This is a genomic window from Pedobacter sp. AC212, from assembly GCF_979258625.1.
Window position 1 is genome coordinate 4902075 of the sequence record NZ_OZ409870.1, and the last position, 461373, is coordinate 5363447.

The window sequence follows — 461373 nt, forward strand, 5'->3', positions numbered from 1 at the left end:
TGAATATTATTCAATTATAGGATAAACGGGGGGAAATCCGTTTGGTCTAAATTTTTTTACAATTATGCGCAAATGCCATGTAGCTTGCATTTAATTTAGAAGGTACATACCCTCGGTTTAACAACGTGATTGATTTAACACCGCCATTGAAATGAAATTTGTATTTTTTGTTTTTTGAAATAATTTGATGAAGCGGGAATTGAAAGTTCATGCATTATTTAATGCATTCCTCAACTCGCATCTAGCCTTCATTTTCATAGAATTCGAATTATCAAGTACTCATCATCAAAAACTGAAATTCTTATTTGAATAATGGAATGAGTTTATGAGAATCATATCCTAAAAAACCCATTTTTTTAAGGCTAGAGAAAGGACATACCAAGAACAACCTCAAACCTTGGTAAATATCAAATAATGAGGGAATAATGAAAATAAAATGAATGGAATAAATTTGCCTATTTATAAAAATGAAAGGGCAACTAGAATGCTGCCCTTAATCAATTAATGCTCACGGTGATTGGCATCTTAAGCAGCTACTCCTGTCATTCTTCTGCATTCTTCCGCACAAGCCTTACAAGCATCTGCACATTCCTGACAATGCTGGGTATGATGATTACTACACTCATCTCCGCATTGCTGGCAAATATCTGCGCAAATACGGCAAATGTCTTGAGCAAAAGAGCTACCCATACTCATCAATTGAGCGGCAGAGTAGCAGATGGCTGCACATTGCATATCAAGCTCAATACACCGCGCCATCATTTTCACGTCTTCTTCCTGAGTGCATGAACTTGCACAATGATTGCAAATTGAAGCACACTTTAAGCATGCATCAATACAGTTTTTCCATTCATGGTATCCCATAACTTTAATTTTTTAGGGTTATAAAAAAAATTCCTATATAGATAACATGGTTATTTCCAGGCGGTTTCATTTTGTTTAAGAAAAGCTTTAATCCCGTGATATGATGCTTGTTTAAACGGTAGAAGAATAAGAAACTGGTTCTCGTATTCAAATAAGGAGGAATAGTGATAAATTAAATTCTCAACACCTACTTTAAGATTTTGCACATCATTTTATTAGTATTATATTTGCAATACGGAAATGGTGTCCTTCCGATTCAACCGCTTTTTTCAAAAGCTGATGGCGCCTACAATAGAAATTCCAGCAGGTAATAAAATCTGCCGGTCAAAGTATTGTAGGTGAAAAAATTAAAAATAAATTCTCAACTCTTATTGCTGGCAGCTATCTTAATTGCGCTTGTCTTACTTTGTCTGTCTGCCAAAGTGAGATCAGTGTTAGCAATGGTCCTGCCGGTTGAAACTGAATGGTTCTTGTGGATAAATCAGCACCATAATGCATTCTGGGATACGATCATGTACTGGGCCAGTGATAAGCGTTTTTGGCTTCCTTTTTATGCCTTCATTATTTATTGCCTCTTCCAGAATTTCTGCAAAAAAATTTGGCAGGTTCTTATTACCATTGCGCTACTAGTTGCTAGTGCAGATCAGATTGCTTTAGGACTGATTAAAAACACCGTTAAGCGTCTACGCCCTTCCCATGAACCGAATCTAACTACGATCATTCATTTAAGTAAAGCAGGTGCGGGTGGGATGTATGGATGGCCATCCGCTCTTTCATCACCTATCTTCAAAAGCATTCTTTCCGCTGGTTCGGCATTTACCGGATCATTGCCGGAGCAACGGTTCTTGTACTCATTTACTTTGGAATTATTCAATAACGGAAAATTAACATAAAACTATGTGGTGGATCTACGCGCTATTATCAGCTTTCTTTGCTTCCCTTACGGCCATCTTTGCAAAAGTCGGCGTAACCAATGTCAATTCTGATTTGGCTACTGCCATACGAACGGTGGTAATACTGATTGTAGCCTGGGGGATCGTAATGGCCAGAGGCGAACTTAAAGGAATTACGGAACTGTCAAAGCATAACCTGCTATTTCTTTTTTTATCTGGCCTTGCCACCGGCTTGTCCTGGATATTCTACTACAAGGCTTTGCAGATCGGGAAAGTGTCCCAGGTCGCCCCTGTTGATAAGTTGAGTGTTGCCCTAACTATTATACTTGCAATGGTGTTCCTGAAAGAAGCTCTTACCCTGAAAGTATTCTTTGGTGCCCTGCTGATCATTGGGGGAACACTGGTTTTGATCTTTTGAGAAACTCAATTATTTGTAAGCAACCGAAATACTAAAAATCAATATAAAACAAAAAACTATGAAATTAACTAAAATTCATGCCCGTGAAATTTTGGATTCCAGGGGCAATCCGACAGTAGAAGTAGAAGTCACTCTTAACGGAACAACAGCAAGGGGTATTTCTCCATCCGGGGCAAGTACGGGTGAAAAAGAAGCCGTAGAGCTTAGAGATGGTGATCCAGAGCGCTATAATGGTAAAGGCGTGGAAAAAGCAGTAAAAGGGATTAACGTCGAAGTCGGCAAATCAGTCACCGGCTTATCCTTTGAGGGTCAGCAGGCCTTCGATGATCATATAATTGGTCTGGATGGAACCGAGAATAAATCAAGGCTCGGCGCAAATGCGATGCTTGCGGCCTCAATCGCCTTCGCCCGGGCTTCGGCCGTTGCAAAAGGGATTCCCTTGTATAGGCAGCTAGTGGAAAGGGAAGGTTACGTAATGCCCGTACCGTGCATGAATGTCATTAATGGGGGAAGGCATTCTGATAACAACATCGATTTTCAGGAATTTATGATTGCCCCTCATAACGCCCCCTCGTTTAAGGAAAGTATCCGTATGGGCGAAGCTGTTTTTCATTCCCTGAGAAGTCTGCTAAAAGCGAAAGGCTATTATACCGGAGTTGGTGACGAAGGTGGGTTTGCGCCAAATCTGAGTTCTAATGAGGAAGCCGTCCAAATCATCATGGAAGCGATACATATTGCCGGTTTTGCTCCAGGCAAGGATATTTCCCTTTGTCTTGACCCAGCGACCAGCGAAATGTGGAATAATGGAAAATATGAATTTTATAAAAGTTCTAAAGAACGGATCACAACAGATGAAATGATTGGCTTTTGGGAAGGATGGTTAAAAGAGTACCCAATTATCCTGTTGGAAGACGGGTTGGGCGAAAACGATTGGGAGGGATGGAAAAAGCTGACCAGCCTTTTGGGAGACAAAGTGGAATTGGTTGGAGATGATATATTCTGCACCAACCCGAGTATTATCCAGCAGGGAATCGACCAGGGCATTGCAAACAGCGTACTGATTAAATTGAACCAGATCGGTACAGTTTCCGAAACGCTAAAGGCCGTAGAACTAGCCCAAAAAAACGGTTACAATTGCTTTATTTCTCACCGCAGTGGTGAAACTGAAGACACGACAATTGCGGATCTGGTTGTCGCTACCGGTGCGGGGCACATCAAAACAGGAAGTGGCTGCCGCTCTGAAAGGGTATCTAAATTTAACCAGTTGCTTCGGATAGAAGAAGAACTTGGTGATAGGGCATCATTTGCAGGAATCAATACTTTTTATAAAAAATTATAAATCAGCCGCTAACCTACAATGAAACATAATAAATTTTTATTTGAACACCTTTCGGTTTTTAAATATGCGGTTCGATGGACGCTGCTTATACTTCCTGTTGCCATTGCAATAGGAAGTATGGTTGCCTTGTTCCTTTGGCTGCTAGGCTGGGCCATTCACTTTCGCTTTCAGCATACCTGTCTCATTTTTCTGCTACCTTTAGCAGGTATTGTGATCCACCTGATTTATCAGTCAGTTGGTAGGTCCTCAGAAAAAGGAAATAACCTGATCATGGATGAAATCCATAGGCCGGGTGGTGGAGTGCCCAGGCAGATGGCGCCAGTAATCTTAATAACTACAGTGATTACCCATTTGTTTGGCGGATCGGCTGGAAGAGAGGGAACCGCGGTACAAATCGGAGGAAGCATCGCAGGAATGTTTAGCCGCTGGTTTAAGCTAAATGAGGTAGACACCAAGATGCTCCTTACCGCGGGAATTGCAGCCGGGTTTGGGGCGGTGTTCGGAACACCGCTCACCGGTGCCATATTTGCAATGGAAGTTCTGGCCATTGGAAGAATAGAGTACAAGGCTTTACTTCCCGCATTAATTGCCAGCGTGCTTGGTGATCTTACTGTCTCTGCCTGGGGCATCCATCATACCGCTTATCACATCGATCTCATAGAGAAAAGTGCCTACTTTCTATCTGAATACCTGCCGGTAAACCTACTCCTGCTTAGTAAGGTTATTCTAGCATCCACATTGTTTGGTCTGGCCAGCTACCTGTTTGCTGTAATGGTGCATGAGATCAAGGCCTTTTTTTCTAAAGTATGTAAGATCCAGTGGCTTATTCCTGTTATCGGTGGTCTGATTATTATAGGCTTGACTTACGCCATCGGGAAACCGGATTACTTAAGTTTGGGCGTGGATAGCGAATACCAAGGAGCCGTTACAATTCCCTCTGCTTTTCAGCCTGGTGGAGCAGATACTTGGAGCTGGTTATGGAAGACCATTTACACAACTTTAACATTAGGAACTGGATTTAAAGGTGGTGAGGTAACGCCTTTGTTTTATATTGGCGCAACATTAGGCAATGCACTTTCGACCTTATTAAATGCTCCAGTTAGTTTGTTTGCTGCCCTTGGATTTATTGCTGTTTTTGCTGGTGCAACGAATACACCCCTTGCCTGTACGATTATGGGTATAGAACTTTTTGGTAGTGAATACACCATGTTTTTTGCGGTAGCCTGTTTTACAGCCTATTTTTTCAGTGGCCATTCAGGTATATATTCTTCACAGCGTATTGCGGTACCCAAAATATTTACGGGAACATAAAATATTGACTTATCCTGTTCCTGTGGATTATCATAAAGAGGTGAAATTTTTATAAGATCCTTGACCAATGCAATCAGCAATTTATATCAAAAAACAACGCTATATCGACCGCTTTCCTTCCTCTCTTTTCTAAAGCATCAAGTACAGATGATTTAACTGCCTATGTTGTTTTAATAAGGTAGAGCAGTAAAAGTATACTAGCTATGAAAACTAAAGCGGTTAAAACTTTAACAAAAAGTGTTGAATGGTAATACACCCCCTGATTCAATTGTTCTTTCGTTGAATTATATCTTAAGTAAGAACAAATGATAGTAATTGCTCCCAGGGCAACTAGAAAAATCCCGATAATGCGGGAATCTCCGGTTTGGTGCAGGGGCACTTTACTCCCCAGTGCGGCACTGATCTGCTTGATAAATAGCGAGAATTTCATCACCACGAAGCCAAATCCCATGATACCAATACTGGTTCTGATCCAGGCCAAAAATGTTCTTTCATTAGCCAAATGGTCTCCTGCATGCTGTTTGGTGTTTTCCTGATCTTGAATTTTCATCTTGTTCTGTATCGGTATATTACAGCAATATATTTGCATGTTATGTCAATATCGATGCCAGTTTGGAGATGATAACCCTGGTATCCCGGATGCAAGTAAGCCTGTTTGATTCAGTGCCGGCAGGATAGCAGGTAACTGCAATTTCTTCGATAAACGATAAGCCTGATAGGTCAATAGATTCTTTAACCTCTTGTTCAATGCTTTTCATTAGGATCATGATTAATCGGGGTTGATATGTTCTGATTTTATGAGCTAATTGCTCTATTCCCCCCTGCCTCTGGTTTTTTCTGATTTTAACTGACGATTTATCAATAGGTGTACAAGTTAGATGTTCCAAAAAGCATCCCGTGCCTTTAAAGAACTGCAAAAAATCTTCTACAGATTTAAAATCGCCAAATACCTCACTAAATGCAAGATAAATTGTTCGAAACAGATTAGTATTTCCCAGGTAAAAATGTTTATCGTCACCTCCAGGAGCTTCAGAAACAAAGAGCAGCAGCACTTTAGCTGGCTGATATTGCCTCGAAATTTCGGTAACACTATACATTATAGTTGTAGCTTTTAGCGAAGCGCATAAATAGTTCCGCCAGAGCGTCCTGCTGACCATGAAGCTGAATGAAATGAAACGGCCTTTCGATAACCATATCCTTGATATCTATGATGCGGCATTCATTATTCTTGAGCTCTTTCAATATGGAGTGGATAGATAAAAAAGCCAGGCATTTGCTGTGAATCAAATAGGATTTAATGCTTTCGGTACTACCTAACTGCATTTCTATATTTAAGTCCCCCACCTTTATCTGGTGTGCTTTTAAAGCATATGCAATAACATCTAGTGTACCAGAACCAGGTTCACGAAGTAATAAATCATAATCCTTCAACTCATTCGGTTTGATCATTTCCTTTTTCATGGCATAATTGTGACCAGAACACACCAGCACCAGCTCGTCTTTTAGATATTGTTCGTATTTAATCTGTGGGTTCCGGGAGATGCCTTCAATGATTCCAAAATCTATTTCCTTAGCAATCAAACGCTGCTCTACATCTTCTGTGTTTCCGGTAACCAGTTGAATTTGTATATCCTTAAACTTATTGTGAAACTGTGCCAATACAGGTGGAATGATATATTGTGCCACAGTACTGCTGGCACCAATCCTCAATATTCCTTTATGCTGTTTAGTAAGTAGATTCATATCATATTCCAGTTCCCGGTAAGTTCCAAAAATCTGTTCTGCGTAATGCAACAATAATTCGCCGGCTGGGGTGAGGCTGATTTTTTTGTTTCCACTGCGTTCAAATAATGACATTTTGAACTCCTGCTCTAATTCTTTAATGTGTTTGGTTACAGCAGGCTGACTGATAAATAACTCTGCCGAGGCCTTTGTAAAATTCAGCCTTTTAGCGACAGCATAAAATACTTGCAAACGGAAATCTATCATACACGGTTTTAGTAGATAACCTAAGATACAAACAATTTGTTTCAACGGGTACTGACATCATAACCTTACGTTATCATCAATAACTTTTTATGCTTTTTCTGATGAGTAGAATAAATGCACATTTGTAACAGAAAAATATTGGTTATGAATAAGGAATCAACAGAAAAAGAAATCAGACAAGCACTTATATATACAGCCAGGACAACGGCTATCATTGCGTTTCTATTTGTTGCTTGTGGAACCATTTTCATCTGCACTTTATTTTTTAATGGGCAGCCAGATGTAGTGACAGCAAAAACCAAACAGGATGTGGAAACCGGTATAGCTGCTGTTAACGTCAAAAGCCAGGTTGTACCTGCTGATGCCTGGAAAGCGCCTGATGAAAATACGATTCCGGCGGACACCAAGTACGGCCAGATGATCAGGTATGGCAAAGAATTAATAGCACATACGAGCAAATATTTTGGGCCAAATGGATCCATAGCCCGTATTACAAATGGTATGAATTGTCAGAATTGTCACCTCGAGGGTGGAACCAAACTGTTCGGAAATAATTATGCTGGTTTTATTTCCAGTTTTCCTAAAATGAGTGGCAGATCAGGAAAGGTTGAACCTGCATCGGCACGTATTGCAGAGTGCTTCAATCGAAGTCTTGCAGGCAAAGTACCAGACGAATCTAGTAAAGAGATACAGGCAATGCTGGCTTATATGAAATGGCTTGGAACAGGTGTAAAAAAAGGGGAGAAAGTGTTTGGAACGGGAACCGAAAAATTAAAATTCCTGGATAGGGCAGCGAATGTCAAACATGGAGCGATTTTATATACCAGTAAATGTCAAAGTTGTCATGGTGCAAATGGTGAGGGAATACTCGATGAAGACAAACTAACTTATGTTTATCCGCCATTATGGGGCAAACACAGCTACAATGATGGCGCAGGGATGTATAGACTCAGTAACTTTGCGGGGTTCGTAAAGAACAATATGCCATATGGTGCCAGATATGGAGATGCGCAGTTAAGTGATGAGGAGGCCTGGGATCTCGCTGCTTTTGTGAACTCACAGCCAAGACCACATAAAGATCAGGGAAAAGATTACCCTGATTTGTTAAAAAAACCTTTTGATGCGCCATACGGACCATATGCCGACAAATTTTCTGAAAATCAACATAAGTATGGTCCATTTGCACCAATTGTAACCTCCGAAAAACAAGTAAAACTAACAACTAAATAAATCATCAAAATCTAAAATCATGAAAAAAATAACCTTAATCTGTACATTATTTTTGCTGATCGCAGCAACCTCGGCCACTTTTGCCCAAGCTACACCTGCTAATTTTACAGGGGCAAAAGCCACCCTGAAAAATTATAAGGCACTGTATGTAATCAATAACGGTGATGAGAAAAAGATTGCAGGAACACTTCGAAACCTAAAAAATGCACTCGACGATCCCAGGTTAAAAGGGAAAATCAATGCAGAACTTATTGCCTTTGGAGATGGCGTAGCTGTTTACCAGAAGAACGGATCTTTTGAAAAAACATTGTTAGAACTGCAATCCAGAGGAGTAATTCTTGCACAATGTGAAAATACCGTCAGAGAAAGGAAAATCGAAAAAAATACCTTATTTGATTTTATCAGTTATGTACCCAGCGGCAATGGTGAAATCATCATCCGTCAATATCAGGGATGGGCAGTTGTACATCCTTAAACCAAATAATTAGAAAATCATGAAATATATAAATCACACCTTTTTAGCCACAGTTGCATTTTTATTGCTTTGTGGAAATGTTAAGGCCCAGGATCATCGCTTTGATCCGCCCTGGAATACTCCACCTGAAAGTAAAGTTCAGTTCACAGTACCTGGAGTAGACAATGTGCCTGATCTTTTTGGAGACATTAATGATCCCCAACTGGTGGTTTTCTTTGCCGGTAACCAGTTTATGTGCATTGACGAATTAATTGCAGCCTTTAAAAAGTCATATCCACATTATCAGCGGGTATTTGCCGAAACGCTTCCCCCAGGCATTTTAGCCCAACAAATAAAAACCGGTAGCATTGTGGTGGGCAACATGAGAATTACCTTAAAGCCGGATGTTTATACAGCTGGTAAGAACCGGATAGACATGACCCCTGAATGGTTTAGCAAAACGACTTTATATGCTAGAAACAGGTTGGCAATCATGGTCCAAAAGGGAAATCCGAAGGCATTGAAGTCACTCAAAGATTTAGCAAATAAAGAGCTGAGGATCAGTATGCCCAATCCAGAGAATGAAGGGATCGGTAAACGTATTGAAGAAGCCTATGTGAAAGCTGGAGGGGAAACATTAAAATCTACCATCATGGAAGATAAAGTTAAAGATAAGACTACTTATCTTACCATGATCCATCATCGCCAATCACCAATGAGGATCCTATACAACGAAAGTGACGCCGCTCCAGTATGGTATACTGAGGCCTACTATCAGAAAATGATTGGCCATCCTGTTGAGCTCATTGAAATTCCTGAAAAAGAGAATATCCATGCGCAATATATAGCGGGACAGTTAAAAGATGCGCCACATCCGGCCGCTGCAAAAGATTTTATGGATTTTTTGATCAGTCCGCAGGCTGCTGCCATCTACAAAAAGTTTGGTTTTGATTTACCTTAAACATAAACACAATGAAAAATATATTTTTAACCATATTGTCAGTCGTTGCTGTAGTGACCATTGGGAATGCACAAATCCCAAACGATACTTTATATGTCTATGGTCCCGGTGGGCCGCTCGGACCGATCAATGAATGTGCGAAGGTTTTTGGAAAGCAGCATGATATCGTAATTAAAGTCACTGCCGGGCCAGATAATGAATGGATGCCGGATGCAATGAAACATGCAGATCTGTTCTTTGGAGGAGCAGAATACATGCTTTCAAAATTCATGTCTGACCACCCAAACATGATAGTGGCGAACTCTCGGACAGAGTTATATAAACGTGCGGCAGCGATCCTGGTACGGCCCGGCAATCCTAAAAACATCAAAAATCTGGGCGATCTCTGTAAACCAGGTGTGAAAATTCTTGATGTGAATGGGGCTGGGCAAATGGGGCTTTGGGAAGATTTGGCAGGTCGACAAGATCTGATTGCAAACATACAGCAGCGTATAGCAGGTACATTTGCAAATTCGGCATTGGGTATTGCTGCATGGAAAAATGATCCTCAATATGATGCCTGGATAACATTTGGCTCCTGGCATAACCGTTTACCAGACCTCACCTCAATGGTTAGGATTCCTGTTACACAAACAGTCTATAGAGGTACACCTGTAGTGAGGGGTAGCACTGGTACGCATAAGTCGGAAACTGAGGATTTTATCAAGTTTATGCAATCCGATAAAGGACATCTCATTTTCAAAAAATGGGGTTGGGAATAAATAATGTCTAAAAACTTATCTTCTATAACATGAAGTTATGGAAGATAAGTTTTAATGATTTGATCGGGGTTTATTAGTTATGGATCTTTGAATTAGAAAATAAAGACAATCAAAATTATGACACAAATCAAAGACAATTCAAATTCTTCTAAAATAAAGGCGGGTAACCTGCTAAACTTAAATTTAAACACCCGTAAAATTATCTTCATCCTGGCAGTTTTGCTGTGCCTCTTTCCATTTATGTCGCCTCCTTTAGCCTTATTGCTAGGATTAGTATTGGCGCAACTAATGGAACATCCCTATCTGCATTTAAATCACAAGGCCACAAACCTGCTGCTAAAAATTTCTGTTGTCGGGCTAGGATTTGGAATGAATGTATTCAGTGCAATGAAAGCAGGAAAAGAAGGCGTACTGTTTACCGTAGTTTCTATTTTCGGAGTGCTTATCATTGGTTTTATCCTGGGAAAAGTATTTAAAATAGAACGTAAAACATCTTTTTTGATATCAGCTGGAACGGCGATCTGTGGTGGAAGTGCTATTGCTGCATTGTCGCCTGTAATGAACGCAGAAGAAAAACAGATCTCCGTTGCAATGGGTACTGTTTTTATACTCAACTCGGTGGCCTTATTTCTTTTCCCCGCTATCGGACATGCGCTTAACTTGTCACAGTCACAATTTGGTATGTGGTGTGCCATTGCTATTCACGATACCAGTTCTGTTGTTGGGGCAGCCAGTAAATATGGTGAACAAGCACTACAGATAGCCACAACTGTTAAGTTAGCCAGAGCACTATGGATTGTTCCCGTAGCGTTTGGTACATCTTTCCTGTTCAAAAGCAACAATAGCAAAGTTAGTATACCCTATTTTATAGGGCTATTTATCCTGGCAATGATCGCCAACACCTACTTACCTTTTATTAAGCCTTTTGCGCCCTACTTTGTAGCATTAGCAAAAGCAGGCTTAACTTTAACCTTGTTCCTGATAGGAAGCGGACTCTCATTTACTATCTTGAAAGCAGTGGGGATAATGCCACTGTTACAAGGCGTAATTTTATGGATAGTAATTTCAAGTGCTGCATTATGGGCAGTTATATCTTTGGTTTAAAATACATTAGTTACTGATCATCACCAGCTTTTTTGAAAGATCATCAATAAGAACCACATGTTTATAATCGGCGCCACCTGTTCCTACACTCTTAATTATCCCCGAGGATTGACCGCTAAAAGCTCCTTTTTCATCGGTCTTAAAAGAATTGATGACATAATCTGCGTTAAACGTATCATTTGAGGAGTTGGTTAACGCTAAAGTATACGAAGTATTTGGCTCGAGTTTTTTAAAGTCCTGTTGGACAAGATCAGTCAAGCCTACGCTTCTTACGTTTAGCATGCCTGATGACATTGAATTATCCTTATTCATCAATTTAATCACCTGACTTTTGTCTGCAAGATTAAGCGGGGTTAAATTTTCTTTTGAGGCATTTGCAGGGCTGGCATTAGCGGCGTACAACAATGCTTGCGGACATTGTCCAATAGCAATGGTTTTTACAACGGCCATTTTTACCAGATCAACCACTTGTACCTGGTCATCATTTTCTAATCCGACATATGCAAATTTACCATCTGCCGAAGTCCAGACGCCATGTGGCAATGATCCTGTCGCAACGCTATCAGTAAGCTTGAAATCTTGTGAAACACTAAATACTTTTAAGCTGTTTTCTCCGCCAATGGTTGCCAGCATCACAGGTGAATCATTAACTAAAGTAAAAGTGACATGGTTGGTAATTGGACCTGTATTTAGTACTGTATGTATCGTATTTGTCTCCGTGCTGATGACAGTGATCTTCCCTACATCCTTATGTGTCAATGCAATCCATTTCCCATCAGGACTACAGAATATATTTGGAGAAAATGGACTAACTACTGGAATACGCTTTACAATAGCATAAGAAGTTGCATTCACTACATCCACTTCTGCAGTAAAGCTGGAACAAATATAAGCCCATTTTCCATCTGGAGTAAAAGCAACCATTCCCGGGCCGTCGGCTACTGGAATTTGCTTGATTTCAATCAGTTTATTTGCATCAATTACGCTGATATACGATTCTCCTCTTACCGATATCCATGCCTGTGATCCTGAAGGGTTAAAGGTTGCCTCATGCGGTGAACGTCCGATATAAACAGTTTTTAAAACTTTATTTTTTGCTGTTGAAATAAAGGTTACTGAATTTGATCCAATGGAAACCGCTGCTAGTAATTGCCTTTTAGGGGAATAACCCAGGCCATGAACCAGGGCCTGTCCCTTATATAGAGGACTTAAGATATCAGGTTGGGGTTTACCAAGAACAATATTTCCTAATAGCGTTTGTGTTGAGGGATCTAAGACAGAAACCGTATTAGATATCTGATTGCCTGTATAAACCCTGTCTTGGGCATAGATTGATTGTGCTTTTGATTGTAGGGCAAAACTGAATATTAATAGCGTAAACAAGGATATCTTTTTCATATGTTAATGGGAGTTTGTAAATGTCTTCATTTGTTGGATTTCTATCTGTTCATCTGAGATAATATTCTCGGCCAGTCTTTTTACATTTTTATTTTTTCCATACCGCAACTCAACTTTAGCCATGTCGATGGCAGCCTGATGGTGAGGAAGCATTATCCTTGCAAAGGACAGATCAGTATCAGACAATTGTTTTTCTTCAGGCATTTGTTCCATCATCACTTTCATCATCTTCTGGTTGGCGTTTTGATGTTGGTTGCCTGTAGCGATAAATCCTTCAGGATGGCTGAGCAGGAGTCGCATTTGCTGAATCTGGGTTTGTTGCTCAGCTTTGATACTTTTAGCTAGCTGAATCATTTCTTTATTTTTTCCGGTCTTAATCTCTTCTTCTGCCATATCAATAGCACCCTGGTGATGTGGGATCATCATTTGTATGAAATCTCTGTCTGCAGATGTGGTAGCTGATATTTCATCCATCTTCATCATCATATGAGCCATTTGCCCAAGGAAGACATTTTTTTTAGTTGCCATTTGCATGTGTTCATGTTGTGCTCGTGCAGAGAAACTAGCAAATAGTAGAAGTATAGACGTGAATCTGATCATGGTTTGATGTAGAATATTAATTGTGATAAACTGTTTATGCCAAACAAGCCTTATGCGATAACCGCAAGATCCTGAAATTTGTTCTTATTGAGCTATATTACATCTACATCAATTGGCGAGATAAAATTAACCATGTAAGTTCTTCTGTCTAAATCATGCTCCATGGGTTGCGTTTTGCCATTTTGATCTGTCGCTCTAGCCATTAAACTATATCTTCCAGTCTTAGCAGGAACCACCCATTCAAATTCAAATAGCTGCCAGGCGAAAGGGATAGCAGGACCAATTAATTTTGCTGGTTGCCATGAATTTCCTTTATCCGTGCTTATTTCTACTTTCGATAGGTTACTATCACCTGACCATCCTGCACCCCTTACTTGATAAGGTTTTCCAGCCGGCACCGCTTCAAACAATACCGGCCTTGATATTTCAGACTTAACCAATGTAGTGGTTACGGGCGTCAAGGTAGGTAGTCCTTCAACACGCTTCCAGTAAGCATATTCAATCGTCTGCCAATAGCCATCAAACGGCTTTTCAGATGCAGTAATTTTCATCAGCCATTTCACAGATGCCATACCATACCATCCTGGAATAATTGCCCTTGCCGGGAAACCATGTTCAGCACTCAATGGTTTTCCATTCATTTCATAGGCGATGATGATGTGATCCTGCATTGCTATATTTAACGGAATGCTTCGGGCGAATTTGATTTTTCCTGGTGATTTCGGCTCTTCTGTAATCATCCCCTCATCATTCCCTTCCAAAATAATGTCTACCGTACCCACCTTTATGCCAGCCTTCTTTAACAATACGGATAAAGGTACTCCTGTCCATTCAGCATTGCTGATCCCACCTTGTTCCCATCCTAAACCCTTCACTTTTGGGGCGAGGTTAGCACGTCCGTTTCCGGCACATTCTATAGTAGCCATTACCTTTTTTGCAGGAAGCTTTTTAAGTTCGCTCAGATTGATCTTTATGACATGATTGGTGTTGCCGCCAATCTCTAATTCCCAATTTGTAGCATCAATATTGGGAATATTAAAATGACTCCTGATGAAGAACTGGTTATTTGGAGTAATCCTGTTTTTTAACGTAGGAAATGGAAACTCCATATTTAATGGCTTTTTCTCTCGCGTAATAAGTCCTGGAAAGTCATTGTCTTCTCTGGTTTGTTGAATCTCCTTCGCCGAAGCCCAGGATGGTATTGTTGCGCCAGCTATCACCGGGATAATTCCAGTAACAAAATTACGTCTGTTTAACGTGTAGTTTTGTGATGTTTTGTCGTTTTTCATTTCAATAAATGTAGGTGATTACAATATAGCCAAAAATCTCTCATAGGATAACTTGTATTCTTCCTTTTTCTTGATGGTTGAAAGGAAACAACTGTAGACTTTACTTCATCGCTGGCCTGCTAGAAAAGACACAATAGTTCTATAACTGTTTATCAAATACTCATCTCAATTTCTATCAAAAAACGGTGGAATAGTGATAGGACTAGCAGTCATCTTTCAAAAAACGAGGGAATAATGATAACGGAAATACTGGAGGAGCTATATAAAAAGCTCCATCCAAATTTCTAATTTATACTTAAGATTTGTCAATAGCGACACGATATGTCGGATCTTCATATATATTAACATCAATAACACTTTCAGCGTTTTTAAGTAGTAGCCTACAATCTTCGCTTAAATGTTTTAAATGAAGTTTTTTACCCGCGAGATGGTATCGTTCTGTTAACTTGTTTAATGCTTCAATAGCAGACATATCCGACACTCGACTGTCCTTAAAATCAACAATTACTTCAGATGGGTCTTCATTAACATCGAACTTTTCAGTGAACGCTGTAACTGAACCAAAAAACAATGGCCCATAAATTTCGTAGTGCTTGGTGCCACTTCCATCCACGAATTTTCTTGCACGAATCCTTTTTGCACTCTCCCAGGCAAAAACAAGTGCCGATATAATTACACCAATTAAAACTGCAAGGGCGAGGTTATGAAGCCAAATGGTGATCGCAGCCACCAGTATGCCAATAAATATATCTTGTTTTGGCATTTTATTGATGATCCGTAAACTGATCCACTCAAAGGTTCCTACGGCCACCATGATCATCACGCCTGTAAGGGCAGCCATTGGAACTAAACCAATTATCGGTGCGCCAAACAGAATGATAAGCAAAATAGTGAGTGCTGCCACTATGCCCGACAGGCGGGCTCTCGCCCCTGCTGAAAGATTTACCAAAGTCTGAGCAATCATTGGACATCCTCCCATACCATAGAAAAAGCCATTCAGAATATTGGCAATACCCTGAGCTATTGATTCACGGTTACCATTCCCCCTGGTTGCAGTAATTTCGTCTACTAGGTTAAGTGTTAACAGCCCCTCGGTAAGCCCAACTCCTGCCATGATCGCGGCATAGGGCAATATAATTTGAAAGGTTTCAAATGTCAATGGAATCTGAGGAATGTGAAATGGTGGAAACCCTCCGCTGACAGAGGCAATATCGCTTACTGTTTTAGTATCGATACCGAACCCGAGGACGACAAGAAAAACAACAATAATAGCAACCAGGGATGGTGGTACCGCCTTTGTTATCTTTGGAAAGAATAGTACGATAGCAATGGTAAGCGCAACCAACCCGGCCATGATTAAAAGTGGGCTACCGGTCAACCAGGCCTCTTTTCCATTGATGATGGTTTTGAACTGTTCAATCTGGGCCATGAATATAATAACTGCCAGTCCATTAACAAAGCCATACATTACCGGTTGGGGAACAAGTCTGATAAATTTCCCAAGCTTGAAAAGACCTACCAGGATCTGAAAGGCGCCGGCGAGGGCTACAGCGGCGAATACATATTCAATTCCATGCGCCTGCATCAAAGCAATCAGCACAACTACGACTGCTCCTGCACCGCCTGAGATCAGACCTGGACGACCGCCCAGAACTGAGGTTACAAGCCCCATAATAAAAGCTGCATAAAGACCGACCAAGGGGGGGAAACCCGCAAGGATAGCGAAGGAGAGCGATTCAGGCATCATGGTCATGGCCACAGTGATGCCAGCCAAAATTTCGGTTTTGTAGTTGACTTTTTGAGATAAGTCAAAAAAACGTGTACGTAAGAACATACCAATAAAATTAAAGGTCAAAAATTATAAAATAAGGGGCATTGCCCTAGCAAGGGATTATGCTAAGGGAGAAAAGAGTCACTGAAAGAATTCAGGGCTTTGTCACAGGGTTATATGAAACTTGTTTAACTTTTCTCATTTCGATTGATGCAAAAATAGAAAAATATTTTTAAAATCTGTCATTACCTATGGTTTTGCTCTGGTGTCTGAATTAACAGGAGGCAGATTTAGACCGTAAAAATGAAAATGTTATATTTGAAAAATATGCCAATGTCGATCAACAAAAAGGTTTTTAAAGACTTTTTCAACTCTACAACATCAAGTGGGATTATCTTATTTTCCTGTTTAATTTTGTCTTTAATAATAGCAAACTCGCCACTGGGTGAAGGCTTTGATAACTTTTTAGCGAATCAAATTGGATATGAAACCACCAGTTTACATTTAAAGTATTCTGTTGCGCTATGGATCAATGATGGCCTGATGGCCATTTTCTTTCTTTTGGTGGGACTTGAAATTAAAAGGGAAATTGTGGAAGGTGAACTTTCCTCACCTAAAAAGGCAATACTTCCGATTATATGTGCGATTGGTGGTGCCATTGTGCCGGCAATAATCTATACCATATTTAACCGTGATACGCCAACTGCTAGCGGATGGGGTATACCAATGGCTACAGACATTGCTTTTGCACTAGCCATTCTATCGCTCCTGAGTAAAGGTTCCACTTTCCCTAAAGATCTTTCTAGCTGCCCTGGCTATTGTTGATGATCTGCTTGCAATATTAGTAATCGCGGTATTTTACTCTTCGGATCTCCACTATATGAATATGGTTTATTCCGGGGCTATATTGATACTACTGTTCCTCTTTAATCGCTTCGGGTTAAAGAACCTTGCCTTTTACCTAATTCCAGGTATTTTTATCTGGTACTTTGTTCATCACTCAGGCATTCATGCAACTATTGCAGGAGTTTTGATAGCGCTTACACTACCCACAACAGCAGATCATAAAGAGTCTCCACTGGAAAAACTAGAGCATGCACTTACTAAACCCGTTAATTTTCTGATCATTCCAATATTTGCACTGGCCAACACCAACATCCGTTTTGAAAACGGCATGGTAGAAGGGCTTTTTACAGGTCTGGGAATGGGCATTGTGCTAGGTCTGGTTATTGGTAAACCTTTGGGTATATTATTTATATCATGGCTCAGCGTAAAGCTTAAGCTAAGTGAGCTACCTGAAAATGCAAAATGGGTTCATATCCTTGGTGTTGGCCTACTTGCAGGTATCGGGTTTACCATGTCCATATTTATATCAATCTTATCCTTCGCTGACCCGCTGCTTGTTCAGGAAGCAAAGTTTTCAATTCTTGTCGGCTCCGTAATATCAGGACTATTAGGTTATTTGATTTTAAACCTTAGCAGCAAAAAGAGAGATCAGAAGAATTAAAATTAATATTCTGATAAATTTGTTGTTTCATTAATAAATCGTAATATTGCAATATTATATGGGACTTACAAAAACCGAAATGTTTACCTCCGAGCAGAACCAGCTTGCTCAGCTATTAAAAGCAATGGCTCACCCTGCACGTATTGCTATTCTGCAAAGAATACTAGTTTTCAATACTTGTATTTGTGGAGATCTTGTAGAGGAGCTGGGTCTTGCCCAAGCTACAATCTCCCAGCATTTAAGGGAATTAAAGTCTGTCGGGATTATCCAGGGTACCATCGAAGGGGTTAGCGTTTGCTATTGCATAAACCCTGAAACATGGAAATTACTGGAAGCCCAAATCGGTGCCTTCCTTGGATCATATAAGCTAGAAGCTAGCTGCTGCTAGCTTTTTTAATCAAATCAATCGTTTAATTGCAATATAAAAATACTTAAATCTTTAATTATGAAACTATCAGAAATAAAAGCCCACTTGGCGCAGGCTGAAAGCGTAAACTTTCAATTAGAAAACGGTACACCAGTTCCTGAACATTTCCATGTGACCGAAGTTGGTGTTGTTACTAAAGATTTTATTGATTGTGGCGGTACGGTACGTCATGAAAAAGTAGCCAACTTCCAACTTTGGGATGCCAACGATTTTGAGCATCGTTTGAAAGCAGGCAAGTTGCTAAACATCATATCTCTTTCTGAAGAAGTATTGGCGATGGAAGATCTGGAAATTGAGGTAGAATACCAGGCTCAAACTATTGGTAAATACGACCTTGGTTACGATGGTAAAAACTTCCTGCTTATTGCTAAGACAACAGCGTGCCTTGCTCCGGAACTATGTGGTGTTCCTGAAGTAAAACAAAAAGTACAATTTCAGAATCTTGCTGCTTCAGGATCAGCGTGTACACCAGGTGGCGGTTGCTGCTAAATAATCAATCATAAACTATGTCTGCAAACAACTGTGCACCTGCTGCCGAAAGAAGAAAATTAAGCTTTTTAGACCGGTACCTTACACTATGGATTTTTCTAGCGATGGGTATCGGTGTAGCTACCGGCTATTTTCTACCATCTTCCTCCGGATTTATAAACTCGTTTTCCAGTGGAACCACAAACATCCCATTAGCTATCGGACTGATCTTAATGATGTATCCGCCACTTGCTAAGGTGAAATATGAAAAGATGGGAGAAGTTTTTAAAGACACTAAAGTCTTAAGCGTATCCCTGGTTCTGAATTGGGTAATTGGTCCACTTCTAATGTTTTTTTTAGCAATCACTTTTTTAAGAGATTATCCGGAATATATGGTTGGGCTGATCCTTATTGGCCTGGCAAGGTGTATTGCTATGGTGGTGGTCTGGAACGAGCTTGCAGAGGGTAACAGGGAATATGCAGCAGGCTTGATTGCACTGAACAGCATTTTTCAGGTATTGCTCTACAGTGTGTTTGCTTATATCTTTATTACCGTTTTGCCACCTTTTTTTGGTCTGGAGAGCCTTGAAGTAAACATCACCATTTCCGAGATTGCTAAAAGCGTAGGAATCTACCTGGGGCTTCCCTTTGCAATGGGTATAATCAGTCGGTACGGCCTTATTAAACTGAAAGGTGAAGACTGGTTTCAAAACAAGTTTATCCCGCTGATTTCCCCAATTACTTTGATAGCGCTACTGTTTACTATCGTAATTATGTTTAGCCTGAAGGGCGAACTGATTGTACAAATTCCAATGGATGTAGTGAGAATTGCTATACCCCTTGTTATTTATTTTTCTATCATGTTTGTGATCAGCTTTTTTGCTGGCCGTTACTTCGGTGCAGACTATTCAAGAAGTACATCAATTGCTTTTACGGCCACAGGAAATAATTTCGAACTGGCCATAGCAGTTGCTATTGGTGTTTTTGGAATCAATTCGGGACAAGCATTTGCGGGCGTTATTGGCCCTTTGGTTGAAGTCCCGGCACTGATTGCCCTGGTCAACCTTGCTTTTTACTTCCGCAAGAAATACTATCCGTCAAAAAAATTAAACACCATACATTAATGAGAATTGCACTTTTTTCAGATATCCATGCTAATCTTCCTGCCCTGGAAGCCTTTTTTAAACACGTTGAAACCAGAAACACTGATGCAATTTATTGCCTTGGAGATTTAGTTGGATATAACATCTGGCCAAACGAAGTAATAGATGAAATTCGCAAACGAGGCATACCAACTATCGCAGGAAATTATGACTGGGGCATTGGCAGGTCTAGTGATGATTGCGGTTGTGCCTATAAAACAGAAGAAGAAAAAGCATTAGGTAAGGTTTCTATCTCCTACACAAACGAAGTGGTAAGGGACGAACAGCGTGCTTATCTAAGAACCCTTCCTGCTCACATTAGACTAGAATACCAGTTGAACCACGATAAACGCAATATTCTGTTTGTACATGGTAGCCCCCGTAAGGTCAATGAATACCTTTTTGAAGACCGTGATGAAAAAAGCATGCTTCGGATCATGGAACAGGCAGATGCAGATATTATGTGTTTTGGCCATACCCACAAGCCTTATCATAGAATTTTAAACTCAGGGAATGAAGGTGCGGATCATTTCAGGCATGCCATTAATATTGGCTCAGTAGGTAAACCAAAAGACAGCGACCCAAGGGGTGGTTATGTTATTTTAACCATCAACCCTGATAGTACAGTAAACAATAAGGACAGTGTTAAAGTCGAATTTATTCGCTTTGAGTATGATATAGAAAAGGCAGCTAAAGCCGTAGAGGATAGTCCTCTTCCGAATGAATATGCAGACATGTTGCGTAGAGGATAAGGTATGAGAATAGCACTATTTTCAGATATTCATGCCAATCTACCTGCATTTAAATCAATGTTAGACGATATGGATGACCAAAAACCCGATGCCGTTTATTGTCTCGGTGATCTGGTGGGATACCACATCTATCCAAACGAAATTATCCAGGAGATCCGTAAGCGTGGAATCGGAACTTTGAAAGGTAATCATGACCAGAAGGTTGAAAAATTAATTACAACCCCGAATAGTCTCCAGGAGCCAGGGAAGAATTATGCGTATCATTTAATCAGCCAGGATAATAGAGATTACCTGAAGACACTGCCTGCGCACATTAAATTGGAATACAAACTACAATCCGAAACACTCAATCTTGTTTTTGCCCACGGCAGCACCAGAAGTATAGATGAATATATTTTAATAGATACGGATGAAAAGTATGTTTTAGATATGATGCAGGAAGCAGGTGCAGACATGCTCTTTGTTGGTCATTCTCACAAGCCTTACCATCGTATTTTAGAGGATAATGATAATAAGTTTAAGCACGTAGTTAACCTCGGGTCGGTAGGAAAGCCTAAAGACGGAGATCCCAGGGGCTGCTATGTGATACTTACCATTGCTGCAGACAGCTCCCTATCAGATAAAAACAGCATACAGGTAGAGTTTATAAGGTTTGAATATGACGTAGAAGCCTCAGCAAGAGCTATTGAAAATAGTTTGTTGCAAAGTGAATTTGCAGATGCATTGCGACTAGCCAAATAACACTAACCAAATGGAGGTCAACACCAGAGACTATGCGCCAATAGAAAAGCAGCTTGCAAAGTTCATGCGGGTCTTGGCACACCCAGCCCGGATGGCTATAATGATCCGGCTTGCAAGGAAAGAAAGTTGTACTGAAGGAGTAATAAACGATCTGCCAATTGAAGAATCTTCAGTTGCAAAGCATCTTAAAGCCTTAGAAGTTGCTGGACTTATAAAAGGGAATACCTCAAATTTACGATCACGTTATTGCATTAACTGGTACGCCTTTTGGATTTCTCTGAACAATTTAATTTGCTATTTAACAGTTTTTTAGAGCAAGCACCAATTCAAAGCTGCAAGACCAAGGTTTAAGCTATCTATGATAGTTCAGCTAGGGGTTCTAATACACGGCAGAGCAAGAGAAATATTGCGATCATTATTTCTCTTCTTCCAATTATCAAAAAACGGTCGTTTCTTGATAATACAAAAATGGGCGAAACAATTCATTGAAGAGGCTATTGGAATAGATTTCAAAATGATAAATTCCTTGGTAAAACTTATAATAATTTCTTTTTACGATACTGCCTTTCCACCTTATTGTTTAACAAATTCTCAAAATCAACTATCGCTTCGCAATGCTCATAAAAGTTCGAACTTCCGCGGATTGACTCTACAGATTAAAACAGCCTTGAGATTAATTTCTTGAGGCTTTTTTGGTTTTTAAGCAGATTTCAATTCTTTGAATATCCTCTCTCTACACACTTTGAGACACAAATGAGACAGCAAAACACTTCCTACGCTTGAATTGTGACGCATAAATAAAGAAGTTATGTTTACCCCTACCCCCAACTATCTGCTCACATAAAAATAGACCGATATAAAAATTCTCAATCATAGGGGTATATGTTGCTGTCAGGCACTTGGTTGCAAATTCAGTAAGAGCGCAATACTTATAGAACCAATCTCAGATATTTTGGGACGCAATGGTATTGGACACAAATCAATAATTGATAAATCTTTTAACTTTTTTTCCAAAAACAGCATCTTGCAGGTAGGCAACAAATGCCTTATATTCTTCGAGTAAACAACTCTTTTGCAGGAGAATGATAAAGGCCAGCATTGTGAATAATAGTATCAAACCTTCTCAGAGCATTGACCTGAATTTAAACCGAAGCATTTTTTGAAATTTACCTTTTTTGCTTTCCTAGAGGAAAGGCCTGTAGCTGTACAGGTACTTTTTGGTTAATTTTGTATTCAAATTTATAAGATCATATTATGAAAATAGGAATCATAGGCGTAGGCCTTATAGGAAAAACATTAGCATTAAAATTAGCGGATTCAGGGCATGAGGTTTCAGTCGCGAATTCCTCGGGACCGGAAAACATCAACAAAGATATCCTCTCTACCGGGGCCAAAGCAGTAACAACTCAAGACGTAGTTCGTGACAAGGATGTAATCATTCTATCTATACCGTTCAATCGAATTCCGGAAATTGCGCCTCTTCTTTCGAATGTCCCCGTAGAAACCACTTTGATTGATACCTCAAACTATTATCCCGCCCGCGATAGCAAGATTGAAAGCATCGAATCGGGATTGGTGGAAAGTGTATGGGTGATGGAGCAATTAGGCCGCCCCTTCGCAAAGGCTTGGAACGCTATTGGTTCGCACTCTTTTGCGGTGAAAGGCAAGCCTGAAGGCAGCGACGATCGGATCGCAATTCCTGTAGCAGCCGATCGTGATATAGATAGGGATGTAGCTGTTAAATTAATAAATGATACAGGATTTGACGCATTTTATACGGGATCATTAGCTGATTCGTGGAGACAACAACCAGGCTCACCAATCTATTGTACCGATCTTACCATGAACGAACTAAAGGAATGGACTGACAAAGCCGAAAAGGAACGTTTGTCGAAGCGCAGAGACCTTGCTATCCTTGTCTTTATGGAACGAATGGGTAATGATTTCGCCAAACGTGTAGGAAACTCACCTAGTGAAGAGGACGCAGGGTTAGCCATTCGTATAAACCGTACACTATTCATGTAGTTAAATACCCGGATTGGCAGGTTATACCAGGATTTACCATCAACAACAATCTCATGAATCTTCTACGACCCAAGGACTACCATATTTTGATATAATCCTTGGGGCGTAGTTTATATATAAAGACAGGAAAAGTACCTTTAAGCAGGGATTGTAGAATACCATCTTATCCCAATCAAGAAGGAATTAAACTGTCTTATCGGGGAACAACCTGCTACGATGATTCAACCCCCAGTCCTTCAGCGAATAGATGACAGGCGTAAGTGTATCTGCATACATATCCAATGTATAAGATATTTTGACAGGATAACCATCAGTGATGGCCCTTTTTACCAACTGGTGCTGTTCCAGTGCTTTCAGTTCCTTCGCGAGTACCTTTGGGGTTATACCCGGTATGCTTTCCTGTATGTCGGTAAAGCGATTATTGCCTACCCCTATAGAGATAATAATCTGTAACTTCCATTTACCACTGATTACCTCCAGGGCATCCCTTACCGGCCTGATCGTGTCCAGGCATTCGCAACATTTTTTTTCTGCCATTTATATTTGACTTTCCTTAGGGAAAGTACTATACAAAGTAAAGTAATTCTGTTTACCTTTGCAACTATATTTTTATGTTCGGAGGTTTGGCTGGTTACCTAGGTCAAAATCGTCGATCAGAATTTATCCACATAAGATGAAAAGAGAAAAAATAGCCTACTCGATTTTGGAACTCGCCGTTGTTTCCCAAGGCAGTACCTTCAAGCAAACACTCAACAATTCACTCACATTAGCCAAGGCAGCCGAAAACCTTGGCTACAAACGATACTGGTTCGCAGAACATCATAATTCCGAAAATGTTGGCAGTAGTGCTACTACGATCCTTATCGGTTATGTAGCTGAAAATACAAGTAACATTAGGGTCGGTTCTGGAGGTATCATGCTTCCCAATCATTCACCGTTGATTGTTGCAGAACAGTTCGGGACGTTGGCCCAATTGTATCCCGGTCGAATTGACTTAGGCCTGGGCAGGGCACCCGGTACCGATACGCTTACCGCACAGGCGATCCGGCCGGATTTTATGCAGGCCGCCCAAACGTTTCCTGCTGAGGTTGCCAAGATCCAAAGCTACTTTTCATTGGATAACAGGAACTCAAAAGTTAGGGCTGCCATTGCCGAAGGCACCGATGTACCACTTTACATTCTGGGTTCCAGTACCGATAGTGCCCACCTTGCCGCACAAAAAGGGTTGCCCTATGCATTTGCAAGCCACTTTGCATCAACGCACTTATCAAAGGCACTGGACATTTACCGGGAGGAGTTCCAGCCTTCCCCGTTTTTAGATAGGCCTTATACCATAGCTGGCGTGAATATATTTGTAGGCGATAGCGATGAAGAGGCTGAGCGATGGTTCACCTCCCTGATCAGGATGTTCGTAGGCGTATTGACCGGCGCCGCAGAACCCTTGCAAGCACCATCGGAACTGACAGGTGACCTAAAAGAGCTGCTGAAGCATCCGACACTTAATCAAATGTTGAAATTTTCCTTTGTTGGAAGCAAGGCTACGGTAAAAAGTCAAATCCAGGCATTTCTCAAGGAAACCCAGGTAGATGAACTTATCATGGTATCAACGATATATTCCATCGAAGACCGCATAAAATCCGCCAGACTGTTTGCCGAGATGATGGGCGAAATCAACGAAGGAATCTAAAATTACAAACTAGATGAAAAATAGAAAGAAATTAAAACTAGCGGCCGGCATCGATGGTACGGGATGGAACTTTACATCCTGGCGCCATCCCGACATGCTGGCAGATGCAGGGGAAAACATTGACTTTTATGTACGGCAGGCGCAGCTTGCCGAGGATGCAAAATTCGAGACGCTTTTTCTCTTCGATGTGAGTCATGTTGGCCCGGGCAACATTCCCCATTACCTGAGCATGTTTGAAGGGGCAACTATCATGTCGGCCATCGCCATGAAGACGGAACGCGTGGGCCTTTCTTTCACTGCTTCCAGTTCCTACACCGATCCTTATAATGTAGCCCGGCAGGTTTTATCACTGGATAAGATAAGCAAGGGAAGGGCTTCGCTGAATATTGTCACTTCAAATCCGGGCGGCATGGTAAATTTTAGCAGGGGGCATTTGGGTAAAGCGGACCAATATCCAATGCATAGTGAGTTTCTGGAAATCCTTTTGGGGCTTTGGGATACCTACGAAGATGATGCTTTTTTGCGTGATAAGCACAGTGGAATTTTCCTTGAGCCCGGCAAGATGCACCCCATAAATTATAGGGGTAACTACTTCTCTGTCGATGGGCCGTTGAACATCAGTCGATCTGTACAGGGAAGGCCGGTAGTGTACACCGCCGGAGGTTCGCCCACGTTTGTGGACATTGCCGCCACCTACACGGACGGTGCCTTTATTGCCGGTAGTACAATAGATGAAGCTTTATACACGGCAAATGCCTTAAGAGCAAAGCTGGTTGAAAAAGGTAGGTCGCCCGAAGACTATGTTGTGGCATTATCCCACAATCCGATCGTAGGGCGTACCGTTGCAGAAGCAGAAAAGAAGTATATGGAACTGGCTTCCCTGGCACCATACCATCGGATTCCGGTTCCTCAATTTTTTGGCACGGCCGAAAAAATTGCCGATGAGATAACAACATGGCATGAGGCCGGCGCAATGGATATGCTGGTGGTCCGGCAGGACCATCCCCACGGACTCAGGGATTTTATTGACCTTGTGGTTCCCATTTTGCAGGAGCGTGGCGTATTCCACACCGAGTATGAATCGGATACGCTTAGAGGTAATCTGGAATTGCCCAGACCAGCCTTCAGGGAGATTTAGGCAAAGCAACAGATCAATTAAAAGTTAACGATCAGACAAACATGGATATAGAATTAGCAGAGGACCGGCGTTTCGTTAAAACGTTCCATTATTGCCTACTTTTGTATCACTATAGCACTGAATGATTGAACGAACTTTGTCATTATCAATCACTAAAATATAAAATAATGGCAAAGGCAATTTTTATAACAGGCGCATCCCGCGGATTTGGCAGGATCTGGACAGAAGCGTTCCTAAAACGCGGAGATAACGTAGTTGCAGCTGTCCGTAATCCCTATGCACTGGAAGACCTTACAAAGGAATTTCCATCAAATCTATTGGTCCTGGAACTTGATGTAACCGATAAAGAGATGAGCTTTGAATCGATCGAGACTGCAAAGAGACATTTTGGCCGAATTGATGTATTGATCAATAATGCAGGTTTTGGTCACATCGAGGCTATCGAAGAACTAAGCGAGCAGGATGTCAGATCACAATTTGAAACAAATGTAATGGGCTCCTTATGGACCATGCAAGCGGTCTTGCCGATCATGCGGGAGCAGAGATCAGGGCACATCATTCAGCTTTCCAGTGCGCTTGGCCTTAATACGGTATCCTTGATGGGCTTGTACAGTGCATCAAAGTTCGCAATAGAAGGCCTTACAGAAACACTGGCTGGCGAGGTGGGCGGTTTTGGAATTAAAGTTACCATACTGGAACCGGGAGGTTTCTCAACGGATTTCTTCGGCACCAATTCCCTTGCATCAAGCGAGCCAGCAGCGGCCTACGGAGAAATCAGGAAAGACTTTTATGAGCATGCCACAGAACAGGACTCGGGCAACCCAATGGCAACCGTTGGCGCAATCCTAAAACTGGTGGATACCGATAATCCCCCATTAAGGCTGTTATTGGGCAAAACAACATTACCTTGGGTAAAATATACTTACGAAGAGCGTTTAAAGACATGGGAATCATGGCAGGATGTTTCTATTGCAGCCCACGGCTAATAGAAGTTTAACTTTGCAGGATTTGGATTTACCGAATCCTGCTTTTATGAAAGCTAGATATGGATCATTTCAAAAAAATTAGCGAGCTGCACGAAGCGCTTGGTGTAAAACCTCCGGAACATCCACTTTTCAGCGTGGCATACGGTGAGCGGGAAGCTTGTGATGGCAACAGTATAATCGAATTTTCCCCGGAATTTTACGTTATAGGGTTTAAAAAGCTAAGAGCTGGTAGTATGCAGTATGGAAAAACAAAATATGACCACGACCGTGGCTCAATGTCTTTTGTAAGGCCCCGTCAGAAAGTTTCCTTTAAAAATGTCGAACTGGAAGAGAAAGGCTTTCTGATCATGATCCACGAAGACTTTTTGCCCGGAACCAGCCTTTACCACGAAATTAAAAAATACGGCTATTTCGATTATGAAGTGAATGAGGCCTTGCACCTTTCACCCGCAGAGGAAGACATCATCTGGAACCTCTACTTCAGCATAGAAAAAGAATACAATAACAATACCGACGAGCTGAGCAAGGCCATCATTATCAGCCACCTTGACGCCATGCTCAAATATGCGCAGCGTTTTTATAAAAGGCAATTTATAAATCGTTCACAACTATCAGGGTCAACACTTACAAAGTTCCATGAGCTGCTTACGGCTAATTTCCAGGAGCGGAAAACCAAGGAAACTGGCCTACCAACCGTTGCGCTAATGGCAGAAAAGCTGCATATATCTCCCCGCTACCTAACCGACCTGTTAAAGGAAGAAACAGGTAAAACGGCACTGGAACTGATCCATCTTTTCCTGATAGGGGAAGCGAAAAACCTATTGGCTGAAGGCGACTTGAATGTCTCGGAGATCTCGCATCTACTTGGTTTTGAGAACACCACTTATTTTTCTCGCCTGTTCAGGAAAGAAGTGGGTACTTCACCGAATCAATTCAAAGACCAATTTTTGAATTAAAAGCACTCAATATTATTTAAAACAATTTAAAATGTCAAACATTTGATAGGCGTTAAATGAGCCTTCGGCTGTAATTAATCTCTTTTTGCGAAAAAAGCTCAATTTTTAACCTGAAATGTTATAGATCAAAAAAATTGGTTAATGTTTTGCAACATGAAATTCATGGTAAACATAGCGCCATTGTTTTATTTCTGAGAACCATTGCGTTTAGTAACGATTGTTTTAATTAAGAGATGATTACGACAGATTTTTCCCTCAGTAGCGCTAGCGCAGAATATTTTGCTAACGCAATTTTCTGCTATCAAGCTGATTCTTATCGATGACCATTCAGTTTTATGCCAGTTATTTTCACCTCTACCTTACAGATAGATTTGCCAAACTCGCTTAATACTTCCGAAGCCTGCTCCCAAACGTCAAGGCACAGGTAACGACATTAACGCTGAATGTATTGGCGAAGAGAACTCCAAACGAATCCATATAGAATTACTTAAAAACTTAATGAGAAGAACCTGCGAAACATCACTAAATCAATCGCAGCAAACTGCTCCATCTCAACAGAAACGTGATTCGAATAAAATCATTAATTACCTTATCAATAGGAATTTGGCGCTACAGGGTCACACAGATTAGTTTTGCCAGACCTAAAGACCATCTCCATATATTTCACAGGAAACCTCAAACAGGAAAAAGCGTTTGCGGCAAACAACCGCAAACGCTTAAATTATAAGAAAATAGATAATTATCCAAAAATTATTTACCTTTTGAGATAGCCGTCTTGGCTTTGTCAATGGTAAACTCACCTTTAATCAGCATTTCGATAACAGCTTCATTGATCATATCTGGAGAAGTTTGCCAAAGCAATTTATTCCCCTTGATCACAAAGGTTTGAGGGATAGCGTTCACACCTGCTGGCTTGATCCAGTCCCGCTCAAATTCACTTCCCTTTCCGCCGCCAAAGGCCACATTGAAACTCATCATTTTATCATTTGCTTTTAAGAACTCTAATACTTTGGGCTTATCATCCTCCATCACGTCCTGTGCAACGAAAATTATACCCTGGTCTTTAAATTTCAACGCCATTTCATTAAGATGGGGCATTGCTGCAATACAGGGTTTACACCATGTTGCCCAGAGATCAACAATGTATATTTTAGCTGGGTCGAATTTATCAACGGCAGTTCCTTTAATCCACTCCACCTTCGGATAAACATTGATGGTATCTCCAACATCAAGGTATTCCCGTTTAGGAGTTTGCGCATACAAACTTATAATAGTAGTTGCCATAAACGCAATTGTCAATATTACTTTTTTTTTCATATCTATTTTATTAATTGGGTGAGTTCCTGCGCCAATCCCGTATCATTTAATTTGAGCTGGCTAGCCAGGATTTTTCCATTTGTGTCAATTAAAAGTGCACTAGGCATGGTGTAGTAAGTCAGTCCGTAGGCTTTTGCAGTTGGACTCACACTACCAGTATCGTTGACGCCACCAATATCATTAAGATTCAACCAGTCAAAATTCGATTTTTTGATTGTTTCCATCCAATAAGACTCTGGTCTGTCGGCATAGCTGTAATAAACAGTAACCATCATAGTGTTTTTATCTTTTAAGGCTCTGTTGATCCGTCCAAGGTTAAATGCAAAGGCGTCATAATTCATAAAATCCGGCGTAAAAAAGCAAAGAAATACATTTTTTCCTCTTAACGAAGACAGCGAAACTTCCTTACCTAAAGTATCCTTCAATTTGAAATCAGGTGCCACCTGTCCTGGAGCCAGTTTTTTTGCCAGATCAAATTTAGCCTGGATCTCCCTGCCGGCGAAGGTATTACGAACCGCTGGACTGAACTTGTTGAACTCTGGCTCAAAGCTGGAACGCAGAGTGCCCCGGTGTTTTGATCTCCAGATGTCAAGGGAGAGAAAGCTGTTAGGGTTTTCCTTGATGAAATTACTGTCAATTTTCCCTGTTTTGGCTAATTCTGCATTCATCAGCAGTCTGGCAGCATCCATTGCTTTAGTGTCACCTGTTTCCTTATAACCGGCTATCAATGTATTCAAGGAATCGACTCGGGCCTGTACTGGCTTATAAAGCTCAAACCTCCGTTGAAGATCTGCTTGTGTTTTTCCACCTTTAACCGATGCTGTTTTTACTCCTGCAGACCCTGTGATTAAAATTTCGCCGGCATCAATAAAGAAATCGCGGACATCAATACTTTTTACATTTTGCATAGTGGTCATGGCAGGAGGATCTACTGTGATCCTCGCATAGGCCGGATCTCCGATCACACCCTTAAAGGTGAATTTACCCATTTGCGATAAGGTAGAATCTTCTATGCTTACACCGTTGTTTTTATAGGATAACACGATCTTTTTACCATTAATCTCCGGCGAAAGCTGCCCTTTGATGGTGAATTTGTTCTGTGAAAAAGCAGCCACTGAAAACAGTAGTAAACTTAAGGTAATCGCTAAGCGGATATTGATTTTTAAAATATTCATGATCATTATTTAAGGGTTATTGGTAAAGCCTGGATTGGCATTCATTACGATTGGCGGGAGCCGAAGCGTAAGCCTGTCCGGAGGCAGATTAAAACTGGTAATATTGGTAGAAGTCTCGTCATTATAAATGATGTGCGAGAAAGTTTCCCCGGAGAAAATGGGATCGATAGAGCAGCGACGCATATCAAACCACCGGTATCCTTCCATGGCAAACTCTCTGGTACGCTCCTGGAAGATAAACATGATCAGTGACTCTTTACTGGAAGCAGCCTGAGCAGGAACCCCGGCAATATTTGCAGGCATACGGTTTCTACGCAGCAGCTCCAGATCAGCAACTGCGGCTGCAAGATTATTTAACCTCGCATTTGCTTCTGCCCTTAACAGGTATAATTCAGCCAACTGTAATCCAAACTTTGAATAATTAACTGAATATTTCGATAGCCTGCCTGAGGGGTTGGGTGTAGAATTCGGAAAAAAAGCGCCATAAAAATTCAGCCTCAAATCTCCCGAAGCAAACAGCGCCTGTGCCTTGGGAGAAAGCACAAGAAAGTCATTTCCAAACTCGTTTCCGCTGTAGGGCCCATTGTAAAATGTTTTCGCCAGCACCGATTCTGTTACGTCATCATAATTTATCCCAGGAGAATTATTTGGACCATTGTAGCCGATTGGATCAAACTTCCCTCCTGAAGCAAATTCCACATTGTAATTGTAAAGCTTAGCAGGCCTGGTCTGGGCCGCAGCATCAGTTAGAGCGGTGTTGAACATAGCCAGGGCTTCCGCGTTTCTGCCCATAAATAAATATACCTTGGCCAATATTCCTTCCGCCGCGGGCTTTGAAAAACGTTGGGCAAACTTGTTGTTCATGGGCACGGCACTAATCGCATCATTGAGATCTTGGATGATAAAGGCATAAACCTCGGCAACACTATTTCTGATGTGTCCACTCAAATTAATGTCGGCATCCCGGATAATAGGGAAACCCAAATCCTGCGATGCCGATGCAGTGTTATAAGGCTTAGCATAAATGTTAATGAGCTGGAAATATATCCACGCCCGGTTAGCCAGTGCTTCGGCTTTCAATGCCATCTTCTGCGAGGCGCTCCCCCCGTAGATTCATCGATCTCATTGATCACCTTATTTACCGCATACAGGTTACCTGTATAAACTTTGAAATCAAAGGTATTATCCTGAGCCCTGAATATATCTGCCTTATAATTGAATGCATTCTGGCTCATCGGTGAAGCTGATGAGAAGTAACTGCCTTCTGCAGCCACATCGTCTCCCATGAGCACCATTGATTGCCAGCCGCCGGCATAGGAGTAAAGATAGAGATCCGGAGCGTTCATGATCTTATCATAGTCGTCCGTTGTCTTGGCAACTAATAGTCCCTTGGGCACTACTTCAAGGAAGGATTTTTTACACCCTGCTACAAAAACCAACAGCAGCAGGAAAGATAAATATTGATATATTTTCATCATCTTAAGATTAAAAGGTAAGGTTTGCACCGAAACTGAAACTGTGCTTAAAGGCGGGCATATTTCGTCCACCCTGGTTAAAAGTCTGGTATTCCGGATCTATATCGAAGTCGTTAGCTTTCCAGATCATAAAGTTCCCAGTCTGTGCAAAAAACGATAAAGATTCCACATGCAGGCGGTTCAACAACTTTGGCCCCACTATGTAGTTCAGTGTAAGGTCCCGGAGTTTGATATAGGAAGCACTCACCACATTGATATCAGCGTAAGTGTAATAATCAATATTTCTCCGGCTTACATTCACGCCGGCACTGGCCACGTAAGATGGGATATTAGTCAGGAGTTCATCCCCCGGTTTTTTCCATCTGTCCAGAAATTCCGGGCTCAGGTTACCGCCGAAACTGCCGGTGCCATATTCAATCCTTCCATAAAAATAACGGTTAACATCCCGTCTCATCACGTTACCGAAATTATAGATCATGTTTGCGGTAAGCGAAAGATTTTTATATCTGAAGGTATTACTCAACCCACCGTTAAATTTCGGAATAGTGGTACCCATATAGATCAGATCTTCGGCCGTAGCAACCTCTGGATCCTTGGTAACGGTTCCGTTGGCCAAACGGATCTGTGGATCGCCAAGCGCATCGAGCCCTGCAAACTGATAGGCAAACAACGGCTGTAAACCGTAGCCAACCACATAATTACTATTTATCCTTCCATTGGTGGTTAGCTGAGTGGGCTGGGGAGTCGAATAATTCAGCAGGCGGTTTCTGTTCAAACTAAAGGTTAAGCCTGTTGTCCAACTAAAATCTTTAAGCTGCAAATTTCTCGAATTCAAGGTGACTTCCAAGCCGCGGTTGCTCATGTTACCCAGGTTACCCCGAATAATAGATGCGCCGTTGACCGGATTGAGATCTACCTGCCCAAGAATATCAGTGGTTTTCTTATTATACAAATCAATACTTCCGCTAATCGCGTTATGTAGCACACTAAAATCAACCCCAATATTAACCGTCGCCGTTTTTTCAAAAGTAAGCTGATTATTGGCCAGGCCCACCAGCGTATAATAGTCACCCGTTACATTGTTCCGGCCGATCTGGATCACATCCCTTGATGAACCTGCACCAATGAACGGCGAATTACCGGTAACGCCATACGTGGTACGAAGTGCCAGATTATTAATCCATGTACTCTGCTCCAGGAAGGTTTCCTTGCTAATCAGCCATTTCGTACCCACGCTAAAAGTCGGTTTACGTTGCTTTCCTTTTTCCGAACCAAAAAGATTGCTATAATCTCGCCTTACGCTGGCATCAAGCATATATTTTTCATTCAAGGTGTAATTGAACAGTCCGAAAAATGATTCATTCCGGTTAAGCTGTTCAAAAGTCTCAAATGGTTTTTCGTTGAAAGTACTTCTAAAGGACGATACTGCTCCAAAAATTCCCTGGCTCAAGGCCAGATAGTTAAGGCTGGCCGAAGTCAACAGATCCTGGTCATAACCCCTTGCAATGTTGGTTCTGTTGGTTGCCAGCTGCTCAAGTGCTTCGTGCCCGATCTGAACATTAAGCCGATCCTTTCCGTCCCTAAGCGCCATATTGTAAATCAGCTGGTTTCGTAGTGTATAATTTCGCTGATCAATATTCACCGTTTTATAAGTTCCTCCCGAGGTGGGCAAATAATATACAGGTACATCATTCGCAGTACGTGCAACCGTAAAACCCAGCAGCTCCCTTCGCAGGTCATAGGTTTTGCTATCGTTATAAAGCTGGCTCGCAGATGGCGCTTTCTGATAACTGTATGTACCATCAAAGCTCAGTCCTCTCCATAGTTTTAAATTCACATTACCGGTGAGGTTTACCGAGAGGGTATTCCCTTTTGTAAATCCCATATTAACTTCGTCCAAAGGCGAATAATCAAGATTGATCCGGCTTCTGGTTTGGTAATCTTTTCTTACCTCCGGCGAAAGCCCCTGAACATAATTCATTTGCAGGTTATTGCCTGCATTATCCTGAAAGAGCTGGTAGGGAACAAAATTGCTGCCGATAACTATGCTTCTGTCGCTACTGGTGATGGTATTGTTCAATGCAGTATTCAAGCTGATCCGAAGTCTGCTGATCGGCATAAAAGTCTGGCTGATATTTAAACGATATACGCCATTCTGATCTCCTGGATGGCTACTGGTGGTATTAGTGTAAGAACCAGAGGCATAGAAGTTGTAGGCAGATGATCCACCAGAGGCGGAAAGCGTATGGTTGGTGGTGAAAGCATTTCTAAATAACAAATCCCTGATCTGGTCGCTGTTATCGAGATTGCTCAAACTATCCAGACTGCGCTGCGCCTGAGCTGAACTGATCATGCCACGGTTCTGGTTGTATAGGATTTGCTCGTGTGGCGCAATCACCGAGGTGCCAATAGATGCATATGGAAAAGTAGCAGGATTGAACAGTTCCCTCGCCGTTTGTATATATTGCGAACTGTTCATCATTGGAATATAATCCAGATCTGGTTTACCGAAGAGAGAGATATTTCCCGAATAACTGATCTTTAAAGGCTTTCCTGCTGAGCCCTTCTTTGTCGTAATCACAATTACACCGTTTGAGGCCCTTACGCCCCATATGGATGCTGCGGAGGCATCTTTCAACACCGAAATATCCTGAACATCGTCAGGATTGATTACTGATAAGTCAGTTACAGGAACACCGTTTACAACGTAAAGCGGATCTCCATTCGCCTGAACAGTAGATTTGCCCCTGATGATACTTTGTTGCGTATTTCCACCACCAAACTGCCTGTTTCCCGTAAGTCCTTTCGGCCCGGCAATAACCGTTACTCCGGCAACGAGTCCATCCAGCCTGGAAACCAGATCTTGAGTGGCCACCCTGTTCTGATAAATCTGCATATCCGGTTTCCCGAAAGATCCCGTTGCCCGTTCACGTGAAAGGGTTTGGTAACCGGTTGAAACGATAGACACATCGTCCATCATGGTGGTTTGCTGGCTTAGCATCACCAGTTGCTCCGCTGCCGACCTGACAGTTAAGGTATCTGACTTATAGCCAATAAATGAAATAACAATTCGTGAATTTTGAGGCAACCTTGAAAAGGTAACCAGCCCATCGGCATCAGTATAGCCCAATGTTCCCGCATCTTTCGAGAACACGGTGGCATTAGGCAACGGGATTCCATTTTGATCCTGAACGCGAACCTTAAGCCCAAGAATAAATGCTTTGGTTTCTACCAGTATCTTGTTCACAACCACGATAATCTTATTCTCTATCGAATAATCAAGGGGCTGATTTTTGAAACATTCATCAAGAACTGTCTTCAGATCCGTATTTTTAAAGTTTACAGTGACCTTTCTTGATTTTGCCACCTGTTCCTTATTGATCACAAAATCAATTCCGGTCTGCTTTCTTACGTCCCTCAATATTTCGGTAAGTGAAGCTTCTTTTTTATTGAGAGTAATCTTCTGGCTTTGAGCAGAAGAAACTAAATTACTAATAACCAGCACAATAAAAAGGAAAAACGTCCTTCCGGTAGCTTTCTTAAAGCAAGTCTGTGCAACCTGCAATGCCTTATCGATAAATGGTAATCTACGGATACGATTGGTCGGATCGTATCCATTTACATGGTATTTTTTATACATTTGTTTGGTTTGTTTTTAGTTGATAATTGTATTCGAACATTATTGATCCTAACTACCGTATCGGGGGCGCCACTAACGCTCCCGTTTTTTTGTCAGGATGCATTATTAGTTAAGGCATAACGGTAACCCTCCTTCCTTCAAGCTTAAAATGAACACCCTGATTTAATGTTAGTGCCTTTAGAATTTCTGAAAGCTTCTTTTTTCTTGATATGGTACTGTAGAACACGGCATCATCTTTCTGAGAAGTATATTCTACATCAACATCATACCAGCGGGCGATCTGTCTCATCACCCCATGAAGGTCTTCGCCGTTGAACACGAAATCATCGTTTACCCATGCAGTCGCCTGCTCTGTATCTCCTGGAGAAAGTGTAAATCTGCTTGAATCAAAAGCTGACTGTTCACCAGGTTTCAATATCTTTGAAGAGTTTAACCCCGGGGCATAAACCTTCACCGAACCAGATAGAAGTGTAGTAGTAATCTGGTTTTCCTCCCCATATGCCTTAAGGTTGAAGTGCGTGCCCAATACCTTAAGTGACTGTCCTGCCGATTGAACGATAAATGGATGTGAGCTGTCGTGGAAAACCTCAAAATAGCCCTCTCCAACAAGCTTAACTATTCTTTCTGCGCTGCCCTTGAATGATAGCGGATAGCTTAGGGAAGAGGCAGCATTTAACCAGACAGTTGTGCCATCCGGTAGTGAGACTTTGAACTTTCCGCCATTTGGGGTTTTAATTGTGTTTTCTTGATCTGCAGCCCCGGCATTCTCCAGCGCAACATAAGTCAGTGTACCGTCTTTGCCTTTTGAAATATGAACGCCTGGTTGATTCAGGGCTCCCCGAAGGGTATCAAGATTTATCTTTTTGCCATCAGCTAAGATCAGGTAGGCCCTATTTCCCCCTGGCTGCACGTCATTTTTATAAACGCTATAAATTTTGTCGGTTCCTGTTTTTCTAAATGGAAGGAAGTAGAAGGCAGCAACAATGAATAAGAGGACAGCGGCCGCAGCAGCTATGCGTGGCCAGATGGACGACCTGCTAATTTTGGTTGGAACGGTAGCGATCTCGATTTTCGCCCACAATTCCTCCGATATCGCTTCCAGGTCATCAGCAGAATAAGAGGTTTCTGAGCCGGAGCGAAAGTTGTGAAGCCAGTAACGCACTGCCTGCTCTTCATCAGCAGTGCATTTTCCAGCACTGAATTTCTCTAACAGATCCTTTGCATCAAATTTTTCAATCATTTTTTTATCTTCTATACTAACAATACACTTAAAGCGGACCGATCGGGTAGATAGAATGAAAAAAAAATTACAGATGAAGAAAATACGCGGAAATTATTGCGGATCCGAGTTTATTCCTTAAGATTTTTAGGGCGTTTTTGATTTGTGTGGCTACAGTATGCTCCGAAAGATTTAATACAGCGGCAATTTCTTTATTACTCAGGTAGTTTTTCCTTCGAAGTTCAAAAATTTCACGCATTTTACCAGGCAAGTTTGAAATTTCATATCCAATTGCAGCCGAAATATCTTTTTCTCGTATTAAATAATCAGCTGATTCCTCGAAGCGCTCGTTTATGGTTGATTGTAATGAGGAGATATATTCCTGTGAAACATTCCGGTTTCTGAAAATATTCAATATTTTGTTCAATACTACCCGGTAGAGGTATGGACCTAAGGCCATTTCACTATTAAGGCCTTGCTTCGCATTCCATAAGGATACGAATACCTCCTGCACGATATCCTCCGCACTTTCCTGATCCTGGAGCTTTTTTACAGAGTAGAGAAAAAGCAGTGTCTGGTATCTATTGTAAATCTCTGCAAATGCTCCCCTATTACCCCGCTGAAGGAGCAGAACGAGTTGCTGGTCAGAAAATGATGGATAGTTTGACATTCGTGATAAGGCGAAAATACAAAATAATTGCCTTTAAATAAATTATCCGTCTGAGCTGAAGGAGGTTATTCTGCTTAAAGTCCTTTACCACATAAATATCTAATTTAAAATACTTTATTGGCTATGATTGTTTAATACCAATATAATATCGCCTAAAACCACCTTCTGCAGTAAATGTTTGAACAACTTGATCTCCTTTTCAAGAGAATCATCTCGATCAACTTTGTGCTGATCTAAAATATGAATGAGCCCTGCAGCATGCTTGCCATCAATAAAATGAGGGCTTATTATTGTTTCATCACCGAAATTTAGTTTCTCTAGAATTGGCAAATGAAATTGGCTTTCTGGATCATTATCATAAAGATATTGATTATAAAGCAGTTCATGCTGATTCTTAAAAACGATATCTATAAGCTCGCTAGAAAATGAATAATCTGGAGAAATAAGCCAGTCGTTTGGAAAAGTCTCACTACTACTTAACAAGAGGCAGTAGTGATCAACTTGAAAGAGTTTGTCCTTATCAATCTGACCGTTCTTTACTGCCTTCTCTGCAGCCACTAAACTTCCAAGAAGGCTTGATTTTCTTGCCTTGGCCTGTTCTACATAACTACTTAAGGGAACAAACCCAGTCCCCTTGTAAAATGTGTAATATTCTCCAAGTGTATCAGGTTCATGCTCAATAGCACGTTGTTTTAATAGTGATAAAATCTTGGCGAGGGAATCCTTTACCGTTGAAGTTGGCCAAATAAACTTATCGAAATGAAATTTATTGTATGCATGAAATGAAATTTCGTAATTGATATTTTTTACTGTTTGGGCTGTTGTTGTTGATTTTCCTTTTTTATCATTACTAAATGAAAATAATGCTGCCATTGACAGTATAGAAATCTGTAAAATCCTTTTCATATCATCAGGTATTTTAATTCTGTCAATCATTTCATTAGGTAAAGGTTGCGGTTTTGAGTCCAGTCTTGCATATCAACGAGAATGGATTTTTAATATACCGACACTTATCCAACGTATGTAGGTTTCCTACTGCACGCCTATTGCATCCCTAAGGCAGGATGAAGGCATGATAAAGGCATTTTAAGGCATCCAATAAAAATTGATTCATTCAACCGAAAGACACTCTAGGCAAGAGATCCCATTTGGTTTCCTAAATTTTGTGCTTCTTAACAAAGGTTTATCTTCTATTAGCCTAAGCTAACTAGAATTCGGGTGAGTACCAAAAGTTAAAATAGTTCCTTCTTCGAAGTGGCAATTAAAAGGGAGCATATATTAACCAAAAACAGCGAAATCTGTTTCTGCAATAGATTTAAGGAAAACCACGGTCCAAATGCTATTATTCAAAAAACACTAAAGTTGCCAGGGTATGGTTCATTTTCTTATTGTCATCTCAAATAATAGTTCAGGCTTATTTCAACTTTTTAAATATTGCCTTCATGGTTTCCTGATCCAGGCTTTCCATATCAATCAATTTTAATGCTCTCACCATTTTTAACGTTGAATTTTTGTACTCTTTAAAATGAGGGGTAAGCAAATGCTGTTCGTAGGCAGCTTTGTCGGCATAAATTTCGATAATCCTCACTTGTGTGGGTTGCTCCCTTTGTAACATTGGGAAAATGGCGATCACTCCAGGTTCTTTCGCTACCGATGCCGCCGCTTCTTCCTTTAAAATTGTTTTATAGGCCTCCAGATTTTCTGGAAATATTTCGATTTCGGAAATACGAACCATCATATCGGGCTTGATCACTGCAAGTGTTGGTCGATCTATATTCTTGAGCAAAGTGTTCGCCTGCGTAGTACTTACCAACTGCCGAACCACAGCACTCAGTTCTTCCAGCTCGGCAACTGTAATTCCTGCGTTTCTGCCCATTTTGATATGAGATTGTAGTTGGCTTTCTACGCCCTCGATAGAAGCCAGTGCGCTAATGGTAACCAGTTCCCGCTGGCGAAAATCCAACACCTTACTGGCAAAAATATCGGCAAACAAATGCTCTTTCAAAAAAGCATCGATACGAGGCGCAAATTCGCCAAAACCAGGTGCAGGCTTTGCTTGCGGTGTTTGAGTGAGTTGTTCTAAAACCTTTCTGCCCTGTTCGTACTTATCCTTTACCGTATTCTGGATAATTTTTTCTCCTTCAACATCGTTGATTTTGTTCGCTTTGCGATCAGTTAATACGGCAGAAAACGTATTGATAGCATTTAAACTTCGTGGAAAACCACAGTAAGCATACAATTGCGTGAGGGTTTCTTTGATTTCATTAACCGTCAATCCATTGTTCAAACCCTCAACGAGTTGAATTTTAAGCAAGTCTAGCTTACCTGTTGCCGTTGTAGCAGAAATACCAGCGAGGCTTTTTTCCTGTTTAGTTAATTTGGCCATTTCTTGTGCTTTCGTTTTGGGAATCATGATATTGGAGAGCAAAAGGAGCAATCCAACTTTCCAGCTGATGACTTTCATTATTTTAAAATTTGATTGTTAGCAATCTGATAATCTTTATCACTAACAGCCTCCAGCCATTTATTTTCATTGGAAGCCGGGCTACCATTGGTGGCAAGGTGAGAAAACCAGCTGTTGGCTGTGGCGCCATGCCAATGTTCAACATTTGGCCCGATTTCAACAATATCACCCGCCTTTAAATGCCTGGCCGGTTTCCCCCGCTCCTGATACAAGCCTTCGCCGCCGATTACGATGAGCAACTGCCCGCCGGTATGGCTGTGCCAGTTATTTCTACATCCAGGTTCGAAAGTTACATTTGCCAATGGAACCTTAAGATCTTTATTGCTGGTTAATGGAGCGAGATAAGATTTACCCGTAAAATACTGGGCAAAGCCCGTATTTTCTTCTCCCGTTGGGAAATCGCTGATTTTTGGAATATCTCTTTTCATGTTGTTTTCTGTTTTCTCATGTTTTACTTGTGCCTGTAGCTGGAGCGTACTAAAGCAGGCTATCAAGCTTAGGATGATCAATTTTTTCATTATCTACTACATTAATCTGTTTAATAAACTTTGCCGGCACCCCGCCAACAACGGTATTGTCATCAACGTTTTTTGATACTACTGCACCAGCAGCAACCACAGCATTTTCGCCAACAGTTACTCCCGGCAAAATGATGGCATTAGCACCTATCCAGGCATTTCTTTTAATGTGGATTTTGCCTGGCACCAGTGAATCTCTTTCAGCAGCAGTCAGTGGATGTCCTTCAGAAAGCAAACTTACTTTCGGGCCTATGAGTACATGATCTTCAATGGTGATTCCACCTAAAGTCAGGAAAGTGCAGTCGAAATTGATGAAAACGTTTTTTCCAATACTTAAATTTTCTCCGTTGTTGATGTACAATGGCGGAAACACAGCTACCGTTTCATCTATCTTTTTACCGGTAATTTTAGCCAAAAAATCATTAATTAAAAGCGGATCGGCGCTGCTATTCATTTGCTGTAATAAGCCAATAGTTGCGTAAGATGATTTTCTAAGTTCGTCGCGACCGGGATGGAATGAAGTGATTGTTTCGCCATTTCTTAAATCATCAAATACCGAGTGATCTTTCTTTTTCATCTTTTGTATTCATCAAATTTCCGACCATTTTAGTTCTGATTTATGCCACTAATGGCGCCTTAAATGTCAAATATTACTTAATTTAGAATGCAAATTATAAAAATGACACAAACGCCTGCCCCAAGAGTTGTATCCTTATCACTTCGCCACATGGATGATGCGACTCAAAAACTTTTAAAAAAGTATCACGTGCACTTGTATTGCCATAGTGGGAAACTAAATTTTATTTTCAACGATCAGCAAATGAGCTGTGCAGCTGGCCAGTTTCTCTTTTGGTTTGCAGAATCCAGACGGGAAATAGCTCAAGTATCAAAAGGTTTTAAGGCAACGGTTTTACTCGTGGAGAAAGATTTTCTGATCGATAACGTTCCCGATCAGGGATGGAGCATCAATGCACAACTCCACTCCAGGGTACACCCTGTTAAAGATATTCACACTAAAGCCGAGAAGGATAAAATATTAAACAACTTTACCTGGCTCCTGCTGCGTTTCCAGGAAACCGATCACCGCTTTTACGAGGAAGCACTCAAATTACAAATGCGTCTGTTTATATTGGAGATGTGGCATAGCTTTGCAAACGAATATGAGCGGCGGCGGCATAGTTTGCAAACAGGAACGCTCTACGAACAGTTTATCCAGTTACTGCAACAGCATTGCCTCACCCAAAGAGAGGTACAATTTTATGGCAATGAATTAAACATTACGCCAAAATACTTAAACCACCTTTGCAAAATCCATTCAGATCGCACCGCTTCAGACTGGATACAAAGCCATGCCAGAGAAAGAATCATTTTACTCTTGCAAAATAGACACTTAAATATATCGGAGATTGCGGAGGAGATGCGTTTCAGCAGCACATCTTTCTTTACACGGTACGTTAAAAAATTATTAGGACAAACGCCCACTGACTTTAGGACAAGATTAGCCTGATTTAAAAAAAATCTTTCGTTGACCTTAACTCAACGGCCTACATCAAGGCTGTTCATGAAAAGAACAATGGAGTGATCACTAAAGCTGTTCTAGCAGTGGTTTTTCAAAGGCTACCCATTTCTGATATCCCTTATCATTTAAATGCACCCCATCTTTTGTAAGCTCTTTGTCTAACTCGCCGTTGCGATCTAAAAATACAGAATAGAGATCAACAAGCTGATAAAATCCCTTGGTTGCATTTTGCTTAATGTGACTGTTTAGAATAAGAATGTCCTGCTTAAGAAAGGCTCTTCTGCTTGGCATCAGCGTTCGAACAAAGATTTTGGTAAGGGGCGATTTGCGGTGAATCTGCTTTGTGATTTTTAATATATTTTTCGCTACAAAAACCGGAGAGGGAACGGTGTTGGTATATTTTAAAGCAGGATTATCTTCCAATTGGTGGATATTAAACAAATCATTAATCCCAATGAGGATAAAAACAGCCTTTGGCTTGAAATAAGTTATCTCACCCAAACGTCGCAACACACCATCTGAGAGATCGCCTGCAATACCCCGATTTCGAATATGGTTGATACCAAATTTGCTGCTCCAATCACCACCGCCTTCTGTAATGCTGTTGCCAACGAAAACAATTTCTCCAAATTCAAGCGGCTGCTCCATAAACTCTTTAATCCTTTTTGGAAAATGCTTTTGAGTCCACGTGTTGTGATAAGGAGATACGTTAGTTTGCTCGGGATACAATTTCTTAAATTTCTCTGTCGATAGATTTGAGGTCTGTCCGAAGCCTTTAAAACTAATGATACCAAGAACGAGTGCAAATAGAATTTTGTTCATTTTGTATTAAATTTGACTAAAAGGAATACCTGTTTTTTAACCTTGCAACTGCTTTCAAAATGGGCTTATCTAAATTTTGTACGAAACAATTTTAAACAAAAAAACCAGTACGTGTTCTAAAATAGGAAATCCAAATCTATTTTAATAACCTTTAACCTAGCCGTCGGCTAAATCTAGCAAACCAACCCAGTTACCCTAGAACAAAGAAAAGCAGTATTAAACAACCTCTCAACTCTAGGTCAGATCAGTGCCAGATTGCTTCCTTTTTTATTAGGGACATCAAAATCTTTGAAACTAATTTTGCTTTGAATCCTAGTATTCAAGTCTCCACGCTATGAATTGCTTGCCATCGATCGCCTTACCTTGGTACGCCCACCTTTATTAAGGGCTGAAAAATAAGCCTTATTCCACCTCATACCTTCACTGAGATATGAATTATAAAAAATTCACTTTAAAGCTTGCCCCTTGGCCGTATTTCGAGTCTACTTCAACCTTTAAATTAAGGTAAATTGCTATGCTTTTTACAATGGCCAGGCCTAATCCATAACCCGTATTTTCAGCCTGACCGGTTTTTTTGAAACGATCAAATACATGCGGTAGATCTTCTGCTTTAATGCCTTGTCCGTTATCGCTAACATAAATGGAATAAGAACCTTTCTCAAAGTGATCAGCAATCTGGATACTTCCATTTTCTTTGTTGAACTTAATGGCATTGTTAATTAAGTTATAAAAGAGCTGAAACAAGAGATCGTGATTAATATGGCTTAAACGTTTATTATGGCTGAGGTTGATATCGATCTGAATGTTCTTTTCTTCGAGCCTATGGCCTATTTCTTCTACTATCTCATTAAAGAGTGTTTTCGGTTCTATCTCATCCTGTTTGGAGAACTGCTCGTTTTCTATTCGGGAAATAAGCAGAAGGGAACGCGATATTTTTTTTAAGCGCTCCAGGGTTTTCATCATATCCACAATATGTTCCTGTACCGCTTCCGATGCCGATTCTTCGGTAAGCAGGTTTTCCATTTTATTTTGCAATATACTAATGGGCGTCATAAACTCATGCGAGGCGTTGGCCGTAAATTCCCGCTCCTTTTCAAAAGCCTCGTTAATTTGATCCATTAACGAAATGAGCGAATGATCGAGGTATTTAAAATCGGCTGTACTGGTATTAATATAGCCATGTTTTTTTTTAAACGGAAACCGGCTATTGGTTAGCCTTAATTTGATAATTTGACCAAGTGGTTTGATTAACTGGCGGGTAAAAATCAAATCTATAATAATGCTTAAGGCAATAAGAATAATGAGTACGTATAAAGCAAAGCGTTGTAGCGCATCGTTATAGAGATTTATACTGGCAGTTGTTTTACCGATTTCTAAGAGATAGTTTTTTTGACTTTTTTGAAAAGTAAAACTCAGTACCCGATACGCGATGGTATCTTGTTCTACAATCCGCTTAGTATCGCGTATGGTCTCTAAATTTAGGGTTTTTGCTACCGTTTCGAGTGCAATATACTCATCTTTCAGCATGGTGTAGCTCCCATAACTGTTATCCCCTTCAAGGTAATAATCTATTCCCTTTTTATTAATGTTTTGAAGTACTTTTTTCTGCTGGTTTCTAAGCGAAAAATTAATGTAGTTAGAAGCAATCTGTTCAATTAAAAAAGGGAGCAACAGGATAAACAGACCTACAATGGCAAGTTTCGATCCGGTAATAAATAAAGTAAGTTTAGTAGATAGTTTCAAATTACTTTTTAATTCTGTAACCAACGCCTCTAACGGTTTCTAGCCATTCGGTGGGGGCATAGCTATTTAATTTCTTCCTGATATTTTTAATGTGCGCATCAATATAGTTCGAGTCGTAATCATCATCAACAAAGTTGCCCCAAATATGTTCGCTTAATTGCATCCGGGTAAGCACCCTGTTTTTATGGAGTAGAAGATAACTTAAAAGATCAAATTCTTTGCGGGAAAGTTCAATCTGCTCCTCTTCAAAAAACACGAAGCGTTTTTGCAAATCGATGCTAAAGTTTCCAAGTGAGATTAACTCTTCGGCCACTTTAAATTTTCGCCTGGCAATGGCCTGCATCCGCGATTGAAGTTCAGGTAAAAAGAAAGGTTTAGCTAAATAATCGTCTGCACCCATGTCTAATCCCGCCACCCGATCTTCCAATTTACCTCTTGCCGTAAGAATAATATACGCCGCATCTGGATTGCTTTTCTTCGCCTTGCTAAGCAATTCAAACCCATCGCCATCTGGTAAACCTAAATCAATTAATACATAATCATATTGGTTTGCCTCTAGCTTATTAAAACCCTGTTTAAAACTATGAGCCAGATCACACAAGAAAAAAGCTTTTTTAAGAAACTTTTCCATTTCAAAGGCAAGCGTTTTTTCATCTTCTATGATTAAGACCTTCATCTGGGTTAAAATTGGTAGTATACTGCTAAGCCAAAAAAAGATTGTTGGTGTTTTACACTTTCTTCTTTTCTGTTTCCAAGTATCGAGAATTGATAGCTGGCTTCGGCAAGGAAGTTTCCATTGCTCCAGTTTAAAGGTAGCTTAAAATTATAAGACAACAGTTTAAACTGATTTAACGTATTTTCAACCACCTCAGTGGTGCTGCCGTTAACGATCCCAGGAGCTGTTTCACTTTTTCCCTTACCATTCCCGTTCGAGTTCTGTCTTTTGTTTTTTTCGATAATATAGGTTTCGTAGAAGCGGGTAGTGCCTGCTGCAATCTCTACAACCGGTGTAATTGAAATAAGATTATTTTCGTTGAATACCGTTCCCAATTCAATTTCTTTTGAATTACCAAAACTAATAAATCCATCCGTCTGCTTTCCGAAGGCCAAATCAAGACTAAGATCTGTTTTAAACCAGGGCCATTGATAAGCGGCCGATGCATTTATGTTATTGTTATTGGATGCCTGGAGTAAAGGTGAATTAGAAGGGAAAAAAGAATGGGTATAGGCTAGTCCGGCAGTAAATTTTTCATTAAAGTCATAATCGTAACCTATTCCTAAATCTGTTTCGGATATAGTAGCGCCATAATTCAAGAGTTTATAACCACCGCCCGAAAAATACAAACCATTGGGAAATCGTAAGGTGGCATTAAAGAGCAAATAGGGATATTTTTCAGGAGTAACCTGTCCATAATAGTTAATGTTACTATTATATATCGCAGCAACAGTAAGGGTAGCTTTTGTCGAATCTTGCTGCGCCTTTACGTTCGATATCACCAAAAATGAAAAAAAGATTAAGAGACGGATGTGCATACGTTATCCTTTACGGCCTTTTAATTTTGGGTTTAATAATCTTAATGGGTTTTACTTTTACTTTAGGTTTTACTGCCATGGGTTTTAACTGTTTTTTGGCTTTTGGCACTTCTTTAATTTGAAGTGGCTCAGGCTTTTGGTTTCCAGGCTGTTTGTCTTTTTTTTCTTTATCCTGTTTTTTCATCAGCTCCTCCTGCTGATTTGAAACAGTTGAAGCGGTAGTATCTTGTTGCACAGCAAAAACACCCGATAACGGGACTATTCCCAGGCAATAAATAAAGACGAATCGAATCATTTTATAAATATAAAAAAAGTTTACCCCCTAAGAGGTAAACCTACCTAAAAACCACCCATACATGGTGCGCTCACATTTCAAAAGTAGATTGCCAAAATGAAAATAAAATGAAAAAAATAAATTTTAAATTTCATGTTGGTTTCATCTTCGGTCCTCAACTTTGAAGTGTAAAACTTTAAATAAAATCTACAGTTATGAAAACAAATTTTGTAAATACCATGCTAGCCGTCTTCGTTGTTATTGGGATGACTGTCTTTTATGGATGTAAGAAAAATGAATCGAGCCAGGGAACAACAAAAGTTCAAATTAAAATGACCGATGCCCCGGGTAACTTCGATAAAATTAATTTAAGCGTAAAAGAGATTGTACTGGTATCGGGTGATAAACCTTATGTATTTGCAGCAACTACCGGTATTTTCGATATTCTGGATTTTAGGATTGGAACCAGTAACCCTGATATTTTAGTCGCTTCAGGTGAAATGCCTTCTGGTGAAATTACCGAAATCAGATTGGTACTTAACGAAACCGGAAATACAATTGTAGTAAACGGGGTTCAGCAGGAACTTAAAACGCCAAGTGCACAAACGTCTGGCTGGAAGGTGAAATTAACGGCTAATCCTGAACTGGTTGAGGGCGCTGCTTATACACTTTTATTAGATTTTGATGCCGCGAAATCTATTGTAAGCACTGGAAATGGCAAATATTTATTAAAACCAGTAGTACGTGGAATTGCAGCAGCAACTACCGGATTAATTTCGGGAACTGTTTTGCCTTTAGCAAGCCATCCTGAAGTATTGGTAATTGCAGGTACAGATACAGTGGGTACCCTTGCAGATCCGTTAACGGGTAAGTTTACAGTTGGTGGTTTATCCTCTGGTACCTATTCCGTTAAATTTGTACCTGTTGTTGGGTATAGAGATAGCACTATTACTGCTGTAAAAGTAGCTTTAGGACAAAATACATCCTTAGGTACGGTAACTTTAAAACAGTAAAATAAACTGTTCACATCCAAATTTTAAACGATGAAAAAGTTATTTCTTTTCTTTTTGCTGTTGGTAAGCAGCGGCCTTACTTTTAAATCTCAGGCACAGGTAAGTGTAAACGTAAATATTGGAGCGCAACCTGCGTGGGGCCCAACCGGGTATGATTATGTAGATTATTACTATCTGCCAGATATAGAGAGCTATTATTATGTACCTAAAAAACAGTTTATTTATTTAGGCAGTGGGGGCTGGGTTTTTACCACAGCGCTTCCACCGAGATATAGCAGCTATAATTTATATAATGGTTATAAGGTTGTAATTAACTCCGCTCAGCCTTACCGTTATTTTGAAACCCATAAAGTAAAATACGCTAAATTTAAGGGCAACCATGGCCAATCGGCGATAGGGAAAAGCAAAGGCCAGAAATATGCATCGGCCAAGGGGAATGCCAAAGTGTATAAAGGCGATAAAGCGAAACCGTCAAAAGCAGCCCATTTTAATAAAGGAAATGGCAAAGGTCATGGCCAGGGTAATGGCAAAGGAAAACACTAGTTATTTTTATAATAAAAGAAAGAAACCCTCCGAATTGGAGGGTTTTCTTTTTTAATTTCTTTTTTGTTGCCCTGGAGCAAAAGGCCTCGCCGATTTTGAACCGGTGCCCTTTTTGGCTTGACCCGGCGGAATTTTGCCGCTATTGCCAGCTGTTATGGTACTATAACAAGCACTGGTAAGAAGCATTGCCGATAACGCCACAATAAAATATATCTGTCTCATAGTGATAAACAAGCGATAATTATGCCAATTAAATTCTTTCCTGCCAGTGTGAATTATTTAAAATGGCTGAATTAACCTTTTTTCTCCAGATGGGCAGTTTGTTACTGCTGAACACCTTGAGGCCATGAAAACACAATTCGCAGAGAAAATGCCGATAGGCCGAATTGGACAATCATCAGACATTGGCAAAACAGCAGTTTTCCTAGCTTCTGATGATTCTTCTTTCGTACTGGGTGCAGAAATCATAGTTGATGGTGGCATGACTTATTTAGCCAAGTAACTACCTATCGATTGGCATGGGACCAGACTCGTGCCAATCGCTAAATATCGAACAGTTATTTGATTTTTTTATTCGCTATAATCAAGGTTTGTTACTCAAACTTACAGTTTTTCGATCAAGCCAATTGCCCTATCCCACTTTTTGTAAACCGCAATTGGCTTTATATATTCTGGAATTTCAAATTGCCAAGGGATTAAAACTTCAATATCATTTTTGTCCGAAAGTTCGGGAATCCATTTGCGTATAAAATCCTGTGCCTTGTATTTGTTTGATTGGTGCACGGGGTTAGTGTACCAGATTTCGAAGGCCTGCATATGCCAGTTCATCCAATTGGAGCTGACATCATAATCGATTAATTTCGATTCGAAATAGGCTGCCCCCCAGGTCCAGTTGATTTTTAAATCGTGTACAAAGTAACTGGCACAATTTACCCGTCCACGATTACTCATATATCCGGTTTCGTTTAATTGCCGCATATGCGCATCAATAAACGGAATTCCCGTTTCACCATCGCACCATTTCTTAAACTTCAATGGGTCGTTTTCCCACTCTAATTTTTTCTTCTTATAACCTTCTGTTCTGTAAATTTTGCTACCGAAGCGCATGGCTTTGAAAGTAAAATAGTCTCTCCATACCAGCTCAAAAACCAGCCACTAGGTACTTTGATTTTTTTTGATTTTCGATTCGTAATCTTTAACTTTTTTATAAATTTCTCGGGCAGAAATACAGCCTAATGCCAAATAAGGAGAAAACTTCGAACTGTAATCTAACCCGTCCGATTTATTTCTACTCCAGCGGTAATCCGTTAAAAGTTGGGATTGGAAGGTATAATATTCCAACCTTTTTAAAGCTGCCGTTTCACCACCCTCAACAAAAGGCTTTGCACCGTCATATTCCTTTTTAGTAAATCCGAAGGTTTTATAAGAAGGAAATTTGTGACTTACAATTTTTTTGATTGATTTCAATTTGTCAGGTGTGCCGAGGGTTGCCCGTGGATCAGCTTTTTTCCCCGCGGGAATTCGGTAGGCTTTACTAGTGAGTGGAATCTTGGCTATCGTAAAGGGAATATCATCTATATGATAAAGCGTTTTCCCCCAATAAAAATGAAATTTAACCTTTGGTAAAGCTTCAGTGACGCGATTAACCAGCTTCAATTCATAATCAGCATATTCTTTTTCCGAATAAATAGCTGTTATGCCATACTCTTCTACCAGTATGGGCAAAGTTTCTAGTGCAGACACCGATCCGATGACTAAGTTACCACCTTTTGATTCAAGATTTTTTTCCAAATCCAAAACAGATTGTTCCAAAAATTTGAATCTCACTATGTCTATTCTTCGAAATCCAAGTTCCAGCTTCTCAAAATCGCACTTTTCAAAACAATAGCAAAACATTAATTCGTCGCATTCTTCTGCTGCCTTTGTTAAGGCTTCGTTATCATGCAATCTTAAATCATTTTTAAACCAAACCAAGCCGCGTTTTGCCATTAAGAATATATCAAGATGAAGCTATAACAACAGTACAGCTTAGCTAAAGTTTTAGACCGCAATTTTGCTTCATAATCTTACACGGCTTGATATTTATCAAAGTGAACTTATTATTAATACCAATCAGCAGGGCTTATTATCTATCCTACTCTGCAAAAGGTTTTTTGTTTTCTATCTTTATGGGATGAATGACTTATACATTTCTGGTATCTATATCTACCCAATCAAGTCTCTTGGTGGCGTTAGTTTAAAGGAGGCTATTATGGAAGATCGTGGCTTGAAATACGATAGAAGGTGGATGCTCGTTGATGATGAAGGAACTTTTATTACACAACGGAAGCACCATCAATTGGCCTTACTTAAAGTAGAAATTCAGAATGAAAACATTATTGTTTCTCACAAAAATGATCCTGGTATAAAGATTTCGTTTCCCATAGCCGAGGTTAGTGCTACAGAAATTGTGGTTAGCATTTGGGATGATGTTTCTGTTGGTGTGGAAGTGAGTAAAAACGTGAGCAAATGGTTTTCTGATTTAATGGAAACGGAAGTCAGACTTGTAAAAATGCCTTTAACAGCAAAAAGAAAAGTCGATCCAAAATATGCTACCCAGGGTGAAATCGTGAGTTTTGCAGATGGTTATCCATGCCTGATTATCGGGCAATCATCATTGGATAATCTTAATCAAAAGCTTGAAGACCAACTCGATATGAATCGATTTCGCCCTAACTTTGTTTTTACCGGTGGTGAGGCGCATATGGAAGACCGCATTAAAACATTCGCATTAAATGGAATTGAATTCCAATGCGTTAAACCTTGTGCCCGATGTGTCTTAATTACAGTTGATCAAGAAACAGGAATGAAAGGAGGCGAGCCCTTAAAGACTTTAGCTAGCTACCGTAAAGAAGGTAATAAGATTATGTTCGGTCAAAATCTTATCCACAAAGGAGAAGGTAAAATCAACCAGGGAGACCAAATGATAGTTAGCAATTGGAAATAATTTACTCCTCATTTGCTGTTTCAAGAAAATAATGCACTTACCAAAAATGCTTATCTTCGGCTGTTAATTACCATGGCGGATTCAAATAACCCAAAATCACGTAAAATTTTTAGCTTTCTACTAAAAAAGGAATGTATCATTGCCGTTTACGTTCTTCTGGCCCTTATTGCTGGCTTCAAGCAATACCAACATCATTCCTATAACAACTATCTCATTTTCAAATATGTCTATTACCACACAATAGACTTACAGAACCTTTATAATAATTATCCTAAGTATGGCGATAGTAACCATTATGGCCCTATATTTTCGGTGTTTATAGCACCTTTTGCATTATTACCAGATGGTTTGGGGATGATTTTATGGAACGTAGCAAATGTTGCTGTGCTACTGTTTGGAATTTTCAGTCTGCCAATTTCAATAAGGAAAAGGAGTATCATTGCGTGGATTTGTGCCCACGAAACTTTAACCGCATTATTCAGTTTTCAATTTAATATTGCACTTACAGGGCTCATCATCCTCAGTTTTTCCTACTTAATAAAACAGAAAGAAGTTAAATCTGCGCTATTCATCGCCATTGGCACATTAATAAAATTATATGGGATAGTAGGTCTGGCTTTCTTTTTCTTTGCCCGTAACAAACTTAAGTTTATTATAGCTGGGCTTATCGCATTTTGTATATTATTCGCTTTACCGATGGTTCTATCATCTCCAACATTTGTAGTTCAATCTTATGCTGATTGGTATAATTCACTGGTGCATAAAAATGCGACAAATGCATCATTAACGTCTTTTCAGGATATATCGCTAATGGGCATGGCAAGGAGAATTAGTGGAAATGTGGAACTATCCAACACCCCATTTCTATTGGGTGGATTATTACTCTTTGGCTTACCATATTTACGTGTTAACCAATTTAAGCATTTAGCCTTTCGATTAATGTTGTTGGCTTCTACCTTAATATTTACGGTAATTTTTAGCAGTGGTTCCGAATCGCCGACTTACATCATTGCATTCGCTGGTGTCGCAATTTGGTTTGTTATTCAGCAAAAAAACAATTGGATTGTGGGCTTATTCATTTTTGCGTTTATACTGACCAGCCTATCGCCTACTGACATTTTTCCGAGAGCGATAAAAGAATTTATTCGTCTATATTCGCTCAAAGCCCTACCTTGTATAATCATCTGGCTAACCATTATTTTCCAGATGCTGAAAGAAGATTTTGAATCTTATTTGACTACCGATAAATGAGAAAATTAGTTTCCATAGTGATACCGGCTTACAACGAAGCTGATAATATTTTTGTTATTGCAGAAAGTATTAAAAAGGTTTTCTCTTCAATTGATTATCATTATGAAATCATACTGGTGGATGATGGAAGCGCCGATCATACGCTCGAAAAGATCAAAGCTTATACATCAACTTCCGATAATGTTTTTTTCCTTGAATTCTCCAGGAATTTTGGCCATCAACTTGCTGTAAAAGCAGGCATGGACCATGCTTTCGGTGATTGTGTGATTTCTATGGATTGTGATATGCAACATCCGCCAGAACTAATTCCAGAAATGCTACAAAAATGGCAGGAAGGTTTTGAAGTTGTCTATACCATTCGTGAGGAAGATAAGACGCTTTCAAAAGGAAAACGCAGTTCGTCGAGTTTATTTTATAAAACATTAAACTGGCTATCAGATATCGATTTAGAACCCGGAGCAGCAGATTTTCGTCTGCTCGATCAAAAAGTGGTGAATGTGTTTAGAAATTTCCAGGAGAACGAACCGTTTCTGCGTGGACTGGTAAAATGGTTGGGATTTAAACAGTACGCCATAAAATATAACCCGGCTGCACGCTTTTCTGGAAAAAGTAAATACACCATAAAAAAGATGTTTCGCCTCGCACTTCACGGTGTTACCTCATTTAGTATTAAACCACTCTATTCTGCCGTCTATTTAGGCTTCATCTTGTCACTGGCTTCGGTACTCTATATTCCTTACGTTATTTATGCATTTGTAAACAATGTAGAGGTTTCCGGCTGGGCATCAATGATCATGACTATCGTATTTTTTGGTGGTTTGCAACTAATCATTTTAGGTATTATCGGCATCTATGTGGGTAAAATGTTTATGCAAACTAAAAACCGTCCAAATTATATCATCCGTTCAACAAATATTCCCAATAAATAATGGTGCTTTTAAGTTTCGATATTGAAGAATTTGATATGCCCTTTGAATACGGAAAAGATATTTCTTTTGCCGATCAAATCGCCATTTCCAGAAAGGGTACAATTGCTATTCTGGATCTGTTAGATAAACATCAAGTTAAAGCTACCTTTTTTTGCACAGTAACATTTGCAGAAAATATTCCAGATCTTATCAAACGAATTGTTGAAACTGGCCACGAATTGGCTTCTCATGGTTACTACCATTCCGATTTCAAACCAGAGCATTTGCTTCAATCAAAATTGAAATTGGAAGAACTATCGGGTGCAGAAATCACCGGCTATCGCATGGCTCGGATGATGCCTGTGGATGAAAAGGAAATCGAAAAAGCAGGATATCAATATAATACTTCAATTAATCCTACATATCTTCCCGGCCGATACAACAATTTTCATATCTCCAGAACAATTTATACCGAAGAGAATGTTTTACAAATTCCGGCTTCAGTTAGTCCAATTGTAAGGTTTCCACTCTTTTGGCTTTCCTTTCATAATTTACCTTTAAGCCTTTATAAGAAATTGGCCAGCTGGACTTATAAAAAAGATAAATACCTTAATATTTACTTCCACCCTTGGGAATTTACAGATCTTGACGATTTTGAAAAATTTGGCTTTCCAGCCTATGTTCGTAAAAACACTGGCGATAAAATGATGAGTAGAATGGACGAGTTTATCAAGTGGCTAAAATCAAAAGACTATCCGTTCGGTACTTTTCAGCAGTTTATGAGAAACATCAAAAAATAATTGATAGATAAATAAAACTGCAAGGAGCAGATTAAAACTATTTATAGGTCTCTGCTAATTTCAAGGCATTGTACGCATTAACTATTCCACCACTTACGCAAATCTCGCTAAACATAGCACGAACATTGTCACCCTTAATATCTTTATATTTTACTTTATGAGCCACTGGCGAAACCGATTTCATAATGATTTCACGTACCTGTGCAGGAGTTAAATGCGGATAATAACCGAGAATTAATGCAGCAAGACCTGACACCACTGGGGCAGCCATACTTGTTCCATCAGCGTCTTCATATTTCCCCTCAGGAACAGTAGAATTGATTAAAAATCCAGGAGCAAAAACGTCTACAGTATGTTTTCCATAATTAGAAAAACTTGCTTTTAAGTCTTCATTATCTTTATAGGAACTTGCACCCACTTCAATCCAATTATTGGCATGCGGGAGAGCAAACTTTGCGGTATCTAACGGAATTGTTTTAGTTTCAAGCGTTCTCCCTATCGAAGGTGCCATTCCCCCAATTCCACTATTTTGATTAGTTCTTGGAAGGGGTACAAAATCTGGCTTAGCAGGTTTTTTATGGGTTTCTTTATATGCTTCAGCTTCCATGCTCTCGAAATATTTATTTGGAAAGTTTTCTTCAATATCATTGTTTTGATTATCATTGCCTGCAGCGTGCACCAACAAAACTCCTTTGGTTTCTGCATATTTCACCGCTTCATCAACAATCTTTTTGTCCCATTTGTAGGATTTTCCGAAGCTCATGTTAATTACCTTGGCGCCATTATCTACCGCATACCTGATTCCATTAGCCACATCCTTATCACGCTCATCTCCAGTAGGCACCACTCTAATAGCCATAATACTTACACTATTTGCCACCCCCATAATGCCCAAAGAATTTGAACGATCGGCACCAATAATTCCCGATACATGTGTGCCATGAAAGGCATCTGGTCCCTTTACATCGCTATTGCCATAATTTCGTTGATTGGCATTGGTGTAATCATCACCAACCAATTCAGAACGCATATCGTATTTAGGATTTAAATTGTACTTAAGCATAGCATCATATTGCTTATAGCCATCCTTAATACTTTTATAAAATTTCTCAAAACTCCCGTCTTCTTTTGAGCCTTTTCTGATAATCGTCTTCACTTGTTCCTCCGTTTCATCATCAGCTTTATATTTCTCAATGTCTTCGTAGGATGGAATTTTCTTATTATTTACTATTGATACGGAATCCAGTACTTTATTAATAGCCAACAAAACAGAAAAAGTATTGCTGGCATCCTCATATTTTTTACCGAAATCGCCAACCATTTTTTTATACAACTTATATTCTTCTTTTTGTGCGCTATCTAAAGGAGTAAGATTGGTTGTAGATTGGTATTTTGGAGTATAAATTCTTAAGAGTCTTACGAGTTCTAAATTATCAAATTCTAGGTTACCCTTTTTAGATCCTATAAAATTCCACCCATGAATATCATCAACATATCCATTTCCATCATCATCAATACCATTATTGGGAATCTCTTTTTTGTTCGTCCACAAAACACTTTTTAAATCGGGATGATTCGTATCAACCCCACCATCAATAACAGCGACGATAATATTTTGCTTAACTTTTTTATCTTTTAATAACTTACTATATGCTTTTTCAGCACTGATACCAAAATAGCCACTTTCAGTCAAATCCAAATTGTACCAATTGGCAGGAAGCTTTACGTCCTTAGATTGACCAAAAACATTTGCAGCGAAAACGCAAAAAAAAATGAATAAAACTAATTTGGATATATTATTCATGATAAACAAGGTGTACGTAATATTACAATAATACGGTTTTATTGCCTTGGGGGCTATACATTTTACATTTTTTAACAGATTTCAATATAGTATTTGAAAATGATTGTTAGCATTTCATTTCTCCTTCAATCCCGCTGTCCCTTCAATCTTTTTGTTTTGGGGTATATCGGCTTTTAGCGGTAGCGGTACAAAAAGGATTTTCGTACCATCAGGTTTATCAAACTTAAGATAGGTGTTTCATCGGTCGGACTTGTCTTCCTACAGGTATTCCAAAACCGGGTACCCAGCTATATGACCTATATTCCTATATGGTTCAACAAGTCCAGGCAGTTCTGTAATTACTTAGAGACAGTTGCTCTCTGTTCCCTACCCTTTATTCTTTTTCTCCCCCTGAATTACAGAACCGTTTTAAACGAAGAAACCCCATCAGCTGTTGCTGACGGGGTTCTCGCTAATGCCCTTTTGGGGCTTTAAGATTTGGCACCGACCTACTCTCCCACGTGTTACCGCAGTACCATCGGCTCTGGTGGGCTTAACTTCTCTGTTCGGAATGGGAAGAGGTGGACACCACCGATATAGGCACCTAAATGTTTTTAAATAGTATGTGGTATTTAGCCGTTGGTATTTAGATATCTAATCTATCTACCAAGTACTCAGTACCAACTACTAAATGACATATTATTGAAAGAAGTTATGTTAGAAGAACAAACAACAGTCTGTTTGCTTTGAAAGCTTCGGATGATTAGTACTACTCGACTGTGCTGTCGCCAGCTTTACATCTGTAGCCTATCAACGTAGTAGTCTTCTACGGTCCTATATGGAATTCTCATCTCGTGGCTAGTTTCGCACTTAGATGCTTTCAGCGCTTATCTATTCCCAGCGTAGCTACTCTGCAATGCCCCTGGCGGAACAACAGATTCACTAGAGGCTAGTCCAACCCGGTCCTCTCGTACTAAGGTCAGCCCCACTCAAAATTCCTACGCCCACAACAGATAGGGACCGAACTGTCTCGCGACGTTCTGAACCCAGCTCGCGTGCCACTTTAATCGGCGAACAGCCGAACCCTTGGGACCTTCTCCAGCCCCAGGATGTGACGAGCCGACATCGAGGTGCCAAACCTCCCCGTCGATATGAGCTCTTGGGGGAGATCAGCCTGTTATCCCCAGCGTACCTTTTATCCTTTGAGCGATGGCCCTTCCATGCAGAACCACCGGATCACTATATCCGTCTTTCGACCCTGATCGACCTGTATGTCTCACAGTCAAGCAAGCTTATGCTATTGCACTCCGCGTACGGTTACCAAGCGTACTGAGCTTACCTTTGAAAGCCTCCGTTACCTTTTTGGAGGCGACCACCCCAGTCAAACTACCCATCAAACAATGTCTCCCGCTAGGCGGGATTAGACACCGAATACAGAAAGGGTGGTATTTCAACGTTGGCTCCACGACGCCTAGCGACGCCGCTTCAAAGCCTCCCACCTATCCTACACATCCTGTATCCAATGTCAATGTTAAATTGTAGTGAAGGTGCATGGGGTCTTTCCGTCCCGTTGCGGGTACCCGGCGTCTTCACCGGGACCACAATTTCACCGAGCTCATGGCTGAGACAGCGCCCAGATCGTTACACCATTCGTGCAGGTCGGAACTTACCCGACAAGGAATTTCGCTACCTTAGGACCGTTATAGTTACGGCCGCCGTTTACTGGGGCTTCGATTCAATGCTTCTCCTTGCGGATGACATCCCCTCTTAACCTTCCAGCACCGGGCAGGTGTCAGGCCTTATACCTCATCTTTCGATTTTGCAAAGCCATGTGTTTTTGTTAAACAGTCGCCTGGGCCTTTTCACTGCGGCTGACATTGCTGCCAGCGCCCCTTCTCCCGAAGTTACAGGGCCATTTTGCCGAGTTCCTTAGCCATGATTCACTCGAGCACCTTAGAATCCTCTTCCCGGATACCTGTGTCGGTTTGCGGTACGGGTTTTTATAACCTGAAGCTTAGCGGTTTTTCTTGGAAGTCTGATTACCTGCGCTATCCACTCACCCGAAGGCTTGCGGTACTATCGACTTTCAGCTAGATCGGCGGATTTGCCTACCGTTCCATTACCTACTGTCTTTAACGATCTATTCCGTCAGATCGCGGCAGTGTCACTACTCCGTCCCCACATCGCAGTTATAAAAAGTACTGGAATATTAACCAGTTGTCCATCGAATTTCCCCTTCGGGTTCTCCTTAGGTCCCGACTGACCCTGATCCGATTAGCGTTGATCAGGAAACCTTATCCTTTCGGTGGGCGGGTTTCTCTCCCGCCTTATCGTTACTTATGCCTACATTTGCTTTTCTAGAAGCTCCAGCACCCATTACCAGATACCTTCGCTGCCGCTAGAATGCTCCCCTACCGATATATTTCAATCCCATAGCTTCGGTGTACAATTTAATGCCCGTTTATTATCCATGCCCGATCGCTCGACTAGTGAGCTGTTACGCACTCTTTAAATGAATGGCTGCTTCCAAGCCAACATCCTAGCTGTCTGTGCAATCGGACCTCGTTAGTTCAACTTAACTGTAACTTGGGGACCTTAGCTGATGGTCTGGGTTCTTTCCCTCTCGGCGCGTGACCTTAGCACCCCGCGCCTCACTGCAGATCATATTTCATAGCATTCGGAGTTTGTCTGGATTTGGTAGGATTTGACTCCCCCGCACCCAATCAGTAGCTCTACCTCTATGAAACTTAATATCCACGCTGTTCCTAAAAACATTTCGGGGAGTACGAGCTATTTCCCAGTTTGATTAGCCTTTCACCCCTACCCACAGATCATCCGGAAACTTTTCAACGTTTATCGGTTCGGTCCTCCAGTACGTGTTACCGCACCTTCAACCTGTCCATGGGTAGATCACAAGGTTTCGCGTCTACCCCCTCTGACTATACGCCCTATTCAGACTCGCTTTCGCTTCGGATCCGTGCCTGAAGCACTTAACCTTGCCAGAGAGGAGTAACTCGTAGGCTCATTATGCAAAAGGCACGCCGTCACACCACTTGGATGCTCCGACCGCTTGTAAGTACACGGTTTCAGGTTCTATTTCACTCCCCTGTTCGGGGTTCTTTTCACCTTTCCCTCACGGTACTGGTTCACTATCGGTCTCTCAGGAGTATTTAGCCTTACCGGATGGTGCCGGCAGATTCCCACAAGGCGTCTCCGACCTCGCGGTACTCAGGATACTGCTAGACTAGCATTCTATACGTGTACCGGGCTATCACCGTGTATCGCTGGGCTTCCCATCCCATTCCACTTCTGTTTGCTAATGCCATGTCGCAGTCCTACAACCCCACCTATGCCGTAACATGGATGGTTTGGGCTCTTTCCCTTTCGCTCGCCACTACTCAGGAAATCATTGTTATTTTCTCTTCCTCTGCTTACTTAGATGTTTCAGTTCGGCAGGTTTGCTCATTATATGTGACTGGTCTTCAACCAGCCGGGTTGCCCCATTCGGAAATCTTCGGATCAATTCCTATTTGCAAATACCCGAAGCTTATCGCAGCTTATCACGTCCTTCATCGCCTCTGAGAGCCAAGGCATCCCCCGTGTACTCTTTATTACTTTCTTCTACTCATATGCCTTTTGCGCCATATGGTATGCTTTTTTTGCTCTTGTTATGATGTCTCATGCTTAGCGGTCTCTTGCGATTCCTTTAAGCGAGCACAAACACAACAGTCGCCTATTGTTGTTTGCTCTTCTTTTTTAACTTCTTCCAATATGTCAAAGAACTTTACCAAGGCTGAAGATCGAAGGTATAAAGGTTTAGGATTTCATCGTCCTATACCTAAGCTCCGTTTCAGCTTCGTTAGTCAAAAACTGCGGTCTCGAACCGTTTCTTGTAGTCCTTAGTACTCAGTATATAGTACTTAGATTATCACAAGTGCCCCATGGCGTTTCTTTTCTTTCTTTCAATCTGTCAATGATGACCACCGATCCCGGTGATGTGTTTTCTTACTGTGGAGAATAACGGAGTCGAACCGTTGACCTCCTGCGTGCAAGGCAGGCGCTCTAGCCAGCTGAGCTAATCCCCCAGGATTATTAAAGTAGTCCCGTCCAGATTTGAACTGGAGACCCCTACATTATCAGTGTAGTGCTCTAACCAGGCTGAGCTACGGGACTGTGCTTTTCGGTGTGGCATTCTTTGCGGTTAGTATATTACCGCTACCGCTCCATTTGCTTTACCTAGCTTTCGTTCCGATGTCTTTTGGTTACCAGACAACCGTCATTTCTTCTGGGTGTTTTCTTTTTTGTTTCTCTTGTTTTGAAATATCATGTTGCGCAGTGAGTAGTCAACTCCACTCCAGAAAGGAGGTATTCCAGCCGCACCTTCCGGTACGGCTACCTTGTTACGACTTAGCCCCAGTTATCGGTTTTACCCTAGGACGCTCCTTTCGGTTACATACTTTAGGTACCCCCAACTTCCATGGCTTGACGGGCGGTGTGTACAAGGCCCGGGAACGTATTCACCGCGTCATTGCTGATACGCGATTACTAGCGAATCCAACTTCATGGGGTCGAGTTGCAGACCCCAATCCGAACTGTGAATGGCTTTGTGAGATTCGCATCATATTGCTATGTAGCTGCCCTCTGTACCATCCATTGTAGCACGTGTGTAGCCCCGGACGTAAGGGCCATGATGACTTGACGTCGTCCCCTCCTTCCTCTCTGTTTGCACAGGCAGTCTGTTTAGAGTCCCCACCATAACGTGCTGGCAACTAAACATAGGGGTTGCGCTCGTTGCGGGACTTAACCCAACACCTCACGGCACGAGCTGACGACAGCCATGCAGCACCTAGTTTCGTGTGATTGCTCACTGATCCATCTCTGGATCATTCACTAACTTTCAAGCCCGGGTAAGGTTCCTCGCGTATCATCGAATTAAACCACATGCTCCTCCGCTTGTGCGGGCCCCCGTCAATTCCTTTGAGTTTCACTCTTGCGAGCGTACTCCCCAGGTGGAACACTTAACGCTTTCGCTTAGCCGCTGACTGTGTATCGCCAACAGCGAGTGTTCATCGTTTAGGGCGTGGACTACCAGGGTATCTAATCCTGTTTGATCCCCACGCTTTCGTGCCTCAGCGTCAATAAGACCATAGTAAGCTGCCTTCGCAATCGGTGTTCTGAGACATATCTATGCATTTCACCGCTACTTGTCTCATTCCGCCTACCTCTAGTCCATTCAAGCCCATCAGTATCAAGGGCACTGCGATAGTTGAGCTACCGTCTTTCACCCCTGACTTAACAGGCCGCCTACGCACCCTTTAAACCCAATAAATCCGGATAACGCTTGGATCCTCCGTATTACCGCGGCTGCTGGCACGGAGTTAGCCGATCCTTATTCCTTCGGTACATTCAGCTATTTACACGTAAATAGGTTTATTCCCGAATAAAAGCAGTTTACAACCCATAGGGCAGTCTTCCTGCACGCGGCATGGCTGGTTCAGAGTTGCCTCCATTGACCAATATTCCTTACTGCTGCCTCCCGTAGGAGTCTGGTCCGTGTCTCAGTACCAGTGTGGGGGGCCATCCTCTCAGATCCCCTAGTCATCGTCGCCTTGGTGGGCCGTTACCCCGCCAACTAGCTAATGACACGCATGCCCATCTCCATCCCATAAATGTTTGATCATTGGATAATGCCATCCTGTGATTTTATGCGGTATTAATCCGGATTTCTCCGGGCTATCCCCCAGATGAAGGTAGGTTGCATACGCGTTACGCACCCGTGCGCCGGTCTCAAAGAAGCAAGCCTCTTCTACCCCTCGACTTGCATGTATTAGGCCTGCCGCTAGCGTTCATCCTGAGCCAGGATCAAACTCTCCATTGTAAAATGTGTTGTAAGATTCTGACCAGTTTTAACTATCGTTAAAAATAGTCTTCTTTTGTTTTGTCCGTTGGACATTGACTTTAAAATGTAATAAGGAACTCTGTACTTGAATTCGTACTTCATTACCCCACTACGCATCATTGACATCTCTTTTAAGAACTTATCGACAATCGCCTCACGGCCTGTCTCTATATATCTGCTCGCTTCATCTGGGCATGAGTCTTGATCGTCTCTTCCCTGTTTCCGCTCGTTTCAATCTTTTTGTTTCTGGTCTTCCGCGACATCCGCCGCTCGACTTTTTTCCTTTCCTTTCGGTTGGGAGTGCAAAGGTAGAAAACTTTTTCGGACTTCCAAATAAAATAATCTTTATTTTTTCGTTCCCGTTTTCTTTCTGCTTTTCAATATGCCGCTTTTTCAGGCGGCTTCCCGTTCCTTCCGAACCGGGCTGCAAAGGTAGCGATCTTTTTCTTTTCCGCAAATTTATTTTAAAATAAATTCTTGGCCTTTTTCTCCTCTCACATTCCCCAGATCCATCTTTTCACTGCAACCGTTTCCTCCGAAGCGGGATGCAAAAATAGAAAAAATTCCGCTCCCAGCAAATACTACACACCCTTTTTTTTGATCTTTATTGTAAAAGCCTGTTTTTCAAGCGGAAAATTTTTCGAGAACAGCAAAACAAATAGGGCAATCGGGTGTATGCTTCGGAAAATCACATCCGCAGGACGCTGGCTGAGCTAGCGGGAGCAGGAAACAAAGGAAAGGCTTATGCTGCAAAGCGTGAGCTTTCTTGGGTTTTTGAACCATATAGAGATATAGAAAATATAGGTTTTACAGCCCAAAGGTTGTTTTGGCTTCAGCGGCCGCTGTGATTTTGGCCTTCACCATGCGCTTTTTGTTTTTATGAACCATATAGATATATAGGACATATAGACTGAAAGTATATTGGTTACTTAGCTAGTAAGTCAGAGCGGAAAGGGGTTCGGTATCGAGGTTTTTGGTTTGTTGGACGGGTAGAATGTTGTTATATCTAACGGATGTCTCTACCAGAACCGATCTCAACGGAAAATCAATGATTGATAATTGTAGCAAACAAGTTCAGTGCCTAATTCTGGAGACAAAAAGTTAAAGCAGAGGTTTGGCTAAAGTTCGACAATGCAAATAGCGCTTTCTAAATCAATATTGACCCGTACTTAGCATCACTAATGTGCAAGCTCTAACCGGTTCAATTCCATGCTGATCTAATAACTTTTCAAGTTCAAAGTTTTCAGTGCCAGGATTAAAAATCACCCGCTTTGGCTTGGTGTCTAGTATATAATCATGATACTGAGGCTGCAAGGCTGGTCCAATATAAAGTGTAACAGTGTCAATATCGTCATGGATTACTCCGGGCTTTTCGATCTCGATGCCAGCAACTTCACCTTTTTTGATGCCAACATTTACAAAATCGTGATTGAAGCGCTTTAACATATGAGCGGCTTTATAAGCATATCTAGATGGATCTGGTGAAGCTCCTATTATTAATGTCTTTTTCATTTCTTAAAGTTAAGCATTATTGAATTTTGATAATAGCGCAATTTGGCCAGCATGATAAGCGTGGTGTTGTATCAAGCCATTTAACAACTCTGCATTGGTTATTGCTGAACCTGAAATTGGAATGATTTCATTTAATGTTTCTAAATCCCATTGACTATCTGAAAATTCAGTGCATTGCCTGATAAGTTCTTCATTGGCTACCTTGAAATCAAAAATAATTCTCTCCCACGCTTGAGCAGATTTTGCTTCCGGAATTGGCCAATCTCCTTTTATTGGTTCACCCGAGGGTGCGCCCATCAACCTTGAAGTCACTTCTTCTGTCCAAGAGGTAAGGTGGAGTGCAATTTCTGCAATAGAATGTGCTCCAGGAATGAAATGTTCGAAGGCATTTTCTGCCAGAACATTATTTAAAATCTGCATGGAATGATTACCATGCCAAGCATCGCCATTAAAGGCTTTTTGCATTTCGTTTAAAATATTCAGCATATTTAAACAACAAGCCTAGGATTATAATGTTTTATAGCGATTTTAGGATTGCATTGGCACAATTAATTCCATCAATAGCAGCTGAAACAATTCCGCCAGCATACCCTGCACCTTCTGCGCAAGGATACAAGCCCTTAATCTGGGGATGCTGATAAGATTCTTTATCTCGTGGAATACGAACGGGAGAAGAGGTTCGGCTTTCTACACCAACCAAGATTGCCTCATTTGTATAATACCCTTTCATTTTTTTTCCAAACAAGGGCAGTGCTGCTTTTAAACTCTCGGATACGAATTGGGGGAGAATATTATCTAACATTACGCTTTTGGTACCTGGCAGATAAGAATTTCTAGGCAAATCTATCGATAGCTTGTTATTGACAAAATCTATCAGGCGTTGGGCCGGAGCTACCAAATTTCCACCGCCAGCTTCGAAAGCAAGCTTTTCTATTTCCGATTGAAAGTTTAGCATTCTCAGCGGATCATAACCCTGAACATCATCTAAAGTAACCTGAACAACGGTGCCAGAATTTGCAAAAGGATTATTCCTTTTTGAAGGCGACCAGCCGTTTACCACGATCTCATTTTCGCCCGTAGCACAAGGTGCTATAATGCCGCCGGGACACATACAAAATGAAAACACTCCGCGTGCCCCCACCTGCTCTACCAAGCTATAATAAGCAGGCGGTAAAAATTCAGACCGTATATCGCAATGATATTGGGCTGCATCGATAATTTCCTGAGGGTGTTCAATTCTTACTCCTAATGCAAATGGCTTTGCTTCGATTAGAATATTCTTTCTATGCAATAATTCATATACATCTCTTGCGGAGTGACCAGTGGCAAGAATGAGATGGTCTGCATAGATCTTATCTTCAAAATTTACCTCAATGCCTTTTACTTTACCAAATTCGGTAATGATGTCTGTCATCTGTGTATCGAAGAAAACTTCTCCACCGGCATTTAATATGGTATCCTTTATTGCAGTAATAATGTGTGGCAACTTGTTTGTACCAATGTGCGGCCGAGCATCTATCGTAATATCCTTCTCAGCACCGTGATCAACAAAAACCTGTAATACTTTATTTATATCCCCCCTTTTATTGGAGCGTGTATAAAGTTTCCCATCAGAATAGGTACCGGCGCCGCCTTCTCCATAACAATAATTTGATTCGGTATTGACCAGACCTTGTTTATTTATAGCTGCTAAATCTCTGCGGCGCTGCTTCACATCTTTTCCACGCTCAATGATGATGGGTTTTAAACCATTCTCAATACATTGTAATGCGGCAAATAATCCTGCAGGCCCGGCCCCAATAATTAATACAGGTTTTGCATCACTAACATTTTGATAAGTGACCACCGAGATATCTATTGCAGGTTCTTCATCAATAAAAACCCTTACTTGCAGGCGAAAAATAACCTTTCTGGAACGGGCATCAATAGAACGTTTCAAAATCTCGAAAGCCTTGATTCGGTTTTCCGGCAATTTTAAGGATTCTGAAAGCTTGGTTTTGATGATTTCATCCTGATCGAGCTGATGAGGAAGAAGCGTAATTTCGATGTCTTTTTGCATATATCATTGCTCAGGTATTTATCCCAAGAAAGTACAAAAATACAAAATCGGAGCAATAAATAGTATTTAACTGATTGTGCTGTTAAATTATCATATGGTTAGAGTTTTTAGTGATGCTAAAAGCTGTTATTATGACAGTTTGTAACAAAGGCATACAATTTGATATCTAATTTGTAAATTGAATAAAATTTAATTGGAACAAAGACAAAAAACATAAATATGAAAAAATTAGTATTTGGAATTATTGCTGCTGTAATTGCGGTAAGCACTTTAAGCTCATGCGGATACAATAGTATGGTGAGCCTGGACGAGAATGTGAAATCGAAATGGGGAACGGTACAAACACAATATCAAAGAAGAGCGGATTTGATTCCGAACCTGGTAGCGACTGTTAAAGGTGCAGCAAAATTTGAACAGGGAACATTGACGGCAGTTACCGAAGCAAGAGCAAAGGCAACTCAGATGACTGTTAAAGCAGATGATTTGACTCCTGAAAATATTCAAAAATATCAAGCCGCACAAGGCCAGTTAAGTCAGGCTTTGGGTAAGTTACTATCCATCACGGAAAACTATCCAGAACTTAGGGCTACCCAGCAGTTTAGTGATCTATCTGCCCAATTGGAAAGTACCGAAAACAGGATTACTGTAGCACGTAAAGATTTTAATGATGCTGTTCAGCAATATAATGGTAAGATCAGATCTTTTCCTACTAATTTAACAGCAGGGATGTTTGGATTTAAACCTAAAGGTTATTTTGAAGCGGATGCCACTGCAAAAGATGCACCAAAGGTAGAATTCTAACTATTGAACGATAACATTTCGGGGTAATACGTGTTTAACTGTTTTAACATGTATTACCCTTTTTTACTTCTAAAACTAAAGACATGTCGTTATTTTCAGAGTTGGAACAAGACAAAATTGCAAAGGCCATTACCGATGCCGAAAAAGCAACCACGGGTGAAATCAGGATTGCGATAGAAAAGCACTGCCCCGATGATCCTTTTACCAGAGCTACACAGTATTTCTCTGACTTGGATATGGATAAAACATCGCGAAGAAATGGCGTTTTGATTTACCTGGCGCATGTTGATCATAAATTTGCCATCATCGGTGACTCAGGGATTAATACTCTGGTACCGGAAAATTTCTGGGAAACTACTAAAATTGCCATGACTGCCCATTTTGCCAAAGGCGATTTAGCCGATGGAATAATTGCAGGAGTAGCTTTGGCTGGAGAAAAACTAGCATTATTTTTTCCTCCTCAAAATGGAGATATAAATGAATTGCCAAATGATATTGTTTACATGGACGACAAAAAAAATAAATAAGAGATGAGAAAAATATTCCTTTTATTCTTATTTATCTTCACGGCAAGCATTGGCTTTGGCCAAGATTTTCCCGAAAAACCATCTACTCTGGTTAATGATTATGCAGGTGTGCTTTCTATTGAACAAAGAGCATCCCTCGAGAAAAAGCTTGTAGCATTTGATGATTCTTCCTCCACGCAAATAGCGATTGCGGTATTGAAATCGGTTGGGGATTATGATATTAACGAATATGCTGTAGAACTCGGTAGAAAATGGGGCGTGGGCCAGGGAGGTAAAAATAACGGAATCATGATTGTAGTGGCGGTTGGAGATCGGAAAATCTCTATTCAAACTGGCTACGGCGTAGAAGGTGCTTTACCTGATGTTTACGCAAAGCGAATTATAGATGAAGATATTAAGCCAAATTTTAGAACCGGTGATTACTATACGGGATTAGACCAGGCAACCACAGAAATAATTAAGTATACTAAAGGCGAATATAAGAATGATAAACCTCGAACATCGAATGCCTCAAAAAAAGGCGGCGTTGGTAGTATTGCTGTAATTATCATTATTGTTATTGTAGTGATTATCATCATGCGTAAAGGTGGTGGAGGAGGCGGCAGCGAAATTATTGGTGGCCGTGGTGCTTCAAATGCGCTTTTTTGGGCTATGCTTTTCGGAAGTGGAAGTGGCCGCGGTAGCGGAAGCAGCTGGGGTAGCGGTGGCTTTGGAGGAGGTTCTTCTGGAGGTGGCGGTGGATTTGGTGGCTTCGGCGGTGGAAGTTTTGGCGGTGGCGGATCAAGTGGCAGCTGGTAGAACCGAGTTATAAGTAATAGGTAATAGGTAATAGGTTTGGAATACTCACCTAACTATTTGTTAATAGCGCCTATTTACTTTGAAGCAAAAAACATTAAAACTAAATGTATAGAAAAGACTTAATCACCGCGGAGATCCAAAAGCTTGCTGAAGTTTTAGCCCGGATTATGGGGCTGAAACTAGAAGGTAAACTTCGAGATGCTCAGGCAATGTTTGACGAAACAATGGAAAAAAGTTTCACTTTAGCACCCGCAAGCTTAGAAGATACCGATCTAGCTATTTTCAAAACCTGGCTTGAATCTGCAAATCTGTCTCCCGAGAAGCTTGATTCGCTAAGTGAATTTTTATACTATGAACTGGGGGTAAGCGCTGAACGAAACAAGCTAATCGCCCCTAAACTAAATATGATCTATAATTATTTATCAGATAAACATAAGGTTGTACATTTGGTTAATCTGCATCGACAGAAAACGATTCAGCAATATATTTAATTTACGATTTCAGATTAAGAAATATGACCAAAATTGAAAAGTGGCGAAAGCTTGCTTCTAAATATTTAGTGAAAGAAAAGTGGGCTACGCTAAGAGTAGACGAAGTGATGCTTCCTAACGGGACTGTTAAAGATGATTATTTCGTACTCGAATATCCTGATTGGGCCACTGCGATCGCCTTAACGGAAGAAGGCAAAATGATATTGGTTCGGCAATACCGCCATGCTGCTGATATCGTTTCTTTGGAAGTTCCTGGCGGTGTAATAGATGGAGATGAAGGTCCGGAGGCAGGTGTAAAGCGGGAGTTATTGGAAGAAACTGGTTACACCTTCAAAACTTGCAAACTGGTTGCCGAGCTCTATCCCAATCCGGCTACAGCAAACAACAGAACATTTACTTATGTATTAACAGGCGGGATTAAAACGCATGAACAACATTTAGATGAACACGAAATTCTAAGCGTTGAAGAATATACCATTGATGAAGTAAAACTATTACTTAAAGAAAATAAGATTGCCCAATGTATACACGTGGCCGCATTGCATTATGGTTTAGCTGCGCTAGAGGACATGAAAGAAGTATAAAACTCTTTTCACCCTTGCCCTATTTGGGAACGTAGCACTCGACGAGTACAAAAAAAGGTCCTGATTTGAATTCAAATCAGGACCTTTTTTGTGATAATAGCTATCAAATATATTTAATAAATCATCTTCCTTAAAACCTGATTAGCTCATTTTCAATTTCTTTTGGATATCATGAACATAAGCTTTAAATTTCTTATCCGTATCGATTAAATCTTCTACCGTTTGGCAAGCATAAATTACCGTACTATGATCGCGGCCACCAAAGAAAGCACCAATAGTTTTTAGTGATGATTTGGTATGGCTCTTTGAAAGATACATTGAAATTTGGCGGGCCTGTACAATTTCCCGTTTCCGGGTTTGCGACTTTACCATATCAACCGGAACCTCAAAATATTCGCAAACCAATTTCTGGATATATTCCATTGAAATTTCTTTCGATGTATTTTTAATAAAGTTCTTCAACATTTGTTTAGCTAACGCTAAATCGATCTCTTTCTTATTCAACGTTGCTTGGGCAAGTAAAGAAACCATAGCACCTTCCAGCTCACGAACATTATTATCAATGTTATGCGCAACGTATTCAACTACCTCACCAGGCAATTCAATTCCATCTGCATACATTTTCTTTCTTAAGATGGCAATACGCGTTTCCAAATCAGGGATTTGCAAATCGGCAGATAGACCCCATTTGAAACGACTTAAAAGGCGTTCTTCCAAGCCAGCTAAATCTTTTGGTGCTTTATCTGAAGTTAAGATCACTTGCTTACCAGATTGGTGCAGATGATTAAAAATATGGAAGAAAATATCTTGAGTCTTCTCCTTACCGGCAAAATTGTGTACATCATCCATGATGATTACATCCATTGCCTGATAGAAATTCACAAAATCGTTAATAGTATTGTTCTTTAATGAATCTACAAACTGCTGGCAAAATTTCTCACAGCTCACATAAATCACCAGTTTATCTGGCATGCTGCGTTTAATTTCATTACCAATTGCTTGCGCTAAGTGAGTTTTACCCAAACCAACCCCACCATAAATCATCAATGGGTTGAATGAAGTTCCACCTGGTTTTGCCGCTACGGCATATCCTGCAGAGCGAGCTAAACGGTTGCAATCGCCCTCTATATAATTTTCAAAAGTATAATTGGAATTTAATTGTGGATCAACATTTAATTTTTTTAATCCAGGGATGATGAAAGGGTTTTTGATGTCCTTATTTATTGAAACTGGGATTGGCATCGATTGCACTTTTGCCTCTGCCCCATTTCCATTTGATGGCATGTTTGTGGTATATGGACTACCACTGTTCGATGATTTATCAACAACGATATTATATTCCAACCGGCCATCCTCTCCAAGTTGTTTTTTTACTGTTTTACGTAGTAAGCCTACATAATGTTCTTCAAGCCATTCGTAAAAGAACAAACTTGGTACTTGTATGGTTAAAACCTTACCTTCCAATTTAAGGGCTGTGATAGGCTCGAACCAGGTTTTGAAACTTTGGTTCGGGATGTTATCCTTAATAATTTGAAGACAGTTCTTCCACACTTCTGTACAAGTTTTTTCCATTGCGATTTTTATAATTTATTGGTTTACAGTACCGATTCGAATTAAAAGGATGGTCCGTTTCGGGACTACGAATATTGAGAAAATTATCAACATTTTAAACAAAAATCTCAAATAAATCGTAACGTACTGATAAGGAATATGGTAGCTTGCTTAACCTCAATTTTTTGTGTTGATAACTATTTATTAACACCGGTTTTCCACATTTCCCTTCATTTAACGCCAATATCCGAACCTTATTTGAATCTCCCTCACAGAAGCAAAATCCAAGCCACTACACCATTTTGTTGGGGTATTTGTTAGAGTTTTTGTTTTGGAAAAACCAAAGAACTGACTATCAAAGCAATTACTTTAAAGCAGATAAAATGGTGTTAAAATTTTCCCGTTGAAACGGGATACATTGTGGTAAGATTTCCCCTTTTTACATCCTGAGTAGACTAGATTTATATTTAATGTCTGAGCCAGTTTAGTTTTAGAATATGTCGTTGTGCTTGTAGCCTAATAACTTTATAACAGAAAACATACGACTGGACTGGAAGCGCTTATTATATGAAAAGCTCTAGGCTAAAAATGAAGTATCAGTTGTTAATACTCTCCAAATACTTTACGCAATACGTTGGCAATTTCGCCTAGTGTTGCATATTTCTCTACGGCATCAATAATCAGCGGCATCAAATTTTTAGTACCGATTGCTGCTTTCTCCAATGCATTGAGTGCTTCCATTACTTCAACGTTGTTACGTTCGCTTTTTAAGCGGTGAAGTTTTTCGGTTTGCAACACGCGGATAGAATCATCGATATTAAAAACCTCTGTTAAACCCTCCTCTTGTTGGGTAAATTTGTTTACGCCCACCGAAATCCGCTCACCTGTTTCAATTTCTTTTTGATATTGATAAGATGCACTGGCAATCTCATTTTGCATGTAATCACTTTCTATGGCATTTACCGAACCTCCCATCGCATCGATCTTATCAATATAAGCCCAGGCCGCGGCTTCAACTTCATCAGTTAGATTTTCGATAAAGAATGAGCCCGCTAAAGGGTCGACTGTATCGGTTACGCCACTTTCAAATGCTATAATTTGCTGTGTACGCAAAGCGATTTTTGCCGCAGCTTCGGTGGGTAAGGAAAGCGCTTCATCATAGCCATTGGTATGGAGCGACTGCGTTCCGCCTAATACCGCAGCCATGGCTTGGTTGGTTACCCTGATTACATTGTTGAGTGGCTGCTGCGCAGTTAGCGTTGAGCCACCCGTTTGAGTATGAAAACGCAACATTTGAGCCTTTTCATCAGTAGCACCCAGGTCTTTCGTTATCTTTGCCCACATTCTTCGGGCTGCCCTAAACTTGGCAATCTCTTCAAAGAAGTTATTATGGCAATTAAAGAAAAACGACAAACGTTTTGCAAATACATTAATATCCAAACCCTTATCTATCGCAGCTTTCAAATAGGTTTTTCCGTTAGCCAGAGTAAATGCCAGCTCTTGCACCGCAGAAGATCCCGCTTCGCGGATATGGTAACCAGAGATAGAAATGGTATTCCATTTTGGTACTTCTTTACTGCAAAACTCAAAAATATCGGTAATTAACCTCATTGATGGTTTTGGAGGATAGATATACGTTCCTCTTGCGGCGTATTCTTTTAAAATATCGTTTTGGATGGTACCCGATATCTGTTTCAAATCTGCTCCCTGTTTTTTAGCTAATGCAATGTACATGGCCAATAAAATTGATGCCGTCGCATTGATCGTCATCGAAGTGGTAATGTTTTTCAATTCAATACCATCGAAAAGAATCTCTATATCTTTTAACGAATCGATGGCCACACCTACTTTTCCAACTTCTCCATCTGACATTTCATGATCAGAATCGTAGCCGATTTGCGTAGGTAAATCGAATGCTACCGACAATCCGGTAGTTCCCTGGGCCAATAAATAATGGTAACGTTTATTTGATTCTTCTGCGGTAGAAAACCCCGCATATTGACGCATGGTCCATAACCTTCCGCGATACATATCTTTCTGAATTCCTCGGGTAAAAGGAAATTCACCAGCTTTTTCTTCCATCGGCTTTGCCGAAGTATAAATCTCTTTAATTTCGATGCCCGAAGTGGTAGTATGTTTGTTATCGCTCATATTTGGTTAGTTCAATAGGCCTTGTCGATTTGTGAACTGATCGCTACTTGTAATATCACTAAATCAATTAATACTTCTTTTTAAATTGATCAACTTTAAAGCCAATCGCTTATTATCAATTTAGAATAGCTTCTGAATATCTTTTTTGATCAACTCTATAGTCAAATCATAAGGATTTTCATCAATACTGGCCATGTGTTGTAAAATCGCTTTACTTAATTCAATACCATTTGCATCAGCAGGTAATCCTTGCACAGCATTATTAATCATAGCGATGGTATCATCCTTAAGTTTTCGTACCACATTCCAGGTTACGCTATCTACATAGAGCTGTTGCGTAATGTTATGTTGATATTCGGACCGCACCTCATTTAAAATTCCGGCTTGTAATGTTCCAATGCCTATCCCTTGTTGATGGAGGCGTACTAACAAATTAGCAGGATTGATGCGATCAGTAAAAATGATCAATCGTTCGTGTGCCTGTAAGCGCAACGGTAATAAATGTGCTCTACTTTCCTTATTAAGTTCAATATTTTTTAAGTTGAAAAAACGTTGTATATCGTTCTTTAAAATATAATAAACCGCCATCAAGGCTAAAAAGATACCTGCAAATAGAATAACTATATCTGTTAAAATCTGTTGAATATTCATACTATTGTTTAAATACGGTAATATTAACCCACCGTTAAAAGCAAAAATGTGCATTATTATTTATATTTGTAACAGATAAAATTTAAATAACATGAGCACAACAGTTGATACATCATTTGCACCAGTTACTTTTTCGGAAGGTGCAGCAAAAGAGTTATATAAATTAAAAGATCAGCAGGAGATTAGTGAGGATTATGGTTTACGTGTAGGCGTTGAAGGTGGTGGCTGCGCTGGAATGAACTACGTTTTAGGCTTCGACCAGAAAAAAGAAGGCGATCAGGAATTTTTTATTGATGGCATTAAGGTTTTTATGAACAAAGCACATCAAATGTACCTGATGGGTATGATGATTGACTGGCAAGATGGTTTAAACTCTCGCGGTTTTACATTCGTTAACCCGAATGCTACAAGCACTTGCGGTTGCGGAACGAGTTTCTCGGCATAAATAAAATATTATTGTAACATATAGTGCGGTCCCTTTGTCTAAACATCGGGACTTTTTTTATTTTTACAGGCTTTGTCCGCCAAACGCTTATCGCAATACTAAATGAACTACAGAGAAAACATCAGACTGGCATTAGAATCTATCAAGGGCAATCGCTTACGCACCATGCTTACTGCCCTAATTATTGCCATAGGTTTAATGGCTCTGGTAGGTATTTTAACCACTCTTGATGCTGTAAAGAAAAGTATGACTGATGCTTTTAGTAGCATGGGTGCCAACTCATTTACAATTAGAAACCGCGGAACAGGAATTAGAATTGGAAACGGAAAAAGACCAAAACCTTTTAAATCTATCCGTTATGAAGATGCCGTTAAATTTAAAAATGGCTTAAATGCCCCGGCTACGGTTGCCGTTAGTGTTTTTGCCAGCGGTGGTTCTACCGTAAAGTATGGTACATTAAAAACAAATCCTAACATTAACGTTCAGGGTATAGATGAGAATGGATTAGCTTCGCAAGGCTTGAGTTTATCAGAAGGTAGAAACTTCGGACTTTCTGAAGTTGCCATGGGAAGCAATGTGTGTATTGTTGGAGGAGAAGTTGTAGAACGACTTTTTAAGGATTCTGATCCGATGGATAAGTTGATCAACGTTGGAAACAATCGTTTTAAAATTATCGGCGTGTTGGCAAAAAAAGGTTCTAGTATGGGGTTTAGCGGAGATAGGGCAGTATATGTTCCTTTGTTAAAAGCCAAACAGATTAATGCCAACGCTAATCCATCTTACACCATCACTGTAATGGTATCTGATAATAATGATCAGGAAAATGTAATTGGCGAATCGACAGCGTTATTTAGAAATATCCGTAAAGTAAAAATTGGCGAGGGCAATAATTTTGAAATTACCAAGAGCGATGCCATTGCGCAAACCTTATTCGAAAACCTGGCTTTTGTTGCCGTTGGCGGCGTAGCGATCGGTATTATTACTTTACTGGGCGCTTCTATTGGTTTGATGAATATTATGCTGGTAAGTGTTACTGAGCGTACACGTGAAATCGGAATCAGAAAAGCCATTGGTGCTAATCCTCAGGTTATTCGCAGACAATTTCTAATTGAGGCTGTGGTAATTTGCCTAATGGGCGGGGTATTAGGTATATTTTTAGGCATTGTTTTAGGAAATGTGATATCATTAGCCATGGGCGGTGCCTTCATTATTCCATGGTTTTTCATTATCGGAGGCTTTGCCCTTTGTGTGTTGGTAGGAATCGTTTCCGGATACTATCCAGCAAAAAAAGCCTCGAAATTAGATCCTGTTGAGGCTTTAAGATATGAATAAGCCCCAATTTCGCAAACTGGCTGATTAAATCAACACATTATTTAGCTGATGCTGGCTTAGTAGGCGCTGCATTATTGGAGTAGTCAAGCTATCTTCCAGCGCAGCTGCATGTTTTAAGTGGTGCATGTCGCTTCCAATAAAATCAACCAAATGGTTTTCGGCCATTTCTTCAGCAACTTTTTTGGCACCGGAGCCATAATATCCTGTTAAGGCAATTGAATTCACTTGCAACAAACAACCAGTTTCTTTGATCTGGCTATAATTTTCTAAACTGCCGTAGTAGTATGGATAGCGTTCGGGATGAGCAAGCACCGGTTTATAACCTGCATCTTGCATCATTTTTATCGTGTCGAATAAATTTTGAGGCGCATTGATATAAGAAAGTTCAAAGAGCAAGTAATTGCTACCAAAAGTGAGCACTTCTTTTTGCTTAACTTTCTTCTCTAATGTTTCATCTAGATAATATTCGGCGGCGGCGTCAACCTCCAAATCAAGCTGAATTTCTTGTAAACCTTTCCTTAAAATATCTAAACTGCGATTAATGGTATCAGGCGTATTGCGAAAATAATCGGCCATGATATGTGGGGTGGCAATTAGTTTTTTAAATCCCAATGATTTGAACTTTTTAGCCAGTAGAATCGAATCATTTATGGTTTGTGCACCATCATCTATCCCAGGAATAATATGAGAATGCATATCAGTTCCAATATTTGAAAAGTTAAATTCGGGAACTATTTTTTTCTTCTTAAACAATCCGAACATAGCGATAGATCATGACTTTAACTTAATTCTTTTGGCAAATTTGATGCTTCGGCTGCCGCTGCTAATTTAGAAGAATAGATTTTATCGAGCAAATTATTTAAGCTTTCGCTTAAATCAAACTGCAAATCTTCATGCAGTTTCTTGTACTTATTAATGGTTATTGCAACTGTTTTAATGTAAAACGATGAAAACAAAATCATATAATCGCGATAGCCAAAAATAGATTTTCGGTAATCGAAAGGAACGACATTTAGAATGAAGAGCTTCAGTTCTACTTCTCCGATAGGATCTTTTGTAACCTTATAAAAATGGTTAACCGATGTGATCATTTTTCTCACTTTAACTAAAGCCTCTTTTGCATTGAGTTTTCTAAGTTCAGAAACTTGTTCGCTCACATCGGTTTTTATTTTTTCTTTGCGATCTTCCAGATCACTTTCACTTTCTAAAAGTTTGTAGTGAAGATGTTCTGTGAGCACTTTATCTTTGGCTATTAAACGCAATAAGAGCTTATCTTTTTCTTTGATAGGCAAATCTGTAATTGCCGTTTTTAGATCTTTGTGCTCTGATAATTTCATTTAAAAAGGGTTAGCCTTGATGTATTTTTCCCACTCCCAAGCCGAACGCATCATTTCATTGATATCAAGATTTGCTTTCCAGCCTAATTCATTATTTGATTTTTGCACATCGCCAAAAATCTGTACAATATCACCAGCTCTTCTTGGTCCGATTTTGTAATTAAGTTTTTCTCTGGTAACATTTTCAAAGGCTGAAATAATTTCCAAAACTGATGATCCTTTACCCGTTCCGATATTGAAAACCTCATAATTTGAGTTTGCTTTACCATCTTCGAGACGTTTTATGGCAGCAACGTGAGCTTTGGCTAAATCTACCACGTGAATGTAATCGCGAATGGCAGAACCATCAGGTGTTTCATAGTCATCGCCATATACTGTAATCGGACCACGTTTACCAATAGCCGATTGTGTGATGAAAGGAACCAAATTTGCCGGAACACCATTTGGCAATTCTCCTATCAATGCAGTTTCATGTGCGCCAACCGGATTGAAATAACGCAAAGCAATTACATTTAAATCTGGAGTAACCGCAGCCGTTTCGGCTAAAATTTCTTCGGCAATTTGCTTCGTATTTCCATATGGCGACTCTGCTTTTTTAACCTCAGCAGCTTCAGTTACTGGTAGGCTATCTGGCTGACCGTAAACCGTACAAGATGATGAAAATACAAAATCAATTTTTTTATTGAATGATACAAGGAGGTTGATTAGCCCATAAAAATTATTTTTATAATATTTTAAAGGTTTTTCTACCGATTCTCCAACTGCTTTTGAAGCCGCGAAGTGGATAATGCCTGTGATATCGGTATTATTTTCCGCGAAATCCTGTACAGCTTTATCATCCTGAAGATCAATTTCTACAAACTCAAACCACTTACCAGTAATGGCATGCAATTGGGTTAAAATTTTAATGTTCGAGTTCGAAAGATTATCAACGATAATCACTTCATAACCTGCATTATGCAACTCTACTACGGTGTGCGAACCAATATATCCTGTTCCGCCGGTAACTAATATCTTTGACATTTTTAACGGTTAAATGTGGTAAAATCTTTATGATCTATTTTCGCTAAAGCCTCTGGAGGCAATGATTTAAAATATTCGTAGGTAATTTTTAGTCCTTCTGCACGTCCTACTTTTGGCTCCCATCCTAAAATTTCTCTTGCTTTGGTGATATCAGGTCTTCTTTGCTTTGGATCGTCCTGAGGAAGCTCCTTATAAACTATTTTTTGTGATGTTCCTGTAAGCTTGATAATCTCTTCGCAGAACTGTTTGATGGTAATTTCATCTGGATTACCGATATTCATTGGTTGGGCATAATCGCTCATCAACAGGCGGTAAATCCCTTCTATTAAGTCATCAACATAACAAAAAGAACGGGTTTGACTACCATCACCGAAGACAGTTAAATCTTCGCCCCGTAATGCCTGACCAATAAATGCTGGTAAAACCCGACCATCATTTAGTCGCATTCTTGGTCCGTAAGTATTAAATATCCTTACGATTCTGGTTTCTACGCCATGGAAAGTATGGTAAGCCATGGTGATGGCTTCCTGAAAACGCTTTGCTTCATCGTAAACCCCACGAGGACCTACCGGGTTTACATTTCCCCAATATTCTTCGGGCTGTGGGTTTACACTTGGATCACCATAAACTTCGGAAGTTGAAGCAATAAGCATTCGGGCACTTTTGTTTCTGGCCAAGCCTAATAAATTGTGCGTTCCCAATGAACCAACCTTCAACGTTTGAATGGGGATTTTTAAGTAATCAATCGGGCTAGCTGGCGAAGCAAAATGTAAAATATAATCAAGCTTGCCAGGAATGTGCACAAATTTGGATACATCGTGATTGTAAAATTCAAAATTTTCCAGCTTGAACAGATGTTCTATATTTGCCAGATCTCCGGTAATCAAATTATCCATCCCGATCACATGGAAATCTTCTTTTATAAACCTATCGCATAAATGCGAGCCTAAAAAACCTGCTGCGCCGGTGATTAAAATCTTCTTTTTGCCCATGTTAATCTATTAGCTTTCTTCCTATGCTGTTATAATAGTAACCAAGATCGATCATTTTTTGCAAATCGTATAAATTGCGACCATCAAAAACTACTTTACTTTTTAAGGCTTCATCAATTTTATCGAAATCAGGATTTCTAAAAACCGACCATTCTGTAGCAATAAGCAATGCATCTGCATTTTCTAAGGCTTCATATTGGTTTTTAGCATAATTCACTTTATCACCTATGGTATTTTTTACATTCCCCATTGCTTCCGGATCGAAAACCGTTACAGTTGCACCGTTGGCAACCAGTGAATCAATAATATATAAAGCCGGCGCTTCGCGGATATCATCCGTTTCTGGTTTAAAAGCCAGACCCCAAAGAGCAAAATGCTTGCCTTTAATATCGTTTTTGTAATATTTTAACACCTTATCAACTAAGATGGTTTTCTGTCGTTCATTAACCTCCATCACCGATTTTAAAATCTGGAAATCATATTTGTAATCATCCGAAGATTTAACCAGCGCCTGGACATCTTTTGGGAAACAAGAGCCACCATAACCTACACCTGGAAATAAAAAGCGCTTTCCAATCCGGTCATCAGAACCGATTCCTTTTCTAACGGCATCAACATCAGCACCTACTAACTCGCAGAGATTTGCAATTTCGTTCATGAAGGTGATTTTAGTGGCTAAAAAAGAATTTGCAGCATATTTTGTTAATTCAGAAGAACGCTCATCCATAAAAAGAATGGGGTTTCCCTGGCGAACATAAGGACCATAAAGTTCGGCCATTATTTTTTTTGCTTTCTCACTTCTGGTACCAAGCACCACACGGTCTGGCTTCATGAAATCATCAACAGCAACACCCTCTCTTAAAAATTCTGGGTTCGAAACCACATCAACCTCAATACTAGTATTCTCCGTGAAAACCGCTTTTACTTTATCGGCCGTCCCTACCGGAACGGTAGATTTGTTGACAATGATTTTGTACTCTGTGATTAGCTTTGAAATGTCTTTTGCTGCACCTAAAATATAAGATAAATCTGCAGCCCCATCTCCACCCGGAGGCGTTGGCAAAGCCATGAAAATAATTTGAGCATCCTTTATTGCATCGGCCAAAATTGTGGTAAAGGTTAGCCGACCTTGTTCTATGTTTCTATGGAATAATAAATCTAAACCAGGTTCGTAAATGGGAACCTCGCCGTTCTGCATTTTCAGAACTTTATCCTCATTTATATCCACACAAATCACATCGTTTCCTGTCTCGGCTAAACATGTTCCGGTAACCAATCCTACATATCCGGTACCAATAACGGCTATCTTCATATATTTTTAAGCTTTTTAAATATATTCGTTTTATCTTGGCCACGAAGATAGGAATTTACAACAATGCTTTTGCTTTACATATTAGGAATTAGAGTTTACCATGTGATTATTTTGATTTTTTCGCTGTTTAATAGCAAAGCGAAATTATTTATAAAGGGCCGTAAAAACCTTTTTAATGAAATAAAGCAAAAGGTGGATGCTGGAGAAAAACATGTTTGGCTTCACTTCGCTTCATTGGGAGAATTTGAACAAGGAAGGCCAGTATTAGAAAAACTTAAGGTCCTTTTTCCAGCAAAAAAGATTTTAGTAACGTTTTTTTCTCCTTCGGGATATGAGATTAGAAAAAACTATGCGCTTGCAGATGTTTTTTACCTTCCTATCGATACTGCTCATAACGCCAAGCGATTTCTGGACTTGATTAATCCGGAGATGGCTATCTTCACTAAGTATGAATTCTGGCATTTTTATTTCAAAGAATTAAATAACCGCAACATTCCACTCTATGTGATTTCAGGAATTTTTAGACCAAACCAAGTTTTTTTCAAATGGTATGGAAGTTTTTATCGCCAGATTTTAAAAGCAGTTTCCTATTTCTTTGTTCAGAACGAGGAAAGTAAAAAGCTCCTGAGCTCAATTGGATTGGTTAACGCGGTAGTTAGCGGCGACACCCGTTTTGATCGGGTTTATGAAAACGCTAAATCCCCTAGAAAGCTTACAGAAGTAGAAGATTTTATCGGTAATTCACCGACATTAATTTGTGGAAGTACCTGGCCGGAAGACGAAAAATTTTTATCGGCTTTGCCTAAGAAATATCCTGATTGGAAATTTATTATTGCACCACATGAAATTCATGAAAGCCATATTGAAAGTATAGAAAAGCAATTTCCTCTTGGCAGTGTGCGGTTTTCAGTTCTCAATTCTAATAATCAAACGCCAAACGCCGAATACCAAACGCTCATTGTAGACAACATTGGTATGCTTTCTTCTTTGTATCAATACGGGAAATTGGCTTATATTGGTGGTGGTTTTGGAGCGGGAATACATAATACGCTTGAAGCTGCGGCATTCGGTTTACCTGTAATTTTTGGCCCGAAGTACGATAAATTCCAGGAAGCTAAAGATTTGATTGTAATAGGTGCGGCAAAAAGTATTTCTTCTGGTGATGAGTTACTAACTGCATTTGAATCGTTCGCAGCAAACGAAATTGCTCCGATTGCTGCTAAAAAATATGTAGATGACCAAAAGGGGGCAACGGATAAGATTATTTCAATGATTATTTAACCAAACCAGCCTTAACAACATCATCCACAATTTCTGAAACTTCCTGGTCTATAGATACAATAAACACATCCTTTTCATCGGCTTGCGGTTCTTCCAAAGTATCAAACTGGCTTTGCAATAGACTACTTGGCATATATTGGTGAGAGCGTTTTGAAATCCGATCAAAAATTAGCTCATAACTTCCCTTTAAATAAATGAAACCCATTTTCGGATTGGTCGCTCTTAAAATATCACGGTATTTACGTTTCAATGCTGAGCACGCAATAATGCAGGTGGTTCCATGTTCAGCATGATCATGACCAACCTTTGCGATAAGATTTAACCAATCCAACCGATCTTCATCAGTAAGCGGAATGCCGGCAGCCATTTTATCTACATTTCGTTGCGTATGCAAATTATCACCGTCAATAAATTCAGCGTTGAGGTTTGGGGCAAGGGACTTACCAATAACCGTTTTGCCACTACCAGAAACCCCCATTAAAATGATAAATCTTGCCATTCTTTAATTTATTTAACCATCCCGGCAAGTGCCTCGATAAATACCGGACTATCATTTAAACTTTCTACCAACTGAACGTGTTCGCCACCTAAAGCTCTAAATTCTTCATGGTATTCTACTGTAATTTCGTATAGTGTTTCTAAGCAATCAGCTACAAAAGCAGGACTAAAAACAAGTAAACGTTTTTTCCCCTCAGCGGCTAATTTCTTTAAAACATCGGTTGTGTAAGGTTGCACCCAAGGTTCTTTACCTAAACGAGATTGAAAACAAACAGTATATTTTTCTTTTGGTAAGTTCAATTCGGCCGCAATTAGTCGAGCGGTATCATGACCTTGAGCTGAGTAACAAAATTTATTTGTATCGTTTAATGTCTGGCAGCAATCAGCAGTCTTTAAGCAATAGCTTCCGGTATGATCACATTTAAGCAATTGCCTTTCTGGTAATCCATGAAAACTAAATAAAACATGATCATAATTTTCTACCCCATGCTTGCGGGCATTTTCTGCGAACAGTTTAATCATTAACTCATTATCATGAAAGGAGTTAACAAAAGATATTGGCGGTACTGTTTGCCACTTGCTTACCAGCTCCATCACCAATTGGATAACGGAACCAGAACTCGCCGAAGCATATTGAGGAAACATTGGGATCACTTGGATGCTTTCTACCAAACCTGCTTTTAAGTTAGCCAACGCCAAAGCTATGGAAGGACTTTGGTAACGCATAGCCAACTCCACATGATAATCATCACCTAATCTTACTTGCAACATTTTTGCCTGCAAGCGACTATAATACAATAGTGGCGAGCCATTTTCATTCCATATTTCTTTGTATAATTTGGCTGTTTTAGGGCTTCGGAACGGAACAATAATGCCTTTCACCAATAATGTTCTGTTTAATTTAGGAATATCGATTACCCTTTCGTCCATCAAAAACTGATCGAGATATTTTCTCACATCTGCAGTTTGTGGACTATCGGGTGTTCCTAAATTTACCAGTAAAATTCCCTTCTTGCTCATTTAATTCTAGAATATGTTTTGTGCCGCAAATATCGCTTTTTTAGCGTCAAATTTGGTGTAGTAAGTATCAAGATTTGGTAAAAACCCTTTTTAATCTATTTAGTTTTATACAATTGCCACCAAGGCATATGCGGCTTTTGATGATGTTCTAAATGGTAACCAAAAAAATAGCAAGTAATAAAAGCTATAAAATGGTTTTTCTGCAAGGTTGATGCATGATACTCGTTGTCATGTTCGCCCCGGTGAGGCACATAAGTGCCGAAATAGAAAAGCTGAAACGTACTGAGCAATGAGGGTAGCACCCAAAAAAGCAGCAAATTTTCTTGTTTCACCCAGATTTGAAGAACATTAAAAGCGACCGCCATGATTACCAACTGAATAATGGTAACGTAGTTCATCATGAAGCTAAAATACCATCGCCAAAAACCATGAGGTGCAAAATCAGGATCATTGGCCGTGTGAACGTGATTATGATGATTATGGTGTTTCGAATAAAGTTTATTGTAGAAAAAACCTGCGTAAAGAAATACCGATAAATAGCCAAAAAAATTATTGATGCTTTTATTTGAGGAAATAGTGCCATGCATTGCATCATGAGCGGTGATAAACAAACCGGTGTACAAGTGCATTTGCACAAAAATCATCAGGTAAACTAATGGATTATTCCAAGCAAAATCCCATCTCAAGAGAAAATATAGTGAAAGAAACCAGCATAAGATTACGATAGAAGCTACTATTACACCAAGAAATGAGCTTTGATTTTTTCCCATTGGGACACCTTTAGTATGATTTATAGCTGAACTGCAATAATATTTAAACAGTTAACATTCAAAAAGGTTATCTAAAAATTTGGATTAGTATTGCTCCAACGCATCCTTCACCTTTTCCATTAACCACATTGGAGTTGATGTAGCGCCACAAATCCCCACTTTATCATTTGCTGCAAACCAGTTTTGATCCAACTCCTCTACATTGGAAACGAAATAGGAATTATCGTTATACTTTTTGCAAACATCATAAAGTACCTTTCCGTTGGATGATTTTTTACCCGAAACAAAAACGATTTTATCATAATCTCTTACAAAATTTTCCAATTCTTCGTAACGGTTAGATACTTGTCTGCAAATGGTGTCATTTGCTTTAACGTCATAACCTCTGGATATGAGTTCATCTTTAATATGATAGAACTTATCAGTACTCTTTGTGGTTTGGCTATAAAGGGTAAATTTTGAAGGCAGTTCTACCTGATCTAGCTCTGCTAAATCCTGGAAAACAATTGCTTTTCCGTCTGTTTGGCCTTGCAAACCAATCACTTCAGCATGACCGTGTTTCCCAAAAATCAAAACTTGCTCCTCATCATCATGAGAGTTTTTAATCCTGTTTTGTAGTTTTAATACAACTGGGCAAGAAGCATCGATAAGGGTTAGGTTGTTTTCTAAGGCTAATTGGTAAGTTGAAGGTGCCTCGCCATGCGCCCTGATTAAAACTTTCTCATTTTTAAGGTCTTTCAAAACATCATGATCGATGATTTTCAAACCTTTTTTGGTTAACCTTTCAACTTCTTCGTCGTTATGGACAATATCGCCTAGGCAATATAGATAGCCTTCACTTTCTAAAATATCTTCTGCCATTTCTATCGCATAAACTACGCCGAAGCAAAAGCCTGATGATTTATCGATATTGACTTGTAAGTTTAAATTGCTCATTTTTTTTCTCAGGATTAGTTATTTATCGTGGTAATGTCCAGTAGCAGAAATTACAAATACAGTAATAATCTCTTCATCGATTCTATAGACTAACCTATCTTTTTTATTTATTTGTCTTGACCAATAGCCAGAAAATTGAAATTTTAATTTTTCTGGTTTACCTACACCTGATCCTGGATGAACACTTAATTCTATAAAAATTTGCTGGATTTTTTTTATGGAACCTTTATCTCCTGATTTAAGGATCTCAGCTAATTGTTTTTTAGCTTGATCTGTAATGTCTACAAGATACTTCCCCATATATTTTGAACATCCTTAATCCTGGTTAGACGTCCATTTTTTATATCCTCTTCCCCTTTAGCTATTTCACTTATAAATTCAGGGCTATAGCTTTTCTCTTTTTTAAAAGTTACATTCAATGCTTGTAACACGGCCTCAATAGCCAAAAGCTGCTTTTTATTCTTAGGCTGTACGATTAGTGTTTCCATCATATAAAATTACTTAAATAACTTCGCAAAATTAAGCAAAAATATTTGTTCCGGTTGTCATGTATAAAACAACAAAAAAGATTAACTGCGAAACAAACATAGTAACACCAATGTATTTCTGTTGTTTTAAACCTAAGGCATAATAAAACTTAAGCAATATCACGGAAACGATAAACCAAGCCACAAAATTCTGGCCCGGAATTTCGTGGAGGTCCCAATGCCAATAATCAAATTTCATGGCTACGGGTTCAATAAAATAATCGAGTGTTACCAGCGCCACAGCACCCAGTAACGATGCGATAATGGTATTTCTAACTTTAAAGGTTTTCATCATCTGGCCGATGCTGAAAATTAAAATCACCCAGTTAACCCCCATCAATAGCGGAACTGCTGCAATTTTATAACCCAATGTATCGCCATAATAATAGCTTCCGAAAATTTTACCCGTGTGTACGCCTAAAACTTCTACTAAATAGCCACTGAGGAAAACGCCTGAAACGAATAGCAATAAACGTTTTACATCTGCATTGTAAGAAAAAATAATCACAGCAAACATCAGTAACAAGTGGAAGGGCACTAATCGGGTAAAATAGGGTTGCGTGGCTGGAATCAGAAAGCCAATCATCCCTACCAAATGGAATATAACAATTATAGCAACTGCAATTCTTTTAATTTTTAAATCGCTTTGATCGTTCTGCCCTTCCATGTGCCTTGTTTAAGAATATGTTTTTTTATAGAGATTAATGATATTATTAAAAAGAATAACATCTGTAAAGGATGTAAAATCAAATTTATTAAAACGTTTTGTCCTGATAAATAAGAAATCATCATTCTACTTAAAATGATTAATGTTATTGGTAAGGCAAGCAGATCAAAGTTGAAGTTAAACAACAAAATGATTGGCCCCACAATCACCAAAAGCTGGTAAATTAGCAATATTAAAATGTTATTACCAAAACCTGCAAGCAAATTTTTACTAAAGCCTGAGAGGCACTCAGCAAGGTTTTTATACATCCGGCAATAAATCAGCTGGTTACCTAAAAGTGCTTCAGCGGCGTAATTTGATTGTTTCACCAATTTTATAATCTCTACATCTTCCACTACCTGTTTCTTTACCTGCTCATGCCACTGGTTTTCATGGTAGTTTTTAGTATTGAAAAACATGCATTGCCCACTGGCCGCTGCAAAAGCCGGATTAGCAGAGAACTTAACCAGCCGCAGCGGAAGTAAATTTAACAGGATAAAATGCATTAATGGAACGGTTAGTTTTTCGCCAAGTGTTTTCATTACCTGATTGGTAAAAACACTCAGCAATGCCAGCTGGCCAACTTCCATTCGTTCAACTAAACTGTTGATCAATCCACGTTTTATTGATTCATCTGCATCGAGGAAAAAAAGGTATTTTCCGGTAGCTAATTCAGCCAACTGATGGCAAGCGTAATTTTTTCCCAGCCATCCCGTTGGAAGCACTTTACCCTTAACAACCTTGAAATTGTGATGCTTATTGGCGAAGTTTTCGACTAAGTTGTAGGTATCGTCGGCACTATCATCATCAAGAACAATTACCTCATAATTTTTATAATCCTGGTCACGAATAGATTCTAGCAGAACAAGTATATTTTCAGCTTCATTTCTTGCAGGAATGAGTATTGAAACCTTATCGTGATAATGCTTAACTGTTCGTGGCAGTTTTGGATTAGATAAAAAGTTGAATACTGTTACCGAAAACCTAATCACCAGGAAAATTAAAACTGCGTAAATAAAAATTGTCATTCAGTAATTTGTGTTTGTTTAACAAGCGACTGATCGTAATGTTTATTGTATTCGCTTTTTAATAATTGCAAGCTTACGTACTCTTCGTTAGTCCAATTTTGCAAATAAGTATAGGCAGAAGGTTTTCGTTTTGAAAAATAGTCAATAAAAGTTGCGGCGAACACAACGTTGAGCTTCTTTTTGCTGGCATTGATTACCTGCATCACTCCTTTTTCAAATTTTATAGTTTTTTCATGATTCGAATGTAATTTCCCCTGCGGAAAAATAAGAACCAAATTTTGTGGGTCATCCAGCAGTTTACCAGCATAATCAAGTGTGGCTAATACATCTTTACCCCTCGTTTCTGGCGCAAAGGCTCCGAGGTATTTTAAAAAGCCAACTTTTTTATAGTTATCAGCATTAACCAAAACATGGAATTGTTTCTTAAAAACTTTCTTATTGAGATAAAAGATAAAAAAACCATCCCACCAACTGAAATGATTACTCAGAATAAGAATAGAAGACGCTGTATTTATCGCTGCTTCATCATGTTTATAGGCGGCAAAATCTTTCCGGATGATGAATTGAATATACCAGGAAAAAAAATTAAAGATGATTGTATTCTTTTTGGGCTGATACATGCACGAAAGTTGCAAAAAATTGAGGTGAATTGCAAATGTGTAGCATATAGACTTGTTATAGTCCTCGTTTGTAACGAGGATTAGCGAGACCCACATTTGCAATGTGGCGTAATAGCTTAAACCGATTAAATATTAGCGATACAATCGCTATTCTCATTCATACTCTCCACAAACGAGTACGATTATCGCAATTATGTATAATATAGCTATATTCACTATAAATCTCCCAAATATTTTCTTTGTTGAGAATATAATTTAATAAAAGATTTAATCTTATTTGATTATGGGAGGAAGCAGATATATAATTACCGATCAAAATCAGACTTATTTTATAACATGTACAATAGTTGGTTGGATAGACTTATTTACTAGACCAGAATATAAAAACATAATTGTCGATTCATTAAACCACTGTATCCAAAATAAAGGATTAATATTAAATGGTTGGGTTCTGATGACGAATCACATTCACTTTATTGGAAGGTGTAAAGAGCCAAATAAAATGTCTGATTTTCTGAGAGATTTTAAAAAATTCACTTCGAAGCAATTGGCTGTTACAATTAAAGAGATACCTGAAAGTAGGAGAGATTGGCTTTTAGATAAATTTAGTTTCGAAGCAAGAAAGACCAATCGGGCAGAAAATCACAAAATCTGGCAAGACGACAATCACCCTATCGATTTACAAGAAATCGATGCTTTTCAAAAACTACATTATATTCATGATAATCCTGTTAAAGCTGGTATTGTTGAATTTCCTGAGCAATACATTTATAGTAGCGCTAAAGATTATGCTGGAATTAAAGGTTTAGTGAAAATTGAATTGATTTAAAAAGCGATAAAATCGCTATTCTCGTGCATGCTCGTTACAAACGAGGACGATAGCATAGATGAATTATAGCCCCCTTTTGTATAATGGATATAGAGTTTTTGATGTCCTGTTCAAAGATTTCTCCACTTCTGTCGAAATGGCATATTATACGAATGGTTAACTTCAATTAATACAATATATCTTATCTCATTCAAAATTTTCCCTTTTACCTCCTAGCTCAAATAAACCCGATCCTCTTCGCCTTCTACATCCATTACCACATCCACATGTTCTTTTAAAATTGTAGCCAATTCTAAACCAACAAAATCAGTGGCTATTGGGAAAATTTTATGACTTCTATCTACTAGCACTACCGTACGAATTTTTTTATGTGGCGTGTTGAGGAAAACACCAAGGCCATAGGCTAGGGTTTTACCACTATTGAGCACATCATCAACAATGATTACCACTTTATTTTTCCAATGGCTTTCATCTAAATCGGTACTGGCAATTAACTTACTGCTTTCTTTTTGTAAATCAATACGTAACAAAGTAAGCTTAAAAGAAGATATTTTCTTCAACACCTTTTCTAAACGAAGTGCAAGTTTATATCCACGATCCCAAATTCCAGCCAGTACAATCTCTTTTTCGTTCAAATTATCCTCTAAAATTTGGTAAGCGATACGATCTATCTTTTGTTGGATTTGTTTCTTATTAAGAATAAGTAGTTGCGATGCCATTGTATAAAAAGGTTGAATACAAAAAGAACGATTTTAAGGCTGAAATTCAAACTATTTGAAAAATAATTTCGATTGCTTGCAACGTTTTGGATGTGGATGCGTCTAATCAATAACCAAAAACAAAACCCATGAAGTTATTCCTTAAATCATCTGCCTTTTTGTTCATTATAGTAATTAGCTATACGGCAAAGGCACAAGAGTCAAAAAATTATCCCGTAAAAAACTTTAACAGTATCGGCGTAAGTAGCGGTATAGATTTGTATTTAACCCAAGGCGGTAGTGAAGCAGTGACCATAAAATCGGATGCCGAAACCTTGAAAAATCTTATTGTTGAACAAAACGGCAGTAACATTTCTATCAAGTTTAAGGATGGAATCAATTGGAGTGGGATGTTTAAAAACCGAATAATTAAAGCTTATGTAAATTATAAAACTTTAAACGCTTTAGCGGCTTCAGGTGGATCTGATGTTTTCACTCAAAATCAGCTAAAAACCGATAAGTTGGCTATTCACTCTTCTGGCGGATCAGATTTGAAGCTCAATGTAGTTTGTAAAGATTTAACCATCCAATCTAGCGGTGGTAGCGATATCGATTTAAAAGGAAAAGCTGAAAATATGAGCATTGAATCAAGCGGTGGAAGCGACATTGATGCTTACGAATTTGTTACGGATTACGCCAAAGTACAAGCTTCAGGCGGATCTGACGTAAATTTATATGTAAATAAAGGATTAGAAGCTGCAGCCAGCGGCGGTGGCGATGTGAGTTATAAAGGTAATGCTTCTTTGAAGAAAACTTCAAACTCAAAAAGTGGCGATGTTCACCACGTAAATTAAGAACTTAGTTTAGTTAATGATAAAATTAGCCGCTTTGTGGATGCAAAGCGGCTTTTTTCAAAACTGATTTTACAGATTTTAATTCACGTATCGATAGTAATCCTTAAACCCTATCTCTTGTTATAAGGATAATAGATAAAATTAGCGCCTTCGGGCACCACTACAAATACACACATAAAATCTTCAGGCTTTTTGTAAACCTTTAAAAAAGCTTCTTTTTTATCTTTTTTAATGATCCCTTTTTCTACAAATTCTTCCAAGGTGGAGGCTTGTATTGTCCAATCGGTATTCAACTCTTCTTTATTCAGAATTAATTCACCGATATTAACCTCATGTTGATGTGCAATAAAAATTGGATGCGCAGAAATTCCTTCCACCATAATTTCTATTGAAACCTCTTTAATGGCATCAGCATAAAATTCAAGGTCCTTTTCTAAACTTACCAGAGGACTCTCCTGCTTTTTCTGCGGCTGTCCGCTATCTTCTGGTGTTGCACTTAATAATTCTTCTCTATCCATTTTAATGTTAATTTTGAGGATAAGGTTAAGGACAACGTTAAGTGCTCAACCTCAATCTCAATCTCAATCTCTCAGCCTCAATAAAACTACATTTTCTACGTGTTGCGTATGTGGAAACATATCAACTGGTTTAATGCGGGCGACGTCATATTTAGCGCTTAACAGTTCTAAATCGCGGGCCTGGGTTGCCGCATTGCAACTTACATATACAATTTTTTCCGATTCCATTTCCAGCAAGCGCTGAACCACATCTGCATGCATACCTGCCCTTGGCGGATCGGTAATTACGACATCAGGTTTACCATGAGCCAAAATAAATTCTGAGGTTAGAATGTCTTTCATATCGCCAGCATAGAAAATGGTATTATCAATACCATTTAATTCCGCATTGAATTTAGCATCCTCAATAGCTGTTGGCACATATTCTACACCAACCACTTGCTTTACATGCTTAGCAATGAAGTTAGCAATGGTTCCGGCTCCGGTATATAAATCGTAAACCAGTTCATCGCCTTTAAATCCTGCAAAATCTCTTGTAATCTTATACAATTCAAAAGCTTGTTCCGAGTTGGTCTGGTAAAAAGATTTCACCCCAATTTTAAAGCGAATAGCTTCCTCTCCCGGCAAGCCAGAAGGCATCTCTTCGAAGATATGATCGCGACCAGCAAAAACATTAACGTCCTGATCAAAAATGGTATCATTCTTCTTCTGGTTGATGATATATAGCAGGGAAGTAATCTGCGGAAATTCTGTTTTCAAGAAGTTCATTAAGCCATCAACCTGCTCTTTTTCAGGATAAGCAAACACCACTGCAACCATCACCTCTCCTGTAGTGGAAGTACGAATAATCAGATTTCTTAAAACCCCTTCATGATTACGTAGATCGTAAAACGATAATTCATTTTCTAAAGCAAATTTACGTACTGCATTTCTGATAGAATTAGAAGGTTCATCTTGCAGATAACAATGTTGAATATCCAAAATTTTATCAAACCGCAAAGGGACGTGAAAACCCAGTGCATTCATGTCAAAATCTTCATCCCGCTCCACATCGGTTCTTTCTAACCAACGTTTATTCGAAAAAGTAAATTCTAACTTATTCCGGTAATATCTATTTTTAACAGAACCTAAAATAGGCTCAGCATTGGAAATATCTATTTTACCCAAACGTTGTAAAGCTGCTTCCACATTTTTCTGCTTAAACTTCAATTGCGAATCGTAACCCATGTGTTGCCATTTGCAACCGCCGCAAGTTCCAAAATGAGGACAAAAAGGATCGGTACGCAATGCTGATTTCTCGTGGATTTGATCGATCACTGCTTCAGCAAAATTCTTTTTCTTTTTAGTTAAACGAACGTCAACCACATCGCCTGGAACGGCTTTATCAACAAATATAACCAACTCATCGGCTTTGCCTACACCTTTTCCTTCTTCAGCAATATCAATTATATGTACGTTTGGAACTATTGTTACCGTACCTGGTTTTCTTCTACTCATTATTTTGCAAAGATAGAAAAAAGAGGCTAAAGGTTGAAGATAGAAAGGTCAAAGGCAGAAAAACCGAAACACAGGGGTCTAACATTCCATTTGAACAGGAAAGTTCCTTCAGAAATTTTGATTTGAAAAATTATTTCCCAAAAATTTTAAATGCAGTTTCCCAGAAACCTTCAAGCCAATTAAATTTTAGGTCAAACTTTTCATCTACTAATACAGAAAACTCTAATATTTCTTTGCTCATGATAAAAAACCTATCTATTTGTACAATAATACAAAATTCATACCGAAAACCATAACGGTATTAATTAACTTTGTGTTAATTTTACATCAGTTGGTTAAAACTTTATTTGTGCTTCAGATTTCATCCAAATGAGCGGGCCTTTAGCAACAAAGCGGAGAACAAATTTAGTCACGACTGAATATTCTTAGTATCTTTCACCTTTTAATTCAAAATGAAAATAAGGATACTTTTCGCTCTTCTTCTGGCGGGATTGGCAGGATTTGCTCAAAACACTACTGACGACTATTTCAAATTAACCAGAAATGGTTTCAAAGAAAAGAACGCTTACGAAACCACAGCTTTTATTGAGAAATATTTTCGCGTTCCGGGAAATAGCGGCTTCGATGCAAGTATTTATTATGTAGAAAACATTCTTAAAAAAGCGGGATTTGTTGCAGAAACACAAAACGAATTAGAGGCACCCCTTACCTACCGAATTGAAAAGCGACCGCTCAAAAACAATACCTGGGAACCTATAGATGCGAGTGTGGAAATTTTTGGAGAACAGCAGCCCTTAATTTCTTTCAAAACCAACCGGAACATGATTCCTATAAACTGCAAATCTACACCCCTTGGTGGCGTTACGGCAGATGTAGTATTGGAAAACAATTTAAAACCGGCTGAGTTAGAAAAGTTGGATCTTAAAGGGAAAATTATTTTTTCTGAGAATCATCCGGGGCGATTATTGGCTATTGCGGCAAAAGCAGGTGCAATTGGTGTTCTTGGCTATTCCATGCCGAAATATACGCAACCAGAAGTGCATCAAACCTCTATACAATTTGGAAGCATGAAGGCCGATAGTGAAGTTTGGACTTTACTTTTATCTTATGCTGCCAAAGAGAAACTTAAGGCGGCTTGTTTAAAAGGTTCGACAAAGCTGAAAGTTAATATTCAAACCAAAATCTATCCTTCGGAAGAATTAACAATAGTAGCAAATGTAAGAGGCGCAGTGAAGGCTAATGAACGGTTCGTTTTCAGTGCGCATGTGCAAGAACCTGGCGCTAACGACAATGCTAGTGGCGTAGGCACATTAGCCGAAATGGCCAGACTAACAGCAGAACTATATCAAACGAAAAAGCTTATACCACAACGAACCCTAACTTTTTTATGGGGCGATGAAATTGTATCAACAAAACGATACATTGTTGAAGATACCAGCCGGGCTAAAGGCATTATGTGGGGAATGAGTTTAGACATGGTTGGCGAGGATACCAAAAAAACAGGCGGATCATTCTTGATCGAAAAGATGCCTGACCCATCAGCCATTTGGACGAGAGGAACAGACAAACATACCGAATGGGGAGCTGGCGAAGTCTCGGAGAAAAACCTGTTTCCACATTATTTCAACGATTTTATTTTTGATATCTGCAAAGCTCAAGGGAAATTTGCCAACTGGACGGTAAATTACAATCCTTTTGAAGGCGGAAGTGATCACACCCCGTTTCTTCAAAACAAAATTCCAGGATTACTGATGTGGCACTTTACGGATGTATTTTACCATACAGATAATGACCGATTAGACAAGGTTTCTCCAACGGAAATGAAAAACGTGGGCATTAGTGGATTAACTGCAGCTTACACCCTAATTTCTGCAGATGAAAATACCGCTCTAACCACCGTTAAACAGGTTAAATCTGATGCACTGATCCGTTTAAAAACGGAATTTGAACTCAGTAAAAAAGCAATAACTGAAGGCAAATTGGCAGCCGACGAAAAACACATTATAGAAGTATGGAGCAAATGGTACGTTGAGGCCTTGGCCACTATTAATAAAATGCCAGTTATAGCTGAAACCACCCGCGTAGGTTCGACAATAAAATTTGCAACGAATGAAATTGAGAACCAAACAAAAGTTTATCTCGAAGAGTTGAAGTAAGATGCGTGAGCAAAAAGCCATTGTTATTGGAGCAGGAATTGCAGGAATAGCTTCTGCCATTAGATTTGCTGTAAAAGGTTTTGATGTAGAAGTTTTCGAAGCCAATGCTTATGCGGGTGGAAAACTCGCTGAAATGAACTTTCAAGGTTTTAGGTTTGATGCCGGACCGAGCTTGTTTACCATGCCACAATATGTTGATGAACTTTTCCAACTGGTGGGGAAAAACCCGAAAGATTATTTTGAATACGAACGCCTGGATGAAGTTTGCAGATATTTTTATGAAGATGGTTTACGGCTAACAGCGCATACTGACGCAAATAAATTCGCCGCGGAAATTGAAGCGAAAACAGCAGCCAGCGCCAAAGAAATTCATCAGTTTCTTAAAAAAAGTGAGACCATTTATGAAGTCACGAATAAAGTATTTTTGGAAAGATCACTTCATAAGGTCAAAAGTTATTTGCATTGGGATACGCTTAAATCGGTTTTTCGTTTCGGACAAATTGATGCTTTTAGAACCCAGGCGAAGGCCAACCAAAGCTTTTTTAAAGATGAGCGAATTGTGCAGCTTTTTAACAGATACGCTACTTACAACGGTTCAAACCCGTATCAGGCACCTGCGACTTTAAATGTGATACCGCATTTCGAATATCATTTCGGCGCTTTTATCCCAAAAAAAGGAATGTATAGCATTACGACTTCATTGGTAAAGCTGGCAGAAGATTTGGGTGTAAAATTTCATTTCAACTCCAAAGTTAGCGAAGTTTTTTATACCAAAAAGAATGGAACGTTAGTGGTTGAAGGCATCATTTGCAACGAACAGAAAACTGTTGCGCAAGTAGTTATTTCTAACCTCGACATTTGGTTTACCTATCGGAACCTACTAAAGAATTTTCCAGCACCAGAGAAATTATTAAGTCAGGAACGGAGCAGTTCTGCCCTGATTTTTTACTGGGGAGTTAAAGGGAGTTACCCAGAACTGGATTTGCACAATATCCTTTTCGCGGCAGACTATAAAGCTGAGTTTGATGCCATTTGGAAAAACAAGACCATTTACGCTGACCCAACAATTTACATCAACATCACTTCAAAATACATCAAAACGGATGCTCCTGAGGGTTGTGAGAACTGGTTTGTGATGATTAATGTTCCAGCGAACGTTGGCCAAAACTGGGATGAATTGATCGCTACTGCGAGGCAAAATATTATCAATAAAATAAAGAGGATTTTAAAAGTTGATATTGATGAGCTCATCGTAGCTGAGCAAATACTGGACCCAAGAAGCATAGAATCCAAAACCGGATCTTATCAGGGATCGTTGTATGGAAATAGCTCAAATAACCAGTTTGCTGCATTTCTGCGGCATGCAAATTTTAGTTCTACAATAAAAGGACTCTATTTTTGCGGTGGTAGTGTTCACCCAGGAGGTGGAATTCCGTTGGCGCTACTTTCGGCTAAAATAATAGATCAGGATTTAATGGATGAGGTAATTAATAAATAAGCCAACTAGCTAATTTTATTTTTTATCATTTCTTCTAACTGCTCAGCATCGAGACCAAAAGCATCGACAATTATTTTAGCCTTCGTATAAAAAGGGTTGCGCTCTTCTAACTTTACTTCAATAAACGCTAAAAGCTCTTCATCGTTCAAATCTTTAATCAATGGTCGTTTTTGCCGGTTGTGTAATCGTGAAACCAGAGCAGCAGGTTCCATTTGGAGGTAAACCGTTGTTCCGTTGGCATTCATCCAATCCATATTATCGAAAAAGCAAGGCAAGCCGCCACCTGTTGCAACCACACAGGTCTCAGGATAATTAAAAGTTTTAAGCATCTCACTTTCAAAATTCCTAAACCCACTTTCGCCAAATTCTGCAAAATATTCAGCGATCGTTTTACCTGATTTGCTTACGATTTCAGCATCCAGATCAACAACAGGGCATTCTAACCGGTGCGCCAACTGTTTTGCTTTGGTACTTTTACCGCAGCCCATATATCCAATGAGAAAAATTAATCCCTCCGCCCCTAAATGGGAACTTGAATTGCTAACTCCTAAATCCCCTAAAGGGGACTTCTCCTTTCTACCGTACCCTGAATTTTCATCAGCCATATATAATGTATAATTTTTTATTTCTTTTTTATGTTGTCGCTATTTCCATCTCGCCTGTAGTTCCCCCTTCAGGGGGTTGGGCGCTAGGCCAATTTTACTCTTGGATCAACGTAAGCATAAAGTATATCCACCAGGATATTGATTACCACAAACACAAAAGCGATAAATAAGATCGAGCCCATGACTACTGGAAAATCTGACATTTCTAACGCAGTTACAGTAGTTCTGCCTAAACCATTATAGCCAAAAATATATTCAACAAAGAAAGAACCGGCAAGCAATGAAGCAAACCAACCCGAAATGGCGGTAATTACCGGATTCATCGCATTCTTTAAAGCATGTTTGTAAATGATTGCGTTTCTACTTAATCCTTTGGCTCTCGCTGTTCTGATATAATCCTGTGCTAAAACATCAAGCATAGCGCTTCTGGTAAGTTGCACAATGATGGCAAGCGGCCTCAAACCCAACGTGATCATTGGCAACCAGAGATTCCTTAGTGTTAGCACTTCACCACTGAAAGGATCGTAAGAATATAGGCTTCCGCTCATTTTTAAACCGGTATAGTCACTTAATACGAAACCAAAAAGCCAGGCTATGATGATTCCAGCGAAGAAAGAAGGAGCCGAAATGCCCAAAATCGCAAAAGCATTGGCAGCTTTATCAATCCATGAATCTTTGTAAACAGCAGACAATACGCCTAGAAACACACCAATAATGGTCGCAAAAATCATTGCGGTAAGCGCTAATACAAAGGTATTAGGAACAGTTTCTGATAAGATTGCCGTTACATCGCGTTTAGTTTGGTAAGAACTTCGCAGATATGGCCACTTTAATACCATTGCTTTTTGATCGAATCCGATTAATTTGGCATAATGATATTTGGCTTGAGTTACACTATCATTGTCAAGAATGCTTATCGGTGAAAGATCATTTACATAAAGTACAAATTGCATGGGTTTTGAACGATCTAAACCAAATTCCTTTCTCACTGCTTCCAGCGATTGAACATCAGCTCGCTGACCCATCGTCATCCGGGCCGGATCGCCTGGCAAAATGTTAAAGAGTACAAAAACAACCAATACTACGCCCGCCATTACCAGCAAGCCATACATCAGTTTTTTTATAGCATATGCAATCATTATTTATCGAAATATTTTCGGCTCAGTTGATCAAAAGTAGGCACATTGTGATAGTGCCATTTGTTAATCACTACGCCATTTTTGAGTAACAGAACTCCTGGGTTTGCCCGCACCATGCTTTTCAATGGAACAGCATCAGCGTAAAAAACCTCAGAGAAAAGATTATTCTTTTTAATAAATGCTTCTGCATCCTGAGCTGAATTTGCCGTTAATAAAACCGTGCGAATATTAAACTGTTGCGTCGCATTTATTGCCAGTGCATTGAGCTTTCCAACCGCAGCCTGGTTGGCATTTTTTAAATCATAAGCAACGAAAATCAAACTATAGTATGGATTTTCAATAAGCTCTTTTGTATAATCGGTGCCGGATGCATCAGTAATTTTTAAATCTTTTATCTTCGGCTCGTAGCCTTTTTTAACCAGGCGCTGTACCGGCTCACCAACGATTTCCCAGTTATTATCTTTCCAAATTTCGGTTTTTAGATAGGCTTTATCGCTCATATCTTTTTCTTCTTTGGTTTTCTTATTTACCAGATGATACATAATTTCATATTCATCTGGTTTTTCGCCTGGCGGAATAATCATTTGAGACGGGATGTGCACTCCCACTTTATACGGCAAAAAATCTATTATCGGTAAAACGTTATAAGTGAAAATTCCAAAACCTAAAGCCACGAGGGTGATGAGGATCGCGATATTTCGCTGAACAGCTGGCTTGGTAAAAACCGGTTTAATGTGGTGTTTATTAAAGAAAATAACCAATATCAAAGCCAGCAAAATTAAATCTTTACTAAACGACTGCCAGGTTGTTAGCGGAATGGCATCGCCAAAGCAACCGCAGCTGGTAACCACCTTAAATGCAGCCGATACGAAAGTAAGTATGGTAAAGAAAATGATAAGGACAAGTAAACCCCAGGCCACTTTTTTGCTCCAAAAACCTAAAAGCAGCAGTGCGCCTAGTATAATCTCAAGTGTGCAGAGCAAAATCGCAATCCCTGTTGCTGCACCACTCAAAAAATTTAAATGGAAAACTTCAAAATACTCCTGCAATTTATAGCCAAACCCCAATGGATCATTAGCCTTAATTAAACCCGAAAATATAAAGAGAACACCAACGAAAATTCTTGAAATACTTAAGATTATATTCTTCATCTACTTTACGCCTAATTTAATTAATGCAAACACGGAGTAGTTTAGCATATCCTGGTAGTTTGCTTTTACCCCTTCTGAAGCAAGTGTTTGCCCTTCGTTGTCTTCAATTTGCTTTACGCGAAAAACCTTCATCAATATTAAATCAGTTAAAGAACTGATTCGCATGTCTCTCCAAGCTTCGCCATAATCATGGTTTTTTGCAAACATTAGGTTTTTGGTTTCTTCAATCTTTGCATCGAATTGGAGTTCAACCTCGTCGTAAGGCATTTCATTTGGGTCAGTTTCCGACAACTCCATTTGCATCATCGCAATAACGCAATAATTTACAATGCCAATATATTCAGAGATGATGCCTTCGCCTACCAGACTAACTTTTTTCTCCTCTAAAGTGCGGATGCGTTGTGCTTTAATAAAAATCTGATCAGTGATTGAACTTAACCTTAAAATACGCCAGGCTGTTCCATAATCCTTGGTTTTTTTTAGAAATAAAGATCTGCAAACCGCGATCACTTCATCAAATTCTACAGCAGTATTTGTTTGTATCAAAATCAATAAATTATTAGTTTTAGTGTATTTTTGTCTAGATTGAACAAAAGCTAAAGATACATTTTTATAGCGAAACCCAAATCCCGAAAGGGTTTATTATGTCAGAAAAAAACTTTTTAGAAGCCCAGCAAAGTATAAACGCTAAGGGACGAATAATTGATTTAAGTGAGCCTAAAGTGATGGGGATACTAAACATTACCCCAGATTCTTTTTTCGGTGAAAGCAGAACCAAATCAATTTATGAAGCACTTTCCAGAGCCGAAAAATTTTTGAAAGAAGGCGCTACGTTTATTGATATTGGCGGATATTCATCGAGACCCGGAGCAATTGATGTATCTATTGAAGAAGAGTTATATCGCACTGTTCCAGTAGTTGAAGCCATTTCAACCATGCTTCCGGAAGCAGTTATTTCTATCGATACTTTTAGAGCAAAAGTGGCAGAAGAAACCATTTATGCTGGGGCACACATTGTTAATGATATTTCTGCTGGCGATCTGGACGAGGGAATGTTCGAAATGGTAGCCACGCTAAAAGTTCCATACCTAATGATGCATATGCAGGGCACGCCACAAACCATGCATCAAAACCCTCATTACGAAAATGTAACCTTAGAAGTCGTAGATTATCTGGCTAAAAAAATAGCCCAACTTCGAGCACTTAAGATACACGACGTAATTATTGACCCAGGTTTTGGTTTTGGAAAAACACTCGAACACAACTACCAATTACTGAGAGAAATGGAAGCTTTCAAAATATTTAAACTCCCGCTTTTAGTTGGTTTTTCAAGGAAGGGTATGATCCATAAAGCATTGGGTACAACGGCAGCGGATGCACTAAACGGCACCACGGTTTTAAATACCATTGCTTTGCAAAAAGGAGCTAAAATATTAAGGGTTCATGATGTAAAGGAAGCTGTTGAATGTGTGAAATTGGTCGAAAGGCTTCAGGGATAATCTCAGATATGATACTGAAAATTGTAAACTGATAACTGTTTTAGTATCTTGTGACTGATGAAAGGTTTTGATTTTGATTTTCTTAAGGTATCGCCAACAGATGTAGTAGACATTGTACTTGTTGCAATATTGATTTACTACGTTTATACACTGATACGCAATACGCTGGCGGTAAACTTATTGGTCGGCATGTTTATTATCACAGTTTTTTATTGGATAGTAAAAGCCCTTCACATGGAATTACTCACTACCATCATAGAGAAATTTATGAGCGTAGGGATCATTGCGCTGATTGTTATTTTTCACCCTGAAATCAGGCGTTTTCTTTTGCTTATCGGCAAAAATGCATTTCTGCAAAAAAATAAAGCTTGGTGGGGTTACTTATTTGGCCGGAAGGAAATTGAGCGGAATAATTTAACTCGGATAAAACCCATTATTGATGCCTGTAAAACAATGAAAAAAACCCGTACTGGTGCGTTGATTGTGTTTGTAAAATTTTACGACGAACAATTTTTTGCCAACAGCTGCGAGGTTGTTGATGCGAAAATTTCGAAAAGACTCCTGGAAAGTATTTTTCAAAAAAACAGTCCGTTGCATGATGGCGCTGTTGTGATTTCGGAAAATAAAATTAAAAGTGCCAGTTGCATTTTGCCTTTAACAGATAACGACCAACTGCCCTCTCAATTTGGGTTAAGACACCGGGCTGGTATTGGTGTATCTGAAACTACTGATGCAGTAGCGGTAATTATTTCAGAGGAGACAGGAGAAATTTCTTATGCCAAACAAGGACGAGTAAGAATGAATGTTTCTTTCGGAGAGCTGGAGAAGTTGCTTAATAAAGATTTTTAGAAGATGATTACACAGATATAAAGATTACACAGATTTAGGTAGCCTAAATCTGTGTAATCCTCTAAAATCATTTAATCCGTGTTAACAATATTGTTCAAAAGCGCCAATCAGGTTATCGGCGATCATTTGTGCAGGGCGACCTTCAATTTGATGACGCTCGATCATATGAACCAATTTACCATCTTTAAATAAGGCCATTGCAGGAGATGAAGGAGGAAAAGGCATCATGTAATTTCTAGCCTGATCTACAGCTTCTCTTTCCATTCCGGCAAAAACTGTTACCAATTTATCTGGATGTTTTTCGTGAGCTGCTGCTGCTCTTGCTGCAGGGCGGGCATTAGCCGCCGCACAACCGCAAACCGAATTCACTACAACCAACACAGTGCCCTCGCCTTTAATGGCTTGATCAACATCTTCTGCGTTTTTTAATTCTTGAAAACCTACGTTAGTTAATTCCTTACGCATTGGTTCTACTAAATATTCTGGATACATTATCGTTAGTTTTTATTTACAATTTGAATGGTACAAAAATAAGAAAATCGGATGGTATGCACCATCCGATTTATATTTTTAAGGTAAAATTAGCACCTAGTTAAATCCTTTAAAAAATCTATCGTAAGCCTCTGGGTGGGTAATGGCACCAGCTATAATTAACACGAAGAAGATAATAAAAAGTAAACTCAATATCGTCGCAATCATCCCGCAGATTTTACCTGCTTTAGCATTTTTAAATGATGATTCGGTATACATGGTTGGGTTTAACTGATACTTTTTAACATCGCTGCCACCAAGTGCCCATGCAATAATACCAAATATTAAACCGAAAATGCCATAGAAACAACATGCCGGAAGTGCCAAAATACCTAAAACTAAAGCTACCGTAGCATTTGGAAGATTTTGCTGACCGCCCATTCCACCAAATTGACCAAATGGAGGTGGCTGCTGAAAAGGTGGCGGAGTTATTGGTCCAAAGCCAGATGGAGGAGTGTTGGCTTGTTCTGGCTTATTTAAATCAATTGGATTATTTTGTGGCGGATTTTGCTGTTCGTCTGACATAGTTAAGCGATAAGTTGATGGGTATATATTTTGTAAATGTAGTTGATAAACACAATTGCTGCAATACCTAAAAATGCGAATTTTATTACAGAAGCCCCTACTTTAAAATCAAATTTTAAATGAAATGCAGTAAAGATGATGATGAAAACTAAAGGAATGGTGGCCGGATAATACTTAAATGAAGCAAGGAAATCGCCTTCCAAAAGTGAAACTATAGACCGCTGCAAACCACAACCCGGGCAATCATAACCAAAATAGGTTTTGAAAGGGCAAGCTAAAAGATGGCGGCTTAGCCAATCGATAAAGCTAAGTTGTTGAAGGATCATCTAATTTGGCGATAACTTTCAATTGAGCATCTTTCCATATTTTGTACTTTTCCAGGTCTTTTAAAACTTGTTTATATACTAAATTAAGTACAAAAATATCATCCATAAAACCTAAAAGTGGAACAAAATCCGGAACGATATCCAAAGGAGAAAGAAAATATATAATTCCTCCCAAAATGGCAACGATAGATCTTTTTGGAATTTCAGTATAGTCGCCGTTTACATAATCTTTTGCCACGCCAAATAGTAAAACCATTTTAGTCCATACTCCATCAAGATCGCTTTTGTTATTTATCGCTTTGCCCAAAGCATCTTTAATTGTGCCACTTGCTTTAGATTTGTCGTTCAAAATCAACGTTGCTCTATTTTCAGATTTCTTAAAAAAATCTAAAACTCTCTTCCTATTAAATCTCATAAATAATGCTTTACAAATTAACGTCCAAAAAAGTTAAATCATCTGCCTTTTAAATAAATAGTCAGCTTCAATTATTTTTGATCAAACAATAAAAGCAACTTTCTATCGAATGAAATCGGCACAAGCTTATCATTTGCAGTGTCTTCTTCAAATAACTGCCTTTTTACCGGATCAAAAATGAATCTGGCAATGATGGGCATCCTGTCAGCATAGCTTTCGTGTAAGTTAAAACCATAGGTTTTGGAATAGCTTTGTGAAGGATCCGTTTTAGGATTTGGGCTAGATTCTAACATTATACCATAAGATGTTCCTCCATTTTTCTTTATCCTTTCAAACAAGCCTTTAGTAAGTTGTTTACATCTGGGAGAGGTTTCTACAATGTTATAAGCGATTTTTGCTTTCTTACTTTCATTAATCTGGGCAAATGTTTTTAAGCCTGAAAAGGTCAGAAAAAACAAACACAATATCAGTTGTTTAGCGCTCATCCTATTTTTATTTAAGCAGCTGATGCGTTCATCATCTCAAGAATATCGTCAATATATTTTCGCTCATTAGCCAAACGCGGAACCTTATGCTGGCCGCCCAATTTATCACGGCTTTTTAACCAATTATAAAAGGTGTTGGCCGGAGCATTATGCACTGTAGGCCTACACAAAGCCATATCTTTAAATCGTTTCGCATCATAATCAGAATTTACTTCCCGCAAGGTATTGTCCATTACATCGATAAACTTTTCGAAGTCGTTAGGTTGTTTATCAAACTCAATGATCCATTCATGTCCTCCGGCTTTTTCACCTTCAAAATAAATCGGACCAGCAGTGTAATCTTTAATTTCGGCACCAGTGGCAAGGCAAGCCTTTGTTAGTGCCTGTTCGGCATTGTCTATAATTACTTCTTCGCCAAAAGCATTTATAAAATGTTTCGTACGGCCGGTAATTTTTATCCGATAAGGAGAAAGTGAGGTGAACTGAATCGTGTCGCCAATCATATAGCGCCATAAACCACCATTCGTTGAGATTATAATCGCGTAATTTTTATGCAATTCAACTTCACCCAATAAGAGTGCTTTTGGATTATCTTCACCAATATTTTCCAGCGGAACAAACTCATAAAAAATGCCATAATCAAGCATTAACAGCATTTCATCGGAATCGTCCTGGTCCTGAATCCCAAAAAAACCTTCAGAAGCATTGTAGGTTTCCAGGTAGTACATTTCGCTGGATGGAATGAGCTGTTTAAACTGTTCACGATACGGGGCAAAATTTACGGCACCGTGGATGTAAACTTCCAGATTTGGCCATACTTCCAATAAATTATTCTTGCCCGTAAGTTCTAAAACCTTCTTTGCCAAAACAATGGTCCAGGTTGGTACGCCCGAAATACTGGTTACATTTTCATGGATGGTAGCCTCTGCCATTCTATCCATTTTTACCTCGTAGTTATCCATCAATGCGATAGACATATCGGGAGTGCGGTAAAACTCAGCCCAGATGGGCAGGTTTTTAATCAATACTGCTGATAAATCGCCATAAAAACAGTCTTCGTTGAGTTGATTTACCTGATGGCTACCGCCAAGCACTAAACCTTTTCCGGTAAACATTTGATTGTCTGGGCGATTATTGCAGTAGATGGAAAGCATGTCTTTACCACCTTTAAAGTGGCACTCTTCCAAACTTTCTGCCGAAACCGGAATGAATTTACTTCTATCGCTTGTAGTTCCTGATGACTTGGCAAACCACTTAATATCTGATGGCCACAAAATATTTTGTTCTCCAGCCAGCATTCTTTCAATAAATGGCTTTAATGTATCATAGTTTTGAATGGGAACCCGTTCCTGATATTGTTGCGGGGTTAAAATAGATTTGTAATCATATAACTTACCCCATTCTGTATTTTCTGCACTATCAATTAGCGTATGAAACCACTCCTGTTGAACATCGTGTGGATATTTCATAAAAAGCTCGATCTGATGAATCCGCTTTTTCATTAACCAGGTAAAAATTGAATTTACGATTGCCATGCTTTATTTTTTTACCACAGATAAACACAGATCTGGCAATGAACCAGAATTATCATCAATTCTCAAAATGCTCTTATTTACGCTCATTTTATTTACAATGGGATTTCAAATATTAAAATGTGTCTATCCTATATATTTGCAGTTAAACATCAAATTTCTTACGTTTCAATACGAAGTTAGATCCTAAATATACTTTCCTTACCATTTCGTTTTCTGCCAAAACCTCCGGAACACCTTGCTCTAAAATTTTTCCCTCGAAAAGCAAATAAGCCCTATCAGTAATGGAAAGCGTTTCCTGAACGTTATGGTCGGTTATTAGTATACCAATATTTTTATGTTTTAGTTTTGCAACAATGCTTTGAATTTCTTCTACGGCAATTGGATCTACCCCTGCAAATGGTTCATCTAAGAGAATAAAATTCGGGTTTGCCGCTAAAGCACGGGCAATTTCAGTCCGTCTGCGCTCCCCGCCTGATAATAAATCGCCTCTGTTTTTCCGAACTTTGTGTAAGCTAAACTCATTGATCAATTCTTCCAGCTTGTCTTTCTGTTCTTCTTTGGTTAGGTTACTCATTTCTAAAATAGCGAGAATATTATCCTCTACAGTTAGCTTTCTAAAAACAGAAGCTTCCTGGGCTAAATAGCCGATACCTTTCTGTGCCCTACGGTACATGGCATCTTCCGTAATATCTTCATCCTCCAAGAAAATGCGACCTTCATTTGGCTTAATTAAACCTACAATCATATAAAAAGAAGTCGTTTTACCGGCGCCATTCGGACCAAGCAAACCCACAATTTCCCCTTGACTCACATTAAATGAAACATTGTTTACAACAGTGCGTTGCTTGTATTTTTTTACCAGATTTTCAGCTCTTAATATCATTCTTTATTAATTTTTAGATAAAAGAACAAAGATCAATGAATAAAGACTGGGTTGTTCATTCCTCATCCTTAAGTCTTGTCTTTTCTCTTTGATCTTTACTTTTTATCCTTTATGCTTTGCTCCTTTGTCCTTACTCTTTTATCCTTGCTCCTTTATCTTAATCCCTTTAATATTAAGCTGTAAACGTCGCTTTTCTCTCCAAACATTTTCTTCAATAGTATAACAAACAGAAAATGGCACTTTTGGTTGTAAGAGATTTTGAAATTCAGCCAGACCAAAACCAATGCCTTCAAAAATAAGTGAATTTTGTTGCTTTATATTTATTTTAAGGTGGTTTGCACCTACTGCCATTGCAGCCCGATCTAAGTATACGTTATGTGTAACAAAAATCGGCGCCATGTTTTCTGGCCCGAACGGACCCATTTGAGCCAATACCCGATAAAATTTACCATCAATTTGAGCAAGATCTATTTCCGCATCAATTTTGATCATCGGCGTTAACAATTCATCGGTAATGCTTGACGAAACAATTTCTTCAAATTTATCGGCAAAAGCGGTTACATTTTGCTCCTGCATGGTTAAGCCAGCTGCAAATTTATGACCGCCATATTGGTCTAGTAAATCAGCACAGCCACTCAACGCCTCATATAAATCGAAGCCCACAACCGATCGGCAAGAACCTGCCACATGACCGTTTGATTTAGTCAAAACGATTGTTGGGCGGTAATATTTTTCTGTTAACCTCGAAGCTACAATGCCAATAACACCCTTGTGCCAATTTTCGTTAAATACGACAGTAGTTTTTCGGTTAATAAGCACTTCGCTCTCCCCTATTAAAGCCAGCGCTTCCCGGGTAATATCCTGATCGTATGTTTTGCGCTCTGTATTTTTCAGGTTTATTAGTTCACTCTGCTCCAAAGAATTTCCATCAACCTGGCAAAGCAACATCGCTACGGCATGTTTTGCATGGTCAATACGGCCTGCGGCATTTATCCGCGGACCCAAAGTAAAAACCACATCCGTGATGGTGTAATTTTCAGTTTTACCCGAAACCTCCATTAAAGCCCTTAAGCCCTCGCATGGATTGGTATTTAATTTCTTTAACCCATAATAAGCTAAAATTCTATTTTCTCCTACTACCGGAACAATATCTGCGGCAATGCTTACCATTACCAAATCAAGATATTGCAAATAGGTTTCTTCTGGAAGATGATGTTTTTGAGCATAGGCTTGCGCCAGTTTGAAGCCGATTCCGCAGCCTGCCAATTCTTTAAACGGATACTCACAATCCAATCTTTTAGGATCTAGAACCGCTATTGCCTTTGGCAAATCATCACCAGGTAAATGGTGATCACAAATGATAAAATCTATTCCTAAACTATTCGAGTAATCAACCTTATCGATGGATTTTATACCACAATCTAACGCAATAATCAGAGAAAAACCGTTTTCATTCGCATAATCGATACCGGCGGTAGAAATTCCATAACCTTCTAAATAACGATCTGGAATGTAGTATTCGATGTTTGGGGTAAGTTGAGAAAAGAAGCTGAAAGCAAGAGCTACCGATGTGGTTCCATCAACATCATAATCACCATAGATCAGAATTTTTTCGTGAGTTGCTAATGCATTTTCGATTCTTTCTATTGCTTTATCCATATCTTTCATCAAGAAAGGATCGTGAAGATGATTTAAATCAGGCCTAAAAAAATACTTCGCCTGGTCAAAATCACAAACATTGCGTTGAACTAAAATTTGTGAAAGTGATTGATCTATATTGAGTTGTTCTGCTAATTTCTTTACCGTGTCATCATTACAATTTGATGTCAGCACCCATCTTTTTTCCATTATATTTGTTTCCGAACAGTAAATATACTTTTTTAATTTAAATCTCTACATTTTGCAAGTTCATACCTTATTCGAAGGCACCTATTCTGTAGATGCCTCAAAAAAATTCATACCGTTTGATTCATCCATTCACAACTATAAAGATCGCCCGGCTTCGTTGTTTATCAACGTCCAACCTTTTCTGGTAGAACTTAAGAATGATCTAGTTCTTTTTGATACCGGTTTAGGTTTCAGTGATGACCATGGCGAACTGATGTTACACAAAAACATTCGGAATGCCGGGTTTGATCCAACAGATGTTACGAAGGTTTTGATGTCGCATTTGCATTACGATCACTCTGGTGGAATGATTCACAAATTAGGCGATCAAACGGAGCTGAGTTTTCCGGATGCAGAATATGTAATCAATCGTGGCGAATGGGAAACGGCTTTTAGTAGCACATCAAGCTCTTACCACACCGATATTTTCGAATACCTGCAACGTAATGCACAGCTGAAGTTTGTAGAAGGCGATGGAAATTTGGATGAAACCATTGCATTTGAATTTACAGGTGCCCATTGCCCAAACCACCAGGTTTTTCTATTAACGGAGGGGAATCAGAAAGTTTTTTTCGGCGGCGATGTATTGCCAGAACCTAGCGAATTGATTAAAAACTTCATTGCCAAATACGATTTCGATGGCCGCAAAGCGATGGAATTACGCAAGGAGTTTGGAAAAAGAGCTGCTGCTGAAAACTGGGAATGTTTATTTTACCACAGCAAAGATCAGGCAACAGGTTTTGTTGATGAAATTGACGGCGGGTTTAGGATAAGATAATTGATTGTTATCCGTTATCCGTTGGCTGAAGCCAACGGCAATGAAATGCAAGTCGAAAAATTAAGTTGCAGAAAAAGTTGAAAGACAAAACAGAAAAGCTAAAGTAAAAGGATTAAAGCTGGCAAACCGCTTGGCAATAAATTTCATCGTCGTCAGTTTCAACTGACGAAAAATAAATAAAGCAAGCAAGGCTTTAGCCAAATCCTGCAGTTTGAAAGTCTTTGTTTCTTGTAGCTCATTAAGTACCTAAACCCGACAGCAGCGAAAATACTTTTGATTAAACCTATAAGGTTTTAAAAACCTTATAGGTTTGAAAAAGATTGTAGCGAATGGCGGGAATAAACTTTAATAATTATACCGCAATTGCTTTCTAAAACCAAGATAGAATTCATAAAAAGTCTACTACAGATGTACAAGGATTGCTTCGTACTTCGCTATGACAACACAAAAAAAGGTCCCGATAAAATCGAGACCTTTATTGTTTCAGCCCTCCCTTTCAGGAGAGGGTTAGGACGTTTTATTTCTTAGCTACTAATTTCACGCCGATTTCGAAGTTATCATCAATTGCTTTGTCGCCAATGCTATCGAAGAAAGATTTCGAACCATAACGAATGTCATATTTAGTTCTATCCACTAAAATTTTACCAGCTAAAGCAGAAACAGTTCCATCTGCATTTACAGAAATAGTTGCAGGGAAAGTTACTGGTTTAGTAGTGCCTTTAATGGTTAAGTTACCTGTTACATTGTTACCAGCAACCTTAGTAATTACGAAAGTTGAAGTTGGATATTTCGCAGTTCCGAAGAAATCGTCTGCTTTTAAGTGACCTTCTAATTTTGCACTGCCATCAGCATCTTTAATAGAATTCATATCGATTGTGAAAGTACCACCTGTTACTTTTTTGCCATCAACATTTAAAGTTCCTGATTGCAAAGCGATAGTTCCGTTGTGAGAACCTGTAACTTTTTTACCAATCCAGGTGATGGTTGATTTTGCTGCATCTACAGTATAAGTAACTGGTTTAATAGTTGTAAAAGCTGATAATGACACAACTGCAACTAACAAAAGGATGGAAGAGATTTTTAATTTCATGTTTGATTTTTTAGTTTATGGTGCAAATATAAGTTTAAGATAGATTGTTTGTTATTGATGTATGTTAACTTTTTCAAAAACGATCGATTTATCTGAAAGCACTCTATTGACTAAGGATTGTACTTGAGGTTTAATTTAATTTAAATTATTTGAAAAGCAAATGCAGAAGTCAGGTTGAATGATAGTCGGGCTTTTCGTTAAATCTTTTTTTGATTGCCATACAGATTTTATCGAAGCCAGTAAAACAAAAAAGGATATCACTTCAATCCCGTTTAAATCCAATAAGCTTCTGTTGCTATTTAGGGTTGCAAAGCGGAAATAAATTTAATTATTTATCTTGGTGAATATTTTTTTTTGAAAATGAACCACAACGCAAAATCACTTCGACCATTTATAGGCGCTAAAAATTTCGAAACGTCAAGAAAATTCTACCGTGATCTCGGTTTTGAAGAGGTAACTCTGGGCGAAAGTATGTCGGTCTTCAAAAGCGGCAACCTCGCTTTTTATCTACAAAAAGCCTACGTTAAAGATTGGATAGATAACACCATGATTTTTATGGAAGTGGATAATGTGAATCAGTTTTACAATGAACTTTCAGCGCTTGATTTACCTGCTAAATATGAAAATGTAAAGCTAAGCCCAATCAGAATTGAAAGCTGGGGAAGTGAATGTTTCCTCCACGATCCATCGGGGATTCTTTGGCATTTTGGGGAGTTTAGTTAAATGGTTCCGTCTCGGAAAGTCGTCTTTTCGACTGAACGTAGTGAAATGGAGAAATCTTTTAACATAGCTTTTTTAATTACAAGATTTCTCGGCTTCGCTCGAAATGAGGGGCAAAAAAAACTGCAAGCTATATGAAAATGAATTCATAAAACTTGCAGATGATTGGTTTGTGAGGACACAAACCAAGGCACTAGATAAGATTGCCACGTTGGCTGAAAAAGCCTCCTCGCCTGCTTACAGCAGGCACGCAATGACGGAGTTGGCGATGGAAAGGAAACCTTAAACACTCTACCTTTCTACCCTCAACTTTCTTAAGGCACTATTTCTTCCAAATAACTTTCAACTGGCGGACAAGCACAAATTAATGATCTATCGCCATGGCTATCATTCACACGACCAACTGATGGCCAAAACTTACGTTCCAACACATAAGGAAGTGGAAAAGCTGCTGTTTGACGGCTATAAGCATGCTCCCACTCGTTAGCGGTAATTACTGCTACAGTATGAGGTGCATTTTTCAATGGGTTATCAACCTTATCAAAAGTTAAATTTTCAACCTGATCTATTTCTTTTTTAATCGCGATCAATGCATCACAGAAACGATCTAACTCATGTTTAGGCTCCGATTCGGTAGGCTCAACCATTAACGTACCCGCAACCGGGAATGAAACTGTTGGTGCATGGAAACCATAATCCATTAAACGTTTGGCAATATCAGTAACTTCAATACCGAAAGCTTTGAATGAGCGACAATCTAAAATCATCTCGTGTGCACAACGACCCTGAGCACCTGAATAAAGCACTGGGTAGTGTTGCTCTAAACGAGCTTTCATATAATTGGCGTTTAAAATCGCATATTTAGTCGCATTGGTTAATCCCTCAGCACCCATCATAGCGATGTAAGCATGAGAAATAATCAAGATCGAAGCTGAACCCCAAGGTGCAGATGAAACCGCAGAAATTGATTTTCCTTTATCGATATCAACCACAGCATGACCAGGAAGATAAGGAACCAAGTGTTTCGCCACACCAATTGGGCCCATACCTGGGCCGCCACCACCGTGAGGGATACAGAAAGTTTTGTGCAAGTTTAAATGGCAAACATCGGCACCGATATTAGCTGGGCTTGTTAAACCAACCTGTGCATTCATGTTTGCTCCATCCATGTAAACCTGTCCGCCGTTAGCGTGGATCGTTTCACAAATTTCGATGATGCTTTCTTCGAATACACCGTGAGTTGATGGATAAGTCACCATCAAACAAGATAAATTGTCTTTATGTAATTCTGCTTTTGCCTTTAAATCTTCTACATCGATGTTACCGTTTTCTAAGGATTTAACGACAACGATTTTCATATCAGCCATTGCTGCAGAAGCAGGATTTGTACCGTGAGCAGATGCAGGAATTAGCGCAACGTTACGGTGGAAATCGCCTCTATCGTGGTGATAAGCACGAATAACCATTAAACCTGCATATTCACCTTGAGCACCAGCGTTTGGCTGTAAACTCATCGCCGCAAAACCGGTAATCTCACTTAACCATTTATCCAGTTCGTTAAAAACCGAATAGTAACCCAAAACCTGATCGGCTGGAGCAAATGGGTGGATGCGACCAAAGTGAGACCAGGTTACTGGAATCATTTCTGCAGTAGCATTCAATTTCATTGTACAACTACCCAAGGCAATCATCGAGTGGCAAAGCGATAAATCTTTCGCCTCTAATGATTTGATGTAGCGCAACATTTCATGCTCTGAATGATGAGAATTGAAAATTGGGTGACTTAAGTATGCTGAAGTACGCTGTAAAGCTGATGGAATTACAGTTTCAACATTTTCGACAACCTCAACCTGATCAGCAGCAACCGCTTTTACTTTAGCGAAGATTTTAGCAATTAATGCAACATCTTCAAAAGTAGTAGTTTCATCGATAGAGATGGTAGCCACGTTACCCACATAATTCAAGTTGATTTCGTTATCTAAACAACCTGAATGAATGCCACCTTTTAAGTCGCCTAAATCGAAACGAATGGTATCGAAATAAGCTGAATTTAATTGCTCGTAACCTAAGCTTTTTAAAGTTGACGCTAAACTAACCGCCAAACCATGCGTACGTTCTGCAATGGCTTTTAATCCTTTCGGACCGTGGTAAGCTGCATAAAAACCAGCCATAATGGCCAATAATGCTTGCGCCGTACAAATGTTAGAAGTTGCTTTATCTCTACGAATGTGTTGCTCGCGGGTTTGCAAAGCCATACGTAATGCGTAATCGCCGTGGCTATCGATGGTTACACCAATAATACGACCTGGAATTGAGCGTTTATATTCTTCTTTAGTTGCAAAAAATGCTGCGTGTGGACCACCAAAACCCATCGGAATACCGAAACGTTGCGTTGTACCTACCACGATATCAGCACCCCATTCGCCTGGAGGCGTTAATAAGGTTAAGCTTAAAATATCTGCTGCAACCGTTAATTTAATATTTTGATTGTGTAATTCAGAAGCAAAGTTTTTGTAATCGAAAACTTCTCCATTACCTGCCGGATATTGAACAATCGCACCAAAGAAATCTTCTGTAGCCACGAAATCCAAATGATTGCCGATGACTAATTCAATACCGTAAGGATTAGCTCGGGTTTTTAAAATATCTATCGTTTGAGGAAAAACTAAATCTGAAACGAAATACTTTTTTGCAGCTTGATTTTTACGCGTACTGTATTGCATAAACATCGCCTCTGCCGCAGCTGTACCCTCATCTAAAAGAGATGCATTGGCAATTTCCATTCCGGTTAAATCGATTACCATCGTTTGGAAATTTAACAATGCCTGTAACCTACCTTGTGCAATCTCTGCCTGGTATGGTGTATATTGCGTGTACCATCCTGGATTTTCAAATACGTTACGTAAAATTACACCCGGGGTAATGGTATCATAATAACCCTGACCAATAAAGCTTTTAAAAACTTTATTCAACAATGAGGTTTGTTTTAAAGCACCCAAATATTCAGTTTCTGACTTCGCCGCAGGCAAATTTAATGGTTGTTTTAACCTAATTGCCGTCGGAACAGTTTGTTCAATCAGCTCATCAATAGAATTTACGCCAACAGCTTGCAACATTTCAGCAGTATCTGCCTCATTTGGTGCAATATGACGATTTTGAAAATCTTCCTTGTAGTGGATATTTAAGCTCATGCAGGTATGAATAATAATTTGCTGCAAAGGTAGGAAAAACGATATTGTATTTTGCTATATATCAGTGTAAAAAAGGTGTCTTATTTACGCTTAAAGGCGACAAAATTGGTAGATTTTAAGTTTGTATTTAAAGTCAAACGTTTGTTCATTTCAGGAAGAAATTTCATTTATTTGGAAAGCAGTAACGCTACAAAAATTAAAGTTTGTTGCCGCCATTTTCTACAATCTTTTTTTACGTTTCTGTCATGCTGAGGAACGAAGCATTTGCAAGCGATGAAAAAACATACGTTAATACCCCACTGCCGTAAACGGAAGTTAATCAGGCAAGAAAAGTAAATAACAGGTAAGAGATTCTTCGTACCTCATAACGACTACAATTTTGGCTTTCGACGATTTATGTGTTTTTGAAAAAAATGCGAACCTCTCAGCATGACAATAAATTCAGGGCTGCTACAAGCCCGGAATCTAAAGTTTTCATACCTTCGAAAAAAAATCCATTTAGCTTACATGTTGAAATCAAAAAATAACGTTGCACTTTTAGTTCACGCCTGCGACCGTTACGAATTTCTATACCAAGGTTTCGACTATACTTTTTCAAACAACTGGGATTTTAAAATCCCCTGCAATTATTATTTTGCTACAGAGGTTAAAAACGCAAAAGTTAATGGCTTTATTAATATTAAATCTGGCAAAGGCGAATGGGCCGATCGCTTGGCAACCTTATTGAGGAATATTGATGAAGAATACGTTTTATACTTTCAGGAAGATATGTGGCTGAGTAAACCTGTTAACCACGAATTTTTTAATCAGCTTTTCGATTTAGCAAAAAAGAACAACTGGAAACATGTTAAACTTCATAGTTCTGATGTTTACAAAATCAAGCCAACTGAGATTTTTATAGAAGGTTTTAATGTTGCCGAAGTGGATAATCAAAAATCAGATTTTTTAATGTCGCACCAGGTTACCCTTTGGAAAAAAGATTATCTGTTAGCACAGCTCTACAAAAATGAACATCCATGGAGGAATGAGCGGAATGGCACAAAACGTTTGAAGAAGTTAAATCCATTAATTCATCATATAGATTACTTCGCCGAGAACGGAGCTTCAGAGATTAACATCAATAAAAACCTCAATAAAAGAAGCGAATATTATGCAGTTTCTTTCAACAGCACCTTAAATTTTAACGCTACCCGATTTATTAAAGAATTAAAATCAGGTAATCAAAGTGAAAAAGACTACGCCACAGCACTACAAAACCACTACGATAATAATTTAACCCACGATGGTACGCCAAAGCCAAAAAAGGAAGATATCTTCAAGAAATTCAAAAACTGGTTTCTAAAAAAGAAAGGCTAAGGCTACCATTGAAGTTTTTAACTTTCCGTCTTTGCTTACCTGCCGCAGGCACAATGTCATTAAGTTAGTCTTATAAAGATTTAATTAAAAATCAAAAAGATAGCATATAAAAATCCATTAACTTAATGACATTGGCCGCAGGCGGGGGTTTAGAAACAATGCAAGCTCCAAAAGCTTACTCTCTGTTGTTTACATTATACAAGAACGACCGTCATCCTGAATTCATTTCAGGATCTTAATAGCAAAACAGATGCTGAAATGAATTCAGCATGTCGACTTATTATTTAAAACTCCTTACTTTTGCACTTTCCAGCCTTCATCTTTACTCAACTTCAACTTGTAAGTTTTGGTAATGAAGTTGCTGTTTTTATTGGCGTCTTTATCAAAAGGTTCAAAATCGGTAGTCAACATTTTTAAGGAAACGGTTACCTTAGCTGTGCTCGAATTTACCTGTTCAAAGTTTACGGGCTTTTCATCTGCTAAAACATAGGTAACGGCTTTAACAGTAGCCCTGTCGCCATCTTGTTTCAAAACCAGCGGACTAGCTTTATCAGTTAAAGTTATTTGATATACGAAACTGCTATCTTTAGAAAGGAACTTCTTTTTCGCTTCTTTTAAATTCAGAGTTACTAATCCTTTACTCGCTAACGATTTGTATTTCCCTAGCTCAAACATGTCATTCGTGCTATTAAACTTGATTTCTCCAAAGTTGAAACGAATGGTTTTATACTCAGGGTTGGCTTTTAAATAATCTGTAATCACTTCTCCCGCCTCATCCTGGTTGATGGTTGTTTTAGTTTTACATCCGGCGAAGCCGATAATTAGAAAAGAAAGAATATAAAGAATTTGCTTTTTCATGTTTTCATTTTTTGCTTTTTAAAGGTATTTATTTTTTTATTCTAAGCGCAAAGAACACTGAGTTTTTCGCAAAGGAAGAGAAGTAAAAATTTGAGCACCCAGCTTTGCAATCTTTGCGCCTTGTCTTTACATCCTTTGGGGTAAAACATCACTTTCTCTTTAAATACTTCAAATTAGGCAACACCATTGCCGATAAAATGACACACACGCCTACCCAACGCAAAAATGAAACTTGTTCTTGCAACACAAAGCCTGCCATCATTACCGCTACAGGCAATTCTGCTGCACTTAAAATTGAGCTCAACGCTGTTCCAATGCGTGGAACACCTTCAGCATAAAATAACGGTGGAATTACTGTTCCGAAAACGGCAATAATTAGCCCCCATTTAAGCAAAGTTCCGTTTAATGCGCCATTAAACAGAAACGCAGGTGGAAACAGGATAAAGATCAAAATACATGCTCCAGTAATCATTAATGCACTTTTCTGCAGTGGTGGATACTCGTTTCCGATTCTTCCGCTTAACATTAAAAAGCCCGCATAACATACTGCAGCGAGCAAACCAAAGCCGATACCTTTGTAGCTCAAACTTGAAATAGTTGTTTCTAGCATTCCACTTGCCAAAACTGTTCCTCCCAAAACCAAAAGGATCGCTAAAAATTGTAATCCCGTCGGCTTCTTTTTGTAGATGATAAACTCTAGCAAAATACTCATCCAAATAAATTGCATGAGCAGAATGATAGCCACTGAGTTAGGCACAAGTTTAACTGATTGATAATAGAAAATACTTACTAAACCGGTGCAGGTTCCAGCTAGAATCATCTTCCATTTAGGTGTAATTAGCTTTATTTCTTGTGTCTTATACTTTGAAGTCCTGCTTTGAAAGAAAAACAAAACCCAAAGAATTACTGCACCAAAAAAAGCCTGAGCACCGGTAACATCGCCGAGAGAATATCCATCGTGGTATGCGAGTTTTACAAAAGTAGAAAGGATACCGAAACTGCAGGCACCAAAAAAAACAAGGAGAATTCCTTTTAACATAATGGAGTGAGAAGTTTAAAGTAGAAAGTTTTTAGCGATAAGTATATTGTCAACGACCGGTTTCAACTTTATACTTTCAACTTTAAACTCATAAAAGTTGTTGTAAATATTTTTGAACTGTAGTTTCTAAACCCAAATAAAGCGCATCGCTAATGAGTGCATGACCAATGGAAACTTCCAATAAACCAGGAATGCTTTGGGCAAAATAATGAAGGTTGTGTAAATCTAAATCATGACCTGCATTTATTCCTAAACCTAATCTATTTACGTGATGTGCAGCGGCGATGTAGTTAACGATTGCTTTTTCTCTATCAGCGTAATAATTATGAGCATAAGCCTCGGTGTATAATTCGATTCTATCTGTACCTGTTTCTGCTGCTCCCTCAACCATTTCAACTACCGGATCAACAAAAATGGAAACCCGAATACCCTCTTTTTGAAAAACCGAAACCATCTCTTTTAAATAATCTCTATGTTTTATTGTATCCCAACCATGGTTAGAAGTAATTTGTCCTTCGGCATCGGGCACTAATGTTACTTGTGCAGGTTTATTAGCCAAAACCAGATCAACAAATTTATCTTCACGGCAATTGCCTTCAATATTAAATTCAGTGGCAATAACAGCTTTCAAATCGTAAACATCCTGATAACGAATATGGCGTTCATCTGGGCGTGGGTGTACCGTAATTCCTTGTGCACCGAAGCGTTCACAATCTAAGGCAACCTTCACTAAATCAGGATTATTACCTCCGCGACTATTCCTCAACGTAGCAATTTTATTGATGTTTACCGATAACTTTGTCATGCAACAAAGATAAGGCTTTGGCTTTGTTAATCTTTAAAGGTTCAAAAAAATTGACTTATTTTTACTCATATTTGCTTTCAGTAAATGAAATCGAAAGACATCACGCTATATAAAATTCTAATCGGAATTGTTACTGTAATCAGTTCGCTGGCACTATTTGGTGGGATTATGGAACCGGATTCTGCGCTTTATGCATCAATAGCCAAAAATATGGTTTTGCGTGATGATTGGATTAACATTTACGTTCGTGGTGCAGATTGGCTTGATAAACCACATTTAACTTTTTGGCTGGCAGCAGCCTCTTTCAAAATTTTCGGCATAAATGCCTTTGCTTATAAGCTGCCTTCGTTTTTGTTTGGTTTGTTTGGAGCAGGTTATCTCTATAAGTTGGCGAAAGATATTTATAACCATAAAATGGGCTTAATAAGTGCGTTAATCTTTCTAAGTTCTTTACACATATTAATATCAACTTTTGATGTAAGGGCCGAAGTTTACATTACAACATTTACTTTGGCAGCCATTTACCATTATTACAAAGCGCAATCAGGGTCTTTCTGGCATATCGTTTTAGGTTCATTCTTCGCCGCATGCGCCATTATGATCAAAGGAATTTTTGTTTTGATTCCGGTTTTTGGTGGTTTTATCCTTTATTGGCTCATCACCAAACAATATAAAGAGTTATTAAAACTGAAATGGTGGCTTGCGATAGTGCTAATTCTGGTTTTTATCATTCCCGAACTTTACACCTTGTATGTGCAGTTTGATTTACAGCCAGAAAAAATTGTATTTGGAAAAACGGGAGTTTCGGGATTAAAATTCTTTTTCTGGGACAGTCAGTTTGGTCGCTTTTTTAATAACGGACCAATAAAAGGCAAAGGCGATATCTCATTTTTCTTACACACCACCATCTGGGCTTTTCTACCTTGGTCCATTCTATTTTATACTGCGGTAATTAATCTTTTCAAAAAGAAAAACAGAGTTTCTTTGCCCCCCGAAAGCATTATAATCTGGACAAGTGCCGCCATCACTTTTCTGCTATTTTCACTATCTAAATTTCAATTGCCGCATTATATATTGATTATTTTACCGCAATTTGCCGTGATCGCTGCTCTGTATTTGCAGAAACTAGAAGGGAAAAGTCTGAAAATATTTTTCATCGCTCAAACGGTTTTGGCAGTTTTAATTGTAGCGATATTAATCTGCGTTTCGATATTTTTCAAATTCGATTACTTCTCCGTTGCAAACGCGATACTAATCGTTTTGCTATTTTTATCTGTATTATTTTTTAGAGGATTAAAAATTGAAACCATTATCGCCAGAAGTAGTATGATTTCTATCGGCTTGATGATTTTTCTTTCAGGTTTCTTTTATCCTGCATTGCTGAAATATGAATCGGGAATGGAAGCGGGCATTTGGCTAAAGGAAAACCAGCCTAATGCTAAACCAGCAGTATTGATGTATCCTGATGCTTATTCTTTCGATTTTTATGCGAATGGAGAGCCTCAGTATTTTTGGGATTTTGAGACATTGAACAAACATAAGACAGATAAGAACATGGTGATCTATGTTTGGGAGCCAGAAATGGAGCGATTGAAAAAGGATTACAATACCCAAATCCTCAAATCATTTGAATACTTTCACGTCACAAAACTTACGGGAAAGTTTATAAATGCTAAAACACGCCCTCAGGTTTTAGAACGTTTTTATCTGGTAAGAATACAATAGCATGGAGTTATTTTTTCGCATTCTGAAATTTGGTGTAACGGGCTTGCTTGGAATGGCAATTGATTTCGGCGTGACCTGGCTTTGCAAAGAAAAAATTAAAATAAATAAATACGTGGCCAATGCGCTAGGTTTCATTTTCGCTGTAACCAACAATTATTTAATTAATCGCGTTTGGACTTTTCAAAGCACCAACATCCACTGGGGAACCGAGTTTAGCAAATTTATCGTGGTAAGTGTAATTGGATTGGCATTAAACACCGTTATTATATATCTTTTCCACCAACGTAAAAACGGTACAAACTTTTATGTGGCTAAGTTTTTTGCTATTGCGATTGTTTTTATTTGGAATTTTATCGCCAACCTGATGTTTACTTTTAGGTAACGTTTTTGCCGATAAAATAGAATACCACCAACCAGATTAATCCTTTTATCAGGAAGAATAAAAACCCGATTAAGCCCACACGCTTAAACCATAATTTTAGTTTTTCTTTGTTCATGGTGATGTGGTAAAGATAAAATTTTTGCCTTAAATTAGAAAGGTTTTAAATAAGCAAAAGATGAAACGCTTCAGGTTCTTTTATTTCATTATTTCTGTTCTTCTTCTCAGCACCAGTTCGAGTTTGGGTCAAAACTTCAAATCGATTAAGAAATACAAATTGGATTATCTTGTTGCGAATAAGGGTGCTGAAAAACTAATTGGCATTCGGAGTTTCGCAAATGATGGGCAACAATATTTATTGCTTGTTAATCCGCAGACGCTTGATAGCAAAGTTGACCTCGCTTCAAATTATGTAATAAGTAGAACACCATGGCCAAAGATTTTACTCGAATTTAAAACCAGCCCATACATAAAATCTTTAACTGCAGCTGCCGCGAAAGATTTTCAAATACAAGATGCGGGCATCGATAATGCCATACCAAGAGAACAAGGAATAACATTAACGATTGACCTTTGCCCCTCTCACAAACCCTTAGACAGCGTTATTTTTCAATCGGTATTTGATGAATTTAAAAAGATAGAGCAGCCGGCACCTCTTGCCATTTCGGTATCGGGAAAATGGATGCTTAAACACCAGGACGACCTAAATTGGCTGAAAGATTTGGTCAACAAAAAAGACTTAGATATCACCTGGATAAATCATTCTTATAATCATGAGGTAAACAGCCTTCCTCTGGCCGAAAACTTTTTACTAGCACCAGGCACCAATCTTGATACAGAGGTATTAGAAAATGAAAAACTAATGCTCAAAAATGGGTTGACACCCTCTATTTTTTTCCGCTTTCCAGGTTTAGTTTCCGATAGAAGTATTGTGCAAAAAATTGAAGCTTATGGTTTAATCCCAATTGGAAGCGATGCCTGGTTAGCAAAAGGACAACAAGCAAATAATGGAAGTATTGTGCTTATCCATGGTAATGGAAATGAAGAGCTTGGTGTTAAAGACTTTCTGGAGTTATTGAAAACGAAAAAGGAAGAAGTTATCAGCAAACAATGGCTGTTGTTTGATTTGAGAAAAGGATTGCAAAAAGCATATGAGTAAACGCTATTTATGAAAAGTATCTAAAAACAAATCTTCGACTTTTTTACGAGCCCAAGGCATTCTACGCAAAAAGTTGAGGCTTGATTTAATGCTTTGATTGTTGTTAAAACAGTCGATTCTAATTAGCGACCCTAACTGCTCCCACCCATAATGCGCCTGCAAATCAGTAACGATTTTCTCAAGAGTGATTCCGTGAAGTGGATTGTTTTTCTGTTGATCGGCCATGCACAAAGCTAAATAAATTATAAAACTATTGCGGATTAAATTGTGAGAGCCAAACCGTTGCATTGCCGCATGAAGGATCATTTACGGTTTGATTTAAAATTTCAAATTGGTTTTTAACTAGCAAATTGTGGTATTCTTCGATATCAAGTGAAGCATGAAAAAGATTTTCGCCATCATTTATTCCCCACGCCTCTCCTCTTTTGGTGCCCGAGGTAAATAAAATTATTCCATTTGGAAGGAGATGATTGGCAAATATCTCAAACATTTTCGGCTGATCCTCCGCTGGTAAATGAAAAAAACTATGCCAGGCAATGATTGCATTAAATTTGGTTTCAAGTTTAAGCTTGCGCATATCTTGCAAGAGAAATTCTTCTGCCGGAAAATTTTGTTTAGCCTGTTTCAACATTTTTTCACTTGCATCAACTCCTGTTACCATAAACCCAGATTGCAGGAAATATTCCATAATGGGTTTTCCGTTTCCACAGCCTAAGTCTAGCAGACTTGCACCCCTTGGGATCAACTCAATAACTGTATCCAGATAAGGTTTCTCCATTAAATTACGAGGTCTGTTTTCCCCAAACCAATCAGCAATTTTATTATAAACATGAAAAACGTTCTCTTTTTCATTCATCACCATAAAAATAAAAGCCCTTAAATTTGCATTTAAGGGCTTTGAAAAACTGAATGTTACTTTCCTGCGGTCCAGGTATTATTGTCAGGATTCGAATCTGGTAAAACCTTATTTGGATCTAAGGTAACTGATACTATTTCCTCAGTGGTTGGGAAACGCACCAACCAAGAGGTGTTTTTCATCCAAACATCAACAGGTACTTTTACAATACTTTTTTTACCACTTTTAGTTTCTACCTGAAGGATAATTGGCATTGGCATTTTTTCCAAATTATTCACACGGATAGAATATCCTGATAAGTTTCCATCTTGTTTAATTTCCTCAACCGAACCAATGGCCTGATCCATTTTCCAGCTATTTAAAAACCAACTTCTCCAAAACCAAGCTAAATCCTCTCCTGCAGCATTTTCCATCGAGCGGAAAAAATCATAAGGAGTTGGGTGTTTGTAAGCCCAGTTTTTGATGTATTGACGAAATGCATAATCGAATCGGTCCTCACCTAAAATCTCATTTCTCAAAATATCTAGTCCCCATCCTGGTTTAGAGTACAAGTTAATGCCAATATTTGCCTCTGTCATTCCATCAGGCATTTGCATAATGTTTTCATACTTAGGATTACCGATATAGTTTTTGCCTATAAAATTCATGTTGGTTGGGCGACCAATATATTCTCCATTATTGAAGTTTTTAGCCGAAATGCCGTTGATAAAGGTGTTGAAACCTTCATCCATCCAACCAAATTTGCGTTCGTTTGAGCCCACAATCATCGGGAACCAGGTATGACCAAATTCGTGATCGATTACGCCCCATGCACTGCCTTTTTTAGCCTTCCAACCACAAAAAACAATCCCTGGATACTCCATACCACCGATATTTGTAGCAACGTTAACTGCCATTGGATAAGGATATTCGAACCATTGTTTAGAATAATGTTCGATACTGGCTTTAACATATTCTACCCCGCGGCCATAACCATCAGCTCCATTACTTTCTACAGGTTGCGCAGAAACCGCTAATGATTTTTTTCCACTTGGTAAATTGATACGAGCAGCATCTAAAACAAAAGCTTTTGATGAAGCCCAGGCCGCATCGCGGGCATTTAAAATTTTAAACTTCCAGGTTAACTTATCTTTCGCCGGACGAGATTTAGGATCGGTAACCTCTGCCTCGGAACGGATGTGAACTGTTGCATCGCTATTTTTAGCAGCATTCCATCTTTGCAATTGTTGTGCAGTAAAAACTTCTTGAGGGTTTAAGAGTTCTCCAGACGCCATTAAAATGTGGGTTGCTGGAGCTGTTAAAGCCATAGTAATATCGCCATATTCGCAGTAAAACTCTCCACCGCCCCAATACGGTAAAGTATTCCAGCCAATTACATCATCGTAAACACATATGCGTGGAAACCATTGTGCAATGGCATAAATTTCGCCATTTTTAGTAGTTAAATGACCAGTTCTATCCGATCCTTCTTTCGGAACAGTATAAGAATAGTCCATTTTAATAGTTACCACATCGCCATTGGCAGCCATCGGCTGATCCAAACGAATCTGCATACGGGTGTCTTCAACAATTGAAGTGAATTTTACTGCCGCAGCTTTTTGAGATACACTCACATTTTGAATTTTGTAACCTCCGTCGAATTTTTCGCCTTGGGCACCATAACGACTACGGGCTGGAGTTACTTGTTTGCCACGAGAATCTTCCTTAAATGTGTTCTGATCTAATTGTAACCATAAATACGGTAACTTATCCGGACTGTTATTTTTATAGGTTATGGTAACTGTTCCGGTAACCAAACTTTTGGCTTCGTCCAAATTGGCTGTAATGTTATAATCAACGCGATTTTGCCAATACTTTGGCCCTGGGATTCCCATTGCTGAACGAAACTCGTTTCCGTTTTGAGTGTAAAACAAAGGCCCGAAAGCTTCAGCAGGATTGTAATTTGTGGCAGGAGCGGTTTGCTGAGCATTTGCCGAAATAACAAAAGCGCAACAAACAACACACAAAGTGAATAATTTATTAATTTTCATGAGTTTAATAAGTTGTTATTTGATCGTAAAGATAAAAAATAACCACATATAGCGCTATATGTGGTTATAATATTGATACATGAAAGTATTATCGAACTAATTTGGCTTTAACTTCGGCAAATCTTGTAGTTTTCTTTGTTGAGGAGTTAATTTTTGCCAAGCAACAAAGGCTTTAGAGATATGATAATCATATCTGAAAGGTCGTTCTGCTTTAACCGACTCTATTGACGGCCTATAAATGATCATAAAGTGTTTGAGATCTTCGCCTTGAAGCTTTGTTAAATCGGTAATTGTTTTCTCACTAAAACCAGCGTCAATTTCTTCCTGGTACATTTCTTTTTCTTCTAGCTCAGCTTCTTTTCTTTGCTCCCGCTTGTATTTTCCGTAACCAAGATTCAGGTTTAAGCCGCCAACTTTATCTTTCATGCGCTTTCTACCTAAATTACCGCCGGTATTAAGTAGCGTATATTTTTCTGCCAATGGGTCTTTTGCATCTGTAATCTGGCTATTCATTCTCACCCCTTTTACATCAATATCCATTAGGCTGGTCGATTTTACCGGAAGATAAATGCTTCTATTCAATAAGCTGGTTAAGTAAAGCGTATCGGTATGGTAACCCACGGCAGAAAACTCAATCAAATCTCCTACAGAAGCAGGGATAGTGTACTTACCCGTACTTGAGGTAGTGGTTACTTTTTTGCTATTTAAATTTCTGACAGAGACACCTGGTAACGTGAGCGATTTTTTATTGTAATCGAATACAGTACCAGTGGTAACTGTTTGCGCAAAAACACCAACAGGAAGGGCAATTAAAAGAAAAATAATCAGCTTATACATAAATCAAAAGTAAGTATTAAAATGTTTCAAAGCTGTATTTAACAAACTTTAAGACTATAACAACTGGATCAGCCAAGTGTTTGAGCATAGCGATCCTCATCAAAAGAAATTAATATTGCTTTACCGTCTTTCTCTATAATCGGCCGTTTAATTGCGCTGGTATTTTCTATCAGATAGGCGATCGCCTTATCTTGCGTATCAATCGCAGTTTGTTCTTCTTTCGACAATTTTTTCCAGGTTAATCCTTTTCTATTTAACACCGTTTCCCAACCAAAAGCATTGCTCCAATCGTTTAGCTTTTCGGCAGTGATTCCTTTCTTTTTGAAATCATGAAATTCAAAATCAATTTGATGAGCTTTTAACCAATCGAGTGATTTTTTTACTGTATTACAATTTGGGATTCCGTAAACAATCATTTGTGTTCTAAATTTTAAGTGAAGTTGGAACGCCGAAGATAATAAAGTGTTGTAAGTTGTACGTAATAAGTTTTAGATTTAAAAGCCAAATTGCCCAGCTTAAAACGTATTACATATAACTTTTCACGTAAAACGTACAACGTAAATAGTTCATCACATTTTTACCACCATCCATCACATTTTAAAAAACTGAAGTGAGAAGAGTTAGTAACATTGTGGTATAAACTACAACACATTATGATTATTCTTTCTGGCGAAGACCCGACAATGAAAACTAAAAGCATCAATCAACTGGAATTTTGGATTTCGACAGCACTTTACGTTCTGGCACTCATTGGCATTTGTACTTCTACGAGTTATGGCACCGCAAACGCTTATCGTTTTATCGAAAATCATTTAGAATACAGTAGATTAACTAATTTCTTCTTGCCAGAAATTTTTAAAATAAGTATTCTTTATATCAGCTTCTTACTGATTAATTTTTGCTTTATGCCACAGCTTGCGAGAAAGAACAATGTAGTTTTAAATATCATTCTTACTATAATGGTCACCGGAGTTTCCGTAATCATCTGGATGGTTGCCAATACCTATTCTCAAGCCGATCGATTGATTGAAGAGGCCGATATTAATCATGCTTACGCTATTTTATTTGGAGAAGCTTTCACCTATATTTTTTTACTCTATTTACTGTTCAACATCTATGCTTATTTCAACGAGAGAGGAATATCATTGTTGGAGAAGATTCCATTTTTGAAACGTTTCAAGACAGATATTCTGCTGGAAATTTTCACATCGGCTAAAATATGGCTAATTACGCTAATGGTGTTTGCGGTTATTTTTTCTCCAACACGTGATTATGAATTTGTGGTGATCTGGTTAATTGCTCCACCGGCAAATATCTTATTGGCCTTCTATTCAATTTATGAGATCATTCCAGGCCTCCGGAAAAAGGGAAAAAGATTTGGCCGGTATTTTTGGGGGAATGTTTTTCTTTCCATACTAATCGTTTTATTACTCTTGATCATGCTTGCAGCCTTCATGAGAAATGGCGATGCATTACCTATAGCACTAATTTTTACTTCTATTAGTCTTGTATGCATTACTACGCCATTGGCATGGTACATTTATAAACATAAATTTGAGAAACAAACGGAAATCCAAATGCTCAAAACTGAGCTAGGAAAATCGGATGCAAGTTTAAATTTTCTCAAATCGCAGATTAACCCACACTTTTTATTTAATGCCTTAAATACACTATTTGGTACCGCACTGCAAGAAAATGCAGAAAGAACGGGTGAAGGCATTCAGAAACTGGGCGACATGATGCGGTTTATGTTGCATGAAAATACACAAGATAAAATTTCATTGACGAGGGAAGTTGAATACCTGAACAACTACATCGATTTGCAAAAACTCAGAACATCGCGTTCTGGCGACATAAGAATTGAAGCGCATATTGAAGAGCAATTGAATAGTTTGCAGATTACACCGATGTTATTAATTCCATTTATCGAGAATGCTTTTAAACACGGCATTAGTTTACAGCAACCATCATATATCAAAATGACTTTGCAAACCAAAGAGAAAACTTTGTTTTTTGATGTGAGCAACAGCATTTACATCAAAGCAGACAACGATCCGGAAAAATTGAAAAGTGGCATCGGTTTAGAAAATGTTAAACAACGACTGGGTTTGCTGTATCCAGAAAAACACGAATTAATTATCCGCGAAAGTGCAAATGAGTTCTTTGTGCATTTGACTTTGGACTTGGATTGATCCTTCGACTACGCTCAGGATGACAACGACTATGCTCAGGATGAGTTAAAGGTTAAATCTAAAATATGTTTTGATTTGTTTTTTCGTACGGAGGTCACGCTGAGCGTAGTCGAAGCGCCTTTTCTTACATCAACAAACAGAAACAATAGCAATCTTTATTTTAAAAAAGGTTTTGTATCTTCATTACCAAACAACTCTAAAAGTGGAGCAATACACCGTATATATTTTAGCTTGTTCTGACAAATCGTATTACACTGGCGTTACTAACGATGTCGACCGAAGACTCTACGAACACGAAAATGCAATCAATCCTGAAGTTATACTGCAAAAAGAAGATCATTAATTTTAGTATTTTGCGAACATTTTAAGGATATAAACGACGCAATAGCTTTTGAAAAACGAATAAAAGGCTGGTCAAGAACAAAGAAGGAAGCGCTCATTAGTTCAAATTGGGAACAATTAAAAGAATTATCCCTTTGCAAAAATATGAGCAGCCATAAAAACTACCAAAAACATTAGGCTTCGACTACGCTCTGCCTGACAAACGCAAAAACTATGATTGCTATTGCTATAGATGATGAACCCATTGCACTTGAGATTATAAGCTCCCATGCATCAAAAGTTCCTTTTGTAGAATTACAGCAAACTTTTACTGATGCTTTTGCGGCAATTGGATATCTCCAAAACAACAAAATTGATTTAATTTTTCTGGATATTAAAATGCCCGACATCAGCGGAATAGATTTTTTGAAGAGCTTGAGCAATCCGCCGATGGTTATTTTTACAACTGCCTATACAGAACATGCGGTCCAGAGTTTTGAACTTGATGCTGTTGATTATTTGTTAAAACCTTTTTCTCTTTCGAGATTTTTAAAGGCCTGCAACAAGGCACATGAATTATATAATCTGCGTGGACAGAAACAGGAAGCAAAAAATGAATATATTTTTGTGAAGGATGGTTATGAACAAATTAAAGTTGAACTAGATGAAATCCTGTATGTGGAAGCTTCAGGAAATTACACCCAGATTCAATTAAAAGACAAGCTTTTGAGTTCAAGGATTACCATTAATGATTTGGCAGAACTACTTCCTAAAACTGATTTCATCCGTTGCCATCGGGCATTCATTGTAGCTAAAAACAAAATATCCAAATTTGACCGCAGCCAAATTTGGATAGGAGAAAAAATTATTCCGATTGGGGCAACTTACACCGGTATTCAATTGCTGTAGTTAAGGTTTAACTGTTACCCTAATCCCTGCAGAATGCGTAGTGAATTCTGGCGCATACATGCTTTGTAACGTCGTAATTCCGTTAGAAAAGTTGCCGGCATGCGTAACCCTGAGTGGGTATTCAAAAACATAAGTTCCTTTGCGTAAATAACTGATAAAGAAATTTGTTGAAGCATCTTTCGTACTTTCATAGTAACCTAAACCATCCTGATATTTGAATTGAGAAATTACATTAACCGGCTCAAAACCAGATGACCGCATATCTTTTAGATGAACATATTCCATATCTCTATCACAAAAAATTTCAATCCTCACTTTTAATAAATCGCCTGGAGCTAATTGATTTGAATTTGTTAATGGGGTAAGCAAATTTCCTTTATCGGTTTGTTTTTGGAGGAATAATTGTTTATTTATTTTCACCCCCGTTTCGGCGGATGTGATTTTATCCAACTGCTCGAAATATTGCCAATAATATGCACCCCAGGCCATACTTTTATTGTTATTTGTAATTTCTACCTTGGCCATTTCGGGTTTAACATTTTGCCCGGCAATGGTTATTTTTTGATAGCCTGTTCCCGCTTCTTTTTCCGGTTCTGCAATGTCCATTTCGGCGAATGATTTACCGCCGATCACAACCTCCGGTGCTGCTGATTCATTTAATAAATCGTATCCCCGCATCAGTAAAGCATAACTTGCAGCAGCCGTTGCTTTTGTAGTTTTCCAGTCATTAGTCTGCTTATTTTTTAGCAACCAAATTTTCATTTCTTCCACGGAGTGCGTATCTTTCGCCACCTCATCGAAGGCTTCAATTAACAAAGCTTGCGTTTCAATGGCACTTTGATACCAAAAATATCCGTTGCTATTATCTGCCCAATACATACCCAGTTCATTATGATGCTGTGCCGTTTGCTTTAATAAACCTATCACTTCCAATGCCTCAGCTTCACGCCCATTTCTATAGAGAACTATGGCTGCCTGTGCTTGCTGATAGGGATCTAAATATTTCCATTTCGATTTAAGTATTTGTAAGAAATAGTTAACCGATTTAATATAATTAGGATCATCATTTTTTTGCTTTGCATAACTGCGGGCATATAAATAGTGAAGAGTTAAATAATTAAATCCTTGTCTTTTAAGCTTAAGATCTAAAGTATAATCTTCAACCAATTTACCATCCAAATAACTGATAGCCTTCGAAAGCATCTGATTCAATTTTGGAAAAGCTTTTTCATCGACCAATTTAAGGTGTTTCAGTTGCCCGATACCCATTGCAATGTGTTGCGTGATGTATCGATCTTCCTGCATTCCTGTAAACCATGGAAATGCACCACTGCTAAACTGCATGTTCTCCAGTTTCTCAAAATTCGCTTTAAGCTCATAAGTCATCCTGTTTAAATCAAACAAAGTAGCTAAGCGTTTCTTCCGCTCGGTTTCATTATTAGCTTGTCGCACCCATGGCGTTTCTTCCAATAAAATTGATTTTAAGGCTGAGTTTTTCTCCAAATTAGATACTAAAGCTTCGCCATTGTTGATTTGTTCCCAGGATTGGAAAACCGTTTTTATTTTGGGCGATGAATTGATGATGCCCGTCGCAAAACTGTTGGCGTAAAACCTGCTGAAGGTCTGCTCGGCACATTCATAAGGATATTCCATTAGATATGGTAGAGACTGCACCGCATACCAAATCGGATTGGAAGTAAACTCAAAAGTTAAGGCTTGGTTTCTTAATGTTTTCGAATCTCCGGCATGCAGTAATTTATCCATAGTGAAGGTTTTTTTAACACCGCCACGTACGTTTATCGGCATACTCTCTGTTACCAACATAGAATTCGGTAAAACCGGTATGGTCATTTCCTCTCCATCAGCATAATTTTCTGATTGAGCAGTAAGCTTATATGTAATTGCTCCAATGCCTGGAGGAATGATCAGAGACCATTTTAATGCCTGGTTCCCGTTATTTTCTAATTGAAATTTTTGCTGAACCGCATCTTTATTGCTTACAATCAAGATCTTTTTTCCGGTGATGGCATCGGATAAATCTAACACTGCAAAACCACCAATCGGTTTACCAGATAGGTTATTGAGCCTAGCGCTAAACAAAATAGTATCTCCTTCACGAAAAAAACGTGGTGCATTTGCCGAAATGGAAAGCTTTTTCTGCGTAACCAATTCTTTGATAATGGTTTTGGTTTTAAAATCTTTAGTATGCGCAAAACCCATCATTTTGTATCGCGTTAAAGATTGTGGGATTGTAAATTCTATTTCAATTTGCCCTGATTCATCGGTTTTCAACTGCGGATAAAAGAAAGCGGTTTCAGTAAAATTGGTACGTGGAATAACTTTAGCTTTTTTAACAGGTTTACCATTAATGATGTAGGTATCCGTCTTCGGATCGTAGCCTTCAATGCTCACAAAATCGTAAACTTTATTATCATCAACAGCGATGGCCTCTCTCAGCATTTCAGGGGCTGGAGCTCCAGCCCGATCATACGCCACGCTGGTTGTTCCCCGTAATTTGATGGTTGTTACAGGGCCGCTCGCAGCCAACACTTCAACCTCCTCCCTTAAATTGGATACACTATTTGTTACGTTTTTCTTTTGTTGGGCTCCGTAGCCTGCAACAACAATCTCGTTTAGTCCTTGTCTATCTTCTACCAGTTTAAAGTCGATTCTTTTAGCTGTTTTAACTACGGCTGTTGCTCGGTGATACCCAATATAACTTACGGTTAATTCATCTCCGCTTTTAGCATCAATACTATAAATACCATAGGTATCAGTGGTTGATCCCTTTTTACCAACCCTTACTGCAACTCCTGGCACGCCATAACCATATTGATCGGTTACAATACCATACACCAAACCAGATAATTTAAACGAAGCAAGTTTTTTGGTCGCCACTTCGCTGTTAGATTTTCGATTATTAGCCTCTACTCCAGCCAAATATTGCGTATAATTATATTTTAAATTGTAGCTATTGAAATCGAATCCGTAATAATTTATCGCTTCGTATTCTCGCTTCCTGATGTCGTAATAACCACGATATCGGTCTTTGTGCCAAATCTCATTCCCCATTTGTATCGTAGTGAGATTATAGCCCCAGCTGTAAATATTGTAGTTGTATTTAGGCGAAACGATTTTATTCCAGCTCATGGTTTTTAAATCATCCAACGATGCATCATATAAAGACACCACCATTTCAGCCATTTGTTTTTCGCCCTTTTTATTAGTGATTTTTAATTTCCATATATCCTTTTCACCTGGCTGTAGTTTATCCCTGAAACTTGTAAAATTAATATCCAACTCTTTACTTTCATCTACAATGGTAATTACATTCATAGATTGGGATATTCTACCATTTTGAATTAAGGTGAATTGAACAGCGAAGCCTTCTACAAATTGAGCTTCAGGCTTGATATTTATTACTTCCTGTTTATGGGTTAAATTCAACCAAACTCTTTTTATAATCTGGTCTTTATAATACACTTCATAGTAAGCCCTGGCATTTGGCAAAATACTGGCAAACCTAAAAACAGCCGATTCACTGGGTGTCACAATGGTCTTCTCCGCTACAAGCCACTCTTTTGCCAGTAAAATTTTCTCGCTTGCACTTTCGTAAACTCGTACAATTTTTTCTACAATGATGGAATCCAGATTCTCATTAAGTGCTTTAAACTTCACCTTGTAATATCCTGAAGGAAGTTTAGCGCCCTTCATTTCTAAATTACCAGCACCCCGTTCAACTTTTTGATGCTGGACAAAACTGATTTTTCCTGTCAGCCAACTTTCAGGAGTTCCATCATTCTCATATTCATCGTAAGGAAATTGCTTAACAAATTCGGCCCTGCTCAGGTTGTATCTTTCTGCTCTACCTAAAGTATTCGGATAAACCACTCTACCCGGATATTCCAGTTTGTACCACTCTACAGTTAATTTGCCATTAATTGGCGCCTTATTTAAATTGGTAATTTCGAAAGCTAAATTATCCTTAAAATTAACAGTAAAAATATTTTCTGGTATATCTACGTTAAGTAAAACATCACTTTTGCCAGCATTAATAAACTGAGATTTGCTTCTTGTTTCACCATTCAAATCAGTGATATCTACATTGATTTGATAGGAATATGCATTAATGCTGGTATTCTCTGCTGCAGCAAAAAAGCGAATGTCAAAAACACCTCCTTCTTTCGTTTCAGTTGTGCCAATAGCTATTTGCTTACTCGGACTGTAACCATAAACGCGATCATTGGACGAGAAGATATTTCTGGTAATAACATACTTAACTTTTGCGCCAGAAACGGCATAACCCGCAAAACCAATTGCCTTTCCCTGTACAAGTATCGAATCGTTTAACTTGTATTTTTCATTCAATGGATTAAATGAAACCTCGAAAGTAGGTCGCTTATACTCCTCTACCTGAACATCAACATTACCATAAGCTGTATTAATGCTCATCCTGCCGTTTAACTTACCCATTGGGATAGTAAACGAACCGTGGAAAGTGCCAAACTCATTCGTAATTTTCGAATTTTTTTCAATCTCCTTCCTGTTGGCATCACTAAAGGTGATTTCGATAGTTGATTCTTTTAAGATCCGGTTCTTATCATCTTCAAATTCAAAATATATTCCTTTATAATAAACGGTTTGGCCGGGCCGGTAAATTGGCCGATCGGTAAATAAAACCACTTTCGACTTTGCAGACATGTATTTATAAAAACGCTGGTTAATATCCAATACAACCGTATCATTGCCATAGATGGTTTCAATACGGTTTACCGATGCATTTAGCGAACTCTCTGCAAATCCATTTTTATCTGTGTTTAAAGTTCCCCTGGGTTTATATACATATTTTCCATCCTCATATTCATTATTTTCCTCATTTATAGTTGCATTTACTACAGCCTCTCCCGTGGAGCTATTGGAAACAAAATATTGATGATTAAGGATTTCTGTGATGCGATTGGTTACAGCCAGATCTGTAACTTGAAAGGTTAGGTAGTTAAATACCGCGTTATTGCCGGTAGTATTGGCGATGATAATATATTGCCCTTTATCCAAACCATCCAATTTGTCTATTAAGGTATGCTCTTTATAATCATCAGTTTCAGGCAGGCTAACCATCCATTCTTTTTGGATTTTATTTATAGCGATAAATTTCTCATAATCTTCCAGATTGCCAAGGTGAAAACGGTTGGTAATTCTGCTTACCTTAAAAAGCTGTAATGATATTGCATTCGTATTTTTATACCTAAAACGTATTTGTGCTGGTTTTCCTGGCATTAAAAATTGATTCATCTTAATTTCCAACATTTTACTTTTTATGTCAGCAATTAACTTTTCAAAGTTTTTGGCACCAATACTTTTCGGGTAGGCTTCGATAGCCAGGTTGCCTATTGCCAGTAATTCCTTTAAATCTATATCCTGTTTTGGAGTTTGCAGATTTCGCATCTCGTATTTTTTCGAGGCAAGTTCAAAAAGCACATCGGCATACAGTTCTGAGGATCTGGAGAAATTGGCAAGTTTTTGGATCGCTGCACTATAAAGCGCCATTTTATCTTCGCGGGTGCTTCTGGAATAAACGTAATTTAACCGTTTAAGATCCACATCAACTAAAGCACCGATATTCTTACTTTCTTGATGGCTGCGGATAAGTTTCTGAAAAATGGCTAATGCCATTGATGAGAATGAAGTCGAATCTTTAGTCGGAAGCTCAATTTTTAAAAATGCCTTATCATCATCAAACCATTTCACATCATTAAAATCGCTTGCATCATCATCTTTGGTAATTTCTATCTGTGTATTTATCAAAACATCTATAGCTCTATGTGCTAGCAAATCATAAAGTGTTGGCCTTAAAAACCTATTTTGTTCATTGCCAATCATCATTTCGCTCAGACTATCAATTTTTGTGTTTTGCAAAATTTTAGTTTCTGCAATTGATGCTAAATAATTTTTAGCAGTTTCTTCTAAAAATTTACTGGCTGGCCAGGTTTTAATATCATCGCTCAGATTTAATTGGACATTGGTGCGATTAAGCAACTGGAATCGATTCTGATCGTAATATTTCCAATAACTTTCGGCTAGTAATGATTGTAAAATACTTTTGGCGGGTTGGCGGGCAGTAAGAATATCTTGTTGTAATTCTTTATTTATTTTTGAAAAAGCATTTTCTTCCAGGTAACCCTGAAATAACATTCGATACATGGTTGCCTTAATGATGACAGTTGTTTTTTGTTCTTTACGGGCTTTTTCGATTAACTTATTTAAGATTGGAATAGCTTCCTTCGGCTTTGTTGCGAGAGCGAGAGAATCTATAGTTTTAAAAGCTGACTGATAGTAAGTTTGCTTCTTTTGAGAAAAAACGGATGAGGAAGAAAAGCAAAAAGAAATGATTAGCAATAAGATTGGTAGCGTTTTTTTCATAACCGGGGTTTTAAACTTTAGATGGAATATTAAAATGGATTCCACAAATTATTTATAACATATATCTGATGAGTTACTAAACTAAACAATTTTGTACTTCTCACTTTACTAAGTTTCGCCGAAAAGCGTAAAGAGAATTTTGAACAATCAATTGAAAATATTAAGCTAAACTTTGGCAGTTTGCTTTCGAAGGCTTAAATAGTAGCAAAGCATTAAGCATTTTAAACCTGATCGCAGTGAACACGAAACCCGATTCTTCTTATCGGGTGAGTAAAACGGAGAGCGGGACTAACATTTAATTGAAATACTGGTTTTGCTTTCCAAATCAATCAAAATATTTTTTTCTGATCCGAAATGATCTATTTAACTCCTGGAAAACGGAGGTGCAAAATCAAACCGACTTAAATTAAAGTTACAACATTTAAACAGTAAGCCCTTTCAACATTAAACGCTTAGCATTATATTTGCCACATGTCTACACAACTAAAAAACCTTTCTGATTTCTCTCATACCACGGTTCCGAATGGAGCGAACTATAAATTTGGAATCATTGTTGCCGAGTGGAATGCCGAAATTACTGGCGCTTTGTACAATGGTGCATTAAAAACTTTGTTAGAAAATGGCGTAGCCGAAGAAAATATTGTTTCGTTACCAGTGCCTGGGAGTTTTGAATTAACTGGTGGAGCGGAAATTTTGCTAAGCAAAAGAAGCGATATTGATGCCGTGATTTGCTTGGGTTGTGTAATTCAAGGGGATACAAAACATTTCGATTTTATTTGCGATGCTGTTGCACAGGGCGTAACTAATGTGGGCATTAAATATAGTAAACCTGTTATTTTTGGTGTTTTAACTACCAATAATTTGGAGCAGGCACAAGATCGTGCTGGAGGCAAACATGGTAATAAAGGCGATGAAGCGGCTATCACCGCAATTAAAATGGCCGACTTTTCTGCCAATATTTAAAATTGTGTTTTAATAAACTATTTGTACCTTAGCGCTTTAATCCCCAATCTAATGAAAAAAGTTGCCATCTTATTATTGGCGGTGTTTTGCACCATTACCATTTTAGAGTCATGCTCTTCAAAACTTTGTCCTGCTTACAGCTCTTACCCTGAAGGTAAACGCAGAAGAAACTAAGTTTAAAACATTAGAATTTCATTTTACAGTCATCTGCAGAACTTTATTTAGCTGCATGTGTTTACGTATAAAACAATATTATTATGACTTGGGTTAACTTAACTTCGATAGATCAGCTTAATGAAATAAAATCAGCAAGCGGATACAGCCTTATTTTTAAGCACAGTACACGTTGCTCAATTAGTTCGATGGCCAAAAGAAATTTTGAATTTAGCTGGGATGTGATTCCGGAAGATACCAAACTTTATTTTCTGGATTTAATTGCCTACCGGGAAATTTCTGCTGAGGTTGCCCATGTTTTTCAGGTTACACACCAATCGCCACAAATTTTATTAATTAAAGATGGAGATTGTGTTTTGGAAGCATCACATAGCGATATCTCTGCAGAAGAAGTGGCTGAAGTAATTGTTGCAGCATAGCCAAAAAATATTCAGCAAAAAGGGGCGCAAATTTTAAATTTGCGCCCCTTTTTTATTGTTTCATATCTTAAAAATGTCTCATTTCCAATTTGGAAAGGATGACAAACTTTCTAGGCTTTTTCTATTTCTAAAACTCTTGATGTTCTCGCTCTGGTTTCTTTGCAAAGTTGAGGATTGTTAGCTAGTTCTTTACCGAAAGTAGGGATCATTTCTTTCATTTTAGCCTGCCATTCATCAGTTGCCAAATCGTCTTTGAAACAACGACTCAGTAATTCAATCATGATTGATACCGCTGTTGATGCTCCTGGAGAAGCGCCCAGTAATGCTGCTATGGAGCCATCGCCAGCACTTACTACTTCAGTACCAAACTCTAAAATTCCACCTTGTTTTTCATCTTTTTTAATTACCTGAACACGTTGGCCAGCATATTCCAGTTCCCAATCTTTCAATTGGGCAGTAGGTAAATATTCCTTTAGTGCTTCCAATCTATCTTCTGGCGATTGCCTTACCTGTTCAATTAAATATTTAGTTAAATCGAGGTTGTGCAAACCTGCAGATAACATCGGGCGGATATTATTGAATTTGATCGATTTTGGTAAATCTAAAAACGATCCATTTTTTAAAAATTTGGTAGAAAACCCAGCGTAAGGACCGAACAACAAGGCCTGTTTACCGTTAATCATCCTGGTATCTAAATGTGGTACCGACATTGGCGGAGCGCCAACTGCGGCTTTACCATACACTTTAGCATGATGTTGTTTAATGATTTCTTCGTTAGTACATTTTAACCATTGGCCACTTACTGGGAAACCACCAAAACCTTTTCCTTCCGGGATATCAGATTTTTCGAGCAATGGCAACGAACCACCACCAGCGCCAATGAAAACAAATTTAGCAACGCGTTTGCGTTTCTCTTTTGTCTCTAAATCTTTAACTTTTATAACCCAGTTACCTTCTTTGTTCTTCTGCAAATCACGAATCTCATGATTAAAATAAAGACTTACATTAGGTTGCTCTTTAAGATGATTAAACATGTCGCGGGTTAGCGAACCGAAATTAACGTCGGTACCTAAATCCATTTTTGTGGCAGCAATTTTATCAGTCTTTTTACGGCCATCCATAATTAATGGTGCCCAATTTTTCACTACTTCCGGATCTTCGGTATATTCCATGTCGCTAAACAAATCACATTGCTGCAAAGCGTCGTAGCGTTTCTTTAAATAATCTACATTCTTTTTGCCCCATACAAAACTCATGTGTGGAATTTTCCGGATAAAATTCTCGGGGTTGGAGATTAATCCTTTTTCGATAAGATAAGACCAGAATTGTTTTGAAACCTCAAAATGCTCGGCAATTTGAACCGCCTTTTTAGTTTCAACCGTTCCATCTTTTTTTTCAGGCGTATAATTTAGTTCGCAAAAAGCAGAATGTCCGGTACCGGCATTATTCCATGCATCAGAGCTCTCTGCTGCTGCAATATCCAATCTTTCATATATTTCAATACTTAAATTGGGTTCTAATTCTTTTAATAAAACACCAAGTGTTGCGCTCATAATTCCAGCGCCAATTAAAATCACATCTGCGTCAGTTTTACCAACTGTCTTTATCTTTTTTGTCATCTTATTTTAAAGGAGTTACAAATTTAGGATCATTTTAAACATGAAACGAATTTTCGCATATGAAAACTAAAAAATTGCTAAAAAATGTATTTTTATTTGAAACCGGTAGCATTAATTAGCATAATTAAATTGAAAACGTTAATTTTTATAGCTAAATTATTAAATCTTCATTAGGATTATATTAGAAATCATAACCCGATAAACAATTGATTTGTTTTTGCTCATCAAACAATGGGTTCTGCATCTATTACACACGAATAATAAAATAAATGCAGCAGAAATTTAGATATTGTAGGCGAATAGTCATCCGAAAAAAACATCCCACTTCAAAAGTATATTTTTATTTAGTTGAAGCGTTTGCTTCTTTTAACGGAATGTTTAAGATGAAAAATTTAATTCTACTGATTTGCATCATTGTATTTGCCGGCTGTTCCGGAGAAAAAACCGACGAGGTTTTACTTCAATTGGATAAAGAAAAGCTTGAGGAAAATATTAATTACGACAAGATCGTGTTTTACAAGTTTGCCAAAATAGCGGTGCGTTCAAATGCCGTACTCGATACCAATATGGTGGAATACCAAAAGTTTTCATCACAAACCCGAAACATCTTAAAAACGATGGATCAGCTCGATACTAATAAAAAAAGTATCTCTGTGATGGAGGCACTGCGACTTTATAATGATTATCGTAAAGTAAAAAAATTAGTCAAAAATACCGACGAGGATGTGTTTCCTAGCCTAGTACAAGGTTTTAACGTAATGTATGGAGCACCAAAAGTTGACATGAATACTGTTGATCCCAAAGAGAAAACACGTGTTCAGAATATCGAACACGCGATTCTAAGCATGGCGGTTTTAACCACAAGAGACTTAGGTCAGCCGTTTGCCTTATATGAATGTTCAAAAACACAACCAGAGCTTTTGGATGATTCGGAGATTAAAACGCTGTTGGAGTTTGTTAGAGGCTTCCTTTTCTTCGGCAACAACCTTTATTACTTATCCGAAGACGGTTTATCCCGCAATATTAAATGGCTCGATAAAAATGAAAGTATTCCCATGCCTTATACTAAAGCTTTTTTTGGCTGGAGAAATTTGAGCGATGCACAAGCACATACCGCTTTCCATGGCATGAATTACCTTTTCAGAGGGTTTGATAGAATGCGAATGGAAAGAAAAGTTGATGAAGAAAGATCTTTGGAAGATTTTGACTCTTTTGTTAAGGATATGAACAAGCTTGGCTTAGAAACCGAATTAGTTTGGTTGGTGGATGCTTATCTGAATTTGAAAAGAGAAAAGCCGGAGAAAGCGATTCCGGCTTTAGAAAAATTAAAAACCAGTCCTCTATTTTCTGACAGTGAACGTGAGGCCATCCAAAAAACCATCGATTATGTTAAAGATCGTGAGCCGGATGCTGCGTTGAAAGGAGTTTACGACAAAGCATTTATGGCCAGGCTGGCTTCAAAGTATATGATTTCAGTATTAGCGAAAATTGATTGGGAGAAAGTGATGAGAGAAAACAATGTTCCACACACAAAGGAAATCTTCGCAAGCATTAACAAATTCAAAGATATGTCAAACGCGGTAAGCCAATATACTCAACCCTCTACCATTGAAAATAGTAAAAAGGAAATTACTAAAAAGGGAAGCGAGTTACTGGATAAGGCAAAGTCGTTATGGTAAAGCAATTTTGAAAGGGCGTTTCAAGTAATGAATTCCAAAATTTAAATATCAGTAGATAACGTTTCATGAATTGCTCCGCTTGCAACCAAACATTACAACAGAACAACATTTCGATATTACAACATTTCAATCCTAATCCTTAACTTTGCGATATGATTGATTTACCGGTAGTACCTGCTGTAACTGAAGTTAAACGTAAACCCGATTGGTTGCGTGTAAAATTGCCTGTTGGAAAAGAATATGCACAAGTTCGCAGTTTGGTAGATACACATAAGTTGCACACCATTTGCGAAAGCGGAAATTGCCCTAATATGGGTGAGTGTTGGGGAGCTGGAACAGCAACTTTCATGATTTTAGGTAACATTTGTACCCGAAGCTGCTCGTTTTGTGCGGTTGCAACCGGCCGGCCTTTAGCGGTTGATGTTGATGAACCTAACCGTGTGGCCAATTCCGTAAAGCTAATGGGCGTAAAACATTGCGTTATCACATCAGTAGATCGCGATGATTTAAAAGATGGGGGCTCAATTATCTGGGCAGAAACATTACAGGCCATCCGTAAGGAAAGCCCGATTACAACGCTAGAAACATTAATTCCTGATTTTAAAGGCCAGTGGGATAATTTATACCGCGTATTGGAAGAACGTCCTGAAGTGGTGTCGCACAATATGGAAACGGTAAAGCGCTTAACGCGACAAGTGCGTATTCAAGCGAAATACGATAGAAGTTTAGAAGCACTGAAACGGATTTCAGAATTCGGTTTAAGAACCAAAACAGGCATTATGCTTGGGCTAGGTGAAACTGAGGAAGACATCTTTGAAGCCATGGATGATTTAGTTGCTAATGGTGTTCATATTTTAACGCTGGGTCAATACTTGCAACCAACCCGCAACCATCACCCGGTTGTTGATTGGATTCACCCTGATACTTTTGCCATGTATAAAGAAGTTGGTTTAGCCAAAGGTTTAAAGTATGTAGAAAGCGGCCCATTGGTACGTTCATCTTATCATGCCGAAAAACATCTTTTCCCAATTGAAGGAATCGCCTAGTATCCGGTTTATGCCAGGCTTAAAAAATGTTTCCAAAATAGCATTCCTTGCGGGAATAAATTATAAAAACATTTTTTTGGTTTTGCTGTTCTGTATTGTATCTTAGTAACCAATAGTGACTGCATATAAAAAATTAACCCTAACCGAGCCTGAACTTGTTCTCGCCCTGCAATCGAAAGATCCTGCGGTGTTGAAGACCTTGTATAGCATGTACTCCTCTGCACTTTACGGCGTTATTTCACGTATTATTATCCATACTGAGTTAGCGGAAGATGTTTTACAAGAAACTTTTGTGAAGATATGGCAATCTGCAGCACACTACGACAATACCAAAGGACGTTTGTTTACCTGGATGATGAATATTGCCAGGAATTTATCTATTGATAAACTCCGTTCTAAAGACTTTAAGAATTCACTTAAAAACCAAGATATAGAAAATAACGTAAGTTTCGTTGATGAGCAAAACAAGGTGACTTTTAACCCAGACGTACTTGGAGTAAAGCAACTTGTAGAGAACCTGAAACCAGACTTACAAGCAGTTCTCAATTTAGTTTATTATAAAGGTTACACGCATGTGGAAGCCGCAGAAAAGTTAAATTTGCCATTAGGTACGGTGAAAACCCGTATTCGCCTGGCTATTATAGAATTGAGAAGGAGTTTTAATTGAACGTGGAAAATTTAAAAGCATATATCGAATCTGGAGTACTTGAATTGTACGTTTTAGGTGATTTATCGTCTGAGGAAGCGTTACAGGTAGAGGAAATGGCAACTCAATACCCTGAGGTTAAAAGTGAATTAACCGCCATTGAGATTGCCATGGAAAATTATGCTATGGAAAATGCTGTAGCGCCATCTGCAGATATAGAAACCAAACTATTTGAGAAATTAGGATTAGGAAAAAGTGAAGATGTAGAAGCAATATCTACTACCCCAGCCTACACTGAAGAAGCCAAGGTAGTTAGATTGGATAACAGTGATAGTAAAGTTAGAACATTACGTTTTGCATTGGTTGCTTGTGTTGCTTTATTGATTATTAGCACTGGAGCACTTTTCATCACCTATAATAAATTAAATGCTGCTCACGATCAAATAGCCAGTTTAAATCTCGATAAAGAAAAATTTGCCGGGGTAGTGAGTAAGCTTGAGTTTGAGAACAAAGGTTTGGATAATATGGTGGCCATGAACGACAGTAAAGAATGGGCAACCATTCGAATGGCTGGACAGGCTTTTAGTCCTAAATCTAAAATGAATGTTTATTGGAACAAAAAGGATAAAAGTGTATTGATTAACTATGTGGCTATGGATTTACCAAAAGCCGACGCTGAACACGAATATCAGCTTTGGGCATTAGTAAATGGCAAGCCAGTGAGCTTAGGCGTATTTGGAAAAACAGATTCTACATCAACAGAAGCTTTACAGAAAATGCAAGCCATACAAGAAGCTCAAGCTTTTGCTGTAACACTTGAACCAATGGGCGGAAGCGTTAACCCAACTATGGAGAAACTAGCTGTAATGGGTGGAGTATAAGTAAACCTCGTGAAAAATATATAAATCCCGGCAATCAAAAATTGTCGGGATTTTTTATTACTTACGATTTTTGAGCGTACTTCACTTCTTCATAAGGCTGTACCAAAACCCAACCTTCACCAAAAAATTCCAGTTGAAACGATTCTCCACTTCCCCTCCCGATAAAAGAACCAAAAGTTAAATTTGTTTTAATATTAGGTGACAAATTTTCTGACCAAGCTACCGTTGCATTCGGATCGGTATATACAGGTTGATTAGCACTTACACGCAACAAAATTGGTTCACCATGGGTGGTAATTGCAATATAACCACTTCCAGATAATTTGACTTGGAAAAGGCCTCCACTCATCATGCCTGCCACACTTTTCAGCATTTTAATCTCATTTTTGATGGTATCTTCCAAGGCTAAAACATCGTTGCCATTTACGAAAATCGACTCGTTCTGAAGTTTAATGATCTTCACTTTTTTACCTTCGTCGGCCAAATAAAGTTTACCTGTACCTGCGGCATGCATCAATGATGTACCTTCTCCAGAAATGGCTTTCTTTAGCAATCCACCAAGGCCTTTACTTAACAAACCTTCGCGTTTAAAATCTACATTCCCAATATAGGCTACCATTGAGCCCGCCTTGGCCATAATTTTTTGATTTTTTAAGTTTACTTCCAGCATTGCCGGCTTTTCCAATTCGAAAAAATCATTTTCATTTGGGTTCTCTGCCGATTCCTGTATAAGCTCATTAAGCGTGTATTCTCTTTTTTCCATTAGTGATTAGATTTATTTATTTTGATCATTCGGTTGTTTTTAGAATTAGTCAATTCTTAAGCCAAAGGGATGATAATTATAACAGAAGCGATTTTATTTCTCTAGGCACTTGCATGGCCACCTGCGAGGCGGTAACTACAATCCTTGAATTAGCTAAACTGCTTCCTGCCAAACCGTGAACGTAGCAGGCCAAAATTGCGGCATCGGCAGATGTGTATTTTTGAGAAATAAAAGCTACAATAATGCCTGTTAAAATATCGCCCATACCCCCCTGTGCCATAGCAGAATCGCCAGTTGGATTAATATAGATTTTGCCATCGGGCAGGCAAATAAATGTAAACTGATTTTTGAGTACGATGATCATCTTACCTTTTTGCGCTTTATTTTTAGCTGTTTCTATACGTTCCCACCAAGTTTCGTGATCTCCAAATAGCCGATCGAACTCTTTCATATGAGGAGTCAAAATACTATTTTCAGGTAACTTGTCTATCAAATCGGGCCTTTCGCCTAAAATATTCAAGGCATCGGCATCTATAACCAAAGGCTGATTACTGGCAATTAAACTTTCCAGTAGCCGTTCGTTTTCTGTCGAAATACCTAAGCCTGGTCCAATTGCAATGGCCTGGTATTTAGCTGGATTTTCAATTCGTGTATATTCGTCTCTTGGTAAAGCCATCACTTCTGGCAATACCGTATTTAGGGCTATCAATCCGCTTTGCGGAATACATGCAGTAGTTAAACCCGCTCCGGCATACAAACAAGCCATTGATGAAAGTATAGCTGCACCCATTGTGTTAACATTCCCAGCAATAATTAGCGCATGTCCGTAAGTGCCTTTATGACTGAATGATTTCCTGGGCTTAACAATTGCCTGGATATCTTCCTCTTCCAACAAATGGAAATCAGAATCTTGGCCTTGAATAAAACCCTCATCCAATCCAATATCAACAACCTCATATTTTTCTGTAGCTAAAGCTGATTCAGGGAAAAAGAAATTAATTTTTGGCCGCTGAAAACAAATGGTTTTATAAGCCTTGATTCCTCGGTAATCTGCTGAAATTTTCCCCTCTGACGGAAAGCCTGTAGGGACATCAACTGCATAGATTTTTTTATTGAGTTTATTAATACTCTTGGCCAGGTCGGCATATTCTCCCTCCAAAGGTTTGTTTAAGCCAGACCCTAAAATGGCATCAATGATAATATCAGCTTTTACATTTCTTAAATCGGCCGCGGTGTTGATGATTGTTTTCCTACATTTGGATTCATCTAAACGCTGCAGGTTGATTGCAAAATCATGGCTTTGCTTACTGCTAAAGTTAACAATATAAACACGCACATTTTCGCATCCGTTGTTGCAAAGCAAATGCGCTACAGCCAATCCATCACCTCCATTATTACCCTTACCACAAAATACTGCGATACTTTTATTGGCATCAAACTCGTCCCTTAAAAAGGTTTGAACGAAAGCACGAGCAGCTTTCTCCATTAAATCAATCGATGCTATTGGCAGGTTGGCAATGGTGAATTCATCAGCCTTGCGCATTTGGGCAGAAGTAAGCAGTGTTTGCATATAACTAATATACCATTATAAGCGCTAATGAAAAAGTTTCGGCTTTGATTGATTAATTAATAACCTGGTAAAAAGATAATTACAGGCGCATATACCTTTTAACAAACTTTAGCGTTTTCCATTGAATAAATTAAACTCTAATCAAATGAATCAAAAACCATCGAATGCATTTGTGGCTGCGGCCTGGATTGCATTGGGCATTGGAATGATAGGCTTTATTGTTGGCCTATGGCGTTCTGACATGCTTCTTAATGAAAAAGGATATTATTTTACTGTATTGATGTTTGGTCTTTTCGCCGTAATCTCATTACAAAAAGCTGTTCGCGATAAATTGGAAGGTATTCCGGTAACGGAAATCTACTATGGTTTAAGCTGGTTTTCAACATTATTAACCATTACCTTATTGGTAATTGGATTATGGAACGCCACACTTCTACCCAGCGAGAAAGGATTTTATGCCTTTGCCTTTCTGCTTTCGCTATTTGGTGCCATCACGGTACAGAAAAACACGAGAGACAGCCAAATTTTTAACAAAAGTCAGGATTTGCATTAACACACTAACAGCGCCGATACCTAAAAAGATCGGCGCTTTTTAGTTTAAATTAAAACCGGAGCACTCAATTGGGCTTCAAATTCCAGCATTTTCTTTTTCGCCTTAAAGTGAATGTCGGTGATCACGTCAGCATAATCAGCCATCGCCTGGAACAGTAATTTGAGCTCCTCGTCGAAATATAAATCTGCACCAAAATATTTGTAATCACACTTCAAATATTCTTTAAAGCGAAGCTTCACTTCCTCACTGAAACCATCAACATAATCTTCATCAGCAAGAATGGAAAGTATGCTCTCCTTAAATTTCTTCTCTTCCTTTTTTACCACAACCATATTTTTATTTATCACATTAAACGGTGTGGTAATGTGCATAAACGAGGTTGCATTTGCCAAATCAGCATAAACAATTTGTTGGAGTTTGAACTTTTCGGCTATTCTTTGATAGCATATTGCTAAAACCTGAAATTCAGAAGCGAGATTTTGCCTAAAAGCCGCATGGCGGAAAAACTCGAAAATTTTTATATCCAAATTCTCCAGTTCTATCTTCTTATTTTCAATCTCCGAATTCAAATAATCAATCATAGCCTTACAATCAGCTTTCGAATATTTTTGGCCATTATAATTGAAGGTCTTTATATCAATCAAACTAGAATCTATTCTATCAATTGTATTCCAATCAGCTTCAAGGGCATTCAATTCATAAATTAGAGTCAAACTCTTATCTCCAAACAGGAGATCAAAGCTTAAATCAGTATCAGGTATTGATTTTTCGAAATCACTTTCAGTATACTTTATGTAAGGATTTCTATAATCGAAATACTCGTTAAATAAATCTGGGAAAGAATTTTGTTTGGTTTGGCTTATAAAATCTTGCTCAAAATCTTCCCTTTCCTGATCGATAGGTTCTTCCAAATAATTCACATTAACGAACATTTTATCAGTTAGCTGGGCCGATATCTGGTCTTTGTTTACCAGCAAATTTATCGCAAGCCCTGTTTGGCTATTTTTTAACTCACCGTTAATTTGCGCCAGTTTAAGTACTCGGTCTTCAGTTTCTGGATGCGACGAATACAAGTGACTAAAACTGATTTTTGATTTATTAAACCTATTGTAGTAACGGAGATCTACCTCTGGAAATTCGTTTTTAACGGGCAATTTATTCAGTTTCGCCAGAAAATTCATTGCAAGTATTTGCTGCGGAAATACATTAGTTGTTTTAATATTTGCCTCAATTTTTCTATCATAGTAACTCAATACCATATCGAGTGCCTGATTAGCCAACTGCATACGCAACAATGAATCAATTAAGGGTTTCGAACCCACAACATGAGCGGCTATGGCATCTGCGTGATATTCCATCTCATGAGAAAGTTTAGAGTAATTTGCGTTAAGCACGCCATAAACCAAAACCAAAATTTGCTGCATTAAGCCAACAATTTTATCAGACAGCAAAACAAATATGCCAAAATACGAGGTGGAGTCAGCTATCTTTCTGGCCACCTGGTTGTAACCATCATTGTCATATAAGATATCATGAATAATGCGATTCACATTATAAACATAGCTTCCAATTTTTAGGCTTTTTTGCGAAAAATGACCAAACTCGTGTGCTAAGATCGCTCTCAATTCATCTACAGTTGTTGTATTGATTAAACCGACACCGATTTGCAGGTTTTTTCGAATCGGAAAGAACATGCTCCAAAAGTTAGAGTCGTAGAAAACTGATGCATTTACTTCGCTCGATAGATAGACCTTCTTCGGAAAATCAGTATGAACATCCGCTACTATTTCATCAATCATTTTAAATAATTTCGGCTCTCCATCTCTAGTGATTTCCACCAGATGCGATCGATCCATTTTATTGCTCTTAAACATAAATTTGATTAAGAAAAACAAGATTAAGAAGCCGAAACCAATCATGCCTAATCCTAACATTAGCGTAAAGATATTTACATAAAACTCAATCAATTTTACCCCTAAATAACCGCAAACTATTGTGAGCGCTATGGAAATAAAAATTAAGAAAGCATAGGTAAATACAAATAGGGCGATTGCCCAAACTGATCTAACAGCTGATTTTCTGAAATTTTCAGAGGGTTTGAGTGCGTATTCCAACATGAAATATATTTTGATGCCTACAAGATAATCAATTGTAATAAATGCTAAAATTTCTTTAGCAGCATGGTACTTTCCCTTTGTTAAACGAATATCTTTTTATACAAACACACTGATATATTCGAACCTTTTTTTTGAGTCGAATCTTGATTTTAAATAATAAAAATTGCTACATTAAACCAATTCCACTATTGATTATTATTCTCCTTTATTTTGTGGTAAAAAAATATTTATGTCTGATAAAATAATTATAGGCGTTACAGATTGTAGCAAATTCGATATTTACAGCAACTGGATTTTATCCTACAATGAAAATGTTGAAGTCATCCAGCTGGGTTATAAATTGAATAATTTTGACGAGATAGAAAAATGCCATGGCGTTGTTCTAACCGGCGGTGAAGATGTTCATCCGAGATTTTACAATATGCCAGAGTATTACCCCTATTGTTACGAAGATGATATTGATGAGAAACGCGATGAGTTTGAATTTAAAGTTCTGGAATACACCGAAAAAAACGGTATTCCAGTTTTAGGAATTTGCCGCGGAATGCAGGTTGGAAACGTATTTTTTGGCGGAAATTTAATTCCGGATATAACAACGTGGGGAAAATTCAACCATTCGAAAATGCCTGATAAAAGTGATCGTTATCATGAAGTCATCGTTAATCCCTCCTCATGGTTAAGTGGCATTATAAATACTGATAAAGGTTTGGTAAATAGCAATCACCACCAAAGTACCGACAGAACAGGAAAGGGCTTAGTTGTTAGCGCCATATCTCCTGATGGTGTAACCGAAGCTATGGAAAGATTTGATCCTGAAGGAAAATCATTTCTTCTCTTTATCCAATGGCATCCAGAAAGATTAAAAGATCAGCAAAGTCCTTTCAGCAAAAATTTACATGAGGCATTCATTAATGCAATTAAACTAAATATTAACCACAGATAACCGAAAGGGTATCATTTGATAGGATAGCGTATAAATTGTATTAAATAATACTGCTAGTAAAAATCTTTTTTAATAAATTGCGGATTAATACTTATTCGGTTAAACTGCAATTTATTATTAATGAAAAAGATTTTCCTTATCGTTTCCGCCATCGTTTTTGCAACAAATATCTACGCCCAAAGTATTATAAGTGAACCTGAAGTTTCTCATGGCGATAGTCCGATCGTGCAGGCACAAATTGCCATTATTCCTGAGCCGGTTTCTTTGATGAAAAAGGCAGGAACCTTTACACTACCGGAAAACGTCAGTATTTTAGCATCAAAAAGCGAAGGTTTGCAACAATCTATTGCTTTATTATCCGAAAGAATTGAAACTGCTACCGGCAAGTTTGTCAGCAATGTAACCACGGCAAATCATCCTACGATTAAGTTAATTCTCAATACCGAAAATGACAATCAACTCGGAACTGAAGGCTATAAGCTGAATATTAATCCAAATCAAATTGTAATTACGGCCAATAAACCTGCGGGTATATTTTGGGGTGTTCAATCTCTTATTCAGCTTTTTCCTGTTGAAATTGAGAGTAAGGAATTGACGAAAAACACAAAGTGGAAACTACCCTGTGTTGATGTTGTTGACTATCCAAAATTAGGCTGGAGAGGCTTGATGTTTGATGTAGCCCGTCACTTTTTTACCAAAGATGAAGTGAAACAGTTTATTGATCAAATGGCTCGATATAAATTCAATTTGCTACATTTTCATTTAACAGATGATGAGGGCTGGAGAATCGAAATTAAAGGTTTACCGAAATTAACAGCAGTTGGGGCCTGGAGTGTGCAAAAAACTGGTACTTTTGGCGATTTTATTCCACCAGCGGCAAATGAACCGCGAACTTATGGTGGCTTCTACACCCAGGAAGATATTAAAGAACTGGTTCAATATGCACAAGATCGATTTGTAAATATTATGCCCGAAATAGATGTTCCAGGGCACAGTTTGGCGGCGATTGCATCTTATCCTGACCTTTCTTGCACACCCGATGCAGTGAATTACAAAGTGCGATCGGGAGAAAAAATAATGGATTGGAGCCGCGGCGCACCACCAACCGCTTTAGTAGATAATACACTTTGCCCCGCAAACGAAAAAGTTTATGTTTTTCTTGATTCGGTGATTACGCAAATTGCAAAACTTTTCCCCTTTGAATATATCCACATGGGAGGAGACGAAGCCCCTCATAACTTTTGGGAAAAGAACGACCAGGTGAAAGCATTGATGCAGCGTGAAGGCTTAAAAACCATTCCACAAGTTCAGGCGTATTTTGAAAAACGTGTAGAGCAAATTGTAGTTTCGAAAGGCAAAAAGTTTATGGGCTGGGATGAAATTTTAGAGGGTGGTGTTTCGCCAACAGCCTCTGTTATGAGCTGGAGAGGCTTAAAATATGGTATAGAAGCCTCAAAAGATAAACACAATGTAGTGATGAGCCCAACAGATTTTGCTTATCTGGATTACATGCAGGCAGACCAAATTACCGAACCAAAAGTTTATGCTTCTTTAAGGTTAAATAAGGCTTACCAATTTAACCCTATTCCCGCCGGAGCCGATCCTAAATACATTATTGGAGGGCAAGCAAACCTGTGGACGGAGCAGATTTTTAATTTCCGCCAGGTACAATATATGCTATGGCCACGGGCTTTTGCAATCTCAGAATCAGTTTGGAGCCCGATTGAAAAGAAAAACTGGACAAATTTCATCTATCGTACTGAAGAACATTTTAAGCGCCTGGATCTTGCGGAAATCAAATACTCTCCAGCCATTTACGATCCTATCTTTACAGTGAAACGAAGTGCTGATAAACAACTAATTATTGAGCTTACATCAGAAATCGACGGGCTGGATATTTACTACAGTTTTGATAACTCGAGTCCTGATCGCTTTTATCCAAAATACACTGGCGCTTTAACCCCACCTAAAGATGCTAGCATGCTTCGCATCCTTACCTACAAAGGTAAGGAGCCAGTGGGTAGGTTAATTAGCATGCCAATCGCCGAATTGCAAAAGAGGAGCAGATAATGGGGAGAGAAATCGAAAGAAAATTTCTGATCAAGCCGTCTGAATGGGCCAATCTTGACAAGCCAGGCGGAAAACATTTAAGACAAGGCTATCTGGTTAGCGACCCTAATAAAACTATTCGGGTACGTACCACTGATGACAAAGCGTGGATAACCATTAAGGGTATTTCTGTCGGTGCCTCCAGATTAGAATACGAATATGAAATTCCATTAGGTGAAGGATCGGAACTACTCGATAATTTCGCCGAAGCCGAACTTGAAAAAATAAGATATGAAATTCATCATCAGGCTAAACTTTGGGAAGTTGATGTCTTTTTAGGCGACAACAATGGATTAATTGTGGCAGAGATAGAATTGGATTCAGAAGACGAGAAATTCGAATTACCAGAATGGGTAGCTGAAGAAGTTACTCAGGAGAAAAAATATTACAATTCAAATCTAACTAAACACCCATTTAAACTCTGGAATATTAATGTTCAAAAATAAAATCTATAATTTCTCTTTCAATTAAACGCTATTACTATATTCGTTTTTACAAAAATCATCCTTGTTTAATTTCAGAAAGCGGACATCCCAAATTTCCGGTTTCAACGATAAAAAATATTAAACATTATAATAAACAAAGGATGAAAACAACTAAATTTTTGATGAGTATGGTTATCGCCACTACATTGTTTTTTGTAGGGTGTAAGCCAAAAGATGCAGATTTACAGGCTGCAATTCAAGCCAAAGAAGCTGCCGGCATCACCGTGGCTGTGGCAAAAGGCGATGTAACTTTAACAGGTGAGGTTGCTGATGATGCTGCAAAAGTAAAAGCAGAAGAGATTGCCAAAGCAGAAAAAGGTGTTAAATCGGTAATCAACAGTTTAACAATTGAACAAGAAAAGCCTGTTGTAATTGCTGAAGATCCAATTTTAACTAAAAATGTTGCCGATGCCACAAAAGATTTTCCAATGGTAAAAGCTGAAGTTAAAGATGGTGTGGTTTTGCTTACAGGCGAAATCAAAAAGGCGTCACTCATTACATTAATGCAACACCTAAGCGCATTAAAACCTAAAAAAATCGACAACAAATTAACTGTAAAATAATTCTACCATGGCATTAGAAGATAAATATAAAGCATTAACCGACGCTGCAACCGCAGCTGGTATAACTGATTTGGCTGTTCGCGAACAAGATGGAATCTTATACATCGATGGAACAGCAGCTGATGGCGCTACAAAAGATCATTTATGGGAAGTGTATAACGAAATCGATCCTAATTTTACCTCCGGTGATTTGGTTTTAAACGTAAATGTGAGCATTGATGCAGCAGTTACGCATGCAAAAGTGATCACTCAGAGTAGCAATTTAAATATACGCAAAGGGCCTGGAACAGACCAACCAATTGTTGGAAAGGCGGCACATGATGAAATTATTACACTTGTTAACAGAAGTAACGATTTGTGGTGGCTTGTACGCACCAAAGATGGTGAAGAAGGCTATTGTTACGCACAATATTTAGAAGCTCAGGCCTAAACTTCAAGTTAAAAAAAAATCCGCAGCATGTAGATGTTGCGGATTTTTTTGTTTTATCTCATAATAGACTCCAATGATCTTGATGCGTTATCTATCTGGAAAGTGGCGCCGATACGGCTCCGTTATTAGGCTTAACGATTGATTTTAATTCAACATCAAAAACTAATGGCGTGAAAGGATTTATAGACCCACCTCCGTTTTCGCCATAGCCTAATTTAGACGGAATGATTATCTTTATTTTACCGCCTACGCCGATGAGCTTAATGCCTTCAGCAAAACCAACAGGTAATTGATTTAACACCAAAGGGCGAGCAGCATATTGAGCAGATGGAGAATAAATCCCGGCGTCTTTCGCAATTCTGGCATTTGAAGTATCAAAAACATTGAGTTTACCATCTGCTTTTTTATTTGTAAACTGACCGGTATAATCTACCAAAATAGTATCAGATGGCGCTGCCCTTTCTGCATTTCCAGGTCTTTCAATCAGGTAGCTTAATCCAGAGGGCGTTGTGTTCATTTTCAAATCATTATCGGCAATATACTTTGCAATTTTGGCCGATTCATTTGCTTTATTTCGCTGAACCAAACCTTCATATTCTGCTTTGTAAAACGCTCTTTTTTTATCTTCAAAAACCGAATCGGTTTCATTAGCAATCTTATGCAAAACCTTTTCAATTTTCACCGTAATGGTTGCATAATTGTTTTGAGCTGCTGATGGCTTGGGTTGGTCATTGTATTTGGCTAATGAATCTAAATTTAATTTAAACGAAGCACTATCTCCTTCGCCCAAGAGCTTTAGCGCAGCTACTAAATCTCCCTTAAATTTGGATTTTGTGACCGTAAAAAACGGCGGACGTTCATTATCATAAGTATTTACCAAAGTAGAATCGCCATCCTTCGTATCAATCATTTGGATAACGTTGAACTTCACTAAATCCCCTTCCTCAATTTTGGGCTTTCCTTCATTTTTGTAAATTTTATAGGTCATGTCGCCCTCACCCTTTTCAAATTTATTGCAAGCAGATAAACCTAAAACGGCTGCAAATAAAATCACTAATCCTTTTTTCATTGATATATTAAATTGATGGTGCCAATGCAACCTTCCCTAGTTTTGATATCGCGTTTAAACACAAAAATCTTGCCCAATATCATGAACAAGATTTTTATGAATAATATTTTTTTTTAATTTTTATTGAGCTGCAGGCATGGCTGGTGCACTTGGTGCAGGAGCTGTACCTTTTTTAATATCAGTAATTTCGATTTCGAAAACAATTGGGCTGTAAGGCATAATACCAACTTGCGGTGCACCTTGTTCGCCATAACCTAATTTCGAAGGAATGATAGCCATGATTTTTCCACCTTTACCAATCAATTGAATCGCTTCAGTAAAACCTGGAATTGTTGATCCGATAGCCATTTTAGTTGGACCATATGGTCTGCCTGCCTGGAATTTACCTTCTTCTTTAGCCGTTTTTTCGTCACTCGTATCGAAGATTGGATATTTACCTTTGCTATTTTTCTTTGTTACTCTACCTGTATAGTTTAAGGTAACAGTATCACCCAGAGCAGCTCTTTCAGCGTTTCCTGGTGCTTTGATAATATATTGTAAGCCACTTGCAGATGTAGTAGTTTTTAAGTTATTATCAGCGATGTAAGATTTTAATTTACCCTCTTCAGCATTTTTCTTTTTATCAGCATTTGCTTTGAAGTCAGCTTGAAAAAACTCACCAGCTCTCTTGTTGAAAGTAGAATCGGCTTCACCAGCTTTTTTAGCAAATACTTTTTCGATTTTTACTGTGAACGTAAGGTATTTATCATTTTTGAATTGCTCTGGCTTAGGCTGTTTGCTATAAAAAGCCATAGTATCCAAATTCACTTTAAATGTTGCACTATCACCTTCACCGAACATAGTTAAAACATCATTCATGTCACCAGCGTACATTTTTTTCTGTACAGGAAAAACCTGAGGATTCTCCATGTCATAAGTACTACCTAAAACTGAATCTTTATCGTTTTTCTGAATGAAATTCATTTTAACGATATCACCTTCTTTGATTTTTTCTTTTCCTTCAGAATGGTGAATAGTGTATAATAAACCACCCGCACCCTTTTTTTCTTTGTTACAAGCCGCTAAACCTAGAGTTGCTGCTAAAAGAACAATTATTCCTTTTTTCATTTTTATAATTAAACTTGTTTTTATTTGGTTTCTTGCTTTATGCAATTAATTGATTTTTATATTCTTCTAATATCGATTTGAACTCATTCACCACTTCGGCCAAAGGTTTTTCTGAAGCACCGCCAGCAGCATTTCTATGTCCGCCGCCATTGAAATATTTTTTGCAAATTTCATTGGCCGGAAAATCACCGGTTGATCTTACTGATAATTTCACCTTATCTGATCTTTCTACAATTAAAGCAGCCAGGCGAACGCCATTTATCGATAACGCATAATTTACTACGCCTTCAGTATCGCCAGTCTCGCTTTTAAAACGCGACAGTTCTTCTTTAGTAACCGAGATAATTGCGGTGTTGTATTCTCTAATTACTTCTAATTTGTTAGATAAGCAATAACCTAGAAAACGTAAGCGATCTTCACTTGCATTATCATATACTGCCTGATGAATTTTCCAGTGTTCGGCTCCAAGATCGATCAAATCTGCTGCAATGCGATAAACATTTGATGTTGCCGATTCGAAACGAAATGAACCAGAATCTGTCATGATGCCCGTGTATAAACACGAAGCCACATCTTTATTAATTCCTGCCTTATCTTCGAGTTGATTAACGATAAAATCGTAAACGAGTTGTGCAGCGGCGCAAGCGTTGATATCCCAATGACGGTAATCGTCGAAATCTTCAGGCTCTAAATGATGATCAATCATTACCTTTTTAGCTCCAGCAGCCCGAACCAATTCGCCAAGTTCGTTAATGCGACTTAAAGTATTAAAGTCAAGACAAAAAATGATCGAAGCTTCATCTACCAATTTAGCAGCTTTTTCCTGCTCTTCGGTAAAAATAATTACATCGCCATTATTTGGCATCCAATGCAAAAAAGTTGGATAATCTGTTGGGGTAACCACTTTAACATGGTGTCCTTTTTGAATCAAATATCCATATAAACCTAATGATGAGCCCATCGCATCGCCGTCAGGTTTGTGATGCGTTGTAATCACAATTCGTTGTGGCGTAGCCAACAGGGATTTTAATTCAGTTAATGTTAACATATATTTTTTGCGCTGCAAAGCTAAGTAAAAATTAATATTAATATCGGGTATTTAACGTTATCCTTTTAATATTCATCAATTAAAACGTATTTTTGCAGAAAATTTCATATCCATACAATGAGCACTAACAGAACTTTTACTATGATCAAGCCTGATGCTGTTGCTAACGGCCACATCGGATCGATCATAAATGACATTACCAATGCAGGTTTCAAAATCATCGCATTAAAATATACTAAGTTAACTGATGAAACTGCTGGCCAGTTTTACGCCGTTCACGCTGAACGTCCGTTTTATAAAGATTTAGTAAGCTTTATGTCTTCAGGCCCTATCGTTGCTACTATTTTAGAAAAAGATAATGCAATTGAAGATTTCAGAAAGTTAATTGGTGCTACTAATCCAGCTGAAGCCGCTGAAGGAACCATCCGTCAAAAATATGCTAAATCAATTGATGCAAATGCAGTTCACGGATCGGATTCTGATGAGAACGCAGAAATTGAAGGTAACTTTTTCTTCAAGGCAGACGAGCGTTTCTAGTTTTTAGAAGAAGAGAATATTAGAATGAAACCTCGATTTTTCGGGGTTTTATTGTTTTATCTATTTTGTATCTTTCAGCCTTAAAATAATCCATCCAACTCAGCGTTGGAATATTAACACAATTTCCATAATGAAAAAATTTTTATTGGCGGTATGTATTTCAGGTATCGCTATTTCGGTAAATGCGCAAACCAAAGCTGTAGCGAAAAAGACTGTAGCGAAAAAAACCATAGCCACTTCGAAAACCATTCCGGGAACAATAGCATTAAAATCTGGTTTAGATTCTACCAGTTATGCTTTTGGAACATCAATGGGCACTAGTTTAAAATCTACTGGTTTATCAACTTTAAATTACGAAGCCTTGCTAAAAGGTTTGAAAGACGCTTTTGCAGGTGGCAAAGTGGCGTTAACGCAACAACAAGCGCAGCAATGTATTAATGATGCGATTACAAAAGCATCAGCAGTAAAAATGAAAGCAGAAAATGAAGCTAACAAAATTAAATTTGCACCCATGATAAAAGAAGGACAAGAGTTTTTAGAAGAAAACAAAAAACGTGCTGGCGTTCAAACTACCGCTAGCGGTTTACAGTATGAAGTTTTAACCGCCGGAACTGGCGTAAAACCTACAGCTACCGATTCAGTTTTAGTTCATTATAAAGGAACCTTATTAAACGGCAAACAATTTGATAGCTCTTACGATAGAGGTGAACCAATTAGCTTCCCTTTAAACAGAGTTATTCCAGGCTGGACTGAAGGTGTTCAATTGATGCCTGCTGGTTCTAAATATAAGTTCTTCATTCCTTATTACTTGGCTTATGGCGAACGTGGTGCAGGAGCCGATATCCCACCTTATAGTGCTTTGATTTTTGAGGTAGAATTGTTAAAAGTTAACGGTAAATAGCCTTAATTAAAACTTTATGTAATGATTGATGTTAGGATATACATAATTAACATCAATATGAAAAAGATATTACCTATAGCACTAATCGCATTTTTATGCACTACCTTAAGCAGTTGTGAACTTGTTGGAGGTATATTTAAAGCCGGCATTTGGTCTGGTGTCATTATAGTTATAGTAGTTGTTGCACTACTCATCTGGATTCTTGCCAAAATATTTGGCGGCGGAAGGAGCTAGTTCTCAGTCATGAGTCTGAAGTCCGGAGGGCTAAATTAAAGCTTAACAAAAAGGGCTGGTAAATTTAATTTTGCCAGCCCTTTTGTTATCAGATATCTTTAAAGAAAAACCATTTCGGTAATTACTTGACTACCTGCATGCTCATTTAATTTTTGAATTATCCCTTGGCGCACCATTACTAATTCATTTTTTATAACCGATGATTCGATTCTAATGAAGAGTTTCTTATCATGAATATAAATTTGAGTGGTTCTATTGGCAATAGCTGTCCCCATTATTTCTGGCCAAATAGCTAAAATAGAAGTTTCATCAAACTTACGGCGTAAGCGATACACGTCGAGCATTTTGCTAACGGCATCTTTCATTGTTAAATCATTAGGTTTACGCATTTTTTATTTGTCCTTCCTCTACTTCAAACAAAGTTACCTCAACTTCTATGTTTTCAAAAATCGATTTCACCCTTTCTTTACCCGTATCGGTAATAAATATTTGACCAAAATCATGGTGAGAAACCATTTGCATCAATTTTTGTACCCGGCTATCATCCAATTTATCAAAGATATCATCTAGCAGAAGCAAAGGTTTAAAACCTTTATTTTTAGCCAGGTAAGCATATTGCGCCAGCTTTAAAGCAATCAAAAAAGATTTCTGCTGCCCTTGTGAACCGAATTTTTTCAGGGGCATCCCGCTGATTACGAAAGCCAGTTCATCCTTGTGAATTCCAGTAGTAGTTCTTTCTAAAACCCGATCTTTTTCTACTGATTTTGCCAACAACTCGTTAAAACTGGCATCGTTTAATTGCGATTGATAATTGAGTTCTACAGTTTCCTTATTTTCTGTAAGGTAGATATAATATTGATTAAATAGCGGAATAAACTGATCCATAAATGCTTTACGGATAGCAAAAATTTTATTGCCGGCCAATACCAGTTGTTCATCCAAAATCTCCAACAAAGCTGGATCGTATTTGCGGCTGATGGCAATCTGTTTTAAAAATGCATTTCTATTTAAAAGAATCCGGTTGTAAGAAATCAGCTGATCCAGATAATGTGAATCGGTTTGAGAAATCACATTGTCGATAAATTTCCTCCGTTCCTCGCTCCCTTCCATAATCAGGTTTACATCATAAGGAGATACCATCACCACCGGAAAAAGGCCAATGTGATCAGCCAGCTTATCATATTCCTTTTTATTGCGCTTGAACTGCTTTTTCTGATTACGTTTTACTCCGCAAGAAATCTTTTCATTTTTGCTGCTGCGATCAAAATCACCCTGAATCATGAAAATTTCCTGGCCAGTTTTGATCTGTTGCCCATCAATAGGATTAAAGTAGCTTTTGCATAGGCACAGGTAATGAATTGCATCGAGCATATTCGTTTTGCCCGAGCCATTGTTACCTGTAAAAACGTTTACCGTATCCGAAAACTGGATATCGGCATCGTTATAGTTTTTGAAATTTAGAAGCGTAATATTCTTTAACCACATAAATATGGCGCAATTTACCGTTTTTTACCCTCTAAATAACTAATGTTTAATTAAATACTTCAAAATAAAGATTGATTCTTTGATTGAAAAATGTATTTTTGCAATCTTAAATTTTTTAAACAAACATGTCTACAACAGATAACCAGACAATTCAACCTATTAAAAAAGGTTCATTTTTACAGGAAAACACTAAGAGCTTATTATTTATAGCAGGTGCTGTAGTTTTATTAATCTTAGTATATCTTTGGTACCAGGGTGTGTATTTAAAAGACCGTGCCGAAGAAGCTGCAAGCAAAATGTTTAAAGCTGAGCAATTTATCGGTGTAGATTCTCTATCTAACAAAGCCATTAAAGGTGAAGGTGGTTATCCAGGTTTAGAACAAATCGCTAAAGAATACGACAATACAAAATCGGCTAATTTAGCCAATTTATACTTAGGTGGAATTTACCTTCGCAAAGGCGATTACAAACAAGCTATCGAATCTTTAAGCAAATATAGCGCTACTGGCAGCCCAGTTGCAGATCCATTGGCTTTAGGATTACTAGGAGATGCTTATAGCGAGTTGAAAGACTACAAACAGGCTACTACTTACTACAAGAAAGCTTCGGATAAAGCAAGCAAGTTTACTTCTCCGATGTTTCTTAAAAAACTAGGACTGGTTGCAGAAAACCAAAAAGACTTTAAGGGTGCTGTTGATGCTTACACAAAAATCAAAACACAATATCCTGAAAGTGCTGAAGCACAAATGATTGATGCTTATATTGCCAGAGCTCAGGAACAAGTGAAGTAATCATCAACTAAAAAAATATCAGAAAGACCATCGTTCGATGGTCTTTTTTTTACCTAAAAATTCTTGCATAGTTTTCATGATCATAATAAATAGCCTTCGATAGAATCAATTATAAATCTCATTTGAGAAACGACTATTTTTCTAGCCGTCATTTCGAAATGAGCTTTTCGCGATTGAGAAATCCATTTAAGAGGATTTGTTAAAGTGAGATCTCTCCGCTGTGAAAAACAGCGTTCGAGAGGACGAATTAACGAAGCCATTCGAATGAGAAATTATTGTCTTCTTAGCCGTCATTTTCGAAATGAGCTTTTCGCGATTGAGAAATTTATTTAATAGGATTTGTTAAAGTGAGATCACTCCACTGTGAAAAACAGCGTTCGAGAGGACGGACTAAGCGAGCCATTCAAATGACAAATTATTGTCTTCTTAGCCGTTATTTCGAAATGAGCTTTTCGCAATTCAGAAATCTATTTAAGAGGAATTGTTAAAGTGAGATCTCTCGACTGTGAAAAACAGCGTTCGAGATGACGGACTAAGCGAGTCATTCAAATGACAAATTATTGTCTTCTTAGCCGTTATTTCGAAATGAGCTTTTTGCGATTCAGAAATCTATTTAAGAGGATTTGTTAAAGTGAGATCTCTCGGCTGTGAAAAACAGCGTTCGAGATAAGCGAGCCATTCAAATGAGAATTACTTGGGAAACTCGTGACCTACAATACTATAGATTTAATCATTATTTATTAAAAGCCGTCATCGTATGGGCAGGCCCAATAGTAACAAAACTCTTAATCAAGTCTACACTTTTATCTATTAGGGCTGGAAGTTCGAGCTGCTCATTTTTATCAAACAAACCCAGCACAAAATCAACCTGGCGACCCTTTGGGTAATCGCTACCGATGCCAAACCGAAGGCGGGCATAATTTTGTCCGCCACAAACTTCTTCAATACTTTTTAACCCATTGTGGCCAGCACTCGACCCTTGAAGTTTAAGTCGCAATTTTCCTAAAGGAAGCGCAAGATCATCCACGATCACCAAAACATTTTCTGGAGTAATCTTCAACTCTTTCATCCAATAGTTTACAGCCTTCCCACTCAAATTCATAAACGTAGTGGGTTTGATTACATGAAGCTTTTTTCCTTTGAAACTTACTTCCGCATAATAAGCTAAACGGATGTTGTCAAAGCTACCATTTAAGCTCTTTACCAATTCATCGGCAATATCAAAACCTATATTGTGACGAGTATGAGCATATTCTGGTCCGATATTTCCTAAGCCAACGATGAGATATTTCATGTGTGCAAATGTAAAAGCTTAAAGCTGAAAGACCAAAGATAAATACAGGATGTATGATATTTAGCGGAATAAAGGAAATGGACAGTGGGAAATGGAGAATAGAGGCAACAAAATAGAAGCATATTTAAAAATTTTGAATAAAAAAAACGGCTCGATTTGCATCGAGCCGTTTCTTAAAATCAAGAGAACTTGATTATTTTTTACCTTTAGCAGCTTCAGTTTCTGCTTGTTTTAATGCTCTAGACATTGCAACAGAAACGATAGTATCTTCAGGAGTGTTAGTAATTACGAATCCGTCAACTTTTAAGTCGCGAACGCGGAATAAACTACCAACTTCTAATTTATCTAAGCTTACTTCAACGTTTTGTGGCATGTTAGCTGGTAAAGCTTTAACGCGAAGTTTACGTAATTTCTGAATTAATTTACCCCCCATTTTAACACCTGGAGAAGTTCCTGTTAATTTAACTGGAATTTCCATCACGATTTCTTTCTCGTCGAATAACTGAAGAAAATCGATGTGCATTAACACGTCAGTAAGTGGGTGGTATTGAGTGTCTTTAACGATAGCTTTAGTTTTAGCACCGTTCACATCGATTTCCACAAAATTTACTTCCGGGGTATAAATAACATCTCTTAAATCAGCAATAACTACAGCTAAGTGTTGTTGCTCTTTTCCACCATACAATACCGCCGGAACCTTACCTTCGTAACGAAGTTCCTTGGCATCGCGTTTCCCTACGTTCTCTCTTGGAGAACCGCTAATTGCGATTGTTTTCATTTTATTTATATTTATTTATTAAACTCTTTCTATTGTTTGGCGCATGGCGCTTGGCGTTTTCACGCTTACCGCAACGTTAAACTCTAAACAAGTCGCTAATCGAACCATGTTCATTTACATTAGCAATTGCTCTTGCAAATAAACTTGCTGTACTTAGCACTCTAATTTTCGGACTTTCAATTCTTAAAGGAATCGTATCCGTAACAATTAATTCAGTTAATACCGAATTTTCAACTGTTTCTACTGCTTTGCCTGAAAGTACAGCATGTGTACAAACGGCTCTCACACTTGCAGCACCATTTTCCATAATCAAAGCCGCAGCTTTTGACAAAGTTCCAGCGGTATCGCAAATATCATCGATCAACACTACATCTTGCCCGGTCACATCTCCAATAATCGACATTGATTCGATCTCATTGGCACGTTTACGGCGTTTATCGCAAATAATTACCTCTGCATTAAAAAACTTTGCAAAAGTACGGGCCCGGTATGAACCACCCATATCTGGCGATGCAATAGTTAAATTAGGTAGATTTAAACTTTTGATATAAGGAACAAAAATTACCGATCCATCCAAGTGATCCACCGGAATATCAAAGAAGCCTTGTATTTGTGCCGCATGTAAATCCATCGTCATGATGCGGTGGATACCTGCAGATTTTAATAAGTTAGCTACCAATTTAGCACCGATTGCTACACGAGGTTTATCTTTTCTATCCTGACGGGCTAAACCATAATAAGGAACAACTGCAGTAATATAATGTGCTGAAGCTCTTTTAGCGGCATCAACCATTAGCAAAAGTTCCATTAAATTATCGCTAGGCTGATAAGTAGATTGGATTAAAAAAACATCGCAGCCGCGGATAGATTCATCAAAAGAAGGTTGAAATTCGCCATCACTGAATTTGTGAATGGTAACATCACCAAGTGGTTTGCCGTAACTTTCAGCAATTTTAAGTGATAGTCCTCTTGAACCTGTTCCGGAAAATAACTTTACCGGGTTAAACTGCAATGGCATGATCCGTGTAGTTTACGGTTAAAAAAAATCGGATCATGTCATTTTACAAACACGATCCGACATTAAAATTTTCGTTGTCCGACCTGGATTCGAACCAAGACAAACGGTACCAAAAACCGTTGTACTACCCTTATACTATCGGACAATCTTTCTCGAGAACGAATCCTCGAAAGGGAATGCAAATGTAGGAACCTTATTTTAATTTTGCAAGAGTGATTTTAAAATAATTTTAATTTCTCTCCTACTGTTCCTTCTTGCGTTGCAAAGATAAAAAAATCATCATATCGCATGCAACATTTTATTTTTTTCTACGACTTTTTTAAGTGAGAACCACTTAAATCATTTATTATCAAAGACTAAATTTTATTATGAACTACGCTAAAATTAACACCATTACGGGTTGGCTATGCTTTTTAGTTGCCGCTACAACCTACATTCTAACTTTAGATCAATCGGTAAGCTTTTGGGATTGTGGCGAATTCATCGCCTCTGCCTTCCGGATGCAGGTGGTTCATCAACCTGGCGCACCTATCGTTTCCATGGTTCAACGGCTATTTTCTACTCTCGCTTTCGGCGATAAAACGATGGTTGCGTACTTCATGAATTTAGCATCTGCATTGGCAAGCGCTGGCACCATTTTATTTTTATTCTGGACAATTACTGCCTTGGCCAAAAAAACCATCATCAAAAACGGCGAAGAAATCAATACATCAAAAACCATCAGCATTATTGGCGCTGGTTTGGTTGGCGCTTTAGCTTATGCATTTTCTGATAGTTTCTGGTTTTCGGCAGTAGAGGCTGAGGTTTATGCCATGTCATCGCTATGCACAGCGATAGTTTTTTGGGGAATTCTGAAATGGGAATCGCAAGCTAAGGACAGCAAAGCAGATAGGTGGTTGCTTTTCGTGGCGTATATCATGGGGCTTTCTATTGGTGTACACTTGTTAAATCTATTAGCCATTCCGGCTTTAATATTCGTGTATTACTTCAAGAAATATCCAAAACCAAGCTGGCAAGGCATTCTCAAAGTTTGTATGATATCAATTGGTGCTTTGGCCTTTGTTCAGTTCGGAATTATTCAGTACCTGATTTCCTCTGCTGCAAACTTCGATTATTTCTTTGTGAACAACCTCGGTTTAGGTTTTGGCACCGGTATCTTGTTCTTTGCTATTTTAGTTATTGGTAGTTTAAGCTATGGAATAATTTATTCTATCCGCAAGCATAAAAGAGCATTGAACTTAATTATGCTTTTTACCACGCTGTTGATTTTTGGCTATAGTTCATTTGCCATTTTAATCATTAGAGCACATGCGAAACCAAACCTTAACAATACCAATCCAGAAAATGCTTTTAACTTCTTGAGTTATGTAAACCGATCTCAATATGGCGATCGCCCATTACTTTACGGCGAAAATTACAACTCTGAGAAAATCGACATCAAAGAAACCGGGCAGCTCTACAGAAAAGGGAAAGATAAATATGAATCTGCAGGCACTAAATCAGAATATGTTTTTGCTGATAAAACATTGGCTCCGCGGATGTATAGCGATAAAGCTGAACATGCTAATTTCTACAAAAATTACATGGGTTTTGATGATTCCCATAAGCCAACTTTGAGCGATAATTTAAGTTATATGTTCTCTTTCCAAACCGGCCAAATGTACATGCGCTATTTTATGTGGAATTTTGTGGGTAGACAAGATAATGAAGACGGGCAGTTGGGCGGGCGAAACGGTGCCTGGTTAAGCGGAATTAAACCGCTCGATGCATTAAGATTGGGTGATCAAACCAATTTGCCCCCATCTATTACCGAAAACAAAGCTTACAATAGATTCTTCTTTTTACCATTGATTATTGGTTTAATCGGAGCCATTTGGCATTTCAAACGTAACCAGAAAGACGCAGGTATTATCGGATTACTTTTCGTTTTCACAGGTATAGCTATAGTTATTTACCTCAACTCGGTGCCTATCGAACCACGTGAGCGGGATTATGCCTATGTAGGCTCATTTTATGCTTTCGCAATTTGGATCGGACTCGGCGTATTTGGTTTGAAAGATTGGGTTTTCCAGAAGCTTTCGCCAACCAAGGCAAGCATTTTCGCTTCTTTAATTGCCCTTTTATCCGTTCCTGTACTCATGGCCTCGCAAGGCTGGGACGACCACGACCGTTCTGAAAGCCATGTAGCACATGATATGGCTGTGAATTACTTAAAATCTTGTGCGCCAAACGCTATTCTTTTTACCTATGGCGATAACGATACCTATCCGGTTTGGTATGCACAAGAGGTAGAAAATATTCGTCCGGATGTACGGGTAGTAAACTTAAGTTTGTTTACTGCCGATTGGTATATAGATGGAATGAAACGGAAGCAAAATCAATCTGCCCCGCTGCCGTTAACTATAAAACCTGAACAATATGTAGCCGGAACGCGGGATGTAATGTATTACCAAGATTATAAAATTGCACAACCAGTAGAACTGAAAGATATTTTGGAAGTTTTGCTCTCTGATAATGATCAAGACAAGGCAACCATGAGTGACGGTTCTAAATACAATATATTACCTACAAAAAACTTAAAACTAACTGTTAATTCGAAGCAGGTTTTAGATACCGGAACAGTGCCAAAAGAAGATGCTGGTAGAATTGCAAGCGCCATGGAGTGGACTTATGACGGTAGTTATGTAAGTAAAGGGACTTTGGCCTTATTCGATCTTTTAACGCATAATAATTGGGAACGGCCGATTTATTTTACAACTGCCATGCCGAAAGATCAATACATAGGTTTAGACAAATACCTTTACACCGAAGGGCTCAATAAGCGATTGCTTCCGTTAAAACCAGAGCGTTTGGAAACTGAAAATGATGAATTAATCAATCCAAAGCCAATGTTTCATAATTTAATGAGCGTATATGGCTATGGAAATATTAAACACGCCAAGCACCTTGATAGACAATCGGCCGATGATGTTACTTATGTTTCGAATATGTTTGGTGGCTTGTTAAGCACACTGATTAATCAAGGCAAAACCATCGAAGGCACCCAGGTGGCGAACAAATATTTTGAGGTCATTCCTGAAAAATTTTACACCATGCGCCAGGTGGTGAGTTCATTTTACATTACGGAAAGCCTTTATCGATTAAACGATTTGAACAGAGCAAACCAAATGATAAATAAATCAGCAAGCCACATTAACAAAGAACTTACTTATTTGGCTGATGTTTCTGAAAGCAAAAGTCAACTGGTATCCGAGCAAAATGTTCGCATTTATCTTACCTATCTTGCCCAAATGGTACGGTTGACAGAAACATTTAAACAAAAGGAATTAAGCAAAAAACTGGAAGATCAATATAATAATCTAATCGGCCGTTTTAGTCCATTTGCTTCAAGTTAAGTTATCATCTTTCAAAAATGAACCCGTAAACGAGATTTTCAATTCAGTTTATGGGTTTTTGTATTTATTGAAATTAAAAGTAGATTAAAATAGTGAATGCAAATGATAGCTAAGCCGTTAAAATTTGTTAAATCAATCCAATAATTTACCTGTTTTATCGACTAGAATAGTTAATTTCGGCAGCATTTTTATGTGAAAACATTTTTTAATATCATCAAACAACCCAATGAATTATTCAAAAGTCAATAATATAGTCGGCTGGATCTGCTTTTTAATTGCCACAATAACTTACGTTTTAACTCTTGAACCATCAGCAAGTTTCTGGGATTGCGGCGAATTTATCGCCTCAGCATTTAGAATGCAGGTTGTTCACCAACCAGGAGCACCATTATTTTTGATGATTCAACGCTTCTTTTCTGTTTTCGCCGCAGGCGATTTAACCAGAATTGCTTACTGGATGAATATTGGCTCGGCTATTTGTAGTGCCGCTACCATCCTATTCTTATTTTGGACCATCACCGCTTTGGCCAAGAAAACAATTTTAAAAGCAGGAGATGAACTGACCACTGGAAAACTGATCAGTATTATGGGTGCTGGTGCTGTAGGTGCCTTAGCCTATACATTTTCTGATAGTTTTTGGTTTTCGGCAGTTGAATCTGAAGTTTATGCGCAATCTTCATTGTTTACAGCAATCGTTTTTTGGGCAATCTTGAAGTGGGAAGCTCATGCAGATGAACCAAAAGCCGACCGTTGGCTGCTTTTCATAGCCTATATTATGGGTTTATCAATCGGAATTCACTTATTAAATTTACTTACCATACCAGCCTTAGCTTTTATTTATTACTTTAAAAGAACAGGCAAAGCCACAACTTCTGGAATTATAAAAACTCTGGTAGTTGGTATTTTAATTTTGGCGGTGATCCAATACGGAATTATCCAGTACCTGGTTTCATTTGGTGCCTACTTCGATTTATTCTTCGTGAATACTTTAGGATTAGGCTTCGGAACGGGTGTTCTATTTTTCGCTATTTTAGTGATTTCGGCCTTGGTTTGGGGCATTCGTTACTCCATCAAACATCAAAAGAAGTTATTAAACTTAGGCTTAATTTCTACTGTATTAATCATTTTTGGTTACGCTTCTTTCTCAATGATTATCATCAGAGCAAAAGCAGACCCGAACTTAAATAACAGTGCTCCGAAAGACGCATTCTCCTTTTTGAGTTATTTAAATCGTGAGCAATATGGCGATAGACCTTTAGCTTATGGTCCAAATTATAATTCGGAACGAACTGGAATTAAAGAAGGCGGAAAAACAATCTGGAGAAAAGGAAACGAAAAATACGAGAAAGCTGGTGTAAAAACCGATTACGAGTATAATAACAACACTTTATTGCCGCGTATGTATAGCGATGATGCCCGACATGCAGCCTTTTATAAAGAATGGATGCGTTTAGATGATGCCAAAGTTCCAAACTTGGTTGATAACGTAGGCTTTTTGTTCAGTTATCAAATTGGTTACATGTATATGCGTTATTTCATGTGGAATTTCGCTGGTCGCCAGAATGATGAACAAGGCCAGGGTAGCGGCCACGAAGGAACCTGGATTAGCGGGATTAAGCCAATTGATGCCATGTTAAGGGGCGATCAAACTAATCTACCACCATCTACAGTGGATAACAATGCTTATAACCGTTTCTTCTTTTTACCATTAATTATGGGAATTATTGGGGCATTATGGCACTTCAAACGCAACCAAAAGGATGCTGGCGTAGTGGCATTATTGTTCTTCTTTACAGGTATTGCGATCGTTTTATATCTAAATCAAAAACCTTTAGAACCTCGTGAACGTGATTACGCTTACGTAGGGTCTTTTTATGCTTTTGCCATTTGGATTGGTCTCGGTGCCTTGGCCATAAAAGAATGGGTATTTAAAAAGCTATCAGCAACAAATGGCGCTGTGGCGGCAACCGTAATTGGCTTATTGGCCGCTCCGGTAATTATGGCGCAACAAGGTTGGGATGATCACGATCGTTCTACCAAAATGGTTCCGCATGATATTGCCTTAGATTACTTAGAATCTTGCGCACCAAATGCCATCCTGTTTACTTATGGCGATAATGATACTTATCCGCTCTGGTATATCCAGGAAGTAGAAAATGTGCGTCCTGATATTCGTATAGTAAACCTAAGTTTGTTTGATACCGATTGGTACATCAATGGCGCCAGAAAAAAACAAAATGAATCTGCACCGCTACCAATTACGATGAAACCAGAGCAATATGTTCAGGGTGAGCGTGATGTAATGCCTTACGATGATTATAAAATTGCTGGTGCGGTGGAATTGAAAAACATTGTGGACCTCTTATTATCAAATGATGATAATGATAAGGTTGCGATGCAGGATGGTACTAAATCAAATTTCCTTCCTACTAAAAACTTCAAAATTACAATTGATCCTAAACAAGTGTTAAGCACAGGTACAGTTAGCGCAGCCAATGCTTCGAAAATTGTTCCGGAGATGACCTGGACTTTCAACAAAGGTTACGTTACAAAAGGTACACTGGCGATGCTTGATATTTTGGCGCATAACGATTGGAAACGTCCAATTTATTTTGCTTCAACCGTTCCTTCAGAACAATACAATGGTTTAGATAAATATTTGTATAGTGAAGGTTTAGCATTACGTTTAATGCCTTTACAACCTGACACAACAACATCGGAAGAGAGAGCAGAACAATTAAATACACCTGTATTGTATAACAACGTAATGACTAAATTTAAATGGGGTAACATGAAAAATGCTACTTATTTAGATCCACAATCATCTGATGATACCTTTATATTCACTAATATTTTCAGTAACCTAGCCGGAAGTTTAATTAAGGAAGGTAAAACCGCTGAAGCTAAAAAAGTGGTAGATAAGTATTACGAAGTAATGCCTCAGAAATTTTATGGCATTCGTACAGTTGTTGTTAAATTCTACATGGCTGAAAACTTATACAAACTGGGTGAAACCGCAAGGGCCAATGAAATCCTAACTCAATCTGGAGATTATATCAATAAAGAGTTGACCTATCTAGCGGATCTTTCTGCCTCAAAAGGTTTAACAGGATCGCAAAATGTGCAAACTGGGTTGTACTATCTGGATAGAATGATTAGGACAGCTAAAGCAAATGGACAAACCAAAGTGAGCACACAGCTGGAGAAAATATTTACTGGCTTAGAGGCAAAATTCTCAGCTTATTATTCGCAACAAGCGCCACAGTAAATTAGTTCTCAAAATACTTTCAAGCAGCTGCATTTAATTGTAGCTGCTTTTTTTATGGATTGTCGAGTGGTTATTAGGTCTGCGCTCATTTCTAACGAGCGCATTATAGCTTTACGATTCCATCGTAAAATACGATCAGCTATTTACACGCTCGTTTGGAAACGAGCGTGGGCATAAGGGCTAGCATTCTTCTAGCGCCTGCGCTCATTTCTAACAAGCGCACTATATTTTACGATTTCCATCGTAATATACGATTGCCTATTTACACGCTCGTTTGAAACGAGCGTGGGCATGTGTGGGCGTGGCAAGAAAACGAGGGTATCCATGAAACTAATAATCCAAAAAAAATCCCGTTTAGCGATGCTAAACGGGATTCAAAATTTATTTTTTAATGATTATTCATTTACAACGCCCATTTCACAGAACTTTTCAATTCTTTGCTCGATCATCTTATCGGTTTTCAACTTACCTAAGGCAGCCAAATCCTTTATAAGATATTCTTTCAGCGTTTGACCCATTAATTCAGGATCTTGATGAGCACCTCCAAGTGGTTCTGGAATAATGCCGTCGATTAATTTGTTGCCGAACATATCATCAGAAGTTAACTTCAAACATTCAGCAGCTTTTTCTTTAAAATCCCAGCTTCTCCAAAGAATTGAAGAGCAAGATTCTGGTGAAATAACCGAATACCAGGTATGCTCAAGCATATAAACTTTATCGCCAATACCAATACCTAAAGCGCCGCCAGATGCACCTTCGCCAACAACAACACAAATAATGGGCACACGAAGCACCGACATTTCTAATAAGTTGCGGGCAATTGCTTCACCCTGACCACGTTCTTCAGCTTCCAAACCAGGATATGCACCCATCGTATCGATAAAAGAAACTACAGGTTTGTTAAACTTCTCGGCCAGGCGCATTAAACGTAAAGCTTTGCGGTAGCCTTCAGGGTTGGCCATACCGAAATTGCGAAACTGTCGTTCTTTGGTGTTTTTACCTTTTTGGTGCCCGATAACCATTACCGTTTGACCGTTTATGGTAGCAAAACCGCCGATAATTGCCTTATCATCTTTAACTGTCCTATCGCCATGTAACTCAATAAAATCATCACAAATCATGCTGATGTAATCGAGTGTTTGCGGACGATCGGGATGACGGCTCATTTGAACCTTATTCCAGCCAGTTAAATTTTTATATAAATTGTTGGTGGTCTCTTCTAATTTGCCATCAAGCTCGTCTAACGTGGCAGACATATCTACCTTTGTTTTATCGGCAACTTGTTTAACCTTTTCTATCTGCTGAACTAAATCGGCAATAGGTTTCTCAAAATCGAATGATGTTTTTATTTGCTGCATAATTGAACCACAAAAATAAGTAATTATTTTTAGTTTGCGGTCAACAGTTTTTTGTTTCGCTCCTGCTAACTAAATAACGCGATGATGAATTGCATTTTGACTATGATTTGGAAAGCAATGACAGTAAAAAATCGCCTTGGTCCCGCCCTGCTCTATCTCCTACCGATGAAGAATCGGTATCCGGTCGATCAGGTTTAGGTGGCAACACCTGAATAAAGATCGACGAAGATCATGAAACGTTCCTAACGGAACGAAATAATTATCACACCTAATTTTGCTACCGAGGAAACGTCCCGCTGGGACGAGGAGGTAGCAAGAAACAGTTATCTGATGTTCACTAACTTACCGTCAACACAAGGAAAAGTGAATTGGTTATTTGCTTTCGAAGCCACATACGGTAAGTTAACCGTTAATATTGCTGGGAACTATTGTTGTAAGCTGGCTATTCAATACCCAAAGTTAATTAGCCCTGATTGAAGCGAAAATACTTTTTTGATAGCTTCTGTTCAATTTTCCACAACAATTACGCAAAAAAGATTGAAGCGTAAAGCAGGACCAACAGAAATAGTTGTACTGACTTTGCGCTTCAAATAATTTTGTCTCAAGACTGATTTTGAAATATAGCGCCTGAGGATTCATACCCAATTTGCGTATGATCTTAGAATCCCTAAATCCTAAAAAAATCCTGGTTAAAACTTTGCCGCTTCACCTGCTTTTGGCAATGCTTTTTTTATAAACTCCCGAATGTGATTATTGGAATTTTTCAAATCTTCTTTACGCAGGTACATCATGTGCCCGCTACGGTAGCCTTCCCAACTCATGCGATCTTGAAATTTGCCCGCAGCATCTAATTGCCACATGCTGTATTTTGCATTGAAATAGTCGCAAGCACCATCGTAGTAACCCGATTGCACCAATAAATGTAAATAAGGGTTTTGCGCCATCGCCTGACGAAGGTTATCACCGGTTTGGTCGCCACTTCTATCCCAGGGATAAACCGAGCCAAACATGTTATACTTTAAATCGGTTTTGTAGTTAAGCTCGTTGCGGATGTACATGTTAATTGCAGGCGTGAAAGAATGCAGCCACGAAGTAAGCTCTGCATTATAATCCGGCCCCTCACCAGCACTCATTTTATCGATTCCGCGATAGCGGGAATCTAAACGACCAACAGTAAAACCCTTGTCTCTCATCAGTTCTTTCCAGAAAAAATTTGTTGGCACATTTAAGTTATAGTCTATTATTACTTTCTCCGATAAACCCGAATAACGGGCCATTTTCGCTGCAATAGCTTTCTTTTTTTCAGCACTTAACATGCTGCCTTGAGAAATTGCCGGAATCACCTCATTGATAGTGAAATTTTCCACCTCAGGCAACATTGCTGTTAAATCTTTTGATTGCAAATCCTGAGGCAACAATTTGTGGTACCAGGCGGTCGCCGCGAAATAAGGTAAACGTAAAGCCGCTTCAACTGGCCCGCCACGCTCTATTCCCAGTTCTGTTGGCGAAACTAAAACTACCCCATTTAAATACATCCACTGGTTATTTTGAAGTTCTAAAGCTAAACCTGAAACACGGGTGGTTCCGTAGCTTTCACCAATTAAAAATTTCGGCGATGCCCAGCGGTTGTTTCTAGTTACAAAAGTGTTGATCCATTCTGCCAGATATTTGATATCGGCTTTTACACCAAAAAATTTATTGGTTGGAATATCTTTACTAACTGCCCGAGAATAACCCGTGTTTACCGGATCGATGTAAACGATATCTGCAACATCCAAAATAGAGTAAGGGTTTTCTTTGTAGCCATATGGCTGAACCGGGTAACCTTCATCATCGATGTTTAACACCACCGGACCAGTGTAAGCGATGTGCATCCAAACTGAGGCAGAACCGGGGCCACCATTGAAGGAGATCACCAACGGTCTTTTATCGCGATTAGAAACATCACTTCTTTCGTAATAGGTATAAAATAACCCTGCTATGGGTTTTCCATCTTCATCCCAAACGGGAAGCGTACCAGTAGTTGCCTTGTAAGGAACTGATTTTCCATCGATATTTACTGAATGATTGGTAATCACCGAACTTTCGACTTTTATAGCACGTTCATTAGCTATTGATTTAGGCTCCTCTTTTACGGTAACCTGAGTTGAGGTAAAGGTTTCTTTTGACTGGTTTCTTTTTGGGCTTTGCTGAGCATATATAGCTATGCCTGCAAGTAAAAACATACTTAGTAAAAATCTGAATTTCATTTAGTTGAGTTTGGTTCATAAATATCAAGTTAAACTGCCGTTAATCAAAAACCTCATTAGAAATGTTACTCAAAAAAAAACCGGTGCCAAAATAAATGACACCGGTTTTAAAAGCTTTCAAGTCTGTCTATTTATCCCACCAAACTCTTCCAACCAATTTATCACCACCCGGAACCGCTGCTGATGCTGTTTTGTAATTCGCCGCATTAGATACGCCTTCTATTAAAGGATAAGGGAACCTCCGCGGAATTGAGCCGCCTGTATTGGTATTTGGGTAAACAATTGGAACCAGTGCAGGTAATCCAGTTCTTCTCCAGTTCGACCACGTTTCGTAAAAATCCAACATGGTAATGGTGTGCGCCCAATATTGCGTAGAAATCATTTCTAAACCATTAGCTGCAACATAAGGATGAGCAGTTAAATAGGTAGCAGCATCGCCGGCCGTTAAAGCCATGGATGGATCAAACTGAGATAGATAAGTCATTGCGGCGGTAACGCCTGCATTATAGTGTGCAGCTGCCGAGCCACCAATGTTGAAGCGTTGTGCGGCTTCTGCCCAAAGCAATTCAGTTTCGGCATAGGTAAGAATAATGGTATTTCCATCCCTTTTTAACATGCCTGGATTAGGAGAAGAATAGTCAGTAAAATCAGTATAAGAAGCATCTTGACGAACATCTCTGCCTGCAATACCACTTAAATCTTTACCATTTGGCATCCCTTTTTGAACAGATGCAGTTGTAATAAAAGCAGGGTTTTGCGCTTTTGTTACATCTGTTAAATAAAGCTTCGTTACTGCAACTTTACCCAAACGCGGATCGTTATTGGCTTTTAAATAATTGATGAAAGTACTGCTCCATCGGGTATAAAAATTCTCCTGACCACCATCGCCCAATAACACCTGTGCTGCTCTGTTTTGGGTAACTCTGCCGCCATTTGCATCATGTTTAAACAAGGCGTTATCGGCATCGCCAGTCATGGTTTTACCAACAGCTTTTGTAATGTAACTTTGTGCTAAAGTTGCATCAGCTTTGGTTAACCTCATCGCCATGCGCAACATTAAACTGGCAGCAAAGCGCTTCCATTTGTTTACATCACCACCATAAACCAAATCGCCCGTTACTGCATCACCACCAGCTGTAAGTGCTGTTCCTGCTTCATCAACTTCTTTTAAGAGATCGGCATAAATGGCCTGCTGTGCATCATATTTTGGATATAAATTTCCGGTATAATATCCTTTACCTGCATCGAAATACGGTATATCGCCATACAAATCTGTCAACCGTTGAAACATTAGTGCTTTCCAGATTCTACCAATTTGGTGTACGTTATTATACTGCGCTTTCCCTTTGGTAAACTCAACCAAATCTGCTGCATATTTTATTTGATCAGGATAAGCTTTTTCCCAATAGGCGGCGGTGTAGCCCTCATTCAGCATGTATTTATCACCAGCCCAATAACTAATTACTGATGACATGCCCTGCATCATTGTTGAGGCATAAATCAAGTTGCCACGCCAGGTTTCATAAGCAAAATCTACACTGCCCGTATAATTCAATTGGGCTGTTGATAATAAATAATTTGGGTTAAATTGTTCTTGATTTACCGATAAAGGGTCAGTATTAATTTTTTCGAAGTTTTTAGTACAGCTTGTTATTAGCGCCAGGCCTGATAATAGAAGTGGTACGTATAATTTTATGATCGTTTTCATTTTCAATTCTTTTTAAAGATTATAACTTAACACTTAAATTTAAACCATAGGTACGCACCGGCGGAACGCCACCGAGTTCCATTCCAGGAATGGTTGCGTTATAGCTGGATTCGGGATCGATATTATCGGTTTTCTTCATTAAAATGAACAGATTACGCCCTACAAAACTTACGTTTAAGCCTTTAATTTTGTTATTAAAAACCTTTGCTGGAAAGTTATACCCCAATATAAACTGACGGAACTTGATGAAACTGGCATCTTGCACAAACTGTTTGGAAACATTGTTGGCGTAAGTGCTATAATAATTTGCTGCACCAATACCCAATTGATCACGGTTTTCTAAGGTAGCTTGGTGTAAACCAAAAACATAGCCATAATAATCTGTTGCTGAGAAGATTTTACCGCCCCATTTCCCATCGATTAAGAAAGAGAGATTTACGCCTTTATAATTAAATTCGTTATTCCAGCCGGCAGTCCATTTATGATATGCCGAACCATAATCTTTTAATTCTCCTCGTTGTGGAACACCATTAGTATCTCTTACAATGTTTCCATTTGCATCGTACTGAAAATCATAAGCCATGATTTGTGCAATAGGTTTACCTTCTAAATTTTGAAGAAAACCAACGTTACTGCGTGACGTTGCCAAAGGCTGCGACGCCGTTCCAGGAGCAAGCGTAAGTACCATATTATTATTACGAGATCCGTTGATGCTTGATGTCCAGCTAAAATCCTGATTTTTTAATATCACCCCAGAAACTAATGCTTCAATACCCCGATTTCTTAACTGACCAATGTTTAATACCGCACCATTGTATCCTGTTGTGGTAGAAGTGGGCACATCGATAATTTCATCTTTTGATTTTTTGTTGTACCAGGTGAAATCAACATTTAAACGATCTCCGAAAAATCTCAGCTCCGTTCCAATTTCCAACTCTGTTGCACTTGATGCAAATAAAGAAGCATTCGGAATTGCGCCGTTAACAATATTACCCAGCGGATTATTGTTGATGGACTCGCTACGTAAGTTATAATACAATTGCGTTTGGAAAGGACTGGTAGCCTGACCAACCATCGCATAACCTGCTCTTAATTTACCAAAGCTTAAGAAAGATGGTTTCCACAATTCAGAAAAAACAAATGATCCACTAACAGCCGGGTAAACGGTGTTTAGTTTATTGTCTCTTCCAGGAGTTGCCAATGTAGAAAACCAATCACTGCGGGCACTTCCCGTTAAATATAAAATATCTTTATAAGTAACTTCCAGCGTACCATAGATGGACTGTGTTTCCTGATCTTGTTTATAGGCAGAAACAGATTTCCCACCCGTATTGGCCAAAGTATAAATTCCAAAAAGCTGGAAATTCGCACCACTATTGGTTATCCCTTCACTATGTGTTCTACGGTAGCTGGCGCCAATATTGGGCGTAATGGAGATGTCATCAATTTTGAATGATTTACCAATTAACCCATCCACGTTGATATCAGAAAATTTACTGTTCTGTTCGGTATATCCTCCATCAACATCATAAGCGGTGCCAGATGGCGTAACTGCAATGTATGTATCTTTATAAGAATCTCTTCCGGCTCTGGCTTGCAAAAACAATCCATTATCAAAAGTATATTTCGCACTTACCGAACTTAACAAACGTTCTCTATTGGTATCATGTATAAAATCGTTTGCAGCGAACCAAGGATTTGTAGCATATGGATTGCCTGTATTGTACGAAAGTTCGTTTCCATCGGGCTTTTTGCCTGGCTGTAATGTGGCGATGTTTACACTGGTTGGCAAAAATGCTGCATTGTAATTGGCATTACCTGCCCCATCTGATAACATCGGGCGGTTTTTTGCCTGCTCTAAAATGTAGTTTACACGGGCATCAATCACCAAATTTTTAACCGGATCGAATGTGCTCGACAACGTAAAGTTCTGTCTGTTTAAACCTGAGTTTGGCACCACCGAACGATTCGTTAAATCACTTGCAGATAAACGAATTACTCCACCTGTAAACGATTTGTTCAAAGCCAAAGTGTTTGTCCAGCTGCCACCGGTTCTATAAAAATCTTCGATATTATCTTGCTGTGCTGAATACGGCCTGCTTACCCCGTCAAACTGAATAACGCTTGATCCATCAAGAGGCGCACCCCAGCTTGAGCTTCCTGTAGAAGCCGCAGCCAATTGTGTAGTAGGTTTCTGTCCGTTTACCCCCTGACCGTAAACATATTGCCAGTTGGTTCTGTCCATTACCTGCTCAGCTACATAATTACTGCTAAACTCAATGCTGTTTCCTTTACCACTTTTTGTGGTGATTAAGATTACACCTGCTTTAGCTCGGTTGCCATATAACGCTGATGCTGCAGCTCCTTTTAATACTGAAATGCTCTCGATATCATCAGGATTGATGTTGCTAATGGCATCTCCCAAATCTGGTGCGTTATCGTATTGCCCACCGTTGTTTCCAATTCCAATGGTGCTTTTATATCCTACCGGAGAGTTTTCCATCGGTATCCCATTAACCACATAAAGCGGCTGACTTGATGGACCCATGCTCGAAACACCACGAATAGTGACATTGGTAGCCGCTCCCGCTCCTCCTGAAGTTCCGGCAATATCTAAGCCCGCAACTTTACCTACTAACGAATTGGTGATGTTATTTTCTCTGGCTTGCGTTAAAGTTTCGCCAGAAAGCTGCGTAACCGAATAACCTAGTGCTCTTCTTTCTTTCTTAATACCCAATGCGGTTACCACTACATCAGTAAGTTGTTTGGTATCTTCAACCAATGTAATACTGATTGTCGTTTGGCTTCCGATAGCAACTTCTTTAGTTTGAAAACCCGCATAAGAAACGACTAAAACAGCATTTTCTGGAGCATTTAAAGCAAATTTGCCATTAATATCGGTCGAGGTTCCAATTCCTGTTCCTTTAACACGAACGCTTGCACCCGGTAATGCGCCTCCTGAAGCATCTTTGATTGTACCGGTAATGGGTACTTCTTTATTCCTGCTAATCACGATCAAACCTCCATCAGAAACAGAATATTTCAGGTTCGTTCTGTTTAAAATAGTGGCTAAAACGTCAGTAACCAAAGTATTGGTTACGGTGATGCTTACATCTTTATTTACCGGGACATAAGAAGCGCTATACACAAAATGGTAGCTGCTCTGCTGTTCAATAATCTGTAAAACCTTACCTAATTTCGTTTTCTTTACATCGAGGGATATTTTTTCCTGAGAAAACACCGATGCAGAAACATTCAGGCAAGTAATGAAAACCATAATACAGGCCAATTTCATTAGCAAAATGAATTTTAAGAGCTTCCGGCGAAGCGGATGCCCTTGCAGTAAGTAATAATTAATCATATTTTTGTTTTTTTGGTTGCATAAGTTCTTGGCAGCAATCTGTTTGCGCATAAACTGCCATTAATTAATCAAAGAAGAAATATTAAGGGCGGTGCTCCAACACCGTCCTTTTTTTATTCTTATTTTGAGATGATCACCTCATTTCCTTTTATCTCATATTTAAAATATTCTACGTTTTGTAATGCTGAAAGAACTTGTTCAATGGTTTCGTTGCTGAATGTAGCCGTGAAACGATACTTTTCAACTTCGCTGTTAGTAAACTTGATTTTAACATTGTACCATTTTTCTAAAACGGCTTTGATTTCGTCAAAATCCTGATCGTAAATTTCGATGCGATTTTTAGTCCAGGCGGTTTCTACGATTGTGCTGTCTTTTATAACGGTATAATGGTTTATTGCGATTTCCGGTCGTGCCAGCGAGGGTTTTGATAACTTGGGTTTTCTGAGCGATGGTTGGGTTTTGTAGAAAGTTACCTTCTGGCTTGGTTTCAACGTAATTGTACCTCCATTGCCATTTGCGGCTTCCATTGTAATTAAACCTCGAATCAAAGTCGCTTCGGAAGTGATTTCATCTGGATAAGATTTAACGTTAAATGCTGTACCCAAAACATTGATATCAAAATCGGAAGTATGTACTTTAAAAGGTTTTTCTTTATTATGAACGACATCAAAAAAAGCTTCCCCTATGAGGTTTACTTCTCTTTTATCATGATTAAATCCTTTAAGAATTGAAAGTGTACTTTTTGCATTTAGCAGAACCACCGTTCCATCCTGTAGCTTGATTTTTTTTCTTTCACCGCTTTTTGTTGTCCAGGTGAACACTTCCTGTGTGGATTCGCTGCTCTTAAAATTACGATAGCTTAAATAAAGTAAAGTGGCACCTAAAACTACCACAATTGCCGCTGCAATTTTTAGCCATAAAAAAGACCTTATTTTAGCACTTATCTCCTGTTGTGGAAACATCTCTTGCTTAAAAAAATCTACTTGTGAATTTAACTGGCGTTTTTTTCCGCTCAAAATCACATATAATTTTTTCGCTTCGGCAATTACTTCCGCCTGTTCCGGGTGGGCATTAATGTACTTCTCCCAATATCCAACACAAAGTTTGTCGGTTCCAGCGCAATATTGCTGAAATGTAGAATCGACAAGGAAATCTTCTGCGTTGAATTTACTTCTATCAACCATTGTTGTTTGCCTTTTATATATCAGTGCCTAAAAGTTTAATTTTTTCCTAAAGAAATTTTAACTTTTTTATAATATTCAGAATAATTGGCCTTTGCAGGCTTGAAAACAAGAAATTTAATTGCGGGATAAAGTGCTTTGTTGATAATTATATTATTTATGAAGCAAAAAAATCTTTGAATGATGTTCACAAGTGGAAAAGATCTCTCCACTACGCTGCGCTTCGGTCGAGATGACGGGCCGTGGGAGCTCGCCGGGATGACGACCAGCTAAGAGCTTTCATTGAAATGCAGCAGGTCAATATTTAGTTAAGGAACGGTGAAGAAAGCAAGTTTGGCTTAATATCCCAGAGCAACCCGATCTATCCCTTAAACTCTTTCCTCAATATTTTTAGCGCATCGTAAATGGTGTTGTAAGCCGTTTTAATGCTTTGGTTCGTTTGTTCAGCAATCTGCTCGTAGCTTAAACCCTCAAAAAACTTTAAATGAATCAGTTGTTTTTGACGAAAAGTGAGCTTCTCTAGCGCATTTTTGAGTTGGTGTTTCACCAGTTCATCGCTTTGCACTTTTACAATAAACTCCTCATAACTCATTTCCATCCAATCTCCATCGGCACCAGCGTTCGAAAGTGCATCGTTAATCTTACGCTTTCGCTCGAGGATTCGCAAGAGTTTGCGTTTTAAAAAGGTTCGAAGATAGGCTTCTACATTATCTACCCGATTGAGTGTTTCATGCTTTTCCCAAATGGTGGTAAAAACCAGATCCGTAGCTTCGCTGGAAGTATCTGCATCGGCACATACCCGAATTCCAAAATTTACGAGTGGATAATAAAGCGTTCGGTAAAGATCAAAAAACGCATCTCTGTCGCCAGAACGAAGTCGTTCCCATAACAGGTGATGCGTTAATTTTTCGTTCATTTAGGATGAGTTGTTGTTAAAACAATATTAACTAAAAACATCAAGATTATTAAGACCGAAGCCGCAGATTTAAAGATATAATCGAATTAAAGTGTAAAACGGGAGCTTCGAAATGAAATTATAAAAGCGCTATTTCAACACACTTTTACTGAAAATATGATATTCGCCTGGAGCAAAAGTGGCCGTGTAAGCATTAGAAGACAAGTTAATGTTGCTACCAACTGCATCAAACCACGATCCCGAAGATCCGAAATCAATGTTTGAAGTTTGATTAACTACATCAAAGTTGCCAACAACAATTACTGTATTCGAACCCTCTATAAGCTTGATATACTTAATCCCGCCAGCTAAATTGTAAGTTGAATTTGTCGTGTTAAAAACAGAATTGTTTCTTTTTAAACGAATAAATTTTGCATAAGCATCAAGCAGCTCCTTCCGACTAGGATCGTTGAAATATTCCCATTTGATGGGTTTTTCACCAGTTCTTCCATTGAAATCGATACTGACATCGTAGCCCAATTCGCCAAATTGCCAAATCATTTTTGGCCCGGGAATAGCCAATAGAAAAGCTGCGGCCATTTCTTCTCGTTTTAAAGATGTAGCTAAATTGCCTTTGATCGAATAAGTGCCAGCGGCATTTCCGTAGGTGAAATTTTTAAAATTTAACCGCTCTTCATCATGACTTTCACCATAGGTAACCAGGTTCTCAGATTTTGAAAAACCATGATTGGCATAAAAACCCCATTGGAAATTGGAATTCCCCAACCAGCCCATGGTGGCTTCATTCATGTTGTAGTTTACGTTGTTCCAAAGCATCATCCCCTCATCAGCCAACACTTTTTCTTCTGTCGCATCAGCAAAATGTTCTAAAATAACATAGAAATTATTAGGGTCGATGCTTTTGATATAGCTATTGTATTCTTTCCAAATCGCAATTCTGCTTGCATCATAAGCACTCATTCCCGCATCATCTGTAGAAGTTTTTTGGGTGAAGCCTTTTGACAAATCAAATCTAAATCCATCAATTTTGTATTGCTGCATCCAGAATTTCATCACATCTTTCGAAAACTTTTTGGTTGCTGCACTTTCATGATTAAAGTCGTAACCAACATTATACGGATGTTTTGCATCCACATTAAACCATGGGCTATTTGAAGTAGGTTTCGAATTATCAAAATACATCTGTACCATTGGCGATTGACCAAAAGAATGGTTCAAAACGAGGTCTAAAATCACAGCAATTCCTTTACCGTGACACTCATCGATAAAGTTTTGCAATGCCGTTTTGCTTCCATAATATTTATCCGCAGCAAAATAAAACGAGGGATTATAACCCCAGCTTAAATTTCCTTCGAACTCGTTTACAGGCATTAATTCGATGGCATTGATGCCTAAACTCAATAAGTAATCAAGTTTGGTTAACGTAGAAGCATAGTTGTGCTCTGTTGTAAAATCGCGGATCAGCAATTCATAAATAACTAAATTGTTTTTTTCAGGCCTGGCAAAACCAGCATTTTTCCAGGTGTAAACCGGTTGATTAGCCTGCATCACACTCACAATTCCCGTAGTTTTCCCTGCAGGATAAGCTTTTAGATTTGGATAAACAGTTGCAGATATATACTTGTCATTATCCGGATCAAGCACTTTTTCGCTGTAAGGAATCGGCAACCTTTAATTTGCCATCAATAAAAAATTGATAAGCATATTCGGTATTTGGATTTAGGTTGTTTACCTGAATCCACCAGGTGTTACCATCTGCAGTTTTTTTCATCACCGAAGCCGTTACAGCCCAATCATTAAATTCACCAATAAGTGAAACTGAATTTTTCCCAGGCGCATAAAGGGTAACAATTGCCGAAGTTCCGTTGTTAATGAAAGCGACACCATCTTTTGCGCCCGCAGGTAAATCTACCGAGGGTTGGGTTGGAATTTCTGTTCCACCCTCTGTTGAAGATTTTTTGCATGAGGTATTAAATGCTGTAACCAGCAGTAGGAGGTAAATAATTTTTTTCATTTGGTTAGGGATTTATAAAAGGCTTGCGTCATTGCCTGCTTGTGGCAGGCAGGCAATGACGACTTAAGTTATACTGATCTATTTTCTTCAATAGCCAGTTCTGAAGCTAATGTTTCATCTGTTTTCTTCGGTTCTCTGATAAACAGATAACAAATAACTGCGGCTAAAATCATTAAGCCACCGCCCAGCTGAACCGCTAAAAGCCTGTCATTATTAAGCACATTTCGCATTAACCAGCCGAAACCCAGTGATGCAATGATCTCAGGTAAAACGATGAAGAAATTAAATATTCCCATGTAAATACCTATTTTATCTTTTGGTAAAGAACCACTGAGCATGGCATAAGGCATGGAAAGAATACTTGCCCAGGCGATACCAACACCAGTCATGCATAGATAAAGCATATTTTTATCATGTACCCAAGCCACGCTGATTAGTCCAATTGCGCCACAAAGCAAACAAATGGCATGAGTTGTTTTTCTGCCCAATGCATCAGCAATTTTAGGTAACACCAATGCAAAAAGGAAAGTAATTACGCTATAATAAGCCAGGGTTAAACTTCCGAAATCTGCTCCCTGTGCATATACAGGATCGGCAGCATCTTTGCCTCCAAAAACATTTACCGCTACTGCTGTAGTGTAGTAAAACCACATTAGAAATAAGCCTGGCCAGGTAAAAAATTGTACAAGAGAAACAATTTGCATACGCTTAGGCATATTGCTTAACGCATGAAAGATTTCTTTTGCACCACCTAAAAAACCATTACTATTTTCCTTCAACTTCTCTTTAAAATCGGGATCTTGTGGTGGATATTCTTTGGTGGTAAAAACCGTCCACAATACGGCAGCAAAAAAGAAAAACGCACCGATATAAAAAGAGAATCTTACATTCTCAGGAATCTGACCCTGAGCTGCTGTGTTCTGTAAATCGAAAACATTGTTCATCAACCAGGGTAAGGCCGAAGCTACACTTCCACCTAAACCGATCATCATGCTTTGCATAATAAAACCGCGATTCACCTGGCTATCTGGCAACTTATCGGTAACAAAAGCACGGAAAGGTTCCATTGCAATATTACCAAATACATCTAAAACCCAAAGTAAGCCCGCAGCCATCCACAAAGCGCTGCTGTGTGGCATAAAAATTAAAGCGATACTGCTTACAATTGCCCCAATCATAAAATAAGGCCTTCTTCTCCCCCATTTTGGGTGCCAGGTTCTATCGCTTAGGTAACCAATAATCGGTTGAACCAACAAACCCGTTAACGGGGCAGCTAAAAATAACAGCGGAACCTGATCGGGGTTTGCACCAAGATTTTCGTAAATACGCCCCATATTGGCACGTTGCAAATCCCAGCCAAACTGAATTCCGAAAAACCCGACACTCATATTGATAATTTGTGCAAGCGTTAGTTTCGGGTTCTCGAATATTGTTTTTAAGCTCATTATATTTGGTTTTTATTTAACCTCAAAGTACGCTAAGTGAATAACGCAAAGGCGCAATTTTTTTTATTGCTATTACTCGGTTTGTGTTTTCACAGACCGAAATGTAAATTTAAAATGGTCTGTGGTGACACAGACCATGAAACTCATCATTCTAAAATTCTATTACTTGTGCCGAAACTGGTGCAAGTTTAACGGGTATAGTTGTTCCTGCTGGTATGTTCAGTTTTGTATCTGTTAACAATTCCGTAACCGGAGATGAATTCTTAACTTTCAATACCGCTTCAGGGATTTGGATGCTCGCCTCCAACGTTAAATTTCTATCGAAATTCGCCACTACCAACAAACGTTGCTTACCAGAGTAACGAATGAAAGCATACATTCGGTTATTCATGTTTCCGCTTTGAGGAATCTCAAAGATTTCGCCGTTCAATACTGCATCACTTGCTGATGTGACTTTCAAAAGCTGTTTGTAATAAGCTCTTAAATGTTGCTGGGTAGCATTAAGTTTATGTCCATCAAACAAGCCACCATTCATCCATTTTTGATGATTTGGAACACCCCAATAATCAAAGATAGTGGTGCGGTTATCATCTCCGCCATAACCTTCTTTTCCTTTCCCCGGTTCTCCAACTTCCTGTCCGAAATACAACATTACCGGACCAGCACCTAAGGTAGCAGAAACCACCATCGCAGGTAGCGCCAGTTCGGCCTTACCCGCAAAGCCTGTCGATGCAATCCGTTCTTCATCGTGGTTCTCTAAAAAGCGCAACATTTTTTTTCCAAAGCCAGCGCTTTCTTTCTGCCAAACGTAACGAATAACCGACACATCTGCCTCGGCTTCATTTCTAATCAGCTTTTTTAAGCCATCATATAAACCCACTTTATCGTATAGGTAATCGAATTTTCCTTCTTCTAAATATTGTTTGTAAACCTGAGGATTGTAGGCTTCACCTAAGAAAATCAAATTAGGATTAACTTTTTTAACCTGTGGAATAACCCAGTTCCAAAATGCAATAGGAATCATTTCGGCCATATCGCACCTGAATCCGTCAACACCTTTATCTGCCCAAAAAACTAAAATATCTCGCATCTTCGTCCAAACCGGAGGGATGGGACTAAAATATTCTTTTCTCCCGTTCAGATAATCCAAGCCATAATTCAGCTTAACAGTTTCGTACCAATCGTCGTATTTTGGAGCAGCAGTAAACGCGTCGTTGCCAGTAGCCTTTGCCGGGTTTTCGTCAAACTTGCCATCTTGAAGAATAGAAAGCGGCGTCTCTTGTCCGTTAGTAGGCACTACGAGCGGCTGACCAGGGATGTAATAAAAATCATTTTTTGTGCTGAAAGCTTTAGTTACGTCGTCATTAGCGCCAAAGTCGATCACATTTTTTGGTTTGGAATAAGAATGGTAACCTCTGGCTACATGGTTTGGAACAAAGTCGATAATGACCTTTAAATTCTTTGCATGTGTTCTATTTACTAACGCTTCAAATTCCTGCATCCGGTTTTTTACATCCACTGCTAAATCAGGATTTACATCGTAATAATCGCGGATTGCATAAGGCGAACCAGCCCTGCCCTTAACCACGTCGGCATCATCAACCTTAATTCCATAATTCGAATAATTGGTGAGGCTTGCATGTGCAATAACGCCCGTGTACCAAACGTAATTTACATGCAACTCTTTGATCCCATCTAGCGCCCGATCTGTGATATCATTAAATTTACCAGAACCATTTTGCTCAATGGTTCCGTATGGGATGTTGGTGGTATTCTTGTTTCCGAATAAACGGGGCAATAACTGATATATAACGATTTGCTTATCGTTCATATTTTTACTCTTTTTTTGTGCAAAGGATGATTGTGAAATAATGGTAAAGATAAGTAAAAGAGCTAAAGTCCTCCCCCAACCCCCTCCAAAGGGGAACGAGCATAGAGCCGAAAAACTCTTTGCTGGTTTTAAGCTCTGCGCCATAAACCCTATACCCTCAACCTCTAAACCATCAACCTTTCTCATACCAACTCCGCGTTATTTACTTCGATTTCTGCGTTTCCAGACAGTTTATAAAACTGATTTCTGATTCCGATTTCTAAATCAACAGCGTTATTATTTTTAATATTGATGCCGTTTTCAGTGATATTTATTTTCAAAGTTGCACCTCTGAAACCAATGGTAAACGAGAACGATTTCCACTGCTTTGGTAAGAAAGGATTAAACTGCAATTTACCATCGCGAACACGCATACCGGCGAAACCTTCTACCACACTCATCCAGGTTCCGGCCATCGATGTAATGTGTAAGCCATCTTCCGTATCGTTGTTGTAATCGTCCAAATCTAAACGGGCAGTACGTAAATAGAATTCGTAAGCACGAGCTTCATCATTTAATTTAGCGGCCAAAATACTGTGTACGCAAGGCGATAATGAACTTTCGTGAACGGTACGTGGCTCATAAAAATCGAAGTTTCTTCTGATAGTTTCCAGGTCGTAATCTTCTTCGAAGAAATATAATCCTTGTAAAACATCAGCTTGTTTGATGAATGGTGAGCGCAAAATCCTATCCCAACTCCACTTCTGGTTAATTGGCCTTTCACTTGCTGGTAAATCTTTTACCAAAGTTTGCTCCTTATCCAGATATCCATCTTGTTGTAAGAAAATTCCCAGATTTTTATCTTCTGGATAATACATTTTCTCGATGATATCTGCCCAATCAGCAAATTCCTGAGCATCGAAATTTAAGCTTTTTAATAAACTGTTATATTTTTCTGGCTGCTGATTTTTCACAATTTCGGCAGCTTCTGTTGCATACTTCATGCACCAGGTTGCTAATAAATTGGTATACCAGTTGTTGTTTACGTTGTTCTCATACTCGTTCGGACCAGTAACACCAAGCATTACATATTGCTGTTTTTCACCGCTCCAGTTTACACGCTGTTTCCAGAAACGTGCAATGCCGATAAGCACCTCCAAACCAAAATCTGATAAATAACTTTCATCGCCAGTATAGCGGATGTAGTTGTAAATTGCGAATGCAATAGCACCATTGCGGTGGATTTCCTCGAAAGTGATTTCCCACTCATTGTGGCATTCTTCGCCATTCATGGTAACCATCGGATACAAAGCAGCACCATCTTTGAAACCTAATTTCGCCGCATTTTCAATGGCTTTGCCCAATTGTTTGTGGCGATAAACCAACAAGTTTTTGCTTACTTCCTGCGGAGCAGTGGCTAAGTAAAAAGGCACACAATAAGCTTCGGTATCCCAATAAGTAGAACCCCCGTATTTCTCGCCGGTAAAACCTTTCGGACCAATGTTCAACCGATCATCTTTACCTGTATAGGTTTGGAACAACTGAAAAATATTGAAACGAATGGCCTGTTGCGCCGAAACATCACCTTCAATAATGATATCGCTTTCTTCCCATTTCGTTGCCCAGGCTTCATTTTGTTCTTTTAATAACGTATCGAAACCTTTAGCTTTTGCTTTCGCGATAACTGCTTTTGCCTCTTTTAAAAGTGATTCTTTTGCATAATTTTCTGAAGATAAATTCGCGGCGATTTTAATCAAAGTGATTTCCTCATTCGCTTTTACATCAACTGAAAAAGTTTGTCCGACGAATTTTTCCTTTCGAACAGCTTCCGGATTGATGGAAACTTTATCCGAGTTTTTATACAATTCAATGTGGCTTCCAGTGCAAACTTCAAATTCAGTTTTCTTTGTTCTCAGTTTGATATAGGCCTCTGAGTCGGTAATTTCATCAGAAACCAAAGTCCAGAATTTCTCATCATAGTTGCTGTCCTGATTTTTGATATCGCCATCGATGAAAGGCATTAGCGTGATTTTGCCATCAAAGTTTACAGGCGTAATGCTGTAACGGATCGCTCCAACTTCATCATCGGCAATGCTACAAAAACGAGTTGATTTAACTTTAACGATTTTACCACTGTTAAGTTTGGCTGTAAAAGTACGCTCCAAAACCCCGGCATGCATATTCAAAACGCGTTTGAATTCACTTACTTCGGCTGTTGCCAAATCCAAAATTTCATCATCTAATTTCACTTCGATACCTACCCAATTTGCCGCATTTAAAACTTTAGCAAAATATTCTGGATAGCCATTTTTCCACCATCCCACACGGGTTTTATCAGGATAATAAACGCCTGCAACATAATTCCCCAAAAGAGTTTCTCCAGAATAAGTTTCTTCAAAATTGGCACGCTGGCCCATACGACCATTACCCAAGCTGAAAATACTTTCTGAAATTTTATTTAAATGTGGATCAAAGCCTTCTTCGATAATACTCCACTCGTCTGCTTTAATGTAATTCTTCATCTTTTATACTTTCGTCATTGCGAGGTACGAAGCAATCTCATTTAGAGTGTTCGTTCTCACAATTTTATTGAATTCCTTTATTGAGATTGCTTCGTGCCTCGCAATGATGGCACTTGCCTTTTTATAACTTTTCTAAATCTTCAACCGTTAATTTATCTAACCCACTTACCACAAGGTCTGCCTCGGTAAGTATGCTTTTTTCGCCAATTCCTATGGCCTTCATTCCGCCACGTTTTGCAGCCTCAACGCCTGCAACAGCATCTTCAAAAACCACGCATTCATCAGGTTTAAAGCCTAAAAGTTCTGCGCCTTTCAAAAATACCTCCGGATCTGGTTTTGATTTTGTAACCATGTTACCATCTACAATTTCATCAAAGAAATGAGCAAGATTGGTACGCTCTAAAATGATTCCTGAATTTTTACTTGCAGAACCTAAAGCCAGTTTATAGCCCACCTGGTGAATAGCCGTTAAAAAATCAACCGTTCCAGGCAACACTTCAGCAGGAGTCATTTTGGTAATCATATCCACATACCAGCTATTTTTCAAACTGGCAAGTTCTTCCTTCTCCGCATCGGTTTTTTGTACATTACCCCAGGCCAAAATTTTATTTAAGCTTTCTACACGACTTACGCCCTTAAGCTGCTCATTTTGTTCTTCTGTAAAATCGAAACCCATGGTATTGGCCAAACGTTTCCAGGCTTGGTAATGGTAAACTGCTGTATCTACCAGTACACCATCCAAATCAAAGAGACAGGCTTTAATTGAGGTTGAAGGTTGTATGTTTGATGTGTTTTGCATTGCTGTTATAAAAATCCGTTGACTAAAGCCGAACGGCAATGAATGAATATTAATTTAATTCTAGAACTAAGGTGGTTTTTGCTGGCACTTTAATTTCTTTGATTTGGATGCTTTCTCCGGAAATCACATTTTTGGCAGTAGTAATTCCAGTTGTTCTTTCTGCAAATCTCTCCGTATTGAGCGTTTTCTCTTTGTCTGCATTATTCACGATAACCATTACCGTGCCTTTTGCAGTAGCATTGTATCTAAAATAAACATAGATATCATCTTCAGGTACAAACTGCATTAATTTACCAGTTTGTAAAGCTGGGCTATTTTTGCGGTAAATGGCCAAAGTCTTCACAAAATTGAAAGCTTCGTTTTCTTTGTTTGTTCTGCCATCGGCGATAAACTTATCTTTTTTATCTCCTTCCCATCCGCCAGGAAAATCAGAACGAACCAGACCATCAGGGGCAGAGAAATTTTTCATCAAAATTTCAGTTCCATAATACATTTGAGGAATACCACGCATGGTTAATAGCATGGCTAAACCCATTTTATATTTATCAAAATCTTCATTTACCACAGAATAAAAGCGACTCATGTCATGATTATCTAAAGCGATACAATTTAATGTAGGGTCTTTGTATAGAAAATCATGTGCCACCACATCATACAATCGGTTAATACCATCTGTCCAGCCGTTTTTACCATTCAAAGCTTCGTAAATCGCTTCTTTAACGGCCATGTCGGTAATGCCCGGCAAGTGCGTATCGAAACCACGATTAACGGTATTTCCACCTGTGAAATAAGCCTGGTTAGCTACGCCTGACACAAAAGTCTCTCCAAAAATGGATAAAGTTGGAAACTCAGCTTTCAATTTAATTGCCCAATCGGCCATGTATGCCGGATCGTTATAGGGATAAGTATCTAAACGTAAGCCATCAATTCCAGCATATTCAATCCACCAAATGTGATTTTGCGTTAAATAATTTTGAACGTAAGGATTGGTTTGATCAAGATCGGGCATAGATGGGACAAACCAACCATCTAACATTTTTTTACGATCGGCAGCAGATGCGTGAGTATCCATTACCGTTTGATCGCGATAACTGGTTTGCGTATATTTTGGCCATTGGTGTACCCAGCTCTTCATGGGCAAATCTTTGAAAAACCAATGACCCGTACCGATGTGATTATGGACCACATCTTTAATTACCTTCATGCCTTTTGCATGAGCAGCTTCTACATATTTTTTGTAAAGTTCGTTTGTTCCATAACGGGGATCAATTTTATAATGATCTGTTACCGCGTAACCATGATAGGAAGCCTTTTCCATATCGTTTTCAATTTCGGGAGTCATCCAAACCGTGGTGATTCCTAAATCTTTAAGGTAGTCTAAATGATTGATTACCCCTTGAATATCTCCACCGTGACGGTAATACATACTATCACGATTGAGTGCTGTTTCTGCTAAGCCATTAACAACATCATTACTTTTGTCGCCATTCGAAAAACGATCTGGCATTAATAAGTAAATAAAATCTTTTTGCGTTACCCCCTGAATTCTGTCTGCGTTTTTATTGCGGTTCTTTAATTCATATTGGTAACTAAATATTTTTTTTCCTTTAACTGTAAAATTAATCGGGAACGTTCCCGATTTTACTGCTGAAGAAAGTTCTAAATCCAAAAACAAATAATTTGGATTTTCAACTTTATTTACCTTAACCAGCTTTACACCTGGGTAAGTTAATGAGATCGTACTGGCAGCAATGTTTTCTCCATGAACAAGCAGTTGGAGTTTCGGATTGTGCATTCCTGCATACCAGAACATAGGCTCTATTCGCTCTACTTTTTGAGCAAAGAGGTTTGCACTTGAAAGAATTAAAAAAGAAAGTGCTATTAATTTTATTCTGGCAGAACGCCAATTATTGGAACGAGCATTAGAAGAGATGGGATGCTGAAAGATAGGTTGGGTTTTGATCATGCTAAAACTTTGAAAGATTGAAAAAGTCCCGCGGCGGTTACCACGGGACAAATTTTATAGATTAGTTTTTAACAATAGTGTAAGTACCACCAGTTACTTTATCTCCTGTTTTAATAACAGTAAGCGTAATGGTGTAGTTACCAGCAGCGGTAACTTTGATGTTATCGCCACCTGTAGTAAGTGTTGCTCCACCACCTAAATTAATATCCCAAGCATGACCGAAGCGGAATTTAAACTCGCCTACGCCTAATGTGGTTTTGATAGAATAAACTGTAAATTTCCCATCGTTCACACCTTTCATATCGGTATCGTTGTTCCATCCACCTGGTGTAGCATCACCTATAATTGACCACTCATTTGGTGTACCAAAAACGATTGTGTTTTTATTTAAATCAACAGTAATTTGTTTCACAATTGCATCAGGAGATTTTAGGTTATCGCCGGCGCTTGAGCTAATTTTACCGCCACCAGCATCTCCATAAGCTACATCCCATTTCTTTGCAGGAGTAATTTTGAATTCTAAATTACCAGTAGTATAAGCGATCATACCAGTATAAACACCATTGCTTGATAGAGAAATTAAACTATCTGCAGTTGATGGATTCCAACCTTGGTAAGCGCCCGGAGCATAAATCCATGCAGATGCCAAATAAGGTGTAGCCGTTAACGTTACTACATTAGAGTATGTAAAATCGTTTACCGCAGCTCCTGATTTTAAACGAACTTCTATTTGTGCAGGTTTATCAACTACTCCACCTAATGCAAGAATGATATTATTAATTTCTGTAATGGTTGGCGCATAAGTTTTGCTGGTTACTACAAACTCCCTTGCTGGCGAGAAATTAGTTCCTTTTAAACCAAACTGTATTGTAGTTGTAATAGGAACAACATAACCAGAAGAAGTTGCCAAAGGATAACTTAGCGTTAATGCAGGCAATGCTCCATTAACTTGTACCAAGTTTAAGGTAGTTGCTGATGCCGTAAGTGTTCCTGCTGGCGTAATGTTAGAAACCGTTCTGGTTTCTTCCTTTTTACACGACCAAAGCGATACTGCAATTAAGCCTAAAGCTAAGGTTTTAAATAATTTTGATTTCATATCTTTCTATCGATAAAAATTAATAGCCTGGGTTTTGAACCAAATTCGGATTGGCAATCAAATCTGCATTTGGAATTGGGTATAAATTGCGATAAGCAGGCACACTCGTTCCAGCTTTTACGCCGCCTTTAAATGGCCACAGGTAAGTAGAACCTGTAAATTTGCCATAACGTATTAAATCTGTACGGCGATGACCTTCCCAATATAATTCGCGACCACGCTCATCTAAATAAAAATCAGTTGTCAGGGCAGCGGCACTCACATTTCCTGAGTTATTGCCATAAGCCCTAAAGCGTAAAGCGTTTACGTAAGTTAAAGCTTGTGCAACGCTACCGCCAGAACCACCACGGGCAACTGCTTCCCCGTAAATTAGATATTGTTCTGCCAAACGAAATAGCGCAAAATCTAATGAACTGAACGTTCCATTTAAAGATGGTGGAGTGGTGTTAGTTGAAGTAATATTTTTAAATTTAGTAACCTTTAAACCGTCATTTGGTGCATCAATTGCATCGATTACGGCTTTAGTTCCCACAAAAATTCCACGTTTATCTAAAGTACCATTTGGATCAGGGAATAAAGCCGGAAGATTTTGACGTGTACGATTACCTGCCCATCCACCGTTAGGAACTCCGTAAGCAGTAGAAACCATACCTGCAGCATCTGGAGCCGTGTAAACCATTGCATTAATTAAAAAAGTTGTTCCGCCATAGTTTGTTCCGTTAACCCCATCATAATTAATAGTTAAGATGTTTTCCGTATTGTTAATATTGTTATCAGCTAAAAACAAATCTCTATAGTTTGGTTTTAAAGAATAACTTGATGCAATTACCTTACTCGAGTAAGTAATGGCTTCCGTATATTTCGCAGTACCTGTATAAACTTGTGCATTTAAATATAATCTTGCTAATAATGCCCAATCGGCACCTTTATTTGCCCGTCCGTATTCACTTTCGGCACTTCCTGGATTGGCTAAATCACCTTCAATAGCTTTTAATTCAGACTCTACATATGCAAATAATGCTGCTCGGGTAGTTTGTTTAGGATTTACCTTTCCAATTAAATCATTTTCAGTTAAAAAAGGTGGGTTTCCAAAAGCATCCAATAAAACCCAGTATTGAAAAGCACGTAAAAAACGGGCTTCAGCACGATAACGTACAACATTTGTAGCATCTGCACCTGTAATGTTGCGACTAGCCAATTGTTCTGGTGTACTTTGACGAAGATATTCGTTAACTAAAGTGATTTGCGAAATACTTCTTGAGTACAATCCTCTTAAAAATTGGTTATCCGTTGACCAGGTAGAGTTATCCAGTTCAGGAATACCAGTATCGCCCCAATTACAAATTGCTTCATCGGTAGTTAATTCTTGACTAGTCCAGAATAACCTTAAAAAATCTGCAAATCCTGCGTTTAAACCACCAACATCGCTGTTATCAGACCCTGAAGGACTAGTTAAAGCATAATTTGCATATAATCTAGCTAACCCTTGTTTGTATCCTGCTGGTGTAGCATAAACTACACTTTCTGTTACATCATTAGTTGGAAGTACGTTTAATGACTCTTTTTTACAAGAGTTTAACGACAGCAATACGACTGCCGAGGTTAATATTGTTTTAAATGAGTTTTTCATTTTTATATCTTAATTAAAAGCCAACGTTTAAACCTAAAGTATATGTTCTTGGTCTAGGATAAAGATTATAATCAATACCTGTTACTAACTCTGGATCAAGCCCTTTGTACTGAGATACGACAAAAACATTTTGGCAGTTTGCTGAAATACGCATTGTGGTATTTCCGTTTTTAGATAATTTACCAACATTATATGCCAGCCCCAAATTATCCATTTTAAGAAACGATGCGTTTCTAATATAATAATCACTTAGAAATTGCGTAGCAGTGAAACCTGTATTTAACAAATCGGTGCTTGCATTATTTATTACACCTACCGAAGTAAGAATATTAGATCTCACACCATAATTTGATGCCACGTTATCATAAACATAATTACCAATATTAGCTCTTAACACGGTATTGATTGTCCATTTTTTATAGCTAAACGAAGTATTAAAGCCAAAAGTAAAATCAGGATTAGGCGACTTATAAAAATACTGATCATCTGGTGTAATTGCACCATCACCATTCAAATCTTCAAAAACACCTTCAAGTGGTTTTCCGTTGGCATTATAAACTTGTTTGTAAACAAAATATGAACCTGGAATTTGATTAACTGCGTTGTATTTTAAGTGAACACCAGTACCTCCAGTAATATCTCCTGCATCGATTTTAAAACCAGAATTTGGATTTAAAGTTAGGTTAGTAACCTTTCTTCTGTTATAAGCAGCGTTAATTCCAAAATCCCAATTGATGTCGTCAGATTTAATTGCTACAAAGTTTAAACTAGCTTCAGCACCTCTTACTTCCATATTTCCAACATTTGTTGTTAATACATTGCTAAAGTTTGTTCCCACAGGTATAGTTACTGTGCTTAATAAGTCTTTGGTTTTCTTGTAGTAAACATCTACACTACCATACAATCTTCCTTGTAAAAAACCATAATCTAAACCAGCATTATAGGTGGTAGTTGATTCCCATTTCAAATCTGGATCATAACCTGCAGGTGCGTAATAGTTATAAAAAAGTGTTGCCAATTTGGTATTGACCAGTGTTGGAATTAGCATAATATTTAGATAAGTAATCGTAGTTACCGATACCATCTTTATTACCCGTTTCGCCATAACTTAATCTTAGTTTCAAATCAGATATTACTTTGCTATCCTTTAAGAAATTTTCACCAATAATTCTCCAGGTAAAACCTGCTGATGGGAAATAACCCCAACGATTGTTTTCAGCAAATTTTGAAGATGCATCAGCTCTCATTGTACCAGAAAGAATATATTTATCAGCTAAAGTATAAACTAACCTTCCGTAGTAGGAAAGTAGCTTGTTTCTTTCAACAGAAAAAGGAAATACTGGAGTTACAAGTGGAACACCTGTGCCTGTATAATTTGTAAAATTGTAGCCTGTAGTTGAGATATCATAATAACCATAACCAGCAGTTGCGTCGAATCTACTTTTAATGCTTTCTACAGTATGAGCATAGTTTAAATAAAACTCAGAAAATTTATCATTACCTGTTCTTAATGCCCGGGAGAAAGATCCTTGAGTTGAAGCACTTTGAGCAGCAAATGTTGGGACCCTGATTGAGCCATAACCTTTAGATACATCGTAACCTAAGTTTAAGTTGGCATGCAATTCTGGCAAGAAATGGAAAGAATAATCAAACTTAACATTACCAACACTTCTGGCGGCATGGCCATTGTTGTCCTGTAATCTAATTAAACCAACAGGGTTACGAGGTGAATTTGGGTTTGGAACCATATCAGCACCTGTACCTTGTGTCCACTCGTAGTAATTGCCGTAGCTGTTATTCACATTTACAGGCTGCGTTGGATCGAATTGAATGGCGTTCGCAATTGCACCACCATTTGCAAAATGAGAATCAGTTAATGAACCTTTTAAGTTCAAGTCGATTTTTAAATGATCGTTAAACAATCTAGGTGACAAAGTAATTGAACCCGTTCCACGCTTAAGTTTATCGGTAATTAACAATCCATCCTGATCTAAATATCCAGCAGAAACACGATAAGGAACACCCTTGAATGAACCTGAAATACTTAGATTGTTATCAGTTGTAAAGGCTCTTTGATAAATTTCATCTTGCCAATTTGTATTTGCAGTGCCCAATAATGCTTTTTGAGAGGCACTACCATTGGCATTTACATAAGCACGAACTTGATCTGCAGAAAGTACATCAACATTTTTAATTACTGTCGCAATAGAATTGTTGGTACTAAAATTAATTACCGGAGCACCAGCACTACCTTTTTTAGTGGTAATTAAAATAACACCATTTGATGCTCTTGAACCATAAATAGCCGTCGCATTTGCATCTTTTAACACTGTAAATGTTTCAATATCATTAGGATTAATTAATGATAAAGGACTTGGTGCATTGTCGATTGTGTTTCCGCTGAATGGAACTCCATCAATCACCACTAACGGATCATTACTGGCGTTAAGTGATGCCCCGCCACGGATACGAATTGTACTTCCAACACCAGGCTGACCGCTGTTTGAGATTACATTCACACCAGCAACTTTACCTTGAATTAATTGTTCTGGTGTAGTAATTGCACCCTTTTGGAAGTCTTTTGAACTTACTGTAGTGATTGAACCAGTTAAGTTTTTCTTTTCGGCAGTACCGTAACCGATTACAACAACCTCATTCAGTTTTTGTGCATCGGGCACTAATTGGAAATTAACCGTGCCGTTAGCTGAAAGAGTAACTGGCTTATCAAGCGTTTGATAGCCAATGAAGCTTGCAGATAAAGTTACAGCGCCATTGTTTAAGCCTGCTAATTTAAAAACACCATTAACATCGGTTGAGGTACTTCTTGTTGTTCCTTTTACAACAATAGAAGCACCGGGTAAAGGTTGGCCGGTTTCATCAAGCACCTTTCCGGATACCGATCCGGTTTGTGCTTTTACGATTAATGCTGAAAAAACTAACAGCACTAAAAGCCCCTGTTTTAACAGGTAAAATACTTTCATATTCGAAGCTCTTTTAAGTATATAAATTTGGTTAAATATTATAGTGATTTACACATAGGCCTAATTTACAGCACTTAATGAGATTTCAAAATTTATTTAAAAAATATATTTTAAGCGATAAAAAACAAAGAGAAAACTTAATCTAAATTTTATTTTCGATTAATAAACGCGAATGAATTATAATGATATATAAATATTAAAAGCCTATAAATCAGTATTTTAAAAAATTGATTTGATAAATTTTAGTGTACTTTTTACACTAAGCTATTTTCAGGAGGTTTTTCGGGAACGTTCCCGAAAATGAATGATAAAAACACTGGTCGTTTTCGGGAACGTTCCCGAAGATTGTGCCGAATTCTGCTTATTTTACACTAAGTGAAGAAAAAATTTCAAATTTTTAGGCCAAAATTAAACCCTGTTTTTTAGCCTTTTTTATCCCCAATTGCTGTAGAATTTCTCTTGATAATTTTCGATTCCAAAACAACTTCGGAAAAGAGATTTTTATCCTGATTATCATCCAATATTTTGAAAAGTAACTTGGCCGCCTGCTCCCCTATTTCTGTTGCAGGTTGTGTAATAGTTGTTAAAGATGGGTTTAGTAATGGTGCGATTTCCAGACTAGAAAAGCTAATTACTTTTATATCGTTTGGGATACTTATATTCAAATCGTAACAAGCATAGTAGGTAGCAAATGCTAAACGCTCTACCGAGGTAAAAACGCCATCTGGTTGCAATTGCTGCAATGCATTTTTGATGATCACACTATTTTCTTCGTAGCTGTTGCTACAATCTACAATCAAATTTTCTTCAAACGGAATTTGGTATTTGGCAAGCGCATCAATATAGCCCTGCATCCTGGTTTTTCCGATAGATAAACTTTTGTTTACCACCAAATAGGCAATCCGTTTGCAACCTTGTTCAATTAAATGCTCTGTAGCCAGAAAGCTACTGTTATAATCGTTGGTGATTACTCTTGGCGTTTCAATATCTTCATAAATTCGATCAAAGAAAACCAGAGGTAGCCTTTGCGCACCGAATTTATTGAGGTAATTGTGATCGTTGGCTTCACCAGAAACCGACATCACTATGCCATCTGCCCGGCCATTATGTAAGTGGCGAATAAAGTTTACTTCTTTTTTATAATCATCATCGGTAACATAAATTAAGATATGGTAACCGTTTTCCCTGGCCACCCGTTCAATACCATGTATGGCCTGAGAGAAATAATTGTTAGCCAGCTCAGGAACAATCACAGCAATGGTTTTGCTTTTTTGCTCTCGTAAATTACTTGCGTAATGGTTGGGTTGATAATTCAGTTCTTTGGCTTTTGCTAAAATACGTTCTTTGGTAGCAATGCTGATGTCACTATTATCTCTAAACGCCCTAGAAATAGTCGAAGTAGATAAATTTAAAGCCTCAGCTAACTTCTTAATATTAATGCTATCCATTTTGGCTACTCACCTATGTAATTGAATTTTCGTTGTAAATATAATCTATAATATATCGAAATAGATAAATGAAACTGCTCAAAACTTCTAGTTTCTTATTCTGATAAGCATATATAAACATTTGAGCAATAAAAAACTAATATGTTACGATGAAGATAAACTAATCTTAAATTATCGATAACCAGGCTAATCTATATCAAAATAAATTGCGATTTTTGAAAACAAAAACTGCTAATTCAGTATTAATACTATACTAATTATCATCCTTATCCTCACATTTAAATAAATCACTATAGCAAAAATTTACGTCAATGGGAACTAAGAAAATACTCATCGCCGATGATGATGAAGGGATTGTAGATGCAGTGACGATGATATTGGAAGTAATGGGTTATGAGGTAGAATTTACTTACGATGGTGGAGCAGTTATCGAGGCCGTTAAAAATAAACCAGACTTAATTCTGTTGGATATTTGGATGAGCGGACATGATGGCCGCGACATTTGCAAATTGCTTAAAAGTGATCCTCAATATCAAAAAATACCTATTTTAATGATTTCAGCAAGTAGAGACATTCGTCAATCTGCTTTGGATGCCGGCGCCAACGATTTTATGGAAAAACCATTTGAAATGGATTCGTTGCTAAACAAGGTTGACTTTCTGTTGAACTAAAGTCATACCTTAAGATGATCTAGAATTACCAGGTTACAAGCTCCAGAAATATGCTGGTATCAAGTTTAAATTTCCGAAATTTAGGCATTACATGTCTGATCAAAATCTACCTCTTTTAAGAAAGATAATCCACATTGATATGGATGCATTCTATGCTTCCGTAGAGCAACGCGATTTTCCGGAATATAGAGGCAAGCCTATAGTGGTGGGCGGCAAGCCAGACAGCCGTGGCGTTGTTGCCACTGCCAGTTATGAAGCTCGTCAGTTCGGAATCAAATCCGCCATGTCTTGCAGCAAAGCCTACCAGCTTTGTCCAACTGCAATTTTTGTGTTTCCTCGTTTTGATGCTTATGCAGCCGCATCCAAAGCCATTCGAGAGATATTTAGCCGCTACACCGACATTATTGAGCCTTTATCTTTAGATGAAGCTTATTTGGACGTTACCGAAGACAAGCTAGGAATTGGCTCTGCTATCGACATTGCAAAATCAATAAAAGACGCCATAAAAAATGAATTGAATTTAACCGCATCGGCGGGTGTTTCGGTAAGTAAATTTGTGGCGAAGGTTGCTTCAGACATGAACAAACCAGATGGATTGACCTTTATCGGGCCGTCGAAAATTGAAGCTTTTATGGAGAAGTTACCTGTCGAAAAGTTTTTTGGCGTAGGTAAAGTAACGGCTGCCAAAATGAAAGCAATGCAAATCAATACCGGTGCTGATTTAAAAAAGCTAAGTGAGGCGCAACTAATCGCACAATTCGGGAAATCGGGCAAATTCTATTATAAAATTGTAAGGGGAATTGATGACCGTCCGGTAAGAGCAAATCGGGAAACAAAATCTGTAGGAGCCGAAGACACTTTATCTGAAGATACCAATGAAGATGCGGTAATGCATGATCTACTCCGACAAATTAGCGAAACGGTAGCGAAGCGATTAGAAAAATATCAGCTAAAAGGCAAAACTATTACTTTAAAAATTAAGTTTGAAGACTTTAAAATTATTACCAGAAGCAGGTCTTTTCCCACCTCAATTAATAAAGCGGAAACCATTTATACCGAAGCTATTAACTTATTAAATGAGGCGAATATTGGCTTTGCAAAGATAAGACTACTGGGAATTACGCTATCTCGATTTTATGATGACATGGCTGAAGAAAAACTGGAAAATAGTCAGCTAGAATTCGATTTTTAATTATTTCTCCGTAGCGATTTTATAACGAGGATCATCGATGATGTTGACTTCAATAATATCTTCAGCATTCTTAAGTAACCGTTTACAATCTTCGCTTAAAAACCGCAAATGAAGTTTTTTATTGGCATTCCGGTATTTTTCAGTCAGTTTGTTTAACGCATCAATACCAGACATATCATAAATTCTACTGCCTTTAAAATCGATTACTACATACTCAGGATCATTAGACACTTCAAAGAGTTCGTTAAAATTTGCTACGGAACCAAAAAATAAAGGACCATAAATTTCATAATGTTTAATACCCCCTTCATCTTTAAATTGATTAGCCCTTATCCTTTTTGCACTCTGCCAGGCAAATACCAAAGCAGAAATAATAACGCCAATTAATACCGCCAAAGCTAAATTGTGGAGCCAAATCGTAATCACAGCCACAGAGATTCCTATAAAAATATCCTGTCTGGGCATTTTATTGATCACCTTAAAGCTCATCCATTCAAATGTACCTATGGCAACCATCATCATCACGCCAACCAATGCCGCCATTGGCACCCGCTCAATAACCGGCGCACCGATGAGAATAATAAGTAAAATCGTTAATGCTGCTACAATGCCCGACAGTCTCGCTCTTGCTCCGGCAGATAAATTTACAAGCGTTTGTGCAATCATCGGGCATCCACCCATACCTGTAAAAAAGCCATTGGTAATGTTTGCAATTCCCTGGGCAATGCTTTCCCTGTTTCCATTGCCTTTAGTTTCTGTAATTTCATCAACCAAATTTAGAGTGAGCAAACCTTCCGTTAAACCTACACCAGCCATAATTAATCCATATGGAAAAATGATTTTTAAAGTATCTAAATCAAAAGGGATTTTAGGAATGTGAAAAGGGGGAAAACCACCGCTTACTGAAGCAATATTTTTAACCAGTTTGGTATCGATATTAAAAACGAGAACGACAATAAACACAACTATAATAGCGACTAGCGAGGATGGAACTGCTTTGGTAAATTTTGGCAAAACAATAACAATAAGCACCGTTAGAGCCACCAAACCCAACATGGTGTAAAGTGCCGGCCCACTTAACCAAGTAATGTTGCCGCCTACAATTGTTTTAAACTGCTCTAGCTGCGACATAAAAATAATTACGGCCAGCCCATTTACAAAGCCAAACATTACAGGCTGAGGAACGAGTCTTACAAATTTACCAAGTTTAAAAAGGCCAACCAAAATCTGAACTATTCCGGCAAAAGCAACGGCAGCAAATACATATTCTATGCCATGGCTTTTCATTAAAGCGATGAGTACAATTACGGTTGCTCCGGCCCCTCCTGATACTAAGCCCGGCCTACCGCCCAAAACTGCGGTAACTAGCCCCATAATAAAGGCTGCATACAAACCTGTTAAAGGTGGGAAACCTGCTAAAATAGCAAACGACAAAGATTCGGGAATCATCGTCATCGCAACAGTGAGCCCCGCTAAAATCTCTGCTTTATAATTTATTTTTTTAGAGAAGTCGAATAGCTGCAGGTAGGGTTTCATTGCTGTTTTTTGAAGCTACAAATATCAGCTTTTATCTTGAAATCGATAATAATAAATGATATTGCTGAGTTGATTTGCTTCAAACCTTCTTTGCAAATCCTTTTCGAACGCGACCAGAAGAAAGTACTACAAATGATCCTGATATGGCACCAAACAAAACATTGGACCTATCTTTAATACAAAACGACGTTGAATTTCAACTCTAAACTTATGCGGTGGTCTGTAAACAAATGTTTATCATCAACAATTATTGATGATTTTTTAACCATTCAAGTCTCCGCTGGTCTGGTAAATGTTTAACCTTAAACTCTTCAAATTTTGCTTCAAAACCATTGCCATCCGGACTGGCAGCCATTAATCCAACCATAACAGGGGTGTTATCTTGTAATGGTGCATTTCTCGTCATGATATAATTTTTATCATCAAGTGAGTAAAAGATTTCAACAGCATCAAGCCCTCTTACTGCCTTAACCCAAATAAATGGAGGCACTTTTTCGAGCGGTAAAACACTCCAGTCGCTTTTTTGATGAGTGACTACAGTGCTCACGTTAAACTTTCCATCTACAAACTCCACTCCTGTTTTGATATAATTTTGATGATCAATGCGAATCATTAAACCCATCTGATCAAAACGAGCTTTATAATCTCCCGTTAATTTCACTTTTACTTCAAATTCACCGCCATAGGTGCCGTAGTAGAACGGAGCATCATCTACGGTAAACCCGTAATGCGAAATGCGCCAATAATCGCTTTGAGGAGTTACCTGCATCAATAAGCTGTTATCTTTCACTGACCACTTTTCAGGCTCATTAAACCATTGCATATTATTTAAATTTTGGGCTTGTAATTTATTTAGGCTTACCAACATACAGATGGCCAATAGTATCTTTTTCATTCTTTATCTTATCATTTTTAAGGGTGTATCTAAACCTGAGTTTAGCCAATCAGAAGCTCAAAGCTATCTATGATTTCCCTATCGCTCAATGGTAAAAAATAACCATTACCTTTGAGAAGCAATGAGAAATTTACTTGACATAAAACTGTTAGGGCAAACCTTTAAAGGTAATGCAAGCGAGAATTTACAAATTGAGCAGGCTAAGGCAATTGCTGAAATGTACAGTAAACTTGAGAACGGGATTAGCGTATTAAGCGATTTGAAGAGCAGGAAAAGTTATCTTTTTTATAATTCAATTGCTAACGACCTTGGCCTTTCCGAGCAAAAAGATGAAATCAATTCCATTTGGGAAGACGAACTATTAAGCAAAGTTCATCCGGAAGATTTGACTAAAAAATACCAGTTAGAATTTCAATTCTTTAGGATGATTCAGTCCGTTAGCCTGGACGAAAGACAGCATTATGAGGTAATTACCAGGTTAAGAGTAAAAAACACGGAGGGAAAATATCTGATGCTCAAGCACCGCCTAATTTATATCGCAAACGCTGCTGATGGTAATGTTTGGCTGGCGCTGTGTCTTTACAACCTAATATATGATCACCCGGAATGTAGTATTCCAAGTGGATTAATTGTGAATAAGCAGACCGGAAAAGTGATTGACAACGAGATTAGGAATCTTTCCAACCTACTCTCCAGCAGGGAGCAGGAAATTTTAAAACTGATTAAACACGGAAAACGAAGTAAGGAAATTGCAGATAAACTTTCACTGAGCATTAATACGATCAACCGCCACCGCCAAAATATCTTTCAAAAACTAAACGTGACGAATGCCTTGGAAGCTTGCAGAGTTGCAGAAACGCTTGAATTATTTTGAAACTGCTGGCTTTTTACTGAACAAACCGATTAGCTTTTTGCCCACCATCATTACAGGAACAGCAATTAAACCACCCACTATCCCCGCTCCGAATTCTTTTATTGTAGATTGAAGGTTTGGCAGAACATAGTGCATAAATTCAATATTATGAACAAAAATCCCTCCTGCAACCAGAATTAAAGCAATGGTACCCACTACAGCTAACGTTTTTATAATAATCGGCAAAGCTTTAACCAAAAAGTGCCCCAGAGATGCCCAAAAACCTTTATCGTTGGAGCGTTTTATCAATTTATGCCCAGCATCATCCATACGGACGATTAAAGCTACAATGCCATAAACACCAATTGTAGCTAAAATAGCCACAACAGATACAGTTAAAATTTGAATGGCCAATGATTTATCTAACACACTTCCAAGCGCAATAATTACGATTTCTATAGAAAGGATAAAATCGGTTAATACTGCCGATTTAACCTTCGCCTTTTCTGCTTCAGCATCGTCTTGTCTAACTTCAGCAGCAGCCACGGGTGCTGGCTTCGAGCGATGAAAAAAGAATTCAATAATTTTTTCTACACCTTCATAAGCTAAGTAAAAGCCGCCTAAAACCAAAATCACTTTTATGGCAACCGGAAAAAATGCCTGAAGCAACAATGCAATTGGAACAATAATCAGCTTATTCAAAAATGATCCTTTTGTAATGGCCCACAGCACCGGAATTTCTCTCGATGCCAAGAAACCCGTTGCTTTTTCAGCGTTAACAGCTAAATCGTCTCCCAAGATACCTGCGGTTTTTCGGGTAGCCAACTTGCTAGCCATCGCCACATCATCCATTAAAGCACCTATATCATCTAAAATTGCAAAAAAACCTGAAGCCATTTCTATCTAATAATTATGCCGCAAAATAGAAATTCGTTTCGGAATTGAGCGAATTATACTGTACAACATTAATCCGAATACTTAAACTAAATTATCGAGCGATAGTTTTATAATCTTTCGTAATACATCCAAATTTATGTCATCAAGTTTATTAATGTAAAGGCAACCTGCTCCGGTTTTGTGCTTTCCAAGTTCTTTCATCAGATCCGAATGTTTTTCATAATTCACAGTGAGGTACAACGACAAATTTGCCTTACGTGGCGAAAACCCAATCAGCAGCCAGTTTACTGTTCTTCCCGTTGCCGCACTGGTAACTTGTTTATTTCCAAACCCTATAATCGCACTGCTCCACAATACCGGCTCTTCACCACTGGCATCCTTCATCATTTGCAAAATAGTAAAGCTGTCTTCCCGTTTTTGCTCATTGTCGATGCTGTTGATAAATTCATCCACACTGGCTTGTGTTGGTTTTGTTTTAATTTCTGCAAGCTTATTTTTCTGAGCCATATTGTATTTACAGGTGATGATTTCCAAAAGTATTGTAAAAAGAAATGGGGCAATTTATTCGCCCCATTCTAATGCTAAAATAACTTTTCGGCAGGCGGAGTTGCACCAGCCAAACGAATGTAAACAGTTCCTTGTCCTCTGTGATGCGTTTGATGCTCAAAACATTTATTAAGTGCATCTTCCCGGGTCATTTCGAATTTCCCAAAAAGTTTTACTTTTTCTGATAGCTTCTCGGCTGACATTTTTTCAATACCAGCAATGACGAAGTCGTAGCTTGCTAAAACATCTTTTGTTACCGTTGCCTTAGATTTATCGGCGCCTTTCTCTAAACCGCCCATCGCTATCGGACTTTTTTCATCCGTAGCTGCCGATGCGAATGCGTAGTTTGCATCAGCGAGGTGTAAAAACTGATCGGCGAAAGACCGCATTTGAGGCGTAGGTTTCAAAGAAAAAGAACCTTCAGGCATGGCATCTAAATATTCTTTTGTGTAAGTTTTGGCTCGTTCCCAATCGGCAACGGTTTTTTCAAGAGCAGTTTGCGCTTTAGCTGTTAGGATGGAAAACATCAACAGCACTAGCAAAGCGGATTGTTTAATTATTTTCATTTTGTTGAATTTATACTCAAACATATGGAGTATTGATGGAATAAAAGAATTAAATCAATGAGCCAACTGATGCTGCTTAAACAATTCCCTTGTGATCAACTTCACATTGGTCGCGAGTTGATCGTAGGTACAATGTTTGGCGTTAATGGGAAAAGGGATGCCTTTCTCCCATTTAATAAAATCAATCAACATAATAGACTCTTTTGTGATGTCTTCGGTTCCTTCCAACATGTTAAACAACTCCTTTGCAAAAAGCTCATTGGCACCAACCTGAAAGCACCCGTATTCTTCAATACCTTTACACAGTTTGAACTTTAATGATATTTCGAAATTAGTTTCCATAACAAAACAAAAGAGCCGCCATTACAGGCAGCTCTAAACTGATTATTAAATGCTAATTATTGGATTTCAATTTGTCGGGTAACCATTTTGGCTTCTTCTCTTTTTGGAATATCAATATTTAAAATTCCGCTATCGTATTTCGCCTGAATCTGATCCGCATTTGCACTTTCTGGTAAGGTGAAGCTTCTCACAAATGAGCTGTAGCTATACTCCCGCTTTGCATAACTTCTTTCCTGCCTTTGATCTTGGTGGCTTTGCTCTACCGAGATTGACAAAACATCGCCTTCGAGTTTCAGTTTGAAATCTTCTTTGGCGAGGCCAGGCACAGCAAGTTCGATGTGAAAGTGATCTGCAGATTCGCTAACATTTGCAGCAGGCACTCTTGTAACTATTCGATCAGAGAAGAACGTATCGTTAAAGATCGAATCAAAAACATTGTTAAAGGCCGGCATTGAATTGGTCTTTTTGTTGTTTTCCGAATTAAATTTAACCAGTGTCATAGGTTTTTCCTCCTTAAATTTATTAATAATTAAAAAACTAAATAATTAATTAAACTCTTGAGCTAAATGCTCAGACTAACTTAAACAACACAAATGCCAAACCTTTTTTGCCCGAGTTTAGCTGAAAAATTTTCATAAAAAGTGATAAATTTTCAGTCGCAATGCCAAAAATGCATTTAGGCTAATCTATTAAAAAGTATCTCGAATCGCTTCGCTCTTGATATAGAAGTAGTACTAAAACACAGAAGCCTCTTCTAAAGAAAAGGCTTCTGCAACAAATTTTAAATAGTGATCTTTGAAACTTAAGCTTCGATGGTAAATGCGCTCAGCTCCACAAACTGTTGTATTCTTGCTGCCACTTCTTCTTCTGTTAAATTCAATAATTTTTCGGTACCAAATTTTTCTACACAAAATGATGCAAGCGCAGAGCCATAAATAATAGCATTTTTCATATTGTTGAAGTTGATGGTACCAACTTTAGCCAGATAGCCAATAAACCCGCCAGCAAATGTATCTCCCGCACCTGTTGGATCGAATACTTCTGCCAATGGTAATGCAGGTGCAGAGAAAATCTGATCTTCATGGAATAACAATGCGCCATGCTCTCCTTTTTTTATGATCAGGTATTTTGGACCCATAGCCAAAATTTTATTGGCAGCCTTAACAAGAGAATATTCTCCAGACAATTGACGGGCTTCTGCATCATTAATGGTTAAAACATCGACCAATTTAATGGTTTCCAGCAAGTCGTCCATCATAATATCCATCCAAAAGTTCATGGTGTCCATCACGATTAATTTCGGGCGATTCTTTAACCGTTTGATTACCGTTTGCTGAACTTGTGGCGTTAAATTGCCCAACATCAAGTATTCGCAATCCTGATAGCTCTCCGGAATAATTGGATCGAAATTTTCTAATACGTTCAGCTCAGTAATTAAGGTGTCTCTGCTGTTCATATCGTTATGATATTTTCCAGACCAGAAAAACGACTTTTCACCCGCCTTTACCTGTAAGCCTTCGGTATCAATACCATGTTCTTTGAAACTATCTATATCAGATTGTGGAAAGTCATCACCTACTACTGCAACAATTTTTGCCTTATTATAGAAGTAAGATGCAGCTAAACTTGCGTACGTTGCGGCGCCACCAACAATTTTATCTGTTTTTCCAAATGGAGTTTCAATAGCATCGAAAGCTACAGTACCTATGATTATCAGGCTCATATATTTTATTTTGAATTTTTTTAAAAATTTTTCACTGCAAATATTGCATAAATAATTTAAAAGCCCTAATATTGCATTCCCAAAACGAACAAGGCCTTATAAGCTGCAAAGCACAAAGAACCTCGTTTAGGAAAACAACCAGCACTCCTTCTTAGCTCAGCTGGTTAGAGCATCTGACTGTTAATCAGAGGGTCGCTGGTTCGAGCCCAGCAGAGGGAGCAAAAATCCTCACAGCAATGTGGGGATTTTTTATGAAATGATTGCCAAAGGATTTTGGCAAATTGAATACAAAAAAAATAATATTCCTTCTTAGCTCAGCTGGTTAGAGCATCTGACTGTTAATCAGAGGGTCGCTGGTTCGAGCCCAGCAGAGGGAGCCAATATCAAGAACAAGCCTTACCATGCCCGGTAAGGCTTTCTTGTTTCAGAAATTCTATTAATCAAGCGGCTGTTGAGAGCGCTTGAAATAAGTTAATATTGGCAATAAATATTTCTATGAAAAAAATAGGACTGGTTGGCGGAATAAGCTGGGTATCAACAATGGATTATTACAAATTCATTAACGAGGGGGTTAATGCCAGGCTAGGAGGACTGAACTTTGCAGAATGCATCATCTATTCCTTGAATTTTGGCGACATTCAATCCGCAGGGTGGGATAATTCTTATGAATTATTGTTAGGTGCCTGCAGAAGCTTAAAAAATTCAGGGGTTGAAAGTATTGTTTTATGTGCAAATACAGCCCATCTTTTTGCGGATAAACTTCAGGGTACAATAGGACTGCCTATCATTCATATTGGAGAAGAAACTGCAAAAGCGATTAATAAAACTGGGTACAAAAAAGTAGGCCTGTTGGCTACAAAGTTCACAATGGAAATGAACTTTTACAGGGACAAACTAGAACAGTATGGACTGGAGGTGCTCATACCTGAAAAACAGGAAACAAGAGATTATATTCAACGAACCTTAAAAGAAGAGTTAGGGATAGGTTTTATCAATCCAGAAACAAAAATCAATTATATCTCTATTATAAAAGAACTTGTAGACAGTGGCGCTGAATGTATCATATTAGGGTGTACAGAAATCCCTATGCTAATCAATCAGGACGACTTTAATATCCCCATGTTTGATACTACAAAAATACATTCGCAAGCAATTGTTGAGTATATCGTTTCGTAAAACCATAAGGTTGTCGGTTTTGATATTAATCGGCTTGTTCCAGCTTAGCCAGCCCGAAGCCTGAAGTAATAGTTTTCGCCTTGTATACAGGATCGTAGAATTGACGATGATTGCCTCGGGAATTTTTTGAGAGCGAATTACCATCCAGAATGAGAAAGAGTTGTTTATTAATTCTTTGCCTGGATTTAGCCAACTTTTCCAATAGGAGTAAATTTTTCGAAAACGGCGTCGGTATGGGGTGCATCAGGAAGTTCATCTGTTAAATCTTGTCCTGCCCAATGCTCGTAATGTTTACCGTTTCGCCATAACCGGCTGTCAGTCATGTCGTAAATCAAACCTTTGTATGCAACCCAAATCTGCGGTTTATCTTGCCCGTTTCTTAACGCTAATTGTTGTTTTGTATAAATCGGCAGCTCCATTAATTCGTGTACATTTCGAGGTTGTTAGTAGTTTTGTTATAGCACAAGCCCTTGTTTTTAAACCCGACAAAAGCGGCAGCCTCCGGCCTTCCCGGAGCTATAGCGTATGGCGGGACAATCTGACCCAAGATGTAAAAACTTTCATTTCCTAAACCTATCATCCCGTTTGTAGGGCTTTAATTTTAAATCGCTCGTATAAATAAATGTTCATTAACAACAAACCCATCAAATAAAAATGATCTTCAAAAGGAATAGTGCCAACGCGGAAATTTAAATTTTCATTGTTGTTATAAATCACCACCGGGATGGATGTTAAAAAGCCGTTTACAATATAAAAAGGGATCAGCGCAACTAAATAGGCCCGATAAAATTTGTACATGAACCTGTATTTTTGGTTGACATACTCTACTGCGAACAATAACACGAATAGAAAACCGAAATTAATTAACGTATACCATTTTGTATAACCAAAAAATAAAAATGCAAAGCAGATACCCAACACGGCATGGCTTACCGCCAAACTATATTTTTGCAGGCTGTTATTGGGGAAATAAGCGTTGAGGCATTCGTAGATAAATACGCAGGCGTAAGGAACGGTGAGAAAGAACAACATTTCTTCCAGTGGCAGGCCCCATAAATAAATACCCACGAGGTAATCAGGATTGAAAGACCACACATCAAGCTTTACAAACAACAAATCCCAGATTAAAAAAACAACGCCCGTAATCAGGATAGCGGGGATGATAAATTTCCATTTGCTATAGAAATGAACTTTTTTATCAAAAGACAAGGCAAGGGGAAATAAGATTACTCCAATATTGATGAGTAGATAAACGTAGTTCATTATATGTATTTCTGTAAAGTTTTAATTTCTTCGGCGGTACAACGCTTACTATCAATCATAAACCGGGCTACATTTTTTATTAAAGCGTCGTCTGCGACCCCAAAGTTACGGTTCTGGTAATGCTTAACAATTTCTTTCCTATCGGTGTTTAGATTTTTACTAAGCCCTAAAAAGCCTGGGGTAAAGTGCTCAATCGAAAAGCGCATAAAACGGATTTCAAGATTTTCTTTGTCCATATTTACTGCTTTTTGCATGGTTTTCAGAGAACCTTTAACGTATTTTATTTTATTATATGGGTTCCAGGTATGTTTAGCTTTCAACGCTTCTAAAGTACCTGCATAGGCAACGGTTAACGCAGTTTTATTTGGTAACCGGTTGAGTTTTTTAAATAGCGAATCCGTTAATGCTTCATTCTCTACTGCTTTAACCAAATCGGTTTTTAAAACTGCGATCTCTTTTGGAGAAAGCTGTGCTTTTGCAACGTTTATCAATGCAAAACAGGTTAGGAACAAAAATCGCAGTTTTATCATGTATAAGCAAAGGTAAGAAAAGCGAATGGTTTTATACTTTCGTATTTTTGATCCTATTGATAAGGGAAAAGCATGCCGATCAAAACAAAATCACTAAAAATCGCTTTATTTACACCATGGATAAAAAACCAAAGGTAACCGTGATCGGTGCCGGTTTCGCAGGAATATCTGCCGCAGCATTATTGGCGAAAGATGGTTGCGATGTTACTGTTATTGAGAAAAATGAAATGGCCGGGGGCCGAGCCAGAACCTGGAGTAAAGATGGTTTCTTATTTGATATGGGGCCAAGCTGGTATTGGATGCCTGATGTTTTTGAAAATTTCTATCAAATATTCGGTAAGAAAACTGCCGATTTCTATGAGCTTAAAAGGCTGAATCCATCTTACCGTATCTATTTTGGAAAAGCGCAAACTATAGACGTACCTGCTACGCTTGAAGAATTATATGAGCTTTTCGAAAAGCTTGAACCCGGGAGTTCTAAAAACCTCGATTCTTTTTTAGCACAGGCAAAGTACAAATATGATGTAGGAATGAATGAATATGTGTTCAAACCTTCGCACAGTGTGATGGAATATTTTGATCCGCGTTTGGCTATTAGTGGCATTAAACTGCAGCTGTTAGGTAATATGCGCAAACACGTGCATCAGCTTTTTAAAAATGAGCAGCTTAGGAAGCTTTTGGAGTTCCCTGTACTGTTTTTAGGCGCTACTCCACAAAACACTCCAGCATTGTATAGTTTAATGAACTACGCTGACTTAGTTTTGGGTACCTGGTATCCAATTGGTGGCATGCATAAAATTGTTGAAGCCATGCAAAGCATAGCCGAGCAACAGGGTGTAAAATTCTTGTTCAATACCGAAGTAAATAAAATTAGTGTGGAGGATGGAATTGCAAAGGAACTGTTAACCAACAAAGGCAACTTTGCAACTGATTTTGTAGTTGGCAACGCCGATTATCACCATATAGACCAAAAATTATTGGACAAGGCTTATCGCAACTATGATGAAAAATATTGGCAATCGAGAACAATGGCTCCCTCTTGCCTGCTTTTTTATATCGGGTTAAATAAGAAATTAAACAATATCCTTCATCATAATCTATTTTTCGATGAGGATTTTGATGCACATGCTGAAGAAATTTATACGAACCCGAAGTGGCCAGATAAACCTTTATTTTATGCGTGCTGTCCGTCGGTAACCGACCAAAGCGTTGCACCGGTAGGCTGTGAGAATTTATTTTTCCTGATTCCTATTGCCCCTGACCTGGAAGACAGTGACACTAAACGTGAGGAATATTTTAATTTATTATTAGAACGATTTAAGATTTTAACAGGCAATGATATTAAGGATAACATTATTTTTAAGCGAAGTTATGCCATGAAAGATTTTGTTGACGATTACCATGCTTTTAAAGGCAACGCTTATGGCCTAGCAAACACTTTGAAACAAACCGCATTTTTAAAACCTAAAATGAAAAGCAAAGTAACAAATATGTTATACACGGGACAATTGACTGTTCCAGGCCCTGGAGTGCCACCTGCAATCATATCTGGCCAAGTGGCAGCACAAGAAATAATAAAAAAGTTAAAAAAAGCTTGACAAACTTAAAATTTCCCTTATCTTTATATCCACAAAACAAAAACACTGCAAATAACCTTTTAAACGCAATATTGTTTGAGGTTTGCATTTGTTTCGAATAGAGAGAGAAGGCAAATTGTTGAAAGCAAACATAAGAATCAACTAACCAAATATATGATAAGCAATAAGGCCTGGATATTTTCCGGGCCTTTTGCTTTTCCAGAAAATCATTTGAACAGCAATAATCTCTACACTTTTAACGTTGGCAGCTCTTGCCAATAGCAGTTCATTTTAAAATTAGCCCCGATTGTACGAAAAGCCCGGAGCTGTGCGTGGGATGGTGGAATGGAAAAAGCGAGGACTTGTAGGGAAAGCGGGAACTTACTTACAAAAGAGTTCTAATTGTTGCGCTCCAAAAAATTCGACAAAAAAAAGTCTCAACTTTCGCTGAGACTTCTCATTCTTTTCAGAAAATATGTTTTATGCCATTTCTGCAATAGCAATATCTTTAGAATATGTTTTCAGATATTTTTTCAAAATTCCTCTCGCCACGTGAATACGGGTTTTTACAGTACCTATTGGAATCTGCAACATATCGGCAATTTCGTGGTATTTGTAACCTTCGAAATAACGAATGAAAGGAACATAATATTCTTCTGGTAATTGAGCAAGTGCTTTGTCAATATCACCAAGTACAAATTTACTTTCTGCCTGGTTTTTTGTAGCGCTATAAGAAAGGTTAGCAGAAGAAATATCTTCGCTTTGTGTAATTAAAGTATTTGTTTTTACTAAACGACGATAGTTGTTAATGAAAGTATTTTTCATGATTGTAAACAACCATCCTTTTAAATTTGTTCCTTCTTTAAACTTGTTATAGTAAGTGATGGCTTTGAGCATTGTATCTTGAACAAGATCATTTGCATCTTCGGCATCTTTGGTAAAATTTAAAGCATAAGATCTAAGTGAAACTGAGTGATGGTTAACCAGATGATTGAATTCAAATTTTGTCATGATATTTAGCTTTAGGTAAGATTTAAAACAAATGAATTGATGTTCATTGTTTTTTACTAAACAAACTTAATACCAAGTTTTTTTGGCACGGAACTAAAACAGCAAAACCTTGCTAAAGGTTGCTTCCGTCACAGAATATTTACTTCTCTTTCCAGAGTGACTCCAAAAGTAGACTTCACACTGTCTATTATTTGTGCAGAAAAATTATACACTTCCGAACCCGTTGCATTTCCATGATTAACCAATACCAGGGCCTGATTTTTCCAGGTACCGGTTTGGCCAACAACTTTTCCTTTCCAGCCACATTGCTCTATCAACCAGCCCGCAGCAAGTTTGATCTTATCATCGGGTGTTGGATAGTGCACAACATCAGGGTGTTTGGCCACCACATCGGCAAATTCATACTTCTCAATTACCGGGTTTTTGAAAAAGCTACCGGCATTGCCAATGGTAGATGGATCGGGAAGTTTACTCACCCGAATATGTGATACTGCCGAAGAAACATCGGCAATGGTTGGATTTTCTATCGCCCGCTTTTGAAGTTCTACCTCAATAGCCCCATAAGATGTATTTATTTTTGGTTGTGCAGATAAGCGGAAAGTTACTGAGGTAATAATAAATTGACCTTTTAACTCCGCCTTAAAAATACTTTCACGATAACCGAAATGGCAATCGCTGAAATTAAAGGTTTTGATTTCGCCGGTTTTGATTTCGAATGCGGTACAACTTTCAAAAACATCTTTAAGTTCTACTCCATAAGCACCAATATTCTGAATGGGCGAAGCGCCAACCGTTCCAGGGATCAAGCTTAGGTTTTCTACTCCTGCAAAGTTTTTTTCTACGCAATCGTTTACAAAATCGTTCCATACTTCGCCAGCACCTGCAGTAACGAGTATATTATCTCCATCGGTTTTTGATTCGATTCCTTTAATGCTGATCTTGATTACTAAACCCTCATAATCTCGCGTGAAAAGCACATTGCTCCCACCGCCGATGATTAATAATTTCTGCGTTTTAGTAAGCTCGTTTTCGAATAAGTCTTTTAAATCTGCTTCAGAAAAAATCTCCGCAAAATAGTTTGCCTTAACATCGATACTGAAAGAGTTGTAAGGTTTGAGCGAAATATTTTCTTGAATGTGAAGCATAACTAGTTTGTATTTGCCACAAAAGTAAAATAAAAAGGGATGAAATTTTAATGAGACTTAAGAGAAAGTTATTCAAAAATCTCTTTTAACTTATTTTTTAGATCAATATAAAATTCGTTGCCCGACCCTAAGTAACGACCAGCAATTTCTCCTTCTTTATCAATTAAAAATAAAAGTAGGGAAAGCACTTATACTATATTGAGTTAACAGGTTGTCATTTGATCCAATGAGGTTCACATCTTTTAACAAAACATGCTTCCATGATCCAGTTTTGTCGACTGAAATTGCATTTTTCCAAAGTTGGCGATCATGATCATATGCTATACTCAGTATCTCCAGCCCTTTAGTTTGGTATTGCTTATACAGCGAAATTAAATCAGGACTTAACTCCCGGCATTTTACGCACCAAGTACCCCAAAAATCAAGCAAGACATATTGTTTATCCTTAAAGTTACTCAACAATATTTCTTCATTACTTAAAGATTTTGCCTTGAAATGTGGGGCTTGCTGCCCAATATTGCTTAAACTTTTATAATTTAATTGCTTATATACCATTCGGCCCCAAAAACTATTCTGCACAACTGGAGAAAATTGATTGTAGTAAAATCTGATTGAATCCCGAGAAATGCCTCTTTCTGCGACCAAAAAAAAAGGACTTAAATATGATGTTGGATTATTTTTAAGAAAAGCTAATTTTCTTTCATTAATGACAGAAAACAATTTATATCTTCTTCTATAAATAGAGTCTAAATTACTTTTAATAAATCCTGTCCTGTCGTCTTTTTGAATTTTGGCAGTATAAAATTCGAGACTATCCCGTACCACATCATATTCATCCTTTAAATTAACCTCATCTAGAACTTTCTGTGTTTCAGAACCTGAAAGTTTTGCCTTATAAAACTTATCCTTCCATGCAATAATATCCATTTTTACAGGCTCAATAAAAAACCTAACAGCTGGCGGCCCGTCTAATACATTTGTTTTTCCGTTTTTGAGTGCCGCAAATGTAGGCTCATCAACTCTGCCTTTGAAGTGGAACTTGCCGTTTTTTACCGTGGTAGAATCGCTTACACCCTCATATTGTAGGAATATAATCTCCCCATCTTTAAGATCTGTTGTGCCAGCTAATGAAAATTGGTTATTACCTAATTGCTGCTGTGAAAAACCAGACTGTACAATTAGTAATAAAAAAAGAGAAGATATTGTTTTATAGACATGACTGAAGTTTGTGATCACTAATATAACTATCACTCCACAATCTTTGTGATCTCTTTATCAAAATTAAAACTGATCGTTTCTCTTTGTACACCCTCGACTTTTACACGCGATAGTGTCCAGCCTAGAAACTCTGGCTTCGTTTTCGCCAATTCGAGCAACCGATAACGTTGTTTTGTTAACGCTGCACTTACTAAACCAACACTATCTGATTCGGCTTGAGGTAAATGTTCAATCTCAGTCTCCAAAACTGCCAATGTGGAATCTAACTGATGGCCTTTACTCAAGCTATCCGCGTAAGCTTTTGGCGAGATGTTGTAAAGGCTATCTAACTTTACATCATTAAAATCCAGTTTCTGTTCAGCATTTTCATATTTAGATTCAACCAAATCTATGGCTCGATCTTTATCTGTTCTTTTTGTACAGGAAAATATTAATATTGAAATTGCAAAGAGGCGGAATATATTTTTCATAAAAGAAGTTTATAAGCTGGAAACAAGCACCTTGCCAGAATTTATCAGCTATTTAACAAATCCTTCCGCACAAACAGTAACCCAAAGGCTCTACTTTTTTCTTTGCCTTGATTTTTGTGATGAATTTTATGCGCTTTTCTTACTGCTCTTAAATAGCCATTATTACTCTGAAACGTTTTAAATCTTCTGTGAACAAACCAATCGTGAATGACAAAATAGATTACGCCGTATACACTAATTCCTAATCCAATGAAGAAACGATAACCAAAACCATCTCTATCAATAAACATTAAATAAAGAGAAAGGCCGGCAAAAAGCAAGGCAAATAAGTCGTTCCATTCAAAAAATGAATGTGATTTTTCATGATGACTTTTATGCATAAACCATAGCGGACCATGAAACAAATATTTATGTATGCACCAGGAAACGCATTCCATTACAACGATGGTAGAAATTACGATCAAGATGCTTAAAAATACATTCATTCTAAAGTTTATCTAAGAGTTGCAAATTATCTAATAAACCATTTAAAAACGCTTTTAAGTGTCATAACATTGTAACATAACATTCAATTTTTAATCAGATGATTAACATTTAAAATTATTGGCCTATTTTTGACTAAAATATTAAAAAAGTCAGAAAGTAGAAAAGTAAGATGATTGTAGCTGATAAAAAGAGAGAGCAGATTATTGAGGGTGCTATAAAAAGATTTAGTCATTTCGGTATTGGAAAAACCACTATGAACGATATTGCTGATGACCTTTCGGTTTCCAAACCCTCACTTTATTATTATTTCCCAGATAAGAAACACTTGATTCTTGGTGTGATTGAGAAGATTTTTAACGAATTTTTTGAGGCCATACAAAAGAAGTACAATCCCGAACTGGGATTAGAGACCATATTGGTAAACACAATAGATGTTAGAAATACCTTTTTCCAAAAATATTACATGTTAAAAATTGCGGAGGGTGTTCCAGATTTATTAAACGACGAATCGATTAAAACCAAGCTGAATGAATTAAAAGACATTGAAAAAGATTTTTTCGCAAAGGTTTTCGGCAGTGCAAAAGAAAAAGGCGAAATAGACCATGAAGATGTATCTCATGTTGCAGAGCTATATTTAGAAAGCTTAATGGGTTTAACCACCATGTGCGTAATGGAAACGGCTAAAGATATTTTCCCTGATAAGAAAGCATTAAATAAGATGAGCCAAAAGCAAAAAGATCTTTCTTCAATTTTCACAAAAGGATTGAAGTGCTAGGAAGAACAAGGAGCAAAGAGTAAAGAGCAAAGAACAAAAAGTAAAGATTAAGGATCAAGGAGCAAAGAACAAGTATTTCCAGTGCTAAACAGTTGCAATTGTCATCACGTCTTGATACTTGATACCAACTACCTGATACTAAAAATAAGAACCCAAAAAACAAAATCAATATATTATGCTTAGAGTAAAAATGGTAAAATTAATGCTCATCCTGTTAATAGGCATGGCTTTACCTGAACTGGTAACTGCACAACAGCAGGTTACCTTAAAAGATGCGCTAACCTATGCGCTTCAAAACAATGCCCGTGTTCGCAAATCGAAACTCGACATTGAAGGTGGACGATATAAGGTACAAGAAGTAAGGGCACAGGCTTTACCTCAACTTACTGGTACTGCTGGCTTAACTTACAACCCAATCATTGGACAATTAGTTGCCGATTTCGGTGGTCAGGCACAAGCTATTAAGTTAGGACAAAACTGGAATTCTAATGCTGGCGTACAGCTTTCGCAACAATTGTTTAACCAACAGGTTTTTACAGGTTTGCAGGCGGCACGTTCTAGCGAAGAATATTACAACCTCACCTCACAGTTAACCGAAGAACAAATAATTGAATTGGTTGCCAATAACTATTATCAGGTTTTGGTGAACAGACAACAATTAAATGTACTTGATACTAACATCAAAAATGTTAAAACGGTTGAAAAAGTAATCTCCAACCAGTTTAAAAATGGATTGGCACGAAAAATTGATGTGGATCGGATCAGCGTAAATTTAACCAACTTAAATACTCAAAGAGAGCAAGTGGTTAACGCGATTGTTCAATTGGAAAATCAGCTAAAATTTTCGATGGGGATGCCAGTAAGCACACCTATCCAATTACCGGTAACCGAATTAACTCAGGTTACACAATTGCCGGTTTTTACTGATTCAGTTGATTTGGCAAACAGAACAGAGGTTAAATTGCTCAACACGCAAGATAAACTACTTAGCTTACAGCGTAAAGCTTATCTGGCAGAATATTATCCATCGTTGGCATTAACAGGCAACTACACTTATTCTAGTCAGAGTGATGGTTTTGATTTTTTAAGCTCGAATGCTGCAGCTATTGGCTACGGGGCATCGGCGATAGGTTTAACTTTACGTGTTCCAATTTTTAACGGTTTTTTAACGCGTTCAAAAGTTCGCCAGGCAAATGTTGAAATTTTGAAAGCAAAAGAAGACAGAAAGGAATCAGTAAACTCGCTGAATCTGGCTTACGAAAATGCTAAAATTCAACTTCGCAATAACTTGAATACCATTAACTCGCAACGTAAAAACGTAGAGTTGGCTCAAGAAATTTACAAAAGCACTCAGAATAACTATAACAACGGGTTGGCTTCTTTAACTGATTTATTGGATACAGAAAATTCACTTACATCATCTCAAAACAGTTATACCCAGGCTTTATTAAACTATAAAATAGCCGAAATACAATTAATAAAATCAAACGGAAATATTAAATCGCTAGTACAATAAAAATGAAAAGAATAATTATCATCATTGTTGTAGTTATTGTTGCCCTTGGCGCAATTGCTTATGTTTTAACAAACAACAAGAAAAAGGCAGAAGAAACGACAGCATTTATCGCGAAGGGCAGCGGCGCTGTTGCTGTTAAAACCGCTACAGTTGAGCGTAAAGAAATTAACCTGGATTTTACGGCGAATGGTACTTTTGCAGCTAATCAAGAATTAAACTTCATGGCTGAAAACTCTGGTCGTGTGAGCAAAATTTTTGTAGAAGAAGGTAGTCGTGTAAGCAAAGGAACAGTATTGGCTAGAATTGATGCTGAAATTTTGAACACCGATAGAGAAACTGCAGAAGCTACTTATCAAAACGCACAAAAAGACTTACAACGTTATGAAAGCTCTTTCAAAACAGGCGGTGTAACTCAACAGCAGGTAGATCAGGCACGTTTAACTGCTCAAAATGCTAAAATTCGTTTACAGCAACAACAACGTAAGTTAAATGATGCTAACATTAGATCATCAATTAATGGTATTGTAAACAAAAAAATGATCGAAGTTGGCGCTGTTGTAGCACCAGGAACTCAATTATTTGAATTGGTAGATGTTTCAAAGTTAAAGTTGAAAGTAAACGTTAACGAAAGCCAGGTGGCTAACTTAAAAATCGGCGATGCAGTTCAAATTCAATCTTCTGTTTTTCCACAGGATAAGTTTACCGGTAAAGTAACTTTCATTGCTGCTAAAGCCGATGAAACTTTAAACTTTCCTATCGAAGTTGAAGTAACAAACAATGTTAAAAATAGCTTAAGAGCTGGTATGTATGGTTCAGCGGTTTTTAAATTCCCTAAACAAGCGCCAGCTATTTTAGTACCACGTACAGCTTTCGTTGGTAGCGTAAGCAGTAACGAAGTATATATTTTAGATAAAGCTAAAAATACCGCTCAAACCCGTAAAGTAGTTTCAGGACGTATTTTGGGTGAAAACGTAGAGGTAATAGATGGCTTAAAAGAAGGTGAAACAGTAATTACCAGTGGCCAAATTAACTTAAACGAGGGTACACCAGTTACGGTTATTAAGTAAAACGTCGAAAGTAAAAAGTAAAAAGCTCCAGGCTTAAACGCTTGGCGCTAAACCGGCCAGCTAATCGCTGTACGCCAAACGCAATACCAAGAAAAATGAAAATCACTGACATATCAATAAAAAGACCTTCATTGGTTATTGTGGTATTTACCGCACTAACGCTGATGGGTTTATTGAGTTATTTCTCGTTGGGATACGAACTTTTACCAAAGTTTTCTTCTAACGTAGTATCTATCTCAACTATCTACCCTGGTGCTTCACCTAATGAGGTAGAAAGTACCGTTACCAAAAAAATTGAGGATGCGGTTTCCTCAATGGAAAATATCAAAAAAATCAATGCCAACTCCTATGAGAGTTTATCTGTAGTAATTATTACCCTTACCGATAAAGCAGAGATAGATATTGCCTTAAATGATGCACAAAGAAAGGTAAATGCGATTTTAGCCGATTTACCTGACGATGTAAAACAACCATCATTAAGTAAGTTCTCTTTGGATGACTTTCCGGTAATCACGATGTCTGCATCAGGCAACATGGACGATATTTCGTTCTACGATTTGATGGACAAACGTATTGCACCAATTATTTCGCGTGTACCAGGTGTGGCACAGGTAAACTTAATTGGTGGTTCTGAGCGTGAAATTAAAGTAGCAATGGATGCAAAAAAACTGCAAGGTTACGGCTTATCGGTTCCTGCAATTCAGCAAGCCATTTTATCTTCTAACTTAGATTTCCCTACCGGAAGTGTTAAAACGAGAGCGCAAGACATTTTGGTACGTTTATCTGGTAAATACGCTAGTGTAGAAGACATGCGTAACCTAGTGGTGAGTACCAGTAAAGATGGGGCTCAAATTCGCTTAGGTGATATTGCCGACGTTCAGGATACGCAAAAGGAAACAGAAAAAATTGCCCGTATTAACCGAGCAAACTCTATCGCTGTTCAAATTATTAAACAAAGTGATGCCAACGCAGTAACGGTAAGTGAAGGTACAAAGCAAACCATCGAAAAACTTAAAGCCGATTATAAAAATGTTGGTTTAGATATTAAAATCGTAAACGATAGTTCGGTTTATACGCTAGAATCAGCCGATGCGGTAATCCACGATTTAATGCTTGCTGTTGTGCTGGTAGCAATCGTAATGCTTTTCTTCTTACACAGTTTGCGTAACGCTGTAATCGTAATGATTTCGATACCTGCATCGTTAATTGCAACATTTATTGGTATTGCTTTATTCGGTTACACCTTAAATTTAATGTCATTACTGGGTCTATCACTCGTGGTAGGTATCCTGGTCGATGATGCGATTGTGGTTTTGGAGAACATTCAGCGCCACATGGAGATGGGTAAAAACAGGGTTAGAGCAGCTTCTGATGCAACCCGAGAAATTGGTTTTACCGTAGTTTCCATCACGTTTGTAATCGTAGTAGTGTTCTTCCCAATTGCGGTGAGTACCGGTATGGTGGCCAACATTTTACGTCAGTTTTGTGTGGTGGTAATCATTTCAACATTGCTTTCGTTGGTAGCATCATTTACTATTGTACCATTAATTTTCTCTCGTTTTGGTAAATTAGAACGTATTGAAGGAAAAAATATCTTCGGAAAATTCATCCTTTGGTTTGAAAAACAATTGCGCAAGTTTACCCAGTGGATTACAAACCTTTTAATATGGACCTTAGGTCATAAGGCACTTACATTAATCATTATGTTTGTAATGTTTATCTCATCATGTGGTTTATTAGCAGGTGGATATATTGGTTTTGAGTTTTTCCCTAAATCAGATAAAGGCGAGTTCTTATTGCAAATAGAAATGCCTAAGGATGTTTCTTTGGAACAAACCAACTTCTACACGCAAAAAGCTGAGGATTATTTAAGCAAACAGAAAGATGTAATTCAAACCATTGCTACGGTTGGTCAATCGAGTGAAGGTATGGGCGCAAGTCAATCTACGGCTTATAAATCGGAGATCAACGTAAAATTAAAGGAGAAAGAAGAGAGAGGAAATGTTTCTTCGGATATCATTTCCACTACCTACACCCGTGAGTTAGAGAAAGTACTGGTAGGAGCCAAAATTAAAACCGTTCCGATTGGTATTTTGGGAACTGCCGATGACGCACCAATCCAATTTGTAGTAATGGGTTCTGAGTTGGATAGCGTTTTAGCTTTTGCACAAAAGGCACAAAATGTTCTTGCAAAAATCCCAGGAGCTACACAAACTAAATTATCAGTAGAAAAAGGAACACCAGAGATTAACGTAAAGGTAGATCGCGATAAAATGTCGGCCTTGGGCCTTACACTGCAAACAGTAGGTGCAACGATGCAAACTGCTTTTGCTGGTAATACTGATGGAAAGTTCCGTCAGGGAGAATATGAGTACGATATCAACATTCAATATCAGGATTTCGACAGAAAAGATATTGATGATGTTCGTAATCTGATTTTCACTAACCAGGCCGGGCAACAAATCAAGCTTTCGCAGTTTGCTGAAATTAAAGAAGGTTCTGGACCAAGTTTACTAGAGCGTTTAAATAAATCGACTTCAGTAACGGTAAAAGCCCAAACTGTTGGCGTACCAACGGGTACAGTGGTAACCAATTTCCAAACCGAGCTGGATAAATTGAAAAAACCAGCCGGAATCAGCTTCTATTGGGCGGGTGACCAAGAAAATCAAAGTGAAGGATTTGGTACTTTAGGTATCGCCTTACTTGCAGCGATTGTATTGGTTTATCTAATCATGGTGGCCTTATACGATAGTTTTGTTTATCCGCTGGTAGTAATGTTCTCATTACCGCTTGCCCTAATTGGTGCCTTGCTTGCCCTGGCTTTAACCAATAATGCATTGGGTATCTTCACTATTTTAGGTTTCATTATGCTGATGGGTTTGGTGGCAAAGAATGCGATTATCCTCGTCGATTTTACCAACCAAATGAAAGCACAAGGAAAGTCTACTCACGAGGCTCTAATTTTAGCTAACCATGCCCGTTTACGCCCGATTTTGATGACAACCATTGCCATGGTAATTGGTATGTTGCCTATCGCGTTAGCCAGTGGTGCTGGTGCCGATTGGAAAAACGGTTTGGCTTGGGTTATTATCGGTGGTTTAACGAGTTCGCTCTTCTTAACATTAGTCGTTGTACCGGTGATGTATCAAATTTTCGACAATATGTTGCACAAATTTGGTTATGATAAAAAGGGTCAAACTATTGATGATTTAATGGTTGAGCCTTACGATCACAAAGATGTAAATGAATATGATTTAGATCACGGTCATTAAAATATTAATTCATCCACATTAACAATCAATCAGGTCGCCTCCCAAAGGCGACCTTTTTTGGTTAATAATTTTTAGAAAAGGTGCTTCAGTTTTTCATCGGATTGTGCAGTCGGGCTGTTCGTTAAATCTTTTAGTAAAAGGCAGTTCAATTTTTAAGTTTGTACCACTAAAAGTATATCACTTCCATCCCGTTTAGGTACAAAAGCAGTACAAAAACCAACTTTCCAAACAAAATATTAAGCAACATTGTATATTAGTGATATGTTTAAAGTTGCTTCAACTCTCATTTTAATCATCGCTTCACTGTTAGCAAATGCTCAACATCCCCCTGTTTTTCCAGCGATGACAACAGATTCATCATTTATTAAAATTGCCGATCTGAATATCAATTTAGTTCAATACTCATACAAACCCAATGGCATAAAGTTTCTGGTGGTTCATGATAATGAAGATACCGGTGTAAAGGCTGGTTTTGATTACATCCGCTGGAGTGGTGGAGAATTAATTGATAGCCAATATGGTGGCGTACGTGATTATGTTTTTACTCACATGGACGATCAATATCGAATAGATCCAAATGCAATTTATACACAGCGAGGTGTAAGCAGCAGACTTAAAAAAGATTATTTTAGCTCTAACGAGGTAGAAAAATTGATTCTGGATGCAGGTAAACAAATTGTTGATTTTTACGATCCAAAATCAACTGGCTACATTTTAACATTACACAATAATGCTGATGGAGGTTTTGGTATCTCTTCTTATTTGCCTGGTTATGATTTATCCAGCACCGCTGATTCTGTATTTATAAATTTTGAAATGGATGGCGATGATTTACTTTATGTAACTGAACCAAGATTATTTACAAGCTTGAAAAAAGCCAATGTGAATGTGATATTGCAATCGAAATTTGTTGAAAATGATGGATCACTTTCTGTATATGCCATGCAAAATAGCATTCCTTATATTAATGTAGAAGTGCAACATGGCCATCAGTATGAAAACTTAAGGCTGATAGAATTGGCGATCGCTACGTTGAGGGAATTTAATCTCGTTAAGAAAGAGTAGAGCCTATCAATTGCAGTTAATTTTCATTAAATTTGATTTATGGGCATACTTGTTAGCGTAAAAAATCAGCAAGAGGAAAAAATTTTGATTGCTTTTTTAGAAAGTTTAAATTATAAATATCAATCGGGAGTTGGAGATAAAGCTGATGATGTGGAAAGTGAATTTGCTAATCAATATAATGAGGAGTTAAATCAAGCCGACAAACAAATTGCTAAAGGTGAATTCATTTTACATGAAGATGTGGAAGCATATTTTGCAAAAAGGCGTAATTCAAACACATGAGAATAAAGTGGAATAAACTTGCAATTATTCAACTTTTAAATATTATTCAATACCTGGAAGACAACAATCTTTTAGATTATGCAATCAAGATAGAAAACCAAATTTTATCAAAAATAAGATCTTTACCAGTCCACTTCGATGTTTACCAAACTGATCGTTTAAAACGAAATAATGATGGAAGTTTCTATGCATTTGAAATTGATAGCTATAGAATATCATTTAGAAAACTAGATCAGGAAATTAGAATACTAAGGATTAGACATTCGGCAAGAAGACCGTTTACCAGATAAGTATTCTATAATCTACTCAATAGCTTTTATCTTCGTTACCAAAAAACTTACCAATAACCCAAATATCCCAATTACAGCATACGAGTACTGAAGGCTTGACAATGCTGAAATATAACCAATGAGCGGCGGTCCCATCAAAAAGCCTAAGTAACTCACACTAGAAACCATCGCGATAGCCATACCCGCCGACATTTTTCCATTTTTCCCTGCAACGCTGTAAACTGTAGGAACGATACTCGATACACCTATACCCACCAACATAAAACCGATAGTTGCTGGAATAATATAAGGCAGAAAAACAGAAAGAAACATTCCGGAAGATATAATTAACCCACTGATTTGAATGGTCTTTTTTCTTCCTAGGCTGGCAATAATTCGATCACCCACAAACCTTCCGGTGGCCATCATGACCATAAAAGAAGCGTAGCCTAAAATTACTAAAGAAGATGGTGCTTTAACGATTTCCTTGAAATAAACCCCACTCCAATCGAACATGGCGCCTTCTGTGGCCATGCTACAAAAACCAATAATCCCCAACTGTAAAAGAACGCCCTCGGGCTTTACAAAAAGCTTTCCTTTCCGTTCAGTTCTCGTTCCTTTGCCAGGAACCAAGTGTTTATAATTGAAAAATACGTTTATGAAAATTAAAGCGACAATAATCCAAAAGTGATGATAAGGAACAATATGGAGATTAACCATTAATAAACCAACCAATGCACCCGTGAAACCTGCAATACTCCAGGCGCCGTGAAAAGATGTCATAATAGGGCGACCAAATAATTTTTCTGCTTCTGAACCCTGCGTATTTACCGCAATGTTGCACATATTTCCTATTACACCAAAAAGAAAGAGAAACGCGGCTAAGTGCCAGGAAGCGGTAGCCAACCCCAAATTACTTAAGGCCAGAACATATAAGGGAGCCGTAATGGTCAAAATAACTTTACTGCCGTATTTAGTTACCAACCCACCTGAAATTGGCATAGTAACCAATTGCCCCAATGGAAGCGCCAACAAAATACTGCCAAGTTCGCCATCTGATAAATTTAAGCTGTGTTTAATATCAGGAATTCTGCTCGCCCAGGAGGCAAATGCAATACCTTGCCCAAAATAAAATAATGAAACCGCTAACCGAATCCGGTTTGGAGAACTTTGGATTTGAACGGTTTTAACTTCTGCCTGATTTAAAACTTCCTGATGCGTACTATTCTCTTCCAAAACTTGATTTTTAATATCCGGGGATTTGGCTGCAAAGTTCCTCAAATCAAATGGGAATTGAAAGATGTATTTATCATTTTAACTTAATAAAACCAAGTGGTATAATTATTTTAATTCGAGCCTACGGTTAAAAATAAAAAAACCGCCAAGAAGGCGGTTTTTAATTATAGGTAGAAATGATATTTATATTCTATTCGGTTGGAAAAATTTTACTACACCATCGCCCTCGCTGGCAACAATAAGTAAACTTCTTCCATTCGGACTGTCTTTTGGTTTTACGAATAATAAACCTTCCGGGGCATCTCCTGTACCAAACAACTGAACAAATTTAGGGGCAGACGGTGTGCTCACATCATAAACTGCAATCATATCTACCCGTTCCATACCGATAAAAGCCAGGGTTTTGCCGTTTACTTCTGCCACTGTAACACCTTCAACTTCAACTCCTTTATTATCCGATCGGGTATCATCGTATTTGCCAGCATCGATAACCTGCTGTTCCAGATCTTTACCTACGTTTGCAATTAGTGCACCTGTATTTGCGTTGATAATGCTCATACTTCTTCCGCCAGTAGCATAAAGTTCATCGTAATCTCCATCCCCGTCTGTATCGCCAAAGGCTTTTGTTACCGTTAATCTACCCAAGTTAGCATCTAATTGCAAAGTTGCCGCCGAAGGAAATTTTGTTGGATCTAGCTTTAAACTTTTCACTCTTGCTTCTTCATCGTAACCTTTCCATGCTCTCGTATCACCTTCATTCGCTAATGCTAAATAAGATGTACCGCCAGTGCTGAAATAAGAAATGGCATCTGGTAAGTAGAAAGCTTTAATTGGCCAGTTTTCCAGCTGAATCTTCTTTCCGCTTTTTTCGTCGTCGCTGACATCCCAGGCATTTTCGGCCAAGCTTATATCTCTTGTTCCTAGCGGAGTAATTTTAGTAATCGTTCCGGCAATGATATCAACTTCGGCAACACCATTATTTTCCTGCAAGGTTACATAAGCTTTCTTCGAATCGGAACTTACTGCAATATATTCCGGTTCAATGTCTTGAGCAAAACTTGCTTTCGGACCATATATTCTAAAACCGCCCGCCACCAAAGTTGCTCTTTGCGATTCGAAAGCCGAGAAATCTAAAGTTTTAACTGAATAATTATCTTTGATATTAATCACTGAAACCGTCCCTATTGGATCTACAGTATATTCGTCATTTGGTTCACCTTCGTTTGCAGAAAGAATATAGTTTCCATCAGGGCTAAAAGTTACCATATCGGGCATAGCGCCAACTGTCACTTTTTTAACTTCTGACAAATCTGATGTTTTCAATATTACTATATCTCCATTGCCTTGTTTATTTGCACCATCTAAGGCAATAGCCAATGAACCATTGCTCACTGCAACACTGTTAATCCCTGCGTTACTGGCATATAAGAGTGTTTTTATTTTGGTCACTGTAGGATAACTGGCTAAATCTAACACTTCAACTTTAGCACCACCATCGTTGCTCACCACAAAAAGCTTCTTAGTTGAAGGATCGTAAGCGGTGATTTCTGCTGCAGTTTCGCCACCCAAATCTACTGAGGCTGTTTCTTTAAAACTTGCAATATCTTCTGCCACAATCGGCTCTTCTGTATCTATCGGTTCTGTTGTTTTTTTACAGGCGCTTAAAGCAATCGTTGCAACCAATAAGGCAACGAAAAGTTTTTTACAATTCATGGTTTATTTAATATCTGAACCGCAAAAATAAATTTGAACAACGCTGTTTTTCAGTTGGTATTTGTTATCATTTTGTTAAGGAATTGGGATAAAAGGGAGTAAGGAGCAAAGATTAAAGAACAAAGAGTAAAATTACAAGTAGGGAGTCTGGAGTTTAGTGTTTAGTGTTTGGAGTTTAGAGCATAGCGTTTAGCGCAAAGAACCAATAAACTAGCGCAAATATTTTGGATGATATGCGATGGGTTTTGCATGAGGGATAGCAGTGGAAATCCTTTTTGTTGTGATCCTGAGCGTAGTCGAAGGTCAACAAAAAGATTGGAACGAATAGCCCGACCCTTGCGCAGCTTGGGGCATGCCCAAAATTTTAAAAAATCTTTGAGAGATCTTCCTGTTGCAATAAAAATGATGTTAATTAAAAAACCAGTTTCACAAAAAAAGCCGATAATCTCTTATCGGCTTTGTAATTTTATATGTGGTTTGTGAGGACACAAACCAAGGTTTTATATTAAATATGTATCGCTCTGTTATCAGTAGCAGCCAAAGCCGCTTCTTTTAACGCTTCCGTGTAAGTTGGGTGAGCGTGGCAAGTACGGGCAATATCTTCAGCAGAAGCACGGAATTCCATCGCAATAACGGCCTCAGCAATCATATCCGCAGCACGTGGACCAATCATATGCACACCTAAAACTTCATCTGTTGCGGCATCAGCCAAAACCTTGATAAAACCATCGGTATCCATACTCGCTTTTGCACGTCCGCTAGCTTTAAACGGGAATGAGCCTGCTTTATATTTTGTACCTTTTTCTTTCAATTGCTCTTCTGTTAAACCAACAGATGCAACTTCTGGCCAGGTATAAACCACGCCTGGAATGAGGTTATAATTGATGTGTGGTTTTTGTCCGGCAATAGTTTCCGCCACATAAGTCCCTTCATCTTCGGCTTTGTGGGCCAACATTGCGCCAGTAATTACATCGCCAATGGCATAAACACCCGGAACAGAAGTTTCCAAATGCTCGTTTACCGGAACTTTCTTACCTCTTTCTTCAATAGTGATTCCAATTTTATCTAAACCTAAACCTTCAGTATAAGCCGTACGGCCAACCGCTACAATACAATAATCGGCATCTAAAGAAATAGTTTCGCCTTTTGGATTTTCAGCAGTTACAGTAACCGTTTTCCCCTTTGTGGTTGCGCCGGTAACTTTGTGGCCCATGTAAAATTCCATGCCTAAGTTTTTCTTCAATACACGTTGAAGTTCTTTACCCAAACTTGCATCCATAGTTGCAATAATAGATGGCAAAAATTCAACCACAGAAACTTTTGTGCCTAAACGGGCATAAACCGAACCTAATTCTAAACCAATAACTCCACCCCCGATTACCACCATCGATTTTGGAACTTCTTTGATATTTAAAGCCTCGGTTGAGGTAATGATACGTTTCTTATCAATTGGCAAAAATGGTAATGTAGTAGGTTTAGAACCAGTTGCAATGATTACGTTTTTGGCTGTTAACGTTTCAGTAGAACCATCTGCCTTAGTGATTAAAACAGTATTTTTATCTACAAAAGAACCCACACCTTCGTACGAATCGATTTTGTTTTTCTTGAATAAATAAGTGATCCCGGCAGTATTCTGTGCAACAACATCGTCTTTACGAGCGATCATTTGAGGCATATTTACTTTCAGGTTTTTTAAATCGATACCATGAGTGGTAAAAGTATGAGCAGCGTTGTGGTAATGCTCTGAAGAATCTAATAAAGCTTTCGATGGAATACAGCCAACGTTAAGGCAAGTACCTCCAAAAGTTTTGTATTTTTCTATAACGGCAGTTTTTAACCCTAACTGAGCACAACGGATTGCGCCAACATAACCGCCCGGCCCTGAACCGATAACAACGACATCGTATTGCATAATTTCTTGAGAATTTTGATTAGTCAAAGGTAGGGAAAAAAGGCGGAAAGCTGAAAGTCAAAAGCGCTAAGCTGCAATGGAAAAAGCACAATTTTACAATGAAAAAGGATTGATATTGAAATATCTAACCTTGTTTTAATCTGTGTAGCCTTAAGATGGCTTAGGCCAATATACACTGCATTTTAAAAGCTAAAGACCCTAGAAAATTCCATGCTCGAGAATATAAGTTTTTACGTGAGCGAAATTTAAAAATAGTTGATCTGCGATTTTTAACTTTTGGTGAGCCCTAACATTATTTTGAACGGCATAGGTAGTTATTCCAGCTGCCATTGCCGATTTTACACCATTTATAGTATCTTCAAATACAATACATTCCTCTTTCTGGAGCCCCAGTTTTTGAACACAAATATTGTAACTTTCAGGATCAGGTTTACTTTTCGTTACATCGGTTCGGGTGACAAACAAAGTAAAATATTTAGCCAATCCATTTCTCGCAAAAACCGCATCTACATCTATTTTCGGACTTGCAGTAACCACGGCCAAGATAAATCCTTTATTGTAGAAATATTGAACAAAATCTAACGCAAATGGCATTAGGGCAATATCTTTTGTTCTAAATCCATCGAAGGTGAGTTGCTCTCTTCGCTCGATAAAGTCATCCAGATCTGCATCTATTTTATATTTGCTGATAATCGTTTTTGCGTTTTGAGGCAAAGGAATACCAGCATAATTGCTCAGCCAATCCTTAAAATCAAGCACCACATGATATGGGGAAAGAAACTCATTCCAACAATCAAAGTGAAACTTTTCGGAATCAATTAATGTTCCATCTAAATCAAATAGCAGCGCTTTTATTTTACTCATATTTTCTAAGGATTGATTGCATAGATTAAAATTGGTTTCCGCTTGGCATTTGATTTCCGACTCGGGTTTTCGACTCTAACCTATGGGTTTCAGATTATCTGATTACTTCAAAAAGAAAAAACTGTTGAACTTGTGCTTTACCAAAATTATTATCTACACAGAAAACTAATGTATTATTCCCATTTGGCAATTTCGGGCCAAAAGTAATTCCTTCAATATTATCAATATGCATATTCAAAGAATCGAAATCGAAAAGCAGTTTTTTATTTAATGGTTTAGGCGGATTAGCAATAAAAGATGGGTTGTTGATTACATTTTCAGCGCCATCCAAATCAACCAAATAAAGTTTCACGAAGGAATGATCATCGCGTCCTTTTGCCCAGGCCCTTTCCATAACCAATAATGTATGATTATTTACAGTCAGAATTTCGGAAATACCATTCAAATTCCAATCACTCTCTGCTGTCGGCTTAATTGGCAAAGCATCTAATCTGTATGCATATTGTGCTGTATTTTGTTTTTTATCTACATCAAATTTCACAATTCTTGTTAAGGCTCGATCAAATTCGAAATGCGACTGCTCACCGTCTTGATATAAGGGTTCCTCTAAACTGGCATATAAAGTTTTGAAATTATCTGCATAGCTTAAACCTTCAAAAAAGGCATTTTTACGAACGCCGTACTCCTGTTTAGTGATGTGAAAACCTGCGGGCAGCGGAATGGTATCTACATATTTTCCTGTTGTAGATATCAATGTTAGTGCAGGCTGAACAATAGTTGTATCTGTTTTTCTGTAAAGTCGTTCGCCCTCGTTGCTCCAAACAAAAGTTTGTTCTAACGGATTATAGCGAACAGATTCTCCATCAGCTTTTGAATTTTTACCGTATTGATATTTCGGATATTGCGTTCCATCTTTTTGCTGCATGAAGGTAACTCCTGTCAATCTAACCGTATCTATTTTATCTTCTTTGATATCAATTGCTGCGGTGTAAATCCTTGCCGGACTAAACTGCGATGGATCGTCGCTAATCAGATAATATTGATTGTTTTTTGTGTCATAATCAATACCGGATAAACCACCCACCAATGTGTTCTGGAAGGTTCCATTAAGAGGCATAATGTATTCGCTGAGAAATTTTATTGATGAAATGGAATTTTCCTTATTTCTATCAACAACATTTTTTGTTGTGTAACACGAAGAAAACAATAGGATAGCAACAAAATTGAAAAGGGAGATTTTCGAGAATATTTTTTTCAAATCGAAATGTTTTGGTGGCAAAAGTATAGAATTTGATGAAATAAATAAGCCGTTCCAATTTAATATTGAAACGGCTAAATTTTTTATCCAATGAATGGTTTAAAACAATTTCCCAATGATGCGGTAAGAAATCTTATCTCCATCAACAACTTCTTCGTAATACACATCGGTAGGAGAAACAAAATACTTTTCGTTTTTAATGGTTACTTCTCTACATCCATCGGGCAACTGTGTAATAATTTCGCCAATTTGATGGGTATCAACCGGGCCATCAGTTGTATTTAACACGCCATCTTTGCCAGCAACAATATAAACGGTGGCGCCATCTGCATTTTGACCTTGAGTGTAGTAAACGCCTTTATATTCGTAGTAGTCTACCCCATCAATAGTGACCAGGTTTGCATCTTGTGGCAAGCTTGGTACTTCTGCTCCAACTGGTGGTACTACTACCTCATATTGGTTATTATTTTGCTGATAAAATAATCCCCCGGAATAATAAAATTGGTTCGGACCATAATTAAACGGGTAATAACCATATGGTAAAACGCCAATTCTAAAACCTAAAAACGGCCTATAAAAATTATAATAGCTGTAATATGGTCGATAGTAGGGTCTTCCAAAACCTGGGCGATACCCATAACCCGGCCGGTAATTTCCGCCTGGGCGAAATCCCGGTCTATTATAACCTGACCTGTTGTAACTATACCCAGAGCGTTCAGGCCTGCCCGAATTAGAGCGACTAAATCCTGGATCTATTGACCTGTTTGAACCTCTATTGGGAACCTGCGACATCCTATTATTTGATGGAGGCTGCATAGAAGGCTGTCTCGACATACTGCCCCTTGATGGTGAAACGGAGCTTGACCTACCGCCTCCAGCACTTGATGAACCCCCGCCACCTCTACTTGGACGTTGAGCTGAAACACTTTCGATAGTCAAAGTTGTCATCATCGCTGCCGCAGCCAAAACAACTATTCCTTTATTTAATAACCTTTTCATGTTTGTGTTTAAATTAATCATAAATATGACGATGAAAGCGTTAGAAAGATTAGTCGTTAACATTATTTAACTAAATTCTGATAGAACAATGACGATCACCTCTCAGGCAGCTAACAAACCTTTTACGGGATGTTTTTTCTAATCAATTTCTAATCACCTATATTTAAATTTTATTACTAAAAACCAAACCTGAATGAACTTTTCAAGATTTTTAAGTCTCCTATTTTGTTTGTTTATTTCCACTCCACTATGGGCTCAGCAACCTGATTCGGCTTATGTTAGAGAAAACTACACTAAAATAGAACGTCAAATACCCATGCGGGATGGAGTTAAACTCTTCACTTCCATTTACATACCCAAAAATCAATCCAAAAAATATCCATTTTTGATTAACCGAACGCCTTACACAGTTGCTCCATATGGTGCCGATAATTATAAAGTAAGCCTGGGAAATTTCCCTGCCATGGCTCGTGAGGGGTTTATCTTCGTTTATCAGGATGTACGCGGACGTTGGATGAGTGAAGGGACTTTTGAAGATATTCGGCCACAAACTAACAAAAAAGGTAAAACGGCTATTGATGAAAGTACCGATACCTATGATACCATAGATTGGTTAATAAAAAACGTGAAAGACAATAATGGCAAAGCAGGGATTTATGGAATTTCTTATCCGGGATTTTATTCCACTACTTCTCTTCCAAATGCGCACCCGGCGCTAAAAGCTGTTTCGCCACAGGCGCCCGTTACCGATTGGTTTATGGGTGATGATTTCCACCACCGTGGCACTTTGTTTTTAATGGACGCTTTCAGTTTTATGAGCAGTTTCGGTGTTCCGCGTCCAAAACCGATAACGCCAGATAAAGGGCCAAAAGGTTTCCAATTTCCTATCCAGGATAACTATCGCTTTTATTTGGAATCAGGCTCGATAAAAAACTTAAAGGAAAAGTATTTTGCTGATAGCATTAAATTTTGGAATGATTTATTTAAACATCCAAACTTAGATACCTTTTGGAAAGCACGATTAATTACCCCGCATTTAAAAAATGTTAAACCAGCTGTGATGGTGGTTGGTGGTTTCTTCGATGCCGAAGATGCTTACGGAACTTTCGATACGTACAAAGCCATTGAAAAGCAAAATCCAGGAGCTACCAATATTTTAGTGGCTGGACCTTGGTTTCATGGCGGCTGGGTACGAGCTGATGGTTCATCTTTTGGCGATATTCAGTTCGGAGCTAAAACAAGCATTGATTATCAACAAGAGTTTGAACTTCCTTTTTTTAAACACTACCTAAAAGGTGAAGGGGATTTTAACGCTGCCGAAGCGAACATTTTTGTCACGGGATCTAACCAATGGAAAAAATTTGCAAGCTGGCCACCGCAAGAGATTGAAACTAAAAATTTATACCTGCAACCTAACGGAAAATTGAGCTTTGAAAAAGTGGGCAGAACCGATAGCTGGGACGAATATGTGAGCGATCCGAATAATCCTGTACCTTACCAGGATGGCGTTCAGGCAAGAAGAACCCGAGAATACATGATCGATGATCAACGTTTCGCTGCCAGAAGACCTGATGTAAAAACATACCAAACGGATGCTTTAACAGAAGACATCACGCTAACCGGACCAGTATTGGCGAATCTGGTCGTTTCTACTACCGGAACAGACGCCGACTATGTGGTTAAATTAATTGATGTTTATCCGGAGGATGAACCAAACCCGAATCCAAATCCTAAAAACATTATCATGGGAGGATATGAAATGCTGGTTCGTGGTGAGATTATGCGTGGTAAATACCGCAACAGTTTCGAAAAGCCAGAGGCATTTACTCCTGGTGCTATTACTAAAGTGAATTATCCATTGCCAGATGTGGCGCATACTTTCAAAAAAGGACACAAAATCATGATTCAAATTCAGAATTCATGGTTTCCTTTAGCTGATCGTAATCCACAAAAATTTATGGATATCTACCAGGCAGAACCAAGCGATTTCCAAAAAGCAACACACAAAATTTATCACGACGTAAAAAACAGTTCGTTTATAACGGTTTCGGTTTTGAAGTAAACATGGAAGTAACCACCCCCAGCCCCTCCTTGAAAATAAGGAGGGGAGCTCCGTTCTTGAATAAAGGCAAAGCTTAAATTGTATGCAACAAAACTAACATTAATTAAAGCACAAAATAATTAAACCACACTGTCCAACTCCCCTCATATTTTAGGAGGGGAAAGGGGGGCGGAAAAAACAGTATTTAACCCAACACAGAAACTTTAACAACGCAACAAAATGACTAAACCCGCTGTCCAGCTCCCCTCCTATTTTAGGAGGGGCAAGGGGTGGTAAAAAGAAACAATATTTAAGCAAACACAGAACTTTCAATAACAGAACAAAATGATTAAACCCGCTGTCCAACTCCCCTCATATTTTAGGAGGGCAAGGGGGTGGTAAAAAGAAACAGTATTTAAGCAAAAACAGAACCTTCAATAACGGAACAAAATGATTGAACCCCACTGCCCAACTCCCCTCCTATTTTAGGAGGGGCAAGGGGTGGTAAGCCAAAACAAATGATAATGCCAATCCACAATGTAAAATACCTAAAAGAGTTTAGGAAAGATTTAAGAAATAATCTAACTCCGGCAGAAGCAACTTTATGGAAATATTTGCAAAACTCTAAACTGGATGGACGTAAATTCAGGAGGCAGCACAGCATAAAAAATTATATTTTGGATTTTTACTGTCCTTCGGAGAAACTAGGAATAGAATTGGATGGAAGTAGTCATGATGGGTTTGCTTCTGATGAATATGATAATGAAAGAACCGCTGAATTAAATAAACTAGGAATAAGAATAATTAGATTTGAAAATAAGGATGTTAACGACGAAGAAAATGTTCTAGAGGAAATTAGAAGGCATTTTAGTAATTAAAAACCACCCCCAGCCCCTCCTTGAAAATAAGGAGGGGAGCTCCGTTCTTGAGTAAAGGCAAAGCTTAAATTGTATGCAACAAAACTAACATTAATAAAAGCACAAAATAATTAAATCCCCCTGTCCAGCTCCCCTCCTATTTTTAGGAGGGGCAAAGGGGTGGTAAACAAGCCAACAATGAAAAAACTACTTACCCTTCTCTCCATTGCACTAAGCATTGCAAGCGCAAATGCCCAAATGCTTGGCAAAAATCAAGTAAACTCAAGAGCCGATAGTTTACGCGGAACGCTTACACCCTTACGAACTTGTTACGACATTAATTATTACCACCTGGATGTGAAAATTGATATCGACCAAAAATCAGTTGCAGGAAGCAATGAATTTGCTTTCACCGCTACGCAGGATTTTAACAAACTGCAATTTGATCTTTTCGATAATCTGAAGGTTGAAAAAGTAGTTTATAATAACACATCATTGAAATTTTCAAGAGAATATAATGCGGTTTTTGTAACCTTCCCTAAAACAATTAAAAAAGGAAGCAAAGACAGATTTACTGTTTTTTATTCTGGGAATCCGAGGGTAGCTAAAAATGCCCCTTGGGATGGTGGCTTTATCTTTAAGAAAGATTCTGCAGGAAATCCGTTCGTTTCCGTAGCGTGTCAGGGTTTGGGAGCCAGTGTTTGGTGGCCAAATAAAGATCATCAAAGCGATGAAGTGGATAGCATGCTTATTAGCATCAGCGTACCCAATACACTGCAAGAAATATCAAATGGCCGATTAAGAAATATGGTTGACAAGCCTGATGGTTACAAACAGTACAACTGGTTTGTTAGCAACCCAATTAACAATTATGATGTAAGTTTCTATATTGGAAAATACGCCCATTGGAAAGATAGTTATGATGGCGAAAATGGAAAATTATCGATTGATTATTGGGCACTTCAGGTGGATAGCGCAAAAGCCCGTCCGCATTGGGATGCTGACGTAAAACCGATGTTAAAATGCTTCGAATATTGGTTTGGCCCTTATCCATGGTATAAAGATGGCTACAAATTGGTTCAGGCGCCACACTTAGGCATGGAGCACCAAAGCGCTGTAGCATATGGGAATCAATTTAAAAAAGGCTATTTAGGCCGAGATTTAAGCGGAACGGGACACGGTTTAAAATGGGATTTTATCACCGTACACGAAAGTGGCCACGAATGGTTTGGAAATAATATTACCACCAAAGACCTTGCAGACATGTGGGTGCATGAAGGTTTTACCAATTACTCTGAAACGCTGTTTACAGAATGTACTGATAGTAAGGCATCGGGTAGCGAGTATCTAATTGGTATCCGTAAAGGAATTAGCAATGATATTCCAATTATTGGCCCGTATGGCGTAAATAAAGAAGGTTCTGGCGATATGTACCCAAAAGGTGCAAATCTTATTCACAACATTCGTCAGTTAATTAATGATGATGAAAAGTTCAGACAGATTTTACGTGGCTTAAATAAAACCTTCTACCACAAAACGGTAACTACAGCGCAAATAGAGAACTACATTGCTCAGCAAAGTGGATTGAAACTAGATAAAGTCTTCGATCAATATCTTCGCCACACCAACATACCTTTACTGGAATATAAAATTGAAAACGGAACACTTTCATATCGTTGGATAACGGATGTTAAAGGTTTTGACATGCCGGTTCGCGTAACCCTAAAAGATGGCGTTTATAGCTTGATAAAACCAACTAATAATTGGAAAACTATAAAAGTTGATGCAAGCATTACTGCCGAAAACTTCAAAAATGATCCTGCATTTTATATTAATATTAAAAAAGGATAGCCAGAATTGAAACCTAGGTAAAACAAAGCTCATTGCATAACGCATTGGGCTTTGTTGTTAGATGGATGGCAACAACCCTGCGATTAATAACCAGAAAGAAATTTAATCGAGGCTTCATTATCCTGTTGTGGGAACAATAATCAAGATCATTTTTAATGCCTATGGGCCAACGAATCACACAGAAAATTGAATTAGTTTTAGTAAGCCATGCAACTTTTTGATAAAATGATCGTCTTATAAGAAAAACGTATTAATCAACCGATTGAGGCCATCTCAATTGGCTATAAAACTTCTATCTAAAATGAAAAGAATATTTGCCCTATTATTTGCAGCATTTACCTTAACAACAGGTATCAGCGCAATTGCCAAAGAACAAATTAATATCAAATCATCAAAGGTTAATGATGATGAAAGAGAGGTTAGCAATTTCAATGGCATCGCTTCCGCCGGACCAATAAATGTTGTGGTTACCTTAGGCAGCAAAGAAAGTTGCCGTTTAGAAGGTGATGCTGAAGCGATTTCATCGATCATCACTGAAGTGAAAGGCAATGTGTTAATTATTCGTCCTCAAAACAGCATCACTAGTTGGTCTAGAAAATATGAGGGTAAAAAAATAACCGCTTACGTATCGGCGAGAGAATTAGCTAGCTTAACCATGAGCGGTTCTGGTAGCATGGTTGTTAATGGGAAAATCAGCATGACCGATTTAACCACCACCATAAGCGGTTCGGGTAGCATCAAAGCTTCGGCAGATGTTGATCATTACAACGGTGTAATTAGCGGTTCTGGTTCACTGAACATCACAGGCAGCGCCGATCGTGCGAAGGTTGTTATCAGCAGTTCAGGATCTTTCGAAGGAAAAAGTTTCGCAGTAAATGCATTAACGACTACCATAAGTGGTTCTGGAACTGTTCACATCAAAGCAGATGAATCAATTAAAGCATTTATCAGCGGTTCTGGAAGTTTAAGTTATTCTGGCGATGCAAGTGTTGATAAAACCATCATCGGCTCAGGTAGGGTAAGAAAAATTTAAAAAAGTGTAAATATTTTAGTTCGAACGTCTCAATGAAATTTGAGACGTTTTTTTTTATGAAGTGAATTCAAGATTTCATTCTCACATCACTTTGCTTCGTTCAATTATCGCTCAGCAAAATCACAAAGCTTTTTTTATTACGCAATGCCTGTCAATTAATCAGACCTAGATGCCCTATTTCAGTAAGAAACCTCCGTTTCATTGTGTTCAAATTTTGTGTTCAAACATTTATATTCGTTTTATAATTACTATCAGGTGATGTTTAAATTGAATAGACATTTATTGATCGCACATCGACCAACAATAAATTAATGGCAGAAATAAAATTCAAAAAAAAGAAGTTAATAACATCAATAGTGCTGTGCCTTGCATTTATGATTTTTCTTGTCTATGCTACTATCTACGCATCGAATTCTTACAAACCCATTAGTATTTTTCTATTGCTGGCTGCTATTCATATTTTATATTTTCACAACATAAAAGCACTAAAACTATACTATAAAGGTTATTTTGGTATTAAAGTGAATGAATTTGGTATTACCAACAATACTCAGGACACCAATATTTTTATTCCTTTCGAGGAGATTGTCGAATTTAGAAATGGTTATTATCGCTCGCAAAATCAGATCTATATAGTGACGGTCCAGCCTCAAAAATATAATCAAATTAAGCGAAGTACATACCTTCATTACTTCAATAAAGTCGGAATGCTTTTTAGATCAAAGCCAGATTTACTTTGGATTGATGTTAATCTGCTGGATATTACTGAAACGGAATTGTTAAACTTACTTCGTTCGAAATTAAACAAGCTGAAAGATCAATAATCCATCAACATTTTGTCCATTGATATACAACCCTTTAAGCCTCCAAAATTTAAAATTAAGGCCATATTAGAAATACAGGTAATGGTTTGATCAATTTCCGGTAACACAAAATGACTAAAAAGGTTTCCTTAATCTAAACACAAAGTAGTTTAAAACTGAAAACCAATCACCGTTAAATTTTCAATATAGTTTATTTTTTGACTAGCCTTATCAAATTCGTCCCATCCAGTGGTATGTACCCGGGTTAAGTTAGTCGCTCCAAATTTGGTGCTGTTTTGCAAATAAACATTTTTCCAGACATAAAACTTTAATCCAATTTTAGCTGAAATGCCGTAACCTGATATACTGAAGTGGTTATTTCTACCTAACCCGAAGAGATGAGCTTCCGTTCGCGGAACCATCAACCCAGCTCCTAACCCTGTTTCCAAAGTCAAAGAAGTGTTTCCACCTGGGGCTACCCAAATATCATCATAACGCTCTACTTCGACATTTGCATAGTTAAAGCCATCAGTATGCTCGTAGGTTAACATACTTTCTTTCACATTGATCATTTGCCCATTATAGGTGCCAGCTAGAGCACCGGTCGGGATATTTTCTGGAGTAATGTTGGCACCAATTGTGCCCGTAATAGCTACCGTTTGCGGAATATCCATTACGTATTTCATGTGATCCCAGCCAATGGAAATGCTATAATTGTCTTTGATGAAATAACCAACACGAATATTGTATTGGGGAACGGTGATTAAACTTGGATTTAGATAATCCCATCCTAGTCTTGATTGCCTATCGTGAGCGACAACATCGTGCAGCTTGAAATCGTAATTTGGACCCTGGAATTGGATATCGCTTTTACCATACCAGGAATTATTATATCCCCAATGAAAATAAAAATCTCCTTTACGGGAAAAATTCCTTTTATGCTCTGGATTAAATAAACTTTTGGAAGTTGGTGTACTATTAACAGAAGACGTTTTCAACTCTTGTGCTTGCATCCGCTTGCCAAACAAGAGCGCAAAAAATAAAATAGACAATTTTTTCACGCGGCAAATTGAGTGAAAACGCCGACCAATTACAACACCTTTAACATTTTGTAATGAATCTCAAACAAAAAATGACTTTAAAACATTAAAACCGTATTAAAACCTGGTATATACCGCAAGTTGAACAATGCTGTTATTCGTATGGTTGGTAAAATTTTTAACCGCCTGATTCATATAGCCAACTTCTAAATCTACTTTCTTTGAAAACCTATATCCGCCAGCTAAGTAAAGTCTATTCTGATCAAAAACACTGTTGTTGATTTTCTCTTTATTTTGAAAGTTTAAAAAAACCTCATTTTGCAAAGCTACAAAAACGCCTTTATCAAAACTCGCCGCTGTTTTTTGCAAAGGTTGAACTAGGCGAAAGAAATACCGAAAACGTTGCGAAAACACTTCTTCATTTGTTCTTTCTATAAAACGTTGCTCAACCCTAAAACGATGACTAGCGAAAACTGATCTTAATTTATGTGTGTAAATATATTGTTCGAAAATTCGGTGTTCGTTAAATAAATTCTTGCTTGTGCCAACCAACCTCAAATCTGTAGTTTGCCACAGATATCCTAGTGCCACATTATGTTTATCATTGATAAAATATTGTAGTGCCGGGCGAATTAAGGTATTCCTAACATACCCCCAATCATCGGCAGAACGGATTTGAGCATCGAACTGCAAACCCCACTTTTTATTAAACTTGGTATTGTTTAAAAAAAAGAACCAGCCAGAGTTCTGATACTGCGTTTGAGCAGAAAGCTTTCCTAATGCTATGAAGGAAATCATAGCCAGTAATAATATTTTTCTCATAAAAAGATAATCCGGTTTATCTGTTGCGCTGCTAAATTAACAGAAAATTATTAATAGCGAATACTAAAGTTTGGATTCAAGTCTTTCGAATGGATCAGTTTTGAACCATACAGCCTTAAATAGTTGTAATATTTTAGCCACTTAAACGGGATAGCAGCGGCAGCCTTCGATTTTTCTATCGGAGCTATAGCGTATAGCCCGACTAACGTTTAAGAAATCTTCTACCCTTACTTTTCCAATAAAATTAATAAGCTACCAGCTTTATTTAAAATTCATTTAGCCGAAAGGAATTAAAAATTTATCTTCGTTAAAGATTTGGCTTTGTACTATTCGGATTAAAGCCATTTTAACATTACGAAACGTAAAAAAGAACAAAATGATTATTGAACCGAGAATGAGGGGCTTTATTTGTTTAACAGCGCACCCAGATGGTTGTGCTCAAAACGTAAAGAACCAAATTGAATATGTAAAATCAAAGGGTGCCATCAATGGACCTAAAAAAGTATTGGTAATTGGAGCATCAACAGGCTTTGGCTTGGCCTCTCGTATTGCTGCTGCCTACGGTTCTGATGCGGCTACAATTGGTGTTTTTTTCGAAAAAGCACCATCAGCTGGCAAAACTGCATCTCCAGGTTGGTATAATAGTGCTGCTTTCGAAAAAGAAGCCCATGCAGCTGGTTTATATGCAAAAAGTATAAATGGCGATGCTTTCTCGAAAGAAATCAAAGCAAAAACCATTGAGTTAATTAAAGCCGACTTAGGTCAGGTAGATTTAGTAATCTACAGTTTAGCTTCTCCGGTTCGGAAACACCCTGATACAGAGGTTTTACATCGCTCTACTTTAAAACCAATTGGCGGAACTTACACCAACAAAACCGTAGATTTCCACACGGGTAATGTTACAGAAATTTCAATAGAGCCTGCTACTGAAGAAGATATTGAGAATACTGTTGCCGTAATGGGTGGAGAAGATTGGGCGATGTGGATTGATGCCTTAAAAGCAGAAAACTTGTTGGCTGAGGGCGCTACAACAGTTGCCTACTCTTATATTGGCCCTAAACTGACAGAGCCAGTTTACCGCAAAGGAACTATTGGCCGTGCAAAAGATGATTTAGAGGCTACTGCTTTTACAATTGCTGATAAACTAAAAAATATAGACGGTAAAGCTTACGTTTCCGTTAATAAAGCTTTGGTTACACAAGCAAGTTCGGCTATTCCTGTTATTCCATTATATATTTCATTGTTGTACAAAATAATGAAAGAGGAAGGCATTCACGAAGGTACTATTGAACAAATTCAACGTTTATACGCAGAGCGATTATACACCGGCGGTGATATTCCTGTTGATGAAAAAGGAAGAATCAGAATTGATGATTTGGAAATGCGTGATGATGTACAAGCTAAGGTGGCAAAACTTTGGGAAGAAGCTACTACCGAAACATTACCTGCAATCGGCGATTTGCCAGGTTACCGTTCAGACTTTTTAAGCTTATTTGGTTTTGAGATTGATAATGTTGATTATCAAAAAGAAGCAAATGAACTGGTAGAAATTGAAGGATTAGTAGATTAGTTGTCCAATTAAGCTTTGTCGCAAAGCGTTCGCCCATTCTTAGCCAAGCTCAGAATGACATTGTAAAAATTGCGCTCATTCCTAATGAGTGCATCAATAGCTAAACGATTGTATCGCTAACATTTTAGGCGGCTGGCTTATAGTCAGCCGTTTTTTATAACCCTATAATATGCACTTCGACCTACAACCTACATTAGCAAACGATTTGATTGAAGTGGTTCCTTTAAAAGCTGAAGACTTCGAAAAACTTTTCGAGGTAGCTTCCGATCCACTAATTTGGGAACAACATCCAAATAAAGACCGCTATAAAAGGGAGGTTTTTGAAAACTTTTTTAAAGGCGCATTAGAATCAAACGGTGCCTTTATTGTTTATGATAAAGCTACAGGTGCCGTTGTCGGCAGTTCCCGGTTTTACGACTTCGATGAAGAAAACAATTCGGTTGTTGTAGGATATACCTTTATTGGCCGTGACTTCTGGGGTAAAGGACATAATGCCGCATTAAAAAAGTTGATGTTTGATTATGCTTTCCAGTTTGTTGATAATGTTATTCTTCACATCGGTGCAACAAACTTCCGCTCTCAAAAAGCTACGGAAAAATTAGGCGCTAAAAAAATTGGCGAACTTGAGGTAGCTTACTATGGTGAACCTGTAAAATGGAATTTCGTTTATCAAATGGAAAAAGCGAAATGGGAAGCGCAAAATTTAGGCGACCGCAGATTCTAAGATTATTATAGTTTTAAAGTTTTAGAAAGATACAATTCGATAAATCTGTGTTCTGATGGCAATATCTTTAGTAAAAGATTAAATGTACTAATCTGTGGCTAAAAAAATTATATACACCATTTGCGTAACGCTTAGTTGAATAAAATCGTGTTTTCGTTTTAGTATTGTTATATTTGTATAAATCTCTGTTTCCACTCACCTTAAAAACAAAAAACAATTAAATATATATGGCTAAATCTCAGGCAACATACAGTAAAAAAGAGAACGAAAAAAAACGATTAAAAAAACAAAAAGACAAACAAGAGAAAAAAGAAGAGCGTCAATCTAATGCTAAAAAAGGCTTAGCGCTTGAAGAAATGTTTGCATACGTTGATGAAAACGGTAACATTTCCTCTACTCCACCAGATCCGAAAAAGAAAAAGGTTTTCAATATTGAGGATGTTCAAATTGGTATTACAAGACAAGAAGACATTATCGATGAAAATCCGGTTAAAAAAGGAACAGTAACTTTCTTTAACGATAGCAAAGGTTACGGTTTTATTAAAAACACTGAAACTCAAGATAGTATTTTTGTTCACGCGAATGGTTGCGTAACGCAAATCAAAGAAGGCGATAAAGTAACTTTTGAGGTAGAAATGGGTCAAAAAGGACCAACTGCTGTTAAGGTTTCTAAAGTTTAGTTCTCACTCAGCCCCATACTCGGGCATTGTAAAAATTCTGCAGATCAATTTCTGCTGCGCAAGGTTTTATAAAATATATAATTCCGTCTATTTAAGCATAAAACCTAGCGCATATTTTTTCCTTTCAACAGCTTATAATGTCAGGAACTAGCATTTACTTCGCTAATGCTATCGCGTACACTATATTTTTTTAACAATAATATCGATAAACATAAAATAAACGGACGGCAGTTCTTATTTTTATCGCGACGAATTTTGAAGGAACCTTTTTCAGCATTATCTAATAGTAGTTGAAAATCTAAAAATAATAAAATGAACTTTAAAGATTTAGCTAACAAAACCTTAATTAGTGATAATGATTTAGACTGGCAAGAATTAGGTGCCGGTGTTAGGCGTAAAGTAATGCCTTTTGATGATAATCTGATGCTAGTAAAGGTCGAATTTGAGAAAGATGCCATTGGTTCGATTCATAACCATCCACATTTGCAATTGAGTTATGTAGCAAAAGGAAGTTTTGAAGTTACTATGGGCGATGAGAAAAAAATCCTTAATGAAGGCGATGTATTCTTCGCACCGTCAAATGTTTTTCATGGTGTAGTTTGCTTAGAGGCAGGTTTATTAATCGATATTTTTAATCCACACCGTGAAGATTTCTTGTAAGCTAACTTCATATTGAGTTTACTCAAAAGTTAACCTTACATTCTTGTAACCCAATCCCTCAATTATTGGTTTTAGCACATTTGTCGCATTGGTTTTGGTCTGCTTTAAAATATCCGATTTTTTTACTTCAGTAGTAATCTGTTTTTCAGCAGCTTTGTAAGCTTCGTCCACTAAACCTGCTTCTCTAAAAAAGGCCATCTTGGTATCGTATACCCTTGAATTTTTGTGGTCAATTTTTACATAGCAAATCTCTGGCTGTGGTAAATTTACTACAGCTGTATCTGCTGTTACTTCAATATCGTCCTTTGTTATTTTTGTAAGGTCGATACACCCAACAGCCTCTGCTTTAACAATAAGCAACACACTTGCTTCAGGTAAAAAATCTGTTTTGTTTTTGTGTTCGAGTACATCACTAATTTGATAACGAACCAGCTCTAGCTTACCTATAGCCTCTATTTTATCTACTAAAAGCTGGTGTTTGCTTTCTACCGATGTACTAATGCTGAACTTTTTCGAGATAAAGAAATAACCTGCAATCAATAAAATCAACCAGGGTAAGACTCTAAAAAATACTCTCATTGCGGCGATGTTTTAATTCAATTTTCGATGTTGTGCATTACCCTTTAAACAATTATTAATCCACATTGTGTTTTCCAGCATTTTTGGCAGTTGTTTTGTATTACGCAAAGCACACACACAAATAAAACTAATCAAAATGAAAAAATTTACTATCCTAATGCTTTGCATTGTCACACTAGGTTTGGCATCTTGCAAGAAAGACACAATTGTTCAGAACACTCCAAACATTACATTGTACAAAACTATTCAACCAAATCAGTGGCAACGCAATACTGATAATGGAATTTATTATTATGTAGACATTACTGATAGTAGAATTGAGCAGTACGAGGACGATGGAATCATATTATCCTTCGCCCGTTTCAATGATGACGGCTACGATGCCTTACCATTTAATTACGGTCTTGATTCATACAGTTACAGTTCTTTCCCAAGCAGAATAAGAGTATATCTGCAAAACAACAACAACAAAGGTTTAGAACCGACTAGGCCAACATCGAGCATAACTGCAAGAATTGTTTTGGTTGCGTCATCTTCAGAATAAATAATCTTTCTAAAACTCTAAAAAACGACTAATGTTCAACTGAACATAGTCGTTTTTTTTATGCTCGCCTCTATTCAGTTGTATTGCTCTAACGGTAACACCATTTCTTTCCAATAGCAGTTCATCATAAAAACCTTTATAGTAAACATCCTTCACCTCAAAGCGTCTGCTACTCCAATTACTATTAATTTCGGCCCATTCGGGATAAAATACTACATTTCCAGAAAAGGTTTTCAATCCCAGTTTCTCCGCGTCGCCTCGAGACAAGACAACAGCATTTCCTAAAATTTGAGCGGTATAAATGTGTTTAGGGTGCTGATAGATTTCGGAGGGCTTCCCCGTTTGAAGCAGCGCTCCGTTACGTAAAATTAAGAGTTGATCGGCCAGAAACAAACCATCAGCAGGATCATGGGAAACTAAGATCACGGTGACACCTGTTTCTGCTGCCACACGTTTAATGTCAGCCCTTAGCTGGTTTTTTAGTAAGGCATCAACCTGACTAAAAGGTTCATCCAAAAGCAAAACTTTGGTATCGGCAACCATTGCCTTGGCAATGGCCACACGCTGTTGCTCACCACCACTGAGTTCAATAATCTTTTTATTTTGCAGCGGAAGGATCCGGAGATGCTCCATAATAGCCAAAGTTTTTTCGGCCTTTGTTTTTAAGTCAGTATTCGAGAGTTGTGAGGCAATGTTATCGTAAACCTTGGCGTAAATATTCAGCGAAAAGTCTTGAGTAACCATTTTCATCTGCTTATGACCTGGGATTAATTGTTCATCTGGTCCTTTTACTTTTTCACCATCGAAGAAAATCTCCCCCTCATCAGTTTTCAGCAAACCGTAAATTGATTTTAATAATGTCGATTTACCACTTCCGCTTTCGCCAATAATCGCTACTACATCTCCCCTGTTAATATCAAAACTGATGTCTTTAATACCACCTGCTTGTTCTGCCTGATACTGCTTTGTTAAATTTTTAACGCTTATTATATTATCGCTCACCTGGTAAAGATAAAGCTTAAAGCTTAAATAGAAGCGTTTTTAAGCAAAAAATCCTGTTCCGCCTAACCGAAACAGGATTTAATTTGTGTGTTGCTAATATACTTCCTGAAGGCTTTTATCAGTCTCCTTTAGGGGATTTAGGGGTTAATTTAAACCGAAGGTGATACCGAAACTCATGTTTTTCAAACCAGCTTGTGCAGGGGTATCAAACATATCGTTGAAGTAATATTTGGTAAATAAACCTAAGCCACCATATCCAAATCTGAATGAACCACCGTAACGTACCGACTGAAAATGGTAGTTATCATATTGCTTTTGTTTTCCAAACTCATCACTTATTTGTTTTACTTTCCCGCCGAGTAAAAAACTAACCTCCGGACCTAAAACAAAGTAAAAACGTTTGCCTTTGTCATTCTCTTTAGTGCGGATCTCGAAGTTTAAAGGAATGTGTACATAACTGCTCGAGAAACGATTTTTAGAAAACTCAACATTTTCAGGAAGCGCAGTTAGCGTTGGCAAGTTCTTTTGGATGGTTACATTATCCCTTAATCTGATTAAAGTCCAGTCGAAACCACCAGCTAAATAAACTTTAAAATTTGAATTAAAGCGATATCCGAACTGCAAAACATCGAAAGAGAATGTGCTTGTTTTACCGCCTCGATAATCTAAAAACTCATTAGTAGGAGATAAGTTAAAACTTCCGTTATCTATTAACCTCGAGAAGCCTAAATCTACTCTGGTAAAAGTTATCCCGCCTACAAAACGACCCTTTTTTGGATCAACTTTGGAACTATCTTTTCCATCTCTTGTGATAGTAACAATTCCATAATTTAGATCTTTTCTGTCTTTTTTTGTTGAATCTTGCTGAGCAAAAGCACTTGGAGCCATAACACCGGCAAGCCCGCTTACCAAAAGTGTTGTAAAAATTAGATGTTTCATATGTGTTGCGTGTGTTTTTTTAATGATTAATGGAGAGAATGATTGAATGAAAGCAACATAAGACCTGATCTTGTATTCCTTAAATCCTCACCAATCCTGGTTATTTTTTCTTTTTGCCAAACTTAAACGGACCAATATTAATTGCTGAAATTGAAGAGTCGTCATCATCAGTACGGAATTGGATAAACTTATCTTTTCTTTTGTCTACTTTATTTACAATCAAGTTGACTACGTCACCCACATTACGGATCCCTTTATTATCAGCTTGATCATCTCCTCCAGCTACTTCATCAGCTTTAACTGCAGCCGCATTCGAAGCGAGTATTGGTTTTTCCTGTTCTAAAATGGCCGCATCAATCTTCTCTTTAAGATCTTGTTTAGCTGGTTCATTTTTAGCTAGAACAACCTCCTGTTTTTGCATTTCAGCCGCCGTAACTATTTTCTTTTCTTCTATAGGCTTGAATGTTTCCTTAACTTTAGTTTTTGCAATTGCTGTGGAGGGTTGCGCTATAGTTGGTAAAACTTGCTTAATCACCTTCTCCTGTGTGTTAACAACTGTTGAAGAATCTTGAAGAGGTTGCGTTTCAACAACTGGCTTCGTACCTTTTAATTCAAGCCTACTTGCAAATTGTTTTGGTTTTTCCTGCTGTTGATAAACTAAAAACCCAACTGCTGTAATTAGTAAAACTGCTGCTGCAGACAACCAATAAGTTGGAAAAACCTTTTTTCTTTTTGGTTCAATTTCACTTTCAATGCTACTCCACAAATCTCTCGATGGCGTTATTTCGGCATCTTCGAAAGCATTTTTAAATAACTGATCAAAATCCTTATCCTGTATAGGTTGCATAACCAAATCCCTCCATTTTTATAATTTCTTCTTTTAATATTGCCCTAGCTCTCGATAATTGCGACTTACTTGCGCCTTCCGAAATGCCGAGTGTTTCTCCGATCTCTTTGTGTGAATAACCTTCAATTGCATACATATTGAAAACCATTCGGTAACCATCGGCAAGCTTTTGGATCACTTTCATTAAATCCTGCATACCTAGTGTTCCAAAATCGAACCCTGTTGAAGGCTGCTCGTATGCCTCGTCAATCTCAACTACATTTAAGCTGCGCAGATTTTTGCGATAGCTTTCTATAGCGGTATTAACCATCACTCTTCTAATCCAACCTTCAAAAGAACCCTCTCCTCTATATTCTTTAATCTTTTGGAAAACCTTGATGTATCCCATTTGCAATACATCCTCAGCTTCCATCCTATCTTTGGCGTAACGCATACATACGGCCAACATCTTCGATGCAGTTTGCTTGTACAGCAACTCTTGCATCTTCCGGTCGCCAGCCTTGCAGCCTTCCATCAAATCGTTTATCGTATAGCTTCGCGTCAATTTCATTGTGTGTTTGTATATAGAAGATGGCAGATTACAAACATTGGTTGCATGAGGGGTAAGAAAAAGTTAAATAAAAGTTAAAATTTATTTTTAATATCTGATTATCAACTAGATAAATATTAAATTAATTTCAGGAAAGATATTGTTTTTTGATTTGGAAAGCAATGTCAGGAGCTTTTTTGAGGCGTTAGTCCCGCTATCCGTTACAATCTTTTTGCGACTGTCCGTCTGAGCTTGTCGAAGATCTGCATCAAAAAGTATTATCACTTCTATCAGGTTTATTAATTTCAGACTTTGCAGAAAACGAACCCTGCAAGGCGCAAAATTTGGCTAAAGCCAAAAAGAAATACTTGTTATCCGTTGGCTGAAGCCAACTGCAAAGAATAGCGATAGTTTAGGCATCTTGAATTTCATTGCCGTCTTACTTTAGCTGACGGCAGAAATTTTAGTCTTTTTTCTTAACCTTAAACAATCTAAAATCCTGTTTATAAGTTAAGAAAAAGGAGTGATTAAACTGAAGTTGTTTATCGGTATTGTCCAAATCAACATGTGGTTCAAAGCGAACATCTAGATATAAATGTGGAATCAGTTCCTTTTGGTAGGCATAACGCAACGAAACAATGTTTCTGCCGCTTTGCTTTAAACCATTTGTATATAAATTATTCGAAACCGATTCATACAAAGGCATTCCTTTTATCGAAATGAAGTTGTTTCCTTTCCAATAAGAGGCCACTAAACTTCCCCACTTACTTTCCACACCTGCATTTAACCACAAACCAAATCCACCTTCGTAGGCTCTTCTTTTATCAGGCGATAAATCTTTATAAACAGCGATATAGTTATCGGTATAAACTTGAGTAATATTAGTACCAATTTCTTTGTGCAATTTCAATCCAGCGGCACCATTCAAAACTGTACTAATCGGAATCTCTTTTAAAACATCAATTTGTCCGCCTTGATGAAAAGCTAAAAACTGTGCAGGAAAGCTGAGTTTCCATCCATTGCTTTCTGCCAATGTAGTTTCAGTAGATAAACCTCCCACAATTTCCTCCTTGGCTGCTTCGCCTTTATCAATCATTTTCTGCCAGGCAATCCAGGCATCTAAATTAAATTTCTTGCGCTCCACCAATAACTGTGTTCCATATTCAATTGGATTAGTAATTGTTCTTTCGAAATTATAAATTGGCTCTATGTATTTATGCTGAATGCCTCCCTCAAGACTACCGAAAATTAAAGTGAGGTTTCGCTTGTGATACTTTAAACTGAACAAAGGCTTTGCATCCGTAATTCCATTTCTACCAAAATCTTTACGAATAAAAGCACCAGCAGTGATGGCCAAGTTTGGATGCGCATAATAAACAATTTGAGGTTGCAACTGTGTTCCATACAGCGTATAACCATCGTGAAAATCGTTTGTGTACTCGTAATTACGAACGTAATTGAAATTGTAGAAATTGAAGTGAACTTCGTTCGTTAAGCTGCTATCCGGACGGATTCTGTTTTCAAGAGCTTGTTGATTAAACTGTGCCGAGGCGAAATAAGAACTAAAAAAAAGTGATATCAGAAGTAAGGTTCTTTTCATCTAATGTAAATATACTTCCAAAAGTACAGCTTTAATTTCAGGTAATATTCAATGCAAAAAAAGCTTTGACAATTCCATTATTATATTTAATTAGTATCCCATGAATGGAGCCAAGAACATACCGATCTCTCAAAAACCCAGTTGTTTCTAACCTTTTTGTAAAGTTTAGCAACTCCAGTCTCCGCACTATCGCTATAATTTGCTTCATAATAAATACAAAGCTGGTAGTTTTCAAAAAACACGGGACTTGATATTATGTAATAACTTGAACTTATATTCTCCTTAAAAGCTATCCAATTAAAGGCATTATTTAATTTATAAGATTCTTTTAAATCACGAGAAGAAATAAATTTAATTCTGTAAGGCCAAACCTCTTTCCATGATTTAATACGCTGACTTCTAAGCTGCTCGCTCAGGTTATTTTTCTCAGTAACAGAAAATAAAGAATCAAATGCCAGCTGTTTTTCACAACTAACTTCTATTTGGGGTTCGTTTAACAAAACATATGTAGAATCTTTCAATCGGTCTTTGTGAATATATCGAATAAAAGCCTGAACTTCATTGAGATATACTTTTTCTTCTTGATTGGATTTCTGTTTTCGGGAAGTAAAATCTTGGCCGTAAGAAGACAGGCTTAAAAACACGAGAAATATTGAGAGAGCTTTATACATAATTTTTTCAGAAATGATGTAGATTATATCTCTATTCCATATTCGTTACCGAATTTACTTTCTCAACCTATAATTCTTATACAATTTTACTGCAATCATTATCGCCATGGCAATTCCCATAATGCCAATCAAACCATAAATCCAGTTAATTGCACTTTTGAGAATAACCACAAACACAATCGCAATCATGAAAATCGTAGCCAGTTCTCGCCATAAACGCAATTGAAAGCTATTCATTTTGAATACATTATTTTTAAGTTGCTTTACAATATTTTGGCAGATAAAATGATAAATAAGAAGGCCGATTACAAAAGCAAGCTTAACCCACATCCAATCCATTTGTAAAAGGCCACTGTTGAGCGTAAGCATCCCGGCACCAGCCAGAACGGAAATAATCATGGCCGGAGTAGCAATAATTTTCCATAAGGTAGCCTCCATTTTAACAAATTGTTTTTGCAGAATACCTCTTTCCGGCTCCTCTTTCTCGTTTGCTTCTGTGTGGTAGATAAACAAACTTAATATATAGAATAACCCCGCCATCCAGCTAATCACAAATACGATATGAACAGCTTTAAAATATTGATAATATGGTTGAAGAATTTCTATCATTATAGGATTAAAGAAATAGATTTTTGATCTAAAATAAATCAGAATGAGTGCCTAACCTCAACAAGATGATCCCATTATCTTCTGTAATCTCGAACCAAATGATTAGTAGATCAGGTTTAATATGAGCCTCCCAATTACCTTTGTAATTTCCGGTAAGCTTGTGGGCCAGATGTTTTTTTTTAAATGCCGCTTGCACCATTAATTTGCAGTTTCTGCAAAAAAGCCTCAATCAACTCTAAATTTTGAGATGCTCTTTTAATTGCTTTTTTTGCATCCTTTTTGAATTGATTTGTAGGCTTTAAAGTGAACATTATAAAGAACCCAAAAATGATTTTATATCTTGTATAGGTTCTCCAATTCCAATCCCTTTATGTGCATCTTCAATGGTTTTGCGTGTAAGTTTATTCGGAATTCTAGCTTTTTGATCACTATTTTCATGAATAGTAACGCCAAGTTCTTTCAACAGGCTTTTCACCAATGAACTTTTGTTTTCAGGAATATCAATAATTAATGTCTCCATACTCAAATATAATCAATTTTGTTCCGCAGCCAAATTTCGACATACAGGATTTAGTACCTAAACTCCTTCACCACATCAATTGCATATTTCACGCTATCGAAAGGAATATCTGGCATAATACCGTGACCCAAGTTGAAGATAAATCCTTCTGTTCCACGCATGCGCTCAAACAGTTTATGAATTTGTGCTTTAATCACCGATTGATCAGCATATAAAATATGTGGATCTAAATTTCCCTGGACAGCAATACCTTTTGGCAAAGCATTTTTGATATTCAATAAATCGGCGTTCCAATCAACTGAAATTACATCTGGTTTCGCCTCTGCCATCATTGGCGCAAATACAGAACTTCCTTTACAGAAAGAAATCACTGGGATATCTTTTCTATTTAAGTTTGAAATAATCTCCTGGATATAACGGTGAGAAAACTCTTGATAATCATTCCATGATAAAGCAAGCGCCCAGCTATCGAAAATCTGAACGGCGTTAACACCTGCAGCAATTTGAAGGTTCAAATAATCTGCCGTTACTTTAGCAATTTTCGCCAAAAGCTTATGCGCCAATTCTGGTTGGTTGTGTATAAATAGCTTCGTTAACTTAAAATCTTTAGAAGACCCACCCTCAATTAAGTAACTCATTACTGTAAAAGGTGCACCAGCAAAACCAATAAGTGGAATACTGCCGTCTAATCGTTGTTGAATCACTTTAATTGCATCAGCTACATATTGTAACTCATCCAAACAATCAACGTTTAGGTTTTCAACATCTTGTGCCGTGCGTACCGGATTAGCAAACTTAGGACCAACACCCTGAGTAAAGCTTAAATCGCCACCCATGGCTTCGCCCGTTACTAAAATATCACAGAATAAAATCGCTGCATCAATTCCTAATAAATCTACTGGCAACATCGTTACATCGGCAGCAATCTCAGGAGTTTTACACATCTCTAAAAAAGAGTACTTGTTTTTAATCTCCCAATATTGCGGCATAAACCGACCAGCCTGACGCATCATCCATACCGGTGGACGTTCTGTTTGTTTCGAAAATGCAGCGTCTAAAAATAAATTATTCTTCATGATTTGTAGTTGTGTCGATCAATCGTCACCCTGAATTTATTTCAGGGTCTTAATAGCAAGAAAGATGCTGAACTAAATTCAGCATGACGATTGAGCAAATTTTAATTGCGCAAAGGTATGAAATAAAAAAAAACGAAGAACCTTTTTATTACTAAAGCGGCGCCTCGTTTCTCAAAATGACAATACGAATATTATAATTTGCTTATTTCTTTTTCAATTTTAACGATAATGTCTTTAGAGCGTGATGATTCAGAAAGTTCTTTGGCCTTGGCCACATAAACTTCCGCCCTTTCTTTATCTTTTCTACGTAAAGCGAGGTTGGCCAAATGAATCAATACATAAGATTTCTCATTTTTTCCGCCAACAGGAAAACGACTGGCCAACTGAAAATGATATTCAGCTTTTTCGTAATCTTCCTCTTTCAAAGCCATATTGCCTTGCATGAATTCATAGTATCCTCTACGATTCTTTGATAATCGCTCAGGATTTGGAACTTCAGCAAGCATCAGCTTTGCTTTCCCAAATTCATTGTTTTTGAAATACTTGGAAGCCATTAAAACAGAGCTGTGTCTAAAATGACTCCAAATCAAAAAGAGCAATAAAAACCCCGCTACTGCTGCCAACTCGTATTGATCGTAAACGATACAAACCAAAGCAGCCAGCAAGAAAACGGCCATTAAAACATACCGGCCTAAACTATTGTACATTAATGACTATCAGTGAATTTATAACCTACACCACGAATAGAGTGGAAATAAACTGGGTTTTTTTGATCAGGTTCGAAATACTTACGGAAAGTTAGAATGAAGTTATCAATCGTTCTTGTTGAAGGATAAACATCATAATTCCACACAGTTTCCAAAATCTGTTCACGAGAAACCGCATCGTTTTTACGCTCAATTAAAAGCTTTAACAACATGGTTTCTTTTTTAGTTAATGGCGTAATGGTGCCATCATCATGTTTCAATTCAAAGGAATTAAAATAGATGGTTTTATCGCCGATTTTATAAGAATTTAATTCTTTCAAATCATCAGATTTCAAACTGCGTTTAACCAAAATTCCAACACGGAGAATTAATTCCTCTAAGTTGAAAGGTTTTACTAAATAATCATCAGCACCCTTTTTCAAGCCTAAAACACGATCTTCTGAAGTATTTTTAGCCGTTAAAAACATAATCGGAACCTCTGCATTCTCTAAACGGATTGTTTCGCAAACCTGGAAACCATCCATTTCTGGTAGCATCACATCCAGAATGATTAAATTGAAACGTTCTTCTTTAAATATTTTAAGAGCGGTTTTGCCATCTTTAACGGCATGAACTTTATAACCCTCAAGTTCTAGGTTTAATTTGATAGCATCTAACAAGTGATCCTCGTCTTCTACCAATAGAATTCTTAATTTTTGTGACATAATTGAGATTAACTAAATGTTACTTCAAAAATACTTCCTTGAGGCAAATTGTCTTTTACTGTAATATCTGCATCATGGTATTGTAAAACCTCTTTCACAATAAACAAGCCTAAACCTGTTCCCTTCGCTTTCCTGACATTCTCATTACCAACGCGGTAAAATTTATCAAATATCAACATTTTTTCGGCATCTGAAATACCCGGCCCTTTATCTACCACACTCAACTGAATATGCCCTTCCACCTCATCTAAATAAACATTTATCTCATCGCAGGGACTGGAATATTTAACAGCATTCTCAATTAAATTCGTAACTACTGACGATAAGGCAAACTTGTCACCCATTATCTGCAAATTTGGCTGAATATGCGCATTAATAAGCTGTTCGTTTCCGCATGAATGCACCTGCAGCCGATCTGTAATTTTATAGACCAACTCCGAAAAATTAAATTCCTCCTTCGGAAAGGTGTACGAACGGTTTTCAATTTTGGTTGCAAGCAACATATTTTCAACCAAATCGTCCAAACGCTCAATATCTTTCAGTGAATTATTCAACAAAGAAACCTGACGGGCTTTATCTAAATCTCTTTTAACAATGGTTTGAATGGAAAGTTTGATGGCAGCCAATGGCGATTTCAACTCATGCGTGATAGACATTAGAAAATTTTGCTGTTGCTCCCTCAATTTATCTTCCCGTTTTAACGATTGATGCAGGAAATAGCCACCAATGCAAAGCAAAAACAGAAATACGGATCCTTCACCCATAATCATGGTCATGCGGCTTGGCTGCAAACGCACCACCAAAGTGCCCCAAGAAATAAGTTGAATTAATGCGTAAAGTAATAATGCGTAAAATATGATAATGGATTTCTTCATCTGTCTTTACCAGGATTGTTAGGCTTTAAGGTTTTAAGATATTTCTCAAATAGCTAAATTATTATTAGAAAAGCAAGTCTCTGTACATTTCGGTTATTTCAGCCCCGCTTTCCGTTGCAATCTTTTTGCAAAGTTACTAACTCTAACAGGCGTTTTGCTCATTAGAGTTAGTAACTTTTAAATCAAAAAGTATTTTCACATCAATCGCGTTTAGATCACTTTGGTTTGTGCAAGAAGCTTAAAACCACCCCCAACCTCTCCTTGAAAATAAGGAGGGGAGTTCCCTCAATTTTATAACCAAACTCGTCATTGCGAGGTACGAAGCAATCCTACAACAAAAGCTATTTTAACCCAAAGCTTTAAGATTGCTTCGTACCTCGCAATGACGAAACCGTGACCTTATATTTTCTTACGTGCCTGCCACAGGCACGTATACTTACTATGGTTTAAACTCTCTGTGGTTAAACCCTACTTCTTAAACACTAAATCCAACGCCTCAAAAATCGCTCTCTTCGCTTTCTCCAACTCGATTTTAGTATGTGCCGCTGAAACAAAACCCACTTCATATCCCGAAGGACCTAAATAGATTCCTCGGTTTAACAGTTCACGGTGCATAATTTTGAATTTCTCCATGCTGCTTGCATCGATATCATCGGCAGACTGTATTTTATCCTTCTCTGTAAAAGCAAACCAAAAGATAGAACCCACCGTAAACACCTTAAATTTATAATTTCTCGCCGTAGCAAAACGCTGAATACTGGCTACAAAATCTTGCGTTTTGTTATTTAAATCTTTGTAGAAACCAGATTTGTTTAATTCCGTTAAGGTTGCGATTCCCGCAGCCATCGCCACTGGATTGCCAGATAAAGTACCGGCCTGATAAACGCCACCATCTGGAGAAATGTGCGCCATAATTTCAGCCCTTGCACCGTACATCCCAACAGGTAAACCGCCACCAATGATTTTCCCATAAGTGACTATATCGGGCGTGATGCCATAATAAGCTGCAGCACCTTCAAAGCCAACCCTAAAACCTGTAATTACTTCATCGAAAATCAAAAGCGAATTATTTTCCTTACAGATTTTGCTCAAGAACTGAATGTATTCCTCATCCTGCATAATCAAGCCATTATTGGCAGGAATACCCTCAATAATTACCGCAGCGATCTGGTCTTTAAATTGATTAAAAGCTTGTTCAATTGCAGTCTTATCATTTAAAGGAATCACAATGGTTTCTTCAGCAAAAGATTTTGGAACACCAGCCGAAGATGTTTCGCCAAAAGTAACCAAACCCGAACCTGCTTTTACTAGAAGTGAATCGCTATGGCCGTGATAACAACCTTCGAACTTTAGAATTTTATCTCTTCCGGTATAACCTCTAGCTAAACGAATGGCCGACATCACCGCTTCAGTACCAGAACTTGTAAAACGGATTTTCTCTACAAAACGATTGTTTTTGATAATCAATTCCGCAAGTTCGTTTTCCAAAGCTGTTGGCGCCCCGAAACTCATTCCGTTTTGCATTACCTCAGTAACTTTCTCACGAATTTTTGGATTGTTATGGCCCAAAATTAATGGCCCCCAACTTCCGCAGAAATCAATAAACTGATTTCCATCGGCATCCCAGATATAGCAACCATCTCCTTTTTCAATAAAAAGTGGCGTTCCATATACTGATTTAAAAGCCCTAACCGGTGAGTTTACACCCCCTGGGAAATAAGTTTTTGATTTCTCATACAACTCCGCAGATTTTACTCTTGAAATATCAGGCTTACTTCCTGTATTTACTGGAACATCGGCCTCGTTGCCTGAAAACATTTTCTTTAATGAATCTAACATTTTTTTAAGCTAAAAGCTGAAAGACTAAAGGTTAAAGCGAAAAGTAAAGCGCTTAAAATGGCTTTGGTCTTTCGGCTTTAAACTTTCAGCTTATCTACATCCAATCGTTATTTAAAATATCTTTAATGTGGTAAGTGGTTATAATACTTGCTCCAGCTCTGGCAAAGGCATGCATGGTTTCCATTACCACTTTCTGCTCATCAATCCATCCACGTTCTGCAGCAGCTTTCACCATCGAATATTCTCCTGAAACATTATAAACCGCAACAGGCAAGTTTGTATCCTGTTTCAAACGTTGAATAATATCCAGATAAGCCAAACCCGGTTTTACCATCAAAACATCTGCTCCCTCCTGCTCGTCTAGTTGTGCTTCACGCAGAGCTTCCAGAGGATTTCTGAAATCCATTTGGTATGCTTTTCTATCACCTTTGCTTGGCGCACAATCTGCAGCTTCCCTAAATGGACCATAGTAAGCCGATGCAAACTTTGTAGCATGACTCATAATGGCTGCATTTACAAAACCATTATCATCCAAAAGATTACGCATCGCTTCAATTCTCCCGTCCATCATATCCGATGGTGCAAACATATCGGCTCCTGCTTGCGCATGCGTTAAAGCCATTTTTGCAATCACATCAACCGTTTTATCGTTTTGAACATAATCGTTCTCCATAATTCCACAGTGACCGTGAGTGGTATAAGAACAAACGCAAACATCAGTGATCACATATAAATCTTCTCCGAATTGTTTTTTTAACTCGCGAACGGCAGTTGGAACCAGTGAATGATCATGATAGGCTGATTTTGCATCAGCAGATTTTTCGTCGCCTACGCCAAAGAGCATGATTTTATTCAAGCCTTTTTTCATTCCCGATTCTACGTCCTTCACCAAAGTATCAACCGAATAATGGTTCACTCCCGGCATGGCATCAATCGCATGTGTCACATTTGTTCCTGGCACAACAAAATACGGGTACACAAACATATCTTTCGATAGTCGGGTTTCGGCTACCATCTCTCTAACCAACGGGTTTTTCCTTAATCTTCTCGGACGGTGTAACATTTTATTAGTATCAAGTATTTAGTATCAAGCTCGCCTGCCGCTTAGGCTGGTATCAAGACTTGGGTATTGTATTATTACGAGCATTTTTAGTTTTTACGGTCGTCATTGCAACGCAGGCAAGCAATCCTAATGCGTTTGCAATGAAGATCTTTCGTAGTAAGATTGCTTCGTGCCTCGCAATGACGATGCGGTCTTGCTTTTCGCTTTAGTCTTTCAGCTTTAGTCTTTCAGCATCCAAACCCCTACCTTGAACCTTTAAACCCTCAACCTCTATTTAATTTCTATTCCAAAAACCGCTTCTGCCAAGCCAATTTCATCAGGCGAATATGGCAAAGCATACTTTACGCCCATTTCGTCAAACTTCTTGCCTGTAGAATTTCCAATTGCAATAACCTGCTGACCAGGTTCCAATAAATTATCAGCGAAATAAGCATCTACATTTGATGGACTGGTAAAAATTAAAACATCAGCATAACTCTGATCGATATTTTCTTCGATTACCGTTTCGTATATTGGCAAGTCGATAATTTTTGCATCAGCAGGTAAAGATTTCTGAATGGATTGTAAAGAATCCTGCGCCCTTGGAAATAGAACATTGTTTCCAGAAACCAGTTTCGCAAAATCTTCTGCAACTTCAGAAATATCGCCGCTTGCACCAACGAAATCTGCAAAATGATTAAATTTGCGTAAAGCATCTTCAGAACCTCTTCCCACTACGCCAAATTGTGTTTTCTTTGGCAATTGCGGTTTTAAATTGAAGAAATACTCCACACTATTTCTACTACTGAAGAAAATCCAATCGATATTTTTTAATATAAACTGGTCTAAAACGGTAACGATAGGAAACGTACGGATTAACGAACGACCCTCAATTTCTATATTGTTATTTTCTAACGCTTTGCGGAAATAACTGTGCTCACCAATTTCACGGGAGATGAAAACCTTTGTAGGCTTTTTTCTTTCCTTTGAAAATTTAGCCACGATTTTCTCTGCTAAACCATCTGTTGTTTCAGAACGTAAGAATAAACGCTCAGGAAAATCATCGGCAGTTTCCGCTTTCGAAGTCCACACTTCGTAGGCGCCATCTTCTTTTTTGCAATAGCAACCCAAAGGCATGTGGCAGCCACCTTCAAAAATATTAAGCACTTTCCGTTCTACACCAACCTCTTCTGCTGTCGCAGGATCATGCAATTTTTGAAGTGCATCGAAGAGCTCAGTATCATTCTCCCTGATTTGAATAGCCAAAGCACCTTGAGCAGGAGCAGGAACAAATTCTGTCGGCTCCAATTCTTCAACGTGAAATTCACTAACATCTAAGCCTAAGCGTTTAATACCTGCTTTCGCCAACATAATAGCATCGTAATCTTCATCTCTGAGTTTCTGAATGCGGGTTGGAACGTTTCCACGTAAATCTTCGATTTCCAAATCAGAGCGTAAACCCAAAAGTTGCGCTTTTCTTCTGTTTGATGAAGTACCCACCATTGCGCCTTTTTTCAGAGACAATTTTTGAGAAACATCAACACAGTCTTTTAAAATCAAAAGATATTCGGTTGCTTCTTCGCGTGGCGGAATTGCAGCAATGGTTAAGCCAGCAGGATGGTTGGTTGGTAAATCTTTAAGGCAATGTACCGCCAAATCGATTGTTCCGCCCAAAAGTTCTTCTTCCAGTTCTTTGGTAAAAAACCCTTTGCCTTCTAATTTATCCAGACGTAAATTCAGAATTTTATCGCCCTGCGTTTTAATAACTTTGATTTCTGCTTCAATACCGATTGTTTCTAACTCACTTTGGATGTGATTAGCCTGCCACAATGCAAGTTCGCTACCGCGTGTTCCGATGATTAATTTCTTCACTATAAACTTTTAATGAACTGCAAATTTAACGTTAATTTGCTTTATACCATGAATTGTTTAAAAATGAGACAGTGCCGTTACAGAGCAAATGTTTTGTGGGTTTTTACTGACAAATTAAAAATCAAACGGATTGTTATCAGCACAAATTTCCCTCAATAAACCCTTGACTGCGGCAGGCAGGCGGTAGTAGTGGGAAGCCCGCATTCCAATAATTCATTGGAAGAGGACTTGTAACGAATAACGGGGCTGGTTTTGCTGATTAGTACTGCCTTACATTTTCAAATATTTTAATAAAATTAAATCATGGTGTGGAATTTGTACACAAGGCACATCATAACAACACACACAAAGAAAAATAGAATTATGAAACCTGCATAAGCAAACAAAAGCTAAATAAAAAAAGCTTATGCAAGCTTCATTACAATTAAAAACACTAAAGATTATGAAAAAGTTAATAGCAGTTGCACTAGTTGCATTTTTAGGCCTTTCATCGGCAATGGCTCAGCAAACAGATTTACGCAGGAAAATTAGCGTAAGCGGAACTTCTGAAACAGAGGTTACTCCAGACATCATTTACATTGGGATTTCGTTGAAGGAATATTTGAACGGAAAAAAGAAAGTAGACATTACTGAATTAGAAAAACAACTTTTTGCTGCTGTACAGAAAGCAGGAATTGCAAAAGAAAATTTGACCATTAGCAACCTGAGCAGCTGGAATTATGCTACGGAGAAAAAGAAAAATCCTGATTTTTTAGCGAGCAAACAATATCGTTTAAAAGTAAGTGACCTTAATAAATTCGACGCCATTTTAGAGGCTATTGATCCAAAAGGAATTGCCAATACTAACATTGAAAGCTATGATTATTCGAAAATTGAAAGCCTTAAGAAAGATTTAAAAATTAAGGCATTATTAGCCGCAAAAGAAAAGGCAGCTTATATGGTTGAGGCCATGGGCGATAAATTAGGTAGTGCTATAGAGATACAGGATGGCGGCGACAATATTATACAACCTGTTTACAGAAATTATATGATGAAATCTGCAATGGCTGAATCTGCAGACGCAGCACCAGAAATCGACTTCAAGAAGATTAAACTAAATTTCACTGTGAATGTAGTCTTCGAGATTAAATAATCCGTTTTAGCACTAAGATATTCGCATCTTAAAACCTACCAAGAACATTTTGGTAGGTTTTTTGTTACGTACACATTGAAACACTAAAAAAATAGAAATTATGAAAAAATTCATTTACACACTAGCACTTATTTTCTCTTTAGGTATCAGCTTCAACTCCGTTCAAGCGGCTAACAAACCTGCAAAAAACCCTACAGAATTAACTGCTGAACAATCTGCACAGTTAGAAAGAATTAAAACTCGTGTTGAAGAAATTAGAGATATGGATAAATCTAATTTAACAAGAGCAGAACGTAAGGCATTACGTAGCGAATTGAGAGAATTGAAAGGTCAGGCCCGTGCAGTTTCTGGTGGCGTTTATCTTTCAGTTGGTGCAATTATCATCATCATCTTATTATTGATTTTGATTCTATAATCAGAAAAACAATTACATCTATCTATAAAAAACGAAAAGCTTTGCAGTGATGCAAAGCTTTTTTTTATGCCTACTTATTTTCCGTCATTGCGAGGTACGAAGCAATCTAACAGCAAAAGACATTGCTTCGTACCTCGCAATGACGACTTGTGGAAATCTAATCAATCATATCGAAGCCTGTGTATTTTACCAGTGCTTCCGGAATTCTAATTCCGTTTTCCGTTTGATAATTTTCTAAAATTGAAGCTACGATTCTAGGCAATGCCAATGCGCTTCCATTTAACGTATGTGCCAATTGTGCTTTGCCCTCTTTCCCTTTAAAACGAAGTTTTAAACGGTTGGCCTGATAAGTTTCGAAGTTTGATACTGAAGAAACCTCTAACCAACGCTCTTGTGCGGCACTCCACACTTCCATATCGTAAGTCATGGCCGATGTGAATCCCATGTCTCCTCCACATAAACGCAAAACGCGGTAATGCAAGCCAAGCTCCTGCAACAAAGACTGTACATAGTTGCTCATGTCTTCCAGCGTTTCGTAAGATTTTTCAGGATGTGTAATCTGAACCACCTCAACTTTATCAAACTGATGCAAACGATTTAAACCACGAACATGCGCTCCATAAGAACCAGCCTCTCTACGAAAGCAGGGTGTGTAAGCTGTGTTTTTGATCGGCAGGTCTTCTTCCTTAATAATTACATCGCGGTATAAATTGGTAACCGGAACTTCTGCCGTAGGAATCAGGTATAAATCATCAACAGTTGAATGATACATTTGTCCTTCTTTATCGGGTAACTGACCAGTACCAAAACCAGATGCAGCATTTACCAAATGAGGCACCTGCATTTCTTTGTAACCCGCAGCAGTTGCATGATCTAAAAAGAAATTAATCAAAGCACGTTGTAACCTCGCTCCTTTTCCTTTGTAAACCGGAAAACCTGCACCCGTAATTTTAACCCCTAATTCAAAATCGATGATATCGTATTTAGCCGCCAGTTCCCAATGTGGTAACGCTTTAGTTGGCAATTCTGCTGGTGCGCCATGCTCATAAACTACCTCATTTTCTTCGGCAGTTGAGCCCGTTGGCACTAAATGGTAAGGTAAATTCGGCAACTGAACAACTGCATTAAACTGAGCAGTTTCCAGCTCGTTCAATTTTTCGGTCAGGTTTTTAATATTCTCCTTATGAGAAGTGGTTTGGGCTTTAATAGCTTCTGCTTCATCCTTTTTACCAGTACGCATTAAATCGCCAATTTGTTTGGCTGCTGCATTTGCTTCTGCGGAAATTTGATCAAGCGAAGTTTGGGTAGCACGACGATCTTCATCAATTTTGATAATTTCATCTACCAACTCTGGTTGTTTAAAGTTACGTACACTCAAACGTTCTAAAACTTTCTCTCTATTTTCGCGGATATAGTTAACTTGCAGCATTATTTAATTTTTTTACAAAGATAGAAAGAGTTTTCAGTTTTCAGTTTGCAGTTTTAGATCATGCAACATCTTGATACTTGATACTTGATACTTGATACTATGGATGGCAAATTATTCCTCGTACCTACGCCGATTGGCAATTTGGAAGACATGACCTTTCGGGCAATTCGGATTTTAAAAGAGTGCGATTTAATTTTAGCAGAAGATACCCGCACAAGTGCACCCATGCTTAAACACTTTGGCATTGATAAACGGGTATTCTCCCACCATCAGCATAACGAACATAAGGCGACTTCGGAGATTATCAAATTTTTACAGGAAGGACAAAAAATTGCATTGATCTCGGATGCTGGAACGCCAGCTATCTCAGACCCAGGCTTTTTTCTTGTTCGCGAAGCGATAAAAAACGAAATTGATGTAGAGTGCTTGCCAGGTGCAACGGCGTTTGTGCCTGCCTTGGTAAATTCTGGCTTACCTGCTGAGGCCTTTTGTTTTGAAGGGTTTCTGCCCGTAAAAAAGGGCCGTCAAACAAAATTTAAAAAACTTGCCGAAGAAGATCGAACCATCATACTTTATGAAAGTCCACACCGCTTATTAAAAACCTTGGAAGAGTTTGCCCAGTACTTGGGGGCGGATAGACAGGCATCCGTAAGTAGAGAACTTACTAAAATGTTCGAAGAAACCGTTAGAGGCACATTATTAGAAATAAAATCACATTTCGAGAACAATACTTTAAAAGGAGAATTCGTAATTTGCATTGCCGGGAAAGACATGAGTAAAGATAAAAGAGCAAAGAACAAGGATAAATACGATGATGCCGAGTAGTGTCTTAAATTAACCACAATCAATTTAAATAACAATTATGATTAGCATAGATAGATTTTTAAGCGACGAACAAGACCCAAAAGCGGTTGAAAAAGTTATCGGAAAGCTTAATGACCTTTTAACCACAGGCGAAGAAATTTTATACCTCGCCGTGCAAAAAAAACCTGCTGTAAACTTGTTGCCAGATAGTATTGCAGTAACCAATAAACGCATTTTTTATTGCGAGCCAGGAAATTTAGGCCTAACCATGAACTTTAAAGATATTTCGCTTAAAAACATTAAAGAGGTTTCATTCAAGGAAGAATTGTTTGGTTCGAAATTTATTTGTGTGCCGCAAACTGGCGAAAACATCGTTACAGAGTTTATACCTAAAACGCAGGCCAGGAAGTTGTACCAAGCGGCAAATGAGCAGCTAGAGGATTATAAGGAATCTTTAAGACAGCAGAAATTGGAAGAAGATCGGGCAGCTGCACCTATTCAGCCAGCACCTCAACCTTTCGCAGATTTTACACCTATTGAATCTCATACTCCAGAACCTGAGCCTATTCAAATTGCGGAAGTAGTAGAAGAGCCGGAAGATGAGACTACATTAAAACTTCGTAAGCTGAAAACGCTTTATGATAAACACTTGATTACTCAGGAAGAATACGAAGCTAAAAAAGCAGCAATTTTAGATAGTTTTTAAATTCAGGAAATAGGGAATGGAGAATAGTCAATTAGACACAAGGTCGACCAACTAATCTATTTCCTATTTCTCATTTCCCTAAAAAATGAAAAAAAGCTATCTCTTAGCCATACTAAGCGCCTTTTTACTTTGGCTGGCCTGGCCACCTATGCCCTTTACAACTCCGCTGTTGCTTATTGCATTAGTGCCTTTATTTATTGCGCTTGATTCGATTTTTAATAGCGACCAAAAAAAGAAAGGCAAAAAAGTTTTTTTAACCGCAGGGCTTACTTTTCTAATTTGGAACACAGCCTCTATCTATTGGGTATATAATGCCATTAGTGCCTACAATGGTACCGCCGTTGCTATCCCTGTTTCCTTAATTCCTTACGGATTAGGGGCATTTTTAATGACTACCGCTTTCTGGCTTTTTTATCGCTTAAGTAGATATACCAATAAAGTGATTGCCTATTTAGGGCTGATCTCATTTTACATTGCACTCGAATATTTACAACAAACCTGGGATCTGGCTTTCCCATGGATGACTTTGGGAAATGGCCTGGCCGGTATGCACCAACTTGCGCAATGGTATGATTATACTGGCATTTATGGTGGTACATTATGGATTTTGCTAAGCAATATTTTGGCCTTCGAAGCTTACAAAAAATTCAATTCTACAACCGGATATGCGAAATTCAAACCAGCGGGTATTTGGGCTTTAGTAGTAATTGTTCCAGCTACATTTTCCATAGTAACATATTTCAACGCCGAACAACAAGGTACACCCAGCAATGTGGTAGTCGTTCAACCCAATATCGATCCTTACAAGAAATTAAGTGAAATTCCTCCTGCAGAGCAAATTCAGATATTGACTCATTTATCTGATTCCCTTGCACAACCGAATACCGAATATTTTATCTGGCCGGAAACTGCTGTGCCCATTTATGCAGATGAGGATCAGATCAGGATATATCCTGAAGTGATTACTTTACAGAACTTTTTAAGTAAGTATAGAAACGGCACTTTAATTACCGGAATGGAAACCGTAAAAATTTATGCGGATAAAAAGACAATATCCGCAAAACTTGACGAGCGTAGCGGGCGATATTACGATAATTTTAATACTGCAATGCAGTTGGAAAATTCAGCCAATGTTCAGTTTTACCATAAATCGAAACTTGTTCCAGGAGCAGAAAAAATGCCTTTTCCGAAAGTATTTTCATTTTTAGACGGTGTTTTTTCTGAATTAGGCGGAAGTGTTAGTGGATGGGGCTGGCAAGAAAAGCCCAGTGTTTTATATGCACAAAGTGGCATTGGCGCCGCACCTGTAGTGTGTTATGAAAGCCTATGGGGCGATTGGATAGGACACCAAGTTAAAGATGGCGCACAATTTATTGCCATTATTACCAACGATGGCTGGTGGGGAAATACATCGGGCAAAGATCAGCATGAAATGTATGCCAAACTACGGGCCATCGAAAACCGCAGAGACATAGCCCGATCGGCAAACACTGGTATCTCTTGCTTTATCAACCAGCGTGGCGACATTACTCAAAGTACAAAATGGTGGACAAGAACTGCCCTAAAAGCTGATATCAACCTGAATGATGAACTGACATTTTACACCAAAAATGGCGACATCATTGCAAAAGTGCTTTGTATATTAGCTTTAATCCTGGCGCTGATTATTCCTTATAAAAAGTGGGTTAAAAAGTAATTCTATGCTGAAACAACAATATGAACTCGTTTTGTTTTCCAGAGAAACCATTTTAGATTACATTAAAACCATATCTCATGAAGACTTCACTTGCGATAACAGTGCTTTTGGCAAAGGTTCTATTCGTAATTTGTTGGTTCACATTTGTGATACTTACTCCTCATGGATTGTTGAGCGAGGACTAGGCTTACCATTAACTTATCCCGCTTTCGAAAATTACTCAACTTTGAATGATTGTATTGAATACTTCAACCGGATTAATCTTTCCATCGATCAATTTTTAAATCAGTTTGAAGGAAATTATCAAAAAGAGATTCAGATTTTTCGCAATGGCAAAACAACAAAGATTAGTGCCTTGCAATTGTTTACACACGTGATTACGCATGAGTTTCACCACAAAGGACAAATCATGTCGTTGAGCAGAATTTTGGGCTATACACCCGTTGATGCTGACATTATTCGCTAAAATTTAAAGAAATGCAATACCATAAAAATTATACCTGGTTTTTCCTTTTGATTGTTTTGATTTTAAACATCGCCCTTGATCAGATATCAAAATTCGTCGTTCGAAATGAGATTTCTGATTACGAACATATTGTGTTGATTAAAAATTTTTTCACCCTAACTAAAGTGGAGAACAGTGGGGCTTTCTTAAGTTTAGGCGACAATATGCCTTATATTTTTCGTCTCATCATTTTAACAGGTCTACCCGTCTTATTTTTAGGTTACGGCCTATATTATTTATTTTCAAAAAAGAATTTACCGAGCACCATGCAAATTGCGCTTTGCTTTTTAATTGGCGGTGGAATGGGTAATTTGTACGACCGGATTGTTCACGGTTCCGTTACTGATTTCATGCACATGGATTTTCAAATCTTCCAAACCGGTGTTTTTAATATTGCCGATATATCAATCATGATTGGCGTCGGCATCTTACTCATCCAATCATTAAGAATGAAGGCAACACCTACAGTGGATCCATCTAACGTAGAAAAAGAAGATTAAAACTTTATCAAATGTTAACGAAATAATTGCGTTTGCTATACAAACATTAGGTTATATTTATTGTTAGAAATCTTATCTCAAAAAAAATAATTCAACATGAAAAGAAATGCAACAGCCGTATGGCAAGGCTCTATTAAAGAAGGTGCCGGTAAACTGACCACACAAAGCACTACATTAAATGACACACAATACTCTTTCAATTCTCGTTTTGCAGAAGGAGTTGGTACCAACCCTGAAGAATTAATTGCCGCTGCGCATGCCGGATGTTTTACCATGAAGCTTTCTGCTAACTTAGCTGAAGCAGGTTTTACCGCCACTAAATTGGAAACGAAATGTGAAATTAACTTAGATCCTTCAAAGGGAGAAATTGTAGAATCGCATTTGACTTTAACTGCGGAGGTTCCAGATCTTACTCAAGAAAAATTCGATGAATTAGTAGCTGATGCAGAGAAAAATTGCCCGATTTCAAAATTATTAAATACTTCGATTACTGTTGACGCAACGTTAGCATAACTCAAAAAAAGCTTGTTGATTATTGGTCAACAAGCTTTTTAATATCCTCAAACCTACTAGATTTGGTGTTTACCTACAATTGGCATCCGCCTACCCATACCGAAGGCTTTAGGCGAAACTCTTAAAATTGGAGGAGTTTGATAACGCTTGAACTCAGCTACGTTAACCATTTTAATTATCTTTTTTACAAGTTCTTCATCAAAACCTTGCTCAATAATTGCTCTTGATCCTTTCTTTTTTTCAATATGCTGATATAAGATGCGATCGAGCGTGTCGTAGTCGGGTAATGAATCAGAATCTTTTTGATCTGGCCTCAACTCTGCCGAAGGTGGCTTAACAATTGTGTTTACTGGTATAATTTCTTTTTCTTTATTAATGTATCTCGCCAGTTCAAAAACCTGGGTTTTATATACATCGCCAATTACCCCAATTGCTCCACACATATCGCCGTACAAAGTGCCATAACCAACAGCGCACTCACTTTTATTGGATGTATTGAGTAAAATATAGCCAAATTTGTTACTCATGGCCATATTTATTACCCCACGAATACGGGCTTGGATATTTTCTTCTGTCAAATTGAAAGGCAGACCTTCAAAAGCTGGTGCTAAAATGTGATCAAAAGCTTCCGCTACTTCCTTTATCGCAATAATTTCATGCTGGCATCCAATATTTTTTACCAAATCTAAAGCATCCTGAATGGAGTGATCTGAAGAAAACTTAGAAGGCATTAAAACCGACATTACATTTTCAGCACCCAAAGCACGACACGCCAGCGCACACACCACTGCAGAATCAATGCCGCCTGACAATCCTAAAACCGCCTTTTTAAAGCCAGATTTTTCAAAATAATCTTTAATGCCCAGGATTAATGCATCATGAATTTGCTCTATATCGGTTAACCGTTCGGGCTGTGGGTATTTATTTTTAACATTTTCAATTTCATCTAAATCAAATACCTGAAGGTCTTCTTCAAAATATTTCATTTCAGCTTTCATGGCGCCATCGGCATCAAAAACGAGCGAGCCGCCATCGAATATAATTTCCGTTTGTGCTCCCACCTGGTTCACATAGAAAACCGGCAAATTGTACTTCTTTGCATTATCGGCCAAAACTTTAATCCGCTCATCATCATGCGTATAAGAAAAAGGGGAAGCCGCAATATTGATCATTAAATCGGGTTGCTCCTTAATCAGTTCATCCATCGGGTTTGAAACATATAATGGGTTATCATTAATGTTCCACAAATCCTCACAAATGGTAAGCGCAATCTTTTTTCCTTTGAAATCAATACACTTGAAGCTTGAAGCAGGTTCGAAATAACGGTATTCATCAAATACATCATAAGTGGGCAGCAACGCTTTCTTTGTTATGGCTTTTACTTTACCATTTTCGATAAAATAAGCCGCATTGAATAAATCCTTACCATCGAGAATATCGTTTTTAACCGGCAAGCCAATAATACAAGCAATATCCACACAGCTTTTTGCAATTTTTTGAGCCGCATCTTCGCAAAGGGCTATAAACTCATCAAACTCCAGATAATCTCTCGGTGGATAACCACAAACAGCCAACTCTGCAAAAACAACCAGATTAGCACCTTTACTTTTTGCAAGCTGAATGTGCTCTACGATCTTGTTCGTATTATTTTCGAAATTACCAATGTGGTAGTTGAGTTGGGCCAGCGCTATTTTCATTTTGAAGAATTAAGTATCGAATATTAAGAAAAATGTAAAATGCAAATTAAAAAAATACACCAAAATTAAGTGCAAGATAATGGTTTCTCACATCGCGGTTTTTATCAGTTGTGATATTAGTAAAACCATTATTATAGGTTAAACCAGCCAAAATACTTGCGTTACCAGAAATATCGAATTCACCTCCAGCTCCGAGTATTAAACCCGCCCGATAGAATTTCGTAAAATCTGATATTTTTTGATTATCGCCAACAGTACTAGCACCACTTACTGCATCTTGCTTAGCGCTAATGTTAAATCCGTTCGATAAACCAAATTGTCCATACCAACGTTTGCCATCAGCTTTTAGCGTTTTAAGCTTCACCGTTAACGGCAACTCAATATATTGCATCTTATATTTCAAATCGTAAGCCACAGGAATACTACTATTTGCATTTGCATAATAAGGTGAAACGTTTACCTCAGTACTTTTTCCGTTGATAGTTGTAATGGTTAAACCAGTTGAAAAACTGTAGTTCGGGGCAAAATTAAAATCTCCTATTAATCCATAAGAAAACCCAAGTGCAACGCTGTTTGTTTTTCCAGGTTCAGGTTTTATCCAACCGATAGTTGGTGTAGCGGTTAGGCCTAATCTGAAACCATAATTGGTTAATCGAGAATTTTGAGCATAGGAGACAAAACCCAAAAAAGATAAAATTAAAATAGTCGTTATTTTTTTCATGCTTAATGTGATTATATTTGTTGTACATGATGTATAACGTAAAACACAGGCAAATTTATCTAATTTTTCTTTTTGCTGCCGCATTTATTTCTTGCAAACAAAGCAAACGCCCTGATGTAAGCAACATTAAGCTCGATATAAAAATTGAACGATTTGATAAAGAATTGTTTGCCTCGAAAGATAAAAATGTAACCGCTACCAATACCTTTCTTTCAAAAAAGTATGGTTTTTTTTATGATGATTATATTCATAAAATGATCGGCTCTCCTGATTACAGCAATGACGAAATATTGAATACCTTATTTAATGATAAAGCTTACAGTGATTTAACAAAGGAAGTTGATAGTGTTTACCCTAATTTAAAAGTTCAGGAAGCAGGTTTAACAGAAACTTTTAAATACATCAAATACTATTACCCGAAGGCCAAAGTGCCAAAAATAATTTCATTTGTTTCGGGTTTTGCTTATCAGATGCCCGTTGGAGACAATTATTTGGGTATAGGTTTAGATATGTTTTTAGGTAAAGACAGCAAATTTTATGGTGCCATAGTCCAAAGTGTTCCTTTATACCTATCGCGAAGATTTACTCCCGAATATATTGTACCCCGGGTAGCAGAAACCTATGCTCACGAGGACTTGTTTCCAGAACCAGATGAAAACCGGACGTTATTATCCAAAATGATCTTCCAGGGAAAAATTCTTTACTTTCTGGATCAGGTATTACCGGAAGATATGCCAGACTCTACCAAAATTGGCTACACACAGCAACAATTACAATGGACCCAAGATTTTGAAGGTGATATTTGGGCTTACTTTTTGGAAAACAACTTCCTTTATGAAACCGACTACCACAAAATCCAGGTTTTCCTTTCTGAAGGACCATTTACACCTGCATTGGGCGACCAAAAGTCGGCACCAAAATTAGGCGTATGGACAGGCTGGCAAATTGTGAGAAAGTACATGGCCGAAAATCCGAAAGTAACGCTACAGCAACTCATGGCAGATAACGATGCGCAAAAAATTCTCAATCAATCTAAATATAAACCGAAACAGAAGTAAACGTTGGCAATTAGAAAGACTCAGGCAACAAACAAATTAGCCGGTTCTTCAGTTTAAACATCAAGTATTTGTAAATGAGAGTAGGTATCGTATTATCAGGAGGAGGAATTAGAGGGATAGCGCACCTTGGCATTCTTAAGGCATTTAAGAATTTGGGAATTACCTTCAGCCACATCAGCGGAACAAGTGCGGGAGCAATTGCAGGCGCTTTTTTTGCAGCAGGAATTGATCCCGAAGAAGGACTAAGCATTTTCTTAAAAACTAAACTCTGGCGTTTTATTCGCCCGGCCGTTGGCTCACTGGGTTTGATAAATATTGAAAATACCGCACACATACTTAGAGAATATTTCCCTGAAGATAGCATCGAAAAACTGAAAATACCACTTACAATTGCGGCTGTAAATTTTAGCGAAGGCCGCTTGGTATATTTTACCAAAGGACCACTGATCAGGGCCATACAGGCATCAAGTTGTATTCCTGGTATTTTTAAACCCATAATGATTGATGGGCAGATGTACGTTGATGGAGGAATTCTGAATAATTTCCCAGTCGAGCCTTTAATGGAAGAATGCGATTTCATTATTGGTTCATCTTGCAATCATTTAAAACCCGTAGATAAAATTACAGGCATTACCAATTTAATGGGACGAGCAGGAATTATGTCGATAAACCACGATATGGAGCGTAAAGCTAAGTTCTGTAATGTGATGATTGAACCAAAAGGTTTAGGTGCTATCAGTACCTTCGATATGAAGCGGGCGGAAGATATTTATTGGCTGGCACACGAAGAGGCTTTGATTACCATTAAAAATACGCCAGAAATTAGGGAACTTATCACGCCAGTCCGCTAAAAGTGAATTTGCCTAGCCAGAAGTGTCGTAAGATGTAGGATTTTTATAACCAATGAGAAGATTATTCCACTTTATAGGGAAACCGAATTATAACATTATTAACATTCTTGGATTTCCATCATGCTTTTAACGCCCCCTTTAGGGGGTTTGGGGGTTCAGGCTAACCAATCTTTCCCCATCTAAAACCGGAATAGCTTTACAAACATTTAACTGCAAACAGAACACTACATCATCCTCAATATTTAATTGTGCTAAACGGTGGCTGTGAGAAGATTTATGTAGATATTTCCTTAAATCGTCTTTTGCAAGCAGGTATAAATCTTCAGCTGCAACGCTGGAATCATCGAAGTGTTCGAAATTTTTGCGCAATTGATTTACAACTGCACCGGCAAACAAGGTATCTTCCAAATTAAATTGGTCTTTCCATCCAGCGCAAAGTAGCAGAACGTTCTTATCCTGGCTTGCCAGATATTTACAAAGCGAATCTAAGTTTAAGAATGAACCAATCACCACCTGATAAGCCCGTTTATTGGCCAAATGCAACGCCTTAGTTCCGTTTGTGGTAGTAAGAACAATTGTTTTACCTGCAACTTTTTCTTTGGTATAAGAAAATGGCGAATTCCCAAAATCGTATCCCACCACCACTTCACCATTCCGTTCTGCAGCCAATAAATAACCTTTATCGCTGTAGTTTAGGCAATCTTCCACATTGGCAACCGGAATAATGGCTTCAGCACCATTTTCAATTCCGTAAGTAATGGACGAAGTTGCCCTCAAAATATCAATAACAACCACAATACTTTGCTCAATATCATACAGATCGATCAAAGCAGGTGTTAAACAAACTTCTATTTTTTTTGACATTTCTTAGATTTGAGTACTGAGATTTAAGATGTGAGACCAAGAACAAACGAACTCAAATCTCACATCTATTGTCTCAAAATCTTATTTATAAAATGGAAACTTAACTACTTTAGCCATAATTGGCGTATTGCGGATGTTGATAAAAACTTCCGTTCCTTCTTTCGAAAATTCTTTAGCTACATAACCCATACCAATTGCTTTCTGTAACGAAGGTGCCTGCGTTCCAGAAGTTACCTTACCAATAATATTTCCATCAGCATCAGCAATTTCATAATCATGGCGAGGAATTCCCCTGTCAATCATTTCAAAACCCACTAATTTCTTTTGAATACCAGCTTCTTTTTGTGCTTGTAGCGCATCAGAGTTTGTAAACGGTTTTGAAAATTTGGTAATCCAGCCTAAACCAGCTTCAATTGGCGAAGTAGTATCATCAATATCATTTCCATACAAACAGAAACCCATTTCTAAACGCAACGTATCACGGGCACCTAGGCCTATTGGCTTGATATTATAAGCTGCACCAGCCTCGAAAATTGCATCCCAGATTTTATCTGCATGCTCATTGTCAAAATAAATTTCAAATCCTCCTGCACCAGTATAACCCGTAGCCGAAATAACCACATTATCAACGCCTGCAAATGTGCCCTTAACAAAGGTATAATACTCCATTGAAGCTAGATTAACGTCTGTTAAACTTTGCAAAGCATCAGCTGCTTTTGGTCCCTGAATTGCCAATAAAGAGGTTTTATCAGAAATGTTGTGCATCTCCACATCCTGATTGTTAAACTGTTTAATCCAGTTCCAATCCTTTTCAATGTTCGATGCATTAACAACCAACATATAGGTTTTTTCATCTATACGGTAAACCAAAAGGTCATCAACAATTCCCCCATCTTGATTAGGTAAACACGAATATTGAACTTTGCCATCATATAATTTTGAGGCATCGTTACTGGTTACGCGTTGAATTAGATCTAGAGCATTTTCACCTTTCAGTATAAATTCACCCATGTGGCTCACATCAAAAACACCTACACTATTACGCACCGTTGCATGTTCAGCGTTTATACCCTCGTAAGTAACAGGCATATTATAACCTGCAAATGCAACCATTTTAGCGCCTAAAGCGATGTGTTTTTCTGTTAATGCGGTGTTTCTCATGAGTAAATTTTAGTTGCGCAAAAGTAATAAGAAAACCGGAATGTTTTATCCTTAAATTTTTGGCTTTTTAATTGAGTATGGAAAAGAATGCAAGCATTTCATCGCCTTTTCAGTCCTGCTTTCTGCTTTACTTACCCGATAAAAAAATCGGGTTTCGTGTTCGCTCCAATCAGGTTTACATCACCTAATTTCTGCTTAAAACTTAAGTTGTAATAAAGGTAGCGAGTTGATTAGTTAAAGCAGTTGCGAAAATATGTAAATTAGAAAATCAAATCACAAAGCGAATAAACAGACAATGGCAACAGAAATCATAAGCACCACGCCAGAATCAGAAATTGTAAGCACAAGAAACTTCGATGCTCCTCGAGAACTGGTTTATAAAGCGTGGGCAGATCCAACCCATTTAAAAAACTGGTGGGGACCAAAGGGTTTCACCACTACCTTCAATATTTTCGACTTTTGCGTAGGAGGCAGATGGAGCTTTATCATGCACGGGCCCGATAAGGGGAATTATCCTAACGAATGTGAATTTATAAAAATCGAAGTGCCATCGCTAATAGCCTGGAAAAGACATTCAAAACCTCACTTTCAAGTTTTGGCCACTTTTGATGAAATCACCGAAAACGAAACGCAGGTTGTTTTCAAAATGCTATTCAATTCTCCAGAAGAGTGTAATAAACTCAAGCCCTTCGTAGTGGATAAAAATGAAGAAAATTTTGATCGATTGGAAATAGAATTGAATAAGATGAAATAAGTGAAACCAATTTATGCTAAATTACAAAGTTTAAGAAACACCAGATCATGACTAAAATTCGCTTCCAATTGCTCATATGCTTCCTTATTTTTTCAACGGGCCAGGTTATTGCACAAAGCAAAATCACTAAAAAAGAATTAAAACCTTTTATCGGGAATTGGAAGGGAAGCCTTACTTATATCGATTATTCTTCGGGCAAACCTTATACCATGCCTGCCAATATCGAGATTAAGAAGGGTTTAAATGCTAACGAACTGTTGATCTCCAATATCTATCCTAACGAACCCAAGGCCAATTCAGTTAAGACCTTAATCATTTCTCCAAAAGAAAATAGCTTTGATGGAGCAACTGTCAAATCGATTACCAGATTAAGTGACGGAAGTACTCAAATTATAACGGAAAGTAGCGGTGCGGATGGGAATGACAAGAAACCGGCACTGATTAGACATACTTATACAATCAGTAAAACGAATTATTCAAACAGAAAAGAAGTACAGTTTTTCGGGGAAACAAAATGGATGAAGAGACATGAATACAGCTACTTAAAAAACATGTAATTTTTTATGCTGTGATTAATTCTTTGTAAATCTCCAGCATTTTACCGGCAATCAATTTTATCCCGTGATCGTTCTCCACTGTTTTTCGGGCATTTTCTCCTATTTCCATCCAGCGCTTCGGATTTATGATACATTGCAAAATATAGCGGTAAAATTCGTCGGCAGAATCTGCTATTAAAATATCGTGTCCGTGCCGGCAATTAATTCCTTCAGCTGCAGTAGTGGTAGCGATAATGCATTTCTTCATTGCCATGCCTTCAATAATTTTTACCCGCATGCCAGTGCCAGAAATAAGTGGCACAATCATAATCGCTTTCGAATTCATAAATTCAATCGCATCAAAAACTTCTCCCTCAACAATTAAGTTATCAGAATCATATTCAAAAAAATGTTTCTGCATGTTTTTGCCCGCGATGTAGAAACGAAGGTCTTTATTCAATTTTTCAATATCTGGCCAAATGTCATCGAGAAACCACTCCAACCCTTCCTGATTTGGACGCCAGTCCATCGCCCCCAGATGAAATAGCGTAGGGAAACTCGTTTTCGTTTTATCAACTTTATACTTTTCTAAATCAATGGCTACTGGAAAAACCGTCATCGGCACTTCACAACCAAACCTGATAATACTTTGCCTGTCGGGTTCGCTAATGGCAAATATTTGATGGAATCGGTTAATTTGATCGGTTTCATAAGCTTTTAACCGTTGAGCTAAAAAAGCTAAATACTTTCTCCTAATTAGAAAACTTTCTGAGTGAGACAGTCGTTCCCACATCGTAAATTCGATATTATGGGCCCGATAAATGAGCTTTGCATTGCTATTTGCTTTTACAACATCCAGGTAAGGCACTACAAATAATCCTTCGAACTGGATGACATCAAAGACATTTTCCCGCAGAATATTTTCGAGTTGTCGTGCTGCATCCTCACTAAAATACCTGGAAACATTATACGATTCATTGGTGAAAATGTTAAAAAAAGCCGACCATACATTTACTTCAGTGTCGAGATCTACAGTATGATACTTGATCTTTTCGAAAATCGGATCGTAAATATCCTCCATATCAATTCGACCTTTCATAGGGTTCAAACTAAACAAAGTAATGTCTGCACCAAGTTGCAGCAGGCCTTTCATGGTATTATAAACCACAATTGGATAACCACTATTTGGCGGGAAGGGAATCCGCTTAGTAATTAACAGAATTTTCACAATGTTGTGAATTTAACTAATTAAAGCGGTTTTTTAAAAAAATTCATTAGTCGCGTAAGTCAACGAATTTTTTGTTCAATGCATCGAGTTTTCTTACTCTTCCTATTCTATTCTGGTACACGCTAAATTTACCTTCCGACTCTGCCCTGATATCATCATAAGTTGGATCGATTATCCAGTTGCCTCTCGCATCTACAATGCCATATTTATTGTTTTTTGAATCTTTAGCTACAAAATAGCCTTCATTAAACCATTCCCGATCGTCTTTATGGAGTTTTAAAGTCACTTTCTTGGTCACACTTTCTGGGTTACTATTTTCTACATAGATCATAATATGATCCACAGGGCCAGCATAGAAAGTTTTAGCAAATGTTTTTTTATCAGATTGAGCAGGTTTTTTTAACAGGTTTTCGGCTAAATAAGCATCAACCTCTTGCTTTGATTTCAATTCTTTATTATCAATTAAATCAACCGCTTTTTGGTAAGTGGGCAGAGTCTTTTTTAACCATTCTATCATTTCTATAGAAGGAATTGAATAGCTTGTTCGCCCAGAATTTTTCAACATTTCAGCATTTTTATAAAAGCCGTGTGTTTCGCCAATCCGCTTATCCATAACTTGCGGATAGCTTATTTTCACCTCTCCATTTTGGTTGCCTTGCCATTCAATTCGCCCACCATCTACTTCGGCTATTTTGTTAACACTATCCAATCGGTAACCTCTAAACCCTTTATGTTTAAACTTAACATCAAAATCTACAGCACGAATGGGTTTATCAACAGGAATTAAAAATTCGTTGTATTTAAATCCATTGGCATCTTGCCCATTGCTTTCTTTTATTTTGGTAGTATCTAATGTTTTATAATTTCCATTCACCGCTAATGTTGTTCCATCCCAAAAATGTATTGTACTTGGAATAAATAAAGGGGCATTGGCAATTATCGCATTGTCTCCAATCTCTAAACCTAATAAATTATTCAAATCCATAACATCTACAGAAAGTTTTACTAGGTTATTTGGCTTAATAACTTCAGCATCAATCTGTTCATCCTTTTTAATGAAAGATACAAATTCATCAACTGTAAGGTACCTGATGTAATCGGATGTAAAGTTATACTGGTTATTTTCGTCAAATGCTTCCTTTGTCGATAAACTAGAAGGTTTAACTTCTAAGCTTGTGATATCAATAATATTTTCAGTTTCATCGATATGACCCTGTAACTCATCTCTTGTTTTTTGCAAATCGTTATCAACGTTGCATGCCCAGAGAAGGGTAAAGAACCAACAAATTAGTGTGAATATTTTCACCTTCTTAAAGTGATTTGTTTGAGAAAGCGACATAAATTTTGTTTTTGATAATGATCTGATTTATCAGGCAAGATAAAAATCAATTTTAATAAAGCGAATTATATTGCTTTTGAAAACAAATCGAGTTGTGGATCGCTTACATTGAAAGTTTTCCGATGGAAAGGAGATAAACCAATCTCAATGACTGCTTTACGGTGGGCAATGGTTGGGTAGCCTTTGTTTGATAGCCAATTATAGTGTGGAAAATCGATGTGAAGGTTGCTCATGTATTCATCTCGATGGGTTTTTGCCAGAATGGAAGCTGCAGCAATGTTCAAATACTTTCCATCACCTTTTATAATGCAGCTGTGTGGAATTTCCGGATAAGCTTTAAACCGATTTCCATCGATAACAAGATAACCAGGTTGAGTGTGAAGCTTCTCAACTGCTCTATGCATCGCCAGGAAAGAAGCATTAAGAATGTTGATGCGATCAATTTCTTCATGATCACACGAAGCTACTGCCCAGGCCAAAGCTTCTCTTTCAATTATCGGCCGAAGTAAATTTCGCTGTTCGTGTGTTAATTGTTTCGAATCGTTTAAGCCATCCAACACATAACCTTTTGGTAAAATAACCGCCGCAGCAAACACTGGCCCTGCTAAACAGCCTCTTCCAGCTTCATCGCAACCGGCCTCTAAAAATTCTTCCTGATAACAAGCTAATAACATCCTGCAAATTTAATGAATAACGGATAAAACTTGTGAACTGGATAAGAAAGGGTTAAATTAGTTTTAAACAAATACTAAATCTATGCGCAACCTCACTTATTTCATCTCTCTTTTATTTGTTTTTAATTTTGCAAATGCGCAAGCAACTCGAAAGCGAAAGCTAACCATTGAAGAACTTGATGCAAAAATGGAAGCTAATGTAAAATGCTTAAAACGAGATGTTTATCCGGTTGACAAAAGAAGGCTAATGTTTCCCTTTAAAGATGCCGCAAAAATTTCATTCATTTCCTTTAGAGATACCACATCGGAATTTCGAAGTCAAATTCCTATAAAGAACAAGAAATTAGATAGAAGTTTAGTATTGGAAGAAAGGATACTCTCACAGATAGAGATCGACAAGTTATCAGATCTAATTTTTAACTATGGATATAGGTCTAGAAGTTTGCCTAGGCTAGTAAGAAATTTTAAATGCTACAATCCTCACAATGGTATTATCTTTTTTGATGACAAGAAAACTGTGAAAGATTACGTCGAAATATGTTTTGATTGTGAAAAATTTGTACCAAGCACTAACAAAATTAGTTTAGGTGAACTTTGCACTGAAAAATTTAGTCTTTTGAAAAAGCTATTTTTAAATAATAACATTAAAAAAACTTCTTCCGAAGATATTTATCCAGAATAGCTATGAGATACAACGAATATCTTGCCGCTCGTGTAGCAGAAAAATTGGAGCACCTTGCCGATGTTGAAGAAAAAGAAATGTTTGGCGGATTGGTGTTTATGGTAGATTCTAAAATGTGCATCGGTGTAATGAAAGAAAAATTGATGCTTAGGATAAATCCCGCAAGCTTGCAATTGCTGGATAATGAAGATGGATGGGAGCAAATGATGATGAGTAAAACCGTTATGAAGGGTTATATTTTAGTTTCAGAAGATGTACTAAATAGAGAAGAAGAACTAAAATTTTGGCTAAACTTAGCTTTGGATTTTAACCCTTTGGCTAAAGCATCAAAGAAAAAAAAATAGTGTTGGTTTTTTGAGTTGATTTAATCAACCAAACAATTATCGTATCAAATCTTTTTTAATCATTTTATTGGCAGTTTAGGCCTGTACAATGAGGCGGTGGTTCGTGTCTACGACACCATACATTTTATTCTTAAAAATTTAGACAGCCTCTAATTTAAGGTGCATATTTTTTTCTACAAGCATTGCTATTTAAACCTGATTGTAGCAGAAATACTTTTTGTTGCAGCAACCCTGAATATGCTGTCAATGCTGAGGCACGAAGTAACTGCAGCCGATGAAACAGATGCTTCGTGCCTCAGCATGACGGCAGTTTCAAAAAGATTGCAGCGAAAGCGGGGCTACAGGAACCTATTAGCACTGAAACTGCTTTTCAAAAAAAATCTAAACCGTTGTATTCTGCCCCTTCACATCAAAAGCGTCCCTCAAGCCTATCGCTAAAACATTGAAAGCATAAACGGTGAGCATAATCGCCAAACCAGGTAAAACTGCCAAATAAGCGGCATCCATAATGATGTAGCCATAATGCTCTTTAATCATGCTTCCCCAGCTTGGCATTGGCGGTTGCGCACCGAAACCCAAGAAACTTAGTCCAGTTTCTAATAAAATAGCTGATGCAAAATTAGAAGAGGCAACAACCAAAATTGGTCCCGCAATATTAGGTAAAATGTGTTTAATGATGGTTCTTGAGGTACTAAAGCCTAAAGCTCTTGCGGCCTCTACAAACTCCACTTCTTTTAAAGCCATTACTTGCCCACGCACCAAACGGGCCACATCTACCCATGTAGATAAGCCAACGGCAATAAAAATTTGCCAAAAGCCTTTTCCAAGCGCAAATGAGATGGCGATAACTAATAACAGCGATGGCAAAGACCATACTACATTCATAAACCAACTGATTGCAGCATCAGTTTTTCCACCAAAATAGCCTGCAATTGCGCCTAAGCTTACTCCGATAAATAGCGAAATTAAAACCGCCATTAAGCCCACAGATAGTGAAACACGAATACCAAGAATCATCCGGCTTAATAAATCACGACCATAGATATCTGTACCTAGCGAATAGGTTTTTTCGTAAACATTATATTGTTCGAATAATGTAGCCGGTGTACCAAGCTTAGAATATGGTGTACACCTGGGACAAAGTTCTCTTAAATTATACTTTATTTCTGGAGCTTTCTCCTCGTCACCGATGTATGGCGTTATAAAGACATCATTATCTTCAATGCGATAAGACACAATTGGAATACTTGTAATACTCGACTTTTGTCCATTTAGCATTTTCCCGAAGAAACCAACCGCTGCGATATTTGGATTTTTATTGAGAATGATAAATTTAAAGGTACTTCCAGGCTTTTTCTTATTAAGGGGTAATATTTGCGTATTGGCGTCAGGTGTACTATCGGGCGTAATGATATAACCTAAAATACCCATCAACACCAAGAGTAAAATAAAAATGAGACCGCCAAAAGCGAGCTTATTTCTTTTAAACTTTAACCAGACTTTTTTAGATGGGCTATTATCCATTATTTAACCATTCTGCCTTTCCAATTGTACTTACCGCTGTTTCCGGCAATACCAATGTAAACGATGTAAAGTATATGCAAAACATTTAAAACTGGGATTAGCACGAGTAGTCTCCGCTTATTTGCGAAGCCAGTCACATCCCATAAAAATAATGTTTCTAAAATCATTTTAACTATCAATTGGTAAATTGTTATTGTTAAAAAGCCTGGAATAAATAATCCTGTAATGAAGTTTGCTAAAATACTCAAATTGAATACCCAAACGAAAACACCCAAAACGATGATGGCTTTATTTTTATAACGTGTGCTTTTCGAAGCCCACCTTTTCCGTTGTTGGATAAATGATTTTAAGTTTTCCTTCGCGTGTGTATAAACGATAGCTGATCTGTTTTTCAGAAACCCTATTTTATCTGGATACTTTGCAGCGATTTTATGCAACAAAAGTTCGTCATCGCCAGAGGCCAAATCATCGATTCCCTGAAAACCACCTACCTCGTAAAATGTAGCTTTCTCATAAGCCAAGTTGGCCCCGTTACATGTAGACGGCTTTTTATTCCCGATTGTGGATGCACCTAAGCCAATTAGATATAGAAATTCTAAGGATTGTAACCGCTCAAAATAAGTTTTCTCTTCAAAATAAGATACAGGCGAAGAAATCATCTTATAGCCCTTATCCTTATAAAATTCTACCACCGAAGAAAGCCACTTTGTGCCCATCACACAATCGGCATCTGTAGTGATAATTAAATCGCCACTGCAAGAGCCAATGGCTGTTTGAATCGCCTTTTTCTTGTAGGAATTTAAAGCCTGATTCTCATTTAGCTTGATCAGTTTAACCCCACGTTTGGCATAAGAGGCAACGATTTCTGCGGTGCTGTCTGTAGAATGATCATCGATAAAAATGATTTCCGTTAAATCCTTTGGATAATCCTGGGAAATTAATGCTTCTATTGTTCGCCCGATATTCAAGGCCTCATCACGTGCAGCAACAATAACAGAAACTTTGGTAGAGGGCGTGATGATACTTTTTTTATATAAATTTAGGTTATACCAGCCTTTGATAAAAGTAAGTACGAGTAAACCATAAATAATGGTTAAAGCAGCAGATAGTAGACTAACTAGTTTTAGGATTTCCAAAAAAATTGAGTTTAAAGACGAAATATGTGCCTAAGATAGCAGGAATAATAATATTTATTAGCCAAATACTGGCTGTGCAGGCAATAACCGCAACGTGTTGATTGGTTACATGTTTAAATAATTCTACCGCGGTTACACTTCTAATGCCCACATCGAAGAGATCTAATGATGGCAATGCAGATTGAATCAGGAATAAAAGGCAAGTCATCATTACGATATCCAGATATTGCAAGCCAGGGATTAGCCATACAAATAAAATGAAGTATTGAAAACTAAAAACCAGATACCGGGCCAAACAGAAAAGCATGATTTTGAAAAGTTCTTCTTTTCTATATCGACCTAGAATGCTGTAAAATTTCTTGTATTTACGGGTGAATTTAAAAGAAAGCAGGATGCCATTAAGCCATTGAATATTGAAATAAAATACAATGAAAAATAAGCAAAAGGCCATTGCTAAAATCACGACTGCCAAAAAAACCAAATGATCGATCGGTACAAATCTGTAGATAAAAAAGCATGCTGCTATAGCGCCGAAAACGTTTGTCAACACCAATTGACCAATGTTACCAACCGTCATGGCAACAATGCCCACTATTCTACGTTTTGGGGAAAGAAAAAAAACTCTTCCTCCATATTCGCCCAACCGGTTTGGGGTAAATATGGCTAATGTTAGTCCGCAAAAAACAGATTCGATTGCCCTGTAAAAACTAATGCGTTCAATGTGACTCATTAATCTTTTCCACTTTGCGGCTTCCAAAAACCAGTTTAAAAACATGAGCAAAACCACGAAGCCGATAATACCGAAAATTTCGACTTGAGGAATATTTTTCAGAAGTGATGCAAAATTCTCAAGGTTTTTATTGGCAACAAGCTTATGATAAATGAACCAAAAAGCAAATACTACAATTGCAGCTTTAATTAATATTGATAATATATTTTTATTCTTGCCTGTCAAGATTATCATTTTAGTTTGCAAATATGCTTAATATTGCTGTAATGTTGAATGAAAAAAAAGAACGGATAATTATGGGCATCGACCCCGGCACTGCGGTAATGGGTTATGGCGTAATTTTAGAGAAGGGAAATAAAACAGAACTGATTAGTTTAGGGGTAGTTAAGATGACGCACCTTGATGACCCATTCTTAAAACTCCAACGCATTTTCGAAAAAACAGTGGTGCTTATTGACCAATATAAACCAGATGTTTTAGCGATTGAAGCACCTTTTTATGGAAAAAACATTCAGGTACTCTTAAAATTAGGAAGAGCGCAAGGCATCGCCATTGCAGCAGCACTTTCCAGAAATATTTCAGTAACGGAATATTCTCCTCGAAAAATCAAACAATCCATTACCGGAAACGGAAACGCAACCAAAGAGCAAGTGGCTGCGATGTTACAAAGGTTATTGAATTTTAAAGAAACGCCGGAGTTTTTAGATGCAACAGATGGTTTAGCGGTTGCTGTTTGTCACTCTTTTCAAAAAATCACCTCGACGGCCAAATCGAAAACTTATTCTGGCTGGGAATCTTTTGTGAGCGACAACAAAACGAAAGTAAAAGGTTTGGCGGTGAAAGTAAAAAAATAGTCGGCCGGTGAAACACCGACCGATGGCAGTTAGCCGAAATCCGTCATTGCGAGGCACGAAGCAATCTCATTTGTTCATGCGATTTATCTTATTGGTCGGTGTCCTCACCGACCAAGTCAATTAAACACCGATACCTTCTGTCTTATCAGTTAGTACCACCCCCATCCTCGGGAGAAACAATTCTGCTATCGTTTCGTGGCAATCTCAATCGGAAAATGAAGCTTATTGCCTATTCTCCATCATATTCCTGGTTGCCAGTTCCATGGCCACTTTATTTTTTCTCACAAAATATCTAATAGTAAAGAAGGCGGCGATGCCAACAAGAACCAACATCCATAAGTTAGCAAGAGCAAGGATAATCTCTTTAAAAATAGTCCAGCCGTTTACAATGTTTAACCACAAACGGTTACCAAATGCCGGGCGATAATCGTAGAGATTGTCGTTTGCAACGATCATTGTTTTAACCGTATTATCCTGGTAGAAGTTCAGGGTAATTGTGCTGAACTTCACCTTGGCATCAATGTTCATATTATCTATTTTCCGATCGATAGATTCATCACTTAAATTCATAGAAGTTGTGATGTTAGCTGTTTTTTTGCTCGGGATTTTCCCAATTTGTTTAGAAGCATCTATCCTATTCTGACCTTTTAATTGATTAGCCAGATAATTTATACTTTGATCGTCGAGCTTTAAAGAAGAATTATCTACAAAAACAGCCATTTTGGCAATCGCGTTTGTAAACTCATCCAATCCTTCTGCAGGGATCTTCGCTACTAAAACACCATCGGTTCGATAGGAAGTAATTTCCTTCGACGAGTCGGCTGTTAATTTAAATTTGTCGGTTTCTTGTATGGTACTATTGATAGAAAATTCGGCAACTGTTCCTCCTTCTGATCTAATGATCTGACTCAGCTTTTCTTTGGTATTTTGAACATCCTTCACACGGAAGCGCATGTCGGCAGTTTTAATAATTTTATCTGCAACTACCGTATCTGGTATTTGTATTTCTTTTGCTTCGGCAGCACTATCCGTAACGTATCCTTCTTTTTTGCTATTGCAGCCAAAAATTGTTAAAATAATGGCAGCAGCAATGATATTCCTTTTCATGATTCTGGGGTTCTAATAAATTAATCATTTTAAATATTTGCTTCAAATGGCCATTAGAAGTTAGACGTTTCTGGTTAGGTTAAGTCGTCATATTTTCCCTTTATACTGAAAATAGAAATAGGTAACCCAATCTTAAAAACGTTTAAGTTTAGATGCAATAAGGCGGATTTTTCCATAAAAGGAAAGGACAGTAAATAAAAAAGCCGATGATATGGGTATATCATCGGCTCTGTATTTAGAGAGAAATATTTTATGCGTCTAAAATTTTGAATACTCCTTTAATGCTGATAATTGCACCAATAAAAAGGATAATCCATGAAACCAATGATAACACCCAAGAATCGAATGCAAAACGAGCATAAGTACCAACCATACAAATCAATACACCAAAAATCATTAATTTATATATTCCTGGCTGGTTAGCCGTTTTCATACTTTCTGTATTGTGCTTTAATTCGCTGTTCTCCATAATATTTATTTTTATGATGCAGCAAAAGTAATACTTATTGCTGAATAATTATAAATGTTTAGTAACTTTTTAATCGTTCTAAACGCTGGTTTGCTTTGTCTTTATCGTTTAGTTTTTCACCCGTATACAATGGTTTTTCCCAATCGCCATACATGGGGTTTGGTAACACGATAAATTTGATCCCAAAAAGGTTTTGATTTGCATTTACCTGATCGAAAGTATTCTTTTGTTCACGATAAAAAATGTTAGAAAAATCGCTCAAATTATCACCGCAGAGCATGAGTATATTATGAGTTTCAGCAACTTTTTGGCGTCGCGGTTCTTTATTTGAAGTTCCTTTTGAAACCAGTAAATGGGCATCATCGGCATAAGGAAAACCAAAAGCCTGTAAATTTTTCAGCGTAGAAGCATAATCCTTTTCATCGCGATTGCTCAGATAAAAAGTTTCAATATTTTTTGACGCTGCAAATTTTAAAAAAGCCAATGCTCCGGGCACAGTATCTGCCTTGGCCAAACTTGTCCACGCAGTCCAGTCTGCAGGATCATAACTCAGTCCTTTCTTAATTTCGTGCCCTTGAAATGGAGAATTATCCAAAACGGTTTCATCTATATCTACAATAACGCAATTCGGTTTCTTACTTGTATCAGCCCACATCGCTTCTTTCAGTGACAAACGAGCGAAATTATAAGCCTGAAAGCATAAGGCCCTATATTCGCCACTGGTTTGCTGCCAAAGTACGGCATTGGTGTAATCTCTGGCTGGGTTTTGAGCTGACGCAAAAAAAGGGAGGAGCGATAAAATGATGAAGATGTATTTTTTCATAACTGGTTATAACCAAAACAAAGATACCAACTCTATCTTTTGCACAAAATTTAAGCTAATTTAATTGCACTTAACCTCAACATGTTACATTGCTGTCACAAATAACTTATACGATATGGGGGCGTATTAGTTTCGTGATCATGAAATTTTATTATTTTTAAACACACACAAATAAAATCAATCATATGAAAACCAACAAATTAATAGGGCTCGCAATAGCTTTATTTTGCCTTGCTGCGTGCAAGAAAGAAAACCCGATAATAGAGCCCCCTGTTATTGAAAAAAGTGATCCCATAGAACTGTTAAAAGATTCAATTTTCTACATTATTGATGGAAAGCAAATGGTACAAAAAAAATCAGAAGACCGGAGTAATTCTCTAAAAAATGCTGTAGCTAATGTTAAGCTTGATTCATTAGTAAAGCAGAAAGAGTATACCTCGGGTGATAAAGATTCTGTGATGTTTGGAGTCGGATTTCTTTTTGGAGATGGAGACAGAAATAAAATTGAAATCTCTTTACTAAAAAAATACAACAAAAATCAAGCTCAGCCACAAACCAACCAAACCTCTAGTTTTGTACCAAAAGATAAATTAGACCTATTTTCAGTGGGGGAACGTAAATTCGCTATGGATTTTAGTAGAAATAACTCACAAAACGGTGTTGTTTTTGAGTTATTTGGAGATAATTATGGCTTGCAAACAAATGGATATCCTAGTCTTGCATATCACGCATTATTAAAGCCTGAATTGCAAAGTCAATCTAAATTTGAAATTACAAAATTGCAAAAACTAAAATCAGGAAGATATTTGATAGAAGCGAGGTTTAATGCATCAGTCTATCGGGGTGATGGAACAAACATTAAAAAAATTGAGAATGGATATTTACGATTAATTATTAATCCAGAGAACCTTTATTTTTAACAAAAAAAGCCCATTTCACTTAAGAAATGGGCTTCTAATATTTTAATGGCTCAAGGCTGAGACTAAACTTATCCGTTCAATGCTGCTGCACCACTTACAATCTCCGTTAACTCAGTTGTAATTGCTGCCTGACGAGCCTGGTTATAAGAAAGTTTCAAGGCTTTCAGTAACTCACCTGCATTTTCAGTTGCTTTGTCCATTGATGTCATACGGGCACCATGCTCAGATGCGTGAGAATCCAACACCGCTTTGTATAACTGAATTTTAATTGATTTAGGAATTAACTGCTCAACAATTTCTTCCTGAGATGGTTCCAAAATATAATCTACATTTGCTGCCTTTTTCTCTTCTTTAGTTTCTGCAACTGCTTCTACTTTTGGAAGAGGCAATAATTGTTCAGTAGTAATAAACTGTACGGCTGCATTTCTGAAACGATTATAAACTACTTCCACTTTATCAAACTCGCCCTTTAAAAAGCCAGCCATAATCGCATCTGTAATTTTAGTTACGTTTTCAAAAGTTAAAGCAGAATATACTTCATTATTATTGCCAATAACATTGTATTTACGTTTTTCGTAAAAATCCTGAGTTTTCTTACCGATGGAGATAATGCTTACGTTACCGTTTTTCAACTGTTCGCTATATTTCTCTGCAATTAAATTATTGGCCGCTTTAATTACGTTCATGTTAAAAGCACCAGCCAAACCACGGTTTGATGATACCGTCACAATTAAAACCTTATTAGGTTCACGCTCTTGGATAAAAGGCGATGAAGAACCTTCTAAACTTGCAGAAAGATTTCCTAAAATCTCTTTCAGTTTCGTTGCATAAGGACGTAAAGCGATAATTGCATTTGTAGCACGTTTCAACTTAGCCGCCGAAACCATTTTCATAGCTTTGGTAATTTGCTGTGTTGATTGTACCGATGCAATCCGGTTTCTTACTTCTTTTAAATTAGCCATATTTTAGTATCTAGTACTTAGTAGCAAGTATTAAGACAAGGTTTAAACCCAATCTTTATACTTGATACTTTATACTTTTATCTAATTAGTATTTACTTGAAATCTCTTTTGCTACTGTATCTAAAACGCCCGTAATGGTATCATCAAATTTACCAGCTTTTAAAGCCGCTAAAGTTTCTGGATGACGCATTTCTAATTGAGTTAAATATTCAGTTTCAAATTCTTTAACCTTGTTAACAGGAACGCTACGCATTAAATTTTTAGTACCTGCATAAACAATTGCAACTTGTTTCTCTACCGTAAATGGAGAAAACTGCGCTTGTTTTAACATCTCTACGTTACGTGCACCTTTATCTAACACTGATTTCGTTGCAGCATCTAAGTCAGAACCGAATTTAGAGAAAGCCTCTAATTCGCGGTATTGAGCCTGATCTAACTTCAAAGTACCTGCTACTTTTTTCATCGATTTAATTTGAGCATTACCACCCACACGTGATACCGAAATACCTACGTTAATAGCCGGACGAATACCTGAGTTAAACAAGTTCGACTCTAAGAAAATCTGACCATCAGTAATCGAAATTACGTTAGTTGGAATATAGGCAGAAACGTCACCCGCTTGAGTTTCGATAATTGGTAAAGCTGTTAATGAACCACCACCTTTAACGATATGTCTAATCGATTCTGGTAAATCATTCATGTCTTTAGCAATATCATCATTCGCGTTAATTTTCGCAGCTCTTTCTAACAAACGACTGTGTAAGTAGAACACGTCACCTGGATAAGCCTCACGGCCCGGTGGACGACGAAGTAATAATGACACCTCACGGTAAGCAACTGCCTGTTTAGATAAATCATCATAAACAATTAAAGCTGGTCTACCTGTATCACGGAAAAACTCACCAATTGCAGCACCAGCAAACGGAGCATAAAACTGCATTGGAGCAGGGTCAGCAGCCGAAGCAGCAACAACAACTGTATATGGTAAAGCGCCATTTTCTTCAAGTGTACGTACAATGTTAGCAACGGTAGAGTTTTTCTGACCAATAGCTACATAAATACAAAACACAGGCTGGCCTGCTTCATAAAATTCTTTTTGGTTAATAATAGTATCAATACAAACAGCAGTTTTACCAATCTGACGATCGCCAATAACCAACTCACGTTGACCACGACCAATTGGAATCATTGCATCAATTGCTTTAATACCCGTTTGTAAAGGCTCATTTACCGGCTGACGATAAATTACACCTGGTGCTTTACGCTCTAAAGGCATCTCGTAAGTTTCACCTAAGATTGGACCTTTACCATCTAAAGGCTCACCCAAAGTGTTCACTACACGGCCAAGCATACCTTCACCAACTTTAATAGAGGCAATTTTTTTGGTACGTTTAATGGTATCGCCTTCTTTAATCTCGTCAGATGCACCCAAAAGTACCACACCAACGTTATCTTCTTCAAGGTTTAATACAATGCCTTGCAGGCCGTTTGCAAATTCAACCAACTCACCCGATTGAACTTTAGTTAAACCGTAAACACGGGCAATACCGTCGCCCACTTGCAACACGGTACCAACTTCTTCCAGTTCGGTTTCTGATTTGAAGCCCGCCAATTGCTGTCTGATAATTGCCGAAACTTCGTCTGGTCTTACCTCTACCATAGTTTTAATTATATCTTTTTGTAAATGTAAATCTTGTAGTTCTTTTGTTATTCTAGTCCCGCTATCCGTTCCAAGTTTTTGTTAATGTCATGCTGAGCTTGTCGAAGCACAACAACAAAAAGCTTTTCACTACTATCGGGTTTATATATTATTGCGCTGTAGTTCTTTTGTTATTTCAGTATCCCTCAAAGTTTAACAAAGTCAATCTTAATACTCGATACTCATATTTCTAAGCAGCAAATTCTTTTTTAAGTTTACTTAAACTACTGGCAATACTTGCATCAAATTGCCTATCACCTACTTTTAAAATAAACCCACCAATTAGCTTCTCATTAATTTTTTCTTTAACGATAACTTCATTGGCACCTAATTCTCTTTTTACAATGGCAATAATCTCCTGCTTAGCAGTTGCGCTTAAAGCAGTTGCTGTAGTTACATCAGCAGTTACAATACCTTTAATTTTATTATACTGTTGAATAAATTGTTTTGCAGTAGCAAATAAAATAGCCGAACGACCTTTATTTACAACAATTTTGAAAAAAGTAAGACTCAACTTACCTAGCTTGTCAGCAAAAATTCCATTCAATATGCCGATCTTTTTATCTAAAGGCACAATTGGGTTCTTCAATATCGCTTCTAGTTCAGGAGTTTCATCAACTACTTTTTCAAATAAAACCATATCATTATAAGATTCAGCCAAGCCGTTATTTTCAACAGCTAAGTCGATTAATGATTTGGCATACCTGCCTGCTACTTTAATTTCTGACATATATTTGAGTTGAAAGTTGAAAGTTTAATGTTGAAAGTTTAACCCCGAGATTGAAACTTTGAACTTTGCACTTTAAACTTTGTACTTTGAAACTTAATTTAATTCAACGTCTTTTAACAAATTAGCTACTAAAGCTTCTTGTTTTGTTTTATCATCCAATTGGTTACGCAAAACACGTTCAGCAATTTCTAATGATAAAGTAGAAACCTGATCTTTCACTTCAGCCAAAGCCACTTTCTTTTGGTTTTCAATCTCGATTTTTGCTTTCTCGATTAATTTAGAACCTTCTACTTGTGCTTGTTTTTTAGCCTCGTTTAAGATACTATCTTTTAGCGTTTTAGCTTCTTTCAAAATCTCATCGCGTTCAGCACGTGCTTGTTGCATCAAATCTTGGTTTTGAGCAGTTAAACGAGCCATTTCTTGCTTAGCCAACTCCGCTTTATTTAAAGCCTCATCAATACTTTGTTCACGCTCATGAATAGCTCCTAAAATTGGCTTCCATGCAAGTTTTCTAAGTAATAGTAATAGGAAAATAAAAGCTAATGCTGTCCAGAAAACCAATCCAATACTTGGGGTAACTAATTCCATTTTTTATATTTTTTTATTGACTTTTTCGTTAAAATCGGGAAAACAACCAATCGTTGAATTCCCGATTAATAATTCTAAATTGCTATTAAACGCCTAAGCCTAATAATGCAACTACCACACCGAATAATGCAGCACCCTCAATAAGGGCAGCAGCAATAATCATTGCAGTTTGAATTTTTGATGCAGCCTCAGGCTGACGAGCAATACCTTCCATTGCTTTACCACCTACATGACCGATACCGATACCGGCACCAATTACTGCTAAACCGGCACCAATTGCCGCGATTGAACCTACCATAACTAATTTAATTATATAATTTGTAAAAAATAGTTTTCTGTTAATGATGTTCTTCTACTGCCATTCCGATAAATAGCGCAGATAATAATGTAAAAATAAACGCTTGTAAAAATGCTACCAGTAATTCCAAAACATCCATAAATAAAACGAATGCAACTGAAACCGGAGCGATAGCCAATGTTTTGAAAATAAAAATAAGTGAGATTAAACTCAATACAATGATGTGACCAGCGGTAATGTTTGCGAACAAACGAACCATTAAAGCGAATGGCTTTGAAATGATACCAATAAGTTCTACCGGAATCATGATTGGATATAACCACCAAGGCACATCTGGCGTAAGAATATGCTTCCAGTAATATTTGTTACCGTTTAAGTTAACAACCAACATGGTAGCAGTTGCCATCACAAAAGTTAAAGCGATGTTACCCGTTACGTTTGCACTACCAGGAAAAACTGGGAATAAACCCAATAAGTTATTAAATAAGATGAAAAAGAATATCGTTAACAAGTAAGGCATAAACTTTGCGTATTTATGTCCGATGTTTGGTTTTGCGATATCATCTCTCACAAATATGATCACTGGCTCCAAGAAAGACTGTAATCCCTTTGGCGCTTTACCCACTCGTTTTTTGTAGCTGGCAGCTATTGAACCGAAAATAATAACAATCAAAAGAATGGAGATAAACATCGCAGCTACGTTTTTTGTAATGGAGAAATCAATTACTGTATCAGATGCTGCTTCATCAATTTGACCATCAGCACCAACAACTTTAATGTTCTTGTTGAACATATCTTTAGTCATGCTTTGTTTTAAACCTGTTACCAAACGGTATTTGTTGTATTTACCTTGATAATCTTGCTCACCGTGATGAAAATGTGCTGAAGAAAAAATCTCCAAACCACCAGAAGTATATAAAATTACTGGAAGAGGAATTGAAGTGTGCCCCCATAAATGCCACACATGCGAATCTGCAATGTGTTCCATAATTACTTTAGTTGGCTCGAACTTTTCTTCACCGTGTTCTGTTGCTCCGTGCTCGCCAGAAACTGCATGAGCAGATTCAGCAACAACACTATCAGGAGAAGCAATAGTACTATCAGCCTGAGCGAAAGTATTATTTCTGATAGATAAAAACGCGATTAAAAGCGTAAAAACAAAGATTACCTTCTTAACTTTCGACACAAAAACTTGGTTACAATCCATTTATTGGCAGTTTTTTACTTTAAATTTTGGTGGCGCAAGTTACGCAACAAACAGTATATTTCAAAGGCCGTAAACAATAAATACACAGAAAAAAAATTTAGTGCAAAAAGTAGCCCGTTTCCCTTTGCTTTTATACTGTAAACCAGCACAAAAGCCATACAAAAAATCATCTTCACTGCAATTGATCCCATGATCGCCATTATGCCAACCTCAGGATCGCGTTTTATACCGATTGCAACCAGCATATATGCGATGTAGGTGATGCCAGCCATAAAGCCAAAAATTACCCAAAAATTCTTAACCAAAATCTGCTTTTCAGGGAAAATGTTGGGCAAAACAGCGATTATCGCTATCAGTATTCCAACAAAAATGAAGTAGATGCTTGTAAACTTGGTTAGCGTCAAAGGAATAATTCTTTACAATTAAAAACTTTGGCAAAGATAAGATTTAAGGATGAAATATTGTTAACTTGTTTGATTTCTAAATAGTTTACCATAAAATTAAATAGCAATTAAGCGATTTAACTTAGGCATGGTTTATCGTGTAGCTTGCTTTATAGCCTGATATAATGCGATGCCCACACCTGCAAGTGCAAATGCCGCTGTTATTAATTTTGTTCTACTATTTCGATGTTCATCTATTTTGTAACCGATAAAAGTTAACAATCCAATAGTAGCAATCATTTGAAACCCTATTGCAGAATATTTTGCCGCTGCATTTACTTTTTTTGATGTATCTTCTTCTTTAGGATTTTCCATTTATAAATGCAATAATTAAGTTAACTTTGAATAATTAAGTTTTGCCAGCAAAGAAAATAATTTTGCTAAAATTTTGTTTATTGTATATCCACTAACGCGACTGATTATACTTGAAAAAATACTCCAACCAGACTTTAAATCCCTTCATCATTCTCTTCAGCCTGCTTTTTGCTTATGGCTGTGTAGCAAATAAAGATACCGCTATCGACCGTAAGTTTCAAAACTTAACGGCACGCTACAACTATATCTATAATTCTAAGGTTCTGCTCACCGAATATAATGACGGTTTACTGCAAAGCTACCCTGATAATTACGAAAAAATATTACCTGTTTATCTTGATCCAGAACCACAGGTTAATTTAGTGCTTACTCCAGGCGCTCCAAACAAACAACTTGATGAGGTAATTACAAAAGGACAAACCATCATAAACGATAAAAGTTTCAGTAATTATATAGACGATGCCTACATGCTTTTAGGCAAAGCGAACTATTTAAAAGGAAACTATTTTATCGCATCAGAGTATTTTGATTACGTAGCTAAAGCTTACGACAAAGATCTACAGACTTTTGTTATGGCTATGAACTGGAAAGCACGCAGCCAAATGGAATTAAATAATATGGCGGTGGCTGATAAAATTTTAGATACCATGCTTCGTGCTGCCGATAATCTAAAGAAAGATATCGCCGAACCTTTGGCTACAACCGCCCAAATGAGGATATATCAAAAAAGAAATAAAGAGGCAATCCTACTACTCGAAAACGCTGTTCGGTTAGGCGATGATAAACAACTCCGTATTCGTTGGCGGTATATTTTAGCACAGCTCCAAGAACAGGAGAACGATCTTCAAAATGCATTCATCAATTACACAAAAGTTGAAAACAGTAATGCACCATTTGAAATGTATTTCCATGCCAATTTGCAACGCATAAAGCTAAGAGCATTAATTAGCGGCTACAAAGTGGATGAAGATAAAGCCCTGTTGGCATTACTAAAAGACGATAAAAATTTCGACTACACCGATCAAATATATTATCAGGTTGGCGAGCTGTTCTCAAAAGAAGGCAAATTTGTTAAAGCAGAAGAAAACTATCAAAAATCAGTTCAGCAGAGCACAAAAAATCAAAACCAAAAAGCGCTATCTTATTTGAAAATTGCCGATTTAAATTTTAAGGAATTCAACAACTACATCAAGGCGAAACTGTACTATGATAGCACGGTATTGATTATGCCAAAAAACTTTCCTGATTACGATAACATTGTTAAAAAAGCAGAAAATCTTCAGTATTTAACAGATCGTTACACAATAATCTCGAAAGAAGATACCGCTCAAATGATTGCCAAGTTGCCTGCAACAGAACGCGAAGCAAAAGTAAAAGCGTATTTAACGCAGAAAGTTGAAGTAGCCACTATTCCGATTTCAAATAATCAAAGCCTTAATAATCCAGATTTTCCGAACCAGACGTTAAACGCTCCTCAAACTGGTGCTGGTAATACTTTCTACTTTAACAATAATGCAGCAATAACTACTGGTTTTGCCGATTTCAAAAAGCGCTGGGGTAATAGGCAATTAGAAGATAACTGGCGCCAAAGCCAACGTTCATCAGCTCAGGAAAACGCACAGGTAATGTCTGGCGGAAACGTAGCCAACACCATCACACCTGCAAATGGAACTAACACCACAACATCAGCAGATCAAACCTCGATAGAAAAACAATATCTGGATGCATTGCCAGTTACACCAGAACTGCTTATTACATCCGATCAAAAAATTATTGATGCTTATTTTGAAATCGCCAGTTTCTATCAACAAGAGCTGAACGACAAAAAAGAAGCCAATAAGATTTACGATGAACTTTTAAGAAGATATCCAAATAATAACCACCTCGCTGCCATTTATTACAGCTTATACCTAAATAACAAAGGTGTTGATGAGAATAAATCAAATGAGTTTAGGCAGTTAGTGCTAACAAAATACCCAGAATCGAATTACGCCAAAACGATTTTAGACCCATCATTTTCTGCCAAACAGAGTGCGATGGAAAACATTGCAAACAACAACTATAATGTTGCTTTTGAGGCCTACGCTAAAAAAGATTATCCAAGAGTAATCAAACAAGCCAATGATAATGTAAATGCATTTCCTGATAACGATCTGGCTCCACAATATGCCTACCTAAAAGCAATTGCAGTTGGCCGTACTTCGAAACTAGATCCATTATTGGCCGAGTTTAATTCCATTACCACCCAATACCCTAACGATTTAATTGTTACACCGTTAGTACGCGATCATTTAAAGTATATTGAAGCAAACTTGGCTGAGTTTAAGCAGCGCCCTGTTGCCTTGATCGACTTTGATTCAAACGAGCCTCGTTTCGTGAGCCAGGCAAAACCAATTGCTGTACCTGCGAAACCACTCAATACCGATATTAATGCTGCAGCAGAAGTAAAACCAGTAGAAATCGCTGTAAAACCAGTGGAAAAACCGGAAGAAGTTAAGCCGATTGACGTAGTAAAGCCCGCCAGTATTTTTAGCGCAGCCACATCAAAAGAGTATTATTATGTTATTGATGTAGCCGATGCTACTTTAACTTTAAGTTCATCACGCTTCGGTATTGGTCAGTTTAACCGCGGAAATTATCCAGATAATGATCTGGCGCACAAATTGGTTGAGTTGGATAATAATCAATTGATTTACGTAACCAGTTTTATCGATTTGGAAGATGCAAAAATTTACGAATCAAGCATTGCTGGTCAGTTAAAAAATATAATGAAAGTTCCTGCAAATCTTTACAGAGGCTTTATTATCAGCAAAGAAAATTTCGAAAAGCTGAATAGTAGAGATCGCATTAATGAATATTTGGAATTTTTGAAAGACAATTATAAATAGGCATATAACCGCCTACAAAAGGCCAAAAAAAGAGTTCATCAAAATTTTAATAAATTTGTGGCCAAAATGGCTTCCAATTTGCTAGGCCTTTGCATTAATTACAACACAAAATGAATAAATCCCTTTCTGCACAAGAAACAAAAAGATATAGTTTAATCATCTGGAAAATATTGGTAGGCGGAATAGCGCTTTTCGCCATTTTTATATCAATGATCGGACTTGGTCTTTTTGGCGAATTACCTTCTTTCAGAGATATTGAACACCCAAAAAGTAACCAGGCATCAGAAATTATTGCCGAAGATGGACGCCCTTTGGGAACCTATTTTGTACAAAACAGATCTAATGTTACTTATAAAGATATTTCCGAAAATGTGATCAATGGCTTAATTGCAACCGAGGATACCCGTTTTAAAGATCACTCCGGAATTGATTTCAAACGTACCTTCACCATCATAGGCTATAATTTAATCGGCAAAAAACAAGGTGCAAGTACAATTACTCAACAGTTGGCCAAAAATCTATTTCCACGCGAATCAAACCTGAATTTTTTCTCATTGGTACTCACCAAATTTAAAGAATGGATAGTTGCTGTGAAGCTGGAGCGCAATTACACAAAGGAAGAAATCATCACGATGTACCTCAATACGGTAGATTTTGGCAATCAAGCTTATGGAATTAAATCAGCGGCAAGAGTTTATTTTAATACCACGCCTGATAAACTAACTTTAACCCAGGCGGCAACTTTGGTAGGCATGCAGAAGGGGATTACGATGTACTCCCCTACCCGTCATCCGGAGCGCTCAAGAAACCGGAGAAATACTGTGATGGCCATGATGGTAAAATCAGAACTATTAACTCAGCAGGATTTTAATGAAGAAAAAGAAAAACCTTTAGGTTTGAAATTTAACGCTGCAACTGTAAACGATGGCATTGCACCCTATTTTAGATCAGTTTTAAAAAACGATATTAAAACAATTTTCCAGGAGCAAGGAATAGTAAAGCCAGATGGTACACCATATGATTTGGACCGTGATGGATTGAAAATTTACACCACCTTAAATTTCGACATGCAGAAATATGCCGAAGAAGCGCAAAAAGAATACATGAAGGTTTTGCAGGCGCAGTTTATCAGCAGTTGGAAAGGGAGAAATCCTTTTAAAGGGAAAGAATTACAAATTGAGCAAGGTGTAAAAAGATCAGATCGGTATAAAGCCTTAAAATTAGAAGGTAAATCTGATGACGAGATCAAAGAAAATTTCAACACCAAAGCAGAAATGACCATATTTACCTGGAAAGGTGATATTGATACTGTTATGAAACCCATTGATTCGGTTCGCTATTACAAAATGTTATTGCGTAATGCGATGATGACAATGGATCCAACAAACGGGCATGTGAAAGCCTGGGTTGGTGGAATTGACTACGAGCACTTTAAATATGATCAGGTTAAAATGGGAACCAGGCAAGTAGGTTCAACAGCTAAACCCTTTACTTATGCCGTTGCTATTGAAAATGGATATTCGCCTTGTTATACCGTTTCTAACACACCGGTAACAATTGAAGGTTATGGAGAAAACTGGACACCGAGGAATTCAGGAAAGCCCCTTCCTGGTGCCATAACGCTACAAAAAGCATTAGCTTATTCTCAAAATTATGTAACCGCATTTTTGATGAAACAGGTTGGACCAGTAGCAGTTTCGAATTTGGCAACCAAAATGGGTATCCCAAATGTTCCTGCCTACCCTTCCATCTGCCTTGGAACTTTCGATTCCTCTATCTATAACATGGTTGGCGCTTACGGTGCATTCGCTAATAAAGGCGTTTATACCAAACCAATCTATTTGCTGAAGATTGAAGATAAAAATGGGGTTGTGCTTTTTTCGCAAAAGGAAATCCCCAAACCAATTATGAGCGAAGAAGTGGCCTATGTAATGACAAGAATGCTCAAAGGAGTAGTCTCAAATGGAACAGGTTCCAGATTAAATTATAAATACAAAGTTAACGCACCAATCGGCGCAAAAACGGGTACCACACAAAACAACTCTGATGGTTGGTTTATGGCCATTACCCCTCAATTAGTTACTGGTATCTGGACTGGTTGCGAAGATCGGGCATTCCACTTTATTAGTACCAATCAGGGAGAGGGTGCAAATACGGCACTTCCTATTTTTGCAGGCTTTATTAAACGGGTTTACGCAAACCCTGCGTTAAAAATAAGTCATGCCGATTTTGAAGCACCAAAAGCAGGTGTATCCATCACCTACGATTGTAACCAATATCAGCAACAGGAAGAGGAAACCAACCCTGAACTTGATGAAAAATTAGGTTTTTAATACAATGGGTTTGCGTGAAGGATAGAAGTGTAAATCCTTTTGTAAACTTGACCGCAGCGAAAGTAAAAACAAAAGATTGTAACGGATAGCCTGACCCTTTGCGTAGCTTAGGGGAACGCCCAAATTCTTTTAACTAATATCGAATCCTTATCCGTTTAGATAAGGATTTCGCATTTGAATACTATTTTTGTAATTGATGAGCACTTTTGACCATAAAACCGCACTAACCGCCATTCCGCATAAACCCGGTGTTTACCAATATTGGGACGCAGATGGAAAGTTGATGTATATTGGTAAGGCAAAAGACCTTCGCAACCGTGTTGGCTCCTATTTCAATAGCGATAAGCAACAATTTAACGGCAAAACCAGGGTGCTGGTTTCCAAAATCAGGAAGATAACTTTTACTATTGTTGATACAGAAATTGATGCCTGGTTGCTTGAAAATAGTTTGATTAAAAAGCATCAGCCTAAGTTCAATATCAATTTAAAAGATGATAAAACTTACCCATGGATAATCGTTAAAAACGAACCCTATCCCCGTATTTATTGGACCAGAAAGGTGATTAAAGATGGATCAACCTATTTCGGCCCATATGGATCGATTGGCATGATGCACACTATTTTAGATCTAATTAAAGAAACATACCCTTTAAGGACTTGTACGCTGCCATTAAACGACAAAAATATTGCTGAAGGCAAGTTTAAAGTTTGCCTGGAATATCAGATTGGAAATTGCAAAGGCCCATGTCAGGCCTACCAAACAGAAAGTGATTACAACCAAAATATTGTTGAGATTAAAGAAATTTTAAACGGCAAAATTGGTAATGTGATTAGGGATGTGAAGGGCATTATCAAAACTGCTTCAGAAGAATTAAACTTTGAATTGGCACATCAATATTCGCGAAAACTTCAGGTTTTAGAGAAATATCAAAGTAAATCGACCGTGGTGAACAGCGCCATTACCAATGTCGATGTGGTAAGCATTGCTTCTGATGAGCGTTATGCTTTTGTGAATTACTTGAAAGTGATGAACGGAACTATCATTCAAACGCAAACTATTGAAATTAAAAAGCAATTGGATGAAAGTGACGATGAACTTTTAATTACAGCAATGTTGGAGTTCAGAACAAAGTTTAACAGTACATCAAAAGAAATCATTGTTCCATTTGAACTTTCTTTGGAAGATGAAACGCTAAAATTTACCGTTCCAAAACTTGGTGAAAAAAAGAAACTTTTAGAGTTATCGCAGAAAAACGTATTGTTTTTCAAAAAAGAGAAGCTAAATCAATACGAAAAGTTAAATCCTGATTTAAGGACCGATCGCATTTTAACAACCATGCAAAAAGATTTGCGACTGACACAATTGCCGAAGCATATTGAATGTTTTGATAACTCCAACTTTCAAGGTAAGTACCCTGTTTCGGCAATTGTGGTTTTTAAAGATGCCAAACCTTCAAAGAAAGATTATCGCCACTTTAACGTGAAAACAGTTGAAGGTCCTAATGATTTCGCGACCATGGAGGAGGCTGTTTTTAGACGTTACAGACGCATGCTTGACGAAGACCAGCCTTTGCCTCAGTTAATTATTATTGATGGCGGTAAAGGGCAGCTTTCATCGGCAATGAAAAGCTTGAAGTTGCTTGGTATCGAAAATCGTGTAACGGTTATTGGTATTGCGAAACGATTGGAAGAACTTTTCTATCCAGGTGATTCGTTTCCGCTCTATCTCGATAAAAAATCGGAAACGTTAAAAGTGATTCAACAACTCCGTGATGAAGCGCATAGGTTTGGTATTACCTTTCACCGCAAAAAGCGTGATCAAGGAACCTTAAAAACTGAATTGGAACAAATTGAAGGCATTGGTAAAACTACGGCCGACAAATTGCTAAAACATTTTAAATCAGTTAAGAAAATAAGAGAAGCTACAGAGAAAGAGTTGAGCGAAGTGCTTAATAAAAAGCAGATGATAACTTTGCAGAATTATTTTACCCCGCAGCCCCCTGAAGGGGAAGTTGAAAACCCATCCTAATAGTTAGGTGTTTGGAAATTATTAACCAACGAAGTCAGTTAGATTGCTTCGTAGCTCTCAATGACGATGTGTTTAACTGATGAGGAGCTAAAAACAAAAAAGCTTCGATTTTCATCGAAGCTTTCCTTTTAGTATTCCCAAAGTCCTTGTTCGTAATCAAGAACCGACTTTTTGATTCTTTCTGATTCGTATAATCGTTGTCTAGGATCAGCAATAATATCTCTTAACTTGTTATCTCCAGGATTTGATTCCTTTACAATATAACTGCTAAACAGACGGCGTATAAAGAAGTCATCAAAGCTTAATGATGAAGCATCATTATTGGTATTGATTAAGCGTTTCTTCGTTAATATTTCCCTAGCTTCTGGATAATAAACCCAAAAAACTGGTTGCCATTGCTTTGAAACCTCATTGTATTTCATTGGTGCAATACCTACAATACGTGGCTCGAAAATAGAACGCTTAACATCAAAAATCCAATCTTCTTTAATTCTAAATTTTAAAAATGATTCAGGATTAAGATCATTTGCAACAGTTTTTACAGTACCTGCTTTAGCATCAGTAACTTCTACGGTTCCAGCGGCAGCCATCATTGCAGAATCTTCCGTCATTGGTGTATTGAAAGCATCGTCTTCGTTCAGCACACTATCAATAGGAGCATAAGCAGTTAATTCTTCTGCTTTAACAGCCGCTAAGATCACATCAATTAATCTTGATTTCGGAGATTTCAGCGATGAATTCACGGTATCTCTTAAGTCAATTTCTCTCCAAATACGCTTTGCATAAAATACATCTTCCTCTCTTACATCAGCCAAAGGCACCATTTCCGTACTATCTATATCCTTACGGGCATAAAAACCATCCTTAGGTGGAACCTTAAGTTTTTTCTTGGCTACTTTAACTGGCGCTGCAACGGTGTCGGCAACAGGTGCTGGTGCAACTGCAGCTTTTTTTGGAGCCAACTTAGTTGGCTTTTTCTGTGCGAAAGCCAACGTAGTAAATAAAGCCAAGGCAATGATGCTTACAATCCTTTTCATCTTCTTCTTATTTAACACTAAATGCTAATGAAGGTAAAACATTCTGGCGGCCATCAGGACCAACAGAAACGATATCTTCAAAAAATACTCTGGTACCTGGGGTTACAGAATTAATTGCCGCTTTAACAGCGCCAGCAAAACTTCCACCACTACCAGAAATAGTAACCGCGTCTGAACGTGGTTTTATAACCGTTAATTTATAACGTTGAATTTTGAACTTCACATCGAAAGGAAAATCATCAAGATCTGCTTCGATTTCTGATTCACTTTTCAATTGAACTGATGCAATGTCACCTCCAGCTCTTCCACCAACTTTAGCTACTGGCTTCGGAATTGCTTTTACTCTAAATTTCTGTGCACCTAAACTCACTGTTTTACCAGCATTGCTTGCACTTACGTTTATAGAAACTTCACTTCCAACTTGTCCTCCAGAAACGTTTACACTGTAGTTTCCATTTGAACCAGACATTGATCCAGCTGATATAGAAGCACGAACACTTTCTAATGGGAAACCAGCAGCAGAAACCGTGAATGGGTTTGAAATACCAGCATAAATTACATTCATCTTTGTAGATGAAACAGTAGCAGATGGTTTTGCAACCTGATATTTTTGAGGCTGCGTTTTGTATTCCTTCACTTGTCCATCAGTTTGGCGAACACGAATAGTACCTACCCATGTAAATTCACCAACACTGCTTGTACCGCCCGTGTAAGTTCCTTTACCTTCTTTAATGGATAATTTATTTCCATTAACGGTAATATCAGGAGTTGATCTCGAATCACTAGCTGTCAAAAATACCTCAGCGGTGTAAGGTTGTCCTTGGATAACATAAGAAGTTGGCGCTACTGCTACCGCTGCAAACTGATCTAAGTTAACCTGAGCTTTATCCATGTTTCCGAATAACTTTTTAACTACTTCTGCTTCAGCATTTTTAGTATCTGTTTGCAATTTTGTCAAAATAGTCATCGCAGCGGTTAATGGCGTTCCCTCACCAAAGTAAGTTTCTTGCCAGTTGCCTTTTCTTTTTCTAACCGGATCTTTGGCCTCTAATGAAAAAGCAACAGTTGCTCTATCAGCCGGATCTAGTAAAGAAATTAGTTTCTCACGTGTAGCGTTAATTCTTTTCTTTAACTCATCAGCTTTCTTTTGGTTGATCATGATATTTTGAGCAATATCCTGATTAGATCTGTTTACCAAATCATCAGTTTCCGGATCTATACCATCTCCAGCTGTAGTAAATTCTTTCTTTAAACTTTCAATGTAGTTATTTAGATTATCAGCAGCTGCCTGTGCTTGTTTAGCCTTTTCGTAAATCGGCTGTGCACGAGCTGGCTCTTCCTTCAGTTTCGAATTTTCGAAAGCAGAAAATAGCTGATTAATACTGGTGTTTACATTGTTTTTAGAGGTATCCAAACTATCATTGATATTTTTGAATGCATCTAAAATTGTATCTGATACGTTTAAGGCAAGCATAGCCAACAATACCAAATACATGATATTGATCATCCGCTGCCTTGTTGTTTCTTTTCCTCCTGCCATGTGTTATGTAGCTTTCTTTTTTAAAATTAAAAACTAGATAATTTATACACGTGGACCATTCATAGCCGATAGCATATTGCCATAAATTGAGTTAAGCGATGCCAGGTTCTTCGCTAACTTATTCACTTCTTCTTTAAACTGTTTCGAATCTTCCATCGATTCGTTAAAGTTTTGCATCGTTAAAGATAAGTTAGAATAGAATTTATTCATCGATTTTAAATGTGCGCTTGAATCTTGTAATTCCAATTCATACACTGCATTTAAAGCAGATAAGTTTTTAGCTAAGTTGTTAACCTGATCATGATAAGCTTGAGAATCTACATTGCTCTCACCCATTGCTTTTAAGTTAGCTGTAGCTTTCTCGAAAGATGCGCTTAAATTATCAAAACCAGCAGAAGCTGTTTTTACTTTGCTTGTGAATTCGTTTGTAGCAGTTGAAGCATCAGCAACATTTGAAATCGTTGCAACTTTATCACCAAATGTGCGCAAACCTGATCCTAAACTTTCGATTAAGTCCGGTCCAATTTTAGCATCTGATAACATTTTATCTAATGCCGCTGTATTTCCTGCTGAAACTGGTGCTGCAACTGGTCTTGCAGAAGCCGTTGGCAGTTCACCTTTAAAATCTTCTCTTAATTCTGGATAAACCCTCTCCCATGCTGGTTCTGGTTCTGGCGGAAAAAATCCCGTCAAAAAGAATAATATTGCCTCTACGCCTAGACCTATACCAATCATATAGTTACCCACGATACCACCAATGTGAAGAATTTTAAATAATGCTCCTACAATTACGATACTTGCTCCCCATGAAATTGCTACGTGTAACCAGCCTGGTTGTTTCTTTGCTGCCATAAAATTTTGATGTTTTTCTTAGTTTTTAGTTGTTTGGTTTGTTTTTTAATTTCTTAAATCAGTTCCAGGGTAAGAGGAAACGCATCTAAAGCCGATATATGATCTTTGTGTATCCTGATATTCGTATGTGGAAACTGCATTTTGAAGGAAATATCCTGTATCCTTCCAAGAGCCACCTTTTATGATTTTACGTTTTTTATACTTGCTGTCTCCAGCATTTGCATCATAAGTAAAGTTTGGACTTAAATCATGCAATAATGGTGCTGCACCTTTGTTATAAGCGGTAATTGTCCACTCAGAAACGTTACCGGCCATATTATACAAACCGTAATCGTTAGGAAAATAAGATCTTACACCAACTGTGTAAATACCACCATCGCTCGAGTAGTCTCCACGTCCAGGCTTAAAGTTAGCTTGCAAGCACCCTTTTGTATTTCTGATATATGGGCCTCCCCAAGGATATTTTGTTTTGGTATTACCACCTCTAGCTGCATATTCAAACTCAGTTTCGGCTGGTAATCTGTAATCAGATCTCGATCCTACAGGCATTCTTCTTGCTTGCGCAACACCATCATATAATCTTGTTCTCCACTGACCGAATGCTTTTGCCTGCTCCCAGCTCACCCCTACTACCGGATAATCATCGTAAGAAGGGTGACTATAGTAAGCACGAACCATTGGATCATTCATCGAGTATGAGTAATCTGTTTTCCAAACCATTGTATCAGGGTAAATTGCAATGGTATAACGATCTATATAATCCTGACGTTTGCTGTTTGGATTTTTATGCCCTAAAGCCGCTTTATCCATGTTAAGTTCCGCGTACGAATACTCTAACTTTCTGACATCTATTTCTTTTTTTCCTGGTAAAGCATCCAATCCCGAATAGTACATGCCATCTAACTGACTAGCTTGAGCACCACTGGCACCTTTACCTTTGTTCCGCCAAATGTTTACGCCATTAGTACCTACTTTTTTCCAATCGATGTATTTTTCACCACCGAGCGCATTAGCTGCATTTCCCTTTGGCGTGATCATAAATTGCTGTGGATTGCCCATCATGGCAATTGCAATCGAATCTCTAACCCAATTGGTAAACTGACGATACTCAGCGTTTGAAATTTCAGTTTGATCCATAAAAAAGGCTGGAATAGTAGTCATCCTACTAGGACCATTCTGCGAGAAAGTAATATCTTCATCAGATCCACCGAGTGGTGTATGCCCTGGCGGGATGTAAACCATACCCAAAGGGATTCTGTTGTTTTTGAATTTCCGGTTATAAGCTCCCACTAGCTCGCCCTGACCCCCATGGCCACAACTTGCTAGCAAAACAGTTATACCCGCAATAGCTAGAAGGTAGATTTTCTTCATATTTCTTATAGTGTGCAAAGCACGATTAGGAGCAATTTTATCAAAAATCATTGAAATAATCAACAATTGCAAATATTTTAAGTTAAATCGTTTGTTTAAAGCAAATTGGGCTAGTTAAACCCTTCTTTGGCCTAATTTTGTTGCTGCAAATAAAAGCGTAACCCTGTTATAACAGCAAAGTTACGCTTTTATTGTGTTGACTAAAAATAAATTATTGGTTGTATTATTTATTAGATACTTTGATATAATTTTCAATGGCCATTGTCATTGATGGAACGCCTGGGGTTGGCGCTGCAATATCTACAATCAAATCCATATCAGCACATGCCTTACTTGTATTTACGCCAAAGGCAGCGATACGGGTATTATTCTGTTTAAAATCAGGGAAATTTTTGAAAAGTGATTGAATACTAGAAGGACTGAAAAAGGCAATTACATCATAAAAAACTTCGGCAAGATCGGATAAATCACTCACTACCGTTCTAAAGAGCACTGCAGGTGTAAAATCATATCCGCTCTTTTCCAAAAACTTCATGGTATCTTCCGTAGCTACATCAGAACAAGGGTATAAAAACTTTTCGTTTGCGTGTTTTTTTAGTACTTCAGCCAAATCTGCGGCAGTTTGCTTACCAAAGAAAATTTTACGCTTTCTGTACTGAATGTATTTTTGAAGATACAAGGCGATGGTTTCAGACAAGCAGAAGTATTTCAATTCTGCAGGAACATCATAACGCATTTCTTCACAAATTCTGAAAAAATGATCGGCAGCATTTCTACTGGTAAAAATAACAGCCGTAAAATCGGCAAGGTTAATTTTATCTTTTCTAAAGTCTCTTGCTGGCACTCCTTCAACATGAATGAACGACCTAAAGTCAACCTTTAAATTGTGCTTTTTGGCCAAATCGTAGTAAGGAGATTTTTCTGTTTCAGGTTTTGGTAAAGTAACCAAAATACTTTTCACTTTGCGAATTCTAGAGTCGTTCTTTTCTTGCATTTTCCTTTTTCCTGCTACAATCCTATCGTTTTAATTAGTATTAAAATAGGACATATTTCGAGGGCGCAAAAGTACAAAAATAAATGCATTTTGGAAAACTTATTATTAGAAAGTATAGTAACCCCAGCTCTAAGCAATTGAAAAGCGAAAATTACCCCTAACAATAAGACCGCCAATATGATATATACCTCGCCGTATTTTAAAGGTGACAATGCAAATGACACCACCAGAGGGATAAAAAGCAATGATGCGTTGAAATAACTAAGATACAATATGGAGATGTATTCACCTACAGGTTTTTGAACATTAAATAAAAATCCCAAAAACCTTAACACGACTAATTTTAAAGCATAGAATAGTATAATGGTGATCGAAATTGTGAAGAAAAACTTAAATCCATCTTTCGCTTGATACATATCTCTCCACTGGGCAACCAGGAAGAAAAACATTCCAAAAACAAAACCAAACTGTACAAATAAGAGCAGAAATGGCCAAGAGCTGAAAAGGTTATCTTCTTTGTTGATATTATTTAAAATCCGGTCACTAAAAAAGGATTGTACAATTGCGGAGAGCTGTTTAGAAAAGGCGTTTTTTAAAATCGCAAAAATCACCAGCATCGCAAATATAAAACCCAATAAGCCTACATTACCTTTCGGAATTTGCGAGCCCAGTTGGTATGGATTTGCTTTTCGCTTGAGGTGTGCATATTTTTTTTGCCAGGCAATTATATCGAGTGATGGAAAGAGAAACTCTTTTTCAACACTATCCAAAAGGATGGTTTTATTTAATAAACTATCGGGCAGCGCCCAGGTATGTTTAACAATGGAATCGGTAACAAATTTTTGCCGGGCAAGTGCAGCCGAATCCAAACGGTATCGCTTGAATTGATATTTTACCACCGCTGTTGAATCGGTATTAGCGGAAATCTGTTGTGAAACCAAGCAATTGGATGACAACAAAAACGCGAATAAAACGACAATAAACTTTGGCATGCTGCAAATAAAAATTAAGAAAGCAAAAGTAATCGATTAATCATTGTTTACCTAAAGAAAATAAATGGATATGGATTATGCTGTATCTTTGTGGCCAATGTCCGGTATTTATATTCATATTCCTTTCTGCAAAAAAGCTTGCCACTATTGCGATTTTCATTTCAGTACCTCATTAAAATATGCCGATGAAATGGTCGAATCCATTTGCAAGGAAATCAAAATGAAAAAAGATAGAATTTCCGGGCAAGTTGGAAGCATTTATTTTGGAGGTGGAACACCTTCCATATTATCGCAAGCCGCTTTGCAGAAAATATTTGATATCATAAATCAGACATTTTCTGTAAATTCCGAAGCTGAAATTACCATTGAAACCAATCCCGATGATTTAACATCTCAAAAATTAAAAGAGCTAAAACAACTGCCCGTTAACCGATTTAGCGTTGGTGTCCAATCTTTTTACAATGAAGATTTAATCTGGATGAACAGAGCGCATAATGCTGATGAAGCCGAAAATTGTATAAAAAGAAGTCAGGATGCTGGTTTTGAAAATCTGACTCTAGATCTTATTTATGGTTATCCACTTTTAACAGATGCAAAATGGTTGAGCAATATTAACAAAGCTATAGAGTTGGCTGTGCCACACATTTCTGCCTATGCACTAACTGTTGAGCCAAAAACAGCCTTGGCCCATGCCATAAAAAACAAACAGGAAATTCCAGTGAGCGATAGCCAAAGCGCTGCTCAGTTCGTAATTTTAATGGAAAAGTTACTGACTTCGGGCTTCGATCACTATGAAATATCAAATTTTGCTAAGCCAGATCGTTATGCCGTTCATAATACCAATTATTGGAAGGGCGTAAATTATATTGGTATCGGCCCATCGGCACATGGTTTTGACGGACAAAACAGATATATGAATCCGGCAAATAATGCACTCTACATGGAAACCATTGAAAGCAATAAACTGCCAGAAGTTATAGAGCTGCTGAATTTGAACGACAGATTTAACGAATATATCATGACATCATTAAGAACAATGTGGGGAACGAACTTGCAAAAAATAAATGATGATTTTGGAAAAGACTTTCTGGAACAAACCAAGCACAACATTTTAGGTTTAAATGATAAAGACTGGCTTATTTATGATGGGGATAAAGTAAAGCTGACCGAACAAGGAAAGTTATTTGCAGATCATATTGCATCAGAATTGTTCATAGTAGAATAGAAATTAGTGAATGATTGAGTTATGAAGGAGTGAATTTTAACATTCCATTCAATCCCTCACTCATCCACTTACTCAATATCAAAATATATGTCGAAAATTGTTTGGATAACAGGCGCATCTTCAGGAATTGGAGAAGCCTTGGTTTACGAGTATTATAAAGCTGGCGATAAACTGATCATTTCTGGTCGCAACCGCGATGAGTTGTTTCGAGTAAAGGGAAACTGCCAAAATTCATTTAATGTACATGTTTTACCTTTCGACTTAAGCGAAACTTCAGAATTAGATAGCAAGGCGAAAGATGCCATTAAAATTTTTGGCAAAATTGATCTACTCATTAATAGCGGTGGTGTAAGTCAGCGGTGCCTGGCTTTGGAAACCGACATAAAAACTGAGCAACAAATTATGAACACCAATTTTTGGGGAACTGTTGTTTTAAGCAAAGCGGTTTTACCAACAATGATAGCAAACGGCGGCGGCCAAATCGTTGTGGTCAGCAGTCTGGTTGGAAAATTCGGAACGAAGTTAAGGTCAGCGTATTCCTCTTCCAAACATGCTTTACATGGCTATTTTGACTCTCTTCGTTCGGAAGTGTTTGACCAAAACATAGATGTTACTATCATTTGCCCTGGATTTATTAAAACGAATGTGACTTATAATGCCTTAACAGGCGATGGGAAACCGTTGAATACCATGGGCGATGCACATGATAAAGCCATGTCTCCAGCCGAATGCGCCAAACAGATGCTAAAAGCTATTCAGGCAAAAAAAGAAGAGGTTTACATTGGAGGGAAAGAAACGAAAGCGATTTGGCTGAAACGTTTCTTTCCAAGGGTTTTCTCTAAAAAAGTTCGTACAGCGACCGTGATCTAATCGGTAGAATATCATTGGAAAGTGATCAAGGTCATTTCAAGTATAAATCTTTCAGTTTTTACTTGAAATAATACTTAAAATGAAATCGCCGAATGCGACCCAACTATTTAAACCATACATTGGACTAAGCATTTAGCTGGAAAGTGACGAATTGCACTTTTCCCTCATAATCAGCGGATAATACTACCCAAACAAACCTAATTCCTCCATCGATTGAAAGATTTATGGCGGAATTACCTTTTGCTTTTTTGGTATGATAAAACCAAGTCGTATCGTATCCATTTCTATTGGCAATACAAATCAAGAAGACGCCCTTTTGCTTAGCTAAGTTTTTGGTTAATTTCATCAGATAGATACTTAGGCTAAAATATCTCAATCATCTCGTCACTTTTATGTCAGCAGGATTTCAAAGTTTTAGCGATTATACACATTGAACCTACTAAGTGATTAATTTCGCCTCATTAACTAAGCGAAAAAGCTAAGCTTGGATAGACATTAATTTGGCATTATACAACTGAACATGCATCCCAATATCTTAAAAATCCAAAATAACATAGCGCCCTTGAGGCAGCAAATTATTAATCACAAAGTTTATTCTGCAATAAGCGACCTGGAAGATCTTCAAACCTTCATGGAACACCACATTTATGCAGTTTGGGATTTCATGTCGCTGCTTAAAGCATTACAAATAAATTTAACCTGTACAACTCTACCTTGGTTTCCGGTTGGAGATGCGGTTACAAGGCAACTGATAAACGAAATAGTTGCCGGTGAAGAAAGTGATGTAGGTGCAGATGGAGAAATCAAAAGTCATTTCGAGCTATACCTGGAAGCGATGGTTCAATGTGGAGCAAATGTTAAGCCCATCAATCAATTTCTGTTGTCGTTACAGAAAGGCCGTGATTTCGACATGGCTTTTGAGTTGGCTCAAGTTCCGCCTTCAGCTAGAGCCTTCGTTGATTCGACGTTTAAGACAATAAAGAGTGGAAAAGCCCACCTTCAGGCCGCTAGTTTTACTTTTGGCCGCGAAGATTTAATCCCAAATATGTTCTTTAGTATGGTTAACGATTTGAATAGCAATCAACCAGATCAGGTTTCTATTTTCAAATATTATTTAGAACGCCATATCGAAGTTGATGGAGATCATCATAGCCACTTAGCATTAGCTATGACAGAAAAACTTTGCGAGAAAGACGAAAGTTTTTGGGCAGAAGCAGAAGAGGCAACGATAGAAGCCTTGCAAAAAAGAATTGATTTATGGGATGCCGCTTATGCAGAAATTGTGGGCAGAAAAGTTTTGGCTTAGCGTTAACAAAACATCAAGCTAATGCTAATTCTGAATTAAGTAAATTGCGTCACATTTGATTAGAGATATATTATTTGTAAAATAAAATTTACACATTTGTTGTTCGGCAACAAATAACCGATTCAAAACGCATGAGTTTCATATTAAAACCTGTAGATATCGTCGAGAATATTACTCCCGAAGATTTCAAAAAAAATTATTTGAAAACAAAAAAACCATTGGTAATTAGGGGCTTAACAAAAGATTGGCCAGCTAGAGAAAAATGGACAACTGAATATTTAAAAGAGATTGGTGGCGACTTGGAAGTGCCTTTGTACGACAACTCAAAAGCAGATCCTTCTAAACCAATTAATGCAGCTACAGCACACATGAAATTCGGCGATTATTTGGATTTAATTAAACGCGAACCCACTGAATTGCGAATATTTTTCTTCAATTTATTTAAGAAAGTGCCAAGCTTAATTAACGATGTAAAAATACCAAAAGATTTAATGGGTGGCTTTATTGAAAGTATGCCTGCCATGTTTTTTGGCGGTTCCAATTCGGTAACATTTTTACATTACGACATCGATTTACCGCACATTTTCCATACTCATTTTGGTGGAAGAAAACATATTGTACTTTTTGACAATAAATGGAAAGATAGATTGTATTGCCTGCCAAATGCCACTTATGCTTTGGAAGATTATGATGTAGCTAATCCAGATTTCGAAAAGTTTCCTGCTTTAAAAGGCGTGGAAGGCTACGAAGTGTTTTTAGAACATGGAGATACCTTATTTATGCCAACTGGAATGTGGCATTGGATGAAATACCTTGATGGCTCATTCTCTTTAAGTTTACGTGCCTGGGATCAATCTGTTACGCGTAAAGTAGCAAGTGTTTGGAGTTTATTTACCCATGGTGCCATTGATAGCTTGATTAAAATGACTTTCAAAGAGAAATATGCGCATTGGAGAGAAAAGAAAGCTGTTAAAATTGCAGAAAAAGCAATGAGAAACGGTAATCCAAGATAAATGTAAATCTAAAGGGTCTTCGATTGAGGATTCAAAAAAACGAATAAATCGGGGCATCGGAAACGATAGTCCCGATTTTTTTTGTTTCTGCTTTCTTGAAATCTTCATTTTCTCGAGGAAGAACGATGAAGGCATTGCATAATGTTGATTAAATTAACGAATATCAAGATATAAATGGAACACGAAATACTTACCGAAAAACAAAAGATGCTGGCTGGCAAAGCCTACCAAGCCGGAGGGAAAGAATTATCGCAAGAAAGGCTTAAAGCCCGAGAAATTGTTTACGAGTTTAATAACCTCGCTCCAAAATTTATTAAACAACGTAAAGAGTTACTTAAAAGATTATTCGGTAAAACGGAAAAGATGTTTTATGTAGAGCCTCCTTTTCGCTGCGATTATGGTTACAATATCGAAATTGGCGATAATTTTTACGCCAACTTCAATTTAACCATTTTAGACTGCGCAAAAGTCAGCATTGGCAATAGCGTTTTTATTGCGCCAAATGTATCCATTTACACCGCCGGCCACCCAATACATGCATACCTACGCGATCAGGAATATGAATGGGCGCAAGAAGTAGCCATCGGCAACAGCGTTTGGATCGGAGGAAACGTGGTAATCAACCCAGGAGTAAAAATTGGTTCAAATGTGGTGATCGGTTCGGGGAGCATTGTTACGAGAGATATTCCAGACCATGTTTTTGCGGCAGGAAATCCGTGCAGGGTAATCCGCCAGCTCACTGATGCAGACAAAGATTTTTACTACAAAGATTTCAAGTTAGAGTTGTAATCCACTAGCTAATATCGAGACTGACTGTGGCTTTATGGATTTTTACAGCTATATTTCCGCTACGGTAATTTTCAGGAGATATGCCCAAAAGCTTTACGTTCAAAAGTCAAATTAAAACAGGTTTATATGCTGCTATAGTAGTTTTCCTGGCTTATACGATGATTTTTGGATTCAGAAAGACATTTACAGTTGCTACTTTTGAGGGATTAACCATAGCTGGATATAGCTATAAAACCATTTTAGTGATTTGCCAAATGCTTGGCTATTTACTAGCCAAATTCTATGGCATTAAATATATTTCCGAACTTAAACGCACAGGCCGAGGAAAAATTATTATCGTCCTAACAACTATAGCGTGGTTAAGCTGGCTATTATTTGCCCTCGTTCCCGTACCTTATAATATCGTTTTTCTTTTCATTAACGGATTTCCCTTAGGCATGCTTTGGGGCGTTGTATTCTCGTACGTAGAAGGCAGACGAAGTACCGATTTCATTGGTGCAACTTTAGCCGTAAGCTTCATTTTTGCTTCAGGATTTGTAAAATCGGTCGGCTCATGGTTAAGTATAACCTTTAATTTAACAGAATTTTGGATACCATTTTATGCTGGTTTAGTCTTCATGGTTCCGCTTTTGATTTTCGTTTTCTTAATGGAGAAAATACCTCCACCCGATGATGAAGACATTAAAGACAGAGCTGATAGAATACCAATGACTGAGCAGGACAGAAAGCTGTTTGTTAAAGAGTTTTTTGCTGGCTTGGTTGCCTGTGTAATCATTTATTGCTTCGCCACAATTTTTAGAGATATCAGAGATAATTTTAGCGCCGAAATGTGGAATGAGATGGGTTTTGCGAACCAACCCGCCATTTTTGCCAAAACAGAAACACCAATTACATTAATTGTTTTGTTGCTAATTGGCAGCATGGTGCTGATCAAAAATAATTTTACGGCTCTTAAAACAGCACATTATTTTATCTTAGCGGGATTTATTTTAGCGGGTGCATGTACACTACTTTTTAAAGCAAATTTACTCCAACCCATTTGGTGGATGACTTTGGTTGGCCTTGGGCTCTACATGGTTTACATCCCATTTAACGCAGTATTTTTCGATCGGTTAATATCAACATTTAAGTACGCCAGCAACGTAGGTTTTTTAATTTACATCGCCGATTCGTTTGGTTATGTAGGGAGTATTGGCGTTTTATTGAGTAAAGAAATATTTAAAGTAAAATTGAACTGGGTAACATTTTTTTCTAACAGCGTAATCATTTTATCTATCATTGGCTGCCTGCTTACTGTTTACTCACTCCTGTACTTTTCAAGGAAATTTATTTCACATTCAAAGATTTGATTACCGAATCAACTACATTGAAATTCTCCTTTTTATCTTTAACATCAACACTGAATACAAATGAAAAGGTTTTGCCCTTCCAATTGAAAACAGAAAAACTTCCCTTATTTCGATTTGTAATTACCTTGGTTTCAAAATCAGCTCTTAAAACCTTTTGCTTTCCTACCATAATTTCCTTTGGCTGGTTTAGCATCCCAAATTCAATCTTTCTTTTATGGTGACTTGCTCTTGATTGTATAATCAGATTTTCCAGGTTTTTTTCTACACTTACCGAATCAATTGCGGTTATGATGAGGTAAGCATCTTTCGAAAAGGGCTCGTCGTCGCTTGCAGAAATAAACCGGCTATTTGGAACGCCTTCAATAGGGCGATCTTTTTTTACTTTCCAATATTTTGGTAGACTGAAACTCCAACCTTCTTTACTGTATAAAACAAATTCTTTCTTTTTTGTGGATGAATAATTACAAGCTGTTAGCAGTAGCATCAAAGCCAATACCGATAGAAAAGTTGTTTTCATATTTAGGAGCTATGGTCTACTATTATTTTCCAAACACCCTCAATCTTTTTAAAAAGCAAAGTATAGTAGCCTTGTGGTTCGTCTTTTTCGCGTTTTAAATGCCAGCTACCCAAAACAAAAGCCACATCTTTATTTAAGAAATCGATTTTCTTAATCCCGAAAGTCAATTGGCCCATTCCAGCTTCTCCTGAATAACTTTTTTTGTAATTATCCAACGTTTTTTGCCAGCCATAAGTGGGTCCGCTTTTGCCTACAAAAAGTAAACTATCGCTTTTAACATAACCCTGCATAAATGTTTCCAGATCGCCTTTGTTCCAGGCTAATCTTTGCTTTTCAAGCACGTCAAGAATAGCTTTTTTATCTGCCGATGTTTGAGCTGCAACAGAAAAAGTCATCAGGCAAAAGAGTATTGCAAAAATTGATTTCCTCATATTAATTTTAATTTTTGGGGATCATTAATTTCCCGTTAGGTATGAATGTAGAAATACATCCTCAACTAAAATAATAAAAAGCTTTTAAATTTAGATAATATCGTATTTTAATCATGGAATAAGATTTGTGACTTGTTTTTCGATAAATTTTCGATACCAAATAAATGTAAACCTATGAATGACTTTTACGAAAAATTTCGCAACCTAACTTTTTTTGATAACCACCCAGAAGCGATTGCCAATCACCTGGATAATTTTTACACATCAGAAGAAATCACGGTTTTCCATGAAATGGTATCTCCCGATTTTCATTTGGATGTGTATTTTATCAGTTCAGCAAAGCACAGCTTTAACATTTTACTTACCTGTGGGATGAGTTTATTGGAAATGACCGTTCCGGAGGGTGTAGAAAATCCTGAGCAATACAAGTTTGCCGAGCTCATGATTCTGCTGCCAAAAGAAATTGAGTTTGGAAAGGTTTTTCCAAGTGAAAATGAGAACGATTGGATTTTAGGCATGTTAAAAGAAACTGCTCGTTTTCCACACCATTATGATACCTGGCTAAGCATTGGCCATACTTTACAAGCCACTTCAGATATGGAACCTTATGACCAAGAAACTGATTATGTTGGTTTAGTTGTTCTACCCTCGGTAACGTTTGATGAAGAATTTACCGAGATAAGAGCAGATAACGATGTGATCAACATTTTGTCTATTTTCCCTTTGTACAAGAATGAACTGGAATATAAAATTGCAAATGGCTATAATGCTTTGCTAGATCGTTTGATTGAGAAAGATGAGAAAGAAGTTTTTAATAAGCAAAGAGGAAACTTATTAGATTAATGAAAGCAATCTATAAAATATTATTAGGAGGAATACTGCTTTTCATCATCATTAACTGGGCAACCGCTAGGCTAAATTACGATGCTGATGGTGCTGACCAATATGGGTTTCCTTTAAACTTTTACACTAAAGTAAGTGGCTATGATGTGATCACAAAAGAAGGAGGAACCAGTACAGAATTTAATTCTTTTTCACTTTTAGCCGATGTAACATTCGCTTTAGCAGGGAGCTGGCTCATATTTACATTGATAAATAAGTTCAAGAAAAAAGCCAATGTTTAAACGCAACAAATTCGAGCAGCAGAACGGGAATCTAATTCTTTATCCGGATTATGGCAATCTGAAAGGATTTGTGATTATCGGCATACTAGCTATTTTGTTTTGTTATGCACTTTATAGCGTTAATAAAACCCATCAAAATATTGGTAATGCCAACATGTGTTATACTTTCATCGGCACAGTACTCTTAATCATGTTGGGCTTTGCCACAGCATACAAAAAAGTAATCATCAACGGCCATATGCAAAAGATTATTGTATCTCATTTTGGTATTCAATTAAAAGAAATAGCCTTTGCTGATATTTTAAATGTAGAAATGCGTTCGGGTTCGTTACCTGAAGCCTATTATATCGTGTTGAAAAGAAACCCAATTGGGCATAGCATTAGGCTAAGTCCAACTTACAATCAAACGCAGCAAACTGCTAAATCCGAGTTTTACCATCAGGTTTTACCGCTGATAAAAAATTATTTACTTGATAAAATCACCGTAGACCAGCAAACTGACCCTGTACAACTTAAATACTTTAAACAAAGAGCGCCCCAGCTTTATCGTTTTGTATCGTTTCAAAAAACAATTTTGGCGATAATTCAATTGGCTTTTGCAGGATTTTTCTTCCTACTAATGGCCAACTTTCTCTTTGCGAAGTTTGCGTTTACAGAATTAGCAATCGGATTATTTTCAGCTGTTGCTGGATTGTTTTTGCTTTTATTAGCATTTATAAATTTGAAAGTTATATATGTTGATACCAATCGAAAGATCATTGGAGAAACCTTTTTAGGGTTTTTAGTTGATGAATTTCCATTTAATGCCATCAGAAAAATTGCGATTAGAGATACCCAGATTAATGGCCTTTCAATTTACACCAGTTTAATCATCGGCAGAGAAAACAGTGAACATACCATCGCAAAAAGCTCGAACACACAACATTTATCTGATGTGGAAAGAGAATTCAAAGCCTTGATAGAAGGAAATATAACAGGTAATTAACAGACACTGAAAATTGCTACCTTGCAAAACATAAAATTTACCATGACAAAAACAGTTGTAGCCATTGGCGAAATATTGTGGGATGTTTTTCCCGAAGGAAAAAAAGCAGGCGGCTCGAGTATGAATGTGGCGCTTAACTTGCACAAACAAGGTATAAACAGCCAATTTATAAGCGCCATTGGCGATGATGAAAATGGAAAAGAACTTTTAAATTTTTTATCTTCAAATCAGTTCCCAACTCGCTTCATCCAAACAAACAACTTACCAACAAGTACGGTAGAAGTTCAATTAGATGCGCAGCATCAGGCCACTTACACTATTGTGGCACCAGTTGCCTGGGATGCGATTAAGCTTACTGACGAAAATGTTGCTGCTGTGAAAAATGCTGACGCATTTGTTTATTGCAGTTTAACCTGCCGAAATGAGAACAGCCGAAACACCATTTTATCTTTATTAAAGGAAGCCAGGCTTAAAATATTTGACATTAATCTTCGTCCGCCTTTTTATACCATAGAAACTTTAAAGGTACTACTCTCTGCAGCCGATATCTTAAAGGTTAATGAGCACGAATTACTTTATTTGAAAAACGAACTCGCCTTAACCGGCAATACAGATGAACAATTACTAAAACAATTGAGCAACTTTTTCAACATCAACATGATTTGCTTAACCGTTGGCGAAAAAGGTGCTTATGTATTACAGGAAAATAAACTTTACCACCATAAAGGCTATCAGGTAGAAGTGGCCGATACCGTTGGGGCAGGCGATTCTTTCTTGGCTACTTTTATTGCCAGCTACTTAAAGGGCTACCCTATTGACACAGTTTTGGATAGAGCCTGCAAGGTTGGAAGCTTTGTAGCATCACAAGCTGGAGCAAACCCTGATTACGGAGACGAAGTTTTTCATTAGAATGCTAATGTTTTAATTCGTAAACCATTTATTTAAATACCACCTCTGTAGCTCCATAACCGAACTTTTCTTTTCGAGCATCCATGTAAGTTTTAATATGAGGATTTTTACTAATGAGTTTATGAATTTTATCTCTCAATGTTCCGTTTCCTGAACCATGTATGAAAACCATTTTATCATAGTGATGCACTACTGCTGCATCTAAAGCATTTTGAAAATGATTCAGCTGAATCTGGAGAATTTCATCAGCCTCTAAAAAATGGTGATCGTCTCTTAATTTCTCAATGTGAAGGTCTATTTCTTTTGCAGGTGCATCAACAGTTCGTTTTTCAGCAGGCGATTTGAAGAAACTTTCTTTCAGCTTTTGAGCATCAATAGTAATGGGTACCAGATCATCCAAACGGATTAACCAACCTTTGAGTTTAGATTGTGGCAGTTCTTTTTGTTCTGTCGAAAAATCCTTTGCCCTGAATTTTTTGCGAATCACCAAAGGATCAACAGGTTTAACATCAGCTTTGCTAAAAACCAAAATCTGAAAAGTAAATTCGGGCCAGATATCCATATCTGCTAACGATGCCGAATAAACCAAACTTGATTGATAAGACTCAACCACTCCATGAAATAAGCCTGAGTATTTCTCTTTCTTCTCTGAGGTTAAACTCACCAACAACACGTTAGGCGATTGGTTTTGAAGATAAAAATGAACCACATTACCGGCTTTATTATCTGTAGCAACGGCGACATAAATTCCATTTTCAATTTTGCTTACAGATGGAACATTTACCTGAATGGGTTTGGGTGCATCGATTTCTTCTGCAACTACACCATGCCCATGCACCGAAGTTAAATTGCTTACGGCAACCGGAATTTCAAAACCATCTTCATCGGTAACGCCCAAAGTTTGTGCGTCGATAATCCTGGTTACATAACCCTCCCGTTTTTCATCAACAAAACGAACAAAATCTCCTAATTTAAATTTCATAACCCCTAAATCCCCTAAAGGGGACTTCTCCTTTTTATTTACCCCCAACCCCCTAAAGGGGGCTTTTATTTTCTACAGTTTAAGCAAAGTGCGTAAACCTTTCTATCTATTACGCTATGTTTTCCGCCTGCTTTTCAACTCCCCCTTTAGGGGGCCGGGGGGCTTAATGCCTTGTATCGTTATTATGATAGATACTTAAATAACTTTCATAACGCGACACAGCAATATCACCCTCATTCACCGCTTCGATCACGGCGCACCCAGGTTCATTTACATGGCGACAGTTATTGAACCGACATTGATGTGAAGTTTTGAAAATCTCCCTAAAAAAATGACCTAACTCCTCTTTTTCGATATCAATTACCCCCAATTCCCTAATGCCTGGCGTATCTACAATAAAACCGCCTTGTGGCAATTCGAACATTTCTGCAAAGGTTGTGGTATGCTGACCTTTATCGCTCCAATCTGATACCTCACCTGTTTTCAAATCTCTATCAGGCAGCAAAGCATTTATTAAACTGGATTTACCTACGCCCGAATGCCCGGAAATTAAGGTAATTTTATTTGTAATTACCTCTTGAATAACTGGAATATTGATCCCTTTTAAAGCCGAAACTTCATAACAGGGATAGCCAATATTTTCATAGATATTTTTGAATTCCTGTAATATTTCCAAACCCTCTTTGCTGAATAAATCGAGCTTGTTGAATACCAAAACGGCAGGTACATCGTAGGCCTCAGCAGTAACCAAAAACCGATCGATAAAACCCAATGATGTCCTCGGTGAAGCTAGTGTAACCAGCAAAATGGCCATATCCAAATTTGCAGCGAGGATTTGCGCCTGCTTGCTTAAGTTAATCGATTTGCGGATAATGTAGTTTTTTCGAGGCAGCAACTCATTTATTAAGCCCTGATTACTGTCTTTCTCCAGGTCGAATTTTACCCGATCGCCCACCGCAATTGGGTTGGTAGTTTTAATCCCTTTAATCCTGAATTTACCAATAATACGACAGTCGTAACGCTTGCCATTATCAGCCAAAACGCTATACCAACTGCCCGTAGATTTAATAATTAAGCCCTGCATATTTGAAAACAAAGGTATGAAAAGGATGGAAGATGTTGGTGGGAAAAATTACGTGTAAATCGTCATTTCGACCATAGCATAGCGAATTGGAGAAATCTATTGACCATAACGTTCTTCATAATACAAAGATTTCTCGGCTGCGCTCCAAATGACGGATATCTTTAGGATTTTAAACATTAACTTCGCCAAAAACCTACAAATGGAAAACTTCAAAATTATTGGCATCTCCACAGAAACCAGCAATCAAAACAATCAGGCAGCAGCAGATTTAGGAAAACTTTGGCAAAGGTTTTTCGCTGAAGAAATAGCTTCCAAAATCCCCAATAAAGAAAATGAAGATATTTATGCAATTTACACCGATTATGAAAGCGACTACACCGGTAGATACACCACGATTATTGGGCAACGGGTGAGCATACTGGATAACATTCCAGATGGTTTTGTGGGTAGAGAAATTAAAAATGAGAGGCTCATTAAATACAAAGCAAAGGGAGAAATGCCACAGGCTGTTGTAGATACGTGGCAAGAAATATGGGCAAACGACATTGCCTTATATAGAACTTACAATGCCGACTTTGAGGTTTACGGAGAAAAATCTCAGCAGGGGTCAGATTCGGAAGTAGAGATTTATATTGGGGTGAGGAGTTAGATTATCCTTTTTCAAGATAGGGTTTTAAGCGATTAAATTCCTTTCTTGAGTCGGCATTCTTTATAGTTACCACAATAACACCTTTTGCTGCCCTGACACCATAGATCGCAGTAGCAGCCGCATCTTTTAACACTACTACCTTTTCAATTGTATTCGGGTTTATCATTGTTGAAGAGGAATCATTTAAAATATAACTCTTCTTTTTAAAGACAACTACCCAAAGCGGAGGATTATCCGAAATCGTTGAAGAACACCTTAATCTTATTGTTGGTTGAGTTTGTGAGTAAGCATTGAAACTAAAAGCTGTGCATAGTAGAATAAAGAAAAGAGATTTCATAAAGATGTTTTAATGATGATTCTTACTGGATGGAAATTCCATAAAATAATAAAGGCAGTATAGCACTCGAAATTTTTTACACCACGATTTTCTAAATCATACCAGCAACAAACTCAAATAGTACCTTGCACTAGCTTAGCTAAACCTGACAGCCGCGGAAATACTTTTTGTTGCATTAACTAAATAGATTGCCACGTCGTTCCTCTTCGCAATGACGGTAATGGGAAAGGCAGAAGAATCCGCAAAAAGATTGTAGCAAATGGCAGGGTTGCTTTAACCTAAGAATTACGAAATCTGCTTTTCAACAAAATAAAATAATCATTTATTAACCACCCCGCCCTGCGGGCACCCCTCCTTAAAATAAGGAGGGGAGTTGAAAACCCAAAGCATTGAGATTCTTGCGTCGATCATCTTCGAAATAACGATTTTCTATTTTAGTTTTCGGTTCAAAAAATGCCGCTATTTCATTTGATTAAACGTTTTATTAAAAATTTTTCAAATAAATTTCAAAATTGTTTGCAATTAAGAAAAATAATCTGCTACTTTACGGTGTACAAAATACACCAACGGAAATGATTTTTAATACTTCAATTATTACAACCATTATTATTACCACCGGGATAAACCAGCGGGGCTAATTTGTTGTAAGTTGAATTAACATAAAACACAGAAAGCGTCCCGACACAAATCGGGGCGCTTTTTTTTTAAACCAAAACCATTGAAAACTGCACAAACTAATTAACAAGCAAGCGTGCAGGATTCATTAAAACTAAAAACTAATGAAAGTATTAAAATTCGGCGGCACATCCGTAGGTTCGGCCGAGAACATCAAAACGTTACTGAGCATAGTAGCCAAAGAAAAATTACAGAGCAATCCGGTAGTTGTATTATCGGCAATGAGTGGCGTAACCAATTTGCTAACCGATATGGCCGAAAGAGCCGAACGTGGCGAAGATTACGACACTGGTTTAAAAGAAATTGAGGCCAAGCACTTTGCAGTGATTCGTTCGCTTTTACCGGCAGCGGCACAAAACCCCGTGTTTACGCGTTTGAAAATCTTCTTTAACGAGCTGGAAGATTTATTGCAGGCGGTAACCAACCTCCGCGAATTGAGTTTGCAGACCAAAGACCAGATTTTAAGTTATGGTGAACGTTGCTCCTCTTTTATGATTGCACATATCGCTTCACAGCAATTTGCTGAAGCTGTGTATGTAAATGGTTCGGAATTTATAAAAACCGATAGCAATTTCGGCCAGGCAAAGGTTGATACCGAACTGACTGAAATTTTAATTAATGATTTTTACCAGACCAATAAAAATAAGGTATTGTTTGTTACGGGTTTCATCGCCAGCAATGCCGCAGGCAGAGTAACTACTTTAGGCCGTGGCGGTTCTGATTATACCGCAGCAGTTTGGGGTGCCGCTTTAAATGCTGAAGAAATTGAAATTTGGACCGATGTAAACGGAATGATGACTGCCGACCCACGCATTGTGAAAAAGGCTTTTTCTTTACCTGAGTTGAGTTATACAGAAGCAATGGAACTGAGTTATTTCGGAGCCAAAGTAATTTACCCACCAACAATGATTCCGGCTTTCATGAAGAAAATTCCGCTGGTAATTAAGAATACATTTGAGCCTGATTTTTCCGGAACCTATATCAAAAGTGACGTTAAAGCATCAACCCTGCCAATAAAAGGCATTTCATCTATCGATCATATCAGCATTATCAATCTTACCGGTAGCGGCATGGTGGGTAAAGCAGGTTTCAGTGGAAGATTGTTTTCTTTATTATCTCGCGAGCAGATTAACGTAGTACTGATTACGCAATCTTCATCAGAGCACAGCATTACTTTTGCGGTTAAGCCCACTGATGCGGGTCAGGCGATTGCTTTAATTAAGAAAGAATTTGAGCTGGAGCTCGATGCTAACAAACTGGCTCTACCAGAAGTTGAAAACAATCTAGCCGTTTTGGCCATTGTTGGCGAGAACATGAAACGTACGCCTGGCATGAGCGGAAGGTTGTTTAACGCATTGGGTAGAAACGGAATTAACGTTAGAGCAATTGCCCAGGGTTCATCCGAATATAATATTTCGGTAATTATCAGCGCAGCTGATTTATCAAAAGCGGTAAATGCGGTGCATGATGCTTTCTTTACCGACTTAAAACGCACATTAAATATCTTCTGTTTGGGCACAGGAAACATCGGCAAAACGTTGTTTAACCAGCTGAAAGAGCAAATGCCATTCTTAGCCGCAAACAATGATTTGCAAGTTAAGGTTGCCGGAATTAGCAATACCCGTAAAATGATTTTTAATGCCGAGGGCTTATCACTTGAAGATTGGGAAAGTAACTTGGATACAAATGGTGAGCAGGCAGACTTAGCGGGTTTTGTAGAGCGCATGAAAGCATTAAACTTACCCAACTGCGTTTTTGTGGATAATACTGCAGCAGAATCTCCGATTGAATATTATCAGGGCATTTTTGAAAACAGTATTTCTGTTGTTACTTGCAATAAAAAGGGAAATTCAGCAGACTTTGCACAATACAAATCGTTTAAAGATACTGCCCGAAAATTTGGTGTTGATTTCTATTACGAAACCAATGTTGGTGCAGGCTTGCCAATCATCCGTACCTTAAGAGAGTTGATGATGAGCGGTGACAAAGTTGCACGCATCGAGGCAATTTTGTCTGGAACAATTTCTTACATCTTTAACAACTTTAAAGGCGATGCCGGATTTTACGAAACGGTTAAAGAAGCGCAGGAATTGGGTTATACCGAACCCGATCCACGCGATGATTTAAATGGAAAAGATTTCATGCGAAAAATGCTAATCCTTGCTCGTGATGCAGGATATCCATTAGAAGCTGCTGATGTTAAAATCGATAATATTTTGCCAGAAGCTTGTTTAAATGCAACTTCCGTAGAAGATTTTTATGTTGAACTACAAAAAAATGCTGCTTACTTTGAAGATTTGAAAACTAAGGCTGCAAACGACAAGAAAGTGTTGCGCTACATTGGTAAACTCGAAGATGGAAACGTAGAAATCAGTTTGCAAATGGTTGATGACAGTCATCCTTTTTATATGCTTTCGGGAAGTGATAATATCATTTCGTTTACGACAGATCGCTACAAATCTCGCCCGCTAGTAGTAAAAGGCCCTGGTGCAGGAGCAGAGGTTACTGCTGCAGGTGTTTTTGCCGATATTATAAATGTTGGAAGCAATTAGACAAAGGATAAAAGAACAAAGACAAAAGATATAAATATAAATGATTTGGAGTTTAGGTCTTTAATCTTTACTCCTTCATCTTTATTCAAAATATGAAAGAAATAAAAGTTTTCGCACCTGCAACCGTTGCAAACGTAGTTTGTGGCTTCGATGTTTTGGGTTTTGCCGTAAATGAACCTGGCGATGAAGTTGAAATGCGTTTAACAGATACACCTGGTGTGGTAATCAAAAGAATTACTGGCGATGATGGCCGGTTGCCTTTGGATTCGACTAAAAATACGGTAAGCGCAAGTGTTCAGCATTATTTGCAACACATCAATCGATTAGATGTAGGTGTCGAAATCGAGCTACATAAGAAGATGCCAATTGGTAGCGGTTTGGGCTCAAGCTCGGCAAGTACCGTTGCAGGTTTATTCGCCATTAACAAGCTGATGGGCGACTTATTAACGCCTAAAGAACTTGTTCCATTTGCCATGAAAGGTGAAGAGCTTGCTTGTGGTTATGGCCATGCCGATAATGTTGCACCAGCCATTCTGGGTGGGTTTGTGTTGGTTAGAAGTTACGATCCTTTGGATGTAATTTCACTACCTACTCCTGCAGGGATGTATGCAGCGATTGTTTATCCTGAGGTGGATGTTCCCACAAAAGATGCCCGTCAAATGATTCGCAGCAAGGTATTGTTGAAAGATGCGGTTACCCAATGGGGCAATGTTGCTGGTTTGGTTAGTGGCTTATTTATGAATGATTTCGACTTAATTGGCCGCAGCATGAAAGATGTTTTGGTAGAACCAACGCGATCGATTTTAATTCCAGGTTTTGAAGAAATGAGAGCAATAGCCATGGAAAACGGCGCTATTGGTTTCGGAATTTCTGGCTCAGGTCCATCGGTTTTTGCTTTAGCAAAAGATGAAGACACCGCCAAAAGAATAACAAAAGCACAGCAACAACATTTACATAAAATAAATATCAACAGCAAAGCTTACGTTTCTTCTGTTAATGCCGAAGGACCGAGAGTATTGTGAAGAGGTTGATGGCCGAGGGTATTAAGGTTGATGGTTCAGTTGCCTTAATCTTCATCCTTCCAGATCTCAACCGTCTAACTTTAAAATTATTAAGAATAAAACATAACAATAGGATGAAAAAGGTTAGACGAATGGGAATTATGCTCCCAAACCTTCCAACCTTCCAACCCTCAACCTTCCAACCATGATTTTATACTCAACCAACAATAAAGATTTACGTGTTTCTTTTAAAGAAGCCGTTTTCAACAGCATGCCTCAAGATAAAGGCTTGTATATGCCTGTGGAAATCCCCCAATTGGATGCAGATTTTTTAGCTAACATTGAACAGTATTCTTTGCCAGAGATTGCATATAAAGTGGCTTCAACTCTATTAAAAGATGAAATTCCTACGGAAGATTTAAAAGCTTTGATTGAAGATGCCATTAACTTTGAAGCACCAGCGGTAAAACTGGACCAAAAAACTTTTGTACTGGAACTTTTCCACGGACCATCCTTAGCTTTTAAAGATTTTGGCGCCCGCTTCATGAGCAGGGTGATGGCTTACTTGCTAAAAGATGGCGAGCAACTTTTAGACGTTTTAGTTGCTACTTCCGGAGATACCGGTGGTGCAGTTGCTTTGGGTTTTCTTGGCGTACCAAATACCCGCGTAACTATTCTCTATCCAGAGGGGAAAGTAAGCCCGATACAGGAATTGCAATTAACCACCAACGGTCAAAATATTAGAGCAGTGGAAGTAAAAGGCACTTTTGATGATTGCCAGGCTTTAGTGAAACAAGCTTTTGCAGATGAAGAGTTGAACGCAACTTTCCGACTTACATCCGCCAATTCGATAAACATCTCGAGGTTAATTCCGCAAACGTTTTATTATTTCAATACTTACGCACAGCTGAAAAAACAAGGGTTAAAGGATGTAATTTTTTCCGTTCCAAGTGGGAATTTTGGCAACATCGGTGCAGGTTTGTTGGCTTATAAATTAGGGTTACCAGTTAAGCAGTTTATTGCAGCTACTAATATAAACGATACCGTTCCACGCTTCCTGGAATCCGGTATTTACGAAACAAAACCGTCTACTCAAACCTATTCAAATGCGATGGATGTTGGTGCGCCAAGTAACTGGGTTCGCATCATGGACTTATTTGACGAAGATGTAAATGCCTTGAAAAATGTTGTTACATCGTATCGTTTTAATGATGAGGAAACGCTTGCTGGCATCAAAGAAATCGACTCCAAGTTTGACTATGTTGCCTGTCCACACACTGCAATTGCTTACCTGGCAATTGAAAAATACAGAAAGGAAAATCCGGAGGATCAGAGCGCAGCAGTCTTTTTATCAACTGCTCATGCTTGTAAGTTCCCTGATATTTTTCCTATCGATATTGCAGCAAAAATCGAAATTCCGAAGCAGGTGAGCGTATTGGAAAGCTTGCCTCAATATGCAGATAAATTGGGTGTAGATTTTGCAGGGTTTAAAAGTTATTTGTTGGATAAGGCTTAAGTTTGGTAGATTAAAAACTAAAATGGCCGAGATTACAAATCTCGTACTTAGAATAGCAAAATTCATGTATAGCTCTTTGCTAGTCGGGATTTTTAATCCCGACTCACGGACTAAGGATTTTTAATCCTCCAGGCAGAATCTCGATTCGAATAGCTATATTCATTTATGGCTTTTAAATATTCTGTTTCTGATCAAAACGATATCTATTTTGTCACGACGACTGTGGTTGGCTGGATAGATGCTTTCACCAGGAAAGAGCTTGCATACGTAATTATCGAAAGCCTTAAATATTGTCAGCGTGAAAAAGGCTTAATAATTTATGCCTGGTGCCTAATGCCTAGTCATCTCCACATGATTATCAGCGCAGAAGAAGGAAAGAATTTGTCAGATATCATGCGAGATTTGAAAAAATTCACCTCTAAACGAATCATTCTGACGTTAAAGGAAATAAATGAAAGTCGCGATTGGCTGCTAGATAAGTTTGCATTTGCTGCCAAAATAAATGTAAAAACAAAAGATTATAAATTTTGGCAAGATGGGTTTCATCCAATCGCACTTTATTCAAATGAGTTTAAAGACCAAAAGCTGGATTATATCCACAACAATCCCGTAGAGTCGGGTATGGTTTATGAACCTGAACATTATCAATATAGCTCGGCGATAGATTATAGTGGTGGATTAGGTTTACTTGAAATTGTTTATCTATAAGATCATAGGTGGATTAGAAATCCACAGTTCAATAGTCGAGATTACAAATCTCGACTATCTTTTATCAATATGCAGATAAATTGGGTGTAGATTTTGCAGGGTTTAAAAGTTATTTGCTGAGAGGTTAAAACGAAGTTATTGCAGGAAAAATAATTGGGGCTACGGAAGATTGTCGCCCCGATTAATTGGACTAGTAGAAGCTTCATCAGTTGTTACGGCTTGTTCAACTTTTCGCTTCCACCACCAAGTGTAAATGTAAAATTCAACAATTGGAATTAACAAAATCAAAATAAATAATATGAAAGTGCTTTGAATTAATGCACTTATTTTGGCGGAAACCAATTCATCTACCTTTTCAGTAAGCTTAATTTTTATAGATTCCTCTATCTTTTTTGGCTCCAAAGTATTTAACGTTGCAACTAGCGCTTTCAAATCATCGTAACTCAAATCTTCGATTTTTACATGCCCTCTTCCTGCCGCAAGTAGCATTCCGTATAAACTTGCGCTGTAAATATCGTCTTTATATTTATCGAAAATATAAACTGCTAATTTGTTTTTACTCTTATCAACAAAGCCTATTCCTACATTTTTAGATGCAACATATTTACCTAGTGCAACTGCAGTGTTTTTTGTACCTGCTTGAATCTCGATCGTACCTTCCTGAATTTTTCGGATAAAATTATTTCGCAGTTCCGGTGTTTCAAAAGCCATCACTGCCGCTTGCTCATAAATTTGAGATACAATTCGGTTTTCTTCTTTTTTGATGATACTTTTCGCTGCAAAAATAAAGGCAAGATGAAGTGAAAAATAGATGAAGACACCCATGCTAGCTACGATATAGAGCTTAGCACCCCAGTTATAATATTTTGGTTCCCTTTTATAGAACTGTTTCTTCCACAAAACTACATTGTAGATTATCCCACAAACAATCCCTACAACAAAAAATAAAATAATATAAAGGATTAAGGTTCCAACATGTGGAAGTATGATTTCCTTTAGCAAACTCCACCAGTCAACATTCTTTAAGTATTTCATTTTTAAAATGGTAAAAAATTAAAACTATAAGATAACAACAGGGAATTGCAATCAATTATAATTTAATTATTTCCATTTATCTAATTTTTCCCAATATTCCTTAACAAAGTTTTTTATGCTGTCAGGTAAAGATGAATAGTTAGCACTAAAGCTATTCTTCTTATCTGCAGTTTCCGTGAGGATATAACTTTCGCCCTTGTGCATTAACAAAAGGCTCACCGAAAGTTGGTTTTTCATATCACTATCGTGAAAACTATAAATAAATAAGGCATCAACCTGTTTATCCTTATCGGCATCGCTGAAAGCTTTTCTCGACCCCCAAATACTTATAATACCTTTATGAGTGATGGTTTTCTCTTGAGTCAACTTCCATAAATCTCCGGTTTTGGTAAATTTTTGAGCGAACAATGTATCCGGATTACTCCCCGACTTTACCTTGGAGAAAACAAAAATATTTTTCGACGAAGCATCATCTATCCGATCAACCATCATAGCCCGACTTCCCTTGAATTTAAAGGGTGCATCTTTCAAATCCTCCACTTTCATTGCTGTAGAAGTAATTTGGGCATGTAGATAATTTAGGGATAGGGTCAGCATGAACGATAAAATGATTTTTCTCATGATTTTATTTATTTCCTTGAAACTACAATAATTATCAAGAAATAAAAAAAGGCTGGAATTAAAAACTCCAACCTCTTCAACTATAAAACTAAACCTAACTATTTCGATGCTTGCGATTTTAGTGAACGCAACTCACGTTTCAACTCGTCAATTTGCTGTTGCTGCTCCTTAATACTACCCACCAAAAGCGGAATTAAGCTTTCATAATCAACTTTGGTTATAGTAGCTGAGTTGTAAGCATTTTTGCCTGCTGGATATTGTTTGGCCTGTACAGTTACCAAACTTGGAACAGCACTTCTAGCCTCAGCTCCCACGAAACCGTATTGCGAAGTGGCTGGAAGTTTTAATTTCTCCGCCCAGGTTTTGTCGTAATTAAAGCTTACTGGCTGAAGTTTTGAAACCATCTCTAAAGAGTTACTTACTGGTTTTACATTAGCTTGCGTCACTTCTTGTGCGCTAACTTTTAATGATGCGGAAATTGCAAATACCGCAAAACAGAATGAAATTGCTCGTTTCATATTCGTTATAAATTAATAGAAATAAAATACTGGATTATTGCCCGATAAAGGGTTTGTTTAGAATTGGCTACTAAACGGAGGGCGGAGGTGTTAAAACATCCGCAAAGTAGGGAGAGTGATCAAGACATGCTGGAATTGCTATCTTTTGTTTCATTGCAAGGGGAAGATTGCAAAGTTCTTCAGCCATAAAATCTTGCATAAAGTACTCTGTTTCAACCTTTTTTTCTTCTTTCTCAGTCGCGTCATCATTTGATACGACATTTTCAATATCAGTAGAGGAATAGCTTAAATACGACAATACATTGCCAACCTTTAAAAAAAGGGTTATGGCGATGCATAAAATCAAAAAGTATTTAAGTGTTAAAAACTTCATCCTTACAAATATAAGTTGTACAGTTAAATTAACAAAAATCGACGGTTAAAGTTCTGTAAAATAAAAAATCCGCTCTCTAAAATGAAAGCGGATTTTTTGTTAAGGTTTAGAATATAGCCTTCGCGATGGCTTTGGTTTGTTGCGGTTTCCCCATCGTATAAAAATGGAGCACTGGCACTCCAAAGTCGATTAACTCTTTACATTGTTTAATCATGGCTTCGGTTCCAATTTCTTTAGCTTCAGCGTTGCTTTTTGCATAAGATAGTGCGTCTGTTAGCTCATCAGGCAAATCGATATGGAAAATTTTCGGCAAAACATTTAATTGAGTAAGTGTGCTTATAGGCTTTAAGCCTGGAATAATGGGCACATTGATATCATTCTCCCTGCACTTTTTTACAAAGTCGAAATATTTCTGGTTATCGAAAAACATTTGCGTAACGATAAACTCTGCCCCCATGTCAACTTTCTTTTTTAGGTATTTGAAGTCGGCATTTAGATTGGGTGCTTCAAAGTGCTTTTCGGGATATCCGGCAACGCCGATACAGAAATCACTTTTGAAAGTTTCTACATCTTCATGCAAGAATTTACCGTCGTTATGATTTTTGATATGCTGGATTAAATCAGTTGCGTAGCAATGGCCGCCTTTAGTTGGAACAAATGAATGATCGGCAGCACGGGCATCACCGCGTAAAGCCAGCACGTTATCTATTCCCAAAAACTGCAAATCGATTAATGCATTTTCAGTTTCCTCTTTAGTAAAACCACCGCAAATTAAATGAGGTACTGCATCTATCTTGTATTTGTGAATAATTGCAGCGCAGATCGCAATTGTACCTGGGCGTTTGCGGTACGATACTTTTTGCAACAAGCCGTTTTCCTGTTCCTTGTAAATATAATCTTCTCTTAAGGAGGTTACATCAATAAAAGGAGGATTAAACTCTAGCAAAGGATCGATGGCATCGTAAATCCATTGGATACTTTGCCCTTTTATTGGTGGCAATAGCTCGAAAGAGAACAAGGTTTTGCCCTTTGAATTATTTATATGGTCTGTAATTTTCATTAAGTACTTAGTATAAAGTCGTTAGTATCATGATTGGATGCCTAGACTTCTTTGCAATCCACTTATCATTTTTTGTACTTCATTGATTTGGATTATTGCATTGTCGAAAATCGCTTTATCCATATATCCAAATTCGTAAGCTAATATCATTTGCGTTTCTAATTCAAAAGCAGACCCTAAACTAATGCTTAAAAATTGATTTAGTTCCTTGGCAGATTTCCTTCCACATCCTTCAGCAATATTTGAAGGAATTGAAATAGCACAACGAGTTAGTTGAGAGGTTAGAGAATATCTTTCTTCCACAGGAAAAGTTCTAGTAACTTGAAAAACCATTTTAGAGATTTCAATTCCCATTTTCCAAACTTTAAGCTCCCTAAAATTATGCATCTTGTCTAATTACTTTATACTATGTACTAAATACTATATCAATATGCTAAATTAGGCGAGAGCCACTTCTCTGCTTCCTCCATCGTCATTCCTTTTCTGATTGCGTAATCTTCCACCTGATCTTTGGTGATCTTTCCCAGGCCGAAATATCTTGATTCTGGATGGGCAAAGTAAAAACCACTCACCGCAGCTGTTGGATACATGGCGTAACTTTCTGTTAAGTGTAAGCCAATTTTGTTCTCCGCATCAAGCAAGCTAAACAAAGTTCCCTTTTCCGTGTGTTCCGGACAAGCAGGATAACCCGGTGCCGGACGAATACCTGCATATTCCTCCTTGATCAATTCCTGATTACTTAAATTTTCATCCTTCGCATAACCCCAATATTCTTTCCGAACCCGCTCGTGCATGCGTTCGGCAAAAGCTTCAGCCAAACGATCTGCTAATGCTTTCGCCATAATGCTATTATAATCATCATGATTGGCCTCAAATTCTGCTACCAACTCATCAATCCCTATTCCTGCAGTTAAAGCAAAGCAGCCAAAATAATCTTGAATACCAGATTCTTTAGGAGCAATGAAATCAGACAAAGCATAATACGGCTGACCATCAACCTTTTCGGCTTGCTGACGAAGAGTGTGGATAGTAACTAGTCTTGAGTCTTCAGTACTAAGTCCAAAATCGCCAGGTAGACTTCCGACTTCGGACTTCTGACTTTCGACCTCCAAATGAATGTCGTCTCCAACGGCGTTTGCTGGCCAAAATCCAATTACCGCTCTAGCCGTTAACAACTTTTCATCTAAGATCCGTTTCAATAATGCCTGCGCATCATCAAAAAGCTTTTTTGCTTCACTCCCAACATTTTTATCATCAAATATTTTCGGGTAGCTTCCGCGAAGTTCCCAGGTATGGAAAAATGGTGTCCAATCGATATATGGAACTAATTCATCCAAAGGATAATTATCAAAAACCCTGGTTCCGGTAAATTCAGGAACTGGTAAATTTCGATCGAAATCTATCTTAAATTTATTTGTCCGTGCTTCTTCAATGGTTTTGAAACGCTTATCAGAACGCTTGTTCAAATGCGCTTCCCTGGCTTTTTCATACTCCGCTTTGATGCCAGCAACGTAGTCACCTTTTGTTTCAGGATTCATCAGCGTACTGCAAACAGTAACACTTCGCGATGCATCTAAAACATGAATAGCCGGGCCAGAATAATTTGGGGCAACTTTTACAGCCGCGTGAATCCGTGACGTGGTTGCTCCACCAATAATTAATGGAATGGTAAAACCTTCTCGTTCCATTTCTTTGGCAAAGTGCACCATTTCATCAAGTGATGGTGTAATTAACCCACTTAAGCCAATAATATCGGCATTTATTTCCCTCGCTTTTTTGATGATCTCCTGCGCAGGAACCATCACGCCCATATCTACAATTTCGAAGTTATTACAAGCTAAAACTACCCCCACAATGTTCTTCCCGATATCATGAACATCACCTTTAACGGTAGCCATCAATACTTTCCCTGCCGAGGAATTCTGATCCTGATCTGGATTATCTAGTTTCTCCTGCTCAATAAAAGGAAGCAAATAAGCCACCGCTTTCTTCATCACCCTGGCCGACTTTACCACCTGAGGCAAAAACATTTTTCCAGCACCAAATAAATCACCAACAATGTTCATTCCGTCCATCAATGGTCCTTCAATCACTTGTATTGGGCGGGCATATTTTTGACGAGCTTCTTCAACATCATCGTCAAGATACTCTACAATTCCTTTTACCAGGGAGTGAGATAGGCGTTCTTCAACCGGTCCTTTCCTCCATTCTTCGTCTTTTATAATTTCTTTCCCTTTTGATTTTACCGTATCAGCATATTCAACCAATCTCTCTGTAGCATCATCCCGTCGGTTCAAAAGTACATCTTCTACCCTCTCCAAAAGTTCGGGTGGAATTTCCTGATACACCTCAAGCATACCTGCATTTACAATCCCCATATCTAAACCGGCCTGAATGGCATGGTATAGAAATGCAGAGTGCATCGCTTCGCGAACAACATTATTTCCTCTAAATGAAAACGAAATATTTGATACACCACCACTTACTTTTGCATGTGGCAGGTTTTCTTTGATCCAACGGGTAGCGTTAATAAAATCTACCGCGTAGTTATTATGTTCTTCTAAACCTGTGGCTACGGTAAGGATATTCGGGTCGAAAATAATGTCTTCAGGAGGAAAACCGATTTCATGCACCAGAATATCATAGCTTCGTTTACAAATCTCTTTTCTCCGTTCGTAGTTATCGGCCTGGCCTTGTTCATCAAAAGCCATTACAACAACGGCAGCGCCATATTGCATAATTTTACGGGCACTTTCACGAAACTTATCTTCACCTTCTTTAAGTGAAATAGAATTCACAATTCCTTTTCCCTGCAAACATTTCAATCCATTTTCTATCACCGACCACTTAGAGGAATCGACCATGATAGGCAATTTGGCAATATCAGGTTCGGAGGCAATCAGATTTAAAAACTTCGTCATGGCAGCTTCCGAATCGAGCATGCCTTCATCCATGTTTACATCAATAATCTGCGCTCCACCTTCTACCTGTTGTAGGGCCACAGCCAAGGCCGCTTCGTAATCGCCACCTAAAATTAACTTTGAAAATTTTGGAGATCCGGTGATGTTTGTCCTTTCGCCAACGTTTACAAAAATACTGTCTGGCGTTATCGTTACAGGCTCCAATCCGCTTAAGCGCATAAAAGGCTCAATAGTTGGCAATTTCCGTGGCGAAGCTTTTTTAGCATTCTTTGCAATGCAGCCAATGTGATCAGGAGTGGTGCCGCAACAGCCACCCACGATATTTACAAATCCAGATTGGATAAAATCGTCGACCAAGTGAGCCGTTTCATGTGGTTGTTCGTCGTAAGCACCAAATTCATTCGGCAAGCCGGCATTTGGATAAGCAGAAACGTAACAACCCGCTTTGGTAGCCAGCTCTTCGATGTGCGGACGCATCTCTTTTGCCCCTAAAGCACAGTTAAAACCAATGCTTAAAGGTTTTGCATGCATTACCGAATTTAAGAAAGCTTCTGCTGTTTGACCAGAAAGCGTTCTTCCAGAAGCGTCGGTAATCGTTCCCGAAATCATAATTTCGAGCTTACGACCAACTACTTCTTCATATTTTTTAATGGCCACAATGGCTACTTTTGCATTTAGTGTATCAAAGATGGTTTCGATGAGAAGCACATCAGAACCTCCATCTACCAAACCGCGAACTTGTTCATAATATGCCGCTTCCAGTTCATCAAAATAAACCGCCCTAAAACCTGGGTCGTTTACATTTGGCGACATCGAAAGGGTTCTGTTGGTTGGCCCAATTGCACCTGCAACAAAACATTTCCGATCGGGATTAGCCGCCATAAATTCAATAGCAGCCTCTTTTGCCACCCTCGCACCTTCAAAGCTTAACTCATAAGAAAGATCTTCCATCTGGTAATCAGCCATGGAAATTCTTTGTGTACTGAAGGTGTTGGTTTCGATAATATCCGCACCAGCGGCTAAATATTCAAGATGTATGGCTTTAATAATATCAGGCCGAGTGATGTTGAGCAAATCGTTATTGCCTTTTACATCACACGGATGATCTTTAAAACGTTCCCCTCTAAAATCCTCTTCGGTTAAAGTATAACGCTGAATCATGGTACCCATCGCACCATCAATTACTAAAATACGTTTTTCTAATTCTTCTCTTATGCTCATACTAGTATTTAGTAGTTAGTATCGAGTATCAAGACATTCGACACGAGATGTAACTACATTTCAACTCAATATGTAATCTGGCATTTGTTATCTAAATACTAAAGACTATATACTAAGTACTAAAAAAGCTTATTTAAAAAGTTGGTACGAGAATCGTAATCCTAAACTTATCTGCCCCCGATTAAAATCGGGATAGAATGTAGCACCTTGTGTGGTCACAGGTTGCTAAGACTTCGTTGGGTCTAATCCCTCCGTCTTTCTTAATAAGCGTACAAAAATGCAACAAAGCAACATCAATTCCAAAAATTATCGCTCTGCTGCCAAATAAAATTACAAAGGCCATGCAAATTTGCACAGCCTTAAGAATATTGTTTTGTTTGAGTGCTTTAAACAGCCTCCCTTTTTCCGAATCTTTTGTTGTAGTAGGTAATCAAATATCCCATCCAAAAAGCACCAGGCAAACAACTAATAAAGATATGATCTGTAATATAAGTTACAGTAATTGCCTGGATAGTGCCGCCAACTAAAATGAAAAAAGCGATTACCAAAAACTTGCTCATTATTTTCTACTTCCGAAAATGCGTAGTAAGAAAAGGAAGATATTGATAAAATCAAGGTATAGCGACAAAGCTGCCATTATAGCTAATTTCTTTGTATCAGCAGATGGAATTGATTCTCCGCTTTCTTCAATTCCCATTCCAATTCTTTTAATTTTTTGAACATCGTATGCAGTCAATGCTGTAAAAACAGCAATACCAACAAATGCCATAATTAAGCTAAACTGTTCACTTTTAATAAACATGTTTGCAATACTGGCTATAAATAAACCGGCAACACCAACCATTAAAATTGGGCCGAACTTACTCAAATCTATATTTGTTGTATAGCCCATTACAGCCATTATACCAAAAATACCTGCGGCTGCAGCAAAACAAGTTATAATCGATGTGCCAGTGTAAATTAAGAGAATAAAACTCAAACTTACGCCCAGCAGCACAGAAAACAGTACAAACACACCTAACAAGGCGCCATAAGATAGTCTAGAAAAGCCAGCCCCCATTACTAAAACTAGCCCTAGTGGTGCAAACATGGCTACATAACCTAACGCAGTTCTTCTTCCTGTTTCAAAATCGATTAATGATCTTAATGCTGACTCCGTGTTTGAAATATAAAAAGCAGATAGAGTTGATAAAGCCAACGCTACAAACATCCAAAGGAATACGTTTGCAAAAAACTTCTTCGATACGGAGTTTTCCTGTACAAAGACACTATTGGTTTGATAATTATAATTTTGTTGTTCCATTTTTAATTTTGTGTATTTAAATGATTTTAAAAATAACAATTTAGTTTAATCTTTTTGTCAAGAGTTCTTCAACTTTTTTAAAGAACTGTAGCGGTTTAAGTGTACGCCATGGCAGATTATCAAAAGCTCCCCCAAAGTTGATATAGTAATCTATGTTATTGTCTTTAAATTCGGAAATAACGTGTTCTTGAAAATTTACGCCAACAATCCATCCATCTTCTACTTCCTGAAACCACTCTTCATAATAGCTATCATCAGATGCGTGAAAATTTAAAACGTTCTCGCCAATAAGGATAAATTTGGTAATGCCTTCGTCCATCATCAATTCTAAAATATCACGTTTAAGTAACATGATATCATTATTAATTGCATCATTCCATTCGCCGATAAATTCGATAATGGCATAACTGCGATCATAATCGGCATACAAAACCTTCATGTAAAGGGTGTTCGACCCGAATTCGTCCCACTGCGGATGCAGCAAGAAATTATAAATCTGCTTGTCGAAATAAATTTCCGAATACTCGGTATTGTAAAATGGTGAGCGCTCATCTTCTGCCGAAACATAATCATCTCTCCACTGGTAATAAGGCTCGATTTCGTGCATTTTAATATTTAATTTTGAGTGAGTGAATTTCGAATGACTGAATTTAACGGCGATGCTAACTCTATCATTCACTCATTATATCATTCATTCATTTACTGTGGTTGTCGTTGTCCCGCCTCTACCGCTTTACGTACGCTTCCATATTTTGTAAGTAAATCTGCCGCCTCATCATAGCCTATGTTTAATTCATCTGCCACCATCTGCGTTCCGCGATCGACTAATTTGTTATTGGTTAACTGCATATCTACCATTTTGTTTCCCACTACCCGTCCTAATTGAACCATCACGGTAGTACTCAACATGTTTAAAACCAATTTCTGTGCAGTACCAGATTTCATTCGGGTAGAACCAGTGATAAATTCCGGGCCAACAACAACTTCAACCGGAAAATCAGATTCAGCAGCGATTGGTCCACCAGTATTGCAAACAATACAACCGGTCAAAACACCGTGCTTACGGGCGGTATTTAAACCACCAACTACGTAAGGTGTGGTTCCAGATGCGGCCAAACCCACTAAACAATCTTTTTCATTGATGTTAAATTCTTCCAAATCCTTCCAGGCTTGTTCGGCATCGTCTTCTGCAAATTCTACTGCCTTTCTAATGGCCGTATCGCCACCGGCAATAATTCCAACAACCCAATCAAAAGGAACTCCATAAGTTGGTGGACATTCGGATGCATCTACGACACCTAAACGACCACTTGTACCTGCGCCAATATAAAATAAGCGACCGCCTTTTTTCATTCTTTCGGCAACTGCCGAAGTTAGTTTTTCTATCTGAGGCAAAGATTTTTCGACTGCAAAAGCAACGGTCTTATCTTCATTATTAATGCCCTGCAAAACCTCCAATACCGACATTTTGTCGATGTTATCATAATTAGATTCCTGCTCGGTAACTCTGTTCATAAATTTAATTTTGATAAAATTCGGTAAATTCTTTTTAAAAAGCGGCGTAAAAACTTAAAAATATATCTTCATGTAGCTGTAAGAATAATTACATCCGTTAATTTATGTTAAATATTAGAAACAAAAGACATGAAAATGCAGTTAAAAAATATAGTAACCCGCTAAATTTCATAAATTTGCACAACGCTAATGAAAAAAAATACCCGAAATAACCTACTGATTGCAATAAGCTATTCTGTGATTTTAATAGTAGGTATGATTTTGGGGATAAAATTCATAAAAGACCAGGGTTTTGGCGTTCAGCGAAGTCCGCAGTTGGCTATAAATAGTGACGGAAAACTTGAAGAGATTCTGCACATTATCAATAAAAACTACGTTGATGAAATTAATACGGATTCTTTACAGAATCTACCTATAGATAGCGTTCTACATCAACTAGATCCCCATAGTGTTTATTTGCCTCCAACCGATGCGCAAGATATGACCAACAATTTAGAAGGTAACTTTGAAGGTGTTGGCATTGAATATTACATGCTCAATGATACGATGATGGTTACTGGAGTAGTTAAAGACGGGCCTGCCTACCAGGCCGGAATAAAACTGGGCGATAAAATTTTGAGTATTGATACCGCTGTTGTAAGCGGGCGAAACTTGCCAAAAGAGCAGTTAACCGGACGTTTTCGAGGTAAAGCCGGAAGCGGTGTTAGCGTTGTTTTAATGCATAATGGAACACAGGTACAAAGTAAGTTAATGGTTACCCGTGGTAAGGTAAACATTAGTAGTATTGATGCTTCTTATATGATTAATCCTGAAACTGGTTATATAAGAATTAGTAAGTTTGGAGCAAATACGGATAATGATTTCGCTACTGCTGCTAATAATTTAAAAGCCAAAGGGATGAAGAAGCTCATTCTCGATCTCCGCGACAATGGTGGAGGGTATTTTTCTGCTGCTACGGGTTTAGCTGATCAGTTTTTACCAGAAAATAAACTCATTGTTTACACTCAGGGTAAACACGAACCTCGTACCGATTATTTTTCAACCGGTACTGGTGCGTTTCAAAATGGAAAATTAGCGGTATTGATTAACGAGAATACCGCATCGGCAAGTGAGATTGTTGCAGGGGCTATTCAAGATTTAGGTAGAGGGGTAATTGTAGGCAGGCGATCTTTTGGCAAAGGGCTGGTTCAAGAACAGTTTTCTTTCGGTGATGGATCTGCTTTAAACTTAACCATTGCCCGGTATTATACGCCGTCGGGAAGAAGCATCCAGAAATCGTATAAAAAAGGTTATGATGCTTACAAACATGAGTTGGATGAGAGAATGATGGATGGAGAACTGACCGGAGATCGCACTTCTTTTCAAGATTCGATAGAAAAAGCGGAAGGCGTAGCTACACAAAATGTAAGAAAACAAAAGCCTAGTGGAGGCATACAGCCAGATGTTTTTGTTAAACTGGATACCGTTGGTTACAATAAATTTTATGCAACCCTAGTAAGCAAAAAGATTTTATCAGATTATGTTTTTAATGTACTAACAAACAAATATAACGCTGGCTTTGTAGAGCAAAACATTAATTCTTTTACGTTAGGAGATAATGATTTTAAAGATTTTATAGGTTATATTCAACGCAAAAACGTACAGATCGATCGTTTTCAATTGTACAATGCTAAGCCTGTAATTTTGAGCGATTTGAAAGCATTGTTATGTCGCTATTACCTTGGTGACGTAGGCTATTACCGATCAGTAAATCAAACTGATAATGCGGTAAAGCAAGCCATAATTAACCTTCAATAGTTTATCTCCAGTCCCAAACCACCACATTCCATTCCGTGCTCATTTGATCTGTGTAGGTATCAATCGTTTTGAAGCCAATACGCTCATGCGCTTTCATTGAACGTAGATTTATAGTGGCAATTTCAGTTATTGCGAATTCAAATTTATTTTCGAAAAAATTCTTATAAGCCTGATAGCATTGATCAAATAAGCCTTTCCCACGGTAATCTTTATCAACACAAACCTGGCCCACAACAATATATTGATAAGCAGCCACCGATTTTCCATGATATTGAATGTGATCGAAACTCTCGTACATTTCTACTAATCGGGGAATATCATTTTTCGATTGCTCTGTCATCCCCAATACATAAGCGATTACCTTTTCACTGTCCTTAGCGATGATGTTCGGTTCATGCTGATGCATTTTTTCCAAATCATCAAGCTTGTGCGAAACCGTTACAAAACCTTGCTGTTTAATTTCTTCCACAGTTAAATCGGCTCTTAGATTCTTTTTTTGAAGCGTAATAATACCTTCTAAATCCATTACTGTTTGCGATGTTGAAATTTCAATCATGAGTATGCTCTAAATAATCGCCGAATATAAGAAATTCAGTTTTTCATCTATCTTTTACTTGGGCACATTTATTATCTTTGCGACATGCTTTTATATAATGTTACCCTAATTTTAGAAGATGCTGCAGCTGAAGAATGGCTGCAATGGATGCAGGAAACCCATATTCCAGAAGTGATGGCTACCGGAATGTTTGTATCCAATCGATTATTAAAGGTGCTTGATTCGCCAAATGAAGGCGTAACTTATTGCGCACAATATGTTGCCGAAACTTTAGAAAATTACAACGAATACCAAAGCAAATTTGCTCCAGAGCTACAAGAGAGATTAAACAGCAAGTTTAAAAACCGCTTTGTGGCCTACAGAACTTTAATGGAGTTTGAACCCCCAACTATCTAAAGGGAGATTTTGAAAGGCATAAGACGATTTCGACAAATAAAAATAAATGTCAGTAGCGCTTATTTAACTCATTACCGACTAAAGACTGTAGACTTATTTTAGCTTCTCATTGTTTTTATGCCTGTCTGCATCGCGAATGGTTTTCTTTTCGAGATTTTTCTGAAAAGCATCGCTCAAATCAATACCTGTTTGATTGGCCAAACAGATTAGTACAAACATCACATCGGCCATTTCATCGGCAAGATTTACCGCTTCATCACTCTTTTTAAATGACTGCTCACCGTATCTCCGAGCCATAATCCGAGCTACCTCCCCGACTTCTTCCATTAAAATAGCAGTATTGGTTAGCTCGTTAAAATACCTGATACCTGTAGTTTTGATCCACCGATCTACTGTTTCCTGCGCTTCATTAATGGTCATGCTTTTCTTCTTCTATTTCTTGTTTAATCCTTTTGTTTACATCTATTTTGGCACCCTCTAAAAGAAATACACTTGCACCAACTTCTCTGGCAAAGGGATTTTTGATTTCCCCGATTTTGGTAATCTTCTCAAAAAATGGCTGTTCTTTTTTTCTTTCAGGATCCTCTTCACCTGCTTCGCGAATTAAAATCACATACTTAATCGCTTTATTCATTTTAAACCAATACAAGTAATCAGCATTGTAAGAAACAGCTCCGATATTGCCATATTTGGAATAATAGTTTACCGCACCAGCCAAACCATAATTATCTGCCCTAACTAATAAAGCAGATTTATCGCTTACCTTTTCGTAAGCTAAATCAGTTAAATGAGCAATTTCTTTCCAGCCTTGCATATCGGCATAATCTTGTGGCAATTGATGGTTTTTGCCATCTTCCCAACGCAACATACCAACTCTTTCAAAGCGTTTTTGGTTAGCTATAATCTGTATGGGCGAATATAGCGGCATCACCAGGGGCAATACCCAAAGAAACAAGCCAATATTGAAAACTAAGAGTGCCGTGGTAAATAGGTAACGTTTGTACAAAATGAAGCCGAAGTAAGTAGCACCAAAAGCCAGCAGCACAGGGTACAAACCTAAAGCATAATAATCTTTAGCTTTAAAATAACTAAAAATCATTAGCGTAAAAACATAAGTTAAAATTACCCATCGATATTTTACGAAGGGTTTATAAAAAATCAACGCACCGATTCCAGCAAGTAAAACAAATATACTTGTTGCAAAAAATAAGACTTGATTGATGAAGAAATCTGTTCTATTGACATGGACCAACTGCGTTTTAGCCAACAGCTTCATGTGTACGAGCACCGGAAAATCATTTTTAATTTGCCAGATGATATTCGGCGAAACGATTATTAAGCCTAAAATAATGGCGAAATAAAAATGCTTGTTAGTAAATATTTTTCGAGTTGGTAAAATTACAATTGCTGGTAATAAACCCATTACCAAAAAGAGAATATTGTATTTGTTTAAGAACCCAAGTGCCACCCAAATGGCAAAGAAATATAGATATTTAGGTACTGTATTATCAAAATATTTGAGTAAATAAAAAAAGGTGGCTGTCCAGGCTAGGACATCAAATGAATTTGGCTGATAAAGTGTGTTTAATCTTAAAAATGTCGAGCAAAGGCAGGCCACTGCCACAAAGCATTTTGCAAGTAAATTTCCATTCAAATGTTCAACAATTTTCCAGCTAAACAATATGGTTAAGGCACCAAAAAGAGCTGGAAAAAACTTAACCCAAAAAACACTATTACCCAGCAACTTAATTATGAACGAAAATAAGGAGGTAAGCGGCGGAACAGAAGTAAAACCTGCAGCCAAATGATTAGCCTGATCCAGGTGTAAAAATTCATCTCTATGAAGTTCGTAAATATTATTTACTAACAAATAGCTTAATACAAATTTGAGCAAAAGAAAGAAAACCAAAAAACCCTTACTCCACAAAGTAGGCTTTTCCCTGCTTGAGGTAGAGTCATCTGCCCCCATATATAACCCTGAATTTTTAACTTCCATAAATATTGCCTTAACTCTTTGCAATTATTGCTTTTACCATCGCCTATAGCTCCCCTCTAGAGAGTGGGGGCTTACTCTTTATTCTTCGTATCAATTAAAATTGTAGTCGGCCCATCATTTACCAAAGCAATTTTCATATCCGCTCCAAAAATCCCTGTCTGCACTTTCCTGCCCATTAAAGCCGACAAGTTTTCGATCATTTTTTCGTAAAGCGGAATAGCCGTGTCTGGCCTCGCGGCTCGGGTAAAACCTGGGCGGTTACCTTTTTTTGTCGATGCAAATAAGGTAAACTGGCTAATCAACAAAATATCTCCATTAACATCAGCCAACGCTTTATTCATTAAGCCATTTTCATCACCAAACACCCGCATATTAACGATTTTTTGAGCAAGCCAATCCAAATCATCGGCTGTATCAGCATCTTCAATACCTAAAAGCACCAAAAATCCGGTTTTAATCTCGCCCGTAATTGTGCCATCAACTGTGCAACTTGCTTGTGTAACTCTTTGTAAAACTGCTCGCATTTTATCTTACTTTTGATCAATAAAATTGATATGCGCAAGATAAGTATTTTAGTGATTTCTATATTTCTCTTATTCGGTTGTAAGCAAAAGTCAATCGTTCACCCTACTTTTTATTTTTGGCGAACAAACTATAAAAACAACAAAGTTGAAACTGATTACCTCCATAAATTTAAGTCGAAATCGCTTTACGTTCGCATTATGGATGTAGATTTTAATCCCGACTTTCAACAGGATGTTCCTATTTCTCCTATTAAGTTTTCCGATTCGCTTCCAAAAACAATCGGCATCATTCCTGTAGTTTTTCTTGTTAACCATATTTTTAATGACATAGATTCGAGCAGAATAAAATCGCTAGCCAGTAGAATTGCAGTATTCGTTGATGCCAAAGTTAAGCAGGCCGGAAAGACGGATTATTCTGAACTTCAAATAGACTGCGATTGGACTAAAACCACCAGAGACCAGTATTTCAATTTTCTTGATCAACTGAAAGCTCAGCCGCTTCTGAAGAACAAAACTATTTCCGTTACCTTAAGATTACATCAGGTAAAAAACAAGTCGACAAGTGGTATTCCCCCGGTAAAAAAGGCCATGCTGATGTGTTACAACATGGGGAACCTGCGTAAGTATGGCGAGCAAAATTCCATTCTTGATCAAAGAGAAATGGATATCTATTTAAAAGATTACCTCCGCAATTACCCATTAAAGCTTGATGTTGCCTTACCAATTTTTGAGTGGGCAGTCGTATTCAGGAATAAAGAATATGCTGGAATTTCTAAACGAATTACCAAAGATCAAATTAATGACAAAAACCTATTTAAGCAAAAAGGCCATTCCATTTTATACGATCTCATAATCGATTATCCAGCGGCGGGCTTAAAACGTGGTGACGTGATTAGGTGGGAAAAAATTTCTGCCGGAGATTTATTTACAACATCTAATTTTTTATCCCGATATTTAAAACCTGAAGAGCGAAATCTCGTTTTTTATCATCTCGATACCGACCTTTTAAAACATTTTACACATGAAGACTTTCAAAAAGTTATCGCTAATTTTTAGCGTTTTTCTTGTTACTTTCTTTGGCGAAATCGCGGTAAATATTGCCTGTGGCGGCGAAATTGACCCCTACGATTACTATATTTCCTATTTCCACAACAACATTGAGGGTGATGAGTACACGCCTTTTGCTTATAATCAAATGGCTTATCTGAATAACGAGGAAGATGTAGAAAGCGAGTCGCAGATTAATAGTCGAGAATGGGCGAAATATTTAGATGTTAAGGAACAAGATGTTCATGAGATTATGTACAATGTAGATAGTGCAACAAGTAACAAGCTTGCACATTTCGACGGAAAGCTTTCAGATTTGGCAGATAGTTTGCAAAAAAACACTTTTGTACAAGGATTGAGCAAAAACAAATCCGCCTTGAAATATTATACTTTCGCTAAAAGCTGTGAGCCCCATGCTAATATTAACTTCAATCTTTGGGATCCAATACCCCGAGATACCACACAAATGGATGTGCTTGCGAAAGAAGCCCTCAACTTAACAGAATTGGAGAAAGATGATTTCTTAAAATTGCGTTATGCTTATCAGGCGGAGCGGATGTTTCATTATGCAGGCCTGCATACCGATAGCAAAAGTGTTTACGAAAAATTTATCAGAAATAATAAAACCAATAGTGCTGTTAAAGGATGGGCTTTGGCACTTTATGCCGGTTCTATTCGCCGATTGGGAAATCCGGCAGAATCTGCATTTTTATTTTCAAAAGTATTTGCAACCAACCCGGAAAGGAGAGTGCAGGCTTATAAGAATTATTATTACAACAGCGCTCCTATAGACGGGGCCTTGAAATATGCTAAAACCAATAGTGAAAAAGCCAAAATTTGGGCAATTAACGGTTTCGGAAATCCAGATTTCGATATTGAAAGTTTGTATAAAGTATATCAATACGAACCTAAAAGTGAGCTTAATGGGGCGCTATTGGTTAGAGAAGTTAACAAACTGGAGCAGGCATTGATTGAGGCGAATGATATTGCAAAAATATCCTATAGCTATTATTTCTCTGAAAGTAACCCGCGACGAAGGGATAGTGTTAAAAATTTGAACTTAAAACAGCTAAACCTGGTTAGAGATTTTGCAGTTAAATTAGCAACCGAAAAGAAATATCCGCAGCCAGAATTGGGTACTTTGACAGCTGCTTATTTATCGTGGATGGAAAATAAAGATGCAGTTGCCACCAATTACTTAAGTACACTGAATCCTGAAAAACTTCCTGAAAAATTGCGTGATCAATACCGGATTACTGATTTATTGATTAAAGCTAAAAATATTAAGAAAGGAAATCCATTTAACGAAAATGAACTATTGCCGACGCTAAAATGGCTAGACGAAAAAAGATTTGCCGAAAATAGCTCGCATCCTGGAGATAAATATTATGATTGGGTAGATGCAGAAAGCAAACATTTTAGCAGAACCACAAGAAACTTCTATCAGCAGCTATTAGCACCTGCATATTTAAAATTAGGCGATACAGCCAAAGCTGCCCTGGCAATGGTTAAGGGAGATTTGGAATACAAGATCGTAAAAGATAACTCGCTTTTCAAAAATATGAGCTATCAAACGACTGCTTTCTGGCAACAATTTTTAAGTCCGAAAAGTATGCAAGGTTTGCTAAATTATAAAAAGAAAGCAGTTGGAAACGATGTAACGGCTTTGCTTTCGAAGGCTTTAAATCAACTTAAGAATGATGATTTCTATGAGCTATTTGGAACCACTTATCTAAGAACACATCAGTATGAAAAAGCGGTTGAAATGTTTGCAAAGGTATCGCCAAGTTATCATTATTTCAATCCCGAAAACTGGTACGCTGATGATGCCAATTCGAAGCTTTATGCAAATCCATTTATTCAAACCATTAATGATTTCCCCAAGAAATATGTAAATGCTAAGGCATCGATAACAAAGAAAGCTTTTGCATCTGAAATGTCTCGTTTACAAAAACTAACCACTAGCGATAAGAAAAATGCTTCCCTGTATTATTACAAAATGGCGAACGCTGTTTATCAAACTGGCTATTACGGAAATAGCTGGTTTTTGATTAGCTACGATTGGTCGACTTATGACAATGCCAGCCCGGCAAAATACGGTTATGATGTAGACTATAAAAAAGCTCAAACTGCCAAAAGCTGGTATTTGAAAGCTAGAGCGCTGAGTACAAATGCAGATTTTAAAGCTAAATGCACCTTCATGCTTGCCAAATGCGCTCAAAAGCAAATTATCCTAAACTCAAAGTTAAATTCATTCAGCTATTGGGATAAAGATGATATAAAGTATCAAAATTTTATCAATGCGAATTACAACAATCCGTATTTCAAAGAATTGAAATTGAAATACAGCAAAACGCCGTTTTATCAGGTGGCAGCTGGAGAATGTAGTTATCTAGGGGATTTTATAGCGAGGAATTAAAGGTTGAAAAGCTGTTAGAACTAGACAAAAATTAAAATGGCAGTGATAAAAGTATTTGGAGTTTCGTTGATTCTGCTCGGATTTTTTCTGGCTTATGGATTGATAGGATCGTACCGCCCAATACTATTCGGAACAAAAACCGAAGCTACCATTGTTGCTGTTGAACGGGTGAACAATAAAAGGTTTACATATGTGTATTATCCCGTATTTCAATTCATACATAATAACAAAACCATTAAAGCGGTAGATAGAAGCCGTGATATTGAGAAAAATAGTGTCGGAATAAAGGAATTTATATTTTATAACGAAAGTTATGGTATTAGCAGGGGTATTGCATCAACCACTATAGTTTTTTCCTGCATTAGTGCTTGCTTCATATTATTTGGCTTCGTTGCGCTATTTTATAAAGGAAGGATTTAAACTTCAAATAGGTGATAAAATTTCCTGTTCGAGACGAAATGACGTTGAGGATATTAGCCTTAAACCTTAATATCCTCAACCTTTTACCTCAAGTTACCACCTAATTAGCGCACTTGCCCATGTAAAACCTGACCCAAATGCGGCAAGGCAAACTAAATCCCCATCCTTAATTTTTCCGGCTTCCCAGGCTTCACACAAAGCTATGGGAACAGATGCTGCTGTGGTATTTCCGTATTTTTGAATATTATTAAATACCTGATCATCGCTCAAGCCTAACAAGTTTTGAACGTATTGGCTGATCCGTAGATTTGCCTGATGTGGCACAAGCATATCAATGTCCTTTTCCGTTAAGTTGTTTGCAGCCAAAGCTTCTTTAATTACCTCTGGGAATTTTACGACAGCTTTTTTGAAAACTGCCGGGCCATCCATGTAGGGCAGTGCAGCACCGCTTTCTAAAATTTCAGGCGTCATAAATAGTCCGCCCAATTCCTGATCAGGAAAAGCAGGTTTATCCTTCATCCATTTATTTGCATGAGAACCTGGATAATACATGGCTAAAATTTCTGCATCAGCGCCATCGCTGTGTAAATGAGTGCTCAAAATCCCTTTACCTTTTTCATCGGTAGGCTGTAAAATGACAGCACCTGCACCATCGCCGAAAATTACTGAAACATTACGACTGCGGGTTTCGAAATCCATAGCAAACGAATGTTTTTCGCTACCCACCACCAAAACATTTTTATACATCCCGGTTTTTACAAACTGATCGGCCACCGAAAGTGCGTAAACGAATCCTGAACACTGATTGCGAATATCCAGGGCACCGATTTCGCCCATCCCCATTTCGCGTTGTAGCAAAACACCGCATCCTGGAAAATAATAATCAGGGCTTAAGGTGGCAAAAACAATAAAGTCGACATCCTTTGCGGTGATACCAGCACGCTCGATAGCAATCTTTGCTGCTTCAATTCCCATTGTGGTGGTAGTTTCTTCATTACGATCGGCAAAACGACGTTCCTTAATCCCGGTTCGTTCCTGAATCCACTCATCGTTGGTATCCATAAAACGACTTAAGTCGGTATTGGTATAAACATTTTTTGGAACGTAGTAACCTATTCCTGCTATTTTGGATTGATGCATGCTCAAATATTTGATTAGGTAAATGTAATTATTTTATAAAGATATGAGATGAGTGAAAGATAGGAAGCCCATATCGTCTGACTTGTCAAATCTAATATCCCAAATCTTCTAATTATTGTTTATTTTTGCAACCATGTCTACAGAAACCAAAGAAGAGACCTTTACGCTCGAAGAAATTTTAACTTCCCTGAAAACTGTGCATCGCCTTATTTTGTGGAATGATGATGTAAATACTTTTGATCATGTGATTTACTGTATGATGAAGTATTTGGATTATAACGAATCTCAGGCGGAAAAAATTGCGTGGAAAGTACATAATGACGGAAAGTGCCCAGTTTTAGAAGGTTCTTTTACTGAAATGGAAGTTTACCGTAAAATTTTACAACAAGAAGGATTAACGGTTTCGGTTGATTAGATTATTCAAATGTAAATTATGTATATTTAGTTAAATATACTTATATGGAAATCACATTGGAAATAAAAAGCGATGCGGCATTTTCAATAATTGAAAAGCTAAAAAGCATTAAAGGAGTAAAGATTAAAAACGTAGAGCAATTAAAAGAGAATTATTTAAAAGATCTTTCTAATGCCTATCAAGAGACAGAATTAGCTGAAAAAGGAAAGTTAAAGTTAAAACGTTTTGAAGAAATTTTAGATGATATATGATGTATTAACATCATCCCTCTTTGAAAAAGAATTTAAAACAATCTGTAAAAAACATAAATCTGCGAAAGACGATATTATCTCCCTTGTTAACAAATTAAAAGATAATCCACATCTAGGTAGTCCTATTGGAAAATATTGCTATAAAATTAGGATAGCAATTTCAAGTAAGGGAAAAGGGAAGTCATCAGGAGCAAGAATAATAACAAGAGTAAGGATCGTAAACAAAACAGTTTATTTGTTATCAGTTTATGATAAATCTGAACAAGATTTCATTTCCGATAAAGAGCTTGAATCAGTTCTACGATCTTTAGAAGCCTAAATTAATCCCCTTAAAAGCATATTCAACTCTGCTTGCGTAGTTTGTGTTTTATCTTTAGCATACCAGCTATGAAGCTTCTCTGCCAAAAAAGGCATTTCAGTTGTTTCTTTTCTCCACTCTTTAAGCAATTCTTGCAAAACCTGTGGACGTGGTGCCCATGTTGCTAAAACCTCATCCGCACTTTCATTCAGGATAATTAAAACTGGTATTGCTCTTCCTCCGTTGGTCAAATGTGCATCTATCAAAGGAAGATTTTTATCGCGAAGTACAAATCTTAAATCAACTTTACCTAAAGAAGCTGTGGCTATTTTATTAAAAACGGGAATGATTTGAGCCGCATCTCCGCACCAACCTTCTGTAATTACCAAAAATTTGTACGTGGCTTTAATATTATCGATGGTAGCAGTTAATTCATCAGTCAAGCTTGCGGTTTTATCCACTCGGTTCATACGCTGCACATTCATTTTTGTATAGTGCAAATCGTAAGTAACGTCGCCAGTAGCCTTTCCTTCCAGCAAAAGCTGGTCTACCAGTGCACGGTACGTTTGATAATCCATTCCCTGCTCATTGAAAATTTCGCTATAGTTAACCATGATGTTTTTAATTGATGTGACAAAGAAAAGGAGAAAGTTGATAATTTAAATCATCGGTTTGCAATTTGATTGTTCTATAATTAATCAAATTATTAAACCTATTAAAACGCTGAAACTGCTGAAACAACTTTAGCTTTATGATCAAAAATCCTGACAATAGGTTTGATAGTCTTTTTAGAAACATTTAAAATCTCCAGATGATTTCCAGCCGGAATAGATAGCGAAACTTTATCATTAACGATAACCTGATTCTGATTATTCGGTTGTTTAATGATCAAGGTACCTTTAGTTGGATTTTGTATATCCACATTAAATGCGCTTGTATCAGCCAAATTCACCGTTAATTTCTTTTTAGCTTCTAAAGGAATCATAAGTGTCCATGACTTTGGATCCGTTTTTAACGTTGCGCAAGAAGATGCTAAAAGAATAAACAATAGATAAGTAGCGGAAGCAAATTTGTTTTTCATAGTTTTTAGTTTGTTACTTATCAGACGAAAATTTGTAAATTTTAGTTGCATGGACTAGCAAGAAAATTTAGCTCTTAAATTCGCTCGTTTTATGGAAATCGATATCCGGGTAGTCTTGCTTAGTCAAGTTAATCATATAATCACTATCAGATAGATAAACGGGGTTTGCCTCTTTATCAAAACCAATGTGTTGTTGCTTACGCTTAACAAATTCATCTAGCTTTTTTCTATCTGTTGAGGTTACCCAGCTCGAGCGTGTGTAACTTAAGGTACGGAAACGACATTTGGCACCATATTCATGTTCTAAACGGAAGTTAATTACCTCAAACTGAAGTTCTCCTACTGCACCAATTACCTTCCTATTTCCGGGCTGCATCACAAATAACTGCGCAACCCCTTCGTCCGTTAACTGTTCAATACCTTTCTCCAACTGTTTAGTACGCATCGGATCCATATTTTCTACTTCTTTAAAAATAGATGGTGAAAAACTTGGAATACCTTTAAATTGCAATTTTTCACCCTCAGTTAAAGTATCGCCAATTTTGAAGTTGCCACTATCATATAAACCAACCACATCACCTGGCCAGGCTTCTTCAACAATACTTTTCTCATTCGCCATAAAATCCATTGGGTTCGAAAACTTTAATTTCTTATCCTGGCGGGTATGGTAATAAAATTTGTTGCGTTCAAATTTCCCTGAACAAATCCGTAAAAACGCAATTCTATCGCGGTGTTTTGGATCTAAGTTGGCATGGATTTTAAATACGAAACCACTAAAATTTTTCTCCTCTACCAATACATCACGCTCTTCGGCTTCTCTATGGCGGGGACTTGGCGCAATATCAATAAATGTATCTAAAAGTTCCTTAATACCGAAGTTGTTAATGGCACTTCCAAAAAATACTGGCGCCACCAAACCCTCGGTATATAAATCTTTATCAATCTTTCCATAAATACCATCAACCAACTCAACATCGTCTTTCAGGTTGTTAATTTCGTTTTCTTTTAGGTAATTCAACAAAGAAGGATCGTTCAAATCATTTGCCGCCACCACAGAATCAGTTACTTTGGTTTTATCAGAATTGAATAGGTTTAAATGTTTGTTATAAATGCTGTATACACCTTTAAAGGTATGGCCCTGACCAATTGGCCATGAAAGCGGGCACAAGCTGATGTTTAGTTTTTCTTCAATTTCATCCAGCAAATCGTAGGCTTCTTTACCCTCACGATCCATTTTATTGATGAAAATAATAACGGGGGTGTTACGCATCCTACAAACCGACATCAGTTTTTCGGTTTGTTCCTCCACTCCTTTTACACAGTCTACCACCAAAATAACGCTATCCACAGCAGAAAGCGTTCGGTAAGTATCTTCAGCAAAATCTTTGTGACCTGGGGTATCCAAAATATTAATTCGCTTCCCGCTGTATTCGAAACCCATAACCGAAGTAGCTACCGAGATTCCACGTTGCTTTTCGATTTCCATAAAATCGGAAGTATTGCTTTGATTCGCTTTATTCCGCTTTACCGCACCAGCTGTGTTAATGGCACCACCAAATAACAGAAATTTTTCTGTCAATGTGGTTTTGCCTGCATCGGGGTGACTAATAATGGCAAAGGTTTTACGTTTTTCTATTTCAGGGTTAAGCATAATAAATTTGGGGTAAAAATGGCGATGAAACCGGGTTAAAGGAATTTAACAGCGATAAGATTTGAATAATTTTGTTTCATCAGGCTGCAAAGATAAGAAAATTGGTTAACTGTTTGAACTGGTTAATAGTTTAATCTTTAATAGCGTTACCCGTTCAATTCCTAAATCACGTTTGGAAAAGCAACTGCAGTAGTTCATCGGTAAAAGCAGTCCCGCCATTCATTACAATCTTTTTGTTAAAGCTTCTGCGTTACCTAAACCTCGTAGGTTTTAAAAACCTACGAGGTTTGCTAGTACAACAAAAAGTATTTCCATTGCTGTCGGGTTTAAATAATCTATTTAAGTAGTTCTTATAAAATATTTAACCACCCCTTGCCCCTCCTAAATTATGAGGGGCAAGGGGTTTGCTATTTCAAAATTGTGCTCGTTTTAAAGTTTATGCTTTTAACCAAACTGCAAATTCTGTTAAATTTTAATATTAGCACCGTACTTCTCCGCTCCTTATTTCAAGGAGCGGTTGGGATTGGTTTTTCTCCCAAAAGCGGTAACCCCTTGTTAAATAAACCTGATGGCAGCGGGCATCCCGATTTTTCATCGGGATAAAGCGAACAGCAGGACTACCATTCCCGATGGAAAACTGAACATTCATTTCCAGATATTTAGCTTTGATCACCTAAATTATTAACTGAAAACTAAAAATCATACCTATTTTTGTGCTAAAATTGTTAGCTTTAATCATCCCTCCAACTAAAGCAAACCAAAATCTTACTGCCGATGCCACAACTGGAAGAAACTTCTATGCCTGCAGAAATTGCTGCAAAGTTTGTCAATTACACCTCAAAACATGTTTTCTTAACTGGAAAAGCAGGAACAGGTAAAACTACTTTTCTGCGGAAATTGATTTCGCTTACGCACAAGAAGGCGCTGATTTGTGCACCAACGGGTATTGCTGCTATTAATGCTGCTGGTGTAACCATTCACTCCCTATTTCAGTTGCCTTTCGGAGCATTTTTCCCTGATGCGGCGGGTAATCTAATTAATCAAAATATCACTTTTAATTTTAATACGCCGCGAACCATTGTTAAGCACCTGAATATGCAGGGCAACAAAAAGCGCATGATTCAGGAGCTTGAATTGCTGGTGATTGATGAAGTGAGTATGCTCCGTGCCGACATGCTCGACGCGATTGACTTCTCGTTAAGGTATATTCGGAGAAATAGAAATGTGCCTTTTGGCGGTGTGCAATTGCTATTTATTGGCGACCTACACCAATTGCCGCCAGTAGTAAAAAACGATGAATGGCGGGTGATGGCTGGTTTCTACAAGAGCATTTATTTTTTTGATGCACTGGCTTTACAAAATAATCCGCCAGTATATATCGAGCTGGATAAAATTTACCGTCAGGATGATGCAGTGTTTATTGATTTGTTAAATAACCTGCGCAACAACAAGATTACGCTCGAAGATACCGCTTTGCTGCGCCAGCATTTTAAACAAGATTTTAAGCCTGCGGCCGATGAAAACTATATCACTTTAACTACGCACAACAATAAAGCTGATACCATTAACCGCGAAAGACTAACGCAGTTAAAAACAAAGTCGTATTTTTTTGATGCAAAAGTTACCGGCGAGTTTAATGAATACGCTTACCCTAATGAAAAAAGTTTAGAGCTGAAAGTTGGTGCTCAGGTTATGTTTATTAAAAATGATATGACTGCCGAAAAGCGCTATTATAATGGAAAAATCGGGGTTGTGCACCATATTGAAAAGGATATTATCGAAATAGAACTCCCTGATGAGCGAACGGTAATTGCCGTTGCGCCCTATACCTGGGAAAATGTAAAATACAAACTCAACGAAGCTACGAATGAAATTGCAGAGAATGTGGCGGGCTCTTTTGTCCAATATCCGCTAAAATTAGCATGGGCAATTACTGTTCATAAAAGCCAGGGTTTAACTTTTGATAAAGCAATTATCGATATCGGGGATGCATTTGCCCCGGGTCAGGCGTACGTAGCGCTATCGCGTTTGCGCTCGCTGAAAGGATTGGTGCTTACTTCGCATTTGCGAGAGAATGGTTTGCAGCAAGATCAGAACATTCACTATTTCTCGAGCACAAAACAACCTGCAGAGATCTTAACCCAACAAATAAGCTTTGAGAGTTACGATTTTATCCGAAGTTATTTACTGGCTGCATTCGACTTAAACTTGGTTCGATACTATATGAAAGAGCATGTGGAAACTTTCGATAAAAGCGAGGCAAAATCTACCAAACAGCGGTATGATGGCTGGACAATGGACTTGTACAAGGAATTTCAGAAAACTACTGCCACAGCTGATACATTTCTAAATCAACTGAAGGGATTATTCGCCGAACAAACCGAACATACCCTATTTAATGTTTCGAAAAGAGTTGAAGCTGCACTAAAATATTTCAATCCGCTTATTAAAGCTGTATCCGACAAACTCTTAGCACAAATTGAATCCATTAAGGAAGAGAAGGGAATCAAAACTTACTTAACCGAATTGCTTGAACTGGAAATTTTGGTTTATGAACAATTGAAAAAAATGCACAAAAGCAAAGCATTGCTCAGTGCGATTATCAATGGAAAAGAATTTAGCAAAGCCGATACTGACAAACTGTTGAATCTGGCTCAACGAAATGAGCAATTGCAAAAGGCCATTCAACTGAAAGGCCAGGTTTTAAAAGTGAAATCGGCTGTTGAGAAGAAAAAGAAAGAGCCGAAAGTTGACACAAAATTAATCAGTTTTGAGCTTTACGAACAAGGCAAAACATTGGAGGAAATTGCAAAAGAAAGAGGTTTTTCTGTTGGTACAATTGAGGGTCACCTGGCTTATTATGTTTCCACCCAGCAAATAGATGTATCGAAGTTGGTTAAGCCTAACAAAATTAGAAATATTGCTGACGCGGTGGAAAGCCAGAAAACAAAATCGATGGCTACGATCAGAGATTTTTTAGGCAAAGATTATTCATTTGGAGAGATTAAACTGGTGTTAGCTTCTTTATTCCCATCAGAGGAGTAGGTTTTTATTTAATCATTAAAGCGGTCGTCATTGCGAGGCACGAAGCAATCTCAGTACCACGGGTTTTAAAGCGACCGCATTAGGATTGCTTCGTACCTCGCAATGACGAATTGGCAAATTTGTGTGTATTGAAAACTCGGTGTACTCTGTGGTTAATTACTTCGTTAATTCTGTGTAAATCTTTGTATCCTCTGTGGTTAAATATTTTAGCAATTCCTTACCTTAGCATTCGTGGAGAAAGTTGATTTGTTAGCGCAATACATGCCTGCCCAGGCAGCGCCGCTAATTGCAAAGTGGATAGATTATTTTCAATGCGAGTTTAAAATCGCTAAAACCCGTTCTACAAAACTTGGTGATTACCGTCATCCTTACCGCGATAAGGGCCATCGCATTTCTGTAAATTTCAATTTAAATCATTATGCTTTCCTGGTTACTACAGTTCATGAATTTGCGCATCTACTCACCTGGAATGATTTCAAAAACAAAGTAAAACCTCATGGTTTGGAGTGGAAAAAAAACTTTCAACGGATGATGGTTCCATTTTTTGATATGAACATTTTCCCTGCTGATATTCATCAGGCTATTGATAACTATATGTCTAACCCTGCTGCGTCGAGCTGTTCAGATTTGCATTTATCAAGAGCTTTGAAAAAATACGACCCTAACACAGTAGAAACGCTGCATTTAGAACAACTTTCGATCAATACGATATTTAAAATAAAAGACGGTCGTCGGTTTGCCAAAGGCGAACGCATTCGAAAACGCTACCGCTGTGTATGTTTAGATGATAAAAGAATCTACCTTTTTAATCCTCTAGCAGAAGTTTTTGTGGTTTAGTTGTTTAAACAAACTCGAACTTATCACCATCAAACAAACCTTTATCGCTTAATTTTAAACGTGGAATAACCAGCAAAGCCATAAAAGAAAGTGTCATAAATGGCGCAAGCAAGGTAGAGCCCAATTCTTTCGCGAATTTATCAATAGAGGTATAGCTTTCTGCAACTTTACGGCCATCTTGATTGCTCATTAAACCCGCTACTGGCAAAGCCAATACTTCTACCCTTCCGTTTCCGAGCGCAACTACCCCACCAGTTTTTTCAATAACATGGTTTACGGCTTCACAAATGCTTTTATCATCAACACCTACAGCAATAATGTTGTGACTATCGTGAGCAACGCTTGATGCAATCGCACCATTTTTGAGTCCAAAATTTTTGACGAATGATATTGCAACAGGTGCATCGTGATAGCGATTAACTACCACCATCTTCAAAACATCGTTTTCTAAATCACTAACAACACTACCATTCGACACTTTTGGTTCGACAGCAATCCGATTGGTAATTAATTGCCCATCCAGTGCTTCAATTACTGCAAGTTCTTCCTCTCCTTTGAAAGGATAAATGAAATCTTCCTCTTTTTTCGGGCTACACACAAAATGATTGACAGATTTTGCATCTCCAACATGTGTTACCCAATCGCCCACTGTTCTGCCGTTTTCGGCAAGCAAAGCGCCATTAATATAAGTTTGCTTCACCTTGAAGCTTGTCAAATTTTCAATAACGATAAAATCTGCCGCATCGCTAATTTGCAAAGCGCCAACATCGAGTTTATAATGAAGAATAGGATTGATACAAGCTGCCTGAAGTACTTTGAATACATCAACTCCTTTGGCAACCGCCCTGGCGCAAAGTTCGTTTATGTGACTGTCGACTAAGCTATCGGGATGTTTGTCATCGCTGCAAAACATGATCATTTCCGGCCAGTCATTCAGCAAATCAATCAGTGCATCGAAGTTTTTAGCTGCACTTCCCTCACGGATGAGGATTTTCATTCCGCGTTGCAATTTATCTAAAGCCTCCTCTGCAGTGAAACATTCATGATCGGTAGAAATCCCTGCATCGATATATTGCTGAACAGTATCGCCCCTTAAACCCGGTGCATGTCCATCAACAGGTTTACCCAACTCATGTGCAGCAGCAATCTTTTTTAAAACCTCATCATCTTTGTAAAGCACGCCAGGAAAATTCATCATTTCACTGAGGTATTTTATTTCTGGTCGCTCCAAAAGTGACCGAACATCTTCGTGGTTTAATTCTGCCCCAGCGGTTTCAAAAATAGTTGCCGGAACACAGCTCGGAGCACCGAAGTTAAACTTGAAAGGAACAGTTTTGCCGTTCTCAATCATAAACTCTACACCTTCCAAACCGCAAACATTCGCTATTTCGTGTGGATCGCTGATGGTAGATACCGTTCCATGAACGACAGCCAACCTTGCAAACTCGCTCGGAATTAGCATGCTACTTTCTATGTGGACATGGCTATCAACAAATCCCGGGAGGATAAAATGAGCATCACTTTTGGCCTCGGAAAGTTTGGTAATATTTCTTATTTTGCCTTCTTCGACTTCAACTTCTCCAAAGAAAATATTTCGCTTTCTGATATCAACAATGTTTCCCTCGACTTTAAAATTGCTCATAATTTTATATAATTAACCACCGATAAAAAGGATGAACGGATGAAAATATCTGTGTTAATCTGTGGTTCTAATTTTAATATTTCAATAATTTATCAACTGTTTCTGCTAATCTCGCCTTGGCTAAAAAATCGTCTTCCAATATTTTGCTCATGGGGATTGCCGTATCCAAACTGGCGCAACGCATCACTGGGGCATCTAAATACGAAAAGCAATGTTCGCCAATCCATGCAGAAATTTCTGCACCGAAGCCACTGGTGAGGGTATCTTCATGTAAGATTAAAACTCTTCCTGTCGATTTTACGGCTTCGCTAACCGTTTCTTTATCCCAGGGTTGAAGTGTTCTTAAATCAATTAGGGTGCCACCGCAATCCGGATTATTTTTAATAAAATCCAATCCCCAGTGAACGCCCAAGCCATAGGTAATTATAGTAAACTTAGTACCAGAAGTTAACTTCACCGCCTTGCCAATTTCGGTGGTGTAATAACCATCGGGAACTGCCACGGTTAAACTTCTATACAAGTACTTATGCTCGAAATAAAGCACTGGATTTGGATCTTCAATAGCAGCAAGAAGCAATCCTTTAGCATCTTCTGGAAACGCAGGATAAACTACCTTTAATCCTGGAGTTTTTGTAAACCAGGCCTCGTTGCTTTGTGAGTGGAATGGACCGGCACCTGTTCCTGCACCCGTTGGCATCCGAACCACAACATCGGCTTTTTCGCCCCAACGGTAATGTGTTTTGGCCAAATTGTTTACAATCTGGTTAAAACCAACCGTTACGAAATCTGCAAACTGCATTTCTACAACTGCCTTGTAACCGTTAATAGACAAACCCAAACCAGCGCCGACAATAGCGGATTCGCAAATTGGTGTATTGCGAACTCGGCCCTTGCCGTACTTGGCGGTAAACCCATCGGTTATTTTGAAAGCACCGCCATAATCAGCAATATCCTGCCCCATTAAAACGAGGTTTTGATATTTCTGCATGGCTAAATCTAATGCATCAGTTATAGCATCTAAATATCTTTTTTCTGTGGAAGATTGACTTGGCGCAACAGCAGTTTGTTCGTATGGAAAATACATATCAAGCTCTTCCTGTTCAGCATCCGCTTTAGGCTCCGGCTCATTAAAGGCTTCTTCTACTTCTAACTCTATACTTCTTTTAATTTGAATTTTAATGTCAATCGCCGCATCGGTGCTTAACACACCTTGTTCAATCAGGTACGATTCATAATTATTCAACGGATCTTTCTTTTTCCATTCATCGAATAATTCCTGAGGAACATATTTCGTGCCTGATGCCTCCTCATGTCCACGCATTCTAAACGTTAAACACTCCACCAAAACAGGACGAGGATCTTTTCTAAGCTCATTAGCCAATTGATTAATGGTATCATAAACCTCCAGAATATTGTTTCCATCTATCTGAACGCCTTCAATGCCATAGCCAATCGCTTTATCAACCAGATTTTTACACTTAAACTGTTCAGATTTTGGTGTGGATAAACCATAGCCATTATTTTCTATCAGGAAGATAACCGGCAAATTCCAAACTGCTGCAACATTAACGGCTTCATGAAAATCCCCCTCGCTTGTGGCACCTTCGCCAGTGTAAACCAAAGTTACCTTTTGTTTTTTGTCTAAAATATCTGCCAGGGCAATACCATCAGCTAAAGCCATCTGCGGCCCAAGATGGGAGATCATTCCAATGATTTTATAATCTTGTGTTCCAAAGTGAAAAGAGCGATCTCGGCCTTTGGTAAAGCCTGTTATTTTGCCTTGCCATTGCGCCATCAATTTTTTTAAGGGAATATCTCTTGAGGTGAAAACACCAAGATTGCGGTGCATGGGCAGAATATACTCATCTTGCTGCATGGCTAAGGTACTGCCAACAGCAATGGCTTCTTGCCCAATACCTGAGAACCATTTGCCAATTCTACCTTGGCGCAGAAGTTTAAGCATCTTTTCCTCAACCATTCGAGGATAAAGCAATCTTTTGTATAAATTCAATAAGAATTTGTCGTCTTTATCGCGGCGGTTGAAGTGCATATGAATTTTGAAAGACCTGGTTATTTTTTCTCTAAAATTGATTCATGAGGTGTAAAATTAAAAAAACCTTCAAAGCTCAAATCCTCATCAAGCTCCTCCCAATGTATTCCAAATGGCGAAAGTGTAAAATTTTCCAGTGAAGATTTTGATGCCTTTTGCAACCTTGGAAACCAACTTAGTGGATGACCTCTAACTTCATCAGTATTTGTTTTAATGAAAATGTTTCCATCATCAAACCAAACTTTAATTACATTAATGTCCATGATATTCATTCCATTTATTGATGATAATTTCTTTGTTCTCTTCGATTAAAGCAATCGCCAAACTAACATCTTTATTCTTAAGGCCTTTATTTGAAATCAATTTAACTTCTTCAACCTCGAATTTAGCTTCACCGTCAGCATTTTTGACATGAACATGAACAGGTAAATGCTCATTAGAATAGAAGAAAAATCTCAATCCAAAGACGATGAAAAGTGTTGGCATAATTTACACGACTTAACTGTGAATTTACGAATTTGATAGGAAGAAGCGGTAATGATATTCAACGTTTTATTACTCCTCCTTATTCTTCTTCAATTCCTCCCACTGTTTTGCAAAAGACTTATCGGCCACTTTAGGCATTTCACGGTATTTCCCCCAACTTTTTTTGAAGAATGATTTTAGCATGAAGTTCTTGAATTTTCCCCCGAAAAAATCCATCCACTTACGTTTTTGCATCATTCGGTTAAACATTCCCCAACCCATTTCTTCTACTTTGCCATTTTCATGTGTTGAAGCCGCGTCTCTACGGTTAAGAAGTAACATTTTGTGAATATCGATTTTCACAGGACAAACTTCAGAGCACTTTCCGCATAAACTAGAGGCGTAACTTAAGTGCTTAAACTCTTCCATGCCTTTTAAATGCGGAGTAATCACCGAGCCGATAGGACCGCTGTAAGTGGTGTTGTAAGTATGGCCGCCAATATTTTTATAAACCGGACATGCATTTAAACAGGCACCACAGCGAATGCAATACAAACCCTGACGCTGGTCTTTTTGAGCCAATAAATTTGTACGTCCATTATCCAAAAGGATCACATACATTTCTTCCGGACCATCCGTTTCGTTTGGTTGGCGTGGGCCACTTAAAATGGTATTGTAAACCGTTAAGTTTTGCCCAGTTCCATGTGAAGCTAACAATGGCCAAAACAAATCTAAATCAGCCATTGACGGAACTATTTTTTCGATCCCTACAATTGCAATATGAATTTTTGGAAATGTGGTGCTCAATCTGGCATTCCCTTCATTTTCCGTAATGGCAATGCTTCCTGTATCGGCAATCAGAAAATTACCGCCACTAATTCCAATATCAGCGTTTAAATATTTATCACGAAGCAATTCCCTCGCTTTTTGAACCAACTGAGGTGGCGTAGCATCTACTGGTGTACCAAATTTATCATGAAACAACTGTGCGATGTCAGTAGCACTTAAGTGCATGGCTGGAGTTACAATATGGTAAGGAGCTTGTCCCAATAACTGAACAATATACTCTCCCAAATCACTTTCTAACGACTCGATTCCGTTTTCAGCAAGAAAATCGTTGATGTGAATTTCTTCGGTGGTCATCGATTTTGATTTGATAACCGATTTACCGCCATTCCGTTTGATGATATTCAAGATTTCTTGCTGTGCCTCTGCTGCATCATTTGCCCAAATCACCTTGCCCCCCCGACGTTGGAAATTTGATTCGAACTCTGGCAGATATTTATCTAGATTTTCCATCACACGCCATTTGATAACATGTGCTTTTCTCTTTGATGCCTCCAGGTTTTCGAATTTAGATAAACCGCGTTCTACTGCAGTATTGTATTTACCAATATTAAAATTAATGGTTTTACGATGCGGTAGATCGAACGCTTTTTTATCAGATTTCTCTAAAAATTCATCGGCAGTTTTCATCATATTTCAAAGATAGGAATTTCTATTGCCACCAAAAGTATTGTGCATAAAAAAGCCCCGATTCACAAATCGGGGCTTAAATTTTATTTTTTATTTCTTTGGATTTCCTTTTCCGTCTCTATCAATAGCAGGACGCTTAGGGCGGTTGGCCAATTCCCAAGCGGTGAAATAGGTAAGTTTGGCTCTCTTCGTCAATAGCGGGAAGTTAATTTTGCTTACTTCATCACCAGGTCTGTGATAATCCTGTTCTAACATTCCATCATAATAGAAAATAATCGGAATCCCTAACTTCGCAAAGTTGTAGTGATCAGAACGGTAATAAATCCTGTCTGTATCGTTAGGATCATCATATTTATAATCCAATTTCATTTTGGTATAAGTGGCATTTACCTGCTCGCTTAGGGTTCCTAAATCACTACTCAACATATTTGAACCTACAGAATAAATATAGTTCGCTGAATCTGGTGTACCTAAATATTTCTCACCGATACGACCAATCATATCCGTATTCAAGTTTGCGATGGTATTTTCTACCGGGAATACAGGATGCTGAGAATACCAATCAGAACCCCACAAACCTTTCTCCTCACCAACAACAGTCATGAAAAGAATGCTACGTTTAGATCCTTTTCCGGCTTTTTTAGCGTCGGTAAAGGCTTTTGCCATTAAAAGAACACCGGTGGTACCAGAACCATCATCATCTGCACCGTTATTGATTTTATCTGGTCCTTCAACTTCTGGCGTAATACCAATGTGATCGTAGTGGCCTGTTAATACCAAAACTTCTTTCTTCAATTTCGGATCTGTTCCCTCAAGGAAACCTAACACATTTTCTCCGCGAACATCAGTACCTTTTTTCATTGCACTTGCAGAAATGGCTAAACTAATGGTCTGCGAGGCAGGTTTATTTGTTTCGTCCACTTTCGCCTGAAAAGCATCTATCGTGGTATTTGCAGCTTTTAAAATTTCGTTTCCGGTAGCGGTAGAAACGCTGATGACAGTAAATGGATTTTGCTTTTTCATCCGCTCCACCACTTCTTCGGTTCTCATTACCACTTGGCCAGCTTCTAAAGATGCTTTACGTTCTGCAGAAATATTGTCAACAGTTGGGTCGATTAATATAACTGCTTTGGCTTTATTTTGAGCCAGATAACCCAATTTCTTCTGCCTTGCCATCATTGCGGCACGTCTGTCTGCTTTATCAGTTGCTTTCATTGTCGGATCGCCAACTGCAAAAATGACAACTACTTTTCCTTCTACATTGATGCCGTCGTATTCGTTAAAACCGTCTTTAGAAATGCCATAGCCAGCAAAAATAATCTCATCAGCACTAAAAGTAAAGCCGTTTAAACCTACAGCATTACTGGTGATTAAGTAATCTTTGTATGCTTGTTTCGGTTGACCGTTTATAGTAAGCATACTTTCGCTAATCGCGTAAGTTGCCAGGTCAATTTTCTGGAAATAACCACCATCAACCGGTCCTTTTAATCCAATGGATTTAAAATAGTCGCGAATATAATCTGCAGCCATCCACGCACCTTTTTTACCTGTTTCACGACCTTCATATTCATCAGAAGCCAAAACAGAAAGGTGTTTAAATGCATTTTCAGGATTGATCGCTTTGCTAAACCTAATCGCATCTTTATTTGGCGCTAAAGGTTTAACTTGTGCGAAGCAGCCAACACTTAATATCGACGCCAAGCCTAGGGTTAAAAATCTTTTATTCATTATGGGTAATAGTTAGTTTAGTTTGATAGGGTTAACATGAAATTTTATCAACACGGGTTTGATGGCGACCGCCTTCAAATTCGGTATTTAAAAAAGTTGATGTAATTTCTTTTGCCAATTCTTCTGAAACAAATCTGGCCGGAATACACAATACATTAGCATTGTTATGTTTTCTTACTAATGATGCTACTTCATTCTCCCAGCATAAACCTGCTCGAATACCTGCATGTTTGTTGGCGGCTATGGCTACCCCATTTGCCGATCCACACAATAAAATGCCATAAAGGAACTCGCCACTTTCGACAGCAGCTGCTACCGGATGGGCAAAATCAGGATAATCGACAGAATCTAACGAATAGGTGCCAAAATCCTTTACATCATAATTGACAAGATAATCTTTTAACCATTCTTTATATTCAAAACCAGCGTGATCTCCACCAATCGCTATTTTTATTCTAGTTTCAGACATGTCCAAATTTATATAGAATTATAAAATCTATTCGTAATGTTTTTGTTAGTTAGCGAAGAATGCTGCTTCATCTTTTTTCTTTTTTCTTTCGATGAAAGCAGAAACGAAAATACTCAATTCATAAAGCAAAAATAGTGGTGTTGCTACAATCAACATTGTCATAATATCTGGTGTTGGCGTAACAATAGCTGCTATAATTAAAATAATTACCGCTGCATATCTTCTGCTCGACCTCATTAACTTTGGAGTCATCAATCCAAGCTTAGATAAAATAAAAATAATTACAGGAAGCTCGAAAATAATTCCGGTACCCAACGTTAAAGTAGCTACAGATGATAAGTATGAATCAACTGTAAATGTATTTTTAATCTCTTCACTTACCGTATATCCCGTTAAAAAGTTAACCGAAAGCGGGCAAACAATGAAATATCCAAATAGAATACCAATAACAAATAGCACTGATGCGAAAAACACAAAACCGCTGGCAGATTTACGCTCATTTTCATGCAAAGCAGGCTTAATAAATCGCCAGATCTCCCATAGCAAATAAGGAAATCCTACTACTATACCGCACATTACGCAAACGTTTAACTGAAGATTGAACTGTCCTGCCATCTCGGTATTGATAATTTCACCATTAATTTTGGTGATACACATATCTGCTCCGAGTGAAGGAAATTTCTCTACCAACTTGCACATCATGCGATACGTCCAGAAATCGGGTTTCTTCGGTCCAAAAATAATCTTATCCAGAATAAATTCGTTGAAATAGAAAGCGATACCAGTAAAAACGGCAATGGCAATTACAGCTCTGATTAAGTGTTTACGGAGAACATCAAGGTGATCGAAGAAAGACATTTCTGCCTCTAAGGTTGTACTCTTTTGTCCTATAGCTTTTGTAAGGGAAGTTTTTTTAGTGTCGCTCATGTTGAAAACAAAAATACCATTCTAATTGAATAGAATGGTATCTACGTGTTAAATATAGAAATAGTTTAGATAATTATGAGAAATGCATATAAAAATTGATTTTATATGTTTCTTACTTTATTATTTCACTTTAATTAAACTCATCTGTTTCAAATTAGAAGCATTGCTATAATTAAATTGGTAAACGCCATCTTCTCCTGTAACAATTAGCGATTTCGGACCTGCAATTACATCGAAACTTTTTACCGTTTGCAGATGCTGTAACATGTTACTTCCAATAGCTTTATAATCAGAAATATTGAAGCTTTTGATGCCGAAATTACCTTCGCATAAAAACAAATTATTCCCACTAATACTTAAGCCGTGTGGGTTCTGCATCTGGTAAAGCGCTACCTGCTTAGGTTTTGTTGGGTCTTCGATATCTACCACTTCCAGCTGATTAACGGTTTGTCTGCAAAACGTTCCCGTTCTTAAAGTAACATAGGCATACTTCCCTTGCACCACAACCGGGTCGCAGGCAAAAACATGACTGTAAGTAGATAGTTTTACCGGATTTGCAGCATCAACAGCATTAAAAATATGCATACCTGTATTGGTACCGATGAATAATTTATTATCGTAAGGAAAAATGGTTTCAACTCCCCAACCCAAGTTGATTGATTTAACATAAGATGGACTCGCAGCATTTTTTACATCAAATAAACCAAGCTCATACATGCCTACCGTATACAAGTAATCATTCATCAATGTAAACCTTGCCATGGAACCGCCCTGACCAGATGAGCCGCTTTGAGAAGATGAACTGGAGTATGCAGAAATGTCATTCACAACACCTGTGTACTTTTGTTTTTTAATTACTGTATCTTTTGTGTAGTATAGATATTTTTGAACACCAGTAGAATAAACCTGCTTGAAAACATCGTTTAGCCGTTTAACTTGCTTAATACTGTTCATATTCGAAATATCGAAGGCAAGCAAATCGATGAAACTATCTGCATAGAGAATGTTGTTACGAACAGCAAGATCGACGTTTCCAGGAATTTTTAAAAAAGCAACATTTACGGGTGAACTGGGATTTGCATTATTATAAATATGAATACCCTCATAAGGCTCATTAATTAAAAGGTAATCGTTGTAAATGTAGATTTTTCCAGTTTTTTTGGCTTCGATGGCTTTACTAACTCCTACTGGCAAGGCTCTCATTGCCTCAACAGAAATCATTTTTGTGATTTTGATTACTTCATATTCATCTTTTTTGCATTGTGTAAACAATACTCCAACAAAAAGAAGCAGAAATAGGTTAAGTAGATTTTTTTTCATGGTTTGAGGGTTTTAATTTAGAAACGAGCGTAATTACTTAAACGCTACAAGGTTAAGGATTTATTTTTGATAACACTTGAGATTGAACGTTAACATTCACTCAGATCGCCACAAAAAAAAGAAGCCAGGTTTTTTCAAACCTGGCTTCTTAAAATATTTAAATTTTCAGTTATTCAGAATCTATAAATTCAAATGTTTCCATAAATTTTGTAGTGAAGTTACCTGCTCTAAAGTTAGGGTCTTTCATCAATTGTAAATGGAAAGGAATGGTAGTTTTAACACCTTCAATCACAAATTCTCCTAAAGCACGTTCCATAGTACAAATGGCTTCTTCGCGGGTTTGTGCCACACAAATTAGCTTTGCAATCATCGAATCGTAGTTTGATGGAATAGAATAACCTGCATATACATGTGTATCTACACGAACCCCGTGACCACCTGGAGAGTGGAAATTCGTAATTTTTCCTGGTGAAGGACGGAAATTATTCGCTGGATCTTCAGCATTGATACGACATTCAATCGCATGCATATCAGGGAAATAATTTTTACCCGAAATCGGTATTCCGGCAGCTACTTTAATTTGCTCTTTAATTAAATCAAAATTGATTACTTCCTCAGTAACTGGATGTTCTACCTGAATACGCGTATTCATTTCCATAAAATAGAAATTGCGGTGTTTATCAACCAAAAATTCGATTGTACCAGCGCCTTCATAATTTACTGCTTGAGCACCTTTGATAGCGGCTTCTCCCATTCTTACACGAAGTTCTTCGGTCATAAATGGTGAAGGAGATTCTTCTACCAACTTTTGGTGACGGCGTTGAATCGAACAATCACGCTCGGATAAATGGCATGCTTTACCAAACTGATCTCCAATAATTTGAATTTCAATGTGACGTGGATCTTCGATGTATTTCTCTAAATATAAGCCGTCGTTACCGAAAGCAGCACCAGATTCCTGACGGGCGCTATCCCAGGCATTTTCAAAATCTTCATCTTTCCAAACTACACGCATCCCACGGCCACCACCACCAGCAGTTGCTTTAAGGATTACAGGGTAACCCATTTCATTGGCAATTGCAATACCTTCTTTTACGCTGGTAAGCAAACCTTCTGAACCTGGAATAGTAGGTACACCTGCAATTTTCATGGTTTCTTTAGCAGAGGCTTTATCGCCCATACCATTAATCTGCTCGGGAGTTGCACCAATAAATTTGATACCGTACTCGCGGCAAATATTAGAAAACTTAGCGTTTTCTGATAAGAAACCATAACCTGGATGTATGGCATCAGCATTAGTTAATTCTGCTGCTGAAATAATATTTGGAATATTTAAATAAGAATCTTTACTTGGAGGAGGACCAATACAAACAGCCTCATCAGCAAAACGTACGTGTAAACTTTCGCGATCGGCGGTAGAGTAGACAGCAACTGTTTTGATGCCCATTTCCTTACAGGTACGGATAATACGCAAAGCGATTTCTCCCCTGTTGGCAATCAGTATTTTTTTAAACATATATTATAAATTAGCTAATTGGCTAATTAGTTAATGATCTAATTAGATAGGTTCTACTAAAAACAACGGCTGATCGTATTCAACTGGTGATGCATTATCAACCAAAATTTTAACGATACGACCTGAAACTTCACTTTCAATTTCGTTAAATAGTTTCATTGCTTCAATAATACAAACTACTTTACCAGTGCTGATTTCATCGCCAACGTTTACAAACATCGGTTTATCCGGACTAGAAGAACGGTAGAATGTACCAATCATTGGAGATTTAATAGTAATATATTTTGATGTATCCTCTGCAGCTGGTACCGCAGGTGTAGCCGCAACCGGAGCTGTAGGAGCTGTAGCAACTGGCGCAGCAGCCTGCACAAGTGGTGCTTGTGGTACGGTAGCATGCACAACTGTTGGTGCCTGGTTTGTTTTAATCGTGATCTTGAAGTTTTCCTGCTCAATAGCAACTTCGTTTACTCCAGAACGAGAAACAAATTTTATCAGTTCCTGTATTTGTTTGATATCCATTTTTTAATCCTTGTTATGTAAAAAATAGTGTATAAATGAATTAACTAAGTTATACTTTTTTTTGTTTGTAATTATATAGAAAATAGGAAACGGAAATAGGGAATAGACCTGGCTAGAAAGTACATCATCTATTTTCTATCTACAATTTTCCATTCTCTAATTTGTATCGTAAGCCCATTTAAGGTAAATAGAACCCCAGGTAAAGCCTCCTCCAAAAGCAGCTAACACAATGTTATCTCCTTTTTTTAGTCTGCTTTCCCATTCCCATAAGCATAATGGAATAGTTCCGTTTGTGGTATTGCCGTAACGCTCAATGTTGATCATTACTTTATCAGTAGTTACGCCCATACGGTTAGCAGTAGCATCGATAATGCGTTTGTTAGCCTGGTGAGGCACTAACCATGCAACATCATCAGCGGTTAAGCTGTTACGTTCCATAATTTCTGCTGCGACATCGGCCATATTAGTTACCGCAAATTTAAATACTGTAGGGCCTTCCTGATGTGCGAAATGCTCTCTGGCATCAATGCTTTCATGAGTTGCTGGCTTAACAGAACCACCGGCTTTCATTCCTAAGAAATCTCTTCCCGAACCATCGGTTCTTAAAATAGAATCCTGAATACCAAAGCCCTCTTCATTTGGCTCTAATAAAGCACAACCACAGCCATCACCAAAGATGATACAGGTTGTACGGTCTTCATAATTGATAATAGACGACATTTTATCGCCACCAACAACTAAAACTTTTTTATGTCTTCCCGATTCAATGAAAGATGCACCGGTAGCTAAACCGAAAATAAAACCCGAGCAAGCAGCTTGTAAATCGTAACCCCATGCATTTGTCGCCCCAACTTTATCGGCTAAAACATTCGCCGTTGCAGGGAAAGTAAAATCAGGTGTAGTGGTGCAAAAGATAATCAATTCAATTTCTTTTGCACCAATACCTCTTTTTTTAAGTAACCCATTTACAGCATGCACAGCCATATCTGAAGTACCCAAACCTTCGCCTTTTAAAATTCTACGCTCTTTAATTCCCGTTCTGCTGGTAATCCATTCATCAGACGTATCAACAATGGTTTCTAACTCTGCATTCGTTAACACATAGTCGGGGACGTAACCATTTACTGCAGTAATAGCAGCATGAATTTTACTCATTTTAAAAATTTTAATAAATTATTTAAATGCCATTCTAATCTTTTCTACCAACCCAGTGGTAATCATTTCTCTGGATTGAAGAACCATATTTTTAACAGCCAGCGGACTAGAAATTCCATGTCCGATAACAACGGGAGCGTTAACGCCTAAAACCGGACTTCCACCGTATTGTTCGTAATTAAAACGATCGAAAAACTCATCTTTCAAACCTTTTTTAATGGTAATTACATAAAATGATTCTGCTAGTTTTAGCATCACGTTTCCTGTAAAACCATCGCAAACGATCACATCCGATTTATCATTGAATAAATCTCTACCTTCAACATTCCCAACAAAATTAAAAAGATTGGTATCCTTCATCAACGGAAAAGTAGCCATGCTTAACATGTTTCCTTTTTCATCTTCTTCACCAATATTCATTAAAGCTACCCGAGGGTTTTCTATCTGCAATAAATTTTCGGCATATAAGCTTCCCAAAACGCCAAACTGAAGTAAAATATCTGGCTTGCAATCAGCGTTTGCACCTACATCTAATAACAGACCGGTACCACCCTTAAGTTTTGGAAGAATAGAGCAAAGGCAAGGGCGAATAATGCCCGGAATAGTTTTAACGCTAAAAACAGCGCCGACCAGCATCGCACCAGAGTTACCAGCGCTGGCAAAAGAATCGATTTTACCTTCTTTTAAAAGGTTAAAGCCAACCGCAATGCTCGAATTTGGTTTCTGAACAATAGCTTTGGTAGGATGTTCGCCCATACCAATAACTTCATCAGTATGAACGTATTCAAAATGATCCGGATTAAAGCCCTCTTCTGCGAGAATGGGTTTAATCTTTTCGGTATCGCCGATAAGAACTAAATGTTCTCCGGCGTTTAGCGATTGATGAGCTGCTATTGCTCCCAAAACGATTGCTTTGGGAGCATAGTCTCCGCCCATTATGTCGAGGCCTATTTTCATAGAAAAAATCTGTTTGTGTTAGATTAGGTAAAATCCTAAAATTATCAGTCGACTAAGGTATGACTAAAGCCGCTGAAAACACAAACAATTTTTTAAGAAAATTACCCGATTTGAGTATTTTCGATAACCAATTTACCGTTATAGTATAAGTTACCATCAACGTTGTATGCACGGTGAGGTACGTGGATAGCACCTGTTGCTGCGCAAGTTGCTAAAGAAGGAGTTACTGCTTTATAGTGCGTTCTTCTTTTATTTTTTCTCTGTTTCGAGATTTTCCGTTTTGGATGTGCCATTGGTGTATAATCTAATTATTTTTTTAACTTATTAAGGGCTTCCCAACGTGGGTCGCTTGTTTGTTCGTTTTCTTCTGCTTGCTTATCAATAGAGAGCTGCTCTAACCGGTCAATCATTTCCTGGTCACACTCTTTATCTGCCTGCTCGCAGTTTTTGATATAAGGTACAGCTACGTTGATCATTTCGTACAAAGGTGCCGATATATCAATCTCGGTGTCTTTGCGGTTTAGCGTAATAATTTCCTCATCATCGCTTTCCAACTCATCCTCAGCAAATTTCACAATCTGTCTTTCGTACAAGTTTACCGGGTAGGCAAACTCCGATAAACATTTATCGCAATCTAAATTTACTGTTCCAATAACTTTAAATTTTAAAAGCAACATGGTCTCTTGTTTCTCAAGTTCCAGTTCTACTTTTAAATCTCCGCTTTTAATTAATGAATATTCAAACGCATTAAAAAAGCGGTCATCAAGCTCATAATCAAAGTGATGAACTCCCAATTTTAATCCGGTAAACGGTATAGAAAATTGTTTTAATGGCTTCAAAGTACTGTAAAATTTTAGCCTGCAAATGTAGGGATAAAATAGTTAGATAAAAAATGTTTTTTAAAAATTGTTGCTGTTCTGGAAGCGAGATTTAGAATATTAGCCTAAATCATATTTTTTGAAAATCAGTTTCGTTGCTAAGCAGTTACGAAAGTTTCGCTGTTTATTGGAAAGTTACTAACTCTAATAAGCACCTGCACATTAGAGTTAGTAACTTTAAAGAACAACAAAATAGATTTGCAAGTTAATCGTCTACCTGCCGCAGACGGGGGCTTATTTATAACTTCCTTTAGAAGAATCAAAGATTAATGTTTGGCTAATACCATTTCCTTATTGTTTCTACTCCACTCACTCCATGAGCCGACATACAATTTAGGAATAGGCAAACCAGCATAATCAATTGCTAAAAGCGTATGGCAAGCGGTAATACCCGATCCGCAATGAACAATAACATTTGCTGGCTCAACTTTTTCTAAAGCTTTGGTATAATTTTCTCTCAAAACTTCTTGATTTAAAAATCTGCCGTCCGCATCTAAATTTTCTGTAAAGGGAATGTTTATTGCACCCGGAATATGGCCAGCTATCGTATCTATCGGCTCTGTTAAGCCTGCAAAACGATTTGCATCCCGTACGTCGATTACGATATGATCATCCGTTTTAGAAACTCCTTCCACTTCATCTATATCAGACAAAGGCAAACTCCATGAACCAACTTCGTATTGACCAACAGATTTTGGAATCTCAACTTTATTTGTTGTCGGAAAATTTGCTTTTACCGCCGCTTGAAAACCTCCATCAATTACCTGAACTTTTTCATGGCCAACAGATCTCAGCATCCACCAAAACCTTGCAGCAGCATTACCACCGTTTTTATCATCGTAAATGATAACATGACTATGCTTTGTAATGCCAAGTTTCTGCAACGTATTGGCAAACTGCTCCAAGCTAGGCAGTGGATGGCGACCACCAACTGCAAAGTCGCCGATATTGGCTAAATCATCGTTTACATCGACAAAAATTGCACCTGCTAAATGTTGCTCATCATAACGAACTTTCGAGCCCGCACTGGCATCGACAATTACAATTTCATCATCTTGATTTAACCAGGTTAAATCTTCGGGCTTGATAATTGGGGAAATTTTGCTCATTTCATTTTTATTTGATACACAATTTTAACCAAAATAAACCTGATAGCAGTGAAAATCTCCCGATTCTTCATCGGGAATTGGAACGAATAGCAGGACTTTCGCAACCGATAAGACACAGAACTTTGCTTTACAAAAAATTAAGATCTAAGTCTTAAGAAGCGTCGTCTTTTATGTCAAACTGTGTTTCAACAACCTTTCCACCACCGCGTAACTGAGTACTTAACATTTCTTCTTGCTCTCTGCGGTTTTTAACGATGTGTATGGCTGAAAATAATGCTTCAGTAAATGAGGTAGAATCGGCCAAATCTTTACCGGCGATATCGTAGCCCGTTCCATGATCTGGAGATGTGCGAACGAAATTTAAACCTGCCGTAAAATTTACGCCATTATGGAAAGCCAAGGTTTTAAAGGGAATTAAACCCTGATCGTGGTACATAGCCAACACTGCATCGAATTGTTTGTAGCTTCCATTTCCAAAAAATCCATCAGCAGGATAAGGACCGAAAACCATTAAACCTTTATCATAAGCCTCTTTAATGGCTGGAGAAATAATTTCAGCCTCTTCGGCACCCAATAATCCATTATCGCTGGCATGAGGATTTAACCCCAAAACGGCGATTTTTGGTTTTTCGATCCAGAAATCTTTTTTCAAGCTATCATTAATCAACTTTAATTTACTGAGAATTTTATCTTTGGTAATAGATGTTGGAACGTCCTTAACAGGAATGTGTCCGGTAACTACCCCAACACGTAAATTTTCACTGATTAAAAACATCAGCACATCTTTACTTCCGCTTTTTTCCTGCAAATATTCGGTATGGCCAGGAAACGAAAAGGTTTCTGATTGAATGTTGTGTTTGTTAATCGGAGCCGTAACCAAAGCATCAATGTCGCCCGCAACTAAATCAGCCGTTGCTCTTTCGAGCGATAAAAGCGCATATTTTCCACCCGTTTCAGTTACCTGCCCAAGTTCGATTTTTACATCTTCTTCCCAGCAATTAATCATATTTGCTTTTTTAAGCTGCGCTTGATTAGCATGATTAATAACGTTAAAACTGAAATCGCCCAGGTTATTTGCCTTTCGATGGAAAGAGGAAACCTTGGTATGACCATAAACAATTGGTGTACAATAATTTAAAATAGCCGGATTTGATAACGTTTTGATGATTACCTCCAAACCTATACCATTCACGTCGCCTATACTGATACCAATTTTAAGTTTATTGCTCATAATTACTGGAAAATTTTAGCGCAAATTACTGATTTTCGCTTAAACAGGTGCTTACCGGATAAAAATTAGTTATTTTGTAGAAAATAGTTAGTCTGCAAAACACAGCTTTTACAGCACGATGAACAAAATGTAATTCTAATTTTTCCGTGCTTTCTGTGTTTCCGTGGCAAAAAAATCTTCGAGATGAGTTTAGTAAAAGCGAAAAAACATTTAGGTCAGCATTTTTTAACCGATAAGGGCATTGCCAATCGAATTGTAGAAAGCCTGGTGAATACTGAAAAGTACAAGCAGGTTTTGGAAGTTGGGCCAGGAATGGGGATTTTGTCTGATTTTTTGTTGCAACGCGAAGACTTACAAACTTATCTAATCGATATTGACACTGAATCTTTCCATTTTCTGAATGAAAAATATCCGCAGTTGGGCGATCGCTTAATTAATGGAGACTTTCTAAAACTAGATTTCGACGCCATTTTCCCGGATAAATTTGCCATCATTGGGAATTTCCCTTATAATATTTCATCGCAAATTCTATTTAAAATTTTGGATAACCGCCACAAAGTGGTAGAAATGGTGGGCATGTTTCAGAAGGAGGTGGCCCAACGTTGTGCTGCGCCAGCAGGCAACAAAGAGTATGGTATTTTGAGTGTTTTTCTTCAGGCTTATTACAAAATTGAGTATTTGTTTACTGTAAAACCAGGCACTTTTAATCCACCACCAAAAGTGCACTCTGCCGTGATTCGTTTAACGCGAAATGAGGTTGAAAATTTAGATTGCGACGAAAAACTATTCTGGCGTGTAGTAAAAGCTGGCTTTAACCAACGTAGAAAAACCTTGCGTAACGCCGTTTCTGCTGTGATGCCAAAAGATAAAATGGACAATCACATCTATTTCGAAAAACGTGCTGAACAGTTAACTGTGGATGATTTTGTGAAGTTAACACAGCATGTAAGCGCTTTGATGCAACAAGAGTAAGGTTGGTATATTATGATTTTTTGTCGCCGTTATCTTCGTACTGGTAATAAGATTGCTGCAACCGCCTTTTAATTTTCGAAATCAAGAAACGTGGTGCTAGCACTTTAACGCATTCTCCGAAACCTAAAATTTCTCTTTCGAGTTCGAAATTTAAAACCACGTCAATTCTAAAAGTTGTTGTTTTTTCAGTTTTTGTTAACACCACCTGCGAGGAATGTAAAGGCTTAGTTACCACATAAGGCGCATGATCGTTTGTAAATTCTAAAACTACTTTTTGCGCTCGGTCTCTGTCATTTTTTGTCACTCCGATCAAGTCATCATAATAGCGATCGAAATCTACGCCTTCATGAAGTACAAATTCTTCGTTAGGTAATTCCTGAAAATCAATTATTCTATCTAAAGCCAAATTTAAAATCCCAAGTCGTTTTTTCGCTTTGCAGATTAAAAACCACCTATTTCTGTATTCCTTCAATAAATAAGGATAGTAAATTCCTTGCTGCCCTTGTTGTGCTTTGAATGATTTATACTCAATCAATAATGATCGCTTATTTAAAACTGCCTGATATAATGGAGGAATACACTCTAGTCCTTTTACCAACTTATTTCCTTCTAACTGGATGTTATTTCCGCTTTGTTTTGTGCTTTTATAAAGATTATTTTCCAGGCGGGCAATCATATCGCTCATTTCATCGAAATAGTTAAAGGCATTAAATTCTTTTAATACGCCCACAATTTCTTTCATTTTATCAACGTCAGCATTATTGATTGGAGCTTTAGTAATGCTGTAACTCGCCTCATCGTAGGCATAAAACCGTTTATCCTGCACCACAATTGGTGCATTGTAACCTAGTTTATCGCTCCGCATCAATTGGATATCCGCCTGAATGGTGCGTTTACTTACGCCCGTAGTAATTCCCTCTAGCTCATAAAGAGTTTTGGCAACCTTTTCAATAATATCATCTAAAGTCCATTTACGAAAACGGTTTCTTAAACAATCGTCTATGGTTTTATACCGAATGAGTGCTAATTTATTGATGGCCATATTTAGAATTTTAATGAGTTTTCACAAAAACTATTGAAAATTAATGAATTAATATAGCATTATTCAATCCATCTACGCAACACAACTGCGCAATTGGCTGATGAAAAAGAAATCAATGAAAATTTTATCATTCATTATCAAACACTTAAGTGTTATTTACAAAATATTTTCTAATGCGCAAATCTGCAGCGCAGCTGGGTAGCAAATTTGTATTGTCGCCCAGCGCAATGTTATTAATTAAGCTTTCGGATTTGTCCCTAAGCATCATTGCGAGGCACGATGAAAATCGACCCTCGCAATGACGAAATTTTTTAAATAATGACATGACGTAAGCGATAAAGTTCTTTGATTAAATATGAAAATAGATATAAAGATATTCCGATGTAAAAATCGGGATGGCAATATAAGAGAGGTATCTATCCACAGTTGCGGGTCTTAAATAGCCCCAAAGTATGAGTGCCGTTGCATTTCATATTCTGATAGAGAGAAAGATGTATTGTCGAAACACGTTGTGTGTCGTGGGTTCGAATCCCACTTCCGAGCAATCGGAATAGTTCAGTCTGGTAGAATAACAACACCAAATATGCAGGTTCGAATCCTGCTTCCAAGTGATTGGAATAGCAAAAGGGTAATGCAATGGATTAGGGTTCCATCTAGAAAGAAGAGATACTTCAAATTTCTCAAACCAAAAGCGTTGCGAAATGCATTCTGCTCAAAAGATTTTAGAAATCTCAAAAGCAAGTTTGCTTTTTGCTTAGCAAGTAAAACGAAAAAGGTGCTGATTTAAAAATCAAATCTTCTAGCTGTAGAAAGCCATATTCAACAGAATATCGCCAATGCTAAAAGTAGATTTCATTCTTAAAAACAACCAGAAGCAATTTACTTCCGCAGAAAACAAATGAATGTTTTCGCAATGCTTTTTAAAAGAATTAACAATTAAACAATAAATAACCTATCCCAATCAAGTCCTCCCTTTTAGGGAGGATTTAGGAGGGGTTTTAAACATCAAAAAACATGAGAAAAATTACAATTAACACCAATTATGTTGCATTGGTGTTTAAAAAAGGAGAATTAAAAAGAGTATTAACAGCAGGTAGTTATTGGTTGGGCTTTGGCGAAACCATCACTATGTACGACATAAGCAAAGATTATGATTTCTCAGTTGCTGAATTAGATACGTATTTATTAAATGCTGACTTCGCCAAATTAATTTATTTGGTAAGCGTAGCCGATAATGAGTTGGCCTTGGTTTATCAAAACAAAAATTTTAAAAACGTTTTAAGGGCAGGTAGATATGCCATCTGGAAAGGTTTGTCGGAATACAGTTTCGTTAAAGTTGACATCAGCAAAATTGAAATTGAGGAAAACATCGATAGAAATTTGTTTGAGAAAGCCGCTTTGGTAAACTATATCAGGGCCTATAAAATTGAAGCTTACGAAACTGGTTTATTATTTATTGATGGCAAGTTTGATAAAGTATTATTGGCAGGAAACTATGTTTATTGGAAAAACAATATCACTATCCAAGTTTTAAAGACCGATATGAGACAATTAAACATGGAGATTATCGGTCAGGAGATTTTAACAAAAGACAAAGCGCAATTGAGAATGAACTTTACGGTTCAATACAAAGTGGAGGATGTGGTTAAAGCGTTGTTGGCCAATAAAGATTTCGAAAAGCAATTGTACATTACCATGCAATTGGCTTTGAGAGAGGCGGTAGGCTTATTAACTTTTGATGAATTGATGGAAAGCAAAGAAAAAATCGGAACATCGGTTTTGGAAAGCGCCATTAACAAAGCAGAAGCGTTGGGCGTAAAACTGGCAAATGGCGGTGTAAAAGACATCATTTTATCTGGAGAAATTAAAGATATCATGAACCAAGTTTTAATTGCGGAGAAAAAAGCGCAAGCAAACATGATTACCAGAAGAGAAGAAACGGCATCGGCCAGAAGTTTGTTGAATACCGCAAAACTAATGGAAGACAATGCCATGTTATACAAATTGAAAGAGATGGAATACGTGGAGAAAATTGCAGAGAAAATCAATACCATCAGTTTATCTGGCAGCGGACAAATTGTTGACCAATTGAAGCAAATCTTCGTGAAGTAAATGTTTAAAGCAGGTCGTCATTGCGAGGCACGAAGCAATCCTACAACTATCGCTAGGATATTAAAACTACCGCTTTAAGATTGCTTCGTACCTCGCAATGACGAATTTACTGTAAATTAAATTTAGAAACCCTCGGCTAGGTGAACGATGCCTGCCGAGTTTTAGTTAGGAACAAAATGAAAACAAAAATAACAGGTAAAACCCTAAAAGCATTAGGTTATACCGAAGGAAAAATATTAGGCTTAGCATTGGAAATTTTGAAGGATAACTTTAAGGATGAGGAAGCCAATGAAATACAAAGAATATTAAAAAAAGTAAAAAATTATCCAGAGAGTTTTTTAGATGATGAAGTATTAGGTGTTTTAGCAACAGCACTAATTGAAAAAGCAAACCCTAAAGGTGATGGCACAGTTGCATTAATTGAAAATGCAAAAAGCTACACAACATTTGGGGAGAGTTACATTGAAGATGGTGCGAAAGATCAAATGAATATTGCCATGAAATTGCCCGTTACTGAAGCTGGTGCATTAATGCCAGATGCGCATCAAGGCTATGGTTTGCCAATTGGCGGAGTTTTGGCTACAAGAAATGCCATTATTCCTTATGGTGTTGGTGTTGATATCGGTTGCAGAATGGCCTTGAGTATTTTCGATATTCCTGAGAAATATTATTTCGGGAAAGATGCGATGTACAAACGAGAATTAATTGCTCATACTAAATTTGGCGCCGGGCAAAATTATAAAGGCGATGAAAGAGCAGACCATGAGGTTTTAGAAAACGAAGATTTTAACGCTACGCCTTTCTTAAAGAACTTACATGGCAAAGCTTGGGCGCAATTGGGAACCTCTGGTGGTGGAAATCACTTTGTGGAATGGGGAATTATCGATTTTGCAGAACGAGATGAAGTTTTGAATATCGATAAAGGTCGTTATGTAGCTTTATTAACTCACTCTGGTTCTCGTGGATTTGGCGCAACCATAGCGGGTCATTACACCAAACTGGCTAAAGACATTTGTAAGTTGCCTAGAGAAGCTGTAAATCTTGCTTATTTAGATATGAATACTGCTGAAGGTCAAGAATATTGGATTGCTATGAATTTGGCTGGCGATTATGCTTCTGCTTGTCATGAGGTAATCCATAAAAGATCAACTAAAGCCATTGGTGCTAAAGTTTTAGCCAAGGTAGAAAACCATCATAATTTTGCCTGGAAAGAAACCCTAAATGGCGAAGAAGTAATCGTTCATAGAAAAGGAGCAACTCCAGCGGGCGAAGGCGTAATGGGGATTATTCCGGGGAGTATGACTGCGCCAGGATTTTTGGTTAGAGGAAAAGGTGAGACAAGTTCAATTAATTCTGCATCTCACGGCGCAGGGAGATTGATGAGCCGTACAAAAGCCATTCAATCGATTACTAAATCTGACATGAAAGCAATTTTAAAAGACCACAATGTAACGTTAATCGGTGCAGGTTTAGATGAAGCCCCAATGGCTTATAAAGACATCAACAAAGTGATGGCTGCGCAAACTGAGTTGGTTGATGTGATTGCGAAGTTTGAACCAAAAATGGTTAGAATGGCGGATGATGGAAGTAGAGAGGATTGATTTTAGGAAGAATGAATACAAAGTTGTCAGTTAGGCATTTATAAAACGGCCCTATTCTCAATAAATGAAAATAGGGCGGTTATTTTTTATATTTTTCTCCTACAACCTCACACTAAATATTTGCGTTCGGCAGCGGATAAAATTCAATAATATTATTCATTTTTTTGTCTTTCGCTTTCCCTGTCGGATTAGAGACATTTACAATACTAACATACTTTACCGGATCGCCAGTTGATTCGTAAACAACCACCTCCGAGTAATTTTGCTCATTGATTAATGATGGATCATCACTCAAAACCGCGAAATTTTTATTATTTAATTCATTCAAAATTAAATTTTTATCATGTACCAAAGGAATTCGGTTCTGTATTTTACGCTTTTTCATCCATTGATCGTTTATTTCTGAATAAGGTTTGCTCACCTGACCATTGAAAACAGTAAATATGATTCCACCTATAATCACAATAAACTCTGCTGCCCAAATCAACCATAAAACCAGACCGCTTACCGTACCCATGCTCTTGATCTGAAAAGAACCTACTGCATTTAGGTTTACAATTTCTTGAAAAAGTATGTGAGGATGCGTGAACAGAAAAAAGAAATCGCTGGCTAAAATTTTTAAATCAGCGCTGGTCAAATTAAAAGTGAATCCTTTGGCGCTGTAAATTAAAGCATCGAAAAAAACCCATTGAACATAGAAGGCCAGTAATCCGCAAAAAATTGCGATGGATACAACTATTTTTTTATTTCGGAGTTTACCAAGTTTTACGCCAAAATCAATACAAAACCCTAAGCTGATACCAAGCAGTAGCGCAATGATAGCGATAAACCAGATGTTAGGAATTAGCCTTCCAAGGATAATATAAATGAGCGGTAAGATGAAAGCTGATAAAATACCAATGACAAGCGTAATGAGGATTGCTGAGGGCGAAGCATATCCCTGAGGAGTGTATTTGTTTTCCATAAAAGCGTTTAGATGAGATTTTTTATTTGAACACCCGAGCCAACTAATTGTTTGCCCGGGTGCTCAAATGTTTTATTTTAACTTGCTTAATGCCGTTTTAATCCGGGGGAGCATGTCTTTAATATCCTGCAAGGTGCAAGCACCAACCGATGCCCTGAACCAAGGCATGCTGTGTTCGTTTCCAAATGCTGAAAATGGAACCAATGCTGCTCCAGCCTCTTTAATTAGGTAGAAGTTTACATCTGCACTGTCTTTTAAAAGCTGACCATCTTCAGTAGTTTTTCCGATGTAGTCGATTTTAATGGTGAGGTAAATTGCACCCATCGGTTCAACCGCGTCAACATTAAAACCTAAATTTTTCAATTCATTGAAGCCATTGTAAAGCGCATTTAAGCTATCTTGAATTTGACCTTTAAAACTGGTTAAAAATGTATCTACCTGCGTTTTATCGTTAAAATAATTAGACATTGCAACCTGTTCGGCTTTTGGTGCCCAGGCACCCATGTGCCCAACCAATGCTTTCATTCTGTTTACGATATCTTCAGGACCAAAACCCCAGCCTACACGCACACCTGTTGCTGCTAAACATTTTGAAGAACCATCTACGAAAACCGTAAATTCACGCATCGCCGGGCGTAATGACACCGGATTTACATGTTCCTTACCAAAAGTTAGCAATGAATAAATCTGATCGTACATTAAATACAATGGTTTTTCATCCGCTCCGCGGGATGCATTTTCTTCTAAAATAACATCGCATATCTCCGCTAAAAAATCTGCAGCAAACATGGTTCCTGTTGGATTCAATGGCGAACAAAGCGCTAATAATGTTGCGCCTTTTAAATGTGGCTTCAATTGTGCTGCAGTTGGCATAAAGTTATGCGCTGCATCAGTTTCTACAGCAATGGCCTTTGCCGAAGTTAAGTGGCAATAGTGATTGTTGTTCCAGGATGGTGCAGGAAAAACAACTGTGTCACCCGGATCTATCAAAGCTAAATAAGTAGCATAAATCAATGGTCGAGAGCCGCCTGAAACCAGAATACTATTGGTGTTGTATTCCAAACCAAATCTATCTTTCAATAGTTCGGAAACGGTTTGTCTCAATGGCAAAACACCGTCGGCAGGCGGGTAATTGGTTTGATTTGCATGATAGGCATCTACGATTCCGGCTTTTAGTTCCGCTGGAATGGGATAGATGTTCGAATCAAAATCGCCGATGGTTAAATTGGCGATTGAAGCGCCTTTGCGTTTCATTTCATTAACCTCGTTACCAATTTTTATAATTTCTGAGCCTATTAATGAACTGGCTAATACTGAAACTTTCATATATATTACTATTAGTCGCCTTACCCGTCAAACGGAGACATGAAACAATTACTGTCTTAGCAAATTAGGAAACCCATGCTTATAAGATTGCTTCGTACCTCGCAATGACGACTTAACGAATTAAATCTTCTATTGCTTTATTCACTTTCTCAAAGCCAAATTGTGACAAAACTGCCTGCATTCCTGCAGAAATTTGCTCATTACAAAGATTGCCGATACTTCCTTCGTGTGTATGATTTATTTGGCCCGATGGTGCAAAAGTACCATTTTCTATCTGCTCGCCAACTATTTTGTAGGCTTCTCTAAAAGGAACCCCTTGCAAAGCTAAATCGTTTACCACCTCAACACTAAACAAGTAATCGTATTTCTTATCTTTCAAAATATCATCTTTAATAGTGATGTTCTGGAACATGAAGGTCGCAATTTCTAAGCATTCCTTTAATGAGGTAATCGCTGGAAATAGATTTTCCTTCAACAACTGTAAATCGCGATGATAGCCAGATGGAAGATTGGTAATCATCATTGCAATCTCGTTTGGCAAAGCCTGTATTTTATTGCAACGTGAGCGAATCAATTCAAAAACATCAGGATTCTTCTTATGTGGCATAATACTCGAACCTGTTGTTAATTCGGGAGGGAAGCTTATAAATCCAAAATTTTGGTTAATAAACAGACAGACATCCATCGCCATTTTGGCTAAAGTTGCAGCAACAGCGCTCATTGCCTGCGCTAAAATCCTTTCCGTTTTTCCTCTACCCATTTGTGCATAAACCACATTGTAATTTAAGCTTTCAAAACCTAGCAATTCGGTGGTTAGTGTTCTGTTTAAAGGAAATGACGATCCATAACCTGCTGCAGAACCTAAAGGATTTTTGTTGGTGATTTTCCATGCAGCAAGCATTAATTCCATATCATCGGCAAGGCTTTCGGCGTAAGCACCAAACCACAAACCAAAAGATGATGGCATCGCGATCTGCAAATGCGTATAACCTGGCATCAACTTATCCTTGTGCGTATTGCTTAATTCGATGAGCAGATTAAACAAGGTTGATGTTTGGTTAACCATATCTTCAATACAGGCACGGAAAAACAACTTCAAATCAACCAAAACCTGGTCGTTACGTGAACGGCCACTGTGTATCTTTTTGCCTGCTTCGCCGATACGTTGCGTTAACAACCATTCTACCTGCGAATGCACATCCTCAACGGTATCTTCAATAGTAAAATTCCCGGCCTCAATTTCAGCGTAGATATTTTTAAGTTCCTGTTGAACCGTTTTCAATTCTTCGGCGGTAAGCAGATTAATAGTTTCCAACATTTGTGTATGCGCTAAAGAGCCCAAAACATCAAACTTTGCCATTTGTAAATCCAGTTCGCGGTCTTTACCAACCGTAAAAGTTTCCACGAATTTATTTACATCTATATTTTTTTGCCAAATCTTCATAATCAAACTTCGTCATTGCGAGGCACGAAGCAATCCCCTTTGTATGAAATTAAAAACACCTTACGATTCCTCTGCATTAAGATTGCTTCGTTCCTCGCAATGACGGATTTATTGTATCACTGGTTTCAACATATTCACGTATCCCTCAACACCTTCAGCAACCTCTCTAACGTATAAAAACTCATCTGCCATGTGCGAGCGTCCAGAAAACCCCGGTCCACATTTTACTGATGGGATATCCAATAGCGCTTGATCTGACGTAGTTGGCGAACCATAAGTGGTTTTACCCAATGCTATTCCTGCCTGAACTACCGGGTGGTTTTTATCTATCGACGATGGTTTTAAACGAATGGAACGAGGTGTAACATCGCAATCTACATGGGCTCTGATGATTTCTAAAACTTCCTCATTTGTGTAAGCATCGGTTACGCGAACATCAACTGTAAAAGTACAATTTGCCGGCACCACATTGTGTTGAGAACCTGCATTGATAATGGTAACCGTCATTTTCAGCGGACCGAAAACTTCCGATACTTTAGGAAACTGATAATTCCTGAACCACTCAATATCTTTCAGCGCTTTGTAAATTGCATTTTCGCCCTCTTCCCTTGCCGCGTGACCAGCTTTACCATGAGAAACGCAATCGATCACCAACAACCCACGTTCTGCAATGGCTAAATTCATTTCTGTTGGTTCGCCTACGATTCCAAATTCTAACTCACCTAAATCTGGCAAAACCAGTTCCAAGCCATTATTACCAGAAATTTCTTCTTCCGCCGTTGCGGCCAAACAGATGTTATATTTTAAATTCTCCTGCTCGTAGTAATACAAAAACGCACCAATTAACGAAACCAGACAACCACCAGCGTCATTACTTCCCAAGCCGAATAATTTATCGCTTTCAATGGCAGCATCATAAGGATCACGAGTGTAGCCCGAGTTTGGTTTAACAGTATCGTGATGCGAGTTCAGTAACACCGTAGGTTTACTTGCATCGAAATACTTATTATAAGCCCAAACGTTGTTCATTTTGCGTTGGGTTTTAATTCCTCGCTCTTCTAAAAATTGAGCAATTAAATTCGCTGTTCTGTCTTCTTCTTTGCTAAAAGACTGAATGCGGATTAACTGTCGCAACAAATCCAGACTTTCTTTTTGTATATTTTCTAACAACATAGTATCAAGTATTTAGTATTAAGTATCAAGATGTGGAGCCTAAACCCCTAAACCTTTTACCATATACTTTTAACCTTCTTTAGTGTACAAATTTCCAGCTTTTAAAGCTGATAATTTTATACCTTTTATTAATGATGAACTAAAGCCATTATGCTCCATTTCGTTTAAGCCCGCAATGGTACAACCTTTCGGCGAAGTTACTTTATCTATTTCTGATTCTGGGTGTGTGCCATGTAATAAAAGCAAATCTGCTGCTCCCTTAGCGGTTTGAACAGCCATTTTAAGTGCTTCATCTGCATGGAAACCAATTTCGACACCACCTTGCGAAGCGGCTCTTATTGCTCTTAAAAAGAAGGCGATACCACAAGCACAAAGCGCCGTTGCCGACGTCATTAAATCTTCGTTAATCTTCACCACGGAACCAACCGTTTCAAACATTCTGGTTACGTCGGCAATATTTTCTACAGATGCATTGTCGCTAGCCATACAAGTCATAGATTGCCCGATGGCAATGGCTGTATTGGGCATCACTCGGATTACCTCTACATCGTCTCCTAATTTTTCTCTGACCGCAGCACAACTCACACCCGAAATCACCGAAATTACAAGGTGTTTAGCTGAATTTATCGAGGACTTGATTTCATCTAAAACCGTATTTAATTGTTGAGGCAAAACAGCAAGAATTACGACATCAGCACTTGCAACCGCTTGGTTGTTATCTTTTGAAACAACAAAGCCTGCCGATGCGAAAGACTGCAAATGGTCGATATTTCTTCTGGTAAGCATAATGTCGCCAGCTTCAGCAAAATCGGCTTTTACCAACCCTTTTGCTAAAGATAATCCAATATTTCCGCTACCAATTATGGCTATTTTTTTCATGTGGTTAGTTTTATTTGGTTCAGTTACTTAAACTGATATTTATATTTTTTTGGAAAGCAATTGCAGTTTTTAGTTAATGTCAGTCCTGTGCCAAAGGCATTCCCTTGGAACTATTCACTTATCCCGATAAAAAATCGGGATCCGTTTCTATCAGGTTTAATTCACTTCCGTCATTGCAAGTTATGAAGCACTCCCAGTACACTATGCTAATAGCTACAGTTTTAAAATTGCTTCGTACCTCGGAAAGGCAAAACCCTGCCTCCCCTTTTAGAAGATTTAGAGGTTCATCTTCGTCCCGAAAGTCCCATCCGCAAGTTCTCCTAATTCATCAGCTTTGCCAATATAAACTGTAGCAACACCTTTTTTTATCGCCTCAAAAGCATTGTGCAATTTCGGAATCATTCCACCCTGTACTGTGCCGTCAGCTTTTAAACCCTCAAATTCATCCGCTTTGATTTCTCTGACAACTGAATCATCATCATTTACATCTTTCAAAACGCCCTTTTTTTCAAAGCAATATACCAAACGCGTTTCATATAAAGCCGACATTGCAACTGCTACAGCTGAGGCAATGGTATCCGCATTGGTATTTAATAATTGTGTATCTCCATCATGTGTAATTGCACATAAAACCGGTGTTAATCCAGCTTTTAACAAACTATCCAATGTAGTTGCAGAAACAGAATTTTCATCTAAATCGCCAACAAAACCATAATCGATAACTTCTCCGGCTAATGGGCCCGGAGCTGCTCCATGTGTTTTTGTAACAACAGGACGCTTTTTAGCTTTGATGATGTTGCCATCCGCTCCCGATAATCCAATTGCATTGTTGCCCTTAGCTTGTAGCTGGGCAACCATATTTTTATTGATCAACCCTGCATAAACCATCGTAACGATTCGCAAAGTTTCAAGATCTGTAATCCGACGACCTTCAACCATTTTAGCTTCAATGCCTAAGCTTTCGCCCAGTTCGGTTGCAATTTTGCCCCCACCATGAACCAAGATTTTATCGCCAGGTAAGGCCGTAAAATCTAATAAAAACTGATGCAAATTCGCAGAATTATCAATTACGTTTCCGCCTATTTTTATGATGGTAAGTTGTTTCATATATGTGTTATGAGTTGCCAGTTGCCAGTTACATGTTCAGGCAATTAGACCGGCAACATGTAACTGGCAACACACAACAGATTATTTCATTTCTTCCAACATCGCTTTAATTACCGCTTGCGCTGCCCATAAACGATTTCCTGCTTCATGGATCACCAGTGAATTTGGTCCATCCAAAATTTCAGAAGATAATTCCAAATCGCGACGAACAGGCAAACAGTGCATTACTTTTGCGTCGTTAGTGAACTTCAGTTTTTCGTTGTTCATCATCCATCCATCAGGATAAGTTAAAACTTTACCGTATTCTTTATAGCTACTCCAATTCTTCACATAAACATAGTCAGCGCCAGCTAAAGCTTCTTCTATATTATATTGAATATCTGCACCTGGCGTAAATTCTTCGGCGAGTTCATAACCTTCTGGCTGTGCGATGGTGAAATCAATCATTCCCTCTGCTTGTGCCTTGCACATCCATTCTGCAAATGAATTGGGAACAGCCTGAGGCAATGCTTTTACATGAGGGGCCCAAGCCAAAACTACCTTTGGTTTACGTCCGTCTGGTTTTTTATTCCAAGTTTCATGGATGGTGATAATATCGGCGAAGCTTTGTAACGGGTGACGGGTAGCGCTCTCCAAACTCACTACGGGAACGGCGCAGTATTTAACAAACTTGTTAAAAAAGTCTTCGCTATAATCCTCTTCGCGATTGTTTAATTTCGGAAAAGAACGCAAGCCTAAAATATCGCAATATTGACCCATCACGGCTGCCGCTTCACGAATATGTTCCACTGTCGACCCGTTCATGACTACACCATCCTGTGTTTCTAATGCCCAACCTTCTTTGTCTAAATTCATTACCATCACATTCATACCTAAGTTTAGCGCCGCTTTTTGGGTACTCAAACGGGTACGCAAACTTGGATTCATGAAAACCAATCCCAAGGTTTTGTTTTTACCTAAATCTTGGTGTGCATAAGGATTTGCCTTTAATTCAAGTGCATCATTTACAAATTGTTTGATGCTCGGAACATCGTTTACGGAAGTAAAAAGTTTCATTTTTTAAAGCTTAAAGACTAAAGCTCAAGGCTGAAAGCTTCTTGCCAATGCAAAAACAGCCCCAGACTTCAGTCAATTGTTTCTTAACCGTTTCAGCAATTCGATCAGCATTGCTTTAACCTCGTTTGTTATTTTGTTGTCATTGCGAGGTACGAAGCAATCTTAAAGCAATTGCTAAGTATTTCTAGCGTTGTAAGATTGCTTCGTGCCTCGCAATGACGAGTGTATTATTTTACTAACTCACCAAAAGCCGCCAAAAATTCGTCAGCATTTTCTTTTGTTAAATTCAAAGCTGGCAACAAACGAATTACGTTTGGTTTGGCCTCGCCGGTGAAAATATGATGTGTAAATAATAATTCTTTTTTAACGTGAGCTAATTCTTCTGGTAATTCAATTCCTATCATCAACCCACGGCCACGAACTTCTACAACTTGCTCGAATTTCTTCAATTCGGTAATTAAATAGTTTCCAATCTCCTCAGCATTTTTCATTAGACGATCTCTTTCCATCACTTCTAAAACGGCTAAAGCTGCAGCGCAAGCCAGGTGATTGCCCCCAAAAGTGGTTCCTAATTCTCCATGCCAAGGTTTGAATTTCGGCGCAATGGAAATTCCTGCCACTGGAAATCCGTTACCCATTCCTTTCGCCATCGTGTAAACATCTGCTTCAACGCCCGAATAATCATGCGAATAAAACAACCCTGTTCTACCATAACCGCACTGAACTGAATCGGCAATGTAAACCGCATTGTACTCATCGCAAAGAGAACGGATTTTCTGTAGGAAACTTTTTGAGGCTTCTTTGATTCCGCCAACACCTTGAATACCCTCAATAATGACAGCCGAGATTTCATCGCCTTGCGATTTAAAAGCTTCTTCAAGTGCAACCTCATTATTAAAGGGCAAAAAGATTACATTCTCGGTTTGATTAACAGGCGCTACAATTTTCGGATTATCCGTAACTGCCACTGCCAAAGAGGTACGTCCATGAAAAGCGCCAGTAAAAGCAATTACGTTTTTTCTGCCATTGTAAAATGAGGCCAGTTTTAGCGCATTTTCATTGGCTTCTGCACCAGAATTAACCAAAAATAATTGGAAATCTTTTTTGCCAGAAACCTGGCCTAATTTCTCAGCCAATTGCGTTTGCAAAGGGATTTTAACTGAATTAGAGTAAAAACCAACTTTGTTCAATTGATCAGTTAAGCGACTTACATAATGCGGATTGGTATGTCCAATTGAAATCACTGCGTGACCTCCGTATAAATCTAAATATTTTTGTTCGTGAGCATCCCAAACATTGCTGCCAGATGCTTTTGTGATTTCTATATCGTTAAGTGGGTATACGTCGAATAAGTTCATTTTTTTAAAGGTTAAAGACCAAAGACTAAAGACTAAAGCTTCCCGCAATATTTTATATAGCTGCAAGCCTAATCAATAGTTTTTAATCCATGGGTTATTATGGTCGCAAATGTTTAATTAAGCCGATTAACATAGCTTTAACTTCGCCAGCCATTTTACAAATTTCTAAATATTTGCTTTCTTCCAGATATTCTAAATCTTTAGCAAGAAAACAAGCATATTCCATTTCTTGAACTGAGCCTAATGCATTATCAAGAAAGTGAGCGAAATCTTTTTCTGTACGCCGACCTGCTCCCTCAACTATGTTTAGGGGGACAGAATAAGCCGCTCTTTTTACTTGACTATGCAAATCATACTTTTCATGAGCGGGAAATGCAGGTAAAATAACTTTGTAAACATGCAAAACCATCAAATGTGATTTCTTCCAAACGTCTAATTTTTGATAGTCTCTCATTTTTGAACTTACAATAATTAATCTATCTAATAGCAATACGCTATCTTCGCTTTAGTCTTTGGTCTTTCAGCTTTGGTCTAAAAATAAGCTGCCTTTAAGCGCAAACCACTATTTTCTTCCAAGCCAAACATTAAATTCATATTTTGAACTGCTTGTCCGCTGGCACCTTTCAACAGGTTATCGATAATGCTGATAATGAATAATTTATTACCGTGTTTTTCGATGTGAACCAGCGCCTTGTTGGTATTTACAACCTGCTTTAAATCTATATTTTGCCGACTTACATGAGTAAATGGATGAGCACTATAATATTCTTCGTAGATAGTTTGAGCTTCTTCCAAAGTCAAATCACTTTCTAAATACATGGAGGCTAAAATCCCTCTGGAAAAAGCACCACGTTGTGGGATAAAATTTAAAGCTTCAGAAATTAAAGGCTGAAGCTGTGTTAAACTTTCTCCAATCTCATTTAAGTGCTGATGTTCAAATGCTTTATAAATGGAAAGATTATTATTTCTCCAGCTAAAATGAGAAGTAGTTGATAAGCTTTGTCCAGCACCTGTTGAACCAGTTGTCGCATTGATGTGAACTTCGCTTTTGATTGAACCTTTTGCAGCCAAAGGCAATAAACCTAATTGGATACAAGTTGCAAAACAACCTGGATTGGCAATATTTTTCGCTGATTTAATTTGATCACTATTTAACTCTGGAAGACCGTAAATGAAGTCTTTAGTCTGAAGTCCTGAGTCTGGAGTCGAAAAACTAGCGTTTGCTGAAAGTCTGAAGTCCTGAGATAAATCGATGATTTTAATGCTATCGTTAATCGGGTTAGCTGCTAAAAACTTTTTCGCATCGCCGTGACCAACGCAAAGGAAAAGTACATCAATATCCTGCGGAATATCGCTTACAAATTTTAAATCAGTATCGCCGATTAAGTCAGTATGTACATCCGAAATTAAATTCCCTGCATTACTGGTACTATTTACGAAAGCGATTTCAACATTTGGATGATTGACCAAGATACGGAGCATTTCGCCACCTGTGTATCCTGCACCACCAATTATTCCTGCTTTTATTTTACTACTCATAGTCTATATAACTTTAATCCTTCGACAAGCTACCGATGTAAATCCGATAGCTATCGGATCAGCACAATTCAAGATGACAAAATTAAGGAGATTGCTTCGTCGTGCCTCCTCGCAATGACGAGAAGCGAGGAAACCTTACGTCTTCAACCTTTTAGCCCTCTACCTCATTATTTACTTTATGCCAAATCATTACCTGGTTACCGAAGATTTTGGAGAAACCTTTAACATCTTCGCCGCTCCAGGCATTGTTCATTTCGCCGTAGCTACCAAACTTGTTGCTCATTAAATCATGGTTCGATTCAATACCGATAATTTGGAAACGATAGGGTAATAATTCTATAAATACTTTCCCACTTACTACTTTTTGAGTATCTGCTAAAAAAGCCTCAATATTCCGCATAATTGGGTCGTGGAATTGACCTTCATGCAACCAGTTACCATAAAAAGAAGATAATTGCTCTTTCCAGGTTAACTGCCATTTCGTTAACGTGTGTTTTTCTAGAGTATGGTGTGCTTTAATAATTAAAACAGGTGCCGCAGCTTCAAAACCCACACGGCCTTTAATGCCGATAATGGTATCACCAACATGGATATCGCGGCCAATACCGTAAGGTTGCGCAATAGCTTGTAATTTTTGAATCGCTCTAACAGGCTCCAAAGTTTCGCCATCAATAGCAACAAGCTCCCCTTTCTCAAAGGTTAATTCCAGTCTACGCGATTCTGTTTCACTCACCTGGGTTGGCCATGCGCTTTCTGGTAAAGTTTCGTTTGAGGTTAAAGTTTCTTTCCCGCCTACTGAAGTTCCCCACAAACCTTTGTTAATTGAATATTGTGCTTTTGCTGCACTATATTCAACTCCATGTTCAGCCAGGTATTCTATTTCCGCTTCGCGGGATAATTTCAAATCTCTGATTGGCGTAATGATTTCAACCTCTGGAATTAAGATATTAAAAATCATATCGAAACGCACCTGATCGTTTCCGGCACCAGTACTTCCATGAGCGACATAATCAGCTCCGATTTTTTTAACGTAGTTCGCAATTGCCGTTGCCTGACTCACACGTTCAGCACTTACAGAAAGTGGGTAAGTAGCATTTTTTAATACGTTTCCGAAGATTAAATATTTGATGCAATCGTTATAATAACTTTCCGTTTCATCTACCACAGCATGAGATTTCACGCCTAAAGCATAAGCTCTTTTCTCTATTTCCTGTAATTCTTCATCAGAAAAACCACCAGTATTTACAATTACCGAGTGAACTTCCAAGTCGCGATCTTGAGCGAGATATATACAACAAAATGAGGTATCTAAACCTCCGCTAAAAGCTAAAACTACTTTTTTCTTCATTACTTATTAAATAACAGGGTAAATAAAAACATCAATACTTTGAAGCCAGATTTTGGCTTAGGTTTAACAACTAAACGTTGCTTGATGCGCATAAAACGCTCATATAATTTGGGTTTCTTCTGTAATTCTTCGGCGAATTTCTTTGCCGCATCGTGCTTTTGCGTAGCAGGATCGTAAAGCATGGCAGTACACATGCAGTTTTTACGTTCCTTCATTTTCAAAATCTCGAAGTTTACACAGCTTTGGCAGCCTTTCCAAAATTCCTCATCCTGGGTTAATTCAGAATAAGTAACTGGTTCGTAACCCAAATCTGAATTGATTTTCATTACAGCCAAACCAGTGGTTAAACCAAAAATCTTTGCTTTAGGGTATAAAGCTCTCGATAATTCGAAAACCTTCTCTTTGATGGCGTGTGCTAAACCTGCTTTTCTAAATTCGGGAGATACAATTAGGCCAGAGTTAGCCACAAATTGACCATGACTCCAGGTTTCGATATAGCAAAAGCCAGCCCATGTACCATCTTTATGGAATGCAATAACAGCTTTGCCCTCTTGCATTTTATTGGCAACGTAGTCAGGAGAACGTTTTGCAATGCCTGTACCACGTGCTTTAGCAGATTCGGCCATCTCGGTTACGATTTGTTCTGCAAATACACGATGTTCAGGAAGTGCGACCTGCACTATAAATTCGTTAATATCCATTCGTTTTCTAACGAAAAATTATAAGTATTCTTGTTAATTGGGTTTTTAGAGAGGATCAATTCCTCGTTACGTTTAGTGGAGTACTAAATACGTGGAGTGAAATTTTGCCGGCTTGTGGGATAATAAAATACGGGCTGAAAACGATTAATAAATAAACTTTCACCAGCAACCAGGTGGGCTGTGAAACTAGAAAGTTTATGTAAAAATTGTTTAATCATTTCTTGCGTATTAAAACGGCTTTAACTCTATTGAGGTGCAAAGGTTTAAATAATAATTGAGTTCCACAATATTTTTTAACTTTTTTACATTTTTTTACTAATCAGCAGAAACAAAAAATCCCGAAGATTCGGGATTTTAATTTTATTCTTTCATAATGCCTACTGAAACTCTTGTTCCATCTAAGAAGAAGTTGAGCTTTGAGGGATTCGCATTTGCGGGCACCTGAAACTTCCATACCGCTTCGGTTGAAGCTTCGGCATCTGGTTCGGTACTTCCACTTTCTTTACTTCCCGGAATCGATGTGCCATTGTCAAGTTGTAATCTCGCATCAGATGCTGGAATTGAAAAATACTTTTTGGCATCGAGAGTACTCTTGTTAGTTACCAATAGCTTTACAGTAAGCTCTGCCCCGGTCGATTTTCCTTCTGCATCTTGCAAATTAACAGCACTTGCCTCCACAACTTTAACAAGCGCTTCTTTCGCCTTTCCTAAAACTGCAGTATCTGGCGAAACGGTGTAAGCAATCGTTTCAGGACCGTTTTCTGCTTTATCACCATGCTTAATAATGGTTTCGCTTTTGGTGATGGTTGTGTCTGCATCAGCAGCCTTATCTTTTGAAGTACCGCCACACGACGAAAGCGCAATCGTTCCTAAGGAGATTAGCGCAAATTTTGAGATGTTTTTAATCATTGTTTTAATATTTGATGGTTAGACGAAATTATAATCGCAATAAGTATTTAATGTTAAGATTATTAAATGGTTAAATAAACTTTAGATGAACAACCACATCGATTTTTTGTTTTCGAGGAATTTAATATCAAAACCTATTTTTCACAAAAATTAACATTGTTAAAATCTATAGGGAAAGTTTAACAAGCATTAACACCATTTAACAACCACAGAAGCCATTAACTTCAATCTTTGCATTGGCTGTAGCGAATTGGTCTTCGATGCCGTTTAAATAGTAATCGTTTATATAATTTAAAACCTTAAAAATTGATGAAAACATTTTCCCTATCCTCATTCAGAACATTAGCCTTCGCTTCCGTTATTTTTCTATTGATTTTAACAACATTTAGTGCTTGCAAAAAAGAAGAAACAGCCAGCTCCGTGAGTTATATTCGGGTAGTTAACGCAGCACCAACTTTAGCCACCTACTATCCTTTTTTAAATAGTGCATCAGTAAGTTCCTCAGCATTACCCTTTGGTGGATCCACTGCTTTCGGACCGGTATCGGCTGGCGTTAGCAATTTAAAATTTACAACTGAAAACAATGCCGAAAGTGTACTAACCAAAAGTTTTTCGCTTACTGCCAGCACCTACAACAGTTTTTATTTAATTAACAAACCAGGTTCATTAGATGGTTTGTTGATCACTGACGATTTAAGCATACCATCTGCAGATAAAGCTTATGTCCGTTTCATTAATTTATCGCCTGATTCACCAGCACTCGACCTCGCTAAAACCGGCGAAACTACGATGTTAACCAGCAATAAAACTTACAAAACTACAAGTGGATTTATAGCAGTTTCTCCAGGCACCTTTACTTTCGATGCAAAGGAAACTGCAACTGGTAAAACGAAAGTTGTTTCAGAAAATACAACTTTAGTGGCTGGTTACCATTATGATATTATTTGTGGCGGTTTAGCAAGTCCGGCAAACGATACTGAGCGCTCACTTAATTTATTCGTATTAACCATTAAGTAAAGATTTTTACCCAAAAACCATCGTTCAAAGGATTGTCGGCTAGCTGACAGTCCTTTTTTATTTTTGTATGATGCGCTAGTTAACTTACTTCAGATCAAAAAACTAGTCCCTACTAAATGTTAAAACTCGCAATCCTTATTTAGAATTGTTCAAAATAATTTGGAAAATAAATTTTTGTGCTGTTATTTTGCGGCTGTTTAGAATTAATCCAAATAAATTTAAGATGCGCAAAATTGAACTTTTCGTTTTAACGTTTTTACTCGCTACACTCTCACTAACATCCTACGCTCAACAATTTGGTACTATTAAAGGTCTCGTAACCACTTCAAATGGTAAACCTGCAGCCTATATTTCAGTCGGACTTACAGGCAAAGGACAAGGAACAATTACCGACGAAAGCGGAAAATATACTATAAACCGCGTAAAGGCGGGCAGTTACACTATTAAAGCTTCCGCAATTGGCATTACCCCTGCCCAAAAAACAGTGAATGTTGTAGCCGGAGAAACTGTTTCAGTTGATTTTTCTTTGCAGGAAAATGATCAGGCCCTGGAAGAGGTAACGATTGCCGGCATCAACAAAAAATATAAGATAAGTTTACCCTCCGCTACTTTAAGGCTAAATGAGCCTTTGCTGGAAGCTCCTCAAAACATCCAGGTGGTGAGTAATCAAGCCATAAAAGATCAGCAGCTGATTAGCATGAGTGATGGGGTATTAAGGAATGTTAGTGGCGCTGTACGTTTAGAGCATTGGGGCGATTTATACACCAACATTACTATGCGTGGCTCACAAATTCAAGCCATGCGTAATGGGTTTAATATTGTTTCTTCCTATTGGGGTCCATTAACTGAAGACATGAGTTTTGTCGATCACATTGAGTTTGTTAAAGGTCCTGCTGGTTTTATGCTGGGCAACGGAGATCCGAGTGGATTGTATAATGTGGTGACCAAAAAGCCTACAGGTTTAAATCAGGGTGAAGTTTCGTTTACAGCCGGTAGCTACGATTTGTTTAGAACAACGGTTGATTTAGACCATAAACTTACCTCTGATGGCAAATTTTTATTCAGGTTAAATGCGGCTGCACAAAGCAAAGGTTCTTTCAGACCTTACGAAGAAAACAACCGCTTCAGTTTTGCCCCGGTTCTAAGCTATCAAATTACACCAAGCACTAAATTAACAGCAGAATATACTTTGCAGAACGCAAAAATGACTGAAGTAGGTTCATATTATCTATTTAGCACTACAGGTTATGCAACTTTACCTAGAGATTTTACGCTCACTCAACCTGGCGTACAGCCCACCCGCATCAATGATCAAAGCTTAACGCTAAACTTACAACAACAATTGGGTCAGAACTGGAAATTAACAGCACAAGCTGCTTATTATAAATACTTACAAATGGGCTCTAGCTCCTGGCCATCAGCAGTATATCCTAACGGAACATTGATAAGAAATGTAGGAATCTGGGATGCATCAAGCTCAATGAAACTGGCCCAGGTATTTGTAAACGGAACAGTGAAAACCGGAGGTATCGTTCATAGAATTCTTGCAGGCTTCGATGGAGGGAAGAAGGGATACATGGCAGATTTCGGTCAGTCACATGATTTAGACCTTCCAGGATCGCCATTCAGTCTGGCAAATCCTAATTATGGGTTTCCATCAAATGGATATCCGAATTTCGACAGAAACACCAGTCTTGAGCAAAGAGCAATAGCTGGCGGAGGTTTAATTGATCAAAAATATTTGAGCGGTTACGTTCAGGATGAGTTGGGTTTCTGGGAAAATAGAATTCGTTTAACACTTGCTGGTCGTTATACTTATGTAAGTCAATCAGCCTGGGGTGCTGCGCCAGATAAAGCCAAACATGTTACGCCAAGAGTGGGTTTAAGTGTTTCGGTTGATAAAAACACTTCCGTTTATGCCGTTTATGACGAGGCTTTTACGCCGCAATCTGGTTTGTTGCGTGATGGGTCTACACCAAAACCAATCACAGGAAACAACAAAGAAATCGGGATTAAAAAAGATTGGCTTGATGGCCGTTGGAATACTACGCTATCTGCATACCGCATTACCAAGCAAAACGAACTTGCTGCCGATCCCTTTAACCAGGCAGGAGAAAACTATAGTATTGTTGTTGGCGAAAAACAAGCCCAAGGGATTGAATTTGATGTTCGCGGAGAGATAACAAAAGGATTAAACCTGATTGCGAATTATGCTTATACCGATGGTAAAGTAACCGAGGTAGCCGAAGGCGCTGTAACGGATGTTCTTTTCGTAGGCCAAGTTGTACCGGGCTTTGCAAAACATACTGCTAACGCCTGGTTAACTTATACTTTACAAAATGGAGCATTAAAAGGTTTCGGGATCTCGGGAGGATTTACCTACCTGGCCGATCGGGCTACCGCAAATTTTAGTCCTACCAATCCTGAGCAAAACCTACCAGATTATTTCAAATTGGATGGAGGTTTATTCTGGGGAAACAGGAAGTTGAAAATCAACGCCAATGTTTTCAACATTCTTGATAAATATTTGTACAGCGGCTCCTACTACACGGGTTACTGGAATGCGCCAGATTATAATCAGCCAGCTTATTCATGGCAAGCCGAAGCACCAAGAAATTTCAGAGTTAGCGTAGCCTATAAATTTTAATCAGCATACATGTCTGAAAAGAAAAAAAACAAAACATTTAAATATTGGGTGGGAAGAATACACTTATGGCTCGGATTAATTTCCGGGCTGTTTGTTTGTTTCCTTGGAATTACCGGCTGCATTTTAGCCTTTGAAAAAGAAATTGAAAATGTTACCCAACCCTATCGCAATTTGGAGGTTCAAAACAAACCCTTACTTCCACCTACCGCATTAAAAAAGATTGCAGATCAAGCCCTGCCAAACAAGCATGCCCACAGCATTACTTATCAACCTGGCAAAAGTGCACAAGTTGTTTACTATAATTTTGATCCGGAATACTATTATATCGTTTTCGTAAACCAGTACACGGGCGAAGTAATTAAAGTTAAAAACATGAACGACGATTTTTTCAGAATCGTGATCATGGGGCATTATTATTTATGGCTGCCACCAGAAATTGGCCAGCCGGTACTTACTACAGCTACCTTAATGTTTGTGGTTCTATTGTTTTCTGGGTTGATATTGTGGTGGCCAAAAAATAAAGCGGCTTCAAAACAACGTTTTACCATCAAATGGAATGCAAAATGGCGTCGGGTTAATTATGACTTTCATAACGTGTTGGGCTTTTACATCACCTGGATTATCATTTTTATTGCACTTTCGGGGATGGTGATGGGCTTCCAATGGTTTGCCAAATCGGTTTACTTTGTAAGCTCGGGCGGCAAAAGGCTCAATCAGTTCGAAGAAACCTATTCTGATACCACTCGAAATACGAAGCTGCAGCTAAATGCTTCAGCCGCTGATCAACTTTGGAAATCTTACCTGGATGCCGATCCAAAATTTAACGGAAGTCTTGATGTACATGTTCCCGAAAACGAAAAAGCATCAATCGAAATAGCAAAAAACCCCGACCCAGAGACCTATTGGAAAGCTGACTACAGCTATTTTGATCAGCATACCTTGAAAGAGATTGAAGTGAAACATGTTTTCGGAAAGTTAAAAAACGCAACTGTCGCCGATAAAATCATGCGGATGAATTATGACATCCACGTAGGTTCAATAGCGGGATTACCTGGAAAAATCATTGCATTTTTCGCCAGCTTAATTGCAGCAAGTATGCCAATTACAGGTGTTCTCATCTGGATTGGAAGAAACAAGAAAAAGAAAAAATCTACCCCTGCAGCTCAATAAACGATAACAACTTAAACTATGAAAATTTTAAACCTCCTTCTTGTACTAACCGTATTTTTTACCTCTAGCGCTAATGCTCAAGATAAATTGGATCAAGATAGAAAAGCCATCAAATCATTGGCCGGCTTTTACAAAGTAAACTTCAATTATGGGGAAGTTACCTCACCCGATCCAAATTATACCTTCAGCAAGCCATACAGAAGCCATGGAAATGAATGGGCTGAAGTGATTGTTGATGAGCCTAAAAAGATCGTCATTCAGCACATGTTGGCGATTAACGATTCGACAGTAATTAAACACTGGCGCCAGGATTGGACTTACGAAGACCCTGAAATTATGCTTTATACTCAAGATAATGCATGGAAGAAGGTTACATTAAATCCTGCTAACATTAAGGGAAAATGGACGCAAAAAGTTTATCAGGTTGATGATAGTCCGCGTTACCAGGGTTACGGAACCTGGAGCCATGTTGGCGGTCGCGATGCCTGGCAAAGTGAAACCGATTCTCCACTTCCCAGAAGAGAATCTACCGTACGTAAAGATTACAATGTTTTAAACCGCGGCAGCAGAATTACCATTACCAAAGAGGGTTGGATGTTTGAGCAAGACAATAAAAAAGTTGTTAGAACACCCCAGGGTGATAAACTCATTGCTGTTGAAAAGGGTTATGAAGAATTTACAAAAATAGATCCGGCTAAATTTGCCTATGCGCAAAAATGGTGGGATAGCCAAAAAACATATTGGGCAGATGTACGCGACGTTTGGGCAGATTTAGAAAAAATTTCTACCACCGATTTCAAAGTTCAAACCAATGTAAATGGCAAATTGCTTTATGAAACGTTATTTAATTTAGGCGATCAATCCATTAAAGAAAAATGGACTGCCAGTCAGAATAAGGAGAAAATAAAAACAGCCTTGCAACCCTATTTAGTTAAGTAGAGTTTGGGTTTTTTGGTGTGAGTAGAAACGTCGCGTGTTTAACGCTCGTCATGCTGAATTTATTTCAGCATCTTTCCTCCTAAGCCGCTTTGCTATTAAGACCCTGAAACAAGTTCAAGGTGACGATCGTTCATGCTTTAGTTTATCTTCATCAAATATTAATGGTTGGTTGCTTTTTGCAGCCAACCATTTTTTTTTCATAGTTTTAAACCGCTAAAATTAGTAGACCAGTTTTGCTAACCTAATTATATTCAAGTGAAAAAAATCATTCTCATTATCATCCTTTTTTCAACCTTGAAATGTTTTGCTCAAGATTCTGCCTACACCCGAAAAATGGTGAATAAACTTACTGCAAAAGAATTTTGGGGCAGAGGTTACACAAAAGACGGAATGAAAAAGGCTGCAGATTTCATTGCTGAAGAATATAACAAGCTGGGTTTAATTCCCTTCGGGACAAGTTACAAACAGGATTTTAATTTCCCGGTTAACACATTCCCTGGAAAAATGACGGTAGAAGTTGATGGGAAAAAATTAATTCCAGGCAAAGATTTCATCGTCAATAACGAAAGCCCAACGGTTAAGCTAAAAGCAGCCTTAAAGCAAATTGATAGTTTAAATTTTCAGGCAAGCCCAATATTAAAAGTTTCGTTGAAAGATAAACTCACCTGGTCTGTAGCTACTGAAGTTGGTGAGACGACACAAATCCAAATCAATAAAAAAGCTTTGAATACTAGCCCGAAGCGGATAAATGTTGATATCGAAAACAGATTTATTACCAACTTCCAGGCTTCTAATGTTTGCGGGTTGGTTAAAGGCACCAAATACCCAGATTCTATTTTAATGATTACCGCTCATTACGATCACTTGGGTGGCATGGGTATAAACACATATTTTCCGGGAGCAAATGATAACGCTGCCGGTGTTGCCACACTTTTAAGTTTGGCGAAATTCTATGCTGCAAATCCTCAGCCTTACTCCATCGGTTTTATTTGTTTCGCAGCCGAAGAGGCAGGCTTATTAGGCTCAAAATATTTTACAGAAAATCCACTTTTGCCGCTGAATAAAATTAAATTCCTTATTAATCTCGATTTAGTGGGCACAGGCGAGGCTGGGATGACAGTAGTTAATGCGTCAGTTTATCCAAAGGCATTTTCCTTATTAAAGGAAATCAATGATCAGCATCAATATATTTCAAAAATAAATTCGAGAGGCAAGGCGGCAAATAGTGATCATTATTTTTTCTCCGAAAAAGGGGTTCCTGCCTTTTTTATCTATACTCAAGGTGGGCCTTCTGCCTATCACGATGTGTTTGATCAAGCCGATACTTTACCATTAACTGAGTATAATGATCTTTTTAAATTGCTGGTCAACTTCAATAAAAAGTTAATGAAATAGCTTCATTTCTGGGATGAATTACCTCAAATTTTATATCAACGCCATCCAGCTGCTGACGAATTGTTGATTAAGCTTTAAACGCTATTGGGATAAAATTTAAAGCCGTTGGGATAATTAAATATAGTAGCAAAGTTGTTCTCCTCATATTTGAATCAACGAAAAAGAAAAAAGATTCACTATGAAAACCATCCTAAACTTCAGCTTCGCATTGCTATTATTAATCAGCATAGCTGTTAATAGCAAAGCCCAAAATCAAATAGAAATTGTAATTGTGGCTTCTTCTCACGATAACGCGAAATCGACACAAAATTTTCAAGCTATAATTGATAAACTTAAAAATTTTAAACCTGATATGGTTTTCGGAGAGTATTTGCCAGCAACAGATTATGCTACTTTAAGTGATGACCATTGGGCTAAACAAGGGTTTGCAAAAAAGGTCAACTACATTACCAGATTGAATCCCGGTCCACTAAAAAATAGTGCTGCTTCGATTAAGAAAAAACAGAAAGCGTTAACCTCTTTTGCATACTACCACAAAACAAGAATGGATTTAGCTGTTGAATATGCTAAAAATTGGGACAGGGGTAATTTCGACTATCAGATGTTTGTACTGGAAAATGAAATGAAAACCAGGTTTGGAAAGCAAGAGCAAGAAACTTATGCTAAAATGTTTGGAAGCCTGGATTCCCTTAAAAAACTTGGGATCATCAGACCAGGGAGCGAGTACAGCAAAATATATTTTCCATTGATTTATCAACTCGGTCAGAACCAAATTTATAATATGGATTGCCAGACTTATGATAAACCTTGGGGTGAAGCTTGGCGTAAAATGGATTCTGCCTATAAAGTAATGGCCCAAAAAGCTAAAGCAGATTCATTATCACCAGAAGGAAGAACAATGGCTGCGATAGACAAATACTGGGTTTATAGTAATGAAGAAGAAAAGAAGTTTTCTGCTGATGAATATGCAGGAATGGCTACAGCCAAATACGGAGAATTAATTGAAGCCTGGAACTTTTATGGCGGTCGTAAATTTTATGGCTATGCAGGTTTCCCTACCGAAACTTTAAAGGACATGGTGGCACAATGGACAAACAGAAACGAAGGTATGTGCAAAAACGTGATCGAACAGGCAAGAGCTAAAAATGCGAAGCGAGTAGTGGTTGGTGTTGGAGCAGCGCACCGCGTTTGGATGGAAGAAATTCTAGCAAAGAATCCCGATGTGAAAATCATTAATTACAACGACTTAAAGTAAAAAATCCTACTGATAGAAATCCCCAAAGTTTAACCTTTGGGGATTTTTTTGTTTCCGCCTTTGTAAATTTTTTGATTGCATTTGTAATTAACCAAATATAAGATCATCTTTACCTAAAGATTTAGTTGATAATTCTTGGGTGCAACCTGTTTGTTAAGTGGCGTGAAATAAATCGAGAATCTAAATTCATCACATTTCAAATCGAATTCGTCACATTTTTGAAAACCATTTAAACCTCAACATTAAATTAGCCCAACATTCTTACTTATCTTATATGAAGCAGCTTTTACTTTCTATTTTATTTTCTCTCTTCTTTTTAAATCTCCTGGCACAGAAAAATGGTAGCATCACCGGAATATTAGCCGATAGTGCCAACCACAAAACCACTTTGAATTATTCTACAGTTTCGGTTTACAAAGTTGGCGATAGTGTACTTACCACCTATAAGCTTTCTGATGATAAAGGCACTTTTAAAATAAACAACCTACAGACGGGGATAAAATATCGCCTGGTTATTTCTGCCTGGCAGTATGGCACCTACCGCAAAGAGATTGCGCTAACGCCAGAAAATCCAACGTTAAACTTAGGAACCATTTATTTATCAACCAAGGCTAACGATTTAAACGAAGTGAACATTGTGGCAGAAAGGCCGCCTGTTATTGTGCGTAAAGACACAATCGAATTTAATGCAGAATCTTTCAAAACACTTCCCTCTGCAGTGGTTGAAGACTTGTTAAAGAAACTCCCGGGGGTACAAATTGCCGAAGATGGATCAATTATGGTTAATGGGAAAGCAGTAAGCAAAATTCTGGTTGATGGAAAGGAATTTTTTGGAGGCGACCAGCAAATCGCCACTAAAAATTTACCTGCCAACATTATTGATAAAGTTCAGGTGGTGGAGGATAAGCAAGCAAAAAGACGAGATCCCGATTTAACCGCGGCAGAAATTCCTCAAATCATCAATTTGAAATTGAAGAAAGCCATTAAGAAAGGTGCATTTGGCAAGTTGTATGCTGGTGGCGGCATCAAAGAGCTTTATCAGGCCGGGGGTTTAATGAATTTTTTCCGCGATACGACACAGGTGAGTATTTTGGCTTATGGAAATAACATCAACCAGCCGGGCTTTAACCCCAATGATGTACAAAGGATTGGTGGCTTTGCTCGAAGTGGTGTTAACTCGATGATGATGAGTTCTGGTGGCTATTTTGAGTTTAATGGAATTAGTTTTGGTGGAAGCTTTAGCGGTGTACAAACCTCATCGGGCGGCGGCTTTAACTTTAACACCCTCACAAAAAAAGGCATTAAGCTAAATACACAATATTTTTTCGGCCGCAATGATAATTTACTGGAGCGCTTAACCAATACCAACCAAACGCTGGGCAATGATCGGTTGATTACCAATGCAAATGAAAACACAAGGGCATTAACACTTAAACATAATATTGCAGGGAAATTAGATTGGCAAATCGATTCATTAACACAACTTACTATTGAGCCTTTTATCGTTTTAAATTCGAACAACGCTATCAGCACCAATCGCTCCACAAACACAAATGCTGCTGGCCAGCTGGTTAATAACTTGCAGAATATAAACGACCGAAATTCATCAAGTAATAAATATCAGCTCGTAGCCGATTTAAGTAGAGATTTTAAGAAAGCAGGCAGATCATTCAATATCGGTTTTGATATTTCGACTACTCCAACTCCAACCTCAAATTATAACCGCAGCATCAGCAACTTCTTCATTACCCCATCAACTTCAGAAATAGATCAGCTGCGGAACAATCAAATTGAGAATTTTCGATCGTACATCTATGCCAATTATAGCGAACCCATTAGTAAAAAGTTAAGCTTTAAAATTGATTTAAGCGGAAATATTTTGAACAACGAAAATGCCTTGAGCACATTGTACAGAAATCCTGCAAACCAACTATACGATGTTTTAATCCCTAGTTTGAGCCAAACCGTAGAGCAGGCTGGCTTTAAAACGAATACGAATATTAGTCTAAAATACAGAATAACCAAAGATTTTAATATCCAACCTGGAATTGTACACAACTACATTTCATTAAATAACCGCTTTAGCAATAGCGCCAACATCGATCAGCGATATCATTTCATTTGGCCTTCATTTCAACTGGTGTATAAAATTTTTAGATTGAATTACGATGCCCGATTTACAGAACCCAATGTGAGTTATTTGCAACCTGTAGCCGATAATACCAATGCCCTTTACATTAGAAATGGTAACTCTAATTTGTTGCCAGCCAGAATGCAAAGATTGAGTTTGAACATGTACAAATACGATCCGAAGTTGTTAGTGAATTATAATTTGTATGGTTACGGAAATTTCACCAAAAACGGCATTGTAAATACCACTACAATTAGCAATGGTGTGCAAACCGTAACTCCAATTAACGTGAGTGGCATTTATAATTTTAACGGTGGTGCAAATGGTTCGAAGGATTTTAAAATCAATAAAACAACTTTAAAAGTTGGCTTAGGTTTCTGGGCAAACTTCAATCATACGCCGGTTATTATCAACAATATCAGAAGTGATGCAGACGTATTTTATGTTGGCCCTAATGGAAGTGTGAAATTAAACTTGAACGATGTTGCCGAATTAAACCAATCTTATTCCATTAACCTAAACCGCAGCCGCTATCAGGATGATTTCTATACAGACCTGAGCTACAACACACAGAACGCAACCTCAGAATTAATTATTCGATACCCAAAAAAGGTGGTTTTCGAAACCAATTTCGCCATCACTGCAAATACGCAACAAATTGCCGGTTACAACAATAACATTAAACTGTGGAATGCAGCTGTGACCTATCTATTCATGAAAAATGACCGACTACAATTGAAATTAGCGGTGAATGATATTTTGCAAAGTAATGTAAGGCGCTCTGTGGAGATTACCGGAAATAGCGTAATTGATTATCAAACCAACAATTTAGGTAGATATGGAATGGTAACGCTGACTTACAATATTCAAAATTTTGGGCAGAAAGTCGGTGGAAGACAAACGTTTTTTAGCTTTTAAACTTAGTCAGATCGTCATTGCTTGCCTGCCTGCAGCAGGCAAGCAATGACGAATTTATCCCAAGGTCAGCTTCACCAAATACTGGTCTTCTCCATCGTCGAATATCATCTCACAATTCCAGCCAGTCTCCTTCGCGATGGTTTTAATGGTTTCTTCATCGATATAAATCCAGTTAAACCAATTCCCCTTCTCCCCTTTGTATTCATATTGATAAGAAACTTCACCGTAATATTGATTTTGGGGCTTTGGCAAATCCTCATATAAATAAGAAATATCCGATGAATCGAAAATTACCTGTCCGCCAGGATGAAGTAGATTTTTTATTTTGATTAAGAAATCTTTAAAACCGGCCAATGTTCCGGTTAAGCCAATGCCATTCATCAACATTAAAATGGTATCGAACTTTTCCTGATAGGTAAAAACATCCTGTAGCAAAGCTTTTTTTACTCCGCGGTCTTTCATAATGTTAACTGCAGCTTCAGAAACATCAATAGCAGTGACATCGATATTAAAAGCTTGTAAAAGCAAAGCGTGACTGCCGACACCGGCTCCAATATCTAAAACTTTCCCGTGGCACAGGTGCAAAGCTTGAAGCTCCAAAACGGGCATATCTTCATCATCACGGAAGAAAAATTCTAAGGGCATTTCTTCAGGCTCACCATAAGAATTGTGCAACCAAAGTGTATCGGCTTCGCCGGTTTTGTAAATATCAGTAAGCGCTTTGCCAAAAACATCCATGGCAGCAAAGATAGTTAGAAAGACTAAAGCTGAAAGCAAAAAGACTAAAGACTAAAGCAACTACCTTCTTCAAGTTTGCGCTCCCTCTCCTTTGGAGAGGGCTGGGGTGAGGCTAAACTCCTGATGATATTCAGGAATAGCCACATGTTTAAATCCATGCTCTTTTAATCGTGTTGCGAAATGCTGCTGAACTTCATATTCTCCATGCACAAGAAAAAGCTGCTTCACTTCCGCTGGGTCTTGACAAGACAGAAACTGCAATAAATCTTCGTAATCGCCATGCGCACTCATCGATTTTATTGCTTGCACTTCCGCCTTCACATCATATTCATCGCGGAAAATTTCCACCACTTTTTTACCAGCAACCAATTGCCCACCCAAAGAATTCGGTTCGCAATAACCCACCATCAAGATGGTATTTTTCTGGTTTCCTATATTGTTTCTGATGTGATGTTTCACCCGGCCTGCATCTGCCATGCCTGATGCGGAGATAATTACACAAGGGCGTGGATCATCGTTCAGTTTTTTCGACTCCTCTACACTTTCGATGAAACGCAAGCCTTTGAATCCAAAAATGTCGTGGTCAACTTTTAAAACTTGTTTTACACCATTATTGTAAACCTCAGGGTGGTTACGCAAAATTTCGGTAGCCTTTGATGATAGCGGACTATCAACATAAAATGGAACATCAGGCAATTTTCCTTTTAATTCCAAACCGTTCAATGCATACAGTAACTCTTGCGTTCTCCCAACGGCAAATGCTGGTATAATTACTTTACCTTTTTTTACTATACAGGTGTGATTAATAATTTCGTAGAGCATATCCTCAATCGGATCGAGGTCTTTATGAAGTGAATCGCCATAGGTAGATTCCATCAAAATATAATCAGCCTGATCGAACTGCTGAGGACTTTTCAAAAGTAAATCTCCATAGCGGCCAACATCGCCAGAAAAGGTAATCCTCTTGGTATCTCCGTCTTCGGTGATAGTTAAATGAACCGCCGAGCTACCCAAAATGTGTCCGGCATCGGTGAGTTTCAAGCGAATGTGTTCATCAATTTCGAAATCTTCCTCATATTCTACAATTTTCATCTGACTCAAAGTCTGGGTAACATCTTCCTCTGTGTATAGCGCCTCTTCCATTTCTTCACCTTCACGACGATGCTTATTCGAAAAATCAGCGTCCTGCATCTGGATTTTCGCCGAGTCCATCATTAAAATGCGAGAAAGATCCATTGTGGCGGGCGTACAGAAGATTTTTCCGCTAAAGCCATCGGCTACCAGTTTAGGCAACAAACCGCAATGATCAATGTGGGCATGAGATAAAATGAGATAGGTAATTTTTTGGGGATCGAAACCAAAATAGTCATTTAGTTTATCGGTAACACGACCCATTCCCTGAAACAGGCCACAATCTAGTAATATCTGGGTGTTATTTTTTAAGGTAATAAGGTGCTTACTTCCCGTAACTGTACGGGCAGCACCATGAAAGGCAATCTTCATTAGATGGTTAGAATTAATGTAGCATAAAAATGCCGGATATTTCCGGCATTTCCAATTTCTTTAAGCGTGAACTTCTGAGATTTTATCTTTAACTCTCTCTGCTACTCCAGAGGCTTTGTCTGCTAAACCTGATGCCTTATCTGCTAATCCAGCTAACTTATCTTTAGAAGCATCTAAAAGATCAGCAAAAAAATCTGAAACCTTACCTTTTAAATCACTAGATGAATCTGACGATAATGCTAATGCAATTGTTGCGCCTAATGCTGCTCCGGCTAAAACGCCCACTATAATTTTTGTCTCTTTTTTCATGGTTTTCGTTATTTAGTTATTAAACATATTAACCCTTAAGGTGTTTTAACTTTTTTTACCTTGCAAAAACCAAACCACAATGAAACAAGTATTTTTTATCGATTTAGATAACACGATTTACTTTACCAAACCGAATGAAAATGTTTTGATGAAAGGACTGTATGATTTGCTTGAGCAGCAAGATTTAAAGCTCACTGACGAACAATATATGGCCGCAAAGGCGGAAATGCTGAGAACACCATTTTTAAAAGTGGCCGAAAAATACGAATTTCCAAAAGAGGTAACTGATCGTTTAATTGATTACTTGTCGAATAGAGAAGTCACTAAAGCATTAATTCCGAGTGATGATTACCATTATATAAAAAGTTTAAAGGGCAGAAAGTTTATCGTTACCGCCGGTTTCCCTAAACAACAGTATTCAAAAGTGAAAATGTTAGGAATAGCTGATGATTTCGAAGATGTTCAAGTTGTTGATGTAGCTGTTAGCAATAAAAAACAGGCATTCTTAAATTTAATTGAAAAATTTAAGCTGAATACTGAAGATATCCTGATCATTGGCGATGATGCAGAATCGGAAATTAAATATGGGATGGAACTTGGCATCGAAACTTTTTTGCTGGATCCTGAAAACCTTCATCCAAATGCCAAAAGCACCTATATTGGAAAAAATTTAAGTCAGCTGCACCAGGCTGCGGGGCAATAATTACCCAAAAAAAAGTCCCGGTTTTCACCGGGACTTTTCATTAATTTATCCTCTGCCACCTCTTGATGGCCTGCCACCTTCAGCGCCACTTCTTTCGCCACCACCTCTTTGTTGTTGAGGGGCCGATTCAGTTCTTCTTTGTTCCTGGCGTTGTTGCATTTGTTGCTGTTGTTGTGCTCTTTGCTGTTGCTGTTGCGCATCACGTTGAGCCCTTTGTTGCTCTGCCTGCTGACTACGTTGCTGCTGCATTTGCTGATCGCGTTGAGCCCTTTGTTGCTCTGCCTGCTGACTGCGTTGTTGTTGCATCTGCTGATCGCGTTGAGCCCTTTGTTGCTCTGCCTGCTGACTGCGTTGTTGTTGCATCTGCTGATCACGTTGCGCTCTTTGCTGTTCCGCCTGCTGACTGCGTTGCTGCTGCATTTGCTGATCACGTTGCGCTCTTTGTTGCTCTGCCTGCTGACCGCGTTGCTGCTGCATCTGTTCGTTGCGTTGTGCATTTTGTTGTGCTGCCTGCTCTGAACGTTGTTGTCTTTGTGCATCTCCTGAGCGGTCGTTATTTCCTCTCGTCTCATTTTGAGCACGCTGCTGATCCTGACTCATGCGATCTTGCTGATTACGTTGCTGACGCATTTGGTTTGCCCGTTCCTGATCTTGAGCTCTATTTACGTTACCATCATTGTTACGTTGGTCAATTCCATTTGAATTGCCTCTGCTCGTGCGGCCATTTGCGTTTCTGTTGTAAGCTTCACCCCTATTATTTGGTTGATTATTGTCACGACCGGCGTTAGCTTCATTTCCTCTGTTCGGTTGGCCACCACGGTTATCGTTTCTGTTTCCAAAGCGGTTATCATTATTTCCCCTTTGATCATTATCGTTGCGATTGCCGTTGTTATCTCTACCAGGTTGATTACGGTTTGTATAACCTTCATTTCTTCCACCTCTGCTTATCCCTGCATTTCCCTGCTCAAATTTTCTTGGCGCTGCATTGCGGTTATCGGCATTACGCTCTGGTCTTGGTCTGTAAATCGAAACCTCTCTTCCACCAACTCTACTTGCACCCGGGCGATTACTTTGCGCATACCTATATACAGTTACATCACGATTAGTTGCTCTTCTGATATCATCAATCCTCGGACCGCCATAATACGACCTTCTATTGTAAACGTAGGTATTATTGATGATCGTAGTATTGCGGATGTAAACATTGTTACGGCCGTAATCGTACCTTGGAAAAGTATTTATATAAATATTACGCTGAGGAATAAAATTCCAGCAGAACTCAGGAACTGAATAACGCCTTCCAAAGCTTAAATTAATGCTAATGCTTGGTGCCATTGGTGCCCATCCATAGTATCCATCGCCACTTCTCCAATCTACCCATGCTGGCCCCCAGTTTGTATCTGGCAACCAAATCCACTGGCGATAGCTGTTAATTACCCAACGGCCATAGTGAAACGGAGCCCAACCCCAATCGTAGTTCGAAACCCAGGTATTTCCATATTCTGTCATTGCCCAGCGGCCATTGGTATAATACGGGCGAAATTCGTTTTGATCAACATCAGGACGCCAAACATAACCGTATTGCGGATCTTGAATCCAGGTACCGTAAGGAGAAAGTTCATCATAAAAGGTTTGCATAGAAACATTCCCTGTGCTATAACCATCATCCTGATAATTGTCTTGATAGTCTTGTGCCCTGACTAAGGTGGTGGTTCCGGCAAGGAGCCCAAAAAGCCCCAGCACAATTGCCGATTTTTTCAGTGTTTTCATTTGTGTGTTTATTTAATAACCTAACTTGTGTGTATCAATTAGAGAACCAAAATTCATCAAGGTTTAATATGCTTGCATAGTTTTTCGTTTTTCGGCCTGATATTGCCTCTGAAGGCATATTTAACTAATATTTAACGTTTTAAGCGAAGCTTAATTGTGCAGAAAATAAGTCAGCCAGAAATAATATTTGCTACACCACTGTTTAGAAAATAGATTATATCGCATTAACGCAAAACTTTAGAACTAAAATTCTGTTTATTGTGCCTATTTTTGCAACATGCAAAACGGCACCTTATATCTTATTCCTGTTCCTCTGGCAGAAGAGGTTTCACACAAAACTTTTACTCCTTATTTGGTTGATACCATCAATCAGATTGATACTTACATTGTGGAGAATAGCAAAACAGCCCGTCGCTTTTTAAAAGAGGCCGGATTAAAAACGCCACAAAAAGACCTCATTGTACACGACTATGGCAAACATAACCGCACAGATTTAGGACAGTTTTTTAACGAACTAAAGGAAGGAAAAGACGTTGGTTTGATGAGTGAAGCAGGTTGCCCGGGCATTGCAGATCCAGGTGCAGAAATTGTTGCCGAAGCCCACAAACGTGGTATCAAGGTAGTTCCTTTGGTTGGCCCAAGTTCGATCTTGTTGGCTTTAATGGCTTCAGGATTTAATGGACAAAGTTTTGCTTTTTGGGGATATTTACCAATAGATAAAGAACAGCGCACCAAACGGATTAAAGACTTAGATTTATCAGCAAGTCGCTACAAGCAAACACAAATTTTTATCGAAACGCCTTTTCGTAACAATCAGCTTTTTGAAGAGGTGTTAAAAAGTTGTAAACCCAACACGCAGATTTGCGTGGCCAGCAACCTCACTGCTGAAGACGAATTTATCAAAACCCAAAGCGTTTACAATTGGCGCAAAGAAGAAATTGATCTTCATAAAAAACCTACTATATTTTTAATGTATTAAAACAAATGGCCTGTGACGAACAGGCTTTTTATTTTAATACATCCGTCGGCTGAAGCCGGATGGCAATAAAGGGCATATGTGCAGTGGAAAAATTTTAACGCCACGGTCTGTGTCCTCAAAGCCCGAAACAATAAATCGAGATCAAGAAAAGGTATTTCCAATGAAAAAAATTGAGAAGATTTTTTTTTTAAATTGTCAACATTTCAAGGTTAATCGATATCATGATGATGCAACTAGAATTTGCGCAAAAGGCAAAAGAAATATTTTCAAAAAATGAAAACGTAATTGGTTTAGCTGTAGGCGGATCGTGGCTAAGCAACCAAATAGATGAATTTTCTGATTTGGATTTAATTGTGGTAACAGCAGAAAAGATTACCGATGATAAAACTTTGATGATGCAATATGCCAAAAGTTTGGGTAATTTTTTATCGGGCTTTACCGGTGAACACGTTGGCGAACCCACAGTTTTAATATGCCTTTATGATAATCCGTTGCTCCATGTAGATTTAAAATTTGTTACGCGGGAAGAATTTCATGTCCGGGTGGAAACACCTCATATACTTTTCGATAGAGATGGCCAACTTCAAAGGGTATTAGATAATTCAGAAGTAAGCTTCCCTTTTCCAGATTACCAGTGGATTGAAGATCGGTTTTGGACCTGGATACATTACGCATTGTTGAAACTTGGACGAGGTGAATATCTGGAAGCTTATGATTTTTTAGGTTTTTTAAGAATGCTTGTATTTGGCCCGCTGCTGCATATCAAAAACGAAAAGTTGCCCCGAGGCGTAAGAAAAGCTGAAATGGACTTAATGCCAAAAGATTTCAAAGGTTTAATTAGTACGGTTCCGAACTACGAGAAAGATTCAATAATGATTAGTTTGAAAAATGGCATTGAATTGTATAGGCAACTTAGAACATCGCTTTATAACAATGCAGTTGACATCAATCAAACTGCAGAGCAGAAGGTAATGGACTATTTCGAATATATTGAAAAAAGGTAGCATACCAATACTACAAACTCGGCTAGCTTCGATTAATATGAATTGAACAAACCGCTTAATTTCCCTTTCGGCCAGATGAAAAAAACGCAAGCAGTAGCCATTCCTTAACCTCTACTACCGTGGTCTGTGTCCCCACAGATCACTTCTGTTAATTTCCGCCCAACCGAAATCCCAATACAACGCAGCACTAGAAATTTTTTAGCTTTATAACAACTGCTAACCTTTGCAAAGCAAATAGCAATACTCAACTAACCACCTAAACTGGATTGCAGCGATATCGCCCGATTTTTCATCGGGCATTTAGCGGAAAGCCAGACGAACATTAAAATCAACAACTGTCTTTGCTTTCCAATCCTCATCATTCGCTAATCAACAATTAAAACGTCCATCAATCTGTAAATAAACCATTAATTTCTGCTACCGTGGTCTGTGTCCCCACAGATCACTTCTGTTAATTTCCGCCCAACCCAAATGCCAATACAACGCAGCACTAGAAATTTTTTAGCTTTATAACAACTGCTAACCTTTGCAAAGTAAATAGCTGTAGTAACCTAGCCACCTAAACTGGATTGCAGCGGTATCGCCCGATTTTTCATCGGGCATTTAGCGGAAAGCCAGACGAACATTAAAATCAACAACTGTCTTTGCTTTCCAATCCTCACCATTCGTTAATCAACAATTAAAACGTCCATCAATTTGGAAATAAACAATTAATTTCTTCACATTTTCTGGTGGAAAACTTGATTTTAAAAATCGTAAAATACGGCAAATCCTAATTAGCTTTGCTGCCTTTAATATTGAATACATTATATGCTAGCTCATCATAAAATAATTGCTGCAGAATTAAAAGTTGCAGAAAAACAAGTAACCGCCACTGTAAGTTTATTGGATGAAGGTGCAACTGTGCCCTTCATTTCACGTTACCGTAAAGAATTAACAGGAAGTTTAGATGAAGTTGAGGTAGCGGCAATTCGCGACCGCGTTACGCAGTTAAGAGATTTGGACAAACGCCGTGAAGCGATTCTAAAATCGATGAACGATCTTGGCAAATTAACGCCTGAGTTGGAACAAAAAATTAACGAAGCTGAAACCATCTCCTTACTTGAAGACATTTACCTGCCTTACAAACCTAAGCGTAAAACAAGGGCTTCTGCGGCAAAAGAAAAAGGTTTAGAGCCTTTGGCGTTACAAATTTTCGATCAGAAAAACTTCGATTTAGATGCAGCTGCTGATCAATATTTAGATGCAGAAAAGGGCGTTAATTCTTTGGAGGAAGCCCTGGCTGGAGCACGCGATATCATTGCGGAAATGATTTCGGAAAATGCAGAGGCCCGGACCAAAATGCGCAGTTATTTTCAAGAAAAGGCTGTTTTCAAATCAGAAGTAATCAAGGGAAAAGAAGAAGAAGGAATTAAGTATAAAGATTATTTCGAGTGGAATGAGCCTGTTAAAACGGCGGCATCGCACCGTGTTTTGGCGATGCGCCGGGGCGAAAAAGAATTGATTTTGAGACTTGATGCTTTACCACCTGCAGAAGGCGCCATTGAACTGCTTCAAAATCAGTTCGTATTGGGTCATAATGAGGCTTCGAAACAGGTACAACAGGCTTTGGAAGATGGCTACAAGCGTTTACTGGAACCGGCAATGGAAACTGAACTGCGGGTGCTAACCAAACAAAAGGCAGATGAAGAAGCTATTCGGGTTTTTGCCGAAAATGCACGCCAGTTGTTGTTGGCAGCACCAATGGGACAAAAAAACGTACTAGCTATTGATCCTGGTTTTCGTACTGGTTGCAAAGTGGTTTGTCTGGATAGCCAAGGCCAACTATTAGAGAACACCGCCATTTTTCCTCATACCGGGCAAGGAAATGTTAAAAATGCTGAAATAACCATCAAACAACTCTGTGAAAAGCACAACGTTGAAGCAATTGCGATTGGCAATGGAACGGCAGGAAGAGAAACAGAAGCCTTTATTCGTGGGTTGAACTTACCTGATATTACCATTGTAATGGTTAACGAAAGCGGTGCATCCATCTACTCTGCATCAGAGGCTGCCCGTGAAGAATTCCCCACACAAGATATTACCGTTCGTGGTGCTGTTTCAATCGGTCGCCGGCTTATGGATCCTTTGGCGGAGCTGGTAAAAATCGATCCAAAATCAATCGGTGTTGGGCAATACCAACACGATGTTGACCAAAATAAACTGCAAGCCAGTTTAGATGATACCGTAGTGAGTGCGGTGAATGCCGTTGGGGTAGAATTGAACACGGCATCGAAACAAATTCTTGCTTACGTTTCTGGCTTAGGCCCAACATTAGCCCAAAACATAGTTGATTACAGAAATACTCATGGTGCGTTTAAAAACCGTGAAAGCCTTAAAAAAGTACCCCGTTTAGGCGATAAGGCCTACGAACAAGCGGCAGGTTTCTTGCGCATTCGTAATGCGGAAAATGTTTTAGATACCAGTGGCGTTCACCCTGAAAGATATGCTGTAGTTGACAAAATGGCCAAAGATTTAGGTACAACAATTTCTACTTTGATGAAGGATAGCCAGCTACAAAAGCAAATTAAACCGCAGCAATATGTAACTGATGAGATTGGTTTACCTACGCTAAACGATATTTTAAAGGAGCTGGCTAAGCCAGGCCGCGATCCACGTGAACAGTTTGAAGCTTTTAGCTTTACGGATGGCGTGAACGAAATAAGCGATTTAAGAATTGGCATGAAACTGCCGGGAATTGTAACCAACATCACCAATTTTGGTGCCTTCGTAGATATTGGCGTTCATCAGGATGGCTTGGTTCACACCAGTCAGCTGGCTAACCGTTTTGTGGCTAACCCGAACGATATTGTTAAGGTACACCAAAAAGTAGAAGTTACTGTGATGGAAGTAGATGCGGCTCGGAAACGAATTTCTTTATCAATGAAAAGTGAGGTTAGTGCTAAGCCTAATGGGGTTAAGAGCAAAGACCAAGGAACAAAGAATAAGGAGCAAGGATCGAAGAACAAGGAGCAAGGAGGAAGGAACAAAGAGCAAGGAGGAAGGAACAAAGAGCAAGAAGCAAAAAGTTTTGCGCAGAAAACTCAGCCAGTAAAAAAAGATGCTGATGGTGATTTGCAAGAGAAATTGGCAAAACTAAAAGGGTTGTTCAAATAAAAGCTTCCCAAAACTTAAACAAAAAGCGGAGAAATCTTGACACATGGAAGTGTTTTATCAAGAATTCTCCACTTATTCAATCGACCGAATTAGTAAATTAATAGTCGTATTTATGCGTGTAATCGGCGGTTGAAGTAACAGTGATATTTTGGTCGTTTGTAACCACATCGCCATTAACCTCTGCTTTAAAACTAATTTTAAACGGCGGATTGTTCGCACCTGGGTTTAAGCATTGTTGGCTGGTAGTTACTAACCTTAAAGGCGTAGTACTTTCAATTACATAGGTTTTTGTAGCACCCAGAAAATCGTTTTTCCCTAAAGAAATTCCTGTTTCATTGTTTTTGGTAACCCCATTAACCTTCCAAATAGTTTTAGCGTTATCAAGTGTAGCACCTACAAAAACGAAGGAAACATAATCTTGTTCTTCTACCCCATCTACAGTTATGGTAAACTTGAAGTTTTTATTTTCAGAATCTCCAGGAGTGTTATTGCTGTCTTTTTTGCAAGAAGATAATACGGTTAACGTGAGCAACGGCAAGATTGTGAAAAGTACTTTTTTTAAATTTTTCATAGAAAATGTGTTAAATAATTTTCCCTAGAAAAAACAACAACTATACCAACGGACGCGAACTTAATTCATTTTATAACTCCGCAAATGTTCCCAAAAGTTAACTTTCAGATTATCAGAGCAAAACTTTAAGGAATAAAAATGTAACTTTAAAATTACATTTTACCTAACGGATAAACATGGTTGTAAGAGTGTTTAAATCCTTATACAGTTCTATTTATAAATTTTGAAACTTATCTTTATGTTCAATTCTTGTTTTTGGTAAACTTTCAGGATAGTTATTTTGAATAAAAGTAATCATCGATTCGCGAACGTAACACCTTAAATCAAAAGCTCTTGAAGAGTTGGAGGCACTCATTAAAAATCGAATTTCAATAGAGCCATCTTTATTTGTATCGGTAACCTGAACCACATTTACTCTTTTATCCCAAAGGGGATTATCAGTTAAAAGCCGCGTGAGCTCCTGGCGTAAAGGTTCAATTGGAATGGTATAATCCATATACAGGAAAACCGTTCCCAGCAAATCAGCAGATACACGGGTCCAGTTTTGAAAAGGCTTTTCGATGAAGTAGGTAATTGGCAAAATCAGTCGCCGTTGATCCCAAATGCTCACCACCACATAGGTTAAAGTGATTTCTTCTACCCTTCCCCATTCACCCTCCACAATTAAAACATCGTCGATTCTTATCGGTTGTGTAAAAGCAATTTGGAAACCTGCTAATAAATTCCCCAATGATTTTTGTGCGGCGAAACCGATGATAATTCCACCGATTCCAACACCAGTAAGTAAACCTGCACCAATTTTTCTCATGCTTTCAAAACTGAGCAAAATAATAGCTGCTGTAATGATAATGATTAATGAAACGATAAATTTTCTAACAAACTGAAGCTGGGTACGTATTTTTCTCTCTTTGAGATTATTCTCTTTATTAAGATCATATTTAAGATAAAAGAAATCTTCTAATACATTTATTAACCGGATAAGGATGAGTGCAAATACTGCGGTCAATGCAATCTCTATCGCTTTATCAATATGCTGTCGGGCAGTAGAAGACATTACCATCAAATCCAAAGAAGAGTTTAATAACAATAAGGGAATGAATACCGCGATAGGTTGCCGAAGGTGTTTAATCGTAGATTTGATAATAATGAAATCCCACCAACGCGAAAGCAAAAGGAAAGTTTTATGGACAAGGTATTTAATAAGCAAGCCAACCAAAATGGCTATGATACCGATACTTAGGTTTTTAACGAAAATAGGAACGGGATAACCAAAAAAGTGGTCAAGGTACTGCATAAACGAAATTTGTTGGTTAAATAATAGAGATTACTCTTATGTTTAACAACAGCGTTTATGGTTTGTTTGCGAAAGAATTTTATGAGGTAGAATACCAGTAAAAACGTGGCGAAGCAAATGGTTGAACTACTCCATGTAAGAATGGTCACATTGAGCTAGCCGAAACGCAGGATAAATGTTTTCGACAGGCTCAGACTGACAAAATTTAAGAAGATCGTTTTTAAATTTCCGCTACAAATTCTCTAATCGAAGCGCCAGGATCAACGGTCTTCATAAAATTTTCTCCGATTAAAAACCCGTTGAAGCCTGCTGCTTTAAGCTCTTTTATGGTTTGCGGATTACTAATGGCACTTTCCGAAATTTTCAGAAATTCATCTGGAATTTTGTTCACCAAATCGAATGAAGTTTGGATATCAACGGTAAAATCAGCCAGATTTCTGTTGTTTACACCAATGGCATCCAGGTTTGGGCAAATGCTTCTTTCCAGTTCTTCGAGGTTGTGCACCTCTAACAATACGTTCAGGCCCAAATCTTTCGCAAATTTCCCATAATCGCTGATTTGCTTTGGAGTTAGAATTGCCGCGATTAACAAAATGATATCTGCGCCCCAGGCTTTGGCTTCCAAAATCTGATATTCATCAATCATGAAGTCCTTGCGAAGAATGGGAATATTGTTAGCTGCTCTTGCGGCCAATAAATCATCGGTTTTCCCGCCAAAAAAATCAACATCCGTTAGCACAGAAATTGCAGATGCACCAGCATTATTGTACGCAAGCGTAACTTCAGCAGCATCGGCTATGCCATTTATTAATCCTTTTGATGGCGAACGGCGCTTGAACTCGGCAATGATTCCGGTTCTTTCCTTAGCCAATAAAAACTCTTTAAAAGAATAAGGTGTACGCTTAAAGTGATCAGCTTTTTCCAAATCCTGTATTGAAATGAGTCGCTTTGCATCAGCAACTTCTTCTTTTTTACGTAATACGATTTTATCTAAAATATTCATGTGTGATTCTAAAACATGCAATGAGAAACTTGTCAAGCCAAAGCAGCGCACCTACGTTCGATTTAAAACCGGCCTAACAAATTTTTGGGGATTTTCTATCCAAGCCAAAACACTCACTTTAATACAAAAATTTTCAGCCGGTGTTTTTTGTTTCTTTTTGACATCAAAAAGAAAATAGCCCGTCCGGCGAGGACTAAATTAACTCGTTAACCAGTTTTCCATCATTTGTTTTCCATGCTCTGTCAATACACTTTCAGGATGAAACTGTACCCCGCGAACATCCAAACTTTCGTGTCGCAAAGCCATAATTTCGCTCTTGTGGTCTCTGGCGGTGATTTTTAAACAGGATGGAAAATTTTCTTTACTCACTACCCAACTGTGGTATCTGCCCACGTTTATCGTTTGCGGGCACTCCCAAAACAAAGGTTCATCGCCATCTACCACGGTAACCGGCGTGGCAATTCCATGCATCGGTCTGCCGAGGTTTAGTAGCGTACCGCCAAAAGCTTCAGCTATCGCCTGCTGACCCAAACACACTCCAAAAATACTCTTTGTTGGCGCATACGTTTTAATTACATCCAATAATAATCCAGCCTCTTCCGGAATACCAGGACCAGGAGAAAGCAAAATTTTATCGTATTGTGCCACATCAGCCAATTCGAATTTATCATTTCTCCAAACTACCGCTTCGTAGCCTACTTCGTTAATTAAATGAACGAGATTATAGGTAAAACTATCATAGTTATCGATCACTAAAACAGTCTTTTTGTCTTTATTTTCCATTGATCATCCTTCTTTTATAAACACTATCCTTTTTCATCCTTAAATGCCTTCGGCCATTTGCAATGCTTTACGCAAGGCCGCAATCTTATTATTCACTTCCTGCATCTCCATTTCCGGAACAGAATCTGCCACTATTCCTGCGCCCGCCCGGTAGTGCAATTCGTTATTCTTGCTCATAAAAGTCCTGATCATAATGGCATGATTAAAATCTTCGTTAAAGCCCATAAACCCAATTGCGCCAGCATAAAAATTCCGCCCGAGCTTTTCATTTTCATCGATCAGCTGCATGGCTTTATATTTTGGGGCACCACTTAAAGTTCCTGCCGGGTAAGTATCTGCCACCACTTTAAACGCACTTACATCCTCCTGCAAATGTCCGCTTACTTTACTTACCAGGTGAATCAAATGCGAATAATATTGTACTTCTTTAAATGATTTTACTTCTACCCGATTACAGTGACGACTTAAATCATTTCTGGCTAAATCAACCAACATCACATGTTCTGCACTTTCTTTCGGGTCTTGCTCTAACTTTTTCGCTTGCTCTGCATCTTCAATATCATTACCACTGCGTTTAAAGGTTCCGGCAATTGGAAAAATATTGGCGGTATTATTTTTAATTGTGATTTGCGCCTCCGGAGATGAACCAAAAAGCTTGAAGTTGCCATAATCAAAATAAAACAAATATGGCGATGGGTTAATGGAACGCAAACAACGATAAACGTTAAATTCATCACCAGAAAATGCTTGCTTGAACGCCCTGGAAGGAACAATTTGAAAAACATCCCCTCTGTAAATATGCTTCTGTAATTTTTCTACCAAGTCCATAAAACCCTGATCAGTTAGGTTTGAGCTTTCCTCTCCCCGCAGCTGAAATTTGTATTCCGGATAATTTTTGTTCTGGATGAGATACTCCATCTTTTCCAATCCACCTTCTTCTTCTCCCTCAAAAGTATTTTTGAAAAGGGTGATTTCATTTTTGAAATGATCAATTGCAATGATGTAGCGATACAAATGATACTGCATTTCTGGGATCTCCTCTCCCTCCGGAGTTTCAGAAATGAATTTAATATCTTCGAAATGCTGAACGGCATTCCAGGTAAAATACCCGAATAAACCGCTTGAAATAAATTTGATTTCAGGCAATTCTGTTTCTTTAAACTGATCTTTGAAATCGGCTATTTCATCAATTAAATTTTTGCTTTCTTTTATTGCTACCGTTCCGTCTGGGAAATAAGTTTCTAAACGACTACCCTTCAAAACAATCCCGGCAACAGGTTCGGCACAAACAAAACTCATCGAGTTTTCACGACTATGATAATCAGAACTTTCAAGCAATATGCTATTCGGATACACATCGCGTAAGCGTAAATAAATGCTCACAGGCGTGGTCGTATCGGCAAGCATTTTTTTGTAAGTGGTATTAATTTTAAACATTTTCTATCGTCATTGCGAGGAGGAACAACGAAGCAATCTCCTCTCTGTAATTTTTTTTAAAAACAAAAGCCCGGCGTGTGGTTCTACGCCGGGCTTTAATGGTTCAATTAGGTTTAGGTTGATAAAAATATTTTCCTCATACGCAGCCGGCGCAATTCTGTTTTGAATTACTTTGCCAAAGCCCGGTATGTATATTGTTAATCATGTGCGACAAAAATATAAAGAATTTTGAATAATGGAAATATTTGTGAAATTTCCTATAAACATTAACCTAATAAATAAGGAAAACTAATTCTTGAATTGAATTTCCCTTATTGAATTGAAAATTTATTTACTCAATCTTTACTGAAACGATAATCTGCTATCAATAAAGCAATAGTTTTTAAGAGATCCCAAAAAATGATCTTCCAGGAACGTTTTTCGTCATTATCAAAATCGAAACAATAATTAGTATCAAAGCCAGGCCAAAGAAAATTGCGATGGTGCGGTGTTTGGCTACCGCATCTGCAACCTTTTTAGATCTTGCATTACCTACTGTAATCAAAATGATTGCAATAAGCATCATAGACGTATGTTCTACCTTGAAGTATCTTCCTATTGCATCGCTCATTGGCAGTTTTGTTAAAGGGCTAAAAAAGAACAATACCAATCCGATAAGAAATTGAATATGAGCACTAATTAAAGTGAATACATTTAACTTCCGGTTGCCTTCTGTGTAAGTTTTATTGCCAAACCACCCCGATAAAGCGTTAACAACGGCAACAACTAATAAAATTAATACGATGTAGCGCCATCCAGAGTGCGCAGATTTTAAAATATTGTACATTTTGATCTAATATGTTTCTTCAAAAATAGGGAATAATTGTAAAAAATAGGATATTCAGTGCAACCAACGTTAATTTATATTAGTTTTAAACAAAATAAACCCCTAAACTTATTATGAAGAAAATTTTACTCGCTATCGCGATGGTATTTTCTACTACAATTTTGTTTGCACAGCAAACAACTTTCCCGGTAAACGGATCTTTTGATACCAGGCCAGGCATGTTTGCTTTTACAAACGCAACAATTGTGGTAAATGCCAACCAAACTTTATCAAACGCAACGCTTCTAATTAAAGGACAAACTATTCAGGCTGTAGGAGCCGGAGTTGCTGTACCGAAAGGATATGTCGTGGTGGATTTGAAGGGCAAATTCATTTATCCATCAATGGTAGATGCTTTTTCAAGCTATGGAATTACGGAAGCACCTGCACAAGCAAGAGGATTTGGCGGCCAGCGTCAGTCGATTTTTGTCTCTACAAAAAAAGGCGCTTATGGCTGGAACGAAGCCATCAGACCTGAAACGTATGTAAAAAACATTTTCTCTGTTGATACCAAAAAAGCAGACGAATTACGCAAGGCGGGCTTTGGAAGCGTGAATGTAATCAGCCGCGATGGCATTGCCCGTGGTGTTTCTGCAGCCGTAAGCCTAAACGAAGGTGCTGATAATGCTGTTATTTTGAAAGATCAAACCGCAGCTAATTATTCCTTCAACAAAGGAACCTCATCAAACGATTACCCTACTTCTTTAATGGGTTCCATTGCTTTGTTGCGCCAAACCTATTACGATGCGCAGTGGTATGGCAAACAGAAAGACGAATACAATATTTCGTTAGATGAATTTGGCAAGCAACAAACCATGCCCCAAATTTTCGAAGTTGATGGATGGCAGAATGTTTTACGTGCTGATAAAATCGGCAAAGAATTTGGCAAAAAATTTATTATCAAATCTGGTGGCGACGAATATCAACGTATTAATGAGGTGAAAGCAACAGGTGCAAGTTTGATTATTCCGCTTTCTTTCCCTAAAGCTTATGATGTAGAAGATCCGGCAGAAGCCAGAAATGTAACGCTATCGCAAATGAAAGGTTGGGAGTTAGCACCAACTAACCCAGCTGCTTTAGAAAAAGCAGGTATTAAGTTTGCCTTAACTGCTTTCGGATTAGAAAACAGCCGTGATTTCTGGGCAAACATCCGCACTGCAATTGAAAACGGTTTAACTGAAAAACAGGCGCTTCAATCTGTAACCTCAATTCCTGCCGAACTCCTTGGCATTAACGATAAAGTCGGCTCACTTGAAAAAGGAAAAATTGCGAACTTTTTAATTTCATCAGATAATTTGTTCAAAAACGGCAACATCATTTTTGAAAACTGGGTTCAGGGAAAACGTTTCATCGTAAATAAAATGGATGTAAGTGATGTGCGTGGAACTTATAATTTAAATGTGGATGGCGTTGGCGCTTTAATACTAAAAATTACGGGTACAGGTGGCGGCTCAACTGCAGCCATCGAAAGAGCGGGAACTGATAGCGTTAAAACGACTGCAACTTTTTCCAGAAATGGCGATTGGGTAAGCATCAACTTCAACTTAAAGAAAAACCCTAAAGGTGATGTTCGCTTAAGCGGATACATCACTTCTGCAAATCCAATCACGATCAAAGGCGAGTCTGCACTGGCAGATGGATCTACTGGTAAATTTACAGCTACCTACAAAGAAGCTGCTAAAGAAACGCCTAAGAAAGAAGATTCTAAACCAACACTTGCAATGGGTTCACTGATATACCCTTTCACCGCTTTCGGCGCCGCGGAATTGCCAAAAGTAGAGACCGTTTTAATTAAAAATGGTACCGTTTGGACAAATGAAAAAGACGGTATCCTTCAAAATGCTGATGTACTTCTAGAAAACGGCAAAATTAAGGCCGTTGGAAAAAATCTTTCAGCTGGTGGCGCCAAGGTTATCGATGCTACGGGCAAACACATTACCACTGGCATTATCGATGAACACTCACACATCGCCGGTAGCGGCGGTATTAATGAGGGTGCGCAGTCGGTTTCTGCCGAAGTTCGTATCGCGGACATTATCAACTCCGAAGATGTGAACATTTATCGCCAGTTGGCGGGAGGCGTAACGACTTCTCATATTTTACACGGTTCAGCAAACCCGGTTGGCGGTCAATCGCAATTAATTAAACTGCGCTGGGGTAAATCGCCGGAAGAATTGAAGTTTGCTGGCGCTGATGGTTTCATCAAATTTGCACTGGGCGAAAACGTAAAGCAAAGTAACTTCGGCACCGGTGCCCGCTTTCCGGTTACACGTATGGGTGTAGAACAAACTTTTGTTGATGAATTTACCCGTGCCAAAGAGTATGAGAAAGCGATGAAAGTGAAAGGCAATAGCGTTCGAAGGGATTTAGAACTAGATGCCATTGTTGAGATTTTAAACAACAAACGTTTCATCACTTGTCACTCGTATGTGCAGAGCGAAATCAATATGTTAATTCACGTTGCCGACAGCCTTGGATTCAAAATCAACACTTTTACGCACATTTTGGAAGGATATAAAGTAGCAGACAAAATGAAGGCACATGGCATTGCCGGTTCTACTTTTTCTGATTGGTGGGCTTACAAAAATGAGGTTGCAGAAGCGATTCCATACAACGGCAAAATTATGCACAACGTAGGTGTAACCACGGCCTTTAACTCTGATGATGCAGAAATGGCTCGTCACCTGAACCAGGAAGCAGGAAAGTCGGTGCTTTATGGTAACGTTCCGGAAGAAGACGCCTTAAAATTTGTGACTTTGAACCCGGCACGCATGCTGCACATCGATGATAAAGTGGGCAGTTTAAAACCTGGAAAAGATGCTGATGTGGTGATTTGGACCGCCAACCCGCTTTCCATCTACGCAAAAGCAGAAAAAACATTTGTTGATGGCGTAGCTTATTGGGACATTGAAAAAGACGCTCAGGTAATTATAGCACAGCAAGCTGAAAAAGCCCGTTTGATTCAAAAAATGTTAGAAAGCAAAAGTAAAGGTGGCAAAATGCAACGCCCAATGGGTGATGCTCCACGTCTGTACAATTGCGAAACTCTAGAAAACTATTCAGCAGAATTAACCGAAAAAGAACATGCACACTAACATGAAAACCTATTTAATGAGTCTGGCTTTTTCGGCATCAAGCCTGATGTGTTTTGCACAAGCAAACATATCGCCAGCAAAAAAACAAACTAAAACCATTGCCATTAGCGGAGCTACGGTGCATGTGGGCAATGGAACAGTAGTTGAAAACGGAACTATTCTTTTCAGCAACGGAAAAATTATTTCTGTTACGGCCAATGGCCAGGTGCCACAAGATGATGTAACGAGAATTGTAGCTACAGGAAAACATATTTACCCTGGCTTTATTGCAGCGACAACAAACCTAGGTTTAGCAGAAACTGAGTCGATCAAAGCTACGCTGGATTTCCAGGAAATTGGCGATTTTAACTCCCACATCCGTTCGATTGTAGCTTACAATACCGATTCGAAAGTGCCGGCAACATTGCGAAGTAATGGTGTATTAATGGCACAACCTACTCCACAAGGTGGAACGGTATCCGGAAGTTCTTCCGTAGTACAATTGGACGCCTGGAACTGGGAAGATGCAGCAATTAAAACGGATGATGCCATGCACATGAGCTGGCCGGTAACGCCACGTTTTAGAGGTGGATTTGGTGGTTTCGGCAGGCCACAAATGTCGGCAGAAGCTTTAGCAGAAAGAACACAAGCTGCCATTGCACAATTGACATCATTTTTCGCAGAAGCTAAGGCTTATTCGGAAATGGGCAAACCGGAGGTAATTAACACCCGTTTTGAGGCCATGAAAAAAGTTTTTTCTGGGCAGGAGAAATTATTTATTTCCGCAGATAGCCAAAAGGACATTGTTGCCGCGGTAAACTTTACAAAGAAATTCGGTATTACGCCAGTGATCACTGGCGCTGATGAAGCTTATTTGGTGATCGATTTCTTAAAAGAAAACAACATCAGTTTGGTGGTAAAACAACCTCATGCCTTGCCAAATAATAATGATGACGATGTAAATATGCCCTATAAAAATGCAGCTGTTTTAGCCAACGCTGGTTTAAATGTAGTGTTAAGTATAGATGGTTATTGGCAGCAGCGCAACCTGCCTTTTATGGCCGGAACGGTTACCGCATGGGGTTTGGATAAAGAGAAAGCCTTGTCTACTATTACGCTAAATGCTGCAAAAGTAATGGGCGTTGATAAAACTACCGGAAGTATTGAGGCCGGAAAAGATGCCACTTTATTCATCTCTGCAGGCGATGCTTTGGATATGAGAACCAACAAAGTGGAACAGGCATTTATCCAGGGAAGAGATATCAATCTGGACAATTTGCACAAACAACTGGACAAGAAGTTTAGCGATAAATATACTGCTGAAAAGAAGTAAGCTAACACCAATTTAACAGAAACGGCCAATATTAACTTATTGGCCGTTTTTTATTTTAACACTAGCCCATAAATAACATCATTTCTAAACGATTTAATAATATAAAATAGAAACCATCTTAACACAACTCGTAGAATTTTGCATCATAAAAAATCAAAACTAATCATGCTGAAATGCTTTTGACAGCAGCCTAAACTCAGGCGGCTCGATAAAGGCTTTACAACCTATTAAAAATCCAACGATGATGAAAAATCTACTAGTCGCATTAATGCTACTACTGTCTTTTGCAACCCGATCTGCAATGGCACAAACAACACAAGCATCCATATCCGGTATTGTAACCGATGAACAAAAGAAACCCATCCCAGGTGTTTCCATTGAAATTAAAAATAACTCTACTGGTTTTACCACCAGAACTTCAACCAACGCCCAGGGAGAATATACATTTAAAGAGCTTCCTTTAGGCGGTCCTTACACTGTAAAGGCTGTTTACGTGGGTTTCGGCGAACAAACTAGAACAGGCTATATGTTAAACTTCGGCGATGTTGCCAGAGTCGGCATCACCATGCAAGAAGCCGCACAAAATCTGGAGGCCGTTCAGGTAGTGGCTTCAGGTTTAAGAAATAAAGTGCAGAATTTTGGCGCCTCGACAGAGATTTCTGCCAAAACGATGAACCAGTTGCCTGTTAACGGCCGTAACTTCTCCAACTTGATGGATTTATCTCCATTGAGTCGTGGTGGTGGTATTGCTGGTCAGTTAGGCTCATCTACCAACTACACCATTGATGGTATGAACGCAAAAAATCCTACTTCTGCAGGAAGCACAACCAGCCGTAGTGGTGCGCCATATTCTATTTCCATTGAGGCAGTTCGCGAATTCAAGGTAGTAACCAATCAATATGATGTTACTTTAGGAAGAGCCGGCGGCGGTACGGTAACAGCAGTAACCAAATCAGGAACGAATACAGTTAGCGGTAGTGCTTTTATGTACGGAAGAGCAGATTGGTTAGCTTCTCCTTATGATATTAGAGGTGTAAAACGTGATAACGATTTCTCGACTTATCAATATGGCTTCACCTTGGGTGGTCCAATAATTAAAGACAAACTACATTATTTCGTGGGATGGGATCACCAAAGAGATGCTCGTCCTCTTATTATTGCAGACATTAATGGTCCTGCTGATGAGGCAAGATTTAGAATAACCAATAGCACCTTAGAGGAATTTGCTGGAGTTGCCCGTGCTAAATACGGCGTAGCTAGTAGCGATCAGTATGGGTCATTTGATAAAAAGCGTGGAACAGATGCAGCTTTCGCCCGTTTAGATTGGCAAATCAATGAGAAAAACCTGTTAACCATTCGCGATAATTACACCAACGATAGAAATCCACTAGGACTGGCAGACAATACCGCCATCAATTTCTTCGAAAGTTATGGTAATGACAAAAATGTTGATAACAGTTTATTGGCCACTTTACGCTCAACCGTGAACAGTAAAGTAACTAACGAATTGAAAGTTCAACACCTATACACCTTTCAGGCAAGTACACAGAATGACCAGTTGGAATATGCGATACCAAGAGCAATTGTTCGTAACGTCACTTCAACACTAGCTGATGGAACAACTGGAAATACAGCAATTCAAATCGGTGGTCATCGTTTTGGCCAGGAAGGTTTCACCAATAATGTACTTCAATTGGTAGATAACTTCTACTACAATACCGATAAAGTGAAATACACTTTCGGTGTTGATGTAATGTATACTCATGCCAAGTCGCTTTATGGAAGTGAAGTAAACGGACGTTTTGAATATACAAACGGAGGTGCCACGGCTATCCAAAACTTCAACAATCTTGCTCCATATCTTTACTATCGTGAAGCGCCTTTGGTGGAAGACCCAACAGTTAAGGCCGGAATCTGGAACATGGCTTTATATGGTCAAATGCAAACTAAGTTGGCTAAAGGTTTAGACTTTATTGGAGGTTTGCGTATGGACTATAGCTCTTATCCAAAATCGCCATTAAACCAACAATTGTTTGATGCCATTGGTGTTAGAACTGACCATGAGCTGAAACAGTTTCTCATTCAGCCAAGAATTCAGTTTAACTGGGATATCAATGAAAACAGAACAGATTTTGTTCGTTTCGGTGCAGGCATCTTTGGTTCAGACATTAATAATTACATGACTATTAACAACTTAACTTTCGATGGAAAGCATTTTGCTACTGTGGATGTTCAAGGAGCTGATGTACCAAGACCGGATTTTATCGGTTATAGAAATGGCGTAGCTGCACCAACTTTAGCAGCTTTACAAGTACCAACCATTAATACTTATGCTGAAGATGCTAAAGTACCCGTAATCTACAAAGCGAATTTATCATACAGTAAATTAATTACCGATAAATTTAAAGTTGGCATTACAGGTTACGCAAGTTTAGGCCGTAATAACTACATGTATGTAGATAGAAATATGGTAGCTAATCCTTTCTTCACCATTTCAAATGAAGATAATAGAGGCGTTTACGTTCCTACTATTAATGCCTCAAACGGTGTTGTAGATTGGAAAGCGGGCCGCTTATCAAATAAGTTTGGACGTGTATTGGAAATGAACAGTAAAGGAAAAGTGAATCAGTTTGCAGTGGTTTTAGATGCAACCTGGAATTACTTTAGAGATGGTGAAATTACAGCAAGCTATACCTGGAATGATGCGAAAGACAATACTTCTTACAATGGTAACGTAGCGAATACCGCAACATTATCACTTCCGGTAAAAGATGATCCGAGAGATTTAAGCAGAATGTCGTATTCAGATAACCACTTCCGCAACAAAGTAGTGGTTTACGGTACGCTACCAACATTTTACGGCGTAACTATTGGCGTTCGTTATTCAGGCATTGGCGGTACTCGCTACAGCTTATTATCGGGCACAAACACCAATGGTGATTTCGTAGCCACTAACGATTTAGCTTTTATTTTCGACAGAAATAATACTGCAGTTTCACAAACAGTTCGCACCGGCTTGCAAGCCATTATGGATAATCCATTGGCCAGCCAAAGTTTAAAAGATTATATCAATAAATATTCAGGCCAAATTGCCGAAAGAAATGGTGGAGAAAATGGCTTTTATGGTATTGTAGATTTAAGAATCAGTAAAAAATTCAAGCTTTATAAAACTCACACACTTGAAATTTCTGGTGATATCTTCAACTTCGCCAACTTGTTGAATAAGAAATGGGGCGTGAATGAAACCTTGGGAACGCAAGCGCTTTACGCTTTAAACGGACGTGCTGCTGTACCTGCAACGGGTACTACACCTGCCGTTCCTGCAATACCTGCTTACTTTTCAGATAGCAGAACCTTTAATTACCGTGTAAATAATGCCGGTATTGTTAACCCTAGTGGCAATCCTTACCAGTTTCAAATTGGTTTGAGATACGGATTTTAGTCATTGAAAGATAGACTGTATCTTTCCAAAAAGTCATAAAAAAAGGGAATGGATTTTTATCCGTTCCCTTTTTTATGTTTGCACTACAAACAACAAAACTTTAATGGGATTATTATTAGACTACCTGAAAAACCACAAGTGGATTGTCGCTTTAGCGCTATTGCTTGCAGGTTTAAATATTGGCTTTTCACTTTTAGATCCATATATCACCGGAAGAATTTTAGACAAATTCATCAATCAAAAAGATAAATTAACTTATAGCCAATACCTATGGGGCTCGCTCGGATTAATTGGCCTGGCCATTGGCGCAGCAATGGTTTCGCGTATCGCTAAAAACTTTCAGGATTACTTCACTAGCGTTATCGTTCAAAAAGTTGGCGCAAAAATGTATGCTGACGGTTTACAGCATTCTTTAAAATTACCTTACCAGGTTTTCGAAGATCAGCGCAGTGGCGAAACCTTGGGCATTTTACAAAAAGTACGTTTAGACTCTGAGAAATTCATTACCTCTTTCATCAGTATTTTGTTTGTGAGTTTAATCGGGATGATTTTCGTTATCGTGTATTCTGTTTCCATCAGCTACAAAGTAACACTGGTTTACTTTACGGCTATTCCAATTATCAGTTTTGTAAGCTGGTTTTTAAGCCGCAAAATAAAAACCATCCAACGCTCCATTGTTGGCGAAACAACCGCTTTGGCGGGTTCTACTACTGAATCATTGAGAAACATTGAACTGGTAAAAAGTTTAGGTTTGGCCGATCAGGAAATTGAACGTTTGAATAAAACCACCTACAAAATTTTAGGCCTGGAGTTGAAAAAGGTAAAATATGTTCGCAGTATGAGCTTTGTTCAAGGGACCACTGTAAACCTGGTTCGCAGTACGATGATCTTGGTTTTATTGTTGCTTATTTTCGATAATGCCATTACTGCTGGCCAATATTTAACTTTCTTGTTCTATTCATTTTTCCTTTTCGGCCCACTGCAGGAGCTTGGAAACGTAATTCTGGCCTGGCGTGAAGCAGAGGTTTCACTGGGTAATTTCAAAAAAATATTAAGTACGCCAATTGATAAAAAACCAGAGAACCCTATTTCCATCAATAAAATTAAGGATTTAACTTTTAGCAATGTCGGTTTCAAACACCAAACGGCGAACAGAAACGCTTTAGAAAACATTTCATTCAAAACGCAGAGTGGGCAAACCATTGCCTTTGTTGGTCCATCAGGAGCAGGAAAGTCAACTTTGGTAAAGTTGTTAGTTGGCCTTTATCCAGCTAAAGAAGGTGAAATTTTATATAACGGCACACCTAGTAATGATATTGATTTAGATGCGCTGAGAGAAAAAATTGGTTTTGTAACACAAGATACGCAGCTATTCTCGGGCACCATCAGAGAGAATTTACTTTTTGTAAACCCAACTGCAACCGATGAGGAGTGTTTTAAGGTTTTAAACCAAGCAGCTTGTCAAACTTTGCTGGCCAGAGCCGACAAAGGTTTGGACTCTCTAATTGGTGAAGGAGGTGTTAAAGTTTCCGGAGGCGAGAAACAGCGGTTATCTATTGCCCGGGCTTTACTTCGCCGACCAGATATTTTAGTTTTTGACGAAGCTACATCGTCGTTGGATTCTATCACAGAAGAAGAAATTACCAAAACCATCCGTTCTGTATCCGACTTAACCGATCACATTACGATATTGATTGCCCACCGTTTATCAACCATCAAACATGCAGATGTCATTTACGTTTTGGAGAAAGGACATATCATCGAGCAAGGTTCCCACGAAGCCTTGATCGCTCAAAACGGATTGTATCAAGCCATGTGGCGACAACAAATTGGCGAAAGAATTGTTGAAGTATAATAAAACTTCATCCTATGTTAGTAGCACAAATTGAAAGCAACGAAATTGGCATAATCATTATAATTGGCGCCATTTTATGGTTGGCGCTAATTTTAACTGCACTTTATCATATCTCCCGGAACAAAGGAATGCTCTTCCCCGTAAAAGCACTATGGTTTGTAATCATATTGCTAGCTCCATTTTTAGGTTCAATTATTTATTTAATCTGGGGGAAGAATAGAAAGTTTTAGCTTTTTTGCTTTTTTCCAGGTTTGAATAGATTAAAGATTTGGAAAGCAATAGCAGGAATACTTCGGTTGGTTTCTGTCCCGCTGTACCTCCAAGCGCTATGAAAAATAGCGGCTTTCCGTACCATCCCTTAGGTTTGAATATTCTTAGAAATATTTGAGATTTGAATAAAACCTTAACGGCAGTGCTGCACTTTGGCTCGATCTAGGTTAAAGACCTAAAACCCGTATCAGAGCACTGCCGTTTGTTGAACAAGAACCATATAGAATTTTAGTCTTCGCTGGACCGTTAAGGGATTTAGTTTTATTCAACATTAAGGTTTGTTTTTTCCACTTAACAACCCAAAGTTATGAATTACAGATTATTTGCGGGCATCGATGTTTCAAAAATGAAAACAGATGTAGTGTTTTTTCTTACTGAAAATCCTGATGAGCAGTTTCATGGCACCTTTAGCAACAATGAGGAAGGCTGTAAGGAAATGGTGGCCTGGATGCAGGAGCTTACCGGCCTTTCGATTGCTGAGATGCTTTTTTGCGCAGAGGATACCGGACTCTACACACTTCCTATCTGCACCTATTTTGACGGACAGGGCGGAAATCTCTGGGTTGAGAACGCCCTGAGGCTTAAGCGCTCCCTTGGTCTAAAACGTGGCAAATCTGATAAGGCAGATGCTGCCGAAATAGCCAACTATGGTTTTTTACATAGGCGCAAAGCTGTTCTTTTTAAACTTCCGAGCAAAACCATAAGCAAGCTAAAGCATTTATTGAGCTGTAGAAAGCAGCTTGTGAAGCAACAGACGGCATTAAAAAACGCAAGTGGAGAGCTGGAAGCTTTCGATGGAGATTCAGCGGATTTTACATTGGAGATCAGGAAGTCACTGATCAAAGAATATGACAAGAAAATTGACATGATTGAAGCGGAACTTATAAGATGTGTAAAAGCGGACAAACTACTTGAAAAGCAATATCGTCTGGTCAACTCCGTATACTGTATAGGGCCTCAGACAGCGATGTTTATCGTGGTCCTTACGCAAGGATTCAGTCTGTTCGAGGATCCCAGGAAGTTTGCCTGTTATTGTGGTATTGCCCCTTTCGGAAATACCTCTGGAACAACACTAAAGGGGAAACCAAAGGTTAGCCACCTGGCAAATAAAAGAATAAAAACACTACTTACCATGTGTGCGCTCAACACAATCAAAAAGGATAATGAGTTCAAAAGGTATTATGACAGAAAGATACAAGAAGGAAAGCATCATTCAGCTGTTCTAAACGTATTGAGAAACAAACTGGTCAGCAGAGCTTTTGCAGCAGTATTGAAAGACAGACCCTATAAGAAAGATCTTTATAATGCTGCCTAAATATTTTAAAATTTATTTGCAAAAACCATAGAATACGGGTTTAATTTGCAATGCATTTCGTTTTGTAGAAAGCCTTTAACGCTTGCGCCTGCGCGAGTTTCTAACGATTGCAAAATAGTTAAACGATTCCTATCATTTACAGCCATACAGTTATCCCGAACTTACCCCAGCGCTGGTTTTTCACAAGTTAAAGCCTGCGCTCGTTTCTAACGAGCGCATAAATAGCTTTACGTATTCCTATCTTTTAATTGCAAAATGCCCGCCTAGCTAAACCTGACTGTACGAAAATCCTTTTTGTTGTTGACATTAACCCAATCAGCACTAACCAACACAAAAGGATTGCAGGAAAGGAAGGACCACAGCTCAATAGCAGCAGTGACGAAAGTTTTCAAAATATTTATAAATTAACCTTTAGCGGTTTGCTCATTGATATCCTGCAGACTCAATTTGGTAAGAGATTTAGTTTTTAACCAGGTAATAAAAGCAATTCCGATAGTCATACTCCCGCCAAAAACTACGGCAGGAACTAGTTTCATATATTTCGCAGTTAAACCCGATTCAAACTCGCCGATCTCGTTTGAAGAGCCAATGAACATGCTATTTACCGCTGAAACGCGACCCCGCATATGATCGGGTGTAAGCAGCTGCATGATGGTTTGACGGATAATTACACTGACACTGTCAAAAGATCCTTCTAAAAACAAGAAGAAAAGCGTGAGGTAGAAGTTTCTAGACAGGCCGTAACAAATAATGCTCAAGCCAAAGCCTGTTACAGCAATGAGCAAATTTCTCCACGGCTTGCCCATAGGCGAAAATCTAGTCATCAAAAGCATCGTAATCACCGCCCCAGATGAGGCTGCTCCACGCATCATCCCGAGTCCGAAGGAGCCTAAATGAAAAACATCTTTTGCAAAAATAGGAAGCAGTGCAACTGCACCACCAAAAAACACAGAAAAAAGATCTAAACTCATTGCCCAAACCATCATTTTAGTTTTAAAAACAAACTGAATTCCTTCTTTTAAACTGTGAAAGATATTTTGTGTTGGCGCAAAGGTGGCCGGATGTTTTTTAAAAGTGAAGATACAAACCAGTGAAACCGAAACCAGAAAAACGATAACGCTATAGGCAGCGGTAATGCCCCAAAGCCAATTTATGAGTCCACCAAGTAAAGGACCAATAATGGTGGCCAGCTGCCAGCTGCTGCTGCTCCAGGTGCTCGAATTCGGGTAAAGTTCCTTTGGAATAATATTGGCCATCAATGAAAAGGTCGCTGGTCCGAAAAAGCCACGAGCCAAACCGATACAGAAAACTAAACCGTACATGATCAGGACAATCAGATCTTCTTTCAGATTCAAATACTTACTGGTAATAATGAGCATGAGCACCGAAGCAAGCCATACGCCAGAAAATATTTTAATCAGCAAGCCCCGTTTTTCACTTTTATCGGCAATATAACCTCCATAGAGGGCAATTCCGATCGCAGGGATTGCTTCGCACAAACCTACTAAACCAAGCTTTAATGCATCATGGGTTAAATCATAAATATGATACCCGATAACTACCGCCTGCATCTGGTACGCCAGCGTAAAGAAAAAACGCATTCCTAAAAAAGAACGAAATTCTTTAAAACGTAATGCTGCGAATGGATCTTGTTTAACTATAATGGGGTTGGAATCTGAATCTGCCACGAGAAAATATTTCCTACAAAACTAATGTTTGAAAAATTAAAAATCGCAAATGAATTAAATTCAGATTAAAAACGTTACCAGGATATGATGCTAAGAGATCTTGTCAAAAGAAATGCCTCTTTCTAATTTTTGCAAATGCAGTTTCAAAACCCTATTCTCCGGTTTTTCCAATTGTGGATCATTTGAAAAAAGTTCGATAACTGTATTTCTAGCTTCAGATAGAATAATTTGATCCTTGGCCAAATCTGCCAGCTTCAAATCGAGTACACCACTTTGTTGGGTTCCTGAAATATCGCCCGGACCGCGAAGTTGCAAGTCAATTTCTGATATTTCGAAACCATTATTGGTTCGCACCATGGTTTCTAACCGAACTTTACCTTCCTTACTGAGTTTATTTCCGCTCATCAAAATGCAGAAGGATTGCTCTGCTCCCCTGCCAACTCGACCGCGTAATTGGTGTAATTGAGAAAGCCCGAAACGCTCAGAATTCTCAATCACCATAACAGAGGCATTGGGAACATTCACGCCAACTTCAATCACAGTCGTAGCCACCATAATCTGGCTTTTTCCATCAATAAACTGCTGCATTTCAAATTGTTTATCCGCATTTGGCATCTGTCCATGTACGATGCTAATTTGATAATCCGGACGAGGAAATTGATAGCTTAATTGCTCTACGCCGGCCTCGAGGTGCAGAAGATCCAACTTTTCGCTTTCTTTGATCAACGGGTAAACGATATAAACCTGTCGGCCTTTAGCAATCTCCTGTTTCATAAACCCGAACATTCTCAGTCGCTGGCCTTCAAACAAGTGCCTGGTTTCAATAGGTTTTCTTCCAGCAGGCAATTCATCAATGATTGAAACATCGAGATCGCCATAGAGCGTCATTGCCAGCGTACGTGGAATCGGCGTTGCGGTCATCACTAAAATATGTGGCGGGATGACGTTCTTCCGCCAAAGCTTCGCCCGCTGCTCTACCCCAAAGCGATGCTGTTCATCAATAACTACCAAACCGAGATTTTTAAATTGCACTTTATCCTCAATTAAGGCATGAGTTCCGATCAGAATATCTATTTCTCCATTCTCCAGTTGCTCATGCAGGATTGTCCGCTCCTTTTTTTTAGTGCTTCCAGTGAGGATGGCCACTTTCACCAAATCATCAGTTACCAATTCTGTAATGGATGCAAAATGTTGTCGAGCCAGAATTTCGGTTGGGGCCATCATACAAGCTTGATAACCGTTATCGTTTGCTAAAAGCATACTCATCAAGGCTACGGCTGTTTTGCCACTACCTACATCGCCCTGAACTAAGCGATTCATTTGAACCCCACGCTGGGTATCGATTCTAATTTCTTTAACAACACGCTTCTGGGCGTTCGTTAGTTCGAATGGCAAAAATTCTTTATAAAACCGATTCACCTTTTCGCCCACCTTATCAAAAGTTACCCCTTTGAATTTTAGTTGCCTTAACTGCTTATTATGCAATAATTGAAGCTGAATAAAAAAAGCTCCTCGAACTTCAATCTTCTTTCCGCAGCGTTTAAATCCTGCTGATTTTTTGGAAAATGAATACTCAGCAAAGCCTTTCTTTTATCCGGCAACTGATATTTATCAATGATATACTGAGGTAAGTTCTCTGGAACCTCTTTAATAACCTGATCGAGCAGGCCAGCAATTAAACGCTGAATACCTTTAGAATCTAATGTAAACTTTTTTAGTTTCTCCGTAGAATTATAAACGGGCTGTAACGTTAAATTGCCCCTACCTACAGGTTTGTTTTGGTAAAGCTCCATTTCTGGATGGGAAATACTGAAGGTTCCGTTAAATAAAGTCGGTTTGCCGAAGGCCACATAAGCCGTTCCAACGGTAATGTGATCATCTACCCATTTCAAACTTTGAAACCAGACCAGTTCCATGATACCCGTTTCATCTTTGAAAACAGCTATAATCCGCTTCGTTCTTTTATCGCCGATAACCTTTTTGCTGATTACACGACCAATGATCTGAATATATTGTGAATCCGGATTTATTTGATTGATTTTAAAATACTGGGTACGGTCGATATAGCGAAAAGGATAGTGCGAAAGCATATCTTGAAAAGTGAAAAGACCTAAATCCTTTTTCAAAACATCGGCACGACTTGGTCCCACGCCTTTTATAAACTCAATTGGTGTATCTAAAATCGACTGAAACAAATTTCTAAGCTTTTTTGTAAACAATGCTTTTTAGCAATTGTGCATTAAAAATAACAATCGACAACAGCAATAGCAAATAGGCGAAAAGCTGATGCACATCTATCGGTTCCTTAAAATAGAAGAAGGCAACTGCGAAAGCTACGATAGGATTTAGATAGATTAAAATACCTAACGCCGATGATGGCATTCCCAGTAAAGCATAAGCGTTTAAAAAGAGTGGAATAATGGTAAATACCGCAGCAATTAAAAATATATGCGACCAGAAAAAAGCATCAGCAGGAAACGTATTTTCCGTAAACAAATACATGGGCAACATCATCAGGCCTGATAAAATTAATTGAAGGCCTAAAAAATTGAACTTATCAATACCCTTAATTACTTTTAGCACAATAACATAAACTGCATAAAATGATGCGATAAGTATTGCCCAAAGCACTTCAGTTAAAGAACCTGTGGCCAACAACACAATACTTATAAATGCGATAATCAGTGCTATTACTTTAGTCCTGGCAAGTTGTTCTTTAAGGATAGCAAACCCACACAAGGCGGTGATAAGAGGACAAACCATATAAGCAAAAGCGGCAGCCTTTAAGCTTACACTGTTCACTGCATAGATGTATGTAAACCAATTGCCCGTTATTAAGAAGGCAGAAAGAACAGTTAATAACAAGAATCTGGTTTTACTGGATGATGTTAAATTCTTAAAAAAATTAACATCATTTTTTAAGGCATCTCTCCTGAAAAGTAAAATAATTGTCCATACTGTTACAATAGAAACAAATATCCTGTAATAAAGAATCTCTTGAGGTGGGAAACCCTTAATGTTCCGTAATGGGATAGACATTGTACCCCAGATAATGTAGGGTATAATGCCAGCTATAAAGTATTTCGTTTTAGCGGTCGCCAAAATTATTGAACGATCGCAATTACAGAAATCTCTACATTCACATTTTTAGGCAATACAGATACTTGAACAGTTTCACGAGCCGGGAAATCAGCTGTAAAATATTGTCCGTAAATCTCATTAACCTGAGCAAAGGTACCCATATCCGACAGAAAAATAGTTGATTTTACAACGTTATCAAAAGATAATCCGGCCTCTAAAAGCACTGCTTTCAAATTGCGCATTACCTGATGGGTTTCTTCTTCGATGTTAACCAAATTTAGTTCTCCATTTTCTGGATTAATGGCTACCTGACCTGAAACAAATAAAAAATTGCCAGCTTGTACCGCCTGGCTATATGGCCCAATCGGAGCTGGAGCATTTGTAGTAGTGATGATTTTTTTCATAAATTTTATTTAGAAAGCCATTGAACGACTTTATAGATTATACCTGCAAGAAAGATAATGATCGCCAATGCATTGATGAGATGCATAATTTTGATGTTGATGTTATTTGGCCTGTTAGGATCTTTTTTCCTGAAGAAATACATGATACAAACTTAGATAAAAAGCTTTATACAGAAAATTAAAAGGCATAAAAAAAGTCCCGATTTGCATCGGGACTTTCTATTAAACTTTATATTGAAATACTAGTTTCTAGAAGTTTCAACACGACGGTTTTGGATACGACCTTCTTCAGTATCGTTAGAAGCAATTGGATTAGCTTCACCCATTCCTTTAGTAGCAACTTGACTAGCGTTTACACCAGAATTTACTAAGTAAGTTTTAACAGAATTAGCTCTGTCTTTAGATAATTTCATGTTATATGCAGCAGTACCTTCGCTTGAAGCGTAACCGTTTACAGTTACTTTACCACCGTTTTCACGTAACACTGAAGATAATTTATCTAAAGTTGGATAAGCTTCAGTTTTTAAAACTGATGAGTTGAAATCGAAACCGATTTTTTCGAAACCAGTTACATTAGAGTTCTGAGTTGAATCTGGAGCCATTTTAGGAAGTGGACATCCTGAACCATCAACAGCAGTACCTGCAGGAGTTCCTGGGCATTTGTCGAATTGATCAGCAACACCATCACCATCAGTATCTTTTTTCAAATCTTCAACAGATTTTTCAACGTTAGACACACGGTTTTTCAAAGCTTCAACTTCTTGACGTAAAGTAGGATCTTTTAACTCATCGTACATAGTAGCTAATGGGTTAGACCACTCTAAACTTGGTTTTGCAGAAGAACCTAAAGAGAATTCTAATCCAGCATATCCGTAAGAGAATTTATCTTGTGAGTTACCTTTTGCGTAAGTTCCGTCTAAGTTATCAGCATCAACAAAGTTCATAGTGTAACCTAAGTTAAAGTTAACACGCTCAGATACTTTGAATTTAACACCAGCACCAACTGGAATATAGAAACCTTTTACGTAGTCAGCTCTGTCGCCAGATTTAGTTACGTTGTTAGCGTTATCAGCATTACCACCAGCATTACCTTTCCAATCGATAACTGTACCGTTTGCTAAAGTAACTTTAGGTGCATAAGCCATGTAACCGTAACCAGCAGTTAAGAAGAAACCTACTGAGTTCTCACGACGTAAGAAATCGATAGAACCTAAGTTTACAACACCACGTAAATCAACAGCATATTGTAATTCAGTTTCGAATTCTCTGTTTGTAGAACCTGCTCCGTAAATAGTAGCGTCATTTGATCCAGAGATTTTACCACGAGTACCGTTTAATTCTAAAGCGAAAGAGTGACCTAATTGTTTACGGATATTTAAACCGTAACCTAAGTTAACATCCCATTTGTTGTAATCATTGTTACTGCTAATTGGAGCAATTGGCATAAGAACACCACCGTTCAAACCGATTGACCAAGTTCTGTACTGTCCTCTACCACCAAATACCTTGGTGCCAGAAGTTGTTGCAGGTGCATCTTGAGCGACAGCAAGAGTAGCAACTCCTGTTAATGCCACTAAAGAAAGCGCAACACTTTTCTTTAAAGTAGAATAATTCATAATCTTTTTTTCTTTTTAAGGGTAAACAATCTAATTGATTAATTTTTTAGTAATCGCAAAATTAAACAAAAATTTAAATTTTCAAACTTTTATACAAACTCCGTTCCAAACTTCTCTCTAATTAATCATTTTCTTACATTTGAGCATTACCTTGTTAAAACTGTAATTATTATGAAATATCCCCAAATTGATCAGTCACTTTTTATATTAAACAGAATAAACTATGCTAAACAACTTAAAAACAATTCATTAGCTATATTCAATGCTGCTGACGAGTTTCCTAGAAGTGGTGATCAAAATTTTATCTTCAAGCAAAATCCAGATTTATTTTATTTATCTGGAATTGATCAGGAGCAAACAATATTACTCCTATATCCTGATTGTCCTAATCCTTTGTACAGGGAAGTCCTGTTTTTAAGACAGACCAACGATTATATTAAGGTTTGGGAAGGATATAAATATACTAAAGAGCAGGCGAGAGCTGCTTCGGGCATAGAAAACATCTATTGGTTAGAAGATTTCGATAACATTCTGCACAGCATTGTTCACTATGCGGATAATATTTATCTTAATACAAATGAAAATGATAGGTATGCACATTCAGTTCCCTATCGCGATGTTCGTTTTATAGAACAAATGCGCTCCAAATATCCTTTGCACCATTACGAGCGCTCCGCTCCAATTATGCGTGGTTTGAGGGCTGTCAAGTCAGAGCTTGAAATTGGACTTACTAAAAAAGCTTGTGCCATTACACGTGATGCTTTTGTAAGGGTGTTAAAATTTACTAAACCTGGCGTAAAGGAATATGAAATTGAAGCCGAAATTATTCATGAATTTATAAAGCAGGGCGGAACAGGACATGCTTATACACCAATTATTGCTTCGGGCCATAACGCAAACATTCTTCATTATAACGATAACAATCAGGAGTGTAAAGACGGCGATGTGATTCTCTTTGATTTCGGGGCTGAATACGCAAATTACAATGCAGATATGAGCCGGTCAATTCCGGTAAACGGAAAATTTACCCCAAGACAAAAAGAAGTCTACAACGCGGTTTTGCATGTAATGAAGGAAGCTACTAAGCTCATTGTGGCCAACACTGTTTGGAATACTTATCATGAACAGGTTGGAGAGATCATGTCTGAGCAACTGGTTAACCTAGGTTTAATATCTACAACTGATGTTAAAAATCAAAATCCAAATTATCCAGCCTACAAAAAATACTTTATGCATGGCACATCTCATCATTTGGGAATAGATGTACATGATTTTGCTGGGCGATATACGCCATTTGCCGAAGGAAATATATTAACCGTAGAACCTGGTATTTATATCCCTGAAGAAGGCCTGGGCATTCGGTTAGAAAACAATATTTTAATCACTGCCAATGGCAATATCGACTTAATGGCTGATATTCCTGTAGAGGCTGATGAAATTGAAAGTATTATGAATAGTTAAAAGAAGTCTTAAGTCGGCAGCGCAAAGTCCAACCAGCAAGAAATAAAAATGGCTAACTTTTCTTTGCGAATTCTGCTGCGAAGCGATAAACATTAAAATCATCTTTTAATAAGGCTGCCTGAATCTCTTCTCGCAGCCTTTTTTTGTCTACAGGCATCATTTTCTGATTTTGAATCAGTCGCCAGGCTTTCTCCGCGAAAAGAAATTCTTTTCGTTGGTTGGAAACCTTAATGGGTTCTGCAATCCATTTACATAATTCTTCAACGCCAATGTTTTTATCCGCAACCGTTTTTAATATTGGTATCGATTTTACACCTTGATGAACGATCTTTTTTAAATTATTGGCAAACGTATCGGCTCCTTCCCTATCGGCTTTATTAATCACAAAGCAATCGGCAATTTCCATTAAACCTGATTTAATATTTTGCACCTCATCGCCCGATTCGGGGACCAACACCACAATTGTTTTATCTGCAAGTCCTGCAATTTCGACTTCCGATTGACCTACTCCAACTGTTTCAACAATAATCAGATCAAAATTCGAAGCTTTTAACACATCAACCATTTCAATAGTTTTGGCCGAAATACCTCCCAAAGCGCCTCTAGTTGCAAGCGAACGAATAAAAACATTTGGATTGTTAAATTGTGAGACCATTCTAATTCGATCGCCAAGCAAGGAACCAAAATTAAACGGCGAGGTAGGATCGATCGCCAGGATCGCTACACGTTTGCTTTCAGCAGTGAAATGATTTGTAATTGCGTTAACCAGGGTGCTTTTACCAGCACCTGGCGGGCCGGTAATACCAACCACCACTTTAGCCGACTGGCTATCCAGATTTTTCAGGATTAAATCAGCAGGCGCAATGTCATTTTCAACGAGCGTTAATGCTCTCGCTAATGTCTTGTAATTACCGGCTTTTACTTCGCTTAAAATGGATAGATGGGTATTCATCAATAAAACTATCTTTGTACAAAGAAACAGATTTATTTTTCAACGATTGTATCGACTTGGCAAGAAACAATCTAAAAACATTGCGTGCATGAAAGTAAGTGGCTTTAGCTATATGAGAAACAGTTTTAAGTATGGCTATCCAGTAATCGAGTCTATCAAATCTATATTACCTTTATGTGATGAATTTATTGCAGTAGTTGGAAAATCAGATGATGGAACAAGAGAAGCCATTGAAGCTATCGGATCAGACAAGATTAAAATTATAGATACCGTATGGGATGATTCACTTATTGAGGGAGGAAAGGTTTTTGCACAACAAGCTAATATTGGATTAAAGGCCGCCACGGGAGATTGGGTTTTTCACATACAATCTGACGAGGTATTTCATGAAAAAGATTTACCTAAAATAAAAAAAGCCATGGAGGATAACCTTCATGATAATAAGGTAGAAGGATTTTTATTCGATTTCCTTCATTTCATTGGAGATTATAAGCACATTGGTACAACCAGAAAATGGCACCGGAGAGAAATCAGGATTGTCAGAAACAATCCTAACTTTTATTCTTATAAAGATTCTCAAGGTTTCAGAAGCTATCCGAGTTTGGAAGATTATCAAAAGAATATCAATAGTCGCAAGCTAAATGTAAAATGGATAGATGCCAAAATCTTTCATTATTCTTATTGCCGTAACCCTTATTTACTACTTGGAAAAGTAAAAAGATTCACTGGGTACTATCAGTCTGAGGAAAAAACAGTTGAGCAATATAAAAATTATGAAACTTTTGATTTTGAAAGTGTGGCCGACATTCTAGCTCCTTTTGAAGAGCCTCATCCAGAAACGATGAAAACGGTAATTGCTGCGCAAGATTGGGTATTTAAACATAATCCCAATAAGATTGATTTATCTCCAAGGCGAATGTTTTTGCATAGGATTGAGATGATTACAGGATGGAGAATTGGCGAATATAAAAACTATAAGATCCTACCAAGTAAATAATTCATCCATGAAAATTGTTTTTGATTGTGAACGGATGAAATATCCGTATACGGGATTATTTGAATATTGCCATCAACTGGGCTTGTCTTTGATTAAGACAAAAAAAAATGGTGATGAAGTTTCGCTTTATGTACGCCAAAAAGACCAGCACAATTTCGATGAGGGCACTTCTTTCATCACTCAAAATAGTCTGCATAAATTTATTTTCCCATCGATAAATAAAAATATTGATTTGTGGCACACCACTCATCAGATTTCTTCTTACCTGCCTCCAAATAAAAAGTTAATAAAAGTATTAACGGTGCATGATTTAAACTTTTTACATGAAGAAAAGTCAGATGCTAAGCGCAAAAATCAGGTTAAAAAGCACCAAAAGGTTATAGATAAAGTTGATCATATCATTGCAATATCAGAATTTACCAAAGAAGATATCCTTAAACATTTAAAAGTAAATAAGCCAATAACAGTAATTTACAATGGTGCAAAAGTTGAGAAATTTCCCGAATTTAATCAGCCAAAATATCGACCAAAACAAAAATTTCTCTTTTCCTTAGGCACAGTTATTCCCAAAAAAAACTTCCACACCCTACCTTGCCTGCTAGAAGATAACGATTTCGAACTCATTATTGCAGGAAAGGAAGATGGCGGTTACGCTGATAAAATTAGGGAAGAAGCTATCAAACATGGAGTGCAAAATCGGGTACACCTTGTAGGCCCGGTTAGCAGTGAGGAGAAATATTGGTATTACAATAACTGCAGTGCATTTCTTTTCCCTTCATTAGCAGAAGGTTTTGGAATTCCTGCCATTGAAGCTATGAATTTTGGCAAACCAGTCTTTCTCTCTAAATTAACTTCGTTACCCGAAATAGGTGGTGAATTGGCTTATTACTTCGATAATTTTGAAAACGGCCACATGAAGAAAGTTTTCAAAGAGGGCTTAGCTGACTATGAAAAGAATCAACCTGCGGATGCTATAATTGCACATGCCCAAAAATTTAATTGGGAACAATGTGCCGAGGCTCATTGGAAACTATATCACTCGTTAATGCGCTAGTTTAACTCAAAACCAATTTTTCATCATTATTAATTTGATCCTTCTTGTTAAAATCAACAGTTAGCATCTGATAGAGAATAAAAAACCAAATAACTACACAAGGCAAAGCTTTTAACGCATAAAGCCTGATAAAGGTTCTTGCAAACGGGGGAATAATATCGGTAGGCGAAAGGCTCGTTACTATAAATGCAAATACCAACAAACCAATTATCCAAGGTGTTTTTCGGCTTTGACAAACAAACCATACCGCAATACCAACAAAGGCTATGATATAAGTAGGTGATTCTGAACCCGTACTAAAAATTACCGTAAAAATTAAAGTTGAGGCCAATAACAACAACCTAAACCCAACGTTTTTATATTGACTAATACGAAGGTAAGGTAACAGAAAAAGCAACAAACCACCCAAAAGCATAGGCCAGTTTGGAATTTCTTTATCTCCAAAAACCCGCCTAACTATGCCCATTAATGAAATATCCTGAAATGAATCAAGATTGATGTTACTCGAATTTTTATGCACCAGCGCCTCATACCAATCCTGATAAGAACGCAGAATATATCCAGGCGAAGAAAACAGCATAGGCAGTACAAAAAGAACCGCTAAACTTAAAACCCCATATAGAATCAACCTGATCTTTTCCTTTGTAAAGAAAAAATAAGCTAAACTAACTACTCCATAAAGCTTAACAAGCATACCAAAAGCAATAAAAAATGCAGATTGAGCATTTTTATTTTTCAGCATATAACTGAAACTTAATAACATTGTGCCAGTTAGAGCAATATTAAACTGATAGCTGAATAAAGATGTTAGTGCCTCATGAGCGCAAATCCATGCAATAATAGTTTTTTTATTCTCTGATATAGGAAGGCTGTAAATCCCCCAAAGAAGAACAATTACGTTTGCAACATTCCACAAACAAACACCAATCCAGTCAGGTAAAACCGCAAACGGCATCATAAAGACACCAAATACAGGTCCATAATGATTGCAATCTATATACGGATTTGCCGGAGAATTGATATATAGAGGCTGTTGTTCAATTAGATGCCAAAATGTATATTTAAAAATCAGATAATTATTAAATGTATGATGCAGATATTGTTTAAGTGCTGCAACTAAAGCAAGCAATATATAGGCACCATACACCAACTTCCTATTTAAAAAGAAGTTCCAATTTAAATTTCTCAAGGCTTTTAATTGTTGTTTGCTGCAAAGAACGAAATTTAAAGTGAAAAAAGAGAATCCCAAACCCATCAACTATGAGAACAGAATAGCTGGTCTTTCTAACTTAATATCATACTGCTTTCACAAATTGGAGGAATAATGATAAACACCCCAAAATGCTTAGCTTTGCATCATATTTTATTTGAATGAAAATTTATTTCCGATTATTATCTTTTGCTAAGCCAATAGAGAAATTTGCTATTCCTTATATTATAGCAACACTTTTCGCTATTATTTTCAATACTTTTTTATTTACTTTATTAGGCCCATTATTAGAAACCTTATTTATTAAAGATGCACCAACAACTTTAACCAAAGTAAGTTCATCGATAGATTTCATGGGCAGATTTAGTGAATATATTAAACATGCAATTGATGTTTATGGTAAAATTGAAACGCTTAAAATTGTTTGCATAGTCATTGTAGTTACCGTTATCCTTGCAAACCTATTTCGCTATCTTTCCCAGCGTTTTATGGAAGATTTGAGAGTTCATACATTACTTAATTTACGCAAAACCGTTTTTGATAACGTGATGAACTTGCATATTGGATATTTCAACAATGAGCGAAAAGGTGATATTATTTCAAAAGTTGCGTCTGATGTACAAGTTGTACAATTTACGGTTACAAACACCCTTCAAGTTATTTTCAAAGAGCCAATTCAGTTATTATTTTACATTGCTGTACTAGTTTCTATTTCATTAAAATTAACTTTATTTTCACTTTTGGTCATTCCAATATCAGGCTTTATCATCAGTAAAATTGTTAAAAGATTAAAATCTCAAGCAAAAGAATCACATGAATCTTTTGCGAAAATGATAGGATTTCTAGATGAGGCTTTGAGTGGTATAAAAATCATTAAAGCATTTAATGCCACTCCTAGGATTAAAGGAAAATTTGACGATGAGAATAAGTTTTATTCTTTTCTTAATAGAAAAATGGCAAGAAGACAACAACTTGCTTCACCAGTTTCTCAAACATTGGGAGTGTTTGTAGTGGTGTTCATTGTACTGTACGGTGGTACAATGATTTTGACAGGACAAGGCGACTTAACGCCATCAAAGTTTTTAGTGTATATCGCAACTTTTTCTCAGGTGATGCAACCCGTTAAAGCATTAACCGATTCATTTAGCGGAATCCATTCTGGAATTGCTGCTGGTGAAAGGGTGCTAGATTTAATTGATACTAAACCTCTTTTATTGAATGCCCCTAACGCAAAAGTTTTGGATGGTTTTCATCATGAAATTAAATTTGAAAACGTTTCATTTAACTATGGTGAAAAGGAAATTTTAAATGCAATCAGTTTTAATATACAAAAGGGAAAAACAGTTGCTTTAGTGGGGCCATCTGGCGGTGGAAAAAGTACGTTAATGGATTTGATTCCTCGCTTTCACGACCCAAAATCAGGAAGTATCAAAGTTGATGGCCATAATTACCAGGATTTAACAGTGGAGAGTATCCGAGCTCAAATGGGCACCGTAAACCAGGAATCGTTTCTTTTCAATGATACAATATTTAATAACATCGCTTTCGCTAAACCGGAAGCTACAATGGAAGAAGTTGTAGCTGCTGCAAAAATTGCAAACGCTCATGATTTTATTGAAAATACCGAAAACGGTTATTATTCTTTCGTAGGTGATCGAGGCAATAAGCTCTCAGGCGGACAAAAACAGCGTGTTTGTATTGCCCGGGCAGTTTTGGCTAATCCACCAATCATGCTTTTAGATGAAGCAACATCAGCACTCGATACAGAGTCAGAAAAACTGGTTCAGGAAGCTTTAAATAACTTAATGAAAAACCGGACTTCCATTGTAATTGCTCACCGTTTAAGTACTATTCAACACGCTGATCAAATTATTGTAATCGATAAAGGAAGCATAATAGAAACTGGAAACCATAATGAATTAATGGCTCAAGGCGGACTTTACAAGCGTTTAATTGATATGCAGGCTTTCAACGATTAAACGTATGTTGTCGATTGTTATTGTAACCTATAACGCAGCATCAACGCTTCAACAATGTTTAGATAGCATCTACTTACAAAGATTAAAAGAAATAAAAATCGTAGTAATCGATGGTAGCAGTACTGATGGCACGATAGAACTGTTGAAACGAAATAATTCTAAACTTTCATTTTGGAAATCAGAAAAAGATTCTGGTATATATGATGCCATGAACAAAGCCCTGAAATTCGTTAACACAGAATGGGTATATTTTCTAGGTGCGGATGATGAATTGCTCCCTGATTTTTCAGACTTTGCAAATCAATTAAAAGATTTACGCTTTATCTATTATGCTAACGTAATTTACAAAGGCAAAAAACATTCTGGGGAAGTTTCCGCATATCGCCAGGCGAAATTAGGCTTGTTTCATCAATCAATTATTTACCCTACTTCCGTTTTTCAAAAATATAAATACAATACCAGGTATAAAATTGCCGCAGATTATGCGTTAAATATGCAATTGTATAAAGATTCAGAATATAGATTTAAACATCTGGATTACGTTATTGCAAAATATAACGATACTGGTGTCTCTGCGATAAATAAAGACCTTGATTTTGAAGCTGACAAACAATCTTTAATCTTAAATAATTTTGGCATTAAAATATGGGTAAGAAGCTTAATAAGGCTAACAAAAGCTAAACTATTTAAAAAAAATTGAGCAGAATGATGAAGGAGCAAGTGGTCATTATAATTCCTTTTTACCAAGATAAAATCGATTACAACAGTCAATTTTCCTTAAATCAATGTTTCAATGTTTTAGGGCATCATAAGATTGTGGCTATTAAACCAAGTAAACTTGATATTTCTAACACGATCGGTAATTTTCAATTCGATGAAGTAGTAAGTTTTGATGATAAGTATTTTAAAAATATTGCGGGCTATAATGCCCTTATGCTCTCTGATGAGTTCTATGGATCTTTCTTACGATATGAATACTTACTAATCCATCAACTTGATGTCTTCGTCTTTTCAGATCAATTACAGTTTTGGTGCAATCAAAGTTATGATTATATCGGTGCACCGTGGCTCTATCCAACAAGTTCGGGCATTAATATGAGCAACATAAGTGTATACTTGAAAAGCTATTTTTATCGCCGTTATAATGTCCATCGTGATGGCTTGCCTAATGCAAAGCAGCTACATAATCAAGTTGGTAATGGCGGATTTTCGCTGCGTAAGGTGGACAAATTTCAGCAATTACTGAATAGATACAGAGATCAAGTCAGTTATTATTTGAATAGGCCAGAACTTGAATTTAATGAGGATATATTTTGGTCTATAGAAATTAATAGACGTTCTACACAAATCAAAAAACCGAGTTACAAAGAAGCTATAAAATTTGCAATAGAAACTGAACCCCAAATTGCCCTAGGACTAAATAAAGGCAAACTTCCATTTGGATGCCATGGTTGGGATAAAAACTTAATATTTTGGTCTAGTATATTGGAAGATTACGGTTATGACATTAATCAAAATACTGCTAAATGATCTGTGAAAACAAACCTCTTATTTCAATAGCATTATGTACTTATAATGGCGAAAAGTACATTGAGAAACAATTGGATAGTTTAGTTTCTCAATCATACACACCTATTGAAATCGTCATATCAGATGATTCCTCGACTGATGGAACATGGAATATACTAGAAAAATATGCTGCAGTTTATCCGTTCATCAAATTATTTAAAAGTAGAATAAACCTAGGCTTTACTAAAAATTTTGAGCAGGCCATTTCATTTTGCAATGGAGACTTTATAGCCCTCAGCGATCAGGATGACATTTGGGATACTGATAAGTTATCAATTTTATATAATGAGTTAGGAGACTCCGACTTAATTTATCATGATTCAAATTTTATAGATGAAAATGATAATCCCATTCTAGGCAAAAAAATGAGTGATCACTACAACACCTATGATGGAAGTTCAAATCTTCCGTTTCTGATATCAAATTGTGCAGCGGGACACGCCATGATGTTTAAAAAGACATTAACGCAAAAATTTCTGCCATTCAAAGATGGCTATTATCATGATTGGTGGATTATTTTTGTAGCAGCAACATTCGGAAAAATCAAATCAATTCCAGATGTTTTGGTAAAATACAGGCAGCACGATTTAAGTATTACTGACTCACTTTCTTTAAAAGCTACCAGCACAATGGATGGAAATAAAGGATATCTAAACTTCAACTTAAATTGGATTAAGCATTGCTTAACCTTACCGAATATAAAAAATAAAGAAGAAATTGAGATAATCTACAAGCAACTAAAAAGCTACAAAGAAGGAAGTAGGGGTATGAAATTATTTATCTTTTTGTTGCGCTATTATCACCTATTATTTTATTTCCATATCAAAAACAAATCTTTTATAAGCCGATTAAATTTAATTAGAAAGATTAGCTTTGGTTAAGATATACCCATATAACGTTACGTAATCAATATAAAAAATGAAAATTAGCTTTGTTATTCTTACCTGGAACCGATATAAGTTTTTAGACAAATGTTTAGCAGCATTATTACCTGCAATCAATGCTAAAAATGAGGCAGAAGTAATTGTGATGGATAATGGCTCGACAGATGAAACAGAAGTTGTTTTAAATCAATATGCGTCAAATCCACTTGTAAAAATCATAAGAAGAAAGAAGAATTATGGCCTAAACGCCTACAAAAAATTATTTGGTATGTCCAAAGGAGAATATGTAGTCATTGTTGATGATGATGTACTTAGCTTTCCTGCGGGATTAGATGATCTTTTCATTGATTATTTAAAGGCATTTCCTGACTATGGTTTTATTGCTTTGAATGTAATACAAAACGAATTTACATTAGGCGCTAAACCTCCAATAGAAAATTATGTTGAAGAAGTAAGTGGTGGTAAAGTAATTGAAAAAGGCCCAACTGGCGGATGGTGTGCTTGCTTTAAGAAAACAAATTACAATAAAATCAAACTTAGGTTTCTACTTACAAATTTGGATATGTCAAAATCTGAAGATGGGCTATTAGTAAACCTGTTTAGCAGAAAACTAAAATTAAAATCCGGTTTAATTAGAGATCACTATTGTTTGCATGCGTGTGGCCCACATTATGCCCGTGAATATGGCCATATGGATAGAGAACTTGAAAAATACAGTATGGCCGGTTTAAATTCTATTGTAGAAGAATACAAAAACTACCAGGGATGATAGAATTGAACCAAGGTGCAAAAATATTTATTCAATGTCCTGCGGGTTTAGCTACCGGCGGGCCTGAGGCATTGCATCAATTAGGTCACTATCTTAATAAAATTGGCTTCAATGCCTTAATGTATTATGTTGCATCCAATCATTCAGATCCAGTTCATCCACAATACAAAAGCTACAATGTACCCTTCACTTTTGAAGTGGAAAATAGTTCAAATCATTTGTTGATTATCCCTGAATCTAACTTATATCCTATCTATCAAAAGGCTTATTCTCGAATGAAGAAAGCAATTTGGTGGCTAAGCGTATCTTATTATTGGGAGTGCCTCGAACCGTGGAAGGAAAAGATTAAGAAAAAGAAATTTTATGCCTTAAAGTCAATCATCAATCCGCATATAAATCCTCCGCTTCCAACTCCTGCTAGGTTGCGGAAACTACCTTTATACCACATCAGACATTCCTATTTTTCTGAGGTATTTTTAAAAAGTAATAACATTTCAATAAGTGGAAAAATATCTGATTATATGAACGCAGCGTTCTTTGATCGTGTTTTGAAAAATCAAATCAAGGAAGATATCATATTATATAACCCTAAAAAAAATGGTGCTTTTCTTGAATCTGTCATATCAAAAAGCAGTCACCTCAATTGGGTAGCAGTTAAAAATCTAACTGCAGATGGAGTTGCAGATTTAATGAATCGCAGTAAAGTTTACGTTGATTTTGGCTTTCATCCAGGTAAGGAACGCATGCCTAGAGAGGCTTGCATAATGAAATGTATTATGATTATTGGCAGAGATGGGTCTGCCCAATATTCAGAAGACATGCCAATTCCTGATGTGTACCGGTTCGAAAAAGACCCTAACAAAATAGATGAAATAATAACTTTAATAGAGGATTGTTTCAAAAACTATGATGATCACATCCAAAATTTCGTGAGTTATAAAGCTGAACTTGGTGAAGAAGAACATGTGTTTGAAAAAGATATTAGAAAAGTATTCCACTATAAAAATTAATGCAAGAGCTGAAAAAAAACAAAGACTATAGTTTTATCGATAATTTGCGCTTCATTTCTATGTTCGGAATAGTAATGGAACACAGCACATTATTTTGGGGTAGAAATTTTGAAACACTTAACGAACAGATCGTTCAAACAGTAAGTATTCAGATTTTTAAGTTTGGAACCATACTTTTTTTTATTCTTTCAGGTTTTCTCATCGGCGATAAATTTACGAGTTACAGCTCAGGAGAATATATTAAAAGGCGTTTTAGTAATACCATTAAGCCATGGTTGTTTTGGTGCTCAGCCATGCTTATTCTAACCTATGTAAGTTGGTATGTGAAGTATATAAAATCCGATAATATGGAATTACTTATTAACCCAGTAAGTAAATTTTTCGAAAATATTATACACATTACCACTGATACAAGCTATTGGTTTATCTTAAACTTTATGGTGTGCATTGCTACCTTGCTGGTATTTAGGAAATATTTATTTTCAAATATCTTCGGAGGCATCTTAGCCATATTTTCATTTTGCTATTCCGCAAACCTATATATTCAAATATTTCCAACGGAGCATACTATAGCAATGTTTGGCTTTATATTTTACTTATGGCTAGGTTTCAAATTAAATCAAAACTTCGACACGTTTTGTAAATGGGTAGAAAACATTAAATTCTGGCATTTCGCAGTAGCTATTGCATTTACATTTGTGCTTTCATGCATAGAATCAGTAAACTTAATGCACATCTTACCTAACGATCCATTTAATACGCTACGTATTTCTAATATTCTCTATTCGTTGGTAATGTTCGTTTTTCTATTTAGATATGCTAACTTTAGTTTTATTAAGAAATTTAAACCAAGAGAAACAACGTTTGGAATTTACTTAATTCATCAGTTATTGGTATTCTATTTATTACCATTAATATTTCAGCCTTTACAAATTCACGATAATCAAAAATCTGTCTATGTGCTGGTTGTCTTACAAGTTGTAAGGTTTTTGATTGTTTATCCAACTGCTTATTTTTTAGCCCGTTTAATTGCTTTGGCATCCAAGAAAATATCATGGATTATTGGCCAGTGATCAAGTATAACAAAAACTACTAGCCGATTATAGCAACTCATAATGTTGACTAATGGTCTGGTCGCAACATAAACAGTGTATTTTGCCTATTTATCTACCATCCCAGTAAGCATTAGCTTATTTAAACGTCTTTCCAGAGTTTTAAACCTAATAGATGATCTGTCCATAATTGGAAATTTAAAAAGACACTATCATCGGATCATTTTAGACGATGAAATCTGATACAAAAAAAAGAGTCCCGAATAAATTCAGGACTCTTTAACATTTATGTATGGGAAATATTACAATTTCCTAGCTACTTCTACTTGTTCGTAAGCTTCTACGATATCGCCAACTTCGATGTTGTTAAAGTTTTGAATGTTTAAACCACACTCGTAACCTTTATTCACTTCTTTCACATCATCTTTAAAGCGTTTCAATGATGCTAACTCGCCTGTGTAAACCACAACTCCATCTCTAACGATACGGATTTTGCTGTTACGGGTGATCTTACCATCCAATACCATACAACCTGCGATGGTACCCACTTTAGTGATTTTGAAAGTTTCGCGAATTTCAACGTTAGCCACAATTTTCTCTTCAAATTCTGGATCCAACATCCCTTCCATTGCCGATTTGATCTCGTTGATCGCATCGTAAATGATCGAATATAAGCGGATATCGATTTGTTCAGCTTCAGCTAACTTACGTGCGCCTGTAGATGGACGAACCTGGAAACCGATAATGATCGCATCAGAAGCAGAAGCTAACAATACATCAGATTCTGAAATCTGACCAACACCTTTACTAATGATGTTGATTTGGATTTGCTCAGTCGATAGTTTCAACAATGAATCGGCTAATGCCTCGATCGAACCATCCACATCACCTTTAACAATGATGTTAAGCTCTTTAAAGTTACCAATCGCTAAACGACGACCGATCTCATCCAGGGTAATGTGTTTCTGTGTACGTAAACCTTGCTCACGTTGCAACTGCATCCGTTTGTTTGCAATATCACGTGCTTCAGTTTCACTTTCTAAAGCGTTGAAACGATCACCCGCTGTAGGTGCGCCTTGCATACCCAGAACCTGTACTGGTTGCGATGGGCCTGCAGATTCTACCTTCATACCACGTTCGTTGGTTAACGCTTTTACACGTCCGCTGTAACTACCTGCTAAAATTGGATCTCCAACTCTTAACGTACCAGCCTGAACCAATACCGTAGTTACAATACCACGACCTTTATCTAATGCTGATTCAATTACCGACCCTGTTGCTCTCTTATTCGGATTAGCTTTAAGTTCTAATAATTCAGCTTCTAATAATACTTTATCTAAAAGTAAATCAACATTTAAACCGCTTTTGCTTGAGATTTCTTGTGATTGATATTTACCACCCCAATCCTCAACCAAAATGTTCATTACTGATAACTGCTCACGAACTTTATCTGCATTTGCACCTGGTTTATCCACTTTTGTGAAAGCAAATACCAATGGAACGCCTGCCGCTTGTGCGTGGTTAATTGCCTCTTTTGTTTGAGGCATCACTGCATCATCCGCAGCAATAACGATAATAGCGATATCTGCAACTTTAGCACCACGGGCACGCATCGCTGTAAAGGCCTCGTGACCAGGCGTATCTAAGAAAGTTACTTTTTTACCTGAAGGCGTAGTTACCATGTAAGCACCAATGTGCTGCGTGATACCACCTGCCTCACCAGCAACCACATTTGCTTTACGGATATAATCCAGCAATGAAGTTTTACCGTGATCGACGTGACCCATAATTGTAACAACCGGGGCTCTTTCGATTAAGTCTGCTTCGTTATCAACTTCTTCAATTACGTTTTCCTCGTCTTCATCTGGTTTAACGAATTGGATTTCGTAACCAAACTCATCAGCAACGATGGTTAAAGTTTCAGCATCTAAACGTTGATTGATTGATACGAACATACCAAGACTCATACAAGTACCAATAATTTTGGTTACCTGAACATCCATCATGCTCGCCAACTCATTCGCCGTAACAAACTCTGTTACCTTTAATATCTTCGATTGAGATTCAAGCTCATTTGCTGCCTCTTCTGCATTGTAAGCTACATCATCACGTTTCTGACGACGTAATTTAGCACGTTGAGCAAATTTACCAGACTTACCAGCTCCACTTAAACGAGCAAGTGTTGCTTTAATTTGATCTTGAATTTCTTTCTCAGTAGGTTCTTCTTTAGGTCCGCTTGGTGTAGCATTTCTATTTTGGAAACCTGGTCTGTTGTTATTTCTATTTCCTTGATAAGGAGTTCCGCCTTGTCCGGCTGGTCGGTTACCTTGATAAGGTGTACCACCCCCTGGCCTGTTACCTTGATAAGGTTGACGTGGTTGCCCTGGTGCACCACCCTGACCCTGGCCTGCAGGGTTCTGCCCTTGTTGACCTTGACCACCATGTTGACCTGGCTGACCTGGAGCTCCAGGAGTTTTTTTACGTTTACGTTTACGTTTTGCAGCTTCACTATCGCTAGATGATGCTACAGGACCATTTCTTCTATCTGGAGTAGTTGGTAAAACAATTTTACCAATAATATTAGGACCAGTTAATTTAACAGTACGTGCTTTTATAACTTCAGGCTCATTACTTACCGGTTTAACCTCAGCAGGTTTTTCTTCCGCTTTAGGTTGTTCAACTGGTTTAGCTGGCTCTGGTGTTTTAACTTCTGGAGTAACTGGAGCTGATGGAGCAGGCTGAGCTACCGGAGCTTCTCCAGCAGGCAGGTCCTTTTTAACCTCTACAGGTTTTTCTTCTGCTTTTGGTTGCTCAACTGGCTTAGCTGGCTCCTCTACTTTAGCTGCTGGTGCAGGTGGAGCAACAGGTGCCTCTTCCTTTTTAGAAGGACGCGTTTTCGAGTTAAGATCATTTAAATCGATCTTTCCTACAATTTTCACACCTGGTAAACCGGTTTCTTCTGCTTTATCTTCAGCCTTAGTTTCTTTTACTGGTTCTGCTGCCGCAGGAGCAGGAGTTTCTGCCTGAGGTGCTGGTGTTTCAGCAACCTTAGGTTTCTCTGCCGGAGGATTAAATGACTGAGCATTCTTAATCAGAATCTCATCGCTTTTTTCAAAGTCGGTATTTTTCTTCGGCGCTTCTACTGGCTTTCCAGTCTCAGGCTCGTCACGACGTATTTTACCAATCACTATTTGTTTGGCTTCTTCTCTTACGATCTTATCTCCCTGATACTCTTTTAATAAGGCATTATACATGTCTCCCGTAAGTTTAAACATAGGGCTTTTCTCGGCAGAGAATCCCTTTTTGTTTAAAAAACTCAACGGCCGTACCCATGCCTATATTAAGTTCTTTAATAGCTTTAATTAAAATGATTGGTTTGTCGTCTGACATTTAGCTCCTGTTATTTTTTCTTAATAATACAAAAGTAGTGTTTATTTGGCAATTACACCACTTATTCAAATTCTGACTGTAAAATCTGAACCACTTCTTTAATGGTTTCTTCTTCTAAGTCGGTGCGTTTTACCAAATCTTCTACTGTTAGTGCTAACACACTTTTAGCAGTATCGCAACCGATAGCCTTTAATTCATCAATGATCCAGCTGTCAATCTCATCTGAGAATTCTTCTAGATCCACATCCTCGTCAGTTTCTTCACCAGCTTCGCGATACACATCAATTTCGTAACCGGTTAATTTACCAGCCAGTTTAATGTTATGTCCGCCACGTCCGATTGCCAATGAAACCTGATCTGGTTTTAAGTAAACCGATGCATGTTTAGTTTCATCATCCAATTTAATGGAAGTGATTTTTGCCGGGCTTAAAGCACGGGTAATGTATAATGAAATGTTATTTGTGAAGTTAATCACATCAATATTTTCGTTTTTCAATTCGCGTACGATACCATGGATACGGGATCCTTTCATACCTACGCAAGCACCTACCGGATCAATACGATCATCGTAAGATTCTACAGCAACTTTAGCACGTTCTCCTGGTTCACGAACAATTTTTTTAACCGTAATTAAACCGTCGAAAATCTCTGGAACTTCCAGTTCGAACAAACGTTGCAAAAATTCTGGTGCTGTTCTCGAAATGATAATTTTTGGATTTGCGTTGATCATTTCCACTTTTGAGATTACCGCTCTTACAGAATCACCTTTTTTGAAATAATCTGCAGGAATCTGCTCTGTTTTAGGCATTAAAAGTTCATTACCTTCATCATCTAAAACCAAAGTTTCTTTTTTCCAAACCTGATAAACCTCGCCGGTGATAATTTCACCTACACGATCTTTATATTTTTTGAAGATTTCGTCTTTCTCTAACTCCAATACTTTAGAAACCAAAGTTTGACGGGCAGCTAAAATCGCTCTGCGACCAAAACTCTCTAAAGTAATTTGCTCGATATAATCATCACCAACCTCTAAAGTACTGTCTAATTTAGAAACCTCTGCAAGTTCAATCTCCAGATCGTCATCTTCAGAAAACCCATCCTCCATTACCTTTCTCGTTCTCCAGATTTCCAAATCCCCGTTGTCCGGATTCACAATTACGTCACAGTTTTCGTCTGTTCCGTATTTTTTACGCAACATACTACGGAAAACTTCTTCCAACACACTAATCACCGTAGGGCGATCTATATTTTTAAAATCCTTAAACTCCTGAAAAGAGTCGATCAAATTAATTGTTGTAGTACTCATTTTTATTTAAATGAAATTAACACACTTGTTTCTAATATATCATTAAACGGCACTTCTGTTTCTACGGTAGCCGCTTTTTTCCCTTTTTCTTTAACCGATTCTTCAATGATTAGGTTATTTTCTGTAACCGATAAAAGCTTTCCTTCTTTTTTAAGTCCACCGTTTAATTTAATACTTAAAGTGCGTCCAATATTTTTAACATATTGGCGATTTAACTTCAAAGGCTCGCCAACACCTGGCGAAGAAACTTCTAAATTATAAGCTTGCTCGATTACGTTTTCTTCTTCTAAATGAAAACCAACATGCCTGCTTATGGCTACACAATCCTGTATGCTAATACCTTCGTCACCATCAACATGAATAATTAATTTATTGTTTGGCAACATTTTCACCTCAACCAAAAAAAGCTCTGGCCGATCTGCAATTTTTTCCTCTACAAGGGCTGCAACTCTCTTTTCTACCTGCATATTTTAACCTGATTTCATAGAAAAAGGGGACACGGTCCCCTTCTCTTTTCTTCGATTACGATGCAAATGTAAGAAAATTATATGTAAAATCAAACACTGCGTTTAATTATTCTGCTGATTCTTACCGCTTAAGTAGTTCTTTTTGTGGTTGTAGATTATAATTGGCCTTGCCAGTAATTAATTTTCCAGCATTGCCAAATTTTACATCAATATAACTCTCTACAATGTAGGCGCTACCTTTGGTAAAAGGCTCCCCGGGTATAAAAACAAGGGAGTCTCCTGCGAATTTAAATTTCCCCGAGACCAGAATATCATCTTGTAAACTATCCAATTCTTCAGCTTGTTTGAACACAGATACCAACTTATTCGAATCGGCATCATTTAAATATGCATTTCTGACCTGCAGGAGGCTTGTCTCATCAAAATTTTTAATTATAATTGACGTACTATCCCTAGAAAACTTAATTGATGGTTTGTTGTTTGTACCAGAACATGAAACAATAAATAATGTTGTTACAACAGTAGCCAAAAATTTAAATAAGCTTTTAAACATTCACAAAATTAAACATTATGAGATTAATTATCGAAATCCTTTTGATGGGATTGGCCTTTTTTATCGGGGCAAAACTGGTGCCTGGGGTTGAGGTATCTGGCTACACAAGTGCGCTTATTGCCGCAATTTTAATAGCTCTGGCAAACGCTACCATTGGTTTTATCTTGAGATTACTAACCTTCCCGATCAACTTTTTAACCTTGGGCTTAGTCTCTTTTATCATTACCGTATTGATGATTCTTTTGGTAGATAGTATGATGACGTCTTTCAACACTTCAGGTTTCCTAGCAGCTGCTTTCTTAGCTATCATTGTTGCATTAATTAAAGCTATTTTCGGCGCAGTAGCAGGAGATAAAGATTAATACCTAGTTTTGAGTCTGTAGTCTTCAGTCGATTTAGACTAAAGACTATAGACTTCGGACTTAGGACTATCTAATTACTTCCCTTGAAATCACCATTTTCTGAATTTCTGAAGTCCCTTCGTAAATCTGGGTAATTTTAGCATCACGCATTAAACGTTCTACGTGATATTCTTTTACAAAACCGTATCCACCATGAACCTGTACCGCTTCAATGGTTACATCCATAGCAACTTTAGAAGCAAATAATTTCGCCATAGAACCTGCCTGCGTGTAAGGCAAACCTTGATCTTTAAGCCACGCCGCTTTATAAACCAGCAATCTTGCGGCTTCAATCTGAGTAGCCATATCTGCTAATTTAAAAGCAATAGCTTGATGTTCTGAAATTGGTTTACCGAAAGATTTACGTTCTTTTGAATATTGAGTAGCCAATTCAAAAGCACCTTGCGCAATACCTAAAGCTTGCGCCGCAATACCAATTCTTCCGCCTTCCAAGGTTTTCATCGCGAACTTGAAACCAAATCCATCTTCCCCTATCCTGTTATCTTTGGGTACTTTAACATCGTTGAACATTAAAGAATGAGTATCCGATCCACGAATCCCCAGTTTATTTTCCTTTGGACCAATTGTAAATCCCTCCATTCCTTTTTCTACGATAAAAGCATTGATTCCTTTATGCCGTAATTCGGGATGGGTTTGCGCAATAACTAGATATGTTGATGCAGTACCACCGTTAGTAATCCAGTTTTTGGTTCCGTTTAACAAGTAATAATCGCCTTTATCTTCGGCAGTTGTTCTTTGAGAGGTAGCATCAGATCCGGCCTCGGGCTCTGATAAACAGAAAGCGCCGATTTTTTCTCCTGCAGCCAAAGGCTTCAAATATTTTTCCTTTTGTTCTTCATTTGCATATGCCTCCAAACCGTAACAAACCAACGAATTGTTTACAGAAACCACTACAGATGCAGAAGCATCAATCTTCGAAAGCTCTTCCATCACCAACACATAAGAGATGGCATCAAGTCCGCTTCCGTTATATTTTTCACTCACCATCATCCCTAAAAAACCAAGTTCTCCTAGTTTTTTAACTTGTTCGGCAGGAAATTTTTGATGTTCATCTCTTTCGATTACACCAGGCTTCAATTCTTGCTGCGCAAAATCGCGGGCTGCCTGCTGGATCATTAACTGTTCTTCACTTAATTCGAAATGCATAACATTTATGTATAAAAGGTTAGTAAACAAATGTAACATTTCAAATTAGAATTACTATGGCTGCATAGTAATATTTTTAACAATTTACATCTGCCGGGTTTTGCGTTAAGGATGGAAGCGGCATCCCCCGATTTTTCATCGGGGATACAGCGGACAGCGTGTAAAAACGCCCAAATAATTTATTTGATTTTGGCTTTCTTACTTAAAACAATAAATAAACTAATGCTTCCAAGAAAAAGAATAAGTAGAACCTGCGAAGAGTGAATAATGGTTGCATAAGCTAAGCCATCTTTAAATGATATGCCGTATAATACTAATGCTTGGGCAACAACCCAATGAAAAACGCCGATTCCACCCTGCACCGGTGCGGCCATGGCAAACCCCGAAAATACAACTGCTGTAAAGGCGGCGTCAAAATACAACCCGGATGTAGATGGAATAGCCGAGAATGCAAAATACATAGACAATAAGTAAAACGTCCAAATACCAAGCGTGTAAACCAGGAACAAATCTTTTTGCTTCAATTTTTTGTACGAACCGAAGCCTTGGCGAAGATTTACAAAAATCCGCAGCAGCTTTTTGCTAAACTTTTGCCGAAGAAAATAGATGGAAATAAAAACAACACCAACCAATAAAATGGCTATGCCTATAAGCCAAAGAAAACTTATACTTGAAATTTTATTAAGAAGATTGAGGTAAATGGTATGGTATAAAAATCCGGAAACCAGATCATATTGAAATATGACCATAACTGCAGCTGTGAGCAGAAGCACAAGTACATCGAAAAGCCGCTCGGTTATTACTGTGCCTACTGAAGCAAACATGGGCACACTTTCTACTTTTTGCATCACCGAACAACGCCCGATTTCACCGAAACGAGGCAAGGCTAAATTAGCCAAATAACCAATAATTACAGCGTGATAGGTGTTCCAAAATGTAACATTGAACTGGATGGATTTATAGAGCATTTGCCACCTTAAGGCTCTTAAAACATGTGCTATTAAAACAGAAATAGCAGAGGTAGCAACCCAAAAATAGTTTGCTGTTTTAATCTCCAACCATATTCTCGCTAAATCCTGACCGCGAAATGCTAAGTACAAAACACCCATTCCTATTAAAAACAGGATGATATACTTAAGCGCTGTTTTTAGGTCAAATGTCACAAAGTTATTTTAGCAAATGGTTGTTATCATCAGGAAATACAAGTATCGGATTATATTTTTTAGCCTCTTCAATTGGGAGAGCGCCATAAGACATTATGATTAGTACATCACCTAATTGGGCCAAACGAGCTGTTGCACCGTTTAAACAAATGGTTCCGGTACCGCGTTCGCCTTTTATTACGTAAGTTTCAAATCGAGCTCCGTTATTATTATTTACAATCTGCACCTTTTCATTGGCAATAATGTTAGCTGCATCCATTAAATCTTCATCAATCGTAATACTACCAACGTAATTTAATTCGGCCTGCGTTACTTTAACACGGTGTATTTTCGATTTTAATATTGTGATAATCATTTGGCAAAGTTAGTAATCAGTTTGGAGTTTTTAGGTACAAGTCTGGAGTTTCAAATCCTTGAATCCAAAAATGAATTTAAAATTAGAAAGTCAAAGAACATCATCCAATGTTATAGACTCAGTTACTCTTACTTATACACCTTCCCTTATTTGATTATCATATTATCGATTAGCCTTGTTGTACCTACTTTGGCGGCCACCAATGCAACAAGGTTCGTTTCGTTTTTCAATTTTGCCGGTTCTAACGTATCGCCATTCGCAATGGTAAAATAATCTAATTCGACCCCATTAAGGTTTTGATAAAATAATTTCGCCCTATTTTCGAGTTCCATTAACGAAAGCTTTTCAAAATTATCGATCACAAATTGCAACGATTTACTCAACACTAAAGAATTTTCACGATCGATAGCCGTTAAGTGGATATTGCGGCTACTCATGGCAAGCCCGTCCTCTTCGCGAATGATCGGGCAAGTGATGAGAGTAATGGGTAAATTGAAATGAGCCACCATATTTTTGATCATGAGCACTTGTTGAAAATCTTTTTGCCCGAACATGGCTACATCGGGTTCAACAGCATCAAAAAGTTTCTTCACAATTTGAGTTACGCCTTGATAGTGACCTTTTCTAAAAGCACCCTCTAATAAAAACTCTGCATTCCCTAAATCAATATGCCAGTTTTCATCAGCACCTTGCGGATACATTTCTTCTACGTTGGGCATAAAAACACCATGGCAACCCGCCTGGTTCAACATAGCTAAATCATGTTCTATGGGGCGAGGATATTTCTCTAAATCCTTTGGATCAGTAAATTGGGTAGGGTTTACAAAAATGCTACAGATAATGATGTCGGCATTTTCTTTGGCTAAATCAATTAAAGAAATATGGCCATTGTGCAAAGCACCCATTGTAGGCACAAGTGCTATTTTTTTACCCGATGCTTTTAAAGGATTTAAGAAAGCCTTAAGCGCTGATTTGGTTTTAAATATTTCCAATTGGACAATCTAAGTTAAAGCAGTAAAGGTGTAAAATAATCTAAACGAAACCAAACAAATGCTTGCCTATATTGATAAATAGTATTATTATGCTTACCTTTGCAGCTCATTATCTTTTATTTAACTTAATATTTTCTTAGAATATGGAGATGGCAAAAACGAAGCTGCTGATTGTTACACACGAGATGTCGCCTTTCCTCGAGCTTACTAAAATTTCTGAAATCACACGTCAATTACCACAGGCGATGCAAGAAAAAGGATTCGAAATCCGCATCTTGATGCCAAAGTTCGGTAACATCAACGAAAGAAGAAATCGTTTACACGAAGTAATCCGCTTATCGGGAATGAACATCATTATTGATGACAACGATAACCCCTTAATTATTAAAGTAGCATCCATCCCAGCTGCACGCATGCAGGTTTATTTCTTAGACAACGAAGAGTATTTCCAACGCAAACAAGTATTTAGAGATGCAAGTGGAAAATTCTTTGACGACAATGATGAACGTACAATTTTCTTTTGCAAAGGCGCTTTAGAAACCGTTAAAAAATTAGGTTGGGCTCCTGATATCGTTCATTGCCACGGCTGGATGAGTTCTTTAGTTCCTGCTTACATTAAAACTACTTACAAAAACGACCCAACGTTTAAAAATTCTAAAGTTGTTTACTCGGTTTATGAGGATTCATTTGAAGAAAAATTGAACGCTAATTTTGCTAAGAAAGCAGTAATGGCTAACATGACTGACGAGGATACAAAAGCTTTCTTACCTTCTGATTGTAATAGCATGCACATCGGGGCTATAACTCACTCTGATGCAGTAGTATTAGCAGATGAAAACTTAGATGCAGCTGTGTTAAAATTTGTTAAAGATTCTAATAAGCCAACATTAGCTTTTAACTTAACCGAGAATTTTGAAAACTTCTATAATTTTTATGAAGAAATTTCAAATGACGAATTGGTTTCTCTTGCTTAATTAAGGTATTATTATTATTTAAATATGAAATTTACAAAACAAGACTTATTAACCCTGTTGATAGGTCTTTTTCTTTTTGCATCGTGTAAAAACCCTGATGGTGTGGGTTTAGATGTGGATCCTAGCACTGCTATTACAGGAACATTGGTCAATAATGAGCCGATCAAATCGCAAACTATTAAAGAAGGCGATGTGAATACATCAGGCTTAACGGGCTATCCCTTAGGATACATGGTTGATCCTATTTTTGGCAAGACGGAATCTAGTGTTGCAATGACTGTTGTTCCTGATGTTTTGAGTAAAGATTTTGGAACAACACCAGTATTAGATTCTGCAATCTTGGTGTTAAACCTTGGAAGCCAGTTTTACGGAGATACAGCAACTACTAAATATAGTATTGATGTTTATCAGTTAACTAATAAAATCACTAAATACAAGAGTTCGGATGTGCAGGCACATAATGCTCAATTGTTAGGTAATTTTAACAGTAAAATTTTTCCAAAAACAAAAATCAAAGTATTTGATATTATTGCAGGAAAGGCAGATACTTTAAAAACTGTACCCGCACAAATCAGGATTAAACTGGATAAAGATTTTATACAATCTACGATCTTGAACCTGGCTTCTGCTGCAACATCAACTGAAGCTAAGTTTGTAGACTATTTCAAAGGTTTATATGCTGAGGTAAACAAACAAAACACTACAGGTTCTGGTGGCGTAGCTTTTTTAAACTTTGCAAGCACAAGTTCGTATCTGCAATTGGTTTATAAAAAAACAAATACCTCAAATGGCAAAGATACAGTATCCGTGAATTTCCCTTTAGCGGCAACTAACGCCGCAGCTAATATCAAACATGATTATACCGGTACTGATGTAGCTACACAATTGCTTCCGGCAAATGCAAATACGCAGTACAACGTGACTTACCTACAAGGTTTAGCGGGCTTAAAAACGAAGATTTCTTTCCCAACACTTGCTAACTTTACCAATACTTATGGCAAAGCGCTGGTAAATAAAGCAGAGTTGGTTATTGATTTAAGCGCTGGTACTTTTGCCAATCCATTTGCACCTGCGCAACGGCTTTCACTTTACCGTTGGGATATTGCAGAGCAACCTACATTTTTACCA

The 461373-nt window shown here is 38.1% G+C and carries 424 protein-coding genes, 5 tRNA genes, 3 rRNA genes, 3 pseudogenes and 2 riboswitches (1 of these 437 cut by a window edge); of the genes and pseudogenes, 172 read left to right on the forward strand and 263 right to left on the reverse strand.

All coding sequences use genetic code 11. The annotated features are described in order from the left end of the window. Positions 1-525: 525 nt before the first annotated feature. Positions 526-762: a four-helix bundle copper-binding protein gene (locus tag ACZZZC_RS21030; RefSeq protein WP_231459955.1), complete on the reverse strand. Its 237-nt coding sequence runs from the start codon at positions 760-762 to the stop codon at positions 526-528. Positions 763-1091: 329 nt separating this feature from the next. Next, positions 1092-1160: riboswitch (Fluoride riboswitch) on the forward strand. A gap of 42 nt (positions 1161-1202) precedes the next feature. Between ACZZZC_RS21030 and ACZZZC_RS21035 the strand changes: the two genes are divergently transcribed. From ACZZZC_RS21035 to ACZZZC_RS21050, 4 genes are read left to right on the forward strand one after another with little or no spacing between them, the layout of a single operon-like run. After that, the gene (locus ACZZZC_RS21035; protein WP_316844994.1) at positions 1203-1757 is read left to right on the forward strand and encodes a phosphatase PAP2 family protein; all 555 of its coding nucleotides are present in this window, start codon (positions 1203-1205) and stop codon (positions 1755-1757) included. Positions 1758-1761: 4 nt separating this feature from the next. Beyond that, positions 1762-2175 (forward strand): EamA family transporter, encoded by a 414-nt coding sequence (locus ACZZZC_RS21040; RefSeq protein WP_008245453.1) that lies wholly within the window; start codon positions 1762-1764, stop codon positions 2173-2175. 58 nt (positions 2176-2233) lie between these two features. Continuing rightward, positions 2234-3514, forward strand: coding sequence for a phosphopyruvate hydratase (gene eno, locus ACZZZC_RS21045; RefSeq protein WP_008245454.1), 1281 nt, complete (start codon positions 2234-2236; stop codon positions 3512-3514). An 18-nt stretch (positions 3515-3532) separates the two neighbouring features. Continuing rightward, positions 3533-4825, forward strand: a complete 1293-nt coding sequence (locus ACZZZC_RS21050; RefSeq protein WP_008245455.1) for a voltage-gated chloride channel family protein — start codon at positions 3533-3535, stop codon at positions 4823-4825. A gap of 160 nt (positions 4826-4985) precedes the next feature. Here the strand turns inward: ACZZZC_RS21050 and ACZZZC_RS21055 are convergent, their stop codons facing one another. The 3 genes from ACZZZC_RS21055 to ACZZZC_RS21065 are packed head-to-tail and all read right to left on the reverse strand — an operon-like array spanning position 4986 to position 6814. Next, complete coding sequence (locus ACZZZC_RS21055) at positions 4986-5375, reverse strand: YidH family protein (protein ID WP_008245456.1); 390 nt, start codon at positions 5373-5375, stop codon at positions 4986-4988. Positions 5376-5415: 40 nt separating this feature from the next. Further along, positions 5416-5922 carry a hypothetical protein gene (locus ACZZZC_RS21060; RefSeq protein ID WP_056095394.1) on the reverse strand — a complete coding sequence of 169 codons (507 nt, stop codon included), beginning with the start codon at positions 5920-5922 and terminating at the stop codon, positions 5416-5418. After that, positions 5915-6814 (reverse strand): LysR family transcriptional regulator, encoded by a 900-nt coding sequence (locus ACZZZC_RS21065; RefSeq protein WP_056095397.1) that lies wholly within the window; start codon positions 6812-6814, stop codon positions 5915-5917. The genes ACZZZC_RS21060 and ACZZZC_RS21065 overlap by 8 nt, the downstream gene beginning before the upstream one ends. A 144-nt stretch (positions 6815-6958) precedes the next feature. Between ACZZZC_RS21065 and ACZZZC_RS21070 the strand changes: the two genes are divergently transcribed. From ACZZZC_RS21070 to ACZZZC_RS21090, 5 genes are all read left to right on the forward strand, one after another. Beyond that, the gene (locus tag ACZZZC_RS21070) at positions 6959-8044 is read left to right on the forward strand and encodes a c-type cytochrome (protein ID WP_082491480.1); all 1086 of its coding nucleotides are present in this window, start codon (positions 6959-6961) and stop codon (positions 8042-8044) included. A 19-nt stretch (positions 8045-8063) separates the two neighbouring features. Further along, positions 8064-8519, forward strand: coding sequence for a DsrE family protein (locus tag ACZZZC_RS21075; RefSeq protein WP_008245470.1), 456 nt, complete (start codon positions 8064-8066; stop codon positions 8517-8519). Positions 8520-8538: 19 nt separating this feature from the next. Then, on the forward strand, positions 8539-9459 hold the full coding sequence (locus ACZZZC_RS21080; RefSeq protein ID WP_056870676.1) for a molybdate ABC transporter substrate-binding protein: 921 nt from the start codon (positions 8539-8541) through the stop codon (positions 9457-9459). Between the two features lie 11 nt (positions 9460-9470). After that, positions 9471-10220, forward strand: coding sequence for a substrate-binding domain-containing protein (locus ACZZZC_RS21085; protein WP_008245473.1), 750 nt, complete (start codon positions 9471-9473; stop codon positions 10218-10220). Between the two features lie 117 nt (positions 10221-10337). Next, positions 10338-11324, forward strand: a complete 987-nt coding sequence (locus ACZZZC_RS21090) for a YeiH family protein (RefSeq protein WP_008245480.1) — start codon at positions 10338-10340, stop codon at positions 11322-11324. 6 nt (positions 11325-11330) lie between these two features. On the opposite strand, the gene ACZZZC_RS21095 is transcribed toward ACZZZC_RS21090, so the two are convergent. From ACZZZC_RS21095 to ACZZZC_RS21110, 4 genes are all read right to left on the reverse strand, one after another. Beyond that, positions 11331-12722 carry a beta-propeller fold lactonase family protein gene (locus ACZZZC_RS21095; protein WP_056095402.1) on the reverse strand — a complete coding sequence of 464 codons (1392 nt, stop codon included), beginning with the start codon at positions 12720-12722 and terminating at the stop codon, positions 11331-11333. Between the two features lie 3 nt (positions 12723-12725). Beyond that, positions 12726-13322: a DUF305 domain-containing protein gene (locus tag ACZZZC_RS21100; RefSeq protein WP_082489588.1), complete on the reverse strand. Its 597-nt coding sequence runs from the start codon at positions 13320-13322 to the stop codon at positions 12726-12728. 92 nt (positions 13323-13414) lie between these two features. Continuing rightward, positions 13415-14611: a sulfite oxidase gene (locus ACZZZC_RS21105; protein WP_008245487.1), complete on the reverse strand. Its 1197-nt coding sequence runs from the start codon at positions 14609-14611 to the stop codon at positions 13415-13417. Positions 14612-14906: 295 nt separating this feature from the next. Beyond that, positions 14907-16445, reverse strand: coding sequence for a SulP family inorganic anion transporter (locus ACZZZC_RS21110; protein WP_088300340.1), 1539 nt, complete (start codon positions 16443-16445; stop codon positions 14907-14909). 270 nt (positions 16446-16715) lie between these two features. On the opposite strand from ACZZZC_RS21110, the pseudogene nhaA reads away from it, so the two are divergent. The 8 genes and pseudogenes from nhaA to ACZZZC_RS21150 all read left to right on the forward strand — a co-directional run bounded on the left by nhaA (position 16716) and on the right by ACZZZC_RS21150 (position 23444). After that, positions 16716-17889: pseudogene (gene nhaA / locus ACZZZC_RS21115) on the forward strand (Na+/H+ antiporter NhaA). A gap of 58 nt (positions 17890-17947) precedes the next feature. Then, entirely contained in the window at positions 17948-18277 is a 330-nt protein-coding gene (locus ACZZZC_RS21120) for an ArsR/SmtB family transcription factor (protein WP_088300341.1), read from the forward strand. 57 nt (positions 18278-18334) lie between these two features. Then, positions 18335-18805, forward strand: coding sequence for a DUF6428 family protein (locus ACZZZC_RS21125; protein WP_088300342.1), 471 nt, complete (start codon positions 18335-18337; stop codon positions 18803-18805). 17 nt (positions 18806-18822) lie between these two features. Continuing rightward, a complete protein-coding gene (gene arsB, locus ACZZZC_RS21130; RefSeq protein ID WP_088300343.1) occupies positions 18823-19908 on the forward strand; it encodes an ACR3 family arsenite efflux transporter in 1086 nt (361 codons plus the stop codon). After that, on the forward strand, positions 19908-20678 hold the full coding sequence (locus ACZZZC_RS21135) for a metallophosphoesterase family protein (RefSeq protein ID WP_088300344.1): 771 nt from the start codon (positions 19908-19910) through the stop codon (positions 20676-20678). The genes arsB and ACZZZC_RS21135 overlap by 1 nt, the downstream gene beginning before the upstream one ends. Before the next feature lie 3 nt (positions 20679-20681). Continuing rightward, a complete protein-coding gene (locus tag ACZZZC_RS21140; protein WP_088300345.1) occupies positions 20682-21419 on the forward strand; it encodes a metallophosphoesterase family protein in 738 nt (245 codons plus the stop codon). Positions 21420-21483: 64 nt separating this feature from the next. Beyond that, a complete protein-coding gene (locus ACZZZC_RS21145) occupies positions 21484-21732 on the forward strand; it encodes an ArsR/SmtB family transcription factor (RefSeq protein ID WP_371566363.1) in 249 nt (82 codons plus the stop codon). 941 nt (positions 21733-22673) lie between these two features. After that, positions 22674-23444, forward strand: coding sequence for an NADPH-dependent F420 reductase (locus ACZZZC_RS21150; RefSeq protein WP_463483882.1), 771 nt, complete (start codon positions 22674-22676; stop codon positions 23442-23444). A 183-nt stretch (positions 23445-23627) separates the two neighbouring features. Here ACZZZC_RS21150 and ACZZZC_RS21155 read toward each other — a convergent pair whose 3' ends face one another. Beyond that, a complete protein-coding gene (locus ACZZZC_RS21155; protein WP_463483883.1) occupies positions 23628-23981 on the reverse strand; it encodes a winged helix-turn-helix transcriptional regulator in 354 nt (117 codons plus the stop codon). 136 nt (positions 23982-24117) lie between these two features. Here ACZZZC_RS21155 and ACZZZC_RS21160 point away from each other — a divergent pair, with 136 nt between their 5' ends. The 4 genes from ACZZZC_RS21160 (at position 24118) to ACZZZC_RS21175 (ending at position 28211) form a co-directional block, all read left to right on the forward strand. Then, positions 24118-25131, forward strand: coding sequence for an LLM class flavin-dependent oxidoreductase (locus ACZZZC_RS21160; protein ID WP_463483884.1), 1014 nt, complete (start codon positions 24118-24120; stop codon positions 25129-25131). Positions 25132-25144: 13 nt separating this feature from the next. Beyond that, positions 25145-26269: an NtaA/DmoA family FMN-dependent monooxygenase gene (locus tag ACZZZC_RS21165; RefSeq protein ID WP_463483885.1), complete on the forward strand. Its 1125-nt coding sequence runs from the start codon at positions 25145-25147 to the stop codon at positions 26267-26269. A 167-nt stretch (positions 26270-26436) separates the two neighbouring features. Further along, on the forward strand, positions 26437-27255 hold the full coding sequence (locus ACZZZC_RS21170; protein WP_463488082.1) for an SDR family NAD(P)-dependent oxidoreductase: 819 nt from the start codon (positions 26437-26439) through the stop codon (positions 27253-27255). 59 nt (positions 27256-27314) lie between these two features. Continuing rightward, positions 27315-28211, forward strand: a complete 897-nt coding sequence (locus ACZZZC_RS21175) for a helix-turn-helix domain-containing protein (protein ID WP_463488083.1) — start codon at positions 27315-27317, stop codon at positions 28209-28211. Between the two features lie 750 nt (positions 28212-28961). Here ACZZZC_RS21175 and ACZZZC_RS21180 read toward each other — a convergent pair. From ACZZZC_RS21180 to ACZZZC_RS21230, 11 genes are all read right to left on the reverse strand, one after another. After that, complete coding sequence (locus ACZZZC_RS21180) at positions 28962-29528, reverse strand: TlpA disulfide reductase family protein (RefSeq protein WP_463483888.1); 567 nt, start codon at positions 29526-29528, stop codon at positions 28962-28964. 2 nt (positions 29529-29530) lie between these two features. After that, positions 29531-30703: a DUF4369 domain-containing protein gene (locus tag ACZZZC_RS21185; protein WP_463483889.1), complete on the reverse strand. Its 1173-nt coding sequence runs from the start codon at positions 30701-30703 to the stop codon at positions 29531-29533. A gap of 9 nt (positions 30704-30712) precedes the next feature. After that, positions 30713-31789 (reverse strand): RagB/SusD family nutrient uptake outer membrane protein, encoded by a 1077-nt coding sequence (locus ACZZZC_RS21190; protein WP_463488084.1) that lies wholly within the window; start codon positions 31787-31789, stop codon positions 30713-30715. Next, complete coding sequence (locus tag ACZZZC_RS21195) at positions 31780-32181, reverse strand: hypothetical protein (RefSeq protein ID WP_463488085.1); 402 nt, start codon at positions 32179-32181, stop codon at positions 31780-31782. Before ACZZZC_RS21195 ends, ACZZZC_RS21190 begins: the two co-directional genes overlap by 10 nt. 7 nt (positions 32182-32188) lie before the next feature. Beyond that, the gene (locus tag ACZZZC_RS21200) at positions 32189-35818 is read right to left on the reverse strand and encodes a SusC/RagA family TonB-linked outer membrane protein (RefSeq protein ID WP_463488086.1); all 3630 of its coding nucleotides are present in this window, start codon (positions 35816-35818) and stop codon (positions 32189-32191) included. A gap of 109 nt (positions 35819-35927) precedes the next feature. Beyond that, positions 35928-37058, reverse strand: coding sequence for a FecR family protein (locus ACZZZC_RS21205; RefSeq protein ID WP_463483892.1), 1131 nt, complete (start codon positions 37056-37058; stop codon positions 35928-35930). A gap of 67 nt (positions 37059-37125) precedes the next feature. Continuing rightward, a complete protein-coding gene (locus tag ACZZZC_RS21210; RefSeq protein ID WP_463488087.1) occupies positions 37126-37707 on the reverse strand; it encodes an RNA polymerase sigma factor in 582 nt (193 codons plus the stop codon). Positions 37708-37821: 114 nt separating this feature from the next. Beyond that, positions 37822-38613, reverse strand: a complete 792-nt coding sequence (locus tag ACZZZC_RS21215) for a hypothetical protein (protein WP_463488088.1) — start codon at positions 38611-38613, stop codon at positions 37822-37824. 508 nt (positions 38614-39121) lie between these two features. Further along, positions 39122-40171, reverse strand: coding sequence for a carboxymuconolactone decarboxylase family protein (locus ACZZZC_RS21220; protein ID WP_463483895.1), 1050 nt, complete (start codon positions 40169-40171; stop codon positions 39122-39124). Next, complete coding sequence (locus tag ACZZZC_RS21225) at positions 40171-40599, reverse strand: cupin domain-containing protein (protein ID WP_463488089.1); 429 nt, start codon at positions 40597-40599, stop codon at positions 40171-40173. Before ACZZZC_RS21225 ends, ACZZZC_RS21220 begins: the two co-directional genes overlap by 1 nt. 49 nt (positions 40600-40648) lie before the next feature. Then, positions 40649-41266, reverse strand: a complete 618-nt coding sequence (locus ACZZZC_RS21230) for an acyltransferase (RefSeq protein ID WP_463483897.1) — start codon at positions 41264-41266, stop codon at positions 40649-40651. Between the two features lie 87 nt (positions 41267-41353). Here ACZZZC_RS21230 and ACZZZC_RS21235 point away from each other — a divergent pair, with 87 nt between their 5' ends. Beyond that, positions 41354-42196, forward strand: coding sequence for a helix-turn-helix transcriptional regulator (locus ACZZZC_RS21235; protein ID WP_463483898.1), 843 nt, complete (start codon positions 41354-41356; stop codon positions 42194-42196). A 78-nt stretch (positions 42197-42274) separates the two neighbouring features. On the opposite strand, the gene ACZZZC_RS21240 is transcribed toward ACZZZC_RS21235, so the two are convergent. The 5 genes from ACZZZC_RS21240 to ACZZZC_RS21260 form a co-directional block, all read right to left on the reverse strand. Next, entirely contained in the window at positions 42275-43030 is a 756-nt protein-coding gene (locus ACZZZC_RS21240) for a GDSL-type esterase/lipase family protein (protein ID WP_463483899.1), read from the reverse strand. Positions 43031-43465: 435 nt separating this feature from the next. Next, on the reverse strand, positions 43466-44773 hold the full coding sequence (locus ACZZZC_RS21245; RefSeq protein ID WP_463483900.1) for a sensor histidine kinase: 1308 nt from the start codon (positions 44771-44773) through the stop codon (positions 43466-43468). A 1-nt stretch (position 44774) separates the two neighbouring features. Next, positions 44775-45449 carry a response regulator transcription factor gene (locus ACZZZC_RS21250; protein WP_463483901.1) on the reverse strand — a complete coding sequence of 225 codons (675 nt, stop codon included), beginning with the start codon at positions 45447-45449 and terminating at the stop codon, positions 44775-44777. Between the two features lie 5 nt (positions 45450-45454). Continuing rightward, positions 45455-46270 (reverse strand): hypothetical protein, encoded by an 816-nt coding sequence (locus tag ACZZZC_RS21255; protein ID WP_463488246.1) that lies wholly within the window; start codon positions 46268-46270, stop codon positions 45455-45457. A gap of 46 nt (positions 46271-46316) precedes the next feature. Then, complete coding sequence (locus tag ACZZZC_RS21260) at positions 46317-46601, reverse strand: hypothetical protein (protein WP_463483903.1); 285 nt, start codon at positions 46599-46601, stop codon at positions 46317-46319. Positions 46602-46795: 194 nt separating this feature from the next. Between ACZZZC_RS21260 and ACZZZC_RS21265 the strand changes: the two genes are divergently transcribed. Both ACZZZC_RS21265 and ACZZZC_RS21270 read left to right on the forward strand, forming a co-directional pair. Continuing rightward, positions 46796-47593 carry a DUF4382 domain-containing protein gene (locus ACZZZC_RS21265; protein ID WP_463483904.1) on the forward strand — a complete coding sequence of 266 codons (798 nt, stop codon included), beginning with the start codon at positions 46796-46798 and terminating at the stop codon, positions 47591-47593. Between the two features lie 30 nt (positions 47594-47623). After that, positions 47624-48136, forward strand: coding sequence for a hypothetical protein (locus ACZZZC_RS21270; RefSeq protein WP_463483905.1), 513 nt, complete (start codon positions 47624-47626; stop codon positions 48134-48136). A 51-nt stretch (positions 48137-48187) separates the two neighbouring features. On the opposite strand, the gene ACZZZC_RS21275 is transcribed toward ACZZZC_RS21270, so the two are convergent. Beyond that, the gene (locus tag ACZZZC_RS21275; RefSeq protein WP_463488090.1) at positions 48188-48358 is read right to left on the reverse strand and encodes a quinol oxidase subunit 4; all 171 of its coding nucleotides are present in this window, start codon (positions 48356-48358) and stop codon (positions 48188-48190) included. Positions 48359-48482: 124 nt separating this feature from the next. Here ACZZZC_RS21275 and ACZZZC_RS21280 point away from each other — a divergent pair, with 124 nt between their 5' ends. Beyond that, a complete protein-coding gene (locus tag ACZZZC_RS21280) occupies positions 48483-48638 on the forward strand; it encodes an SDR family oxidoreductase (RefSeq protein ID WP_463483906.1) in 156 nt (51 codons plus the stop codon). 101 nt (positions 48639-48739) lie between these two features. On the opposite strand, the gene ACZZZC_RS21285 is transcribed toward ACZZZC_RS21280, so the two are convergent. After that, positions 48740-49288 (reverse strand): FAD-binding domain-containing protein, encoded by a 549-nt coding sequence (locus ACZZZC_RS21285; protein WP_463488247.1) that lies wholly within the window; start codon positions 49286-49288, stop codon positions 48740-48742. Positions 49289-49291: 3 nt separating this feature from the next. After that, a complete protein-coding gene (locus tag ACZZZC_RS21290) occupies positions 49292-50125 on the reverse strand; it encodes a deoxyribodipyrimidine photo-lyase (RefSeq protein ID WP_463488091.1) in 834 nt (277 codons plus the stop codon). 184 nt (positions 50126-50309) lie between these two features. Here ACZZZC_RS21290 and ACZZZC_RS21295 point away from each other — a divergent pair, with 184 nt between their 5' ends. From ACZZZC_RS21295 to ACZZZC_RS21310, 4 genes are all read left to right on the forward strand, one after another. Next, positions 50310-51122 (forward strand): MOSC domain-containing protein, encoded by an 813-nt coding sequence (locus ACZZZC_RS21295; protein WP_463483908.1) that lies wholly within the window; start codon positions 50310-50312, stop codon positions 51120-51122. 72 nt (positions 51123-51194) lie between these two features. After that, positions 51195-52373, forward strand: coding sequence for a glycosyltransferase family 87 protein (locus tag ACZZZC_RS21300; RefSeq protein ID WP_463483909.1), 1179 nt, complete (start codon positions 51195-51197; stop codon positions 52371-52373). Beyond that, complete coding sequence (locus ACZZZC_RS21305; RefSeq protein WP_463483910.1) at positions 52370-53302, forward strand: glycosyltransferase family 2 protein; 933 nt, start codon at positions 52370-52372, stop codon at positions 53300-53302. The genes ACZZZC_RS21300 and ACZZZC_RS21305 overlap by 4 nt, the downstream gene beginning before the upstream one ends. Next, entirely contained in the window at positions 53302-54081 is a 780-nt protein-coding gene (locus tag ACZZZC_RS21310) for a polysaccharide deacetylase family protein (RefSeq protein WP_463483911.1), read from the forward strand. The genes ACZZZC_RS21305 and ACZZZC_RS21310 overlap by 1 nt, the downstream gene beginning before the upstream one ends. 37 nt (positions 54082-54118) lie before the next feature. Here the strand turns inward: ACZZZC_RS21310 and ACZZZC_RS21315 are convergent, their stop codons facing one another. The 9 genes from ACZZZC_RS21315 to ACZZZC_RS21355 all read right to left on the reverse strand — a co-directional run bounded on the left by ACZZZC_RS21315 (position 54119) and on the right by ACZZZC_RS21355 (position 65334). Next, complete coding sequence (locus ACZZZC_RS21315) at positions 54119-55885, reverse strand: S8 family peptidase (protein ID WP_463483912.1); 1767 nt, start codon at positions 55883-55885, stop codon at positions 54119-54121. Positions 55886-56360: 475 nt separating this feature from the next. Further along, a 5S ribosomal RNA gene (rrf, locus tag ACZZZC_RS21320) occupies positions 56361-56472 on the reverse strand. A 136-nt stretch (positions 56473-56608) separates the two neighbouring features. After that, positions 56609-59485, reverse strand: a 23S ribosomal RNA gene (locus ACZZZC_RS21325). 390 nt (positions 59486-59875) lie between these two features. Next, positions 59876-59949, reverse strand: a tRNA-Ala gene (locus ACZZZC_RS21330). A 13-nt stretch (positions 59950-59962) separates the two neighbouring features. Then, positions 59963-60037, reverse strand: a tRNA-Ile gene (locus tag ACZZZC_RS21335). A gap of 185 nt (positions 60038-60222) precedes the next feature. Next, positions 60223-61742 (reverse strand): 16S ribosomal RNA (locus tag ACZZZC_RS21340). The 16S, 23S and 5S rRNA genes sit together here with 2 tRNA genes alongside, the layout of an rRNA operon. A gap of 1173 nt (positions 61743-62915) precedes the next feature. After that, positions 62916-63275, reverse strand: a complete 360-nt coding sequence (locus ACZZZC_RS21345) for a CoA-binding protein (RefSeq protein ID WP_463483913.1) — start codon at positions 63273-63275, stop codon at positions 62916-62918. Positions 63276-63284: 9 nt separating this feature from the next. After that, positions 63285-63761 (reverse strand): DinB family protein, encoded by a 477-nt coding sequence (locus tag ACZZZC_RS21350; protein WP_463483914.1) that lies wholly within the window; start codon positions 63759-63761, stop codon positions 63285-63287. A gap of 31 nt (positions 63762-63792) precedes the next feature. Then, complete coding sequence (locus tag ACZZZC_RS21355; RefSeq protein WP_463483915.1) at positions 63793-65334, reverse strand: NAD(P)/FAD-dependent oxidoreductase; 1542 nt, start codon at positions 65332-65334, stop codon at positions 63793-63795. A gap of 219 nt (positions 65335-65553) precedes the next feature. Between ACZZZC_RS21355 and ACZZZC_RS21360 the strand changes: the two genes are divergently transcribed. The 5 genes from ACZZZC_RS21360 to ACZZZC_RS21380 all read left to right on the forward strand — a co-directional run bounded on the left by ACZZZC_RS21360 (position 65554) and on the right by ACZZZC_RS21380 (position 68535). Further along, complete coding sequence (locus ACZZZC_RS21360; protein ID WP_056852010.1) at positions 65554-66135, forward strand: LemA family protein; 582 nt, start codon at positions 65554-65556, stop codon at positions 66133-66135. 83 nt (positions 66136-66218) lie between these two features. Further along, positions 66219-66662, forward strand: a complete 444-nt coding sequence (locus ACZZZC_RS21365) for a TPM domain-containing protein (protein ID WP_463483916.1) — start codon at positions 66219-66221, stop codon at positions 66660-66662. A gap of 3 nt (positions 66663-66665) precedes the next feature. Beyond that, the gene (locus ACZZZC_RS21370) at positions 66666-67460 is read left to right on the forward strand and encodes a TPM domain-containing protein (RefSeq protein ID WP_463483917.1); all 795 of its coding nucleotides are present in this window, start codon (positions 66666-66668) and stop codon (positions 67458-67460) included. 104 nt (positions 67461-67564) lie between these two features. Continuing rightward, positions 67565-67951 carry a hypothetical protein gene (locus ACZZZC_RS21375; RefSeq protein WP_463483918.1) on the forward strand — a complete coding sequence of 129 codons (387 nt, stop codon included), beginning with the start codon at positions 67565-67567 and terminating at the stop codon, positions 67949-67951. Between the two features lie 23 nt (positions 67952-67974). Then, the gene (locus ACZZZC_RS21380; RefSeq protein ID WP_463488092.1) at positions 67975-68535 is read left to right on the forward strand and encodes an NUDIX hydrolase; all 561 of its coding nucleotides are present in this window, start codon (positions 67975-67977) and stop codon (positions 68533-68535) included. Positions 68536-68676: 141 nt separating this feature from the next. On the opposite strand, the gene dnaA is transcribed toward ACZZZC_RS21380, so the two are convergent. The 3 genes from dnaA to ACZZZC_RS21395 form a co-directional block, all read right to left on the reverse strand. Continuing rightward, positions 68677-70107, reverse strand: coding sequence for a chromosomal replication initiator protein DnaA (dnaA, locus tag ACZZZC_RS21385; protein WP_056852006.1), 1431 nt, complete (start codon positions 70105-70107; stop codon positions 68677-68679). Between the two features lie 582 nt (positions 70108-70689). Further along, positions 70690-72237, reverse strand: a complete 1548-nt coding sequence (locus ACZZZC_RS21390; protein ID WP_463483920.1) for an acyl-CoA mutase large subunit family protein — start codon at positions 72235-72237, stop codon at positions 70690-70692. Positions 72238-72357: 120 nt separating this feature from the next. After that, on the reverse strand, positions 72358-72888 hold the full coding sequence (locus ACZZZC_RS21395) for a DUF7935 family protein (protein ID WP_056852025.1): 531 nt from the start codon (positions 72886-72888) through the stop codon (positions 72358-72360). Between the two features lie 91 nt (positions 72889-72979). Between ACZZZC_RS21395 and ACZZZC_RS21400 the strand changes: the two genes are divergently transcribed. Together ACZZZC_RS21400 and ACZZZC_RS21405 are read left to right on the forward strand one after the other, a co-directional pair. Next, entirely contained in the window at positions 72980-73333 is a 354-nt protein-coding gene (locus tag ACZZZC_RS21400) for a HesB/IscA family protein (RefSeq protein ID WP_010601380.1), read from the forward strand. Positions 73334-73435: 102 nt separating this feature from the next. After that, on the forward strand, positions 73436-74665 hold the full coding sequence (locus ACZZZC_RS21405; RefSeq protein WP_056852004.1) for an ABC transporter permease: 1230 nt from the start codon (positions 73436-73438) through the stop codon (positions 74663-74665). Between the two features lie 24 nt (positions 74666-74689). Here ACZZZC_RS21405 and ACZZZC_RS21410 read toward each other — a convergent pair whose 3' ends face one another. From ACZZZC_RS21410 to ACZZZC_RS21430, 5 genes are all read right to left on the reverse strand, one after another. Further along, positions 74690-75361 carry a tyrosine-protein phosphatase gene (locus ACZZZC_RS21410; RefSeq protein WP_463483922.1) on the reverse strand — a complete coding sequence of 224 codons (672 nt, stop codon included), beginning with the start codon at positions 75359-75361 and terminating at the stop codon, positions 74690-74692. Between the two features lie 83 nt (positions 75362-75444). After that, the gene (locus ACZZZC_RS21415; protein ID WP_463483923.1) at positions 75445-76002 is read right to left on the reverse strand and encodes a hypothetical protein; all 558 of its coding nucleotides are present in this window, start codon (positions 76000-76002) and stop codon (positions 75445-75447) included. Beyond that, positions 76003-77025: a UDP-glucose 4-epimerase GalE gene (gene galE, locus ACZZZC_RS21420; protein WP_463483924.1), complete on the reverse strand. Its 1023-nt coding sequence runs from the start codon at positions 77023-77025 to the stop codon at positions 76003-76005. It lies immediately after the preceding gene. A 2-nt stretch (positions 77026-77027) separates the two neighbouring features. Then, a complete protein-coding gene (locus ACZZZC_RS21425) occupies positions 77028-78017 on the reverse strand; it encodes a UDP-glucuronic acid decarboxylase family protein (RefSeq protein WP_463483925.1) in 990 nt (329 codons plus the stop codon). Between the two features lies 1 nt (position 78018). Beyond that, on the reverse strand, positions 78019-79329 hold the full coding sequence (locus tag ACZZZC_RS21430; RefSeq protein ID WP_463483926.1) for a UDP-glucose dehydrogenase family protein: 1311 nt from the start codon (positions 79327-79329) through the stop codon (positions 78019-78021). A gap of 63 nt (positions 79330-79392) precedes the next feature. On the opposite strand from ACZZZC_RS21430, the gene ACZZZC_RS21435 reads away from it, so the two are divergent. Next, positions 79393-80610: a 3-deoxy-D-manno-octulosonic acid transferase gene (locus ACZZZC_RS21435; RefSeq protein ID WP_463483927.1), complete on the forward strand. Its 1218-nt coding sequence runs from the start codon at positions 79393-79395 to the stop codon at positions 80608-80610. Here the strand turns inward: ACZZZC_RS21435 and ACZZZC_RS21440 are convergent. From ACZZZC_RS21440 to ACZZZC_RS21480, 9 genes are all read right to left on the reverse strand, one after another. Beyond that, entirely contained in the window at positions 80603-81109 is a 507-nt protein-coding gene (locus ACZZZC_RS21440) for a gluconokinase (protein WP_463483928.1), read from the reverse strand. The genes ACZZZC_RS21435 and ACZZZC_RS21440 overlap by 8 nt on opposite strands. Positions 81110-81117: 8 nt before the next feature. After that, a complete protein-coding gene (gene hemH, locus ACZZZC_RS21445) occupies positions 81118-82128 on the reverse strand; it encodes a ferrochelatase (protein ID WP_463483929.1) in 1011 nt (336 codons plus the stop codon). Positions 82129-82223: 95 nt separating this feature from the next. Continuing rightward, complete coding sequence (locus tag ACZZZC_RS21450) at positions 82224-82898, reverse strand: fatty acid desaturase (protein WP_463483930.1); 675 nt, start codon at positions 82896-82898, stop codon at positions 82224-82226. Between the two features lie 84 nt (positions 82899-82982). Further along, on the reverse strand, positions 82983-83834 hold the full coding sequence (locus tag ACZZZC_RS21455) for a 4-hydroxy-3-methylbut-2-enyl diphosphate reductase (RefSeq protein WP_463483931.1): 852 nt from the start codon (positions 83832-83834) through the stop codon (positions 82983-82985). Positions 83835-83852: 18 nt separating this feature from the next. Further along, positions 83853-84134 carry a Txe/YoeB family addiction module toxin gene (locus ACZZZC_RS21460; protein ID WP_463483932.1) on the reverse strand — a complete coding sequence of 94 codons (282 nt, stop codon included), beginning with the start codon at positions 84132-84134 and terminating at the stop codon, positions 83853-83855. Next, entirely contained in the window at positions 84116-84325 is a 210-nt protein-coding gene (locus ACZZZC_RS21465; RefSeq protein ID WP_463483933.1) for a DUF2683 family protein, read from the reverse strand. Before ACZZZC_RS21465 ends, ACZZZC_RS21460 begins: the two co-directional genes overlap by 19 nt. 28 nt (positions 84326-84353) lie before the next feature. Beyond that, positions 84354-85028, reverse strand: coding sequence for a carotenoid biosynthesis protein (locus ACZZZC_RS21470; protein WP_463483934.1), 675 nt, complete (start codon positions 85026-85028; stop codon positions 84354-84356). Further along, on the reverse strand, positions 84998-86095 hold the full coding sequence (locus ACZZZC_RS21475; RefSeq protein ID WP_463483935.1) for a glycosyltransferase: 1098 nt from the start codon (positions 86093-86095) through the stop codon (positions 84998-85000). Before ACZZZC_RS21475 ends, ACZZZC_RS21470 begins: the two co-directional genes overlap by 31 nt. Further along, positions 86092-86715 carry a 1-acyl-sn-glycerol-3-phosphate acyltransferase gene (locus tag ACZZZC_RS21480; protein WP_463483936.1) on the reverse strand — a complete coding sequence of 208 codons (624 nt, stop codon included), beginning with the start codon at positions 86713-86715 and terminating at the stop codon, positions 86092-86094. Before ACZZZC_RS21480 ends, ACZZZC_RS21475 begins: the two co-directional genes overlap by 4 nt. A gap of 283 nt (positions 86716-86998) precedes the next feature. Here ACZZZC_RS21480 and ACZZZC_RS21485 point away from each other — a divergent pair, with 283 nt between their 5' ends. Next, positions 86999-87544 (forward strand): REP-associated tyrosine transposase, encoded by a 546-nt coding sequence (locus tag ACZZZC_RS21485; RefSeq protein ID WP_463483937.1) that lies wholly within the window; start codon positions 86999-87001, stop codon positions 87542-87544. A 212-nt stretch (positions 87545-87756) separates the two neighbouring features. On the opposite strand, the gene ACZZZC_RS21490 is transcribed toward ACZZZC_RS21485, so the two are convergent. Beyond that, positions 87757-88263 (reverse strand): phosphoribosyltransferase family protein, encoded by a 507-nt coding sequence (locus ACZZZC_RS21490; protein WP_056851990.1) that lies wholly within the window; start codon positions 88261-88263, stop codon positions 87757-87759. A 128-nt stretch (positions 88264-88391) separates the two neighbouring features. On the opposite strand from ACZZZC_RS21490, the gene ACZZZC_RS21495 reads away from it, so the two are divergent. Then, positions 88392-89096, forward strand: a complete 705-nt coding sequence (locus ACZZZC_RS21495; RefSeq protein ID WP_463483938.1) for a head GIN domain-containing protein — start codon at positions 88392-88394, stop codon at positions 89094-89096. A 110-nt stretch (positions 89097-89206) separates the two neighbouring features. On the opposite strand, the gene ACZZZC_RS21500 is transcribed toward ACZZZC_RS21495, so the two are convergent. The 3 genes from ACZZZC_RS21500 to ACZZZC_RS21510 all read right to left on the reverse strand — a co-directional run bounded on the left by ACZZZC_RS21500 (position 89207) and on the right by ACZZZC_RS21510 (position 91352). Further along, positions 89207-89614 carry a hypothetical protein gene (locus tag ACZZZC_RS21500; protein ID WP_463483939.1) on the reverse strand — a complete coding sequence of 136 codons (408 nt, stop codon included), beginning with the start codon at positions 89612-89614 and terminating at the stop codon, positions 89207-89209. Between the two features lie 63 nt (positions 89615-89677). After that, entirely contained in the window at positions 89678-91111 is a 1434-nt protein-coding gene (gene rlmD, locus ACZZZC_RS21505) for a 23S rRNA (uracil(1939)-C(5))-methyltransferase RlmD (RefSeq protein ID WP_463483940.1), read from the reverse strand. A gap of 130 nt (positions 91112-91241) precedes the next feature. Next, positions 91242-91352, reverse strand: a complete 111-nt coding sequence (locus ACZZZC_RS21510) for a hypothetical protein (protein WP_056851986.1) — start codon at positions 91350-91352, stop codon at positions 91242-91244. 211 nt (positions 91353-91563) lie between these two features. On the opposite strand from ACZZZC_RS21510, the gene ACZZZC_RS21515 reads away from it, so the two are divergent. Both ACZZZC_RS21515 and crtD read left to right on the forward strand, forming a co-directional pair. Beyond that, the gene (locus ACZZZC_RS21515; protein WP_463488093.1) at positions 91564-93267 is read left to right on the forward strand and encodes a M28 family peptidase; all 1704 of its coding nucleotides are present in this window, start codon (positions 91564-91566) and stop codon (positions 93265-93267) included. A 1-nt stretch (position 93268) separates the two neighbouring features. Continuing rightward, complete coding sequence (gene crtD / locus ACZZZC_RS21520) at positions 93269-94765, forward strand: 1-hydroxycarotenoid 3,4-desaturase CrtD (RefSeq protein WP_463488094.1); 1497 nt, start codon at positions 93269-93271, stop codon at positions 94763-94765. Positions 94766-94770: 5 nt separating this feature from the next. Here crtD and ACZZZC_RS21525 read toward each other — a convergent pair whose 3' ends face one another. The 4 genes from ACZZZC_RS21525 to ACZZZC_RS21540 all read right to left on the reverse strand — a co-directional run bounded on the left by ACZZZC_RS21525 (position 94771) and on the right by ACZZZC_RS21540 (position 98203). Further along, positions 94771-95370, reverse strand: coding sequence for a shikimate kinase (locus ACZZZC_RS21525; protein ID WP_463488095.1), 600 nt, complete (start codon positions 95368-95370; stop codon positions 94771-94773). Between the two features lie 83 nt (positions 95371-95453). Then, complete coding sequence (locus ACZZZC_RS21530) at positions 95454-96509, reverse strand: ABC transporter permease (RefSeq protein ID WP_463488096.1); 1056 nt, start codon at positions 96507-96509, stop codon at positions 95454-95456. Beyond that, positions 96509-97660, reverse strand: a complete 1152-nt coding sequence (locus tag ACZZZC_RS21535) for a BT_3928 family protein (protein ID WP_463488097.1) — start codon at positions 97658-97660, stop codon at positions 96509-96511. Before ACZZZC_RS21535 ends, ACZZZC_RS21530 begins: the two co-directional genes overlap by 1 nt. Continuing rightward, on the reverse strand, positions 97661-98203 hold the full coding sequence (locus ACZZZC_RS21540; protein ID WP_463486285.1) for a DUF1599 domain-containing protein: 543 nt from the start codon (positions 98201-98203) through the stop codon (positions 97661-97663). It lies immediately after the preceding gene. A gap of 101 nt (positions 98204-98304) precedes the next feature. On the opposite strand from ACZZZC_RS21540, the gene folP reads away from it, so the two are divergent. Both folP and cdaA read left to right on the forward strand, forming a co-directional pair. Then, positions 98305-99159 (forward strand): dihydropteroate synthase, encoded by an 855-nt coding sequence (gene folP, locus ACZZZC_RS21545; RefSeq protein ID WP_463483946.1) that lies wholly within the window; start codon positions 98305-98307, stop codon positions 99157-99159. 57 nt (positions 99160-99216) lie between these two features. Then, positions 99217-100008: a diadenylate cyclase CdaA gene (gene cdaA, locus ACZZZC_RS21550; protein ID WP_010602775.1), complete on the forward strand. Its 792-nt coding sequence runs from the start codon at positions 99217-99219 to the stop codon at positions 100006-100008. Positions 100009-100089: 81 nt separating this feature from the next. On the opposite strand, the gene ACZZZC_RS21555 is transcribed toward cdaA, so the two are convergent. From ACZZZC_RS21555 to recJ, 8 genes are all read right to left on the reverse strand, one after another. After that, complete coding sequence (locus ACZZZC_RS21555) at positions 100090-100500, reverse strand: BrxA/BrxB family bacilliredoxin (protein WP_463483947.1); 411 nt, start codon at positions 100498-100500, stop codon at positions 100090-100092. 96 nt (positions 100501-100596) lie between these two features. Then, positions 100597-101064: a CCC motif membrane protein gene (locus tag ACZZZC_RS21560; protein ID WP_463483948.1), complete on the reverse strand. Its 468-nt coding sequence runs from the start codon at positions 101062-101064 to the stop codon at positions 100597-100599. Between the two features lie 2 nt (positions 101065-101066). Further along, positions 101067-101390, reverse strand: a complete 324-nt coding sequence (locus ACZZZC_RS21565) for a DUF2752 domain-containing protein (RefSeq protein WP_463483949.1) — start codon at positions 101388-101390, stop codon at positions 101067-101069. Then, on the reverse strand, positions 101371-101805 hold the full coding sequence (locus tag ACZZZC_RS21570; RefSeq protein ID WP_463483950.1) for a YkvA family protein: 435 nt from the start codon (positions 101803-101805) through the stop codon (positions 101371-101373). Before ACZZZC_RS21570 ends, ACZZZC_RS21565 begins: the two co-directional genes overlap by 20 nt. 71 nt (positions 101806-101876) lie before the next feature. Further along, entirely contained in the window at positions 101877-102290 is a 414-nt protein-coding gene (locus tag ACZZZC_RS21575; RefSeq protein ID WP_463483951.1) for a hypothetical protein, read from the reverse strand. An 11-nt stretch (positions 102291-102301) separates the two neighbouring features. Further along, complete coding sequence (locus tag ACZZZC_RS21580) at positions 102302-103825, reverse strand: GH3 auxin-responsive promoter family protein (RefSeq protein ID WP_463483952.1); 1524 nt, start codon at positions 103823-103825, stop codon at positions 102302-102304. Between the two features lie 142 nt (positions 103826-103967). Beyond that, entirely contained in the window at positions 103968-104708 is a 741-nt protein-coding gene (gene lptB, locus ACZZZC_RS21585; RefSeq protein WP_463488098.1) for an LPS export ABC transporter ATP-binding protein, read from the reverse strand. Between the two features lie 138 nt (positions 104709-104846). Further along, a complete protein-coding gene (gene recJ, locus ACZZZC_RS21590) occupies positions 104847-106556 on the reverse strand; it encodes a single-stranded-DNA-specific exonuclease RecJ (protein WP_463483954.1) in 1710 nt (569 codons plus the stop codon). 52 nt (positions 106557-106608) lie between these two features. Between recJ and ACZZZC_RS21595 the strand changes: the two genes are divergently transcribed. Next, positions 106609-107373 carry an MBL fold metallo-hydrolase gene (locus ACZZZC_RS21595; protein ID WP_463483955.1) on the forward strand — a complete coding sequence of 255 codons (765 nt, stop codon included), beginning with the start codon at positions 106609-106611 and terminating at the stop codon, positions 107371-107373. A 517-nt stretch (positions 107374-107890) separates the two neighbouring features. Here ACZZZC_RS21595 and ACZZZC_RS21600 read toward each other — a convergent pair. Beyond that, positions 107891-108463, reverse strand: a complete 573-nt coding sequence (locus ACZZZC_RS21600; protein WP_463483956.1) for a YceI family protein — start codon at positions 108461-108463, stop codon at positions 107891-107893. Between the two features lie 360 nt (positions 108464-108823). On the opposite strand from ACZZZC_RS21600, the gene ACZZZC_RS21605 reads away from it, so the two are divergent. Beyond that, positions 108824-109186, forward strand: coding sequence for a VOC family protein (locus ACZZZC_RS21605; protein WP_463483957.1), 363 nt, complete (start codon positions 108824-108826; stop codon positions 109184-109186). Positions 109187-109497: 311 nt separating this feature from the next. Here ACZZZC_RS21605 and gcvP read toward each other — a convergent pair whose 3' ends face one another. Next, complete coding sequence (gene gcvP / locus ACZZZC_RS21610) at positions 109498-112374, reverse strand: aminomethyl-transferring glycine dehydrogenase (protein ID WP_463483958.1); 2877 nt, start codon at positions 112372-112374, stop codon at positions 109498-109500. A gap of 507 nt (positions 112375-112881) precedes the next feature. Here gcvP and ACZZZC_RS21615 point away from each other — a divergent pair. Further along, positions 112882-113730: a hypothetical protein gene (locus ACZZZC_RS21615; RefSeq protein WP_463483959.1), complete on the forward strand. Its 849-nt coding sequence runs from the start codon at positions 112882-112884 to the stop codon at positions 113728-113730. Positions 113731-114024: 294 nt separating this feature from the next. Here ACZZZC_RS21615 and ACZZZC_RS21620 read toward each other — a convergent pair whose 3' ends face one another. From ACZZZC_RS21620 to ACZZZC_RS21630, 3 genes are all read right to left on the reverse strand, one after another. Next, positions 114025-114588 carry a hypothetical protein gene (locus ACZZZC_RS21620; RefSeq protein WP_463483960.1) on the reverse strand — a complete coding sequence of 188 codons (564 nt, stop codon included), beginning with the start codon at positions 114586-114588 and terminating at the stop codon, positions 114025-114027. A gap of 148 nt (positions 114589-114736) precedes the next feature. Next, positions 114737-115627 carry an EamA family transporter gene (locus ACZZZC_RS21625; protein ID WP_463483961.1) on the reverse strand — a complete coding sequence of 297 codons (891 nt, stop codon included), beginning with the start codon at positions 115625-115627 and terminating at the stop codon, positions 114737-114739. Positions 115628-115715: 88 nt separating this feature from the next. Beyond that, on the reverse strand, positions 115716-116432 hold the full coding sequence (locus ACZZZC_RS21630) for a pyridoxine 5'-phosphate synthase (protein WP_463483962.1): 717 nt from the start codon (positions 116430-116432) through the stop codon (positions 115716-115718). Between the two features lie 84 nt (positions 116433-116516). On the opposite strand from ACZZZC_RS21630, the gene ACZZZC_RS21635 reads away from it, so the two are divergent. Both ACZZZC_RS21635 and ACZZZC_RS21640 read left to right on the forward strand, forming a co-directional pair. Then, the gene (locus tag ACZZZC_RS21635) at positions 116517-118157 is read left to right on the forward strand and encodes an ArnT family glycosyltransferase (protein WP_463488099.1); all 1641 of its coding nucleotides are present in this window, start codon (positions 116517-116519) and stop codon (positions 118155-118157) included. A 1-nt stretch (position 118158) separates the two neighbouring features. After that, on the forward strand, positions 118159-118539 hold the full coding sequence (locus ACZZZC_RS21640; protein WP_463483964.1) for a GtrA family protein: 381 nt from the start codon (positions 118159-118161) through the stop codon (positions 118537-118539). Here ACZZZC_RS21640 and ACZZZC_RS21645 read toward each other — a convergent pair. Then, a complete protein-coding gene (locus ACZZZC_RS21645) occupies positions 118532-118654 on the reverse strand; it encodes a hypothetical protein (protein ID WP_260300610.1) in 123 nt (40 codons plus the stop codon). The genes ACZZZC_RS21640 and ACZZZC_RS21645 overlap by 8 nt on opposite strands. Positions 118655-118714: 60 nt before the next feature. Between ACZZZC_RS21645 and ACZZZC_RS21650 the strand changes: the two genes are divergently transcribed. After that, positions 118715-119695, forward strand: a complete 981-nt coding sequence (locus ACZZZC_RS21650) for a polysaccharide deacetylase family protein (RefSeq protein ID WP_463483965.1) — start codon at positions 118715-118717, stop codon at positions 119693-119695. Positions 119696-119698: 3 nt separating this feature from the next. On the opposite strand, the gene ACZZZC_RS21655 is transcribed toward ACZZZC_RS21650, so the two are convergent. The 5 genes from ACZZZC_RS21655 to ACZZZC_RS21675 form a co-directional block, all read right to left on the reverse strand. Then, entirely contained in the window at positions 119699-119920 is a 222-nt protein-coding gene (locus ACZZZC_RS21655; protein ID WP_265799988.1) for a VF530 family protein, read from the reverse strand. Between the two features lie 25 nt (positions 119921-119945). Further along, positions 119946-120551, reverse strand: coding sequence for a class I SAM-dependent DNA methyltransferase (locus ACZZZC_RS21660; RefSeq protein ID WP_463483966.1), 606 nt, complete (start codon positions 120549-120551; stop codon positions 119946-119948). A 56-nt stretch (positions 120552-120607) separates the two neighbouring features. Continuing rightward, a complete protein-coding gene (locus ACZZZC_RS21665) occupies positions 120608-122581 on the reverse strand; it encodes a M1 family metallopeptidase (RefSeq protein ID WP_463483967.1) in 1974 nt (657 codons plus the stop codon). A gap of 96 nt (positions 122582-122677) precedes the next feature. Continuing rightward, positions 122678-123418 (reverse strand): peptidase associated/transthyretin-like domain-containing protein, encoded by a 741-nt coding sequence (locus ACZZZC_RS21670; RefSeq protein WP_463483968.1) that lies wholly within the window; start codon positions 123416-123418, stop codon positions 122678-122680. Positions 123419-123486: 68 nt separating this feature from the next. Further along, positions 123487-123834: a Spx/MgsR family RNA polymerase-binding regulatory protein gene (locus ACZZZC_RS21675; protein WP_463483969.1), complete on the reverse strand. Its 348-nt coding sequence runs from the start codon at positions 123832-123834 to the stop codon at positions 123487-123489. Positions 123835-124071: 237 nt separating this feature from the next. Between ACZZZC_RS21675 and ACZZZC_RS21680 the strand changes: the two genes are divergently transcribed. The 3 genes from ACZZZC_RS21680 (at position 124072) to ACZZZC_RS21690 (ending at position 126840) form a co-directional block, all read left to right on the forward strand. Further along, a complete protein-coding gene (locus tag ACZZZC_RS21680; protein ID WP_463488100.1) occupies positions 124072-125610 on the forward strand; it encodes a sensor histidine kinase in 1539 nt (512 codons plus the stop codon). A 202-nt stretch (positions 125611-125812) separates the two neighbouring features. Next, positions 125813-125953 (forward strand): GIY-YIG nuclease family protein, encoded by a 141-nt coding sequence (locus ACZZZC_RS21685; protein ID WP_463488101.1) that lies wholly within the window; start codon positions 125813-125815, stop codon positions 125951-125953. A gap of 212 nt (positions 125954-126165) precedes the next feature. Next, complete coding sequence (locus ACZZZC_RS21690) at positions 126166-126840, forward strand: LytR/AlgR family response regulator transcription factor (RefSeq protein ID WP_463488102.1); 675 nt, start codon at positions 126166-126168, stop codon at positions 126838-126840. Here the strand turns inward: ACZZZC_RS21690 and ACZZZC_RS21695 are convergent, their stop codons facing one another. Beyond that, positions 126841-133260, reverse strand: coding sequence for an alpha-2-macroglobulin family protein (locus tag ACZZZC_RS21695; protein WP_463488103.1), 6420 nt, complete (start codon positions 133258-133260; stop codon positions 126841-126843). A 471-nt stretch (positions 133261-133731) separates the two neighbouring features. Between ACZZZC_RS21695 and ribH the strand changes: the two genes are divergently transcribed. The 3 genes from ribH (at position 133732) to ytxJ (ending at position 134816) form a co-directional block, all read left to right on the forward strand. After that, positions 133732-134223 carry a 6,7-dimethyl-8-ribityllumazine synthase gene (ribH, locus tag ACZZZC_RS21700; protein WP_463483973.1) on the forward strand — a complete coding sequence of 164 codons (492 nt, stop codon included), beginning with the start codon at positions 133732-133734 and terminating at the stop codon, positions 134221-134223. 51 nt (positions 134224-134274) lie between these two features. Continuing rightward, positions 134275-134397: a hypothetical protein gene (locus ACZZZC_RS21705; RefSeq protein WP_255352363.1), complete on the forward strand. Its 123-nt coding sequence runs from the start codon at positions 134275-134277 to the stop codon at positions 134395-134397. Between the two features lie 83 nt (positions 134398-134480). Further along, positions 134481-134816 (forward strand): bacillithiol system redox-active protein YtxJ, encoded by a 336-nt coding sequence (ytxJ, locus tag ACZZZC_RS21710; RefSeq protein ID WP_463488104.1) that lies wholly within the window; start codon positions 134481-134483, stop codon positions 134814-134816. A 110-nt stretch (positions 134817-134926) separates the two neighbouring features. Here the strand turns inward: ytxJ and ACZZZC_RS21715 are convergent, their stop codons facing one another. Then, positions 134927-136435: a malate:quinone oxidoreductase gene (locus ACZZZC_RS21715; RefSeq protein ID WP_463488105.1), complete on the reverse strand. Its 1509-nt coding sequence runs from the start codon at positions 136433-136435 to the stop codon at positions 134927-134929. A 383-nt stretch (positions 136436-136818) separates the two neighbouring features. Between ACZZZC_RS21715 and ACZZZC_RS21720 the strand changes: the two genes are divergently transcribed. The 4 genes from ACZZZC_RS21720 to ACZZZC_RS21735 all read left to right on the forward strand — a co-directional run bounded on the left by ACZZZC_RS21720 (position 136819) and on the right by ACZZZC_RS21735 (position 140687). After that, complete coding sequence (locus tag ACZZZC_RS21720) at positions 136819-138114, forward strand: hypothetical protein (RefSeq protein WP_463488106.1); 1296 nt, start codon at positions 136819-136821, stop codon at positions 138112-138114. 152 nt (positions 138115-138266) lie between these two features. Further along, a complete protein-coding gene (gene lipA, locus ACZZZC_RS21725) occupies positions 138267-139160 on the forward strand; it encodes a lipoyl synthase (RefSeq protein ID WP_463483976.1) in 894 nt (297 codons plus the stop codon). Positions 139161-139275: 115 nt separating this feature from the next. Beyond that, a complete protein-coding gene (locus ACZZZC_RS21730; protein ID WP_463483977.1) occupies positions 139276-139827 on the forward strand; it encodes an RNA polymerase sigma factor in 552 nt (183 codons plus the stop codon). Positions 139828-139829: 2 nt separating this feature from the next. Further along, positions 139830-140687: an anti-sigma factor gene (locus tag ACZZZC_RS21735; RefSeq protein WP_463483978.1), complete on the forward strand. Its 858-nt coding sequence runs from the start codon at positions 139830-139832 to the stop codon at positions 140685-140687. Between the two features lie 61 nt (positions 140688-140748). Here the strand turns inward: ACZZZC_RS21735 and ACZZZC_RS21740 are convergent, their stop codons facing one another. Together ACZZZC_RS21740 and ACZZZC_RS21745 are read right to left on the reverse strand one after the other, a co-directional pair. After that, complete coding sequence (locus ACZZZC_RS21740) at positions 140749-141450, reverse strand: AIM24 family protein (protein WP_463483979.1); 702 nt, start codon at positions 141448-141450, stop codon at positions 140749-140751. Positions 141451-141526: 76 nt separating this feature from the next. Further along, positions 141527-143020 carry an NAD(P)H-hydrate dehydratase gene (locus tag ACZZZC_RS21745; protein ID WP_463488107.1) on the reverse strand — a complete coding sequence of 498 codons (1494 nt, stop codon included), beginning with the start codon at positions 143018-143020 and terminating at the stop codon, positions 141527-141529. Between the two features lie 145 nt (positions 143021-143165). Here ACZZZC_RS21745 and yiaA point away from each other — a divergent pair, with 145 nt between their 5' ends. Then, on the forward strand, positions 143166-143573 hold the full coding sequence (yiaA, locus tag ACZZZC_RS21750) for an inner membrane protein YiaA (protein ID WP_463483981.1): 408 nt from the start codon (positions 143166-143168) through the stop codon (positions 143571-143573). A 44-nt stretch (positions 143574-143617) separates the two neighbouring features. Here yiaA and ACZZZC_RS21755 read toward each other — a convergent pair whose 3' ends face one another. Further along, positions 143618-145690, reverse strand: coding sequence for a M48 family metallopeptidase (locus ACZZZC_RS21755; protein WP_463488108.1), 2073 nt, complete (start codon positions 145688-145690; stop codon positions 143618-143620). A 229-nt stretch (positions 145691-145919) separates the two neighbouring features. On the opposite strand from ACZZZC_RS21755, the gene ACZZZC_RS21760 reads away from it, so the two are divergent. The 5 genes from ACZZZC_RS21760 to ACZZZC_RS21780 all read left to right on the forward strand — a co-directional run bounded on the left by ACZZZC_RS21760 (position 145920) and on the right by ACZZZC_RS21780 (position 150220). Then, positions 145920-146633, forward strand: a complete 714-nt coding sequence (locus ACZZZC_RS21760; RefSeq protein ID WP_463488109.1) for a gamma-glutamyl-gamma-aminobutyrate hydrolase family protein — start codon at positions 145920-145922, stop codon at positions 146631-146633. A 120-nt stretch (positions 146634-146753) separates the two neighbouring features. Beyond that, positions 146754-148703, forward strand: a complete 1950-nt coding sequence (locus tag ACZZZC_RS21765) for a beta-N-acetylhexosaminidase (protein WP_463488110.1) — start codon at positions 146754-146756, stop codon at positions 148701-148703. Beyond that, positions 148703-149188 carry a CYTH domain-containing protein gene (locus tag ACZZZC_RS21770; RefSeq protein WP_463488111.1) on the forward strand — a complete coding sequence of 162 codons (486 nt, stop codon included), beginning with the start codon at positions 148703-148705 and terminating at the stop codon, positions 149186-149188. Before ACZZZC_RS21765 ends, ACZZZC_RS21770 begins: the two co-directional genes overlap by 1 nt. A 140-nt stretch (positions 149189-149328) precedes the next feature. Then, positions 149329-149790, forward strand: a complete 462-nt coding sequence (locus ACZZZC_RS21775) for a BON domain-containing protein (protein ID WP_463483986.1) — start codon at positions 149329-149331, stop codon at positions 149788-149790. Positions 149791-149797: 7 nt separating this feature from the next. Continuing rightward, entirely contained in the window at positions 149798-150220 is a 423-nt protein-coding gene (locus ACZZZC_RS21780) for an SH3 domain-containing protein (RefSeq protein ID WP_463483987.1), read from the forward strand. 91 nt (positions 150221-150311) lie between these two features. Here ACZZZC_RS21780 and ACZZZC_RS21785 read toward each other — a convergent pair whose 3' ends face one another. The 3 genes from ACZZZC_RS21785 to ACZZZC_RS21795 all read right to left on the reverse strand — a co-directional run bounded on the left by ACZZZC_RS21785 (position 150312) and on the right by ACZZZC_RS21795 (position 153444). Continuing rightward, the gene (locus tag ACZZZC_RS21785; protein WP_463483988.1) at positions 150312-151289 is read right to left on the reverse strand and encodes an FKBP-type peptidyl-prolyl cis-trans isomerase; all 978 of its coding nucleotides are present in this window, start codon (positions 151287-151289) and stop codon (positions 150312-150314) included. 120 nt (positions 151290-151409) lie between these two features. Then, the gene (locus ACZZZC_RS21790) at positions 151410-152396 is read right to left on the reverse strand and encodes an FKBP-type peptidyl-prolyl cis-trans isomerase (protein WP_463483989.1); all 987 of its coding nucleotides are present in this window, start codon (positions 152394-152396) and stop codon (positions 151410-151412) included. A gap of 37 nt (positions 152397-152433) precedes the next feature. Beyond that, on the reverse strand, positions 152434-153444 hold the full coding sequence (locus ACZZZC_RS21795) for a DHH family phosphoesterase (protein WP_463488112.1): 1011 nt from the start codon (positions 153442-153444) through the stop codon (positions 152434-152436). Positions 153445-153561: 117 nt separating this feature from the next. On the opposite strand from ACZZZC_RS21795, the gene ACZZZC_RS21800 reads away from it, so the two are divergent. Then, positions 153562-153981, forward strand: coding sequence for a nucleoside-diphosphate kinase (locus tag ACZZZC_RS21800; RefSeq protein ID WP_463488113.1), 420 nt, complete (start codon positions 153562-153564; stop codon positions 153979-153981). Positions 153982-154111: 130 nt separating this feature from the next. Then, complete coding sequence (locus tag ACZZZC_RS21805) at positions 154112-154882, forward strand: FKBP-type peptidyl-prolyl cis-trans isomerase (protein ID WP_463488114.1); 771 nt, start codon at positions 154112-154114, stop codon at positions 154880-154882. A gap of 332 nt (positions 154883-155214) precedes the next feature. On the opposite strand, the gene ACZZZC_RS21810 is transcribed toward ACZZZC_RS21805, so the two are convergent. Both ACZZZC_RS21810 and recF read right to left on the reverse strand, forming a co-directional pair. After that, on the reverse strand, positions 155215-155505 hold the full coding sequence (locus tag ACZZZC_RS21810) for a DciA family protein (RefSeq protein WP_265800029.1): 291 nt from the start codon (positions 155503-155505) through the stop codon (positions 155215-155217). Next, positions 155498-156601, reverse strand: coding sequence for a DNA replication/repair protein RecF (recF, locus tag ACZZZC_RS21815; protein ID WP_463488115.1), 1104 nt, complete (start codon positions 156599-156601; stop codon positions 155498-155500). The genes ACZZZC_RS21810 and recF overlap by 8 nt, the downstream gene beginning before the upstream one ends. A 125-nt stretch (positions 156602-156726) precedes the next feature. On the opposite strand from recF, the gene ACZZZC_RS21820 reads away from it, so the two are divergent. Further along, positions 156727-157392 carry a tetratricopeptide repeat protein gene (locus ACZZZC_RS21820; RefSeq protein ID WP_463483994.1) on the forward strand — a complete coding sequence of 222 codons (666 nt, stop codon included), beginning with the start codon at positions 156727-156729 and terminating at the stop codon, positions 157390-157392. A gap of 733 nt (positions 157393-158125) precedes the next feature. Here ACZZZC_RS21820 and pth read toward each other — a convergent pair. The 3 genes from pth to ACZZZC_RS21835 form a co-directional block, all read right to left on the reverse strand. Continuing rightward, positions 158126-158686 (reverse strand): aminoacyl-tRNA hydrolase, encoded by a 561-nt coding sequence (gene pth, locus ACZZZC_RS21825; protein ID WP_463488116.1) that lies wholly within the window; start codon positions 158684-158686, stop codon positions 158126-158128. A 193-nt stretch (positions 158687-158879) separates the two neighbouring features. Next, entirely contained in the window at positions 158880-159464 is a 585-nt protein-coding gene (locus ACZZZC_RS21830) for a 50S ribosomal protein L25/general stress protein Ctc (protein ID WP_056851931.1), read from the reverse strand. Positions 159465-159540: 76 nt separating this feature from the next. Further along, complete coding sequence (locus ACZZZC_RS21835; RefSeq protein WP_056851930.1) at positions 159541-160482, reverse strand: ribose-phosphate pyrophosphokinase; 942 nt, start codon at positions 160480-160482, stop codon at positions 159541-159543. A gap of 368 nt (positions 160483-160850) precedes the next feature. On the opposite strand from ACZZZC_RS21835, the gene ACZZZC_RS21840 reads away from it, so the two are divergent. Together ACZZZC_RS21840 and ACZZZC_RS21845 are read left to right on the forward strand one after the other, a co-directional pair. Further along, positions 160851-163877 (forward strand): glycosyltransferase family 117 protein, encoded by a 3027-nt coding sequence (locus ACZZZC_RS21840; protein ID WP_463488117.1) that lies wholly within the window; start codon positions 160851-160853, stop codon positions 163875-163877. A gap of 226 nt (positions 163878-164103) precedes the next feature. After that, complete coding sequence (locus ACZZZC_RS21845) at positions 164104-167145, forward strand: glycosyltransferase family 117 protein (RefSeq protein WP_463488118.1); 3042 nt, start codon at positions 164104-164106, stop codon at positions 167143-167145. Positions 167146-167540: 395 nt separating this feature from the next. On the opposite strand, the gene ACZZZC_RS21850 is transcribed toward ACZZZC_RS21845, so the two are convergent. The 18 genes from ACZZZC_RS21850 to ACZZZC_RS21935 form a co-directional block, all read right to left on the reverse strand. Then, positions 167541-168503 (reverse strand): acetyl-CoA carboxylase carboxyltransferase subunit alpha, encoded by a 963-nt coding sequence (locus ACZZZC_RS21850; protein WP_463483998.1) that lies wholly within the window; start codon positions 168501-168503, stop codon positions 167541-167543. Positions 168504-169192: 689 nt separating this feature from the next. Further along, positions 169193-170752 (reverse strand): S10 family peptidase, encoded by a 1560-nt coding sequence (locus ACZZZC_RS21855; RefSeq protein WP_463488119.1) that lies wholly within the window; start codon positions 170750-170752, stop codon positions 169193-169195. A 127-nt stretch (positions 170753-170879) separates the two neighbouring features. Next, complete coding sequence (locus ACZZZC_RS21860) at positions 170880-172460, reverse strand: SusD/RagB family nutrient-binding outer membrane lipoprotein (protein ID WP_463488120.1); 1581 nt, start codon at positions 172458-172460, stop codon at positions 170880-170882. A 19-nt stretch (positions 172461-172479) separates the two neighbouring features. Next, complete coding sequence (locus tag ACZZZC_RS21865) at positions 172480-175821, reverse strand: SusC/RagA family TonB-linked outer membrane protein (RefSeq protein ID WP_463488121.1); 3342 nt, start codon at positions 175819-175821, stop codon at positions 172480-172482. Between the two features lie 119 nt (positions 175822-175940). Beyond that, positions 175941-177005 (reverse strand): FecR family protein, encoded by a 1065-nt coding sequence (locus tag ACZZZC_RS21870; protein ID WP_463484002.1) that lies wholly within the window; start codon positions 177003-177005, stop codon positions 175941-175943. A 358-nt stretch (positions 177006-177363) separates the two neighbouring features. Further along, positions 177364-177918 (reverse strand): RNA polymerase sigma factor, encoded by a 555-nt coding sequence (locus ACZZZC_RS21875; protein ID WP_463488122.1) that lies wholly within the window; start codon positions 177916-177918, stop codon positions 177364-177366. A 129-nt stretch (positions 177919-178047) separates the two neighbouring features. After that, entirely contained in the window at positions 178048-179586 is a 1539-nt protein-coding gene (locus tag ACZZZC_RS21880; RefSeq protein WP_463488123.1) for an alpha-amylase family glycosyl hydrolase, read from the reverse strand. Beyond that, a complete protein-coding gene (locus tag ACZZZC_RS21885; protein WP_463488124.1) occupies positions 179555-179932 on the reverse strand; it encodes an early set domain-containing protein in 378 nt (125 codons plus the stop codon). The genes ACZZZC_RS21880 and ACZZZC_RS21885 overlap by 32 nt, the downstream gene beginning before the upstream one ends. Positions 179933-180000: 68 nt before the next feature. Beyond that, the gene (locus ACZZZC_RS21890; protein ID WP_463488125.1) at positions 180001-181377 is read right to left on the reverse strand and encodes an MFS transporter; all 1377 of its coding nucleotides are present in this window, start codon (positions 181375-181377) and stop codon (positions 180001-180003) included. A 151-nt stretch (positions 181378-181528) separates the two neighbouring features. Further along, positions 181529-183208, reverse strand: coding sequence for an alpha-amylase family glycosyl hydrolase (locus ACZZZC_RS21895; RefSeq protein WP_463488126.1), 1680 nt, complete (start codon positions 183206-183208; stop codon positions 181529-181531). Between the two features lie 182 nt (positions 183209-183390). Continuing rightward, positions 183391-185709: a glycoside hydrolase family 65 protein gene (locus ACZZZC_RS21900; RefSeq protein ID WP_463488127.1), complete on the reverse strand. Its 2319-nt coding sequence runs from the start codon at positions 185707-185709 to the stop codon at positions 183391-183393. Between the two features lie 121 nt (positions 185710-185830). After that, positions 185831-186508, reverse strand: coding sequence for a beta-phosphoglucomutase (pgmB, locus tag ACZZZC_RS21905; RefSeq protein ID WP_463488128.1), 678 nt, complete (start codon positions 186506-186508; stop codon positions 185831-185833). 49 nt (positions 186509-186557) lie between these two features. Continuing rightward, positions 186558-188474, reverse strand: a complete 1917-nt coding sequence (locus ACZZZC_RS21910) for a glycoside hydrolase family 13 protein (RefSeq protein WP_463488129.1) — start codon at positions 188472-188474, stop codon at positions 186558-186560. Between the two features lie 61 nt (positions 188475-188535). Then, on the reverse strand, positions 188536-189570 hold the full coding sequence (locus ACZZZC_RS21915; RefSeq protein ID WP_463488130.1) for a SusE domain-containing protein: 1035 nt from the start codon (positions 189568-189570) through the stop codon (positions 188536-188538). A gap of 19 nt (positions 189571-189589) precedes the next feature. Beyond that, positions 189590-191200 (reverse strand): RagB/SusD family nutrient uptake outer membrane protein, encoded by a 1611-nt coding sequence (locus ACZZZC_RS21920; RefSeq protein WP_463484011.1) that lies wholly within the window; start codon positions 191198-191200, stop codon positions 189590-189592. Positions 191201-191213: 13 nt separating this feature from the next. Beyond that, a complete protein-coding gene (locus ACZZZC_RS21925; protein WP_463488131.1) occupies positions 191214-192248 on the reverse strand; it encodes a TonB-dependent receptor domain-containing protein in 1035 nt (344 codons plus the stop codon). Continuing rightward, entirely contained in the window at positions 192199-194181 is a 1983-nt protein-coding gene (locus ACZZZC_RS21930) for a SusC/RagA family TonB-linked outer membrane protein (protein WP_463488132.1), read from the reverse strand. The genes ACZZZC_RS21925 and ACZZZC_RS21930 overlap by 50 nt, the downstream gene beginning before the upstream one ends. 422 nt (positions 194182-194603) lie before the next feature. Next, positions 194604-195629, reverse strand: coding sequence for a LacI family DNA-binding transcriptional regulator (locus tag ACZZZC_RS21935; protein ID WP_463484013.1), 1026 nt, complete (start codon positions 195627-195629; stop codon positions 194604-194606). Positions 195630-195940: 311 nt separating this feature from the next. Between ACZZZC_RS21935 and ACZZZC_RS21940 the strand changes: the two genes are divergently transcribed. Both ACZZZC_RS21940 and dinB read left to right on the forward strand, forming a co-directional pair. Beyond that, positions 195941-196300, forward strand: a complete 360-nt coding sequence (locus ACZZZC_RS21940) for a response regulator (protein ID WP_463484014.1) — start codon at positions 195941-195943, stop codon at positions 196298-196300. A gap of 91 nt (positions 196301-196391) precedes the next feature. Continuing rightward, positions 196392-197492: a DNA polymerase IV gene (gene dinB, locus ACZZZC_RS21945; RefSeq protein ID WP_463484015.1), complete on the forward strand. Its 1101-nt coding sequence runs from the start codon at positions 196392-196394 to the stop codon at positions 197490-197492. Here dinB and ACZZZC_RS21950 read toward each other — a convergent pair whose 3' ends face one another. Both ACZZZC_RS21950 and ACZZZC_RS21955 read right to left on the reverse strand, forming a co-directional pair. Further along, the gene (locus tag ACZZZC_RS21950; RefSeq protein WP_463484016.1) at positions 197493-199028 is read right to left on the reverse strand and encodes a SulP family inorganic anion transporter; all 1536 of its coding nucleotides are present in this window, start codon (positions 199026-199028) and stop codon (positions 197493-197495) included. It abuts the gene before it with no gap. 247 nt (positions 199029-199275) lie between these two features. Further along, positions 199276-199923 (reverse strand): DUF1349 domain-containing protein, encoded by a 648-nt coding sequence (locus tag ACZZZC_RS21955; protein ID WP_463488133.1) that lies wholly within the window; start codon positions 199921-199923, stop codon positions 199276-199278. 121 nt (positions 199924-200044) lie between these two features. On the opposite strand from ACZZZC_RS21955, the gene ACZZZC_RS21960 reads away from it, so the two are divergent. Beyond that, positions 200045-200797, forward strand: a complete 753-nt coding sequence (locus ACZZZC_RS21960; RefSeq protein ID WP_463484018.1) for a response regulator transcription factor — start codon at positions 200045-200047, stop codon at positions 200795-200797. Here the strand turns inward: ACZZZC_RS21960 and ACZZZC_RS21965 are convergent. The 6 genes from ACZZZC_RS21965 to ACZZZC_RS21990 form a co-directional block, all read right to left on the reverse strand. Continuing rightward, the gene (locus ACZZZC_RS21965; protein ID WP_463484019.1) at positions 200789-201673 is read right to left on the reverse strand and encodes a DUF808 domain-containing protein; all 885 of its coding nucleotides are present in this window, start codon (positions 201671-201673) and stop codon (positions 200789-200791) included. The two genes, ACZZZC_RS21960 and ACZZZC_RS21965, sit on opposite strands and share 9 nt — an antisense overlap. Positions 201674-201754: 81 nt before the next feature. Next, positions 201755-202180 carry a DUF1801 domain-containing protein gene (locus ACZZZC_RS21970; protein ID WP_463484020.1) on the reverse strand — a complete coding sequence of 142 codons (426 nt, stop codon included), beginning with the start codon at positions 202178-202180 and terminating at the stop codon, positions 201755-201757. Between the two features lie 74 nt (positions 202181-202254). Further along, positions 202255-202785: a DinB family protein gene (locus tag ACZZZC_RS21975; RefSeq protein ID WP_463484021.1), complete on the reverse strand. Its 531-nt coding sequence runs from the start codon at positions 202783-202785 to the stop codon at positions 202255-202257. A 54-nt stretch (positions 202786-202839) separates the two neighbouring features. Continuing rightward, positions 202840-203127 (reverse strand): hypothetical protein, encoded by a 288-nt coding sequence (locus ACZZZC_RS21980; RefSeq protein ID WP_463484022.1) that lies wholly within the window; start codon positions 203125-203127, stop codon positions 202840-202842. A gap of 56 nt (positions 203128-203183) precedes the next feature. Continuing rightward, entirely contained in the window at positions 203184-203627 is a 444-nt protein-coding gene (locus tag ACZZZC_RS21985) for an Hsp20/alpha crystallin family protein (protein ID WP_463484023.1), read from the reverse strand. A 302-nt stretch (positions 203628-203929) separates the two neighbouring features. Beyond that, positions 203930-204850: a PfkB family carbohydrate kinase gene (locus tag ACZZZC_RS21990; RefSeq protein WP_463484024.1), complete on the reverse strand. Its 921-nt coding sequence runs from the start codon at positions 204848-204850 to the stop codon at positions 203930-203932. Positions 204851-204995: 145 nt separating this feature from the next. On the opposite strand from ACZZZC_RS21990, the gene ACZZZC_RS21995 reads away from it, so the two are divergent. From ACZZZC_RS21995 to ACZZZC_RS22005, 3 genes are all read left to right on the forward strand, one after another. Next, a tRNA-Asn gene (locus ACZZZC_RS21995) sits at positions 204996-205069 on the forward strand. Between the two features lie 84 nt (positions 205070-205153). Then, positions 205154-205230: transfer RNA gene (locus ACZZZC_RS22000), tRNA-Asn, on the forward strand. A 115-nt stretch (positions 205231-205345) separates the two neighbouring features. Beyond that, positions 205346-206026, forward strand: a complete 681-nt coding sequence (locus tag ACZZZC_RS22005; protein WP_463488134.1) for an aspartate/glutamate racemase family protein — start codon at positions 205346-205348, stop codon at positions 206024-206026. A 185-nt stretch (positions 206027-206211) separates the two neighbouring features. Here the strand turns inward: ACZZZC_RS22005 and ACZZZC_RS22010 are convergent, their stop codons facing one another. The 3 genes from ACZZZC_RS22010 to ACZZZC_RS22020 form a co-directional block, all read right to left on the reverse strand. Next, positions 206212-206445, reverse strand: coding sequence for a cytochrome b5 domain-containing protein (locus tag ACZZZC_RS22010; protein ID WP_265799475.1), 234 nt, complete (start codon positions 206443-206445; stop codon positions 206212-206214). A 157-nt stretch (positions 206446-206602) separates the two neighbouring features. Continuing rightward, positions 206603-207289, reverse strand: coding sequence for a lycopene cyclase domain-containing protein (locus tag ACZZZC_RS22015; protein WP_463484026.1), 687 nt, complete (start codon positions 207287-207289; stop codon positions 206603-206605). Then, positions 207289-207780 (reverse strand): hypothetical protein, encoded by a 492-nt coding sequence (locus ACZZZC_RS22020; protein ID WP_463484027.1) that lies wholly within the window; start codon positions 207778-207780, stop codon positions 207289-207291. The genes ACZZZC_RS22015 and ACZZZC_RS22020 overlap by 1 nt, the downstream gene beginning before the upstream one ends. On the opposite strand from ACZZZC_RS22020, the gene ACZZZC_RS22025 reads away from it, so the two are divergent. Then, positions 207780-209417, forward strand: coding sequence for a phytoene desaturase family protein (locus tag ACZZZC_RS22025; RefSeq protein WP_463484028.1), 1638 nt, complete (start codon positions 207780-207782; stop codon positions 209415-209417). The genes ACZZZC_RS22020 and ACZZZC_RS22025 overlap by 1 nt on opposite strands. A 459-nt stretch (positions 209418-209876) precedes the next feature. On the opposite strand, the gene ACZZZC_RS22030 is transcribed toward ACZZZC_RS22025, so the two are convergent. The 5 genes from ACZZZC_RS22030 to ACZZZC_RS22050 form a co-directional block, all read right to left on the reverse strand. Then, entirely contained in the window at positions 209877-210407 is a 531-nt protein-coding gene (locus ACZZZC_RS22030) for an RNA polymerase sigma factor (RefSeq protein ID WP_154279199.1), read from the reverse strand. A gap of 128 nt (positions 210408-210535) precedes the next feature. Continuing rightward, positions 210536-211552, reverse strand: a complete 1017-nt coding sequence (gene murB / locus ACZZZC_RS22035; RefSeq protein ID WP_463484029.1) for a UDP-N-acetylmuramate dehydrogenase — start codon at positions 211550-211552, stop codon at positions 210536-210538. Between the two features lie 159 nt (positions 211553-211711). Beyond that, a complete protein-coding gene (locus tag ACZZZC_RS22040) occupies positions 211712-212803 on the reverse strand; it encodes a DUF4369 domain-containing protein (protein ID WP_463484030.1) in 1092 nt (363 codons plus the stop codon). Continuing rightward, complete coding sequence (locus ACZZZC_RS22045) at positions 212800-213240, reverse strand: hypothetical protein (protein WP_463484031.1); 441 nt, start codon at positions 213238-213240, stop codon at positions 212800-212802. The genes ACZZZC_RS22040 and ACZZZC_RS22045 overlap by 4 nt, the downstream gene beginning before the upstream one ends. 44 nt (positions 213241-213284) lie before the next feature. Next, the gene (locus ACZZZC_RS22050) at positions 213285-213725 is read right to left on the reverse strand and encodes a sterol desaturase family protein (protein ID WP_463484032.1); all 441 of its coding nucleotides are present in this window, start codon (positions 213723-213725) and stop codon (positions 213285-213287) included. A gap of 170 nt (positions 213726-213895) precedes the next feature. Between ACZZZC_RS22050 and ACZZZC_RS22055 the strand changes: the two genes are divergently transcribed. The 7 genes from ACZZZC_RS22055 to ACZZZC_RS22085 all read left to right on the forward strand — a co-directional run bounded on the left by ACZZZC_RS22055 (position 213896) and on the right by ACZZZC_RS22085 (position 221993). Beyond that, positions 213896-214501, forward strand: a complete 606-nt coding sequence (locus ACZZZC_RS22055) for a TetR/AcrR family transcriptional regulator (protein WP_463484033.1) — start codon at positions 213896-213898, stop codon at positions 214499-214501. A 175-nt stretch (positions 214502-214676) separates the two neighbouring features. After that, entirely contained in the window at positions 214677-216017 is a 1341-nt protein-coding gene (locus tag ACZZZC_RS22060) for a TolC family protein (RefSeq protein WP_463484034.1), read from the forward strand. A 2-nt stretch (positions 216018-216019) separates the two neighbouring features. Next, positions 216020-217084, forward strand: coding sequence for an efflux RND transporter periplasmic adaptor subunit (locus ACZZZC_RS22065; RefSeq protein WP_463484035.1), 1065 nt, complete (start codon positions 216020-216022; stop codon positions 217082-217084). Between the two features lie 95 nt (positions 217085-217179). Continuing rightward, positions 217180-220356, forward strand: a complete 3177-nt coding sequence (locus ACZZZC_RS22070; RefSeq protein WP_463484036.1) for an efflux RND transporter permease subunit — start codon at positions 217180-217182, stop codon at positions 220354-220356. Positions 220357-220617: 261 nt separating this feature from the next. Beyond that, entirely contained in the window at positions 220618-221421 is an 804-nt protein-coding gene (locus ACZZZC_RS22075) for a hypothetical protein (protein WP_463484037.1), read from the forward strand. Positions 221422-221460: 39 nt separating this feature from the next. After that, positions 221461-221703: a hypothetical protein gene (locus tag ACZZZC_RS22080; protein ID WP_463484038.1), complete on the forward strand. Its 243-nt coding sequence runs from the start codon at positions 221461-221463 to the stop codon at positions 221701-221703. After that, positions 221700-221993: a type II toxin-antitoxin system RelE/ParE family toxin gene (locus ACZZZC_RS22085; RefSeq protein ID WP_463484039.1), complete on the forward strand. Its 294-nt coding sequence runs from the start codon at positions 221700-221702 to the stop codon at positions 221991-221993. The genes ACZZZC_RS22080 and ACZZZC_RS22085 overlap by 4 nt, the downstream gene beginning before the upstream one ends. 12 nt (positions 221994-222005) lie before the next feature. On the opposite strand, the gene ACZZZC_RS22090 is transcribed toward ACZZZC_RS22085, so the two are convergent. The 6 genes from ACZZZC_RS22090 to ACZZZC_RS22115 all read right to left on the reverse strand — a co-directional run bounded on the left by ACZZZC_RS22090 (position 222006) and on the right by ACZZZC_RS22115 (position 229954). Next, on the reverse strand, positions 222006-223208 hold the full coding sequence (locus ACZZZC_RS22090; RefSeq protein ID WP_463484040.1) for an MFS transporter: 1203 nt from the start codon (positions 223206-223208) through the stop codon (positions 222006-222008). Between the two features lie 183 nt (positions 223209-223391). Further along, positions 223392-224921 (reverse strand): choice-of-anchor I family protein, encoded by a 1530-nt coding sequence (locus ACZZZC_RS22095; protein WP_463484041.1) that lies wholly within the window; start codon positions 224919-224921, stop codon positions 223392-223394. A gap of 505 nt (positions 224922-225426) precedes the next feature. After that, complete coding sequence (gene lpdA / locus ACZZZC_RS22100; protein WP_463484042.1) at positions 225427-226833, reverse strand: dihydrolipoyl dehydrogenase; 1407 nt, start codon at positions 226831-226833, stop codon at positions 225427-225429. A 198-nt stretch (positions 226834-227031) separates the two neighbouring features. Further along, positions 227032-227697 (reverse strand): HAD family hydrolase, encoded by a 666-nt coding sequence (locus tag ACZZZC_RS22105; RefSeq protein WP_463484043.1) that lies wholly within the window; start codon positions 227695-227697, stop codon positions 227032-227034. Positions 227698-227791: 94 nt separating this feature from the next. Then, entirely contained in the window at positions 227792-228955 is a 1164-nt protein-coding gene (locus ACZZZC_RS22110) for an esterase-like activity of phytase family protein (RefSeq protein ID WP_463484044.1), read from the reverse strand. 99 nt (positions 228956-229054) lie between these two features. Next, a complete protein-coding gene (locus ACZZZC_RS22115) occupies positions 229055-229954 on the reverse strand; it encodes a DUF6515 family protein (RefSeq protein WP_463484045.1) in 900 nt (299 codons plus the stop codon). A gap of 193 nt (positions 229955-230147) precedes the next feature. On the opposite strand from ACZZZC_RS22115, the gene ACZZZC_RS22120 reads away from it, so the two are divergent. From ACZZZC_RS22120 to ACZZZC_RS22140, 5 genes are all read left to right on the forward strand, one after another. Continuing rightward, positions 230148-232016, forward strand: a complete 1869-nt coding sequence (locus ACZZZC_RS22120) for a CocE/NonD family hydrolase (protein WP_463484046.1) — start codon at positions 230148-230150, stop codon at positions 232014-232016. Between the two features lie 503 nt (positions 232017-232519). Continuing rightward, positions 232520-232873, forward strand: a complete 354-nt coding sequence (locus tag ACZZZC_RS22125) for an endonuclease domain-containing protein (RefSeq protein WP_463484047.1) — start codon at positions 232520-232522, stop codon at positions 232871-232873. Between the two features lie 177 nt (positions 232874-233050). Then, complete coding sequence (locus ACZZZC_RS22130; RefSeq protein WP_463484048.1) at positions 233051-234703, forward strand: M1 family metallopeptidase; 1653 nt, start codon at positions 233051-233053, stop codon at positions 234701-234703. A gap of 301 nt (positions 234704-235004) precedes the next feature. Continuing rightward, on the forward strand, positions 235005-235736 hold the full coding sequence (locus tag ACZZZC_RS22135) for a head GIN domain-containing protein (protein WP_463484049.1): 732 nt from the start codon (positions 235005-235007) through the stop codon (positions 235734-235736). A gap of 311 nt (positions 235737-236047) precedes the next feature. Then, the gene (locus ACZZZC_RS22140; RefSeq protein WP_463484050.1) at positions 236048-236560 is read left to right on the forward strand and encodes an STM3941 family protein; all 513 of its coding nucleotides are present in this window, start codon (positions 236048-236050) and stop codon (positions 236558-236560) included. A gap of 149 nt (positions 236561-236709) precedes the next feature. Here the strand turns inward: ACZZZC_RS22140 and ACZZZC_RS22145 are convergent, their stop codons facing one another. Further along, positions 236710-237600, reverse strand: coding sequence for a hypothetical protein (locus ACZZZC_RS22145; protein ID WP_463484051.1), 891 nt, complete (start codon positions 237598-237600; stop codon positions 236710-236712). Between the two features lie 96 nt (positions 237601-237696). Beyond that, a complete protein-coding gene (locus ACZZZC_RS22150) occupies positions 237697-238401 on the reverse strand; it encodes a DUF2490 domain-containing protein (protein WP_463484052.1) in 705 nt (234 codons plus the stop codon). Positions 238402-238777: 376 nt separating this feature from the next. On the opposite strand from ACZZZC_RS22150, the gene fabV reads away from it, so the two are divergent. The 4 genes from fabV (at position 238778) to ACZZZC_RS22170 (ending at position 242035) form a co-directional block, all read left to right on the forward strand. Beyond that, positions 238778-239971 (forward strand): enoyl-ACP reductase FabV, encoded by a 1194-nt coding sequence (gene fabV, locus ACZZZC_RS22155; RefSeq protein WP_463484053.1) that lies wholly within the window; start codon positions 238778-238780, stop codon positions 239969-239971. Positions 239972-240140: 169 nt separating this feature from the next. Beyond that, complete coding sequence (locus tag ACZZZC_RS22160) at positions 240141-240695, forward strand: GNAT family N-acetyltransferase (RefSeq protein ID WP_463484054.1); 555 nt, start codon at positions 240141-240143, stop codon at positions 240693-240695. A 227-nt stretch (positions 240696-240922) separates the two neighbouring features. Next, positions 240923-241375, forward strand: coding sequence for a cold-shock protein (locus tag ACZZZC_RS22165; protein WP_056850953.1), 453 nt, complete (start codon positions 240923-240925; stop codon positions 241373-241375). Positions 241376-241687: 312 nt separating this feature from the next. Then, positions 241688-242035: a cupin domain-containing protein gene (locus ACZZZC_RS22170; protein ID WP_463484055.1), complete on the forward strand. Its 348-nt coding sequence runs from the start codon at positions 241688-241690 to the stop codon at positions 242033-242035. Between the two features lie 18 nt (positions 242036-242053). Here the strand turns inward: ACZZZC_RS22170 and ACZZZC_RS22175 are convergent, their stop codons facing one another. Next, positions 242054-242614, reverse strand: a complete 561-nt coding sequence (locus ACZZZC_RS22175) for a DUF4230 domain-containing protein (RefSeq protein ID WP_463484056.1) — start codon at positions 242612-242614, stop codon at positions 242054-242056. Positions 242615-242750: 136 nt separating this feature from the next. On the opposite strand from ACZZZC_RS22175, the gene ACZZZC_RS22180 reads away from it, so the two are divergent. Then, positions 242751-243158 (forward strand): hypothetical protein, encoded by a 408-nt coding sequence (locus tag ACZZZC_RS22180; RefSeq protein WP_463484057.1) that lies wholly within the window; start codon positions 242751-242753, stop codon positions 243156-243158. 9 nt (positions 243159-243167) lie between these two features. Here the strand turns inward: ACZZZC_RS22180 and ACZZZC_RS22185 are convergent, their stop codons facing one another. The 16 genes from ACZZZC_RS22185 to hemC all read right to left on the reverse strand — a co-directional run bounded on the left by ACZZZC_RS22185 (position 243168) and on the right by hemC (position 257990). Continuing rightward, complete coding sequence (locus ACZZZC_RS22185; protein WP_463484058.1) at positions 243168-244160, reverse strand: ABC transporter ATP-binding protein; 993 nt, start codon at positions 244158-244160, stop codon at positions 243168-243170. Between the two features lie 144 nt (positions 244161-244304). Beyond that, positions 244305-245099: an outer membrane beta-barrel protein gene (locus ACZZZC_RS22190; RefSeq protein ID WP_463484059.1), complete on the reverse strand. Its 795-nt coding sequence runs from the start codon at positions 245097-245099 to the stop codon at positions 244305-244307. 100 nt (positions 245100-245199) lie between these two features. Then, positions 245200-245946: a hypothetical protein gene (locus ACZZZC_RS22195; protein ID WP_463484060.1), complete on the reverse strand. Its 747-nt coding sequence runs from the start codon at positions 245944-245946 to the stop codon at positions 245200-245202. Then, the gene (locus ACZZZC_RS22200) at positions 245927-246496 is read right to left on the reverse strand and encodes an RNA polymerase sigma factor (protein WP_010601060.1); all 570 of its coding nucleotides are present in this window, start codon (positions 246494-246496) and stop codon (positions 245927-245929) included. The genes ACZZZC_RS22195 and ACZZZC_RS22200 overlap by 20 nt, the downstream gene beginning before the upstream one ends. Before the next feature lie 442 nt (positions 246497-246938). Continuing rightward, on the reverse strand, positions 246939-248075 hold the full coding sequence (locus ACZZZC_RS22205; protein WP_463484061.1) for a hypothetical protein: 1137 nt from the start codon (positions 248073-248075) through the stop codon (positions 246939-246941). A gap of 86 nt (positions 248076-248161) precedes the next feature. Continuing rightward, on the reverse strand, positions 248162-248746 hold the full coding sequence (locus tag ACZZZC_RS22210) for a hypothetical protein (protein ID WP_463484062.1): 585 nt from the start codon (positions 248744-248746) through the stop codon (positions 248162-248164). A 54-nt stretch (positions 248747-248800) separates the two neighbouring features. Then, positions 248801-249355 carry a CopD family protein gene (locus tag ACZZZC_RS22215; protein ID WP_463484063.1) on the reverse strand — a complete coding sequence of 185 codons (555 nt, stop codon included), beginning with the start codon at positions 249353-249355 and terminating at the stop codon, positions 248801-248803. A 28-nt stretch (positions 249356-249383) separates the two neighbouring features. After that, the gene (locus ACZZZC_RS22220) at positions 249384-249554 is read right to left on the reverse strand and encodes a type II toxin-antitoxin system RelE/ParE family toxin (RefSeq protein WP_463484064.1); all 171 of its coding nucleotides are present in this window, start codon (positions 249552-249554) and stop codon (positions 249384-249386) included. Between the two features lie 111 nt (positions 249555-249665). Then, entirely contained in the window at positions 249666-249875 is a 210-nt protein-coding gene (locus ACZZZC_RS22225) for a hypothetical protein (RefSeq protein WP_463484065.1), read from the reverse strand. Positions 249876-249925: 50 nt separating this feature from the next. After that, complete coding sequence (gene hemE / locus ACZZZC_RS22230) at positions 249926-250951, reverse strand: uroporphyrinogen decarboxylase (protein ID WP_463488135.1); 1026 nt, start codon at positions 250949-250951, stop codon at positions 249926-249928. Between the two features lie 191 nt (positions 250952-251142). Next, on the reverse strand, positions 251143-251658 hold the full coding sequence (locus ACZZZC_RS22235) for a hypothetical protein (RefSeq protein ID WP_056850966.1): 516 nt from the start codon (positions 251656-251658) through the stop codon (positions 251143-251145). After that, on the reverse strand, positions 251658-252362 hold the full coding sequence (locus tag ACZZZC_RS22240) for a response regulator transcription factor (RefSeq protein ID WP_025146905.1): 705 nt from the start codon (positions 252360-252362) through the stop codon (positions 251658-251660). Before ACZZZC_RS22240 ends, ACZZZC_RS22235 begins: the two co-directional genes overlap by 1 nt. Positions 252363-252370: 8 nt before the next feature. Further along, positions 252371-253237: a sensor histidine kinase gene (locus tag ACZZZC_RS22245; protein WP_056850967.1), complete on the reverse strand. Its 867-nt coding sequence runs from the start codon at positions 253235-253237 to the stop codon at positions 252371-252373. A 468-nt stretch (positions 253238-253705) separates the two neighbouring features. Next, the gene (gene hemL, locus ACZZZC_RS22250) at positions 253706-255076 is read right to left on the reverse strand and encodes a glutamate-1-semialdehyde 2,1-aminomutase (RefSeq protein WP_463484067.1); all 1371 of its coding nucleotides are present in this window, start codon (positions 255074-255076) and stop codon (positions 253706-253708) included. 94 nt (positions 255077-255170) lie between these two features. Further along, the gene (gene hemB / locus ACZZZC_RS22255) at positions 255171-256139 is read right to left on the reverse strand and encodes a porphobilinogen synthase (protein ID WP_463484068.1); all 969 of its coding nucleotides are present in this window, start codon (positions 256137-256139) and stop codon (positions 255171-255173) included. A gap of 270 nt (positions 256140-256409) precedes the next feature. Next, positions 256410-257990 (reverse strand): hydroxymethylbilane synthase, encoded by a 1581-nt coding sequence (gene hemC / locus ACZZZC_RS22260; RefSeq protein WP_463484069.1) that lies wholly within the window; start codon positions 257988-257990, stop codon positions 256410-256412. Between the two features lie 442 nt (positions 257991-258432). Here hemC and ACZZZC_RS22265 point away from each other — a divergent pair, with 442 nt between their 5' ends. Together ACZZZC_RS22265 and ACZZZC_RS22270 are read left to right on the forward strand one after the other, a co-directional pair. Further along, positions 258433-259122, forward strand: a complete 690-nt coding sequence (locus ACZZZC_RS22265; protein ID WP_463484070.1) for an SIMPL domain-containing protein — start codon at positions 258433-258435, stop codon at positions 259120-259122. A 100-nt stretch (positions 259123-259222) separates the two neighbouring features. After that, positions 259223-259537, forward strand: coding sequence for a hypothetical protein (locus tag ACZZZC_RS22270; RefSeq protein ID WP_265799347.1), 315 nt, complete (start codon positions 259223-259225; stop codon positions 259535-259537). Between the two features lie 157 nt (positions 259538-259694). Here ACZZZC_RS22270 and serS read toward each other — a convergent pair whose 3' ends face one another. Beyond that, positions 259695-260966: a serine--tRNA ligase gene (gene serS, locus ACZZZC_RS22275; protein WP_463484071.1), complete on the reverse strand. Its 1272-nt coding sequence runs from the start codon at positions 260964-260966 to the stop codon at positions 259695-259697. A gap of 99 nt (positions 260967-261065) precedes the next feature. Between serS and rsmI the strand changes: the two genes are divergently transcribed. The 6 genes from rsmI (at position 261066) to ACZZZC_RS22305 (ending at position 265690) form a co-directional block, all read left to right on the forward strand. Next, entirely contained in the window at positions 261066-261791 is a 726-nt protein-coding gene (gene rsmI / locus ACZZZC_RS22280; RefSeq protein WP_463484072.1) for a 16S rRNA (cytidine(1402)-2'-O)-methyltransferase, read from the forward strand. Positions 261792-261828: 37 nt separating this feature from the next. Further along, positions 261829-262476: a PH domain-containing protein gene (locus ACZZZC_RS22285; RefSeq protein ID WP_463484073.1), complete on the forward strand. Its 648-nt coding sequence runs from the start codon at positions 261829-261831 to the stop codon at positions 262474-262476. Between the two features lie 85 nt (positions 262477-262561). Further along, positions 262562-264172, forward strand: a complete 1611-nt coding sequence (gene lnt / locus ACZZZC_RS22290; protein ID WP_463488136.1) for an apolipoprotein N-acyltransferase — start codon at positions 262562-262564, stop codon at positions 264170-264172. Positions 264173-264176: 4 nt separating this feature from the next. Further along, positions 264177-264638, forward strand: a complete 462-nt coding sequence (locus tag ACZZZC_RS22295; protein WP_463484075.1) for a DinB family protein — start codon at positions 264177-264179, stop codon at positions 264636-264638. A gap of 11 nt (positions 264639-264649) precedes the next feature. Next, entirely contained in the window at positions 264650-265177 is a 528-nt protein-coding gene (lspA, locus tag ACZZZC_RS22300) for a signal peptidase II (protein ID WP_463484076.1), read from the forward strand. 96 nt (positions 265178-265273) lie between these two features. After that, positions 265274-265690: an OsmC family protein gene (locus ACZZZC_RS22305; RefSeq protein WP_463484077.1), complete on the forward strand. Its 417-nt coding sequence runs from the start codon at positions 265274-265276 to the stop codon at positions 265688-265690. 56 nt (positions 265691-265746) lie between these two features. Here the strand turns inward: ACZZZC_RS22305 and ACZZZC_RS22310 are convergent, their stop codons facing one another. Both ACZZZC_RS22310 and ACZZZC_RS22315 read right to left on the reverse strand, forming a co-directional pair. Further along, entirely contained in the window at positions 265747-267387 is a 1641-nt protein-coding gene (locus ACZZZC_RS22310; protein ID WP_463488137.1) for an NAD+ synthase, read from the reverse strand. A 46-nt stretch (positions 267388-267433) separates the two neighbouring features. After that, positions 267434-268108: a porin family protein gene (locus ACZZZC_RS22315; protein ID WP_463484079.1), complete on the reverse strand. Its 675-nt coding sequence runs from the start codon at positions 268106-268108 to the stop codon at positions 267434-267436. 26 nt (positions 268109-268134) lie between these two features. On the opposite strand from ACZZZC_RS22315, the gene gldB reads away from it, so the two are divergent. Then, positions 268135-269166, forward strand: a complete 1032-nt coding sequence (gene gldB / locus ACZZZC_RS22320; protein WP_463484080.1) for a gliding motility lipoprotein GldB — start codon at positions 268135-268137, stop codon at positions 269164-269166. 74 nt (positions 269167-269240) lie between these two features. Continuing rightward, entirely contained in the window at positions 269241-270017 is a 777-nt protein-coding gene (locus ACZZZC_RS22325) for a patatin-like phospholipase family protein (RefSeq protein WP_463484081.1), read from the forward strand. 138 nt (positions 270018-270155) lie between these two features. Here the strand turns inward: ACZZZC_RS22325 and ACZZZC_RS22330 are convergent, their stop codons facing one another. Together ACZZZC_RS22330 and gcvT are read right to left on the reverse strand one after the other, a co-directional pair. Then, complete coding sequence (locus tag ACZZZC_RS22330) at positions 270156-270881, reverse strand: 2-phosphosulfolactate phosphatase (protein ID WP_463488138.1); 726 nt, start codon at positions 270879-270881, stop codon at positions 270156-270158. Positions 270882-270962: 81 nt separating this feature from the next. Beyond that, on the reverse strand, positions 270963-272042 hold the full coding sequence (gene gcvT / locus ACZZZC_RS22335; protein ID WP_463488139.1) for a glycine cleavage system aminomethyltransferase GcvT: 1080 nt from the start codon (positions 272040-272042) through the stop codon (positions 270963-270965). A gap of 295 nt (positions 272043-272337) precedes the next feature. Between gcvT and ACZZZC_RS22340 the strand changes: the two genes are divergently transcribed. Both ACZZZC_RS22340 and ACZZZC_RS22345 read left to right on the forward strand, forming a co-directional pair. Further along, a complete protein-coding gene (locus ACZZZC_RS22340; protein ID WP_463488140.1) occupies positions 272338-272796 on the forward strand; it encodes an SRPBCC family protein in 459 nt (152 codons plus the stop codon). A gap of 47 nt (positions 272797-272843) precedes the next feature. After that, positions 272844-273353, forward strand: a complete 510-nt coding sequence (locus ACZZZC_RS22345) for a hypothetical protein (RefSeq protein WP_463488141.1) — start codon at positions 272844-272846, stop codon at positions 273351-273353. Positions 273354-273357: 4 nt separating this feature from the next. Here ACZZZC_RS22345 and ACZZZC_RS22350 read toward each other — a convergent pair whose 3' ends face one another. The 3 genes from ACZZZC_RS22350 to ACZZZC_RS22360 all read right to left on the reverse strand — a co-directional run bounded on the left by ACZZZC_RS22350 (position 273358) and on the right by ACZZZC_RS22360 (position 276573). Beyond that, positions 273358-274560, reverse strand: coding sequence for a glycosyltransferase family 4 protein (locus tag ACZZZC_RS22350; protein WP_463488142.1), 1203 nt, complete (start codon positions 274558-274560; stop codon positions 273358-273360). Between the two features lie 46 nt (positions 274561-274606). Next, complete coding sequence (locus tag ACZZZC_RS22355) at positions 274607-275899, reverse strand: WG repeat-containing protein (RefSeq protein ID WP_463488143.1); 1293 nt, start codon at positions 275897-275899, stop codon at positions 274607-274609. Positions 275900-275964: 65 nt separating this feature from the next. Further along, entirely contained in the window at positions 275965-276573 is a 609-nt protein-coding gene (locus tag ACZZZC_RS22360; RefSeq protein WP_463484087.1) for a ribonuclease HII, read from the reverse strand. Between the two features lie 82 nt (positions 276574-276655). On the opposite strand from ACZZZC_RS22360, the gene ACZZZC_RS22365 reads away from it, so the two are divergent. Then, positions 276656-277255 carry a hypothetical protein gene (locus ACZZZC_RS22365; protein WP_463484088.1) on the forward strand — a complete coding sequence of 200 codons (600 nt, stop codon included), beginning with the start codon at positions 276656-276658 and terminating at the stop codon, positions 277253-277255. Positions 277256-277257: 2 nt separating this feature from the next. Continuing rightward, a complete protein-coding gene (locus tag ACZZZC_RS22370; RefSeq protein ID WP_463484089.1) occupies positions 277258-277599 on the forward strand; it encodes a TfoX/Sxy family protein in 342 nt (113 codons plus the stop codon). A 381-nt stretch (positions 277600-277980) separates the two neighbouring features. Here the strand turns inward: ACZZZC_RS22370 and ACZZZC_RS22375 are convergent, their stop codons facing one another. From ACZZZC_RS22375 to ACZZZC_RS22385, 3 genes are read right to left on the reverse strand one after another with little or no spacing between them, the layout of a single operon-like run. Beyond that, positions 277981-279123: an ABC transporter permease gene (locus tag ACZZZC_RS22375; RefSeq protein WP_463488144.1), complete on the reverse strand. Its 1143-nt coding sequence runs from the start codon at positions 279121-279123 to the stop codon at positions 277981-277983. Further along, a complete protein-coding gene (locus ACZZZC_RS22380) occupies positions 279123-280259 on the reverse strand; it encodes a glycosyltransferase family 2 protein (protein WP_463488145.1) in 1137 nt (378 codons plus the stop codon). Before ACZZZC_RS22380 ends, ACZZZC_RS22375 begins: the two co-directional genes overlap by 1 nt. After that, positions 280237-281214, reverse strand: a complete 978-nt coding sequence (locus tag ACZZZC_RS22385) for a hypothetical protein (protein ID WP_463488146.1) — start codon at positions 281212-281214, stop codon at positions 280237-280239. Before ACZZZC_RS22385 ends, ACZZZC_RS22380 begins: the two co-directional genes overlap by 23 nt. Before the next feature lie 41 nt (positions 281215-281255). Between ACZZZC_RS22385 and ruvC the strand changes: the two genes are divergently transcribed. After that, positions 281256-281843: a crossover junction endodeoxyribonuclease RuvC gene (gene ruvC, locus ACZZZC_RS22390; RefSeq protein ID WP_463488147.1), complete on the forward strand. Its 588-nt coding sequence runs from the start codon at positions 281256-281258 to the stop codon at positions 281841-281843. A gap of 222 nt (positions 281844-282065) precedes the next feature. Here the strand turns inward: ruvC and ACZZZC_RS22395 are convergent, their stop codons facing one another. From ACZZZC_RS22395 to ACZZZC_RS22405, 3 genes are all read right to left on the reverse strand, one after another. Next, positions 282066-282950, reverse strand: coding sequence for a DUF4349 domain-containing protein (locus tag ACZZZC_RS22395; RefSeq protein ID WP_463488148.1), 885 nt, complete (start codon positions 282948-282950; stop codon positions 282066-282068). Positions 282951-283200: 250 nt separating this feature from the next. Next, positions 283201-283419 carry a hypothetical protein gene (locus ACZZZC_RS22400; RefSeq protein ID WP_056850995.1) on the reverse strand — a complete coding sequence of 73 codons (219 nt, stop codon included), beginning with the start codon at positions 283417-283419 and terminating at the stop codon, positions 283201-283203. A gap of 58 nt (positions 283420-283477) precedes the next feature. After that, on the reverse strand, positions 283478-284242 hold the full coding sequence (locus tag ACZZZC_RS22405) for a 5'-nucleotidase, lipoprotein e(P4) family (protein WP_463488149.1): 765 nt from the start codon (positions 284240-284242) through the stop codon (positions 283478-283480). Between the two features lie 185 nt (positions 284243-284427). On the opposite strand from ACZZZC_RS22405, the gene ACZZZC_RS22410 reads away from it, so the two are divergent. After that, entirely contained in the window at positions 284428-285162 is a 735-nt protein-coding gene (locus tag ACZZZC_RS22410; RefSeq protein ID WP_463488150.1) for a hypothetical protein, read from the forward strand. A 68-nt stretch (positions 285163-285230) separates the two neighbouring features. On the opposite strand, the gene atpG is transcribed toward ACZZZC_RS22410, so the two are convergent. The 8 genes from atpG to ACZZZC_RS22450 all read right to left on the reverse strand — a co-directional run bounded on the left by atpG (position 285231) and on the right by ACZZZC_RS22450 (position 291404). Further along, the gene (atpG, locus tag ACZZZC_RS22415; protein WP_463488151.1) at positions 285231-286124 is read right to left on the reverse strand and encodes an ATP synthase F1 subunit gamma; all 894 of its coding nucleotides are present in this window, start codon (positions 286122-286124) and stop codon (positions 285231-285233) included. Between the two features lie 85 nt (positions 286125-286209). Then, the gene (gene atpA / locus ACZZZC_RS22420; RefSeq protein WP_056850999.1) at positions 286210-287784 is read right to left on the reverse strand and encodes a F0F1 ATP synthase subunit alpha; all 1575 of its coding nucleotides are present in this window, start codon (positions 287782-287784) and stop codon (positions 286210-286212) included. A gap of 229 nt (positions 287785-288013) precedes the next feature. Continuing rightward, entirely contained in the window at positions 288014-288553 is a 540-nt protein-coding gene (gene atpH / locus ACZZZC_RS22425) for an ATP synthase F1 subunit delta (protein WP_463484098.1), read from the reverse strand. Between the two features lie 93 nt (positions 288554-288646). Further along, positions 288647-289141: a F0F1 ATP synthase subunit B gene (gene atpF / locus ACZZZC_RS22430; protein ID WP_265799377.1), complete on the reverse strand. Its 495-nt coding sequence runs from the start codon at positions 289139-289141 to the stop codon at positions 288647-288649. An 85-nt stretch (positions 289142-289226) separates the two neighbouring features. Next, on the reverse strand, positions 289227-289439 hold the full coding sequence (gene atpE / locus ACZZZC_RS22435) for an ATP synthase F0 subunit C (RefSeq protein WP_029287406.1): 213 nt from the start codon (positions 289437-289439) through the stop codon (positions 289227-289229). A 40-nt stretch (positions 289440-289479) separates the two neighbouring features. Next, positions 289480-290646: a F0F1 ATP synthase subunit A gene (gene atpB / locus ACZZZC_RS22440; protein WP_463484099.1), complete on the reverse strand. Its 1167-nt coding sequence runs from the start codon at positions 290644-290646 to the stop codon at positions 289480-289482. A 14-nt stretch (positions 290647-290660) separates the two neighbouring features. Further along, a complete protein-coding gene (locus ACZZZC_RS22445; protein ID WP_463484100.1) occupies positions 290661-291050 on the reverse strand; it encodes a hypothetical protein in 390 nt (129 codons plus the stop codon). 132 nt (positions 291051-291182) lie between these two features. Then, entirely contained in the window at positions 291183-291404 is a 222-nt protein-coding gene (locus tag ACZZZC_RS22450; RefSeq protein ID WP_056851004.1) for an AtpZ/AtpI family protein, read from the reverse strand. 110 nt (positions 291405-291514) lie between these two features. Here ACZZZC_RS22450 and porW point away from each other — a divergent pair, with 110 nt between their 5' ends. From porW to uvrC, 3 genes are all read left to right on the forward strand, one after another. Next, on the forward strand, positions 291515-294292 hold the full coding sequence (gene porW, locus ACZZZC_RS22455) for a type IX secretion system periplasmic lipoprotein PorW/SprE (protein WP_463488152.1): 2778 nt from the start codon (positions 291515-291517) through the stop codon (positions 294290-294292). Positions 294293-294402: 110 nt separating this feature from the next. Beyond that, entirely contained in the window at positions 294403-296625 is a 2223-nt protein-coding gene (locus ACZZZC_RS22460) for a transglycosylase domain-containing protein (RefSeq protein ID WP_463484102.1), read from the forward strand. Between the two features lie 196 nt (positions 296626-296821). After that, the gene (uvrC, locus tag ACZZZC_RS22465; protein ID WP_463484103.1) at positions 296822-298654 is read left to right on the forward strand and encodes an excinuclease ABC subunit UvrC; all 1833 of its coding nucleotides are present in this window, start codon (positions 296822-296824) and stop codon (positions 298652-298654) included. Positions 298655-298782: 128 nt separating this feature from the next. On the opposite strand, the gene porN is transcribed toward uvrC, so the two are convergent. From porN to ACZZZC_RS22495, 6 genes are all read right to left on the reverse strand, one after another. Next, the gene (gene porN, locus ACZZZC_RS22470; RefSeq protein WP_463488153.1) at positions 298783-299691 is read right to left on the reverse strand and encodes a type IX secretion system ring subunit PorN/GldN; all 909 of its coding nucleotides are present in this window, start codon (positions 299689-299691) and stop codon (positions 298783-298785) included. A 7-nt stretch (positions 299692-299698) separates the two neighbouring features. Next, entirely contained in the window at positions 299699-301231 is a 1533-nt protein-coding gene (porM, locus tag ACZZZC_RS22475) for a type IX secretion system motor protein PorM/GldM (RefSeq protein ID WP_463484105.1), read from the reverse strand. A 42-nt stretch (positions 301232-301273) separates the two neighbouring features. Next, the gene (gene porL / locus ACZZZC_RS22480) at positions 301274-302083 is read right to left on the reverse strand and encodes a type IX secretion system motor protein PorL/GldL (RefSeq protein WP_463484106.1); all 810 of its coding nucleotides are present in this window, start codon (positions 302081-302083) and stop codon (positions 301274-301276) included. Positions 302084-302128: 45 nt separating this feature from the next. After that, a complete protein-coding gene (porK, locus tag ACZZZC_RS22485) occupies positions 302129-303454 on the reverse strand; it encodes a T9SS ring complex lipoprotein PorK/GldK (RefSeq protein ID WP_056851210.1) in 1326 nt (441 codons plus the stop codon). A 223-nt stretch (positions 303455-303677) separates the two neighbouring features. Continuing rightward, entirely contained in the window at positions 303678-304448 is a 771-nt protein-coding gene (locus tag ACZZZC_RS22490) for a uroporphyrinogen-III synthase (protein ID WP_056851011.1), read from the reverse strand. Positions 304449-304462: 14 nt separating this feature from the next. Next, positions 304463-305440 carry a DUF4271 domain-containing protein gene (locus ACZZZC_RS22495; RefSeq protein WP_463484107.1) on the reverse strand — a complete coding sequence of 326 codons (978 nt, stop codon included), beginning with the start codon at positions 305438-305440 and terminating at the stop codon, positions 304463-304465. Positions 305441-305537: 97 nt separating this feature from the next. Between ACZZZC_RS22495 and hemW the strand changes: the two genes are divergently transcribed. Then, a complete protein-coding gene (gene hemW / locus ACZZZC_RS22500; RefSeq protein WP_463488248.1) occupies positions 305538-306665 on the forward strand; it encodes a radical SAM family heme chaperone HemW in 1128 nt (375 codons plus the stop codon). A gap of 87 nt (positions 306666-306752) precedes the next feature. Further along, complete coding sequence (locus tag ACZZZC_RS22505; protein WP_463484108.1) at positions 306753-307535, forward strand: SDR family oxidoreductase; 783 nt, start codon at positions 306753-306755, stop codon at positions 307533-307535. 124 nt (positions 307536-307659) lie between these two features. Here ACZZZC_RS22505 and ACZZZC_RS22510 read toward each other — a convergent pair whose 3' ends face one another. Then, positions 307660-307881, reverse strand: a complete 222-nt coding sequence (locus tag ACZZZC_RS22510; RefSeq protein WP_463484109.1) for a hypothetical protein — start codon at positions 307879-307881, stop codon at positions 307660-307662. Positions 307882-308055: 174 nt separating this feature from the next. On the opposite strand from ACZZZC_RS22510, the gene ACZZZC_RS22515 reads away from it, so the two are divergent. From ACZZZC_RS22515 to ACZZZC_RS22530, 4 genes are all read left to right on the forward strand, one after another. Beyond that, a complete protein-coding gene (locus tag ACZZZC_RS22515) occupies positions 308056-308841 on the forward strand; it encodes a DUF3050 domain-containing protein (protein ID WP_463484110.1) in 786 nt (261 codons plus the stop codon). Between the two features lie 131 nt (positions 308842-308972). Beyond that, a complete protein-coding gene (locus ACZZZC_RS22520) occupies positions 308973-309854 on the forward strand; it encodes a cupin-like domain-containing protein (protein ID WP_265799392.1) in 882 nt (293 codons plus the stop codon). A 174-nt stretch (positions 309855-310028) separates the two neighbouring features. Continuing rightward, positions 310029-310643, forward strand: a complete 615-nt coding sequence (locus ACZZZC_RS22525; protein ID WP_463484111.1) for a sugar O-acetyltransferase — start codon at positions 310029-310031, stop codon at positions 310641-310643. A gap of 80 nt (positions 310644-310723) precedes the next feature. Further along, on the forward strand, positions 310724-311992 hold the full coding sequence (locus ACZZZC_RS22530) for a DUF5690 family protein (RefSeq protein WP_463484112.1): 1269 nt from the start codon (positions 310724-310726) through the stop codon (positions 311990-311992). On the opposite strand, the gene ACZZZC_RS22535 is transcribed toward ACZZZC_RS22530, so the two are convergent. Together ACZZZC_RS22535 and ACZZZC_RS22540 are read right to left on the reverse strand one after the other, a co-directional pair. Further along, positions 311970-312509, reverse strand: a complete 540-nt coding sequence (locus ACZZZC_RS22535) for a hypothetical protein (protein ID WP_463488154.1) — start codon at positions 312507-312509, stop codon at positions 311970-311972. The genes ACZZZC_RS22530 and ACZZZC_RS22535 overlap by 23 nt on opposite strands. Positions 312510-312511: 2 nt before the next feature. Next, positions 312512-312940 (reverse strand): YybH family protein, encoded by a 429-nt coding sequence (locus ACZZZC_RS22540; RefSeq protein WP_463488155.1) that lies wholly within the window; start codon positions 312938-312940, stop codon positions 312512-312514. A gap of 174 nt (positions 312941-313114) precedes the next feature. Here ACZZZC_RS22540 and ACZZZC_RS22545 point away from each other — a divergent pair, with 174 nt between their 5' ends. From ACZZZC_RS22545 to ACZZZC_RS22560, 4 genes are read left to right on the forward strand one after another with little or no spacing between them, the layout of a single operon-like run. Further along, positions 313115-313783 (forward strand): suppressor of fused domain protein, encoded by a 669-nt coding sequence (locus ACZZZC_RS22545; RefSeq protein WP_463488156.1) that lies wholly within the window; start codon positions 313115-313117, stop codon positions 313781-313783. Next, the gene (locus tag ACZZZC_RS22550; RefSeq protein ID WP_463488157.1) at positions 313783-314064 is read left to right on the forward strand and encodes a hypothetical protein; all 282 of its coding nucleotides are present in this window, start codon (positions 313783-313785) and stop codon (positions 314062-314064) included. Before ACZZZC_RS22545 ends, ACZZZC_RS22550 begins: the two co-directional genes overlap by 1 nt. After that, on the forward strand, positions 314057-315049 hold the full coding sequence (locus ACZZZC_RS22555) for a hypothetical protein (RefSeq protein WP_463488158.1): 993 nt from the start codon (positions 314057-314059) through the stop codon (positions 315047-315049). The genes ACZZZC_RS22550 and ACZZZC_RS22555 overlap by 8 nt, the downstream gene beginning before the upstream one ends. Before the next feature lie 42 nt (positions 315050-315091). Beyond that, a complete protein-coding gene (locus ACZZZC_RS22560; protein ID WP_463488159.1) occupies positions 315092-315958 on the forward strand; it encodes a carbohydrate kinase family protein in 867 nt (288 codons plus the stop codon). 28 nt (positions 315959-315986) lie between these two features. On the opposite strand, the gene ACZZZC_RS22565 is transcribed toward ACZZZC_RS22560, so the two are convergent. Together ACZZZC_RS22565 and rsgA are read right to left on the reverse strand one after the other, a co-directional pair. Next, positions 315987-316940: a Smr/MutS family protein gene (locus ACZZZC_RS22565; RefSeq protein WP_463488160.1), complete on the reverse strand. Its 954-nt coding sequence runs from the start codon at positions 316938-316940 to the stop codon at positions 315987-315989. 163 nt (positions 316941-317103) lie between these two features. Further along, on the reverse strand, positions 317104-318024 hold the full coding sequence (rsgA, locus tag ACZZZC_RS22570) for a ribosome small subunit-dependent GTPase A (RefSeq protein ID WP_056851023.1): 921 nt from the start codon (positions 318022-318024) through the stop codon (positions 317104-317106). A gap of 199 nt (positions 318025-318223) precedes the next feature. Between rsgA and ACZZZC_RS22575 the strand changes: the two genes are divergently transcribed. After that, entirely contained in the window at positions 318224-318673 is a 450-nt protein-coding gene (locus ACZZZC_RS22575; protein WP_463488161.1) for a GyrI-like domain-containing protein, read from the forward strand. Between the two features lies 1 nt (position 318674). Here the strand turns inward: ACZZZC_RS22575 and ACZZZC_RS22580 are convergent, their stop codons facing one another. Next, on the reverse strand, positions 318675-319010 hold the full coding sequence (locus tag ACZZZC_RS22580) for a hypothetical protein (RefSeq protein ID WP_463488162.1): 336 nt from the start codon (positions 319008-319010) through the stop codon (positions 318675-318677). A 779-nt stretch (positions 319011-319789) separates the two neighbouring features. Here ACZZZC_RS22580 and thrA point away from each other — a divergent pair. The 4 genes from thrA (at position 319790) to ACZZZC_RS22600 (ending at position 325462) form a co-directional block, all read left to right on the forward strand. Next, positions 319790-322237: a bifunctional aspartate kinase/homoserine dehydrogenase I gene (thrA, locus tag ACZZZC_RS22585; RefSeq protein WP_463488163.1), complete on the forward strand. Its 2448-nt coding sequence runs from the start codon at positions 319790-319792 to the stop codon at positions 322235-322237. 92 nt (positions 322238-322329) lie between these two features. Beyond that, positions 322330-323259, forward strand: a complete 930-nt coding sequence (locus tag ACZZZC_RS22590) for a homoserine kinase (RefSeq protein ID WP_463488164.1) — start codon at positions 322330-322332, stop codon at positions 323257-323259. A gap of 184 nt (positions 323260-323443) precedes the next feature. Beyond that, positions 323444-324754, forward strand: coding sequence for a threonine synthase (thrC, locus tag ACZZZC_RS22595; protein WP_463488165.1), 1311 nt, complete (start codon positions 323444-323446; stop codon positions 324752-324754). A gap of 165 nt (positions 324755-324919) precedes the next feature. After that, the gene (locus ACZZZC_RS22600) at positions 324920-325462 is read left to right on the forward strand and encodes an REP-associated tyrosine transposase (protein WP_463484125.1); all 543 of its coding nucleotides are present in this window, start codon (positions 324920-324922) and stop codon (positions 325460-325462) included. Between the two features lie 159 nt (positions 325463-325621). Here ACZZZC_RS22600 and ACZZZC_RS22605 read toward each other — a convergent pair whose 3' ends face one another. From ACZZZC_RS22605 to murQ, 11 genes are all read right to left on the reverse strand, one after another. Then, entirely contained in the window at positions 325622-326497 is an 876-nt protein-coding gene (locus ACZZZC_RS22605; RefSeq protein ID WP_463484126.1) for a hypothetical protein, read from the reverse strand. 66 nt (positions 326498-326563) lie between these two features. After that, positions 326564-327118, reverse strand: coding sequence for a hypothetical protein (locus tag ACZZZC_RS22610; protein WP_463484127.1), 555 nt, complete (start codon positions 327116-327118; stop codon positions 326564-326566). A gap of 98 nt (positions 327119-327216) precedes the next feature. After that, a complete protein-coding gene (locus ACZZZC_RS22615; protein ID WP_463484128.1) occupies positions 327217-327636 on the reverse strand; it encodes a tail fiber domain-containing protein in 420 nt (139 codons plus the stop codon). Between the two features lie 70 nt (positions 327637-327706). Next, positions 327707-328009 (reverse strand): hypothetical protein, encoded by a 303-nt coding sequence (locus ACZZZC_RS22620; RefSeq protein ID WP_463484129.1) that lies wholly within the window; start codon positions 328007-328009, stop codon positions 327707-327709. 106 nt (positions 328010-328115) lie between these two features. Beyond that, positions 328116-329069: a methylenetetrahydrofolate reductase gene (locus ACZZZC_RS22625; RefSeq protein ID WP_265799409.1), complete on the reverse strand. Its 954-nt coding sequence runs from the start codon at positions 329067-329069 to the stop codon at positions 328116-328118. A gap of 27 nt (positions 329070-329096) precedes the next feature. Next, positions 329097-329456 carry a four helix bundle protein gene (locus tag ACZZZC_RS22630; protein WP_463484130.1) on the reverse strand — a complete coding sequence of 120 codons (360 nt, stop codon included), beginning with the start codon at positions 329454-329456 and terminating at the stop codon, positions 329097-329099. 38 nt (positions 329457-329494) lie between these two features. Further along, entirely contained in the window at positions 329495-333211 is a 3717-nt protein-coding gene (metH, locus tag ACZZZC_RS22635) for a methionine synthase (RefSeq protein ID WP_463488166.1), read from the reverse strand. Between the two features lie 164 nt (positions 333212-333375). Continuing rightward, positions 333376-333481: riboswitch (SAM riboswitch) on the reverse strand. A gap of 116 nt (positions 333482-333597) precedes the next feature. Then, a complete protein-coding gene (locus ACZZZC_RS22640; protein WP_463488167.1) occupies positions 333598-333771 on the reverse strand; it encodes a hypothetical protein in 174 nt (57 codons plus the stop codon). Next, complete coding sequence (locus ACZZZC_RS22645; protein WP_056851035.1) at positions 333771-334514, reverse strand: Bax inhibitor-1/YccA family protein; 744 nt, start codon at positions 334512-334514, stop codon at positions 333771-333773. The genes ACZZZC_RS22640 and ACZZZC_RS22645 overlap by 1 nt, the downstream gene beginning before the upstream one ends. Before the next feature lie 40 nt (positions 334515-334554). Then, positions 334555-335121, reverse strand: a complete 567-nt coding sequence (locus tag ACZZZC_RS22650; protein ID WP_056851036.1) for a hypothetical protein — start codon at positions 335119-335121, stop codon at positions 334555-334557. Between the two features lie 92 nt (positions 335122-335213). Then, positions 335214-336029, reverse strand: a complete 816-nt coding sequence (gene murQ, locus ACZZZC_RS22655; RefSeq protein WP_056851037.1) for an N-acetylmuramic acid 6-phosphate etherase — start codon at positions 336027-336029, stop codon at positions 335214-335216. A gap of 189 nt (positions 336030-336218) precedes the next feature. Between murQ and ACZZZC_RS22660 the strand changes: the two genes are divergently transcribed. Continuing rightward, a complete protein-coding gene (locus ACZZZC_RS22660; protein WP_463488168.1) occupies positions 336219-337826 on the forward strand; it encodes a S41 family peptidase in 1608 nt (535 codons plus the stop codon). A gap of 1 nt (position 337827) precedes the next feature. Here the strand turns inward: ACZZZC_RS22660 and ACZZZC_RS22665 are convergent, their stop codons facing one another. After that, positions 337828-338382 carry a GNAT family N-acetyltransferase gene (locus ACZZZC_RS22665; protein WP_463488169.1) on the reverse strand — a complete coding sequence of 185 codons (555 nt, stop codon included), beginning with the start codon at positions 338380-338382 and terminating at the stop codon, positions 337828-337830. An 84-nt stretch (positions 338383-338466) separates the two neighbouring features. Between ACZZZC_RS22665 and ACZZZC_RS22670 the strand changes: the two genes are divergently transcribed. Then, a complete protein-coding gene (locus tag ACZZZC_RS22670) occupies positions 338467-338778 on the forward strand; it encodes a DUF4286 family protein (RefSeq protein WP_463488170.1) in 312 nt (103 codons plus the stop codon). Between the two features lie 93 nt (positions 338779-338871). Here the strand turns inward: ACZZZC_RS22670 and ACZZZC_RS22675 are convergent, their stop codons facing one another. From ACZZZC_RS22675 to dtd, 3 genes are all read right to left on the reverse strand, one after another. Continuing rightward, on the reverse strand, positions 338872-339198 hold the full coding sequence (locus ACZZZC_RS22675) for a nucleotide pyrophosphohydrolase (protein ID WP_463488171.1): 327 nt from the start codon (positions 339196-339198) through the stop codon (positions 338872-338874). Further along, positions 339188-340774: a glycosyltransferase family 39 protein gene (locus tag ACZZZC_RS22680; RefSeq protein WP_463488172.1), complete on the reverse strand. Its 1587-nt coding sequence runs from the start codon at positions 340772-340774 to the stop codon at positions 339188-339190. The genes ACZZZC_RS22675 and ACZZZC_RS22680 overlap by 11 nt, the downstream gene beginning before the upstream one ends. A 71-nt stretch (positions 340775-340845) precedes the next feature. Then, positions 340846-341298, reverse strand: coding sequence for a D-aminoacyl-tRNA deacylase (gene dtd / locus ACZZZC_RS22685; RefSeq protein WP_463488173.1), 453 nt, complete (start codon positions 341296-341298; stop codon positions 340846-340848). A gap of 30 nt (positions 341299-341328) precedes the next feature. On the opposite strand from dtd, the gene ACZZZC_RS22690 reads away from it, so the two are divergent. The 3 genes from ACZZZC_RS22690 to ACZZZC_RS22700 are packed head-to-tail and all read left to right on the forward strand — an operon-like array spanning position 341329 to position 345184. Continuing rightward, positions 341329-342354 (forward strand): hypothetical protein, encoded by a 1026-nt coding sequence (locus ACZZZC_RS22690; RefSeq protein WP_463488174.1) that lies wholly within the window; start codon positions 341329-341331, stop codon positions 342352-342354. Continuing rightward, positions 342320-344764 carry a hypothetical protein gene (locus ACZZZC_RS22695; RefSeq protein WP_463488175.1) on the forward strand — a complete coding sequence of 815 codons (2445 nt, stop codon included), beginning with the start codon at positions 342320-342322 and terminating at the stop codon, positions 344762-344764. The genes ACZZZC_RS22690 and ACZZZC_RS22695 overlap by 35 nt, the downstream gene beginning before the upstream one ends. A gap of 36 nt (positions 344765-344800) precedes the next feature. Further along, positions 344801-345184: a hypothetical protein gene (locus ACZZZC_RS22700; protein WP_463488176.1), complete on the forward strand. Its 384-nt coding sequence runs from the start codon at positions 344801-344803 to the stop codon at positions 345182-345184. 93 nt (positions 345185-345277) lie between these two features. Here ACZZZC_RS22700 and ACZZZC_RS22705 read toward each other — a convergent pair whose 3' ends face one another. Further along, complete coding sequence (locus tag ACZZZC_RS22705) at positions 345278-346324, reverse strand: 3-oxoacyl-ACP synthase III family protein (RefSeq protein WP_463484142.1); 1047 nt, start codon at positions 346322-346324, stop codon at positions 345278-345280. A gap of 133 nt (positions 346325-346457) precedes the next feature. Here ACZZZC_RS22705 and ACZZZC_RS22710 point away from each other — a divergent pair, with 133 nt between their 5' ends. From ACZZZC_RS22710 to ACZZZC_RS22720, 3 genes are read left to right on the forward strand one after another with little or no spacing between them, the layout of a single operon-like run. Further along, positions 346458-346739, forward strand: a complete 282-nt coding sequence (locus tag ACZZZC_RS22710) for an ATP-dependent Clp protease adaptor ClpS (RefSeq protein WP_010599054.1) — start codon at positions 346458-346460, stop codon at positions 346737-346739. A gap of 44 nt (positions 346740-346783) precedes the next feature. Then, on the forward strand, positions 346784-346990 hold the full coding sequence (locus ACZZZC_RS22715; protein ID WP_463488177.1) for a hypothetical protein: 207 nt from the start codon (positions 346784-346786) through the stop codon (positions 346988-346990). Continuing rightward, on the forward strand, positions 346980-347309 hold the full coding sequence (locus ACZZZC_RS22720; protein ID WP_463488178.1) for a type II toxin-antitoxin system RelE/ParE family toxin: 330 nt from the start codon (positions 346980-346982) through the stop codon (positions 347307-347309). Before ACZZZC_RS22715 ends, ACZZZC_RS22720 begins: the two co-directional genes overlap by 11 nt. Here the strand turns inward: ACZZZC_RS22720 and ACZZZC_RS22725 are convergent. The 3 genes from ACZZZC_RS22725 to ACZZZC_RS22735 form a co-directional block, all read right to left on the reverse strand. After that, a complete protein-coding gene (locus ACZZZC_RS22725) occupies positions 347306-347902 on the reverse strand; it encodes a thioredoxin family protein (RefSeq protein ID WP_463488179.1) in 597 nt (198 codons plus the stop codon). The genes ACZZZC_RS22720 and ACZZZC_RS22725 overlap by 4 nt on opposite strands. 101 nt (positions 347903-348003) lie before the next feature. Continuing rightward, the gene (locus ACZZZC_RS22730) at positions 348004-348369 is read right to left on the reverse strand and encodes a hypothetical protein (protein WP_463488180.1); all 366 of its coding nucleotides are present in this window, start codon (positions 348367-348369) and stop codon (positions 348004-348006) included. A 67-nt stretch (positions 348370-348436) separates the two neighbouring features. Next, positions 348437-350020, reverse strand: a complete 1584-nt coding sequence (locus ACZZZC_RS22735; protein ID WP_056851049.1) for a peptide chain release factor 3 — start codon at positions 350018-350020, stop codon at positions 348437-348439. Positions 350021-350794: 774 nt separating this feature from the next. Between ACZZZC_RS22735 and ACZZZC_RS22740 the strand changes: the two genes are divergently transcribed. Together ACZZZC_RS22740 and ACZZZC_RS22745 are read left to right on the forward strand one after the other, a co-directional pair. After that, the gene (locus ACZZZC_RS22740) at positions 350795-353065 is read left to right on the forward strand and encodes a helix-turn-helix domain-containing protein (protein WP_463488181.1); all 2271 of its coding nucleotides are present in this window, start codon (positions 350795-350797) and stop codon (positions 353063-353065) included. A 231-nt stretch (positions 353066-353296) separates the two neighbouring features. After that, the gene (locus ACZZZC_RS22745) at positions 353297-353902 is read left to right on the forward strand and encodes a SprT-like domain-containing protein (protein WP_463488182.1); all 606 of its coding nucleotides are present in this window, start codon (positions 353297-353299) and stop codon (positions 353900-353902) included. A 4-nt stretch (positions 353903-353906) separates the two neighbouring features. On the opposite strand, the gene ade is transcribed toward ACZZZC_RS22745, so the two are convergent. The 17 genes from ade to pdxA form a co-directional block, all read right to left on the reverse strand. Then, a complete protein-coding gene (gene ade, locus ACZZZC_RS22750; RefSeq protein WP_463488183.1) occupies positions 353907-355544 on the reverse strand; it encodes an adenine deaminase in 1638 nt (545 codons plus the stop codon). Positions 355545-355617: 73 nt separating this feature from the next. Next, positions 355618-357594: an alpha-ketoacid dehydrogenase subunit alpha/beta gene (locus tag ACZZZC_RS22755; protein ID WP_463488184.1), complete on the reverse strand. Its 1977-nt coding sequence runs from the start codon at positions 357592-357594 to the stop codon at positions 355618-355620. 20 nt (positions 357595-357614) lie between these two features. Then, the gene (locus ACZZZC_RS22760) at positions 357615-357857 is read right to left on the reverse strand and encodes a DUF2442 domain-containing protein (protein WP_463484152.1); all 243 of its coding nucleotides are present in this window, start codon (positions 357855-357857) and stop codon (positions 357615-357617) included. After that, on the reverse strand, positions 357847-358080 hold the full coding sequence (locus ACZZZC_RS22765) for a DUF4160 domain-containing protein (RefSeq protein ID WP_463484153.1): 234 nt from the start codon (positions 358078-358080) through the stop codon (positions 357847-357849). The genes ACZZZC_RS22760 and ACZZZC_RS22765 overlap by 11 nt, the downstream gene beginning before the upstream one ends. 69 nt (positions 358081-358149) lie before the next feature. After that, positions 358150-359538, reverse strand: a complete 1389-nt coding sequence (locus ACZZZC_RS22770) for a LutB/LldF family L-lactate oxidation iron-sulfur protein (protein ID WP_463484154.1) — start codon at positions 359536-359538, stop codon at positions 358150-358152. Positions 359539-359625: 87 nt separating this feature from the next. Then, positions 359626-361263, reverse strand: coding sequence for a M28 family peptidase (locus tag ACZZZC_RS22775; protein WP_463484155.1), 1638 nt, complete (start codon positions 361261-361263; stop codon positions 359626-359628). Between the two features lie 31 nt (positions 361264-361294). Beyond that, positions 361295-361732: a ribose 5-phosphate isomerase B gene (gene rpiB, locus ACZZZC_RS22780; RefSeq protein ID WP_463484156.1), complete on the reverse strand. Its 438-nt coding sequence runs from the start codon at positions 361730-361732 to the stop codon at positions 361295-361297. A 45-nt stretch (positions 361733-361777) separates the two neighbouring features. Then, positions 361778-362659: a twin-arginine translocase subunit TatC gene (tatC, locus tag ACZZZC_RS22785; RefSeq protein ID WP_463488185.1), complete on the reverse strand. Its 882-nt coding sequence runs from the start codon at positions 362657-362659 to the stop codon at positions 361778-361780. Positions 362660-362779: 120 nt separating this feature from the next. Continuing rightward, entirely contained in the window at positions 362780-363979 is a 1200-nt protein-coding gene (locus tag ACZZZC_RS22790; protein WP_463488186.1) for an LVIVD repeat-containing protein, read from the reverse strand. A gap of 169 nt (positions 363980-364148) precedes the next feature. Continuing rightward, entirely contained in the window at positions 364149-365495 is a 1347-nt protein-coding gene (accC, locus tag ACZZZC_RS22795; RefSeq protein WP_056851059.1) for an acetyl-CoA carboxylase biotin carboxylase subunit, read from the reverse strand. Between the two features lie 42 nt (positions 365496-365537). After that, a complete protein-coding gene (gene accB / locus ACZZZC_RS22800) occupies positions 365538-366014 on the reverse strand; it encodes an acetyl-CoA carboxylase biotin carboxyl carrier protein (RefSeq protein WP_265799439.1) in 477 nt (158 codons plus the stop codon). Positions 366015-366170: 156 nt separating this feature from the next. Continuing rightward, positions 366171-367169 carry a beta-ketoacyl-ACP synthase III gene (locus ACZZZC_RS22805; protein ID WP_463488187.1) on the reverse strand — a complete coding sequence of 333 codons (999 nt, stop codon included), beginning with the start codon at positions 367167-367169 and terminating at the stop codon, positions 366171-366173. Positions 367170-367187: 18 nt separating this feature from the next. Next, the gene (plsX, locus tag ACZZZC_RS22810) at positions 367188-368126 is read right to left on the reverse strand and encodes a phosphate acyltransferase PlsX (RefSeq protein ID WP_463488188.1); all 939 of its coding nucleotides are present in this window, start codon (positions 368124-368126) and stop codon (positions 367188-367190) included. Positions 368127-368227: 101 nt separating this feature from the next. After that, a complete protein-coding gene (gene rpmF / locus ACZZZC_RS22815) occupies positions 368228-368419 on the reverse strand; it encodes a 50S ribosomal protein L32 (protein WP_010600130.1) in 192 nt (63 codons plus the stop codon). 15 nt (positions 368420-368434) lie between these two features. Then, the gene (locus ACZZZC_RS22820) at positions 368435-368965 is read right to left on the reverse strand and encodes a YceD family protein (protein ID WP_056851063.1); all 531 of its coding nucleotides are present in this window, start codon (positions 368963-368965) and stop codon (positions 368435-368437) included. A 305-nt stretch (positions 368966-369270) separates the two neighbouring features. Beyond that, positions 369271-370113 carry a sulfurtransferase gene (locus ACZZZC_RS22825; protein ID WP_463488189.1) on the reverse strand — a complete coding sequence of 281 codons (843 nt, stop codon included), beginning with the start codon at positions 370111-370113 and terminating at the stop codon, positions 369271-369273. Between the two features lie 151 nt (positions 370114-370264). After that, a complete protein-coding gene (gene pdxA / locus ACZZZC_RS22830; protein WP_463488190.1) occupies positions 370265-371344 on the reverse strand; it encodes a 4-hydroxythreonine-4-phosphate dehydrogenase PdxA in 1080 nt (359 codons plus the stop codon). A gap of 183 nt (positions 371345-371527) precedes the next feature. Between pdxA and rsmA the strand changes: the two genes are divergently transcribed. Then, the gene (rsmA, locus tag ACZZZC_RS22835) at positions 371528-372316 is read left to right on the forward strand and encodes a 16S rRNA (adenine(1518)-N(6)/adenine(1519)-N(6))-dimethyltransferase RsmA (protein ID WP_463488191.1); all 789 of its coding nucleotides are present in this window, start codon (positions 371528-371530) and stop codon (positions 372314-372316) included. Between the two features lie 10 nt (positions 372317-372326). Here the strand turns inward: rsmA and ACZZZC_RS22840 are convergent, their stop codons facing one another. Continuing rightward, the gene (locus ACZZZC_RS22840) at positions 372327-373358 is read right to left on the reverse strand and encodes a helix-turn-helix transcriptional regulator (RefSeq protein ID WP_463488192.1); all 1032 of its coding nucleotides are present in this window, start codon (positions 373356-373358) and stop codon (positions 372327-372329) included. Between the two features lie 543 nt (positions 373359-373901). Between ACZZZC_RS22840 and ACZZZC_RS22845 the strand changes: the two genes are divergently transcribed. The 3 genes from ACZZZC_RS22845 to ACZZZC_RS22855 all read left to right on the forward strand — a co-directional run bounded on the left by ACZZZC_RS22845 (position 373902) and on the right by ACZZZC_RS22855 (position 377071). After that, positions 373902-373965: transfer RNA gene (locus tag ACZZZC_RS22845), tRNA-OTHER, on the forward strand. A 407-nt stretch (positions 373966-374372) separates the two neighbouring features. Then, a complete protein-coding gene (locus tag ACZZZC_RS22850; RefSeq protein WP_463488193.1) occupies positions 374373-375470 on the forward strand; it encodes a slipin family protein in 1098 nt (365 codons plus the stop codon). Positions 375471-375646: 176 nt separating this feature from the next. Beyond that, positions 375647-377071, forward strand: a complete 1425-nt coding sequence (locus tag ACZZZC_RS22855; protein WP_463488194.1) for an RtcB family protein — start codon at positions 375647-375649, stop codon at positions 377069-377071. Positions 377072-377183: 112 nt separating this feature from the next. On the opposite strand, the gene ACZZZC_RS22860 is transcribed toward ACZZZC_RS22855, so the two are convergent. The 13 genes from ACZZZC_RS22860 to ACZZZC_RS22920 all read right to left on the reverse strand — a co-directional run bounded on the left by ACZZZC_RS22860 (position 377184) and on the right by ACZZZC_RS22920 (position 390875). After that, positions 377184-378035, reverse strand: a complete 852-nt coding sequence (locus ACZZZC_RS22860) for a hypothetical protein (protein WP_463488195.1) — start codon at positions 378033-378035, stop codon at positions 377184-377186. 72 nt (positions 378036-378107) lie between these two features. After that, positions 378108-379361, reverse strand: a complete 1254-nt coding sequence (locus ACZZZC_RS22865; protein ID WP_463488196.1) for a pyridoxal phosphate-dependent aminotransferase — start codon at positions 379359-379361, stop codon at positions 378108-378110. Between the two features lie 112 nt (positions 379362-379473). Beyond that, on the reverse strand, positions 379474-380805 hold the full coding sequence (gene argH, locus ACZZZC_RS22870; RefSeq protein WP_463484169.1) for an argininosuccinate lyase: 1332 nt from the start codon (positions 380803-380805) through the stop codon (positions 379474-379476). A gap of 108 nt (positions 380806-380913) precedes the next feature. Then, positions 380914-381978 (reverse strand): M20 family metallo-hydrolase, encoded by a 1065-nt coding sequence (locus ACZZZC_RS22875; protein ID WP_463484170.1) that lies wholly within the window; start codon positions 381976-381978, stop codon positions 380914-380916. 69 nt (positions 381979-382047) lie between these two features. Then, the gene (gene proC, locus ACZZZC_RS22880) at positions 382048-382857 is read right to left on the reverse strand and encodes a pyrroline-5-carboxylate reductase (protein ID WP_463484171.1); all 810 of its coding nucleotides are present in this window, start codon (positions 382855-382857) and stop codon (positions 382048-382050) included. A gap of 276 nt (positions 382858-383133) precedes the next feature. Continuing rightward, entirely contained in the window at positions 383134-383964 is an 831-nt protein-coding gene (argB, locus tag ACZZZC_RS22885) for an acetylglutamate kinase (RefSeq protein ID WP_463484172.1), read from the reverse strand. 81 nt (positions 383965-384045) lie between these two features. Continuing rightward, on the reverse strand, positions 384046-385020 hold the full coding sequence (locus tag ACZZZC_RS22890) for a Rossmann-fold NAD(P)-binding domain-containing protein (RefSeq protein ID WP_463484173.1): 975 nt from the start codon (positions 385018-385020) through the stop codon (positions 384046-384048). A 227-nt stretch (positions 385021-385247) separates the two neighbouring features. Then, entirely contained in the window at positions 385248-386378 is a 1131-nt protein-coding gene (locus ACZZZC_RS22895; protein ID WP_463488197.1) for an aspartate aminotransferase family protein, read from the reverse strand. A 97-nt stretch (positions 386379-386475) separates the two neighbouring features. Beyond that, on the reverse strand, positions 386476-386832 hold the full coding sequence (locus ACZZZC_RS22900; protein ID WP_463484175.1) for a four helix bundle protein: 357 nt from the start codon (positions 386830-386832) through the stop codon (positions 386476-386478). A gap of 77 nt (positions 386833-386909) precedes the next feature. Further along, positions 386910-387917, reverse strand: a complete 1008-nt coding sequence (gene argC / locus ACZZZC_RS22905; protein WP_463484176.1) for an N-acetyl-gamma-glutamyl-phosphate reductase — start codon at positions 387915-387917, stop codon at positions 386910-386912. A 151-nt stretch (positions 387918-388068) separates the two neighbouring features. Next, complete coding sequence (gene argG, locus ACZZZC_RS22910; protein WP_463484177.1) at positions 388069-389265, reverse strand: argininosuccinate synthase; 1197 nt, start codon at positions 389263-389265, stop codon at positions 388069-388071. Next, positions 389265-389966 carry an N-acetyltransferase gene (locus ACZZZC_RS22915; protein WP_056851082.1) on the reverse strand — a complete coding sequence of 234 codons (702 nt, stop codon included), beginning with the start codon at positions 389964-389966 and terminating at the stop codon, positions 389265-389267. Before ACZZZC_RS22915 ends, argG begins: the two co-directional genes overlap by 1 nt. A 360-nt stretch (positions 389967-390326) precedes the next feature. Then, positions 390327-390875 (reverse strand): hypothetical protein, encoded by a 549-nt coding sequence (locus ACZZZC_RS22920; protein ID WP_463484178.1) that lies wholly within the window; start codon positions 390873-390875, stop codon positions 390327-390329. Positions 390876-391184: 309 nt separating this feature from the next. On the opposite strand from ACZZZC_RS22920, the gene ACZZZC_RS22925 reads away from it, so the two are divergent. The 7 genes from ACZZZC_RS22925 (at position 391185) to ACZZZC_RS22955 (ending at position 402347) form a co-directional block, all read left to right on the forward strand. After that, complete coding sequence (locus ACZZZC_RS22925) at positions 391185-391892, forward strand: DUF4397 domain-containing protein (RefSeq protein ID WP_463488198.1); 708 nt, start codon at positions 391185-391187, stop codon at positions 391890-391892. A gap of 223 nt (positions 391893-392115) precedes the next feature. Further along, entirely contained in the window at positions 392116-394539 is a 2424-nt protein-coding gene (locus ACZZZC_RS22930) for a TonB-dependent siderophore receptor (protein ID WP_463484180.1), read from the forward strand. A gap of 9 nt (positions 394540-394548) precedes the next feature. Continuing rightward, positions 394549-395709, forward strand: coding sequence for a PepSY-associated TM helix domain-containing protein (locus ACZZZC_RS22935; RefSeq protein ID WP_463488199.1), 1161 nt, complete (start codon positions 394549-394551; stop codon positions 395707-395709). A gap of 18 nt (positions 395710-395727) precedes the next feature. Next, positions 395728-396648, forward strand: a complete 921-nt coding sequence (locus tag ACZZZC_RS22940) for a DUF6607 family protein (protein WP_463488200.1) — start codon at positions 395728-395730, stop codon at positions 396646-396648. A gap of 255 nt (positions 396649-396903) precedes the next feature. Further along, the gene (locus tag ACZZZC_RS22945; protein WP_463488201.1) at positions 396904-398043 is read left to right on the forward strand and encodes a M28 family metallopeptidase; all 1140 of its coding nucleotides are present in this window, start codon (positions 396904-396906) and stop codon (positions 398041-398043) included. A 178-nt stretch (positions 398044-398221) separates the two neighbouring features. Beyond that, positions 398222-399298, forward strand: coding sequence for a DUF5694 domain-containing protein (locus ACZZZC_RS22950; protein WP_463488202.1), 1077 nt, complete (start codon positions 398222-398224; stop codon positions 399296-399298). A gap of 274 nt (positions 399299-399572) precedes the next feature. Further along, the gene (locus ACZZZC_RS22955; protein ID WP_463488203.1) at positions 399573-402347 is read left to right on the forward strand and encodes an outer membrane beta-barrel protein; all 2775 of its coding nucleotides are present in this window, start codon (positions 399573-399575) and stop codon (positions 402345-402347) included. Between the two features lie 54 nt (positions 402348-402401). On the opposite strand, the gene ACZZZC_RS22960 is transcribed toward ACZZZC_RS22955, so the two are convergent. From ACZZZC_RS22960 to ACZZZC_RS22970, 3 genes are all read right to left on the reverse strand, one after another. Continuing rightward, complete coding sequence (locus ACZZZC_RS22960) at positions 402402-403085, reverse strand: class I SAM-dependent methyltransferase (protein WP_463488204.1); 684 nt, start codon at positions 403083-403085, stop codon at positions 402402-402404. Between the two features lie 69 nt (positions 403086-403154). Beyond that, complete coding sequence (locus ACZZZC_RS22965; RefSeq protein ID WP_463488205.1) at positions 403155-404588, reverse strand: MBL fold metallo-hydrolase RNA specificity domain-containing protein; 1434 nt, start codon at positions 404586-404588, stop codon at positions 403155-403157. 60 nt (positions 404589-404648) lie between these two features. Then, a complete protein-coding gene (locus ACZZZC_RS22970) occupies positions 404649-404897 on the reverse strand; it encodes a YtxH domain-containing protein (RefSeq protein WP_056851094.1) in 249 nt (82 codons plus the stop codon). A 79-nt stretch (positions 404898-404976) separates the two neighbouring features. On the opposite strand from ACZZZC_RS22970, the gene ACZZZC_RS22975 reads away from it, so the two are divergent. Beyond that, on the forward strand, positions 404977-405600 hold the full coding sequence (locus ACZZZC_RS22975; protein WP_463488206.1) for an HAD family hydrolase: 624 nt from the start codon (positions 404977-404979) through the stop codon (positions 405598-405600). A gap of 45 nt (positions 405601-405645) precedes the next feature. Here ACZZZC_RS22975 and ACZZZC_RS22980 read toward each other — a convergent pair whose 3' ends face one another. Continuing rightward, positions 405646-407370, reverse strand: a complete 1725-nt coding sequence (locus ACZZZC_RS22980; RefSeq protein ID WP_463488207.1) for a DUF6600 domain-containing protein — start codon at positions 407368-407370, stop codon at positions 405646-405648. 277 nt (positions 407371-407647) lie between these two features. Here ACZZZC_RS22980 and ACZZZC_RS22985 point away from each other — a divergent pair, with 277 nt between their 5' ends. From ACZZZC_RS22985 to ACZZZC_RS22995, 3 genes are all read left to right on the forward strand, one after another. After that, entirely contained in the window at positions 407648-408349 is a 702-nt protein-coding gene (locus ACZZZC_RS22985; protein WP_463484191.1) for an SAM-dependent methyltransferase, read from the forward strand. Positions 408350-408570: 221 nt separating this feature from the next. Beyond that, entirely contained in the window at positions 408571-409353 is a 783-nt protein-coding gene (locus ACZZZC_RS22990; protein ID WP_463484192.1) for a hypothetical protein, read from the forward strand. A gap of 810 nt (positions 409354-410163) precedes the next feature. After that, positions 410164-412509, forward strand: a complete 2346-nt coding sequence (locus ACZZZC_RS22995; RefSeq protein ID WP_463484193.1) for a Tex family protein — start codon at positions 410164-410166, stop codon at positions 412507-412509. 97 nt (positions 412510-412606) lie between these two features. Here the strand turns inward: ACZZZC_RS22995 and ACZZZC_RS23000 are convergent, their stop codons facing one another. From ACZZZC_RS23000 to ACZZZC_RS23025, 6 genes are all read right to left on the reverse strand, one after another. After that, complete coding sequence (locus tag ACZZZC_RS23000; protein WP_463484194.1) at positions 412607-413080, reverse strand: hypothetical protein; 474 nt, start codon at positions 413078-413080, stop codon at positions 412607-412609. 214 nt (positions 413081-413294) lie between these two features. Then, positions 413295-414374: a mechanosensitive ion channel family protein gene (locus tag ACZZZC_RS23005; protein ID WP_463484195.1), complete on the reverse strand. Its 1080-nt coding sequence runs from the start codon at positions 414372-414374 to the stop codon at positions 413295-413297. Positions 414375-414594: 220 nt separating this feature from the next. Continuing rightward, positions 414595-415377, reverse strand: coding sequence for an indole-3-glycerol phosphate synthase TrpC (gene trpC, locus ACZZZC_RS23010; RefSeq protein WP_463484196.1), 783 nt, complete (start codon positions 415375-415377; stop codon positions 414595-414597). A gap of 198 nt (positions 415378-415575) precedes the next feature. Continuing rightward, positions 415576-416160 carry an anthranilate synthase component II gene (locus tag ACZZZC_RS23015; RefSeq protein WP_463484197.1) on the reverse strand — a complete coding sequence of 195 codons (585 nt, stop codon included), beginning with the start codon at positions 416158-416160 and terminating at the stop codon, positions 415576-415578. 39 nt (positions 416161-416199) lie between these two features. Beyond that, positions 416200-417597: an anthranilate synthase component I family protein gene (locus ACZZZC_RS23020; protein ID WP_463484198.1), complete on the reverse strand. Its 1398-nt coding sequence runs from the start codon at positions 417595-417597 to the stop codon at positions 416200-416202. Between the two features lie 382 nt (positions 417598-417979). Beyond that, a complete protein-coding gene (locus tag ACZZZC_RS23025) occupies positions 417980-418423 on the reverse strand; it encodes a cytochrome B (protein WP_463484199.1) in 444 nt (147 codons plus the stop codon). 113 nt (positions 418424-418536) lie between these two features. Between ACZZZC_RS23025 and ACZZZC_RS23030 the strand changes: the two genes are divergently transcribed. The 6 genes from ACZZZC_RS23030 to ACZZZC_RS23055 all read left to right on the forward strand — a co-directional run bounded on the left by ACZZZC_RS23030 (position 418537) and on the right by ACZZZC_RS23055 (position 429751). Next, positions 418537-421557: an amidohydrolase family protein gene (locus tag ACZZZC_RS23030; protein WP_463488208.1), complete on the forward strand. Its 3021-nt coding sequence runs from the start codon at positions 418537-418539 to the stop codon at positions 421555-421557. A 1-nt stretch (position 421558) separates the two neighbouring features. After that, complete coding sequence (locus ACZZZC_RS23035; protein WP_463488209.1) at positions 421559-422869, forward strand: amidohydrolase family protein; 1311 nt, start codon at positions 421559-421561, stop codon at positions 422867-422869. A gap of 241 nt (positions 422870-423110) precedes the next feature. Further along, positions 423111-426311: a TonB-dependent receptor gene (locus ACZZZC_RS23040; RefSeq protein ID WP_463488210.1), complete on the forward strand. Its 3201-nt coding sequence runs from the start codon at positions 423111-423113 to the stop codon at positions 426309-426311. A 103-nt stretch (positions 426312-426414) separates the two neighbouring features. Next, positions 426415-428166: an ABC transporter ATP-binding protein gene (locus ACZZZC_RS23045; RefSeq protein ID WP_056851106.1), complete on the forward strand. Its 1752-nt coding sequence runs from the start codon at positions 426415-426417 to the stop codon at positions 428164-428166. 14 nt (positions 428167-428180) lie between these two features. Next, positions 428181-428396 carry a PLDc N-terminal domain-containing protein gene (locus tag ACZZZC_RS23050; protein WP_056851107.1) on the forward strand — a complete coding sequence of 72 codons (216 nt, stop codon included), beginning with the start codon at positions 428181-428183 and terminating at the stop codon, positions 428394-428396. A gap of 347 nt (positions 428397-428743) precedes the next feature. Next, the gene (locus ACZZZC_RS23055; RefSeq protein WP_463483753.1) at positions 428744-429751 is read left to right on the forward strand and encodes an IS110 family RNA-guided transposase; all 1008 of its coding nucleotides are present in this window, start codon (positions 428744-428746) and stop codon (positions 429749-429751) included. Positions 429752-430155: 404 nt separating this feature from the next. Here ACZZZC_RS23055 and ACZZZC_RS23060 read toward each other — a convergent pair whose 3' ends face one another. From ACZZZC_RS23060 to ACZZZC_RS23085, 6 genes and pseudogenes are all read right to left on the reverse strand, one after another. Beyond that, positions 430156-431439 (reverse strand): MFS transporter, encoded by a 1284-nt coding sequence (locus ACZZZC_RS23060; RefSeq protein WP_463488211.1) that lies wholly within the window; start codon positions 431437-431439, stop codon positions 430156-430158. A 90-nt stretch (positions 431440-431529) separates the two neighbouring features. Continuing rightward, positions 431530-433634, reverse strand: a pseudogene (gene recG / locus ACZZZC_RS23065) (ATP-dependent DNA helicase RecG). Between the two features lie 4 nt (positions 433635-433638). Beyond that, on the reverse strand, positions 433639-434541 hold the full coding sequence (locus ACZZZC_RS23070) for an EamA family transporter (protein ID WP_463488212.1): 903 nt from the start codon (positions 434539-434541) through the stop codon (positions 433639-433641). A gap of 2 nt (positions 434542-434543) precedes the next feature. Beyond that, positions 434544-434924: a RidA family protein gene (locus ACZZZC_RS23075; protein ID WP_463484207.1), complete on the reverse strand. Its 381-nt coding sequence runs from the start codon at positions 434922-434924 to the stop codon at positions 434544-434546. A 5-nt stretch (positions 434925-434929) separates the two neighbouring features. Next, entirely contained in the window at positions 434930-435067 is a 138-nt protein-coding gene (locus ACZZZC_RS23080; protein ID WP_463484208.1) for a DUF6728 family protein, read from the reverse strand. A 99-nt stretch (positions 435068-435166) separates the two neighbouring features. Continuing rightward, positions 435167-436540, reverse strand: a complete 1374-nt coding sequence (locus ACZZZC_RS23085; RefSeq protein WP_463484209.1) for an OmpA family protein — start codon at positions 436538-436540, stop codon at positions 435167-435169. 171 nt (positions 436541-436711) lie between these two features. Here ACZZZC_RS23085 and ACZZZC_RS23090 point away from each other — a divergent pair, with 171 nt between their 5' ends. Beyond that, on the forward strand, positions 436712-438001 hold the full coding sequence (locus ACZZZC_RS23090; RefSeq protein WP_463484210.1) for an aminopeptidase P family protein: 1290 nt from the start codon (positions 436712-436714) through the stop codon (positions 437999-438001). Between the two features lie 52 nt (positions 438002-438053). On the opposite strand, the gene meaB is transcribed toward ACZZZC_RS23090, so the two are convergent. Then, entirely contained in the window at positions 438054-438953 is a 900-nt protein-coding gene (gene meaB / locus ACZZZC_RS23095; RefSeq protein WP_463484211.1) for a methylmalonyl Co-A mutase-associated GTPase MeaB, read from the reverse strand. An 88-nt stretch (positions 438954-439041) separates the two neighbouring features. On the opposite strand from meaB, the gene ACZZZC_RS23100 reads away from it, so the two are divergent. Then, entirely contained in the window at positions 439042-439950 is a 909-nt protein-coding gene (locus ACZZZC_RS23100) for a glycosyltransferase (protein ID WP_463484212.1), read from the forward strand. Positions 439951-439957: 7 nt separating this feature from the next. Then, on the forward strand, positions 439958-441004 hold the full coding sequence (locus tag ACZZZC_RS23105) for a glycosyltransferase family 4 protein (protein ID WP_463484213.1): 1047 nt from the start codon (positions 439958-439960) through the stop codon (positions 441002-441004). Position 441005: 1 nt separating this feature from the next. Here ACZZZC_RS23105 and ACZZZC_RS23110 read toward each other — a convergent pair whose 3' ends face one another. Beyond that, positions 441006-442193, reverse strand: a complete 1188-nt coding sequence (locus tag ACZZZC_RS23110) for a glycosyltransferase family 87 protein (RefSeq protein ID WP_463488213.1) — start codon at positions 442191-442193, stop codon at positions 441006-441008. A gap of 182 nt (positions 442194-442375) precedes the next feature. Here ACZZZC_RS23110 and ACZZZC_RS23115 point away from each other — a divergent pair, with 182 nt between their 5' ends. Genes ACZZZC_RS23115 through ACZZZC_RS23145 form a run of 7 tightly spaced genes read left to right on the forward strand, consistent with a single transcriptional unit; the run spans position 442376 to position 449498 of the window. Beyond that, positions 442376-444193, forward strand: coding sequence for an ABC transporter ATP-binding protein (locus tag ACZZZC_RS23115; protein ID WP_463484215.1), 1818 nt, complete (start codon positions 442376-442378; stop codon positions 444191-444193). A gap of 4 nt (positions 444194-444197) precedes the next feature. Then, a complete protein-coding gene (locus tag ACZZZC_RS23120) occupies positions 444198-444893 on the forward strand; it encodes a glycosyltransferase family 2 protein (RefSeq protein WP_463484216.1) in 696 nt (231 codons plus the stop codon). Positions 444894-444898: 5 nt separating this feature from the next. After that, positions 444899-445723: a DUF5672 family protein gene (locus tag ACZZZC_RS23125; RefSeq protein ID WP_463488214.1), complete on the forward strand. Its 825-nt coding sequence runs from the start codon at positions 444899-444901 to the stop codon at positions 445721-445723. Continuing rightward, on the forward strand, positions 445720-446643 hold the full coding sequence (locus tag ACZZZC_RS23130) for a glycosyltransferase family 2 protein (protein WP_463488215.1): 924 nt from the start codon (positions 445720-445722) through the stop codon (positions 446641-446643). Before ACZZZC_RS23125 ends, ACZZZC_RS23130 begins: the two co-directional genes overlap by 4 nt. A gap of 37 nt (positions 446644-446680) precedes the next feature. Then, positions 446681-447415 (forward strand): glycosyltransferase family 2 protein, encoded by a 735-nt coding sequence (locus ACZZZC_RS23135; protein ID WP_463488216.1) that lies wholly within the window; start codon positions 446681-446683, stop codon positions 447413-447415. Further along, positions 447412-448425, forward strand: a complete 1014-nt coding sequence (locus tag ACZZZC_RS23140; protein WP_463484220.1) for a hypothetical protein — start codon at positions 447412-447414, stop codon at positions 448423-448425. The genes ACZZZC_RS23135 and ACZZZC_RS23140 overlap by 4 nt, the downstream gene beginning before the upstream one ends. Beyond that, positions 448425-449498, forward strand: a complete 1074-nt coding sequence (locus ACZZZC_RS23145; RefSeq protein ID WP_463484221.1) for an acyltransferase family protein — start codon at positions 448425-448427, stop codon at positions 449496-449498. The genes ACZZZC_RS23140 and ACZZZC_RS23145 overlap by 1 nt, the downstream gene beginning before the upstream one ends. Positions 449499-449779: 281 nt before the next feature. Here ACZZZC_RS23145 and infB read toward each other — a convergent pair. The 4 genes and pseudogenes from infB to ACZZZC_RS23165 form a co-directional block, all read right to left on the reverse strand. Continuing rightward, positions 449780-452867: pseudogene (gene infB / locus ACZZZC_RS23150) on the reverse strand (translation initiation factor IF-2). 61 nt (positions 452868-452928) lie between these two features. Further along, positions 452929-454173: a transcription termination factor NusA gene (gene nusA, locus ACZZZC_RS23155; protein WP_056851125.1), complete on the reverse strand. Its 1245-nt coding sequence runs from the start codon at positions 454171-454173 to the stop codon at positions 452929-452931. A 2-nt stretch (positions 454174-454175) separates the two neighbouring features. Next, positions 454176-454640 (reverse strand): ribosome assembly cofactor RimP, encoded by a 465-nt coding sequence (rimP, locus tag ACZZZC_RS23160; protein WP_463484223.1) that lies wholly within the window; start codon positions 454638-454640, stop codon positions 454176-454178. 121 nt (positions 454641-454761) lie between these two features. Further along, complete coding sequence (locus ACZZZC_RS23165) at positions 454762-455193, reverse strand: hypothetical protein (protein WP_463484224.1); 432 nt, start codon at positions 455191-455193, stop codon at positions 454762-454764. Positions 455194-455210: 17 nt separating this feature from the next. Between ACZZZC_RS23165 and ACZZZC_RS23170 the strand changes: the two genes are divergently transcribed. Then, positions 455211-455555, forward strand: a complete 345-nt coding sequence (locus ACZZZC_RS23170) for a phage holin family protein (protein WP_463484225.1) — start codon at positions 455211-455213, stop codon at positions 455553-455555. Between the two features lie 66 nt (positions 455556-455621). On the opposite strand, the gene ACZZZC_RS23175 is transcribed toward ACZZZC_RS23170, so the two are convergent. The 4 genes from ACZZZC_RS23175 to panC all read right to left on the reverse strand — a co-directional run bounded on the left by ACZZZC_RS23175 (position 455622) and on the right by panC (position 459271). Further along, complete coding sequence (locus ACZZZC_RS23175) at positions 455622-456761, reverse strand: acyl-CoA dehydrogenase (RefSeq protein ID WP_463484226.1); 1140 nt, start codon at positions 456759-456761, stop codon at positions 455622-455624. Positions 456762-456940: 179 nt separating this feature from the next. Next, positions 456941-457924 carry a lysylphosphatidylglycerol synthase transmembrane domain-containing protein gene (locus tag ACZZZC_RS23180; RefSeq protein WP_463484227.1) on the reverse strand — a complete coding sequence of 328 codons (984 nt, stop codon included), beginning with the start codon at positions 457922-457924 and terminating at the stop codon, positions 456941-456943. A 4-nt stretch (positions 457925-457928) separates the two neighbouring features. After that, positions 457929-458279, reverse strand: coding sequence for an aspartate 1-decarboxylase (panD, locus tag ACZZZC_RS23185; RefSeq protein WP_463484228.1), 351 nt, complete (start codon positions 458277-458279; stop codon positions 457929-457931). A 146-nt stretch (positions 458280-458425) separates the two neighbouring features. Beyond that, complete coding sequence (gene panC / locus ACZZZC_RS23190) at positions 458426-459271, reverse strand: pantoate--beta-alanine ligase (protein WP_463484229.1); 846 nt, start codon at positions 459269-459271, stop codon at positions 458426-458428. Positions 459272-459420: 149 nt separating this feature from the next. Between panC and ACZZZC_RS23195 the strand changes: the two genes are divergently transcribed. Continuing rightward, positions 459421-460245, forward strand: coding sequence for a glycogen/starch synthase (locus tag ACZZZC_RS23195; protein WP_463484230.1), 825 nt, complete (start codon positions 459421-459423; stop codon positions 460243-460245). A 24-nt stretch (positions 460246-460269) separates the two neighbouring features. Further along, positions 460270-461373, forward strand: partial view of a DUF4270 domain-containing protein gene (locus ACZZZC_RS23200; RefSeq protein WP_463484231.1) — the 5' portion only. The gene runs 297 nt beyond the window's last position; only the first 1104 of its 1401 coding nucleotides appear in the window; the start codon lies at positions 460270-460272; its stop codon lies off the right edge, out of view.

Coding starts and splice junctions, on each gene's coding strand:
- ACZZZC_RS21875 (WP_463488122.1), bottom strand. CDS start 177,918: ATGAACGAAAAATTAACGCATCACCTGTTATGGGAACGACTTCGTTCT.
- ACZZZC_RS21140 (WP_088300345.1), top strand. CDS start 20,682: ATGAGAATAGCACTATTTTCAGATATTCATGCCAATCTACCTGCATTT.
- ACZZZC_RS22165 (WP_056850953.1), top strand. CDS start 240,923: ATGGCTAAATCTCAGGCAACATACAGTAAAAAAGAGAACGAAAAAAAA.
- ACZZZC_RS22940 (WP_463488200.1), top strand. CDS start 395,728: ATGAAAATTTTAAACCTCCTTCTTGTACTAACCGTATTTTTTACCTCT.
- ACZZZC_RS21090 (WP_008245480.1), top strand. CDS start 10,338: ATGACACAAATCAAAGACAATTCAAATTCTTCTAAAATAAAGGCGGGT.
- fabV (WP_463484053.1), top strand. CDS start 238,778: ATGATTATTGAACCGAGAATGAGGGGCTTTATTTGTTTAACAGCGCAC.
- ACZZZC_RS21835 (WP_056851930.1), bottom strand. CDS start 160,482: ATGCCATTGCAGTTTAACCCGGTAAAGTTATTTTCCGGAACAGGTTCA.
- ACZZZC_RS22305 (WP_463484077.1), top strand. CDS start 265,274: ATGAAAAGAAATGCAACAGCCGTATGGCAAGGCTCTATTAAAGAAGGT.
- ACZZZC_RS22690 (WP_463488174.1), top strand. CDS start 341,329: ATGCGCAAGATAAGTATTTTAGTGATTTCTATATTTCTCTTATTCGGT.
- ACZZZC_RS21190 (WP_463488084.1), bottom strand. CDS start 31,789: ATGGCATTGAAAGCCGAAGCACTGGCTAACCGGGCGTGGATATATTTC.
- yiaA (WP_463483981.1), top strand. CDS start 143,166: ATGAATCAAAAACCATCGAATGCATTTGTGGCTGCGGCCTGGATTGCA.
- ACZZZC_RS21800 (WP_463488113.1), top strand. CDS start 153,562: ATGAGCACTAACAGAACTTTTACTATGATCAAGCCTGATGCTGTTGCT.
- ACZZZC_RS22150 (WP_463484052.1), bottom strand. CDS start 238,401: ATGAGAAAAATATTATTACTGGCTATGATTTCCTTCATAGCATTAGGA.
- galE (WP_463483924.1), bottom strand. CDS start 77,025: ATGTCAAAGATATTAGTTACCGGCGGAACAGGATATATTGGTTCGCAC.
- ACZZZC_RS21715 (WP_463488105.1), bottom strand. CDS start 136,435: ATGACAAAAAAGATAAAGACAGTTGGTAAAACTGACGCAGATGTGATT.
- accB (WP_265799439.1), bottom strand. CDS start 366,014: ATGGATATCAAACAAATACAGGAACTGATAAAATTTGTTTCTCGTTCT.
- ACZZZC_RS23040 (WP_463488210.1), top strand. CDS start 423,111: ATGATGAAAAATCTACTAGTCGCATTAATGCTACTACTGTCTTTTGCA.
- ACZZZC_RS23145 (WP_463484221.1), top strand. CDS start 448,425: ATGCAAGAGCTGAAAAAAAACAAAGACTATAGTTTTATCGATAATTTG.
- ACZZZC_RS21625 (WP_463483961.1), bottom strand. CDS start 115,627: ATGTTAAAAGGAATTCTCCTTGTTTTTTTTGGTGCCTGCAGTTTCGGT.
- ACZZZC_RS22875 (WP_463484170.1), bottom strand. CDS start 381,978: ATGTTGTTAGAAAATATACAAAAAGAAAGTCTGGATTTGTTGCGACAG.
- ACZZZC_RS22695 (WP_463488175.1), top strand. CDS start 342,320: ATGAAGACTTTCAAAAAGTTATCGCTAATTTTTAGCGTTTTTCTTGTT.
- ACZZZC_RS22535 (WP_463488154.1), bottom strand. CDS start 312,509: ATGAAAACAACTTTTCTATCGGTATTGGCTTTGATGCTACTGCTAACA.
- ACZZZC_RS23080 (WP_463484208.1), bottom strand. CDS start 435,067: ATGTATTTCTTCAGGAAAAAAGATCCTAACAGGCCAAATAACATCAAC.
- ACZZZC_RS21370 (WP_463483917.1), top strand. CDS start 66,666: ATGAGAAAAATATTCCTTTTATTCTTATTTATCTTCACGGCAAGCATT.
- ACZZZC_RS21300 (WP_463483909.1), top strand. CDS start 51,195: ATGGCGGATTCAAATAACCCAAAATCACGTAAAATTTTTAGCTTTCTA.
- ACZZZC_RS22170 (WP_463484055.1), top strand. CDS start 241,688: ATGAACTTTAAAGATTTAGCTAACAAAACCTTAATTAGTGATAATGAT.
- ACZZZC_RS22935 (WP_463488199.1), top strand. CDS start 394,549: ATGTCTGAAAAGAAAAAAAACAAAACATTTAAATATTGGGTGGGAAGA.
- ACZZZC_RS21415 (WP_463483923.1), bottom strand. CDS start 76,002: ATGAAATTATCAGAGCACAAAGATCTAAAAACGGCAATTACAGATTTG.
- ACZZZC_RS22860 (WP_463488195.1), bottom strand. CDS start 378,035: ATGGAAAACAAATACACTCCTCAGGGATATGCTTCGCCCTCAGCAATC.
- ACZZZC_RS21310 (WP_463483911.1), top strand. CDS start 53,302: ATGGTGCTTTTAAGTTTCGATATTGAAGAATTTGATATGCCCTTTGAA.
- ACZZZC_RS22135 (WP_463484049.1), top strand. CDS start 235,005: ATGAAAAGAATATTTGCCCTATTATTTGCAGCATTTACCTTAACAACA.
- ACZZZC_RS21900 (WP_463488127.1), bottom strand. CDS start 185,709: ATGAAGAATTACATTAAAGCAGACGAGTGGAGTATTATCGAAGAAGGC.
- meaB (WP_463484211.1), bottom strand. CDS start 438,953: ATGAATACCCATCTATCCATTTTAAGCGAAGTAAAAGCCGGTAATTAC.
- ACZZZC_RS22095 (WP_463484041.1), bottom strand. CDS start 224,921: ATGAATTGTAAAAAACTTTTCGTTGCCTTATTGGTTGCAACGATTGCT.
- ACZZZC_RS21315 (WP_463483912.1), bottom strand. CDS start 55,885: ATGAATAATATATCCAAATTAGTTTTATTCATTTTTTTTTGCGTTTTC.
- ACZZZC_RS21660 (WP_463483966.1), bottom strand. CDS start 120,551: ATGAATGAAAAAGAGAACGTTTTTCATGTTTATAATAAAATTGCTGAT.
- ACZZZC_RS21165 (WP_463483885.1), top strand. CDS start 25,145: ATGAAAAATAGAAAGAAATTAAAACTAGCGGCCGGCATCGATGGTACG.
- atpE (WP_029287406.1), bottom strand. CDS start 289,439: ATGGTAGGTTCAATCGCGGCAATTGGTGCCGGTTTAGCAGTAATTGGT.
- ACZZZC_RS22675 (WP_463488171.1), bottom strand. CDS start 339,198: ATGACCATTAATGAAGCGCAGGAAACAGTAGATCGGTGGATCAAAACT.
- ACZZZC_RS22805 (WP_463488187.1), bottom strand. CDS start 367,169: ATGAGTAAAATTCATGCTGCTATTACTGCAGTAAATGGTTACGTCCCC.
- ACZZZC_RS21170 (WP_463488082.1), top strand. CDS start 26,437: ATGGCAAAGGCAATTTTTATAACAGGCGCATCCCGCGGATTTGGCAGG.
- ACZZZC_RS21355 (WP_463483915.1), bottom strand. CDS start 65,334: ATGCAAAAAGACATCGAAATTACGCTTCTTCCTCATCAGCTCGATCAG.
- ACZZZC_RS21220 (WP_463483895.1), bottom strand. CDS start 40,171: ATGAAAGTCATCAGCTGGAAAGTTGGATTGCTCCTTTTGCTCTCCAAT.
- ACZZZC_RS22460 (WP_463484102.1), top strand. CDS start 294,403: ATGAATAAATCCCTTTCTGCACAAGAAACAAAAAGATATAGTTTAATC.
- ACZZZC_RS21670 (WP_463483968.1), bottom strand. CDS start 123,418: ATGTATAAGCTGATTATTTTTCTTTTAATTGCCCTTCCTGTTGGTGTT.
- ACZZZC_RS21390 (WP_463483920.1), bottom strand. CDS start 72,237: ATGAGCGATAACAAACATACTACCACTTCGGGCATCGAAATTAAAGAG.
- ACZZZC_RS21400 (WP_010601380.1), top strand. CDS start 72,980: ATGAGCACAACAGTTGATACATCATTTGCACCAGTTACTTTTTCGGAA.
- ACZZZC_RS23075 (WP_463484207.1), bottom strand. CDS start 434,924: ATGAAAAAAATCATCACTACTACAAATGCTCCAGCTCCGATTGGGCCA.
- ACZZZC_RS21080 (WP_056870676.1), top strand. CDS start 8,539: ATGAAATATATAAATCACACCTTTTTAGCCACAGTTGCATTTTTATTG.
- ACZZZC_RS21100 (WP_082489588.1), bottom strand. CDS start 13,322: ATGATCAGATTCACGTCTATACTTCTACTATTTGCTAGTTTCTCTGCA.
- ACZZZC_RS21645 (WP_260300610.1), bottom strand. CDS start 118,654: ATGAACAAAGAAAAACTAAAATTATGGTTTAAGCGTGTGGGCTTAATC.
- ACZZZC_RS23020 (WP_463484198.1), bottom strand. CDS start 417,597: ATGTTTAAAATTAATACCACTTACAAAAAAATGCTTGCCGATACGACC.
- ACZZZC_RS22970 (WP_056851094.1), bottom strand. CDS start 404,897: ATGAAAAAAGAGACAAAAATTATAGTGGGCGTTTTAGCCGGAGCAGCA.
- ACZZZC_RS21745 (WP_463488107.1), bottom strand. CDS start 143,020: ATGCAAACACTGCTTACTTCTGCCCAAATGCGCAAGGCTGATGAATTC.
- ACZZZC_RS23105 (WP_463484213.1), top strand. CDS start 439,958: ATGAAAATTGTTTTTGATTGTGAACGGATGAAATATCCGTATACGGGA.
- ACZZZC_RS23055 (WP_463483753.1), top strand. CDS start 428,744: ATGAATTACAGATTATTTGCGGGCATCGATGTTTCAAAAATGAAAACA.
- uvrC (WP_463484103.1), top strand. CDS start 296,822: ATGAGCACTTTTGACCATAAAACCGCACTAACCGCCATTCCGCATAAA.
- ACZZZC_RS21225 (WP_463488089.1), bottom strand. CDS start 40,599: ATGAAAAGAGATATTCCAAAAATCAGCGATTTCCCAACGGGAGAAGAA.
- ACZZZC_RS22575 (WP_463488161.1), top strand. CDS start 318,224: ATGGAAAACTTCAAAATTATTGGCATCTCCACAGAAACCAGCAATCAA.
- ACZZZC_RS21830 (WP_056851931.1), bottom strand. CDS start 159,464: ATGAAAACAATCGCAATTAGCGGTTCTCCAAGAGAGAACGTAGGGAAA.
- ACZZZC_RS21960 (WP_463484018.1), top strand. CDS start 200,045: ATGAGAAATTTACTTGACATAAAACTGTTAGGGCAAACCTTTAAAGGT.
- ACZZZC_RS21475 (WP_463483935.1), bottom strand. CDS start 86,095: ATGACAATTTTTATTTACGCAGTTTTAATTTTCCTGGTGATTAGGTTT.
- ACZZZC_RS22720 (WP_463488178.1), top strand. CDS start 346,980: ATGATATATGATGTATTAACATCATCCCTCTTTGAAAAAGAATTTAAA.
- rsmA (WP_463488191.1), top strand. CDS start 371,528: ATGAGTTTAGTAAAAGCGAAAAAACATTTAGGTCAGCATTTTTTAACC.
- ACZZZC_RS22895 (WP_463488197.1), bottom strand. CDS start 386,378: ATGAACTTATTCGACGTATACCCACTTAACGATATAGAAATCACAAAA.
- ACZZZC_RS21845 (WP_463488118.1), top strand. CDS start 164,104: ATGAATTATTCAAAAGTCAATAATATAGTCGGCTGGATCTGCTTTTTA.
- murB (WP_463484029.1), bottom strand. CDS start 211,552: ATGCTTCACATTCAAGAAAATATTTCGCTCAAACCTTACAACTCTTTC.
- ACZZZC_RS21820 (WP_463483994.1), top strand. CDS start 156,727: ATGTCTACAACAGATAACCAGACAATTCAACCTATTAAAAAAGGTTCA.
- ACZZZC_RS22615 (WP_463484128.1), bottom strand. CDS start 327,636: ATGAAACGAGCAATTTCATTCTGTTTTGCGGTATTTGCAATTTCCGCA.
- ACZZZC_RS21435 (WP_463483927.1), top strand. CDS start 79,393: ATGCTTTTGCTTTACATATTAGGAATTAGAGTTTACCATGTGATTATT.
- ACZZZC_RS22225 (WP_463484065.1), bottom strand. CDS start 249,875: ATGGAGACATTAATTATTGATATTCCTGAAAACAAAAGTTCATTGGTG.
- ACZZZC_RS22330 (WP_463488138.1), bottom strand. CDS start 270,881: ATGTCAAAAAAAATAGAAGTTTGTTTAACACCTGCTTTGATCGATCTG.
- ACZZZC_RS22180 (WP_463484057.1), top strand. CDS start 242,751: ATGAAAAAATTTACTATCCTAATGCTTTGCATTGTCACACTAGGTTTG.
- ACZZZC_RS22175 (WP_463484056.1), bottom strand. CDS start 242,614: ATGAGAGTATTTTTTAGAGTCTTACCCTGGTTGATTTTATTGATTGCA.
- ACZZZC_RS22765 (WP_463484153.1), bottom strand. CDS start 358,080: ATGCCAACACTTTTCATCGTCTTTGGATTGAGATTTTTCTTCTATTCT.
- ACZZZC_RS22105 (WP_463484043.1), bottom strand. CDS start 227,697: ATGAGTAAAATAAAAGCGCTGCTATTTGATTTAGATGGAACATTAATT.
- ACZZZC_RS21980 (WP_463484022.1), bottom strand. CDS start 203,127: ATGGAAACTAATTTCGAAATATCATTAAAGTTCAAACTGTGTAAAGGT.
- ACZZZC_RS21345 (WP_463483913.1), bottom strand. CDS start 63,275: ATGAAAAAGACATTAATAATAGGAGCTTCACCAGATCCATCTAGATAT.
- ACZZZC_RS21160 (WP_463483884.1), top strand. CDS start 24,118: ATGAAAAGAGAAAAAATAGCCTACTCGATTTTGGAACTCGCCGTTGTT.
- ACZZZC_RS21040 (WP_008245453.1), top strand. CDS start 1,762: ATGTGGTGGATCTACGCGCTATTATCAGCTTTCTTTGCTTCCCTTACG.
- porM (WP_463484105.1), bottom strand. CDS start 301,231: ATGGCAGGAGGAAAAGAAACAACAAGGCAGCGGATGATCAATATCATG.
- recJ (WP_463483954.1), bottom strand. CDS start 106,556: ATGGAAAAAAGATGGGTGCTGACATCAAATTGTAATGATGACACGGTA.
- ACZZZC_RS22730 (WP_463488180.1), bottom strand. CDS start 348,369: ATGAAAAACAAATTTGCTTCCGCTACTTATCTATTGTTTATTCTTTTA.
- ACZZZC_RS22670 (WP_463488170.1), top strand. CDS start 338,467: ATGCTTTTATATAATGTTACCCTAATTTTAGAAGATGCTGCAGCTGAA.
- dinB (WP_463484015.1), top strand. CDS start 196,392: ATGTCTGATCAAAATCTACCTCTTTTAAGAAAGATAATCCACATTGAT.
- ACZZZC_RS21450 (WP_463483930.1), bottom strand. CDS start 82,898: ATGGGAAAAAATCAAAGCTCATTTCTTGGTGTAATAGTAGCTTCTATC.
- ACZZZC_RS21480 (WP_463483936.1), bottom strand. CDS start 86,715: ATGTATCAGCCCAAAAAGAATACAATCATCTTTAATTTTTTTTCCTGG.
- ACZZZC_RS22840 (WP_463488192.1), bottom strand. CDS start 373,358: ATGGCCATCAATAAATTAGCACTCATTCGGTATAAAACCATAGACGAT.
- ACZZZC_RS21705 (WP_255352363.1), top strand. CDS start 134,275: ATGAAAAAAGTTGCCATCTTATTATTGGCGGTGTTTTGCACCATTACC.
- ACZZZC_RS21770 (WP_463488111.1), top strand. CDS start 148,703: ATGGGGAGAGAAATCGAAAGAAAATTTCTGATCAAGCCGTCTGAATGG.
- ACZZZC_RS21975 (WP_463484021.1), bottom strand. CDS start 202,785: ATGAAAATAATTAAACAATCCGCTTTGCTAGTGCTGTTGATGTTTTCC.
- ACZZZC_RS21785 (WP_463483988.1), bottom strand. CDS start 151,289: ATGAAAAAAGGATTAGTGATTTTATTTGCAGCCGTTTTAGGTTTATCT.
- argH (WP_463484169.1), bottom strand. CDS start 380,805: ATGAAGATTTGGCAAAAAAATATAGATGTAAATAAATTCGTGGAAACT.
- ACZZZC_RS22235 (WP_056850966.1), bottom strand. CDS start 251,658: ATGTACAATAGTTTAGGCCGGTATGTTTTAATGGCCGTTTTCTTGCTG.
- ACZZZC_RS22195 (WP_463484060.1), bottom strand. CDS start 245,946: ATGCAACCTATACAGGATAAGGATTTTGATCAGTTATTTAAAAATGCT.
- ACZZZC_RS21780 (WP_463483987.1), top strand. CDS start 149,798: ATGGCATTAGAAGATAAATATAAAGCATTAACCGACGCTGCAACCGCA.
- ACZZZC_RS21135 (WP_088300344.1), top strand. CDS start 19,908: ATGAGAATTGCACTTTTTTCAGATATCCATGCTAATCTTCCTGCCCTG.
- ACZZZC_RS22985 (WP_463484191.1), top strand. CDS start 407,648: ATGCAAAACGGCACCTTATATCTTATTCCTGTTCCTCTGGCAGAAGAG.
- ACZZZC_RS22285 (WP_463484073.1), top strand. CDS start 261,829: ATGATTAGCATAGATAGATTTTTAAGCGACGAACAAGACCCAAAAGCG.
- ACZZZC_RS22395 (WP_463488148.1), bottom strand. CDS start 282,950: ATGAAAAGGAATATCATTGCTGCTGCCATTATTTTAACAATTTTTGGC.
- ACZZZC_RS21970 (WP_463484020.1), bottom strand. CDS start 202,180: ATGGCTCAGAAAAATAAGCTTGCAGAAATTAAAACAAAACCAACACAA.
- ACZZZC_RS22645 (WP_056851035.1), bottom strand. CDS start 334,514: ATGGAACAACAAAATTATAATTATCAAACCAATAGTGTCTTTGTACAG.
- ACZZZC_RS22650 (WP_056851036.1), bottom strand. CDS start 335,121: ATGCACGAAATCGAGCCTTATTACCAGTGGAGAGATGATTATGTTTCG.
- ACZZZC_RS23170 (WP_463484225.1), top strand. CDS start 455,211: ATGAGATTAATTATCGAAATCCTTTTGATGGGATTGGCCTTTTTTATC.
- ACZZZC_RS22125 (WP_463484047.1), top strand. CDS start 232,520: ATGCCAATCCACAATGTAAAATACCTAAAAGAGTTTAGGAAAGATTTA.
- ACZZZC_RS23125 (WP_463488214.1), top strand. CDS start 444,899: ATGATGAAGGAGCAAGTGGTCATTATAATTCCTTTTTACCAAGATAAA.
- ACZZZC_RS21860 (WP_463488120.1), bottom strand. CDS start 172,460: ATGAAAACGATCATAAAATTATACGTACCACTTCTATTATCAGGCCTG.
- rpmF (WP_010600130.1), bottom strand. CDS start 368,419: ATGGCACATCCAAAACGGAAAATCTCGAAACAGAGAAAAAATAAAAGA.
- pgmB (WP_463488128.1), bottom strand. CDS start 186,508: ATGCAAAACACATCAAACATACAACCTTCAACCTCAATTAAAGCCTGT.
- ACZZZC_RS21410 (WP_463483922.1), bottom strand. CDS start 75,361: ATGCATTCTCATATTATTCCTGGGATAGATGATGGTGCACAAACCATA.
- ACZZZC_RS22045 (WP_463484031.1), bottom strand. CDS start 213,240: ATGAAAAATATATTCCGCCTCTTTGCAATTTCAATATTAATATTTTCC.
- ACZZZC_RS21615 (WP_463483959.1), top strand. CDS start 112,882: ATGTTGAAATCAAAAAATAACGTTGCACTTTTAGTTCACGCCTGCGAC.
- ACZZZC_RS22495 (WP_463484107.1), bottom strand. CDS start 305,440: ATGCCAAAGTTTATTGTCGTTTTATTCGCGTTTTTGTTGTCATCCAAT.
- ACZZZC_RS22855 (WP_463488194.1), top strand. CDS start 375,647: ATGAAAACAAAAATAACAGGTAAAACCCTAAAAGCATTAGGTTATACC.
- pdxA (WP_463488190.1), bottom strand. CDS start 371,344: ATGAGCAATAAACTTAAAATTGGTATCAGTATAGGCGACGTGAATGGT.
- ACZZZC_RS21250 (WP_463483901.1), bottom strand. CDS start 45,449: ATGAAGGTCTTAATCATAGAAGATGAAAAAACGCTTGCCTTTGAAATG.
- ACZZZC_RS21395 (WP_056852025.1), bottom strand. CDS start 72,888: ATGAATATTCAACAGATTTTAACAGATATAGTTATTCTATTTGCAGGT.
- ACZZZC_RS22115 (WP_463484045.1), bottom strand. CDS start 229,954: ATGAAAAGGTTATTAAATAAAGGAATAGTTGTTTTGGCTGCGGCAGCG.
- pth (WP_463488116.1), bottom strand. CDS start 158,686: ATGAAATATCTCATCGTTGGCTTAGGAAATATCGGACCAGAATATGCT.
- ACZZZC_RS23175 (WP_463484226.1), bottom strand. CDS start 456,761: ATGCATTTCGAATTAAGTGAAGAACAGTTAATGATCCAGCAGGCAGCC.
- ACZZZC_RS21205 (WP_463483892.1), bottom strand. CDS start 37,058: ATGATTGAAAAATTTGATGCAAAGGATCTGTTAGAGAAATTCAGTGCT.
- ACZZZC_RS22755 (WP_463488184.1), bottom strand. CDS start 357,594: ATGCACTTCAACCGCCGCGATAAAGACGACAAATTCTTATTGAATTTA.
- ACZZZC_RS21175 (WP_463488083.1), top strand. CDS start 27,315: ATGGATCATTTCAAAAAAATTAGCGAGCTGCACGAAGCGCTTGGTGTA.
- atpG (WP_463488151.1), bottom strand. CDS start 286,124: ATGGCTAATTTAAAAGAAGTAAGAAACCGGATTGCATCGGTACAATCA.
- ACZZZC_RS22580 (WP_463488162.1), bottom strand. CDS start 319,010: ATGAAATCTCTTTTCTTTATTCTACTATGCACAGCTTTTAGTTTCAAT.
- ACZZZC_RS22930 (WP_463484180.1), top strand. CDS start 392,116: ATGCGCAAAATTGAACTTTTCGTTTTAACGTTTTTACTCGCTACACTC.
- ACZZZC_RS22270 (WP_265799347.1), top strand. CDS start 259,223: ATGAAAAAATTCATTTACACACTAGCACTTATTTTCTCTTTAGGTATC.
- accC (WP_056851059.1), bottom strand. CDS start 365,495: ATGTTTAAAAAAATACTGATTGCCAACAGGGGAGAAATCGCTTTGCGT.
- rlmD (WP_463483940.1), bottom strand. CDS start 91,111: ATGAGTAGAAGAAAACCAGGTACGGTAACAATAGTTCCAAACGTACAT.
- ruvC (WP_463488147.1), top strand. CDS start 281,256: ATGTTGAATGAAAAAAAAGAACGGATAATTATGGGCATCGACCCCGGC.
- ACZZZC_RS21405 (WP_056852004.1), top strand. CDS start 73,436: ATGAACTACAGAGAAAACATCAGACTGGCATTAGAATCTATCAAGGGC.
- ACZZZC_RS23195 (WP_463484230.1), top strand. CDS start 459,421: ATGGCAAAAACGAAGCTGCTGATTGTTACACACGAGATGTCGCCTTTC.
- ACZZZC_RS21485 (WP_463483937.1), top strand. CDS start 86,999: ATGGGAGGAAGCAGATATATAATTACCGATCAAAATCAGACTTATTTT.
- ACZZZC_RS21565 (WP_463483949.1), bottom strand. CDS start 101,390: ATGATCCTTCAACAACTTAGCTTTATCGATTGGCTAAGCCGCCATCTT.
- ACZZZC_RS22710 (WP_010599054.1), top strand. CDS start 346,458: ATGTCTACAGAAACCAAAGAAGAGACCTTTACGCTCGAAGAAATTTTA.
- recF (WP_463488115.1), bottom strand. CDS start 156,601: ATGTGGTTAAAGAATATTACGCTTCTAAATTTCAAAAACTATAACGAT.
- ACZZZC_RS21230 (WP_463483897.1), bottom strand. CDS start 41,266: ATGAAAAAGAAAGATCACTCGGTATTTGATGATTTAAGAAATGGCGAA.
- ACZZZC_RS23085 (WP_463484209.1), bottom strand. CDS start 436,540: ATGAATTATTCTACTTTAAAGAAAAGTGTTGCGCTTTCTTTAGTGGCA.
- arsB (WP_088300343.1), top strand. CDS start 18,823: ATGTCTGCAAACAACTGTGCACCTGCTGCCGAAAGAAGAAAATTAAGC.
- ACZZZC_RS22265 (WP_463484070.1), top strand. CDS start 258,433: ATGAAAAAGTTAATAGCAGTTGCACTAGTTGCATTTTTAGGCCTTTCA.
- ACZZZC_RS21635 (WP_463488099.1), top strand. CDS start 116,517: ATGAAATCGAAAGACATCACGCTATATAAAATTCTAATCGGAATTGTT.
- ACZZZC_RS22920 (WP_463484178.1), bottom strand. CDS start 390,875: ATGATTAAAAACATCTCAAAATTTGCGCTAATCTCCTTAGGAACGATT.
- ACZZZC_RS22665 (WP_463488169.1), bottom strand. CDS start 338,382: ATGATTGAAATTTCAACATCGCAAACAGTAATGGATTTAGAAGGTATT.
- ACZZZC_RS22600 (WP_463484125.1), top strand. CDS start 324,920: ATGGCTTTTAAATATTCTGTTTCTGATCAAAACGATATCTATTTTGTC.
- ACZZZC_RS23140 (WP_463484220.1), top strand. CDS start 447,412: ATGATAGAATTGAACCAAGGTGCAAAAATATTTATTCAATGTCCTGCG.
- rsgA (WP_056851023.1), bottom strand. CDS start 318,024: ATGCAGGGCTTAATTATTAAATCTACGGGCAGTTGGTATAGCGTTTTG.
- ACZZZC_RS23090 (WP_463484210.1), top strand. CDS start 436,712: ATGAAATATCCCCAAATTGATCAGTCACTTTTTATATTAAACAGAATA.
- ACZZZC_RS22925 (WP_463488198.1), top strand. CDS start 391,185: ATGAAAACATTTTCCCTATCCTCATTCAGAACATTAGCCTTCGCTTCC.
- ACZZZC_RS22505 (WP_463484108.1), top strand. CDS start 306,753: ATGTCGAAAATTGTTTGGATAACAGGCGCATCTTCAGGAATTGGAGAA.
- ACZZZC_RS21855 (WP_463488119.1), bottom strand. CDS start 170,752: ATGAAATTCAGATTTTTACTAAGTATGTTTTTACTTGCAGGCATAGCT.
- ACZZZC_RS22680 (WP_463488172.1), bottom strand. CDS start 340,774: ATGGAAGTTAAAAATTCAGGGTTATATATGGGGGCAGATGACTCTACC.
- ACZZZC_RS21955 (WP_463488133.1), bottom strand. CDS start 199,923: ATGAAAAAGATACTATTGGCCATCTGTATGTTGGTAAGCCTAAATAAA.
- ACZZZC_RS23165 (WP_463484224.1), bottom strand. CDS start 455,193: ATGTTTAAAAGCTTATTTAAATTTTTGGCTACTGTTGTAACAACATTA.
- ACZZZC_RS21465 (WP_463483933.1), bottom strand. CDS start 84,325: ATGATGGAAACACTAATCGTACAGCCTAAGAATAAAAAGCAGCTTTTG.
- ACZZZC_RS22405 (WP_463488149.1), bottom strand. CDS start 284,242: ATGAAAAAATACATCTTCATCATTTTATCGCTCCTCCCTTTTTTTGCG.
- ACZZZC_RS23025 (WP_463484199.1), bottom strand. CDS start 418,423: ATGTACAATATTTTAAAATCTGCGCACTCTGGATGGCGCTACATCGTA.
- ACZZZC_RS22490 (WP_056851011.1), bottom strand. CDS start 304,448: ATGCAAGAAAAGAACGACTCTAGAATTCGCAAAGTGAAAAGTATTTTG.
- ACZZZC_RS22340 (WP_463488140.1), top strand. CDS start 272,338: ATGGCAACAGAAATCATAAGCACCACGCCAGAATCAGAAATTGTAAGC.
- ACZZZC_RS22555 (WP_463488158.1), top strand. CDS start 314,057: ATGTTTAAACGCAACAAATTCGAGCAGCAGAACGGGAATCTAATTCTT.
- ACZZZC_RS22375 (WP_463488144.1), bottom strand. CDS start 279,123: ATGGATAATAGCCCATCTAAAAAAGTCTGGTTAAAGTTTAAAAGAAAT.
- rsmI (WP_463484072.1), top strand. CDS start 261,066: ATGGATGGCAAATTATTCCTCGTACCTACGCCGATTGGCAATTTGGAA.
- ACZZZC_RS23030 (WP_463488208.1), top strand. CDS start 418,537: ATGAAGAAAATTTTACTCGCTATCGCGATGGTATTTTCTACTACAATT.
- ACZZZC_RS21675 (WP_463483969.1), bottom strand. CDS start 123,834: ATGATTGTTTACGGAATCCCAAATTGTAATACAGTAAAAAAATCACTC.
- ACZZZC_RS22325 (WP_463484081.1), top strand. CDS start 269,241: ATGAGAGTAGGTATCGTATTATCAGGAGGAGGAATTAGAGGGATAGCG.
- ACZZZC_RS22160 (WP_463484054.1), top strand. CDS start 240,141: ATGCACTTCGACCTACAACCTACATTAGCAAACGATTTGATTGAAGTG.
- ACZZZC_RS21105 (WP_008245487.1), bottom strand. CDS start 14,611: ATGAAAAACGACAAAACATCACAAAACTACACGTTAAACAGACGTAAT.
- ACZZZC_RS22510 (WP_463484109.1), bottom strand. CDS start 307,881: ATGAAATTAACCAAAAACTTAGCTAAGCAAAAGGGCGTCTTCTTGATT.
- ACZZZC_RS21055 (WP_008245456.1), bottom strand. CDS start 5,375: ATGAAAATTCAAGATCAGGAAAACACCAAACAGCATGCAGGAGACCAT.
- ACZZZC_RS23050 (WP_056851107.1), top strand. CDS start 428,181: ATGTTAGTAGCACAAATTGAAAGCAACGAAATTGGCATAATCATTATA.
- ACZZZC_RS22995 (WP_463484193.1), top strand. CDS start 410,164: ATGCTAGCTCATCATAAAATAATTGCTGCAGAATTAAAAGTTGCAGAA.
- ACZZZC_RS22055 (WP_463484033.1), top strand. CDS start 213,896: ATGATTGTAGCTGATAAAAAGAGAGAGCAGATTATTGAGGGTGCTATA.
- ACZZZC_RS22130 (WP_463484048.1), top strand. CDS start 233,051: ATGAAAAAACTACTTACCCTTCTCTCCATTGCACTAAGCATTGCAAGC.
- ACZZZC_RS21570 (WP_463483950.1), bottom strand. CDS start 101,805: ATGAGATTTAATAGGAAGAGAGTTTTAGATTTTTTTAAGAAATCTGAA.
- ACZZZC_RS21535 (WP_463488097.1), bottom strand. CDS start 97,660: ATGAAGAATATAATCTTAAGTATTTCAAGAATTTTCGTTGGTGTTCTC.
- thrA (WP_463488163.1), top strand. CDS start 319,790: ATGAAAGTATTAAAATTCGGCGGCACATCCGTAGGTTCGGCCGAGAAC.
- ACZZZC_RS22735 (WP_056851049.1), bottom strand. CDS start 350,020: ATGCTTAACCCTGAAATAGAAAAACGTAAAACCTTTGCCATTATTAGT.
- ACZZZC_RS22760 (WP_463484152.1), bottom strand. CDS start 357,857: ATGGACATTAATGTAATTAAAGTTTGGTTTGATGATGGAAACATTTTC.
- lspA (WP_463484076.1), top strand. CDS start 264,650: ATGCAATACCATAAAAATTATACCTGGTTTTTCCTTTTGATTGTTTTG.
- ACZZZC_RS21075 (WP_008245470.1), top strand. CDS start 8,064: ATGAAAAAAATAACCTTAATCTGTACATTATTTTTGCTGATCGCAGCA.
- ACZZZC_RS21640 (WP_463483964.1), top strand. CDS start 118,159: ATGGAGTTATTTTTTCGCATTCTGAAATTTGGTGTAACGGGCTTGCTT.
- trpC (WP_463484196.1), bottom strand. CDS start 415,377: ATGAATATTTTAGATAAAATCGTATTACGTAAAAAAGAAGAAGTTGCT.
- ACZZZC_RS21495 (WP_463483938.1), top strand. CDS start 88,392: ATGAAGTTATTCCTTAAATCATCTGCCTTTTTGTTCATTATAGTAATT.
- folP (WP_463483946.1), top strand. CDS start 98,305: ATGTCAGAAAAAAACTTTTTAGAAGCCCAGCAAAGTATAAACGCTAAG.
- ACZZZC_RS22215 (WP_463484063.1), bottom strand. CDS start 249,355: ATGATAGAAATTCTTCAACCATATTATCAATATTTTAAAGCTGTTCAT.
- ACZZZC_RS21060 (WP_056095394.1), bottom strand. CDS start 5,922: ATGTATAGTGTTACCGAAATTTCGAGGCAATATCAGCCAGCTAAAGTG.
- ACZZZC_RS21290 (WP_463488091.1), bottom strand. CDS start 50,125: ATGGCAAAACGCGGCTTGGTTTGGTTTAAAAATGATTTAAGATTGCAT.
- ACZZZC_RS22890 (WP_463484173.1), bottom strand. CDS start 385,020: ATGAAACTTTTTACTTCCGTAAACGATGTTCCGAGCATCAAACAATTT.
- ACZZZC_RS21935 (WP_463484013.1), bottom strand. CDS start 195,629: ATGGATAGCATTAATATTAAGAAGTTAGCTGAGGCTTTAAATTTATCT.
- ACZZZC_RS21155 (WP_463483883.1), bottom strand. CDS start 23,981: ATGGCAGAAAAAAAATGTTGCGAATGCCTGGACACGATCAGGCCGGTA.
- ACZZZC_RS22620 (WP_463484129.1), bottom strand. CDS start 328,009: ATGAAGTTTTTAACACTTAAATACTTTTTGATTTTATGCATCGCCATA.
- ACZZZC_RS21070 (WP_082491480.1), top strand. CDS start 6,959: ATGAATAAGGAATCAACAGAAAAAGAAATCAGACAAGCACTTATATAT.
- ACZZZC_RS22210 (WP_463484062.1), bottom strand. CDS start 248,746: ATGTATAAAGCTCTCTCAATATTTCTCGTGTTTTTAAGCCTGTCTTCT.
- ACZZZC_RS22410 (WP_463488150.1), top strand. CDS start 284,428: ATGAAAACCAACAAATTAATAGGGCTCGCAATAGCTTTATTTTGCCTT.
- lnt (WP_463488136.1), top strand. CDS start 262,562: ATGAAAAAAAGCTATCTCTTAGCCATACTAAGCGCCTTTTTACTTTGG.
- ACZZZC_RS22565 (WP_463488160.1), bottom strand. CDS start 316,940: ATGAAATTTAAATTAGGAGATTTTGTTCGTTTTGTTGATGAAAAACGG.
- atpH (WP_463484098.1), bottom strand. CDS start 288,553: ATGTCAGAAATTAAAGTAGCAGGCAGGTATGCCAAATCATTAATCGAC.
- ACZZZC_RS21280 (WP_463483906.1), top strand. CDS start 48,483: ATGAAAACACAATTCGCAGAGAAAATGCCGATAGGCCGAATTGGACAA.
- ACZZZC_RS23130 (WP_463488215.1), top strand. CDS start 445,720: ATGATCTGTGAAAACAAACCTCTTATTTCAATAGCATTATGTACTTAT.
- atpA (WP_056850999.1), bottom strand. CDS start 287,784: ATGGTAGAGGTAAGACCAGACGAAGTTTCGGCAATTATCAGACAGCAA.
- ACZZZC_RS22310 (WP_463488137.1), bottom strand. CDS start 267,387: ATGAAAATAGCGCTGGCCCAACTCAACTACCACATTGGTAATTTCGAA.
- ACZZZC_RS22085 (WP_463484039.1), top strand. CDS start 221,700: ATGAGAATAAAGTGGAATAAACTTGCAATTATTCAACTTTTAAATATT.
- ACZZZC_RS21720 (WP_463488106.1), top strand. CDS start 136,819: ATGAAAAATTTAATTCTACTGATTTGCATCATTGTATTTGCCGGCTGT.
- ACZZZC_RS21260 (WP_463483903.1), bottom strand. CDS start 46,601: ATGATTCGATTCGTCTTTATTTATTGCCTGGGAATAGTCCCGTTATCG.
- lipA (WP_463483976.1), top strand. CDS start 138,267: ATGATTGATTTACCGGTAGTACCTGCTGTAACTGAAGTTAAACGTAAA.
- ACZZZC_RS21150 (WP_463483882.1), top strand. CDS start 22,674: ATGAAAATAGGAATCATAGGCGTAGGCCTTATAGGAAAAACATTAGCA.
- ACZZZC_RS22345 (WP_463488141.1), top strand. CDS start 272,844: ATGACTAAAATTCGCTTCCAATTGCTCATATGCTTCCTTATTTTTTCA.
- metH (WP_463488166.1), bottom strand. CDS start 333,211: ATGAGCATAAGAGAAGAATTAGAAAAACGTATTTTAGTAATTGATGGT.
- ACZZZC_RS22900 (WP_463484175.1), bottom strand. CDS start 386,832: ATGAGAGACTATCAAAAATTAGACGTTTGGAAGAAATCACATTTGATG.
- ACZZZC_RS22205 (WP_463484061.1), bottom strand. CDS start 248,075: ATGAAAAGAACCTTACTTCTGATATCACTTTTTTTTAGTTCTTATTTC.
- ACZZZC_RS22520 (WP_265799392.1), top strand. CDS start 308,973: ATGAGTTTCATATTAAAACCTGTAGATATCGTCGAGAATATTACTCCC.
- ACZZZC_RS21120 (WP_088300341.1), top strand. CDS start 17,948: ATGGGACTTACAAAAACCGAAATGTTTACCTCCGAGCAGAACCAGCTT.
- ACZZZC_RS21460 (WP_463483932.1), bottom strand. CDS start 84,134: ATGGGGAAGTATCTTGTAGACATTACAGATCAAGCTAAAAAACAATTA.
- ACZZZC_RS22700 (WP_463488176.1), top strand. CDS start 344,801: ATGGCAGTGATAAAAGTATTTGGAGTTTCGTTGATTCTGCTCGGATTT.
- ACZZZC_RS22065 (WP_463484035.1), top strand. CDS start 216,020: ATGAAAAGAATAATTATCATCATTGTTGTAGTTATTGTTGCCCTTGGC.
- ACZZZC_RS22530 (WP_463484112.1), top strand. CDS start 310,724: ATGCCCAAAAGCTTTACGTTCAAAAGTCAAATTAAAACAGGTTTATAT.
- ACZZZC_RS21195 (WP_463488085.1), bottom strand. CDS start 32,181: ATGATGAAAATATATCAATATTTATCTTTCCTGCTGCTGTTGGTTTTT.
- ACZZZC_RS21850 (WP_463483998.1), bottom strand. CDS start 168,503: ATGCAGCAAATAAAAACATCATTCGATTTTGAGAAACCTATTGCCGAT.
- ACZZZC_RS21740 (WP_463483979.1), bottom strand. CDS start 141,450: ATGGAAAAAAGAGAATACACGCTTAATGAGCTTATACAGGAATCGGCA.
- serS (WP_463484071.1), bottom strand. CDS start 260,966: ATGCTGCAAGTTAACTATATCCGCGAAAATAGAGAGAAAGTTTTAGAA.
- ACZZZC_RS22715 (WP_463488177.1), top strand. CDS start 346,784: ATGGAAATCACATTGGAAATAAAAAGCGATGCGGCATTTTCAATAATT.
- ACZZZC_RS23005 (WP_463484195.1), bottom strand. CDS start 414,374: ATGCAGTACCTTGACCACTTTTTTGGTTATCCCGTTCCTATTTTCGTT.
- porL (WP_463484106.1), bottom strand. CDS start 302,083: ATGGCAGCAAAGAAACAACCAGGCTGGTTACACGTAGCAATTTCATGG.
- ACZZZC_RS21795 (WP_463488112.1), bottom strand. CDS start 153,444: ATGTTAACATTAACTGAATTAAAATCCCTGTTGGCTACGCCACAACGA.
- ACZZZC_RS22705 (WP_463484142.1), bottom strand. CDS start 346,324: ATGCATCAATCCAAAATAGCAGGAATAGGTTACTACGTTCCAAAAAAT.
- ACZZZC_RS21560 (WP_463483948.1), bottom strand. CDS start 101,064: ATGTCAGACGAACAGCAAAATCCGCCACAAAATAATCCAATTGATTTA.
- ACZZZC_RS22545 (WP_463488156.1), top strand. CDS start 313,115: ATGAATGACTTTTACGAAAAATTTCGCAACCTAACTTTTTTTGATAAC.
- cdaA (WP_010602775.1), top strand. CDS start 99,217: ATGAAAGGTTTTGATTTTGATTTTCTTAAGGTATCGCCAACAGATGTA.
- ACZZZC_RS22010 (WP_265799475.1), bottom strand. CDS start 206,445: ATGGAGCTGCCGATTTATACAAAACAACAATTAGCGTTAAGAAACGGG.
- ACZZZC_RS21235 (WP_463483898.1), top strand. CDS start 41,354: ATGCAAATTATAAAAATGACACAAACGCCTGCCCCAAGAGTTGTATCC.
- ACZZZC_RS21295 (WP_463483908.1), top strand. CDS start 50,310: ATGAATGACTTATACATTTCTGGTATCTATATCTACCCAATCAAGTCT.
- ACZZZC_RS22070 (WP_463484036.1), top strand. CDS start 217,180: ATGAAAATCACTGACATATCAATAAAAAGACCTTCATTGGTTATTGTG.
- lpdA (WP_463484042.1), bottom strand. CDS start 226,833: ATGCAATACGATGTCGTTGTTATCGGTTCAGGGCCGGGCGGTTATGTT.
- ACZZZC_RS22190 (WP_463484059.1), bottom strand. CDS start 245,099: ATGAAACATCTAATTTTTACAACACTTTTGGTAAGCGGGCTTGCCGGT.
- ACZZZC_RS21605 (WP_463483957.1), top strand. CDS start 108,824: ATGAACCACAACGCAAAATCACTTCGACCATTTATAGGCGCTAAAAAT.
- eno (WP_008245454.1), top strand. CDS start 2,234: ATGAAATTAACTAAAATTCATGCCCGTGAAATTTTGGATTCCAGGGGC.
- ACZZZC_RS21620 (WP_463483960.1), bottom strand. CDS start 114,588: ATGAAAAAGCAAATTCTTTATATTCTTTCTTTTCTAATTATCGGCTTC.
- ACZZZC_RS22540 (WP_463488155.1), bottom strand. CDS start 312,940: ATGAGGAAATCAATTTTTGCAATACTCTTTTGCCTGATGACTTTTTCT.
- hemE (WP_463488135.1), bottom strand. CDS start 250,951: ATGAAGAATAATTTATTTTTAGACGCTGCATTTTCGAAACAAACAGAA.
- gldB (WP_463484080.1), top strand. CDS start 268,135: ATGATGTATAACGTAAAACACAGGCAAATTTATCTAATTTTTCTTTTT.
- ACZZZC_RS22120 (WP_463484046.1), top strand. CDS start 230,148: ATGAACTTTTCAAGATTTTTAAGTCTCCTATTTTGTTTGTTTATTTCC.
- ACZZZC_RS23000 (WP_463484194.1), bottom strand. CDS start 413,080: ATGAAAAATTTAAAAAAAGTACTTTTCACAATCTTGCCGTTGCTCACG.
- crtD (WP_463488094.1), top strand. CDS start 93,269: ATGCGTGAGCAAAAAGCCATTGTTATTGGAGCAGGAATTGCAGGAATA.
- ACZZZC_RS22315 (WP_463484079.1), bottom strand. CDS start 268,108: ATGAAAAAAATAACGACTATTTTAATTTTATCTTTTTTGGGTTTTGTC.
- ACZZZC_RS22550 (WP_463488157.1), top strand. CDS start 313,783: ATGAAAGCAATCTATAAAATATTATTAGGAGGAATACTGCTTTTCATC.
- tatC (WP_463488185.1), bottom strand. CDS start 362,659: ATGAGCGACACTAAAAAAACTTCCCTTACAAAAGCTATAGGACAAAAG.
- ACZZZC_RS21455 (WP_463483931.1), bottom strand. CDS start 83,834: ATGAGCAATTTAAACTTACAAGTCAATATCGATAAATCATCAGGCTTT.
- ACZZZC_RS22050 (WP_463484032.1), bottom strand. CDS start 213,725: ATGAATGTATTTTTAAGCATCTTGATCGTAATTTCTACCATCGTTGTA.
- ACZZZC_RS21630 (WP_463483962.1), bottom strand. CDS start 116,432: ATGACAAAGTTATCGGTAAACATCAATAAAATTGCTACGTTGAGGAAT.
- porK (WP_056851210.1), bottom strand. CDS start 303,454: ATGAAGAAAATCTACCTTCTAGCTATTGCGGGTATAACTGTTTTGCTA.
- ACZZZC_RS22525 (WP_463484111.1), top strand. CDS start 310,029: ATGGAACACGAAATACTTACCGAAAAACAAAAGATGCTGGCTGGCAAA.
- ACZZZC_RS22360 (WP_463484087.1), bottom strand. CDS start 276,573: ATGTTATTAGCTTGTTATCAGGAAGAATTTTTAGAGGCCGGTTGCGAT.
- argC (WP_463484176.1), bottom strand. CDS start 387,917: ATGAGTAGTAAAATAAAAGCAGGAATAATTGGTGGTGCAGGATACACA.
- ACZZZC_RS22200 (WP_010601060.1), bottom strand. CDS start 246,496: ATGAAATTGACGCGAAGCTATACGATAAACGATTTGATGGAAGGCTGC.
- ACZZZC_RS22605 (WP_463484126.1), bottom strand. CDS start 326,497: ATGAAATACTTAAAGAATGTTGACTGGTGGAGTTTGCTAAAGGAAATC.
- ACZZZC_RS22965 (WP_463488205.1), bottom strand. CDS start 404,588: ATGAAGATTGCCTTTCATGGTGCTGCCCGTACAGTTACGGGAAGTAAG.
- ACZZZC_RS21680 (WP_463488100.1), top strand. CDS start 124,072: ATGATTATTCTTTCTGGCGAAGACCCGACAATGAAAACTAAAAGCATC.
- panD (WP_463484228.1), bottom strand. CDS start 458,279: ATGATTATCACAATATTAAAATCGAAAATACACCGTGTTAAAGTAACG.
- ACZZZC_RS21525 (WP_463488095.1), bottom strand. CDS start 95,370: ATGGCTGATGAAAATTCAGGGTACGGTAGAAAGGAGAAGTCCCCTTTA.
- ACZZZC_RS21430 (WP_463483926.1), bottom strand. CDS start 79,329: ATGAAGATAGCCGTTATTGGTACCGGATATGTAGGATTGGTTACCGGA.
- ACZZZC_RS22740 (WP_463488181.1), top strand. CDS start 350,795: ATGCCACAACTGGAAGAAACTTCTATGCCTGCAGAAATTGCTGCAAAG.
- ACZZZC_RS22950 (WP_463488202.1), top strand. CDS start 398,222: ATGAAAACCATCCTAAACTTCAGCTTCGCATTGCTATTATTAATCAGC.
- ACZZZC_RS21600 (WP_463483956.1), bottom strand. CDS start 108,463: ATGAAATTAAAAATCTCTTCCATCCTTTTGTTAGTTGCAGTTGTGTCA.
- ACZZZC_RS22725 (WP_463488179.1), bottom strand. CDS start 347,902: ATGGTTAACTATAGCGAAATTTTCAATGAGCAGGGAATGGATTATCAA.
- ACZZZC_RS21985 (WP_463484023.1), bottom strand. CDS start 203,627: ATGACACTGGTTAAATTTAATTCGGAAAACAACAAAAAGACCAATTCA.
- ACZZZC_RS21910 (WP_463488129.1), bottom strand. CDS start 188,474: ATGATCAAAACCCAACCTATCTTTCAGCATCCCATCTCTTCTAATGCT.
- gcvT (WP_463488139.1), bottom strand. CDS start 272,042: ATGAGAAACACCGCATTAACAGAAAAACACATCGCTTTAGGCGCTAAA.
- dnaA (WP_056852006.1), bottom strand. CDS start 70,107: ATGGAAAAAACTTGTACAGAAGTGTGGAAGAACTGTCTTCAAATTATT.
- ACZZZC_RS21085 (WP_008245473.1), top strand. CDS start 9,471: ATGAAAAATATATTTTTAACCATATTGTCAGTCGTTGCTGTAGTGACC.
- ACZZZC_RS22915 (WP_056851082.1), bottom strand. CDS start 389,966: ATGGATATTAACGAATTTATAGTGCAGGTCGCACTTCCTGAACATCGT.
- hemB (WP_463484068.1), bottom strand. CDS start 256,139: ATGTTACACCGTCCGAGAAGATTAAGGAAAAACCCGTTGGTTAGAGAG.
- hemH (WP_463483929.1), bottom strand. CDS start 82,128: ATGAGCAAGAAGGGAATTTTACTGGTAAATTTAGGAACACCCGATAGT.
- ACZZZC_RS23015 (WP_463484197.1), bottom strand. CDS start 416,160: ATGGAAAATAAAGACAAAAAGACTGTTTTAGTGATCGATAACTATGAT.
- ACZZZC_RS22775 (WP_463484155.1), bottom strand. CDS start 361,263: ATGAATAAAAGATTTTTAACCCTAGGCTTGGCGTCGATATTAAGTGTT.
- argG (WP_463484177.1), bottom strand. CDS start 389,265: ATGAAGAAAAAAGTAGTTTTAGCTTTTAGCGGAGGTTTAGATACCTCA.
- ACZZZC_RS21930 (WP_463488132.1), bottom strand. CDS start 194,181: ATGAAAGTATTTTACCTGTTAAAACAGGGGCTTTTAGTGCTGTTAGTT.
- ACZZZC_RS21125 (WP_088300342.1), top strand. CDS start 18,335: ATGAAACTATCAGAAATAAAAGCCCACTTGGCGCAGGCTGAAAGCGTA.
- ACZZZC_RS22865 (WP_463488196.1), bottom strand. CDS start 379,361: ATGAAAGTTTCAGTATTAGCCAGTTCATTAATAGGCTCAGAAATTATA.
- ACZZZC_RS22080 (WP_463484038.1), top strand. CDS start 221,461: ATGGGCATACTTGTTAGCGTAAAAAATCAGCAAGAGGAAAAAATTTTG.
- ACZZZC_RS22075 (WP_463484037.1), top strand. CDS start 220,618: ATGTTTAAAGTTGCTTCAACTCTCATTTTAATCATCGCTTCACTGTTA.
- ACZZZC_RS21865 (WP_463488121.1), bottom strand. CDS start 175,821: ATGATTAATTATTACTTACTGCAAGGGCATCCGCTTCGCCGGAAGCTC.
- ACZZZC_RS21885 (WP_463488124.1), bottom strand. CDS start 179,932: ATGAAAAAAATTATTTACCTCCTACTGCTGGTTACAGCATTTAATACC.
- ACZZZC_RS22515 (WP_463484110.1), top strand. CDS start 308,056: ATGCATCCCAATATCTTAAAAATCCAAAATAACATAGCGCCCTTGAGG.
- rpiB (WP_463484156.1), bottom strand. CDS start 361,732: ATGTCTGAAACTAGAATAAAAATAGCGATTGGTGGAGATCACGCTGGT.
- ACZZZC_RS22770 (WP_463484154.1), bottom strand. CDS start 359,538: ATGATGAAAACTGCCGATGAATTTTTAGAGAAATCTGATAAAAAAGCG.
- ACZZZC_RS21365 (WP_463483916.1), top strand. CDS start 66,219: ATGTCGTTATTTTCAGAGTTGGAACAAGACAAAATTGCAAAGGCCATT.
- thrC (WP_463488165.1), top strand. CDS start 323,444: ATGATTTTATACTCAACCAACAATAAAGATTTACGTGTTTCTTTTAAA.
- rimP (WP_463484223.1), bottom strand. CDS start 454,640: ATGCAGGTAGAAAAGAGAGTTGCAGCCCTTGTAGAGGAAAAAATTGCA.
- porN (WP_463488153.1), bottom strand. CDS start 299,691: ATGAAAAGGATTGTAAGCATCATTGCCTTGGCTTTATTTACTACGTTG.
- ACZZZC_RS21180 (WP_463483888.1), bottom strand. CDS start 29,528: ATGAAAAAAAAAGTAATATTGACAATTGCGTTTATGGCAACTACTATT.
- ACZZZC_RS21270 (WP_463483905.1), top strand. CDS start 47,624: ATGAAAAAGTTATTTCTTTTCTTTTTGCTGTTGGTAAGCAGCGGCCTT.
- ACZZZC_RS22630 (WP_463484130.1), bottom strand. CDS start 329,456: ATGCATAATTTTAGGGAGCTTAAAGTTTGGAAAATGGGAATTGAAATC.
- hemL (WP_463484067.1), bottom strand. CDS start 255,076: ATGTTAGATTCATTAAAGAAAATGTTTTCAGGCAACGAGGCCGATGTT.
- ACZZZC_RS21775 (WP_463483986.1), top strand. CDS start 149,329: ATGAAAACAACTAAATTTTTGATGAGTATGGTTATCGCCACTACATTG.
- ACZZZC_RS22625 (WP_265799409.1), bottom strand. CDS start 329,069: ATGAAAATTACAGACCATATAAATAATTCAAAGGGCAAAACCTTGTTC.
- ACZZZC_RS21810 (WP_265800029.1), bottom strand. CDS start 155,505: ATGCGTAAACCTAATGATTTAACAATGAAAGATGCCGTTAGCAAAATG.
- ACZZZC_RS21755 (WP_463488108.1), bottom strand. CDS start 145,690: ATGTTGGAATACGCACTCAAACCCTCTGAAAATTTCAGAAAATCAGCT.
- ACZZZC_RS21990 (WP_463484024.1), bottom strand. CDS start 204,850: ATGAGCCTGATAATCATAGGTACTGTAGCTTTCGATGCTATTGAAACT.
- ACZZZC_RS22960 (WP_463488204.1), bottom strand. CDS start 403,085: ATGGATGTTTTTGGCAAAGCGCTTACTGATATTTACAAAACCGGCGAA.
- ACZZZC_RS21805 (WP_463488114.1), top strand. CDS start 154,112: ATGAAAAAATTTTTATTGGCGGTATGTATTTCAGGTATCGCTATTTCG.
- ACZZZC_RS21655 (WP_265799988.1), bottom strand. CDS start 119,920: ATGGCCGATCAACAGAAAAACAATCCACTTCACGGAATCACTCTTGAG.
- ACZZZC_RS21275 (WP_463488090.1), bottom strand. CDS start 48,358: ATGAGACAGATATATTTTATTGTGGCGTTATCGGCAATGCTTCTTACC.
- ACZZZC_RS22955 (WP_463488203.1), top strand. CDS start 399,573: ATGAAGCAGCTTTTACTTTCTATTTTATTTTCTCTCTTCTTTTTAAAT.
- ACZZZC_RS22980 (WP_463488207.1), bottom strand. CDS start 407,370: ATGAAAACACTGAAAAAATCGGCAATTGTGCTGGGGCTTTTTGGGCTC.
- ACZZZC_RS21695 (WP_463488103.1), bottom strand. CDS start 133,260: ATGAAAAAAACGCTACCAATCTTATTGCTAATCATTTCTTTTTGCTTT.
- ACZZZC_RS21380 (WP_463488092.1), top strand. CDS start 67,975: ATGACCAAAATTGAAAAGTGGCGAAAGCTTGCTTCTAAATATTTAGTG.
- nusA (WP_056851125.1), bottom strand. CDS start 454,173: ATGAGTACTACAACAATTAATTTGATCGACTCTTTTCAGGAGTTTAAG.
- ribH (WP_463483973.1), top strand. CDS start 133,732: ATGTCTACACAACTAAAAAACCTTTCTGATTTCTCTCATACCACGGTT.
- ACZZZC_RS21925 (WP_463488131.1), bottom strand. CDS start 192,248: ATGCTAATTCCAACACTGGTCAATACCAAATTGGCAACACTTTTTTAT.
- atpF (WP_265799377.1), bottom strand. CDS start 289,141: ATGGAATTAGTTACCCCAAGTATTGGATTGGTTTTCTGGACAGCATTA.
- ACZZZC_RS23035 (WP_463488209.1), top strand. CDS start 421,559: ATGAAAACCTATTTAATGAGTCTGGCTTTTTCGGCATCAAGCCTGATG.
- ACZZZC_RS21350 (WP_463483914.1), bottom strand. CDS start 63,761: ATGCTGAATATTTTAAACGAAATGCAAAAAGCCTTTAATGGCGATGCT.
- ACZZZC_RS21500 (WP_463483939.1), bottom strand. CDS start 89,614: ATGGATAGAGAAGAATTATTAAGTGCAACACCAGAAGATAGCGGACAG.
- ACZZZC_RS22850 (WP_463488193.1), top strand. CDS start 374,373: ATGAGAAAAATTACAATTAACACCAATTATGTTGCATTGGTGTTTAAA.
- ACZZZC_RS22610 (WP_463484127.1), bottom strand. CDS start 327,118: ATGAGAAAAATCATTTTATCGTTCATGCTGACCCTATCCCTAAATTAT.
- ACZZZC_RS21650 (WP_463483965.1), top strand. CDS start 118,715: ATGAAACGCTTCAGGTTCTTTTATTTCATTATTTCTGTTCTTCTTCTC.
- ACZZZC_RS21760 (WP_463488109.1), top strand. CDS start 145,920: ATGTCTGATAAAATAATTATAGGCGTTACAGATTGTAGCAAATTCGAT.
- proC (WP_463484171.1), bottom strand. CDS start 382,857: ATGAAAAAAATAGCCATAATTGGTAGCGGAAATATTGGATTATCTTTA.
- ACZZZC_RS21425 (WP_463483925.1), bottom strand. CDS start 78,017: ATGGGCAAAAAGAAGATTTTAATCACCGGCGCAGCAGGTTTTTTAGGC.
- ACZZZC_RS22240 (WP_025146905.1), bottom strand. CDS start 252,362: ATGTCACAAAAATTAAGAATTCTATTGGTAGAAGACGAGGATCACTTG.
- plsX (WP_463488188.1), bottom strand. CDS start 368,126: ATGAAAATAGGCCTCGACATAATGGGCGGAGACTATGCTCCCAAAGCA.
- ACZZZC_RS22295 (WP_463484075.1), top strand. CDS start 264,177: ATGCTGAAACAACAATATGAACTCGTTTTGTTTTCCAGAGAAACCATT.
- ACZZZC_RS22355 (WP_463488143.1), bottom strand. CDS start 275,899: ATGTCGCTTTCTCAAACAAATCACTTTAAGAAGGTGAAAATATTCACA.
- gcvP (WP_463483958.1), bottom strand. CDS start 112,374: ATGAGCTTAAATATCCACTACAAGGAAGATTTTCAAAATCGTCATATT.
- ACZZZC_RS22370 (WP_463484089.1), top strand. CDS start 277,258: ATGAGATACAACGAATATCTTGCCGCTCGTGTAGCAGAAAAATTGGAG.
- ACZZZC_RS21965 (WP_463484019.1), bottom strand. CDS start 201,673: ATGGCTTCAGGTTTTTTTGCAATTTTAGATGATATAGGTGCTTTAATG.
- ACZZZC_RS22025 (WP_463484028.1), top strand. CDS start 207,780: ATGCAAAACAGGTTAGGAACAAAAATCGCAGTTTTATCATGTATAAGC.
- ACZZZC_RS22060 (WP_463484034.1), top strand. CDS start 214,677: ATGCTTAGAGTAAAAATGGTAAAATTAATGCTCATCCTGTTAATAGGC.
- ACZZZC_RS22005 (WP_463488134.1), top strand. CDS start 205,346: ATGAAAAAAATAGGACTGGTTGGCGGAATAAGCTGGGTATCAACAATG.
- ACZZZC_RS21840 (WP_463488117.1), top strand. CDS start 160,851: ATGAACTACGCTAAAATTAACACCATTACGGGTTGGCTATGCTTTTTA.
- ade (WP_463488183.1), bottom strand. CDS start 355,544: ATGAGCAATTTTAAAGTCGAGGGAAACATTGTTGATATCAGAAAGCGA.
- ACZZZC_RS23100 (WP_463484212.1), top strand. CDS start 439,042: ATGAAAGTAAGTGGCTTTAGCTATATGAGAAACAGTTTTAAGTATGGC.
- ACZZZC_RS21030 (WP_231459955.1), bottom strand. CDS start 762: ATGATGGCGCGGTGTATTGAGCTTGATATGCAATGTGCAGCCATCTGC.
- ACZZZC_RS21940 (WP_463484014.1), top strand. CDS start 195,941: ATGGGAACTAAGAAAATACTCATCGCCGATGATGATGAAGGGATTGTA.
- ytxJ (WP_463488104.1), top strand. CDS start 134,481: ATGACTTGGGTTAACTTAACTTCGATAGATCAGCTTAATGAAATAAAA.
- ACZZZC_RS21915 (WP_463488130.1), bottom strand. CDS start 189,570: ATGAAATCAAAATTATTTAAAACCTTAGCTTTAGGCTTAATTGCAGTA.
- hemW (WP_463488248.1), top strand. CDS start 305,538: ATGTCCGGTATTTATATTCATATTCCTTTCTGCAAAAAAGCTTGCCAC.
- ACZZZC_RS21065 (WP_056095397.1), bottom strand. CDS start 6,814: ATGATAGATTTCCGTTTGCAAGTATTTTATGCTGTCGCTAAAAGGCTG.
- ACZZZC_RS22030 (WP_154279199.1), bottom strand. CDS start 210,407: ATGACAAAATTTGAATTCAATCATCTGGTTAACCATCACTCAGTTTCA.
- ACZZZC_RS21145 (WP_371566363.1), top strand. CDS start 21,484: ATGCGGGTCTTGGCACACCCAGCCCGGATGGCTATAATGATCCGGCTT.
- ACZZZC_RS22825 (WP_463488189.1), bottom strand. CDS start 370,113: ATGAGCAAAATTTCCCCAATTATCAAGCCCGAAGATTTAACCTGGTTA.
- ACZZZC_RS21185 (WP_463483889.1), bottom strand. CDS start 30,703: ATGAATATTTTAAAAATCAATATCCGCTTAGCGATTACCTTAAGTTTA.
- dtd (WP_463488173.1), bottom strand. CDS start 341,298: ATGCGAGCAGTTTTACAAAGAGTTACACAAGCAAGTTGCACAGTTGAT.
- ACZZZC_RS21050 (WP_008245455.1), top strand. CDS start 3,533: ATGAAACATAATAAATTTTTATTTGAACACCTTTCGGTTTTTAAATAT.
- ACZZZC_RS21265 (WP_463483904.1), top strand. CDS start 46,796: ATGAAAACAAATTTTGTAAATACCATGCTAGCCGTCTTCGTTGTTATT.
- ACZZZC_RS22400 (WP_056850995.1), bottom strand. CDS start 283,419: ATGGAGAACAGCGAATTAAAGCACAATACAGAAAGTATGAAAACGGCT.
- ACZZZC_RS22590 (WP_463488164.1), top strand. CDS start 322,330: ATGAAAGAAATAAAAGTTTTCGCACCTGCAACCGTTGCAAACGTAGTT.
- ACZZZC_RS22660 (WP_463488168.1), top strand. CDS start 336,219: ATGAAAAAAAATACCCGAAATAACCTACTGATTGCAATAAGCTATTCT.
- ACZZZC_RS22975 (WP_463488206.1), top strand. CDS start 404,977: ATGAAACAAGTATTTTTTATCGATTTAGATAACACGATTTACTTTACC.
- ACZZZC_RS21305 (WP_463483910.1), top strand. CDS start 52,370: ATGAGAAAATTAGTTTCCATAGTGATACCGGCTTACAACGAAGCTGAT.
- ACZZZC_RS23120 (WP_463484216.1), top strand. CDS start 444,198: ATGTTGTCGATTGTTATTGTAACCTATAACGCAGCATCAACGCTTCAA.
- ACZZZC_RS23135 (WP_463488216.1), top strand. CDS start 446,681: ATGAAAATTAGCTTTGTTATTCTTACCTGGAACCGATATAAGTTTTTA.
- lptB (WP_463488098.1), bottom strand. CDS start 104,708: ATGATATTAAGAGCTGAAAATCTGGTAAAAAAATACAAGCAACGCACT.
- ACZZZC_RS21470 (WP_463483934.1), bottom strand. CDS start 85,028: ATGGAAGGGCAGAACGATCAAAGCGATTTAAAAATTAAAAGAATTGCA.
- ACZZZC_RS21950 (WP_463484016.1), bottom strand. CDS start 199,028: ATGAAACCCTACCTGCAGCTATTCGACTTCTCTAAAAAAATAAATTAT.
- ACZZZC_RS21110 (WP_088300340.1), bottom strand. CDS start 16,445: ATGTTCTTACGTACACGTTTTTTTGACTTATCTCAAAAAGTCAACTAC.
- ACZZZC_RS21890 (WP_463488125.1), bottom strand. CDS start 181,377: ATGAGCTTAAAAACAATATTCGAGAACCCGAAACTAACGCTTGCACAA.
- ACZZZC_RS21515 (WP_463488093.1), top strand. CDS start 91,564: ATGAAAATAAGGATACTTTTCGCTCTTCTTCTGGCGGGATTGGCAGGA.
- ACZZZC_RS22365 (WP_463484088.1), top strand. CDS start 276,656: ATGCGCAACCTCACTTATTTCATCTCTCTTTTATTTGTTTTTAATTTT.
- ACZZZC_RS22140 (WP_463484050.1), top strand. CDS start 236,048: ATGGCAGAAATAAAATTCAAAAAAAAGAAGTTAATAACATCAATAGTG.
- ACZZZC_RS21510 (WP_056851986.1), bottom strand. CDS start 91,352: ATGAGCAAAGAAATATTAGAGTTTTCTGTATTAGTAGATGAAAAGTTT.
- ACZZZC_RS21665 (WP_463483967.1), bottom strand. CDS start 122,581: ATGAAAATTAATAAATTATTCACTTTGTGTGTTGTTTGTTGCGCTTTT.
- argB (WP_463484172.1), bottom strand. CDS start 383,964: ATGAAACAACTTACCATCATAAAAATAGGCGGAAACGTAATTGATAAT.
- ACZZZC_RS22015 (WP_463484026.1), bottom strand. CDS start 207,289: ATGAACTACGTTTATCTACTCATCAATATTGGAGTAATCTTATTTCCC.
- ACZZZC_RS22450 (WP_056851004.1), bottom strand. CDS start 291,404: ATGGAAAATCCTAAAGAAGAAGATACATCAAAAAAAGTAAATGCAGCG.
- ACZZZC_RS21530 (WP_463488096.1), bottom strand. CDS start 96,509: ATGATTGCATATGCTATAAAAAAACTGATGTATGGCTTGCTGGTAATG.
- ACZZZC_RS21440 (WP_463483928.1), bottom strand. CDS start 81,109: ATGGCAAGATTTATCATTTTAATGGGGGTTTCTGGTAGTGGCAAAACG.
- ACZZZC_RS23115 (WP_463484215.1), top strand. CDS start 442,376: ATGAAAATTTATTTCCGATTATTATCTTTTGCTAAGCCAATAGAGAAA.
- ACZZZC_RS21690 (WP_463488102.1), top strand. CDS start 126,166: ATGATTGCTATTGCTATAGATGATGAACCCATTGCACTTGAGATTATA.
- ACZZZC_RS22220 (WP_463484064.1), bottom strand. CDS start 249,554: ATGGTGCAAGCGGCATTTAAAAAAAAACATCTGGCCCACAAGCTTACC.
- atpB (WP_463484099.1), bottom strand. CDS start 290,646: ATGGATTGTAACCAAGTTTTTGTGTCGAAAGTTAAGAAGGTAATCTTT.
- ACZZZC_RS21215 (WP_463488088.1), bottom strand. CDS start 38,613: ATGAAAAGGATTTTACAGATTTCTATACTGTCAATGGCAGCATTATTT.
- ACZZZC_RS21765 (WP_463488110.1), top strand. CDS start 146,754: ATGAAAAAGATTTTCCTTATCGTTTCCGCCATCGTTTTTGCAACAAAT.
- ACZZZC_RS22790 (WP_463488186.1), bottom strand. CDS start 363,979: ATGAAAAAAAATCTACTTAACCTATTTCTGCTTCTTTTTGTTGGAGTA.
- ACZZZC_RS21895 (WP_463488126.1), bottom strand. CDS start 183,208: ATGAACGATAAGCAAATCGTTATATATCAGTTATTGCCCCGTTTATTC.
- ACZZZC_RS21240 (WP_463483899.1), bottom strand. CDS start 43,030: ATGAACAAAATTCTATTTGCACTCGTTCTTGGTATCATTAGTTTTAAA.
- ACZZZC_RS21870 (WP_463484002.1), bottom strand. CDS start 177,005: ATGGTTGATAGAAGTAAATTCAACGCAGAAGATTTCCTTGTCGATTCT.
- ACZZZC_RS21200 (WP_463488086.1), bottom strand. CDS start 35,818: ATGTATAAAAAATACCATGTAAATGGATACGATCCGACCAATCGTATC.
- ACZZZC_RS22560 (WP_463488159.1), top strand. CDS start 315,092: ATGACAAAAACAGTTGTAGCCATTGGCGAAATATTGTGGGATGTTTTT.
- ACZZZC_RS23045 (WP_056851106.1), top strand. CDS start 426,415: ATGGGATTATTATTAGACTACCTGAAAAACCACAAGTGGATTGTCGCT.
- murQ (WP_056851037.1), bottom strand. CDS start 336,029: ATGAACAGAGTTACCGAGCAGGAATCTAATTATGATAACATCGACAAA.
- ACZZZC_RS21375 (WP_463483918.1), top strand. CDS start 67,565: ATGTATAGAAAAGACTTAATCACCGCGGAGATCCAAAAGCTTGCTGAA.
- ACZZZC_RS21490 (WP_056851990.1), bottom strand. CDS start 88,263: ATGGCATCGCAACTACTTATTCTTAATAAGAAACAAATCCAACAAAAG.
- ACZZZC_RS21210 (WP_463488087.1), bottom strand. CDS start 37,707: ATGTCAAACTATCCATCATTTTCTGACCAGCAACTCGTTCTGCTCCTT.
- ACZZZC_RS22640 (WP_463488167.1), bottom strand. CDS start 333,771: ATGAGCAAGTTTTTGGTAATCGCTTTTTTCATTTTAGTTGGCGGCACT.
- ACZZZC_RS21575 (WP_463483951.1), bottom strand. CDS start 102,290: ATGAGCGCTAAACAACTGATATTGTGTTTGTTTTTTCTGACCTTTTCA.
- ACZZZC_RS21580 (WP_463483952.1), bottom strand. CDS start 103,825: ATGGCAATCGTAAATTCAATTTTTACCTGGTTAATGAAAAAGCGGATT.
- ACZZZC_RS21555 (WP_463483947.1), bottom strand. CDS start 100,500: ATGTATCCAGAATATTTAGTAGAACCAATGCGTAAGGAATTAACTAAC.
- ACZZZC_RS21790 (WP_463483989.1), bottom strand. CDS start 152,396: ATGAAAAAAGGAATAATTGTTCTTTTAGCAGCAACTCTAGGTTTAGCG.
- ACZZZC_RS22245 (WP_056850967.1), bottom strand. CDS start 253,237: ATGAAGAAATCCATTATCATATTTTACGCATTATTACTTTACGCATTA.
- ACZZZC_RS21095 (WP_056095402.1), bottom strand. CDS start 12,722: ATGAAAAAGATATCCTTGTTTACGCTATTAATATTCAGTTTTGCCCTA.
- ACZZZC_RS22990 (WP_463484192.1), top strand. CDS start 408,571: ATGATGATGCAACTAGAATTTGCGCAAAAGGCAAAAGAAATATTTTCA.
- ACZZZC_RS21920 (WP_463484011.1), bottom strand. CDS start 191,200: ATGAAAAACTCATTTAAAACAATATTAACCTCGGCAGTCGTATTGCTG.
- ACZZZC_RS21360 (WP_056852010.1), top strand. CDS start 65,554: ATGAAAAAATTAGTATTTGGAATTATTGCTGCTGTAATTGCGGTAAGC.